The 380324-nt window shown below is 63.9% G+C and carries 285 protein-coding genes, 9 tRNA genes, 1 other RNA gene, 3 pseudogenes and 2 riboswitches; of the genes and pseudogenes, 169 read left to right on the top strand and 129 right to left on the bottom strand.

Features of this window, described 5'->3' with window-relative positions:
- Positions 1-26 precede the first annotated feature (26 nt).
- The 6 genes from QD356_RS13320 to QD356_RS13295 all read left to right on the top strand — a co-directional run bounded on the left by QD356_RS13320 (position 27) and on the right by QD356_RS13295 (position 15020).
- Complete coding sequence (locus tag QD356_RS13320) at positions 27-7325, top strand: VCBS domain-containing protein (protein WP_279878082.1); 7299 nt, start codon at positions 27-29, stop codon at positions 7323-7325.
- Positions 7326-7422: 97 nt separating this feature from the next.
- Positions 7423-9597, top strand: a complete 2175-nt coding sequence (locus QD356_RS13315) for a type I secretion system permease/ATPase (protein ID WP_225996285.1) — start codon at positions 7423-7425, stop codon at positions 9595-9597.
- The gene (locus QD356_RS13310; RefSeq protein WP_043334429.1) at positions 9590-10972 is read left to right on the top strand and encodes an HlyD family type I secretion periplasmic adaptor subunit; all 1383 of its coding nucleotides are present in this window, start codon (positions 9590-9592) and stop codon (positions 10970-10972) included. The genes QD356_RS13315 and QD356_RS13310 overlap by 8 nt, the downstream gene beginning before the upstream one ends.
- A gap of 33 nt (positions 10973-11005) precedes the next feature.
- Positions 11006-12313 carry a TolC family outer membrane protein gene (locus QD356_RS13305; RefSeq protein WP_279836844.1) on the top strand — a complete coding sequence of 436 codons (1308 nt, stop codon included), beginning with the start codon at positions 11006-11008 and terminating at the stop codon, positions 12311-12313.
- A gap of 66 nt (positions 12314-12379) precedes the next feature.
- Positions 12380-14329: an EAL domain-containing protein gene (locus tag QD356_RS13300; RefSeq protein ID WP_192837379.1), complete on the top strand. Its 1950-nt coding sequence runs from the start codon at positions 12380-12382 to the stop codon at positions 14327-14329.
- Positions 14330-14351: 22 nt separating this feature from the next.
- Positions 14352-15020, top strand: coding sequence for a transglutaminase-like cysteine peptidase (locus QD356_RS13295; protein ID WP_192837380.1), 669 nt, complete (start codon positions 14352-14354; stop codon positions 15018-15020).
- A gap of 175 nt (positions 15021-15195) precedes the next feature.
- Here QD356_RS13295 and QD356_RS13290 read toward each other — a convergent pair whose 3' ends face one another.
- The gene (locus tag QD356_RS13290) at positions 15196-15609 is read right to left on the bottom strand and encodes a hypothetical protein (RefSeq protein WP_166020033.1); all 414 of its coding nucleotides are present in this window, start codon (positions 15607-15609) and stop codon (positions 15196-15198) included.
- Between the two features lie 350 nt (positions 15610-15959).
- Between QD356_RS13290 and fabV the strand changes: the two genes are divergently transcribed.
- The 7 genes from fabV to astB all read left to right on the top strand — a co-directional run bounded on the left by fabV (position 15960) and on the right by astB (position 25049).
- The gene (gene fabV / locus QD356_RS13285) at positions 15960-17162 is read left to right on the top strand and encodes an enoyl-ACP reductase FabV (protein ID WP_043334421.1); all 1203 of its coding nucleotides are present in this window, start codon (positions 15960-15962) and stop codon (positions 17160-17162) included.
- A 294-nt stretch (positions 17163-17456) separates the two neighbouring features.
- On the top strand, positions 17457-18458 hold the full coding sequence (locus tag QD356_RS13280) for a GlxA family transcriptional regulator (protein WP_192837381.1): 1002 nt from the start codon (positions 17457-17459) through the stop codon (positions 18456-18458).
- A gap of 156 nt (positions 18459-18614) precedes the next feature.
- Positions 18615-19835 carry an aspartate aminotransferase family protein gene (locus QD356_RS13275; RefSeq protein ID WP_054555699.1) on the top strand — a complete coding sequence of 407 codons (1221 nt, stop codon included), beginning with the start codon at positions 18615-18617 and terminating at the stop codon, positions 19833-19835.
- Between the two features lie 23 nt (positions 19836-19858).
- Positions 19859-20920, top strand: a complete 1062-nt coding sequence (locus QD356_RS13270) for an arginine N-succinyltransferase (RefSeq protein ID WP_043334469.1) — start codon at positions 19859-19861, stop codon at positions 20918-20920.
- On the top strand, positions 20920-21951 hold the full coding sequence (gene astA, locus QD356_RS13265; protein WP_192837382.1) for an arginine N-succinyltransferase: 1032 nt from the start codon (positions 20920-20922) through the stop codon (positions 21949-21951). The genes QD356_RS13270 and astA overlap by 1 nt, the downstream gene beginning before the upstream one ends.
- Before the next feature lie 151 nt (positions 21952-22102).
- A complete protein-coding gene (gene astD, locus QD356_RS13260; protein WP_192837383.1) occupies positions 22103-23602 on the top strand; it encodes a succinylglutamate-semialdehyde dehydrogenase in 1500 nt (499 codons plus the stop codon).
- A 100-nt stretch (positions 23603-23702) separates the two neighbouring features.
- Positions 23703-25049 carry an N-succinylarginine dihydrolase gene (astB, locus tag QD356_RS13255; protein ID WP_192837384.1) on the top strand — a complete coding sequence of 449 codons (1347 nt, stop codon included), beginning with the start codon at positions 23703-23705 and terminating at the stop codon, positions 25047-25049.
- 132 nt (positions 25050-25181) lie between these two features.
- On the opposite strand, the gene QD356_RS13250 is transcribed toward astB, so the two are convergent.
- On the bottom strand, positions 25182-26372 hold the full coding sequence (locus QD356_RS13250) for an MFS transporter (protein WP_107336046.1): 1191 nt from the start codon (positions 26370-26372) through the stop codon (positions 25182-25184).
- A gap of 218 nt (positions 26373-26590) precedes the next feature.
- On the opposite strand from QD356_RS13250, the gene QD356_RS13245 reads away from it, so the two are divergent.
- The 5 genes and pseudogenes from QD356_RS13245 to QD356_RS13225 all read left to right on the top strand — a co-directional run bounded on the left by QD356_RS13245 (position 26591) and on the right by QD356_RS13225 (position 32514).
- Positions 26591-27295 carry a gamma-glutamyl-gamma-aminobutyrate hydrolase family protein gene (locus QD356_RS13245; protein WP_192837385.1) on the top strand — a complete coding sequence of 235 codons (705 nt, stop codon included), beginning with the start codon at positions 26591-26593 and terminating at the stop codon, positions 27293-27295.
- A 457-nt stretch (positions 27296-27752) separates the two neighbouring features.
- A pseudogene (locus QD356_RS13240) lies at positions 27753-28220 on the top strand ((2Fe-2S)-binding protein); the annotation flags it as partial.
- A gap of 133 nt (positions 28221-28353) precedes the next feature.
- Entirely contained in the window at positions 28354-30738 is a 2385-nt protein-coding gene (locus tag QD356_RS13235; protein WP_192837387.1) for a molybdopterin cofactor-binding domain-containing protein, read from the top strand.
- A 103-nt stretch (positions 30739-30841) separates the two neighbouring features.
- Positions 30842-31867 (top strand): XdhC family protein, encoded by a 1026-nt coding sequence (locus QD356_RS13230; RefSeq protein WP_192837388.1) that lies wholly within the window; start codon positions 30842-30844, stop codon positions 31865-31867.
- A 32-nt stretch (positions 31868-31899) separates the two neighbouring features.
- Positions 31900-32514 carry a nucleotidyltransferase family protein gene (locus tag QD356_RS13225; protein ID WP_192837389.1) on the top strand — a complete coding sequence of 205 codons (615 nt, stop codon included), beginning with the start codon at positions 31900-31902 and terminating at the stop codon, positions 32512-32514.
- 105 nt (positions 32515-32619) lie between these two features.
- On the opposite strand, the gene QD356_RS13220 is transcribed toward QD356_RS13225, so the two are convergent.
- The 13 genes from QD356_RS13220 to QD356_RS13160 all read right to left on the bottom strand — a co-directional run bounded on the left by QD356_RS13220 (position 32620) and on the right by QD356_RS13160 (position 48369).
- The gene (locus QD356_RS13220; RefSeq protein ID WP_054555691.1) at positions 32620-33030 is read right to left on the bottom strand and encodes a hypothetical protein; all 411 of its coding nucleotides are present in this window, start codon (positions 33028-33030) and stop codon (positions 32620-32622) included.
- A 214-nt stretch (positions 33031-33244) separates the two neighbouring features.
- A complete protein-coding gene (locus QD356_RS13215) occupies positions 33245-36439 on the bottom strand; it encodes a multidrug efflux RND transporter permease subunit (protein ID WP_192837390.1) in 3195 nt (1064 codons plus the stop codon).
- Positions 36436-37719 (bottom strand): efflux RND transporter periplasmic adaptor subunit, encoded by a 1284-nt coding sequence (locus QD356_RS13210; RefSeq protein ID WP_192837391.1) that lies wholly within the window; start codon positions 37717-37719, stop codon positions 36436-36438. The genes QD356_RS13215 and QD356_RS13210 overlap by 4 nt, the downstream gene beginning before the upstream one ends.
- A 286-nt stretch (positions 37720-38005) precedes the next feature.
- Positions 38006-38770 (bottom strand): transporter substrate-binding domain-containing protein, encoded by a 765-nt coding sequence (locus tag QD356_RS13205; RefSeq protein ID WP_153636493.1) that lies wholly within the window; start codon positions 38768-38770, stop codon positions 38006-38008.
- A 249-nt stretch (positions 38771-39019) separates the two neighbouring features.
- Entirely contained in the window at positions 39020-39772 is a 753-nt protein-coding gene (locus tag QD356_RS13200) for an ABC transporter permease (protein WP_043334458.1), read from the bottom strand.
- Positions 39773-39813: 41 nt separating this feature from the next.
- Positions 39814-40530 (bottom strand): ABC transporter permease, encoded by a 717-nt coding sequence (locus QD356_RS13195; RefSeq protein WP_043334396.1) that lies wholly within the window; start codon positions 40528-40530, stop codon positions 39814-39816.
- A gap of 41 nt (positions 40531-40571) precedes the next feature.
- Positions 40572-41396, bottom strand: a complete 825-nt coding sequence (locus tag QD356_RS13190; RefSeq protein WP_192837392.1) for a transporter substrate-binding domain-containing protein — start codon at positions 41394-41396, stop codon at positions 40572-40574.
- A gap of 175 nt (positions 41397-41571) precedes the next feature.
- On the bottom strand, positions 41572-42354 hold the full coding sequence (locus QD356_RS13185; RefSeq protein WP_043334393.1) for an ATP-binding cassette domain-containing protein: 783 nt from the start codon (positions 42352-42354) through the stop codon (positions 41572-41574).
- Between the two features lie 600 nt (positions 42355-42954).
- Entirely contained in the window at positions 42955-43977 is a 1023-nt protein-coding gene (locus tag QD356_RS13180) for a succinylglutamate desuccinylase (protein ID WP_192837393.1), read from the bottom strand.
- A complete protein-coding gene (locus QD356_RS13175; RefSeq protein ID WP_192837394.1) occupies positions 43974-44792 on the bottom strand; it encodes a DUF1338 domain-containing protein in 819 nt (272 codons plus the stop codon). The genes QD356_RS13180 and QD356_RS13175 overlap by 4 nt, the downstream gene beginning before the upstream one ends.
- 274 nt (positions 44793-45066) lie before the next feature.
- Positions 45067-45624 (bottom strand): lipocalin family protein, encoded by a 558-nt coding sequence (locus tag QD356_RS13170; protein ID WP_192837395.1) that lies wholly within the window; start codon positions 45622-45624, stop codon positions 45067-45069.
- Positions 45625-45802: 178 nt separating this feature from the next.
- Entirely contained in the window at positions 45803-47005 is a 1203-nt protein-coding gene (locus tag QD356_RS13165) for a GGDEF domain-containing protein (protein WP_192837396.1), read from the bottom strand.
- A gap of 131 nt (positions 47006-47136) precedes the next feature.
- Positions 47137-48369 (bottom strand): TauD/TfdA family dioxygenase, encoded by a 1233-nt coding sequence (locus QD356_RS13160; protein WP_192837397.1) that lies wholly within the window; start codon positions 48367-48369, stop codon positions 47137-47139.
- Positions 48370-48568: 199 nt separating this feature from the next.
- Between QD356_RS13160 and QD356_RS13155 the strand changes: the two genes are divergently transcribed.
- Positions 48569-49492 (top strand): LysR family transcriptional regulator, encoded by a 924-nt coding sequence (locus QD356_RS13155; RefSeq protein WP_054555681.1) that lies wholly within the window; start codon positions 48569-48571, stop codon positions 49490-49492.
- Between the two features lie 232 nt (positions 49493-49724).
- On the opposite strand, the gene QD356_RS13150 is transcribed toward QD356_RS13155, so the two are convergent.
- The gene (locus QD356_RS13150; RefSeq protein WP_225996286.1) at positions 49725-50570 is read right to left on the bottom strand and encodes a M90 family metallopeptidase; all 846 of its coding nucleotides are present in this window, start codon (positions 50568-50570) and stop codon (positions 49725-49727) included.
- A 4-nt stretch (positions 50571-50574) separates the two neighbouring features.
- Complete coding sequence (locus QD356_RS13145) at positions 50575-52134, bottom strand: carbon-nitrogen hydrolase family protein (protein ID WP_192837398.1); 1560 nt, start codon at positions 52132-52134, stop codon at positions 50575-50577.
- A gap of 372 nt (positions 52135-52506) precedes the next feature.
- Here QD356_RS13145 and QD356_RS13140 point away from each other — a divergent pair, with 372 nt between their 5' ends.
- On the top strand, positions 52507-53229 hold the full coding sequence (locus QD356_RS13140; protein WP_192837399.1) for a glutathione S-transferase N-terminal domain-containing protein: 723 nt from the start codon (positions 52507-52509) through the stop codon (positions 53227-53229).
- Between the two features lie 166 nt (positions 53230-53395).
- Positions 53396-54085 carry a glutathione S-transferase C-terminal domain-containing protein gene (locus tag QD356_RS13135; RefSeq protein ID WP_192837400.1) on the top strand — a complete coding sequence of 230 codons (690 nt, stop codon included), beginning with the start codon at positions 53396-53398 and terminating at the stop codon, positions 54083-54085.
- 106 nt (positions 54086-54191) lie between these two features.
- On the opposite strand, the gene QD356_RS13130 is transcribed toward QD356_RS13135, so the two are convergent.
- Entirely contained in the window at positions 54192-55106 is a 915-nt protein-coding gene (locus QD356_RS13130; RefSeq protein WP_054555676.1) for a LysR family transcriptional regulator, read from the bottom strand.
- 593 nt (positions 55107-55699) lie between these two features.
- Between QD356_RS13130 and modA the strand changes: the two genes are divergently transcribed.
- From modA to QD356_RS13110, 4 genes are all read left to right on the top strand, one after another.
- Positions 55700-56500: a molybdate ABC transporter substrate-binding protein gene (modA, locus tag QD356_RS13125; protein WP_192837401.1), complete on the top strand. Its 801-nt coding sequence runs from the start codon at positions 55700-55702 to the stop codon at positions 56498-56500.
- Positions 56501-56672: 172 nt separating this feature from the next.
- Positions 56673-57365, top strand: coding sequence for a molybdate ABC transporter permease subunit (modB, locus tag QD356_RS13120; RefSeq protein ID WP_054555674.1), 693 nt, complete (start codon positions 56673-56675; stop codon positions 57363-57365).
- Entirely contained in the window at positions 57358-58596 is a 1239-nt protein-coding gene (gene modC / locus QD356_RS13115) for a molybdenum ABC transporter ATP-binding protein (protein ID WP_192837402.1), read from the top strand. Before modB ends, modC begins: the two co-directional genes overlap by 8 nt.
- Positions 58597-58659: 63 nt before the next feature.
- Entirely contained in the window at positions 58660-59475 is an 816-nt protein-coding gene (locus tag QD356_RS13110) for an MOSC N-terminal beta barrel domain-containing protein (RefSeq protein WP_192837403.1), read from the top strand.
- Positions 59476-59611: 136 nt separating this feature from the next.
- Here QD356_RS13110 and QD356_RS13105 read toward each other — a convergent pair whose 3' ends face one another.
- Both QD356_RS13105 and QD356_RS13100 read right to left on the bottom strand, forming a co-directional pair.
- Positions 59612-60586, bottom strand: a complete 975-nt coding sequence (locus QD356_RS13105; RefSeq protein WP_225996287.1) for a histone deacetylase — start codon at positions 60584-60586, stop codon at positions 59612-59614.
- Positions 60570-62753 (bottom strand): alkaline phosphatase family protein, encoded by a 2184-nt coding sequence (locus tag QD356_RS13100; RefSeq protein ID WP_192837404.1) that lies wholly within the window; start codon positions 62751-62753, stop codon positions 60570-60572. The genes QD356_RS13105 and QD356_RS13100 overlap by 17 nt, the downstream gene beginning before the upstream one ends.
- A gap of 260 nt (positions 62754-63013) precedes the next feature.
- On the opposite strand from QD356_RS13100, the gene QD356_RS13095 reads away from it, so the two are divergent.
- Complete coding sequence (locus tag QD356_RS13095; RefSeq protein ID WP_225996288.1) at positions 63014-63694, top strand: oxidoreductase; 681 nt, start codon at positions 63014-63016, stop codon at positions 63692-63694.
- Positions 63695-63745: 51 nt separating this feature from the next.
- On the top strand, positions 63746-66502 hold the full coding sequence (locus QD356_RS13090) for a sensor histidine kinase (RefSeq protein WP_192837405.1): 2757 nt from the start codon (positions 63746-63748) through the stop codon (positions 66500-66502).
- An 81-nt stretch (positions 66503-66583) separates the two neighbouring features.
- On the opposite strand, the gene cra is transcribed toward QD356_RS13090, so the two are convergent.
- Positions 66584-67591: a catabolite repressor/activator gene (gene cra, locus QD356_RS13085; RefSeq protein ID WP_054555669.1), complete on the bottom strand. Its 1008-nt coding sequence runs from the start codon at positions 67589-67591 to the stop codon at positions 66584-66586.
- Positions 67592-67978: 387 nt separating this feature from the next.
- On the opposite strand from cra, the gene ptsP (QD356_RS13080) reads away from it, so the two are divergent.
- The 3 genes from ptsP (QD356_RS13080) to QD356_RS13070 are packed head-to-tail and all read left to right on the top strand — an operon-like array spanning position 67979 to position 73837.
- Entirely contained in the window at positions 67979-71017 is a 3039-nt protein-coding gene (gene ptsP, locus QD356_RS13080) for a phosphoenolpyruvate--protein phosphotransferase (RefSeq protein ID WP_192837406.1), read from the top strand.
- Positions 71010-72053 carry a 1-phosphofructokinase family hexose kinase gene (locus QD356_RS13075; RefSeq protein WP_192837407.1) on the top strand — a complete coding sequence of 348 codons (1044 nt, stop codon included), beginning with the start codon at positions 71010-71012 and terminating at the stop codon, positions 72051-72053. Before ptsP (QD356_RS13080) ends, QD356_RS13075 begins: the two co-directional genes overlap by 8 nt.
- Complete coding sequence (locus tag QD356_RS13070; protein WP_192837408.1) at positions 72050-73837, top strand: PTS fructose-like transporter subunit IIB; 1788 nt, start codon at positions 72050-72052, stop codon at positions 73835-73837. Before QD356_RS13075 ends, QD356_RS13070 begins: the two co-directional genes overlap by 4 nt.
- A gap of 153 nt (positions 73838-73990) precedes the next feature.
- On the opposite strand, the gene betT is transcribed toward QD356_RS13070, so the two are convergent.
- The 8 genes from betT to QD356_RS13030 all read right to left on the bottom strand — a co-directional run bounded on the left by betT (position 73991) and on the right by QD356_RS13030 (position 87511).
- The gene (gene betT, locus QD356_RS13065) at positions 73991-76030 is read right to left on the bottom strand and encodes a choline BCCT transporter BetT (RefSeq protein WP_192837409.1); all 2040 of its coding nucleotides are present in this window, start codon (positions 76028-76030) and stop codon (positions 73991-73993) included.
- Positions 76031-77005: 975 nt separating this feature from the next.
- Complete coding sequence (locus tag QD356_RS13060; RefSeq protein ID WP_192837410.1) at positions 77006-78178, bottom strand: Spy/CpxP family protein refolding chaperone; 1173 nt, start codon at positions 78176-78178, stop codon at positions 77006-77008.
- Positions 78179-78492: 314 nt separating this feature from the next.
- Positions 78493-78888 (bottom strand): hypothetical protein, encoded by a 396-nt coding sequence (locus QD356_RS13055; protein ID WP_192837411.1) that lies wholly within the window; start codon positions 78886-78888, stop codon positions 78493-78495.
- A 199-nt stretch (positions 78889-79087) separates the two neighbouring features.
- A complete protein-coding gene (locus QD356_RS13050) occupies positions 79088-79831 on the bottom strand; it encodes a response regulator (protein WP_175089247.1) in 744 nt (247 codons plus the stop codon).
- A gap of 33 nt (positions 79832-79864) precedes the next feature.
- Complete coding sequence (locus tag QD356_RS13045; RefSeq protein ID WP_192837412.1) at positions 79865-81283, bottom strand: ATP-binding protein; 1419 nt, start codon at positions 81281-81283, stop codon at positions 79865-79867.
- Complete coding sequence (locus QD356_RS13040) at positions 81280-84405, bottom strand: efflux RND transporter permease subunit (protein WP_225996289.1); 3126 nt, start codon at positions 84403-84405, stop codon at positions 81280-81282. The genes QD356_RS13045 and QD356_RS13040 overlap by 4 nt, the downstream gene beginning before the upstream one ends.
- Positions 84402-85784, bottom strand: coding sequence for an efflux RND transporter periplasmic adaptor subunit (locus QD356_RS13035; protein WP_279878050.1), 1383 nt, complete (start codon positions 85782-85784; stop codon positions 84402-84404). The genes QD356_RS13040 and QD356_RS13035 overlap by 4 nt, the downstream gene beginning before the upstream one ends.
- 368 nt (positions 85785-86152) lie before the next feature.
- A complete protein-coding gene (locus QD356_RS13030; RefSeq protein WP_192837414.1) occupies positions 86153-87511 on the bottom strand; it encodes a gluconate:H+ symporter in 1359 nt (452 codons plus the stop codon).
- Positions 87512-87843: 332 nt separating this feature from the next.
- On the opposite strand from QD356_RS13030, the gene QD356_RS13025 reads away from it, so the two are divergent.
- Complete coding sequence (locus tag QD356_RS13025; RefSeq protein WP_192837415.1) at positions 87844-88395, top strand: gluconokinase; 552 nt, start codon at positions 87844-87846, stop codon at positions 88393-88395.
- A 58-nt stretch (positions 88396-88453) separates the two neighbouring features.
- Here the strand turns inward: QD356_RS13025 and QD356_RS13020 are convergent, their stop codons facing one another.
- From QD356_RS13020 to QD356_RS13010, 3 genes are all read right to left on the bottom strand, one after another.
- The gene (locus QD356_RS13020) at positions 88454-89491 is read right to left on the bottom strand and encodes a LacI family DNA-binding transcriptional regulator (RefSeq protein ID WP_054555661.1); all 1038 of its coding nucleotides are present in this window, start codon (positions 89489-89491) and stop codon (positions 88454-88456) included.
- 76 nt (positions 89492-89567) lie between these two features.
- Positions 89568-90494 carry a lysine exporter LysO family protein gene (locus QD356_RS13015; protein ID WP_192837416.1) on the bottom strand — a complete coding sequence of 309 codons (927 nt, stop codon included), beginning with the start codon at positions 90492-90494 and terminating at the stop codon, positions 89568-89570.
- Positions 90495-90689: 195 nt separating this feature from the next.
- The gene (locus tag QD356_RS13010; protein WP_192837417.1) at positions 90690-91553 is read right to left on the bottom strand and encodes a hypothetical protein; all 864 of its coding nucleotides are present in this window, start codon (positions 91551-91553) and stop codon (positions 90690-90692) included.
- A gap of 258 nt (positions 91554-91811) precedes the next feature.
- Here QD356_RS13010 and QD356_RS13005 point away from each other — a divergent pair, with 258 nt between their 5' ends.
- Positions 91812-92372, top strand: coding sequence for a DJ-1/PfpI family protein (locus QD356_RS13005; RefSeq protein ID WP_043334317.1), 561 nt, complete (start codon positions 91812-91814; stop codon positions 92370-92372).
- Between the two features lie 103 nt (positions 92373-92475).
- On the opposite strand, the gene QD356_RS13000 is transcribed toward QD356_RS13005, so the two are convergent.
- Complete coding sequence (locus QD356_RS13000) at positions 92476-93699, bottom strand: pyridoxal-phosphate dependent enzyme (protein ID WP_192837418.1); 1224 nt, start codon at positions 93697-93699, stop codon at positions 92476-92478.
- 120 nt (positions 93700-93819) lie between these two features.
- Between QD356_RS13000 and QD356_RS12995 the strand changes: the two genes are divergently transcribed.
- A complete protein-coding gene (locus tag QD356_RS12995) occupies positions 93820-94287 on the top strand; it encodes an Lrp/AsnC family transcriptional regulator (RefSeq protein WP_205700861.1) in 468 nt (155 codons plus the stop codon).
- Between the two features lie 54 nt (positions 94288-94341).
- Here QD356_RS12995 and QD356_RS12990 read toward each other — a convergent pair whose 3' ends face one another.
- Positions 94342-95346: a glyoxylate/hydroxypyruvate reductase A gene (locus tag QD356_RS12990; RefSeq protein WP_192837419.1), complete on the bottom strand. Its 1005-nt coding sequence runs from the start codon at positions 95344-95346 to the stop codon at positions 94342-94344.
- A gap of 457 nt (positions 95347-95803) precedes the next feature.
- Between QD356_RS12990 and doeA the strand changes: the two genes are divergently transcribed.
- From doeA to QD356_RS12945, 9 genes are all read left to right on the top strand, one after another.
- Complete coding sequence (doeA, locus tag QD356_RS12985) at positions 95804-97114, top strand: ectoine hydrolase DoeA (protein ID WP_084589510.1); 1311 nt, start codon at positions 95804-95806, stop codon at positions 97112-97114.
- A 45-nt stretch (positions 97115-97159) separates the two neighbouring features.
- Positions 97160-98245, top strand: coding sequence for a N(2)-acetyl-L-2,4-diaminobutanoate deacetylase DoeB (gene doeB, locus QD356_RS12980; RefSeq protein WP_192837420.1), 1086 nt, complete (start codon positions 97160-97162; stop codon positions 98243-98245).
- Positions 98242-98745 (top strand): Lrp/AsnC family transcriptional regulator, encoded by a 504-nt coding sequence (locus QD356_RS12975; RefSeq protein ID WP_192837421.1) that lies wholly within the window; start codon positions 98242-98244, stop codon positions 98743-98745. The genes doeB and QD356_RS12975 overlap by 4 nt, the downstream gene beginning before the upstream one ends.
- 107 nt (positions 98746-98852) lie before the next feature.
- Complete coding sequence (locus QD356_RS12970; protein WP_192837422.1) at positions 98853-99866, top strand: LysR family transcriptional regulator; 1014 nt, start codon at positions 98853-98855, stop codon at positions 99864-99866.
- Positions 99867-99939: 73 nt separating this feature from the next.
- On the top strand, positions 99940-100893 hold the full coding sequence (murI, locus tag QD356_RS12965; protein ID WP_192837423.1) for a glutamate racemase: 954 nt from the start codon (positions 99940-99942) through the stop codon (positions 100891-100893).
- A gap of 196 nt (positions 100894-101089) precedes the next feature.
- Positions 101090-102220, top strand: a complete 1131-nt coding sequence (gene trmA / locus QD356_RS12960) for a tRNA (uridine(54)-C5)-methyltransferase TrmA (protein WP_054555653.1) — start codon at positions 101090-101092, stop codon at positions 102218-102220.
- Between the two features lie 357 nt (positions 102221-102577).
- On the top strand, positions 102578-107416 hold the full coding sequence (locus tag QD356_RS12955) for an NAD-glutamate dehydrogenase (RefSeq protein WP_192837424.1): 4839 nt from the start codon (positions 102578-102580) through the stop codon (positions 107414-107416).
- A 338-nt stretch (positions 107417-107754) separates the two neighbouring features.
- Entirely contained in the window at positions 107755-108897 is a 1143-nt protein-coding gene (locus QD356_RS12950) for a hypothetical protein (RefSeq protein WP_192837425.1), read from the top strand.
- A 207-nt stretch (positions 108898-109104) separates the two neighbouring features.
- Positions 109105-110148, top strand: coding sequence for a quinone-dependent dihydroorotate dehydrogenase (locus QD356_RS12945; protein WP_192837426.1), 1044 nt, complete (start codon positions 109105-109107; stop codon positions 110146-110148).
- An 833-nt stretch (positions 110149-110981) separates the two neighbouring features.
- Here the strand turns inward: QD356_RS12945 and rmf are convergent.
- Positions 110982-111191 carry a ribosome modulation factor gene (rmf, locus tag QD356_RS12940; protein WP_043334308.1) on the bottom strand — a complete coding sequence of 70 codons (210 nt, stop codon included), beginning with the start codon at positions 111189-111191 and terminating at the stop codon, positions 110982-110984.
- 487 nt (positions 111192-111678) lie between these two features.
- Here rmf and rlmKL point away from each other — a divergent pair, with 487 nt between their 5' ends.
- Together rlmKL and QD356_RS12930 are read left to right on the top strand one after the other, a co-directional pair.
- Positions 111679-113895, top strand: coding sequence for a bifunctional 23S rRNA (guanine(2069)-N(7))-methyltransferase RlmK/23S rRNA (guanine(2445)-N(2))-methyltransferase RlmL (gene rlmKL / locus QD356_RS12935; protein WP_192837427.1), 2217 nt, complete (start codon positions 111679-111681; stop codon positions 113893-113895).
- A gap of 3 nt (positions 113896-113898) precedes the next feature.
- Positions 113899-114249: a glutaredoxin family protein gene (locus tag QD356_RS12930; RefSeq protein WP_192837428.1), complete on the top strand. Its 351-nt coding sequence runs from the start codon at positions 113899-113901 to the stop codon at positions 114247-114249.
- A gap of 93 nt (positions 114250-114342) precedes the next feature.
- On the opposite strand, the gene QD356_RS12925 is transcribed toward QD356_RS12930, so the two are convergent.
- Complete coding sequence (locus tag QD356_RS12925; RefSeq protein WP_043334304.1) at positions 114343-114621, bottom strand: WGR domain-containing protein; 279 nt, start codon at positions 114619-114621, stop codon at positions 114343-114345.
- Positions 114622-114832: 211 nt separating this feature from the next.
- Between QD356_RS12925 and pdxB the strand changes: the two genes are divergently transcribed.
- Both pdxB and nhaC read left to right on the top strand, forming a co-directional pair.
- Complete coding sequence (gene pdxB / locus QD356_RS12920) at positions 114833-116011, top strand: 4-phosphoerythronate dehydrogenase PdxB (protein WP_192837429.1); 1179 nt, start codon at positions 114833-114835, stop codon at positions 116009-116011.
- Between the two features lie 303 nt (positions 116012-116314).
- Positions 116315-117871: a Na+/H+ antiporter NhaC gene (gene nhaC / locus QD356_RS12915; protein ID WP_192837430.1), complete on the top strand. Its 1557-nt coding sequence runs from the start codon at positions 116315-116317 to the stop codon at positions 117869-117871.
- A 98-nt stretch (positions 117872-117969) separates the two neighbouring features.
- Here the strand turns inward: nhaC and argE are convergent, their stop codons facing one another.
- The 5 genes from argE to QD356_RS12890 are packed head-to-tail and all read right to left on the bottom strand — an operon-like array spanning position 117970 to position 122228.
- Positions 117970-119124, bottom strand: coding sequence for an acetylornithine deacetylase (gene argE / locus QD356_RS12910; RefSeq protein ID WP_225996292.1), 1155 nt, complete (start codon positions 119122-119124; stop codon positions 117970-117972).
- Between the two features lie 8 nt (positions 119125-119132).
- Entirely contained in the window at positions 119133-119897 is a 765-nt protein-coding gene (locus QD356_RS12905; protein WP_192837432.1) for an ABC transporter permease subunit, read from the bottom strand.
- Positions 119890-120615 (bottom strand): ABC transporter permease subunit, encoded by a 726-nt coding sequence (locus QD356_RS12900; protein ID WP_192837433.1) that lies wholly within the window; start codon positions 120613-120615, stop codon positions 119890-119892. Before QD356_RS12900 ends, QD356_RS12905 begins: the two co-directional genes overlap by 8 nt.
- 44 nt (positions 120616-120659) lie before the next feature.
- Positions 120660-121433: a transporter substrate-binding domain-containing protein gene (locus QD356_RS12895; RefSeq protein WP_192837434.1), complete on the bottom strand. Its 774-nt coding sequence runs from the start codon at positions 121431-121433 to the stop codon at positions 120660-120662.
- Between the two features lie 18 nt (positions 121434-121451).
- Entirely contained in the window at positions 121452-122228 is a 777-nt protein-coding gene (locus tag QD356_RS12890) for an amino acid ABC transporter ATP-binding protein (protein ID WP_043334298.1), read from the bottom strand.
- Positions 122229-122416: 188 nt separating this feature from the next.
- Here QD356_RS12890 and QD356_RS12885 point away from each other — a divergent pair, with 188 nt between their 5' ends.
- Both QD356_RS12885 and QD356_RS12880 read left to right on the top strand, forming a co-directional pair.
- Positions 122417-123310 carry an arginine deiminase family protein gene (locus tag QD356_RS12885; RefSeq protein ID WP_225996293.1) on the top strand — a complete coding sequence of 298 codons (894 nt, stop codon included), beginning with the start codon at positions 122417-122419 and terminating at the stop codon, positions 123308-123310.
- A gap of 10 nt (positions 123311-123320) precedes the next feature.
- Positions 123321-123944, top strand: coding sequence for a TetR family transcriptional regulator C-terminal domain-containing protein (locus QD356_RS12880; protein ID WP_043334296.1), 624 nt, complete (start codon positions 123321-123323; stop codon positions 123942-123944).
- Positions 123945-124056: 112 nt separating this feature from the next.
- On the opposite strand, the gene htpX is transcribed toward QD356_RS12880, so the two are convergent.
- The 4 genes from htpX to msrB (QD356_RS12860) form a co-directional block, all read right to left on the bottom strand.
- Positions 124057-124956, bottom strand: a complete 900-nt coding sequence (htpX, locus tag QD356_RS12875; RefSeq protein WP_107336103.1) for a protease HtpX — start codon at positions 124954-124956, stop codon at positions 124057-124059.
- 182 nt (positions 124957-125138) lie between these two features.
- Positions 125139-126377, bottom strand: coding sequence for a pyridoxal phosphate-dependent aminotransferase (locus QD356_RS12870; RefSeq protein ID WP_043334294.1), 1239 nt, complete (start codon positions 126375-126377; stop codon positions 125139-125141).
- A gap of 239 nt (positions 126378-126616) precedes the next feature.
- Positions 126617-127594 carry a ribosome biogenesis GTPase YlqF gene (gene ylqF / locus QD356_RS12865; protein ID WP_192837435.1) on the bottom strand — a complete coding sequence of 326 codons (978 nt, stop codon included), beginning with the start codon at positions 127592-127594 and terminating at the stop codon, positions 126617-126619.
- Between the two features lie 234 nt (positions 127595-127828).
- Positions 127829-128251: a peptide-methionine (R)-S-oxide reductase MsrB gene (gene msrB / locus QD356_RS12860; RefSeq protein ID WP_043334292.1), complete on the bottom strand. Its 423-nt coding sequence runs from the start codon at positions 128249-128251 to the stop codon at positions 127829-127831.
- A 268-nt stretch (positions 128252-128519) separates the two neighbouring features.
- On the opposite strand from msrB (QD356_RS12860), the gene QD356_RS12855 reads away from it, so the two are divergent.
- From QD356_RS12855 to QD356_RS12790, 14 genes are all read left to right on the top strand, one after another.
- Positions 128520-128595 (top strand) — tRNA-Glu (locus QD356_RS12855).
- A 26-nt stretch (positions 128596-128621) separates the two neighbouring features.
- Positions 128622-128696: transfer RNA gene (locus QD356_RS12850), tRNA-Gly, on the top strand.
- 31 nt (positions 128697-128727) lie between these two features.
- Positions 128728-128803: transfer RNA gene (locus QD356_RS12845), tRNA-Glu, on the top strand.
- Positions 128804-128840: 37 nt separating this feature from the next.
- A tRNA-Gly gene (locus QD356_RS12840) sits at positions 128841-128915 on the top strand.
- Positions 128916-129057: 142 nt separating this feature from the next.
- A tRNA-Glu gene (locus QD356_RS12835) sits at positions 129058-129133 on the top strand.
- 70 nt (positions 129134-129203) lie between these two features.
- Positions 129204-129278: transfer RNA gene (locus tag QD356_RS12830), tRNA-Gly, on the top strand.
- Positions 129279-129309: 31 nt separating this feature from the next.
- Positions 129310-129385: transfer RNA gene (locus QD356_RS12825), tRNA-Glu, on the top strand.
- Positions 129386-129420: 35 nt separating this feature from the next.
- A tRNA-Gly gene (locus QD356_RS12820) sits at positions 129421-129495 on the top strand.
- Between the two features lie 435 nt (positions 129496-129930).
- Positions 129931-130899 (top strand): ABC transporter ATP-binding protein, encoded by a 969-nt coding sequence (locus tag QD356_RS12815; RefSeq protein WP_192837436.1) that lies wholly within the window; start codon positions 129931-129933, stop codon positions 130897-130899.
- Complete coding sequence (locus QD356_RS12810) at positions 130896-131669, top strand: ABC transporter permease (protein WP_043333883.1); 774 nt, start codon at positions 130896-130898, stop codon at positions 131667-131669. The genes QD356_RS12815 and QD356_RS12810 overlap by 4 nt, the downstream gene beginning before the upstream one ends.
- Before the next feature lie 133 nt (positions 131670-131802).
- Positions 131803-132681: an NADPH-dependent 7-cyano-7-deazaguanine reductase QueF gene (gene queF / locus QD356_RS12805; RefSeq protein ID WP_192837437.1), complete on the top strand. Its 879-nt coding sequence runs from the start codon at positions 131803-131805 to the stop codon at positions 132679-132681.
- 150 nt (positions 132682-132831) lie between these two features.
- Entirely contained in the window at positions 132832-133392 is a 561-nt protein-coding gene (locus QD356_RS12800; RefSeq protein ID WP_192837438.1) for an NAD(P)H nitroreductase, read from the top strand.
- A gap of 94 nt (positions 133393-133486) precedes the next feature.
- Positions 133487-134074, top strand: coding sequence for a YiiD C-terminal domain-containing protein (locus QD356_RS12795; RefSeq protein ID WP_279878017.1), 588 nt, complete (start codon positions 133487-133489; stop codon positions 134072-134074).
- A 215-nt stretch (positions 134075-134289) separates the two neighbouring features.
- Positions 134290-134377, top strand: a tRNA-Ser gene (locus tag QD356_RS12790).
- 119 nt (positions 134378-134496) lie between these two features.
- Here the strand turns inward: QD356_RS12790 and QD356_RS12785 are convergent.
- On the bottom strand, positions 134497-135825 hold the full coding sequence (locus QD356_RS12785) for an HlyD family type I secretion periplasmic adaptor subunit (protein ID WP_192837439.1): 1329 nt from the start codon (positions 135823-135825) through the stop codon (positions 134497-134499).
- Positions 135822-137603 carry a type I secretion system permease/ATPase gene (locus tag QD356_RS12780; RefSeq protein ID WP_192837440.1) on the bottom strand — a complete coding sequence of 594 codons (1782 nt, stop codon included), beginning with the start codon at positions 137601-137603 and terminating at the stop codon, positions 135822-135824. Before QD356_RS12780 ends, QD356_RS12785 begins: the two co-directional genes overlap by 4 nt.
- A 731-nt stretch (positions 137604-138334) precedes the next feature.
- Here QD356_RS12780 and QD356_RS12775 point away from each other — a divergent pair.
- The 4 genes from QD356_RS12775 (at position 138335) to QD356_RS12760 (ending at position 156567) form a co-directional block, all read left to right on the top strand.
- Entirely contained in the window at positions 138335-152632 is a 14298-nt protein-coding gene (locus QD356_RS12775) for a carbohydrate-binding protein (protein WP_225996294.1), read from the top strand.
- A 591-nt stretch (positions 152633-153223) separates the two neighbouring features.
- Positions 153224-153505 carry a peptidylprolyl isomerase gene (locus QD356_RS12770; protein ID WP_043333877.1) on the top strand — a complete coding sequence of 94 codons (282 nt, stop codon included), beginning with the start codon at positions 153224-153226 and terminating at the stop codon, positions 153503-153505.
- A 94-nt stretch (positions 153506-153599) separates the two neighbouring features.
- Entirely contained in the window at positions 153600-155189 is a 1590-nt protein-coding gene (locus QD356_RS12765; RefSeq protein ID WP_043333876.1) for an ABC-F family ATPase, read from the top strand.
- Positions 155190-155370: 181 nt separating this feature from the next.
- On the top strand, positions 155371-156567 hold the full coding sequence (locus tag QD356_RS12760) for an NAD(P)/FAD-dependent oxidoreductase (protein ID WP_153636450.1): 1197 nt from the start codon (positions 155371-155373) through the stop codon (positions 156565-156567).
- Positions 156568-156595: 28 nt separating this feature from the next.
- Here QD356_RS12760 and QD356_RS12755 read toward each other — a convergent pair whose 3' ends face one another.
- Complete coding sequence (locus QD356_RS12755; RefSeq protein ID WP_192837441.1) at positions 156596-157504, bottom strand: LysR family transcriptional regulator; 909 nt, start codon at positions 157502-157504, stop codon at positions 156596-156598.
- Between the two features lie 239 nt (positions 157505-157743).
- On the opposite strand from QD356_RS12755, the gene QD356_RS12750 reads away from it, so the two are divergent.
- The gene (locus QD356_RS12750; RefSeq protein ID WP_192837442.1) at positions 157744-158946 is read left to right on the top strand and encodes an MFS transporter; all 1203 of its coding nucleotides are present in this window, start codon (positions 157744-157746) and stop codon (positions 158944-158946) included.
- Between the two features lie 94 nt (positions 158947-159040).
- On the opposite strand, the gene QD356_RS12745 is transcribed toward QD356_RS12750, so the two are convergent.
- The 4 genes from QD356_RS12745 to QD356_RS12730 all read right to left on the bottom strand — a co-directional run bounded on the left by QD356_RS12745 (position 159041) and on the right by QD356_RS12730 (position 161829).
- A complete protein-coding gene (locus QD356_RS12745) occupies positions 159041-159391 on the bottom strand; it encodes a YqjK-like family protein (RefSeq protein ID WP_052384593.1) in 351 nt (116 codons plus the stop codon).
- Between the two features lie 34 nt (positions 159392-159425).
- Positions 159426-159848 (bottom strand): phage holin family protein, encoded by a 423-nt coding sequence (locus QD356_RS12740; protein WP_043333873.1) that lies wholly within the window; start codon positions 159846-159848, stop codon positions 159426-159428.
- Positions 159848-160186, bottom strand: coding sequence for a DUF883 family protein (locus QD356_RS12735; protein ID WP_082388358.1), 339 nt, complete (start codon positions 160184-160186; stop codon positions 159848-159850). The genes QD356_RS12740 and QD356_RS12735 overlap by 1 nt, the downstream gene beginning before the upstream one ends.
- Positions 160187-160614: 428 nt before the next feature.
- Complete coding sequence (locus QD356_RS12730) at positions 160615-161829, bottom strand: phospholipase A (RefSeq protein ID WP_225996295.1); 1215 nt, start codon at positions 161827-161829, stop codon at positions 160615-160617.
- 413 nt (positions 161830-162242) lie between these two features.
- On the opposite strand from QD356_RS12730, the gene mscK reads away from it, so the two are divergent.
- Positions 162243-165788 (top strand): mechanosensitive channel MscK, encoded by a 3546-nt coding sequence (mscK, locus tag QD356_RS12725; RefSeq protein ID WP_279878009.1) that lies wholly within the window; start codon positions 162243-162245, stop codon positions 165786-165788.
- Between the two features lie 136 nt (positions 165789-165924).
- Here the strand turns inward: mscK and QD356_RS12720 are convergent, their stop codons facing one another.
- Genes QD356_RS12720 through QD356_RS12710 form a run of 3 tightly spaced genes read right to left on the bottom strand, consistent with a single transcriptional unit; the run spans position 165925 to position 169822 of the window.
- Positions 165925-167289 (bottom strand): ABC transporter substrate-binding protein, encoded by a 1365-nt coding sequence (locus QD356_RS12720; RefSeq protein WP_192837443.1) that lies wholly within the window; start codon positions 167287-167289, stop codon positions 165925-165927.
- Positions 167283-169007 (bottom strand): sensor histidine kinase, encoded by a 1725-nt coding sequence (locus QD356_RS12715; RefSeq protein ID WP_225996296.1) that lies wholly within the window; start codon positions 169005-169007, stop codon positions 167283-167285. The genes QD356_RS12720 and QD356_RS12715 overlap by 7 nt, the downstream gene beginning before the upstream one ends.
- Complete coding sequence (locus tag QD356_RS12710) at positions 169004-169822, bottom strand: response regulator transcription factor (RefSeq protein WP_192837444.1); 819 nt, start codon at positions 169820-169822, stop codon at positions 169004-169006. Before QD356_RS12710 ends, QD356_RS12715 begins: the two co-directional genes overlap by 4 nt.
- A 179-nt stretch (positions 169823-170001) precedes the next feature.
- Here QD356_RS12710 and QD356_RS12705 point away from each other — a divergent pair, with 179 nt between their 5' ends.
- The 13 genes from QD356_RS12705 (at position 170002) to QD356_RS12645 (ending at position 186846) form a co-directional block, all read left to right on the top strand.
- The gene (locus QD356_RS12705; RefSeq protein ID WP_192837445.1) at positions 170002-171165 is read left to right on the top strand and encodes an AbrB family transcriptional regulator; all 1164 of its coding nucleotides are present in this window, start codon (positions 170002-170004) and stop codon (positions 171163-171165) included.
- A 129-nt stretch (positions 171166-171294) separates the two neighbouring features.
- Positions 171295-171391: signal recognition particle sRNA small type (gene ffs / locus QD356_RS12700), an RNA gene on the top strand.
- A gap of 426 nt (positions 171392-171817) precedes the next feature.
- Entirely contained in the window at positions 171818-174046 is a 2229-nt protein-coding gene (gene dnaX / locus QD356_RS12695; RefSeq protein ID WP_192837446.1) for a DNA polymerase III subunit gamma/tau, read from the top strand.
- 181 nt (positions 174047-174227) lie between these two features.
- Complete coding sequence (locus QD356_RS12690) at positions 174228-174560, top strand: YbaB/EbfC family nucleoid-associated protein (protein WP_043333871.1); 333 nt, start codon at positions 174228-174230, stop codon at positions 174558-174560.
- The gene (gene recR, locus QD356_RS12685) at positions 174560-175186 is read left to right on the top strand and encodes a recombination mediator RecR (RefSeq protein WP_192837447.1); all 627 of its coding nucleotides are present in this window, start codon (positions 174560-174562) and stop codon (positions 175184-175186) included. Before QD356_RS12690 ends, recR begins: the two co-directional genes overlap by 1 nt.
- A 217-nt stretch (positions 175187-175403) precedes the next feature.
- On the top strand, positions 175404-176585 hold the full coding sequence (rnd, locus tag QD356_RS12680) for a ribonuclease D (protein WP_131432637.1): 1182 nt from the start codon (positions 175404-175406) through the stop codon (positions 176583-176585).
- Between the two features lie 116 nt (positions 176586-176701).
- Positions 176702-177058 (top strand): YcgL domain-containing protein, encoded by a 357-nt coding sequence (locus QD356_RS12675; RefSeq protein WP_225347187.1) that lies wholly within the window; start codon positions 176702-176704, stop codon positions 177056-177058.
- Positions 177059-177127: 69 nt separating this feature from the next.
- Positions 177128-177607 carry a YcgN family cysteine cluster protein gene (locus QD356_RS12670; RefSeq protein WP_054555633.1) on the top strand — a complete coding sequence of 160 codons (480 nt, stop codon included), beginning with the start codon at positions 177128-177130 and terminating at the stop codon, positions 177605-177607.
- A gap of 402 nt (positions 177608-178009) precedes the next feature.
- Positions 178010-178660, top strand: a complete 651-nt coding sequence (locus QD356_RS12665) for a helix-turn-helix domain-containing protein (RefSeq protein ID WP_192837448.1) — start codon at positions 178010-178012, stop codon at positions 178658-178660.
- Between the two features lie 114 nt (positions 178661-178774).
- Positions 178775-179989: an efflux RND transporter periplasmic adaptor subunit gene (locus tag QD356_RS12660; protein WP_225996297.1), complete on the top strand. Its 1215-nt coding sequence runs from the start codon at positions 178775-178777 to the stop codon at positions 179987-179989.
- 3 nt (positions 179990-179992) lie between these two features.
- A complete protein-coding gene (locus QD356_RS12655) occupies positions 179993-183076 on the top strand; it encodes an efflux RND transporter permease subunit (protein WP_192837450.1) in 3084 nt (1027 codons plus the stop codon).
- Between the two features lie 227 nt (positions 183077-183303).
- Positions 183304-185931: a YbeU/YbeR family protein gene (locus QD356_RS12650; RefSeq protein ID WP_192837451.1), complete on the top strand. Its 2628-nt coding sequence runs from the start codon at positions 183304-183306 to the stop codon at positions 185929-185931.
- A gap of 315 nt (positions 185932-186246) precedes the next feature.
- A complete protein-coding gene (locus QD356_RS12645) occupies positions 186247-186846 on the top strand; it encodes an NlpC/P60 family protein (protein ID WP_192837452.1) in 600 nt (199 codons plus the stop codon).
- Between the two features lie 103 nt (positions 186847-186949).
- On the opposite strand, the gene QD356_RS12640 is transcribed toward QD356_RS12645, so the two are convergent.
- Positions 186950-187924, bottom strand: a complete 975-nt coding sequence (locus QD356_RS12640) for a LysR family transcriptional regulator (RefSeq protein ID WP_192837453.1) — start codon at positions 187922-187924, stop codon at positions 186950-186952.
- Between the two features lie 237 nt (positions 187925-188161).
- Between QD356_RS12640 and QD356_RS12635 the strand changes: the two genes are divergently transcribed.
- On the top strand, positions 188162-189481 hold the full coding sequence (locus QD356_RS12635; RefSeq protein ID WP_192837454.1) for an MFS transporter: 1320 nt from the start codon (positions 188162-188164) through the stop codon (positions 189479-189481).
- A gap of 140 nt (positions 189482-189621) precedes the next feature.
- Here QD356_RS12635 and msrA read toward each other — a convergent pair whose 3' ends face one another.
- Positions 189622-190299: a peptide-methionine (S)-S-oxide reductase MsrA gene (gene msrA, locus QD356_RS12630; RefSeq protein WP_192837455.1), complete on the bottom strand. Its 678-nt coding sequence runs from the start codon at positions 190297-190299 to the stop codon at positions 189622-189624.
- A 296-nt stretch (positions 190300-190595) separates the two neighbouring features.
- Here msrA and QD356_RS12625 point away from each other — a divergent pair, with 296 nt between their 5' ends.
- From QD356_RS12625 to QD356_RS12605, 5 genes are all read left to right on the top strand, one after another.
- Positions 190596-192818 carry an FAD-dependent oxidoreductase gene (locus tag QD356_RS12625; protein ID WP_192837456.1) on the top strand — a complete coding sequence of 741 codons (2223 nt, stop codon included), beginning with the start codon at positions 190596-190598 and terminating at the stop codon, positions 192816-192818.
- A gap of 67 nt (positions 192819-192885) precedes the next feature.
- A complete protein-coding gene (locus QD356_RS12620; RefSeq protein ID WP_225996298.1) occupies positions 192886-194169 on the top strand; it encodes an ABC transporter substrate-binding protein in 1284 nt (427 codons plus the stop codon).
- The gene (locus tag QD356_RS12615; protein WP_192837457.1) at positions 194145-195908 is read left to right on the top strand and encodes an ABC transporter permease; all 1764 of its coding nucleotides are present in this window, start codon (positions 194145-194147) and stop codon (positions 195906-195908) included. Before QD356_RS12620 ends, QD356_RS12615 begins: the two co-directional genes overlap by 25 nt.
- Before the next feature lie 59 nt (positions 195909-195967).
- Positions 195968-196609, top strand: coding sequence for a CDP-alcohol phosphatidyltransferase family protein (locus QD356_RS12610; RefSeq protein WP_192837458.1), 642 nt, complete (start codon positions 195968-195970; stop codon positions 196607-196609).
- A gap of 95 nt (positions 196610-196704) precedes the next feature.
- Positions 196705-197403: a DUF3047 domain-containing protein gene (locus QD356_RS12605; protein ID WP_225996299.1), complete on the top strand. Its 699-nt coding sequence runs from the start codon at positions 196705-196707 to the stop codon at positions 197401-197403.
- A 202-nt stretch (positions 197404-197605) separates the two neighbouring features.
- On the opposite strand, the gene QD356_RS12600 is transcribed toward QD356_RS12605, so the two are convergent.
- The gene (locus QD356_RS12600; RefSeq protein WP_043333860.1) at positions 197606-198088 is read right to left on the bottom strand and encodes a peptidylprolyl isomerase; all 483 of its coding nucleotides are present in this window, start codon (positions 198086-198088) and stop codon (positions 197606-197608) included.
- 494 nt (positions 198089-198582) lie between these two features.
- Here QD356_RS12600 and QD356_RS12595 point away from each other — a divergent pair, with 494 nt between their 5' ends.
- On the top strand, positions 198583-198867 hold the full coding sequence (locus QD356_RS12595) for a hypothetical protein (protein ID WP_043333859.1): 285 nt from the start codon (positions 198583-198585) through the stop codon (positions 198865-198867).
- A gap of 130 nt (positions 198868-198997) precedes the next feature.
- Here the strand turns inward: QD356_RS12595 and QD356_RS12590 are convergent, their stop codons facing one another.
- The 11 genes and pseudogenes from QD356_RS12590 to QD356_RS12540 all read right to left on the bottom strand — a co-directional run.
- Positions 198998-200026 carry a lipid A deacylase LpxR family protein gene (locus tag QD356_RS12590; protein WP_225996300.1) on the bottom strand — a complete coding sequence of 343 codons (1029 nt, stop codon included), beginning with the start codon at positions 200024-200026 and terminating at the stop codon, positions 198998-199000.
- Positions 200027-200545: 519 nt separating this feature from the next.
- Positions 200546-201049, bottom strand: a complete 504-nt coding sequence (locus tag QD356_RS12585; protein ID WP_052384587.1) for a glycine zipper 2TM domain-containing protein — start codon at positions 201047-201049, stop codon at positions 200546-200548.
- Between the two features lie 514 nt (positions 201050-201563).
- On the bottom strand, positions 201564-202874 hold the full coding sequence (gene aceA / locus QD356_RS12580) for an isocitrate lyase (RefSeq protein ID WP_054555621.1): 1311 nt from the start codon (positions 202872-202874) through the stop codon (positions 201564-201566).
- 197 nt (positions 202875-203071) lie between these two features.
- On the bottom strand, positions 203072-203842 hold the full coding sequence (locus QD356_RS12575; RefSeq protein ID WP_192837459.1) for a hypothetical protein: 771 nt from the start codon (positions 203840-203842) through the stop codon (positions 203072-203074).
- Between the two features lie 338 nt (positions 203843-204180).
- A complete protein-coding gene (locus QD356_RS12570) occupies positions 204181-204612 on the bottom strand; it encodes a GNAT family N-acetyltransferase (protein ID WP_192837460.1) in 432 nt (143 codons plus the stop codon).
- Positions 204609-205853 carry a cupin domain-containing protein gene (locus QD356_RS12565; RefSeq protein WP_192837461.1) on the bottom strand — a complete coding sequence of 415 codons (1245 nt, stop codon included), beginning with the start codon at positions 205851-205853 and terminating at the stop codon, positions 204609-204611. The genes QD356_RS12570 and QD356_RS12565 overlap by 4 nt, the downstream gene beginning before the upstream one ends.
- A gap of 249 nt (positions 205854-206102) precedes the next feature.
- Complete coding sequence (purB, locus tag QD356_RS12560; protein ID WP_192837462.1) at positions 206103-207470, bottom strand: adenylosuccinate lyase; 1368 nt, start codon at positions 207468-207470, stop codon at positions 206103-206105.
- Positions 207471-207620: 150 nt separating this feature from the next.
- Positions 207621-208256: a high frequency lysogenization protein HflD gene (gene hflD, locus QD356_RS12555; RefSeq protein WP_043333854.1), complete on the bottom strand. Its 636-nt coding sequence runs from the start codon at positions 208254-208256 to the stop codon at positions 207621-207623.
- Complete coding sequence (mnmA, locus tag QD356_RS12550; protein ID WP_054555617.1) at positions 208253-209434, bottom strand: tRNA 2-thiouridine(34) synthase MnmA; 1182 nt, start codon at positions 209432-209434, stop codon at positions 208253-208255. Before mnmA ends, hflD begins: the two co-directional genes overlap by 4 nt.
- A 201-nt stretch (positions 209435-209635) precedes the next feature.
- Positions 209636-210085 carry an NUDIX hydrolase gene (locus QD356_RS12545; protein ID WP_043333853.1) on the bottom strand — a complete coding sequence of 150 codons (450 nt, stop codon included), beginning with the start codon at positions 210083-210085 and terminating at the stop codon, positions 209636-209638.
- A gap of 257 nt (positions 210086-210342) precedes the next feature.
- A pseudogene (locus QD356_RS12540) lies at positions 210343-210882 on the bottom strand (pseudouridine synthase); the annotation flags it as partial.
- A 100-nt stretch (positions 210883-210982) separates the two neighbouring features.
- Here QD356_RS12540 and icd point away from each other — a divergent pair.
- The 3 genes from icd (at position 210983) to clpA (ending at position 215444) form a co-directional block, all read left to right on the top strand.
- Positions 210983-212245, top strand: a complete 1263-nt coding sequence (icd, locus tag QD356_RS12535; RefSeq protein WP_043333852.1) for an NADP-dependent isocitrate dehydrogenase — start codon at positions 210983-210985, stop codon at positions 212243-212245.
- Between the two features lie 499 nt (positions 212246-212744).
- Complete coding sequence (gene clpS, locus QD356_RS12530) at positions 212745-213146, top strand: ATP-dependent Clp protease adapter ClpS (protein ID WP_082388342.1); 402 nt, start codon at positions 212745-212747, stop codon at positions 213144-213146.
- A gap of 33 nt (positions 213147-213179) precedes the next feature.
- Positions 213180-215444: an ATP-dependent Clp protease ATP-binding subunit ClpA gene (clpA, locus tag QD356_RS12525; RefSeq protein WP_043333850.1), complete on the top strand. Its 2265-nt coding sequence runs from the start codon at positions 213180-213182 to the stop codon at positions 215442-215444.
- A 574-nt stretch (positions 215445-216018) separates the two neighbouring features.
- On the opposite strand, the gene infA is transcribed toward clpA, so the two are convergent.
- The 3 genes from infA to aat all read right to left on the bottom strand — a co-directional run bounded on the left by infA (position 216019) and on the right by aat (position 218173).
- Positions 216019-216237, bottom strand: coding sequence for a translation initiation factor IF-1 (gene infA, locus QD356_RS12520; RefSeq protein ID WP_024953359.1), 219 nt, complete (start codon positions 216235-216237; stop codon positions 216019-216021).
- 379 nt (positions 216238-216616) lie between these two features.
- Positions 216617-217420, bottom strand: coding sequence for an arginyltransferase (locus QD356_RS12515; protein ID WP_054555616.1), 804 nt, complete (start codon positions 217418-217420; stop codon positions 216617-216619).
- A gap of 36 nt (positions 217421-217456) precedes the next feature.
- Positions 217457-218173, bottom strand: a complete 717-nt coding sequence (aat, locus tag QD356_RS12510; RefSeq protein WP_043333849.1) for a leucyl/phenylalanyl-tRNA--protein transferase — start codon at positions 218171-218173, stop codon at positions 217457-217459.
- Between the two features lie 170 nt (positions 218174-218343).
- On the opposite strand from aat, the gene QD356_RS12505 reads away from it, so the two are divergent.
- Both QD356_RS12505 and lolA read left to right on the top strand, forming a co-directional pair.
- The gene (locus tag QD356_RS12505) at positions 218344-222414 is read left to right on the top strand and encodes a DNA translocase FtsK 4TM domain-containing protein (protein WP_192837464.1); all 4071 of its coding nucleotides are present in this window, start codon (positions 218344-218346) and stop codon (positions 222412-222414) included.
- Positions 222415-222614: 200 nt separating this feature from the next.
- Positions 222615-223283, top strand: a complete 669-nt coding sequence (gene lolA, locus QD356_RS12500; RefSeq protein ID WP_054555615.1) for an outer membrane lipoprotein chaperone LolA — start codon at positions 222615-222617, stop codon at positions 223281-223283.
- A gap of 131 nt (positions 223284-223414) precedes the next feature.
- Here the strand turns inward: lolA and QD356_RS12495 are convergent, their stop codons facing one another.
- A complete protein-coding gene (locus tag QD356_RS12495; protein ID WP_192837465.1) occupies positions 223415-224782 on the bottom strand; it encodes a replication-associated recombination protein A in 1368 nt (455 codons plus the stop codon).
- Between the two features lie 312 nt (positions 224783-225094).
- On the opposite strand from QD356_RS12495, the gene QD356_RS12490 reads away from it, so the two are divergent.
- The 12 genes from QD356_RS12490 to QD356_RS12435 all read left to right on the top strand — a co-directional run bounded on the left by QD356_RS12490 (position 225095) and on the right by QD356_RS12435 (position 238807).
- Complete coding sequence (locus QD356_RS12490) at positions 225095-225643, top strand: hemerythrin domain-containing protein (RefSeq protein WP_043331576.1); 549 nt, start codon at positions 225095-225097, stop codon at positions 225641-225643.
- Between the two features lie 252 nt (positions 225644-225895).
- Positions 225896-227449, top strand: coding sequence for an NAD-dependent succinate-semialdehyde dehydrogenase (locus tag QD356_RS12485; RefSeq protein ID WP_107336145.1), 1554 nt, complete (start codon positions 225896-225898; stop codon positions 227447-227449).
- A 99-nt stretch (positions 227450-227548) separates the two neighbouring features.
- On the top strand, positions 227549-229024 hold the full coding sequence (locus tag QD356_RS12480; protein ID WP_192837466.1) for an aminotransferase: 1476 nt from the start codon (positions 227549-227551) through the stop codon (positions 229022-229024).
- Positions 229025-229027: 3 nt separating this feature from the next.
- A complete protein-coding gene (locus tag QD356_RS12475; protein ID WP_192837467.1) occupies positions 229028-230137 on the top strand; it encodes a pyridoxal-phosphate dependent enzyme in 1110 nt (369 codons plus the stop codon).
- A gap of 58 nt (positions 230138-230195) precedes the next feature.
- Complete coding sequence (locus QD356_RS12470) at positions 230196-231209, top strand: cyclodeaminase (protein ID WP_225996301.1); 1014 nt, start codon at positions 230196-230198, stop codon at positions 231207-231209.
- Between the two features lie 134 nt (positions 231210-231343).
- Positions 231344-232204, top strand: a complete 861-nt coding sequence (locus tag QD356_RS12465; RefSeq protein ID WP_192837468.1) for an HAD-IB family hydrolase — start codon at positions 231344-231346, stop codon at positions 232202-232204.
- Positions 232205-232210: 6 nt separating this feature from the next.
- Positions 232211-233284 carry a DMT family transporter gene (locus QD356_RS12460; protein WP_192837469.1) on the top strand — a complete coding sequence of 358 codons (1074 nt, stop codon included), beginning with the start codon at positions 232211-232213 and terminating at the stop codon, positions 233282-233284.
- A 264-nt stretch (positions 233285-233548) separates the two neighbouring features.
- Positions 233549-235036: a SulP family inorganic anion transporter gene (locus tag QD356_RS12455; RefSeq protein ID WP_054555610.1), complete on the top strand. Its 1488-nt coding sequence runs from the start codon at positions 233549-233551 to the stop codon at positions 235034-235036.
- 179 nt (positions 235037-235215) lie between these two features.
- Positions 235216-236106 carry a universal stress protein gene (locus tag QD356_RS12450; RefSeq protein WP_192837470.1) on the top strand — a complete coding sequence of 297 codons (891 nt, stop codon included), beginning with the start codon at positions 235216-235218 and terminating at the stop codon, positions 236104-236106.
- 409 nt (positions 236107-236515) lie between these two features.
- Positions 236516-236872, top strand: a complete 357-nt coding sequence (locus tag QD356_RS12445) for a RidA family protein (RefSeq protein WP_043331456.1) — start codon at positions 236516-236518, stop codon at positions 236870-236872.
- Positions 236873-237268: 396 nt separating this feature from the next.
- Positions 237269-238330: a protein kinase gene (locus QD356_RS12440; RefSeq protein WP_192837471.1), complete on the top strand. Its 1062-nt coding sequence runs from the start codon at positions 237269-237271 to the stop codon at positions 238328-238330.
- Positions 238331-238339: 9 nt separating this feature from the next.
- On the top strand, positions 238340-238807 hold the full coding sequence (locus tag QD356_RS12435) for a hypothetical protein (protein ID WP_192837472.1): 468 nt from the start codon (positions 238340-238342) through the stop codon (positions 238805-238807).
- A gap of 23 nt (positions 238808-238830) precedes the next feature.
- On the opposite strand, the gene QD356_RS12430 is transcribed toward QD356_RS12435, so the two are convergent.
- The 20 genes from QD356_RS12430 to QD356_RS12335 all read right to left on the bottom strand — a co-directional run bounded on the left by QD356_RS12430 (position 238831) and on the right by QD356_RS12335 (position 258955).
- Complete coding sequence (locus tag QD356_RS12430) at positions 238831-239721, bottom strand: hypothetical protein (RefSeq protein WP_192837473.1); 891 nt, start codon at positions 239719-239721, stop codon at positions 238831-238833.
- A 9-nt stretch (positions 239722-239730) separates the two neighbouring features.
- Positions 239731-240270 (bottom strand): heavy metal-binding domain-containing protein, encoded by a 540-nt coding sequence (locus QD356_RS12425; RefSeq protein ID WP_225996302.1) that lies wholly within the window; start codon positions 240268-240270, stop codon positions 239731-239733.
- Between the two features lie 214 nt (positions 240271-240484).
- Positions 240485-241744, bottom strand: coding sequence for a beta-ketoacyl-ACP synthase (locus tag QD356_RS12420; RefSeq protein WP_225996303.1), 1260 nt, complete (start codon positions 241742-241744; stop codon positions 240485-240487).
- Complete coding sequence (fabG, locus tag QD356_RS12415; protein WP_192837474.1) at positions 241744-242517, bottom strand: 3-oxoacyl-ACP reductase FabG; 774 nt, start codon at positions 242515-242517, stop codon at positions 241744-241746. Before fabG ends, QD356_RS12420 begins: the two co-directional genes overlap by 1 nt.
- Positions 242517-243125 (bottom strand): hypothetical protein, encoded by a 609-nt coding sequence (locus QD356_RS12410; RefSeq protein WP_192837475.1) that lies wholly within the window; start codon positions 243123-243125, stop codon positions 242517-242519. The genes fabG and QD356_RS12410 overlap by 1 nt, the downstream gene beginning before the upstream one ends.
- Complete coding sequence (locus QD356_RS12405; protein ID WP_192837476.1) at positions 243119-244420, bottom strand: beta-ketoacyl-ACP synthase; 1302 nt, start codon at positions 244418-244420, stop codon at positions 243119-243121. The genes QD356_RS12410 and QD356_RS12405 overlap by 7 nt, the downstream gene beginning before the upstream one ends.
- Positions 244413-245174, bottom strand: a complete 762-nt coding sequence (locus tag QD356_RS12400) for a DUF3261 domain-containing protein (RefSeq protein ID WP_192837477.1) — start codon at positions 245172-245174, stop codon at positions 244413-244415. The genes QD356_RS12405 and QD356_RS12400 overlap by 8 nt, the downstream gene beginning before the upstream one ends.
- 9 nt (positions 245175-245183) lie before the next feature.
- Positions 245184-246575: a tryptophan 7-halogenase gene (locus tag QD356_RS12395; protein WP_192837478.1), complete on the bottom strand. Its 1392-nt coding sequence runs from the start codon at positions 246573-246575 to the stop codon at positions 245184-245186.
- Between the two features lie 96 nt (positions 246576-246671).
- Entirely contained in the window at positions 246672-249212 is a 2541-nt protein-coding gene (locus tag QD356_RS12390) for a hypothetical protein (RefSeq protein WP_192837479.1), read from the bottom strand.
- Positions 249209-249829, bottom strand: a complete 621-nt coding sequence (locus QD356_RS12385) for a LolA-related protein (RefSeq protein ID WP_192837480.1) — start codon at positions 249827-249829, stop codon at positions 249209-249211. The genes QD356_RS12390 and QD356_RS12385 overlap by 4 nt, the downstream gene beginning before the upstream one ends.
- Positions 249829-250344 carry an acyl-CoA thioesterase gene (locus QD356_RS12380; protein WP_264158068.1) on the bottom strand — a complete coding sequence of 172 codons (516 nt, stop codon included), beginning with the start codon at positions 250342-250344 and terminating at the stop codon, positions 249829-249831. The genes QD356_RS12385 and QD356_RS12380 overlap by 1 nt, the downstream gene beginning before the upstream one ends.
- 65 nt (positions 250345-250409) lie before the next feature.
- Complete coding sequence (locus QD356_RS12375) at positions 250410-252014, bottom strand: aromatic amino acid ammonia-lyase (RefSeq protein ID WP_192837481.1); 1605 nt, start codon at positions 252012-252014, stop codon at positions 250410-250412.
- A 63-nt stretch (positions 252015-252077) separates the two neighbouring features.
- Positions 252078-253076 carry a glycosyl transferase gene (locus tag QD356_RS12370; RefSeq protein WP_192837482.1) on the bottom strand — a complete coding sequence of 333 codons (999 nt, stop codon included), beginning with the start codon at positions 253074-253076 and terminating at the stop codon, positions 252078-252080.
- Complete coding sequence (locus tag QD356_RS12365) at positions 253073-253936, bottom strand: glycosyltransferase family 2 protein (protein WP_225996304.1); 864 nt, start codon at positions 253934-253936, stop codon at positions 253073-253075. Before QD356_RS12365 ends, QD356_RS12370 begins: the two co-directional genes overlap by 4 nt.
- Positions 253933-255981 carry an AMP-binding protein gene (locus tag QD356_RS12360; protein WP_192837483.1) on the bottom strand — a complete coding sequence of 683 codons (2049 nt, stop codon included), beginning with the start codon at positions 255979-255981 and terminating at the stop codon, positions 253933-253935. The genes QD356_RS12365 and QD356_RS12360 overlap by 4 nt, the downstream gene beginning before the upstream one ends.
- Before the next feature lie 157 nt (positions 255982-256138).
- Positions 256139-256756, bottom strand: coding sequence for a hypothetical protein (locus QD356_RS12355; protein ID WP_192837484.1), 618 nt, complete (start codon positions 256754-256756; stop codon positions 256139-256141).
- Positions 256753-257025, bottom strand: a complete 273-nt coding sequence (locus QD356_RS12350; protein ID WP_043331449.1) for an acyl carrier protein — start codon at positions 257023-257025, stop codon at positions 256753-256755. Before QD356_RS12350 ends, QD356_RS12355 begins: the two co-directional genes overlap by 4 nt.
- The gene (locus QD356_RS12345; RefSeq protein WP_043331448.1) at positions 257015-257284 is read right to left on the bottom strand and encodes a phosphopantetheine-binding protein; all 270 of its coding nucleotides are present in this window, start codon (positions 257282-257284) and stop codon (positions 257015-257017) included. Before QD356_RS12345 ends, QD356_RS12350 begins: the two co-directional genes overlap by 11 nt.
- A 145-nt stretch (positions 257285-257429) precedes the next feature.
- Positions 257430-258233: a lysophospholipid acyltransferase family protein gene (locus QD356_RS12340; RefSeq protein ID WP_192837485.1), complete on the bottom strand. Its 804-nt coding sequence runs from the start codon at positions 258231-258233 to the stop codon at positions 257430-257432.
- An 8-nt stretch (positions 258234-258241) separates the two neighbouring features.
- Complete coding sequence (locus tag QD356_RS12335; protein ID WP_192837486.1) at positions 258242-258955, bottom strand: beta-ketoacyl synthase chain length factor; 714 nt, start codon at positions 258953-258955, stop codon at positions 258242-258244.
- Positions 258956-259286: 331 nt separating this feature from the next.
- Between QD356_RS12335 and QD356_RS12330 the strand changes: the two genes are divergently transcribed.
- Positions 259287-260828: a TrkH family potassium uptake protein gene (locus QD356_RS12330; protein WP_192837487.1), complete on the top strand. Its 1542-nt coding sequence runs from the start codon at positions 259287-259289 to the stop codon at positions 260826-260828.
- Between the two features lie 97 nt (positions 260829-260925).
- Here the strand turns inward: QD356_RS12330 and QD356_RS12325 are convergent, their stop codons facing one another.
- Both QD356_RS12325 and QD356_RS12320 read right to left on the bottom strand, forming a co-directional pair.
- Positions 260926-262194 (bottom strand): 1-acyl-sn-glycerol-3-phosphate acyltransferase, encoded by a 1269-nt coding sequence (locus tag QD356_RS12325; protein WP_192837488.1) that lies wholly within the window; start codon positions 262192-262194, stop codon positions 260926-260928.
- A 62-nt stretch (positions 262195-262256) separates the two neighbouring features.
- Positions 262257-263177, bottom strand: a complete 921-nt coding sequence (locus tag QD356_RS12320; RefSeq protein WP_043331446.1) for a recombination-associated protein RdgC — start codon at positions 263175-263177, stop codon at positions 262257-262259.
- A 374-nt stretch (positions 263178-263551) separates the two neighbouring features.
- Here QD356_RS12320 and QD356_RS12315 point away from each other — a divergent pair, with 374 nt between their 5' ends.
- The 8 genes from QD356_RS12315 (at position 263552) to rpsA (ending at position 275647) form a co-directional block, all read left to right on the top strand.
- On the top strand, positions 263552-264652 hold the full coding sequence (locus QD356_RS12315) for a YHYH protein (protein ID WP_192837489.1): 1101 nt from the start codon (positions 263552-263554) through the stop codon (positions 264650-264652).
- 131 nt (positions 264653-264783) lie between these two features.
- Positions 264784-265314 (top strand): thioesterase family protein, encoded by a 531-nt coding sequence (locus QD356_RS12310; protein WP_192837490.1) that lies wholly within the window; start codon positions 264784-264786, stop codon positions 265312-265314.
- 247 nt (positions 265315-265561) lie between these two features.
- Positions 265562-268339: a DNA gyrase subunit A gene (gene gyrA / locus QD356_RS12305; protein ID WP_192837491.1), complete on the top strand. Its 2778-nt coding sequence runs from the start codon at positions 265562-265564 to the stop codon at positions 268337-268339.
- Between the two features lie 58 nt (positions 268340-268397).
- Complete coding sequence (serC, locus tag QD356_RS12300) at positions 268398-269492, top strand: 3-phosphoserine/phosphohydroxythreonine transaminase (RefSeq protein WP_054555590.1); 1095 nt, start codon at positions 268398-268400, stop codon at positions 269490-269492.
- A 13-nt stretch (positions 269493-269505) separates the two neighbouring features.
- Positions 269506-270645, top strand: coding sequence for a prephenate dehydratase (pheA, locus tag QD356_RS12295; RefSeq protein ID WP_192837492.1), 1140 nt, complete (start codon positions 269506-269508; stop codon positions 270643-270645).
- Between the two features lie 68 nt (positions 270646-270713).
- Positions 270714-272945, top strand: a complete 2232-nt coding sequence (locus QD356_RS12290) for a bifunctional prephenate dehydrogenase/3-phosphoshikimate 1-carboxyvinyltransferase (RefSeq protein ID WP_131433164.1) — start codon at positions 270714-270716, stop codon at positions 272943-272945.
- A complete protein-coding gene (cmk, locus tag QD356_RS12285; protein WP_192837493.1) occupies positions 272942-273661 on the top strand; it encodes a (d)CMP kinase in 720 nt (239 codons plus the stop codon). The genes QD356_RS12290 and cmk overlap by 4 nt, the downstream gene beginning before the upstream one ends.
- A gap of 306 nt (positions 273662-273967) precedes the next feature.
- Positions 273968-275647: a 30S ribosomal protein S1 gene (gene rpsA / locus QD356_RS12280; protein ID WP_043331442.1), complete on the top strand. Its 1680-nt coding sequence runs from the start codon at positions 273968-273970 to the stop codon at positions 275645-275647.
- A gap of 255 nt (positions 275648-275902) precedes the next feature.
- Here rpsA and QD356_RS12275 read toward each other — a convergent pair whose 3' ends face one another.
- The 5 genes from QD356_RS12275 to QD356_RS12255 all read right to left on the bottom strand — a co-directional run bounded on the left by QD356_RS12275 (position 275903) and on the right by QD356_RS12255 (position 280958).
- Complete coding sequence (locus QD356_RS12275; protein WP_043331440.1) at positions 275903-276106, bottom strand: hypothetical protein; 204 nt, start codon at positions 276104-276106, stop codon at positions 275903-275905.
- Positions 276107-276595: 489 nt separating this feature from the next.
- Positions 276596-277414, bottom strand: a complete 819-nt coding sequence (locus QD356_RS12270) for an RNA methyltransferase (RefSeq protein WP_192837494.1) — start codon at positions 277412-277414, stop codon at positions 276596-276598.
- A gap of 353 nt (positions 277415-277767) precedes the next feature.
- Positions 277768-279414, bottom strand: a complete 1647-nt coding sequence (groL, locus tag QD356_RS12265) for a chaperonin GroEL (protein ID WP_192837495.1) — start codon at positions 279412-279414, stop codon at positions 277768-277770.
- A 57-nt stretch (positions 279415-279471) separates the two neighbouring features.
- Complete coding sequence (locus QD356_RS12260) at positions 279472-279765, bottom strand: co-chaperone GroES (protein ID WP_043331438.1); 294 nt, start codon at positions 279763-279765, stop codon at positions 279472-279474.
- A 629-nt stretch (positions 279766-280394) separates the two neighbouring features.
- Positions 280395-280958, bottom strand: a complete 564-nt coding sequence (locus QD356_RS12255) for an FxsA family protein (protein WP_192837496.1) — start codon at positions 280956-280958, stop codon at positions 280395-280397.
- A gap of 603 nt (positions 280959-281561) precedes the next feature.
- Between QD356_RS12255 and QD356_RS12250 the strand changes: the two genes are divergently transcribed.
- The 6 genes from QD356_RS12250 to rsd all read left to right on the top strand — a co-directional run bounded on the left by QD356_RS12250 (position 281562) and on the right by rsd (position 288764).
- Positions 281562-282323, top strand: a complete 762-nt coding sequence (locus tag QD356_RS12250) for an SDR family oxidoreductase (protein ID WP_192837497.1) — start codon at positions 281562-281564, stop codon at positions 282321-282323.
- A gap of 142 nt (positions 282324-282465) precedes the next feature.
- Entirely contained in the window at positions 282466-282963 is a 498-nt protein-coding gene (msrB, locus tag QD356_RS12245; RefSeq protein ID WP_107336174.1) for a peptide-methionine (R)-S-oxide reductase MsrB, read from the top strand.
- Between the two features lie 160 nt (positions 282964-283123).
- Positions 283124-285547 carry a Tex family protein gene (locus QD356_RS12240; RefSeq protein WP_192837498.1) on the top strand — a complete coding sequence of 808 codons (2424 nt, stop codon included), beginning with the start codon at positions 283124-283126 and terminating at the stop codon, positions 285545-285547.
- A 164-nt stretch (positions 285548-285711) separates the two neighbouring features.
- On the top strand, positions 285712-287310 hold the full coding sequence (gene gshA / locus QD356_RS12235; RefSeq protein WP_082388318.1) for a glutamate--cysteine ligase: 1599 nt from the start codon (positions 285712-285714) through the stop codon (positions 287308-287310).
- Between the two features lie 272 nt (positions 287311-287582).
- On the top strand, positions 287583-288143 hold the full coding sequence (locus QD356_RS12230; protein WP_192837499.1) for a disulfide bond formation protein B: 561 nt from the start codon (positions 287583-287585) through the stop codon (positions 288141-288143).
- Between the two features lie 126 nt (positions 288144-288269).
- A complete protein-coding gene (gene rsd, locus QD356_RS12225; protein ID WP_192837500.1) occupies positions 288270-288764 on the top strand; it encodes a sigma D regulator in 495 nt (164 codons plus the stop codon).
- A gap of 108 nt (positions 288765-288872) precedes the next feature.
- On the opposite strand, the gene QD356_RS12220 is transcribed toward rsd, so the two are convergent.
- Together QD356_RS12220 and QD356_RS12215 are read right to left on the bottom strand one after the other, a co-directional pair.
- Positions 288873-290264 carry an FAD-dependent oxidoreductase gene (locus QD356_RS12220; RefSeq protein WP_043331433.1) on the bottom strand — a complete coding sequence of 464 codons (1392 nt, stop codon included), beginning with the start codon at positions 290262-290264 and terminating at the stop codon, positions 288873-288875.
- Positions 290265-290522: 258 nt separating this feature from the next.
- The gene (locus tag QD356_RS12215) at positions 290523-291179 is read right to left on the bottom strand and encodes an HAD family hydrolase (protein WP_054555583.1); all 657 of its coding nucleotides are present in this window, start codon (positions 291177-291179) and stop codon (positions 290523-290525) included.
- 260 nt (positions 291180-291439) lie between these two features.
- Between QD356_RS12215 and QD356_RS12210 the strand changes: the two are divergent.
- Positions 291440-291913: pseudogene (locus QD356_RS12210) on the top strand (RNA pyrophosphohydrolase); the annotation flags it as partial.
- Between the two features lie 311 nt (positions 291914-292224).
- A complete protein-coding gene (gene ptsP / locus QD356_RS12205) occupies positions 292225-294525 on the top strand; it encodes a phosphoenolpyruvate--protein phosphotransferase (RefSeq protein WP_052384254.1) in 2301 nt (766 codons plus the stop codon).
- On the opposite strand, the gene QD356_RS12200 is transcribed toward ptsP (QD356_RS12205), so the two are convergent.
- The gene (locus QD356_RS12200) at positions 294518-295480 is read right to left on the bottom strand and encodes an NRDE family protein (RefSeq protein ID WP_192837501.1); all 963 of its coding nucleotides are present in this window, start codon (positions 295478-295480) and stop codon (positions 294518-294520) included. The genes ptsP (QD356_RS12205) and QD356_RS12200 overlap by 8 nt on opposite strands.
- 162 nt (positions 295481-295642) lie before the next feature.
- Here QD356_RS12200 and QD356_RS12195 point away from each other — a divergent pair, with 162 nt between their 5' ends.
- From QD356_RS12195 to QD356_RS12150, 10 genes are all read left to right on the top strand, one after another.
- Positions 295643-298456, top strand: coding sequence for a response regulator (locus QD356_RS12195; RefSeq protein ID WP_192837502.1), 2814 nt, complete (start codon positions 295643-295645; stop codon positions 298454-298456).
- 73 nt (positions 298457-298529) lie between these two features.
- Positions 298530-299312: a sulfite exporter TauE/SafE family protein gene (locus tag QD356_RS12190; protein ID WP_107336182.1), complete on the top strand. Its 783-nt coding sequence runs from the start codon at positions 298530-298532 to the stop codon at positions 299310-299312.
- A gap of 127 nt (positions 299313-299439) precedes the next feature.
- The gene (gene lgt / locus QD356_RS12185; RefSeq protein WP_166018868.1) at positions 299440-300243 is read left to right on the top strand and encodes a prolipoprotein diacylglyceryl transferase; all 804 of its coding nucleotides are present in this window, start codon (positions 299440-299442) and stop codon (positions 300241-300243) included.
- Between the two features lie 213 nt (positions 300244-300456).
- On the top strand, positions 300457-301251 hold the full coding sequence (locus QD356_RS12180; RefSeq protein ID WP_043331428.1) for a thymidylate synthase: 795 nt from the start codon (positions 300457-300459) through the stop codon (positions 301249-301251).
- Positions 301248-301799: a dihydrofolate reductase gene (locus tag QD356_RS12175; protein WP_192837503.1), complete on the top strand. Its 552-nt coding sequence runs from the start codon at positions 301248-301250 to the stop codon at positions 301797-301799. Before QD356_RS12180 ends, QD356_RS12175 begins: the two co-directional genes overlap by 4 nt.
- Positions 301800-301902: 103 nt before the next feature.
- Positions 301903-302931 (top strand): ProQ/FINO family protein, encoded by a 1029-nt coding sequence (locus tag QD356_RS12170; RefSeq protein ID WP_225996354.1) that lies wholly within the window; start codon positions 301903-301905, stop codon positions 302929-302931.
- A 419-nt stretch (positions 302932-303350) separates the two neighbouring features.
- Positions 303351-304340 carry a TRAP transporter substrate-binding protein gene (locus QD356_RS12165; RefSeq protein WP_192837504.1) on the top strand — a complete coding sequence of 330 codons (990 nt, stop codon included), beginning with the start codon at positions 303351-303353 and terminating at the stop codon, positions 304338-304340.
- Between the two features lie 97 nt (positions 304341-304437).
- Complete coding sequence (locus QD356_RS12160; protein WP_192837505.1) at positions 304438-305022, top strand: TRAP transporter small permease; 585 nt, start codon at positions 304438-304440, stop codon at positions 305020-305022.
- Entirely contained in the window at positions 305019-306404 is a 1386-nt protein-coding gene (locus tag QD356_RS12155; protein WP_192837506.1) for a TRAP transporter large permease subunit, read from the top strand. Before QD356_RS12160 ends, QD356_RS12155 begins: the two co-directional genes overlap by 4 nt.
- A 579-nt stretch (positions 306405-306983) precedes the next feature.
- Entirely contained in the window at positions 306984-308078 is a 1095-nt protein-coding gene (locus QD356_RS12150) for a porin (protein ID WP_192837507.1), read from the top strand.
- 242 nt (positions 308079-308320) lie between these two features.
- On the opposite strand, the gene QD356_RS12145 is transcribed toward QD356_RS12150, so the two are convergent.
- The 5 genes from QD356_RS12145 to edd form a co-directional block, all read right to left on the bottom strand.
- Complete coding sequence (locus QD356_RS12145) at positions 308321-309304, bottom strand: carbohydrate kinase (RefSeq protein WP_054555573.1); 984 nt, start codon at positions 309302-309304, stop codon at positions 308321-308323.
- A complete protein-coding gene (pgi, locus tag QD356_RS12140; protein ID WP_054555572.1) occupies positions 309304-310986 on the bottom strand; it encodes a glucose-6-phosphate isomerase in 1683 nt (560 codons plus the stop codon). Before pgi ends, QD356_RS12145 begins: the two co-directional genes overlap by 1 nt.
- 204 nt (positions 310987-311190) lie before the next feature.
- A complete protein-coding gene (locus tag QD356_RS12135; protein ID WP_192837508.1) occupies positions 311191-312069 on the bottom strand; it encodes a D-hexose-6-phosphate mutarotase in 879 nt (292 codons plus the stop codon).
- A gap of 37 nt (positions 312070-312106) precedes the next feature.
- Positions 312107-313123, bottom strand: a complete 1017-nt coding sequence (gene glk / locus QD356_RS12130) for a glucokinase (RefSeq protein WP_192837509.1) — start codon at positions 313121-313123, stop codon at positions 312107-312109.
- A 55-nt stretch (positions 313124-313178) separates the two neighbouring features.
- Positions 313179-315029, bottom strand: a complete 1851-nt coding sequence (gene edd, locus QD356_RS12125) for a phosphogluconate dehydratase (protein WP_054555569.1) — start codon at positions 315027-315029, stop codon at positions 313179-313181.
- A 365-nt stretch (positions 315030-315394) separates the two neighbouring features.
- On the opposite strand from edd, the gene gap reads away from it, so the two are divergent.
- From gap to QD356_RS12105, 4 genes are all read left to right on the top strand, one after another.
- Positions 315395-316399, top strand: a complete 1005-nt coding sequence (gap, locus tag QD356_RS12120; RefSeq protein ID WP_192837510.1) for a type I glyceraldehyde-3-phosphate dehydrogenase — start codon at positions 315395-315397, stop codon at positions 316397-316399.
- A 695-nt stretch (positions 316400-317094) separates the two neighbouring features.
- A complete protein-coding gene (locus QD356_RS12115; RefSeq protein WP_192837511.1) occupies positions 317095-317487 on the top strand; it encodes a hypothetical protein in 393 nt (130 codons plus the stop codon).
- Positions 317488-317853: 366 nt separating this feature from the next.
- Entirely contained in the window at positions 317854-320208 is a 2355-nt protein-coding gene (locus QD356_RS12110) for a PAS domain-containing protein (RefSeq protein WP_279877947.1), read from the top strand.
- A gap of 95 nt (positions 320209-320303) precedes the next feature.
- Entirely contained in the window at positions 320304-321170 is an 867-nt protein-coding gene (locus QD356_RS12105; RefSeq protein ID WP_064503214.1) for a dienelactone hydrolase family protein, read from the top strand.
- A gap of 210 nt (positions 321171-321380) precedes the next feature.
- Here QD356_RS12105 and pncB read toward each other — a convergent pair whose 3' ends face one another.
- Together pncB and QD356_RS12095 are read right to left on the bottom strand one after the other, a co-directional pair.
- A complete protein-coding gene (gene pncB, locus QD356_RS12100; RefSeq protein WP_043331412.1) occupies positions 321381-322553 on the bottom strand; it encodes a nicotinate phosphoribosyltransferase in 1173 nt (390 codons plus the stop codon).
- 159 nt (positions 322554-322712) lie between these two features.
- Positions 322713-323102: a DUF4190 domain-containing protein gene (locus QD356_RS12095; RefSeq protein ID WP_225996305.1), complete on the bottom strand. Its 390-nt coding sequence runs from the start codon at positions 323100-323102 to the stop codon at positions 322713-322715.
- A 103-nt stretch (positions 323103-323205) separates the two neighbouring features.
- Between QD356_RS12095 and QD356_RS12090 the strand changes: the two genes are divergently transcribed.
- The 4 genes from QD356_RS12090 (at position 323206) to QD356_RS12075 (ending at position 327245) form a co-directional block, all read left to right on the top strand.
- On the top strand, positions 323206-324516 hold the full coding sequence (locus QD356_RS12090) for a GNAT family N-acetyltransferase (RefSeq protein ID WP_279877943.1): 1311 nt from the start codon (positions 323206-323208) through the stop codon (positions 324514-324516).
- A 119-nt stretch (positions 324517-324635) separates the two neighbouring features.
- Positions 324636-325931 (top strand): nuclease-related domain-containing protein, encoded by a 1296-nt coding sequence (locus QD356_RS12085; protein WP_192837513.1) that lies wholly within the window; start codon positions 324636-324638, stop codon positions 325929-325931.
- Positions 325932-326397: 466 nt separating this feature from the next.
- Positions 326398-326766: a phasin family protein gene (locus QD356_RS12080; RefSeq protein ID WP_043331409.1), complete on the top strand. Its 369-nt coding sequence runs from the start codon at positions 326398-326400 to the stop codon at positions 326764-326766.
- 200 nt (positions 326767-326966) lie between these two features.
- Positions 326967-327245 carry a peptidylprolyl isomerase gene (locus QD356_RS12075; RefSeq protein WP_043331408.1) on the top strand — a complete coding sequence of 93 codons (279 nt, stop codon included), beginning with the start codon at positions 326967-326969 and terminating at the stop codon, positions 327243-327245.
- A gap of 127 nt (positions 327246-327372) precedes the next feature.
- On the opposite strand, the gene thiC is transcribed toward QD356_RS12075, so the two are convergent.
- The 6 genes from thiC to QD356_RS12045 all read right to left on the bottom strand — a co-directional run bounded on the left by thiC (position 327373) and on the right by QD356_RS12045 (position 335288).
- Entirely contained in the window at positions 327373-329382 is a 2010-nt protein-coding gene (gene thiC / locus QD356_RS12070; RefSeq protein ID WP_192837514.1) for a phosphomethylpyrimidine synthase ThiC, read from the bottom strand.
- A 126-nt stretch (positions 329383-329508) separates the two neighbouring features.
- Positions 329509-329649, bottom strand: a riboswitch (TPP riboswitch).
- A 160-nt stretch (positions 329650-329809) separates the two neighbouring features.
- Complete coding sequence (gene tenA, locus QD356_RS12065) at positions 329810-330469, bottom strand: thiaminase II (protein WP_043331406.1); 660 nt, start codon at positions 330467-330469, stop codon at positions 329810-329812.
- Positions 330470-330615: 146 nt separating this feature from the next.
- A riboswitch (TPP riboswitch) is annotated at positions 330616-330742 on the bottom strand.
- Between the two features lie 134 nt (positions 330743-330876).
- Positions 330877-331578, bottom strand: a complete 702-nt coding sequence (locus QD356_RS12060) for a TIGR04282 family arsenosugar biosynthesis glycosyltransferase (protein WP_192837515.1) — start codon at positions 331576-331578, stop codon at positions 330877-330879.
- A gap of 16 nt (positions 331579-331594) precedes the next feature.
- Positions 331595-332305 carry a TIGR04283 family arsenosugar biosynthesis glycosyltransferase gene (locus QD356_RS12055; RefSeq protein WP_225996306.1) on the bottom strand — a complete coding sequence of 237 codons (711 nt, stop codon included), beginning with the start codon at positions 332303-332305 and terminating at the stop codon, positions 331595-331597.
- Between the two features lie 531 nt (positions 332306-332836).
- Complete coding sequence (locus QD356_RS12050) at positions 332837-334183, bottom strand: sugar dehydrogenase (RefSeq protein ID WP_192837517.1); 1347 nt, start codon at positions 334181-334183, stop codon at positions 332837-332839.
- 70 nt (positions 334184-334253) lie between these two features.
- Positions 334254-335288 carry a lysophospholipid acyltransferase family protein gene (locus QD356_RS12045; RefSeq protein WP_225996307.1) on the bottom strand — a complete coding sequence of 345 codons (1035 nt, stop codon included), beginning with the start codon at positions 335286-335288 and terminating at the stop codon, positions 334254-334256.
- Positions 335289-335619: 331 nt separating this feature from the next.
- Here QD356_RS12045 and QD356_RS12040 point away from each other — a divergent pair, with 331 nt between their 5' ends.
- Positions 335620-336354 (top strand): class I SAM-dependent methyltransferase, encoded by a 735-nt coding sequence (locus QD356_RS12040; protein WP_192837518.1) that lies wholly within the window; start codon positions 335620-335622, stop codon positions 336352-336354.
- 246 nt (positions 336355-336600) lie between these two features.
- On the top strand, positions 336601-338073 hold the full coding sequence (locus tag QD356_RS12035; protein WP_192837519.1) for an MFS transporter: 1473 nt from the start codon (positions 336601-336603) through the stop codon (positions 338071-338073).
- Between the two features lie 56 nt (positions 338074-338129).
- Here the strand turns inward: QD356_RS12035 and QD356_RS12030 are convergent, their stop codons facing one another.
- Positions 338130-338795 carry a 2OG-Fe(II) oxygenase gene (locus tag QD356_RS12030; protein ID WP_192837520.1) on the bottom strand — a complete coding sequence of 222 codons (666 nt, stop codon included), beginning with the start codon at positions 338793-338795 and terminating at the stop codon, positions 338130-338132.
- Between the two features lie 225 nt (positions 338796-339020).
- A complete protein-coding gene (locus QD356_RS12025; RefSeq protein ID WP_054555561.1) occupies positions 339021-339650 on the bottom strand; it encodes a CoA pyrophosphatase in 630 nt (209 codons plus the stop codon).
- Positions 339651-339792: 142 nt separating this feature from the next.
- Here QD356_RS12025 and QD356_RS12020 point away from each other — a divergent pair, with 142 nt between their 5' ends.
- Positions 339793-340377 carry an NUDIX hydrolase gene (locus QD356_RS12020; RefSeq protein ID WP_054555560.1) on the top strand — a complete coding sequence of 195 codons (585 nt, stop codon included), beginning with the start codon at positions 339793-339795 and terminating at the stop codon, positions 340375-340377.
- 52 nt (positions 340378-340429) lie between these two features.
- Here the strand turns inward: QD356_RS12020 and QD356_RS12015 are convergent, their stop codons facing one another.
- Positions 340430-340741, bottom strand: coding sequence for an NGG1p interacting factor NIF3 (locus QD356_RS12015; RefSeq protein ID WP_192837521.1), 312 nt, complete (start codon positions 340739-340741; stop codon positions 340430-340432).
- 153 nt (positions 340742-340894) lie between these two features.
- Here QD356_RS12015 and ftsB point away from each other — a divergent pair, with 153 nt between their 5' ends.
- From ftsB to QD356_RS11945, 14 genes are all read left to right on the top strand, one after another.
- Complete coding sequence (gene ftsB, locus QD356_RS12010) at positions 340895-341269, top strand: cell division protein FtsB (protein ID WP_054555736.1); 375 nt, start codon at positions 340895-340897, stop codon at positions 341267-341269.
- Positions 341266-342057, top strand: coding sequence for a 2-C-methyl-D-erythritol 4-phosphate cytidylyltransferase (locus QD356_RS12005; protein ID WP_225996308.1), 792 nt, complete (start codon positions 341266-341268; stop codon positions 342055-342057). Before ftsB ends, QD356_RS12005 begins: the two co-directional genes overlap by 4 nt.
- A 91-nt stretch (positions 342058-342148) precedes the next feature.
- Entirely contained in the window at positions 342149-342649 is a 501-nt protein-coding gene (ispF, locus tag QD356_RS12000) for a 2-C-methyl-D-erythritol 2,4-cyclodiphosphate synthase (RefSeq protein WP_276315245.1), read from the top strand.
- A 10-nt stretch (positions 342650-342659) separates the two neighbouring features.
- Positions 342660-343817, top strand: a complete 1158-nt coding sequence (locus tag QD356_RS11995; RefSeq protein ID WP_225996309.1) for a tRNA pseudouridine(13) synthase TruD — start codon at positions 342660-342662, stop codon at positions 343815-343817.
- A gap of 51 nt (positions 343818-343868) precedes the next feature.
- On the top strand, positions 343869-344615 hold the full coding sequence (gene surE, locus QD356_RS11990; RefSeq protein WP_043331401.1) for a 5'/3'-nucleotidase SurE: 747 nt from the start codon (positions 343869-343871) through the stop codon (positions 344613-344615).
- A gap of 184 nt (positions 344616-344799) precedes the next feature.
- Positions 344800-345456: a protein-L-isoaspartate(D-aspartate) O-methyltransferase gene (locus tag QD356_RS11985; RefSeq protein WP_054555732.1), complete on the top strand. Its 657-nt coding sequence runs from the start codon at positions 344800-344802 to the stop codon at positions 345454-345456.
- Positions 345453-346406: a DUF368 domain-containing protein gene (locus tag QD356_RS11980; protein ID WP_242007677.1), complete on the top strand. Its 954-nt coding sequence runs from the start codon at positions 345453-345455 to the stop codon at positions 346404-346406. The genes QD356_RS11985 and QD356_RS11980 overlap by 4 nt, the downstream gene beginning before the upstream one ends.
- Positions 346399-347652, top strand: coding sequence for a peptidoglycan DD-metalloendopeptidase family protein (locus QD356_RS11975; protein ID WP_225996310.1), 1254 nt, complete (start codon positions 346399-346401; stop codon positions 347650-347652). The genes QD356_RS11980 and QD356_RS11975 overlap by 8 nt, the downstream gene beginning before the upstream one ends.
- A gap of 61 nt (positions 347653-347713) precedes the next feature.
- Positions 347714-348691, top strand: a complete 978-nt coding sequence (gene rpoS, locus QD356_RS11970) for an RNA polymerase sigma factor RpoS (protein WP_043331399.1) — start codon at positions 347714-347716, stop codon at positions 348689-348691.
- A 383-nt stretch (positions 348692-349074) separates the two neighbouring features.
- The gene (locus tag QD356_RS11965) at positions 349075-350445 is read left to right on the top strand and encodes a TolC family outer membrane protein (RefSeq protein WP_107336201.1); all 1371 of its coding nucleotides are present in this window, start codon (positions 349075-349077) and stop codon (positions 350443-350445) included.
- Between the two features lie 395 nt (positions 350446-350840).
- Entirely contained in the window at positions 350841-351992 is a 1152-nt protein-coding gene (gene alr / locus QD356_RS11960) for an alanine racemase (protein WP_192837522.1), read from the top strand.
- A gap of 60 nt (positions 351993-352052) precedes the next feature.
- On the top strand, positions 352053-352970 hold the full coding sequence (lpxL, locus tag QD356_RS11955) for an LpxL/LpxP family Kdo(2)-lipid IV(A) lauroyl/palmitoleoyl acyltransferase (RefSeq protein WP_054555555.1): 918 nt from the start codon (positions 352053-352055) through the stop codon (positions 352968-352970).
- 8 nt (positions 352971-352978) lie between these two features.
- Positions 352979-353362, top strand: coding sequence for a hypothetical protein (locus QD356_RS11950; RefSeq protein WP_043331395.1), 384 nt, complete (start codon positions 352979-352981; stop codon positions 353360-353362).
- Between the two features lie 431 nt (positions 353363-353793).
- Positions 353794-353955 carry a DUF1328 domain-containing protein gene (locus tag QD356_RS11945; protein ID WP_043331394.1) on the top strand — a complete coding sequence of 54 codons (162 nt, stop codon included), beginning with the start codon at positions 353794-353796 and terminating at the stop codon, positions 353953-353955.
- Positions 353956-354128: 173 nt separating this feature from the next.
- Here the strand turns inward: QD356_RS11945 and QD356_RS11940 are convergent, their stop codons facing one another.
- The 5 genes from QD356_RS11940 to QD356_RS11920 form a co-directional block, all read right to left on the bottom strand.
- Positions 354129-355478 carry a DUF2254 domain-containing protein gene (locus QD356_RS11940; protein WP_279877927.1) on the bottom strand — a complete coding sequence of 450 codons (1350 nt, stop codon included), beginning with the start codon at positions 355476-355478 and terminating at the stop codon, positions 354129-354131.
- Positions 355479-355764: 286 nt separating this feature from the next.
- Entirely contained in the window at positions 355765-357426 is a 1662-nt protein-coding gene (gene ettA, locus QD356_RS11935; protein WP_043331392.1) for an energy-dependent translational throttle protein EttA, read from the bottom strand.
- A gap of 193 nt (positions 357427-357619) precedes the next feature.
- A complete protein-coding gene (locus QD356_RS11930; protein WP_192837524.1) occupies positions 357620-357865 on the bottom strand; it encodes a hypothetical protein in 246 nt (81 codons plus the stop codon).
- Positions 357866-358164: 299 nt separating this feature from the next.
- Entirely contained in the window at positions 358165-358605 is a 441-nt protein-coding gene (locus QD356_RS11925; RefSeq protein ID WP_192837525.1) for a PAS domain-containing protein, read from the bottom strand.
- A 260-nt stretch (positions 358606-358865) separates the two neighbouring features.
- Positions 358866-360173, bottom strand: a complete 1308-nt coding sequence (locus tag QD356_RS11920; protein WP_225996357.1) for an MFS transporter — start codon at positions 360171-360173, stop codon at positions 358866-358868.
- Between the two features lie 353 nt (positions 360174-360526).
- On the opposite strand from QD356_RS11920, the gene QD356_RS11915 reads away from it, so the two are divergent.
- On the top strand, positions 360527-360850 hold the full coding sequence (locus tag QD356_RS11915; RefSeq protein ID WP_054555551.1) for a SelT/SelW/SelH family protein: 324 nt from the start codon (positions 360527-360529) through the stop codon (positions 360848-360850).
- Between the two features lie 52 nt (positions 360851-360902).
- Here the strand turns inward: QD356_RS11915 and QD356_RS11910 are convergent, their stop codons facing one another.
- Positions 360903-361928 (bottom strand): zinc transporter ZntB, encoded by a 1026-nt coding sequence (locus QD356_RS11910; RefSeq protein ID WP_192837527.1) that lies wholly within the window; start codon positions 361926-361928, stop codon positions 360903-360905.
- Positions 361929-362072: 144 nt separating this feature from the next.
- Here QD356_RS11910 and QD356_RS11905 point away from each other — a divergent pair, with 144 nt between their 5' ends.
- Positions 362073-362993: a DMT family transporter gene (locus tag QD356_RS11905; protein WP_192837528.1), complete on the top strand. Its 921-nt coding sequence runs from the start codon at positions 362073-362075 to the stop codon at positions 362991-362993.
- A gap of 39 nt (positions 362994-363032) precedes the next feature.
- Here the strand turns inward: QD356_RS11905 and ppk2 are convergent, their stop codons facing one another.
- Positions 363033-363953, bottom strand: a complete 921-nt coding sequence (ppk2, locus tag QD356_RS11900) for a polyphosphate kinase 2 (protein WP_192837529.1) — start codon at positions 363951-363953, stop codon at positions 363033-363035.
- Positions 363954-364143: 190 nt separating this feature from the next.
- On the bottom strand, positions 364144-364884 hold the full coding sequence (locus QD356_RS11895; RefSeq protein WP_192837530.1) for an arylesterase: 741 nt from the start codon (positions 364882-364884) through the stop codon (positions 364144-364146).
- 92 nt (positions 364885-364976) lie between these two features.
- On the opposite strand from QD356_RS11895, the gene QD356_RS11890 reads away from it, so the two are divergent.
- The 10 genes from QD356_RS11890 to QD356_RS11845 all read left to right on the top strand — a co-directional run bounded on the left by QD356_RS11890 (position 364977) and on the right by QD356_RS11845 (position 377427).
- Entirely contained in the window at positions 364977-365780 is an 804-nt protein-coding gene (locus QD356_RS11890; protein ID WP_192837531.1) for an ABC transporter ATP-binding protein, read from the top strand.
- Positions 365773-368496 (top strand): FtsX-like permease family protein, encoded by a 2724-nt coding sequence (locus tag QD356_RS11885; protein WP_192837532.1) that lies wholly within the window; start codon positions 365773-365775, stop codon positions 368494-368496. The genes QD356_RS11890 and QD356_RS11885 overlap by 8 nt, the downstream gene beginning before the upstream one ends.
- A gap of 232 nt (positions 368497-368728) precedes the next feature.
- Positions 368729-369991: a serine hydroxymethyltransferase gene (gene glyA, locus QD356_RS11880; RefSeq protein ID WP_153636359.1), complete on the top strand. Its 1263-nt coding sequence runs from the start codon at positions 368729-368731 to the stop codon at positions 369989-369991.
- 277 nt (positions 369992-370268) lie between these two features.
- Entirely contained in the window at positions 370269-370481 is a 213-nt protein-coding gene (locus QD356_RS11875; protein WP_192837533.1) for a hypothetical protein, read from the top strand.
- Between the two features lie 290 nt (positions 370482-370771).
- Positions 370772-371656 carry an FCD domain-containing protein gene (locus QD356_RS11870; RefSeq protein ID WP_192837534.1) on the top strand — a complete coding sequence of 295 codons (885 nt, stop codon included), beginning with the start codon at positions 370772-370774 and terminating at the stop codon, positions 371654-371656.
- Positions 371657-371748: 92 nt separating this feature from the next.
- Complete coding sequence (locus tag QD356_RS11865; protein WP_192837535.1) at positions 371749-372849, top strand: TRAP transporter substrate-binding protein; 1101 nt, start codon at positions 371749-371751, stop codon at positions 372847-372849.
- Between the two features lie 166 nt (positions 372850-373015).
- Positions 373016-373672, top strand: a complete 657-nt coding sequence (locus tag QD356_RS11860; RefSeq protein WP_192837536.1) for a TRAP transporter small permease — start codon at positions 373016-373018, stop codon at positions 373670-373672.
- Positions 373672-374973 carry a TRAP transporter large permease subunit gene (locus QD356_RS11855; protein ID WP_043331381.1) on the top strand — a complete coding sequence of 434 codons (1302 nt, stop codon included), beginning with the start codon at positions 373672-373674 and terminating at the stop codon, positions 374971-374973. Before QD356_RS11860 ends, QD356_RS11855 begins: the two co-directional genes overlap by 1 nt.
- Before the next feature lie 304 nt (positions 374974-375277).
- Positions 375278-376174, top strand: a complete 897-nt coding sequence (locus QD356_RS11850) for an HAD-IIB family hydrolase (RefSeq protein ID WP_192837537.1) — start codon at positions 375278-375280, stop codon at positions 376172-376174.
- 41 nt (positions 376175-376215) lie between these two features.
- Positions 376216-377427 carry a glycosyl transferase gene (locus tag QD356_RS11845; protein ID WP_107336217.1) on the top strand — a complete coding sequence of 404 codons (1212 nt, stop codon included), beginning with the start codon at positions 376216-376218 and terminating at the stop codon, positions 377425-377427.
- Between the two features lie 88 nt (positions 377428-377515).
- Here the strand turns inward: QD356_RS11845 and QD356_RS11840 are convergent, their stop codons facing one another.
- Both QD356_RS11840 and QD356_RS11835 read right to left on the bottom strand, forming a co-directional pair.
- A complete protein-coding gene (locus tag QD356_RS11840) occupies positions 377516-379414 on the bottom strand; it encodes a sugar phosphorylase (protein WP_192837538.1) in 1899 nt (632 codons plus the stop codon).
- Between the two features lie 363 nt (positions 379415-379777).
- On the bottom strand, positions 379778-380026 hold the full coding sequence (locus QD356_RS11835) for a GlsB/YeaQ/YmgE family stress response membrane protein (RefSeq protein ID WP_043331379.1): 249 nt from the start codon (positions 380024-380026) through the stop codon (positions 379778-379780).
- Positions 380027-380324 lie beyond the last annotated feature (298 nt).

The raw sequence follows: 380324 nt of genomic DNA, 5'->3' as shown, positions 1-380324 counted from the left end.
CGCTGTCGGCCACGGGCACGCTGTCCGTGTCGGACGTGGACCTCACCGACAGCGTCACGCCGAGCGTCACCAGTGTCTCCAGTGACGGGGATACCGGCACGCTGGACAATGATGACCTGCTCGGCATGCTGGGCGTGGATGCCGCGGCCATCATCGAGGGCACCGACACCGACGGCAATCTCACCTGGACCTTCGACAGCAGCACGGCCGGGGAAGACTTCGACTATCTGGCGGCGGATGAGACGCTGACGCTGACCTATGCAGTGACGGTCACGGACACCGCTGGTGCGACTGACACCCAGAACGTTGTCATCACCATCACCGGCAACGACGACGCGCCGGTCATCTCCGCCGACGCTGGCGCCGTGGAAGAAGACACCACCCCGGAAGCCAGCGGCACGCTGACCGCGACGGATGCCGACAACGCCGACCTGGCCTTTGTCGCAGCCACCGATGGCAGCGACTACGGCACCTTCACGGTCGATGATGCGGGCAACTGGACCTACGAACTGGCCAACGAGGCTGAGGCGACCCAGGCGCTGGCCGAGGGCCAGACGGTCACCGAGCAATACACCGTCGCGCTGAGCGATGGCTCGACCACCACGGTCGACATCACCATCACCGGTGACAACGATGGCCCGCTGATCCGTGTGGACGCGGACGACAGTGCCGCGGCCAGTCTGGCAGAAGCGAATGCGCCGCTGTCGGCCACGGGCACGCTGTCCGTGTCGGACGTGGACCTCACCGACAGCGTCACGCCGAGCGTCACCGGCGTCGACGCTGAGGGGGATATTGGCACGCTGTCCGAGACCGATCTGCTCGGCATGCTGGGCGTGGATGCCGCGGCCATCATCGAGGGCACCGGCACTGACGGCAATCTCACCTGGAACTTCGACAGCAGCACGGTCGGGGAAGACTTTGACTACCTGGCGGCGGATGAGACGCTGACGCTGACCTATGCAGTGACGGTCACGGACACCGCTGGCGCGACTGACACCCAGAACGTTGTCATCACCATCACCGGCAGCGACGACGCGCCGGTCATCTCCACCGACGCTGGTGCCGTGCAGGAAGACGGCACCCTGGAAGCCAGCGGTGCGCTGACCGCTTCTGATGCCGACAATGCCGATCTGGCCTTCGTCGCCGCTACCGATGACAGCAGTGTTTACGGCAGCTTCAGCGTGGACGCCGATGGCAACTGGACCTACACCCTCGACAACGCCGCCGCCGAGACCCAGGCGCTGGCCGCGGGCGAGACCGTCACCGAGCAGTACACCGTGATGCTCAGCGATAACTCGACCACCACGGTCGACATCCTGATCACCGGCGTGGCCGACGCAGTGCCGGTCATCACGCTGGCTGACAAGGAAGTGACCGAGGCCACGGGTGAGACGGTCACAGACACCTTCGAGGTGGCAGCGGATGCCGGCATCGCCAGCGTCACCATCAATGGCACGGACATCACTTCGGCGTCAGTGGATAACCCCATCGTGATTCCGGGTGCGACTGATGACGAAGGCACGCTGACCATCACTGGCTATGATTCCGGCACCGTGTCCTACACCTATGTGGAGGATGGTACGGCTGCGGATCACTCGGCTGGCGACGATAGCGTGTTCGACAACTACGCCGTGGTCGTCACTGACCTGGCTGGGCAGAGCACCAGCGACAGCCTTGACGTCAAGATTCTGGATACTGCGCCGACGGCCAAGCCGGATGAGCGCGATATTGATGAAGATGCGACGGACGAGCTCACGGGCAACGTGATTGATGGTGCCAATGACAATGAGGACATCCTGGGTGCAGATGCGCCGTTCATGGTCTGCAAACTGAACGATACCGGGATTGCCGACGGCGGCAGTGCCACGGTCACGGGTGACTACGGCACGCTGACGCTCAACAGCGACGGCAGCTATACCTACGTTCTGGACACCACCAAGACGCAGTCTCTGGCAGAGAATGAACCGGCGAAAGATGTCTTCACCTATGTGCTGGAAGACAGCGATGGCGACTATTCCAGCACTACGCTGACCATCAATATCACGGGCTCGGCCGACGCAGTGCCGGTCATCACGCTGGCTGACAAGGAAGTGACCGAGGCCACGGGTGAGACGGTCACTGACACCTTCGAGGTGGCAGCGGATGCCGGCATCGCCAGCGTCACCATCAATGGCACGGACATCACTTCGGCGTCAGTGGATAACCCCATCGTGATTCCGGGTGCGACTGATGACGAAGGCACGCTGACCATCACTGGCTATGATTCCGGCACCGTGTCCTACACCTATGTGGAGGATGGTACGGCTGCGGATCACTCGGCTGGCGACGATAGCGTGTTCGACAACTACGCCGTGGTCGTCACTGACCTGGCTGGGCAGAGCACCAGCGACAGCCTTGACGTCAAGATTCTGGATACTGCGCCGACGGCCAAGCCGGATGAGCGCGATATTGATGAAGATGCGACGGACGAGCTCACGGGCAACGTGATTGATGGTGCCAATGACAATGAGGACATCCTGGGTGCAGATGCGCCGTTCATGGTCTGCAAACTGAACGATACCGGGATTGCCGACGGCGGCAGTGCCACGGTCACGGGTGACTACGGCACGCTGACGCTCAACAGCGACGGCAGCTATACCTACGTTCTGGACACCACCAAGACGCAGTCTCTGGCAGAGGGTGAACCGGCGGAAGACGTCTTCACCTATGTGCTGGAAGACAGCGATGGCGATTATTCCAGCACCACGCTGACCATCAATATCACGGGCTCGGCCGACGCAGCGCCGGTTATCACGCTGGCTGACAAGGAAGTGACCGAGGCCACAGGAGCCACGGTCACTGACACCTTCGAGGTGGCAGCGGATGCCGGCATCGCCAGCGTCACCATCAATGGCACAGACATCACTTCGGCGTCAGTGGATAACCCCATCGTGATTCCGGGTGCGACTGATGACGAAGGTACGCTGACCATCACTGGCTACGATGCCGGCACCGTGTCCTACACCTATGTGGAGGATGGCACGGCTGCGGATCACTCGGCTGGCGACGATAGCGTGTTCGACAACTACGCCGTGGTCGTCACTGACCTGGCCGGGCAGAGCACCAGCGACAGCCTTGACGTCAAGATTGTGGATACCGCGCCTGTCGCCAATGACGACACCTACACCATTCGCGAAGATGATACGTCTCCGGATGGTGAGCCGGTGATCAACACCAATGTCATTTCCAGTGTTGTCGGCGGCGGACAGGATGAGCTGGGCGCTGATGGCGTGACCATCACGCATCTGGATGGCATTTCACTGGCAGACAATGAGGGTAGCGTTACCGTCGATGGCAGCTACGGTAGCTTGACCATCAATACCGATGGCACCTTCAGTTATGACCTTGATGATGCGCGCGCTCAGGCATTGGGTGCCGGTGACCTCGTCAAGGAAGTATTCGAGTACACCATCCTGGATGCGGATGGCGACTCGGATACCGCCGACATCACCATCAATGTTCAGGGCTTGAATGACAAGCCGGTGGCCTATGACGATGGTCCGATCGTGGTCGAGGAAGATACTCCGGTCAGCGGCAACGTCCTGAACAACGACGTCGACGCCGATGGTGATGAGTTGAGCGTCGTCAGCTTCACTGTTGACGGGGTTACGTACGACCCGGGCAAGACAGCGGATCTTGGCGAAGTCGGCACACTTCTGATCAATGCTGACGGTACCTTCACCTTCACGCCCGGTGAGAATTACAACGGTCCGGTACCCGACACCACTTATGTGATCACGGATGGCACCGAGTTCGATGAAGCCATTCTCAGCTTCGAGGACGTCGCAGCGATTGATGACCCTGTCGTCATCAGTGCCGATGATGGCGCTGTTGCCGAAGATGGTGTGACGGAAGCGTCAGGGACGCTGACCGCGACCGATGTCGATAGTGACGCGCCGACGTTCACGCCGGCCACTGACGACAGCAGTCTCTACGGTACCTTCGTCGTCGATGCTGACGGCAACTGGACCTATACGCTGGATAACGACACTGCCGCTGTGCAGGAGCTGACATCTGCCGACACGATAAATGAGCAGTACATCGTGCAGCTCAGCGATGGCTCCAGCACGACAGTGGATATCGTCATCAAGGGGACTGATGATGCGCTGCCGGTCATCAGTTCACTGGGAGACCAGTCTGTCACCGAAGCGACCGGAAGCACGCTCACCAATACCTTTACCGTGTCAGCTGCAGCAGGTATCGCGGCAGTGACGATCGCTGGCGTGGATATCACGGATGCCAACACCACACCGGTAGTGATCTCCAATCCAGCTGGTGAAGGCACGCTGACCATTACGGGCTACGATTCCGGCACTGTGTCTTACACCTATGAGGAAGATGGCACAGCGGCTGATCACACAGATGGCGATGACAGCGTCGTCGATGGTTTCACCGTCGTAGTGACGGATCTGGCAGGCCAGAGTACCAGTGACAGTCTCGATGTCACGGTGCTGGATACGGCGCCGGTAGCCAACGCTGATACGCGCAGCATTGGCGAGAATCGCAATGCTGCCATCACCGGCAATGTCGTGGATGGCACATCGGCGACTGCCGATACTCTGGGTGCCGATGCGGTAACCGTGACTGCCGTCATCGCCGGAACGGAGACTGCCCCGGTGAGCGATGGCGCGGCGGCCGTGATCACGGGTGAGCACGGCGAGCTGACCCTGGCGGCGGATGGCTCCTACAGCTATCAGTCAGCACGCGACGACCTGCAGTACCTGGCGGCCGGTGAGTCGGTCACGGACGTCTATACCTACGTGATCACGGATGCTGACGGTGATACCGCCACTACCACGCTGACCATCACCATCAATGGTAGCAACGATGCGCCGGAGATCAGTGTCAGCAGTGGCGACAGTGCAGCCGCCATCCTGACGGAGACGGATTCACCGCTGAGTGCCAGCGGGACTCTGTCGGTGGATGACGTGGATCTCAGCAACAGCGTGACGCCGAGCGTCACCGGCGTCTCCAGTGATGGCGATACCGGCACGCTGGACAACGATGGCCTGCTTGCGCTGCTGGGCGTGGATACCGGGGCCATCATCGATGACGAGAGCACTGAAGGTACGCTCAACTGGTCCTTCGACAGCAGTGCTGCCGGGGAAAGCTTCGACTACCTGTCTGCAGGCGAGTCGCTGGTCCTGACCTACACCGTCACTGTCACGGATACGGCGGGAGCGACAGCTACCCAGGATGTCACCATTACCATTCAAGGGACGAATGATGCCCCGGTGGTGACTGCGACTGAAGGTCGCGTCAGCGAAGAAGGGCTCGAAGGCGGTATCGCCGACAGCGATGCGGCTGATGGCTTCACGGATACCACCGATGCCACCACTGTCACCGGTACGGTTTCCGTCACGGATGTCGACAGTGACAGCGTGTCGCTGGTATTGACGGCTCCTGCCACGGCCATCACCTCCGGTGGCAGTGCGGTGTCCTGGTCCGGCAGCGGCACCCAGTCAATGGTGGCAACCGATGCTGATGGCAATGAAGTCGCGACGGTGACCATCGATGACAGCGGCGCCTATACCTTCACTCTGAGTCAGGCGGTTGATCACTCGGGTGATGGTGAAGATGTCCTGTCTCTGGACTTCGGTGTGCTCGCAACGGATAGCGAAGGCGCCAGCTCCATCGGCACGCTGACCATCGGTATCGAGGATGATGCCCCAGAGCAGCAGGAAGCGCAGAGCTTCTCGTCGACCCTGGTGGATACCAATCTCACTATCATTCTTGATGTGTCAGGTTCCATGAATGCAACTGATGGAATCGATGGTGAAACTCGCCTGCAGAGTGCTATTGATTCCATCAAGTCTCTGATTGAGGCCTACGATGACTTTGGTGACGTACGTATCAATCTGGTGACATTCTCATCCATCGGTACGGCTCAGAATGCTTGGGTGACCGTAGGAGAGGCTGAGAGCATTCTGGATAACCTGCAGGCCGGTGGTTATACCAATTATGATTCCGCTCTTGCAGCAGCTATCGAGAATTATTCTGAAGATGGAGCATTGGAGGATGCGCAAAGCATTTCCTATTTCTTCTCTGATGGTGAGCCAAACTTTGGCGATGGCGATGATGAAGCGCTGAATGTGCTTGTGGGGAATACCATTTACAGAGCAGATGCCGGTATCTCGAACGATGAAGAGGATATCTGGACTGACTTCCTGGTCGATAATGGCATCAAGTCCTACGCTATCGGCTTGGGTAGCAACGTCACAGAGTCCAACCTTGATCCGATTGCCTATGACGGTTCAGCGGATGAAGACCTCGATAGCACTGTCGTTACCAGCTTTGAGGATCTCGACGATACCCTCGCCGCTACTGTCCAATCACCGGTCAGTGGTCAGCTTGTCTCGGGCAGCTCCGTGGATGGCAGTCTGTTGGGGGCGGATGGCGGTTATCTGCAATCGGTCACCGTGGATGGCACGACCTACAGTTATGACCCGGCCACCAACACCGTGTCTGCAGTGGGCACGGACAATAGCAGCTACGATGCGGGCAGCCTGGAGTTGACCATCTCTACGGACCTGGGTGGCAGCATGCTGTTCAATCTGGGGAGCGGTGACTTCGCCTACACGCCGCCTAGCAATGTTACTGAGCGCTCCACAGACAGCTTCGATTACGTGACGGTCGACAATGACGGGGATACCAACGCCTCAAGTGTCAGCATCGACGTCGACAAGCTGTCGGTCCTGATCGGGACCTCTGGCAACGAGTCCCTGACGGGCGATGGCGATGGCCCGTTCTATGCGGACTATCTGATTGGCCAAGGCGGCAATGACACCCTGAGCGGTGGCGAGGGCAGCGATCGTCTGGAAGGTGGCAGCGGCAACGATACGCTGCGGGGCGGCACCGGCAACGATATCCTCTCTGGTGGTGAGGGCGATGATCTTCTGGTCGGAGGTGCCGGCAATGACATCCTGACCGGCGGCGATGGTGCCGATACCTTCCAGTGGCTGAGCGGTCATGACATCAACAGCGAAGGCGGCATGGCGACGGATACCATCACCGACTTCAGTGTCGCGGATGGCGATGTCATCGATCTTTCCGATCTGCTTCAGTCCAACGAAGATGCCGATACGCTCTCGAGCTTCCTGCACTTCGAGTCAGATGGAGAAGGTGGCACCAATATCGAGATCAGTGTCGATGGATCCGACGGCAGCAATATCACGCAAGAGATCAATCTGCAGGATGTCGACCTGACATCAGGTGGCGACACGGATACGCAGATCATTCAATCTCTGCTCGACAGCAACAGTCTCAAGACGAACGTTGACGGCTGAATCGATGTGATAGGGGAGATGGCTTAGGCTGTCTCCCCTTGCTGTATTAGACTTTGCCGTAGAGACATCTGCGAAGTGCCCTACTAAGGAGGACAGGTTGAGCGATCAACCCACGCCATTAAGACCGGAGCCCGTTGGCGAGAGGGAGGGCGACCCCCTTCTCAATGCGCTGGTCTTCATGGCGCGTTACCACGGCAATCCCAGATCTGCAGCAGTGCTGGTCGATGGCCTTCCCATGGAGGAAGGCCGTCTTCCCCTGGCGCTTGTCAGTCGTGCCGCGGCACGTGCCAATCTGAGTGCCAAACTGGTCAACCAGCAGATCACGGCCATCAGCGACATGCTGATGCCGTGCATTCTCATACTCAAGGAAGAGCGTGCTGTCGTCTTGCTGGAGGTCGACAACGACGCAGGCAAGGCCAGGATTCATCAGCCTGAGGCCGAGGGTGATGAGCTGGTGGACATCGAGTCACTGGCTGAGCGTCATGATGGGCGTGTCGTCTATCTCAAGCAGGAGCACCGCTTTGATGAACGCGCACCGGAAACGCTCAAGCAGAGCGATGGCCATTGGTTCTGGTCAACGCTGAAGCTGTCGCGGCCGATCTATCGTGACGTGATTCTGGCGTCGATATTGATCAACCTGTTTGCCGTGGCATCGCCACTGTTCGTGATGAACGCCTATGACAAGGTCGTGCCCAATCTGGCCTTCAACACGCTGTGGGTCTTGGCGACGGGCATGGCGATCATCATGGTGTTCGACTTCGTGATGCGCCAGACACGCGCCTACTTCATGGACACGGCCGGCAAGAAGTCCGAGGTGTTGCTGACCTCGAAACTCTTCTCCAAGACCATGAACCTGCGGATGGAAGCGCGTCCCGGCTCTGTCGGTGGCTATGTGAAGCACCTGCAGGAGTTTGATTCGATTCGAGAGTTCTTCACCTCCGCGACCCTGACCACCCTGGTCGATCTGCCGTTTGCCCTGCTGTTCCTGCTGGTGATCTGGATCGTGGCGGGGCCATTGGTTCTGGTGCCCTTCGCCGCGCTCGTGATCCTGCTCATCTACAGTCTGGCGATCCAGAAGCCGCTGCGCAGCAGCATCGAGCAGGGGTCGCGCTTGGCGACGGAACGCAATGCGCGCCTCGTCGAAGCAGTCTCCGGCCTCGAGAGCCTCAAGCTGGCCAATGCTCAGGGCGAAACCCAGCGTCGATATGAACGCGCCGTCGGGCAGATCGCGCATTGGGGGGTGAAAAGCCGCAACCTGACGACCTCTGTCAGCTCTCTGAGCATGTCGCTGACACAGGCCACCACGGTGGCGCTGGTCGTGTTCGGGGTCTATCTGATCGCGGATGCACGCCTGTCTGTCGGTGGCTTGATCGCCGCGGTCATGCTGTCCGGGCGTGCGTTGCAGCCGCTGGGGCAGTTGGCGTTGCTGATCACGCGCATCGGCCAGACTCGCAGTGCCATGAGTGCGCTTGAGCAGATCATGGCATTGCCGGAAGAGTCGGAAGATCGTCGTTACGTTCACCGCGAGCACCTGCAGATGCGCATCGAATTCGATCGCGTCGGCTTTGCCTATGCGCCGAATACGCCGCCTGCCGTGTCGGATATCTCATTGACCATCAATCCAGGTGAGAGGATCGCGATCATCGGGCGTATCGGTGCTGGCAAGAGTACCTTGCAACGTCTTGTCTCTGGTCTGTATCGCGCCACGGCGGGCAGCGTTCGAATCGATGGACTGGATCTCAATCAGCTGCATCCCGCCGACGTACGTCGGCATATCGGTCATGCGGGCCAGGACAGTTCACTGTTCTTCGGCTCCATTCGCGACAACATCACCCTCGGCCAACCACACGCCAGTGACGTACAGGTCGAACTCGCGGCTGATGCCTCCGGTGTGACCGAATTCACTCGTCATCACCCTGAAGGACTGGACCGTCAGGTGGGTGAGGGTGGGCGCATGCTCTCCAGCGGTCAGCGTCAGACGGTCTTGCTGGCACGCGCGCTCTTGATGCGTCCTCCGCTCTTGCTGCTCGATGAGCCCGGTTCGCACATGGATAACCGCGCCGAGCTGCGCCTGCGCAGAATGCTCAAGTCCCTGCCACGCAGCCAGACGCTGGTGCTGGTCACCCACAAGAGCAGCATGCTCGACGTGGTAGACCGCGTCATCGTCATGGAAGGGGGGCGCATCGTCGCCGATGGGCCCAAGCAGCAGGTGCTGAGCGCCCTGAATGAAGGCCGTGTCGCCGGGCGCAAGCAGGAGGTGAATCGTGGCTAAGGCACCGATTGAGCAGCGTGACCTTCACCATCTCGACGATGTCAGTTCGGCCGTGTTGCTGGCGACTCCTTGGAAGTCGCGCATCCTGATCTGGATGGTGCTCGCATTCGTGGTCATCTTCGTGATCTGGGCCAGTCAGGCGAGCCTGGAGGTCGTCACGCGCGGCTCCGGCAAGGTCGTGCCCTCGACGCACTTGCAGGTCGTCCAGAACCTGGAAGGCGGTATCGTGCGCGAGATCTATATCAAGGAAGGTCAGGTCGTCTCGCCGGGGGAGCCACTGCTGCGCATCGACGACACCAGTGCAGGTTCCGATCTGCGCGAGCGTGTCTCGACCCTCGATGGCCTGCAGGCCACCATCATGCAGTACGACACCGAGCTTGATTCCATCGAGGTCAACGCCTCCGCGGATGCCTGGAAGGATCAGGTGAGCGTGAAGAATATCGAGTTGCCCTTCGACGAGGAATTCAAGGCGCGCAGTCCCGCTCTGGTGTCGCGTGCGATGACGGCGTATCGCACACATCTGAATCAGCTCAATAGCGGCCTCAATGGCGCGCGTGAACAGATTCTGCAGAAGGAGCAGGAGTTGCGTGAGTTGAGATCGCGCATCAACAGTCTCGAGCGCAGTTATCAACTGTCACGTCGCGAGCTCGGCATGACGGCCCCGCTGGTGCGTGAAGGCGTGGTCTCTCAGGTGGACCTTCTCAAGATCCAGCGTGAGGTCAACGACCTGCGGGGTGATCTTGAATCGGCGCGCCTGGCCGTGCCGGGCAAGCAATCGGAGCTGGATGAGGCCATCTCGAATCGGGTCGGCGTCGCGCAGGAATTCCGCTCACGTGCCGCGGAAGAGCTCGCCAAGACCCAGGCGGATCTGGGTCGCTTGCGTGAGGGGCGCACCAGTCTTCAGGACCGACTCGATCGTACTTTGGTGACCTCTCCGGTTCAGGGCGCCATCAAGACGCTGAATATCAATACCATAGGCGGCGTCATCGAGCCCGGGGAAGACCTGATGGAGATCGTTCCCATCGAGGATCAGCTGCTGGTTCAGGCGCGAGTCGCTCCCAAGGACATCGGCTTCCTGAGAATCGGACAGCCGGCCGTCGTCAAGTTATCTGCCTACGATTTCACCATCTACGGTGGGTTGGAAGGCAAGGTCGATCAGATCAGTGCGGATACTGTGCAGGATGAAGAAGGCAACAGTTTCTACGAGATCAAGGTGCTGACGGAGCAGAACCACCTTGGCAGTGACTCGGATCCGCTCACGATCATCCCGGGCATGCAGGCCAGTGTCGATGTGATCACTGGCAATCAGACCGTACTGCAATATTTGATGAAGCCGATTCTGCGCGCTAGGCAAGGTGCCTTGCGTGAACGTTGATCAAGGATTTGATGGATTCGAGGGTAACTCATAATGAAAAAGACACTCTTGGCGTTGAGCATCGCCGCAGGGATGGGGTTTGGCGTTCAGGCTTCGGCTGCGACTCTTGAAGAGGCCGTATCCCGAGCGGTAATGGAAAACCCACGCACGCGCGTTCAGGTTTCACGTCACATCCAGCGACTCGAAGAAGCGGAAACCCAGCGCGGGGCGTATCGCCCGACGGTGGATCTGACCGGTCGTCTGGGCTATGGCAAGTTCGACTCGGAAGATGACGGCGTCAATGACGATGACGACTGGCACGATTACACGCGCCTTGATCTGACCATCCGTCAGTTGCTCTGGGACGGCAACACGACAATCGAGCGCATTCGCCAGGCCGAGACAGAGGCGGACTACCAGCGCCTGCAGGTCGCGGCCGAGGCCAATGACATCGCGCTGGATACGGCCGGTGCCTATCTGCAGGTCATGCGTGATGAGCTGATTCTCAAGTATGCACAAGCCAATCTCGAGGCTCACCGTCGTATCTCGAATGATATCGGGCGGCGTGCGGAATCCGGCCTTGGTGCGCGCAGTGACGTGCGTCAGGTGGATGGTCGTCTGGCCAATGCCGAAGCCAGCGTGCTGTCATCGATCAACAATCTCGAGGATTCCCGCTCAGCCTATCTGCGTCTGGTGGGTGAGATGCCGTCGGACCTCAGCATGCCGGGCATCGACACCAGCCTGCTCAGCGAGGATGTCGAGAGCGCCTACGTGCAGGCCAATCAGCGCAACCCGCTGTTGGCGGCAGCGCGGGTCTCCATTGATGCTGCACGCCATGAAGTGAACGCCGAGAAGGGCGATAACTACCCCGAGTTCAGTCTCGAGGGCAATCGCACGCTGGACAATGATTATGACCAGGACAAGAGCAAGTCAGACGACTGGAGCGTCGAACTGGTCATGCGCTACAACCTGTATCGTGGCGGCCGTGATCAATCCGAGATCCGCGGTCGTCAGGCAGCGCTGGAAGCGGTCGAGCACGACAATGATCGCGTGATGCGCGATGTGCGTGACGAGATTCGTCTGGCATGGAATGCCCGCGAGAACCTCAAGCGTCAGATCGATTACCTGGAAAGTTATGTGCGTGCCGCGACCGATACCCGCGAGAGTTATCGCAAGCAATTCGATATCGGACGCCGCACATTGCTGGACCTTCTGGATAGCGAGAGTGAGCTGTTCACCTCTCAACAGAACCTGATTCGCGCCCGTTTTGATCTGGAAACCGCCAACTATCGCCTGCTGTCGGCGACCGGCGCTCTGCTGGATTCCATGAGTGTTGCCGTCCCCGTCCAACAACAGGGCTAAGCCACCCACGGCGCTCCCGAACCTTGGGTGCGCCGTTGCCATGCTGATGGTTGATGAGGAAATCAGATGAGTCTTTCGCGCCGCCTGTTTACCTTGATGTTGCTGGTATTGTTGGGGTTCTCCCTCGGTATCTTCTTCATCCAGGTCAACAACACCCGTGATGCACTGGCCGAACGACAACGCGTCGAACTCTCGAATCTCGCCCAGAGCTTGAGTCTCGCGCTGGTGCCACATGTAGAGCTTGGCGATGCCGCCAGTGCCGAAGCCCTGATGCGTGCCACGGTAGATGGTGGTCATGTGCGCGATGCCAGGCTGGAGAGCGTGGCCATCGCGACACCCATCGCCTTCAATGTCGTGCGCGAGAGTCTGGCACCGCAGTGGTTTCGTGACCTGATTCCCATGCCGGTGGAATCTGCGAGTCGCGAGCTGCCGGGTGGCTGGGCGTCGCTGGGCACGATCAGCCTGACCGGCGAATCTGCCCAGGGCTATGACCAGCTCTGGCAGCTGGCCAAGCGTCTGGCGCTGTGGCTGCTGCTGGGCGGTCTGATCACGCTGCTGATTGCCTCATTGGTCATGCGTCGTCTGCTGCGCCCGCTGGAGCGTATCTCGTCTCGCCTCAATGAGATGGAGACACAGCGCTTCGACGCGCCGCTGGAAGAGACCAGCGTGGCGGAGCTCAAGGGCATCACCTCGGCGGTCAATCGTCTTGGACAGCGCCTGCAGACCCAGTTCGAGGCTCAGGCCGCGCAGTTGGCGCGTCTGCAGCGCCAGGCGGAAGAAGACTCGGTATCGGGGCTTGGCAACCGCGGCTATTTGAATCGAGCGGTCGATGAGTGGCTGAGCGAGCCGATGGGTGGCAGCTTCGCGTTGCTGCGCGTGTCGCATATCGAGGTGGTGTATCGCGAGCAGGGCTACAAGGGGCGTGACGCCCTGGTGAAAGCCATCGCGCGCAAGCTGGAAGATCGCGAACTGGCGGGTGAGGCGATCATTGCCGCGCGTCTGGCCAATAGTGATTTCGGCCTGTTGCTGCCGGAAACCGACGAGGCTCGGCTTCAGGAGTTTCTCACGCTATTGGCGGAGGATATCGACAACCTGCTGGATGCCAATCCGCTGGTGGATACTCCGCCGGAGAACTGTGCCTTTGGCGCCGTTCGGCGTGAGCCGGGCATGCAGCGCACCCAGATGTTTGCCGTTGCAGATGCCACGCTTCGTCAGGCCATCGAGCAAGGGTCTGGCGTGGAACTGGCCCCTGCGGGTGGGCGTGCGCGTCCGCGAGGCGAGTGGCGCGAGATCATCGAAAAGGCCCTGGATTCCCCCAAGGGACTCGACTTCGTTGCCCAGCCGGTGTTGCTCAACGATGGTGGTGAGCTCCATCGCGAGCTGTTTGCCCGTCTGCGCGATGGTGATGAACTGCATCGTGCGGGTGACTTCCTGCCCGTGATTCGCCATTTCCGCATGGGGGCGCAGTTTGATCTGCGCGCTCTGGAGTGGCTGGCGTCCTATATCGACCGGATTGAAGTGCCCAGGCTGGCGCTCAACCTGACCGAAGAAACCTTCGACGATGAAGCCAGTTATATTGGTTTGCTCAACTGGTTGGCGGCGCATCCGCGCCTGTGCAAGCGTCTGGATATCGAAGTGTCCGAAAGCATCGCCCTCAGGCATCAGGAGCGTATCAAGATGCTGTTCCGACATGCTCGCCGACTGGGCGCGCGGGGCGGCATCGACCGCTTCGCCCGAGAGCTGAAGGAGCTCAGCTATCTGTCGGCACTGCGGCCTGATTACGTCAAGATCGACCAGGCGTTCTTCAAGCGCGAAGACGTCGACACCGAGCTGTTGCAGAGTCTGTGCATGACCGCGCATCAGGTCGAGTCGCAGGTCATCGTGACCCGCGTCGAGTCCGAGGCGGATCAGGAGCGGGCGATGTCGCTGGGCGCAGATGGCTATCAGGGCTTCGTGTCACCGGCAGTCGATGTCATGGCAAGGCTCGCCAGTCCAGCAGAAGATATGCCTCGCTAAGTGACATTCAGGGTGCCTCGACATGAATCATCGCCGCTGGTGGGAGGGTCTTGCGGTCGGGGTGCTGCTGGTGTTGTCGCTCGGTGCGGGTTTGGCACAGGCGGTGGATTCCCGCCAGTTCATCCAGATCTACGGGACAGGTGGCTGGCATCGTGTGCAGCAATGGCAGCAACTGTTGCAGCGCCTGGAGGACGCGCCGGTCAGGCGCCAGTTGAGCGAAGTGAACGATTTCTTCAATCGTCTCAACTTCACCGATGACCTCAGCGTCTGGGGAGCGACCGATTACTGGGCGACGCCGCAGGAGTTTCTGGGGGCAGGGGCCGGTGATTGCGACGACTTCGCCATGGCCAAGTACCTGACCCTGCGCGAGCTTGGCGTACCGGAAGACCGCCTGCGTCTGCACTACGTCAAGGCGCTCAGCCTCAACCAGTTCCACATGGTCGTGACCTATCAGGGCGCCAATACGCGCAATCCTGATGTACTGGACAACCTGAACAGTTCCATCCTGCCGGCCAGTGAGCGCACGGACCTGCTGCCTATCTACAGTTTCAATGGCAGTGCGCTGTGGATGAGCAAACGTCTGGAAGGGGGCAAGCGCATCAGTGATAGCCGAGGCCTTTCAAGTCTGTCTGATTGGCAGAAGCGCCGTGCACAAGGGGTGCTGAGAGTGCCGCGCCACAAACGGCCATGAGCTCGGCGGCGTAAGCCCCCTCGAGGAATGGCGGTTGAGCTCTGCTCTAAGCACTACTAAGCACTACAGCACGACAAGACACCCCGTGACCTTCCGGTCGCGGGGTGTCTTGCCATTCGGGCGTTGCAGGCCAGAGCCCTCGTCAGGCTTCCCCATGCAGGTTGCGGGCGGGGCGCTAACGGGGCGTATTGCCGCGCAGGTGCAGAATCTCGAGCAGATTGCCGTAGCGATGGCGACTCGGCATCGTGGCCAGCCCCGAAAACAGTAGCCAGAACATGCGCCGGCCACGTGTCAGACGATGCGTATGCTGCAGCAGGCGTGACAGCAGCTGGCTGTCATCGAAGCCCTTGAAGTTGGGCGTCATGCTGACCTGTTCTCGCACCAGTACCGGCGCCATCTCCAGCCGATAGAGCTTTTCCAGTTCCTGAAAGCTCAGCCCCTGGGCTTCGACAACTTCTGCCATGTGCTGATACTCGGCTTCACGTGGGTCGCGCTCCAGCCACAGTGGAGACAGCGCCAGCCAGATGTCCTGTCGGCGCTCGAGCAGGGCGGCCACATCGGGGGCGAGGTGAGCGTTCTGATCGTTCATGAAAACATCCTGGGCAGAGCCTGTCGGACAGTGCGGCTGGCAACCAGCGGCGAATGCAGGACGGCAGTGGAATGGCAGTACGTGAAAAGGCCTACATGATACGGCAGCCGCCGCGGCTGGCTCCAGTGATATGCAGGTAGATGGCGGATCATGACGGCAGGGCGGACAGCGTCGCCGACAGCCGCTAGAATAGCGCCCATGAGCTGGCACTGAGCCTGCTTTACGGGATTCGAACGCCCTATTTCACGATACGCTTCACCATCCAAGGACGGCCATTGCCTGCTGTCAGGGTGAAGCGAGTATCGCATCGGCGGGTACACGCCGGGCCAACAGCAAACGAGGTTCTTTACGTGATCATCAAACCCAAGGTTCGTGGCTTCATCTGCACCACCACACATCCCAAGGGCTGCGAGCAGAATGTCGCCGAGCAGATCGCCATCACCCGCAAGACAGTCGGTGACAAGCGTGACGGTGGTCCGAAGAAGGTGCTGGTGATCGGTTCTTCCAGTGGCTATGGCCTCGCGGCACGCATCACGGCAGCCTTCGGTTATGGCGCCGATACCCTGGGCGTGTTCTTCGAGAAGCCGGGCACCGAGAAGAAGGCCGGCACCGCAGGCTGGTACAACTCTGCCGCCTTCGACAAGTTCGCCAAGCAGGAAGGCCTCTACAGCCAGGCCATCAACGGCGATGCCTTCTCCCACGAGACACGCGCCAAGGCCATCGAGCTGATCAAGGCCAACATGGGCGAAGTCGACCTCGTCGTCTACTCGCTGGCCTCTCCGGTGCGCAAGCTGCCGGACAGCGGTGAAGTGAAGCGCTCCGTGCTCAAGCCGATCGGCGAGACCTACCGCGCGACTGCCATCGACACCAACAAGGACACCATCATCGAAGCGGAGGTCGAGCCGGCCACCGAGCAGGAAATCGAAGATACCGTCACCGTGATGGGTGGTCAGGATTGGGAGCTGTGGATGCAGGCGCTGGACGACGCCGGCGTGCTGGCTGAGGGCGCCCGCTCCGTCGCCTTCAGCTACATCGGCACCGAGATCACCTGGCCGATCTACTGGCACGGTGCGCTGGGTCGCGCCAAGGAAGATCTGGACCGCGCCGCCGGCAGCATCCACGAGAAGCTGTCCGCCAAGGGCGGTCGTGCCCACGTGGCCGTGCTCAAGTCCGTGGTTACCCAGGCCAGCGCCGCGATCCCGGTCATGCCGCTCTACATCTCCATGGTCTACAAGATCATGAAGGAGAAGGGCCTGCACGAAGGCACCATCGAGCAGCTCAACCGCTTCTACGCCGAGCGCTTCTACGGCGAAGGCGAGATCGCCACCGACGAGTCCGGCCGTCTGCGTCTCGACGACTGGGAGCTGAAGGACGACGTCCAGCAGGCCTGTCAGGAACTGTGGCCGCAGGTCACCAGCGACAACCTGTTCGACATCACCGACTACGCCAGCTACAAGCAGGAATTCTTGAAGCTGTTCGGCTTCACCCGTGACGACGTCGACTACGATGCCGATGTCGCCACCGATGTCGAGTTCGATGTCGTTCAGATGTAAGAGCGCCTCAGCATAAGCGCGCCTCGGCATAAGCGCAGAGGGAGTGGCAGCTCGCTGAGCGCTGCCCGTTGAGACCTGAGCGCTGACCGCTGAGCACTGCACGTTGAGCACTGACAGCTGAGCACTGACAGCTGAGCACTGACAGCTGAGCACTGACGACGCCATCCTTCGGGGTGGCGTCGTCGTGTGTGGCGGCCTCATCTCGAGCGTCATGCCAGTGAGGGCCAGGCACAAGTGCCAGAGGCATGGCACAATATGGTGCCACCCTCACGCGACGGACCCCGACTCACACTCATGCCCGTGGATTCACTGGTTTCCCCCCAGGCCCAGCAACGCCAGATAGGCTTCGTGCTGCTGCCCGGCTTCTCGTTGTTGTCCCAGGCCTGTGCGCTGGAGCCCCTGCAGGTGGCCAACCAGCTCGCGGGGCAGACACTCTATCGGGCCGTCACCTTCGCGCTTGACGGACGTGGCGTGGCGTCCGCGGCGGGCTTGAGTCTCTCGCCGGACAGTCTGGTCGCCAGTGATTCGCGCCATCTGGACGCCCTGTTCGTGTGCGGTGCTCAGCCGGCGGGCGAGGCAAGCCTGCAGGAGGTGGCCTCGAATCCCGCGCTGCTGGCCTGGCTCAAGCGTCTGGCCGAGCGTGGTGTGATGCTGGGCGGCATCTCCACCGGCACCCGTGAGCTGGCTCGCGCCGGGTTGCTCGATGGCTATCGTGCGACGATTCACTGGCAGCGCGCCGAATCCTTCCGCCGCGACTTCCCGCAGGTCAACGTCTCTCATCAGCTTTATGAGCTGGACCGCGATCGTGTCACCTGCGGCGGTGGTACCGCGGCGATGGACATGATGATGACGCTGGTCGCCCAGCAACATGGTCGCGCGCTGGCCGAGAAGGTCTCCGAGCACTTCGTCTGCGAGCGCATCCGGCTGGCGGACGAGCCGCAGCACGTGCCGCTCAAGAACCGTTTCGCCCATGCGCCCCAGCCGCTGGTGGAGGCCGTGACGCTGATGGAGGCCAATATCGAGGAGCCGCTCTCCACCCACGAGATCGGTGAGCACCTCGGCATCTCGCGGCGTCAGCTGGAGCGGCTGTTCAAGAAGCATCTGCAGGCGGTGCCCAGCCGCTACTATCTGGATCTCCGCCTGGCGCGCTCGCGTCAGCTGCTGCGCGAGAGCGATCAGCCGATCGGCGAGATCGCGCTGGCCACCGGCTTTTCCAGCGCCGCTCACTTCTCCACGGCGTTTCGCAACCATTTCGGGCGTAGCCCCCGCGACGAACGTCTCATGCTGCAGGCCTGACACCTTCCCTGGATGACAAAAGTCGCCTCCTGACATAAGTCGTCGTCCTTTCGCTGAAAGTCTTTGTCATCTCGCCTCCCTATACTCGAGTGTCATGCCCCGTGGCTTGCCGATCATCGGCCGGCCATGCCAAGACCCCGCGATGAGGAAGAGACGATGACCCAGCTGACCCGTGCCGATTTCGACCATGCCATGGTGCCCAACTACGCACCCCAGGCTGCCATTCCGGTACGCGGCGAGGGTAGCCGTCTGTGGGATCAGGAAGGTCGCGAGTACATCGATTTCGCCGGTGGCATCGCCGTCACCTCGCTGGGTCACTGCCACCCGGCGCTGGTCAAGGCGCTCAAGGACCAGGCCGACAAGGTCTGGCACCTGTCCAATGTCTACACCAACGAGCCGGCACTGGCGCTGGCCAAGGCGCTGACCGAGCGCACATTCGCCGACAAGGTCTACTTCTGCTCCTCCGGTGGTGAGGCCAACGAGGCCGCGCTCAAGCTGGCGCGTCGTTTCGCCCACGACACCCATGGCGAGAAGAAGGACAAGATCATCTCCTTCCGTCAGTCCTTCCATGGCCGCACCTTCTTCACCGTCAGCGTCGGTGGCCAGCCCAAGTATTCCCAGGGCTTCGGGCCGATTCCGGGCGGTATCCAGCACGCCGAATTCAACAATCTCGACTCCGTGCGCGAGCTGATGGGCGATGACACCTGCGCGATCATCGTCGAGCCGCTGCAGGGCGAGGGCGGCATCATCCCCGGCGAGCAGGCTTTCCTGGAAGGACTGCGTGAGCTGTGTGACGAGCACGATGCGCTGCTGATCTTCGATGAAGTCCAGAGCGGTGCCGGGCGTACCGGTCACCTGTACGCCTACCAGCACTTCGGTGTGGTGCCGGACATCCTGACCACCGCCAAGGGCATCGGCGGCGGCTTCCCGCTGGGCGCCATGCTGACCACCGATCGCATCGCACCGGCCATGGCCATCGGCACTCACGGTTCTACCTACGGCGGCAACCCGCTGGCGTGTGCCGTGGGTCTGGCGGCGCTCGAGACCATCGACACCCCGGAAACCCTCGACGGTGTCGCGCACCGCCACCAGCTGCTGCGCAACGGCCTGGAGGGCATCGCCAAGCGTCACGGTGTCTTCAAGGAAGTACGTGGCATGGGCCTGTTGATCGGTGCCCAGATGGCGCCGGACTACGCGGGGCGTGCCAAGGACATTCTCAACCTGGCGATGGAAGAAGGCCTGATGGTGCTGATCGCCGGTCCTGACGTGCTGCGTCTGGCGCCGTCGCTGGTGATCAGCGAAGAGGAGATCCAGAGCGGTCTCGACAAGCTCGACCGCGCCGTGGCGAACTTCGTCGCCGCCTCTGCATCTGCATGAGCAGCGCCATGAGCAGTGCCCCGATGCTGGTGGTGCGGCCTGCCGAAAGCCGCGATCTACTCGCCCTCGAGCGGCTCGCGGCCACGGCCACGCCTCGCCTGACCAATCTGCCGGCACATCGTGACCGCCTCGAGGAGCGCATTCTGCGCTCCCAGCGCAGTCTGCGAGCCGAGATCGACTTCCCGGGCGATGAGATCTACTGCTTCGTGCTGGAAGATCTCGACACCGGCGAAGTGGTCGGTACCGCCTCACTGCGCGCCGAGGCTGGCGCGCGGGAGGCCTACTACACCTATCGTCAGGAAACGCTGATCCACGCCTCGCAGCAGCTCAACGTGCGCCACGAAGTGCAGACGCTGTCGCTGTCGCATGAGGTGTCGGATGCCACGCTGCTGTGCGCGCTGTCGCTGGATGCCCGCTACCGCGAGACGGATGCGGACAGCCTGCTGCGCCGCGCACGCCTGATGTTCATCGCTCAGTACCCGGAGCGCTTCGCCACGGAACTGGCGGTGGCCTTCCCGGGCTATCTGGAAACGCGCGACGAGCGTCAGGTCAGTCCGTTCTGGGACAGCGTCGGCCAGCACTTCTTTGATCGTGATTTCAATGAAATCAATCAGATGGCAGGAGTGCGCTCCAAGAGCTTCATCGCCGAGGTCATGCCGCCGTTCCCGCTCTATCTGCCGCTGCTCACGCCCCAGGCGCGCGCCGCCATCGGGCGTGAGAATCCGCGCCATGAGTACGCCATGCAGGAGATGCTCGCCGAGGGCTTCTCGCGCTCGCGTCATGTCGACATCTTCGATGCCGGCCCCTTGCTGCTGGCGGAGTGCGAGCGACTGCACACCTTCAAGCAGTGCGGTTGGCATCCGGTGCGTATCCGCCCGCAGGAAAGCCTGCCGGATGCGGTGCCGGCGATGGTGGCCAACCAGCGTCTCGGCGATTTCCGCTGCGTGCTGGCGCGCTATGCCCTGACGCCGACCGGCCAGCTGATGCTGACGCCGCAGCAGGCCGAGGTGCTGGGTGTGGAAGAGGGGCGTGCGGTGCTTGCCGTGCCGATGCCATTGCCGACGATGGATGAGGGAGAGTTGTAATGCGCATTCGTCCTATCGCTCGACATGATATCGAAGGCCTCAAGGTACTGGCGCGGGAAACCGGTGTCGGCTTCACCTCGCTGCCGGACAATCATGAGTTTCTCAGCGCCAAGATAGAGCGCACCCTGGCTGCCTTCGAGGGCCGCGAACCCAGCGATGATCGCCTGTACTTCTTCGTGCTCGAGGATGATCGCGATGGCAGCATCGCGGGCTGCTGTGCCATCGAGGCCTGTGTGGGCACCGATGCGCCGTTCTATCACTACCGTCTCGGTTCGCTGGCGCACTCCTCGGTGCAGCTCGATCTGCATCGCACCCTGGATACGCTGACGCTGTGCTCCGATCACACCGGCGATGCCGAGGTCTGCTCGCTGTTCCTGCGTGAAGGCTGGCGCAAGGACCGCAACGGCGCGCTGCTCTCCAAGGTGCGCTGGCTGTTCATGGCCCAGTTCCGCGCGGCCTTCCCCGACAAGGTGCTGGCCGAGATGCGCGGTGTCTTCACGCCCGAAGGGCGCAGCCCGTTCTGGGAGTGTCTGGGCAGCCACTTCTTCCCGATGGACTTCAATGAGGCCGACCGCCTCACCGGCATGGGCCAGAAGAGCTTCATCGGCGAGCTGATGCCCAAGTTCCCGATCTATACGCCGTTTCTCTCCGAGCCCGCACGGGCCGCCATCGGGCAGGTGCATGAGCACACCCGACCGGCGGTGGCGATGCTCAAGAAGGAAGGGCTGCGCTGGGAAGGCTACGTCGACATCTTCGATGGCGGCCCGACGGTCGAGGCCTATATCGATGATGTGCGCGCCGTGCGTGACAGCCAGCTGGCGAGTGTCGAGGTGATCGCGTCTGATGCCCCGGCCTGCGAGCGTCCCGCCGTGATGGCTGCCACCACCGGCATGGCCGACTTCCGTGCCTGCTGGATCAGCCACGACGTCACCCGGGACGACTCCGGCGCCTGCCATGTGCGCCTGCACCGTGATGAGGCCGAACGCCTCGGCGTCACCGGCGGCGACACGCTGCGCGTGCTGGCCGGCTGAAGCGCCGCCCCGGGCATCCGCTTCTTCGCGCCATCTCGCAGGCGCACACCGCCTTGCGTCCTTTTGCCATCAGCGGGGCAGATCGCCAACTGCCCCGTGATCTCCTTGTTCAGCGTCGCTCGCGCGGCGCGCCCTTTCGATGAGGCATGCCATGACCACTACGAATTCGACTCCCGCCACACTCAACGTGCGTCAACAGCTCTTCATCGACGGCGCATGGCAAGCGGGTGAGGCCGCATCCTTCACCAAGACCGACCCCGTCTCCCACGCACGTCTGTGGCAAGGCGCCGCTGCCACTGCCGAGCAGGTCGAGCAGGCCGTCGCGGCAGCGCGTCAGGCATTCCCGGCCTGGGCGCGCCTGGGATTCGAGGCGCGTCTGGCGGTGGTGGAGCGCTTCCGCGATCAGCTGGAGCAGCATCGCGAAGCGCTGGCGATCAGCATCGCCAGCGAAACCGGCAAGCCGCTGTGGGAAGCGCGCACCGAGGTCGGCGCGATGATCGGCAAGATCGCGATCTCGGTGAAGGCCTATCATGAGCGCACCGGCGAGCGCGCCAAGGATGTCGCGGGCACCCAGGCAGTCCTGCGCCACCGTCCGCACGGCGTGATGGCGGTCTTCGGCCCCTACAACTTCCCGGGTCATCTGCCCAACGGCCACATGGTGCCGGCGCTGCTGGCGGGCAATGCCTGCGTATTCAAGCCCTCCGAGCTGACCCCGGCCACCGCCGATCTCACCCTGCAGTGCTGGGAGGCCGCGGGCCTGCCGGCCGGCGTGATCAATCTGGTGCAGGGCGCGGCGGAAGTCGGCCAGGCCCTGTCCCAGTCCGAGGGCATCGATGGGCTGCTGTTCACCGGCAGTGCCAAGGTCGGCAAGCTGCTGCACCGTCAGTTCGCCGGTCAGGTCGGCAAGCTGCTGGCGCTGGAACTGGGCGGCAACAACCCGCTGGTGGTGCGCGATGTGCAGGATGAAACCGCCGCGGTGCTGGCGATCATCCAGTCGGCCTTCGCCTCGGGCGGTCAGCGCTGTACCTGTGCGCGGCGCCTGATCGTGCCGCAGGGCGAGGTCGGCGATCGCCTGATCGAGACACTGGCCACGGCGCTGCGCGAGCTGCGGGTGGCGGGGCAGTTTGCGCAGGACGCCCCCTTCTATGGCGGCCTGGCCAGCGTCGCCGCGGCCGAGGGGCTGCTCAAGGCGCAGGACGATCTCGAAGCGCTGGGCGGCAACGTCATCGTGCGCATGCAGCAGGTGGAAGAGGGCACCAGTCTGCTCAGCCCGGCGCTGATCGATGTCACTGGCCTTGCGCTCGAGGACGAGGAATTCTTCGGTCCGTTGCTCAAGATCCATCGCTACGCCGATTGGGACGACGCCATCGCGCTGGCCAATGACACCCGCTACGGCCTCTCGGCCGGGCTGATCGGTGGCGATCGCGCTGACTGGGATGACTTCCTGCTGCGCATTCGCGCAGGCATCGTCAACTGGAACCGCCAGACCACCGGCGCCTCCGGCGATGCGCCCTTCGGCGGCATCGGTGACAGCGGCAACCATCGCCCCAGCGCCTATTACGCCGCCGACTATGTCAGCTATCCGGTCGCCTCGATGGAAGCCGAGGAGCTGGCGCTGCCCGCGAGCCTGCCGGCCGGTATCCGTCTGTAAGGCCGTCCGTTCGGGCACCGTTGCCGCTTACCCATTGTTGACCACGACGCCCGCCGTGCCTGTTTGCTGAGCTGGCGAGGCGTCGTGGCAGGAGACCTTCATGTCCGACACCCTGTATCAAGAGATCAATTTCGATGGCCTGGTCGGCCCGACCCACAACTACGCCGGTCTGGCGCATGGCAACGTGGCCTCGATGCGTCACGGCGGGCTGGCCTCCAACCCGCGCGAAGCCGCGCTGCAGGGCCTCGACAAGATGAAGTCGCTGGCGGATCTGGGTTATGCACAGGGGATTTTACTGCCGCAGCAGCGCCCGGACCTTGGCGCATTGCGTGATTTAGGCTTCACCGGCAGCAACGCCCAGGTGTTGAAGGCGGCCAGCGAGCAGGCACCGCAGCTTCTGCGCGCGGTGTGTTCCGCCTCCAGCATGTGGACGGCCAACGCCGCCACCGTCACGCCGTCGCGCGACAGTGGTGATGGCCGCGTGCACTTCACGCCAGCCAACCTGCAATCCAGCTTCCACCGCTACCTGGAGCCCGCGACCACCGGGCGTATCCTGGGCGCCATCTTCGCCGACGATGGCCACTTCGCGCATCACCCCGCGCTGCCCGCGACGCCGGCCTTCTCCGATGAGGGCGCCGCCAACCACACGCGGCTGTGCGATGGCCACGGCGGGCCGGGCGTGCACCTCTACGTCTATGGCCGTCAGGCCTTCGGCGGTGACGGCGTCGAACCGCGTCGCTATCCGGCGCGCCAGACGCTGGAAGCCAGTCAGGCCGTCGCGCGTCAGCATGGCCTGAGCGAAGAGCAGGTGGTGTTCGCCCAGCAGCACCCGGACGCCATCGATGCCGGCGTCTTCCACAACGACGTCATCGCGGTGGGCAATGGCCCGGTGCTGTTCTATCACGAGCTGGCCTTCCGCGATGAAGAGGCGGTGCTCGATGAGATTCGCGCCAAGCTGTCCACGCCGCTGATCCCGATCCGCGTGCCGTTGGAAGCCGTCAGCCTCGAGGATGCCGTGTCGTCCTATCTGTTCAACTCGCAGCTGCTCTCCAACGACGATGGCAGCATGACGCTGGTGGTGCCGGGCGAGTGTCAGGAGAACGAGGCGGTGTGGAACGCGCTGCAGAATGCGATTCTGGCCGGCCCGAACCCGATCGGCGAAGTGCTGGTCAAGGACGTGAAGCAGAGCATGCGCAATGGCGGTGGCCCGGCCTGTCTGCGTCTGCGCGTGGTGCTCAGCGACGCCGAGCGCGCCGCGCTGTCCGGACGCGTGATGATGAGCGACACGCTGCACGCCGAGCTGGGTGACTGGGTCAAGCGTCACTATCGTGACAGCCTGACACCGGCAGACCTCGCCGATCCGCAGCTGGCCGAGGAGACGCTGGCGGCACTGGATGAGCTGACGCGGCTGCTGAAGGTCGGCAATGTCTACGCCTTCCAGCGCTGATCGCCCTCGCTGAAGTCCTGGACGACACAGCCCCCATCGGGTTCGCCGGTGGGGGCTGTGTCGTTGTGGATATGTGGTCTGAGAGTTGAGATCTGAGAGTTGAGATCTGAGAGGCGAATGCCGTGGCGCGACTCAGGCCAGCTGTGGCTGAATCACGCGCGTGGGCTCGCGACGCACCGGCCAGTGCACGATGGCGGCCAGCAGGCCGAAGATGCCGCTGGAGATCCATAGCAGGTCGTAGCTGCCGGTCAGCTGATAGACCACACCACCGCCCCAGGCCCCCAGGAAGGCACCGACCTGATGAGCGGCCAGCACCATGCCGAACACGAAGGCCTGACGCTTCTGGCCGAAGTAGAGCGCGACGGCCTGGCTGGTCAGCGGCACCGTCGACAGCCACAGAATGCCCATGATCGCGCCGAAGGCGTAAAGCAGCATGCTGCTGGGCGGGATAACGACCATGGCCATCACCAGCGCGGCGCGGCACAGATAGATCAGCATCAACAGCTGCGGCGGGTGACGGCGGCCGCCCCAGGCACCGAACAGGATGGTGCCGGCGATATTGAGCGCGCCGATGATCGCCAGCGTGTTGCCGGCCACGTTCAGGGGCAGGCCGCAGGCGACCACGAAATTGGGCAGGTGGGTGGCGATGAAGGCGACGTGCACGCCGCAGACGAAGAAGCCGCCGGCGAGTGCCAGAAAGCGCCGGTCCTGCAGCAGCGGGCCCTGACTCGGGATATCCTCCGCCGGTGCCTCACTGCCGGCCGGCGGGCGACGCAGCAAGGGCAGGGCCATGGGAATCAGCAGCAGGCAGCTGGCGCCGAGGGCCAGCATGGCGATCTTCCAGTCGATCAGTACCAGCATCGGGGTCGCGACCGAGTAGATCAGCTGCCCGAAGGAGCCGCCGGCCGAGGCGATGCCCAGCCCGATGCCACGATGCTGAATGGGAACCACGCGCGTGACGGCAGCCAGCACCAGCGGGAAGGTGGTCGCACCGATGCCGATACCGGCCAGCACGCCGGCGCCCAGCATCCACACCGTCGGGGTCGGCCAGAGGGCGGTGACGCCCATGCCGACCGCGTAGCACAGGCTACCGACCAGGAAGACGCTGAGCGTGCCGAAGCGGTCCGACAGCTTGCTGGCGATGGGCGCGGCCAGTCCGAAGACCAGATTCTGGATGGCGAGCGCGAATGACAGACTCCCCATGCCCCAGGTGAGTTCGCTGGCCATCGGTGGCAGCATGAAGCCCATGGCCTGCCGCGCGCCGGTATTGATGGCGAGAATCAGCGCTGCCAACGCGATCGCTGCCTTCCAGTTCAGTTGCATGTCTGGCCCACCCCTGTCGTTATCATTGTGCTGCGGACTCCACTGCCTGTGGGCGGAAGATCACCTTGAGACCTTGGTCTCTATATTCCACTTTATTCTCATGGATGGGCGCATCCCGAATACGTCAACGACGGTAGCAGAAGCGACAGCGCAGTCGTTGCTTGTCACGTATGGTCGTGCCGCGGACGTCGTCGATCCCGCCACCTCAGGAGGTAGTGATGCATATCGGTCTGCTGCAATGCGATGACGTCAATCCGGCCCTCATCGAGCGGCATGGCAACTATCCCGCCATGTTCCAGGCCCTGCTCACGCGCAGTGACCCGGATATCCGGCTCAGCGTCTGGCGCTGCCTGGATGGCGAGTTTCCCGAGCAGCTGGATGCCTGCGATGGCTGGCTGATCACCGGGTCAAAACATGGCGTCAATGATGGGCTCGCCTGGATCACGACACTGTGCGAGTTCGTCCGGCGCGTGCATGCGGCAAAGCTGCCGCTGGTCGGTGTCTGCTTCGGCCATCAGGTGATCGCCAGGGCCTTGGGGGGCGAGGTGGAGAAACATGCACGCGGCTGGGGTGTGGGCCTGTCGTTCAATCGTGTCCGTGCGCAACGCCCCTGGATGCAACCGCCGCAAGCAGGGCTGGATCTCATCGTCAGCCATCAGGATCAGGTCAGTGTCCTGCCTGCCGATGCCCGGGTGCTGGCGGACAGCGCCTTCTGCGCCTTCTATCTGATCGAGGTGGGCAGCTGCCTCGGCGTGCAGGGGCATCCCGAGTTCAGTCCCGCCTACTCACGTGACCTGATGAGGCTGCGTCGCGAGCAGATCGGCGAACATCGCGTGCGCGAGGGCGAAGCCTCCTTGAGTGTCGCGCCAGACAGCGCCGTGATGACGCAATGGATGCTGGCCTTCATTCGCCACTGGCGTTGAGGTCTGACCAGCGCAGGGCGCTTTTTCACGAGGCGTTAGGAACGAGCAAAAGCCTCAGGAACGGGCAGGGACTGTCAGCTATCAGGCGCCGCCAGGCATCGGTGACGAATCGTGCCCGGCTTGCGTGGAATCCACTGCCGATCGCCCCCCGCGAAACGCTATACTGTCATGCATGTCACATGCGCTGTTTACCATGGCGGGTGCCATATCCCGGCCTGGTGACATGCCCCGGTCTCGCGACACTACACTGTTTCCCGTTTGGCACCATGGTGCTGAGTCGTGACCTGTAGAATTTCGCCATTCGGGGTATGCCAATCGCGCAGCCTGCCCGACATGCAACGTGCCGTTCGCCCCCTGACACCGGACACACGCAGCGTCAGTCTACTGACGCCATGTCGAGTCATGCCGTCGCACCGCTCTGTATCCCAGCCCTGTATCTCAATCCTGTCCCTGCTTCATGCTCCTGAGGAGAAGCCCCTTGGCCAACTTCACTCTGAACGGCAAGGCCGTCAGTCTCGAGGTCGATCCGCAAACCCCGCTGTTATGGGTGCTGCGTGAGCACCTGGGTCTGACCGGCACCAAGTTCGGTTGCGGCATCGCCCAGTGCGGCGCCTGTACCGTGCACCTGAACGGCACAGCGGCGCGTACCTGTGTCCTGCCGGTTCTGGCCGCCGAAGGTGGTGACATCGTCACCATCGAGGGGCTGGCCGAGAACGATGACCACCCGCTGCAGCAGGCCTGGGTCGAGGAGCAGGTGCCGCAGTGCGGTTACTGCCAGTCCGGCCAGATCATGCAGGCCGCCGACTTCCTCAAGAACACGCCCGACCCCACCGATGAGCAGGTCACCGCCGCCATGGCCGGCAACCTGTGTCGCTGCATGGCCTACGTGCGCATCCATCGCGCAGTGAAGCGTGCCGCCACCATCGCCAATGAGCGTGCCACCAGCCAGCTGAGCGGTCAGCAGACCGACGCCACGGCCGCGACTGCCGGCGTCGGCACCTTCGATCCGCGTGCCACGGCAGGCACCGTATCCCATTCTGCTGTCGAGGAGACGTCTCATGGCAAGGTTTGATGACAAGCTGGCCGCGCATCAGCGCGAGCTTGCTGCCGCGCACAAGACTTCCTCAAGCCGCGGCGGTATCACGCGGCGTGGCTTCCTGATCGGCAGTGTGGCGGGTTCCACCATGCTGGCCTTCGGCGTGTCCGGCGCGGCGCTGGCCGCCGGGTCAGACGGCAAGGGCTCGGCCAGCGAGACGCTGTCCGCCGGGGCCTTCGAGCCGACCATGTGGTACGCCATCGCCACTGATGGCACCGTCACCGTGCATATCACCAAGTCCGAGATGGGCCAGCACGTCGCCACCAGCCTCGCACGTCTGGTGGTCGAGGAGCTGGAAGCCGACTGGGACAGCGTCAAGGTCGATTACGTCGACAGCGCCCCCAAGTGGGGCTACATGATCACCGGCGGCAGCTGGTCGGTTCACCAGAGCTACCAGCCGCTGTCACAGGCTGGTGCGGCGGGACGTATCGCGCTGATCGAGGCGGGCGCTCAGCAGATGGGCGTGGCGGTCGAGAGCTGCAAGGCGCGCAAGGGTCGCGTCATCAGTGGCGATCAGTCGCTGAGCTACGGCGAGATCGTCGCGGTGGGGCTGGAGCGCAGCTTCTCCGAGGAGGAGCTTGCGGCCATCGAGCTCAAGCCGGCCTCCGAGCGTCGCGTGCTGGGCACCAGGGGCAACGCGCTGGACGTGCCGCCCAAGACCAACGGTCAGGCCGTCTACGGCATCGACTACACCCTGCCGGAAGATATCGAGGCGCGTGTCGGCAAGACATTGCATGCGCGTCCGGTAATGCCGCCGAGCCGCTTCGGCTGCAAGGTCACCGCCGTCGATGACAGCGAGGCCCGCAAGGTCATCGGCTATCGCCAGACCATCGAGCTCAAGGACCCGTCCGGCATCTGTCAGGGCTGGCTTGCGGTCATCGCCGACAACTTCTCGGCGGCCATGCGCGCTACCGATCTGCTCAAGGTCGAGTGGAGCAAGGGCGACAGCTATCAGGTCGACGAGACGGCGATCCAAGCCGAGGGCCAGCGTCTGGTCAGCTCGCCGAGCCGCGACAACGGCTCACTGCTGGTGGATCAGGGCGACCCTGCGCCGCTGCTCGAGAATGCCGCCACCACGGTGGAATCCACCTTCACCACCTCAAGCGTGCTGCACTTCACGCTGGAACCGGCCAATGCGCTGGCCTACGAAGAGGATGGCCACTGGCACATCCACTGCGGCAACCAGCAGCAGTCCCTGCTGACCTCGCTGGTCACCAAGGCGCTGGAGCTCGAGGAAGGCAAGGTCACCCATCACCAGCTGTATCTGGGCGGTGGTTTCGGCCGTCGTCTGCACGGTGACTACGCCGTGCCGGCCGCGCTGGCCTCCAAGGCCGTGGGGCGTCCGGTGAAGATGATCTTCACACGCCCGGATGACAGCCGCTTCGATTGCGTGCGCTCGCCCTCGGTGCAGCGCCTGCGTTCCGGTCTCGATGCCGAGGGACGTGTCGTGGCCTCCGAGCACGCCGCCGCCGCCGGCTGGCCGACGGCAGCCCTGATGCCGGCCTTCATGGCAGAAGCCATCGAAGGTGGCGGCAAGCTGGACTCCTTCTCCATCAGCGGCGCGGATCACTGGTACAACGTCGGCACCCAGCGTGTCTGGGCGCAGCAGAACAAGGTCGCCCACGAGGCCTTCGTGCCCGGCTACCTGCGCTCCGTCGCACCGGGCTGGACGCTGTGGGCGGTCGAACAGCATATCGATGAGCTGGCACTGGCGGCCGAGCAGGACCCGGCCGAATTCCGTCTCGCGCTGCTGGACGCCGAAGGCCGCAACGCCGGCAAGGCGCCGGTCAGCACCGGCGGCGCCGAGCGTCTGCGCAACGTGCTCAAGCGCGTGATGGAGAAGTCCGGCTGGAGCGAGCGCGACAGCCTGCCGGCAGACACCGGCATGGGCGTGGCACTGAGCTTCGGTCAGGAGCGCAGCATGCCGACCTGGGTGGCCTGCGTGGCACGGGTCAAGGTCGATCGCGCCACGGGCGAGGTCAAGCTCGAGAAGCTGACCAGCGTGGTCGATGCCGGTACGCTGGCGCATCCGGATGGTGCCATGGCACAGCTGGAAGGCTCGCTCCTGTGGGGCGTCTCGATGGCGATGCACGAAGGCACCGAGTACCGCGAGGGCGGCCCGGTGGCGCAGAATCTGGGCGCCTACCAGCCGCTGCGCATGCATCAGGTGCCGCAGATGGATCTCGAATTCGTCGACAGCACCGAGATGCCGGTCGGTCTTGGTGAGCCGGGCACCACGGTGGTCGCACCGGCGATCGCCAACGCCATTCAGCATGCGGTCGGCGTGCGCCTGCGTGACCTGCCGATGCGTCCGGCGGCGCTCAAGGCCGCGCTCAGCGAGGCCTGATCCTCACCGGTGAATGCCTCTGATACCCGCCACTCCGGCATGCCCGGGTGGCGGGTTTCGTGTCTTCAGACCGCGCGCAGGCTTCTGATATGAGAGATTATTGATGCAACACCTTGATCTTGAAGTGATCCATCAGGCGATCGACTGGCTGGCACCCGCAGATGGCGAGCCATCCGCGCGCCCGATCTGGCTGTGCACGGTGCTGGCCACCTTCGGCTCCTCACCGCGTGAGCCGGGTACCTGGCTGGTGGCGCGTGCCGATGGGCAGCATCGTGGTTCGCTGTCCGGCGGCTGTGTCGAGGAGGACTTTCTGGCGCGCCTGGCTGACGGGGAATTCACCGCGCCCGCCCAGGTGATCCGCTATGGCGAGGGCGGCCACCAGGGCGCGGGAATCGCCTTGCCGTGTGGCGGCATTCTCGACGTACTGGTCGAGCGCTTCACGGCCTGTGACGCAGACATCGCGCATCTCGAGGCGTTGCGCGCGGCGCTCGAGGGCCAGACGCCGCGTCTGCGGCAGGTGATGCTGGAGGGGGATGGCGCGCGTACGCTTCAGCACGACAGCGGGCTGGGGGAGCGGGTCGAGCCGCTCAAGGGCCACGCGGGTGAGGCGTACGGCTATCAGCTGCGGGTCGGGCCGGTGGCGCGTCTGCTGCTGGCGGGGCTCTCGCCGGTGGCGGAAGCCTGCGCCGCCTTCGCCGTCAGCCTCGGCTTCGAGGTGATCATCTGCGAGCCACGCGAGGAAGTGCTGGCCGACTGGGATTCCCGCAAGGCGCCGCTCGAGGGCGTCAGCCTGCGCCGCGAGCTGCCGTCACGCTTCATCGCCGCCGGCGGCTGTCATGCCGCCACCGCCGTGGTCGCGCTGACCCACGACCCGCGTATCGATGATCTGGCGATGATCGAGGCGGTACGCCAGCCCGCGTTCTATATCGGCGTGATGGGTTCGTTGCGTACCTCAACGGCACGCGCCGAGCGGCTGGCACGCAGCGGTGGGCTCAGCGCCGAGGAGATTGCGCGCATCGTGATGCCGATCGGGCTGAATCTGGGCAGCAAGACACCGGCCGAGATCGCGCTGGCGGTGATGGCCGATATCGTGCGCATCCGCCGTGGTCGCGCTCGCGAGAGCCTGTGAAGCCGCTCAGGGGGCAGCCAGGGAGATCGCCCATGAATGAGTCGATCATTCTGGTCATGGCCGCGGGGCAGAGTCGCCGCTTCGGCAGTGACAAGCGTCAGGCGCATCTGGCGGATGGCCAGACACTGCTGATGGCGACGCTGTCGCGGGTCATGTCCTGTGGTGTGGACTGGCGTCTGCTGCTGCGTGAGGACGATGATCCCGCCGCACTGCTGGGAGATGACTTCGCGCGTGAGCATGCCGGGCGGTTCTGGCGTGCGCCGCAGGCGGGCAATGGGCTCGGTGCCAGTCTCGGCGATGTCTTCCGTCAGCTGGAAGATGATGCTGGATTGGCGCATGTGCAGGTGGCAGCAGTGTGGCTGGCGGACATGGCGCAGATCACGGCGCAGACCTTTCATGCCCTTCGGGCCGAGTCTCAGGCCGATGGCGTGCATATCGTGCGACCGAGGCTTGAAGGCGAGGGCGGCCCCGGGCATCCGGTGCTGTTCGGGCGGGCGCTGTGGGCAGAGCTTGCGACGCTTGAAGGCGGTGAGGGCGCGCGCGAGGTGATCGCGCGACATCGCGAGGCGCTGCGTCAGGTGGTAGTCGGTGATGCCGGTATCCATCACGACATCGACACGCCAGCGATGCTGAAGCTCAGAGGCTGAAACTGAAACTGCAAGACGTCACGTGCGCTGGAAACAGGCCCCTCCAGACAGCAAAAGGCCCCGTCACTTAATGGTGACGGGGCCTTTTGCTGTCTGCCTATCGCGTTACAGCGTGCGCATATCCAGCAGCTTGATGCTCTGGATGCGCGGCTCGCCCCAGCTCAGGTCGAGCACCCACTCGGCGTCGAAATGCGTGTGCAACACGCTGCCATCGCGCATGGCGGCGCGGTGCTCACCGCCCATGCGCAGGGTGGCGCTGTCGAGGCTGTTGCGCTGGGCGCGCACCCAGCCGAGTGCATGGCCATTGACCAGCAGCTCGCTGCGACGCTGCTCCCAGTTGGCCAGGTACTCGCTGCCGGTCAGGGTTTCATCCAGCAGCTGGATGGAAGCCTCCTCGCCCAGCAATTCCGCCAGTTCGATAGCAGGCGCCATGCGGTTGAGCATGGAGAACCAGCGGTGCGCGAAGTTTTCGAGTTCGGCCTCGAGGGCCAGATCATTGAAGGTATCGGCGTACATGGCACCTGCTCCCGAGTGGGTAAATATTGATGGGCATTATGCCGAGAGTCGTGAGCAGTAAACATGCCACGAACGGAATGGCAGTGTTGCCAACGGGGAGTCAATGCTTCAGCGGTTGCTGAAGCCGCGACGCCCCGTGGCGTTTGGCTGTTCTCGATCTCTCGGGAGAGTGGTCGTATCAGTGGATGGCTCAGTGGCCGTATCAATGGTCGTATCAATGAATGCGGCGGCCTGACTCGCTATTGCTATCCGGCGTGACAGCGTCCTGATGCGCTTCACGTTTCTCGACCAGGCGGCGGATACCGACATAGAACAGCGGTGTCAGCAGCAGGCCGAACACGGTGACGCCGATCATGCCGGAGAACACCGCCACGCCCATCGCCTGACGCATCTCGCTGCCGGCACCGGTGGCCAGTACCAGCGGCACCACGCCCGCGGTGAAGGCCACCGACGTCATCAGGATGGGACGCAGGCGCAGGCGACAGGCCGTCAGCACGGCGTCCAGGCGACTCTGGCCAGCATGCTGCTGCTCACGGGCGAACTCGACCAGCAGGATCGCGTTCTTGCACGCCAGCGCCACCAGCACGATCAAGCCGATGCGCGTGAAAATGTTGTTGTCACCCCCCGTCAGCCAGACACCGGCCAGCGCCGACAGCAGTGTCATCGGCACGATCAGGATGATCGCCAGCGGCAGCGACCAGCTCTCGTACTGGGCGGCCAGCACCAGGAACACCAGCAATACCACCAGCGGGAAGATGTAGATCATGGTGTTGCCGGCCAGCACCTGCTGGTAGGTCACCTCCGTCCACTCGTAGCCGATGCCCTGTGGCAGGTTGCCGGCCAGCACTTCCTCGATGGCGGCCTTGGCCTGATCACTGGAGACGCCCGGCGCCGGCGAGCCGTTGATATCGGCACTGACGAAGGTGTTGTAGTGCATCACGCGGTCCGGGCCGGTGGTCGGTGTCACCTTGACGAAGCTGCCCAGCGGAATCATGCGGCCGTTGTCGCTGCGCACCTTGAGGTTGCGGATGTCATCCGGGTCGAGACGCGCCGACTGCTCGGCCTGGGCGCGCACCTGATAGGTACGCCCGAAGCGGTTGAAGTCATTGACGTACAGCGAGCCCATGTACACCTGCAGGGTCTCGAAGGCACGTTCCACCGGCACGCCCATGATCATCGCCTGCTCGCGATCCAGATCGATGTCGTACTGCGGCACCTGGATGCGGAAGCTGGAGTAGACACTGCTCAGACGCGGGTCAGCGTTGCCCTTGGCGGTGATGGTCTGCACGGCGGAGAACAGCTCATCGAAGCCCTTGTTGCCGCGGTCCTGCAGCTGCAACTTGAAGCCCCCCGTAGTGCCCAGGCCCAGAATCGGTGGCGGCGGGAAGACGGCGACGAAGGCCTCGTCGATCCCCGCGAATTTCTGGTTCAGCTGAGCGGCGATCGCCTGACCGGAAAGCTCGGGCGACTGTCGCTCATCGAAGTCCGCCAGGGTCGCGAACACGATGCCGGAGTTGGAGGCATTGACGAAGCCGTTCACGGAGAGCCCCGGGAAGGCCACGGTGTGCGCCACGCCCGGTGTGTCCAGCGCCAGTGCCTGCATCTCGTCGATGACCTCGGAGGTGCGGTCGAGGCTGGCGGCGTCCGGCAGCTGGGCCATCGCGACCAGGTACTGCTTGTCCTGCCCCGGGATGAAGCCGCCGGGCACGCTGTCGAACAGCTTGCCGGTGGCGCCGAGCAGCACGACATACAGCAGGCCGACGATGACACCGAAGCGCAGCAGCTTCTTGATCAGGCCGGTATAGCCGTTGGCCATCGCACTGAAGGCGCGGTTGAACGGCGCGAACAGCCAGCGCCCGAACAGGCCATCGATGACGCGGGTCAGCCAGTCAGGCTTGGCACCGTGGGGCTTGAGCAGCAGAGCCGACAGCGCCGGTGACAGCGTCAGCGAGTTGAAGGCCGAGATGAGCGTCGAGATGGTGATGGTCAGCGCGAACTGCTTGTAGAACTGACCGCTCAGGCCGCTGATGAAGGCCGTCGGCACGAATACCGCCGTCAGTACCAGCGCGATGGCGATGATCGGGCCGGTCACCTCACGCATGGCGATCTGGGTGGCCTCAATGGGCGAGTGGCCCAGCTCGATGTTGCGCTCGACATTCTCCACCACCACGATGGCGTCATCGACGACGATACCGATGGCGAGCACCAGCCCGAACAGTGACAGCGTATTGATCGACACGCCCATCAGCTGCATGACCGCAAACGTGCCGATCAGTGAGACCGGTACCGCGATCAACGGAATGATCGAGGCCCGCCAGGTCTGCAGGAACAGGATCACCACGATCACGACCAGCAGGATGGCCTCGAACAGGGTGTCGATGACCGCCTCGATGGAGCCACGCACGAAGACCGTCGGGTCGTAGACGATGTCGTAGCTGACGCCATCCGGGAAGGCCTCTGACATCTCGCTCATGCTCTCGCGCACGGAATCCGACAGCGCGATCGCATTCGAGCCGGGTCGCTGGAAGATCGGCATCGCCACGGCGTCCTTGCCATCCAGCTGCGCGCGCAGTGAATAGCTGTCGGCGCCCAGTTCGACACGCGCCACATCCTTCAGGCGTGTCAGGCGGCCATCTTCATCGACACGGATGACGATGTTCTCGAATTCCTCGGCGCTCTCCAGGCGGCCCCGCACATTGAGCAGGCGCTGGAACTGGTTGTCGTCAGGCGAGGGCTGGGCACCGACGGAGCCGGCGGCGACCTGCTGATTCTGGGCCCGCAGGGCACTGATGATGTCACCGGCAGACAGGCCCCGCGCCGCCACGGCGTCCGGGTCGAGCCACACGCGCATCGAGTACTCGCCGGCACCGAACAGCTGCACGTCGCCGACCCCCTCGAGGCGGGCGAGATTGTCCTTCAGGTTCAGGCGCGCGTAGTTGGACAGCCACAGCTGGTCATAGCGGCCATCCGGGGAGGTCAGGTGGACCACCATCGTCAGGTTGGGCGAGGCCTTCTCGGTGGTGATGCCGAGCTGCTGCACCTCCTGCGGCAGTCGCGGCGTGGCGCGGGCCACACGGTTCTGCACCTGCACCTGGGCCTTGTCCAGGTCAGTGCCCAGCGCGAAGGTCACCGTCAGGGTCAGGTTGCCGTCGGAGGTCGCCTGGGAGTCCATGTACAGCATGCTTTCGACGCCGGTGATTTCCTGCTCCAGCGGCGTGGCGACGGTGGCCCCGATGACTTCGGGGTTGGCACCCGGGTAGTTGGCGCGCACCACCACGGTGGGCGGCACGACTTCCGGATACTCGGAGATGGGCAGCTGGAACAGCGACAGCATCCCGGAGATGACGATCAGGATCGACAGCACCGCGGCGAAGACCGGGCGCTTGATGAAGAAGCTGGAGATGTTCACGAACGGCCTCCGGCTGCCTGACGGTCAGCCTCGGCCAGTGTCGCGGCGTCCTGGTCGTTGTCCTGATCCAGCGGCTGGGCGGTCTGCTGCAGGCGCGAGATACGCGCGGCGAGTGCCTTGAGGGCACCGTCATCGGGCATCTCGACCAGCTTGGGGGTGATCGGCATGCCCGGACCTGCCTTGGCAGGCCCCGCGGCCAGCACGCGGTCACCGGCGGCCAGGCCATCGGTGACGGCACGCAGCGGGCCGAAGCGCGGGCCGGTGGTGATGCCGCGGTAGGCGAGGGTGTTGTCCTCACCGACCACCAGCACGAACTGACGATCCAGATCGGTGCCGATGGCGCGTTCCGGAATCAGTACGGCATCACGGATCTCGGGTGAGGCGAGACGCAGGCGCGCGAAGGCACCCGGACGCAGAGCGGGATCATCGGCATTGAAGGTGGTGCCGATGCGCAAGGTGCCGGTATCGATGTCGACACTGTTGTCGATGAAGTCGAGCTCACCCTGGAAGGGGAAGTCTTCCTGTCCGGCCAGCTGCAGTTCCACCGGTAGATGATCCTCGGCGCTGACATGCGCGAAGTCCTGGTTCCAGGTCAGCTCGCTGATGTCGATATAGGCGTCCAGCTGGCGGGTCTCGACCAGCGTGGTCAGCACGCTCTGGCCAGCCTGCACGGTGTTGCCGCGCGTGATGCGCGCATTGGACAGGCGACCATCGATCGGGGCGCGGATGGTGGCGTAGTCCAGATCCAGGCGGGCACGCTCGAGCTGGGCGATGGCACCCTTGAGCTGTGCATTGAGGCCGGTGGCGGTAGTGCTGCGCGAATCGGCTTCCTCGCGCGAGATCAGGTTGCGCTTGACCAGACTGGCGGCGCGACCGGACTCGCTGCGGGCATTGGCCAGCTCAGCCTTGATGCGTGCGACTTCCGCTTCCAGACGTTGAACCTCGGCCTTGAAGGGGCGTTGATCAAGACGCACCAGCGGCGTGCCGGCGCTTACCTGACTGCCTTCGGTGAACAGCACTTCCTCGACTTCGCCGCTCACGCGTGGGCGCAGTTGCACGCGCTGGGGAGATTCCAGACGTGTGGTGTAGGTATGCCAGGCCGCGACCGGCTGCGACTGGGCGGCGACGACTTCCATCGTCGGGGGAGTCTGTTGCGCGTTGCCGTTTTCTTCACTGTTGCCCTCGCTGCAGGCACTGAGCGCCAGAAGGCCGCCAAGGGTCAGCAGCAGGGAAGAAGCGATACGAGGAAGGCGCGCCGGACGTAAGTTCAGTCTCGACATGGGAATTTTCCGTAGCAGGATAGTTGGCTCGGCATCCTAGAGAGCCGGCCTGCGACGGATAAGCCCCTTGGAGCACACCGCTTTGATTCTGAATATGCACCAATTGTGCAGATGGCGGGCTGGCTGTCTGCTGCGCTCGAGCAAGGGTTCAACGCAAAAGCCCCGCGGCGGATGCCAGCGGGGCTTGTTGTCGTGCATGTCACTTGCGTCTGCTGCCGCTCGACTCACGGTGCAGGCATCTCGGCACAGGCATCACGGCATGGCTGGCATGCCGCTTGAGGCGACCTTACTGCTTCTCGCCGAAGTACTTGGTGTGGATGGTGTCGTAGGTGCCATCGGCCTTCAACTCGGCCAGGGCGCCGTTGATCTGCTCGGCCAGGTCCTTGTCACGCTTGCGCATGGCGATACCGAATCCGTCGCCGAAGTACTTCTTGGGCTCGGTGACCACTTCACCGACGGCCTTGTAGTTGCCGTTGCCGCCGTCGATCAGGGTGGACTTGCCGACCGGGAAGTCGAGGAAGGCGATGTCGAGGCGACCCGCTTCCATGTCCAGCACCAGGTCATCGGCGGTGGTGTAGCGCTTGACCTCGGCATTCTTGCCGTAGAGATCGGTGACGTAGTTGTCCTGCAGGGTGCCGCGCTGCACGCCGATGGCCTTGTCAGCCAGGGCTTCCTGGGAGGTGGCGCTCAGCTCGCTGTCGGACGGGGCGAACCAGGCGGACGGCGGGGTGATGTAGGTGTCGGAGAACAGCACCTTCTCGCGGCGTTCCTCATTGATGGTCATCGAGGACATGATGGCGTCGTACTTGCGCGCCATCAGGCCGGGGATGATGCCGTCCCACGCCTGGATGACCCACTCGCAGTCGCGGTTGATCTTCGCGCAGATGGCATTGCCCAGTTCGATGTCGAAACCGGTCAGCTCACCGTCGGGCGTCTTGTATTCCATTGGCTCGTAGGGCACGTCGACGCCGATGCGCAGCGATTCGGCTGCCTGAGCGCCACCGGCCATCAATGCTGCACCCAGCAGGGAGATTCCCAGAAGCTTCTTCATGTCAGTCCCATCCATCATTGTTGTTGGTCATACTGGCTGATCAGTGGCATCAGACACTCCCTCCTGAACACCAGCCGTCTGAGCCGCGGACATAAGGGGGCGTGTCATGCCAGTGGCTCCACACTAGCCCAGACCGAGGCTGTGGTGAAGAGGGTCAATGGACAAATTCAAACGGTCGTTAAACGAGATGAATTCCTGCCGTTATATCCTGATATAAAAAAAGCGCCCTACAAAGGGCGCTTTTGACGTTCAGCTTAACGGTTTCAAGTGTGCCAGCAGGCGTTTCTCCAGTTGCCGGAATATGGCAATGATGGTGAAGGTCAGACACAGGTAGATGGCGGCGACGAACAGGAAGGCCTCGAAGGGCGCGTAGAAGCGTGCGTAGATGTCACGCGCGGCGCCGGTGAGGTCCAGAAGCGTCACCACGCTGCAGATGGCACTGGCATGCAGCATGAAGATGACTTCATTGCCGTAGGCCGGCAGCGCCCGGCGGAAGGCACTGGGCAGAATGATGCGACGCATCATCTTGCCACGTGACATGCCGTAGGCACGCGCTGCCTCCATCTCGCCCTTGGGGGTCGACTGGATGGCACCGTGGAAGATCTCGGTGGTGTAGGCCGCGGTATTGAGCACGAAGGCCAGCAGCGCCGGCACGAAGGGATCACGGAAGTAATCCCACAGCCAGGTCTCCTGGATGCTGGGCACATGCACACTGGTCACGCCCAGCGAGATGTCGAAGCCGTCGAAGAACACCACGCCGTAGTAGATCAGATAGAGCTGGATCAGCAGCGGCGTGCCCCGGAAGACATAGGTGTACAGGTAGACCGGCATCTTCACCCAGCGACGACGCGAGCCGCGCAGAATCGCCAGCGGCACGGCCAGTATCAGGCCGATGAGCAGCGCCAGGCACACCAGCTGCACGGTGGTGACCAGCCCTTCCCAGTAATGCCACAGGGTGGTCGCGGTGAAGATGTAGTTGTCGCTCAGCGCATCCTCGAGCATCTGACCCAGCTGGGTGATGATGCCTGAGGGGCCTGCATCATTCAGTTGTTCCATGCGCTGGCCTCCCCGAATCCGGCGTTATAGCGCTTCTTGAGGCGTGCCAGCCCCCATTCGGACACGGTGGCGATCAGCAGATAGCCCGCCGCGACCGGCAACAGGAAGGTGAAGGGCTCGTGGGTCGCCTTGGCGGCCTCACTGGCGACACGCACCATGTCGACCAGCCCGATCACCGACACCAGGGCGGTGGTCTTGAGCAATACCATCCAGTTGTTGCCCAGCCCCGGCAGGGCGTGACGCATCATCAGCGGGAAGCGAATGCGCTTGAAGACCTTCCAGTCGTTCATGCCATAGGCGCGCCCGGCTTCGATCTGCCCGGCATCCACCGCCATGAAGGCGCCACGGAAGGTCTCGCCCATGTAGGCACCGAAGATGAAGCCGATGGTGACGACGCCGGCAGTGAACTCATCGACATTGACGAAGACGTCGATGTCGTAGCTGTCATACAGCCAGTCGGTGACCATGTTGATGCCGATCTGGCCGCCGAAGAACAGCAGCAGCATCAGCACGATGTCGGGAACGCCGCGGATGATGGTGGTGTAGAGCGTCGCGAGCCAGCGCAGAGGCGTGGAGCGCGACATCTTGGCCGTCGCCGTCAATAGCCCCAGCGCGATGGCCAGCAGCTGGGCCAGCACGGCCAGCTGCACCGTGACCCAGGCACCTTCCAGCAGGCTGGGCCCGTAGCCTTGTAGGTCAATCATGGGAAATCTCCCGTGAAGCGCCGAATAACCCGTTCAGCGGCTTACTGGTGGTTGTCGGACGCAGTGGCGGCGCTGGCGAAGTACTTGTCGTTGAGACGCTTGAGCGTGCCATCGGCCTTGAGCGCTTCCAGGGCACCATCGATGGCCTTCTTGAGGTCGCGGTCGCGCTTCTTCATGGCGATGCCGAAGCCGTCGCCGAAGTACTTCTTCGGCTCGCTGATGGCGCTGCCGGTGTTGACGAAGTTGCCGTCGTTGGCGTTGACCAGGGTGTCCTGACCGACCGGCAGGTCCAGGAAGGCGACGTCGACGCGGCCGCTGTCCATGTCCAGCACCAGGTCATCGAGCTTGGTGTAGCGGCGCACTTCTGCCGTGCGGCCGTAGAGGTCGGTGACGTAGTGATCCTGCAGGTTGCCGCGCTGCACCCCGATCACCTTGCCCGCGAGCGCCTCGGCATCGAGGGTGTCCGCGCCCGCCAGCGGGCTGTCCGCCTTGACGAACCAGCCGGACGGCGGCGTGAAGTAGGGCTCGGAGAACAGCACCTGACGCTCACGCTCCGGATTGATGGTCAGCGCTGACATGATGACGTCGTACTTGCGCGCCATCAGGCCCGGGATGATGCCGTCGAAGTCCTGCTCGGTCCATTCGCAGTGAGTGGCGAGCTGGGCGCAGATGGCGTTGCCCAGTTCGATCTCGAAACCGGTCAGCTCACCGCTGGGCAGCTTGTAGCCGAAGGGCGCGTAGGGCACGTCGATGCCCAGACGCAGCGGGTCCGGCACCTCGGCCGCCTGGGCGGCGCTGGTGGTGATGGCGAAGGTGGAGAGACCGAGGGTGAGACCCAGCAGGGCACGTGTCGCGAACTGTTTCATTACTTGTCATTCCTGAAGTCTTGAACACCTCGAGGCTTGCCGTTGGCGTGGCGCTCGCGGTGCTGAATCATGTGCCGGTCACGGGATCACCGTGCCGGGATGTGCCACAGGCCGAGCGGTTGGCTCAGCGATGGGCCAAGGGCTTGTCATCAGTACTGGTGATCAGGGCGCTTGCTCAGTACTTGGGCGCCAAAAACTGCTTGAGGCGCTCCGACTGGGGATTGCCCAGCACGTCTTCCGGCTTGCCGGCTTCCTCGACCAGTCCCTGGTGCAGGTAGACCACCTGGCTCGAGACATCACGTGCGAAGCTCATCTCGTGGGTCACCACCACCATGGTGCGGCCTTCCTCGGCCAGGTCACGCATGACCTTGAGCACGTCACCGACCAGTTCCGGGTCGAGGGCCGAGGTCGGCTCGTCGAACAGCATCACCTCCGGCTCCATCGCCAGCGCGCGTGCGATGGCGCCGCGCTGCTGCTGGCCACCGGACATCTGCGCCGGATAGTAGTCGGCGCGCTCGAGCAGGCCGACGCGGTCCAGCAGACTGCGTGCGTGGGCGATGGCTTCCTTCTTCGGCTTGCCGAGCACGTGGATCGGCGCCTCAATGACATTTTCCAGCAGCGTCATGTGCGACCACAGGTTGAAGCCCTGAAAGACCATCGACAGGCGCGCGCGCATGCGCTCGACCTGACGCCAGTCCATCGGTTCGCGGCCACGGCGGCTTTCCTTGAAGCCGATCTGCTCGCCATGCACGAAGATGTCGCCACCGTCCGGCTGCTCCAGCAGGTTCATGCAGCGCAGAAAGGTGCTCTTGCCGGAACCTGACGCGCCGATCAGGGTGATGACATCGCCCTTGCGTGCTTGCAGTGACAAGCCCTTGAGCACCTGATTGGTGCCGAAGGACTTGGTGATGTTGCGGACCTCGAGAGGCAGCGCGTCGCTGCTCGGGCTCTCGGCCACGGAAGATCTCATGGTCATGCAGTTACTCCAATCCGGACGTTGCCAGCCCTGGGGGCAATGACACGCCACGAGTCCGCCGCGGGGCGGTCGGGCTCGGGATACAGGTTCGTTGCCGACATGGCACGGCTGCCTGGCACTGCCTTTCACTCTCGCTCGCTGACGTGCGCGACGCAGACGTGATGAGGCGGCAAGGCGTGGCACGGGAGGAGTGGCGGAGAATGCCGTCAGGGGCATAGCCAGTTCCTCACGATCAGTCCGATTGATCGTCGTTCTCGCTGCCAGTGACCGTCTACAACAGGCGAAAAATGCCTGTGCTTGCATGTCGTGGACGGGAAAGGGGGCCGATTCTACCAGCTCAACGCAGGGTTCACCGCTATCTGGCGTGGAGGAATGTTACGACTTTGGTGGAGCCTGCAAGGACGCACGCGGATGCCGTCCGGCCGTGGGGGAGGAGTCTTCATGATCAAGGTCGCCTGTTGTCGTTGTAGTAAGGCTTTCGTCAGTGCAATCGCGCCGGCATCGTGCTGCGCCCTGAGGGGGATGGGCGGGCAGAACGCCGGCGCTTGTGGCTCAGTGCCGGTTTGTTCAGTGTCTGGTGACTCAGTCTGTCGGTGTCGAGCTCTCGGCCAGCAGCAGGGCGGCGCGGGCGCCTATCTCCACCTTCGCGTTGGGAAAGACCACCCGCAGTGGGGTATCGCCGATGATGCAGGGGCCAGCAGCGGCGTCTTCGGCCACCACGCTGCCGGGGGCGAAGGCGGTGAAGTTGGCGACATCCTCGCTGAAGCACAGCGTGAAGTCGGCTGACTGACGCATCAGCTCCACTTCCACCGTGAAGTAGTCGATGGCCTCAGGGTCTGCTTCGGCGGGCGCCGTGCCGGTCGCCAGTGCCGCGAGCAGGGCTTTCATCGGTGCGAGTGCCGCCATGTCGTTGGCGCCGAACGGGCGTACCTGGCCCAGCTCCAGCGTGAAGGCGTCGGCATCATGGTAGTGGCGCGAATAGTGCGAGAAGGTCCAGCTGTGCTGATGCTGGTGCAGCACGGCCTGGATGCCGGCGGCGCTCAATATCGGCCACTGCGATGCGCTGATGGCGTCGCCATCACTGAAGGGCACCACTGCGAAGCGCGGATAGAGGCTGTCACGGATGGCGGTATGCATGTCGTAGTGCAGACGGCGCGTGCCCTCGGCCAGCGGGAAACGAGCATAGAAGGTGTCCACGGCCGCCATCAGCTGACGCGCGCGCGCCGGCTCGTCATCGGACGGACAGTCGTTGCCCGTGACGCTGGCCTCGGCGCGCTTGAACAGCCGATTGAGATTGGTGGTGATGAAGCGCTCGCCACTGCGGATGGCGGGCAGGTTGCCCAGAATCAGCAGCAGCGGCGCCCCGACGATCAGATGGCCGCTCTCCAGTCCCGCGATCAGCTCACCGAGCAGCTCGATGGGGGCGGTCTCGTTGCCGTGGATACCGGCGGAGATCACGCACGGGCGCGCCTTGGGCCCCGTGACGTCGGGGGTGATCTCCAGCACGCCGGGTGCGACGATCTCATAGCGACCACCGGGAATACGGCCCATGCCACGGGCGCTGGCGTGGCCTTCAAGTGTCAGGTCTAGCCAGTCGGCAATCACGAGGCAGTCGGCTCCTGGCGAACATTGGTGGATTCGAAGATCTTGTCGGCGCTGGCCGCCACGAAGCCCTGATACAGCTCGCCATTGGCATCGGGGTAGCGGCGCGCGAATTCGTAGTAGCAGGTGGAGATCTCATGCTCCTCGCCACCGGCGAAGGTGAAGGTCTGGCGGTCGGCGAGGGTGGAGGCCTGCTCCAGCAGCACCTCGGGCGAGCCCTTGATGCGCCCTCCGGCCGGGTTGATGCCAAGGCCCAGCGACTCGACGCGCGTCAGCACCTTGTCGAGAGTGTCGTGATGGCTGAGCGCGTTGACGCTGATGGTGAAGTGGTTGGCGCGCAGGCCGATGATCGACAGCCAGGCCGCATACTCGCTCTCTTCCATCAGGCGCTGATACTGCTCGAAGCTGGGTGCTTTCCACAGACGGCCCGACCACAGCACGGAGGGCTGGGTGGCGGCATCCGGCGAGATCTGACTGACCAGGCCATCGATGATCGCCTGGGCACGCTCGGACAACTCATGGCATTTCAGCTCGGAGAGGAAGACGCGCGGCATGTCGGGTGACGGCGGCAGATAGCCGAAGGCGCGCAGCTTCTTCTCGCGGAAATCATAGGGCGCGAAGCGGGTATAGCCCAGCGCCAGCAGGTGAGGTTCCAGCGCGCTCAGGGTGATCGGCCCGCGATCGAAGGTGCGGAAGGCGACGTGGTCGTTGACGATGGTCTCGCCGTCAGCGATGAAGGCATCCTGAATCTTTTGGGCCTGGGGCGTCATGGCGACGTAGTCATCCCACAGGGCGCTGAAGAACTGCTGGATATCCATGGCACGGGCTCCCTCTGAACTGAGTTGCCCAGTGCAGCGAGGCGTCACTGGCACTGGGCGACAGCATCAAACGATTGGCATCAGGGCAGCGCACTCGGCGAGGCGCTACCCCGGAAGATTGTCAGCTCACCATTGGCGAGCCACGCGCGCGTGACAAGATGCGAGGTCGGTTGGATGAAAGCGGCTGTCCGCACCATATAAACGTCACACGCCGGTTTAGACCTTGGTGTCAGGCCTTGGGTCTAGGGACCGGGTTCGGTGTCAGCTACCGGTGTCAGCGTTCGGTGTCATCAGGAGAGGGGCAGGCGTTGCCCTGTTCGACCTTGATCAGCGCGTCGGTCGCGAAGCCGAGCTCGGCGGCCTGCTCGACCAGCGCCTGGTAGGTGGCGTCATCCAGCTGTGGCTCACGCGCCAGTATCCACAGGTAGTCGCGATCGGCGCCGGCCACCAGCGACCACTGATAGTCATCATCCAGCGCCAGCACGTTGTAGCCGCCATAGAAGGGGCCGAAGAAGCTGACCTTGAGGGCCGCCGTCTTGCTGCCCTGAGTGAAGTAGGCGCGACCTTCGGCCTGGCTCCATTGCCCTTGCTCGGCGTTGTAGCCGCGATTGATGACGCGCACGCCGCCGTCCTCGCGGGGCGAATAATCGGCGCTGACGCAGCTCAGGCCCTCCTCGAAGCTGTTGGGCAGGCGGGCGATCTCGTGCCATTCACCGTAGTAACGTTCGAGCTCGAAGTTCTCGACGGGCTGGGTGCCGGACGGGACTCCGGCGCAGCCGCCGAGGAGACCGAGACCGATTAGAGAGAAGGCAAGATGCGGCAGGCGTGTCATTGGCAGGCTCCATGCGCCAGAACGCCCCATTGATGAGTCGTGGGGCGTCCTGGCGTGATGCGGGTCATGAGGAAAAGGACGCAACGGCATCCTTGTCTCATTGGGGCGTCTGCCGCTGTCTCAAGAGGGAGGGTGGCGCGGCGACATGCTCGAGGCGTCGAGCGTCGAGCGTCGATCGTCACAGTACCAGGCGGAGCGGATTGCCGGTGACGACGACGCCCCGCCCGCGTTGCTTGGCCTCGTACATGGCGCTGTCGGCGCGCGCGATGACCGTTTCCGGGGTGGCGCCCGAGAAGGGGAACAGGCTGATGCCGATACTGGCGCTGACGGCGATGATCAGCGGCTCGCCATCGACCTCCAGCGTGATGGGACGACTGATGGCGTCGATCAGACGTTCCGCCAGCTGCTCAGGACCCTTGCGGCCGTTGCCTTCACGGCTGATCAGTACCAGAAATTCATCGCCCCCCAGGCGGCCGACGATATCGTTGCCGCGCAGGGTGTTGCCCAGGCGTTCGCCGGTGATGCGCAGCACTTCATCGCCGATGGCATGACCGTGGCGGTCATTGACCGGCTTGAAGCCATCGAGGTCGATGAACAACGCGGCCTGCACCGTGCCGAGGGTCTGGATGTCGAGTATCTGGTCGAGGCGTGTCAGCAGGGCGCGCCGGTTGAGCAGCCCGGTGAGCGAGTCGCACATCGCGTGGTCGCGCAGATCGTCCCGCTCGCCGGTGATATGGCATTCATGCAGGAAGAGTTGCCGGCTCTGGCGCTCGCGCGAGTAGGCGCTCATGCCCGCCAGCAGATTGACGGCCATCATGAAGAAAGCCTCGTTGGCTTCCACCAGTACATCGGAGCCAAGATGCATCAGCGCGCAGCTGGCGGTGCAGCCCATCCATATCAGCAGTCCGCAGGCCATGGCATAGATGAACTGCAGCCCCAGCAGGGTGTAGGTCCAGAAGACCACGGTGATCAGGGTGACGAAGTAGACCGGGAAGTCACCATGCTCGTCCTCATGCTGTCCGGCGGCGTGGCTCTCCACCAGGTGCTCTCCGGCGTGACCGTCCCCCACATGGAACATCGCCAGCGTCCCCAGCGCTGCCACCAGCGAGGCCAGGCACAGGATGCCGTTGACGTGATGTCGGAAACGCGGGAGGCGTGACAGCAGGAACAGGCCCAGCACGCCGACCAGAACGCTGGTACGCAGCAGCAGATAGGTCTCGTAGTGATCCAGCAGACTGATCTCGATCAGCCCATAGGACGCGAACAGCAGACAGCTCAGCGGGATGGTGATCCGGCTGAGCTTGTGTGAGGTCTCGATCTGTCGACGCCGATAACGTCGTTCCAGGGTGTCATCCGCAAAGCAGAGTGTCATGGGATTCATGGGGCGATACCTGAGTTGCCAGACTCTCAGGATGCCACTGCCTTGCGTGGTATGCCCTGGAGGAACCGCCGCAACCTTTGCGTGCGGTTCAACGCTATTTCAAGTACTCCGCGGCATGAGGGCTTTCGTGCTCACGACTGAGTGAGGTTGGCACCGGCCAGCTGGCGCGCCGTGACGCGCAGCGCGGATTCCACCATGTCGTAATCCACATAGCAGCCCTGCAGGTGGCGGCGACCGGTCGTCGGGTCGAAGGACTTGCGGCCGTGCATCACGCGGCGGTTGTCGAAGGCCACCATCTGGCCGGCTTCCAGCTTGAGATGCAGGCGGAAGGCCGGCTCCCGCAGGATGCTCCAGTACTGGCGATAGGCGCTGTACCAGGCCTGCATCTGTTCCAGCGGCAGGCGCAGGCTGTCGCGGATCCAGTTGTTGAAGCGCACCTCGATGACCTTGTCGTTGGCATCCAGATGGATCACCGGCTCGCGCACCACCAGGTCGGTGGTCTCGTCGGCAAAGCGGAAGTCCACCGGGGTCTCGGCCAGCAGCCTGAAGGCCTGCGGGTCCCGCTCGCGCAGGGCTTCGGCGACCGCCATGCCGTCTCCGAAGATGGAGTCTCCGCCTTCGGCCTCATTGGCCAGGCAGTAAAGCATCTGGATGTCCGGCGGCTGACGCCAGTTGGGCAGGTCGGTGTGCAGCTCCAGCGCGATCGGCGTGTAGGCGGCATTGTTGGGTGCCTGCTTGGAGAAGACCTCGAAGCGGCCGCCGAAGTTGGTCGCGCGGATCGGGCCGATGGTCGCGGCCACCTGGTCGATCTCGCCACCTGCCGTCGGGCCGGCATCCAGAATCGCGAAGCCGTCGCGGCACAGCGCTTCCAGCCAGCCCAGGCGCGCCTGTCCACCGGCCATGTAATCGGCAAAGGCGGTGACGTGAGGCTGATGGCCCTGCTGCCAGGCCTGGCTTGCGGGGACCGGCGTGGCCGGCGGTGCATCACTCGGACGACGTTGCAGCAACCAGCCGGCATCGAAGCGGCTGGTGTGGCCGTCCTGCCAGACGACGATGAGATTGCCTTGCTCGACACGCATCTGATGCACCGTCAGGGCCGCATCGTCCATCAGCATGAAGGTGCGCTCGAAGGTCTGCGGATGACGGCAGAGATCGCAGGCGCAGTGGTCGCGCAGCCAGATCAGCGGCAGTTGGGTCTGCTCACCGCTGGCCCATGCCAGTGACGCCAGGATCTCGTCGTGGTCTGCCTTCACCAGCGGCGCGCCCTCGTGATGGGGCAGGTATTCCTTCATGTCCCACTGATGGCGTGCCTGTGACGCTTCAGTGTCTTGGGTGTCAGGGGCAGATGCGATGAGAGTCTCCATGGGCGCCGTCCTATGTCGTGTGTGCAGTAGCAGGTGAGCCAACGCGTGTCGCGTGGCTGGGTCGTATGGCTGAGCCGTGACCTGAGAATGAGACCATTGTCCACCTCGTCATCACGGCTGGCCAACGCGAAATATGACGGCCATGACTTAGCTGAGCTAATGTGTGCGATTGACCTTCATGCTCTGACGCGAGATAGCCATGCACGAACCTTCCCCCACGACGCCGAACGCCTTGCCGCGCCCCCTGCCGCCGCTGGCCTGGCTGCAGGCATTCGAAGCCGCTGCGCGCCTGATGAGCTTCACGCGTGCCGCCGAGGAGCTGAGCGTCACCCAGTCGGCCATTAGCCAGCGGATTCGCCAGCTGGAGGACCGCCTTGGCCAGCCATTGTTCGTGCGCCATGCCCGCAGCCTCAATCTGACGCCGGCCGGTCAGGCCTGGTTGCCAGCGCTGCAGGATGGCTTCCAGCGCCTGCAGGAAGGCACGCTGGAAGTCTTCGGCCCCTCGCGCGCCGCACCGGTCAGCCTGCGGGCGACCCCGATGAGCCAGCAGGCCTGGCTATTGCCGCGGTTGGCGAACTTCCACCGTGACCAGCCCGAGATCGCGCTGCGTCTGGTCAGTGCCTTCTGGCAGAGCGACTTCGATGGCGAGCAGGTGGATATCGAGCTGCGCTACGGTCAGGGCGACTGGCCACAGGTGGAGGCGATCCAGGTCGGGGCAGGGCAGGAGAGAATGGCCGTCGTGGCGAGTCCGGCGCTGAGCGCGCAGCTGACCACGGCGGCGGACCTGGCCGGCATGACGCTGCTGCATGCCGCAGGCTTCGCGGTGGGCTGGCGGCGCTGGCTGGTGGCGGCAGATCAACTGGGGCTGGAGAAGACGACCTCCACCATCAGCTGTGATACCCAGGTGATGACGCTGGAAATGGCGCGGCTCGGCATGGGGGTGGCGCTGGTGCATGAAGGCCATTTCCGGCAATGGCTGGCGTCCGGCAATGGCGGGCTGGAGCAGGTCTTCGCGCTGACGATTCCCGCCGAGCAGAACTTCTGGCTGGTGCGCTCCAATCAGCGCCCGATGCGCCCCACCGCACAGCGTGTCTGGGATTATCTGTTGGCGGAGCCACAGTGAGCGATGCAGAGGTGGCTTTTGCGACCCCTGCTGAGCGAGTCGGCGTGTCTGCTGGCGCGCTTTCGAATGATATACCGTTAGCTTGAGGTGGTACTCGGCGCGGTAAGCGGCCGCTATCTCTTCTCTCGCTGTTTCCTCGGCTTGCTCGCGCCTTGTCTGCCAAGCGTGCGGTCATATCTGCCAAGCATGTGGTCATATCTGCCAAGCATGTGGTCAGATCTGCCAGGCGTGGTCAGTCGGAAGGCGGCGGGCAGCGCGCCAATGGCGACTGCTGGAAGAAGCGTTCCAGCAGGGCATACAACGCCGGATAGGCCGCATTGAGCTCATCCGGTGCGCTGAAGAAATACTCGCAGCAGACGGCGAAGCATTCGGCGGGGTGGCTGGCGGCGTAGTCATCGATGGGCGTCGGCTCACCGCGTGACAGGCGCGCGCTCAGGTCATCCCACACGGCAGTGAAGGTGGCGTGCCACTCCGCCGCGCTGATATGGCGTGGCAGGGGCGGAAAGCCATCGGCATCGGTGGCGTTGGCCATGTCGAGCTTGTGGGCGAATTCATGGATCACCACGTTGAAACCGCTCCAGTCACCGCTGGCGGCCAGGTCCTGTTGGGTGACCACCACTGGCCCCTGATACCAGGTCTCGCCGGCGCGGGTGTCCTCGAAGACATGCACCACGCCGGCGTCATCCATCTCTTCCACCTCACGGCGGATGGCCTGCTGCGGCAGCATGATCTCGTGCACGCGAGCGCCGGCGTCCTGCCAGCGCTCGGCATGCGCCCAGCCGTTGAGCAGCAGCATCGCCTGAGCGGCCAGTGCCAGCGCCTCGACCTGTGCGAGCGGCTCGGCGCTGGTCAGCTTCCAGTCACTCAGCTGATGGCGGGCGCGCCGTTCAAGACGCGCCAGTGCCTCGGCGTCGAGCCCCTCGAGGATCGGCAGGCGCTCGCAAACTGCCTGCCACGCCTCATCCGGCGCTGTCTCGCCAGCAGGGGAAGCGGTCGAGACAGCGCCGGCGTCGGGGGCTGACATATCACGGCCGTGACGGGCGGAGCGCTGCCACAGCCGTTGCCACCAGTGCGTCATCGGCTCAGTCCTGACGGCTGCCGGACTTCCACGACCAGTCACGCAGACGCAGCTCGAAGAGGTCCTTGCGGCGGTCCTTCAGGTTGGTCACCGAGCCTTCGCTGCGCACCACCTTGAGACGCTCCAGATCGAGATCCGAGAACATGATCATCTCGGTGTTCGGCGTGGTCTCGGCCATCACCGCGTCATGCGGGAAGGAGAAGTCCGACGGCGAGAACACCGCTGACTGGGCGTACTGGATGTCGAGGCTCTCGATGGACGGCAGGTTGCCGACGCTGCCGCAGACCACCACGTAGCATTCGTTCTCGATGGCACGCGCCTGGGCGCAGTTGCGCACGCGCAGGTAGCTGTTCTTGGTGTCGGTCCAGAACGGCACCATCAGGATGTCCATGTCCTGATCGGCCAGCAGGCGCGACAGTTCCGGGAACTCCACGTCGTAGCAGATCAGCATGCCGATGCGTCCGGCGTCGGTCTCGAACACGGCCAGCTCGTCACCGCCCTTGATGATCCAGTCGCGGCGCTCCTGCGGCGTGATGTGCAGCTTGGCCTGACGGTCGATCTCGCCATCGCGGTGACACAGGTAGGTGACGTTGTAGAGCTCGTTGTCGTCACCGATCTCGACCATGGAACCGGCCACGATGTTGATGTTGTAGGCCACCGCCATGCGCGAGATTTCCTGCTTGAAGCGCTCGGTGAAGCCGGCGAGGTAGCGGATGCAGCGCACCGGGTCACTCTGGTCTTCCAGCAGGCCGATCAACGGCGTGTTGAACAGCTCCGGGAAGACGGCGAAGTCACTCTGGTAATCCGACAGGGCATCGACGTAGTACTCGACCTGTTGCAGCACGGATTCGACACTGTCGAACTTGCGCATCTGCCACTGCACGGCGCCGACGCGAATCATCGTCTTGCGGCTTTCCAGCACGCGCTCGGCGGGCTCGAACAGGATGTTGCTCCACTCCAGCAGCGTGGCGTAGCCCTGGGAATCCTCGTCTTCCGGCAGGTACTGGCGTAACAGGCGCTTGACCAGGAAGCCGTTGGCCAGCTGGAACGACAGGATGGGGTCATGGATCTCGCGACGCTCCACCTTGTCGATGTACTCGGAGGGCGAGAGCTCGGCGGCGTATTCGTGGTACTGGGGAATGCGCCCACCGGCCAGAATCGAGCGCAGATTCATCGAGCGGCACAGGTCCTTGCGCGCCTCGTACAGGCGGCGACCGAGGCGATAGCCGCGGTAGTCGACGTCGATCAGCACATCCAGACCGTAAAGCGCATCGCCATCCTCCTTGTTGAGGATGATCTCGCGTTGGCCGATCAGGTCGTCGTACTTGTGCGGGTTGGAGAAGGCGTCGTAATCCACCAGCGCCGTCAGGGCGACACCGACCAGCTTCTCGCCATCCTCGATCACGATCTGGCCATCGGGGAATTCGGCGATCAGGCGGTTGATGGTGTGCTCAGGCCAGGCGCCACCGATGTCGTCGTAGATGCCGTCCATCAGGCGCTTGAGCTGGGGGTAGTCTGATTCCTGCAGGTTGCGCAGGTTCAGGTGCAGGTCTTCGACGGACATCGAGACTCCTTGGAAAATGAAGAGAGGGGATCAGGGCAGGAAGTGGCTGGCGCGAAAGCGATGGGCCCCATTATTCGCGCTGTCGAGGCCGGGTGTCATCAATATCCTTTGGTCAATGTCCGGCCCTGGTCATGCAACCCTCATCAATGGGTCCAACCTCGCGTCACTGCAAGGGTGAGCGAGCCTTCGCGCCTTGAGTGGCGCTCAGTGCGATGTTGAACGAATGCTCATTTTGCTTGCATTTGCGCGGCACAACGTCCAAAACAATGCCAAGGGCAGGGCGCGCGCAGCGAAGCCATGCCGTTCATATCAAGCTTGAAAGACACCAGGCCTCAATGACACCTGGCCTTCATGACACTAAAGGAGACCCGCATGACCCCAGTCCTTCATGAATTGCGTGGCCGTGATGACCGCCTGCGTTTCTCGCCATTCTGCTGGCGTGCGCGTCTGGCACTCGCCCACAAGGGCCTTGCGGCCGAACTCGTGCCGATGCTATTCACCGACAAGAGCCCGATCGACTTCTGCGATTCCACCACGGTGCCGGTGCTCAAGGATGCGTACGGCGTGGCGATGGACAGCTATGACATCTTCAAGCATCTGGACGCGCATTACCCAGACAGCGGTGATGGCCTGCTGATCGGCGATGCACACGCCGAGGCACGCCTGAACTTCGTCAAGGTATATACCGAGCAGGTCATGGCGGTCGGCTTCTTCCGCCTGGTGGCACTGGATCTGCTGGCGGCCATCCACCCGGATGACCGCGAGTACTTCCGCACCAGCCGCGAAGCCCGCTTCGGCATGCCCTTCGAGGAATTCAACAACGTCGAGGCCGCTCGCGGCATCCTTGACAGCGCCTTCAAGCCGCTGCGTGGCCTGCTCGCCAATCAGCCCTTCATGGATGGCGATGCCCCGGCGGCGGCGGATTACCTGGTCTTCGGCTTCTTCATCTGGGCACACATCGTCTCCGATACCTCGCCCTTCGGTGAGACGGAAGACGCGGGCGACCCGCTGGTGCAGTGGCGCGAGCGCATGATGGACCTGCACGACGGCATGGCGCGCAAGGCGCCGCGTGCCAGCGAGATTCCGCAGTCATAACACCTTCAGTAACGTTCGCAGTAACCCCCGCAGTAAAGAACATGCTCGCAATGCCCCTGGTGAAAAGCTGCACGAGGGGCCTGGCGATGAGCATGATCTCCTCGATGGCTCGAACGCTCATGGGCGTTCGAGCCATCTTGCTATGTCCTTGCACAGGAGCCCACAGATGATTGATCTGTATTACTGGACCACGCCCAACGGCCACAAGATCACGATCTTTCTGGAGGAAGCCGGTCTCGAGTATCGCCTCATTCCGGTGAATATCAGCATGGGTGAGCAGTTCGCGCCGGAGTTTCTGGCCATCTCGCCCAACAATCGCATGCCGGCGATCGTCGATCATGCGCCAGCCGATGGCGGTGAGCCGATCTCGGTGTTCGAGTCTGGTGCGATTCTGGAGTATCTGGCCGACAAGTGCGGCAAGTTTCTGGCGCAGGAAACGCGTGCCCGCAATGACGTGCTGCAGTGGCTGCATTGGCAGATGGGCGGCCTGGGGCCGATGCTGGGTCAGGTGCATCATTTCAAGCACTACGCGCCAGAGCCGGTGGAGTACGCCATCGAGCGCTATCACAAGGAAGGTGAGCGTCTGTATGGCGTGCTGGAGCGCCAGCTTGCGGGGCGTGACTTCGTGGCGGGGGATGAGTTGAGCATCGCCGACATGGCCATCTGGCCGTGGCTGAAGGCCGAGAAGCAGGAAATCGATCTGACGCGCTTCCCGGCGGTCGCCGCCTATCGTGCCCGCATCGCCGCGCGTGATGGCGTCAAGCGGGCAATGGCGCGTATCGATGACATCAATCCGGCCGCCAATGTGGCGATGGATGAGGAGGCGCGCCGTCATCTGTTCGGCCAGCAATCCTGACGGGCAGTCAGTGCCGCTGTGAAGTCGTGAAGCTGTGAAATCGTGGAGCTGAGAAGTTTGAAGCAACCGCTGATCTGTCGGCCTGCAGAGTTGTCAGGCCGACAGATCAGCGGGTCCAGTCCGTCGGCACGCGGCGGCGGATATGGTCGAGCAGCGCGCCGAGCTTGCGCGGCGGGTGCCCGAAGGGATAGTGCAGGCTGACCGGAATCGACGGCCCCTTCCACTCGGGCAGGCAGGCCTCGAACTGTCCCGGGTGCGCCGTCGCCCGGGTACGCACATGGTAGTCCGGCAGCAGGCCGATACCGGCGCCGTGCGCGATATGGTCGGCATGCACCACCACGTTGTCGACCGTGAAGCGTGACGGCGGCAGGCTCAGGCGATACTCGCCTTCCTCGGGGTGATTGAGCACCAGATTGGGGTGATGGCGATCGATCAGGTTGACCCAGTCATGGGAGGTCAGCTCGCTGGGGTGCTGCGGATGGCCGTGCTGGCGCAGATAGCTGGGGTGAGCGTAGAGATGTTGCTGCTGCTGACCCAGAATCTCCTCGCGCAGCCCGGTGTCCTTGGCCGGGCCTTCCCACAGCCACAGCATCACCTGATCGTCATCGCGTGATGGCGGCAGATGGTTGGCGGTCAGGGTCAGGCGAATGCCCGGATACTCTTCGATGAAGTCGGTCAGCACATGATTGAACCAGCCACGCAGGAAGTGCGGGTGCGCGCTGACGGTGATATCACCGCTGATCTCCTCGCGCAGTTCATCCAGCGCGATCTGCGAGCGCTCGCCCAGCGACAGCATCTGCTGGCAGTACTGATAGAACAGCGTGCCGGCCTCGGTGGGAATCAGGCGGTTGGCCTGACGGTGCAGCAGTGGCTGGCCGAGCTGGTGTTCGAGATGGCTGATCCGGCGGCTGAGCGTGGACTTGGAGATACCGAGATGCTCGGCTCCTGCGCCCAGATTGCCGTAGCGCATGATGGCATCGAAGGCACTGAGGCCCTGAAATTCGTCAAGTACTGGAGGCATGACTTGGTGGCACCCGCCGCTGTTGTCTGCCGTTGAAGCGGCAAATAGCGTGAAAGAAAGCATGAAAGCAGGAATCGCGTCGTTGCTGGGGCGTGGGCCAGCGTCTCCCTGCCATTTTGGCCAGCATTGTAGCCGATCTGGTCGAGCGAATGGCATACATGTGAGTGATTCGCGTTTGCCTGTAGCCGGATGCGGTGAAACATCCGCCAGCCGGCGGCTACGCTGACCAGCCCGTGGCTGATGGCAGACGGGCGCTGACAGGCAGCCAGCGAGCCTCATGTCGCTGGCGTTCGACAATCAGGGTTGACGGTTTCCGCGCCCCGCGCGGCAATTGCGCCCACATGGGATGCACATGGCGAGCGAGCGCGGCATCATGGCGAGATCAATGCGCAGCAGGCCTCGTCGCTGCGTTTCACTGTTCAAGGACCCTGTAGATGTCATTCGCTACCCGCTTGCGCGCCCGGGCCGCCTTGCTTGCCTCTCCGCTACGGCTTGCGTCATCAGTGCCAACTCCTTCATCAGCGCTATCTTCTTCATCAGTACTATCTCCTTCATCAGCGCTGTTGAGGGCCGCCAGCCTGGCGGCCCCGTTGATGCTGGCACTGCTCGCCGCGCCGGTTCAGGCAGACGAGCGCCCCCAGATTCGTGTCATGGCCGCTGCCTCGCTGCACGATGCGCTGGATGCCATCGAGGCGCGCTACGAGCGTCTCGCCGACGTGGACATCATGCCGGTCTACGCCTCGTCCTCGACCCTGGCGCGTCAGCTGGCCAATGGTGCCCCGGCGCAGCTGTATCTGTCGGCCAATGAGCGCTGGATGGACTGGCTGGAGCAGCAGGCCGGCATTGTCGTCACCGGGCGTCACGACCTGCTGGGCAACCGTCTCGCGCTGGTCGCGCCCGGCCCCAGCCAGCTGGATGCCAGTGTCAGCAACGCCGAGGACGTCACCGATGTGGCCGAGCGTCTCGCCGCCACCGGCAGCAACACTCGCCTGGCCGTCGGCGACCCCGACCATGTGCCTGCGGGCATCTATGCGCGTCAGTCGCTGGAAGCGCTGGGGCAGTGGCAGACGCTGCGCTCGCGCCTGGCCAGCGCCGAGGACGTGCGCGCCGCGCTGGCGCTGGTCGAGCATGGCGAGGCCCCGCTGGGGATCGTCTATGCCACCGACGCCGCCATCAGCCATCGGGTGCACCAGATCGGCCTGCTGCCGGACAGCAGCCATGACCCCATCCACTATCCTGCCGCCTTGATCAGCCGTGGTGGTGATGCGCCGTCGACACAGGCCGAGGCCTTCTCGGCCTGGCTCTCCAGCAATGAGGCCGGCGCCATCTTCCATCGCTTCGGCTTCAGCACGCTCGCCCATCAGGCTCCTGCTGCGCAGCCAGAGGCCGACTAGCCGCTTGATCAGCATCGAGGCCTCGTGGCACACGCTGGCATGTCATCGACAAGATGAGGCCGCTACACTGGGAGCCTGCTGTCACATCGGCGTGATCAAGGCGGGCGGGGTTTTCTGCCGGCGCTTCGCGTCACGTCATGTGCGAGAACCTGTCTTCGTGTGAGGAAGATCCATGCTGAGTGCGCTGGAATGGGAAGCCCTGAGCCTGAGCCTCAAGGTGGCTTGCGTCGCGGTCGGCCTGAGCCTGATTCCCGGTTTTGCGGCGGCCTGGTGGCTGGCGCGACGTGAGTTTCGTGGCAAGGCGCTGGTCGATGGTCTGCTGCATCTGCCGCTGGTGTTGCCGCCCGTGGTGGTCGGTTACTTGTTGCTGGTCACCTTCGGGCGCAATGGTGCCATCGGCCAGTGGCTGGCCAGGATCGATATCGTGCTGCCCTTCACCTGGCAGGGCGCGGCGCTGGCGGCGGCGGTGATGGCCTTTCCGCTGATGGTGCGCGCGATGCGCCTGTCGCTGGAGGCCATCGACCCGGGGCTGGAGGCCGCGGCCCGCACCCTGGGGGCCAACCCGCTGCGCGTGCTGTTCACGGTGACCATGCCGCTGGCGCTGCCGGGCATTCTCACCGGTGGCATGCTGGCCTTCGCGCGCGCGCTGTCGGAGTTCGGTGCCACCATCACCTTCGCCGCCAATATCCCCGGCGAGACCCGCACGCTGCCGTTGGCGCTCTATACCCTGATCCAGACCCCGGGCCAGGAAGGCGCCGCGGCCAGGCTGTGCGCCATCGCCGTCGTCATCGCGATGCTGTCGCTGCTGGCCTCCGAGTGGCTGGCACGTCGCGCGCGACTGCGCATGGAGGGGCGTGATGCTTGATTTCCACCTCCATCGTCAGCAGGGCGCCTTCACGCTGGATGCCACGCTCAAGGTGCCGGCGCGCGGCGTCACGGCGCTCTTCGGGCGCTCCGGCAGCGGCAAGACCACCATACTGCGCCTGATCGCAGGTCTCGAACGTCCCGACCATGGCCACCTGCGCCTGGATGGCGAGTGCCTGACGGGCGGCGAGAACGATATCTTCGTGCCGGCGCATCGCCGCAGGCTCGGGGTCGTCTTCCAGGAGCCGCGCCTGTTTCCGCATTACAGCGTGCGCGGCAATCTCCACTACGGCATGCCGCGCGCCCTGACACCCGCCCAGCGCCAACAGAATCAGTCACGTCTGCATGAGATGGTGACGCTGCTGGGCATCGAGGACCTGCTGTCGCGCATGCCCGGCCAGCTGTCCGGTGGCGAGGCGCGGCGTGTCGCGATCGGCCGCGCCCTGCTGTCACGCCCGCGCATGCTGTTGCTGGATGAGCCGCTGACCGGCCTCGACGGCGCTCGCAAGCAGGAGCTGCTGCACTACATCGCGCGGCTGGCACGCGAGATCGAGATCCCGATCCTGTTCGTCAGTCATGACACCCGCGAGCTGTTCGCGGTCGCCGACCGCCTGGCGCTGGTGGACAACGGCCGCATCACCGCCAGCGGCGAGATCGGCGACATGCTGTCACGGCTGGACCTGGCGCCGCAGACCGGCCGCTTCGAAGCGGGCTCGCTGCTGACCGCCGAGGTGCTGTCGCACGATGATGACTGGCAGCTGACGCGTCTGGGGCTGGGCGCCGGGTTGAGCCTCAAGCTGGCGCGGCTGGCGATGCCGGTGGGGCGTCGTGTGCGACTGCGGCTGCGGGCGCGTGACATCAGCATCGCACTGGAAACGCCGACCCACACCAGCCTGCGCAATGCCTTGCCGGCCGTGATCCACGAGATCGAGAGCGAGCGCGGCCATGCCAGCGCCGAGCTGGTGCTGGGCATCGCCGGCCAGCGGGTGAGGGCGCGAGTCGATCGTCTGGTGTGTCAGGAGCTGGGCCTCAAGGTCGGGCTGGGCGTCAAGGCGCTGATTTCCAGCGTGGCGCTCTCGGGCCCCGACGTGATCAGCCTGGACGCCATGGATGACGACATCCCTGTGGTGAATGCGGCCCAGCCGAGTGCGGCCCAGCCGAATGCGACACAGACAAATACAGCACAGGCCAAGGCGCCAAATGACGCAGGCTCTGCTTCGTCCGCGAGCTGACACTGCTCGTACGCACCGTTCGCTGACTTTCTGAATTGATGGACTCTGGCAAGGAAACCTCTCATGCAGTTGACCCACCTGTGGCGCTATCCCCTCAAGTCCGGCGCCGCTGAGGCGCTTGAGACAGCGACGCTCGGCGAGGAAGGTCTCACGCAGGACCGCCGCTTCGTGGTGGTCGCGGCGCGTGGCAAGTTCGTCACCGCGCGCACGCATCCCCAGTTGCAGCGGCTGGCCTTGCGCGAAGACGCCAGCGGCCAGTGGCGACTGTGGCATCTGGATCGCCCCGAATGCGGCAGCGTCAGCTTTGCCACCGATGACCAGGCCGAGCGTCTCGACATCCAGGTGTGGGCCGATCGGTTCACTGCCTTGAGCGTCAGCTTTGAGGCTGATGCCTGGCTGAGTGAGCAGGTCGGCATGCCGGTCAGGCTCAGCTGGTTGGGCGAGCGCTCGGAGCGCTATCGCGAGATCATCGCGCAGCGCGTCAGCGCCGCCGACGGCTTCCCGCTGTTGCTGGCCAATCAGGCTTCGTTGGCGGCGCTCAACGCCCAGACCCCGAGTGCGGACCATGGCATGGATCAGTTCCGCCCCAATCTGGTGATCAACGGTGACGAGGCATGGGCCGAGGATGGCTGGCAGGAAGTGCGCATCGGTGAGGCACGCTTCACGCTGGTGTCTTCCTGCACCCGCTGTGCGATGGTCAATGTCGACCCGGCGACGGGCGACAAGCGTGGCGACGGCGAGCCGCTCAAGACGCTGGCACGGGTGCGCCGCTTCGCGGATGGCCAGGTGCACTTCGGCTACAACCTCGTCGCGCTCGATCCCTCGCGCAAGCCGACCTTGCGTGTCGGCGATGAGGTGGAAGTCACCGCCTTCAAGTGATGTCGTTGGAATCTTGCCTACAGGCCTGAACGAAAACGCCCGCCATCATCGATGGCGGGCGTTTTCGTTCAGGGGACGCTTGGCAAGACAGTAAGCAAGGCGCTTGGCAATACGGTAGGCACGACGGTATGCAAGCTCAGGCCGGTGGCCCGAACAGGGCCGGCTGGCCATGCGCCTCGCGCCAGACATCCAGCGCCGCACGGTGCAGCTGGCTGTGGCGCCATGCCAATGCCTCGATATCGCGGTCATAGCCGCCGCCGATCACGCAGGCCACGGCGGCGCCCGCCGCGCGACAGCGCTGGATGACATGCCGCTCGCGGTGGTAGAGGCCGCTGTCGCTCAACTCGAGATGGCCGAGCCTGTCCGCGGCATGCGGGTCGACACCGGCATCGAAGATCACCAGCTCCGGGCGTACCCGCGCCAGCACCTCCTCAAGCGTACGCGCCAGCACCGCCAGATAGTCCGCATCGCCCATGCCCCTGGGCAAGGGCACGTCCAGATCACTTTGCTGCTTGCGCGCCGGGAAGTTGCTCTCGGCATGCAGTGACAGCGTGAAGACCCGCGGCTCGTCGGCGAAGATCAACGCCGTACCATCGCCCTGATGCACATCGAGATCGACGATCAGCACGCGCTTCACGCCGTCGTCCAGTGCCTGATGCGCCGCCACGCCGATGTCGTTGAGCAGACAATAGCCGCTGGCGGCCTCCGGGTGGGCGTGATGGGTGCCGCCCGCGGTATTGCAGGCCAGTCCGCGCTTGAGCGCTTCGCGCACGGTGGTCATGGTGCCGCCCACGGCCAGCACGCTGCGCTCGCGCAGTGCCTCGCTCCACACGAAACCGCTGCGCCGCTGGGCCTGCGCGCTCAGGGTGCCAGTGAGAAATTCATGCACATAGCGGCGGGTATGCACGCTGAGCAGGTCGTCCTCCTCGGCGGGCTGGGGCGTCACCCAGTCGACGGCCGAGGCGCAGTCGGCCAGCTGGCGGTCGAGCAGGCGCTTGAGCACGCTGAACTTGTCCATCGGGAAGGGATGCTTCTCGGGCAGCGCGATCCGATAGCCGGGATGATGGATCAGCGCCAGCGGCGGGCAGTGGGCATCAGCGACGGGGCACAAAGTGCACCTCCTGTCCGTCGGTGGTCAGCTGGCGGATGGCGGTGGGACGGCCGTCGCTGTCCAGGTCGACCAGTCCGATGCCGCAGGCGTTCAGCAGGCGTTCGCCCTGACTGGCCGCGTCGTGACGGCGCGGCGTGACGCGCATGTTGCGCCGGCGAGTCAGCAGATTGAGCGGTGAGCGCGGGGCGTACAGCCAGCGATTGAGACGGTCGAGCACATCCAGCAGGCCGACCGGGAAACGATTGCGGATGCCGCTGCTGGTGATCTGCCAGATGCTCGGGCTCGAACGGCGATGCTTGAGGCGCACGTCGTAGGCGAAGGAGTAGTGCACATCGCCGGACAGGATCACGAAGTTCTGCGGCGTGCGCGAGTGGCGGAAGATGTTGAGCATCACGCTGGCCGCGCCGCGATGCGCCATCCAGTTCTCGGCATCGACCATCAACGGCTTGCCCGCCAGCGTGAACAGCTTCTGGATGCTCTCGATCAGCTTGACGCCGAACATCGGCGCCGGAGACACCAGCACCACGGCCGGATGGCCGACCAGGCGTTGCTGAAGCTCGCTCAGCGCCTCCCAGTCCATCAGCCCCGAGGGATGCGAGAGCTTGCGCTCGCTGCGCCAGCGGCGGGTGCGCGTATCGGCCACGATCAGCGGCGGCGTGGTGTCGAGCTGATAATCCCAGCTCTCGCAGCGATGAAGGTGGGCGATCAACGCCTCCTGACGCTCGATATCGAAATGGCCGTCGGCGGACTTTTCAGTGTGATCAGATTGCGCCTTGTCAGTGCCAGTCAGGGCATGAGTGAACAGCGACCGGGTCTCCTCCAGCAGCTCCGCCAGTGGCTCCGGCCCGTTGCCGGCGGCCTGACACAGCAGATAGCCGGTCAGCGCATTGCCGATGATGCGGCGCGAGAAGGGGTGGCCATAGGCGGCTTCCTCCCATGCGGCGCTGAGGTTCCAGTCATCGGTGACATCGTGATCATCGAAGATCATCAGGCTGGGCACATTGGCCAGCAGGCGACGTACCTGACCGAGTCCGCCACAGAAGCGCCGCAGATGGCGGGCCTCGGTGGCATGGCGCTCGCGGGTGGCGTCGTCATGGCCATCGAGCGCCGAGGGATCTTCCAGCGTGATGCCCAGCGCCTCCCACGGCACGTCAGACCACACCAGCAGGTACATGGCGATGACTTCCGACAGGCCGATCAGATGATTGTCGGCACCGGTGGAGGTGAAGATGGGCTTGCGCTTGGCACCGAAGAAGCTGGCGGCCACCCCTTCGTTGGCCGGCATGTCCGGCAGCAGCTGCGGGCGGTGGTAGAGGTGCGAGGGGTGCTGGCGTAGCTCGCGAGTGTCAGAGACCTCGGCCTCCATCAGCGTTTCCTCCGGCAGCCCCAGCCCCGCGATCAGCTGATCGATCGCGCCCAGCATCGGCCCCGCGACATCGTCGGCGTAGATCTGATCGCCGGTGAACAGCATCACCTCCGGCCACTCGGCGACGCTCTCACGTCGCTCGCTCAACCAGCGATCCAGCGCCACCAGTCCGTCGCCACCCGGGCCCTTGGGTGGCGGCGTCTCAAGACGATCGGTCGACGCAGCGCCTTCCGCACTCTGCTGCGCCTGCTGCTCGTCGTCACTCAAGCCGTGATGCGGCTTGCGGCAGCTGCCATGCGCGACACGCGTCAGGCGTGACGGCAGACGAAAGCGCGGCAGGCTTTCACCGGGGTAGCAGATCTGTGGCGCCCAGTCGGCGATGCCGTGCCATTCGGGCGTGTCTGTCGATGCTGCTGACGCTTCCGTTGACGTTGTCGCTGTCGCTGACGGCTCCGCCAGGCCCAGCTCGTAGGCGATGGCGCAGTCGGCAGGCAAAGGCGTGTCGGGATGCGCTTCGATCAACAGCAGCCAGGCGTGCTCCCCCAGCGGCATCGCCAGATGCTCCGTCAGCCGACAGCTCGGTGCTGTCGGCAGGCCATCCTCACCTCGCGTGGGAGGTGTCGCGTCCTGCTCCGGCAGCAGCCACACCCGCGCCTGCTGTGGGCGAGAGGTCACCAGCCACAGCATCACGCCCTCGGCGGTGACACGGCGCAATATCGGGCCTGCCAGCACGCGGGGCAGGGCAGCAGTCGGTGTGGGAGAGCCGTTGGCAGGCAGCGAAGCGGACGAAGTGGCAGACATGAAGCAGGCTCGATGGCAGGTGGAGACGGATAGAGGTCAGCTGACTATCATCAGCTGACGCTTATCAAGCGATAGCGGAACAGGCGACGAACGCCAGCCATGGGCGCAGGCGTGGGCCTGGGCGTGTGAGTGGCTCCGTGCGTTGAGTGTGACAACTCGTCGTGGCGCGAGGTTCGCAGGCTCGCAAAGCATGCGCGAGCTAGCGTAAAGTTGGGCCCTTGAATGCACATGGCGTTCGCACAATAGCATGGGAAACCGGCATGAATGATCCATCGGCGAAGCGCCTCGTGAGTCCGCTGTCCAGGCCAGTCAACCGCGGGCACGGCTCGCGCAGCTCCATCTGGCGCAAGGTCGCCCTGGCCGCAAGTGTGACAGCGAGCCTGGCCGCGACCTTGGCAACAAGCCTGTCGGCGAGCCTCTTCAGCCCTGCGGCCCTGGCCGCCGAGGCGCCGCTGGCGACAGGCGAGCGCCACGTGCTGGCGGCCAATGACTGCCTGCCTGCACCCAGCGGGCCGGTGGTGTTGACGGTCGAGGGCGCTGTCAGCTGTGGCAATGCCGGCTCCCTGCAGGCACCGCGGGCGCGTTTCGATCTGGCGATGCTCGAAGCCATGCCGTCGCGCGTGGTGGCCACCCACACCCCCTGGACCCAGGGACGTGTCAGCTTCTCCGGCCCGCTGCTGCGCGAGCTGGTAGCGCGGGTGTCTGAAGATGCCAGGGGGCTCAAGGTGCGGGCACTGAATGACTTCGTGGCCGAGATTCCCCTCAGCGACATCGAGGACTTCGATGTCCTGCTGGCCACGCGCCGCGACGGCGAACGCATGCCGGTGCGTGACCTCGGGCCCTTGTTCGTGCTGTATCCCTTCGATGCTCATCCGGAATTGCTCAATGAGCAGGTACGCTTTCGCAGTGTCTGGCAGGTCACCGGGCTGACGCTGGAGTGAGCGAGGGCTGGCGCCTGACCCCTCAGGCGCAAGATGACATGGAGTCATGCAGTGAATCAGTCGCCGGATGAAAGATCCCCGCTTTCAGGCACCGCTGCTGATCAGTCCCTTGCTGATCAGGGCATTGCCGCGTCGGGTGTGGGCGGAAGCGGCAATTCCCCCGCGCGCTGGCCGCTGTGGCTGGGCATGGCGATCAGCATCCTGTGTCTGCTGGCCTCCATCGGCATCGGCGGCACCATCCTGCACAACCAGGTCAGTCTGGAAGACCGCACCCGCGACGACGCCGTCTGGTCGATCTACAAGCTGGATCGCGAGGCGGTCAGCCTTTCCTCCTCGATAGCGCGCTATCGCGTCGCCGGGCCAGCCGATCGTGCCAGTATCTGGAATGAGGTGCTGCAGAATTACGAGCTGCTCTACAGCCGCACCTATATCTTCCGGCGGGGGGATTTCCAGCGCCACCTGATGACCCTGCCGGCCGTGCCGCTGCTGGCCGATGAGTTGATGAGCCAGATCGAGTATCTCGATCTGCGGCTGGAAAAGTGGCGGCATGGCCCGGTGTTCGAGGGCACGGGCCCGGTGCAGGGCGCCCAGGCTGACGACGCTTCCGCAGACATTGACGCTGCACAGCGCTCCCAGGTGCTGGGGCCCGAGGGTCGCGAGGCGGCGGAGTTCCAGAAGCTGAGCGATGCACTGGCCGATACCACCCAGACGCTGTTGTTGCGGGTACGTGCACGTCTGGCCGAGGAGCTGGCCCACGAGCGTCAGAGCCGCGACAGCCTGGTGCAGCTGATGTTGCTGCTGCTGGCGCTGATGCTGCTGGCCACCTTGATGGTCTGCCGTCAGGTCTGGCTGCAGGCCCGCGGGCGTGAACAGGCCCGCCTGCAGATGCTGGCGATGTCGTCGGCTCTCAAGCACGAGGCGGCGCGGGCCGAACAGGCCAGTCGCGCCAAGTCCGAGTTTCTGGCCACCATGAGCCACGAGATTCGCACCCCGCTCAATGGTGTGATCGGCATGAGTGAGCTGTTGCTGGCCGAACCGCTGCAGAGCAGTGCGCATCGCTATGCCAGCAGTCTGCGCGATAGCGGCGAAGTGCTGATGGGGCTGGTGGATGATGTCCTCGACTTCTCCAAGATCGAGGCCGGCAAGCTCAGCGTCGAACGACGTCCCTTCGAACTGCACACGGCCATCGATGGCGTGATCGACCTGCTGCTGCCGCAGATGGACAGCACGCGCATCGTCTTCGATGACCGCCGCTCCGCCCAGCTGCCCGAGCAGGTCATGGGCGATTCGGTGCGTCTGCGTCAGGTGCTGCTCAATCTGCTCTCCAATGCCTTCAAGTTCACCGAGCAGGGGCGTGTCTGTCTGCTGGTCGAGGCATTGCCGGCGGGGCGCGTGCGCTTCGAGGTCGATGACACCGGCATCGGGGTCAGTGAAGAACAGGCCGCCCAGCTGTTCGAGCCCTTTACCCAGGGCGATGCCTCCACTGCGCGCCGCTTCGGCGGTACCGGACTCGGGCTTTCGATCTCGCGGCGGCTGGTCGAGTTGATGGGCGGGCGACTGGGCCTCAAGCAACGCCCGGGCAAGGGTGCCTGCTTCTGGTTCGAGCTGCCGCTGCCACGCGCCGCGGCGCTCAAGCGACCGGCCTTCACCTCCGCGCCTCTGCCGCTCAGCCGTGGCGAGCATGTTCTGGTAGTCGACGACAATCACATCAATCGCGAAGTGGCCCATTCCATGCTCAGTGGCCTGGGCTACACGGTGACGACGGTCGACAGTGGCGAGGCGGCGCTGGCGTGGTATGCGCGCCAGCGCGATACGGTGCTGGTGCTGCTCGACCTGCGCATGCCGGGACTGGATGGCTTTGCGGTGGCGCGGCGTTGGCGCGCCATGGAGCACAGTGACAGGCGTGCGCCGAGTCTTATCGTCGCGATGACGGCCAATGTGGCGGCGGGGGAGCGTGCGCGCTGCCTCTCGGCGGGCATGAACGACTTCCTGTCCAAGCCGATCCGGCGTCAGCAGCTCGCCAGCATGCTGGCGCGCTGGCAGTCGGGCAGCCAGGACCTCGGCGAATGGCGCGTCAATGCCCTCGCCAGCACCCAGCCCTTCGACCCGATCAACTATTCCCCTACCACCGAGCGACCGCCCCACTTCGAGGCACCGCCGGAAACCGGTGAGGCACTCGCGCGTGCGGCGTCATTGGTGGCATCACTCGATTCCCCCGCTGCGCGGCGTCGCATGATCCATGAGGCCCAGGCGCGTGCCACTGAGGCTGAAGCTGAAGCTGAAGCTGAGACTGAAGCTGAAGCAGACAAGGTCAGTGAGCCGGCGGCGGCTGGCCCCATCGAGCGGCATGAGCCTGAGGGCGAAAGCGAAGGCGAGGGCGAAGGCGAGGGCGAACGGGAAGGGGCAGAAGGGGGACACACGAGCATGAACACTAGAGAGGCGTGGACATCTGGCGGCTCAGCGGCTGAGCTTGCACAGGCCGCGACGCCTGCGCTGCGGGATGAACTGGATGCCGACAGCATCGCGGCCCTCGAGGCGGCCTTCGAGGAGCAGCTCGAGCAGCAGTCCCAGCGCCTGTCGCGGGCGGTGGATCATATGGACCTGAAGCAGCTGCAGCATGAAGCCCATCTGCTCAAGGGCAGCGCCGCCACCCTGGATCACGACCTGCTGCGTGATGCCGCCCTGCAACTGGAGCTGCTGCTGGCATCCGACACGCCGCGCACCCGCATCGAGGCCGCGGTGGCGGCGCTGCTGGCCGAGATTCGTGATCACCGCATCGCCCATGATGCCGGCCAAGCCTGGCGCTAGTGATGGTGGGCGCCAGCAAAGCCGCCCTCGGCCAGACACATCACCTCAGGCATCACCTCAGGCATCACCTCAGACATCACCTCAGTGCTGGCGGCGGCGCAGTTCGCGTTCCACCAGCGTCACGCCGGGCGTGGTCTGGCCCTGAATGCCCTGCAGCGCCAGCGTCAGCGTCGCATCGGCGATCTGCTGGTGACGCTGGGGCAGTGAATGGATCGGCAGCGGCAGGAAGTCGAGCAGGCGGTCGTCGCCGAAGCTGGCCATCGCCTTGGGCGGATTGGCCGGCGGCCCCTCGGCGAACAGCACATCAAGCACGCCATCCATCAGGGTGTAGGAGGCGGTGACGATGGCGTCCGGCAGCGGTGAATGGCGGAGATGCTCGGTCAGCGCCGCCGCGCCTGCCTCGCGCTCGTAACGCGCGGCATGCAGGGTGGTGGCCTCAAGCTCGCTGCTGCCGGTGCGCTGCTGATAGTGCGCCAGCGCCGCCTGCATGCCGCTGGCGCGCGCCCGCGTGATATCGATCTCCGGCAAGGCATCCAGCCACAGCAGTCGCTGCGGCGCGTGTTCCAGCACGGCTTCGGTCAGCTGGCGGGCGGCATCTTCGTTGTTGCTGACCACGCTGGCGAAGTGGCGCGTATCCAGCGCGCGATCGACACCGATGACCGGGAAGCCATCCAGCGCCAGTTCGCGGTAGAAGGGGTCATCGGGGGACAGGCAGCTGGCGGTGATCAGCGCATCGACCCGCCGCGCCTTGAGCATGCGCGCCAGCTCGCGCTCGGTTTCCGGTTCATCGTCGGAGCAGACGATGAACAGCTGATAGTCGCGCTCACGCGCCCCGCGCTCCAGCAACTTGGCCAGGCGGGCATAACTGGCGTTCTCCAGGTCCGGCAGCATGAAGCCCAGCGTGCGGCTTTCGCCACGCCGCAGCGCGGCTGCCTGGGCATCGATCCGATAGTGATGACGTTGTACCACCGCCATGACGCGCTCGACCGTCTGGGGGCTGATACGTCGTGCCTGTGCCTGCCCATTGACCACATAACTGGCGGTGGTGCGTGAAACGCCTGCAAGACGCGCGATTTCTGCCAGGGTCATGCCACTGTCCTTGCTGGAAAGGGGGAACGGGATCTGCGTGCTCCATGTGCGAGGAATGATGCGCACTTGTGGGCTCGGGTGCAAATCCTCTCTGCGCCGGGCACGCCTCGCTCGACGCCTCTCGAGCCCGCGCCACAGGCGGCTCTACACCCAATGTCTAGTCACCAGAAGCACGTTTTCGGTTTGTGTTCGCTTGATCGGGCGCAAGAAAACGGCCAGCATGAGCCTTATTGAGGTGACACGATTCAGCACGCTCGTCATCACGCCATGACGCCGCTACCCTGTCGGAACTCGCCAAGTGACGTGTCGCGGCAGCTGAAAGACACGCTTGCAGCGCACCGCCAACATCCAGGCTCCTCACCAGAAGGGAGCCTCAAGGAGCCAGCCATGCTCAGTCTTGATCGCGAGGATATCCTTCTCGCCGCCCATGCCAGCGACTGGCGCGATGCCTTGCAACAGGCCGCCGATGCCCTGGTCGCCGGTGGGCGCGCCACGCCCGACTACCGTGAGGGCCTGCTGGCGCGCGAAGCCCAGTCTTCCACCTACCTGGGGCAGGGGATCGCGATTCCCCACGGCACGCCGGACAGCCGCGAGGCCGTGCTGGCCACCGGGGTGCGTGTCCTGCAGTTTCCGCAGGGCGTGGAGTGGCACGACGGCAATCGCGTCTTCCTGCTGGTGACCATCGCGGCACAGTCCGATGAGCATCTCGACATCCTGCGTGCGCTGACGCGCGTGCTGGATCGCGACGGCGTCAGTGAGCGCCTGGCCTCGGCGACCACCGCCGAGGAAGTGCTGAGCGAGCTGGGCCGCGAGGTGGTGCCGCCGCGGCTGGATGCCGAGACGCTGCTGTGCGGTTTCCCCGCGCGTGATCGTGACGAGCTGGTGCTGGCGGGGGCCGCGCGCCTGCGCCAGGCCGGCTGTGTCAGTGATGGTTTTATCTCTGCCATGCTCGCCGCCCAACCGGTGGCGCTGGGGCAGGGCGTGTGGCTGGCGCAGTCGCAGCAGGATGTCACCCGCTCGGCGCTGGCCATCGTCACGCCGGAGAAGGCACTGGAGACGCGCCACGGGCGCATCACTGCGCTGGCCTGTCTGGCAGTCGATGCCCAGCAGGGCCAGCATCAGCCGTTGCTTGAGCGCCTGCTGACGTTGCTGGAAGAGGGCGCAGGCGAAAGCCTGCCGGGCCTGTCGGCCAGCGCCCTGCTGGCGCGGCTGTCGGGAGAGTCCGCCACGGCGCAGCTGGCTCAGGTCGTGTTGCTCAACGCCCACGGCCTGCATGCGCGTCCGGCCAAGCAGCTGGTGCAGGCGGCGCGCGAAGCCGGCGAGCAGCATGGCGTCATTCCGGCGCTGCGACTGGAAGGCGATGACAGCGGTGTGGTCAGTGCCGCCAGTCTGACCAAAGTATTGGGGCTGGGGGCACGCCGCGGCCAGACGTTGATCTTCAGCGCCTCCGGCGATGACTCGGCGGCCAATCAGGCGGCGCTGAGCATGATGGTGAGCGCGGTGCAGGCCGGTCTCGGGGAAGCTGTGGAGCCGCTGGCCGATTGGCGCGCCGACGCCGCCACGCCGCTGGAGGCCAGCGCGCAGCAAGCCACCAGCGACACCCAGCAGGCCGCTCCCGCCGCCGACAGCGTGGTGCCCGCGGTGGCCGCCTCACCGGGCATGGCCATCGCGCCGTGCTGGGTGATGCGCCTGCCGCGTTTCGTCTACGAGACGCGCAGCGAGGCCGGCGCCGATCGTGAGGCCGAGCGCCTGGTAGCCAGTATCCAGACCGCGCGCGAGCAGTTGCTGGCGCTGGTCAATCGCGCCGAAGGCGCCGAGATGGCCGAGATTCTCTCGATGCACGAGGAGATGCTCGGCGATCCGGAGCTGTTTGCCGCGGCGCGCGAAAGCCTCGATGAAGGCCACAGCGCCGAAGCGGCCTGGTGGTCGGCCATCGACAGCGCCGCCAGCGCCCAGGAGAACCTCGCTGATCGCCTGCTGGCCGAACGCGCCGCCGATCTGCGCGATGTCGGCCGGCGGGTGCTCGGCGTGCTGACCGATACGCCGCTGCCCAGCGCCCCCGAGACACCGCATGTGCTGGTGACCGAGGACATCGGCCCGTCGGATGTGGCGCGCCTGGATACCACTCGCGTGCGGGGGCTGGTCACGGCGCTGGGCGGGGCGACCTCGCACAGCGCGATTCTGGCGCGCTCGCTGGGCATTCCGGCGGTGGTCGGGGCTGGCCCGAGCGTGCTGGCGATCGCCGATGGCAGCGAGCTGATCGTCGATGGTGAACGAGGCCGCGTCAGCGTGATGCCCTCGGCCAGTCGCCGTGCGCGCGCCGAAGAGGCGATCGCCGGGCATGAGCAGCGTCAGGCCGCCGCCTGGGAGTCGCGCATGGCGCCCGCCACGACCCTGGACGGGCACCACGTCGAGGTAGTCGCCAATCTGGGCAACACCGCCCATGCCGGTGACGCCGTCGAGCGCGGTGCCGAGGGTGTCGGCCTGCTGCGTACCGAATTCGTGTTCATGGCGCACCCGCAGGCGCCGGATCTTGCCACCCAGACCGCCCAGTACGGTGAGGCGCTGGATGCGCTCGAGGGACGGCCGCTGGTGGCGCGCACGCTGGATGTCGGCGGCGACAAGCCGCTGCCGTACTGGCCGCTGCCGCGTGAGGACAACCCTTTCCTTGGCCTGCGTGGCATTCGCCTAGCCCTGACGCGCCCGGAAGTGCTCGAGACCCAGGTGCGGGCGCTGCTGACGGCCGCCGGTGCGCGGCCGATTCGCCTGATGTTCCCGATGGTCAAGGACCTGGCCGAACTGCGTGGCGCGCGTGCCATCGTCGATCGTGTGCGTGCCGAGCTGGACGCCGCCTACGCGGCCGAACATGGCCAGCCGCCGGTGCGCGACGTGCAGGTCGGCGTGATGATCGAGATTCCCTCGGCGGCATTGACGGCGGCCAGCATCGCGCCGGAAGTCGACTTCTTCTCGGTGGGCACCAATGACCTGACCCAGTACACCCTGGCGATCGACCGCGGCCATGCGACGCTCTCGGCGCAGGCCGATGGTCTGCATCCGGCGGTGTTGCGCCTGATCGAGATGACCGTCAGTGCCGCCCACGCCCACGGTGCCTGGGTCGGCGTCTGCGGTGAGCTGGCCAGTGATGACCAGGCCGTCGGCGTGCTGGTCGGGCTGGGCGTGGATGAGCTGTCGGTGTCCAGCCGCCAGATTCCGCTGGTCAAGGCGCGGGTGCGCGAGCTGGACCTGGCCACGGCGCGTGAGCAGGCGCGGGTCGCGTTGGCCCAGCCGACCTCGGAAGACGTGCGCAGTGCTCTGGAAGCGCTGCTCGAGCAGGGCGAGCCTTCCGTTGCCGAGGTCACCTCAGGCGCTGCGGCCAGTGATGCGCCAGTAATGGACACAGCCCGCGGGAGTCAGTGTGATGAGTGACAACACGACGCGTCAGGCCGCCGACTGCCCGGTATTGTGTGTGACGCTCAACCCGGCGCTGGACATGACCATCGGCCTCGACAGCCTGGTGCCGGGCAAGGTCAACCGGGCGCGCAGCCATCATCTCGAGGCGGCGGGCAAGGGCATCAACGTCGCGCGGGTGCTGGCGACGCTGGGCCATTCGGTGACGCTGAGCGGCTTTCTGGGCGCCGACAACCAGGCCGATTTCGAGGCCGCCTTCGCCGAGTGGGGGCTGAGTGATGCCTTCGAACGCGTCGCGGGCGCGACCCGCATCAACGTCAAGCTCGGCGAGGCCAGTGGCCGTGTCACCGATATCAACGGCGCGGGCATGCAGGTCGATGAGTCCGCCTTCACGCGGCTGGAGACGCGCATCGATGAGTGGATCGATCGTCAGCAGGCCGAGGGCAGCCCAGAGCGCTGTGCCGTCGTCATCGCCGGCAGCCTGCCGCCTGGCGTCAGCAGCGAGCAGCTGGCGAGCCTGGTGCAGCGGGTGCGTGCCCGCCGGATTGCTTGCTGGCTGGACACCAGCGGCACGGCACTGGAAGCCGGTCTGGCGGTGCCGCCCAGCGGCGTGAAGCCCAATGAGCAGGAACTGGCGCTGTGGGCGGGCGAGCCGCTGGAGAGCGACGCCGCGCGTCAGCGTGCGTTGGCGAGTCTGGTCGAGCACGGCATCGAGCAGGCGCTGATCTCTGCCGGTCCGGAAGGCGTGCTGTGGGCAAGCCCCGGCGCCGAGACACTGCGGGCACGCCCGCCGCGCATGCGAGTGGTCAGCACCGTATGTGCCGGTGATACCCTGCTGGCCGCCATGCTGCATGGGGTGCTCTGCCATCCGACACCTACGGCGGCCATGCGTGAACAAATTCTGCGTCATGCCACGGCGCTTTCCGCCGAGGCCGTGACCCACCCGGGGCCTGGCAATCCCGCCGCCCCGGAGCTTGAAACCCTCCAACAACACACCAGCATCGAGACATTGGCCAGTGCCGAGGTCGCGACAGCCGGAGAGCCACGCCCATGAATGTCATCATCGTTACCGCCTGCCCGAGCGGCATGGCGACCAGCTTCCTGGCGGCGCGCCGTCTGGAGCAGGCCGCCCGTCGTCGCGACTGGGAACCCCTCATCGACATGCGCTCGCAGTTCGAGCGTGAACTCGTGTTGAGTGATGCCCAGCTCGCCGCCGCCGAGCTGGTGATCGTCGCGGCGTCGCCGATGACCAGCGCCGGCCTCGAGCGTTTCGTCGGCAAGCGCGTGCATGTCGCGCCCATCGAAGAGGCGCTGCCGGACCCCGCCGCCTTCCTGGCCAATGCCGAGGCCCGTGCCCGCGTGCTGGAAGCCAAGGACATCGCCGATGTGGCTGCGACTGTCAGCACGACGGCCAGCGGCGCAGCAAGCGCAGCTGGTGGAGACGTGGCGCACAAGCCGTCCATCGTTGCGGTCACCGCCTGCCCGACCGGGGTGGCGCATACCTTCATGGCCGCCGAGGCCCTGAGCGAGGCAGGGCGAGCGCTGGGTTACCCGACGCGGGTCGAGACCCAGGGCTCGGTGGGCGCGCAGGATGCGCTGACCGAGCAGGAGATCGCCGCGGCCGAGGTGGTGATTCTGGCCTGTGATATCGAGGTCGACCCGACGCGCTTCGCCGGCAAGCGGGTCTGGCGGACCTCCACCGGCACCGCGCTCAAGAAGCCGCGCGATACCATCGAGCAGGCGCTGGAAGGCGCCGAGGTGGAATCCGCCACCGCCGCGGGCGGTCAGGGCAGTCAGCAGAAGGGCGAGAAGCGCGGTCCCTACAAGCACCTGCTGACCGGCGTGTCCTTCATGCTGCCGATGGTGGTGGCGGGCGGCCTGATGATCGCGCTGTCCTTCGTGTTCGGCATCAAGGCCTTCGAGGAAGAAGGCACCCTGGCGGCGGCGCTGATGCAGATCGGCGGCGGGTCGGCCTTCAAGCTGATGATTCCGGTGCTGGCAGGCTACATCGCCTACTCCATCGCCGACCGCCCGGGCATCACGCCGGGCATGATCGGTGGCTGGCTGGCCGCCACCCTGGACGCCGGCTTCCTCGGCGGCATCATCGCCGGCTTCCTGGCGGGCTACAGCGCGCTGGGGCTGAGCCGCTTCGTCAAGCTGCCGCAGTCGATCGAATCGCTCAAGCCGATCCTGATCATCCCGCTGGTGGCGAGTATGGTCACCGGTCTGGTGATGATCTACGTGGTCGGCACGCCGGTGGCGGGTCTGATGGCGACGCTGACCGAATTCCTCGAATCGATGGGCTCGGCCAATGCCGTACTGCTGGGCATTCTGCTCGGCGCGATGATGTGCTTCGACCTCGGTGGCCCGGTCAACAAGGCTGCCTACGCCTTCGGTGTCGGCCTGCTGGCCAGCGAGACCTACGCGCCGATGGCGGCCATCATGGCCGCTGGCATGGTGCCGGCGCTGGGCATGGGGCTGGCCAGTTTCATCGCGCGTAGCAAGTTCGCCGAGCCGGAGCGTGAAGCCGGCAAGGCCAGCTTCATTCTCGGCCTGTGCTTCATCTCCGAGGGCGCGATTCCGTTCGCCGCCAAGGACCCGCTGCGCGTGATTCCGGCCTGCATGGTCGGCGGTGCCGTCACCGGCGCACTGTCGATGCTGATAGGTGCCAAGCTGCTGGCGCCGCACGGCGGGCTGTTCGTGCTGCTGATTCCCAATGCCATCAACGTGCCGCTGATGTACCTGGGCGCCATCGTCGCCGGCACCCTGGTGACGGGTATCGGCTATGCGCTGATCAAGAAGGGCGCACAGCAGGTCGAGACCGCAGCCGCGACCTGAGCCGCTGGCAGGCAGGTAAGGACGCAAGCCGCAAACGCACAAGGCAAGACGCAAAAAAGCCCCCGCCGGTCTCCCGGCGGGGGCTTTTGCATTGCAGGCTGAACGCCTGCGCTCAGCGACGTCTCAGTCCAGTTCTGATCAGTCCAGCTTTGATCAGTCCAGTTCTGACTTGCCGATCACGCCCGGCATCGCCGGCGCTTCATTGACCGTATCGTGGCGCACGAAGGCCAGATGCTGCTGGTAGGCGGTAACGACTTCGTCGAGCACCTGGGCACGCGACAGGCCGTTGAGCTCCTGACCGCTGCCACCTTCGGAGAGGTGCACTTCCAGACGCAGGTAGAAGTCATCATTGGCGTCGATGAAGCTTGGCGTCTGCTGGCGCACCGCACGCACCTGGTAGACGAAGTTGGAGGCGTCCTCGAACTCGACTTCCAGCGTCACGCGGGGCAGCGGCTCATCTTCCAGCGTCTCTTCGGTGACGCTCGAGACCTGACCGCGACGATTGAGTTCCTCGGCCAGCTGGTTGAGGGCCGGGCGGATGGAGCGCTTGAGGGTCGCCTCGGAACTGCCGCTCTGGGCGAAGTCGAGCACGTGGTCCAGACGCTCATGCCAGTCGACGCCTTCGTAGACGCAGCTGTTGTCCTGACGCACGTTCTCCTTGCGGTCCTCGATCATCAGCGCCTTGTACATGCCGATCATCATGAAGATCAGCACGATGGAGAAGGGCACGGCGGTGATCACCACGGCGCTCTGCAGCGCGCTCAGGCCCCCGACCATCAACAGTGCCAGCGTCAGCAGGCCGATGATGGCGGACCAGAAGATGCGCAGCCAGATCGGCGCATCGTGGTTCACGTCCTTGAGGATGGAGGTGAAGTTGGCCAGTACCAGGGCGCCGGAGTCGGCGGAGGTCACGAAGAACACGATACCCAGAATCGCCACCACGGCGGTGGTGATGGTGGAGTAGGGCAGCTGCTCCAGGAAGGTGTAGATGGTGTTCTGCGGTGCATTCAGGGCTTCGGTGGCCAGTGCCGCGACGTCCTGATTGGCGACCATGTCGATGGCGGAATTACCGAACACGCTCATCCACACCATCATGAAGCTCAGCGGAATCAGCAGCGCGCCGAACACGAACTGACGGATGGTACGACCGCGCGAGATACGCGCCAGGAACAGGCCGACGAACGGGGTCCAGGCGATCCACCAGCCCCAGAAGAACAGCGTCCAGCCGCTCATCCACTCATCGGTACCCGGCGTGTAGGCGTAGGTATCGAAGCTCTTGGCGGTGAACTGGGTGATGTAGTCACCGACGTTGAGCACCAGGGCGTTGAGCAGCTGCGAGGTGTCGCTGACGGCGAGCACGAAGATCAGCAGCGCCGTGGCCAGCAGCATGTTGAACTCGGACAGTAAGCGGATGCCTTTCTCGACACCGGTGATCACGGAAATGGTCGCCAGTACCATCACGCCGATGATCAGCGCGGCCTGGACGGCGAGGTTCTCGGGCACGCCGAGCATGAACTTGAGGCCGTAGTTGAGCTGGATGACGCCGATGCCCAGCGAGGTGGCGATACCGAACACGGTGGAGATGATCGCGAAGATGTCCACGGCGTTGCCGATCGGGCCATTGATGCGGTTGCCGAGCAGCGGGTAGAAGGCCGAGCGGATCGCCAGCGGCAGGCGGTGGCGGTAGCTGAAGTAGGCCAGCGACATGCCGGCGAGCACATAGATGCCCCAGCCGGAGAGGCCCCAGTGGAAGAAGGTTTCCACCATGGCGTTGCGGATTGCCGCCTGGGTCTGCGGATCACCGGTCACCGGCGCCACGTAGTGGGACAGCGGTTCGGCGATGCAGTAGAACAGGATGTCGATGCCGATGCCGGCCGCGAACAGCATCGCCGACCAGGACAGCAGCGAGAATTCCGGGCGTGAATCGTCCGGCCCGAGGCGAATGCGCCCGAAGCGCGAGCAGGCGATCAGCACCCCGAAGACCAGATAGGCGACGATGGCCAGCATGTAGAACCAGCCGAAGGTGTCGATGGTCCAGCCCAGGGCGCTGCCGATCCAGGCGTCGGCCTGTTCGGTGAACAGCATCGCGAAGGCCAGGAAGGCGAGGATACCGATGATCGATCCGTAGAAGACCGTCGGGTTGATACGACTCGAGGACGGCGTGGCGTTCTCGGCGGAAGCAGGTTTCTGCATGAGCAACTCCTTATCAGGGGAAGTTTCACTCGTGCGTGGTGCTTAGCTGCCCGTCAGCCGCAGAATTTGCGGGTGGCGTGCAGGAAAAGACGGACACGAACGGCACGGGCCGTGCTCAGCTCACGCGCGGGGCGGAACTTGCAGCAGCGGCAGTGTCGACTGCCGTGACGACGCGATTGCAGGGGCATCGCTGGGCAGCAAGCAAGAAATGCCGGTGGGCAATTCATGAGAGACGCCGGGCGCGCACCGTGGTGCGGCCCCTTTCCTGCAGGCCAGATTGGCCGCAGAAGAACGATGGCGGGTCGAGCGCTGGGAAACGCCTGGCCTTCATCGCGCTGCTCTCATCACTTCGAACGTCTACTCGGCGTCCCTGGACGTCACCCGCCTTCTCGCGAAGGGCGGGTCACTCCGGTGTCTGCTCGCGAGTCCGTGGCGGTCGCCATCGCTTGCTCCCTTGAAGTTGCCGGGATGGCAGGCGTCAGTCTCGTCGGCATCTGCCGGGTCCGCTTTCCTGTGACGGTTGCAGGCATCCCGTCTTGCTGCCGCCGGTCGAGATCGGCAGCGGAGGGGAGCTCAGCAGTCAGGAAAACGCGACTCACATCATCACGCCGTGTAATGCTCAAAGCCTTGCAGAATTATTTTAATTGATTGTTCAATAAAAATATAACCCCCCTTTGGGGAAAAAGGCAGTGCAACTGTCGCTTTCGCTTATCCTCGTGTCGCGATCAGATCGCCGCGAGGCCCGATGGCAGAGCCTCGCAGGCGCGGCGTCGTGCCTGGAAAAATCGCTGTCGGTAAAAGGACACAACGACGCCGCCCCGACCACAGAATCGTGGCCGGGGCGGCGAAAGTGACGTCAGCAGGGCAGCTGAATGGCTGTTTCCGGGGCGTGATCGTCCGGGGCGCGACCGCCCGGTTCTTACCTCGCCGGAGCGTCGATCAGCCGGCTTTCAGTTGCTCAGGTGATGGCCTGACTCAGGCATCTTCAGACTGGTCGGCGTCATGCATCGGGCCGCGCTTCATGTCGCCGCCCTTCATGCCGCCATGATGCTTGCCAGCGTGATGGCGCATGCCGTTGGCCATGAAGGCTTCCAGCGCATCGAGCTGCTCGGCGGACAGCACATCGGCGAGTTTCTCGCGGCCTTCCTCACGCAGTTCCAGGCGCTGCTCCTTCATTTCCTTGCGCATTTCCTGGCGGGCGGCGACACGCTCCTGCTTGGTGTCGGCGTCCTGCATGGCATCGCGCATGTCGTCGTGCATCTCTTTCATGCTGTCATGCATCTCGTCACGCATTTCCTTGCGGACTTCCTTGAGCGCCTGCATCTGGTCATCGCTCAGGTTCCAGCTGGCCAGCAGCGCCTTCATGCCTTCCTGCTGCTGACGGTCGGCCATCTTCGGACCGCGCTTGTCACGCTGGTGCATCAGGTCCAGCACCTTGATCTGGTCGTCATCCAGCACCTTGGCCAGACGATCGTGCTGGGTCTTGCGCAGTTCCTCGAAGGCCGCCTTGCGCGCTTCACGCGAGTCGAAGTCGGTCTTCTTGAGTGACTCCATGTCGTCACGCATGGACTTGAAGGAGTCCTTGAGCGCGCTGCGCTGGTCGTCATCCAGGTCCCAGCTGTCGAACAGGGCGCCCATCAGCTGCATGCGTTGCTTGCCGTTGTCGGCCATGTGCTTGCCGCCACGCTCGCCGGCCATGTGCTTGCCGCCGCGTTCTCCATCACGCTCGTCGGCATGCTTGCCTTCGCCGTGACGTTTGCCGTCATGCTTGCCCATGTGCTTGCCGTGCATCGGCTTGCCGGCAGCCCAGTAGGCTTCGAGCACCTTGACCTGATTCTCGTCGAGAATCTCTGCCAGGGCGGCCTTGTGTTCTTCACGCTGTGCCTGGATGGCGTCGCGGCGCGCTTCGCGGGAGTCGAACTTCTGCTCCTTGAGCTGCTTGCGGCTTGCCATCTGCTGTTGCTTGAGTGCGTCGAGCTGTTGCTGCTGTTCATCGCTGAGATGCCAGCTGGCGAGAATCTTGTCGAGGCCTTCCTTGCGGTCGGCGCCGTCATGGTGCTTGTCGTTGCTTGAGGCCACGGCGGTCATCGGCAGTGCCAGGGCGGTCAGCAGACCGGAAACGATGAGCTTGCGAGAAATGCGGTTCATGGCGTACTCCGAGTGTCTAGATAAAGGGCCGGAATCAAGCGATAAGAGCATTATCAGCAGTGAATGTGCCGGCATTGTGCAACGTTTCATGGGGTTGCGTGCAACGCGCCTGGGCGGAACATGCAACGGCTTGCTGTGTCTTTTCTGCGTCGTCTTTTCTGCGTCGTCTTTTCTGCGTCGTCTTTTCTATGTCGTCGTTCTGCAGCGTGATCTTGTGGCCTGAATCCTGTAGAGACTGAATCCTGTAGGGACTGAGTCCTTGATCAAGGTGGTGACGCCAGGTTTCAACCCGGGGCGCTCAGACGCGGTTGCCATCAGCCGCCGTGGTGGCGCTTCTTCGCCGCCTTGGCGTTCGCCTGGGCGTTCGCCGGATAGTGGCGGTCGAACTGCTGGTGGAAGCGCTGGGTCTGATGGCGATTCAGGACGCGATCGACATCGGCCAGGTAGGCCTTGCGCGCCTTGGCAAGCGCCTTGGCGTCGTGATGGCTTTTAGCGGCCTGACGTTGCTGGCGATAGTGGCGATATTGCTTGTCGAGGGTGGCACGCTGGCTGACGTTCAGGCTGATGCCATCCAGCAGCACGTTCAGCGAGACATCGGCGGCGCTGGCACTGGTCACGCTCAGCGGTGATGCCATCAGCATGACGCTCAGTACGCCGGCACCGATCAGGCGAGTGCGGGAGAGAGCACGACTGGCAGGACTGTGGGACATGACGAATACCTCACTTGTGGCGTAGACCCGCGCTTGAGCAGCAGTAAATGGCTCTCGCTTAGGCAGTGATGACAGTATCCGTCGCAGTTGGACAGCAAGTTCGCACCGTGGGTGCAACAAAAACGCAACCGCCGTCTGTGGTCACAGACGGCGGTTGTCATGTTTCTGAAAGGTTTCAGGGCCTGCGTGAGGCGAGATATCAGTCCAGCACGTCAGGCTCGAACTTGTAGCCGACCCCATAGATGGAGCGAATCACGTCGCGCTCCGGCCAGACATTGGCGATCTTGCGGCGCAGCTTCTTGACGTGGGAATCCACCGTGCGCTCGGAGACGATGCGGTGGTCGCGGTACATGTGGTCCATCAGCTGATCGCGGGAGAAGATGCGCCCCGGCGACTGCATCATCACCTTGAGCAGCTGGAACTCGACCGCGGTCAGGCCCAGGTCACTGCCATCGGCCAGTGCCTGCCAACCTTCCTCATTGAGCACCAACTGGCCCTTGTCGGAGGTCTGCGAGAGGGTCTGATCAAGCGCCTGGCTGCGACGCAGCACGGCCTTGATGCGCGCCACCACCTCACGCGGGCTGAAGGGTTTGCAGATGTAGTCATCGGCGCCCAGCTCCAGCCCCAGCAGGCGGTCCACTTCCTCGACCCGCGCGGTCAGCATCACGATGGGCAGCAGGTTGTCCTCGGCCCGCAGCTGGCGGCACAGGGTCAGGCCGTCGGTGCCCGGCAGCATGAGGTCCAGCAATACCAGGGCGGGTGTCTCGTCATTGACCGCCGCGATCACGGCGTTGCCGTCGTCGACATGCCGGGTGCGATACCCGCTGCCGTCCAGATAATCGCACAGCAGGCTTGCGATCTTGGGCTCGTCTTCCACCACCAGAATCAGCGGTTTCTGGGTCTCGGCCCGGGCGTCAGGGGTGTCGGCGTGAACGTCGCTCATGGTCAAGAGTCCTTGCAGATGAAAATGTCTGTTTCAAGTAGACAACAGCGGCAGGCGAATGTCCCATCGCAGGCCGCCCAGCGATGACTGGCCCGGTACCAGCTGGCCATCATGCGCACTGACCAGCGCGCTGGCGATCGACAGGCCCAGCCCTGAACCCCCGCTGGAGCGATTGCGCGAGTTCTCGACCCGATACAGGCGCTCGGTGAGGTGGGCAAGCTCGGCCTCTGGCACGCCGGGGCTCGAGTCTTCCCAGCGCACGACCGCCCAGCCGGGGTGGCCAGCGCCATCCCCGGGTGAGGCGGCCTCGCGTAGCAGGCTGACCTTCAACTTGCCGGGCGAGTCGGTGTAGGCGCGGGTGTTGCTGGCCAGGTTGCTCCACAGCTGATGCAGGCGCTGCATGTCGCCCTGCACGCGCAGCGGCAACTGGATGTCGGTCTCCAGCTGGATGCCGCTGTCTTCCAGCCAGCCGCGCAGGTCGTCCAGGCTATCGCTGAGCTGGGCATCCAGCTCCAGCGGCTCGCGCCAGGCCTCCAGGGTGCCGGCATCGCTCTGGGCCAGCAGGCGCAGATCCGACACCAGGCGGTTGAGGGCATCCACCTCCTGCTCCAGCGAGCCGAGGCTATCCTGGCTCATCGGGCGGATACCGTCCTGCATGGCCTCGATCTCGCCCTTGAGCACCGCCAGCGGCGTGCGCAGCTCATGGGAGATATCACTCACCCAGCGCTGGCGCGAATCGCGGTTGGTCTCCAGCGTCTGCGCCAGCGCATTGAAGTCGCCGGCCAGTCGCGACAGCTCATCCCGCCCGCGCACCGGCAGGCGGGTGGCATAGTCGCCACTCGACAGACGGCTGGCGCCACTGGCGAGGTCACGCACCCGATGGCCCAGCCACCAGGCGATACCGGCCGCCGCCAGCAGCGAGGCGAAGGTGGAGGACAGGATGATGGTCGCCAGATTGCGCGATTGACGCTCCAGATACTGGTCCTTGCCGCGACGCAGGAATTCACTCACCGGCAGGTAGCCCAGCTCGCCGATCTTCTCGCCGTCCAGCTTGAGGTCCTTGAACCGCATGCCGGGGATGGGGCGCGGCGGTCCATTGAGGCGCTGGCCGCGGGTATCGCGCAGCATGTAGTCCTGCGGGCGATTGAGGTTGGCGCCCGGCGGTATCTCGAACCTGTCCGGCGGCGCCTGGGAATGCACGATACGCCCCCAGTTGCGCCGGCTCTTCATCCAGTCCCAGTTGCCTTCCGCGGCGTAGGCGCTGACCAGATCGGAGGAGATCAGCTCGATGCGCTCCTGCTGGGTCTGCTCCAGATACTCCGCGAACCCTCTGTCCATGCTGTGGGAGATGAACATGTAGATGCTGCCGCCGATCACGACATTGGTCAGCAGCAGGATCACGAACAGCCGCACGGACAGCCGTGAGCGCCAGGCGGTGACGGCGGGCATCATGATGGCTGTTCCTCCTGACGCGGGGTGCGGGGCGGCAGCCCCAGCAGGCGGCGCAGATTGTGCTGCAGGTCTTCCAGCAACAGGTAGAGCGAGGGCACCAGGATCAGCAGGATCACCGTCGCGAACAGGATGCCGAAGCCGATGGAGACCGCCATCGGGATCATGAAGCGCGCCTGGCGCGAGGTCTCGAAGATCATCGGCGCCAGGCCGAAGAAGGTGGTCAGCGTCGTCAGAAGGATGGGACGCAGACGCCGCGTGGCCGCCATGATGATCGCCTCACGCGCAGTGGCACCGGCCAGACGCTGGCGGTTGGCGTAGTCGATCAGCACCAGGGCGTCGTTGATGACGATGCCCGACAGCGCCAGCATGCCCATCAGACTGATCACCGACAGGCCATAGCCCATCAGCTGATGGCCGATGACCGCGCCGATCAGGCCGAAGGGGATCGCCGTCATCACCAGCAGCGGCTGCAGGTAGCTTCTGAACGGCAACGCCAGCAGCAGATAGAGTGCCGCCAGAGTCAGCAGCAACGACACCTGCAGTGACCCCAGGTTGTCGGCGGTCTCTTCCTGACGCCCGCCATAGCCGATGCTCAGGCTCGGATACTGGCTCTTCAGCTGGGGATAGACATCGCTTTCCAGACTGGTGATCACCTGACTGACCGCGTCGGACGGGGTGACGTTGGCGGTGACCTCGATCACGCGGCGCCCGTCGATGCGCAGGATGCTGGACGCGGCGCGTCCCTGCTCGATATCGGCCACCAGCCCCAGAGGCACGCTGACGCCGTTGCCGGTCTGTACGCCGAAGTTCTCCAGCTGGGCGAGGCTCGCGCGCTGGTCTTCGGGCAGCAGCACCTTGACCTCGACCTCGTTGCGGCCCTGCTGCTGCTTGAGGGCGGTCGCGCCGGACAGCGGCCCACGCAGCTGGTTGGCCAGGGTGGCGCCATCCAGTCCCAGCGAGCGACCGTAGGCATTGAGCTGCAGATAGAGCTCGCGCTTGCCGTCATCCAGGCCGCTGTCGATGTCGGACAGCGAGCTGTAATCCTCAAGCGACGTCGCCAGCGACTCGGCGGCGGCCATCAGCGCACCGCTGTCAGACGAGGAGAGGCGGATGGTGAGGCCCGCGCCGCGCCCCGGCCCGCCGATATCGGATTCGAACAGCAGCGACTCGGTATTGGCGATGGTGCCGGCTTCCTCACGCCAGGCCGTGATCAGCTGCGAGGGCGACCAGTTGTCCTCCACCGTGGTGTCCAGATTGGCGATGATGCTCAGCGAGTTGCCTTCGATCTCGGCGCTTGTGGAGTAGATCGCGGGGGCGTCGTCGCGCTCGCGGACCCGCTCCAGCGCGTCCAGCAGCAGGGTGCGCACTTCGCGGTCCTGACTGATCGGGCTGCCCACCGGCAGGTTGGCGGTGACACCGGCACGATTGGACTCGACACGCGGCATCAGCGAGAAGCCGAGGCGGCCACTGGCCATCCAGGCCATCGCCAGCACCAGCAGTGCCAGGCCGCAGATGGCGGTCAGGCCACGATAGTTCAGGCACCCTTCGAGGAAGGGCTGGAAGCGGCGACGCGTGAAGCGCTCGAGACCGTGCTGGACGCCATGGCGCACGCGGTCCAGCGGTGCCAGCCAGCGGATCGGCTTCTCGCTGGTGTGGCCCAGGTGCGCGGGCAGGATGAAGATCGCCTCGATCCAGCTCAGCGCGAAGATGCTGATCACCACCAGCGGGATGATGCCGAATACCAGCCCGAGGAAGCCGGGCAGGAACAGCAGCGGAATGAAGGCGACGATGTTGGACAGGATCGAGAACGCCAGCGGCACCGCGATCTCGCGCGCGCCGAGAATGGCGGCTTCGCGCATGCTGGCGCCGCGCTCGCGGTGCGAGTGGATGTTCTCGCCGACGATGATGGCGTCATCGACCACGATGCCCAGCGCGATGATGAAGGCGAACATCGAGATCATGTTGATGGACACGCCGACCAGCGGCAGGAACAGCATCGCGCCGAGGAAGGCGGTGGGGATGCCCAGCGTGACCCAGAAGGCGAGACGCGCCTCGAGGAACAGCCCCAGCAGCACCAGCACAAGCACCAGCCCCATCCAGGCATTCTTGAGCAGCAGCTCCAGACGGTCCTGATAGACCAGCGAATCATCGTCCTCGACGCTCAGCGTCAGTCCGCGCGGTAGGCTGGCGGTCAATTGCGGCAGCATCGCCATGGTCGCGGCGGACAGCTCGTTGGGCGTCTGGGAGCCGACCTGGTAGATGTCGAGACCAATCGCCGGTTCGCCGTCGTAGAGCACTTCCTTGTCGCTGTCAGCGAAGCCGTCGGTGACGGTGGCGATATCGCCCAGACGCACGACATTGCCTTCCTGGCTGGAGATCACCGGCAGCTGCGCGAACTCGGCGGCGCCGTCGCGACGCGCCTCATAGCGCACCAGGTATTCGCCCTGCTGGGTATCGAGGCTGCCCCCGGCCAGGTTGAGCGCCTGATTGCCGATCAGGCCGGCGATATCCTGATGCGACAGGCCATAGCGACGCAGCGCGCCTTCTTCCAGCGCGACATGCACCTCGCGGTCACGGATGCCGGTCAGCTCCACCTTGGTGATGTCGTCGCTGTCCAGCAGGCTCAGGCGCAGACGCTCGGCGACATTGCGCAGGGTCTGGTCATCGGTCTGGCCATGCAGCTTGAGCTCCATCACGCTGCGCGAGCGGCCCGCCAGCGAGTAGACGGGCGGGTCGGATTCATCGGGCAGGGTGGTGATGCTGTCGATGGCCTGCTGGATGTCCTGATAGGCGCGCATGGTCTCGACGCCGTCCTGCAGCTCGATGGACAGCGAGCCGAGGCCTTCCTCGGCGGTGGCGGTGATCTCCTCGATGCCCTCCACGTCCTGTACCGCGGACTCCATCGCCTGCAACAGGCTCTCGGAGACCTCATCCGGTGTGGCGCCGGAATAGCTGACGCTGACGTTGATGATCTCGAGCTCGAAGGAGGGGAAGACCTCCTTCTTGATCTGACTGGACATCAGCAGGCCGCCGAGAATCAGACACAGCATCAGCAGGTTGGCGGCGACGCCGTGATCGTGCATCCAGCGGATGGGGCCCTTGAGGCGCGACTGTGCCGTCATGAGTCACTTCCGGTGGTCGTGGCGTTGCTGTTGGCAACCGTGGCGCTCTTGTCGGCAGCTGCGGTGCTCTTGTCGCCAGCCGTCGTCTTGTCGTCAGCCGCCTCGGCATCAGTTGTCTTGGCGGTCGGCGTCGGTGTATCGCCACGCGCGCGCAGGGCCATGCCGGCTTCGACGCTGCTCAGGGAGCTCGTGATGACGCGCTCGCCGTCCACCAGACCGTCGGCGACCAGCAGGGTGTCATTGCCCAGATGGCGCACGCCTACCGAGCGCTTCTCGAGATGCCCATCCTCCGTCAGCACCCAGACCTGCTGGCCGCTGCGCAGCGCACTGATCGGCAGTTCGATCAGCGAGGCGGTGCGCTGGGGTGTCAGGGTCGCCTCGACCACATCGCCGATGCGCAGTGCCGGGGTGCTGGCGCGCGCTTCCTCGGAGACATTGAGCGCCAGCGGGTCTTCCACCGCCACCATCACCTGGGTCAGCAGGCCGTTGTCTTCCAGCGACGGCAGCACGCTCCACACTTCGCCACGGCGATGCTGGCCATCCGGCCAGGCCTTGCTCGAGAGCAGAACCGGCGTGCCCTGGCCATCACGGGCGTGGGTCGAGAGCCATTCCATGTCGGCCTGCGGCAGATTGAGGCGCACCCAGAAGCGGTCGGTGGCCACCAGCGTCAACAGGTCGGTGAAGGCATTGAGGTCGCTGCCTTCGCCGACCAGCCGCTCGCTGATCAGACCGTCGTAGGGGGCGCGAATCTCGGTGCGGGCCAGATTGAGCTTGGCCTGATCGCGGCTGGCGCGGGCGCTTTCCACGGCGGCCTGGGCCGACTTGAGCTGAGGTTCGCGCAGGACCAGCGCTTTCTGGGCCGCCGGCAGATTGCGACCGAAGGTCTTGTATTCCGAGGCGGCGCGGATCTGCTCGCCCTTTTCAGAGGCGAGGCTGGCTTCTGCCGTGGCGAGATCCGCCTCGGCCTGACGCAGTGCCAGCTGATAATCCAGTCGATCGAGACTGGCCAGCAGCTGGTTCTCGCGAACCTCGCGGCCGGCCTCGATGCCTTCGGGGAAGGGGGCCAGCTGACCGCTGACGCGCGTGGAGACCGTGGTCTGACGATCGGCGATCACACGGCCGAAGCCCTCAAGCGTCGGGGCGTTGGCGGCATGGCTGACCGTGACCACCTCGACCGTGGGCGCAGGCACCTCGCTGGGGGCACGCTTCGGCGCCCCGGGGCGATGATTCATCCACCAGGCGGCCAGCGCGATCGCCAGCGCGAGAATGATCAGCGCCAGCAGGCGCATCCAGATCAGGCGCCGCGAGGAGGGTGCGGGGCGGCCGGCAGGGGCGGGCGACGCGGAAGACGACGCTGGCGTCTCAGGGCTATGGTCCATGCGGACTCCGAACGAAAAGTGACTGGCCTGATGCGCAGCCGTCTTCTGGCCAGTCGCTTTGGCGTCGGTCAGAGCGGGCGGTGGATCATGGCCATGAAAGGCAGACGAATGGGTGGATGATCGCATGATGCCATTCAGGCGCAATGCCAAAATGGGAAATAGCGTGCAACAGACGCAATCTGCCATTGCGTGATTGGCGCCCCACAAAAAAAGCTGCCACACGAAGTGGCAGCTTTTCACGAGTGCGCCTGGCCGGCGGCGCCTGCTGACGGGATGAACCCTCCAGTCAACCTGGCTGAACCGCGCGGGCAGGCCAGATTTCAGTAGTTGAAATAGTTGAAATAGTTGAACTGGATGAACGGGATAAACTAGATGAACAGGCCGATCAGCAGCGCCATGCAGACGCCGATCACGCCGATCAGGGTTTCCATCACCGTCCAGCTCTTCAGTGTTTCCTTCTCGGTGAGGCCGAAGTAGCGGCTGACCAGCCAGAAGCCGGAGTCATTGACGTGACTGAGCACGGTGGCGCCACTGGCGATGGCGATCACCACCAGCCCCAGTACCGGGCCGGACAGCGCCAGCGTATCGATCACCGGGGCCATCAGGCCGGCGGCGGTGATCATCGCCACGGTGGCCGAGCCCTGGATGACACGCACGGCGGTGGCGATCAGGAAGGCAAGCAGGATCGGCGGCAGGTTGCTGTCGGCCATCAGGTTGCCGAGCACGTCACCGACCCCGGAATCGATCAGCATCTGCTTGAAGACGCCGCCCGCGCCGGTGACCAGGATGATGATGCCGGCGGGTTCGAGTGCCTTGGTGGCGACTTCCATCACCTGTTCGCGCGTCATGCCACGGCGTGTGCCCAGCAGGGTGAAGGCCATCAGGGTGGCCAGACTCAGTGCCACGAACGGGTGGCCGAGGAAGCCCAGCCAGCCGACCAGCGGACTGTCGTCACCGAACAGGAAGCCCGAGACGGTGTTGAGCACGATCAGCGCCAGCGGCAGCAGCACGATGGACAGGATCAGACCGAAGCCCGGGGCGCGCTGATCGACTTCTTCATCGCTCATCACGCTGCCGGTATTTTCCATGTAATCCGGGATCCTGGCGTCGATGCGCGCCGCGATGAAGCGACCGAAGATCGGCCCCGCGACGATCATCGCCGGCAGGCCGCACAGTGCGCCGAACAGGATGACGTAGCCGAGATCGGCACCGATCAGCTTGGCGACCGCGATCGGCCCCGGGGTCGGCGGAATGAAGGAGTGCGTCACGGCAAGACCGGCGAGCAGCGGGATGCCGTAATAGAGCAGCGAACGGCCGCTGCGGCGTGCCAGCGCATAGACCAGCGGCACCAGGATGATGAAGGCGACATCCAGGAACACCGGAATCGCGACCAGAAAGCCGGTCAGCGCCAGCGCCCATTGCGAGCGTGAGGTGCCGAAGCGCCCCAGCAGGGTGTTGGCCATGCGATCGACACCGCCGGACACTTCCAGCATCTTGCCGAACATCGCGCCGAGACCGACCACGGTGGCAACGAAGCCCAGGGTGTTGCCCATGCCGTTGGTGACGGAGTCGATGATGGCGTCGGGCTGCATGCCGGTGGCCAGTCCGACCCCCAGACTCACCACCAGCAGGGCAACGAAGGCATGCAGGCGCAGGCGCATGACGAGGTAAAGCAGCAGCAGAATGCCGCCGAGGGCGGCAAGGACGAGGGTGCTATCTGGGGACATGATGGCGAACTCTTGCGGCTGGCAACGGCGTGATCATCGGCCATTGCCCAAAGGCGTATTGTGTGAGGCGTCGTGGGTCGTGCAGGATGAAAGTTACCGGTAACATTAACGCTTACGCAATGATCCGAAAGGTGCATGAGGGACAAAAGTCTGTCGCGTCTGGCAGCTGACTGTCCGCCAACGGGCAGTCGCTCAGTGCGCGACAGCCGTCCCGAGGCGCCGGACAAGGGATTGATCGGCAACATCGGGTACGCTGGTGGGCCATCGTTTTCATTCAGGGGGAGAGGGTTTTCATGCAGCAGCAGGCAGAAGGAGCATCAGCGGTCGCGTCGATGCCGACCAGGTCAGAGGCTCTGGCCGCGCACGGTGGCGTGCGTCTGGTGGTCATGGGGGTGTCGGGCTGTGGCAAGTCACACGTCGGGCAGCAGCTGGCGGCGTGCCTGGGCGCGCAGTTCATCGATGGCGACGACTATCACGGTGAGGCCAACGTGGCCAAGATGGCGCGCGGCGTCCCGCTGGATGACGACGATCGCCACGGCTGGCTGGCCCGTCTGGCCGAGCTGATCGAGGATGCGCGTCGCGACGGGCGCAGTCTGGTACTGGCCTGCTCGTCCTTGAAGCGACGTTATCGGGATCAACTGCGTGGCGGGGACCCCGCGCTGGGCTTCGTGTTCCTCGAAGGCACGCGCGAGCTGCTGCTGGAACGCCTCGAGGCGCGGACCGATCATTTCTTCAAGGGCGCTGACATGCTCGACAATCAGCTGGCGACGCTCGAGGTGCCCGGTGACGATGAAGGGCGCATCCACACCCTCGACATCAGCGCCACACCGCAGGCGCTGGTCGAGAGTGTCTGTCAGCAGGTCCTCGACGCGCCGGAGCGCTAGTCGCTCGCCGGACGTCTCACGGTGCCAGACTGCCGCCACGTATTACGTGGACAAAGTATCACGGTGCCAGACTGCCGCCTGTCTGCAGACTGAAGCCCAGGTCTTCCCACAGGCCGTGGGGCGTGGCGTCGAGATCACCGCTCAAGCGCGCCAGCAGCAGGGCGGCGGCGCGCTCGCCGATCTCGCGGCGTGGCGTGACCACGCTGGCCAGCGGCGGCCAGGTGCCGCGGGTCATCTCCAGGCCGTTGAAGCCGGCCAGCGCCAGCTGGTCGGGCACCGACAGGCCGCGGCGCTGACACTCGAACAGCCCGCCGGCCGCCAGGTCGTCATTGCAGCAGAACACGGCCTGGGTCTCGGGCCAGCGGGTCAGCATCTCGTCGAGCAGCTCGCCGCCCATGCGCACGCTGGAGGGGGCATCGGTGGTCAACAGCGCCTGCTGCGACAGGCCGGCGGCCTCCATCGCCGCGCGCCAGCCGCCCAGGCGCTGTTCGACGCGGCGGTCCATGCGCGCACCGAGAAAACCGATATGGCGATGCCCCAGCGCGATCATGGCCTCGGTCATCGCGCGGCCAGCGGCGTGCTGGTCCAGTCCTACCGCCATGTCGAGCGGCGTCTCGCGCTTCTCCATGCACTCCACCACCGCACAGCCCGAGCGCGCGATCATCTCGCGGGTACGAGGGCTATGGCGACTGCCGCACAGCACCAGCCCGTCGATGCCGAAGGAGAGCCAGGTCTCGATCAGGCGCTCCTCTTCCTGCATGGAATAGCCGGTATGGCCGATCAGCAGCTGATAGCCCGCGGCGGCCAGCGGGGCTTCCAGGCCGCGATGCAGCTCCGAGAACACGGCGTTGGAGAGCGACGGAATCAGCAGCGCGATCAGCCGCGAGTGGCCGCTGGCAAGGCTGCCGGCCTGACGATTGGGCATGTAGCCCAGCTCGCGGGCGCATTCGGTTACCCGCTCGCGCATCGCGGCGGACACCTTCTCGGGCTGATTGAGCGCGCGCGACACCGTGACCTTGGTGACGCCCAGTCGGGCGGCGATATCGGCCAGGGTGACGCGCTTGAGGCGGGAAGCTTTGTGAGGCTGAGAGGGCATGGACATTCAAGCGGCTGCGAAGGAGGACAAGAGTGTCCCTGTTAAGGCAGCCCGGGAGCAAGCCTTGCCCGGCGGATCAGACGTGACTCAGCGAGAGCAGGAACAGGATCATCGGCGGCGCCGCCAGCGACAGCAGGAAGCCCGAGACGACGGCGACCGGGACGCAGGCCACGCCTCCGGTCTGCTGGATCACCGGTAGCGTGAAGTCCATCGAGGTGGCCCCGCCGATGCCGATGGCCAGCGGCGTGTAGCGCTGGATGGTCAGGGGGATCAGCACGAAGGCCAGCAGCTCGCGCGCCAGATCATTGAAGAAGGCGGCGCCGCCGAGAATCGGGCCGAGCTGATCACCGACCAGGATCCCCGAGAGCGAGTACCAGCCGAAGCCGGCCGAGATTGCCATGCCCTGATTCCACTCCAGCGCCAGCAGGGGTGCCGCCAGCAGCCCACCGAGCAGCGAACTGGCCATCACCGTCAGCGCGATGATCAGGCCATGCCGATTGAGCAGGATCTGGCGCAGGCTCATGCCGGAGCTTCTGAGCTGGCAGCCGATCAACGCCAGCAGCACATAGAGTGCCCATTCGGCGAGGGTGTCGGTATCAAGATGGGTGCCGAAGGTCTTGAGCAGCACGCCGGCGCCGACGCCGAGCGCGACCACGGCGGCAAGGGTCAGCGAGCCGGACAACGCCTGCCAGCGGGTCATCGGCGCGCCATCCACCGCCTGGGCGGGATTGGCGCGCAGCGGGCTGCGGCGCGACAGCCACCACAGCGCCAGCAGATTCAGCGGCGTGATGATGGCGAACAGCGTCAACGCCTGACCGCTCATGGCGGCCATGCCGACACTCAACTGCTCCAGCGCCGCCAGCCCCATGCCCATCAGGAACAGGATGAGATAGATGGAGGCATTGACCAGCCGATTGACCACCGCCAGGCGGCCAGGATCGGTGAGACGTACCAGATAGCCGAGTATCAGCGGCAGCAGAATGAAGATGAGACCCGACAGCATGACCCTTCCTTGGCGTTGCCACCCGGACAGCAGGGGCGGCGCAAGTGATTGATTGACGGTGAATACCGCCGAAGGGCCTTACTATATCGGTTGGCGTGGAGTCTGGATAACCCCGCCATCATTATTGCGCGAGAGACTTGCTGATGGCGTATCAGCGGGGCTTATGATCAGCCGCGCTAGAGGCGGGAGCTGTCATCACTGGCGGGCGCTGCTCAGCTGGTTCAGGGTCAGATGGGCCGAGCGCGGCGGCACCTCGCCGTTGCGGTTGCCATCCTTGTCCATGACGTCCTCGTAGTCGAGGTAATCGAGGCCGACCATCAGGCCCGGCCAGCGCGGTGCCAGCCAGATACGGTAGTGTTTGTGCTCGCGATGCTTGCGCCACGCCTCGATGCGCAGGGTGCGGAAGGTGCGCTGTGCCGCCTGGCGCGTCTCCTGGCCCTGGATCTCGTACATCAGGGTGCGCTGGCGGCCCTTGTGGTCGAGATAATCCAGTGAGCAGGGCGTCGCGGCCAGACAGGCCTGCTCGCTCCATTGGCTGTCGACCTGCTGGCTCAGCAACACCAGCAGGCTCTGACGGTCAGGCAGGCGGGTATCGCCTGCCTCCAGCGCTTCCCGGTTGTAGTCCTTGCCGATGCCGGCCAGCCGATAGCCGGAGCGATAGCCCTCAGGCAGCATGCGGCCCTCCGCGAGCGTGAAGCGGCCCTGCTCATAGCCACTGGCGACCTTGATGGAGGCCTCCATGCTGGCGATGTACAGCTCGCCGCTCTGGCTGACGCGCTGGGTGATGGGCACGTCCGGCCAGCCATCCAGCACCAGGGTGTAGTGGGCGGTGAAGGGTACCGGCGCGATGCTGGCGACAGGCGCCAGGGGCGCGTCAGGGCTGACAGCGGCCTCATCGCTGGCCGCCTGGGCACTGCCTGCCAGCAGCAGGAGCGCCCCCAGGCCTGCGCGCCACAGGCGCTGCCATGCCGAGGGCCGATCGGCGCGTGTGGCGGTGCAAGCGCCGCGCCGCATGGGGGCTTGAGAGGAGTGAGACAAGGCGGAAGATGGTAGGGTCATGGTGACTCCCGAGACCGGCACTGGAGCCGTGGCCTGTGAATGGGGGTGTCGAGCGGTCAGGCAGCGACGGGGCAGGGCGACTGCACGTGATGATGTAATGATGTTGAGGCGATCCACAATCAAGCCAACGCCCGTCAGGCGGCCACGACGATATTTCAGCGCTTGCTCATGTGCAATGGATAGGTACTCTGTAACTGCCTTGTCCTTCCCGCCGCGCGCGGCGCGTACCTAGACGTTGGGTCCAATCAGGAGATCATCATGGCCAGCATTGTCATCATTGCCGGGGATTTTGTAGAAGATTATGAGCTGATGGTGCCGTTTCAGGCGCTGCAGGCGATGGGGCATCGCGTGGATGTCGTCTGCCCGGACAAGACGGAAGGCGATATCGTCAAGACCGCCATCCATGACTTCGAGGGTGATCAGACCTACACCGAGAAGCCGGGCCACAACTTCGCGCTCAACGCCAGCTTCGCCGAGATCGCCGTCGAGAGTTACGACGCGCTGCTGATTCCCGGCGGCCGCGCCCCCGAGTACCTGCGTCTGGATGAGCGCGTGCTGGCGATGGTGCGTCACTTCGTCGAGGCCGACAAGCCCATCGCCGCCGTCTGTCATGGTCCGCAGCTGCTGGCGGCCGCCATGTCGCTGGAAGGCCATCGCGTCAGCGCCTATCCGGCCTGTGCGCCGGAGGTGAAGCTGGCGGGCGGTGAGTTCGTGTCGCTGGAAGTGACCGACGCCGTGACCTCCGGCAAGCTGGTGACCGCCCCGGCCTGGCCTGCGCATCCGGAATGGCTCCGTCAGTTCCAGGCGCTGCTGGTGTGATGCACCCCCGCTAGCCACGCCATCACATCGGATCTGCCTTACGACACCCTGCCACTCGGCGGGGTGTCGTCGTTTCAGGCGGGGGCGTAAAACAGGCGTCGTTTCAGTCGCCAAACGCCTCGATCCAGGCCCGCTGTGGGGCGAGTCGCGATTGCTGTGCGGCTCGCCATGCGGGGTCGCCCAGCGTGGTGGCATAGCGCTCGGCGTGATCACAGGCCAGCAGCAACCAGCTGCCGGCTAGCGACTCACCGCGTGCGCGTCTTAGCGCCAGCCTCTCGAGCAGCCCCGCGAAGGCGGTGCCGGTGGAGGGGCCGACCTCAAGCCCGGCATGCTCGGCCAGCCACAGCGCGGCCGCCTGACTGCGCGCATCCGCGATGCGTCGGTAGTCATCGAAATGGGCGGGGTCGAATGCCTCCAGCACGCAGGGCCGCCCGATGCCTTCGATGGGATTGGCCGCCTGCGGGGCGGGCAGGGTGGTCGTACGGGTGCCGTGGGCATGATGGTGCTGCCAGCAGGCGTGATAGACGGAGTGCTCGGGGTCCACGCCGATCACGCGGGCGCGATGGCTCCCGTGATGCAGATGGCTCCCCTGATGCAGATGGCGCTTGTGGCGCAGATGACGCGCGAAGCTGGCGGCACTGCCGCCGGTGCCGGCGCCGAGAAATACCGCCTGCAGCTCGGGCAGCTCACGCGCGGCGATCTGTGCCAGGCACTCCCCGGGCAGGCTGGTGTCGCTTGCCCAGTCGCCGGTCCCGTCGCTGCGCCAGTCGCCGGCCGTGGCGGCATGGCGGAATTGATTGATGAAGTGACCGCCGCTGTCATCGGCAAGCGCCTGTGCATGCTGACAGAGCCGAGCGGAGTCCTCGATTTCCACCACGCGCCCACCCTCGCCACGAATCGCTTGCTGCTTGTAAAAGGCGGTGCCCCTGGGCACCACGGCAATGAATTCCAGCCCCAGCCTGCGTGCGAACCACGCTTCAGAGACCGCCGTGGAGCCCGAGGAGGCTTCGATCACCGGGCCGCCGGGCGTCAGCCAATCCTTTTGCAGCGCCTGTTCGAACAGCGACATCGCCAGGCGATGCTTGAGTGAGCCGCTGGCATGCGCCCGCTCGTCCTTGATCAGGATGCGCGCCTCGCCCAGCCCGCGCAGGCTGAGTTCCAGCAGCGGGGTTACCGGGGTGGCGGCCTTCAAGGCCGCAAGCTTCATGAGGCTGCGTTGGCGCCATGACTCGCGCTGAGTCGCGTGCGGGGCGTGCTGTGCTGCGGGCGTGCTGGCGTCGGCGGCCGCAATGAAAGGCGCAGTCGAGGGCGAGGCAGTGGTCGGCATGGCGGCATTTCCGGTCGCAGGAAGGAGCTTTCATGGTACGACCAGCCGCCAAGCAAAACTTGCCAGTTGTCATGGCGTGAGCCATGTTTCATGGCAAGAATTCATTGCGAGGTGAGGGTAATGGAGAAAATAGTGCTCGATGCCACGGACCGCGCCCTGCTGCGGCTGCTGCAGCGCGATGCCAGCCTGTCGTTGGCGGCGCTGGCGGAAGCCGTGCATCTGACCACGTCTCCCTGCTGGAAGCGCCTCAAGCGCCTGGAAGAGTGTGGCGTGATCACCGCACGGGTGGCATTGCTGAATGCCGAGCTGATCGGCATGGGGCTGACGGCCTTCGTGCAGCTCAAGACCCGCGATCACTCGCGGGCCTGGTTCGAGCGTTTCGTGGCCATCGTCGAGGAGATCGAGGAAGTCACCGAGTTCTATCGCATGGCCGGTGACTACGACTATCTCCTCAAGGTGCAGGTCGAGGACATGAACGCCTACGACCGCGTCTACAAGCGGCTGGTCAACACCATCGACGAGCTGAGTGACGTGTCGGCCCGCTTCGCGATGGAGCGCATCAAGACGACCACCGCGCTGCCGCTGTGATGGCTGTCAGGCGGTGACGTCTGATCGCCGGCTGAGCGCCGCGCGCCAGCGTGCTCAATAACCGTGCTCGCGGCTGATGCCGGTCAGCACTTCACCTCGCTGAATGCGACGAATGTTGTCGGCCAGCTGATCGGCGGCCTCGGCCACCGGGGTCGGCGCGGCGGCGTGCGGCGTGATGATCACGCGCGGCTGGTGCCACAGCGGGCTGTCCTCGGCCAATGGCTCGTGCTGGAAGACATCGAGCAGGGCGCCCCTGAGCTTGCCTTCCTCGAGCGCCGCGACCAGATCCTCCTCGACCACGCTGCTGCCACGCCCCGGATTGATCAGCACGGCGTCGTCGGGCAGGGCCTGGAAGACCTCGACGTTCAGCACGTCTCTCGTGGCCGGCGTATTGGGCAGCAGGTTGATCACCGCCTTGAGGCCGAGCGACTCGTCGCCCAGCACTTGCTTGAGCGAGCGGCCGCCTGCGCCGGTCTCATGGTGGCAGGTCACGCCCTGCAACGTGTGGGCGCTGCGGCTGAAGCCATGTACCGGATAGCCGTCTGCCGCCAGTGATTCAGCGATCTGGCTGCCGATGGCGCCGAGTCCGAGCACTGCCACCGGGTACTGGTGGGCGCGCACCACGCGGTGCGGGGCCCACTGGGTATCCGCCTGCTGTCTGGCGTAGCGGTCGAAGTCACGCCGAAAATGCAGCAGGCCGTAGCGCACGTAATCCAGCATGTGGCTGGCCATGCCGGCATCGCTCAGCTTGAGCACCGGCACATCGTCAGGCAGTGCCGGGTTGGCGAGCAGGCTGTCGACGCCCGCGCCCAGGTTGAGGATCGCCTTGACGTCGTGATCGCGGTGGCGCTCGAACAGCGCCGCGGGCGGCGCCCATACCACCAGCACATCGCCCAGCATCTCGCCGTCATCGGCAACGATTTCCAGCGGCGCTTGTTTTGATGACGGTTCCGACGACTCGCCTTGCCGCGACCCCTTGGCGCTGGCGGTATCGCACAAGCGCTGACGCAGAGCATCGCACCAACGTTCGGCGCGTTCATGATGTACCAGTATTCGCATGCTGTTCTCCTCTTCAGGGACGCTGGGTGGCGGGTCGGGATTTTTGAGCTGTCCCGGCCTGTTCGCAGGCTCTGTTCGTGGCTCGGTTCAAAGTGCCTGGAGTTGTCGCCTCACCATGCGCCATTGCCTTGCGCCATTGTCTTGCGGGCATGGCCTGCTCGCGGGCGGCAATGGCGCAGGCCTTGCAAGGGCTCAAGCGAAGGGCGACAGTGCCAGAGTCGTCCTTTGACCCGTTGTTGGCAGAGTGACAGACTCGAATCCAGAGGGGAATTCGGATGTACGCATGTACGCCGACCCTGCCGACCCGCGGTGCACATCGTTCGCTCGCGGCGCAGGCAGGCAGTGTCAGCCCGGAGTGGCTGGCAGGTCGGTCTCCCGCCGCCTGGCCCTGCGTATGGCCACTGGCTCCGCCCCAACGTGCTGCTTGCCTCAAGGCCTGATCGAAAAGGAGCGCTGCATGAGTCAATTCCCGCCCCATACTGGTGCGCCCCAGCCAGCCTTCGCTGGCCTGGCCACCTTGCCCAGCAGCGAGGCACCGGCCACCGAGAGTGACTGGACGCCACGCGCGCTGTCCGCTGGCCGTCAGGCCTTCACCATCGGCGAGTATCGCGCGCGCATCCAGCGGGTGCGTGAGGCCATGGCGCGCGCCGGTATCGATGTGATGGTGATTTCCGACCCCTCCAACATGGCGTGGCTGACCGGCTACGACGGCTGGTCCTTCTATGTGCACCAATGCGTGCTGCTGGGACTTTCCGGCGAGCCGGTCTGGTATGGGCGCCGTCAGGACGGCAATGGCGCACTGCGTACCTGCTGGATGGGTGAGGACAACATCCTGTGGTATCCGGATTACTACGTGCAGAATCCGGACATGCATCCGATGGAGTTTCTCGCCCAGTCCATCCTGCCCCAGCGTGGCTGGCATGATGGGGTCGTCGGGGTCGAACTCGACAACTATTACTATTCGGCGCGGGCGCACCTGTCGTTGGTCAAGGAGCTGCCCCACGCACGGCTGGTGGATGCCAACTCGCTGGTCAACTGGTGCCGGGCGATCAAGTCCGAGCAGGAAATCGCCTACATGCGAGTGGCCGGGCGCATCGTCGAGCGCATGCATTCGCGCATTCTGGAGATGATCGAGCCGGGCCTGCCCAAGAGTGCGCTGGTCGCGGAGATCTACCGGGTCGGCGTCGAGGGCGTGATCGGCCCCGAGGGTGAGATTCTCGGTGGCGACTATCCGGCCATCGTGCCGCTGCTGCCCACCGGCAGTGATGCCGCCGCGCCGCATCTGACCTGGGATGACACGCCATTTCGCCAGGGCGAGGGCACCTTCTTCGAGCTGGCCGGTTGCTACAAGCGCTATCACGCGCCGCTGTCGCGTACCGTGTTTCTCGGCCGTCCGCCGCGCGATTTCGTGCGTGGTGAGTCTGCCTTGCTGGAAGGCATCGAGAGTGGCCTGGCCATCGCCAAGCCGGGCAATCGCTGCTGTGACATCGCGCTGGCACTGGGCGCGGCGATGGACAAGTACGGCTTCGACCGTGGCGGCGCACGCTGCGGCTATCCCATCGGCATCAGCTATCCGCCGGACTGGGGCGAGCGCACCATGAGTCTGCGCCCCAGTGACGAGACCGTGCTGGAACCGGGCATGACCTTCCACTTCATGCCCGGCATGTGGATGGACGACTGGGGGCTCGAGATCACCGAGTCGATCCTGATCACGGAAAACGGTGCCGAGCCGCTGTGTGATGTGCCGCGCCAGCTGTTCGTCAAATAGCCTGCCGACAAGTGTCAGCAGCCCGTCATAACAAGGAGTGGTGTCATGCGAGAGTCCCCCGTCAGTCTGACCATCGATCTGTTCGCCGATGGCGTTCAGCACGGTTTCTTCAAGCTGCCGATCTCGACTGACGAGTCGGCGTGGGGCGCGGTGATGACCCCGATCAGCGTGATCGCCAATGGTGAGGGGCCGACGGTATTGCTGACCGGCGGCAATCATGGCGACGAGTACGAAGGCATCACCGCGCTCTACAAGCTGGCAGCGCGTCTGACTGCCGAGGACGTCAAGGGCCGCGTCATCATCGTGCCGACCATGAATGCGCTGGCGGCCAAGGCCGGGCGGCGTTGCTCGCCACTCGATGGCGGCAACCTCAACCGCAGCTTCCCCGGCGACCCCACCGGCGGCCCGACCGAGCAGATCGCCGACTACTTCACCCGGGTGCTGGTACCGCAGTGCGACTATGCGCTGGACCTGCATTCCGGCGGCCGCACCCTGGATATCCTGCCGTTTGCGGCCGCGCACCGTCTCGACTATCTCGAGGAGTCGCTGGGCGTCGAGCAGTGTCGCCTGCAGGAAGCCGAGAGTCTGGCCGGGGCGCTGGCCTTCGGGGCGCCCTCGGCGATGATGATGTTCGAGCTGGACGCCGAGGCACTCTACGACACCGCGGTGGAACGCCAGGGCAAGGTCTTCGTCACCACGGAGCTGGGCGGCGGCGGTTCCACCACACCGGAGCGTCAGGCGATCGCCGACCGTGGCGTCGACAACTTCCTCGCCTTCAGTGGTGTGCTGCGCGCGCGCAGTCGCGCGGATCTGGAGCAGGACATCGAGCGCCAGCGTGCCAGCCAGGCGAACGCGCCGCTGTTGATCGACATGCCGGATGCCAGCTGTTACGTGCAGAGTGAGCATGAAGGGCTGCTGGAGCTGTGCGTGGCACTCGGCGAGCAGGTCACGGCGGGCCAGTGCGTGGCGCGGGTCTATCCGCTGGGGTGTGCCGGTCAGGCGGCGGTGGAATATCGCGCCGCCCGTGATGGCGTGCTGGTGGCGCGGCGCTTCCCGGCTCAGGTGAGTCTGGGCGATACCCTGGCGGTGATCGCGGAAGTCGTGGACGACCTGGCGCGAGAGGCCTCATGAGCGCGAGCCCCTCCCGCTCGCAGCCAGCGCCGAAACTGGATGCCTTCGATCTCAAGATTCTGGCGATACTCGAGCGTGATGGCCGCATCACCAAGTCGCGGCTGGCCGAGGAGATCAACCTGTCGGTCAGCCCGTGCTGGGAGCGCGTCAAGCGCCTCGAGCAGGCAGGCATCATCGAGGGCTATGCCGCCATCATCAATCAGCAGCGCCTGAGTGATCAGCAGGGTGGCGCTGCTTCGGGGGCTGCCCCGCGCACGCCGGTGTGGGTCGAGATCCACCTCAAGCATCATGATGCCGGCAGTTTCCAGCGCTTCGAGCGTGCCATGCGAGAGGCGGATGAGGTCATCGAATGCGTCGCCGTCGGCGGCGGGGTGGACTATCTGCTGCGGCTGGAGACCGCCAGCATCGATGCCTATCAGCGTCTGGTCGATCACTGGCTGGTGTCAGAGCTGGGCATCGATCGCTATTTCACCTACATCGTCACCAAGCAGGTAAAATAGGCGCGCCGGGCGCGGACTTGTCGTCATCTTGCCGTCCCGCTTTTCAGTCTCACTTTCTTGATTCACTTTCCTGGCTCATTTTCCTTGATCGCAAAGGGGATCGCACGATGGATAGACTCACTGCCATGCAGGTGTTTCGCGCCGTGGTAGAGGAGGGCAGTTTCGCGGGCGGTGCTCGTCAGCTGGGGCTATCCAACGGCATGGTCAGCAAGCAGATCTCGCGCCTGGAAGCCGAGCTGGGCGTTCGCCTGCTGATGCGCACCACGCGCAGTCTGCAGCTGACTGCCGAGGGCGAGCATTACCTGGCGGGCGCCTGTCGTGTGCTCAATGACCTTCAGGCGCTGGAAGACAGTCTTGGCGAGCGTCAGGGCGAGGTTCGGGGGCGCTTGAAGATGTCGGCACCGATGGATTTCAGCATCCAGTGTCTGATGCCGGCCCTGGCGCATTTCCGCCAGACCTACCCCTATGTCGAGCTCGACCTGCGCCTGGAGGATCGCCATGTCGATCTCATGGCCGAGGATTATGATCTGGTGATTCGCGCCGGTGCGCTGTCTGATTCCAGCCTGATCGCGCGCCGGCTGGCGGGTACCCAGGTCGGGGTCTATGCCAGCCCCGGTTACCTGGCCGAGAATGGCACGCCCGAGGTGCCGGAAGATCTCGCCCATCACCGCTGCCTGAATTACACCCAGCAGCGCGAAGGGCCGGTGTGGAGCTTCATGCTCGACGGGCGGCCACGCAAGATCCGCCTGTCGCCGACCTTCAGCTGTGACAGCGGGCGCGGGCTGGTCGAGGCCGCCGCCCAGGGCATCGGCATCACCTGCAAACCGGATTTCCTGGTGGCCAATGACGTCGCCAATGGCCGCCTGGTGCCGCTGCTTGTCGACTACTGGTGCGCGCCGGTGGATATCCATCTGGTCTATGCCGAGCGCGACATGCAGCCGGCACGCCTGCGGGCATTGATCGAGGTGCTGTGTGAGCACTTCGCGCGGATTGGCCATACGATGATGCCCGACGTGCTCGCCACGTCATCGACAGCCGTCCGCGATACCGCGGCCGTGAATGATGCCGGGCAGAACGATCTGTCACCGCTCGAGGCTGTGAAGCCGGGTCTGCGGCCGTGATAGACTCCGCGCCCTTGTCCCGTCTGTTCGAGTCGCCCGTCTCCATGATGATTGTCGCCAGCGGTATCTGCCGATGAGTCCTGCCCGCCCAGGCGACACGCCTGCCTCTGATTCCCGTTCTTCCGCCCCGGTGCTGGTCTTCGATTCCGGTGTCGGCGGGCTGTCCGTCGCCGCCGAGATTCGCCGCCAGTGGCCGCAGCTGTCGCTCGCCTATGTCTGTGACAACGCCGCGCTACCCTATGGCACCAAGCCGGATGACTGGTTGATACCGCGCATCGTTCAGGTGTGCGTGGCGGCCGTCGAGGCAAGCGGGGCACGGGCCTTGGTGGTCGCCTGCAATACCGCCAGCACTCTGGCGCTGACGGCGCTGCGCGCAGCGCTGTCGATTCCGGTGATCGGCACCGTGCCCGCCATCAAGCCGGCGGCGGCGTTGGCACGTGCGCGCCAGAGCGCAGCACGTCGTGAGAAGTGCGAGCCGCCGGTCTTCGCGTTGCTGGCGACGTCCGCCACGGTGCGTCGCGCCTACACCGAGCAGCTGATCCGTGACTTCGCCGCCGACTGTCGCGTGATTCGTGTCGCCGCCGATCCGCTGGTCGCGGAGGCCGAGCGTCGTCTGCGCGGTGAGCCGGCGCGCCCCGAGGTGGTGGCGGCCAGTCTGGCTGATCTGGCGGCGGTCGAAGCACTGGAAGTGATGATTCTCGGCTGCACGCATTTTCCGCTGCTCGGTGCCGACATCTCGCAGGTGCTGGGCGAGTCTCGGGTGGCGCTGGTGGATTCCGGCGCGGCAATCGCCCGCCGCGTGGCGGAGGTGCTGGCGCTTGGTGCTGCGGCGCAAGCGGCTGATCAGCAACTCGCTCAGGCTGCTCAGCAAGTCGCTCAAGAGGCTGAACAGCAAGTCGCTCAAGCGGTTCAACCTGCACCGCGTGAGCACCTGGCGCTGGCGACGGATGCCCGGCAGCCGGGGCTGGCCACGGCGCTGGCCAGTCAGGGTTTTGCCGCGCCGCAGGCGCTGGCGTTCGACGACTGAGGGGCAGGGGCGTTGACTCTCACGGATGCCTGCTCCCGCCTTGACCCGCCATTTGGCGCTTGAGCTTCGCGCTGCCGATGGTAGGCTAGCGCGCCCAACCTTTGAATGGACGTGATCGGCATGGTTCACCATGACGTCCCCGCGTCCCTTTGCTCATCGTTTCAGTGCTGCGGTATGCCCGCAGGCAGGAGTCAGTGTGGCCATCGCCGTCGTCGATCCCAGTCAGTATGAACAGCAGCTCGCCGAGAAGGCCGAGCAGACCCGCGCACGTTTCGCTGCCTTCGATGCGCCGGAACTCGAGGTATTTCCCTCGCCGCCCAGCCATTACCGCATGCGTTGCGAGTTCCGCATCTGGCACGAGGATGATGACCTCTATTACGCGATGTTCGAGGTCGAGTTCGACGACGAGGGCAACAAGAAGAAGACGGTCGTGCGCATGGACGACTTCCCGGTCGCCAGCCAGCGCATCAATGAGTTGATGCCGCTGCTGCGTGAGCGCCTCAAGGCAAGCCCGGTGCTGCGCGAGCGTCTGTTCCAGTGCGAGTTCCTCACCACCCTGAGCGGCGAGGCACTGGTCACGCTGATCTACCATCGCAAGCTCGGCGAAGACTGGGAAGCCGAGGCACGCGCGCTGGAAGAAGAGCTCGACATCATGATCATCGGGCGTTCGCGCAAGCAGCATATCGTGCTGACGCGCGATCACGTCTTCGAGCGTCTCGAGGTCGATGGCCGCGAGTACGTCTATCAGCAGGTCGAGAACAGCTTCACCCAGCCCAATGCCGAGATCTGCCGCTCGATGCTCAGCTGGGCACGAGACGTGACTCATCCTGACAAGGCGCAGGCGGAAGGCCGTGAGCAGGGCGATCTGGTCGAGCTCTACTGCGGCAACGGCAACTTCACCATCGCGCTGGCCGAGAACTTCCGCCGCGTGCTGGCCACCGAGATCTCGCGCACTTCCGTGGCCTCGGCGCAGGTCAACCTGGCGGCCAACGCCATCGACAATGCCCAGGTGGCGCGCATGTCGGCCGAGGACTTCTCACTGGCGCTGGCGGGCGAGAAGGCAGGTCGTCGTGTCGCGGAGATGGACCTCGACAACCACGACTTCCGCACCGTGCTGGTCGATCCGCCGCGTGCCGGCCTCGATGCCGACAGCTGCGAGCAGACCGCGCGCTACGAGCGCATCGTCTATATCTCCTGCAACCCGCAGACGCTGATCGACAACCTTGAGGTACTGTGTCGCACGCATCGTATCGAACGCTTCGCGCTGTTCGATCAGTTCCCGTATACCGACCACCTCGAATGCGGTGTCTATCTGGTTCGCAGATAAGCGCATCTTCACACCGACAGCCGATGTCACGCCTGCATGAACGAGGTATCGCGCCAATCGTTTGAAAAACCAGAGCCCCGTCGTCATCTACCTGTCAGGTAGGGGACGACGGGGCTTTTTTGCGCACATGACAGTCACTCGAATTAGACTTTCGTTTCATGTGCGGACCGCCAAGTCAATACCCGATGCACAGATGTAATGCTGCATGACCAATATGGAACAGGCATGGGGCAGAGGCGCAGACTGCGCTAGTCTGTGATGCACTGCATGAGTCTGTGCTGCAACGCCTTTTTGGCCGGCGCAGACTCTCTATGACTATTTTCCCTGATACATCCATCAGGTCAGTCGAGGTGATTGATGCTACACGTGGCGACGGACGGCAAGCAGGAATTTCTTGCGCAGCTCGAAGAGCAGCTGGACAAGCGACTTCCCAAGGACAAGGTGGACGTGATCGCGGCGTTTGCGCGCGACTATCACGCAACGGCCTCCTTCGAGGACATGGCCGAGCGCAAGCTGGATGACCTCTACGGTTCCACCCTGGCCGTATGGCACTTCCTGCAGAGCCTCGAGGCTCCCAAGGTGCGTGCCTACAACCCGGACTTCGAGAAGCATGGCTGGCAGTCGACGCACACCATCATCGAAGTGCTGCACCCGGACATGCCGTTCCTGGTCGATTCCGTGCGTATCGAGCTCAACCGTCGTGGCATCACCGTTCACGCCATCCACAACGCCGTGCTGGCCGTTGCACGTGATGATGCCGGCCAGCTGGAGCGCGTGACGGCACCGCGTGCCGAGAACGCCCCGCAGCACCGCGAGTCGCTGATCTACATCGAGGTCGATCGTCACAACGACGCCGAGACGCTGGAAGACCTCGAGACCAGCCTGCGTGAAGTGCTGGCCGAAGTGCGCGTTGCCGTCGCTGACTTCGACGCCATGCGCAGCCAGGGCGCCCAGGCGCTGCAGGAACTGCGTGACAACCGTCCGCCGACCGTCTCCGAGGCTGACCATCAGGAAGCCTGCGACTTCATGCAGTGGATGGGCAACGACCACTTCACTTTCCTGGGCTATGACGAGTACACCGTCGACGAGCAGGAAGACGGCACGCGCGTGCTGAACAAGGTCGAAGGCTCCGAGCTTGGTGTGCTCAAGCTGGACCTCGAGCGCTATCACGAGCAGTCCCGTCACCAGCAGAGCGTCAACAGCGATCAGTACGTGCTGATTCCGGAACTGCTGTCCTTCGCCAAGAGTGCCTTCCACGCCCGCGTGCACCGTCCGGCCTACCCGGACTACATCACCGTCGAGCGCTTCGATGAAGAAGGCCGCGTGATCGGCGAGCGCCGCTTCCTGGGGCTCTACACCTCCACGGTGTACAACCAGAGCCCGCGCAACGTGCCGATTCTGCGTCGCAAGGTGCAGGACGTCATGGAAGCCGCCGGCGTCAACCCGAAGGGCCACAACGGCAAGCACCTGCTGCAGATTCTGGAAGTCTATCCGCGTGATGACCTCTTCCAGATCTCCACGGACGAGCTGACCCGTACCGCCACCAGCATCCTCAACATCCGTGAGCGTCGTCGCGTGCGTCTGATCGTGCGTGAAGACCGCTTCGGCAAGTTCTTCTCGGTACTGGTGTTCGTGCCGCGCGACGTCTATTCCACCGACCTGCGTGTGCGCATCCAGAATCTGCTGTGTGAAGAGCTGAACGCCACCTTCGGTGACTTCACGCCGTATCTGTCCGAGTCCGTGCTGACGCGTATCCAGTTCATCCTGCGCTTCAAGGGCGATGAGCCGGGCCAGTACGACATGCGCGCGCTGGAGAACAAGATCGCCCAGCTGGCCCGCAGCTGGCGTGACGAGCTGCATGCCGCCATGGTCGAAGGCTTCGGTGAAGAGCAGGCCAACGAGCTGATGACCCGCTACCGTGATGCCTTCCCGGGCAGCTATCGTGACGACTTCTCGCCGCGCACCGCCGTCTATGACGTGGGCCACCTGCGTGCGCTGGACGAAGGCCAGGCGGTCGGCCTGAGTACCTATCGTCTGGTCGAGGACGACAACTCCGGCGTCAACCTGAAGCTGTTCCACAAGCATCAGCCGATTCCGCTTTCCGACGTGCTGCCGGTGCTGGAAAACCTCGGTCTGCGTGTCATCGGTGAGCGTCCCTACGAGATCACCCGCACCGATTCCTCCTGCTGGGTGCACGATTTCGACCTCGAGCATCACGGCAAGGGCGCGGTCGAACTCTCCGAAGTGCGCGAGAGCTTCATCGAAGCCTTCAAGAAGATCTGGTCCGGCGAAGCCGAATCCGATGCCTTCAACCGCCTGATCATCGGCTCTGGCCTGGACTGGCGTGAAGTGGCGATGCTGCGTGCCTACGCGCGTTACCTCAAGCAGATCCGCTTCGGTCTCTCCCAGGCCTACATCGCCAATGCGCTGGGCAGCCATCCGGACATCACCCGCGAGCTGGTGCAGCTGTTCAACCTGCGCTTCGACCCGCAGGGTCAGGGTGGCGAGGATGACGTCAACGCCTGCCGTGAGCGCATCAATGGTCTGCTCGACCAGGTCTCCAGCCTGAACGACGACCGCCTGCTGCGTCGCTACGTCGACCTGATGATGGCCACGCTGCGTACCAACTTCTTCCAGCCGGCAGAAGATGGCCAGGCCAAGGACTACATCAGCTTCAAGCTCGACACGCGCAGCATTCCTGACGTGCCGAAGCCGCGCCCGATGTTCGAGATCTTCGTCTACTCGCCGCGCGTCGAAGGTGTTCACCTGCGTGGCGGCAAGGTCGCACGTGGTGGTCTGCGCTGGTCCGACCGTCATGAAGATTTCCGCACCGAGGTGCTGGGTCTGGTCAAGGCACAGCAGGTCAAGAACGCGGTCATCGTGCCGGTCGGCGCCAAGGGCGGTTTCGTCTGCAAGCGCATGCCGGAAACCACCGACCGCGACGTGATCCAGAAGGAAGGTATCGCCTGCTACCAGATCTTCATCCGCGCACTGCTCGACATCACCGACAACCTGTCCGGTGGTGACGTGGTGGCTCCGACGGCCGTCGTGCGTTACGACGAAGACGACCCCTACATGGTCGTCGCGGCCGACAAGGGCACCGCGACCTTCTCCGACATCGCCAACGCCATCTCCAACGAGTATGGCTTCTGGCTGGGCGATGCCTTCGCCTCCGGTGGCGCCAACGGTTACGACCACAAGGGCATGGGCATCACCGCCAAGGGCGCCTGGGTCAGCGTGCAGCGTCACTTCCGCGAGATGGGCATCAACATCCAGGAAGACGAGTTCAGCGTGGTCGGTATCGGTGACATGGCCGGTGACGTCTTCGGCAACGGCATGCTGCTGTCCGAGAAGATCCGCCTGGTCGGTGCCTTCAACCACCGCAACATCTTCGTCGATCCGAACCCGGACACCGCGAAGAGCTTCGCCGAGCGCGAGCGTCTGTTCCGTCTGCCGCGTTCCAGCTGGGACGACTACGACAAGAGCCTGATCAGCGAAGGCGGCGGTCTGTTCTCGCGTGATGCCAAGACCATCGCCATCAGCCCGCAGATGAAGGAAGTCTTCGACATCAGTGCCGACCATCTGGCGCCCAACGAGCTGATCAACGCGATGCTCAAGGCGCAGGTCGACCTGATCTGGAACGGCGGTATCGGAACCTACGTCAAGGCGTCCAGCGAGTCCCACGCCGATGTCGGTGACAAGGCCAACGATGGCCTGCGTATCGACGGCCGTGAGCTGCGCTGCAAGGTGGTGGGCGAAGGCGGCAATCTGGGTCTGACCCAGCGTGGCCGCATGGAAGCCGCGGCCCAGCAGGGCGTGCGCGTCAACACCGACTTCATCGACAATGCCGGTGGCGTGAACTGCTCGGATCACGAGGTCAACATCAAGATCCTGCTGGACGACATCGTCGCCCGCGGTGATCTGACCGACAAGCAGCGCAACCAGCAGCTGGCCGAGATGACCGACGAAGTCGGCGAGCTGGTGATCAAGGACAACTATCGCCAGACCCAGGCGTTGTCGCTCTCCGAGCAGCAGTCCAAGGAAGGCATGGGCGTCTTCCGTCGCTTCATCAATGAGCTGGAAGCGGCCGGTACCCTGGACCGTGAACTCGAGTTCCTGCCGTCCGATGAAGCGCTGATCGAGCGTTCCAACGCCGGTGAAGCCCTGACCCTGCCGGAACTGTCCGTGCTGGTCTCCTACGCCAAGAGCGACCTCAAGACCAGCTTGATCGCCTCTGACGTGCCGGACGACAGCTACGTGCAGCAGCACCTCGAGCGCGCCTTCCCGCGCGTGCTGATGGAGCGCTTCCCGGAAGAGATGTACCAGCACCGTCTGAAGCGTGAAATCGCCGCGACCCAGATCGCCAATGACCTGGTCGACCACATGGGCATCGCCTTCGTGCGTCGCCTGGAAGACACCACCGGTGCCGACAAGGCGGAAATTGCGCGTGCCTACATCGTGGCGCGTGACAGCTTCAATCTGGAAGCGCTGTGGACCCAGATCGAGGCCCTCGATCACCAGGTGCCGGCAGAACTGCAGTACCGCATGATGGGTGACCTGATGCGCCTGATGCGTCGTGCCACTCGCTGGTTCCTGCGTCAGCGCAGCTCCATGAGCGTCAAGGAATGCATCGGCCACTTCGCCCCGCGTCTGGCCCAGCTCTCCGAGAGCATCGGTGAGCGTCTCAAGGGCGAGGCTCGCGAGAACTGGGAAGCGCGTCGCGACAGCTATGTCGAGGCAGGCGTGCCGGAGGCCCTGGCCAGCACCATCGCCGCGACCTCAAGCCTCTATGCAGGGCTTGGCATCATCGAGGCGGCCAAGGCGACCGGCGAGAAGATCAATCGCGTGGCAGAAGCCTTCTACGGCATAGGCCATCGTCTGGAGCTGCCGTGGGTCGGTGACAAGATCAACGGCCTTGAGGTGCAGGACAGCTGGCAGGCGCAGGCACGTGAAAGCTTCCGTGACGATCTCGATCGTCAGCAGCTGGCACTGACCGTCAGCGTGCTCAAGCAGGACAACGCACCGCGCGAGATCGATGAGCGTGTCGACAGCTGGATGGCCAGCCATGAGAGTCTGGTCAGCCGCTGGTGCTCACTGCTCGGCGAGATGAAGGGCGGTGCTCAGCTGAGCTTCCCGCTGTTCGCGGTCGCCCTGCGCGAGCTGGTCGATCTGGCCGAGTCCAAGCGCGAAGCCTGATGCTTTCGGCCTCGGAGGCAGCAAGAGGCTGACGCAAGTGGCGAGTAGCTGATGACTCGCTGATAGAAGCCCTCACCATTGGTGAGGGCTTTTTCATGTCGGGAATGAATAAAAAAGTGATAGCTGAAGCCTGCGGTAAGGTAACTGTCGTCAGCTGTCTGGTATGCTGAATGGCGACCAGTGCAGAGACTGATACAGGCCCTGATGGTTGCATCCTTTTCTGCAGACCCTGTTTTCAGTCCTTGATTTTCAGACCCTCATTTCAAGTCTCGGAGTCGCTGCGGCGCTCGCTGGAGGCTTCTGTTTTCAAAGCATCAGTACAACAAGGCAGAGACACCATGTCACATCGTGCATTACCCCTCGCCTGCGCCCTCGCGCTCGGCCTGTCCACTCTGGCCTCCCAGGCCGTGCTGGCCGATGGCAGCCCCGCTCAGCAGCGTGCAGAAGAAGCGGCAGGCAAGCTGGACATCTCCAAGTTCCTCAAGCCGCGCAGTGATGCCCACAGCCAGAACTTCCTGTTCGGCGGCACCAGCGTGCACCAGTTCACCATCAAGGAAGCCGGACGCTACGAGATCGATGGCGTCGCCAGTTTCGATGTGACCGACCCCTACACCATGAAAGCCACGCTCGAGAGTGAGCAGGGCGAGGTCGTGGCCACCGCAGAAGGTGACAGGGCCTCCGATGGCTTGAACATGAATACCGAGCTTGAGCCGGGCGTCTACAAGCTGCGTGTGCGCGCCGACAAGCTGGGGGCTGGCAAGTCGGGCGGCAACACCTATGAAATCAACGTCGCAGGCCTGAGCGAGAGTGGCGAGAAGCTGTCTGCCGAGGAAAGCGGCATCGAGACCGGCAACGGCCTGGTCTTCCTCGACACCGATGGCGATGGCCGTCGTACCGCCTTCGTCGATGCCAACGATGAAGTCGCGACCATCAAGCCGGCCACCGTTGCCGCCGCCGAACAGGCCGCCCGCGAGAAGAAGGCTGCCGAGACGGGCAATGCGGCAGCTGAAGGCGCTTCCGCCACAGGCGCCGCCGCTACGACTTCGGCAGCCGCGACTGCAGCAGCCGAGACGTCTGCCGCTGCTGCCACGACCGCTGCTGCCACGGGCAGTGCAGCCGTGACGGAAACCGAGGCCGAAGCGGAGCCGGATCGTCGTTTCGACGAGATCGTCACCGATGTGCGCATTCTCGAGAAGGGCGAGGTCATGACCTTCGATGTTGCGGACCGTGGCACCGTGACCATCGACAGCGAGACCTTCCCGGGCAGCGAAGGTACCTACAAGCTGCAGATGCGCCTGCTGGACGAGAGTGGCAACACCGTCGCCAGCGACAAGGGCGAAGGCTTCCAGGGCGACTTCCACCTCAAGACCGTGCTGGAACCGGGGCGTTACACCGTCTGGGTCAGCGGTCAGAAGTTCGGCTCCTCCATGCAGGGCGTCAACAACTACACCGTGCGCGTGCAGCAGCTCGACGTAAAGTGATCTGCAGGGCATGACTCCGACATAGTCGGGTGTGACACAAGGGCGGCCCAGCGGGTCGCCCTTTTTTGTTGCCCTGAGCATGAGCAATGCTATCGAAAGCAGCGCGAGCGTTCCGGCGCGCAGTGTCTGTCCCCGCGGGCTTCGGGTATACTTCGCGCCCAGCTATGCTGTCGTCACGACCCTGCCGCCCGCTGTCTGGAGATCATCATGTACTCGTTTGCTCGCTCGCTTCTCTTCAAGCTCGACCCGGAAACAGCTCATGGTGTGACGCTGAGTGCGCTGGACATGGCACATCGCCTCGGCATGGCGCGCGGTCTGGGCGGTGAAGCGCCGCGTGATCCGGTCTCGCTGATGGGGCTCGAATTCCCCAATCGCGTTGGCCTGGCGGCAGGTCTCGACAAGAATGCCGATCACCTCGATGCGCTTGCCGCTCTGGGCTTCGGCTTCGTGGAGGTCGGCACGGTGACGCCGAAAGGTCAGGACGGCAATCCGAAGCCGCGTCTGTTCCGGTTGCCGGAGCATCAGGCGATCATCAACCGCATGGGCTTCAACAATGCCGGGGTCGAGCATCTGGTAGGCAAGGTCAAGGCCAGCCAGGCGCGTGCTGCCTTTGGTGTCGTGCTGGGGATCAACATCGGCAAGAACCTGACCACGGCGGTGGATGATGCATTGAGCGACTATCTGGTCTGCCTCGATGCCGTGCATGCGCATGCCGACTACATCACCGCCAATATCTCGTCGCCCAATACCCCGGGGCTGCGCAATCTGCAGTTCGGTGATCATCTCAGCCAGCTGCTGGCCGGGCTTCGCCAGCGTTGCGATCAGCTCGATGCCGAGCGCGGCAGGAAGGTACCGCTGGTGATCAAGATCGCGCCCGACATGGACAGCGAGGAAATCCTGTTCGTGGCGCGGGCGTTGGCGGACAACGGCATCGATGGCGTCATCGCCACCAACACCACCATCGAGCGTACGGCGGTCGCGGGTAGCCCGCATGCGCAGGAGGCGGGCGGACTTTCCGGCGCCCCGGTGCGTGAATCATCGACGCGGGTGATCCGTGGCCTGCGTGAAGCGCTGCCGAACATGCCGATCATCGGTGTGGGCGGTATCACCGATGGCGAGAGTGCACGCGAGAAGATTGCCGCGGGGGCGGATCTGGTGCAGCTGTATTCCGGGCTGATCTATCGTGGCCCGGCATTGGTCGGCGAGTGTGCGCGCGCACTCGAGAAGGCCGATACCCTGATCAAGGTGTGATCCGGGCTGGGCTCAGCCGCAGCGTGATGCTGGCATCCTTCGTTCACGGCGCTTCAAGAGAGGGGCGAGTGGGGAAGGGCAGACACAGAAAAGCCGCCTCCTGACATCAGAAGGCGGCCTCGGTACCGGCGTGAATGATGATATGACAACGGCAGGGAAGTGATGCGTGATCTGCCGTTGTCGTGTTGGCTGCCATGTCCAGCCAGCGTGCACGATGCGAAGCGCTTTTGCCGTCAGAAACGGCGGTTGGGGGTTGGCCCCTTGAGCTCATCGGGTGCGTGGATGGTTGAAGCAGGCCTGGAAAGAACCTGCTGATGCAGTCAAGGTGAACGTTTGCCCGTGTCGTGCTCCGCGCTGGACCGTCGTCCTCGCAGGCCGTCGCCTGCTGCGCCTCCTCTTCTGGAGCCATACCACGATTGAAACGACACGAGCGCCAACATCTCGGCCTTTCAGGAAGTGAAGCGAGTCGGCCCCATTGCCTACTGCGTCTCTTGCCTGTCAGTGCCGCGCGTCATCAAGATAGAAATAAGGCGTTACCTCCCTGGTGATTTGACGTGTCGCTGGGCGACTTCCGTGGGATTTTCCGGGTGATGTCGCTAAACCGACTCACCGTGAACACCTCGAGTCCTCTCTGTACGTGCCATCCGACCCTGTAACATGTCAGGAGCCGGTGGCGTGATGCCGGAGAATCCGCTTGGGCAGCGCATCAGGCTGCGTCGGCGGGGTGAAAGGCGCCAGGCGCCGTATTGCCAGTGTCATTCCGTGACGTGCCGCTTTCCTGAAATGGGATGACCTCCTGGTCGCGGATGATGAACCTTGGCGTCATGCAGTGCTCAGCTGAGCACCATGGGGTTCTTGTGGATGCCGGAGACGCCGGTCATTCCCGACCATTGGTCCCCGCGGCCTTCACGCCAGCCGCTCATCCAGAATTCACGTAGATTGACATCGATACTGGGACAATCATCACGGGAACGGCCGGTGACACCAGCCTTGTAGCCGTGAACATAGGCACGCTGAAAGCGATCACGTTTCTGTCTCTTCATGGATGACCTCTAAGTGAGAACCCATCGGCACTGTGTGTCAGTGATGGCGAGACGTACCCGGCGAGACCTTGTCTGGCCGCGGTTGTCCTGCCATTGGACATGCCGAGTGAGAGAGTTGGCCGATGCCCTGTCGGGCACTGCCGGCCTCGTGCATCATCACCTCGCGTCGTTGGCCATTCTTGTCGGAAAAGGTCACGAGTGTGAGATGATGGAAGGTCTTGCCTGTATATGCTCGAGCGTGATGGTGAAAAAGCGACTGCCTTGCCGTGCCGGAAGTCCGATCTCCTGAGCGGCACAGGTAGGCTGCCCGAATGAGGCTCGTGTCCCTTGATCCTCTATTTCGCATGGCGTGTCACCTTTCCGAATTGCAGCTACACCTATAGTTTTTAGAACACTGCCTCTGGCTTGTCGACAGCCGTATAGGAATATCGCTAGTGCCAGAAGCCAACTCACAGGAATAAGTCCGGCACCTGCCGGTGAGAGATTCATGACTGATACGACCTCTGCGACTACACCCCGCGCGCCCAGCAACTCGCTCTCTACCTGGTTTGCGACCTGCCCGCGTGGCATCGAAACGCTGCTGGCCGATGAGCTGACGGCTCTGGGTGCCGAGGTGACTGGCACGACCGTCGCTGGCGTACACTTCAACGGTAGCCAGGAAACCGCCTACCGCACCATCCTGTGGTCGCGACTGGCCAACCGCATCATTCGTCTGCTCACTCGCGTGGGTGGCGTCGACACCGGCGAGCAACTGCGCAAGGCGAGTGCGGGTGTCGATTGGGCGATGGAATTGCCGGATCGTGCGTCCATCGCCGTCGATTTCCACGGAACATGGAAAGACATTCGGCACACCTTCTTCGGTGCCCAGACCGTCAAGGACGGCATCGTCGAGGCGATGTTCGAGGAAGGCCGCAACAAGCCGACCGTCGATGGCAAGAATGCAGATCTGCGCATCTACGCGCACCTGCACAATGGCTACATCACCCTGGGCATCGACCTCGTGGGGCGCAGTCTGCACCAGCGTGGCTACCGTCCTGATCTCGCGCATGCGCCGCTGAAGGAAAACCTGGCGGCGGCCCTGCTGATGCGGGCCGACTGGCCGGCGCGTGCGGCGCGTGGCGAGAGCCTGGTCGACCCGATGTGCGGTTCCGGCACGTTGCTGATCGAAGCGGCCTTGATGGCGGCGGATATCGCGCCGCAGTCGCTGAATCAGGACTTCGCCTGCCGCCACTGGGGGCGCCATGACGAGCGCATCTGGAAGGGCCTGTGGGAAGAGATGGAGCAGCGGGCCATTGCCGGGCGCCGCAAGGTCACCGCACGTCTGTTCGGGCGCGATCACAGCCCGCAGGCGATTTCTGCCGCGCGCTCCAACGCCATGCGTGCCGGTATTCCGGCGCTGATCGAGCTGGAAGGCGCCTCCGTCGCCGAGCTGACCTGCCCCGAGGGCGCCACCACTGGCCTGGTGATGACCAACCCGCCCTACGGTGAGCGTCTGGGCGAGCTGCCGGCACTGGTGCCGCTCTACGCAAGCCTCGGTGAGCGCATGAAGCGTCACTTCGGCGGCTGGACGCTGGGCATGTTCACCGGCAATCCGGATCTCGGCCACCGCCTCGGCCTGCGTGCGCATCGCCAGTACGCCTTCCGCAACGGTCAGCTCGACTGCAAGCTGTTGATGATCGATGTGGCGGCGCGTGAGCGTGCGGTCGATGAAGACAGCGTGGCCGAAGATGCCCGCAGTCAGCCCGCGCTGAGCGAGGGCGGCCAGATGTTCGCCAATCGCCTCAAGAAGAACCAGAAGTCCCTGGCGCGCTGGCTCAAGCAGAGCGGAACTACCTGTTATCGCCTCTACGATGCCGATATGCCGGAGTACGCGCTGGCCATCGATATCTATGGCCGTCACGTGCACGTGCAGGAATACACGCCGCCCAAGTCCGTGGATGCCAGTCAGGCGCAGCGCCGCCTGATGGATGCACTGGCGGCGATCCCGCAGGTGCTGGGCTGCTCGCCCAACGATATCCATATCAAGCAACGCACGCGTCAGGCGGGCAAGGCGCAGTACACGCGCCAGGACAGCTCCGGTCAGCGTATCGAGGTGCAGGAAGGCGATGCCAGGCTGTGGGTGAATCTCAAGGACTACCTGGATACCGGCCTGTTCCTGGATCACCGTCCGGTGCGCAAGCTGTTGGGCAAGGAAGCGGACGGCAAGCGGGTGCTCAATCTGTTCTGCTATACCGCGACGGCCACTGTGCATGCGGTGCTGGGCGGCGCGAGTGAGAGCGTCAGCGTCGACATGTCCAATACTTATCTGGACTGGGGGCGCGAGAACTTCAAGCTCAACGGCATCAGCGAGAAACGCCATCAGCTGGTGCGTGCCGACTGCCTGAAGTGGCTGGAGCGCTCCCGCGAGGAGTTCGACCTGATCTTCCTCGACCCGCCGACCTTCTCCAACTCCAAGAAGATGGAAGGCACCCTGGATATCCAGCGTGATCACGCGCGCCTGATCGACCTGGCGATGGCCAGTCTGGCGCCGGGCGGCACGCTGATCTTCTCCAACAACCATCGTCGCTTCGTGATGGATGACAGCGTCAGCCAGCACCATGTGGTGGAAGACCTGTCGCGCAAGCTGCTGGACCCGGACTTCAAGCGTCGCCCGGATATCCACCACGTCTTCCGCATCCGTCGCGCCAGCGATGTGAAGGGCTGAGCGATGGCCAGCGTCCCGATGTGGCTCTACACCACGGCGGGCTGTCATCTGTGCGCTCGGCTCGAAGCCACGCTGCAGGCGCTGGGGGCGGGTGTCACGCTCACGCGGGTCGAGATCGCCTTCGACACGCAGCTGAGCGAGCGTTACGCGACGCGCATCCCTGTACTGGCGAGCGCCTCGGGTGCTGAGTATTCGCTGGCCGATGGCGAAGAGGTGTTGCCGGAGTGGTTGCGCGCGCAGGGTGTCGAGAAGAGCCTCGAGCAGGGCGTTGAAATGACGCCCCCAGCCGAGCACGACTCAGCCACTGAGCCGCAGAGCCCCGCCCTGCGCAACGGGCGTCGCTTTCTGCGCTGAGCGGCGCAGACGTGTCGCGTGACGCTGGTGCAAAAAGACCGCCGCTACCTCAGGGTAGCGGCGGTCTTTTCGTGTCCGGCACTGTGCTGCGTACTAGCTCTCCAGCAGCGACATCTGGCGCATGGCGTCTTCGGCTTCCGGGCTATCGGCCGTGGCCTCCAGCACCTTGGTGTAGCCGCGTGAGGCCTGGATGTGGGCGAGGTCGCTGACCCAGGTCATGGCCTGCTCGTGGCTTTCGGCGAGATCGTGCTTCAATCCGCCGAACTGGGTGCCAATCTGGCCCCATGAGCGGCTGACGATCCAGTCGCCGAACATGTCCTGATGCACATGGACCAGAACGTAATCGTGGTGGCTTTCCCAGCGGATGATCACGCGTGACTCCCGAGGCGAAACGATGGTGGCTGGACTCAATCATGAGCTTGTGACGCCCGTTGCGTGCGCCTAAGATGGCACGGCGGCGGGCAAGCAAGCATACCATTGTAATCTTCACGTGCCTTGCGGCAAGGTGTGAAGTCACTCAGGCGCTCATGCTGGCCCGTGAAACCGCAGCGACACTCATTGCCACAGCAAGGAAAGGCAACAGATGCACATCATCGTGGACGATAACGTCCCTCTGGCAGAGGAATTCTTCTCCGAACTGGGAGAGGTGACCTGCATGCCGACTCGCGAGATCACCAATGCCGTCCTCAAGGACGTCGACATGCTGATCTGTCGCTCTACCTTGCGCGTGGATCAGGCGCTGTTGGAAGGAACGCGGGTGCGCTTCGTCGGCTCGCCGATCATCGGCACCGACCATGCCGATCTCGAATGGCTCGCGGCCAACGATATCCACTTCACCAACGCGCCGGGCTGCAATGCCGACTCGGTGGTGGATTACGTGCTGTCGTCGCTGTGGCATCTGGCCGAGCAGGAAGGGCTGGATCTGCAGCTGGACCGCCGCTTCGGCGTGGTCGGGGCCGGTCAGGTCGGGTCACGGCTGGTCAAGCGTCTCGAGTCGCTGGGGGCCGAGGTGCTGGTCTGTGACCCGCCGCGCGCCGCGCTTGAGGGCCAGAGCGATGAGCGCCTCGAGAAGTCTCGCTTCGTGGACCTCGATGAGCTGGTCGCCGAGTGTGATGTCATCTGCGTGCACACCCCGATGGTCACCGGTGGCGAGCATCCGACCCATCATCTGATCAATGCCGAGCGCATCCGCGCCATGAAGCCCGGCAGCGTGCTGCTGAGTGCCGGCCGCGGTGGCTGTGTCGATACCGCGGCGCTCAAGCAGCGCCTCAAGGAGCAGGCTGATCTGCTGACCGTGCTGGATGTGTGGGAAAACGAGCCGGATATCGATGCCGAGCTGGCCGCACTGGTGGACATCGCCACGCCGCACATCGCCGGGCATAGCCTGGATGGCAAGATGCAGGGCACCGAGATCATCTATCAGCAGGCCTGCCGTCACTTCGGACTGCCGGCGCGCCGCAAGCTGGGTCAGCTCAAGCCGGACCCGTGGCTGCGCAAGCTGGTGCTGACGGGCTGGGCGCCGCCGGAAGAGGCGCTGGGGCTCTGCGTGCGCGCCTGCTATGACGTGCGCCGCGATGCGCTGGGCCTGCGTCGCTATCAGCGTCGGTTCGGCAATGCCGAGGGCTTCGTGCGTTATCGACGGGAATATCCGCTGCGTCGCGAGTTCTCCACGCTGCGCGTCGAGCTCAAGAAGAATGCCCGCGAACTGCGTGAGGTACTCGAGGGCTTCGGCTTCTCCCGCGTCAAGCTGGTCAGCAAATGATCACGGCGTGACTCGCAAGCCGCCCTGGAACGCCCCTGTCAGCCCTGCTGGCGGGGGCGTTCGCATTGTGGAGGTCGCTTGATGGACGACGACCTTGCCGCATGCCTGAATCCTTGACCGTTTCGGTCTTCGACCTTGGTCGATATAATGCGACCCAGATCGCCTGGCGACACGCGCCGGGGCTGGCCTTGACGGCATGCCCCGCCTGACGCTGCGGCGTTGCTCCCCATTCTCCGTGTCTTCTGCCATGCCCGTCACCACGCGGCGTGTCGGCGTCCTCATTTCTTGAAGATGGTGTCTTGAATGCAACAACACCCTGATAACTCTGCTGAGGACAGCGGCTATCGTCCGCCTTCTCTGCTGGATGCCCTGATTCCCATCGTGCTGGTCATCGCCATGCTGGTGCTGGCGGTGGTGCTGTTCGGTGCCGATGCCTCCTGGGGGCCCAATCAGGTCGCGCTGCTGTCCGGCGCGATGATCGCGGGTCTGATCGGTCTCAAGAACGGCTATCGCTGGAGCGATATCGAAGAGGGGATCAACAAGGGCATCCAGATCTCGCTGGGTGCGATCCTGATCCTGCTGGCGGTCGGCGCGATGATCGGCACCTGGATTCTCGGTGGCACCGTGCCGGCGATGATCTACTACGGTCTGGACGTGATCGCGCCACAGTATTTCTATGCCTCCGCCTGTCTGCTGTGCGCGCTGGTGGCGCTGTCGGTGGGCAGCTCGTGGACGGTCGCCGGTACCATCGGCATCGGCCTGATCGGTATCGCTGATGGCCTGGGGCTGTCCGAGGCGATCACCGCCGGCGCGGTGATTTCCGGGGCCTACTTCGGTGACAAGCTCTCGCCGCTGTCCGATACCACCAATCTGGCGCCGGCAGCGGCCGGCACCACGCTGTTCGCGCATATTCGTCACATGCTGTGGACAACCGTGCCCAGCATCCTGCTCGCGCTGGCAGGCTTTCTGTGGCTCGGCCATGACTCCGTCTCCAGCCTGCAGACGCCGGAACAGGTCGCCAATCTGCGTGCCCAGCTGGGCGAGCAGTTCAACATCGGCCTGCACCTGCTGATTCCGCTCCTGGTGCTGCTGGTGATGGCCGTGCGTCAGATGCCCGCCTTCCCGGCCATCTTCATCGGCGCGGCGTTGGGCGCCGTCTTCGCGGTCATCTTCCAGCCGCAGGCGGTGGTGGGGTTGGCAAGCGTCACTGACATGTCCACCGCCATGGCGCTGCTCAAGGGGGTGTGGATGTCGATGTTCGATGGCTATGTCTCCCACAGCGGTGATGAGGTGATCGACTCGCTGCTCTCCAAGGGCGGCATGAGCAGCATGCTCAACACCGTGTGGCTGATCCTGTCGGCGATGACCTTCGGCGGCGTGATCGAACGCCTCGGCCTGCTGGAGCGTCTGGTGCAGAGCCTTCTGGGCGCGACACGCAACGCCGGTTCGCTGGTCATCACCACGCTGGGCACCTGCCTGGCCTCCAACGTGGTGACCGGGGATCAGTACATCTCGGTCATCCTGCCGGGGCGCATGTATCGCGCCGAGTTCCGTCGCCGCCGCCTGGCGCCGGTCAACCTGTCACGCGCGCTGGAAGACTCCGGCACCATCACCTCGCCGCTGATCCCCTGGAACAGCTGCGGTGCCTACATGGCGGCTACCCTGGGCGTCGCGACCTTGAGCTACCTGCCCTTTGCACTGTTCAATCTGATCAATCTGGCGCTGGCGGTGGCCTACGCCATGGTCGGCTTCAAGCTGGAGCGCCTTGAGGAGGGCGAGGGGGATGAAGGCGTGGAGCCGACGCCGCTGGCCGAGTCACTGGTGCTGGATACGCCCCACGAGACCTCGGAGTCACGCTGACTCGATCCTGAGGGATAGACAAAAAAAGCCCGCCACGTGGATCACGTGGCGGGCTTTTTTGCGGCTCAAGGTCAGGGCGAAGCCGTTCATCTCAGCGCTCAATCCGCGCACTGGTGCTGCATGAGGCGCGCGAGGAAGTCACGGTATCGCTCAAGTTCCGCCATCTCGATGTATTCGTCTGCCTTGTGGGCCTGCGCGATGGAGCCCGGCCCACACACGACGGTGGAGAAGCCGCGATCCTGGAACCAGCCCGCTTCCGAGCAGAAGCCGACGCCACAGCGTTCACTCTGTCCCGTCAGGGCGAAGGCCAGCGCCTCTGCCTTGCCGTCGGGTTCCGGGGTGAGTGCCGGCACCGAGGCATAGTCCTCCAGTGTCTGGATGCGGCAGTCGGCTGAATGCTGCTGCATCTCGCGAGCCAGTTGTGCGGTGAAGTCATCGAAGCGTGCACGCACCGCGTCAGGCGGGTCACTGGGCAGATTGCGCAGCTCCCAATGCAGACGAGCGTCCTTGGCAATGATATTGGGGGCATTGCCGCCCTGCATGGCGCTGACGTGCAGGGTGGAATAGGGCGGCTCGAACAGCTCTCCCCGGGTGGCATTGGTGCGTAGCTCGTTTGCCGTGCGCTCGAATTCCGAGATGATGCGCGCGGCGTAGAAGGTGGCCGAGACGCCAAGGTCTGGCCGGCTCGAATGGGCCGGGACGCCCGTCACCTCCGTGCGCCAGGAGTGCACGCCCTTGTGCGCTGACACCACTCGGCCTTGCGTCGGCTCGCCGATGATGACGGCGGCGACCTCGGGCAGTGTCTCGCGCATGTGGTCGATCAGCGGCAGGCAGCCCATGCAGGTGCTTTCTTCGTCATAGGAGAAGGCGAGATGGATCGGCCGCTTGAGAGGCGATGCGAGAAACTGCGGCACCATCGCCAGACACAGCGCGATGAAGCCCTTCATGTCCACCGAGCCGCGACCGTACAGGCGCCCCTCCTTGAGCGTGGCCTGGTACGGGTCCTGCGACCAGGTCTGCCCCGTGACGGGCACGGTGTCGGTGTGACCGGAAAGCACCACGCCCCCGGCGACAGGCGGCCCTATCGTCGCCAGCAGTGAGGCCTTGTCGCCTTCGGCATTCGGCAGCACGGTCGCCTGGATGCCGTGCTCGGCCAGCAGGTCACGCACGAAGTGGATCAGCCCCAGATTGGAGCGGTCCGACGTGGTATCGAAGGCGATGAGGCGAGTGAGGATATCGAGGGTGCGTTGCATGTCAGGCCTCATGATGCGTGGCGTTTCTCGAGTGTGCGAAAGCCGAGGGTGATCAGTCCCGCGATGACGAGATAGATCAAGGCCATCAGCAGCAGCGGCTCGTAGACGATATAGGTTTCCTGGCGGATACGCCCGAAGACGGCATAGGTATCGATGGCGGAAATGGTCGCGACCAGTGGCGTCGCCTTGAGCTGGATGATCAGCTCGCCATTCAGCGTGGGCAATACCCGTTGTACGGCTCTGGGCAGCCAGATGCGCCGGAGAATGCTGAAGGGAGACATGCCCAGCGAGCGAGCCGCTTCAAGTTCGCCGCGCGGTACGCCGGCAAAGGCGCCGCGCATGATCTCGCCTTCATAACCCGCGAACGACAGGGTCAAGGCACAGAAGGCGTAGATCCACGGATCTGCCAGCACCGGCCACAACCAGCTGCCACGCAAGCCGGGGATATACGGAAACAGAGACCCCAGTCCGTAGTAGAGAATCCACAGCTGCAGCAGCAATGGGGTACCGCGAATCAGATTGCAGAACCCTCGCGCCAGCCACGCCAGCGGACGCGGCCCACGTGCCTGTGCCAGCCCCAGCGGGATGGCCAGCAGGAAGCCCGCCACACTGGTGGAGACCAGCAGCAAGAGCGTCAGCAGTATGCCTTTGCCGATCTCGCCGCGGTACTGGGCGACCCAGTCCCAGTGCATCTGGGTGCCGATCGCCACCAGGATGGCGACGACAATCACGATCAGGACGAGGCGATGGGGCGGAAGTCTGGGCTCAGCCATGGTGGGCCCCCTTGTCCATGCGACGCTCCAGTGTCTTGAACAGCAGGTTGGAGGCAAGCGATACGATCAGATAGAGCCCCCCCGCGGCGCCGAGGAACAGCAGGTAATGGCGGGTGGAGCCGGCCGCCTGACGCGAGGCCAGTGTCAGTTCCGTGAAGCCCACGACCGCCAGCAGTGCGGTGTCCTTGGTCGCGATCAGCCATAGATTGGAGAGGCCCGGCAGGGCGCCTGGCAGCAACAATGGCAGCGTGATGCGGCGCAGGATGGTGAAGGGCGCCATGCCATGCGCCAGTGCGGCCTCATGCATTCCCTTGGGGATGGCATTGATGGCACCGCGGATGACTTCGGTGGCATAGGCGCCCTGCACCAGAGCGATGACGGCCACTCCGGCGACGAAGGGGCTGATCTCGAGGGGGCCGAGGCCGACGGCGCTCGCCAGATGGTTCAGGGCATCGGGCGCCGCGAAATACACCAGCAGGATCAGTACCAGCTCGGGAACCGCGCGTATCACCGTCGTATAGCCGGTGAGCAGATCCCGGGTGACGGGGCCACCCGAGATCTTGCCCGCAGCGCCCGCCATGCCGATCACCAGGCCAATCAGATAGCCGCTCGCCGCTACCTGCAGCGATAGCACCAGACCATCCAGCAGAGCGCCTCCCCAGCCCGGCGGCGTCAGCGACAGCAGCTCGCCGATGCTCATGTTGCGATAGTCAGCCATGCAATTTCCTCATGCGGTATGGCGAAGTCGAGACGAGGGCGGCTTCAATCTCCGTAGATGTCGAAGTCGAAGTACTGCTTGCTGATCTCGTCATAACGCCCGCTGGCACGAATCTCGGCGATACCGGCATTCAGGCGCTCCAGCAGCTCTTTGTCTCCCTTGCGCACGCCGAATCCAACGCCGGACCCCAGGATGCTCTCGTCGTGCGCGACATTGCCCTTCATGTCACAGCACAGTTCGCCATCGTCGCTCGCGAGATAGTCATCCAGCACGAGGATGTCGGCCAGGGTGGCATCGATGCGTCCGGCGAACAGGTCCTGATTGGCCTCATCCTGGGTCTGGTATTCACGCACTCGAGTGTCGGGGAAGTGGCGCTTGGCATAGGTCTGATGAATGGAGGCCGACTGCACACCCAGTGTCTTGCCGGCCAGTCCTTCTGGCGTCGGTGTGATCTCGTCGCCCTTGGCACCCATGACGGCAGCGCTGGTCTGGTAGTACTTGTCCGAGAAGTCGATGACCTTGCGGCGCTGCTCGGTGATGGAGAGTGAAGCGGCGATCGCATCGATCTTGCGCGTGGTCAGCGCCGGAATCAGGCCATCCCAGGAGGAGGTGACAATCTCGCACTCAAGCTCTGCCGCGGCGCAGACGGCATTGGCGATATCGACTTCCCAGCCGGTCACGCTGCCATCGGACTCCAGGGTGGCGAACGGCGGGTAGGGCTCGCTGGCGAAGCCGACACGTACGACGTCGGCCTGGGCTACGGTGCTCAGGGTCAGGGCGATGGCGCCGAGAGATGCGATAGCGGACAGGGTTTTCATTGTTGGTCTTCTCCTGGTTCAGGTAATCGAGCCGATGAACTGCTTGAGGCGCTCGGAAGAGGGGGAGCGGAATATCTGGTCGGGGGTGCCCTGGGCCTCGATGTTGCCCTGGTCGAGGAAGATGACCTTGTTCGCGACATCAGCGGCGAACTTCATCTCATGGGTGACGATGACCATGGTGCGTCCTTCGGCAGCCAGATCGCGCATCACCTCGAGCACCTCGCCGACAAGTTCGGGGTCCAGTGCCGAGGTCGGTTCATCGAAGAGCAGCACCTCCGGCGACATGGCCAGGGCTCTGGCGATGGCGCCACGTTGCTGTTGGCCGCCGGAAAGCGTCCTCGGGTTGGCCTGGCGGTGGGAGTACAGCCCGACGCGCTCCAGCAGCTGGTGAGCATGCTCCCGAGCTTCTGCGCGGGACTGACCGAGCACCTGCATCGGCGCTTCCATGAGGTTCGCTTCGAGGCTCATGTGAGGCCAGAGATTGAAGTTCTGGAAGACCATCGCCAGGCGAGCTCGCAGCAGACGCAGCTGTCGGCGATTGACGGGCTCGAGTCGCTGGCCACGCCGCCGCAGCGCCACGTCCTCGCCCAGCAGACGCAAGGACCCGTCGCTGGGTGTCTCGAGCAGGTTGATGCAGCGCAGCAGGGTGGACTTGCCCGAGCCGCTGCTGCCGATCAATGAGATCACGTCACCACGCTGGGCAGTGAGGTCGATGCCCTTGAGGACTTCGCGTCCAGCAAAGGATTTCCAGAGTCCGCGAATGTCGATGACGGCATCGTCATTCGTATCGGTCATCGGGGTGACAGGAGAGTGAGGCACGCGCGAGTCCTCTGATTGATCTTGTTGTTATGCACTCGGCTACTGACTATGCAGTTGCATAAAGTCATGTGCCTGTATAAAACTATGCATATGTATAAAAATTATGCATCTGTATAACATTCGAGTCAATTGCGACTGACAGACCATCAAATGAGGTTTCCTCCATGTCGAATACCCCCGTCTCCTCCCGGTTCGGTTGCCACTCAATGGCCGCTCCAATGACGCGTGTCCTGATGCGTCGTCCTGGCGACAGCCTGCGCAATGCCGATCCGGCGGTCTGGCATTACAACCACTACTTCAATGCCGAGAAAGCCATCAGTCAGTACCAGGCCCTGGTCGAGATGGTGGAGGAGAGCGGTGCCGAGATCGTCTGGATGGAGGACACCAATGACGGGCTGTCAGATGCCATGTTCACCCGCGATGCCTCGGTGGTGACGCGTGCCGGCGCCGTGCTGTTCCAGATGGGCAAGCCGCTGCGCAAGGACGAACCGAATCGGCATGGTCAGGTCTATGAGCAGGCCGGTATTCCGGTCATCGGTCGCCTGGAAGGTGAGGCGGCCATCGAGGGGGGCGACACCCTGTGGCTGGATGAGAACACCCTTGTCGTCGGCATGGGCTTCCGCTCCAATCGGGAGGGCGTGCGTCAGCTCAACGCGCTGCTCAATCCGCATGGTATCGAGGTGCTGGGCTTCGACCTGCCCGTCTGGGAGGGCGAGGCGGCCTGCCTGCATCTGATGTCGGTTATCTCGCCGCTGGCGGATGACACCTATCTGGTACATCCCAAGTTGATCCCTGCTGCACTCTGGACCTTGATGAAAGCGCGCGGTATCCGCTTCGTGATTGCCCCGGAAGAGGAGTTCCACCAGTCGCTGGGCCTGAGTCTCAATGTCATGCCGTTGGCGCCGAACGATTGCGTGATGATCGATGGCTTCCCCGGCACGCGTGCCGTGATGGAAGCCGCCGGCGTGCGTGTGCGCACTTTTGAAGGTGACGCCCTGTGCATGGCGTGCGAAGGTGGCCCCACCTGCCTGACCAATCCGATTCTGCGCGAGGGGTAATTCACGTTCCATGGCCAGTCGTCGAGACAACAATGCCCGAGAGGATGACCTGATCGAAGCGACCCTGACCTGCATTGCCAGCGAGGGAATCTCGCGCACGACAGTGCGGCGTGTCGCCGAATATGCTGGTGTCTCGAATGGGTTGATCCGCTTCTATTTCGAAGGCAAGGACAACATGCTCTACGCGGCCTATCGCCGCTTTCTGGAGCGCCTGCTGTCCGATGCCTCCGACACGATAGAAGGGCGAGAGCTGGCACCTCATGCAAGGTTGAAGGCCTTTCTTGAGGCCAATCTGTCACCGCCGATCGTGACGCCGCAGACATTGTTGCTGTGGGCCAACTTTCTGCCGCTCACCTATGGCGACCCTCGCATGGCCGAGATTCGCCGTGAGGCCTATCGCGAAACGACCGAGCTGTTCCGTCATCTGGTGGAGGACGTTCTGGTGGCGGAAGGGCGTCAGGAAGATGAGACCCGGCTGCAGCATCTGACCATCGCGCTCAACGGGCTGGTCGATGGCCTGTGGATCGAGGGCGCCCTGCGGGGTGACTCGCTGAACGTGGGCGAGATGCAACAGATCGGCCTCGACGCTGCCGTGAATCTGCTGGGGCTGTCGGGGTGGGAAGCATTGGCGTGAGGGGCGGCATGTCGAGCGGCGCCCACTGACAGAAAAGCCCGCCATGTGGATCACGTGGCGGGCTTTTTTGCTGTCTGCAGAGGGAGTTCAGTCCGTGCAGGATTGGGGGAGCTTACTTGTAGGCAGCGGCCTTGAGCGCAGCGATACGGTCATCCAGCGGCGGGTGGCTGGCGAACAGTTGTTCCATCAGCTTGCGGCTCTTGCCGGTGGTGATGGCGAAGGCGGTCATGGTGTCGGGCATCTGGTCCGGCAGCTCATGTTCCTGCTTGAGGCGAGCCAGGGCGTTGATCATCGAGCCGCTGCCCGCCAGGCCTGCGCCTGCGGCATCGGCACGGTATTCGCGCCAGCGCGAGAACCAGGCGACGATCATCGAGGCCACCAGGCCCAGCACCATTTCCAGCACGAACACGACCGCCATGTAGCCGAAGAAGCCCAGGCCGCCGTTCTCGTCATCGCGCTTGAGGAAGGCGTCGATGGCGTGTGCGGCGATACGCGCGAAGAACATCACGAAGGTGTTCACCACGCCCTGGATCAGCGTCAGCGTCACCATGTCGCCGTTGGCGACGTGGCCGATCTCGTGCGCCAGCACGGCGCGCACTTCCTCGGGGCGCATGCGATTGAGCAGGCCGGCCGAGACGGCGACCAGCGCATCATTGCGGTTCCAGCCGGTAGCGAAGGCATTGGATTGCTGCGCCGGGAAGATGCCGACTTCCGGCATCTTGATGCCAGCGTCGCGCGCCAGTTCACCGACGGTGTCCAGCAGCCAGCGCTCGGTGTCGTTCTGCGGCTGTTCGATGATCACGGTGCCGGTCGAGGACTTGGCCATCGTCTTGGACAGGAACAGCGAGATCACGGAACCGGCCATGCCGATGATGAAGCAGAAGATCAGCAGCGCCGTGTAGTTGATGCCGTTGGCTTCCATGTAGCCATCGAAGCCCAGCAGGCGCAGCGTGACACTGGCCAGCAGCACCACCGCCAGGTTGGTGATCAGGAAAAGGGCTATCCGCATCATGGGGTCAGGTCTCCAATGCCAATATATCGGTAGGGCGCAATTATCTGCCCGCGATACTGACAGTGAGATGAATCACTGGCGGTGGAGCGGGCAGAATTTGCGTCGACAGTCTGCAAGGACAGCAAGGTATCACCACTGGAGGCGACCTGCGTAGCCCCTTGGTCGCGGGGGCTGGGCCGACGTCAGGCCTTGCGACGTCGCGCCAGGAAGCGGCCGAGGCGTTCGATGGCTTCTTCCAGCTGGTCGGCGTAGGGCAGGGTGACGATGCGCAGGTGGTCCGGATTCGGCCAGTTGAAGGCGGTGCCCTGCACCAGCAGCATCTTCTCTTCCAGCAACAGCTCCAGCACCATCTGCTGGTCGTCCTCGAAGGGATACATCTCGGGGTCGAGCCGCGGGAACATGTAGAGCGCGCCCTTGGGCTTCACGCAGCTGACGCCGGGAATCTCGTTGAGCTTCTTCCAGGCCGCGTCACGCTGGGCCAGCAGGCGTCCGCCCGGCAGTACCAGATCATTGATCGACTGATAGCCGCCGAGCGCCGTCTGAATGGCGTGCTGCGCCGGCACATTGGCGCACAGGCGCATGCTGGCCAGCATGTCGAGGCCGGAGATGAAGTCGGCCGCCGGGCGCTTGTCGCCGGAGAGAATCATCCAGCCGGAGCGGAAGCCCGCGCAGCGGTAGCTCTTGGACAGGCCGTTCATGGTCACGACCAGCAGGTCATCGGCCAGCGCGCCGGTGGAGACGTGCTCGGTACCGTCATAGAGGATCTTGTCGTAGATCTCGTCAGAGAACACCACCAGACCGAATTCGCGCGCGACCTGCAGGATGTCCTTCACCACCGCGGGCGGGTAGACCGCGCCGGTCGGGTTGTTCGGGTTGATCAGCACGATGCCCTTGGTGTGGCTGGTCACCTTGGCGCGGATGTCCTCGATGGAGGGGGCCCAGTCCTGCGCTTCGTCACACAGATAGTGTACGGCGCGACCACCGGCCAGGTTGGCGGCAGCAGTCCATAGCGGGTAATCCGGCGCCGGCACCAGCAGCTCGTCGCCATCATCAAGCAATGCCTGCATGGCCAGCACGATCAGCTCCGAGACGCCGTTGCCGACGTAGATGTCCTCGATCCCGACACCCTGGATATCCTTGCGCTGGCACTCCTGCATGATCGCCTTGCGCGCAGAGTAAAGCCCCTTGGAATCACAATAGCCCTGCGCTGTCGGCAGGTTGCGCATCACGTCCTGCAGAATCTCTTCCGGTGCCTCGAAGCCGAAGGGCGCCGGGTTGCCGATATTGAGCTTGAGAATGCGATGGCCCTCGTCCTCGAGACGCTTGGCGTGTTCGAGAACCGGCCCGCGAATGTCATAGCAGACGTTGTCCAGCTTGTGTGACTTGCGAATTTCGCGGGGCTTTCTTTGCTCGGTATCCATGATGCTTTCCGTAGATCTCCGTCACGTAAGGTGTAGGGGCGAGCGTCCAGCATATCGCGGCGCTGGCCTGCCGCGCCACGGCCAAGGGCCAATAGCGTGGTTAAATTTGTGGTTTGAGATGTTCAGGCAGAAAAAAAATCCCGCCAGAGGTTTTCTGGCGGGATTTTCAACTGGCATTCAAGCGCCTCCCGCGGGCGGGAGTCAGGCGAGAGTCGCGTTAGCGCCTTGTTCTGGTAGCGTTATTCGCTCTCTTGCTCACGCGTTTCGGCTCCATCTTCCGTCTCGCCACTGGCTTCCGGCACCGGCTCGGCAGGAATGTCGGCGGGTGTTTCCAGTGTCAGGCGCCCAAGCTTGCCGTCGCGCAGTTCATGCAGCAGTACCTCGGCACCGCGGTGCAGGTCGATGATGCCACCGGCACGCAGGCCACCGCGCTTGCTGGCGATCTCTTCCAGAATCGCGACCCCATTGAAGCCGGACAGCGCCATCAGATCGACCTTGCGCGGACCATCACTCTCGACTCGCTCGGCGTCAGGGTTGGCGCTGTAGGCCGGCAGTGACTTCAGCTTGTAGCGTGCGGTCAGCTCCGCGGGGTAGCGCTTGGCCAGCTCGGCCGCGACGATCACCGCCACATCGGTGTAATCGATGGCGGTGTCACGGATCGCGCCACTGCCGGCCAGACGATAGGCGCTGGCCTGGTCCTCGATCTTCGGCCACATCACCCCGGGGGTATCGATCAGGGCGATGCCACCGTCGATGCGAATCTTCTGCTGGCGCTTGGTGACGGCGGGCTCGTTGCCGGTCTTGGCGATCTTGCGACCCGCCAGGCCATTGATCAGCGTCGACTTGCCGACGTTGGGGATGCCCATCACCATCACGCGCGCATCACGATCGACGCGGATATGACCGGCCATCTCGCGGCACAGTCGCGGGATCTGCTTGAGATCACGCGCCTCAAGCGTGGTGATCGCCAGTGCACGGGTGTTGGGCAGGGCATCGAAATACTCGACCCACTCGCGCGTGCGTGCCGGGTCCGCCAGATCGGCGCGAGACAGCAGCTTGAGTACCGGCTTGTGGCGGGTCAGTTCGGACAGCACCGGATTGGTGCTGGAGTAGGGGAGGCGGGCATCGAGGACTTCGATGACCACGTCGATCTCGGGCAGCGCGTCCTTTATCTGACGGCGTGCCTTGTGCATATGTCCCGGATACCAGCCCAGCATGTCGCTTCTCTCCTGCCGTCAGGGGTATGACGGTTGTTCTGTCACCTCTGTCCTGCCTCCTTACTTCCCGCATGCCAGGAAAGGCGCTCATCCATCAGGGATGGCGCTACATGGCATGCGGGAGAGGAGGGGACGCGTATGGCGACGCATTCTATCAGAGGCGGCCTGGCCATGGAGGCGCGCTATCCGGTCATCACTGCCTCAGCGCTCTATCGACTCGCGATGCCCCGGGCGTCAGGCACGTATCGGCTTGAAGCGCAGCGCGACGGAGTTGATGCAGTAGCGCTGACCGGTGTCAGTCGGGCCATCTGGAAAGACGTGCCCCAGATGGGATTCGCAGCGACGACAGCGCACTTCCACGCGACGCATGCCATGGCTGGTATCGAAGTGCTCCTCGACGGCGGCATCGGCATAGGGGCGGTCGAAGCTCGGCCAGCCACAGCCGGAATCGAACTTGGTGTCGTTGTCGAACAGCTTGGCGTCACAGGCGATGCAGTGATAGGTACCCGGCGTCGGGCTGACTTCGTGATCGCCGGTGAAGGGGCGCTCGGTCCCGGCCTCGCGCGTCACCCGGTATTGCTCCGGCGTCAGTCGCTTGCGCCACTCCTCTTCACTGCGAATCAACTTGTCCTGAGTCTGCGGGTCTTGTTCGCTCATGATCTCTTCTCTCTATCTATGCGTTTCTCGAATGGCGCTCGTGTGAACCTGCAAGCAAGTTCTCCTGCGCGGCAATTCGAAAAGAGTGGCTGCCGGTCTTCACGCGAAACCCGGCACATACCCCAAGAATGCGGGCGTCAGGGCGTGACCACAAGCATGTGGTGGATGCACTTGGCCAACGCCGGAAAAATCCTGTTGAAGCAGGGGGTTGACGAAGGGGGAGGGTCTTTGTAATATACGCGCCACCTCGACGAGGCAAGAACGTTACGTCCCATTCGTCTAGTGGTCCAGGACACCGCCCTTTCACGGCGGTAACAGGGGTTCGAACCCCCTATGGGACGCCACTTTCTTGCAGCGTAGAGACCGGAGTGCGGGAATAGCTCAGTGGTAGAGCACAACCTTGCCAAGGTTGGGGTCGCGAGTTCGAATCTCGTTTCCCGCTCCATTTAGATCAGGCATGTCTTGTTCTAACGTGTGTCCCATTCGTCTAGTGGTCCAGGACACCGCCCTTTCACGGCGGTAACAGGGGTTCGAACCCCCTATGGGACGCCATCTTCGGTCTTGTGTGGTCGCATGATCTGCTTGTGTTGCGGGAATAGCTCAGTGGTAGAGCACAACCTTGCCAAGGTTGGGGTCGCGAGTTCGAATCTCGTTTCCCGCTCCATTAGGAACAAGTGGTGTGACAAGGTCGCGAGCTGAACGTCAGTCCGGTCGAATCTCATCTCTCGCTCCAGAGGAAAAGGCAATGCGATAAGGTCGCGAGCTGGTCCGCCAGTCCGATCGAATCTCGTTTCCCGCTCCAGTACGTCCCATTCGTCTAGTGGTCCAGGACACCGCCCTTTCACGGCGGTAACAGGGGTTCGAACCCCCTATGGGACGCCATGCAGAGCATGATGGTGTGGCAAGCCAGCAGTAAGACAGATGTCGTGAGCACAGGTTCATGACACCCGGTGCGGGAATAGCTCAGTGGTAGAGCACAACCTTGCCAAGGTTGGGGTCGCGAGTTCGAATCTCGTTTCCCGCTCCATTTAGATTAAGCATGGCTTTTTCTAACGTGTGTCCCATTCGTCTAGTGGTCCAGGACACCGCCCTTTCACGGCGGTAACAGGGGTTCGAACCCCCTATGGGACGCCATTCTGTTTTACGCCGCAGTTTTTGTGTTTCGACAGGCGGGAATAGCTCAGTGGTAGAGCACAACCTTGCCAAGGTTGGGGTCGCGAGTTCGAATCTCGTTTCCCGCTCCAGTCGAAAAGCGCAATGATAGGTCGCGATCTGGAACGCCAGTCCGATCGAATCTCGTTTCCCGCTCCAGTCGAATGTGACGTTGCAAGCTGAAGCATGACATAGCAGTACGCCATCGCCTGACAGACACGATCATCGTGTTACGTCACTGGCGTTTTTTTTGTGCCTGAAATTCCTCCCCGCCCTGTTCTGTGCCGCTCGCTGGTGCTTTCCCCGCGTGATTTTCTCCCTCTGCTTGTTTCCCGTGGCGCACTAATGCCTTTCTGCCGTGTGTCTGATGTGGCAGCGCCGAATGCGTTACCATGCGCATCCAATATCTTGCGTCTGATTTTCATGTTCGCGGACGGCGAAACGGTGCCATCACTGTTGCGCAATTGTTCTCAGATGCGTCTTTTCTGCTGTGCTGGCTGACAGCGTCAATCGATTACAGGTGTCCGATGTCACGACCTGCCTTGTCTATCCGTGGCCTGACCAAGGTCTACGGCAACGGTTTTGAGGCGCTCAAGGGGATTGATCTTGACGTCCCCGAGGGCGATTTCTTCGCGCTGCTGGGCCCCAATGGGGCCGGCAAGTCCACGACCCTCGGCGTGGTGAGTTCGCTGGTGCAGAAGACCGCAGGCAAGGTCGAGATCTACGGAATCGATATCGACAAGGACTTCTCAAAGGCCAAGTATCACCTCGGCGTCGTGCCGCAGGAGTTCAACTTCAATCAGTTCGAGAAGGTGCAGGACATCGTGATGACCCAGGCGGGTTATTACGGCATGCCGATGAAGGAAGCGCGCCCGCGTGCCGAGCGTCTGCTCAGGGACCTCGGGCTGTGGGACAAGCGCGACACCCCGTCACGCATGCTGTCCGGTGGCATGAAGCGCCGTCTGATGATTGCCCGTGCGCTGATTCACAAGCCGCGTCTGTTGATTCTCGATGAGCCGACGGCCGGTGTGGATATCGAATTGCGCCGCTCGATGTGGGAGTTCATGCGCCGCATCAATCGGGAGGAGGGCACCACCATCATCCTCACCACGCATTACCTGGAAGAGGCCGAGAGCCTGTGCCGCAATATCGCCATCATCAATCATGGCGAGATCGTGCATGACACCAGCATGCGTGAGCTGCTCAAGGAGCTGGATGCGGAAACCTTCCTGCTCGACATTCGTGAGCCGCTGACCAAGGCGCCGGTGATTGCCGGGTTCGAGGTTTCCTTGAGTGACCCTCAGCAGCTGGCGCTCGCCGTGCGCAAGGGCCAGTCGATCAATACCGCCTTCGCGGCGCTGGATCGTGCCGGCATCACCGTGGTGTCGATGCGCAATCGTGCCAATCGTCTCGAGGAGCTGTTCGTCGACCTGGTCGAGCGTTCCAACGCCGAAAGCGGTATCGCCTCCAATGTTGCCAAGGAGATCACGCAGTGAACCCCCGTCAGCTATGGGTGGCTCTGGTCACCATCGTCGTCAAGGAAGTCCGTCGTTTCACGCGCATCTGGCCGCAGACGCTGTTGCCGCCTTCCATCACCATGACGCTCTATTTCGTCATCTTCGGCAATCTCATCGGCTCGCGCATCGGCACCATGGATGGCATCAGCTACATGGATTACATCGTGCCGGGGCTGATCATGATGTCGGTGATCACCAACTCGTATTCCAACGTGGCCTCGTCATTCTTCTCCAACAAGTTCCAGCGCAGCATCGAGGAGCTGATGGTCTCGCCACTGCCATCGTGGATCATCCTGCTCGGCTACATCATCGGTGGCGCCGTGCGCGGGCTGGGGGTCGGCATCATCGTGACCGCCGTGGCCTTCCTGTTCACGGACCTCGATATCCATCACCCCTTCCTGACCATCATGGTCGTGGTGCTGACGGCGCTGCTGTTCTCCATCGGTGGCTTCATCAATGCGCTGTTCGCGCGCAAGTTCGATGACATCTCGATCATTCCGACCTTCGTGCTCACGCCGCTGACCTACCTGGGGGGCGTCTTCTATTCCATCCACATGCTGCCGGAATTCTGGCAGACGGTGTCGCTGGCCAACCCGATCCTCTACATGGTCAACACCTTCCGCTACGGCATTCTGGGCGTCTCGGACATCAGCGTCGGTCCGGCGATGGCGGCCATCGTGGCCTTCATCATCGGCCTGTTCGCCTTCGCGCTGTGGCTGCTGGAGCGTGGCAAGGGCATCCGCAGCTGAAGATGTCGCCCAGACGATGATGGTAAGATGCGCGCTATCGCGCCAGTGCATGCAACGCCGGCTTCTGCCGGCGTTCTGCTGTTTGCGCCCCTGATCTCGATGCTTTATTGGCCTATTTCACTGGAGTGCTGTCATGGCTCATCCCACTGCCGTCAACGTGCCCGACGAGGCGCGCCCCGAGACCCTCAAGGATGCCCCGCTCGGGCGAGAGTCCGCCTATCCCGAGCACTACGATGCCAGTCTGCTGTTCCCCATCGCGCGGGCGGCCAATCGTGGCCCCATCGGCATCGATGACGCGGCGCTGCCGTTCGTCGGTGAGGATGAGTGGCACGCCTTTGAAGTCTCCTGGCTGGATGAGGCCGGCAAGCCGTGGGTGCGCGTGGCACGTTTTCGCCTGCCGGCAGCCTCGCCGAACCTGATCGAATCCAAGTCCTGGAAGCTCTATCTCAACAGTCTCAATCAGAGCCGTTTCCCCGATCAGGCAGCGGTGCAGGCAACGCTGGAGCGTGACCTCGCCGCCGCGGCCGGTGCGCCGGTCGAGGTGCGTCTGTTGGAACTGGACGATAGCGAGCTGGACGTCGGGCGTCTGCCGGGAGAGTGCCTCGATGACTTGCCGATCAGCGTCGAGCACTACACGCCGTCGCCGGAGCTGCTCAGCGCCGATGACGCCGACATCGTCAGCGAAGACCTGCACAGCCACCTGCTCAAGTCCAACTGCCCGGTCACCGGCCAGCCCGACTGGGGCAGTGTGTGGATCCGTTATCGCGGCCCGCGTATCGATCGCGAGCGCCTGCTGGCCTATCTGATCAGCTATCGCCAGCACCAGGATTTCCATGAGCACTGCGTCGAGCACCTGTTCGTCGACCTGATGGCGCGCGTGAAGCCTGAGTCTCTGCTGGTGATGGCGCGCTACGTGCGGCGTGGCGGCCTGGATATCAGCCCGTGGCGCGCCACGGCGGATCTCGAGGCCGAGGCCCGCGCCAGTCTGCCGCTGCGTCTCTCCCGGCAGTAGTCGTCTCTGTCACCTCGCCAACCAGATAGCGCCTTGCCAGTCAGGTAGCGCCTTGCCAATCAGGTAGATAGCAGCGAGTGATGAGACGGCGTACCGGCGACATGCTAGTGTGAGAATCATTCTTATCTTAAGTCTGTGACAGGAGAGACGATGGACGCGCTGACGTTACTGCATGAACGCAATTCCATGGGCAAGTTGATGGCGCCGGCCCCGAGCACTGAGCAGATGGAGGCCATCTATCAGGCCGCCCTGCGCGCGCCGGACCACGCCGAGCTGACGCCCTGGCGCTTCATCGAATTCACGGGTGGCGGGCTTGAGCGCCTTGGCGAGCTGTTCGCCGAGGCGGAGCGCAACAAGTCGCCGGCCGGTGACGAGGCCGCCCAGGCCGCTGCCAGCAAGAAGCCGCTGCGTGCGCCGATGGTGATCGCGGTGATCGCCAGGGTCACGCCGGACCACCCCAAGGTGCCGCGTGTCGAACAGGTGGTCAGCGCCGGCTGTGCCGCCCACGCCATGCTGTATGCCGCTCAGGCCCAGGGGCTCGGTGGCATGTGGCGCACCGGCGGCTACGCCTTTGACCCCATCGTGCACGCAGGGCTGGGCATGGACGAGCAGGATGAGCTGGTCGGCTTCCTCTACCTCGGTACTCCGGGCGGGCGCCTCAAGCCATTGCCGAACCGCAACAGTGCCGACTTCGTCGAACGCTGGCAGTGAAACGCTGAATGAGCGAGGCCCTTGATGAGAAGCGCTGAGCGAGGGCCTGAATGAGAGAGGCGCTGAGCGAAGCCCTTGATGAGAGAGACGCTGAGTGAGTGAGACGCGAAATGAGCCGTCGCGCTTGAGTGGTGAGGCCTGGCCACCGTTGCCTCTGCCGCGTGATGCGCAGGGGCAGCCGGGCAGTCTCGCGGCGCCGGTCAGCGACGACCTGTCACGGTTTCGTGGCTGGCTGACGCAGGCGATCCCGCTGGCCGCCCATCTGGGGCTTGTCGAGATGCAGTGGTCAGAGCCCGAGCGTGCGACGGGTCAGCTGAGCTGGCATCTGCATCTGCCGCCCAATCTCAATGACAAGGGCACTGCCTTCGGCGGCGCCATGAGTCTCGAGGCGACCCTGTGTGGCTGGAGCTGGCTGACGCTCTGGCTGCGTGCCCGCGGTATCCAGCGCGATATCGTGGTGTCGCAGGCCAGTCAGCAGTTTCTGGCCCCGGTCAGTGGCGACTATCACATCATCTGCGCGCCGGATGACATGGCAGCGCTGCACGAGGTGGGCGAGCGCTTGGCGGCAGGGCGGCGAGCGCGACTGTCGCTGACCCAGCAGCTGTGGTGTCAGGTCGAAGGGCAGTCTGCTCCGCGACTGTGTTTCGAGGCCCGTGGCGATTACGTGGTGCTGGGGCCGTGACGATGAGTGCGGTCTCGGCCCAGTGCGCAGGTTGAGGGCACAGGGTGAAGCGTAGGGCGAGGGCGCAGGGTCAGTGAGCAGAGTGAGAGCGCTGACGCTATCTATCTGAAAGTTTTTGGAAAAAAGGCTTGCGCCAGTCGAAGGTTATCGATAATATACGCCGCGTTCTCAAGGGAAACGCGACGCAGTCGGGTGACCAATGAGAGCACTGATCTGGAGGGGTGTCCGAGTGGTCGAAGGAGCACGCCTGGAAAGTGTGTAAGTCGAAAGGCTTCGAGGGTTCGAATCCCTCCTCCTCCACCAGATTCAGAAAAGCCCGCATCTCACGATGCGGGCTTTTCGCGTTTCTGAGGGGTGGTCTGTCGCTCGCCTCTCATTCAGCGGCGTCTCAGCCGCCTGTCTTCCTTATATTTCGCTCTCATCTATTCCGCTCTCATCGCGCGCGCCAGCATGTCCGCCATGGGCTTGCCGATATAGCTGGCAAAGCTGCGCTCGCCAGTACGGATCATCACTTCCGCCGGCATGCCGGAAAGCAGACGCATGCTGTCCGTCATGTCGCCCTTGCCGGCTTCAGTGACACGAATTCGTGCCTTGTAGTAGCGCGCTCGGGTCGCTTCATCCTCGAAGCTGTTGGCGCTCAGGTGGGTCACCTCACCATCGATGATGTTGGACAGGCGCTGGTTGAACGCGCTGAAGCGGATTTCCGCCGGCTGGCCAAGGTAGAGGTGGTCGATGTCGTGGTCCGGGACCCTTGCCTCGACGATGAAGCCATCGCCGGCGGGCACGATATCGAGCAGGGGGTCGCCGCTGCGTATCACCGCCCCCAGCGTATGAACCTTGAGCCCGACCACGGTGCCGGCAACCGGGGCGATGACCTTGGTGCGCCTCAGATTGTCATTGAGCGCGACCAGCCGCTCTTCCGCGTCGGTGACTTCGGCCTGCACCTGACGCAGGGACTCGCCGATCTGCTGCTGGAATTCCTGCAGGCGAATCTGCTTCTGCAGCTCGTTCTCGCTGATCTGCGAGCGCAGGCGTGCGACCTCGGCAAACTGGCCCGCGTTGTCGCTCTGGTATTCGAGGCTCTCGCGCTCCATCTCCCGCAGACGCTGATTGTTGATCAATCCATTGCGGAACAGCTTGCGATGGTTGGCAACGTCATCATTGAGTGAGTTGATGCGTCGCCGCGTGATGGCCTGGGTATTCTCGAGGCCTGAAATCTGCTCGTTCATCTGCACGATCTGCTCATCCAGCGCCGCCATGGCACCGTTCAAGGATTGGCGACGGACCTCGAACAGACGCTGCTGGACTTCGAGGACTTCCTGCACCCGCGGATTGGTCGAACTGACCAGCGAATCCGGGAAGTCCAGGCTTTCGGCATTGCTGTACTCCGCCAGTAGACGAATCTCACTGGCCCTGGAGATCAGATATTCGGCTTCGACGATCTTCTGCTGTGAGCGTGCCTGGGTATCGTCGAAAACGATCAGCACATCGCCGGCCTCGACATGATCGCCATCCTCGACCTCGATCGATTCGACGATACCGCCCTCCAGGTGCTGAACCGTCTTGGTAAAGCTTTCCACCGATACGGAGCCCGGCGCGACGACGGAAATGGCCAGGTTCGCCATCACCGACCAGCTGCCGAATCCGCCCACCGCGACCAGCAGCACGGCCAGACCGAAGCGACGATAGCCGTGATCGCGCAGCGGAACGTCACTTTCGGCACTGGTGTTGCCGGATGTGGAGTGGGTCATGAGGCGCTCTCCTCGCCGCCCTCATGGCGGCCTCTGGCACTGGGTTTGAGCTTGGTGACGCGCTGGACGCCTGTCGATCGGGCCTGTTGGCCGTTGCCTGCCACGGCCCGTGCCACGGGAGGCTCACGCGTCGGCGCGGCCAGTGACACCACCTGACCATCATTGAGCACGAGGATGCGATCGACCTGCTGCAGCAGGCGCTGACGGTGAGTGATGATCAATGCCGTGGTGCCTTCGCGACGCAGACGCATCAGGCACTCGGCTAGCGCCTGTTCACCGCTGGCATCCAGATTGGCGTCAGGTTCATCGAGTACCACCAGCACCGGTTTGCCGTAGAGGGCTCGGGCCAGACCGATTCGCTGGCGCTGACCCGCGGAGAGGGCGGCGCCGCCATGCGACAGCCAGGTGTCATAGCCCTGGGGGAGTCGCAGGATCATCTCGTGCACCCCGGCACTCTGCGCGGCTTGCACCACGAGTTGCGCATCGACCTCCTGGAAGCGAGCGATGTTCTCGGCAATGGAGCCATCGAACAACTCTATGTCCTGGGGCAGATAGCCGAGGTGAGGCCCCAGCGCGGTCCTCTTCCACTGGGAGATGTCCGCGCCATCGAGTCGCACGCAACCCAGCTGCACCGGCCATAGTCCCAGCACCACTCGCGCGAGGGACGACTTGCCTGAAGCGCTGGGGCCCACCACGGCAATGTGCTCGCCCTTGGCGAGTGTCAGGTTGATGTCCTTGAGGGTCGGCAGGCGCTCGCCTGGCGGGGCGGCGTTGACCGCCTCGAGCTTCAGCCGGCCCTTGGGGATCGGCAGCGGCATGGAAGGCGCCTCGGCTGGCACCGCCTCAAGCAACTCCTCCAGACGCGCGCGTGCGGTTCTGGCGCCGCTGAAGCCTTTCCAGCCATTGATCATCTGATCGATTGGCGCCAGCGCACGTCCCATCAGGATCGAGCCGGCAATCATCATGCCCGGAGTCAGGTCACCGGCCAGCACCAGATAGGCGCCCAGCCCGAGAATCAACGACTGGAACATCAGGCGCAGTATCTTGGAGGTGTTGGTCAATAGGCCCGCGCGGTCGCTGGCTTTGGACTGCAACGCCAGATACTCACGATGGCGGGCTGCCCAGCGCCCCTGAATGCCGGGCAGCATGCCCATGGCATGCAGCACTTCGGCGTTGCGCAGATTGCTGTTGGCGAGGTCCTGGGACAGGACGTGCTGTCCGTTGGCATCGGCCAGCAGCTGCCTGGTCGTCTTCTCATTGATCAAGGCGATCACGGCCAGCACGAGACCCGCACCCAGGGCAAACAGGCCAAACCACGGGTGAAACAGCGCCAGCACGCCGATATATACCGGCACCCAGGGAGCATCGAAAAACGCGAACAGCCCATTGCCGGACAGGAATTGGCGCAGGGTAGTGAGGTCATTCAGCGGTTGCGCGGACGGCTTGCCCGGGGTGGTCAACGAGCGCTTGAACATGGCGCCATAGAGCCGAGGGCTGAGCAGCACATCCAGACGATTGCCGACTCGGACAAGGATTCTGGAACGCACCAGTTCCAGCGCGCCCATCACCATGAACAGGAATACGACCACCAGAGTCAGCATCAGCAGCGTTTCCTGGCTGCGTGTCGTGATGACGCGATCATAGACCTGCAGCATGTAGAGCGGAGGCACCAGCATCAGCAGGTTGATGAAAAGACTGAAGAGACCGACGTAGACGAAGCTTCGTCGGCAATGGTCCAGGACCTTTTGCAGGTCATTGCCTTCCTGTGGGGTGGCCATGATCTCGTTCCCTAGCGTCATTGTTGTTCTTTTTATCCAGGTCACCGTCGTTGACAGCTGCCCTGAGCCTGGATCTTTTCATGATGTGCTACTTGGCGATGGAATGAATCGCATTGCTCAGCAAGTCATATTGGCTATCTATTTATTAGATTTTTATGTTTTGTTTTTCAGATAGCCTATTGAAATATTGCGTCTGAAAGGTTGGCTAGCAAGTGAATATTTTGATGATCATCAAAAACATTTCAGGGTTTTATATTGTTGGTTTTTGCTGTTCATTTTGCTCACCTCCGAATCTATAAATCCACCTGATTCTCGTCTTTATAAAAGTATGGGGTTTCTGGTTTCCTGGTGGATTAACTCTTTTGGTGCTCGGTATTGTTTTTCTCCTAATTTGACGCATGGCAAGGGCTTAAAGGGGTGCTTTTTTATTGTTTTAAATGATTATGGCATTGTTTTTATTAGGCTTATTTTAACTTTCTGTTCCTTTGCATATTGCCATTGCAGGGAAGGTGTCAAAAACCTCTTGTCTTGCCATAGGCCACGTCTAGACTCGTTTTTGACGGGTTGAAGGGGATTTGGCCGGTCATCTTCGACAGTGTCGGGATAGCGTTGGAGTGGAGAAAACACTGGAACTTCAGTGTCGGTGTTGGGGGGGCGTGTCATGAGGTTTCAAGATGGCGTAGCGGTTTCGCCACGATAATAATATTCAGGGGGTAAGGAAAATGTATTCCATGTCATTCGTATCCAGCCGTCTTGACGCCGGCAAGGGGCGTCTCCGCAACGGCGACCGTCTGGAAGAAAGGGCTTTCCAGAGTCACGATATCAGTGTCACGCCGTTTCCCTCTGCGTGGGGAGATTCGATCAAGGCAGTGCGAATGACCCTGGAAGATGCCCAGGATCGATTGTCGGTATTTGAGCGCTTCGAGCGCCCCTTTATCTTTGATCATCTGCCTGCCCCCATGTCCGGCAAGCTCAAGATGATGATCGAAGCGTTGGATGACGCGGGCGAGGTACTGCCCGGGTCTGGCGAGCAGTTCGGCTTTGAGATCGAAGCTCCCGATGTCGTCGTCGAGGAGGTGAGTGAGCTGGGCGGCACGCCACAAGCTGACCCGCAAGATGCGCCTCCGGCTGACCCCCTGACCCTCCAGAGCGATGATGTCATCGGTGAGCCCATCGCTCAGGAAGACCCGCTTGCCCAGGCGCTGCTGGCCAGTGATGACGAACCTGCCGCAGGCGCCGAGCCTGCGCTTCTGGCCGAGCCCGCACCTCTGGCAACGGCGGCGCTCATCGCGCCGGAAAGCTTTGCTACCCTGCGCATCGAGGCGGAAGACCTCACGGACTCAGATGGTGATGGCAATCTTGCCTCCCTGAGTGGCGCCGGTATCGAGGTGGTGTCGGGAGCGCAGAGCCCCCTCAATACCGAGAATGCCTCAGGCAGTGCCTATGTGGACTTCGCCGCCGCGACCGGCGAGACGCTGACCTTCAGCTTCAGCGTTGCCGAGGCCGGCGAGTATGAACTCGCCCTGGGGTATGCGCTGAGCCGCGATGAGGATGGCTCCGAGCGTAATCGCCCGCTGCGTCTGGACGTCAACGGCGAGCTTCAGGATCGAATGTTCGACCTGCCGAGCACCAGCCTGACGAATGACACTTCGGATTTCAGCACCTTCGGTGAGCGTACCATTCGCGTTCAGCTGCAGGCAGGCGAGAACACGGTGTCGTTCACCTCCAACGGTGCCAGTGGCCCCAACGTCGACTATCTGGAAGTGCGTGCGCCGGACCCGGACGTCTACGTCATCCAGGGCGAGGATCTCGACATCGGCCCGACCTCTGATGTCGCCGATGCTGGCACCAATCGCGTGGTGACGGTCGACAACATCGCCAGCTTCACCGATGGCGAGGAAACCTTCCGGGTCGGGGCCGAAGGGGCCAGCTATCTCGATTGGGCGTCGAGCAATGCCGAAGCCTACGGAGAATTTACCCTCGAGGTGGCCACCGCCGGCACTTACAGCGTCACCGTGACCTATGCCAGCAGTTCTGTACGTCCCATTGATCTCTTTTTGGTCGATGACGACACGCAAAGTCAGGTCGGCACCTTCCAGTTCGCAGCGGTAGAGGCGCCGGGCTACTACCCCGATGATGTCGATGATGTGCCCGCGGACAACCAGCCAGGCAATGGCGGGTCTTCCGCGTGGGAAGGCTGGAGTACCGAGACGCTGGAAATCACGCTTGCCGCCGGCAGCAATACCCTGCGTCTGGGCGGCGCGACCAATGGCCCGAATATCGACAAGATCGAGGTGGCGCTACTGGAAGCCGACGAGGTAGATCCTGTCGATCCGGTGATTGCGCCAGTGGTGGTGCAAGCCGAGGACGCCGTGCTGGGCGTCGACAACGGGGCCGCCACCTTGGTGCGTGACGCCGCCAATCCCGAGGCCGGTGGCTTTGTCGGACTGCGCCCGGACTTTTCCGGCACCGGTTATGTGGATTTCGGCAGCGCGCCGGGTGATAGCCTGACCTTCACCGTCAATGTGGCCGAGGCGGGTGACTACGACCTCAACTTCCGCTATGCCAGCAATGGTGCGCGTCCGCTGGATCTGTCGATCAACGAAGGCGAGCCCACCGCGCTTGCCTTTGTCGCGACGGACCCCAACGCCACCAACGTCGACCCTGAAGGCTTCGATGTCTGGGAGTACCAGACCCTGACGACGCGCCTGGAAGCCGGCGACAACACCATCACGCTGGCGATTCCGCAAGGGCGCAACAATGGCCCCAATGTCGATCGCCTGGAGGTCACCACCGCGGGCACGGGGCCGGTAGGGGACGTCGTGGCGGATGACGATGCCTCTCCGCTGGCCTTTGCCGCGGTGGAGCCCCTGCTCAATGGCGCGACCGTCGGCGAAGCCGGCTTCAGCGTCACCGGGCTTGATGCCGACATCACCTTCGTCGGCGTGACCTTCGATGAGGGCGTCACGGTCCAGGAGGTGGTGCCGACGCCGGAAGGCAGCTTCACGCTGGACCTGTCGGGCTTCGCCGATGGAGACCTGTCGGCCACGCTGATCGCCATGGATGCCTGGGGCAACCGTGCCGAACAGAGCGTGGCACTGACGCTGGATACCACCGCCGATGAGGGGGGCGACCTGGCCCTTGCGGGCCCGGAAGAGGCCATCGAAGCGACCGACAGTGCCAGTGTGGTGTTCAGTGTCGTGGGGATCGATGCTGGCTCGACCCTCGAAATCAGCTTTGATGGCGGTGCGACCCGCCAGTCTGTCGTCAGCGATGGAGATACCCTGACGGTCGATCTCTCGGCGCAGGCCCCGGGCGATATCACCGTGACCTTGATCGTGACGGATGCTGCGGGCAACGAAGCGAGTGCCACGGATACGGTAACGCTGGCCGCCGCTGGTGCCGAGAGCCTCGCCGTCAGCTTCGATGACGCGACTCTCAGCGCCTACAGCGCCACCCAGGACAACCCGTCCGACGGCACGGGGGCGGTGGTGGAAGACGACGGCGGCACATTGACGCTGAACGATAACGTCTGGAAACGGGCGGCATTGCCCAGTGACTACACGATCACCGATGCCACCCTCCTGACGGTGGACGTGGCCATTTCCGGCTCGCCGGTGCCCGAGATCGTCGCCATCGGCTTCGATGCGGACTCCAACCCCTTCAATGGCGGCAACAGCGTCTACCAGCTGGGCGGTACCCAGACCCAGGGCGGCTTCGTCGATCTGCGAGGCCAGGGGGTCGACAACGGTGATGGCACCTTGCGCTTCATCATCGACCTGTCGGCGCATGCGGGCACCACCCTCGAGTCACTCGTCTTCGTCAATGACGATGATGCGGGCGCCAAGGGCAGCACGAGCTTCAGCGCCGTCAGCCTGTCGGAAGCCGACACCGGCGACACCAACAGCGCCCCGCGCGTGGTGGGCGGCGGCATCGCCGACCTGAGTCTCGACGAAGGCGCGAATCTCGAAGTCGACCTGCCCTTCGTCGATGACGATGGCGACGATCTCACCTACAGCTTCCTGGTCACCGATGGCGATGGTCAGCCCGTCAGCGCTCCGGGGCTGAGTGTCAGCGACAATGTGCTGTCCGGAAGCCTCGCCGGACTGGCGCCGGGCAGTTACACCGTGACGGTGACCGCCGATGATGGCACCACCAGCACCGACACCGACTTTGCCCTGACGCTCGAGAACGTCAACGACGCGCCGGTGGCAGAACCCGTCGCCCTCGAGCCGTACTTCGGAGAAGTGGGCGAGGACTTCCTCCAGATTCCGCTGTCGGATTTCGCAGCGCTGTTCTCCGATGCCGATGGCGATAGCCTGATATTGACGGCCGAGGACCTGCCGGCCGGGCTCGAGGTGGTCGATGGCATCATCCAGGGCACGCCCAGCCAGGGCGGTACCTTCGATGTCATCGTGCGGGCCACCGACCCGGGCGGTCTGTCAGCGACCCAGACGCTCAGCTTCATCATCGAAGGCACCCAGGTCGGCGATAGCATCACGATCGAGGCGGAAGACTTCACGGATCTCGACGCCAGCAATCTGATCGTCACCGGCAGCGCGTCCGCGTCCAATGAACAGCTGATTCGCCTGACCAGCAATGCGCCGGCCACGATTGGCACCGACCTTTCGGCGGGCGGCGTGGAGCCTGGCTGGTACGTCGCACGCCTCTATGTGTTCGATGAAACCGACGGTGAAGGCACCTTGAGCCTGACCATCGGTGACACCGTGCTTGAAGCGCGCAACACGACAACCGACAGCCTGAGTGCTGACGTGGTGTTGAATGACGACTTCGGCACCTTCGTCGGTAGTGGCGCGCGCGGCAACGCAGGCCAGAGCGGCAACCGCAAGGAAATCGTCTTCGAGACGCCCTTCGAGGTGACCGCCGGTGATCTGGCGAGTCTCGAACTGATGGGGGCCGATGGCGAATTGATGCGAATCGATTCGCTGGTCTTCGAGCGCATTGATGAGCCGGTCAACGGCGCGCCGACTCTCGAAGGGCTGGAAGAGAGCCTGAGTGTCGACGAGAACGGCACTGCCGTGGCCAGCCTGATACTGGATGACCCGGACGGTGACGACCTGACCGTGACGCTGTCAGGTGCCGATGCGGCGCTGTTCCGCTATGACGAGGTGAGCCAGAGCATCGCTTTCATCACTCCGCCGGACGCGGAGCTTGCCGCCGACAGCGACGAAGACGGCGTCTACGAGCTGACCGTGACGGTGTCCGATGGTGAGGACAGCGTGTCACAGGACGCTCTGATCACCGTGGCCGATCTCAACGAGAGCATCGCCATCACCCAGACCGAGTTTGCGGTGGACGAGAACCTGACCGAGATAGGCGCCATCCCCCTCGTTGATGAGGATGGCGTGGCCCTTGGCCTCAACGCCCCGGTATTCGCCATCACCGGCGGGGTCGACTCTCCGCTGTTCAGCATCGATCCGAGCACCGGCGTGCTGAGCTTCACCAGCGCTCGCGATTTCGAGCTGGCGGTCGATGACGACGAGGACGGCGTCTACGAAGTCGAAGTCAGCGTCACTGACGGCGATCTCTCCACCACCGAGCAGCTCTCGGTCACCGTCAATGACGTTGACGAGGCGCCTTTCTCGCCCCTGAGCCTGCAGGCCGAGGACGGGGTGGTCGAGAGCTTCGATACCGATGCCAACAACACCGACACCCAGGTCCGTGACCCGGACAACCCCGAGCCGAATCAGCCCACCGGCCTGCGTCCGGGCTTCACCGGCAGCGGCTATCTGGACTTCGGGGATACCCCGGGAGACAACGTCAGCTGGCAGATCGACGTGGCCCAGGCCGGTCAGTACGACATCAGTGTGCGTTACGCCACCAACAGCGATCGTCCGCTGGATCTGGTGATCAACGGCGGTGATCCGCTGGCGTTGGCCATGGCCAGTACCGACCCGGATGGTGCCGGTAGCGAGGAAGGCTTCGACCACTGGGAGTTCGAGACGCTCACCGTCACCCTGGCGGCGGGCAGCAATACCATCGCCTTGGCGATCCCTGCAGGTGCCAACACCGGCCCCAACATTGACCGCATCGAAGTGACCGCGGCGGGCAGCGGCCCGATCCCGGAGGATGTCAGTGCCGATGAGGATGGCGATCTCGCCATTGTCGCCGCTGACGAGACGCTCGATGCCAGCCAGCTGGCGGCGGCCGTCTTCAACGTCTCCGGCATCGATGACGACGTGACCAGCGTCGCCGTGTCCTTCGATGGCGGCGCGACCCGCAGTGAAGTGACGCCGGATGTCGATGGCAACATCACCCTGGACCTGAGCGGCCTGCTTGATGATCAGAGTGGCGATCTTGTCGTCTCGCTGTTCGTCACCGACGCCGCCGGCAACGAGGCCAGCGCCAGCGAAGTGGTCAGCTTCGATGACGACGACGTGGTGGTGGCGCCGATCACCCTGCAGGCGGAAGACGCCGATATCGTCGATGTGGGCGGTAGCGCGATAGGCGAAGAGACGCGGGTGGTCGATGCCGACAATCCCGATGACTTCGGCAACCATCGTCCCGATGCGGTGGGAGATGCCTATGTGGACTTCGGCTCCAATCCCGGCGACCAGATCACCTTCAACGTCAACGCGCTGGAGGCCGGCAGCTACACCGCCACCGTGCGCTATGCCAACGGTGGAAACGCCCCGCGGCCGCTGGATCTGACCGTCAACGGCACTGATCAGGGCCAGCTCGGCTTCGCCAACGCCACCGGGACGGACCCCTGGGATCAGTGGCAGACGCTGGAGGTCGAGGTGGCGCTTGCCGAGGGTGCCAATACCTTCACCCTGACCATGCCGGCCGGTGCCACCGGCGGGCCCAACATCGACCAGGTGGTATTTGACTTCAATGAGGCCGACGTCGGCACCCCGGCGTTCAACTTCGCCATCGAGGGTGAGGCGCTGACCATCGTCGATGTCGACGGCGATACCCAGGTGCGCGATGCCGACAATCCGGAAACCAACACCGCAGCCGGGGCCGACGGTCTGTGGGATGACTTTACCGGCACCGGCTATCTGGACATGGGGGCCGACGCCGGTGACGCCGCCGAGTTCCAGGTGAGCGTGGACGAGGCGGGCACCTACACCCTGGAGGTGCGCTACACCAATGCCGGCACCAACGGCGCCGATCGCCCCATGGACATTCTGGTCGACGGCCAGAGCCAGGGCAGTCTGGCCTTTGCCTCTACCGGCACCAACGCGGCCGGCTGGGAGAACTGGACCACCACTACCCTCGAGGTGGAGCTCGCAGCCGGCGACAACACCATTCGCCTTGCCAACCTGGGCAATGCCGGCCCCAACATCGACAGCCTGACGGTGAGTCGTGACGGGGTGGAACCGGATCGTCCGGTGGAGCCGGGCGAGCGCTTCTCGGTCAAGATCAACTTCCAGCCCGAAGGCACCGCGGTGCCGGATGGCTACATCGCCGACAACGGCAAGGCATTCGGCACCCAGTCGGTGACAGTGGACGGCCAGACCTACCAGTACGGCTGGGTCACCGAGGCGTCGATCTACGACGCCGAGCCCGGCACCGAGCCGCTGGACATCAGCGCGCTGACCAGCGTGGCGGTCAATGACCGCACCGATGACATCGCGGGTCTCGATCCGCGCCAGGGCACCTACGCCCACTTTGACCAGCCCAGCGCCAACTACGTGCGCGCCGGCTGGGAGATCGAACTGGAGAATGGCTACTACGAGGTCACCATCTCCATCGGCGACACCAGCGGGCCCTACGACAGCCACAATGTGCTCAATGCAGAGGGCGAGCTGTTCAATGACCCCTTCACCCCGTTCCGCCCCGAGGATTTCCCGGCGGACGGCAACCCGTCAGATGATACCGAGGGCTTCCGCTCGGACCTGGTCACCCGCATCGTTCAGGTCAGCGACGGGCGTCTGACGCTGGACTCCCTGGGATTCGACAGCGAGAACACCGAGATCCAGTACCTCGAGATCCAGGCGCTACCGGACCTGACGCCGGAAGATGACCGCATCGCGGCCGAGGACTACGCCTTCTTCACCGATGCCCGTGCCATCGCCGGGGTCGGCGAGAACGAGCTGGAGGTGGACCTTGATCCGGAGGATGGCGGCATCCCCACCGGAGTCGATCCGACATCCGACATCTTCGTCGGCATCTCGGTGGTGGATGGGCGCGGCGGAGCCCTGCTGGAAAGCCTGGGGGATGGCTCCATCCGGCTGTTCGAGACGCTCAGCGGCGAGGAAGTCACCTTCAATGCCAACACCACCGGCGGCTTCGACTCGCTGACCATCTCGCCGAGCCAGACGCTCAAGCCCTTCACCAGCTATACCCTGGTGATCGATGGCTTCCAGGACCGTGGCCCCAACGACGATACCGACGCGCCGACGCGCGAATTCCAGAAGTACACCAACACCTTCGTCACCGGCGAGGAGCCCGAAGTGGTCGCCCGCGACGTGGCCTTCAACGACGTGGTGGAGCTCGACGGTGCCTCTGACGACGCCTATGGCTTCACCTCGCTGGAGATGAGCTCCGACGGCGCCTTCATGTACGTCGCCACCATCAGCGGCGAGCTGCTGCGTTATGACGTCGATCCCGTCGACGGTTCGCTGTCCAATCGCCAGGAACTTGCCCTGCCCGATGACTACTTCGATCAGCCGGGGGAAGACCAGCAACGCGGCATCATCGGCCTGGTGGTGGACCCGACCGACCCCAACGTGCTGTGGATCACCGACAACTATCCGATTCCGCTATCAGGACGTGACAACGGCGTGCCGGACTTCAGCGGCCGGGTGACCAAGATCACCCTGGACGATGGCCCCGATTTCTCGGGAACCGCCGAGGCCTACATCACCGGTCTGCCGCGCTCCAATGGCGACCATGTGACCAATAGCCTGGAGTTCCGCGCGAATCCGGATTACGACGCCGAGACCAATCCCGATGTCCCGAGTCATCTGCTGTATCTGATCCAGGGCTCCAACTCTGCCATGGGTGAGCCCGACAGTGCCTGGGGCAATCGTCCCGAGCGCCTGTTGAACGCGGCGATACTGGAGATCGACCCGACCCGCGATGTGTCCAATGGGCCCTTCGACGTCTCCACCGAACCACTGCCCGACGATGGCCTGAACCAGCGCTTCGATGATCCCGACGGCCACCCCAAGGATGACCCCATCCCCATGGGCGACGGCGAGTTCCTGGTCTTCGATGAGCGCGGCGTCGCCACGGTGCAGGATGAGTCCGGCAACGTGCTCGAGTCCTACTACGACCCCTACGCCAGCGATGCGGTGCTGACGATCTTTGCCACCGGGGCGCGCAATGCCTACGACCTGGTATGGCATTCCAATGGCTTCCTGTACGTGCCGACCAATGGCTCGGCGGCTGGCGGTAACGTGCCGGATGATCCCTCCACGCCCGAGGACGAGCGCTACACCAGTGTCGAGAAGCAGGATGACTACCTGTTCCGTGTCGAAGAAGGGGGCTACTACGGACACCCCAATCCGCTGCGTGACGAGTACATTCTCAATGGTGGCAACCCCACCTCTGGCACTGATCCCAACCAGGTCGACAAGTACCCGACAGGTACCGACCCCGAGGGCACCTACGATATCGCCGGGGTCTACTCGCTGGGCGAGAATCGCTCGCCCAATGGCGCAGTGGAATACACCAGTGATGTCTTCGGTGGCAATCTGCAGGGCAACGTGCTGTTCACCGAGTATTCCGGTGGTGACGATGTCCGCTCCATCACCCTGGATGCCAATGGCAACGTGATCGGCGATGACGTGCTGCGTGATCCCGAGGGCAACGTCATCAGCTACGTCGACCCGCTGGACATCATCGAGAACCCGGCCACCGGCCAGCTCTACCTGCTGACCCTGAATCGCGGCAATGGCCAGAGCCAGATCATTCGTCTCGACCCGGCACCGGGTGGGGTAGTGGACCCGGTGGATCCCGTCGACCCTGTCGATCCGGTTGATCCCGGCGATGATCTGGTCTCGCTGCTGGCCATCCAGGCCGAGGACAGGACGCCTGAGGACGGCACTGCCGTGACGATCGCCACCGGGGCGGAGATCCAGATCCGCGACATCGACAATCCCGAGACCAACCAGCCCGACCTGCCCAACGGCCTGCGCCCCGGCGCCTTCGGGGTGGATGGCAATGACGTGGACGATGATGGCGTGCCCGGCGGTTATGCCGATTTCGGCAACACCAATGATGACTTCATCACCTTCAGCTTCACGCTGGACCCCGAGCAGGCCGGTGACTCGGTGCTGCGCCTGCGCTATGCCAATGGCGGCAGTGCCGATCGCCCGCTGGAAGTGTTCGTCAACAACGTGAGCGTCGGGGTGTATGACTTCAGCCCGCCCGAGGGCCTGAGCGGTGATGCAGCCTGGGCCGAGTGGCTGACCGAGGACGTCGCGGCCACGCTGGTCAGCGGCCAGAACACGGTGCGCCTGCAGGCCACCGCTGACACCGGCCCCAATATCGACCAGCTGGAGATCCTGCAGGAGGCGCCGGACACGACTCCGGGCTTCGATGAGTACGAGGCCGAGGGAGCCGCGCTCGATGGGGCGGTGGTGGTGCTGGCCAGTGAGGAGGATCGCAATGCCTCCGGCGATGGCTTCGTCGACTTCGATGGCAGCGGTGACCAGACCATTACCTGGACGATCGATGTTGCCGAGACCGGCAGTTACGACATCGCCTTCCGCTATGCGCTGGCGGCGACCAAGGCCGACCGGCCGCTAGGCCTGAGCATCAATGGCGTCGACCTGGGGCAGGTGAACTTCGAGGGCCAGAGCAACGGCGATGAAAGCGACTGGTTCTTCCAGAATGCCCTGGTCGCGCTGCAGCAGGGCAGCAACACCATCACCCTGACTGCGCCGGGAGCCGTGGGGCCGAACATCGATCTGCTGAGAGTGCCGGATGCGCCGTCTGACACCTTCGTCCCCGTCTATGCCGATGTCTCGGACGGGTCGCGCATCGAGCTGGAGAGTGGCGACAGCGCGCGCACCCTCAACGAGCTGACCGCCGACTTCTACTTCACCGTGGACAGCAGCGGGCTCTATCGTCTCGACCTGGCCGCGAATGCGGGCGCCGATGATGGCCAGGGTCTGGCCCTGACGCTCAACGGGCAGACGCTGGAAACGCTGGCCTATCCGGGAGAGGGCGATGCCGGGGAAGAGGGCACCTATGTCGAGCTCGAGGCCGGGGTGGAGTACAACCTGCGTGCGGTGTCCGCCGCCGATGGTGCCGATGATCTCGACTATCTGGATGTGACGCCGGTGGTCGGCAACGACAATGCCGACATCGCGGTGCAAAGCGGCGATGCCGCCTATTACTCCGATCGCCTGCATTTCAGCTATCTGGAGAACAACAGCGCCTCGAACGCCGACCGCGACTTCAAGGAAAGTGCCACGGTGACGATTTCCAACACCGGGACGGAGTTGCTGGAAATTCTCGAAGCGGATATCGAAGGACCCTTCGTGTTGCAGGACCCCGCTGCCTTCGACGGCCTGACGCTGGCCGCCGGGGAGTCGCTCGAGGTGACGGTGCTGTTTGACAGTGCGAGCTACGAAGCGCCCACCACCGACGCCGGTGATGGAGTCTTCGAAGGGCGGATCCGGCTGGTGACCAACGACCAGGATTCGCCGGTGGCCGAGATCCATATGGCGGGCTTCTGGCAGGCGCGCGACGAGGGTGGCTGGGAGCCCAACGTCAATGAGGTGTGGGAGGTCTTCGGCCTCGGTAACCGCATCGATGGCTTGCCGACCGAGGGTGGCGGTCAGAACTCGGAGCTCAACGACTTCGATCTGTATCGCCCGATCAATGATGACGAGGTGCTGTCGCGCTACTGGACGCTGGCGGAGGGCGTCAGCGAGGCCACGATCACCCAGCTGGCGGCCTATCACGGCGGTGGCGGGGCGACTCTGGGCATCCACAACCCCGGAGACAAGGGCGAGGATGTCATCTTCTCCAATCATGCGGGAGACAATAACCAGACGATCCTGCCGGTACTGAGCAATGGCGAATTCGCCAGCGCGACCTTCGGTCTCGATGACATCCCCGCCGAGTGGGCCGGGAGTGGCGTGTTCGGGATTGAAGTGGCCAATCTGTCCACTGACCCGTCACTCAACCCGTCAGGCGGCGGCACACCGCCGGCAGATGCCGATGGCATCGAGCGCGGCTACACCGTGCGCATGTTCCGGGCGCTGGATGCAGAGGGCAACGTGATCCCCGATACCTATGTGGGCATCATGGATTACACCGGCATCAACTATGACTACAACGACAACATGTTCCTCATCGAGGGGGTGACGCCTGTCTCTGGCGGTGACCTCACGGTGATCAACAATGATGTGCTGCCGTCCAATGATCGTCTGGTGATGTCGCGCATCGAGAATCCGGTCAACAACCAGGTGGTGCATGACGAGGCCACTCTCACCTTGCGCAATGACGGCTTCGAGGACCTGACCATCGATGATGTCGTCGTCAGTGACACGACACTGTTCGAGTTGACCCAGCCGTTCAGTGCGCTGACGCTGGCACCGGGAGAGACGGCGGATGTCACGGTGCGCTTCATCGCTGATGACCCCAACGATGGCAGCCTCTACGAGGCGAGCCTGATCATCTCCTCAAGCGATTCCGATGAGAGCGAGAAGGTCATCCAGCTTGCGGGCCTGGCCCAGAACCAGTCCGAGAGCGGTCAGGAGCCGACGGTGCAGGAGATCGTCAACGCCTTCGGCTACTCCACCAACGTGGTGCAGGACCAGATGAACCAGGGCGGCCTGGTGGAGGCCAACGGAGACGAGATCCTGTCCCCGTACTTCCAGCGTGCCGATGGGGATGAACCGATCAAGATCACCCAGATCGCCGCCTATCATGGCCAGGGCGACATCGCGCGGCTGTTCGTGCATGACGTCGACAGTCGGGAGCTCGAAGAGGTCATCGTGCATGACGAGCAGGACGGCCAGACGCTGTTCCCGCGGGCGCTCGATAGCGGCGACCAGCAGGCAGTAGTGAGTCTGGATCGCGATGATCCCTTCGGCTTCTACGCCGAGATATCCGACCGCCAGGGCTATATCTCCTGGTCCGACCCGGATGCCAACCTCTACGAGGACACCATCGATGCCATCGGCAATCCCGGCAACAATCTGAATTGGGATGAAAATGATGGCCACCTGATTCGCGTCTATGTGGCCAAGGATGCCGACGGCAACGTGATTCCGGACACCTACATCGTCATCCAGGACTACGCGGGGGTGAACTACGACTACAACGACAACATCTTCCTGGTCGAGAACGTCACTACCTACGACCCCACCGGCGCGGAAGATGCCGATGGCAACGGGCGTGTGGACCTGTACGACGACGATGACAACGACGGCGTGCCGAACTTCCTCGACACGCCTGATCCGGTCGGACAGAGCGCCTTCAATGACGATCAGACGGCCTGGGCGGTCGGGGCCGATGGCCTGAGCCTGGAGGCACGCCTGTTCGACAACGGAGGCCAGGGCGTGGCCTACAACGACACCACGCTGGCCCACCAGGGCGATGGCTTCCGCTCCGATGAGGCGGTGGATATCTCCAACGGCACTCTGGCCATCGGCTATGTCGCCGACGGCGAGTGGCTGGAGTACACCCTGAATGTGGAGACAGCCGGTAGCTATGCGCTGAACTTCTCCGCCTCGGCGGTCTCCGACGGCAAGTCGATCACCGCCGCCTTCGAGCAGGACGGCAGCTTCTATACCGACGCCCAGGCGGTGGCGGTGCCGGACACCAACGCCTTCACCAACTTCACCGATGTGGGGCCCTTGACCTTCGAGCTGGAGGAAGGCGAGCAGGTGCTCAGGCTGACCTTCAACGGCGGACAGCTGGATCTGGCGTCTCTCGACCTGTCGCTGGTGGCACCGGTGGATGACGGTCAGCAGGCGTTCACCGACGATGGCCAGCCCTGGCAGGTGGGCAGCGAGTTCAGCCTGGAGGCGGTGAATTACGATGAGGGTGGCCAGGATGTCGCCTACAACGATTCCAGCGAGGTGCAGCAAGGCAGCAACGTGCGTGGCGAAGGGGTGGACCTGGCCAACGGTGGCACTGCCATCGGCTGGATCCAGGATGGCGAATGGGTGGAATACACCCTCGATGTCGAGCAGGCCGGCACCTATGACATTGCCTTCCTGGCAGCGCGGGGTTCCACCGGTGGCGCGCAACGCACCGTGACCGCGACCTTTGCCAAGGAGGGCGACGCTCCCTATGCCAGCGTCACGCCGGTGGAGGTCGAACCGACCGGTGGCTGGACCAACTATGTGGAAACCGACACTGCCCAGGTGACCCTGGAGGCCGGCGAGCAGGTGCTGCGGCTGACCTTCAACGGCGGCGCCATGGACCTGCAGGGCTTCACGCTGTCCCGGGATGGCCAGCAGGCCTTCAATGCCGGCGGCGTGCCCTGGCAGGTGGATGCCGATGAGGGGCTCACCCTCCAGGCGGTCGACTTCGACGAAGGCGAGCAGGGCGAGGCTTACAATGAGCTCTCCAGTGCCCAGCTTGGCTCGGGGTATCGCGACACCCCGGTAGACACCGTCGGCGAAGGCGAGGCGATAGGCTGGGTGGAGGATGGTGAGTGGCTTGAGTACACCATCGATGTCGAAGAGGCGGGCTCGCACACGCTGTCGTTCGTCACCTCCGCGCCTGACAATGGGCGTAGCATTACCGCCTCGGTGGAGAAGGATGGCGAGTTCTACGATGAGGCCAGTGGCACGTTGCCCAATTCCGGCGCCTGGGGCGTCTACGTCGATGGCCCCTCGCTGACGCTGGACCTGGAGGAGGGGGTGCAGGTGCTACGCATCACCTTCAATGGCGGCTCGCAGGATCTGGCATCGTTCCAGATCACGCGTGACCCCGACATTGCCCCGGCCAGCGCGCCGAGCAATACCGCGCTGATGAGCCTGGTCGACGAGGGCGATATCGCCCCGGTCTCCAATGATGAGGAGGTGCCGATGAGTGATGATGTGACCCTTCAGGGCGTGCAGGATGACGCCCCGGGGAGTCTGCTCTGACCGTGTGACGCAGCACGACGGAGCAATCCGCGACACGGGCGCGGGACGGCAACGGTGGCAGAATGAGACACAAGGCGAGCACTGAGCGCAAGGCGCCTCGCCTGCTGTCACCGTCATCCGTCCCGGCACCCGATGCATGTCACTGCCAGCCTGAGCGTGAGTGAGTGTGAAAGTCAGCACGTCACTCGCGCCCAGGCTGGCAGCGGCGTTTATGGTTCAGTCATGCACGGCTGTCTGCTGTGGCATCGTCTCTCGCACTGCGCACCGCACACCGCACACCGCACACCGCACACCGCACACCGCGCTCTCGGCGCTCCCTGCCTTGCCTGTCTGCCTGTCTGCCTGTCTGCCTGTCTGCCGACCGGGCGATGGATACACACGCATACAGCGTCTGTCATCCTGAGCTGTTATCATGCCCGCCTTCAGACTCACCCCATCGCCTGTCGAACCTTCCCCGAATGCCTGATCTCGCGTCATGACGGCTGTCATGTCGTCAGGGGCGTGCTCGGGTGACGTCGGGCCCGCCTCCGGGATGCCCGGGGCACGAGATGGTGTGAGGCAAGACCGATTCCGCCTGCAAGAGGACATGAGATGGCTCGTATTGCCATGGCACGCCACATTCTGGTGAAGACCGAGGCCGAGGCGCAGCGTCTCAAGCAGTCACTGGAGCGCGGCCAGCCGTTCGAGAAACTGGCCAAGAAGCACTCCACCTGTCCCTCCGGCAAGCAGGGCGGTGACCTGGGCGAAGTGCGCCCCGGCCAGATGGTCGGCGGCATTGATCGCGCCATCTTCAAGGGGCCGCTCAATACCCTGCAGGGGCCGCTGAAGAGCAAGTTCGGCTATCACCTGCTGGAAGTCTTCTTCCGCGGCTGATGCCTGCCAGGCCTTTGCGGCTCCCCGTATTTCCCGGCGCCAGCGTGACGCTTCGTCACCGCCCACCTTTTTCATTTCAAACGGATATTCCCTCGTGATCTCTACCGCCAATCTCACCATGCAGTTCGGTGCCAAGCCGCTGTTTGAAGACGTCTCCGCCAAGTTCGGGCGTGGCAATCGCTACGGCCTGATCGGCGCCAACGGCTGCGGCAAGTCGACCATGATGAAGATTCTCGGTGGCGATCTGGAGCCGTCCGGTGGTCACGTCATGCTCGAGCCCAACATCCGTCTGGGCAAGCTGCGTCAGGACCAGTTTGCCTATGAGGAATACACGGTGCTCGACACCGTCATCATGGGCCACGAGCGTCTGGCCGTGGTCAAGGCCGAGCGTGACCGCATCTACTCGCTGCCGGAGATGAGCGAGGAAGACGGCATGAAGGTCGCCGACCTCGAGGTCGAATTCGCCGAGCTGGATGGCTACACCGCCGAAGCGCGTGCCGGTGAGCTGCTGATGGGCCTCGACATCCCCATCGAGCAGCACCTGGGGCCGATGAGCGAAGTCGCGCCGGGCTGGAAGCTGCGCGTGCTGCTGGCGCAGGCGCTGTTCTCCGATCCTGACGTCCTGCTGCTCGATGAGCCGACCAACCACCTGGACATCAACACCATCCGCTGGTTGGAAGGCGTGCTGACCGCGCGCTCCAGCACCATGATCATCATCTCGCACGACCGCCACTTCCTGAACAGTGTCTGCACCCACATGGCGGACCTGGATTACGGTGAGCTGCGTCTGTTCCCGGGCAACTACGACGAGTACATGACCGCCGCCACCCAGGCGCGCGAACAGCTGCAGGCCGACAACGCCAAGAAGAAGGCGCAGATCGCCGAGCTGCAGTCCTTCGTCAGCCGCTTCTCCGCCAACGCCTCCAAGGCCAAGCAGGCGACCTCGCGTGCCAAGCAGATCGACAAGATCCAGCTCAACGAGATCAAGCCGTCCTCACGCGTCAGCCCGTTCATCCGCTTCGAGCAGACCAAGAAGGTCCACAACAACGCGGTGATGATCGACAAGCTCTCCAAGGGCTTCGACGGCAACACCCTGTTCGAGAACTTCAGCTTCACGGTCGCCGCCGGTGAGCGTGTTGCCATCATCGGCCCGAACGGCATCGGCAAGACCACGCTGCTGCGCACCCTGGTCGGCGAGATGCACCCGGACGCCGGTGAAGTGAAGTGGACCGACGCCGCGGACGTCGGCTACTACGCGCAGGACCACGCCCATGACTTCGCCAACGACATGAGCCTCTATGACTGGATGGCGCAGTGGACCGGCGGTGGCGAGCAGGTCGTGCGTGGCACCCTGGGTCGCATGCTGTTCTCCAATGACGACATCCAGAAGTCGGTCAAGGTCATCTCCGGTGGCGAGCAGGGCCGCATGCTGTTCGGCAAGCTGATCCTCAAGCAGCCCAACGTGCTGGTGATGGATGAGCCGACCAACCACCTGGACATGGAATCCATCGAGGCACTCAACCTCGCGCTGGAAAACTACCCGGGCACCCTGATCTTCGTCAGCCACGACCGCGAATTCGTCGGCTCGCTGGCCACCCGCATCATCGAGTTGAAGGCCGATGGCGTGGTCGACTTCTCCGGCACCTACGACGATTACCTGCGCAGCCAGGGCGTCATCGTCTGAGACACGCCGTGACTGGCTAGTCTGCCCGGTCTGACAAGACACCCTCATCGTCTCTGACGGTGGGGGTGTCTTGTTTCCCATCTCCGGCCGCTGGCTGCGGCAGGCTTCTGGTAGAATGCCGGCCCGCGTGTGTCTGCACAGCCGATTTCCTTTCCTTTCTTCGCTTCACGGAGTGTCCCGCATGGCCACATATGACGTCATCATCATCGGCGCAGGCGCGGCAGGCCTGATGTGTGCCGCCACGGCAGGCTATCAGGGCAAGCGCGTGCTGGTGCTGGACCACGCCAACAAGGCCGGCAAGAAGATCCTGATGTCCGGCGGTGGGCGCTGCAACTTCACCAATCTGGATGCCGGCCCAGCCAACTTCTTCTCGCGCAATCCGCACTTCTGCATCTCGGCGCTCAAGCGCTACACGCCGCACCATTTCCTGGAACTGGTGGAGCGCCATGGGCTGGAGCACGTCGAGAAGAAGCCGGGACAGCTGTTCTGCGCCGATTCCGCCAAGGATCTGCTGGCGATTCTGATGACGGAGTGTGAATGGGCCGGAGCGGAGATTCGTCTGAGTACGCGCATCACCTCGCTGGAGCGCGCGGGCGAGGGCATGCGGGTCGAGACCAGCAATGGTACGCACACGGCAGGGCGCGTGGTGGTGGCCACCGGCGGCATGTCGATTCCGACGCTGGGCGCGACCGGCTTCGGCTACGACATCGCGCGCCAGTTCGGGCTCGAGGTCACCGATACCTACGCCGCGCTGGTGCCGTTCACGCTGACCTCGCAGTGGAAGGAGCGTCTGTCGCCGCTGTCGGGGCTTGCCTGTGACGTCAGCGTCACCGCCGGCAAGGGCCATTATCGCGAACCGATGCTGATCACCCATCGCGGGCTTTCCGGTCCGGCGATGCTGCAGGCCTCCAGCTGGTGGACACCCGGTCAGCCGCTGGACATCGATCTGCTGCCGGGCGTGGATGCCTACGCCGAGCTGCTCGCCCTGCGTGAGCAGCATCCCAAGCGCCAGATCGGCCCCTGGCTTGGCGAGCGCCTGCCCAAGCGCCTCGCCCAGTCGTTGGTCGAGTGGCAGGACGCCGATGCCGGTCGCATCAGCGAGCGCAGTCTCGCCGAGCTCTCCAACGCGCGTCTCGAGCAGCTGGCCAAGGCGCTCAATCACTGGCAGCTCAAGCCGGCGGGCACCGAAGGCTGGCGCACCGCCGAGGTCACCATGGGTGGCGTGGTCACCGACGCCATCTCACAGAAGGACTTCAGCGTGCGCGATCTGCCGCAGCTGGCCTTCATCGGCGAGGTGCTGGATGTCACCGGCGAACTTGGCGGCTACAACTTCCAGTGGGCGTGGTCCTCGGCGGTGGCCTGCGGGCTGAACTGCTGATCAGCACCTTCTCGCCACTGGCTGCGTCTCACGCCATCTGCTGACGGATGGCGGGCAGGCGCTGCTCGACCAGCGCGACGAAGGCCTCGATCACCGGGCGGACCGGTGTGGTCGGGTAGTGAAGCTCCAGCGGTACCGCGCCGAGTGCCGGGCGCAGGGGAATGAACTGGCAGCCATCACGTTGCAGGCGGCGAATGCAGCCGGGCGCGATGGCGACTCCCAGTCCCGCCGCCACCTCACTGAGCAGAGTCTGCATTAAGGCCGGTTGGCGCTGGATGCGTGGCGAGAAGCCGGCATCGCCGCAGGCACTGATGATCTGATCGAACAGCCCCGTCGCCTGCCCGCGCTGAAACAGCACGAAATCTTCCTGCGCAAGCTCGCTGAGGGCCAGTCGCTTGCGGTGCGCCAGACGATGCCCCTCGGGCACCACCGCCATCAGCCTATCCTCGTAGACCGCCAGGGCGGTCAGGCTGTCACGCTGCTCGCCGGGAAGCGGGCGCGACAGCCCAACGTCGATCTCGTCACGCGCGAAGGCATCCAGCTGCTGCTGGGCGCTCATCTCATGCAATGACAGGCTGACCTCGGGATGGTCGCTGGCGAAGTCGCGCATCAGTCCGGGTACGAAGCTTGCGCAGGCCGAGCTCATGTAGCCGATGCGCAGTGTGCCGGTCTGGCCGCTGGCAGCCATCGCCACGCGCTTGCGTGCCTGAGCCTCCAGCGCCAGCATGCGCTGCGCTTCTTCCAGCAATGCCTCCCCCGGTGCCGTCACCTTCACCTCCCGCGTATTGCGCCATAGCAGGCTGACGCCCAGCTCGGCTTCGAGATCGGCGATCTGGCGGCTGATGGCGGGTTGCACGGTATGCAGCTCGCGGGCGGCGGCCGAGAAGCTTCTGTGCGTCGCCACCGAGACGAAGGTTTTCAGTGTGCGGAGTTCCATGCCGGCCCTCGTGGCTGATTGATGTTCAGTCAGTATAAGTCATATCAAGTATTGTCATTTCTATTATAAGCCTGCACTCGCTAGTCTGAAGGCCTGCCAAACCTCCCTTCGTCAGTCTCTGTCGTCTCGCCTTGTCTCCTGTCTCTTGCCGCTGGCTTTGCCTCGCATGCACGCAAGCAAGCGAGCAGGCGGGGCGCGTAGCGGCTGACAGGAGGGTTCTGAATTCGAGTGGAGCCAATATGACGACATCAACAAGTGGAGTGGCCGCGCAGGATACGCGCGGGCCCTCACAACCGCTGTCTGCCGGCGGGCGTTTCACGCTGCTGGCCATCGCCTGTCTGACCATCATGGTGGGAACCGTGGTCGCGCCGGGGCTTCTGAGCATCGCCTCGGCGCTTGAGGTGGAGAGCCATGCCAGCTGGCTGATTACCCTGCCGTCGCTGGGCGCCGTGCTGTTCGCGCCCATCGCCGGGCGCATGATCGATCGTGTCGGTGCCTATCGCTCACTGATGGGCGGATTGTTCCTGTATGGCGTGCTGGGCGCGGGCGGCGCACTGCTGGAAGGCGCCGGCACCGTCGTCGTGTTCGCTGATCGCATCCTGCTCGGCGGCGTGACCGCCGTGGTGATGGCGGGCGGCACCACGCTGATCTCCGAGTGGTATCACGGTCATGCGCGTCTGGCGATGATCGCCCAGCAGGGCATGTCCATCGAGCTTGGCGGGGTGATCTTCCTGTTCATCTGCGGTGTGCTGGCGGGGATCGCCTGGCAGTGGCCCTTCGCCCTCTATCTGCTGGCCTGGGTACTGCTGGCCATGCTGTGGTTGATGGTGCCGAAGCAGTCGCCTGAAGCGCCTGCCGAGGAGAGCGGAAATGCCGGCGGTGAGGCCTTGTCCTCCTCGCTGACCAGCGTCTACCTGGCCGCGGCCATCTCGTTGACGCTGTTCTTCACCGCCATCGTCATGCTGCCGATGCGCTTGAATATGCTGGGGCTGGATGAAGCGGCCACCGGTATCTTCCTGGCGGGCATTTCGCTGGTCGCGGTGGTCGCGGCGATGCTGATGCCGAAGGTGTCGCGTGCCCTGGGTGAGATGCCGACGCTGGTGCTGGCCTTCCTGCTCTATGCCGGCAGCCTGTTCCTCTTCCAGCAGGCCGAGAACATGACGCTGATGAGCGTCGGTGCCGTGTTGTCCGGCATGGGCTTCGGCTTCTCGATCCCCTTGCTCAACCACATGACGGTGGAGCGCAGCCACACCTCGGTGCGCGGTCGCAATCTCTCCTACCTGACGATGGCGATCTTCCTGGGACAGTTCCTGACGTCCTTCCTGGAATTCCTGCCCGGTGACGGCAGCAACGTCTTCGGTGCCGCCGCCGTGCTGGGGCTGATCTTCGCGGTGCTCTATCTGGGCGTGTATCTGCTCAAGCGTGACAGCCGCAGCGCCTGATCGCGGCAGGGTTAACAGAACGACACGTCGCAATGACGAAAAAAGCCCCGCCACCTGACTCTCAGGTGGCGGGGCTTTCGCTGTGATGCCGTGATCATTTGTCGAACAATATTCTCAGACGGCGAATCATCACCCAGCTCATCAGCCCGCGCTTGAGCAGGCTCAGGCCCTTCTTTGGCCGGAACCCGCCCCGCGCCGCGATCAGGCCGCCCACCAGCACCAACGGGCCGCGGTATTGCTGGACCTTGGCCCAGCCGCGGTCGATGGGCGCGGTGGCCTCCTTGAGTTCGCGCATCGCATGGCTGACATCGAGGCGCTGCTGGCTGATGCGTGCTTCGAGTTCCGCACGCCGAGCGTCACGCGGATGTGCTGACCGGCGTCCGTTCCCCTGTACGGGGGGCAGCGCCGGCTCGCGTCGCGCGAGGGACTGTCTGGAAGAACTCATTTCGCCTCCTTGGCAGGCACTGGCAGGCGGGGCATCAAAGGTTTTCGCGTTGGCGCTGGCGTTCCAGTGCGTCGGCACGCACATCCTTGAGGCTGTCGCTGTCACGGCTCAGGTTGCTGAGCGTGGAACGCAGCAGGCTGCGCTGGGAAGCGATCACCTTGACGCGCCAGGCGATCAATCCCCCCAATGCCAGCAGGATACCGCCGCTCAGGGCGATGGCCAGCAGGCGGTGGGTATCCCAGAAGGCCACGACCACCAGCAGGATCGCCAGGCCGATGCCGAAGCAGATCAGCATCAGGGCGATACCCGACAGCAGCAGCATCACGAACAGCCGTTCGCGTTCTTCCTCGAGCTCCAGCACGGCGAGACGCAAGCGCGTCTCGCCACTCTCGACCAGGCTCGCAGTCAGACGTCGGATGGCGCCAAGTACGCGTTCAACCGGCCCTTGCTCCTGCATCAGCGACGGCCAAGCAGCATGCCGACGACGACACCGGCGGCCGCGCCGATACCGACACTGGTCCACGGGTTGTCGTGCACGTAGCGGTCAGCGCAGTCCACGGATTCGCGCGCGCCGGCGGCGAGGCGATCGCCCTGGGCGCTGAGGCGGGCGCGGGTGGCTTCCAGGCGAGTCTGGGCGCGGGCGCGGGCTTCCTTCATGCTCTCGCGGGAATCTTCAGCCGAGGCGTGCAGCAGTTCCTCGACGGTCTGGGACAGATGGCGCAGATCTTCCTTCAGCTGGTCGGTGTTGGCACCGGTCGCGGAAGTGGTGTGATCGCCGATCTTTTGCATAGCCATGGTGTAACTCCTTCCCGTATGTCGAATCAGATTTCGCGAATGGTGAGCGCGGTGTTGTCTGCGCTTGACTCTCGAACTCTCTCTTCCCTGGGGCGCCGCAGGCGGCAGGGCATGACCTGAATCCACTTGCGCGAGACTCTCTGCAAGCATCGTCAGCACGTCGTCATGACGCGTCTTGCGTGGTCATGCACAAGTCGTGGGGGTTGAACGCGACAAACACAAGGGCAAGACACGCACAGAGCACGATATCGCCATGTCACGTGCGGGAGGCATGATCTGGATCATGGGTATGCCACTAGGTCTACATGGGCGGTGCATACGGAGGGCAGATGGCAAGACGGGCAGCCTGGGCTGCCCGTTGCGGGAGGGTCATGCGAGTTCTGTCATCAGAACTCTTTGATCAGAACTTTTTGATCAGAGCTCTTTGATCAGGTCTCGGGCGAGCCGGCGAAGAAGGTATTGATCGAGAAGCCCAGGCCAAAGCGATTCACGCTGTGGTCGTAGTCGATCAGGCTTTCACCGTAGCCGTGGTAGTACTGCACGTAGCCACGTACCTTGCCGAACAGCGGGAAGGAGTAGTCGAGCTGGTTGCCGTAGTTGCCCTTGGAGGGGTTGCCACGCACCATCCAGGTGACTTCGTGCTGATCGGAGGTATAGCCGACCGTGATGTCGCCGTAGCCGATATAGTTGTAGAGGTCCGGGTTGTCATCCTCGTCGGACTCCTCCGGCACGCGCCAGTGCGGCGTGACCGCGATGGCCCAGTCGCCGTTCTGGAACATCATGTCGGCATAGACGCGGTTCCAGCTGCGCGACAGCGGGTCGGAACGGCCGTTGGACTGATGCGCGAAACCGATGCGGTTGCGGGTATTGGTCCAGCCGAACAGCTCATAACGATTGTCGAACTGCAGGAAGGCTTCCGGCTCGTAATTGGTCTCGCGGAACGGCGCCGACGCATCGGAGTTGTAGGCCTGCCACCAGCTGCGCTGGGTATAGGCGAAGAACAGGTCGCCATTGTCACCGAAGATGTCGTCCATCAGCTCGACCTTGAGGCTGAGCTGGTATTTCACCTCGGTCTTGTCCACCTCGCCTTCCTGGGTGACTTCGGCAAAGCCGTTGGCATCCGGGTTGGTGTTGTAGGCCCAGGGCAGCAGGTAATTGCGCTTGTAGGCGGTGATGGCCAGCGGATTCTTCTCGGCGTCGTTCTCCAGCACGACACGCTCCTTGGCGCGCTGCTGGGCCAGGCTTTCATCGAGGGGCGCATCGACGCTCTGGCCTTGTGCTTGCTCGGTCTCGGCCGCTTCCGCCGAGTAGCGCTCGTAATCCGCGTCTTCGCGATTGGAGAGGAAGACCTGCTCGGTACGCGGGTCACTCTCGACGCCGTCCGCCGTGCCCGGTGCAGACGCCGCCAGCTCGCGCCAGTCAGCCTGGCTCATGGCGCCCGCGCGAGCCTGGGCGGCAGTCATGCCCAGTGCTTCGGGGGCGAAGCGCTTGCCGTTGGCCAGTACCACGCGTCCTTCGGCATCCATGGTGTAGGGCACGTCGGCCGCTGCCGGTGCGGCGGCACCCAGCAGTACTGTGGCCAGCACTCCCGAGAGGCGTGCAGGGACGGACCGGAATCCGATGGAGGCAAGGCGGAGGGGCATGGAAATATCCTGTCGGTTACACCGCGGCGGGGGAGCAGCGCATTATGGAGCAATGTTCATGACATGTCTGCCATTCTACTGGTGGCGCAGTGTCCGGTTCCAGCACGAAGATTCCGACAGGTGCGTCGCCTCGATGCGACGATGCATGTCGCTTACGCTGGCCTGCAAGCACCGCTTTCTCGCCCCGTCACTCTTTGCTTCATTCTCTAGTTCATTCTTCACTTCATCCTTTGCTGGGCGGCCGCTGGCGGACGTTTGCCGACAAGGATTGCGTGGGATGCAGCGCCAGTCGACAATGCGGCCCTTGCCTGCGCTTGCGGCCGGTCACGATGTCATCCTGCATGGCTGGCGGCGGCCTGGCGGGGCAGCAGAGCCGATGAAGAAGCGCGGTGGTGACCATTGAGGAGACAGCTGTGACAGGTAACAAGTCCTTGAGACTGATGATGTTGGCAGGCGCCTTGCTGCTGATGGTGCTGCTGGCCTGGGTGCCGGCCACGGCCAGTGCGGACGCCCCGAAGCGTGCTGATGTCCAGACTCAGCTTGAAGACCTGCAGAGCGTCGAGAAGCCGGATGCCGACACCCGTCAGCGCATCGCGGACCTCAAGGATACCCTGACGGTGCTCGACGACCTCGCCGAGGCCACCAGCAGCCTGAATTCCCTCAAGAGTGAGGTCAAGGAGGCGCCGGCGGAGTTGGCGAAGGCGCAGGCCGAGCTGGCGCGCCTGCCTCAGGACTACACCCCGCCCAGCATCGCCTCGCTGGAAGGCGAGTCGGTCGAGGCGCTGGACAAGCGCATGACCTCGATTCTCGACTCGCTGCAGAACCTGCAGGACAAGCTGGCCGATACCAACCGGCGCCTGATCAATGCCCAGAGCCTGCCGGAGCGTTCACGCTCGACCCTGGCCGATGCACAGCAGCAGGTGCAGCGCCTGCAGACCCAGCTGGGTGGCAGCGGCGATGCCGACCTGTCCGGCACCGGGCGTGATCTGATCGAGGCCCGTCTGGCATTGGCCGAGACGCGTGGCGAGCTGAGCCATTCAGAGCTCAATTCAAGCTCCCTGCTGCGTGAGCTGGCCCAGGTGCGCAAGACCCTCTACAGCCGCCAGATCGCCAATCTGGAGCAGGACCTGGAGCAGGTCCAGACGCTGGTCAACGACAAGCGCCGCAACCAGTCCGAGCAGACCATCGCCGATGCCACCAGTGGCGAGAATGCCGCGCTGGCCGATAACCCCATCTTCCAGCAGGTGCTCAACCGCAACCGCGAGCTCAGCAGCCAGCTGCTGGCGATCACCGATCGCGTCAACGCCGTGATTCGCGACGGGCTGGAGGTGCGCACCCAGCTTGATCGCGTCACCCAGGTCGAGCGCACCATGAGCGAGCAGATCGAGGCCATCAAGGGCAGCGTCCTGCTGGCGCGTATCCTGCGCGAGCAGCAGAGTCGCCTGCCGCAGGTCGATGTGCGCAAGGACTTGAAGGAAGAGATCGCCGACCTGCGCCTCAAGCAGTTCGAACTCAACAAGGTGCGTGAGCAGCTTGCCGATATTCCGGGCTATCTCAATTCGTATGTGCTGGGCGAGGCCGCGGCGCTGGAGCGCCCCGGCGGCAATGCCGATGTCAGCCAGATCAGCGCCGAGCTGCGTCAGGCGTTGATCGGTCAGCTGGAGGCGCGCAAGGAGCTGGTCGACAAGCTCGACAAGGAATACGACAGCCTGCTGGCACGCGCCATCGACCTGCAGCTCAACCAGCAGCAGCTGCTGGAAGTGTCAGGGCGTCTGCGCCAGACCATCGAGGAGCAGCTGTTCTGGGTCGCCAACGGCAAGCCGCTGGATCTCGACTGGCTGTCGCGTACCCCGGAAATGCTCGCCGAGGAGCTCAGGCCCAACGTCTGGCGTGGCGTGGTGGCAGGGCTGTCCAAGGGCTTTCAGCTCAGTGACCTGTGGGTGGCGCTGCCGGGCTTGCTGCTGCTGATCTTCATCACCTGGAAGCGTTCGCGCATCCGTGCGCGCCTGGCGGACCTCCACGCCCAGATAGGGCGCCTGAAGCAGGACACCCAGCTGCATACGCCGCGCGCCATTCTGCTCAACGTCCTGCTGGCCATCCCCGGTGCGCTGGCGCTGGCCTTGATTGGCGGCGTGCTGTCGCTGGGCGAGGGCATCATGCTGTGGGCGCTGGGCCAGGCACTGTTGAAGCTGTCGCTGGCGTGGGGCATCTTCGCCATCTTCCGCCGCCTGCTGGTCAAGGACGGCGTCGCCGAGCGTCACTTCCAGTGGCCGGCCAACTACGTGGCAGAGTTGCGCCGTCATATCTGGTGGCTGGGCTTCGCGCTGCTGCCGGTGGTGCTGACCACCAACATCATCAGCGAGGCGGACCTCAATCTGCTCGAGCGCCCGTTGGGGCTGGCCATTCTGTTCGTGGGCCTGATGGCGATGAGCTTCTGTCTGTCGCGGCTGATTCTGGCGCATGTCCCCTTCTTCGGCCTCAAGCTGTTCCGACTGATTCTGGGCCTTGCGATGGCGCTGGTACCGGTGGCGCTGGGCGTGCTGATCTGCCTCGGCTACGAGTACACCGCGCTGCGCCTGTGTGGCCGCTTCATCACTACCATCTTCCTGTTCGGGGCCTGGATTCTGGTGGAAGCCACCGTGGTGCGCGGGCTGGCAGTCGCCGCGCGGCGTCTGGCCTATCGTCGCGCCGTGGCGCGTCGCCGCGCCCAGGTGCAGGAGGGCGCCGAAGGCGGTGTCGAGGTGGTGGAAGAGCCGCCATTGGACATGGAGCAGGTCAACTCCCAGTCGCTGCGTCTCTCGAAGCTGATTCTGGTCATCAGCTTCCTGTCGATCTTCTATGTGGTGTGGGCCGATCTGCTCAATGTGCTCAGCTATCTCGACAGCGTGGTGGTGTGGGAAATCGCCGCTTCCGTCGAGGGCGATTCGGCGACGCCCATCTCGCTGGCGGACCTGATCGCGGGCATGATCACCCTCGCCGTGGCGGTGATGATGGCGCGCAACTTGCCGGGCCTGCTGGAGGTCTCGATCCTGTCGCGGCTCGAGCTCAAGCAGGGCTCCAGCTACGCGATCACCTCGCTGCTGTCCTACGTGATCATGGCCACCGGCTTCGTGATGACATTGGGCAGCATGGGCGTCAGCTGGGACAAGCTTCAGTGGCTGGTGGCGGCGTTGAGTGTCGGGCTGGGCTTCGGTCTGCAGGAGATCTTCGCCAACTTCATCTCGGGCCTGATCATCCTGTTCGAGCGCCCGGTGCGCATCGGCGACACCATCACCATCGGCAACCTGCATGGCACGGTCAATCGCATCCGGATTCGCGCCACCACGGTAACGGACTTCGATCGCAAGGAGATCATCATCCCCAACAAGGTGTTCGTCACCGACCAGCTGATCAACTGGTCGCTGTCGGACAACGTCACGCGGGTGGTGCTCAATTTCGGTGTCGCCCATGGCAGTGATCTGGATCTGGCGCATCGTCTGCTGATGCAGGCCGCCCAGGAAAACAGGCGGGTGCTCAAGGACCCGGAGCCGCTGGTGTTCTGCCTGACCTACAACCAGGACAACTTCGGTTTCGAGCTGCGCATCTACGTCAATGACCTGACCGATCGCCTCTACGCCACCGATGAGATCAACCGCTGGGTGGACGCACGCTTCCGTGAGCATGGTCTCAAGGTCGCCTTCCAGCAGATGGATGTCTGGCTGCATCGCGACGATGGCACCGAGCGCCTCGTCGAGCAGCGCAGCGCCTCGGCGGAGCCGTTGCGCCCCGCCAGCGGCTCGCCGGAAAGCAGCGAGGCGGAAAGCACGGAGTATCAGAGCAGCGAGCACCGGGAAGGTGGTGCGCTGATCGCGCGTCGCAAGCCCGCCGAGGGTCTGGCAGGCCGTGAGGACGCCGGGCTGCGCGAGGCCGCACCGGACGCCGATGGCGGTGACGGCGGCGGAGATGCCGGCGGTCGCTGACGCTGAATCCTCTCGCTCATCTCATTGAATGCCGCATGGCATCACGCACAAGGCGCCCCGCGGGGCGCCTTGTGCGTGATGGGCTCTCCAGTGCGTTTACAGAACGGGAGGGGCTAGCCAGCCCTGACGCCACGCATCATTGGTTCAATTCGGGCTGCGTGGCTGACGGGGCCTGCCCCTGACCCTGACCCTGACCCTGACCCTGACCCTGGCTCGCCTCACCGGCAAAGGGAGCAGGGGCCTCGAATTCCAGCACCCAGCGGCTCAGGAAACTGGCCTGCTTGAGGCGATCGAGTGTCGCCAGCAGGCCAGGGCCGATCTCGATCGGGCGCAGCGCATCGCCCAGTTGCTCGCGCATATGCTGAGCGCTGCCCTCGCCACTCACCTCGGGATGCAGTGCGCCCAGCTGGCTGTCGCTGGCCACCGCCTGCTGACCTTCCAGACTCAGCCACCAGTCGAGAAAGGCCTCACCGGCCTCGGGGTGAGGTGCCTGCTGGGGGACGAAGGCTAGCCGGCGCTGAATCAGCACGTAGTCTTCCGGCACGATCACCACCAGTTCCGGATGGGCGCGGGCAAAGGTCACCGCGTAGGGGCCGACCAGGTTGTAGGCGATGTCCACCTCGCCGCTGGCCAGTGCCTCGAGCATGGCGCCGGTGGTGCTGACCAGTCTGGCATCGGCCCGACCCATGGCGCGCACCAGCGTCCAGTAGCGCGGCGATTGACGGGCATCGGACACGGCATAGGTAAAGCCGGAGCCGCTGCGGCGCGGGTCGTAGCTGATGATGCGGCCGCGCAGCTGCTCGCGGCGCGTCTCGAGCAGGTGCCAGAAGTCGCGATGGCTGCGCAGCACATCGCGGGGATTGCGCAGGCCGTCGAGGTCCGCCAGACGCTTGAGCGCATCACGTCGCGCCACCATCACGATCGGCTCGAAGCTCATCGCATACAGCTCATTGCGCCAGCGTGAGTTGGCCGGCCAGGCGGCCAGATTGGGGGCCTCGAGTGCCAGGGCGTGACCCTGATTGGCGAGTCGGTACTGCAGCCCCATGGCCGAGGAAATCATCAGATCGGCCTGCGGTGTCAGCGGCGCCTGCAGGTACTGTGCTTCAAGCCCGAGGGCGGAGCGGTTGACGTAGTGCAGCACTCGCTCAGGATGCTGGCGGCTGTAACGCAGCAGCAGCGGGCGAATCTCGGGCAGGTCCAGCGCAGCGTGAATGGTCAGGTCGGCCGCGAGGCTGGCGTCGCTGTCAGGCGCGGGCGGCGTGACTGGCTGACCGCCCTGCAACCACAGCGATTGATGCTCTTCGAGCAGCGGGTCAAACGCTGCCTGGGTCGCCGCCCGGGTCGCCGCCTGACTGACGGGGCTCAGAAGCACGGCCAGTGCCAGGCAGGCCGTCAGCCGTCCAGCGCGCTGTCTGCCCGGGCGGTGATGATCCGGGCGGTGATTGTCATGACCGTGATGGTCAGGGCGCTGCTGCTTGGTTGGCGGTCGTCTCGCTAGCATGCTGTGCCCCCTGTCTTTGCAGGCTTGCCGGCCTGCGCTGATTCATCATCCCCACCCACTCTCACCTCAGGCGCTGCACAGGGCGCCAGATGCAGACTGACGCATAGCCCGCAGGACGCGCCTGTCTCGTCTGTGCCGTTTGCGTCGGCTGCGCGAGTTGCATCGTCTGTGCGGGATGCAGAGTCAGCAGCCTGCGTCACGCTACGTGCTGTCGCGTCGCTGAGCGTCAGGCGCGCGTCGTGATGTCGCGCGATGCCATCGACGATCGCCAGCCCCAGTCCGGCGCCTTCGTGATGCTTGAGCTCATCGGGCTGCTGCGCCGGCGCCTGATCATGACTGTCGGGCTGGGTGTTGCGGTGGAAGGGGCGCAGTACCAGCAGGCGTCGCTCGGCGTCGATGCCCGGGCCGTCATCCTCGACACTCAGCCGCCAGCGGCCCGCCAGTGCGGCGCTGTCCGGTTGCGTGAACGTGGCATCGCTCGGTGCCGCCATCCGGCTCAGGGTGAGTGTGACGGTGCGCGCGCCGTGCTTGCAGGCATTGTCGATCAGGTTGGCCAGTGCCTCCTCGAGCTGCCACTCGACGCCCAGCGTCCAGGCGGCGCCATCGATGTCCGGGGCTATCTCGAGACCGAGGTCCACTCCGGCGCGATCACAGCGCAGGAACAGCCGGCTGACGGTGGCGCGTGCCAGCGCCGACAGCTCCAGCGGCACGCGCGGCGGCTGCACCTCCGGGTTGTTGAGGCGTGTCAGCGACAGCAGCTGATTGGCCAGATGGGCGGTATGGCTGGCGGTGGCCTGCATCTGCCCCAGCGCGGCATGCCAGGCGCTGGGGTCCTGCTGGCGCAGTGCCAGCTCGGCGTGCGCGGAGAGTCCCGCCAGCGGGGTGCGCAGCTGGTGCGAGGCATCACCGATGAAGCGCTCCTGGTTGGCGCGCACGCGGCGCATGCGCGCCAGCAGGTCATTGATGGTGTGCTTGAGCTCCTCGAGCTCGCGCGGCAGGGGCAGGTTGAGCGGCGCCAGACTGCGCGAGTCGCGTTCGCGAATGGCGCGGCGCAGGCGGGTCAGCGGCGACAGCGCCAGCCGGACGCCGATCAGCACCACCAGCAGTGCCAGCGTGGCCATGCCCGCCAGACGCACCAGCGAGCCACTGAACAGCTCACGCGTCAGGGTGTCTCGCCCCTCGCGGGTATGGGCGACGCGAATGCTGTAACGCTGGCCGTGGCGTGGGTCATCGCCCCAGCCGCCCAAGCGGGTATCGAGGCTGCCCAGCCGCAGTGCCTGTCCCTGCCAGGCGATATCGCGAAACGACAGCTCGCCGCTGCGTCCAAGCGATTCCTGCGGGGCCAGGCGACCATTGGCGGCGCGATTGGCATCCGGCAGGTGGGTATTGCCGGTGACCTGCTCGCCATCGGCGTCCACCAGGCTGTAGAAGACGCGCTCCTGGGCGTCGGTGGCCAGCATCTCGAGGGCGGCGGGCGGCAGGTCGAGCCACAACTGGCCATCCTGCCATTTGACCTGCTCCGCGATGGTGACCAGCGAGGCTTCGAGCAGCCGGTCGTAGGCGCGGTCCGCTGCCTCACGCGCCGACAGGAAGGCCTGCACTAGCAAAAGTGTGCCCAGCGCCAGCAGAGGCAGCAGCAGCCAGCTCAGCAGGCGCCGATAGAGGCTGATGCTGCGTTTTGCCTCTGTCTGTGGGCGTGGTGAGGGTGCGGAATTCAAGCGCTGCCGTCCGTGGTCTGTTCCAGTAGATAGCCAAGGCCCCGGATGGTGCGCAGATTGACGTCGCTGCCTTCCAGGCGCTTGCGCAGGCGATGCACATAGACCTCGATGGCATTGTCGCCCACGGCTTCCTCCTCGCCGAAGGCCTCACGGGTCAGACGCGCCTTGTCCACCGGCTCGCCGGCATGCTGGATCAGGCAACCCAGCAGGCGCTGTTCACGGGGCGGCAGCGCCAGCGGGGCATCGGCGAGCAGAAAGCGTGCATTGAGTGGCTCGAAGGCCAGGCTGCCGAGGGTCAGGCGTGGGGCGATGCCAGGCGAGGGCGTCGGCTGCTGGCTGGCCTGCTGACTGGCCTGAAGAGTGGCATGGCGGCGCAGCAGGGCGCGCACGCGGGCTTCCAGCTCATCGAGCACGAAGGGCTTGGCAAGATAGTCATCGGCGCCCAGGTCCAGCCCGCGCACGCGATCTTCGATGGCGCCGCGCGCGGTGAGAATCAGCACCGGTGTCTGGCGGTCGTGCTGGCGCAGCGCGGCGAGAATCTCGAGCCCGGAAGCGCCGGGCAGGTTGAGGTCGAGCACGATCAGCGCGAATCCGTGATCGTGGTGGGTCGCCAGGCGGGCAAGCGCCGCGGCGCCGTCGGCCAGGTGGGTGACCGCAAGGCCCTCGGCGGAAAAGACGCTGCACAGCGTGCTGGACAGCAGGGCGTCGTCCTCGACCAGTAGCAGGGCCGGGGGCGGTGCGGTGGCTGGGCCATGTGCTGAAGCGTCAGCCGCTGAGGCGTCAGCCGCTGAGGGGAGTGAGTCGGGAGAAGTCATCCGGGCTCCGCAAGGGCGCGTCAGGTACGCGACAAGAGTGGTGAGAGTCAGGCTCAGGGGCGGTCTGCGACCTGCAATGGCCGCTTGAAGGCGCAATATTGCCTCAAACAGGCAGCCAATGGCGCTTGCGCCAGCGTATCATTGGTGGCCTGTTTCGTGTCGCTGACAAGGAAGCCAGCATGCCATCCGTTCCGCTATTGCAGCGCCTCAAGGCGCGCGCCTCTCGTCTCTCGTCAGCCCATTGGCTCACGGCTGTCACGTCGCTCAGGGCTGTCACGTCGCTCAAGGCTGCCACCTCGCTCAAGGCTGACGCGCCGCTCAGACCGCTGCTGACCTCGCTGGCGCTGGGGGTGGTGGGCGGTTGGCTGTTCCAGCTCACCGGCATGCCGCTGGCGTGGATGCTGGGGCCGCTGGTCGCCAACCTGCTGGGCGCGATGGCCGGGCTGAAGCTTGGTGTGCCGGACCGCCTGCGCAACCTGTTTCTGGGCGTCCTGGGCCTGACGCTGGGTGCGCGCGTCTCGCCGGAGCTGGTCTCGCACCTTTCCAGCTGGTGGTTGTCGGCGTTGCTGTTGCTGGCGGGGGTGTGGGCCTCGACGCTGGCCTGCGCCGCCTGGTATCGCCGCTGTGGTTTTGACGCCACCAGCGCCTGGTTCTCCTCGGTGCCCGGCGCGCTGACGGCGATGGTGGTGATCGGCGAGCGCATCGGGGGTGATCCGCAGCGCATCGCGGTGGCGCAATCGTTGCGGGTGCTGCTGGTGATCATGATTCTGCCGCCGCTCTATTGGGTGCTGGAAGGTGCGGCGGGCACGCCCGGCATCGGTAGCGATGTGGCGGTAAGCGGCCTGTGGCTGATCGCGGTGCTGCCGATTCTGCTGCCCCTGGCCAGGCGACTGCGCATTCCCAATGCCTCGCTGCTGGCGCCGTTGTTGCTGGCACTGGTGCTGTCGCTTGGCGACGTGGTGCGTTTTTCGCCACCGGTGTGGGGCACCGATGTCATGCAGCTGGTGCTAGGTTGCGCCATCGGGGCACGCTTCAAGGGCCTTACGCCGCGGGTACTGGTCGGGGTGATGGGTCAGTCGGGCGTGGCGACCCTGATCTCGCTGTCGGTGCTGGGCTGCTTTGCCGAGCTGATCCATCAGCTGATGGGCGTGCCGCGTGACGTGGCCTTCCTCGCCCTGGCCCCCGGCGGTATCGGCGAGATGGCGCTATTGGCGGTGGCGCTCGATCTCGACCCGATCTTCGTCGCCTTTCACCATCTTCTGCGCCTGATCGTCCTGATGCTGTTGCTACCGGTGATGGCGCGTCATTTCCGTCACCGCCGAGCGCGTGAGGCGACGCAATAGCCCGTGGCGTGATCTCCCCTTGTGAGGGCGGCGATGCGCTGTTATAGTGTGCGCCTTGATCACGCCAAGTGCTTGAAGTTCAAGCGATTGGCTCGGTAGTTCACCGAATGATCATATTTGTGGTGGCCCTGTCGGTCCTCCCGCAATGCTAGGCTGCAAACCCCGCCAGGCCCGGAAGGGAGCAACGGTAGTGGCTGACGCGTGTGCCGGGATGTGGCTGATGGGGCCGCCTCCATTTCAGGGCCCTGAAAGTGGCTGCTCGTGAAATGTCCGCATCATCCCGCCTGCTGCGCAACGCTCTATCTCAAGCCCTCGCAAGCCCCCTGCAAGACTTCGCTTCACGCTGCCTGAAGCCTTTAGCCACACCCTCGCTGTCTGAACCTGTCGTCTCCTGCCTGACCCGAGCCCCGCTTGGCGTTTCGTCGTGCCCGCAATTCGGGGGCGCACCACGCCTGTCATCCGGCCTCGCGCCCTCAATCCTGCTGCGCAAGTGGCATCGTGCTTTGAAGCCACACGGCAAGTCGCTAGAATGAGCGCATTCTCAGCGAGGCCTCGTCATCGGTCTCCGTCTGTCGACCGTCGGGGGTGAAGCCCAGCCGGGTCGTGCAGGTTTCAGCTCATGTTTCAGATCGCCCAAGGAATGCCCCGCTCAATGAGCTATCAGGTATTGGCGCGCAAGTGGCGCCCGCGCAATTTTCACGAACTGATCGGTCAGGAGCATGTCAGCCGTGCGCTGGTCAATGCCCTCGATCAGGGGCGCCTGCACCATGCCTATCTGTTCACCGGGACCCGCGGTGTCGGCAAGACGACGCTGGCGCGCATTCTGGCCAAGTGCCTGAACTGTGAAGAGGGTGTCAGCTCCAGGCCGTGTGGCGTGTGTGGCACCTGTCGCGAGATCGATGAGGGCCGCTTCGTCGACCTGATCGAAGTCGACGCCGCCTCGCGGACCAAGGTCGAGGACACGCGTGAGCTGCTGGACAACGTCCAGTACGCGCCGACCCAGGGCCGCTACAAGGTGTACCTCATCGATGAGGTGCACATGCTGTCGACCCACAGTTTCAATGCGCTGCTCAAGACGCTGGAAGAGCCGCCGCCACATGTGAAGTTCCTGCTCGCGACCACTGATCCGCAGAAGCTGCCGGTCACCATCCTGTCGCGCTGCCTGCAGTTCACGCTCAAGAACATGCCGCCGGTGCGCGTGGTCGAGCACCTGTCTGACATTCTCGCCCGCGAGGAAGTCAGCTTCGAGGAAGACGCGCTGTGGCTGCTCGGCAAGGCCGCTGATGGCTCGATGCGTGACGCCATGAGTCTGACCGATCAGGCGATCGCCTTCGGCCATGGTCAGGTGCGGCGCGAAGATGTCGCCGCCATGCTCGGCACGCTGGATCACCGCCACGTGCTGGCGCTGCTGGAGTGTCTGGCCTCGCTGGACGCCGCGAGTCTGCTGGCGGAGGTGGCGACCCTGGCCGAGCAGGGGCCGGACTACGGCGGGGTGCTGGATGACATGGCCTCCGTCTTCCACCGTCTGGCGATCGCCCAGATGGTGCCGAGCGCACTGGACAACGGGCATGGCGACCGTGATGCGCTGCTGGCGCTGGCCAGCCGTTTCACCGGTGAAGACGTGCAGCTCTATTATCAGATCGCCCTGCAGGGGCGTGGCGACATGGCCAACGCCCCGGATGCGCGCACCGCGCTGGAAATGACGCTGCTGCGCATGCTGGCCTTCCGCCCGCAGGGCGTGCCGCGCCCGGCGCAGACGCCGCTGCCGATGACCGGCCAGGCGGAGGGTGCGAACGCGCCTGGCGCTCAAACTCCGGCGCCTGTCCAGCAAGCGCCTGTCCAGCAAGCGCCTGTTCAACAGGCTTCTGTTCAGCAGGCTCCTGTTCAAGAAGCTCCGGTTCAGCAAGCACCTGTCCAGCAGGCTCAGCCTCAGCAAGCGCCGGTGGCCCCGATGGCGCCCGCGCCCCAGCCTGCTGCACCAGTTGCCGCGCCAGCGACCGAAGCACAGCCGCCGATGGCCGACGAGCCGCCCCCGTGGGCGACGGAGGACGTTCCGCAGGACGCCCGGGATGCCGGCTTTCGCGACGTAGCGCAAGACGCGCCCCAGCCAGCGGCTGCGCCAGTGTCGGCGCCAGCGCCAGAACATGCAGCAGCCCCCGCACAGGCGCCCGCAGCGCCAAGCTCGGCGATGTCACGCCTGAGTGCCGCCTTCGGTTCCGCGCCGGCACAGCCAGAGGCTGCTGAGTCATCGGCTCCGCAGCCCGCTGAAATGGCAGCGCCGCAGCCTGCTGAATACTCAGCGCCAGCACAACCCGAGCCCGTTGCATCGCCGGCGCCAGAGCCGGTCGTGTCTGAGCCGGTCGCAAACGAGCCAGCCGTGGCAGCGCAACCGCTGGCGGAGCCTGCTCCCGCACCGGCGCCGGCACCCGCGGCTGCTCCCACGCCTGCGACTGCGCCGAGCGCTCCGAGTGCCGATGGTCGCTTGAATCACGCCGCGTGGCTGGAGCTGTTCCCCTCACTGGGGCTGGGCGGCATCACGCGCAATATCGGCGCGCATTGCCTGGTCGAGCACGATGACGGCACCCACCTCAAGTTGAGGCTGGACCCCGCTCAGTCGGCGATGATGGCCGAAGTCCATCAGGATCGCATTCGCAAGGCGCTGGCGGGCCAGGGCGTGGAGCGTGTGCTGGAGATCAGCGTCGCGCCGCTGCCGGAAGGTCTGGAAACGCCGCACAGTCGTCGCATTCGTCTGCTGGGTGAACGTCATGTGCGCGCGGTTGAAGCCTTGCGTGCTGACCCGCATATCCAGTCCATGGAGCAACAGCTGGGCGCGCGTCTGATCGAGGAAAGCGTCAACTCCTTCGAGCCGGACGATTTCTGACGCTCTGGGCAGTTTCGACCGAGCGTCGGCGGTGCCGGGCATCGCTGACGCTTTCCCGGATTCGCGGTGCGTGTGCCGACAAGGCACACACACCACAGGCCGGAGGTGCCACGACATGGCACGTCCGGCAGACAGAATTTATCGTTAGGTCATGTTCAACACGTTATTGATGAGGTGAGCCATGTTCGGTGGAAAAGGCGGTATGGGTAACATCATGAAGCAGGCGCAGGAAATGCAGGAGCGCATGCAGAAGGTCCAGGAAGAAGCCGCCAAGGCGGAAGTCCAGGGCGAATCCGGCGCGGGCATGGTCAAGGTCACCATGAACGGTCGTCATGACGTCGCGCGCGTCGAGATCGATCCGAGCCTGATGGAAGAAGACAAGGAGCTGCTGGAAGATCTGCTGGCGGCCGCCGTCAATGACGCGGTGCGCAAGGTCGAAGTCAATTCCAAGAAGCAGATGGAAGAGGCGACTGCTGGCATGAACCTTCCGGCCGGCTTCAAGATGCCGTTCTGATGGGATTTTCGCCGCTGGTAGATCAGTTGCTGGATGCCTTGCGCGTGCTGCCGGGCGTTGGCCCGCGAACGGCACAGCGCATGGCGCTGCATCTGCTGGAGCGTGATCGCATGGGCGCCGACCGTCTGGTCGGCGTGCTGAGCGAGGCGCTGGAGCGCGTCGGCTATTGCGCGCGCTGCCGCACGCTGACCGAGGAAGAGGTCTGTCAGCTGTGCCTGAGTCCGCGGCGTGATGAGCGCGTGCTGTGCGTGGTGGAATCGCCCGCCGACCAGCTCGCCATCGAGGGCGCGGGTGGCTATGTGGGGCGCTATTTCGTGCTGCACGGCCATCTGTCGCCGCTGGATGGTATCGGGCCCGAGGACATCGGGCTGGATGCGCTGGAAACCCGCGTCCGCGAGAGCCAGATCGAGGAGCTGGTGCTGGCCACCAACCCGACGGTCGAGGGCGAGGCCACCGCACATTACATCGCCGAGCAGCTTCGCGATGTGCAGCATGGTGGGCAGCCGCTCAAGCTGACGCGTCTGGCCTATGGCGTGCCGATGGGCGGGGAGCTTGAATACGTCGATGGCGGCACGCTCAGTCGTGCCTTCAGCGGCCGTCTGCCGTTCACCCTCGGCGAGATCTGATGCGATGCCGGTGCCGACGCTTTTCGGCACCGGCATCAGGGCAGCTTCGGCTTCAAGGCAGCTTCGGTATCAAAGCAACTACAGCAGCACGTCTGCGGGCGTGGTGGTCAGGAACCACCACGCCCGCGGTCGTTTACCGCCCGGTGTCTGGCGAGTGCCCGTCACCTTCAATTTCCGCTTGCCCGGGCAAGCCTGTCACCACGAGATTTCCTTGCTGATGAGTGATCAACCCGCCACCGCACTGCTGTCAGAACTCGATTTCGAGGCCGTCTGGGTCGAGACCCCCGAGGCGCTGGCCGCTGCCTGTGCAGAACTGGAAGGCGCCGATTGGCTGGCGTTGGACACCGAATTCATCCGCGAATCGACCTTCTTCCCGATTCCGGCACTGGTGCAGCTGATGGCCGCCCGTGACGGCGAGCTGCCCGGTGCGGACGGCAAGACGCCGCGCATCTTCCTGATCGACCCCACGGTGGTGCCGGCCAGCGAGGCGCTCAAGCGTCTGCTGGGGGCAGAGGGTCCGCTCAAGCTGCTGCACGCCTGTGGCGAGGACATGGAAGTCTTCCTGCGTTGGGCGGGCGTGGCGCCGACGCCGCTGATCGACACCCAGATCGCCGAAGGCCTGACCGGCGGCGAAGCCTCGATGGGCTATCAGCGTCTGGTCGAGCGCGTGGTGGGCGTCACCGTGCCCAAGGAAGAGACGCGTTCCAACTGGCTCAAGCGTCCCTTGAGTCAGGCGCAGTGCGATTACGCCGCGCTGGACGTGCTGTTCCTGCCGCAGGTGTGGTCCGAGCAGCGCGATGCGTTGCTTGAGCTGGACCGCATGGCGTGGCTTGAAGAGGATTGCCGGGACCCGGGCAGCAGCGGCGGTGCCACGCCGGACCCGGAGTACTGGAAGCGTCATCGCAGCCTGTGGAAACTCTCGCCGCGTGGCTTGGCCGCCTGGCAGGTGCTGTGCGACTGGCGCGAGGAGCAGATTCGTCTGCGCGACGTGCCGCGTTCGCGCCTGCTGGCCGATGCGCAGCTGTTCGGAATCTGCGAGCGACTGCCGACCAATCGCTTCGAGCTGGCCAAGGTCGATGGCATGCATCCGCCGCAGATCAAGCGCCACGGGGATACCGTTCTGACGCTGCTCAAGGACGTGGCGATGATCGATGACAGTCAGCTGCCGCGCGTGCCGCCGTCGCCGTTGGCGCCGGAGTGGAAGAACTGCATGAAGCGCCTCAAGCGTGAGGTCAATGCGGTGGCCGAGGCACAGCAGCTCAAGCCGGAGATTCTCGGCAAGCGCCGTGACATGGAAGCGCTGGTGATCGCCGATTACGAGGGCGAGCCGCTGCCCTTGCCGCAGGGCTGGCGTGGTGAACTGCTGGCCGCGCGCCTGGCCAAGGCGCTCGAGAGCTGACGCTCGCCGCTTTCGTGGGCCAGACTGCAAGGGGGCATGCGCGAGACTCGCGCAGCCGGGCCTGCCAGCAATACAGGTCAGAAACAGGCCAGAAACCGGTAGTGAGCTCTCGGGTCATGCCCGTGACGCGAGAGCCCGCTGATGCGCGCAAGCGCTGCAAGATGATGGGTAGCCCGATGACAGACGACAAGATGATCTGCGAGATCTACAAGAGCGCCAAGAAGGACGAGATGTATCTCTACGTCGAGAAGGCGCGTGGACTCAAGGATGTGCCGGAATCCCTGCTGGGCATCTTCGGCACGCCGACCCCTTTGATGACACTGCTGATTCGTGCCGACAAGCCGCTGGCGCGCGTTGCCAGCACCACGGTGCTCGAGAAGATTCGCGAGCAGGGTTTCTATCTGCAGATGCCGCCGGCCAAGGAAAATCTCCTCAAGGAGATTGGCGTGACGCCGCCGGAAACGCATTACTGACGCCCTGTCCGGCAGACAAGACCGTACTGATGAAACGACCCTGCTGCCCGGCAGGGCGAGGAGAGCAAGATGAGCGATGTTCCGCAGCCTGACGGCGGAAAGCGTGAGCGTTTCTGGGAGCGCCACGCACTCTCGGAGCTGAATACCGCCGAGTGGGAGGCGCTGTGCGATGGCTGTGGCCAATGCTGCCTGCTCAAGTTCGAGGATGAAGACAGTGGTGACATCGCGGTACTCGATGTCGCCTGTCGTCTGCTGGATGTGCGCAAGGTCAGCTGCCGCGATTATCCCAATCGCGCCACGCGCGTGCCGGGCTGCATTCCGCTGGATGTCGAGACGGTGGGCAAGCTGCGCTGGTTGCCGGAAACCTGCGGCTATCGTCGCCTGAATGAAGGCCGTGAGCTGCCCGAATGGCACCCGCTGTTGACCGGGGATGCCAAGAGCGTCAAGCGCGCCGGGGTCTCGGTGTCACGCTTTGCCGTCTCCGAGGTATCGGTGCGCCAGCAGGACCTGGAAGACCACATCATCGCGATCATCGATCCCGAGAGCTGAGGCGCGCCGCGGCGCGTGGCAGATTTCAGGTGGATGCCTTTAGAAAGCGCAGCTCAATGAGCTGCGCTTTTTCGTTTCTGGCATTTCGTTTCTGGCATTTCGTTTCTGGCATTTCGTGTCTGGCAGTTCGAGTCAGGCATTCAGTGGCCTTGTATTTGACGCCTCTGACCCTCAGTCACGGCTTGATCTGCTAGATAAGATAATTTGCATAAGCTGATTTGCATGAGCTGATTTGCATGGCCGAGGCGCGTGCACGCACTCGGCCGCGCAATGTCTGGTTGTAAATAAATGAACGTTCATTTATTTTGTGAGGATTCGCTCAAGACCAGATCAGACTAGAACTGACCAAAACAGACCAGAACAGAACAGAACAGAACAGAACAGAACAGAGGCAGACGGGCCATGCGCCATCGTGATGAACACAAGCAGCAGGCGTTGCTGGAAGCCACGCTGCATGAGGTGGCCGAGCATGGTTTTGCCGTGACCTCCGTGGCGCGCATCGCGCGTGCCGCCGGCATGTCGCCCGGTACGCTCTATCTCTACTACCGCGACAAGGATGACCTGCTGGAGGCGACCTTTCGCGAGGTCAGCTGGCGCATCATCGCGGTCGCCATCGAGGCCTTCCAGGCCGAGCCGGCAGAGGCGTTCGAGGCCGAGCCGGCAGGGGCATTCGAGGCCGAGCCGTCAACGCTGTCGCCGGCCGCCCAGCAGCTGAAGTCGGCACTGTGTCGGGTGTGGAATGCCCTGGTGGCGCTGGGGCGCCGTCAGCCTGCGTTGTTCCTCTTTCACGATCAGTTTCTGCACTCTTCCCATATGCAGGACGCCCTGAGGGTGGCCAATCAGGAGCGCGCCGCGCCCTTGCTGGACGCCCTCGCGCTGGGCCAGCAGTCCGGCATCCTCAAGCAGATCGATCTCGCCCTCATCGAGGTGTTCATGTTCCGGTCGATCTACAGCCTGCTGCAGGGCTCCAGTTGCCAGTTGCCGGCCATCAGTGATGCCAGCTTCGACCAGGCCTTCGAGATGGCCTGGGACGCGATCGCGCTTCGCCAGTGAGGGCAGCCAGCCCCGCAGCGCACGCCGGACAGATGACAGATTTTCGCTTGTGCCATTTTATTCCAACGACTCAAGGGCCCGCTGATGAAACTTCGACCTGGTGCCAAGCCACACTTGCGTACTCCTTTCGCCTGGCGGGGAGGCCGCGTCCTTCAGCTGTTCGCCGGACTCGTGCTGGCCCTCGGACTTGCGGCCTGCAGCGAGGAAGAGGCGCCGCTGGAGAAGCAGAAGGTGCATCCGGTCAAGTTGCTGTCGCTGTCGGATGAAGGCGGCGGTGTCATCCAGCGCTATCCCGGTGTGGTCGAGGCCTCGGAGCGCTCCAACCTGTCGTTCCGCATCGGCGGTGAGCTGCGCGAACTCGAGGTCCAGGCCGGTCAGGAGGTCGAGAAGGGCGAGCTGATCGCGCGCCTGGATGATCGCGATGCCAGAAGCGAGCTCAACAATGCCCGCTCCAGCTTCAATCTGGCGCAGGCGACCTACAAGCGCATGAAGTACTCGGTGGAGAAGGGCGCCATCAGTCGGGCACGCTTCGATGAGGCGCAGGCCGAATTCCAGTCAGCGCAGGCCCAGTATTCCCAGGCGCAGGACCAGCTCAGCTACACCTATCTCAAGGCGCCCTATGACGGGGTGATCGCGCGAGTGCCGGTGGACAACTATCAGGTGGTCGCCGCCCAGGAAACCATCGCCGTGCTGCAGCAGCCGGGGCAGATCGACGTGATCTTCAACATGCCGGAGCGTCAGGTGCGCGCCATCGATCGTGAGCGTGCCGAGGCCGGGCGCCTTGAGGATGCCGCCCTGGCCTGGGTGCGCTTCGGCAGTGGCGAGTCACGCTATCCGGCCCGTTACAAGGAGCACGACACCAGTGCCAGTGAGGGCTCGCTGAGCTATGAAGTCACCCTGACGCTGCCGGAGCCGCAGGACATCACCGTGCTGTCAGGCATGAGCGCCACCGTGGAGCTGGACATGCAGCAGCTGACGGCGGCGACCCAGGGCCAGTGGCGCGTGCCGATCGAGGCGGTGGTCACTCAGGAGGAAAGCCCGAACCAGGCCGTGGTGTGGCGCTATGTGCCCAAGGACGGTGACGCCCAGGCGAGCGCATCGATCAACAATGACGCCACCACGGACGCCGGCAAGAGCGAGGGCAAGCAGCAGGAAGCTGGCGCCCAGGGTACCGTCGAGGCCGTGCCGGTCACGGTACTGCAGGCCACCGGCGAAGGGCTGGTGATCACGGGAGAACTGAGTGCCGGTGACCGTCTGGTCACGGCGGGCGCCAGTCGCATGGAAGCCGGGGAGCCTGTGCGTCCCTGGGTCAAGGAAGCGGGGCTCTGATCCATGGTCGATTATTTCCTGAGACACAAGGTCATCAGCTGGATGGTCGTGCTGCTGCTGTCGGTGGGTGGCGTGACCTCCTTCTTCGGCCTCGGCCAGCTGGAATTCCCCGAGTTCACCATCCGCAACGCGGTGGTGATTACCCAGTATCCGGGCGCGACGCCCAAGCAGGTGGAAGAGGAAGTCACGCTGCCGCTGGAGAAGGCGATCCAGCAGATTCCCAATCTCAAGCGCGTCAGCTCGGTCAACAGCTCCGGTCTTTCCCAGATCACGCTGGAGCTCGAGAGCAGCGTGCGCGAAGGCGAGATGCAGCAGTACTGGGACCTGCTGCGCCGCAAGATCAATGACGCCCAGGCGAGCCTGCCGCCCGGCAGTGGCTCCTCGATCGTCAATGATGACTTCGGCGATGTGTTCGGGCTGCTCTACAACCTGAGCGGCAAGGGCTATTCGGCGCATGACCTCGAGGACCAGGCAGACTTCCTGCAGCGCGAGCTGACGCTGGTGGAGGGGGTCAAGAAGGTCTCCATCGTCGGCGCGCGCAGCGAGCAGGTCATCGTTGCGCTGGATCGTGATCGCATGCAGGCGCTGAACATCTCGCCGGATCAGCTCGCCAACCTGCTCAATGCCCAGAACGTGGTCGGCGATGCCGGGCGGATCCGTCAGAACGGCCTGTCGCTGGAACTGCAGCCAAGTGGCGAGTTCCAGAGCGTGCAGGACCTGGAGCGTCTGATGGTCGGTCGTCCCGGCAATGGTGGCCTGATTCGTCTCGGCGATATCGCCTCGGTCAGCCGCGAGTACACCGAATCGCCGTCGCGCCTCTATCACACCGATGGTGAGACGGCGCTGTCGCTGGGCATCTCGTTCGCCTCTGGCGTCAATGTGGTCGAGGTCGGTGCGCTGGTCGACAAGCGTCTTGGCGAGCTTGAGTCGCGCATGCCGCTGGGCATGGAGCTGACCACGGTCTATCACCAGCCCCAGGTGGTGGATGAGGCGGTGTCCGGCTTCTTGATCAATCTGGCCGAGGCCGTCGGCATCGTGATTCTGGTGCTGCTGGTGTTCATGGGCGTCAAGAGCGGCGTGCTGATGGGGCTGGTGCTGTTGATCACCATTCTCGGTACCTTCGTGATGATGTCGATTCATGGCATCGAGCTGCAGAAGATCTCGCTGGGGGCCTTGATCATTGCGCTGGGCATGCTGGTGGATAACGCCATCGTGGTCACCGAGGGCATGTTGATCGGCCTCAAACGCGGCAAGACCAAGCGTCAGGCCGCCTTCGAGGTCGTCAACCAGAACCGCATGCCGCTGCTGGGGGCCACGGTGATCGCGATCACTGCCTTCGCGCCCATCGGTCTGTCGCCGGATGCCACCGGCGAGTTCGTCGGGTCATTGTTCTGGGTGCTGTGCTACTCGTTGCTGTTGAGCTGGATCACCGCCCTGACGCTGACACCGTTCTTCTTCGACATGTTCTTCCGCGAAGCGCGGGAGACGGCAGGCAGCGACACGGACGAGAATCAGGAGGAAGACCCCTATCGTGGCGTCATCTTCCGTGGCTTCCGCAGCCTGCTGAGCTGGGCGATTCGCCTGCGCTGGCTGACCCTGGGGGGCGCGGTGGCGTTGCTGGTGGCGGCCGTGATGAGCTTCGGGCAGGTCAAGAATGCCTTCTTCCCGGATGCCTCGACCCCGCTGTTCTTCGTCGATGTCTGGATGCCGGAAGGCACCGATGTGCTGGCGACGGAAGCGCGTATCGCGGACCTTGAGCAGCAGGTGCTCAAGATGGACAAGGTCAATCATGTCACCAGCGTCACCGGCGGGGGCGCCCAGCGCTTCACGCTGACCTACTCGCCGGAAGACAGCTATGCAAGCTTCGGGCAGCTGATCGTCGAGACTCAGGACCGGGCCAGCCGCGAAGCGCGCATGGAGGAGGTGATACGTCTGGTGCGCGCCGAGTATCCTGAAGTCGAATACAAGGTGCAGGCGTTGCAGGTCGGCCCCTCGGCCAAGGCGAGTCTCGAGGCGCGCCTCTACGGCGAAGACCCCGCTGTGCTGCGTCAGCTGGCGAGCAAGGTGCGTAGCGTCTTCGAGGAGGAGCCGCTGGCCGACAGCATTCGTCTGTCATGGCGCAATCGCGTCAATCGCATCGAGCCCGAATTCCTGGATGATCAGGCGCGGCGTGTCGGCGTGACGCGTGACTCGCTGCATCAGGCGCTGCTGATCAACAGCGACGGCGAGAGCGTCGGTGTCTATCGCGAAGGCTCCGAGCTGATCCCGATCCTGCTGCGCGGTGAAGAGCGTCAGCGCTTCGACCTCGATACCCTGGCGAGCCTCAACGTCTGGAGCGATGAGCAGGAGACCTACGTACCGGCGGGCTCGGTGATGGGGCCGCTCGAGACCGAGCTGCGCGACCCGCTGATCAAGCGTCGCGATCGTCAGCGCATGCTGGCGGTGTACGCCGAACCGATGCCGCTGTCCGGCGAAACGGCCGCCAGCGTGCTGGGGCGTATCCGTCCCAAGATCGAGGCCATCGAGCTGCCCGAGGGCTATCACCTGGAGTGGGGCGGCGAGTACGAAACCTCATCCGAGGCTCAGGAGGCGCTGTTCTCCTCGCTGCCGATGGGGCTGCTGGGCATGTTCGTGATCACGGTGCTGCTGTTCTCCAACCTGCGTCAGGCGCTGGCCATCTGGTCCATCGTGCCGCTGACGCTGATCGGTATCGTCAGTGGTCTGATCGTGTTCGGCGCGCCGTTCACCTTCATGGCGCTGCTCGGCACCTTGAGTCTGATCGGCATGGTGCTCAAGAACGCCATCGTGCTGGTGGAGGAGATCAACGTGCAGCTCGATGAGCAGGAGGATCGCTTCCAGGCGGTGGTGCAGGCGGCCGTCAGTCGTGTGCGGCCGGTGTCGATGGCGGCCATCACCACCATGCTGGGCATGATACCGCTGTTCCCGGATGCCTTCTTCTCGAGCATGGCGGTGGTGATCGTGTTCGGGCTGGGCGTGGCGACCCTGCTGACGCTGGTGGTGCTGCCGGTGGCGTACTGTGCCTTCTTCCGCATCCCGACCGGCAACAAGTCCATGAAGACATCCTGATGTGATGATAATGCGGTAATCTTGGTCTGCGCAGTCGCGGCCACCCACACCATGACGCCCGATGACAGTGCCTTTGTCCTCGGGCGTCATGGTGTGGTTCGTGCTCGCTATCCTGCGTGAGGGGCATCGCCGCAAGCCCCTTTCCGTTACACTATGCGCCGCCGGTTGCGAGTTGCCCGGTCGCAAGTGTTGCGTCAGTCGAATCCTATCGAGTCGTGAGGTGTGCCTTGGTCGAACCCCTGAGTGCCTGGTGGGGGCAACAGCTGGTGTTGTGCGGTTGGGGTTTCAGTGCAGCGCCGGAAACGGTGTGGACACCGGCCCAGGCGTGCGCGCGTCTGAAGGCCCAGGAAGTCCCGGATGCGGGCGAGTTGGGATGGCGTCTGCTGGAGGCCTTCCCCAATGACACTCCGGACCCGCTGCACCAGCTGGAGGCGTTGGAATTGCTGGCGCTGGCACGTACCGCCGGCTGGCTGTCAGAGGCGCGCACGCGTGCCTGGTTGATACGCCTGCTCACGGCGATCGGCGGGCGTTTCACCTCGCTGGATGACTGGCTCAAGGCTTTGGCCCATTCGCGCAGCGATGCGGGCTGGACGCGAGGCGATGATGGCTTCTTCGAGGCCAGCCTCGCGTTGTCTCAGTTGGAGCACGAAGACGCCGGCGTCACCTGGCCGCGTCTACAGGAGGTGCTGGAGGCACAGCCTCCGGTGGCGGTTACTGAGCTCTGGCCTCAGGGCGAGCGCGACCGGGTCTGGATGGCGCGCGCCATCTTCTCGCCGTGGCTCGGCGGTCAGACATTGACCACCGATGACAGCGGCCCGCACGAAGACGGTGCCAGCGGTTTTGACGCCGCGGCGCACTGGCCGGACGTCACGCGCTGGCTGGCCGAGACCTGGGCGATCACCGGACGTGATGAGCTGATTCGACTGCTGCTGTGGCTGGCCTCGCAGGGTCATCGCTATGGCTGGGACATCGACAGCGCACGCCTGATGACGGCCAGCGACAGCGAGCGTGCCAAGTGGCTGGATGAGCTGGAAGCGGATGCGGCTCAGGAAGAGGCCGAACGCAAGTCGGAAGGGCGCAAGGGCGCCCCCGCGCATGCCTCCTCCAGCATCGACGTCGCCGATGGTGGGCTGGAAAAGCCCCCGTCACCGACGGCCTACGGCGAGCTGCTGCTGCAGTATCTCGATCGTGGTGAGCCGCTGGAATTCGCCGCCTGGGACTGGCTGCGTCTGGTCGATCTCGCCTTCGCCGGGCTATGTGCCGGCTGGCTGAGTCGTGAGGAGGGCGAGGACTTCGCCGCCCACGGCATCGACCTGCTGGTGCGCCGCTATGCTGACTGGCAGGGCGTGGCCCGCGCCTATCAGCGCGGTCGCAGTCTGTTCGAGGGTGTCGATCTGACTCGCGACACCGAGAGTGACTGGCGTCCGCTGATGGCGTCGCCGCTGACGCCGCTGCGTTGCGAGCTGCATGCGCTGCTGCCTGCCGCCCAGCGTGAGCGCTGCCGCACGGCGATTCGCGCCTGGCGCAATGACAGCCGCCATTGGGTGCTGGCCATCGCCAGTATCCGCGAGCCGGACCTGCTCTATCGTCAGGGGCTTGTCGCCGAGGTCGATGCGGCGCGCCGCGAAGAGGCACGCCAATATCTCAACGAGACGCTGGCGCTGGACACCCGCGATGGCGTGCAGGGCATGGCGCGCTTCTGGCTGCCGGCGCAGGCGCATCATCTCAACCAGCTGGCCGCCGATGCCGCGCGTGGTGCCTTGCCCGACGCCCAGACGCCCTTCGGGCGTGCCGATGCCGTCGAGCTGGAATGCCGTCAGCGGCTGGCCGTCTGTCATCGCTATCCCGCCAGTGTGGTGATGGCCGAGAAGTACGCCTTCTATCTGTTGATGGTGCAGGACAGCGGTGATTTCCCGGCCGATGAGCTGGCCCAGTGTGCCGAGCGTCTGCGCAGTGCCCTGTGCCGCTACTATCCGGACGCCATGCGTCTGCTGGAAGCCTGGGCGGTGTGGGAATCCGCGGTGCCGGAACTCGAGGACCATCCGCTGGTCAACGAGATCCGCTGGCATCTCGATGACCCCGGCAGCCTGTTCCATTGGCTCGACTGGCGCGCCAGCGACTGGCAGGAGCCGGGGCTGCGTCCGAGTCTGGATCGCTTCACGGCGCTGGCGCTGAGCGGTCCGCTCAATACGCCGTGCTGGGGCGAGCCGATGGTCGAGTACGGGCGGGGCGTCGAGGAACTCAGCGGCTGGCTCGAAGGCCATTACGGCCTCGCCAATGCCGAGGCGCTCAAGGGCTTCCTCGACTTCCTGCGCGATGCCGGTGATCGGGACGAATACCAGATCAATTACGGCCCCTACACCCTCAATCGCGCCCGCCTCGACAATGAGATCGACGTGCTGGAAAGCGCCGAGCGCGGCGATGATGAGCAGGTGCATCTGGACCGTCTGCGTCGCGTCAGGGACAACGAGGCGCGCTGCAACGAGCTGGACATGGCGGCGTGGGACATCGCCCAGATGGTGGACCTCGCGATTGCCGGGCGCCAGCTGGGCTGGCTGGACGATGCGACCTTCACCGCCTATCTGGACAGCGCCTATGCGATGGCGCGCGATCACTACGGCAGCTGGAAGGAATATGCCCGAGGGCTGTTCGCCGGCTATGCCTTCTTCATGGGCGACACCGACCAGCGTGACAGCTTCCTGCGCGGCTTCCGCGATGCGCTCATCCAGTGGTTGACGGCGGCGCCACCGCTGGCCGGTGCCTGGTCGAGTCTCGATTTCCCGGGCGCCCGCCCGGGGCATTGGCCGGCGTTGCATCTGGATGTGCTGAGCGGAGATGCTCGCACGTTGCACTGAGCGGGATTCAATTCAGGTTGGGTGAGCGGCAGGGGGGGGGCACTTTATCTGATGCTTTGGTCTAACTTGTGCGGCAATGGCATACGGTTTGCGGAAACATGAACTACTATCCTGCGAACGACTCGAGTTTGTCATCTGACTGTCGTCATCGTGTTGCAAGGTGTGCTGCTGCCTGATCCGGCCCACCTTGTCAGATAGTCGCCGTATTATCCCTGATCGATCAACGATCATCGTCATGCATCAATGGTTATCGCCGTCCGCAAGCGCTGCTCACCTTCACCCTTCCAGCGCCGGGCCCACGACGAGGAATGCTGGATGCGCCACGCGTTATTATGCTGTTTTCTGATCCTGCCACTGGGTGTGGCAGGCTGTGCCAGTCACTCAACACCGTCCAATGATGTGGCCTACTACGATGTGGACCTGCCGGAACTGCCGAAGCTCAAGCGCTATCGCCAGTCCGCGTCCCAGCCGGGCGCCGAGTCGCAGGACTTCGCCATGTCAGGGCCGAGCATCCGCGATGTCCTGCTGGAAGAGCATGACCGCTGGGCCGGGACGCCCTATCGTCTGGGGGGAACCAACACCCGCGGCATCGATTGCTCCGCCCTGATGCAGCATGTCTTCAGTGATGGCTTCGGCATCGATCTGCCGCGCACTACCACCGACCAGGTGAAGCGTGGCAAGCGCATCGACAAGTCGCAGCTCAAGCCGGGTGATCTGGTCTTCTTCCGTCCCTCGCGTCGCTACAACCACGTGGGTGTCTACGTCGGCAACGGCTACTTCCTGCATGCCTCCACCTCGCGTGGCGTGAAGCTGTCGCGGCTCGACAACGTCTATTGGTCCCAGCACTACTGGCAGTCGCGTCGCCCGATGCCCTACGAGGCCATGCAGATGAAGCTGGCCATGCGCAGCCAGTGAGCCAATCACGCGTCGCACTGAAACAGACAAGTGTCTTGTTCGACATCACCCGGCCCTGGCCGGGTGTTGTCGTTTCTGAGCCCCGGCAAATGTCAGCCACTGCTCAGGGAGGGGGCTCTAGTGCAATGCTGCGGGCTTGATCATCAGCGCTCAAGGCGTCCGGGGTGGGCCTCCCGGCCGCCGAGTGTTCAATGACGAAATCGACCAGCGCCTGCTCGGCACGTGACAGGCCGCGCTCGCGGCGCCAGGCGAGTGACAGCTCAAGCCAGGCGGGCTCATCGAAGGAGACGGCGGTCAGGTTGTTCTCTTCACGGTCGTCCTCGACCACACGCTTGAGGAAGGTGGTGATCCCGAAGCCGCGCGCGACGATCGCCTTGTTGAGGGCGATCAGGTTCGATTCGAAGGCGATGCTCGGCGCGAGACCATGCTGGCTGGCCAGGCGCTCGATGAAGTCGCGATGGAAGTAGCCGCGCTTGAAGACCACCAGCTCCTCGGCGAAGAACTCCTCGACGCTGATCTGCGTGCGGGCGGCCAGCGGATGATCGTTCGCCAGGCAGACCACCATTTCCTCGCTCAGGAAGTGGCGTCGGATCAGGCCATGGGTGTCGGTGCCGAGCTGATCCTCGACGATGACGCCCAGGTCCAGCTCGGCATTGTCGATCATCCGGCGCAGGCTCAGGGTACCGCCCTCGATCACGCTGAGCTTGATGTCGGGATAGCGTGCCTTGAATGCCATCAACAGCGGCGGGAAGTAGTAGGAGCCGAGCATCGAGGAGACGCCGATGCGCACCTCGCCCTTGACCAGCCCCTCGAGCTCCGCCATCGCCAGTGCCGCGCGCTGTGCCTGTTGCAGCAGGGGCCGGGCATGCTCGAGCAGCGTATCGCCGGCCGGTGTCAGGCGCAGACCGCGTGAGCCCCTGACCAGCAGTTGCGTGCCCAGTCGGCTTTCGAGCCCGGCGATCGACTGGCTGACCGCTGACTGGGCCAGGCTGAGTGCCTGAGCGGCAGTGGTGAAGCTCTGGTGCTCGACGACACTGACGAATATCTCCAGTGCACGCAGATCGAAGGGCAGTTTCATCGCGGGGTCCTGTTGATCGCGAGGTTCTTTTCATCGCGGAGTCCTGTTGATCGCGAGGTTCTTTTCAGCGCGGAGTCCTTTATCAGCGCAGCTTCCTCTCGGCGCAGTTTGCGACATCCCTGTGTCGCCACGGCCATCAGCTTTGCTGATGGTCAGCATCATGTCGAGCTATTTTACTGATGCGAGCGCGCGGCGCAGACTGGCGCCATCCCATGCTTGATTGAGTGCAGGTACCTGATGGCTTCATCGCTTTCCGCGTCTTCTTCCCCCGATTCCGCCGCCTCGGTTTCCGCCTCACAGTCCGAGCTACCCGAGCCGCTCAAGGCGCGCGGGCGTGACTGGCGGCGCATGACCCAGGCACTGTGTCTGGGCTCCTTCGTGGTCTTCATCAACCTCTATCTGGTGCAACCGCTGCTGCCGCTGCTGGCGACGGATCTGGGCCTGAGCTCGCTGCAGGCGAGTCTGTCCCTGTCGGTGAGCACCCTGACGCTGGCTATGGCACTGCTGGTGTTCGGCCCGCTGTCCGATGCGCTGGGGCGGCGGCGTATCCTGCTGTGGACCCTGGCCGGCGGGGTGGCCTGTTCAGGACTGGCACTGTTCGCCGAGGGCTTCTGGTCGCTGCTGGCGGTGCGCGCGCTGCAGGGCTTTCTGCTCGGCGGCCTGCCGGCGGTGGCAGTGGCGTACATGAGTGACGAGATGGAGCAACCCGCCTTGATGATGGCGGTGGGGCTCTACATCAGTGCCAATTCGCTGGGCGGCATCTCGGGGCGGGTCGCGGGAGGCGTGATCGCGGAGCACTGGGGTTGGCAGGCCAGCTTCGCCGCCATCGGCGGCGTCAGCCTGCTGGTGCTGGGGGCGTTATGGCAGCTGCTGCCGCGCCAGAGACGCTTCGTCGCCCAGCCGCTCAAGCTGAGCAGCATGCTGGCAGGTCTGGGTCGCCATCTGCGCAACCCTCGTCTGTGGCCGGTGTTCCTGCTCGGTGGGCTGAATTTCTTCATCTTCGTCAATCTATACAGCTACATGACCTTCCGGCTGAGTGAGGCGCCCTGGTCGCTCAGCAGTCAATGGCTGGGGCTGTTGTTCCTGACCTACCTGGCGGGCACCTTCGGCGCCTCCCAGTCTGGCCGGCTGGCACGGCGTCTGGTACCGGGAGGTGCGGCTGAGAACGGTGAGGCCGCGCTGGCGATCACTCAGCGACGCGGTCAGGCGCTGACCATGATGCTGGGCACCGGCATCGTGATGCTCGGCACGCTGCTGACGCTGAGTCACTCGCTGATCGGCATGCTGATCGGCCTGAGCCTGAATGCCTTTGGCTTCTTCCTCGCGCATGCCACAGCCTCGGCCTGGGTCGGGCGCAATGCCGAGGGCGCGCGGGCCAGTGCCAGTGCGCTGTATCTGACCGCCTACTATCTGGGCGCGAGTCTCGGCGGCTTCTGGCTGGAACCTTTCTGGCAGGCTGCCGGCTGGCCCGGGGTGGTGGCCGCCAGCGTACTGGTGCTGGCGGTGACCTTCTCGCTGGCGATCCTGTGCTGGCGCCGGGCTACCACGCAGTATTGAGCTTGAGAGCAGGGCTGATGGAAGTTCAGAGAGCAGGGCAGACCGCAGAATAGAGAGCAGAGCACGCAAATCAGAGCATGCAAACGACAACGGCTCGCCAGATGGCGAGCCGTTGTCGTTCAAAGGGCTGGAGAGCGGAATCAGTGCGCGGGCGCGTCGTCACCCCAGATCTCTTCCAGACGATCATCGCGGCCACAGCCGGCGCGGTAGAAGCGATAGCGCACCGGGTTCTTCTTGTAGAAGTCCTGATGGTAGTCCTCGGCCGCATACCAGGGCCCTGCGGCCTCGATCTCGGTGGCGATGCCTTCGGGGAACCTGTCCTTCAGCGCATCGCGGCTGGCTTCGGCGGCGTCTCGCTGGGCCTCATCGAGGGGATAGATGCCGCTGCGGTACTGGGTGCCGGCATCGCAGAACTGGCGGTCCACCGCGACCGGGTCGATGTTGTGCCAGAAGACCTCCAGCAGGGTGTCGTAGCTGACCTTCTCCGGCTCGTAGACCACCTTGACCGCTTCGGTGTGCCCGGTGCCGCCCGCGGAGACCTGCTTGTAGGTCGGGTTGTCCTGTTCGCCCGCGGTATAGCCGGAGGTGGTCGAGATCACACCCTCAAGCTTGTCGAAGGGGCCTTCCATGCACCAGAAGCAGCCACCGGCGAAGATGGCGACTTCCTGGCCCTGAGCGACACCCTCGGCGACGCCCTTGGGCGTTGTTTCCGGGTCGAATGCATGGGCGTGGCCGGGAAGCAGCAGGCCGCCGAGGAGGCTTGCCAGTGGCGTGAGACGTCTGAGCGCAGGGAAGGGGATTCGCGTGTATCGGGTCATGGTGTCTCCGGGAAAGGCGTCATTCCTTCGAGATGAGTACACGGAAATCTCCATGTCTCGGTGAGCCGTGAGGTGACTGGCGCTGTTGAGTCCTCACTGCCTGTATAGGTTTCTACGCGAATAAACGTGGGATGGATGCGAACATGCAGAATGAAACGTTACCGTTGTCGTGATCAAGCCACTGCCATTCACTCCGCTACACGAATCTGTGCATCCAGTCAGCGACATGCCTCGTAAGGACACGGTACATCCCAATGACATGCCCATGACGGCAGGAATCGAAAAGGAAATCGCCAGTGAATAAACGCAAGTTACTGCTTCTGGGCGCCATCGTCGCTGCCATCGTGGTCTTCTTTGCCAGCGGGGCACAGGATTACTTCACCCTGCAGAGCCTCAAGGCCAGCCAGTCCGAATTCCAGGCGTTGTTCGCGGAATCACCGTACAAGGTCGCGGGCACTTTCTTCGTGGTCTACGTGGCGATGGCGGCGCTTTCACTGCCTGGTGCAGCACTGCTGACGCTGCTGGGTGGCGCGCTGTTCGGCTTCGGCTGGGGGCTGCTGCTGATCTCCTTCGCCAGCACCATCGGTGCGACGCTGGCCTTCCTGATTTCCCGCACTCTGCTGCGCGAGAGCATCGAGAAGCGCTTCCGCCGTCAGCTGGAATCCCTCAACCGTGGCGTCGAGCGCGAAGGTGGCTTCTATCTGTTCACGCTGCGCCTGGTGCCGGTCTTCCCGTTCTTCATCGTCAATCTGGTGATGGGCCTGACCCGCATGCGCGTGGTCACCTTCTACGTGGCAAGCCAGCTGGGCATGCTGGCGGGCACTGCCATCTACGTGAACGCCGGTCGTGAGCTGGGCCAGCTGGAATCCCTGTCCGGCATCCTGTCGCCGGGACTGATTGCCTCCTTCATCGCGCTGGGCCTCTTCCCGCTGATCGCCAAGAAGATCGTCGGGATGCTGCGCAAGCGCAAGCAGCAGGCGGGCTTCACCAAGCCGAAGAGCTTCGACTACGACATGGTCGTCATCGGTGCCGGTTCCGCCGGCCTTGTCACCAGCTATATCGCCTCCGCCGTCAATGCGCGTGTCGCGCTGATCGAGCGGCACAAGATGGGCGGCGACTGCCTCAATACCGGCTGCGTGCCCTCCAAGGCGTTGATTCGTGCCGGACGTGCGGCCCATGAGATCCGTCAGTCCGCGCGCTTCGGAATCACCGCCAACGAGCCGGAAATCGATTTCGCCAAGGTGATGGGCCATGTGCATGACGTGGTCGAAAGCGTCGAGCCGCATGACAGCATCGAACGTTATGAAGGCCTCGGCGTGGAAGTGCATACCGGCAGTGCCATGCTCAAGACGCCCTGGGAGGTGGAAGTCGATGGCCGCGTGCTGACCACGCGCAACGTGGTGATCGCTACCGGTGCCCGCCCGCGTGTGCCGGCCATCCCGGGCATGGAATTGATCACGCCGCTGACCTCAGAGAACCTGTGGGACCTCAAGGAACAGCCCAAGCGTCTGGTGGTGCTGGGTTCCGGCCCCATCGGCATGGAGCTGGGTCAGAGCTTCGCGCGTCTCGGCAGCCAGGTCACCATTATCGAGGGCGCACCCCGTGTGATGCCGCGTGAAGACGAAGAAGTCAGCACCTTGATGCATGAGCAGCTGGCCGGTGAGGGCGTCGATCTGCGCGTCAATTCCACCGCCACGCGTATCGAGGTGCTCAAGGGCAAGGACAGCCAGCCGATGCGTCAGCTGGTGGTCAGCTCCCCCGGAGGCGAGGAAAGCTGGATCGAGTTCGACGAGCTGCTGGTGGCCATCGGCCGCGAAGCCAATGTCGAAGGCTTCGGCCTCGAGGCACTGGGGATCGCGGTTTCCGAACGTGGCACCATCGATGTCTCCGAGTCGCTGCAGACCCTGCAGCCGAACATCTGGGCATGCGGCGATGTGGCCGGCCCCTATCAGTTCACCCATGCGGCGGGTCACCAGGCGTGGCACGCGGCGGTCAACGCGCTGTTCGGTGGCCTGAAGACCTTCAAGGTCGACTACCGTATCATGCCGATGGTCACCTACACCGAGCCGGAAGTGGCACGTGTCGGCCTCAACGAGACCGAAGCCAAGGCCCAGGGTTACGAGTACGAAGTCACCCATTACGCGATGGGCGAGAGCGATCGCGCGCTGGCCGAGCGGGCCACCGAAGGCTTCGTCAAGGTACTGACCGAGAAGGGGCGTGATCGCATCCTCGGCGTGACGCTGGTCGGTGCCTCGGCAGGGGAGTGGCTGGCCGAATTCACCATGGCGATGAAACACGGCATCGGTCTCAACAAGATCCTGTCCACCATCCATCCCTATCCGACGCTGTCCGAGGCCAACAAGGCCGCGGCGGGCATGTGGAAGAATGCCCACAAGCCGGAAGGCGTGCTCAAGGTGCTCGACCGTTACTTCACCTGGCGCCGCAACGGCCGCTTCGAGCCGACCAAGACCCTCAAGGCAAACCCTGCCGAGCGGACTGTGGCTGTCGAAAAACAGTAATTGCTGAATCATGCCGCGGGCCTGCAGGTGCAGGGTCGCGGCATTCTTCCATCAGGAGAAGCCCTTCATGAAGACGAATCATCTGGCGGGTCGCCGTCGTGCCCTGGCGCTGATGGGCGGCTCGCTGGTCTTGCTGGCCGGTGTCACTGCCAGTCCCTGGGCCGCTTCTCTGGCGTATGCCGCCGACGCGCAGGCCGGGCGCCCGCCCCCTGAGCTCGCCTCGCTCGAGTGGCAGGTGATCGCCGAACGTGCGCGCGGTCAACGTATCGACTTTCATGCCTGGGGCGGCAGTGAGGCGACCAACGCCTATCTGCGCGACCAGGCCAAGACAGCGGCGGCGCGGCATGGTATCGAGGTGCGCCACGTCAAGATCGCCGATACCGCCGAGAGCGTCTCGACCCTGCTGGCCGAGAAGGCGGCCGGGCGCCGCGACGGCAGCATCGATGTGATCTGGATCAACGGCGAGAACTTCCGTGCGCTCAAGCAGGCCGAGCTGGTGTGGGGGCCCTTCGTCGAGCGTCTGCCCAACAGTGACTATATGCTCGAGGAGATCGGTGCGCGCGATTTCGGACTCGCCACCGATGGTCTGGAGGCGCCCTGGGGGCGTGCGCAGCTGATCTTCATGTATGACACCGCGCTGCTGGAATCGCCGCCGCGCTCGATGCAGGCGCTGCTGGAGGTGGCCAGAGAGCATCCCGGACGCGTGACCTATCCACAGCCGCCCAGCTTCCACGGCACCACCTTCCTCAAGCAGGCGTTGCTGGAGCTGATGCCCGTCGAGCAGCGCGAGGTGCTGGCATCTCCCGTGGCGAGTGATGCTCAGTTCGCTGAGGTGACCGCACCGCTGTGGGACTATCTCGATGCACTGCATCCTTTGATGTGGGCGCAGGGCGAGCGTCAGCCAGCCGGTGCCGAAGAGCAGATGAAGTTGCTCGCTCAGCGCAGCGTGTGGATCGCGCTGACCTTCGTGCCCCAGGAAGTGGCCAATGCCCGTCAGGAAGGGCGGCTGCCACCGACCATCGAGCCGTATATCCATGACGGTGGCACTCTCGGCAATGTGCACTATCTGGCGATTCCGGCCAGTGCACCGCACAAGGCCGCAGCCCTGGTGTGGATCAATCAGTTGATGTCCGCCGAGGCCCAGGCAGCCAAGGCCGACCCCTCACGCTGGGGCGATGACACGGTGCTGGATGTCGCCCGCCTGCCGCCGCAAGAACGCGCCGCCTTCGAAGCCTTGCCGCAGCTGCCCGGCAGCATGTCGCCCGAGGCCTTGGGCACACCGCTCAGTGAGCCACACCCGAGCTGGACCGATGCGTTGGAGGCCGAGTGGGCGCGACGCTATCGCAACTGACGCAATGGGTCGCTGATCGCTGGCGTGTCGCCCCCGCCACTGGTCACGCGCCGCTGACTCCCGCCCGCGTGCTGCGCTGGGGCGTCTTGCTGTTGCTGCTCGGCCCGACGGCGCTGGGGCTGGCCGGGCTGGTCGCGCCGGCCTTCGGGCTGTGGCCGACGCTGGGCTTCGAGGAGGTCTCGGCGGTCGCCTGGCAACGCTGGTGGGCCTTGCCCGGGCTGGCGGAGGGCTTTCGGCTGACGCTGGTCAGTGGCCTCGGCGGCACGTTGCTGGCGGTACTGCTGACCATGGGGTGGGTCTCGGCGGCGGCCGGGACTCGCTTCGGCGAGCGCATGGAGCGCCTGCTGGCCCCGATACTGGCGATGCCGCATCTGGCGCTGGCACTGGGACTGCTGTGGCTGGCCGCCCCGAGTGGCGTGCTGATGCGCCTGCTACTGGCGCCCTTCGAGGTGCTGGTACCGCCGCAGTATCCGCTGCCGGATGCCCATGGCATCTCGCTGGCGCTCGGTCTGGCGTTCAAGGAGGCGCCATTCTTGATGCTGATGGCGCAGACGGCGCTGTCACGCCTGCCGGTCACGGCGCAGCTTCAGGCAGGTCAGGCGCTCGGCTACAGCATCCCTCAGCTGCGTTGGCGCATTCTGATGCCACAGGTGATGCGCGCCATCGCCTTGCCCATCGGCGCGGTGCTGGCCTATTCGCTGGCGGTGGTGGATGTGGCGCAGGTGCTGGGGCCGACGCGTACGCCGACGCTGGCGGTGCGCCTGATCGAGCTGTGGCGCGACAGTGACCCGTCGGCGCGCCTGCCGGCGAGTGTCGGCGCCCTGATGCTGGCCCTGCTGGTGATCGGGATGATGGCGCTGGGCGCGGCGCTGGGACGCGCTCTGCTCACCTGGCATCGCGACTGGGTACTGAGCCATCACCCGGCGCGTGCAAGCCGCCTGGCGCTGGCGAGTGAAGCCCTGTTCGGGCGTGTTGCGCGCGGAGTGCTGGGCGTGGTCACGCTGATCTCATTGCTCGCCTTCATGGTGATCGGCGTGCAATCGGTGGCCAGAAGCTGGTTCTTCCCTGTGCTGTTGCCGTCTCGCTGGGGCTGGGAGAGTTGGCAACAGGCCCTCGCTGGCCTTGGGGATGCCTTCAGCAACAGCCTGTGGCTGGCACTGCTGGTGGCGACACTGGCCGTCATCCTCAGCGTGGCGGTGTTCGAGCGTGAGCGGGAAAGTGGCCGTCTGCGCGGCTTCGTGGTCTGCCTCTATCTGCCATTGCTGCTGCCGCAGGCCAGCTTCCTGTTCGGCTTTCAGGTCGGTTGGTTGAGCCTGGGGGCCAGTCCCGGTTGGGCGGGAGTGGTCATCGGCCATCTGCTGTTCGCCTTGCCTTACGCCTGGCTGACGCTGGCCGGTCCCTGGGCACGCTTCGATACCCGACTCGAGCAGGCGGCACGCCTGCTGGGGCGTTCACGGCTCGAGGTGCTGATCGGTATCCGCCTGCGCCTGATGCTCAGGCCGCTGGCCATCAGCTGGGCAGTGGCCTTCGCGGTCAGTATCGCGCAGTACGTGCCGACGGTGGTACTGGGCGGCGGGCGTGTCCCGACCCTGACCACCGAAACCCTGGCGCTGGCGACGGGAGCCGACCCACGCCTGACGGCAGTGGCCGCCTGCCTTCAGGCCTGTCTGCCGCTGGTGGTCTACCTGCTGGCGCGTGCGGTACCTGCCGGGCGCTCGGTCTCGCCGACGCGCGGCTGAGTGCCTGTCAGGTGCTGGAATGACGATGATCTCAACGACTTCATGGGAGTAGATGCAACATGCTGGACAAGTGGACCTCACGCTGGGTACAGCCGCCTCTGAAACGTCTTGCGAAAAGTGCGGCGGCGCGCGGTCTGCATCCGGATCAGCTGACCCTCGCGGGCTTCGCCATCGGCATGCTGGCGTTGCCGTTGCTGGCTTATGGGCATTTCGGGTTCGCGCTGGTCGCGATCCTGATCAATCGGGTGGTGGACGGGCTGGATGGCGCGCTGGCGCGGCATGCCGGCCTGAGCTCCGATGCCGGTGGCTTTCTGGATATCTGTCTCGATTTCCTGTTCTACGCCGCCGTGGTGGTGGGCTTCGCACTGGCCGACCCTGGTGCCAATGCGATGGCGGCGGTGGCACTGCTGTTCGCCTTCGTCGGCACGGGCTCGAGCTTTCTGGCCTTTGCCATCATGGCGGCCAAGCATCAGCTGGAACGGCCCAATTTCACGCGCAAGGCCTTCTATTATCTGGATGGCCTGACCGAGGGTACCGAGACCATCGCCTTCTTCGTGCTGGCCTGCCTGATGCCACAGCATTTCGCGTGGTTGGCGTGGATATTCGCCGCGGCATGCATCCTGACCACGCTGACGCGCGTATGGGGAGGGTATGTCACCTTGCGAGCCCAGGATGAGCATCACAGCACCGACCAGAGTTGATGCGCTGTGAACCTGGCCTTGCTGATGATACGGCTCGTTACCTTTCTCACTCGCCTTGCTCACTTGCCTTGCTCGGGCGCCTCGGAGTCCTGCCAATGAAGATTGCTTCCCGTCAGTTGCCATCATTCCTGCCCCTGTTCGCGGCAGTCGCCTCCAGCGGTCTGCTGACGGCGCTAATGCCCTCGGTGGCCCACGCGGCTGACAGGAGTTTCTCGCCTGCGCAGATTCTTGCCTGGGGCGAGAAGACCTTCGAAGGCCAGACGGCCTATCGCGTGGTGGAGCGCGACGGCAGGCCTGCGCTCGAGGCGCGCGCCCGGGGCCAGGCATCCGCGCGCTATCTGGAGCAGGATATCTCGCTCGAAGAGACGCCCTATCTGAAATGGTGCTGGCAGGTGGATGGCATCTACCCGAGCGTGAACGAGAAGAGCAAGGGCGGCGATGACTATCCGGCGCGTCTCTACGTGGTCAACAAGACCGGCATCCTGCCGTGGCAGGTCGAGGCCATCAATTACGTCTGGTCCAGCAATCAAGCTAGAGGCAGCCACTGGGGCAACGCCTTCACGGATCGCGCCGTGCTGCTGGCACTCGAATCCGGCGACGAGAAGGTGGGGCAATGGGTGGCGGAGGTGCGTGATCTGCGGGCTGATTACGCGTCACTGTTTGGCAGCACGCCGAGCGAGATTGCCGGACTGGCGCTGATGGCTGACGGTGACAATGCCGGCGGTGATGCCACGGCGCTGTTTCGTGGCCTGAGCCTTTCCAGCGATGCCACGCCGCCCAGCTGCGGTGCCTGATCCGGAATCATGAGTGATCAGGGCTGTGAAGAGAGGGCTGAGCCAGTCTGACAAGCGCGTCAATCCAGTCAGGCCGACACGAAGCCAGACACGAAAAAGCCCCGCGACTGATGACTCAGTCGCGGGGCTTTCGGTTCCGGCCTCCCACAGAGTGGGAGGCGCTCATCCGGGGCGATGCCTCGGATGAGGGAAGAGGCGGAGCTTAGTGCTCCACGCCGCCTTCGCCGTGAACGTGGCCGTGTTCCAGCTCTTCAGCAGAAGCTTCACGCACGTTGGTGATCTGCACGTCGAAGTTCAGGGTTTCGCCGGCCAGCGGGTGGTTGCCATCGACAGTGACAGTGTCGCCTTCGACCTTGGTGACGGTGACCATCAGTGGGCCGCCCTGGGTCTGCGCCTGGAATTGCATGCCAGCTTCGATGTCTTCGACACCCTGGAAGGCTTCACGCGGCACTTCCTGGACTAGGGCTTCCTGGACTTCGCCGTAACCTTCTTCCGGAGAGACGGCAACTTTCAGCTCGTCGCCGGAAGTCTTGCCGTCGAGTTCCTTCTCGAGGCCCGGGACGATGTTGCCAGCGCCGTGGATGTAGGCCAGCGGCTCGCGACCTTCGGAGCTATCCAGCACTTCCCCTTCGTTGTTGGTCAGGGTGTAGTGGAAGGATACGACGGCATTCTGGGCGATTTGCATGATGAGAGCCTTTCGATAGGTATATGAACGTCAATGGTAACGTGCCCCTGAGGTGACTGTCAGGGGGGGAAACTGGAAAAAAGCCGCGTATCACGTGGCTCCTGGCCCGCTGATGACATTGCCAGAGAGGCAATCCAGCGCACGTTACCTTGTCTTGAAAGTATAGGTGACGCTCGCAGGCGTGCATTTCAACCCTGAGGCAGGGTTTTTTCTCACCCCCGACGTCATCGGTGAAGAAAGGGGCAAAACGGTTGGATTATCAGGTGTCTGGCGGGGTTGCCCTGTCAGCGCACAGCGGCCTTGCTGCTGGCGGCCAGACAAGGTTGGGGCGATGGCTTGCGAGGGCCACAGGGTCTGGTTACTCTGCCTACTCGGATATTGCGGATTCTGACGCGCGGCCCGAGGTGGCCTCGCTCTGCACACTCTGTCCCGTCGCCTGACGGGAAATGACAACTCAGGCGCCATGCGACCCTATTTTTCAGGAGAGAATTTCGATGACCGTGACATTGATCTGGCTGGTGAGCTTCGCTGCGATCTTCATGCTGTGCTTGAACCGCTGGGAAGGCTCGCTGGGTGCCACCGTCAAGCGTGTCCTGCCGGAGGCTCTGAGCATCGATAGCGGTGACCGCTACGTCTGGGGCGTGGCCCTGGGTATTCTGGGTGCGACCTTCATCGTCAATCCCGTCTCCATGCTGATGGCATTGATCGTGCTGGCGCTGATCGTTCTGATCGGCGGCAAGCTGATCTGCTGGGGCATGAGCAAGGTCAAGATGCACTGATTCAACCAGCAGCAACCTTCCGGGAAGCATGACGTTTCCCGCAGACAGAAAGGCCGGGCTATCTGCCCGGCCTTTCTGTTTCTGCTCATCCATCACGTCTTGTCAGTGCTGCCTGCAGCTGAGTGCCGAGTCATAGCCAGGTCGAGAGCGTCAGCGAGCCGAATTGATCGCTCTCCTGCTGCGTCTCGAATTCGTGGGTGCGCCACACGTTGACGAACGCCAGCTGCCAGCGTTGCCAGCTGAGCGCGAAGCCCAGCTGCAGGTCGCCGACCAGTGGGCGACGGTCCACCGAGGCGCTGTCCTCGAAGCCATTGCCATCCAGCAGCATGTTGTAGGCCATCGCGCGGCCCTCGATATTGGCGAACAGGTACCAGGCGAAGTCACCGTCGGGATGGAAGTACTGACGGCCGCCCTGGGCCGGCGCCACTGTCGGTATCCCGTAGCTGCGGGTCAGCCCCTGGCCGATGCGTACCCCGCCACCGACGCCCGCATAGGTGTAGAGATTGCCCAGCGCCACGGAAGCCGAGGGGCCGTACTCCACCTCCAGCCCCGCGGCCCTGGCCGGCAGCCATAGCTGCGTCTGCCAGCCGGTGCTGATCACCGGCTCGTTGTGCAGCTGGTGATCCCAACCCTCCGGCTCATCACTGCCGGTCAGCTTGTGCACCGCCTTCTGAGCATCCTTGGCGCCCGAGGCCGGGCCGACGATGCCGAGATCCAGATTGAAGGTATCCACCCGTCGCCAGTCATCTCCCTCTTCACCGGCGAACAGCGAGACGCCACCGAACAGGTAGCCCGCGTAGGGGCGGTCATCCTGATCCGGTTGCTCTCGCTTGATGTCATTGGGGGTATAGATCTGCTGTCCGAAGCGGTAGGCCGTGGCGTCCAGTCGCGCCGCGCTGAAGCCGGGCACCCAGTCCGCGAATGAGCGTGACCAGTGCTGCTCTGGTGTCTTGAAGGTGTAGCTCAGCGCAAAGCCGTTGGTGTAATGGCCATCATCGCCGGAGGTGAGAATGTCGTTCTCGACCTTCAATGACAGCACGCCACCCTCGTCCTCGGCTGCCTCCACCATGGGGGCCAATGCCACCGCACCCAGCATGATCAATGCCATGCCCAGGCGCCGGGTCGAGAAGGCCGGTGCCATCTGCGGGGCATGGCTCAAGGCGGCGGTACCGCCGGGACTGTCATTGACTGGACTGGGGTAAGCGCGGGGAGCGTTTCTTGAAGATGACGTGACACAAGACAGCTTGCGGGTGCCTGGGCGAGAACCTGGCGGACGGGCAGTGACGGGACGCATCGCAACTCCTGGGACGGGTAGTTGTGTACAGAGTCAAGTTAGGCTGCAGGCGTATAACGTTGCACAAAAAATCCCGATTTCATAGCCTGTTAATCAATAGACAATCTGCCTATCCCCACTGCGGCGAGCCGTGCCTGTGTGAGATCGAGGGAGGGTATGCGAAGCGAAGCGAGGTGGGTGGGGCGAGTGGGAGATGCAGGAGCGCGAGAGGTGTGAGAAACGCGAGAGACACGAGAGACGCGAGAGAGGCGGGGATGCGTGAGCCAGGCGAGATGGGGGAGAGCGTGGCGGCGTTTCCCGCGCAGGGCTGCGACAGGCGCCGCTGAAGGGCGCAGAAACAAAGCGGCTGGCGCCCCGGCAAGGGTGCGCCAGCCGTCGAGAGACTCAGTAAGGCGCGACGCTCAGGTTGGCGCCGTAGCCGACCAGGCGGACACGTTGGCCAACCGAGAAGGCGGTATCGGCTTTCTGGACGACGATGAGGCTGTCGCCGGCATCGCGGCGGACTTCAATCTCGTAGGCGTCGATCTGGTCGACATTGTCAGCGATCGACTTGCCGGCCACGCTGCCGCCGATGGCACCCGCGGCGGTGGCGATCGCACGACCGGAGCCGCCACCGATCTGGCTGCCGAGCAGGCCGCCGACGACCGCGCCACCCAGGCCACCGAGCACGCCGCTGCCTTCATCCTGTGCCTGGATCTGCACCGGGCGCAGCGAGGTGATGGTGCCGTAGCTGACGGACTGTGCGCGCTTGGCCTGATCGCCGGTGTAGACGTTGCCGGAGTAGATGTCGCTGTTCGCGCAGCCGCCAAGCGTCAGCACGCCGAGTGCGATCACGGGCAGCCAGCGGCGTGCGCCAGTCGATCGCTTGTGAGTCAGTGAGAGTGTCATGGTGTGTCTCCTCGCATGATGCGGTGCAGCTTGAGGTTGTGATGGAGAATGCTGAGGCTGAGAGAGCAAGGCTCAGGTAGGCGATCACTTCCTTGGGCCGCCAGCAGGTTCTTGTCACGACGGGCGTGCGAGAACACTGTTTCTTAACATTATAGACCACGTCGACCATGACGGGTTCCCGACCTGAAACGCTGAGGTGACGCAACTTCCGCACTTCCCTGTCGCGTGAGTGCTACCACGTGAGTACCGGCCACGTGAGTTCCGGCGCATGAGTGCTGCCACCTAAGCACTTCCGCGTGAGCACTTCTTCTTGAGCCATGCCGCGTGAATGTCAGCGGCAGGGTATTTGTCGACGTTGGTTGGCATTCGCGGCGGACATCCACGGCGGGCATTCAAGGCGTAAAGCACGAAAAAGCCCGCGTGAGCGGGCTTCGGTCAGTCTGCGGGTGGTACCTCGCGCAATCCGGTCATTGCGAGGTGCCATGTCGAGGTGTCATACCGCGATGTCAGCGGTCTAGAACTGGTCTTCTTCCGTAGAGCCCGTCAGTGCGGTGACGGAGGAGTTGCCGCCCTGAATGACGTTGGTCATGTCATCGAAGTAACCGGTGCCGACTTCCTGCTGGTGCGCCACGAAGGTGTAGCCCTTCTCGGCTGCGGCGAATTCGGCTTCCTGCACCTTCTCGACGTAGTGCTTCATGCCTTCGCCCTGCGCATAGTCGTAGGCAAGATCGAACATGTTGAACCACATGTTGTGGATACCGGCCAGGGTGATGAACTGGTACTTGTAGCCCATGTCCGACAGTTCCTGCTGGAACTTGGCGATGGTGGCGTCGTCGAGGTTCTTCTTCCAGTTGAAGGAAGGCGAGCAGTTGTAGGCCAGCAGCTGGTCCGGGTATTCCTTCTTGATCGCTTCGGCGAAGCGGCGCGCCTCCTCGAGGTCCGGCTTGGCGGTTTCACACCAGATCAGGTCGGAGTAGGGCGCGTAGGCCAGGCCGCGGGCAATGGCTTGATCAAGACCGGCATTGACGCGATAGAAGCCTTCGTCGGAGCGCTCACCTGTCAGGAACGGCTTGTCGTAGTCGTCGACATCGGAGGTGATCAGGTCAGCGGCATTGGCATCGGTACGCGCGATGACCAGGGTCGGGACACCCGCCACGTCGGCAGCCAGGCGAGCGGCCACCAGCTTCTGCACCGCTTCCTGGGTCGGCACCAGTACCTTGCCGCCCATGTGGCCACACTTCTTGACCGAGGCCAGCTGGTCCTCGAAGTGCACACCGGAGGCACCCGCACGGATCATGGCGGTCATCAGCTCGTAGCCGTTGAGCACGCCACCGAAACCGGCCTCGGCATCCGCCACGATAGGCGCGAAGTAATCGACGAAGCCGGCATCGCCCGGATTGGCCCCTTTCTGCCACTGGATCTGGTCGGCGCGGCGGAAGGTGTTGTTGATGCGCTTGACCACGGTCGGCACGGAATCCACCGGATAGAGCGACTGATCCGGGTACATGGCTTCACTGGTGTTGTTGTCGGCGGCGACCTGCCAGCCGGACAGGTAGATGGCCTCGATACCGGCCTTCACCTGTTGCATGGCCTGGCCACCGGTCAGGGCGCCCAGACAGTTGACGTAGCCCTTCCTGGCATCACCATTGACCAGTTTCCAGAGCTTCTCGGCACCGCGGGTCGCCAGGGTATTGGCTTCCGGAACGGAACCGCGCAGGCGCACCACATCCTCGGCGGAATAGGGGCGAGTGACCCCTTTCCAGCGCGGATTCTCGGCCCAGTCCTTCTCGAGCGCGGCAATCTGATCGGCACGTGTGTGACTCATGGTGGCATCTCCTGATGGCTTCGTCGTCGGGGCTCAGCCCCTGGCGTGTTGTCCGTGTCTTGTGTCTGTTCGCTTGTCTATCGTCTGGCGGTCGACGCGAGATCGACACGTGAAATGGGAGTGTCGGTGCTCTGCGTCTTGAGTTGCTGCATGACAGTTTGTTGTTGTTATTGATCTTTCAGGCGTTACCAGTGGAGTCACGCCGTGCGACAGAAGGCGTCGTCGGTGGCGTTGTCGAGCTCCGCTGGCTCAGCAAGTCTGAAGCGAGCCTTTATCACGCCAAGGCAGGCAGTTTCCAGGCCGGGGGCTGCTGTCAGCGTGATGCTGTCCAACCAGGGCATCAGGAAGTACAGGCTGGCTTCCAGCGTGGGTAACGTGCAGTGGCTGAGGGTGAGGGCGATGCGCGGTGGCCTGCCGTCCGGCGCACGCAGCCGTGAGATCAGCTCTCCCCAGCACAGCGCTTCGCGCACGCTGCTGATCTGGGCAATGGCTAGCACCGAATGACGTTCGCCGCGATGCCGCGCGGCGGCCAGTGTCCAGAGGGCCCGGGGGAGCGGGCGGTTGCCCAGCTGCATCCCCGTCACGTCATCGGTGAGGCCGGCAAGCGCCAGCTGGTCAGGCGCGTCCTGCGTCTCGCCAGCTATTGCCGGCTGCACACTGCACTTCAGCTGCCCATTGCACTTCAGCTGCCAGCCGCTGCCCTGTGAGCGCAGTTGCCACTGCTCGCCAGGAAGTTGCCAGCGCTGGTCGCGACTCAGATGACAGATCGTCTGCGCCTGTGCCGCTACCGACTCCGCTGTCTGCGGTGGCAGGAGGTCCTTGAGGGGACGTGCCAGCTTGAGAATCCGCGTGCGGATCTCGGCGTTGTGCCATTGCTCGGCCAGAGCGGCATCCTCAGGCTGCCCGAGTACCTGGTCACCTCTACCGCCCATCAGGGTGGTCTGCGTTCGTGAGTCTGAGGTGAGCATGGGCGAATCTCCTGAAGGCGGTGCCGGATCGGGCAGCGTGTCATGTCGCAGTGCAGCGTAAATGACCTGATCTCTAGCATCGCTCCGAAATTGAGTGCTGTCTTTCATTCCTTGGTCGCATTAAAACGATCGTTTTATACCAGTTTCAACGTTGTGGAATTCTTGCTGGCAAACAGTCGTTTTAATATTTCTCAATGACGTCATGATGTCAGTATTCATGGGCCTTGGGGAATGATGACTTGGTCAAGGAGCGGGTTGTAGCCAGACTACAAGAACATTCAAGGCACAAAAAAACCGGCCCCAAATGGGGCCGGTTTTTGTAAGGCAGACGCTAAAATTCAGTTCAGAATCAAGCGCATGCTGCGGTGCGGTATGCCGGCATCGAGAAACTCGTCGCCGTAAGCCGTGAAGCCGAGGCGTTGATAGAATTCCAGCGCATGGGTCTGAGCATCCAGTAGCACTTCAGTATGGCCAGCCTGGCGCGCAGCATGGATGACCGCTTCCATCAGGCGTTGGCCAAGCCCCAGTCCGCGCGCTTCGGAGAGGATGGCGACGCGGCCGACATGGCCATCCGGCAACAGACGGGCCGTGCCGACGGTGCGGCCATCCAGATGCACGAGGAAGTGTTCGCAGACGTCGTCGCGCCCGTCCCACTCCTCATCCTGCGGCACCTGCTGTTCTTCGATGAACACGACGCGGCGGATCTCGCTGGCCTCGTTGCCCAACGTCTGCCAGTCGCCCCGTTCCAGGCTGATCATGGCGTCACTCATTCTTCATCGTCCTCTTCGTCCTGAAGGTCACATTCCAGTATCAGGCTGCCGCGGTTGATTAGCGCCGTCAGCAGGCTGACCACGGCACTGCGATCAAGGTCTGCCGTGGTGTAGTCGAGCAACACCGCCGTGAGGCGCTGATCGGAGGCCAGCGCTTCCGCCAGCGGCTGAGGGGCCAGGATGCCATCGCCATCGACGAACAGCGTGCTGGTGCCATTCTCGCCGTGACGGAAGGCGAAGCGTGAGCCCAGGGAGCGCACCAGTACGCCTTCATCTTCCAGATACTCGACCAGCTCATGCGTCTTGAGGGCCGGTTCGCGGGCGGCGAGCTGCTCCAGATACTTGGGCTGGGTCATGTAGCGACCGAACCACTGTGCCAGCTGGGTCGGGTTGTCCAGCGTGCTGAGCAGCAATTCACGCACGCGCTCGAGCGAGGCGTCGTCCAGCTCGCCGGCATTGGCGACCGGTGCCATGCCCTGGTCACGATAGCGCAGCGATTCCGGCAGGCTGGCACCCAGATAGTCGGCGTAGGAGGTGACGACTTCATCGGCGGAAGGCGCACGGAAGCCGACGGAGATGGTCATGCAGTCATCGGACTGGCTGACACCGTGGTGCGCCAGGCGCGGCGGCACGTAGAGCATGTCGCCGGGTTCCAGCACCCAGTCCTCGCCCGGGGTGACCTCGAAGTGCTTGAGGATGCGCAGGTCGATGCCATCGATGATCTCGGCGTCGTCACCGTGCATGCCGCCCAGCTGCCAATGACGCTGGCCCTGAGCCTGCAGCAGGAAGACATCGTAGTTGTCCAGGTGCGGGCCGACGCTGCCGCCGGTCGGCGCGTAGCTGATCATGATGTCATCGAGACGCCAGCGCGGCAGGAAGGTGAAGGGCTCGAACAACGCGGCGACGTCGGGGACGTAATGGTCCACCGCCTGCACCAGCAGGCTCCACTGGCTGTCGTCCTTGGCGTCGAGACGCGCGAAGGTCGCTTCATCGAAGGGGCCGTGGCTGACCTGCCAGGCCTTGTCCGGGCCGTTTTCCTCGACCAGACGGGCTTCGATGTCATCTTCACAGGCCAGACCGGCCAGTTCATCGGCTTCCAGCGGCGTCTCGAAGTCTGCGAAGGCCCCGCGGATCAGCAGCGGCTTCTGCTGCCAGTAATCGCGCAGGAATTCACGGATGCTCAGGCCGCCCAACAGTGCCAGTGGCGTGTCGGTGTCGCGGGGGGCGGGGGATGTGCTCATGCAGAACCTCTCGAACGCGAACGGCAGCCTGTCAGGTGGCGGCGGTCTCGCGATGACGTCGTTGAAGCCGTGTTGCCGGATGGCAGACGGCGATGCGTTCCATGCCGAGCCTTGAGAGCGTGGCATGTCGTGCCCACTGACGGAGAGCGTCAGTGGTCGTGAATCCAGTGTGTCGTTCAGCGTGCAGCGTAATGCATGACGCCGGAGCAGAGGCCCCGGCGTCTTGAGACTTGCAGTGACCTGCGCCGCTTAGAGCGCCTTGGCCTGTGCAATGGCGTTGCCGATGTAGCTGGCCGGGCTCAGTGCCTTCAGCTCGGTCTTGACGTCGTCCGGCAGTTCCAGCGTCTCAATGAAGGCGGCGAAACCGGCCTGGTCGATACGCTTGCCACGGGTCAGCTCCTTGAGCTTCTCGTAGGGCTTCTCGATGCCGTAACGACGCATGACGGTCTGGATCGGCTCGGCCAACACTTCCCAGCTGTTGTCCAGATCGGCGTTCAGACGCTCCGGGTTGGCTTCCAGCTTGCTGATGCCTTTCAGGGTCGCCTGATAGGCGATCAGACCCTGCGCCAGGCCGGTGCCCAGGTTGCGCAGCACGGTGGAGTCGGTGAGGTCACGCTGCCAGCGGGAGATGGGCAGCTTCTGTGCCAGATGGCCCAGCACGGCATTGGCGATGCCCAGATTGCCTTCGGAATTCTCGAAGTCGATCGGGTTGACCTTGTGCGGCATGGTGGAAGAGCCGATCTCGCCGGCCACGGTACGCTGCTTGAAGTAACCCAGCGAGATGTAGCCCCAGACGTCACGATCGAAGTCGATCAGGATGGTGTTGAAGCGGCAGATGGCATCGAACAGCTCGGCGATGTAGTCGTGCGGCTCGATCTGGGTGGTGTACGGGTTGAAGGTCAGCCCGAGGCTCTCGACGAAGGTTTCGGCGTTGGCCGCCCAGTCGATGGCCGGGTAGGTGGTCAGGTGGGCGTTGTAGTTGCCCACGGCACCGTTGATCTTGCCGAGCATCTCGATGCGTTCGATCTGCGCCAGCTGACGACGCAGGCGCGCGGCGACGTTGGCCATTTCCTTGCCGAGGGTGGTCGGGCTGGCAGTCTGGCCATGGGTGCGCGACAGCATCGGCTGTTCGGCGTGCTGGTGGGCCAGCGCGACGATCGCTTCGGTCACTTCACGCATCTGCGGCAGCAGCACGTTGTCCAGGCCACCACGCAGCATCAGGGCGTGAGACAGGTTGTTGATGTCTTCACTGGTGCAGGCGAAGTGGATGAACTCGGTGACGGCGTTGAGTTCGGCGTTGCTCTCGACCTTTTCCTTCAGGAAGTACTCGACCGCCTTCACGTCGTGGTTGGTGGTGCGTTCGATGTCCTTGATGCGCTGGGCATCCTCGACACTGAACTCACTGACGATGCTATCCAGCACGGCGTTGGCATCCGCGGAGAAGGCCGGCACTTCAGCGATCTCGGCGTGGGCGGCCAGGCGTTGCAACCAGCGCACCTCGACGATGACGCGGGCACGGATCAGGCCGAATTCACTGAAGTGCTCGCGCAGGGCCTCGGTCTTGGCGCCATAGCGGCCATCGACGGGAGACAGGGCGGTGAGGGCGGACAGCTGCATGATGAGAATCTTCCGATGGTGGCAGGACATATCGCGCTGCCGGTTCAAGTGTCTCGGAGCCCGGTTGATGGGCTCCAGCGTTGTTGAAGCGAATTCGGGTGTGAATCAGGTGGCGTCAGGTGACGCGCTGGCGCGAGCGCGGAGGCGGGCTCAGCCCAGCTGCTGCAATGACTTCTTGAGCGCGCTGCGCTGGAAGACCAGCTTCCAGCGACGGCCACCCTGCTGGTCCCACAGCAGCGCGAAGCGCACGCCTGCCAGCAGGGCGCAGCGGATGCGTTCCGGCATCATGCGCTGCTGCAGCAGGCCGGGGTCGCCCTGCACCACGATCCGGTAGCGGAAGGTGGAGAGAGTCTGCTGGTAAAGCTCGCCCAGGCTTGCGATCACGTTCTCGTGGGTCGGCCCGAAGTGCTCGGCCTGGCCCTGGATGCGCGTCAGGCCCGCGCCCAGCTTGTCCAGCATGTCCGGGTCCTTCTTGAGCTTGCTCATCAGCATCACCAGCGAGAAGCCGTAACGCATCACCACGGGCGAGACCTGGCGACGTTCCATCACCGCACTGACGGTGTCGATGCCGAGCCGCAGGCGGTTATGGTGCCCGCCGTAGATGGCTTCGAAGCTTTCCGGATTGGTATCCAGCGTGGCATTGACCAGGGTTTCCCAGGCGCGCTCATCGCACTGGCCGTGGCGGGCCAGCTCATCGACCAGCGCGGCTGCCTGGAAGACGCCCGCCAGCGAAAGTGCCTGGCGGGTAGTGGTATCAGTGACGGGACGGATCGGCACGCTGGTCATTGCGCGGCGGACTCCTCGGGGCCAGAGAGCGGGGCGGTGGAAGCGCTGGCGTCCGCCGCCGGAAGTTTCCAGGCGGCATCGATCACGCCGCCGCCCAGACAGATGTCGCCGAGATAGAAGACGGCGGACTGGCCGGGCGTGACGGCGCGTTGCGGTTCATCGAAACGCACCTCGACACGCTGGCCGTCATTGACGATCAAGGTCGCGGCCTGATCTTCCTGGCGATAGCGGTTCTTGCAGCGAATGCGCAGCTCGCCATTGGCGTCGGTCTGCGGCGGCTCGCCCGCGACCCAGTCGACGGATTCGGTGCTCAACGCCTGAGTGTAGAGCAGGTCGTGGTGCTTGCCCTGCACGGCGATCAGCACGTTGCGCTCCAGGTCCTTGGCACACACGAACCAGGGCGCGTCCGGATAGCGCTTGAGGCCACCGATTCCCAGCCCCTGGCGCTGGCCGAGGGTGTAGTACATCAGGCCCATGTGCTCGCCGATGACATCGCCATCGGGAGTCTCGATCTTGCCGGGCTGAGCGGGTAGGTACTGCTTGAGGAAGTCGGCGAAACGCCGCTCGCCGATGAAGCAGATACCGGTGGAATCCTTCTTGCGCGCGGTGATCAGCTCATGCTTCTCGGCGATGGCGCGAACTTCGTGCTTCTCGAGCTCGCCGACCGGGAACAGGGTGCGCGCGATGGCCGCCTGCGGCACGGCATGCAGGAAGTAGCTCTGGTCCTTGTTGGTGTCCAGGCCCTTGAGCAGGCGCGGTAGACCATCACGCACGCCGCCACGCACGTAGTGACCGGTGGCGATCAGCTCGGCGCCCAGCATCTCGGCATACTCGAGGAAGACCTTGAACTTGATCTCGCGGTTGCACAGGATGTCGGGATTCGGCGTGCGACCGGCCTTGTATTCGGCCAGGAAGTGCTCGAAGACGTTGTCCCAGTACTCTGCGGCGAAGTTGGCGGTGTGCAGCTTGATGCCGAGCTTGTCGCACACGGCCTGGGCATCGGCCAGGTCTTCGAGTGCGGTGCAGTATTCGCTACCGTCGTCTTCGTCCCAGTTCTTCATGAACAGGCCTTCAACGTGGTAGCCCTGCTCCATCAACAACAGGGCAGAGACGGAGGAGTCGACACCGCCGGACATGCCGACGATGACCTTGGTTCCGGTACCGGTTTCAGCGGTCATCAGTTCTCTCGTCACCCGCATGGCCGCGGGTTGTCACAAACAGGGGAGGCGGCAGACCCGTCATTCTGGCGCCGCTTGAATGGGCGGGATTATACCTGAATGCGGGGGTGGGATTCACCCCGCCTGCGCCGTCTGCCGCACTGGGCCAGATGCGCCGCTCGACAGCACGCCCGGCGGCGGACTTCCGGCGCGGGCAATCGCTCAATCGTGCAGCACATCCAGCGGGAAACGCTTGCCACGTTGGCTGTCGCGGATGCGACGGGTCACCAGCGGGCTGCGCAGGCGGCCCATGTCCTCGAGCTGCTCGATCTCCTCAAGCGACAACCAGTGCGTTCTGACGATGTCAGGGTCCAGCGGCGTGCACAGGTGCTCAAGGGCCGCGGCCTCGAAACTGTGGGAGTGGAAGTGGGTGCCGTCCTCGGCCACGTGCACATAGAGGCCGAGATAGCCAGTCAGCAGGATGCGCCAGGCGGTTTCCTCGCGGACTTCGCGTTGTACGCCGTCGATGATGCGCTCATGCGGTTCGAGATGGCCGGCCGGCTGGTTGAACACCGTGCAGGGCCCGCCCTTGTCTTCCTCGACGATCAGGTAGCGCCCGGCGCGTTCGACGACACAGGCGACGGTGACATTCGGGGTCCAGCGAGCAGCCATCAGGATTTCCTTCCTTTCTTGGGGGATGAGGGACGACGAGAGGGGGCGCCGGGTGTCTTGCCTGAACCCTTGCCTTCAGTCTGGCCAGAACTCCGACTGGAACCCCGACCTGAGCCCTTGCCGCTCTTGCCCGCGCTGTTGCCTCTATCGCCACTGCCCCGGGGGCCAGTGTTGCCGGTGCGGCGCTCGCCCGGCTTGCCCGTCGCGCCCTTGTGGCGTGGCGAGCGGGACTCGCGGCGAGGTGGCGCAGGCATCTCGACTTCCTCGCTGCGCCATTCTCCGGGGGCAAGGCCGTCGAGCTTCCACGGCCCGATGGCCGCGCGGATCAAGCGCAGGGTCGGCAAGCCGACGTGCGCGGTCATGCGGCGCACCTGGCGATTGCGACCTTCGCTGATGATGATTTCCAGCCAATGGGTCGGGATGCTCGCACGAAAGCGCACAGGAGGTTGCCTGTCAGGCAACTCGGGGGGCTCGATGCGCCGCACTTTGGCTGGGCGCGTCATGCCATCCTTGAGCTCGACACCGGCACGCAGCGCGGCGATGGCCTGCTCGTCAGGGGCACCTTCCACCTGTACCCAGTAGGTCTTGGGCTGCTTCTTTCTCGGGTGCGCGATCTGGTGGGAGAGCGCGCCATCACTGGTGAGCAGCAGCAGTCCCTCGGAGTCATAGTCGAGGCGCCCGGCGGCATAGACATCCGGCACGTCGATGAAGTCAGCGAGTGTCTGGCGGCCCTGATCGCGGTCAGTGAACTGGGTCAGGACGCGGTAAGGCTTGTGAAGCAGATATATGAGAGACATGGTTTAGACTTTTGTCGCGGCTGCCGTATAAGCCTACTGTGAGAAGCGGCACGGGTGCTATACTCGCGCCTCCACTGAATCCATGACAGGGGAGTTATCAATGGGGTTCCAGAAGATTGTCGTCCCGGAAGGCGGTGCCAAGATCACCGCAAATTCCGACAATACCCTCAACGTTCCGAATAATCCGATCATCCCGTTCATCGAAGGCGATGGTATCGGTGTGGACGTGACTCCGGCCATGAAGATTGCCATCGACGCTGCTGTCGACAAGGCCTATGGCGGCGAGCGCAAGATTCACTGGATGGAAGTCTACGCCGGTGAAAAAGCCACTCACGTTTATGATGCTGACACCTGGCTGCCGGAAGAGACTCTCGAGGCTGTCAAGGATTACATCGTTTCCATCAAGGGTCCGCTGACCACTCCGGTGGGCGGTGGTATTCGCTCCCTGAACGTCGCTCTGCGTCAGAAGCTGGATCTGTACACCTGCCTGCGCCCGGTGCGCTGGTTCACTGGTGTGCCGAGCCCGGTCAAGAAGCCGGCTGACGTCGACATGGTCATCTTCCGCGAAAACTCCGAAGACATCTACGCCGGTGTCGAATGGAAAGCGGGAACGCCGGAAGCCGACAAGGTCATCAAGTTCCTGCGTGAAGAGATGGGTGTCACCAACATCCGCTTCCCGGAGAACTGCGGTATCGGCGTCAAGCCGGTCTCCGAAGAAGGTACCAAGCGTCTGGTCCGTCAGGCTGTCCAGTACACCATCGACAACGACCGTGAGTCGCTGACCCTGGTGCACAAGGGCAACATCATGAAGTTCACCGAAGGTGCCTTCAAGGACTGGGGCTACGAAATCGTCAAGGACGAGTTCGGCGGCGAGCTGCTGGATGGCGGCCCGTGGATGACCTTCAAGAACCCGAACAACGGCAAGGACATCGTGGTCAAGGACGTCATCGCTGACGCCATGCTCCAGCAGATCCTGCTGCGTCCGGCGGAATATGACGTCATCGCCACCCTGAACCTGAACGGTGACTACCTGTCCGACGCTCTGGCGGCGGAAGTGGGTGGTATCGGTATCGCGCCGGGTGCCAACCTGTCCGACACCGTCGCCATGTTCGAAGCGACTCACGGTACTGCACCGAAGTACGCTGGCCAGGACAAGGTCAACCCGGGCTCCGTCATCCTCTCTGCCGAGATGATGCTGCGTCACATGGGTTGGGTCGAAGCGGCTGATCTCGTGCTGAAAGGCGTCGAGAAGGCCATCGCCAAGGGCGAAGTCACCTATGACTTCCATCGCCTGATGGACGATGCCAAGCTGCTGAAGTGCTCCGAGTTCGGTCAGGCTGTTGCTGACAACATGGATGCCTGAGACCCTGCGTTGATCTGATGCCCAGGCATCAGGTTGCGTGACAGGTTTCAGCAGAAGGCCCCCGGACATGTCCGGGGGCCTTCTTGCGTTTGAGATGGAAGCTTCTCGGTTGCGCGCTCAGTCTGCTGCCAACGATTGCCACTCCTGGGCATTCTGCGTGGAGCGTTCTGCGCGGGGGGTCTGTGCGATAGCATTCCGGGTTTCATCGAGCGGCGAGACGCTTGAATGGGTCGCCAGTTGGCGACGCCTGTCGAGAGGTGTCTGTCGCGTATGTGAGCGAAAATGCATGCAAATGTCCGCATTCATGTCAGAGCGTCGCGATGCAGGCATGAACGTGTACGCCTGGACGTACTCGACTAAAGCTTGCAACCAGATCGACAAGCCCCCATCTTTTCCTTATCACACCCACATTGAGACGACGTGGCAGCGCTTGACCTTCTCCGCGGCGCGTTGAGGCAATCTGCTTCGTCACGGCTTGTGTTCACCGGATCAGCCCCTTATGTTCAAGACAGAGACATCGCGCGGCAGTCCTCCCTTTCTGGAGACACTGTCGATCAGCAATCAGGCCCCGTCGGCTCAGGAACCCGGATACCAGGAAGACCACGAAGGTGATCTGGCATTCGAGACCGCTGAGCCTGAACTGGCTCCACCGCCCATGTACAAGGTCGTTCTGCACAATGATGACTTCACGCCGATGGACTTCGTCGTGGAGGTGCTGACCACCTTTTTCAACAAGGATCAGGAGCAGGCAGTACAGATCATGCTCGCTGTCCATCATCAGGGAAAAGGAACCTGTGGCATCTTCAGTCGCGACATCGCGGAAACGAAATGCCACCAAGTCAATCAATATGCTCGAGAGTGCCAGCATCCGCTGCTGTGCGACATCGACCGGGCGGAGTGATCCGTCCAAGACGCGGCCTAGAGGGGACTTGCCATGTTGAGCAAAGAACTTGAACTGACCCTGAACACGGCCTTCACCGTGGCACGTTCCAAACGCCACGAATTCATGACCGTGGAACACCTCCTGCTGGCACTGCTGGACAATGCCTCCGCTGCCGATGTCCTGCGCGCCTGTGGTGCCAATCTGGACAAGCTGCGAGTCGACCTTCAGGACTTCATCAATTCCACCACCCCGCTGATTCCGGAAGAGCAGGAAGACCGCGAGACGCAGCCGACGCTGGGCTTCCAGCGCGTCCTGCAGCGTGCCGTCTTCCACGTGCAATCCTCCGGCAAGAGTGAAGTGACCGGCGCCAATGTGCTGGTGGCCATCTTCTCCGAGCAGGAAAGTCAGGCCGTCTACTTCCTCAAGCAGCAGAATGTCGCGCGTGTGGATGCGGTCAATTACATCGCGCATGGCATCTCCAAGGTCGCGGGTCACACCCAGACGCCCCAGGCGTCGGTCGAGAATGAAGAGAGCGAAGAGGCGAGCAGCGAAGGCGGCAACAACCCGCTGACCAACTACGCCACCAACCTCAACGAGCAGGCGCGTCTGGGCAAGATCGACCCGCTGATCGGCCGCGATGGCGAGCTCGAGCGTGTGGTGCAGATTCTGGTGCGTCGCCGCAAGAACAACCCGCTGCTGGTCGGTGAGGCCGGCGTCGGCAAGACTGCCATCGCGGAAGGTCTCGCCAAGCGCATCGTCGAGGAGGACGTGCCGGACGTCATCAAGGAAGCCGTGGTCTACTCGCTGGATCTCGGTGCGTTGCTGGCCGGCACCAAGTACCGCGGTGACTTCGAGAAGCGTCTCAAGTCGCTGCTGGCGGAGCTGCGCAAGGAACCGAACTCGATTCTGTTCATCGACGAGATCCACACCGTCATCGGTGCGGGTGCTGCGTCCGGTGGCGTGATGGATGCCTCCAACCTGCTCAAGCCGCTGCTGTCTTCCGGCGAGCTGCGTTGCATCGGTTCCACCACCTTCCAGGAATTCCGTGGCATCTTCGAGAAGGACCGCGCCCTGGCGCGTCGCTTCCAGAAGGTCGATGTCATGGAGCCGTCGGTGGATGACACCATCCGCATCCTCAAGGGGCTGCGTGGTCGCTTCGAGGAGCACCATGCCATCAAGTACACCGATGCCTCGCTGGAAACGGCAGTGCGTCTGGCGGACCGCTACATCAACGACCGTCAGCTGCCGGACAAGGCCATCGACGTGATCGACGAGGCCGGTGCCCACCAGCGCCTGCTGCCGGAGAGCATCCGCGTCGACACCATCGATACCGAGCAGGTCGAGGCGATCGTCGCCTCCATCGCCCGCATTCCGCCGAAGACGGTCTCCAGTTCCGACAAGAAGCTGCTGTCCAATCTCGAGCGCGATCTCAAGATGCTGGTGTTCGGGCAGGACGACGCCATCACCGGGTTGTCCGCGGCGATCAAGCTGTCGCGTGCTGGCCTCAAGGCGCCGGACAAGCCGGTGGGCAGCTTCCTGTTCGCTGGCCCGACAGGCGTCGGCAAGACCGAGGTCGCTCGTCAGCTGGCGGCGCTGATGGGTATCGAGCTGGTGCGCTTCGACATGTCCGAGTACATGGAGCGTCACACCGTCTCGCGCCTCATCGGGGCACCGCCGGGCTACGTCGGTTATGACCAGGGCGGTCTGTTGACCGAAGCCATCACCAAGCAGCCGCACTGCGTGCTGTTGCTGGATGAGATCGAGAAGGCACACCCGGAAGTCTTCAACCTGCTGCTGCAGGTGATGGACCACGGCCGCCTGACCGACAACAACGGCCGCGAAGCGGACTTCCGCAACGTCATTCTGGTGATGACCTCCAATGCGGGTGCCGAGCAGGTGGCGCGTCGCTCCATCGGCTTCAAGCACCAGGATCACTCCACCGACGCCATGGAAGTCATCCGCAAGACGTTCTCGCCGGAATTCCGCAACCGTCTGGATGGCATCATCCAGTTCGGCGCGCTGGATCTCGCCGTGGTGCGCAATGTGGTCGACAAGTTCCTGGTCGAACTGCAGGCGCAGCTGGATGAGAAGCGCGTGCAGCTGGACGTCGCTGATGAGGCGCGCGACTTGCTGGCGACTCTCGGGTATGACCCGGCAATGGGTGCTCGCCCGATGGCACGCGTGATTCAGGAGAAGCTCAAGAAGCCGCTGGCAGAGATGATCCTGTTCGGCGACCTGTCCGAGTCGGGCGGTATCGTGCATGTCACGGTCGACAACGGCGAGCTGCACCTGGAAACGGAAGCGGAAATGGCGTGATCTGACGCTCAGCTTCCTGCCCGGAACGGGCGACATGAACGGTCAGTGCTCAAGCACTGGCCGTTTTTTTATGGCCGTCAGTCAGCAAGCTGTCCGCACGTAGCGAGCATGAAGTCGATTGCTCAAGCTGGACACGCGCGCACGCCAAGGGGCTCGCCATCCTCAAGGGAAGGGCGGGGAGTTGGATGAGTACTGGAGGAGGCGAATGCGTATCGGGGGAAGCGAATGCGTATTGAGGAGAAAATGCCCAGCGGGGATGAGCCGCCTGTCATCATTGAATGGGAGCGAAGACCAGATTGGCGTTCGGGCTCAAGACGCATTCATGGGACAAGGCGGCATCATCGGAATACTCAGGCATACGCCATCGAGGTGGCGGGTGTCTCGCCGCGAAGGGCAAGTCTTGCAACCTCGATGCGTTCCGGGTCCGGGCGGAGGGTTCAGGCGGAGGTGACGCTGGTGCCTGAGGTGCCGGGAACGACCGGTTCAGCCAGCCGGTGTCATGATGATCGCATGCAGGTCCAGGACGTGCAGAGTGATCGATGGCATGGCAACCGGCAGGGCAGTCTGACCGTGCTTAGCGCGAACGGTAGACGATACGGCCCTTGGACAGGTCGTACGGAGTCAGCTCAACCTTGACCTTGTCGCCAGTCAGGATGCGGATGTAGTTCTTGCGCATCTTGCCGGAGATGTGAGCGGTCACGATGTGGCCGTTTTCCAGTTCAACACGGAAAGTGGTGTTCGGAAGGGTGTCGACGATGACGCCTTCCATTTCAATATGATCTTCACGCGCCATATAGGCTGATCCTCACTTATTACAGGGAATACTGCTGGTAGTTCCGAGCCGCCTCAGCACAAAAAGTGCCCGATTCGGGACTTCGATACGCGATATTGTGCCGTAAGGGCGGCGGCAAGGCAAAGTCGAAGCGCGATTGTACGCTCCTTGAGCGCCTGTGGGCAGCTCAGGAGGAAGATAAAAATCGGCATCTTGCGCCGGGGCAACTCTCGGCAGGCGGTTGGTCGGCACTCGGCGCTGTCTGGTGAGCCCAGCCAGCTGAGCGTTGCGTCACCTTAGCGTTGTCAGAGCGCTTGCGTCGAGAGGGCGCCTGGAGAGCGTGTCGAAAGAGCCTATGGAATGAGCCTTTGGAATGAGCCCATGCAATGAGCTCAGCGCGTCACTCGCCGGATGTCACTGACGCGCCTTGCTTGACCAGGCTCAGTGGCAGATGGCTGTCGGTATGGTTGGCCGGGATGCGTCGCCGCCAGTGGCTGCCATCCAGATACTCGAGCGGCTGGAAATGCTGCTTGTAGTTCATCTTGCGGCAATCGCGGATCCAGTAGCCCAGATAGAGGTGGGTCAGGCCTTCGCGGCGTGCCTGCTCAATCTGCCACAGCACCGCGTAGGTCCCCAGCGAGCGCTGATTCAGTGACTCATCCGGATCGTAGAAGGTATAGATGGCGGACAGGCCATGACTCATGCGGTCCATGGCGGCGACGGCCACCAGACGGCCATCGAGGCGAAAGCTCACCAGACGGGCATAGTCATCGCGGGAGGTGAGGAAGGTGCGATACTGCTCATGACTGGGCGGGAACATGTCGCCATCCGCATGACGGCTGCGGATGTAATGGGCGTAGAGGCGATAATGCTCGGGGTCGAAGAGTGCCGGCCCCTCTTCGATGACCAGGTCGGCATTGCGCCGCACCAGACGCTTCTGGGTGCGGTTGGGCGTGAAGTCGGCGATCGGCACGCGCACGGAAATGCAGGCACGGCAATCACCGCAATGCGGACGATAGAGATGAGAGCCGCTGCGGCGAAAGCCGAGCAGGGCAAGGGCGTCATAGACACCGGAATTGGGCGCTTCCTGCGGATCGAGAAACAGCGTGGTCGCTTGGCGGCCTTCCAGATAGCTGCAGGCGTGCGGTACCGTCAGAAAGAAGCGCAGATCGCGTTGCGGTTGCTTGGGGGTATTGCTGCTCACCGTTGCATCATCTCCCTCTTGGAATTGCCATGGCCATCATTCCCGGGCGTGCTGCGTGGGCCAGGATGTCAGTGACCACTTGCCCTCATGCCCTTGGCCAGTGGCATACTGGTCAAGATAGCTGATGAAATCGCTGCGGGCGATGCTGCGGGCGCCAAGACTTGCCAGGTGCGGAGTATGCATCTGACAGTCGATCAACGGAAAATCCCGTGCCTTCAATTCCTGGCACAGGATCACCAGCGCCAGTTTCGAGGCATCGGGCACGCGCGAGAACATCGACTCGCCGAAGAAGATGCGTCCACAGGCGACGCCATACAGGCCGCCCACCAGAGAATCGCCCTGCCAGACTTCAACGCTGTGGGCATGTCCCATGGCATGCAGGGCGATGTAGGCCTGCTGCATTTCTGGCAATATCCACGTGCCTGCCTGGCCATCGCGAGGAATGCTGGCACAGGCATTGATCACACCGGTAAAGTCGCGGTCGATACTGTAGCTAAGGCCTGCATTGCGCAGGCGCTTGGCCAGACTGCGGCGTACACGGACTTCCTCTGGCTTGAGCACCATGCGTGGGTCCGGTGACCACCACAGGATGGGGTCACCCGGACTGAACCAGGGAAATATGCCGCGGGGGTAGGCCGCCAGCAGCCACTCGGGACTGAGTTCGCCCCCTGCACACAGCAGGCCGTCGGGCTCGCTCAGGGCGGTGGAAGCATGCGGAAAGCGGACAGGGGCAGGGGGAAGCCAGGGAAGCATGGGCAGCCTCTTGTCGGTTCGGGAACATGCACGGAGCAATGGGCTCCTGGCGCCTTGGCGTCATGAGCAGACGTGAATCGGCAATTATGACGTCACTGCCATCGAATGGTTATGATAACCGGCTGAAGGTACATGGAAAATCGCCCACAAGGTGCAAGGGGGATGGCGACTTGACTGCCAAGAGTGCCAGAAAGACAAGTCGGGAACAGGCCAAGCCTGAAACCCGTAGCCGCCGTGCGGCAGCAACACCCAGGAAGCGTGCCCGTCAGAAAGCGGACTCGCCGGGCTTCTTCGCGCGTTTGCGCGGTGCTTCGGCCACTGAGTCCAGCCCGGCACGCAAGACGCCGCGCGTCTCGGGCAAGCCCGCGAGGAAGGACGCCAGCGGCCAGCCTGCTGCCAAGGCCAGAAACAAGCCGCGCGTGCAGGAAGAGAGCCCTGCAGCTCAGCGCCGCGCCGAGCGTCAGGCCGAACGCGCCGAACGCCAGGCCATCCGCGCCGAGCAGCGTGCGGAGAAGGCAGCGCGACCACCGTCACGCCTGACCACCACCCTGCAGGGCGTCAGCCGTGAAGGTGTGGTCATTCTCATGCTCAGCCTCTGCGTCTTCATGCTGCTGGCGCTGTTCAGCTATGAGCCGACGGACCCCGGCTGGTCCTACAGCGGCCCTGAGCTGACGCCCAGCAACTGGATGGGCAGCATCGGCGCCTGGCTGTCAGACGTACTGTATTCGCTGTTCGGCGGCAGTGCCCTGTGGTGGCCAGCGATGCTGGGCTTCGGTGCCTGGCGTCTGATGCGTCAGCCCAGCACTGAGCTTGTGTGGGACCCGACGACCATCGCGGTGCGCGCTGGCGGCCTGTTCCTGCTGATCATGGCGACCTGCGTCATCGGTGATATCCAGTTCTACAGCCCCGACAGCCAGCTGACCAACGGCGCAGGCGGCATTCTCGGCAAGGGCATCGCCGGGGCACTGACGCCATTGATCGGCATGGGCGGCACGGTACTGGTCGCGATGGCCAGCTTCCTGTGCGGCTTCACGTTGTTTACCGGCATGTCGTGGCTGACGGTCATGGATGAGCTGGGCAATGGCTGCATGCGGGTGTCCGGCTGGTTCGCCGAGCGCTTCAACAGCCGCCGCGACGACCAGGACGCCTACGATGACGAGGCAGCCTACGCCGAAGAGTCGCTGACGCACGAGGACGGTGAAGAGGATGACTCGGATCGCGACCCGGCCCCCAGACTGAGCTGGTGGCAGCGTCTGCTGCCGGGCCGCCGTGCCCGAGAGGAGGAGTGGGACGAGGACAGCGACGAGATTCTGCTTGGTCGCCGTCAGGAGGCAGAAGGCATCGCCGCCGAGCCGCGCGGCCAGCGCCGTGTCGAGCCGTCTCTGGATGGCGGCACCGACGAGGCCATCAGCGCTCGCGATGACTTCGCGGATGACCGCAGCACCGATATCCCGTGGCAGACCGCTGAAACCACGCCCTCCGCCAAGGTGCCGGGCGCTGCCTACACCGAGCGCATGACGGTGCAGAGCGCCAATGTCAGCATCGAAGGGGTTGATCTGGCCGCGGCCCTGAAGACCGCCGTGGCGGCAGAGGCCGCCTCCGCGCCGCGTGTCGCGCATGCCGATGTCACGCGCTCCCGTCTGCCGCAAGCTGCTGCCATTGAGGCCGAGCGCCAGCGTCATGCTGACGCCTCAGTCACGACGCAGGCTCCCAAGGCGGCGACGCCAGGCCCTGCCGTCGAAGACACGGCATCAGCCTCCGACAGCACGGCTGCCCCTGCTGCCTGGGACGCCGCCTCAGCCTTTGCGCCGACCGCTCGTCACGACACGGCTCGTCATGAGACCGCCCGTCACGACACGGCACAAGACGCTCAGGCGCAGAGCGAGGCCGAAGCTCACAAGGCTCCGTCTCAGGCACAAGCTCAGGTTCAAGAGCTGGCTCGCGAGCAGGAAGCGCAGCGCTTGGCTGATCAGGAAGCGCAACGTCTGGCAGAGCAGGAGGCGCAGCGCGAAGCAGAACAGAAAGCGCAGCGTGCAGCCGAGCAGCAAGCGGCAGAGCGTCAAGCACAGCTCGAGCAGCAGGCGCAGCTTGAGAAAGAGGCACAGCGTGAGCGCGACGCGCAACTTGCGCGCGAGCGCAGCGATGCCGCGCCGGATAGCCGCAATCAGCCGCCGGAGCCAAGGGACGACGATGATGCGCCTCTGCCCGGCAGTGGTGGTCAATTCGTCACGGCCGCAGGGCTGGCAGCCGGTGCGGGTGTGATGGCGGCCGGTGTTGCGGCGGCCTCTTCCGAGACTCCCGCTCGCAAGGCGGTCGTCTCCTGGGATGATGCCTTCGAGCAGCCGACGGGCAACGCGCCGACACCGGCAGACGCGCCTGCGGCGCCGAGCAGCCCGTCTGCCACGCCGCAGCAGCATGCCCCTGAGCTGCGTCAGCCTGCAGCGCCTCATCAACCTGCCGAGCTGGTCGCGCCAGCGGAGCCCGATTCCGTGGCGCCTCAGGCCGAGCATGTGCCGCCTTTCGAGGCGCCGACAGCCACGCCGGAAGCGACACCCGCACCGGCTGAGCGTCCTTCCTGGGCCTATGACGGCGATGAGTCCGGCATGGTGCCGGGCGGTGGTCGTCTGGCGACGGCGGAAGATGCACAGGCGGCTGCCAGTGATCCCTCCGGTCCGACCCTGTGGACCGTGGAGCACATGCAGAGCCAGCGCCATGAAGGTGCCGATCACGAGGACGAGCCGGAAGGGGACCTGCCGCAGCTGAGCCTGCTGACGCCGCCGGATGCCCAGAAGCCCAACTACAGCGAAGAAGAGCTCGACCAGATGGCCGAGCTGCTGGTGGTGCGTCTGCGCGAGTATGGCGTCAAGGCCGAGGTGGCGGATGTCTGGCCGGGGCCGGTCATCACACGCTTCGAGATTCAGCCGGCGCCGGGCGTCAAGGCGTCCAAGATCTCCAACCTGTCGACGGACCTGGCGCGTTCACTGCTGGTCAAGAGCGTGCGTGTGGTCGAGGTGATTCCGGGCCGTCCGACGGTCGGCATCGAGATTCCCAACCCCAACCGCGCCATGATTCGCCTGCGTGAAGTGTTCGATTCCGATGCCTATCAGCTGGCGGAATCTCCGGTCACCCTGGCGCTGGGGCAGGACATCGGTGGCGCCCCTGTCGTGGCCAACCTCGGCAAGATGCCGCACCTGCTGGTCGCCGGTACCACCGGTTCGGGCAAGTCAGTCGGCATCAACTCGATGCTGATCTCGATGCTGCTCAAGGCCACGCCGGACGAAGTGCGCATGATCATGGTCGACCCCAAGATGCTGGAGCTGTCGGTCTATGACGGCATTCCGCATCTGCTGGCGCCGGTGGTGACCGACATGAAGGAGGCCGCCAACGCCCTGCGCTGGTGTGTCGCCGAGATGGAGCGTCGCTACAAGCTGATGGCCGCCATGGGCGTGCGCAACCTGGCCGGCTTCAATGCCAAGATCGATGAAGCCGAGGCGCATGGTGCCCAGATCGCTGACCCGCTGTGGGAGCCGCAGCCCTGGGAGATGCACCAGCATCCGCCGGTTCTCGCCAAGCTGCCCTACATCGTGGTGGTGATCGACGAGTTCGCCGACATGTTCATGATCGTCGGCAAGAAGGTCGAGGAGCTGATCGCACGTCTGGCCCAGAAGGCACGCGCCGCGGGGATTCACCTGATTCTGGCCACCCAGCGTCCGTCGGTGGACGTCGTGACCGGCCTGATCAAGGCCAATATCCCGACGCGCATGGCCTTCCAGGTCTCCTCCAAGATCGACTCGCGCACCATCCTTGATCAGGGCGGCGCCGAGGACCTGCTGGGTCACGGTGACATGCTCTACCTGCCGGCCGGTGCCGGCATGCCGACGCGCGTTCACGGTGCCTTCGTCGATGATGACGAGGTTCACCGTGTGGTCGATGACTGGAAGCGTCGCGGCTCGCCGGAGTACATCGAGGAGATCCTCACCGGTGGCGTGCAGGCCGATGCCTTGGCCGGTCTCGAGGCCGAAGGTGAGGACAGCGATGCCGAGCAGGATGCGCTCTACGATGAGGCCGTGGCCTATGTGGTCGAGTCGCGTCGTGCCTCCATCTCTGCCGTGCAGCGTCGCTTCAAGATCGGGTACAACCGCGCTGCGCGCCTGGTCGAGGCGATGGAGATGGCCGGTGTCGTCTCCGCGATGGGCACCAATGGCTCGCGGGAAGTGATCGCGCCCAACCACAGCGGCTAGCCGCCGCAGGCCTGGTCGCTGCACGCTGAAACACACGAAGGGGAGCTTTTTGCTCCCCTTCGTGTCAAAGACGTCAGATAACAGATCACTGTCAGCAGGATATTGGCAGCAATCATCCCGAATCGCTGAAATGATGATGGTCAGATGCAGGGCCTCGGTGCCGAGGCTTGCCACTGGTCTTCCTCACCGCAAGGAGTTTCATGAAGACATTGTCCCGTTCTTTCGCTTCTTCGTTGACCGCTCGTCTGGCCAAGGGGCTGGGCGCCGCGCTGATGCTGGGCATGGCCGCTCTGCCAGCGCACGCCGAGGAGTCGGCAGGCGATCGTCTGTCGCGCCTGCTGGAGCCGCTCAAGACCTATGCTGCCGACTTCGATCAGCAGATCCTCGATGCCTCGGGTCAGCGTCTGCAGGAAGCCAAGGGCAAGATGTGGCTGTCGCGCCCGGGCAAGTTCCGCTGGAGCGTCGATGCGCCGTACCGTCAGGAAGTGGTGTCGGATGGCAAGGAAGTCTATCTGCATGATCCGGACCTCGAGCAGGTCACCGTGCAGCCGCTGGATGAGCGTGTCACCCATACGCCGGCGCTGTTGCTGTCCGGTCGTGCCAGTGAGCTGACCGCCAACTATGCGGTCAAGCGTCAGCAGCAGGGCGCGCGTGAGACCTTCACGCTGACGCCCAAACAGGCCGATACGCTGTTTGAAAGCCTCAAGCTGACCTTCGACAGCGAGCAGCTCGACATGCTGCAGATGGCGGATTCCACCGGCCAGCGCACGGCGATCGACTTCAGCAACGTGCAGTACAACCCGTCGCTGCAGGATAGCCGTTTCGTGTTCCAGATCCCGCAAGGCGCCGACGTCATTCGCGAGCAGTGATCACGCCCAAGGTGCAGCGCAAATCCTGAATACGCTTGACCAGACAGGAACGCCCGGACCAGATGGTCCGGGCGTTCTTGTCTGTGCCAGTCGCGACTCGGCAGCCATGTGCGCGCAGGATTCGCCGCTGATCAGCTCTGTCCGGGCGTCTCACCACGGTCTGCGGCGGCGTCCTGCTCGCGGCGCCAGCGCTCTATCTCGGCGAAGCGCTTCTCGCCGCCATGCTGGGTCGGGCGGTAGAACTGCTGGGGCGGCAGCTCTTCTGGCCAGGCATCGTGGGAGCGGCCGGCCGGATAGCCATTGGGCTCGTTGTGGGCATAGCGATAGCCTTCGCCCATGCCCAGCTCCTTCATCAGCGTGGTCGGGGCATTGCGCAGGTAGACCGGCACTCCGAAGTGGGGCTGCTGGCGCACGAAGGCCTTGGCTTCCTTCCAGGCCACCTCGATGGCATTGCTCTTGGGCGCGATGGCCAGGTGGATCGCCGCATGGGCGATGGCGCGCTGGCCCTCGTAGTCACCGAGGCGCAGATAGGCGTCCCAGGCGGCGATGGTCAGCGGCAGGGCGCGTGGGTCGGCGTTGCCGACATCCTCGGAGGCAATCGCCGTCAGACGCCGCACGACATCCAGCGGGTCGCCGCCGCCATCCATGAAGCGCGCCATGTACAACAGTGCCGCGTCGGGCCGCGAGGAGCGTATCGACTTGTGGATCGCCGACAGCAGGTCGTAATAGTCATCGCCCTGCTTGTCGAAGCTGGAGGCCTGATGGCCTAGCACGGCCTCCAGCGAGCTTTCCTCGAGTATCTCGCGCGTTCCCCCCTGGGCATCTGGCTCACGACGCACGAAGTCACAGGCGGTCTCCAGCAGACCGAGGGCGCGGCGTGCATCGCCGGAGGCCGAGCGCGCGATGCGGGTCAGCGTCTCGCGGCTGGCTTCGATATGACGCTTGCCGAGGCCGTTGACCTCATCCTGCAGGGCGCGCGTCAGCACCTCGATCAGGTCTTCGGTTTCCAGGGCCTTGAGCACATAGACCCGAGCCCGCGACAGCAGGGCCGAGTTGACCTCGAAGGACGGGTTCTCGGTGGTCGCGCCGATCAGCGTCAGCAGGCCGGATTCCACGTGCGGCAACAGGGCGTCCTGCTGACTCTTGTTGAGGCGGTGGATCTCATCGAGAAACATCACCGTCTGACGCTCGCTGGCCTGATGGTGGCGTGCACGCTCGACGACTTCGCGGATGTCCTTCACCCCAGCCATCACCGCCGAGAGCTGCTCCAGATGCGCATCACAGCCATAGGCGAGAATCTCGGCCAGCGTCGTCTTGCCGACGCCCGGCGGCCCCCACAGAATCATCGAGCGCACCACGCCGGTTTCCACCATCTGGCGCAGCGGCATGTCAGGCCCGACCAACGCTGTCTGTCCGATGTAGTCATCCAGGGTGCGGGGACGCATGCGGAAGGCCAGTGGCGCATGGGAATTCGAGGCGGTATCGGCAAAAAGATCCATCGGCGAGTCTGGCTCCGGCAGGCGTGGGGCAGTATTGCGCTCATCATGGCCGATCCTGCAGGCCTGTACAAATCAGCAGGGGCGGCGCGGTCAGTCAGCGGCCTCAGGCCGCGCGTGGCATTGCACCAGACTGTCATGTTTTCCTGACAGCATGACACGCTCATTTAGGCAATCCCACCCAACGTCTAACTGGCGCTCGGGGGATGTGTCCTACACTTCTAGGTGACGACATTGCTACATTCGGTAGCAATGCCCGAGGCGGCAGCGCTGTCTGCCAGCATCGGCCACCTGTTCCGTAAGGAGGAGGAAGTCATGCCCAATGTGACTCAGCTGCGCCAGGACCACGCCAACATGGCCCGTCTGCTGCACGTGCTTTCGCACCGCCACAAGACGCTCGTCAGTGGTGAGCGTCCCGACTTTCGCATGATGCGTGAGGTGGTGGATTACATTCTCGATTACATGCAGGGCTTCATCATTCCGCTGGAGCGTCAATGCACCCAGATGCTGTGCGAACGCTCCGAAGACGCCGCGCCACTCTGTCAGCGCCTCATCCAGCAATATCGCACCCTGCACGAGCGTCTGGACAAGCTGTCCGACAACCTCGACAGCATCCTGATGGACCAGATCATCCCGATGGATCAGTTCAATGCCGACCTGCGCGAGTATGTGGAGGCACACCGTGACTACCTGCGTGCCGAGCGCCAGGAGCTGTTCCCGCTGATGCGCGACAACCTCAGTGATGAGGAATGGCAGCAGCTGACCGATGCCATCCCGCATGCGCGCACCGAGCTTGAGCGCCTTCAGGAAGCCTACCCGGAACTCTACGCCGAGCTGACCGAGAGTGATGTCGTGACCGCCTGAGCCATGTCGGTCCGATCAGTGACGCTCTGATCCATAACGGTCTAGTCAGGAACTCGCCACACAGAAAGAATCCGCACTTTGCCCGCCACAACAGAAAGAATGCCAAGTCGTTGGCGGGTATTCCGAAAGTCTCCACGTCTCATCTCCCCCACACTGAGGTCATCACATGACGCCCGCCGCGTTTCGGTGGGCGTTGTCTTTGGCGGTGTTCCGCCTTCTCAGATGACGGCCGTGCGGCCCGGGAGACAAGCGATGAGTGCTCAATCTCTTGCACGACAGTGGGCAACTTCCCAGGACGGAGCGACGTCCGAGCCCGCCCAGTTCGCCAGCCAAGGCATTGCCTTGGAAGACCCGCGCCTGTTTCGCCAGCTCGCCTACGTGAATGGCTGCTGGGTGCATGGTGAAGGCGGGCGTGAGGAGGCGGTCTTCGACCCCGCCACCGGCGAGCGTCTCGGTCAGGTGCCGTGGCTCGAGGAGGCGCAGATCGACGCCGCCATCGCCACTGCCGATGCGGCCCAGCGTGAATGGCGCAAGCTGCGCGTCGACCAGCGCGGCGAGCTGTTGGATGCCTGGTACGACCTCATCCGCGCCCACAAGGAAGACCTGGCCATGCTGATGACGCGTGAGCAGGGCAAGTCGCTGGACGATGGGCGTGGCGAGGTGGAATACGGTGCCAGCTTCGTTCACTGGTTCGCCGAGGAGGGCAATCGTGCCTTCGGCGAGACCATCCCCAGCCATATCCCGAATGCCGCCCTGGGCACCGTGCGTGAGCCTATCGGTGTCGCGGCGCTGATCACGCCGTGGAACTTCCCGCTGGCGATGATCACCCGCAAGGCCGCGGCCGCGCTGGCGGCGGGCTGCACGGTGCTGGTCAAGCCGGCCGGCGAGACGCCGTTCTCGGCCTTGGCGCTGGCGGAGCTGGCCGAGCGTGCCGGCATTCCCGCCGGTGTCTTCAGCGTCATCACCGGTGAGGCCTCCGAGGTCTCCAGGCAGCTGTGTGATGACCCGCGCGTCGCCGGGCTGTCATTCACCGGCTCCACCCGGGTCGGGCGTCTGCTGCTGAAGCAGTGCGCCGACAGCGTCAAGCGTGTCTCGCTGGAACTGGGCGGCAATGCGCCCTTCATCGTCGGGCCGGATATGGACCCCGAAGAGGCTGCGCGCGCCGCCGTCGATGCCAAGTTCCAGACCTCCGGTCAGGACTGCCTCGCGGCCGACCGTATCCTGGTCCACGACAGCCTCTACGAGGACTTCCTGAGCCACTTCGCGCGCATCATGAAGCAGCTCAAGGTCGGCAATGGCCAGGTGAAGGGAATCGATCTTGGCCCGCTGATCCACCGCGACGCCGTCGCCAAGGCGCAGACCATCGTCGATGACGCCGTCGAGCGTGGCGCGCGGCTGATCCACGGCGACCAGAGCATGGCGCCGGGCCCCAACTTCTTCATGCCGGTGCTGCTGGCCGACATCACGCCGGACATGCGCGTCTGGCGCGAGGAAACCTTCTCGCCGGTGGCCGGCATCACTGCCTGGCACGACGAGGAAGAGGTGATCGCGATGGCCAACGACACCGAATACGGCCTCGCCGCCTACGTCTATACCCACGATGTGCGCCGCATCTGGCAACTGATGCGTGGCCTGCGCTTCGGCATGGTCTCGGTCAATTCCGTCAAGATGACCGGCGCGCCGATTCCCTTCGGCGGCGTCAAGCAATCTGGCCTGGGTCGCGAAGGTGGCCGTCAGGGGCTCGAGGAATATCTCGATATCAAGTACTACTGTCTGGGTGGACTGGAAAGCGCCTCCGGAAGTTGAGACGGACATCCTTCACTGTTACATGTCGATCATGGCGACCGGTGGCCATTGAGCATCACCACCGGTCGATCGCCCCTAGTTGAGCATTCGGAGAGTCACATGAGCACCGATAACACCCTGAGTCAGGCCGCCAGCTTCGACGACGCGACCTCGACCGATGAGCTGATTCGCCGTGATCGCAAGGTCACCTTCCATGCCTCGACCCACCTGCGCGATTACGCCCAGGGCGATGCGCCGGGCCGCGTGATCACCGGCGGCGAAGGCATCCGCATCCGCGAGCGTGACGGGCGTGAGCTGATCGACGGCTTCGCCGGCCTCTACTGCGTCAACATCGGTTACGGGCGCACGGAAGTCGCCGATGCCATCCACGAGCAGGCCCTCAAGCTCAGCTACTACCACACCTATGTCGGCCACTCGAATGAGCCGCAGATCGCGCTGTCCGAGAAGATTCTCGAACTGGCCGGCCCCGACATGTCCAGGGTCTATTACGGCATGTCCGGCAGTGATGCCAACGAGACCCAGCTCAAGCTGGTGCGCTATTACCACAACGTGATCGGCAAGCCGGAGAAGAAGAAGGTCATCTCGCGCTGGCGCGGCTATCACGGCTCCGGCATCGCCTCAGGCTCGCTGACCGGGCTGGCGGCCTTCCATGATCACTTCGATCTGCCGATTCCGGGCATCCTGCACACCGAGGCGCCGGATTATTACCGCCGTCCCGCCGAGTGCGCCGAGATGAGCGAGCGTGAATTCTCCACCTGGTGCGCCGAGAAGCTCGAGGCGATGATCCAGGCCGAAGGGCCGGAGACCGTCGGCGCCTTCATCGGCGAGCCGGTGCTGGGCACCGGTGGCATCGTGCCGCCGCCGGAGGGCTACTGGGAGGCCATCCAGGCCGTGCTCAAGCGCCACGACATCCTGATGATCTGCGATGAAGTGGTGTGTGGCTTCGGGCGCATCGGCAGCCAGTTCGGCTTCCAGCACTTCGGCATCAAGCCGGACCTGGTCACCATCGCCAAGGGCCTGACCAGCGCCTATCAGCCGCTGTCCGGGGTCATCGTCGGTGACCGCGTGTGGAAGGTACTGGAGCAGGGCACCGGCGAATTCGGCCCCATCGGCCACGGCTGGACCTACTCCGGCCATGCGCTGGGCGCCGCCGCCGGTGTCGCCAACCTGGAGATCATCCGTCGCGAGGGCCTGGTCGATAACGCCCGCGATACCGGCGCCTATCTGCAGAACGCCATGCAGGAGGCTTTCGCCGATCACCCCATCGTCGGCAATGTGCGTGGCATCGGCCTGCTGGCGGCGCTGGAGTTCTCGCCGCAGCCGTCACAGCGCAAGGCGTTCGACTCAGCGCTCAAGGTCGGCCCGCGCATCTCCGCGGCAGCCCTCGAGGAAGGCCTGGTCGCTCGCGCCATGCCGCAGGGCGACATCCTCGGCTTCGCGCCGCCGCTGGTGGTCACGCCTGAGGAAATCGATGACATCGTTGCCCGCGCGCGTCGCGCCGTGGACAAGGTGCATCAGGAGCTTGTCGACAATGGCGATCTCACGTCCGGTGAACCCGCTTCTGGTGTCAAGTAAGCCATGGCATTGACCCTACCCCCGCTCAAGAGCACACGGGAAACGCCGCTGGCGCTGGCCGATATCTATGCCGCGCGCCAGCGGCTGTTTCATTCATCGACGGCCACGGGTGTCGAACGCACGGCGCTGGTGCCTTCACCGGCGCTGTCGCGACGCTTCGATGCCGAGATTCTGCTCAAGCTGGAGACCCGCCAGCCCACCGGCGCCTTCAAGCTGCGCGGGGCCAGCAATCTGCTGGCCGCCGTGGCGGAAGGCTGCTCAAGCGATGCCGCCAGTCGTTTGGCACGCGGCGTGACCACCGCCTCCACCGGCAACCATGGTCGCGCGCTGGCCTACGCCGCGATGCGCCGTGGCCTGAGGGCGGTCATCTGCCTCTCCGAGCAGGTGCCCGCCAACAAGGTGCGTGCCATCGAGGCGCTGGGTGAGCTGGGCGGTGCCTCTGGCGGCAGTGTCGAGGTACGCCGGGTCGGGCGCAGCCAGGACGAGGCCTTCCACGAGGTCAATCGGCTGGTCGAGGAGGAGGGCATGCTGGCGGTGCCACCCTTCGATGACCCGCTGATCGCGGCTGGTCAGGGCACCATCGGGCTTGAGTTGATGGAGGATTGCCCGCAGCTCGATCAGGTACTGATCGGACTGTCCGGCGGCGGCCTGCTCGGCGGTATCGGGGCGGCGCTCAAGGCGATTCGCCCCGAGACCCGCGTGCATGGCATCAGCCTCACCGAAGGCGCGGCCATGTGGCACAGCCTGCAGGCGGGCACACCGGTGGAGGTGGAAGAGGTCGCCAGCCTCGCGGATTCGCTGGGCGGCGGCATCGGGCTTGGCAATCACACCACGCTGCCGTTGGTGCGCCGCGTGATGGATGAACACCATCAGGCCAGCGAGCGCGCTATCGCCCGCGCCATGCTGATGCTGCTGGAAGAGGAGAAGCTGCTGGTCGAGGGTGCCGCCGTGGTCGGGCTTGCCGCACTCGAGGCCTCGCGGCTGGGCGAGACCGACCCGGTGCTGGCCGAGTCGATCCGCGGCCAGCGTGTCGCGCTGATCATCAGTGGCAATGGGGTCAGTCTGGAGACCTTCGATCAGGCCAGAGCACTGCTGGCGGACGCTCAGCAGTGATTTATTCGCCCATGGCTCACAGCGTGAGACAGATGACGGCACACCAGGAGGAGGGCGCATGACGGAACCGACTCAAGAAAGCATGCAGACGTATTCCCGTGAACAGATCGAGCAGGTCGTGGGGCTGGACGCCACGGCACTGGGCACCATTCGCGATGCCTTCATCGCGCTGGGACAAGGCAAGGTGGTGCAGCCGCCGATCCTGTCGATGGCCATCGAGGAGGCCAACGGCGAGGTGGATGTCAAGACCGCCCATATCCAGGGGCTCAAGCACTTCGCGATCAAGATCAGCCCCGGCTTCTTCAACAATCCCGCCCGCGGCCTGCCAAGCCTCAATGGCCTGATGGTGGTGTTCTCCGCCGAGACGGGGCTGGCCAAGGCGTTGCTGGATGATGGCGGCTATCTCACCGCCATTCGCACCGCGCTGGCCGGTGCCGTGGCGGCAGAGGCCCTGTCACGCCCCGACAGCAAGCGCGTCGCGCTGATCGGCGCCGGTGAGCAGGCGAGCCTGCAGCTGGAGGCGCTGCGGCTGGTGCGCGATATCGAGAGTGTCGATGTCTGGGCGCGTGACAAGGAGCGCGGCGAGCGCTTCGCACGCGACATCGAGCAGCGCCTGGGCCTCACCGTGCGCAGCCATGACAGCCTGCATGCGGTGTGTCAGAACGCCGATATCATCATCACCGCCACGCCGTCCCACACGCCGCTGCTGGAATACTCGATGCTGCCGGAAGGCGTGCATGTCACCGCGATGGGCTCCGACAGCCCCGAGAAGCGCGAGCTGGAAGCCGACGTGCTGACCGATTGCGACTACTTCGTGTGTGACAGCCGCGCCCAGTCGGAAATCAATGGCGAGCTGAAGGGGCTGGATGAAGACCAGGCCAAGGCATGCGAGGTGTACGAGCTGGGCAAGCTGCTGGCCGATGGGCGTCGTCTGCGTGAGGGTGACCAGAACAGCGGTGAACAGGCTGAAACCGCCACTGATACCCTCATCACGGTGGCAGACCTTACCGGCACCGGCGTGCAGGACACCGCGATTGCCAGCTTGGCGCTGGCTCGACTCGCCCAGCGCTAGCGCCGCACGCAGCGACAGCGGGTCATGAAGGCGCGACGGACTTGCCCAGCGCGGCGCCGCATGCGAGGGTCACGCAGTAACGGCAGGAAGCCGTTGACTCCCTCGTCCACTCGGAGCCTGTCGTGACTCGAACCATGCCCTCACCCTCTGCTGCGCCGCGCGCCCTCAATGCTGCCCCCGGGGTAGAGGTCCGCCGCTCGCCGCTGGCGGATCTTTGTGCCGACTGCGATGCCGTGACGCTGCTGCCACCGCTATCCCCGCCGGGTGAGGGGTATCTGCGCCATTTCTGCCAGCTGGATTCCCCGCTGGCGGTGTTCGATCTCGACGATACCCTGCTCGATGGCGACTGCACCGGCATGTGGATGCGCTGGATGGCCGCCTGTGGCTGGATCGAGGATGTCGAGGTCTTCATGGCCGTCGGCGAGCGCCACCAGAGCGAGTATCACGCCGGCACCCTGGATATCCACGAGCACACGGGGCATCTGCTCAGCCCGCTCATCGGGCGGCATCGCGATGAGGTGCGTCGCGAAGTCGATGATTTCGTGGAAGAAATGGTGATGCCGCGTCTGCTGGAAGGCGGTATCGCGCGGCTGGCCGAACACGGCGAGGCGGGCCATCGCACTCTGATCATCTCCGCCTCCATGCATCATCTGGTCGGCCCCATCGCCAGTCGCCTGACCGCCGATGGCGCGCTGGCCACCCATCCTGCCTTCGATGATCAGGGCCGCTTCACCGGCGAGACCACCGGCATCGTCACCTTCCGCGAAGGCAAGCTGGCGGCGCTGGATGCCTGGCTGGAAGACGCCAGCCAGCTCAAGCGTGCGCCGCAGGCACTGTGGGGCTACTCCGATTCCCACAACGACCTGCCGCTGCTGGAGCGGGTCGATCACCCCCACGCCACCCAGCCGGATGCGCCGCTGCGCCAGTTCGCCGAAGCGCGTGGCTGGCCGGTGGTCGACTGGCGTCAGTCGCACCTGTCCATCGAATCGGACTGAGCGTGCATGAAGCCGTCGACTGACTCCCACCTCGCCCGCGATCACAGCCCGGATGCCAGAGCCCTGCAGGCGCGTGGCGTCGCGCTGACGGCGCTGGGCGTGCTGCTGATCTCGCCGGATGCGCTGTTGCTGCGCCTCGCCGATGTCGCCGATGGCCCGCTGGTGTTCTGGCGGGGGGTGCTGACGGCCATCGGCTTTGCGCTGATTCTGCTGCTCACCCAGCGCGGCGGGCCTGGCCAGCGCTGCGCCAGTGCGCTGGCGCGTATGCGTGGCTGCGGGCGCACGGGGCTGTGGGTCGCGCTGCTGTTCACCGGCTCCACGCTGGGCTTCGTGCTCGCCAATCAATACACCCGCGCCGGCAATGTGCTGATCATCCTCGCCGCCAGTCCGCTGTTCGCGGCGCTGATGTCGCGGCTATGGCTGGGCGAGCGCCAGCCGCGCCATGTGTGGGGCGCGATTCTGGTCTCGCTGGCGGGCATCACGCTGTTGGTGATGGACGAGGCGGGCAGCGGCTCGCTGACCGGCAACCTGCTCGCGCTGGGCTGCAGCCTGTCACTGGCGGGCAACTTCACGCTGTGCCGCACGCGCCCGGGCCTCGACATGAGCCCGATGCTGACGCTGTCGGGGCTTATGACCGCGCTGTGTGGCCTGCTGGCCTGCATATGGTTGGCGGTCTCTGGGGTAGGAGAAGGTGCAGGAGAGGGTGCAGCAGAGGGTGCAGCAGAGGTCCTCGAGAGCGTGCTCACCAAGCTATGGCCCTCGCACAGCGCTGATTTCGCCCAGCGCGCCGGCTGGCTGGTGCTGCTGTGTCTGGTGCTCTCGCCGCTGGGCTTCACGCTGATCCAGCGTGGTCCGCTGTACCTGCCGTCCGCCGAGGTGGCGCTGCTGATGCTGCTGGAAAGCGTGTTCGGCATCCTGTGGGTGTGGTGGGTGCTGGACGAGTCACTGACCCTGCGCGGCTGGGTGGGCGGCGCCATGGTGCTGGGCGCGATGCTGATCAAGAGTCTGATCGACCGCCGCCTGCGTCACCTGCAGGCCACGCGCGCGTCTTCTGCGGATGCGTCTGCGGGCGGCAACTGATACAATCCTGCCCATCCCCGAGTTTATTCACTGTCAAATGACAGCCCTCTGGACGCCTCACGGCGACCGGAGCGAATAGCTCATGGCGCGAAGAAAGCCACAGGGTGACCGGAAACGACGGCGACTTCACGACGCGAGCCAGGCGCGAGCGGCACTGCCCCTGACGGCAGTGATGAAGATTGCAACAACCGGACGCCAGACTGACTCGACAGCGCCAGGATTCAGCACGCACACCACCTTCCCCAACCTGTTGCGGACGACTCGATGACAAGCAGCCTCAAACAGCAGTGGCTCTCCAACCTCCGGCCCGACATCCTGTCCGGCCTGGTGGTGGCGTTGGCCCTGATCCCCGAAGCCATCGCCTTCTCCATCATTGCCGGTGTCGACCCCAAGGTCGGCCTGTATGCCTCCTTCTCCATCGCCGTGGTGACCGCCATCGCCGGTGGCCGTCCGGGCATGATCTCCGCCGCCACCGGTGCCATGGCACTGCTGATGGTCGACCTGGTCAAGGACCACGGCCTGGAATACCTGCTGGCCGCCACCGTGCTGACCGGCGTGATCCAGATCATCTTCGGCTACTTCAAGCTCGGCTCGCTGATGCGCTTCGTGTCGCGCTCGGTGGTCACCGGCTTCGTGAATGCGCTGGCGATCCTGATCTTCATGGCCCAGCTGCCGGAGCTGACCAACGTCACCTGGCACGTCTACGCCATGACGGCGGCCGGTCTCGGCATCATCTACCTGCTGCCGCTGGTGCCGAAGGTCGGCAAGCTGCTGCCGTCGCCGCTGGTCTGCATCATCGTGCTCACCATCTTCGCCATGGTTGTCGGTCTGGATATCCGCACCGTCGGCGACATGGGCGAGCTGCCGGACAGCCTGCCGGTGTTCCTGATTCCGGACATCCCCTTCAATCTGGAAACCCTGTGGATCATCTTGCCGTACTCGCTGCCGCTGGCGGTCGTGGGGCTGCTGGAATCCCTGATGACGGCCACCCTGGTCGATGATCTGACCGATACGCCGTCCGACAAGAACCGTGAGTGCAAGGGCCAGGGCGCGGCCAACGTCGTCACCGGCTTCCTCGGCGGCATGGCGGGTTGCGCGATGATCGGCCAGACGATGATCAACGTGAAGTCCGGCGGTCGTACGCGTCTCTCCACCATGGTGGCGGGTGTCGTGCTGCTGATCCTGGTCGTGTTCCTCGGCCCGTGGGTCTCGCAGATTCCGATGGCCGCACTGGTCGCGGTGATGATCATGGTCTCCATCGGCACCTTCTCCTGGCAGTCGATCCGTGACCTCAAGACCCACCCGATGTCCACCAACATCGTCATGCTGGGCACCGTGGCCGTCGTGGTCGCGACCCACAACCTGGCGATCGGCGTGCTGGTCGGCGTGCTGCTCTCGGCGCTGTTCTTCGCCAACAAGATCGGTCAGGTGCTGCACATCGGCAGCGACATGAATGCCGATGGTCGTACCCGCGAATACCGCGTGGTCGGTCAAGTGTTCTTCGCCTCCAGCGAGCAGTTCCAGGCCGGTTTTGACCTCAAGGAGACCGTCGAGCGTGTCGTCATCGACGTCAGCCGTGCGCACTTCTGGGACATCACCGCCATCGGCGCGCTGGACACCGTGGTGGTCAAGTTCCGCCGCGAGGGTACCGAGGTCGAGGTACGTGGGCTCAACGAAGCCAGCGCCACGCTGGTGGATCGCTTCGCGGTGCATGACAAGCCGGATGCGGTCGAGAAGCTGATGGGTCATTGATCCCGTTGGCTTCCCCCGCCTGATCGAGGCCGGTGGCGCCAGCAGCGTGATTGATGCGTAAAGACGGCGGGCAGTCCTTCACGGGCTGCCCGCCGTTTGCGTTGGTGGGGTCGGAAAGTGGTAATCTCGAAACAGGCGCCTGAAGCGCCACCTTGATCGTCAGCATAAGGAAGCACGCCATGAGCCAATCCTCTGCCAGTGCCCTGACAGGCCATGACAAGGTTACCGCCTGCATTGACGGCTCCGCCTTTGCCGTCTCCGTGTGTGACGCCGCCGTGTGGGCCAGCCAACGCCTCTCGGCACCGCTGAGCTTCCTGCATGTGATCGACCGCCAGGAAGGAGCGGGCGAGGCCAGCAGTGATCTCTCCGGCAGCATCGGGCTCGGCGCGCGCGAGCACCTGCTGGAAGAGCTCGCCACCCTGGATGAGCAACGCGGGCGTATCGCCCAGGAGCAGGGCCGCCTGATGCTGGAGGCCGCCTACGAGCGCGCCGTGCAGGCGGGTATCGCGGAGCCGCGCCCACGCCAGCGCAATGGTGAGCTGGTCGAGACCCTCGCGGAGCTGGAAGACGAGATTCGCCTGCTGGTGATCGGCAAGCGCGGCGAAGGGGCGGAGCAGGCCAGCGAGCACCTCGGTAGCAATCTGGAGCGCGTGATTCGCAGCCTGCATCGTCCGGTGCTGGTGGTGCCGGGCGAGTTCAATCAGCCGACACGGGTGCTGATCGCCTTCGATTGCAGCACCACCATCAAGCGCGCCGTCGAGGTATTGGCGGCAAGCCCGCTGCTGCAAGGCGCGGAGCTGCATCTGGTGATGGTCGGCGCGGAGTCGGTGGAGCATCAGGCCCCGCTGGACGCCGCGCGCGACACCCTCACCGCGGCAGGTTTCAGCGTGCAGGCCAGCTTCAGAGCAGGAGAGGTGGAAGCCTGCCTGCGCGAATATGCCAAGGAACACGCCATCGACATGCTGGTGATGGGTGCCTACGGCCACTCGCGCATCCGTCAGCTGCTGGTCGGCAGCACCACCACCGAGATGATTCGCAACGCCACGGTGCCGCTGCTGATCCTGCGCTGAGCCATCCCTGAGTCGCTCAGGCGGCTCTCTGAGCATTGGCTGAGAGCGAGCCGTTCCATCATTGCCGTGACGCCGCGCTTCCGTAATCTCTCGGGCGCGGCGTCTTGCTGTCTGGCGGGTATCTTCGTATACCGGCAATCTTGAGTTCACGCCCGTTTTCCTACATCACCGGCAGCACGCGTGAAACAACAGGTGTCACCACAAGAGCCACTACAAGAGCCCCCATAACTGAAACCACAGGTTCCCATGATGCAGGGTAATATCCCCCGCAGGTCGCGTTGCGCCGCTCGCGCGAATCTGGAACGCTGAAGGACTGATCTCACCCTGCTTCGCCAGCGGTGTTTTCTGTATCAGCGCCGCTGGTGGCATTTTTCCACTACCCAAGAAGAACAGCACAAGGACACTCTCGATGAACATCCAACGCCATGACACCAAGCCGCGCATGAGCCGCGCCGTGATCCACAACAACACCATCTACCTGTGTGGCCAGGTCGCCGGTCCGGACCATCGCTTCGGGAATATCACGGACCAGGCCAACAGCATGCTCGCGCGTGTCGATGCGCTGCTGGAAGAAGTCGGCACCGACCGCGAGCACCTGCTCTCCGCCACCGTCTATCTCAAGACAATGGACGACTTCAAGACCTTCAACGACATCTGGGACACCTGGGTACCACAAGGCCACGCCCCCGCCCGCGCCTGCGTACAAGCCGCCATGGCCAGCCCGGAACTGCTGTGTGAAATTACCGTGGTCGCTGCGGTTAAGTAATTCAAAGTATGATTTTTCTAACCCCGCCAGAGAAAACTCTGGTGGGGTTTATATTAACTAATGGCTGGATAAAACGATAAATCAACTTTTTGTGTATGACGTTGCTTAAATTGATATTTTAGTCTACCTACCTCAAGTTTTAGTTCTGCTAGCAGCTGCTCTTTGCTATTGTCTATTTTGAAGTGTTTGAGATTATAGATGTCTTCGACATTAATGTTGCATGATTATGGATACTGGAGCCCCTTAGTCCTATTTGTGACGAAGCCCAAGTCGTTGGCCTAAAGCTATGATGTGAAATTTGCGTAATTACTGTAGTGAATTAATGGCTTGTCATTATTTAAGAAAAATCTTTTTAGTGCATTATTAGATGGTTTTCTATTCTAGGGATAAATTATCATGATAGAATTGCTTAAGAGTATTTCCGTTGCTTTGGTTGATGGTAGATACGAGCCTCTTAAAGAATTGACATATGGCATGGGCGCAAAAAGTTTTTTAGGTAGGGATTTGGAAAGCGGTAAAACAGTGTTTATGAAATATTTGCTTTTCCCTGCTAATGATTATGAGTTGGCTAAGTTTAAAAATGAAATAATGTTGACTAAGAGGTGGACGCAATATAAATTAGTCAATCATAATGTTGATTATATATCGTCAGAGAGTTTTTATGACGATAAGGTATTGTGTTTAGTGACAGAATGGTGTGACGCACCTTCATTAAATAAATGGTTGGAAAACAAAAAAAATATTTCTCTGGATGATAGGGTAGAATTGGTTCATAGAGTTTGTAGCGGAGTTAGTTCTATAACGCTCGGCGGTTTTTGTCATAGAGATTTACATCCCGGGAATATTATAATCGAAGATGTTGAATTGGATTGGCATGCAAATCCGCCTGAAGTAGGCGTTAAGATTATAGATTTAGGAGAAGCTATATCAGTTATCGATTTGAATTATGAGGATAGTGAGCAATTTGTTTTTGATGTAGCTAATGGTGCTAGGAAGAAAATAGAGGGATCATTTTATGGACTTCCTCCAGAAATTTTTACTCCCTGGGGTAATGTTATTAATAATTATCTAAAATATGATTCTTGGTCTATGTCGCTTCTTCTGTATAAAATTTTGACAGGTAAGGATTTAATTTCTCACCCTGACATAGGATCGTATATTGAAGCAATTAAGTCTGGTGTGTTACAACGTGCAATTGATGATGCATATGATGAAATAGAATCACTGGATGTTGTATATAGCACATTTTTGGCCAAGCTTTTTGTTTCAGTATGTAAAATAGATGCTAGCCAAAGAAAGGATATGAGTTACGTTAGTCGAGTATTGTGGGATATCCGGTTTAATGAGTTGCATCTGAAATTGAAAGGCCCTAAGGATATTGAAAAATATTTTAAAAGTCCTTATTGGTTTATGCCCCCTGAAGGGTGGAAATATGATACTGTTAATGATCCTTATTGAGGTTTTTTTATGAGGCTTTATAGAGGATTTTCATATGCGGAATCTTTATCTGATGGGGTTTTAATTAATTCTTATAGAGATACGCCTAGACAGCCGGTAGATACTCCTATTCTTATACATAAGATTGTAGATGAATGGTTTTTCAATAATTTTAGAGTTAAGGCTAGAAGCGAGTGTATTTTTTGTACGCCAGATGTGAGCGAAGCTGCTAACTACTCTGCCGGTTATTCGTCAGGTGTGCTAGCAGAGGTTTTTTTTGGTGGCGAAAGTAAGTTTTTGTATAGTTCTTCTGTAGTAGATTTAAATATGTACGTATACGATATTGGGCCAGATAAGGAAGATGTTTTTGATTGGCTAGACGCTCAAGACTATAAAATGGTCTATAGTCATGATGATATTCCTGATGATGTGGTCTCTGAAGTAATGGTGGATTGTAAAGAGTATGAGATTTCTATATTAAAGCGGTGGTCTTTATAAGCTTCATGGAGTTATATGCTGAATTAAACTGTTTCGGTAGTACAGGTTTTTATAATGGCCTCATACCGCACCCACTCTCGATAAAATCCGTCCAGTCGTTCTGTCTCGCTGAGGTGTGATGCTTCAGCGAGGCGTTCGCGTGCATCTGTAGGCAGCATGGCGATGCGGGCGTCGAGGTCGTGGGCGTGGCGGGGGTTGAGGTATTCGAGGTCCAGCCCGAGCGGGAGGGTGGCGATGCCGACGAGTACATGGCCGTGGCGGTGGGCGATGGAGACGTAGAAGCCTACCGGTAGCGCAGGGTGATGGGGCGCCTGGCCACGCGGCGACCAGTCGGAAAGTGGTAGCGCAATGCCTTGGGCCGCGGCGAGTTCACCGAGCAGGAGGCGGGCGAGGTGCGATTCGGCTTCACGTTGCTGGCGACGGCGGGCCTTGGTAGATGACACGGGGGTGTCCGCGTTATCCACATCCGGCTGGTGTGCGCGCAGCGAGCGATGGCGGGAAGCTTCAGCCGAGGAGTTGATAGAGGGAGCAGCCAAATCAGCACAGGATGCTGGCAGCACACACGCCTCGGCCAGCCACAGGCGGGCTGGCCGAGAGGATGATGCAGAGCAGAGATTCGGCAAGGCGCAGGCAGCGCCGCCAGTCGCAGATACCAAGGAGGCGGCGAGAGCGTGGGGATCATGCGAGATCAGCGGCTCGGCATTCAGCGAACCACTGCTCAGCGAATCAGTGTTCAGCGAACCAGAGCTCAGTGAACCAGTGTTCGGCGTACAGGAGCCATCCGCTGCAGCATGCCCCAGCACCACGCAGCGATAGGCGGGGTGAGCGGTCGGACGCGCCGCTGGCTCGACTGCGGAGTTATCCTCAATCGGCTCGCTTGTCTCGCTCACATCCTTGCCTTGCCTGGCCGTCATGATGGCGAATCAGTTCTTCGGATGCAGGATCACCAGATCCCCACGCAACGCGACGCCCGCGACGATATTGCCCGCATGGCACTCGTACTTCTCGCTGCTGGAGTAGGGCACCTTGTCATAGTCGCTGCGAATGTTGATGACCGCATTGGCCCCATATTCGCGCGCCTTTTCCTGCAGCTCACGCAGCGCCGACAGGAACACCCAGCGACAGGCTTCCGCATCGCCCTTGTTGGTCGCGTTGGTCTTCGGGTTCACCCGCGCCCAGCCACGCTTCTCGATCCGCTCGTAGGGCTGCTTGTCACCGAAGAAGAAGGCCACGTCCTTGCCCAGTCGCTGACTGGCCGCGGTGCTGGCCATCACCGGCATGATCGGCAAGAAGTGCTGCGTGTCCCGCGCCACCGCCGGAGCGGAGGCCACAAGCCCCGCAGAGCCGAGCAGCAGTGCAGACATCAGTGTCAGCACACGCGAGGCGCGACCCGAGTGAGCGCGCGTGGCAGGTGCCGCGGAATGTTTCGAGGATGCAAGCGACTGAGCAGAACGTGACGCCATCTGAGACCTCTCCTAACAGGGTGATTGACTGGCGCGACGCCAGTGAATATCGCCGTCAGCCAGCCAGGGGCGTGAGCCAATCACACCATAGACCATGCAGCGGGCGCGTATCTTGCGCCAGATCCGACCCGCTGCAAAGTCGTACGTTGGCGACACCCTGCAGAGGCGTCAGCGCGAAGCGTGGTGACTGGCGCCAGATCAGATTGCCAGTGACTCACTCACCCTGCCAGCGACGCAGAATCAGCGAGGTATTGATGCCACCGAAGGCGAAGTTGTTGCTCATCACGGTGTCCGTCTCGATCTCGCGGCCTGCGCCGGTGAGATAGTCGAGCTGCGCACAGCGTGGGTCGAGACTGGTGAGATTGGCGGTACCGTGGAACCAGCCATCGCGCATCATCTCGATGGCGATCCAGGCCTCCAGCGCGCCACAGGCACCCAGGGTATGGCCGGTGTAACTCTTGAAGGCGCTGATCGGCGTGGAATCGCCAAACACGGCATGGGTGGCGTGGCTCTCGGCGATATCACCGCGCTCGGTGGCGGTGCCATGGGCGCTGACATAGCCGATCTCTGAGGCCTCGACACCGGCATCCTCCAGCGCCATGCGCATCGCGGCTTCCATCATGTTGGCGTCCGGCTGGGTGACGTGACGGCCATCGGAGTTGGTGCCGAAGCCGAGAATCTCGGCGTGGATGGTCGCGCCGCGCGCCAGGGCGTGCTCCAGCTCTTCCAGAATCAGCGTGCCGGCGCCTTCGCCGATCACCAGGCCATCACGTTCGGCATCGAAGGGCCGCGGTGACAGGTCCGGGCGCTCATTGCAGGTGCTGGTGGCGAACAGGGTATCGAACACGGCGGCGTCGGCGGCGGACAGCTCCTCGCAGCCACCGGCGACCATCGCGGTCTGGCGGCCGAAGCGGATCGCCTCATAGGCGTAACCGATGCCCTGACTGCCCGAGGTGCAGGCGCTGGAGGTGGTGTGAATCCGCCCCTTGATACCGAGGAAGACGCCGATATTGACCGGCGCGGTGTGCGCCATCATGCGGATATAGGAGTTGGCGCTGAGCCCGTCGGTGGAGTGATTGATCAGCATGTTGCCGAAGTCGGCCACCGCATCCGGCTCCCCGGCCGAGGCACCGTAGGCGATGCCCATCTGGCCGCTCTCCTTGAGCGGGCTGTCACTCAGGCCAGCCGCTTCCAGCGCCAGTTCGCTGGAGCGGGTCGCCAGCTGCGCCACACGCCCCATGCTGCGCAGCGCGCGGCGATTGTAGTGACTGGGCAGTTCGAAGTCGTTGACCGGCGCGCCGAGGCGGGTGTTGAGGCCGTCGTACTTGTCCCAGTCCTCGATATAGCGGATACCGGTGCGCCCGGCGGCCAGGTTGGCGCGCAGGGTCGGCCAGTCATTGCCGATGGGCGAGAAGCCATGCATGCCGGTGACCACGACACGTCTGCCGCGCAGTGCCTGAGAGGAAGCCGTCATCAGAACATCCCCCCGTTCACCGCGATGGTCTGGCGGGTGATGTAGCCGGCGTCCTTCGAGCACAGGAAGGCCACGGTGGCGGCGACTTCCTCGGCTTCCCCCGCGCGACGCATGGGAATCATCTTCAGCGCCTCTTCCATCTCGACGCCTTCGGTCATCTCGGTGGCGATGACGCCCGGTGCGACGGCATTGACGGTGATGCGGCGCTTGGCCAGTTCCACCGCCAGCGCCTTGACCGCGCCGATCAGACCCGCCTTGGCGGCGGAATAGTTGACCTGGCCGCGATTGCCCATCATGCCCGACACCGAGGACATCACGATGATGCGCCCCGGCTTGCGGCGGCGTACCAGCGGCATGGAAAGCGGTTTGATGACGTTGTAGAAGCCATCGAGGTTGGTGCGGATCACGCTGTCCCAGTCTTCATCGGTGAGCGCCGGGAAGGCGTTGTCGGCATGGATACCGGCATTGCAGACCACCCCGTAGTAGCAGCCGTGGGCCTCGATATCGGCTTCCAGCGCGCTGCGTGCGGCGTCACGATCGGCGACATCGAAGCTCAGGATGCGCGATTCACCGCCCAGGACGCTGATCTCACGCGCGACCTCCTCGGCGGCGTCACGGCGCGAGCGACAATGCAGCACCAGGTTGTAGCCTTCGCGGGCCAGACGCAGCGCGATGGCGCGGCCGATGCCACGGCTGGAGCCGGTGACCAGAATCCACTCGCGTGCTTCAGGGGCAGCGGTGGCAGTTTCAGTAGCGGGGGGTGTGACAGACATCAGACATTACCTTGCGATGAGGCACCGGCAGCATCCTGCTGTCCGGGTGAGGATTCTTGTGCGGTGGCTTGCGTAGACGCCGCGGAGGGCAGCGCCTCGGGCGCCGGCTCGAAGACATTCACGCCGGCACGCGCGACTATGGCGCCGTGCTCGTCGCTGATGGTGGCCTCGAAGGCGCCCAGACCGTTGTCGGCGCGATAGTCGAGCTGAACATGAATCTGCCAGCGACAGTCGCAGGAAAAGGCGGCGACTTCGCTCTCATAACGGCGACTCCCGAGCAGAAAGCCGACCCGTGGCGGCTGGCCGCTGCGCGCGGCCTGCATGCCCGACCAGGCGGCGATGGCCTGCGCCATCCACTCAAGCCCGACCCAGGCGGGAATCACGGCCTGGCCGTCGGCGTCCTGCTCGGCGAACAGGTTGTCTGGCGCCGGGGTGATGTCAGCGCTCAGCGAATGCGCGTCACAGCACAGCACGCTATCCAGCAGGCACATGCCGGCATCATGGGGCACATAGGGGCCGATGGCGCAGGGCATGGCGGGATAGCGCGCCTCACGGGGCTGCACCTCAGCGCCAGCAGGGGAAACTGAGTCGGTGCTCGGGGTCAGCATGCAGAGGACTCCGGGTCGGTGGTGTGGCGCTCCAGCACCAGCGAGATATTGTTGCCGCCGAAGGCGAAGGCATTGCTCATCACCCGCAGCGGCGGGGTCTCGGGGCGGTCACGATAGACGATATTGAGCGCAGGCAGCGCCGGGTCCAGCGCCTCACGCGGCGTGGCATGCGGCGGCAGGCGGCCATGTTCCAGCGCCAGCCAGCAGAAGGCGGCTTCCAGTGCCCCGCAGGCCCCCAGCGTATGGCCGGTGAGGGCCTTGGTCGAGCTGACGGCGGGCAGACGGGGCTCGTCAGCATCGGCATCCGTGCCGAACAGGCGGCTGATGGCGAGGCTTTCCATCGCATCATTCAGCGGCGTGGCGGTGCCGTGCAGGTTGATGTAGTCGATCTCGCCGGGGGTGCGCCCGGCACTGGTGAGCGCGCCGCGCATGGCGGCCTCGGCGCCGCTGCCATCGGGGCAGGGCGCGGAAATATGGTGGGCATCGCTGGATTCGCCGACGCCGGTCAGCTGTACGCCACCGCGCTCCGGCGTGACCACGAACAGCACCGCGGCCTCGCCCAGATTGATGCCATCACGCTCGGCTCCCAGCGGCTGGCTCTGCTTGCGGCTGACGGCCTCCAGGCTCATGAAGCCCTTCACCGTCATGTGGCACAGGCTGTCGGCGCCACCGGCGATCACCGCATCGCACTGGCCGGAGGCCAGCAGGCGGCGTGCGCTGGCCAGGGCCTTGGCGCTGGAGGTGCAGGCGGTGGAGAGGGTGTAGATCGGCCCGCGCGCGCCGCTCAGCCAGGCGACACACTCGGCGGGCGCGCCCAGTTCCTGGCGACGATATTCAAAGCTTTGCGGCCAGCTGTCGGCGCTCGGCGTGCCCTGGGCGACGGCGGCGCGCTGGGCATCCATCGCGGCTTCCGTCTCGCCGATGCCGGAGGTGCTGGTGCCGAGCACCACGCCGATGCGCTCCGGCGCGATGCCCTGGCGCTTGAGGGCTTCAAGCTCCGGTGCCAGCTGCTCAAGCGCGGTGGCCAGCAGGCGGTTGTTGCGTGAGCGCAGCGGGGTCGGCCAGTCGCTGTCATCCACCAGCCGCGCGGTGACGCGCCCCAGCGACAGCGGCGTGCCGGGGCTGAAGTCATCACTGACACGCAGGCCACGGCTGGCGCTGAACAGCGCACTGCTGATCAGGCCGTGGTCTGCGCCCAGCGGGCAGACGATGCCGGGGCGTGACAGGCGACAGGCGTTGCCAGTGTCGCGGCCCTTGATGGTAGCGGTGGCCACGGTTGCAACAGATTCAGTCATGCGCGGGAGCTTCCGGTGAGTCGTCAGGGTCGTTCTGTGTGCTGGGCGCTGCCAGCGGTTCCAGCGTCAGTTGCATGTCGGCTGCCGGGTCGCGCAGGGTCACGCGGCCGCTGGCATCGCGGGTCAGCTCGGCGATGGTCACACCATCTTGCGTGATGATGCGCTGCGCGGGCTGGCGACGTTGTTGCCAGTCGCCGCGTTGTACCAGCTGCCAGCCTGTGTTCGCAAAGGCGGCATCGATCGCGGCCTGCGGCCAGTGCACCCAGGCGATACGCCGCGCCAGCCAGTCGGCGGTGAAGGGCAGCTTCTCGAGCACCTCGGGGCGTGCCTTCTCGAAACGGCTGCCGTCGGCATCATGCACCAGCGTCAGCAGGCGTTGGCCCTGCACGCTGAGCATGACCAGCCGCATGGCCTCGGGCGATTGGCGCAGTACGCCGATGAGAGGCGGCAGATTCTGCTCCTGCGCACCCTCGCCAGCCTCGGCATCGGCGTCCACAGCGACAGTACGTTTTGCGTTGTCATCACTCTCTATACGCGCCACACGCAGAATCAGACGTTGGGTGCGGGTCTGCTCGAGACTCGCCAGCGCCGGCATCGGGCTGGCAGCCTCCAGCGGCTTTGGGGCGAGCAGGCTGCAGCCGCTCAACAGCAGCGTGGCGGCCACGGCGAGGCTGGCCAGCCTGAGGCGGCTGCGCAGCCCGACTGAGAGCAGCCCTGTGGAATCAGCGTGAGAGGCGAAAGACATGTTTTTCATGACGCTACTTTACCTGTTCTCGCCGACGCTTGCTGCGCGGCCGAAGGCGCTGAGGTCAGCCACCGAGTCGCTCTCCTGCACCGCGTCTGGCGCGAGTGCCTGCTCGGGCGCGGTCAGTCTGGCAAGGGCCGTCAGGCGGCGGCGACTGGCGCTGACGAAGGGGTTGGCCGTGTCCCAGGCGTAACCGGCGAGCACCGCGCTGATCATCTGGCGAATCCGCGCATGCGGCTCGGGGTGATAGATGATGTCGGTCAGGCGGCTGTCGTACCAGGCGGTGACGAATTCGCGGAAGACCTCGATGCCACGGCGCAGCGGCTGCTCGTATTCGCTGGCCCAGTCGGGGCGCTGCTCATCGCGGGTCGCGGTAAGCTCACGCGCGACCAGCGGCGCGGCACGCTGCGCCGATTCCAGTGCGATGGTCACGCCGGAGGAGAACACCGGGTCCAGAAACTCTCCGGCATTGCCGAGCAGCGCATAGCCCGGGCCATGCAGGCGACTGACATCGGCGCTGTAACCGCCCAGCGACTGCACGGCGTTGGCGGGCGTGGCATCGCGCAGCAGCTCCGCCAGGCGTGGTTCTTCCATCACCCACTGCCACAGGCGTGTCTGCGCATCGTCCTCGGCGGCAGGCTCGATCAGCTCGCGCGGGCCGACCACGCCCAGCGAGGCGCGGCCATTGGCGAAGGGAATCAGCCAGTACCAGACATCGGGATGCGTCGGATGCGAGGCGATCAGGATATTGTCGCGGCGATAGCCCTCGGCGGGCGGCGCGAGGTCGGCGATGCCGTCGTGGACATGGCCGAACAGCGCCATGCGCGGCTCCAGGCGCGGGTCGCGCTCAAGCGATTCGAGCCGCGCCAGCACGCGGCCATAGCCGCTGGCATCCAGCACGAAGGCGGCCTCAAGCTCGCGGCCATCCGCCAGCGTGAGGCGCGGCCCCTGCGCATGGCCAGTGGCGTCGCTCTGCGCGGCGCGAGCGGGAGTGAAGCCCGTGACCGTGACGCCGAATTCGACCTCGGCACCCGCCGCCCGCGCGCCCTCGATCAAGCGCTGATCAAAGTCGGCGCGCTCCACCTGCCAGGTGGTGCCGGGGCCGTCGCTGAACTTGTCGCGGAAGTCGATCACGCGATGTTCGCCGCGGCGGGTGAAGGCCGCACCGGTCTTGCGCTGATAGCCACCGGCGGCGGCGGCCTCCATCAAGCCGCAGGCCTCCAGATGCTGCATGCAACGCGGCAGCAGGCTCTCGCCGATGGAGAAGCGCGGGAAGTGGCTGCGCTCCAGTACGCGCACCGCATGGCCCGCGCGTGCCAGCCACGCCGCCGCCGCCGCGCCGGCGGGTCCGGCGCCGATGATGATGACTTCCTTGCGTGGTGGGTTGTTGCTGCGATCTGCCGACTCCATGGCCTCGTCCCCTGTCGTTGTCGATATCGTTATCGTTATGTGTACTTGTTGCGCTGCGTTCCCTGCGGCTTGCTTGCCTCTCGCTTATGCCCCGCCTCAACTGCGCGCGAAGGGCACCAGGCACCAGGTGGCGCTCAGCCCCAGCAGGCAGGCCAGCCCCAGTGCCGCCAGTGCTGGTGTCTGACTGAAGCTCAACAACCCAAAGGCTAGCAGGCTGGAGGCGCACGACAGCGAAATCGCCAGCAGGCTGGCCTGCGATGCACGGCTGGCGCTGGTCTGTGCTGCATCTGACGCTGTAGATGATAAAGAGCGGCGCGCCGGATGCTCGGCACAGAAGATCCCTGCACTGCTTTTTTCTGCGCTGCGCGCGGGATGCTCGGCACAGAAGATGCCCGCGCTGCTTTTTTCTGCGCTGTGCGCCGGATGCTCGGCACAGAAGATGCCGGCATCCAGGCCAATCCCCAGTACCAGCAACAGGCCCAGCAGGTGGAAGAGGTTGAGGCCGACGCCAGCCAGCGTCAGGGCCGCCAGCGTCAGTACCAGTCCGCCCAGCGGCGGCAGCAGGGCTCGCCAGGTGCTGCGGCGATAGCGCAGCGCCAGCAGCAGGCTGATCAAGACCACCGCGCCGCCGACCAGCCAGGCCATCTCGCTGCGAATCCTGCCCAGCGTCGTCGAGAGCCTGGCGACCTGATCCACATACTCGAGGCTGTCGTCATCCGCGGCGAGGCGAGCAAGCGTTGCGCTGCCGTCAGCCGTGACATCGCCGAAGCGCACGATGCCGATGGCGGCGCTGCGCGAGTCGAGCCACAGTCGTTGGCCCATCTCACCGGCGGGCAGCGCGACCCAGTCCGCCGGGCGCAGCGGATGGGCGTCTGCGATGGCCTGCTCGGCACGTGTGACCAGCTCAGGCGGCAGGCCTGCGGTGCTCAGCACCTGGGGCAGCAGGGTGCGGGTGCGCTCACGCATGGCGCCGAGATTGGCCTGCTGCTGTTCAAGCGTCGGCAGTTGCTGAGCGAGGCTCGCCCAGTGGCCCAGCTGCTGGCGTGCATTCAGCTGCTGGAAGGTGCCTTCCAGCGCATGCAGGCGCGTGAGCAGGGCGGCGTCAGTCTCGGCCTGCACGATCAGGTAGCGCAGGCCGTCCGGTTCGGCGAGCAGGCGCTGGACCTCGCGTTGCTCGTTGATCAGAGACGCAGGCGAGGGATTGAGCTGCGTGAGGCGGTCATCGCTGCGCAGTCCGTAGAGGCTTGCCAGCGCGGCCAGCAGCAGCAGAGCCAGTGCCTGCCAGCTGCGCTTGCCGGGAATGGCGCGCGCCAGCCAGTGTGCGGCGCGGGCGGCGGGGGAGTCCTCGCGGGTGGCCTGCGCCGGCAGTGGCAGTTGCGGCAGCCACAGGCGCACGCTCAGCCAGGCACCGATCAAGCCGAGCGCCGCGAACATGCCCATCTGGCGCAGACCGGGCATCGGCGTCAGGGTGATGGCCAGATAGGCAGCGAGGCTGGAACACAGTCCCAGCGTCAGGCCTGGCCACAGCGCGGCGAGCCCGCCACGGCCATTCGTCGTCGCCAGGCGGCGCATGCACTCCAGATGCAGCACGTAATCGATGGAGATGCCGATCAGGCTGGCGCCGAAGGCCAGCGTCAGCACATGCAGGCTGCCGAAGGCCCACCAGGTCAGCGGCAGCGCGAACAGCACGCCCGTGGCCACCGGCACCAGCAGCAATGGCAGCCGCCGCGGGGTGCGGAACACCGCCCACAGCAACAGCAGCACGCCGATCAGCGAGCCGAGCCCGATGGTCGACATCTCCTGTTTGGCCTGCTGTGCGCCGTTGCTGGCGTGGAAGACCAGTCCGGAGCGCAGCAGCCGGATGTCGGGATAGTCGGCCTTCACGCCATTCACGGCTTGCTCCAGCGCCTGCTGGTCACTCATCGCGTAGGCGCTGCCCGAAAGGGTGGCGCTGATCAGGCGATAACCGTTGCCAGGCTGATTGCTGCCCTTTCCGTCGCTGTCCTGTTCGTCACTGTGCTGTTTATCACTGTCCTGTTCGTCACGGTCTGAGCCAGCGGAAGCCGGCGCGTGCAGCAACAGCTGGCCGCCGGACAGCGACAGGTTGGCGGGCGTCAGCCAGCTCTGCCAGGCGCCTGCGAGACCGAATGGGTCGCGGATCAGGTCGCGCTGGCCGCCGGGCTGGAACAGCTGCCTGAGGGCGCGCGCCTGCCAGTCATCGTCACTCAGGCCTGCAAGCGACGGGGCGATCAGCGCCGGCTGGACCTCTGCCGGCAGGCGCAGGCTTTCGAGGCTCTTGCCGTCATCCAGCCTCGCGATGGGCGCGAGCGCCTGACGCAGAGACTGGGCGGCAGCGTCACGCTGCTTGCGTGCGGCGGCGCTGGCATCGCGACTGCCGACCAGAATCACCAGCCGGTTGGCGGTGTCATCCAGCGACTCGGCGCGCGCCGCCAGCGGGCTGCGTTCCTGCTGTGGCAGCATGGCGGTGATGCGGGTGTCGATCGCCCCATGCCATGGGCTCTGCGGGACGATCTTCGCGGCCAGCAGCAGGGCGCACAGCAGCAGGGCGGCGGCCCACAGCCAGCGCCAGATGGCGCGATCCAGCCCCTTGCGCGGCTCTCGGCTGGGTGATGTCATCGTTCGCAGTGACCGCCGGCGGTGAGCGTCAGCTCAAGGCGGTCACCATCGCCGCTGTCGAGATTCACGTGTTCCAGCCAGCTGCCACCGTCGATCTCGAGACGCTCGATGGCCTCGGCCAGACGGGCATCGCTTGGTGTCAGGCTGGCCTGCCAGTCATCCGGCGTACCCGTCAACGTGAGGGAGAAGTGCTCCTCGAGCGCCTGCCAGTCGCCGTGGAAGAAGCTGATCAGCAGCTCCGCCATCGCCTGCTGGTCGGCCGGCAGCGGTTCGCCATTCGGGCCTTCGCTGGCATCGGGGCGCATCTCGAGACGGTCTTCAATCGGCGAAGTGGTTTCCCACACCAGGCCTTCAGGAGCGTTCGGGTCACCGATCAGACGGAAATGACCCCGGCTCTCGAGCTCTGCACCGACATCCTCGAGCCAGCGCGTCTGCTGGAAGTTACCGCAGACTGGCGCGGTGCGTGCCAGCTGTTGCGTCAGGGCACGAGCGTCGAATTTGGCGGCGCTGGTCTTGGGAGCACTGGTCTCTGAGGCACTGGTCTCGGATGCGCTGGCCCAGGGGGCACCGGCAGTCAGCAGCAGGGCAGTGGCGGCAATGGCAAGGCGCGACGTCATCACGGCGTTCCTCGTGTTTCTGAAGGGGAGGCAGGCGAATCACTGGTGTGTGTCAGCGCTTGTTCGGCCTGCCAGGCGGCCAGCCGCTCGCTGAGCGCGGCGGGCGAGGCCAGCAGCATCTCGCCATCCTCCAACCCGACCGCGACCTGCACGCTGTAGCCGCGGGTCAGGCGCTTGCCGCTCTCGACATCGCGAATCACGTAGTCGAGCTTGAGGCGATTCTCCCACTCGCGCAGCCGTGCGGTGACGGCGATACGCTGGCCGAAGCGCGCCGGGCCGGCATAGCGCAGGCGCAGGTCGATCACCGGCCAGGCGTAGCCGGAATCGCGCATCTGCGGGTAGTTGTAGTCGAGCATGTCGAGCAGCTTGCAGCGGGCGATCTCGAGATAGCGCACGTAATGGCCGTGCCAGGCGACTTCCATCATGTCGACGTCGTGGAAGGGCACTTCCATCTCTACCGTGGCGGTCGGCATCGGGGTGTCGGCTGGCTGATTCATGGCTTGTTTCTCGCTCAAGGCTTTTTCCTCGCTCAAGGCTGCCCCGCTCATAGCTTCTTTCTTGCTCAAGGCTTCTTTCTCGTTCATGCGTGGGCCTCGCCGGCACTCAGGGTCCAATGGCGCTCACGGATGCGCGCGCACAGCAGGCGCAGGTCGGCTTCCAGAGCGAGATCTTCCTCGAGGGGCGCGATGTCTTCACGCAGCTCACGGGTGAAGGCGGCCAGCCTGGGCGGCGTGGCGGCTTGGCCCGTGATGTCGGCGCGCTGCTCGCTGCCCTGCACGGCGGCGTGCAGGGTGGCGGCGGCGACCTGTTCCACCAGTGTCAGCACGCGCAGCGCATCACGCGCGGCGATGGTGCCCATGCTGACCTTGTCCTGATTGTGGCACTCGGTGGAACGCGAGAAGACGCTGGCGGGCATGGTCAGCTTGAGGGCTTCCGCCGTCCAGGCCGAGGCGCCGATCTGCACCGCCTTGTAGCCATGATTGAGCGGCGCGCGCTCGAGCGTGGCACCGCTGAGGTTGCTGGGCAGGCCACGGTTGTAGCGGCTGTCGACCAGCAGTGCCAGCTGGCGGTCGAGCAGGTCAGCCAGGTTGGCGACCGCCGTCTTGAGGCTGTCCATCACCATCGCCACATGGCCGCCGTAGAAGTGGCCGCCGTGGAGAATCTTGCCGGCCTCGACATCGATCAGCGGGTTGTCGTTGGCACTGTTGAGCTCGGTCTCCAGGAAGCTGCGCCACCAGCTGAGGCTGTCCTCGACCACGCCGATGACGTGGGGTGCGCAGCGCGTCGAGTAGCGGTCCTGCAGGCGCGGCGAGTTGATCGGTGTGGCGTCGACTTCCGGCGCCGCCGGGTGGGCCAGATCATCGCGCAGCCACTGGGCCACGCGGGCCTGACCGGGATGCGGCTTGGCAGCGAACAGGTCAGCATCGAAGTGGTAGGGGTTGCCTTCCAGCGCCTGCACGCTGAGCGCGGTGATGCGCGCGCTCAGGCGGCTGAGGTAGCAGGTGCGGCCGTAGGCCAGCGCGGCGAGGGCCGTCATCACGGCGGTGCCGTTCATCAGCGCCAGGCCTTCCTTGGGGCGCAGCACATAGGGTGTCAGGCCGTGTGCCGCGAAGACCTCCGCCGTCGGGCGCAGCGCGTGGGGCTGGCCTGCGCCGGAGCGCACCCAGACCTCACGCTCGCCACACAGCACGGCGGCCACATAGGACAGCGGGGTGAGATCGCCGCTGGCGCCCACCGAGCCTTCCTCGGGAATGCGCGGCAGGATGTCGTGATTGAGCAGCCATACGAGGCGCTCCAGCAGCGCCATGCTGACCCCGGAGACACCCCGGCACAGCGAGACGAGGCGCACCATCACCACCGCGCGACTGCTGACCACATCCAGGTCCGCGCCCATGCCACAGCCGTGGAAGGTGTAGAGGTGGCGCGGCAGGGCTTCGAGGTCCTCTGCCCCCTGCACGGCACGCGTCACGGAATCTCCGTAACCGGTGGTGACGCCGTAGACCACGCCTTCTTCTTCCAGCAGGCGTTCCAGCAGGGCCGGGCCGGCCTCGATACGGGCGCGGAAGGCGGCATCCGGGGTCAGGCGCACGTCGCGGCGGCCTTCGGCGACATCGATCAACTGCTCGAGGGTGATATCACTGCCGTCGAGAATCAGGGCGGAGGAAGAGCTGGCGGGCTGTGACATGACGAGGTACCTGAAAGACTGAATGTCTGAAAACGGGAAGTAGAGGGTTCGACGGGGCGGCCGTCAGGTCGCTCGCTCGGGCCCCGAGGTGCCCGAGCTGGAGGCCGGGGCGTCAGGCGCCTGATGCCAGAAGTCGAAGAAGTTGAACCACTGCAACGGATGGCGCTTCACGCGCGCTTCCAGATGACGGGCGTGGCGCTGCATGGCCTGCTGGATCCACGCCTCGCGACCGCTGCGCTTGACGGCGCGGCTGTCATCGAAGGGCGCGAAATCGACTCGGAAACGCGGATGGGCGCCGCCCTGTTCGCGAATGCAGCTCAGGGTATAGACGTGACAGCGCAACAGCGCGGCCAGCATGAAGGGCCCCTGCGGGAAGGGCGCGGGCTGATCGATGAAGTCACAGTGCTGGACGCGACCACGATTGACGGCGCTCTGCTCCTCGCTGCTCTCGGGCGGAATCGGCACGCGGTCGGCGGCGATGACCACGAAGCCGCCGCGATTGACGCGATCACCCAGCGCCATGGCGGTGGCAGGCGTGATCTCGCTGACCTCGATCATCTGCGGCGGCTTGCGCCCGGTGGCCTGCTCCAGCAGCTGATTGAACTTCTCGGCGTGGCGCGTGTGCACCAGCGCACACAGGTCGATGTCGTGGCGCTCGCCGATGGCATTGATCACATCCAGATTGCCGTGGTGGGCGACGAGAATGATGCCGCCCTCGCCACGCAGCGCGGCGTCACGCAGGTCTTCCGGGCCGGTGCCGGTCAGTGAGGACAGCGGAATCTCGCCGCTCCAGGCCGAGACCTTGTCCATGATCGCCTCACCGAACTGCATGAAGTGGGCGAAGCTTCTCGCCCACAGGCGCACGCCGCCAAGCTCTGGCTCGAGGCGCTTGAGGAAGTCGAAGGAGGCGCGCCGCGCCACCCCGCGCAGCAGGAAGTACCACACCAGCACCGGAAACAGCGCGATGCGAAACGGCCAGGCACCGAGGCGACGACGAATCGTCACCATCAGGCGCATGCCAGTGGTGGAGCCGGTTTCCGACAGGCGTGCCCAATGGGTCATTCGTGTTTCCTCTTCGCGTCGTCAGGCTGCGAGGGGCGACTGACATGAGTGGATGACGTCTTGCGATTGCGTCCCGACAGCGTGCGCCAGGCAAGTTTCGGTGAGCGCAGCAGCATGCCGAGGAACAGCCGCGTGTGCATGGCGCTGATCAACAGGTTGTCGTGACCGGGGCGGAAGTGGCTGACGCCCCCGGTGGGATAGCTGACATGCACCGGCAGGTTGGCGACCTCGCCATCGGCCCAGTACCAGCGCACCAGCACCTCGGTGTCGAAGGACATGCGGTCGCCACAGTCATGACGCGCCAGCAGCCGGTTGGTGGCAGCCAGCGGGTAGAGGCGCACGCCGCACATGGTGTCGCGGATGGCCAGCGACAGGGTGTTGATCCACACCCAGATGTGCGAGGCGTAGCGGCCATAGAAACGGATGCGCGGCACGCTGGCGTCGTATTGCGGATAGCCGATCTGCAGGCAGTCGGGGTTTTCCTGCATGCCGTTGAGGAAGGCGGGCAGATCGCCGACATCGTGCTGCCCATCGGCGTCCACCTGCAGGGCATGGGTGAAGCCGAGCTGCTCGGCGGCCTGCAGGCCGCTGCGCACGGCAGCGCCCTTGCCGCCGTTCTGCTCGCGACGCACCAGGTGATGACCTTCTGCCGCCAGCTGATCCAGCACCGCGGCGCAGGGGGCGCTGCAGCCATCATCCACCAGCACGATGGGCAGCCCGAGCGGCGCCAGACCCGCACACACGCCGGCGATGGTGGCGGGGTGGTCGTAGACCGGAATCACCACGCAGGCGCGCAGTGGCGACTCGCTGACGGGGGGAGAGGATGTGTGGCCGGTCATCGGCGCCTGGGGCTGGCTCATGACGCCTCCGGTGTGGGTGTCGTCTGGGGTGAACTAAGTGGCGAACTGAGAGGTGTGTCATCGGTTTCAGCACCGTAGCGCAAGCGGCCGCTGGCATGCAGGCCCGCGCGGGATTCCAGGCGGAAGTCGACGCGCAGGCCGTGGCTGTCGGCGACCAGTGTCGCGGCCAGCGTGAAGCGCATGCCCGGCAGCAACAGGTTGGAGAACTTGATGCGCTCCAGACGCTGAAAACGGCTTTCCTGCACGCCGACGCCCGCCAGGCGCAGGCGGCGACCGAGATCGCGAGCCCACTTGAGCATCACCACGCCGGGCACCAGTGGCTGGGCGGCGAAATGACCCTCGAGGTAGCACAGGCTGTCGGGCACCTCGGCTTCCAGCGTCAGCTGCTGCGGACCGCTGGAGGTTTCGCCCAGCCAGCGTGGCAGACGATGATCGTCGAGATCGGCAAACAGTCGCGCGACGGAGTCCGCCGTGAACTTGCCCTGGGCATTCAGCGGCAGGCGCGTGACGAAGCGCCAGTAGCGCGGCAGGGCGATGCGCTCGAAGCCTGGCATCAGCGCACGCCGCAGACGCGCGATCAGATCACGGCGGCTGGCGTGGTCCTGCGGTAGCGTGCTCTCTTCCATCACCACCACTGCGCCCAGGCGATGATCGCGTGTGGGCATCGGCAGGCAACGTACTTCCAGCACCTCCGCTTGCGCGCTGAGGCAGCGCTCCACCGCGCTCAACGAGACCCGCTTGCCGGCCAGCTTGACCAGGCGATCACTGCGCCCCAGCAGCTGAAAGCGTGGCGCATTATTCTGCTCGCCTTGCGACGGCGGCTCAGGCGTCAGTGGCGCGGCGTTGTCGGCCTGCTGCCACCACTGGTCGGGCTGTTCCAGAAACGGCGAGCGCACCGCGAAGTCGGGCGAGAAGCGGAGCTCAACCTCCGGTAGCGGTGTCCAGTGGGGCGTCTCGTGCTGGCGGCGATGCGCGATGCCGCCCGTCTCGGTGCTGCCGTAGATCTCGATCACCGGCGCCTGCAGGCAGTTCTCGGCGTGGCGGGCGGCCTCGGCCGGCAGCGGGGCACCTGAAGAGAAGACCCGCAACAGCTGAGCCTGTTCCTGATCCTGAGCTTGGCCCGCCACGCGGCTCTCGTCACTGGTCTGGGGCAGGCGCGCCAGCTGGGCCGGCGAGCTGACCAGCTGGCAGCGATGCCCGAGGCCGGACAGCTGCGCGATGGCGGCGGCCAGCTGCTCCGGGTAATGACAGGCTTCGCTGAGAAACGGCACCCCTTCGCTGAGCGGGCGCAGCAGCGACACCAGCAGACCGTAGATGTGCTGGTGGCTGACCTGGCTGAGGCTGACGGTGCTTGGCTCAGACGCTGAGTCAGTGCCTGAAGCGTCCGTCGCCAGCGGCCACAGCGTGCGATGCACGGCCAGTTCGGCCTCGAGCTGATCGAAGCGCTTGGCGATGCGCAGCGGCTCGCCGGTGGAGCCGGAGGTGCAGAGCTCCAGCGCGAGACGCGCGCCGTCCGGCGTGATCTCGAACGGTGTATTCGGTGCGGCAACAGAGCTGGCAGCGCCGGTAGAGGCGGTAGAGCCGGTAGAGCTGACAGTGCCGGGTTGCTCCGGCGGCCAGCCAGCGGCGCTGGTCTCGGGCAGCTTGCCATCACAGCTCTCGGCCAGGCGGGCCAGGGTTTCCGGGCGGTCATCGCCGGGCAGCACGGCGAGCATGCCGCGCTCCCACAGCGCCAGCAGCTGCACGCAGGCGCCAAGCGTCGTGGGCTGGAACAGCACCCAACGCGCACCTGGCCGGCGGCCGTCATGCGCTGCGGGCAGGTTGTCCAGCCACTGATGCCAGGCGTCGACGCGTGCCATCAGCTCGGCACGACTCAGCGGGCGCAGCGGTTGACCGGGACTGGCCAGCCAGCAGGCCGGCGCCTCGGGCGCGAGTCGGGCGAGATGACGCCAGCCCTGATGGATGAGGGAGGTGGCGCGCAGGGCGGCGTCTTGCTCAGTGGAGCGTGCGGTGGCGAGGCTGGCAGGCTGGCGGGCATCAGACATGTGAGGCAGGCAACTCTTCAGAAAGTCGAATTCATCTGGGGGCGTATCCACGCCGGGCGAATCCACGCGGGGCGAATCAATGCATGGACTCAGCTATCGATAGCCGAGCTCATCGATAGCCAAGCTCATCGATAACCAAGCTCATCGATAACCAGGCTCAGCCATCGGCGCGGCGCAGACGACGGCGTACCAGCCATTCGCCGCAGAACAGCAGCCCCATCAGCACGTAGCTCACCAGGCCGTTGTAGAGCGTCCAGGTCGCGAGGTCGGCATACAGCGCCGTGGCCGCGGCGACACTGGCATTGAAGACGAAGAAGCCGCACCACACTCGGGTGACCTTGCGGGTATAACGTACGCCGGCGGCGGGCAGATCAGGCTCCTGCAGACGCGCCAGACGCTCGATGACCGGCATGCCGCGCCACAGACTGGTGGCGAACACGCTGAGCATGGCCAGATTGACCAGCACCGGATAGGCGCGCAGCCCCAGTTCCGCCTCGCTGAGCAGGCTGATGGCGATCAGCAGCGCGGCCAGCGTCAGGCGCAGGATCAACGGCAGGGGCAGACGCTGGATCAGCAAGGCCCCCAGCGCGATCAGTGCCCACACCCAGGGCGAGACATGTCCGCTGGTCGCGTCGCCCGCCGGGTCTGCCGTCAGCCGCGAGAGCAGGGCATAGACCAGCAGCGGCCAGCACACGGCGGCCACCACGCCCAGCCCGCCGAGCAGCAGGCTCGTCAGTGACGGGCGCCGCCCTCGACCAGAGGACCATGACGTCATGCCTGGCGCTGCATCAGCTGCTCGACGGCAGTCACGACATCATCGAGGCTGCGTACGCTCTTGAAGTCATTGGCTTCGATGCGACGGCCGGTGAACTTCTTGAGTTCGACCACCAGGTCCACCGCATCGATGCTGTCGATGTCGAGGTCTTCATAGAGCAGCGCCTCGGGGTGGATGTCAGCGGCATCGATCTCGAACAGCTCGATCAGGGTGCTGCGCACATGGGCATAGATCTCTTCGCGGGACGCGGTCTGTTGCTCAGCGCTCACGACGGGCCTCCACGAGTTCACGCAGGGCATTGAGGCTGGCGAAATGCGCGCGAGTGTCCTCGGCTTCGGCGTCCAGCGTGATGCCGTACTGCTTCTGCAGCGCGAGACCGAGTTCCAGGGCGTCAATCGAATCCAGCCCCAGGCCGTCCACGAACAGCGGCTCATCGGCGACGATGTCGTCCGGCGTGATGTCCTCAAGCTCCAGGGTGTCGATGATCAGTTGCTTGAGTTCCAGTTCCAGCTTGGCGCTATCGCTCATGAGTATTCCTCGTGTCGGCGTGCCGATAATGGTCGGTATGAATGGCAGCAGGCTTTATTAACGGCGGGAAGGCCGAATATCTTAATCCGTTTTTCTCGCTATCTGACCAACAGCAAGCTCAGGGGCAGTGCGGCGCAGCGCGTTGTCATGACTCGCGAATCCGTTGCTGAAAGGCGGCCAGCTCAGCGGCAAAGTCGCTGGCCAGGCGGCGCGTCAACTGGCGGGCATCGCGTGACAGCGGCACCTCATCCTCTGCTGCCGGTGGCGGTGCGACATGCGCCGTCATGTCCGGCAGCACCTTGATATTGAGCATCACGCGTCGGGCCGGGATGTGATACCAGGGCTCGCCCTTGGTCAGGGTGCTGGGCTGACAGTCGATCAGCACGGGGGTGATCTCGCTTGGCGTGCGCAGCGCGATGTTGGCGGCGCCGCGGCGGAATTTCAGTGCCCGCCCGGGCACGCTGCGCGTGCCTTCCGGAAACAGGATCAAGGCATTGCCGCGCGCCAGGCTCGCGCCGGCGGCCTCGAGCACGCCCTGCGGCTCTTCATTGGTGATGTAGCCCGCGGCGCGGATGGGGCCACGGGTGAAGGGGTTGCGTGCCAGCCGCCCCTTGACCACGCAGTCGGCGTGGGGAATCAGCGCGAGCAGGAAGACCACGTCGATCAGCGTCGGGTGATTGGCCAGCACCAGCAGGCCCGGGCGTTGCAGACGCTCGCAGTCGTGCAGGCGATAGTCGAGCACGCCCAGGCCGCGCATCAGACCCACGAAGCCGCGCATGCAGTGATGGATGATGCTGCGCGCGAGCTTCTGTCGCTTGCCGGGGCGGCGTACCACCAGTGTCAGCAGGGGCCACATTCCCCCCACCAGCAAGCCGCCCAGCCCGAAGGTCAGGAAGCTGATGGCCGTGGCGATGCCACGCCACAGGCGTCCGAGGGGAGACGACAGCATGCGTGGCATCAGTCTGCTTGCGGCGTCGGTGTGGCGGCGTGAGCGCGGCTCAGCTGCCAGTGATGGCGACGACAGGCGAGCGCCTCAGCCCCGGCCTGCTCGAGCCAGGCGATGACCTCAAGCGGCGTCGGGGCGCTGTCCGTCAACGACTCGCCAGGCGTGGCGCTCAGTGTCCATGCGCTGTCATCCTCACTGCGGCGGCTCAGGCGCAGGGCAACGGCGCTGGCGCAGGCCGGGTAGTCACCGTGGTGCAGGAAGGCCTCCGGTGCGGCGATGTCGGAGAACAGCACGATGACGTCCTCGCGCTCGCTCAGATAGCCGAGCGCCTCGCTCATCAGCGCCTCGAATTCGTTGCCGCAGGCGGCGAGGGCTTCCAGCGGCTGATGGGACTTGCCGGTGATCGAGTACATGCCCAGCACGGCGTTGTGCACCGAGAGCGAGAAGCGTGCCGGTGACAGGGCTTCGTCGGACTGGGTGGCGGCATCCAGCAGGGCGAGAATCTTGCCGGTATCGCCATGACGCGAGGCATGGATGATGGGCAGGTCGGCGTCAGGGTCGAGCGCGAACAGCAGCTTGCAGCAGGCCTGGCCGACCGGGCTGAGTCGACGACGCTGCATGGCCGGGACTTGCTCGGCACGCGGGGAGGGGGTGATATCTACGCGGCTGTCGTGGGCGGTGCGGGTCGCACTCGCCTGCCAGGCTCGCCAATCAGTCAGACGCATGAGGTTCTTGTCCGTGAACGCATCGTTGCCATATTGGGGCCTCAGTGTACCGCACAGGGGTTGGGCAGCCCAACCGGACTCAGGCGTGTTGGCACTGAGCAGGCGGCGTGGCTACGCGTGTCGTTGGCAGGATAGCAGCTTGCAGGGCGGCACAAGGCGCCTGACGTGAGGCGTCGGGGCGCGATGCCCTGCGGCGGGTCACCGCTGTGGCGGCGCTGGACAGCGGCGGAAGAGGGTGTAGGGTATCGCCGCACTGAGACTGGCGCCCGGGGCGTCATGGGGTAAAACGCTGAGGACGCACAATGATGACGGTCATCAACAGGTCGGTGGCATGAAGGGTGGCTCGCGGGACCTGCTGCGTAGACGGGCTCGCGCAGGGCAGGCGACCCGAGCGCACTCGCAGGCACTGGTTCGCCTTCTGTCGCTCTCGGAGTGGTTGCCGGTCATCCGGGTACTCGGCCTGCTGCTGTGCGTGGTGGCCTTGATGATGCTGGCGCCCTTGCTGGTGTTGCTCGGTGAAGCGGATGCGGATGCCAGCGCCTTTCTGATCTCGCTGGGCATCACGCTCGGCTCGGCGGCCATCATGCTGACGGTCTCGCGCAAGGTGGAGCTGCAACTCAAGCCGCGTGCGATGTTCGTGCTGACGACGCTGAGCTGGGTGCTGGTGTCGGCCTACTCGAGTCTGCCCTTGATCTTCGGTGCCACCCACCTGGGCGTGACCGATGCCGTGTTCGAATCGGTGTCGGCGATCACCACCACCGGCTCGACCGTGCTGTCTGACATCGAAGGACTCTCGGATGGTCTCAAGCTGTGGCGCGGCCTGATGCAGTGGGTCGGCGGCATCGGCATCATCGTGATGGCGATCGCGATCCTGCCGTTTCTGAAGGTCGGCGGAATGCGCCTGTTCCAGACCGAATCCTCGGACTGGTCCGACAAGGTGCTGCCGCGTGCCGGTGGCGTGGCCAAGGCCATCGGGCTGGTCTACGTCGGGCTGACGTTGCTGGCCATCGTCTGTTACTGGCTCGGTGGCATGCACTGGCTGGATGCGCTGGTGCATGGCATGACGTCGCTGGCCACCGGCGGTTTCTCCAATTACGACAGCTCGATGGGCGTCTATTCCGACCGGCCCTATCTGCTGTGGATGGCGTCGGCTTTCATGTTGCTGGGGGCGCTGCCCTTCGTGCTGTTCATCCGCGCCTGGCAGGACCAGGCCGGCGTCCTGTGGCGTGATGCCCAGGTGCGCGGCTTCCTGCGTCTGCTGGGGTGGGTGATCGCCTTGCTGACGCTGTATCGCGTCGTCAATGGCGAGGCCATCTTCACGGCGCTGACCCAGGTGACCTTCAATGTCATCTCGGTGGTGACCACCACCGGCTACGCCAGCGACGACTACAGTGCCTGGGGGCCCTTTGCGGTGGTGGCCTTCTTCTATCTGACCTTCGTCGGCGGCTGCAGCGGCTCGACCAGCGGCGGCATGAAGATCTTCCGCCTGCAGATCGGCCTGATCATGCTCGGCAACCATCTGCGCTCGCTGATCCATGCCAATGGCGTCTTCTCGCAGCGCTACAACGGCCGCGCGCTGCCCGATGAGGTGGTGCGCGCCGTGATCGCCTTCTCGTTCTTCTTCTTCATCACCATCGGTGGCCTGGCGCTGGCGCTGTCGTTCATCGGGCTGGACCTGATCACCGCGGTGACCGGCGCCGCCACGGCCGTCACCAACGTCGGCCCGGGACTGGGCGAGATCATCGGCCCGGCGGGCAACTTCTCGAGCCTGCCGGACAGCGCCAAGTGGTTGCTGTGCATCGGCATGCTGATGGGGCGTCTCGAGATATTGACCGTGCTGGTGCTGTTCTCGCCCAGCTTCTGGCGCAAGTAGCGGCCCACGAAAAAGCCACCGTCGATTGGCGGTGGCTTTTTCGTGGCTTTGGTCGTGCCAAGTGCGGGGGCGATGTGTCTTGTCCCGCAGTGCTGGCTTACTGAGCTACCTTCTCGCCGTCCGTCGCCTCGGCGGCATCGAGCTTCTCGTCGAGATCGATGGAGAGCCCTTCGCGATTGAGGATCGGGTTGGCGTATTGCACCAGCCACCAGTCCTTGAGCTCTGCGGGCACCTCTGCGAGGCGGTTCTCGAAGGTGGCGCGCTCGGCACCGCTGATGGCCGAGACATCCAGCGCCGAGGCCAGGCGCGGCTCCTCACGCAGCTGCGGGCGGCTGGCGGCCAGCTTCTCGAGTGCCAGCTGATGGCTCGGATAGAGGGTGTAGTAGGCCAGCACCTGGCGGTCGACTTCCTTCACCACGTCTTCCGGGGTCTCGAAGTCGCCCTTGAGCGGCTCGCCGAACACCAGCTTGACGCGCCCCTTGTGGCCGCTGATGCCCGCCGCAATGGACTTGATGTCCTCGTACTGCACCTTCTCGTAACGGCCTTCATTGGCGACGGCCGCCAGCTCACGCGCCTTCTGCAGGTCACAGGGGTCGAACTCGTAGCTGATCGACACCGGCACGATGTTGAGCTCGCTGATCGCCTCGCTGAACGGACGCGTCTTGTCGGCGGTGCGCGCCGCCATGGTCAGCATCTTGATGATGGCGCTCTCGGTGCCGTCACGGCCATCCTTGGCGCGCCCTTCACGCTGGGCCAGCCAGATGGAGTGCTGGTCGTGGGTCAGCGAGTGGCGGATATAGCCCGACAGCGACTGGTAGGCGGCCAGCATCGCGCGCTTGCCCTTGGCGGAGCGCGGCACGATGAAGCTCTTGTTGAGGCGCATCAGGTCGGTGACGAAGGGCTTCTGCAGCAGGTTGTCACCGATGGCGATGCGCACCGTGTCACGCCCGTGACGATAGAGGGCGTAGTTGACGAAGGCCGGGTCCAGCGAGATGTCGCGATGGTTGGACAGGAACAGATACGGCGTGTCCGGCGACAGACGCTCCAGCCCCACCGTCTCGAAACTGGTGGTGGTGGTGTGGATCATGCGCGCCATGTAGACGGCGATGCGGCTCTGGAAACTGGCAACGTCCTTGACGCCAATCATCTCGCGCTTGATGGCCAGGCGCGCGATCTGGCGTGCCAGCCACGGGAAACGCTGGGTTAGGCCTGGCAGGCGGAAGCGAGTCAGGGTGTCGAGCAGCTCGCGGTCCTGCTCCAGGCGTACCAGCACCTCCGCTACCTCGTCGTCGTGGTAGGGGCGAATATCGGCGAACGGGTCCTGTTCGCTGGTCGTGGCAGGCTTGGGTGTTGCAGTGTCAGTCATCGACGCACGTCATCCGGGTTTGTCATTCTGAAAAAAGAGAAGGTCGGCAGCGGGCCCAAGGCTCAGCTGGCGGGCTGGGCTTCACCACCCAGCCAGGCGGTCATCTGCTCGATCACGCCGGACAGCACCTGAGCCATCAGCGCGAAGTCGGTCTCCAGACGCAGGATGGGGTCTTCGCCATCATCCTGGGCGTTGGCTTCATCGACCACGGCATCGGCGAACTTGAGGCTCTTGAGCGCCATGTCCTCACCGAGCACCAGCGCGACGCGGCCATCGACTTCCAGTGCCAGCTTGCTGACCACGCGACCCAGATTCAGCGCCGTCTGGATTTCCTCGCCGTCGAGGTCGAACTGGCGCGCACGCAGCACGCCATCCTCGCCACCCGGCGCCTTGAGTTCGACCTGATCACCGACGATCAGGTCTTCCGGGCGCGAGCTGACATCCTTCAGCCAGGTGGTCATCACCTGGGAAGGCGGCTGCGCGACGGCCAGCGGCGTGACCTTGAGCGTGCCCAGTGTCTGGCGTAGCAGGTCCAGCACTTCCTCGGCGCGCTTGGCATTCGAGGCGTTGACGGCGATCAGGCCGCGCCGGCTGTCCCACCACAGGTCGGTGCGCGAGGAGCGCGTGAAGGCGCGCGGCAGCAGCTCCTCGTAGATCTGCTCCTTGAGGGTCAGCTTCTCGCGGCGACGCAGCGGACGGCCTTCGGCGGTCTCGCGCTCGGCCACACGCTCCTCGAGTTCTTCCTTGACGACGGCGGAGGGCAGTACGCGCTCCTGGCGCAGGGCGCTGATCAGGAAATGACCCTGAATCTCGTGCACCAGCAGGTCGCTGTTGCGACCGCCCGGTGCCACCCAGCCGATACGCTTGGCTTCGACGCCGGTGACCGGGCGGAAGACATGCTCCGGCAGGGCGTCGGCGAGACGACCCTCTTCCAGCGGTGCGCTATCGTGCAGGCGATACAGTTGCAGGTTCTTGAACCACATGCGACCAGTCCTTGAGTCCGGTGAACGGGGGCTGCCCGTCTGAATGGCGCATATTATGGCGAAACTCATGCGGCGGGTCATCCGCCGTGGACGTGACCCTGCGTCACACTGCGGTTGCCGACCATCTCGCGCGAGCACAAAGACATACTGTGTGCACGCTGTGGCGCTAGTCTTGAGTCGACCAGGCGGTGCGCGGTCTGGCGGTTTGCGGTATCGCTCGACAGATATCGACCAGCAGGCAAAGACCAGTAGATATCGATCAGCAGGCATCGACCCGCAGGCATCGACCCGCAGGCATCGACCATCAGACTTGAGACGCGGAGGGCGGCAGAGTGATCGACGACGTTGTTGTGGAGACTGTTGTGGAGGCTTTTGTGAAGAGCAGAGCTTCAGGCGCGAGCGCGCTGAAACGGGCACGACCACTGCCGCTGGCGGCGCTGACCCTGCTGCTGTTCGGCTGCAGCGGGGAGCATGACGCCCACGACAAGACGGCCAGCGCGGCCGAGACCAGTGCAACGGTCACGAAAGAGGCAGCCGCTGACGGTGAATCCGGGCCGGCGGCGGTCGGGCTGGATCCTGAGATATTTGCCGACGGTGCGATCGTCGGTGAGGTCGAGACCGTCGACTGCACCCTGAGCGGCGGCACGCAGACGGCCTGCTATCAGTTCCGTGTGGCCGGTGCGCCCGCGGACCCGCAAACCTCGCCGGAGGGGCCTTTCTGCCCGCCCAATATCCACTCCGGTGAGGAGGAAGGCGGCACCTGGATGGATGGCGAGGGCACTCTCTATCAGGTGGACGGCGAGTTCATCAAGAATCTGGCCACTCTCTACAAGGATAAGGAGTGGCAGATGTACGACGTCAACACGGGCGAGATCACCGTGATCGATGGCGCGCGTGGCTGCGAGGTGGCGGGGAACCCGAACCCCATCGAAGGTTTCGACAACTTCTGTCTCGAGTGTCCGCTGGATGAGCTGGGCGGTGGCATCGAGAAGACTGTCGTGATTCCCAAGGTGCCGGTGCCGGCCGCCGAGCCGACCTCGCTTGCCGGCCGCTCCAACACCGGCGTGGCGCTCAATGGCGTGCTGTTCGGCCCGCCGGCGCCGCTGGAGCTGATCCTGAGCTCTCACACCCTGGGGGTGCTCGATGATTGTGGCGCGCATGCCAATCCACATGAGGGCTATCACTATCACACCGCCACTGGCTGCTCCGAGATCGGCATTCAGGAAGATGGCCATTCGCCGATGATCGGCTATGCGCTGGATGGCTATGCCATCTATGCCAGAGAGGACAAGGACGGCAACATCCCCGCTGACCTGGATGAGTGTGGCGGCGAGACGGACCCGGTGCGTGGCTATCACTATCACGCCTCCGCGCCGGGGGTTAACCAGATCTTCGGCTGCTTCATGGGCGAGAAGGGGCACTTCCTCGACGATGAGGGCGGCGAGAGGCCGCCGCAGGGTCCGCCCGGCGAGTAGCCGCCTTGCCGGGATGGCGAGCAGGGCAGGCGTCATCATTCAGCCAAGCGTTTGTTTTTCTGTCCGTCACCGGCATAAGATCAGCTGACGATGGCCACACGGCGCGATCGTTTCACGGACGGGAGGCAGGGATGCAACACGACAGCAATCCACCGCAGGCAGCGGACGGCAGTCACACAGACGTCGGCACTCACACAGACGCCGGCAATCACGCAGGCGTCGTCAGTCGCACGACCCTGACGGTGCGTGGCTACCATCTGGATGGCTATGGGCACGTCAACAATGCCCGCTATCTGGAGTTCTATGAGGAAGGGCGCTGGGAGTTCATGCTCGCGCATCTCGGTCTGGCCGCACTCAAGCGCGAAGGCATCGCGATGGTAGCGGTCAACCTCAACCTGGATTGGCACTATCCCGCCACCGTGCATGATGAGCTGGTCATCACCACGCGGCTGTCAGAGCTCGGGCGACGCAAGATGATCATGCGTCAGGAGATCCATCTGGGCGAGCGGCGCATGGGCGAGGTGCATCCGCGCTCCGGGGCGCTGGTCTCCAGGGCGGATTTCACCTTCGTGCTGATGAATACCGACACCGGTCGCGCCATGCCGCTGGACGGCGAGATCGGCGCGCTGCTGGGCGCGTTGGTCAGTGAGGAAACGGCCTGATCGCCCTCAGCGGCGAGGCATGAGCCAGCAAGCCGCGCACATTGACGGCCGTACTACCGTACTGAGGTGTCCTTGCGGCGTCGTGTGAGCTGCTAGGCGCGCTCGCAAGTGATATAATGCCGCCACTTCGGTGCCGCGGAGCTGGCACCCCGTGTCTGCTTCACGCCACTGCCGCGCTGCAGTACCGACGGAGCATGCGTCGTTGCTGCAGTGGCGCCAACAGTTGAGTTCAAGGATTTGACGAATCATGGGTGAGATCGCCAGAGAGATACTGCCAGTCAACATCGAGGACGAGCTCAAGCAGTCGTATCTCGATTACGCGATGAGCGTCATCATCGGGCGTGCCTTGCCGGATGTTCGCGATGGCCTCAAACCGGTTCACCGTCGCGTACTGTTCGCGATGCACGAGCTGAACAATGACTGGAACAAGGCCTACAAGAAATCTGCCCGTGTCGTCGGCGATGTGATCGGTAAATACCACCCGCACGGTGACAGTGCGGTCTACGACACCATCGTCCGCATGGCCCAGCACTTCTCCATGCGTTATGTGCTGGTGGATGGTCAGGGCAACTTCGGTTCCATCGATGGCGACAGCGCCGCGGCGATGCGTTACACCGAGGTGCGCATGGCGCGCCTGGCGCACGAGCTGCTGGCCGACCTCGAGAAGGACACCGTCGATTGGGTCGACAACTATGACGGCACCGAGCGCATTCCTGCCGTGCTGCCGACCAAGACCCCGAACCTGCTGGTCAATGGCTCCTCCGGTATCGCCGTGGGCATGGCCACCAACATCCCGCCCCACAACATGGGCGAGGTCATCGACGGCTGTCTGGCACTGATCGACAACGGCGATCTGACCATCGATGAGCTGATGGAATTCATTCCGGGGCCGGACTTCCCGACCGCCGGTATCATCAACGGCCGTGCCGGCATCCTCGATGCCTACCGCACCGGTCGTGGTCGTATCTACGTGCGTGCCGTGCATACCATCGAGCACAACGACAAGAACGGCCGTGATCACATCATCATCACCGAGCTTCCCTACCAGGTGAACAAGGCGCGTCTGATCGAGAAGATCGCCGAACTGGTCAAGGACAAGAAGATCGAGGGCATCGCCGAGCTGCGTGACGAGTCCGACAAGGACGGTCTGCGCGTGGTCATCGAGACCAAGCGTGGCGAGTCCGGTGAAGTGGTCGTCAACAACCTCTTCTCCCAGACCCAGCTCGAGACCGTGTTCGGCATCAACATGGTCGCGCTGCACGAAGGTCAGCCGAAGATCCTGAATCTCAAGCAGATTCTGGAATCCTTCGTGCGTCACCGTCGTGAAGTCGTCACCCGTCGTACCCTGTTCGAACTCAAGAAGGCGCGTGAACGTGGCCACATTCTTGAAGGTCTGGCGGTGGCGATCTCGAACATCGACGAGGTGATCGAGCTGATCAAGGGCTCGCCGAGCGCGGCGGAAGCCAAGGAAAAGCTGATCGATCGCGAATGGCAGCCGGGTCAGGTGGTCGAGATGCTCGAGCGCGCCGGTGCCACTTCCTGCCGTCCGGAAGATCTGCCGGAAGGTCTGGGGCTGTCTGAAGACGCCAAGCACTACCGTCTGTCGCCGGCCCAGGCTCAGGCCATCCTCGAGCTGCGTCTGCATCGCTTGACTGGCCTCGAGACCGAGAAGCTGCTGGCCGAGTACTCCTCCATCCTCGAGCGCATCGCCGAGCTGATGGAGATCCTGTCCTCTGCCGACCGCCTGATGGAAGTCATCCGCGAAGAGCTGCGCGAAGTGCGTGCCCAGTACGCCGATGAGCGCCGCACCGAGATCATGACCAGCCGTCGTGACCTGACCATCGAAGACCTCATCAACGAGGAAGACATGGTGGTGACGGTCTCGCGCAGCGGCTATGCCAAGACCCAGCCGCTGTCTGACTACCAGGCCCAGAAGCGTGGTGGCCGCGGCAAGTCCGCCACCTCGATGAAGGACGAGGATGTCATCGAGCACCTGCTGGTCGCCTCGACCCACGACACCGTGCTGTTGTTCTCCAACAAGGGCAAGGTGTACTGGCTCAAGGTCTACGAGATGCCGCAGGCGTCACGTGGCTCGCGCGGCAAGCCGCTGGTCAACCTGATTCCGCTGGACGACGGCGAGTGGGTCACCACCATCCTGCCGGTGCGCGATTATGCCGCCGACAGCTACATCTTCTTCGCCACTGCCAACGGCACGGTCAAGCGCACCGCGCTGAGCCAGTTCTCGCGTCCGCGCAGTGTCGGCCTGATCGCGCTGGACATCGAGGAAGGTGACCGCCTGATTGGCGCCGACATCACGTCCGGTTCCGACCACGTCATGCTGGTGTCCTCCAACGGCAAGGCGATCCGCTTCGAAGAGCAGAACGTGCGCGTGATGGGCCGTACCGCCCGTGGTGTGCGCGGCATGCGTCTGCTCGACGATGCACAGGTCATCAGCCTGATCATTCCGCGCACCACCGCGATCGATGACAACGAGATCGAGGTCGATGACGCCACGGATGCGACGGCGGAAGGCGTCGAGAGCGCTGATGTGGCAACCACCGAGGGCGCGACGGAAGACAGCGTCGCCAGCGGTGAGGTGCCGCAGTGCTACATCCTGACCGCGTCCGCCAATGGCTTCGGCAAGCGCACGCGTCTGGAAGAGTTCCCGCTGCGTGGCCGTGGTGGCCAGGGCGTGATCGCGATGCAGACCAGCGAGCGCAACGGTGATCTGGTCAGCGCGGTGCAGGTCAGCGACAACGACGAGCTGATGCTGATCACCGATCGCGGCACCCTGGTACGTACCCGCGTCGCCGAGGTGTCCACCACCTCGCGCAACACGCAGGGCGTGACCTTGATCCGCACCGCGGAAGAGGAGCGTCTGGTGACGACGGTGCGTGTCGACGAGCCGGAAGAGGTCGTCGTGGTGCAGGATGAGCTGGATGAAGAGGCGCTGAGCACCGACGAACAGGTGCAGGCGGGAGATGACGCCGAGTCGACGGATACCCCGCCGACAGACGCGGAATAAGACGCTGGATTGCGACCGCCTTCGGGGCGGTCGCTTCACTTTCGGGAAATAAGACGACATGACACGCAAGTTCAACTTCTGCGCCGGTCCTGCTGCACTGCCGACCGCTGTCCTGGAGCGCGCCCGCGCCGAGATGCTGGATTATCAGGGCCGCGGACTGTCCGTCATGGAGATGAGTCATCGCTCCGACGAATTCGTGGCCATCGCCGAGAAGGCCGAGGCGGACCTGCGCGAACTGCTCGAGATTCCGTCCAACTATCGCGTGTTGTTCATGCAGGGTGGCGCCTCGACCCAGTTTGCGGGTGTGCCGCTGAACCTGCTGGGCGCGGGCGGCAGTGCCAACTATCTGTATACCGGTATCTGGGGCAAGAAGGCGATCAAGGAAGCCGAGCATCTGGCGGTGGGCAGCCACGTGGCGGCCTCCAGCGAGAGCAATGGCCTGATCGCCGTGCCGCGCCAGAACGCGATCCAGCTCTCGGGCGATGTGGGCTATCTGCACTACACCGCCAACGAGACCATCGGCGGCCTCGAGTTCGACTACATCCCCGAGGTGGCAGCGGATGGCGTGCCGCTGGTGTGTGACATGTCGTCTTCCATCCTGTCTGGCCCGCTGGATGTCAGCCGTTTCGGCGTCATCTATGCCGGCGCCCAGAAGAACATCGGTCCGGCGGGTCTGACGCTGGTCATCGTGCGCGAAGACCTGCTCGATCGTGCCCGCAAGGACTGCCCGACCATGCTGAACTGGAAGACGGCCGCCGAGGCCAATTCCATGTTCAACACGCCGCCGACCTACGCCTGGTATCTCTCCGGGCTGGTGTTCGAGTGGCTCAAGGACGAGGTCGGTGGCCTCGCCGCCATGAACGCGATCAATGATCGCAAGGCGCAGGCACTCTACGCGGCCATCGATGGCAGCGACTTCTATTCCAACCCGATCGTCACCGAGAACCGCTCACGCATGAACGTGCCGTTCGTGCTGGCCGATGACCGTCTCGACAAGACCTTCCTCGCCGAGTCCGAAGCGGCGGGTCTCTTGAATCTGGCCGGTCACCGCAGCGTCGGTGGCATGCGTGCCAGCCTCTACAACGCCGTGCCGGAAGCTGCCGTCACTGCGCTGGTGGACTTCATGGGCGACTTCGCGCGCCGTCACGGCTAAGGGAGGAGGTGAGATGTCGGATTCCAAGGAAAGCCCTGTGCCGCAGGCGGCGGGCAAGGCGGTGACGCTGGACGACCTGCGTCAGCGCATCGACGCCATCGACAACGAGCTGCTGAACCTGATCAGCGAGCGTGCGGGCTGCGCGCAGCAGGTCGCCGAGGTCAAGCTGGCGGCCGGTGACGTGGGCGAGGATGACCAGGTGCAGTTCTACCGTCCGGAGCGCGAAGCCCAGGTGTTGCGTCGCATCATGGCCAACAACCCCGGCCCGCTGAAAGGCGAGGAGATGGCGCGTCTGTTCCGCGAGATCATGTCCGCCTGTCTGGCGCTGGAACAGCCGATCCGCCTGGCCTATCTCGGCCCGGAGGGTACCTTCACCCAGCAGGCCGCGCTCAAGCACTTCGGTGACAGCGCCGTGACCAAGCCGATGGCCGCCATCGACGAGGTGTTCCGCGAAGTCGAGGCTGGCGCGGTGCAGTACGGTGTGGTGCCGGTGGAGAATTCCACCGAGGGCGTCATCAACCACACGCTGGATTCGTTCATGGGCTCGCAGCTCAAGATCTCCGGCGAAGTGGTGCTGCGCATTCATCATCACCTGCTGGTGGGCCCGAATACGCGTCGCGAGAAGATCTCACGCATCTATTCCCACGCCCAGTCGCTGGCCCAGTGCCGCAAGTGGCTGGATGCCCACTTCCCGCACGCCGAGCGCATCGCGGTGTCCTCGAATGCCGAGGCCGCGCGTCAGGTGCGCACCGAGTGGCACAGTGCGGCGATTGCCGGTGACATGGCGGCCAAGCTCTATGAGTTGGAGAAGGTCGAGGAGAAGATCGAGGACAGCCCCGACAACTCCACGCGCTTCCTGATCATCGGTGACAGCTCGGTGCCGGCGTCCGGCGATGACAAGACCTCCATCGTGGTGGCGATGCGCAACCAGCCGGGGGCACTGCACGACCTGCTGGCGCCGTTCCACCGTCACCAGATCGACCTGACCCGCGTCGAGACGCGTCCGTCACGCTCCGGTGCCTGGAACTACGTCTTCTTCATCGACTTCCGTGGCCACCGCGATGACCCGCTCATCACGGCGACGCTGGAAGAGCTGCGCCAGTGCGCGGCGGACGTCAAGGTGCTCGGGTCCTACCCGGTCGGTGTGCTGTGAGCGAGGTTGACCACACGCGCCATGCTGAGCCGTCAGACCTGTTGTCCTCGCTGCCGTCAGCGGAGCGCCTGGCCGGTGAGCGGCGTATCCTGCTGGTCGGGCTGGGCTTGATCGGTGGCTCGCTGGCGGCTGCATTGCGCGCGGCGGGCCATCGCGGCGAGATTCTCGCCTGTGATCGTGACTCCAACGAGATCTGCCTCGGTCAGCGCATGGGGCTGATCGACGGTGGCAGCACGCAACTGGCGGCGCTGGTGCCGGGTGCCTCGCTGATCGTGCTGTGCGTGCCGGTGATGGCGATGCAGAGCGTGATGGCCGAACTGGCGCCGTTGCTGGATGATGACGCCGTCATCACCGATGTCGGCAGCACCAAGGGCGCGATCCGCGATGCGGCGCTCGGCGTCTTCGGTCGCATGCCGCCGAATCTGGTGCTCGGTCACCCGATCGCCGGGTCCGAGAAGAGCGGTGTCGCGGCGTCCAATCCCGAGCTCTATCGCGATCACAAGGTGATCCTGACGCCGGAGCCGGACAGCGATGCCGAGGCCGTGGCGCGCGTGGCGGCCATGTGGTCGGTATGTGGCGCTCAGCTTCTGAGCATGAGCGTGGCGCGCCACGACGAAGTGCTGGCGCGCACCAGCCACCTGCCGCACCTGCTGGCGTTCTCGCTGGTCGACAGCCTGGCGCGCCAGGATGAGCGGTTGGAGATCTTCCGCTACGCGGCGGGCGGTTTCCGTGATTTTACGCGCATCGCGGGCAGTGACCCGGTGATGTGGCGCGACGTCTATCTTGCCAACCGCGATGCGGTGCTGGAGGCGTTGGATGAATTCGAGGCCGGGGTAGCGCGGGTGCGCGCTGCCGTGACCGCGGGCGATGGTGAGGCGATGCTGGGGATATTCACCCGCGCAAGCCACGCCCGACACTACTTCAATACCCTCTTGAAACAGACGAGTTATCAGACCATGGAACAGCAGAACGTGCGGTACCGTGCACTGCCGGGTGGGCAGGTTCAGGGGCGCATTCGTGTGCCGGGCGACAAGTCCATGTCGCATCGCTCCATCATGCTGGGCGCCTTGGCGACCGGCGTGACCGAAGTCGAAGGCTTCCTGGAAGGGGAAGACAGCCTGGCCACGCTGCAGGCCTTCCGCGACATGGGTGTGGTCATCGAAGGCCCGCATCAGGGTCGTGTCACCATTCACGGTGTGGGTCTCAACGGCCTGAAGCAGCCGCCGGGCCCGCTGTATGTCGGCAACTCCGGCACCGCGATGCGCCTGTTCGCCGGTCTGCTGGCCGGTCAGGCCTTCGACACCGAGCTGACTGGTGATGCCTCGCTGACCAAGCGTCCGATGGACCGCGTCGCCAATCCGCTGCGCGAGATGGGCGCGGTGATCGATACCGCAGACAACGGCCGTCCGCCGCTGCGTATCCACGGTGGTCAGCCGCTCAAGGGCATCCGTTACGAGATGCCGATGGCGTCCGCTCAGGTCAAGTCGTGCCTGCTGCTGGCCGGTCTCTACGCCGAAGGCGAGACGCGTGCCATCGAGCCGGCGCCGACGCGTGACCACACCGAGCGCATGCTCAATGGCTTCGGTTACAAGGTCGAGCGTCAGGGCGCCGAGGCGTGGCTGAACGGTGGCGGCAGCCTCGAAGCCTGCCCGATCGACGTGCCGGCCGACATCTCCTCCGCGACCTTCTTCCTGGTCGCCGCGGCCATCACGCCGGGCTCCGATCTGGTGCTGGAGCACGTCGGCATCAACCCGACGCGCATCGGCGTCATCAACATCCTCAAGGCGATGGGTGCCGACCTGAGCGTCTCCAATGAGCGCGAAGTCGGCGGCGAGCCGGTGGCAGATCTGCACATCCGTTATGCGCCGCTCAAGGGCATCGACATTCCGGAAGACCAGGTGCCGCTGGCCATCGATGAATTCCCGGCACTGTTCATCGCCGCCGCCAACGCCGAGGGCATGACCCGTCTGCGTGGCGCCGAGGAACTGCGCGTCAAGGAGTCCGATCGCATCCAGGTGATGGCGGATGGTCTGGCGCAGATCGGCGTCGAGCACGAAGTGGTCGCGGACGGTATCGATATCCGTGGCGGCGCCTACGGTGGCGGTCTGGTCGACAGCCACGGCGATCACCGCATCGCGATGGCCTTCAGTGTCGCGGCGCTGCGCGCCCAGGGCGAGATCCTGATCGACGACTGCGCCAATGTCGCGACCTCCTTCCCGAACTTCGTGGCGCTGGCCGCTGAAGTCGGCATGCAGGTCGAGAACCTCGGTGCCGTGGCACCCGGCCAGGAGGCTTCATGAGCGGGGAAGCGACACCTCATCACAGCCAGATCTGCGACGCGCCGGTGTTGACCCTTGATGGCCCCGGCGGGGCAGGCAAGGGCACCATCAGTCGTCTGGTCGCGGCGAACCTGGGCTGGCATCTGCTGGATTCCGGTGCGCTGTATCGCCTGACGGCACTGGCCGCCGAGCGTCATGGCGTGGCGCTGGAAGACGAGGACGCCGTGGCGACCATCGCCGAGCACCTCGATGTGCAGTTTGACGCCGAAGGCGACGCCACCAGCGTGATTCTGGAAGGCGAGGACGTCACCCGTGACATCCGTCTCGAGTCGGTCGGCAACAATGCCTCCATCATCGCGGCCCAGCCGCGCGTACGGACTGCACTGCTGGCGCGCCAGCGTGCCTTTGCGCGTGCGCCGGGCCTGGTGGCCGATGGTCGCGACATGGGCACGGTGGTCTTCACCGGTGCGCCGCTCAAGATCTTCCTGACGGCAAGCGCCGAGGAACGTGCGCGTCGTCGTCATGCCCAGTTGCAGGAAGCGGGTGTCGATGCTAATATTTCGAGCCTTTTGACAGAAATACAGGCGCGCGATGCGCGTGACATGGGCCGGGCAGTCGCCCCGCTCAAGCCTGCAGACGACGGCGTGATCCTCGATACGACGGATCTCGACATCGACCAGGTGATCGAACGCATCCAGCAGCTGCTGGTCGAATACGGCCTGGTAGCGGCGCGCTGAGACTCGAGTCTCAGCCTGTAAGTCGTCAGAAAAACGGATTGATCGCCTGCTGTTGCAATACGGCCTCAGGGTCGGGCAGCAGCGGGTTTCGCTCGCTTCGCGAGTGATGATGCAGAACCCAGATGACACCGAGGTGTCATCAACCCCCCGGCAAGGTGTCATGGGGTGCATCGGCGGCAAGCGGAAAGCCGGTGTATCTCGAACCAGCGTCAACGCCCCCGGGGATATGTAGATATGGCCCGTGCTTGCTGGTGGTACGGAGACTGCGGTGCAAGCCGCCCCAAACGTTGATCATGTAGGAATACCATGAGCGAGAGCTTTGCTGATTTATTTGAACAGTCACTCCAGGACATCAACATGGAGCCGGGCGCAATCGTGTCCGCTACCATCGTGGATATCGATGGCGACTGGATCACTGTCAATGCCGGTCTGAAGTCTGAAGGTCAGATTCCGTCTGAACAGTTCCGTGACGAAAGTGGCCAGCTGTCCATCAGCATCGGCGACGAAGTCATGGTTGCACTGGAAGCCGTGGAAGATGGCTTCGGTGAGACCCGCCTGTCCCGCGAGAAGGCCAAGCGTGCCGAAGCGTGGAAAGAGCTGGAAGCCGCCTTCGAGAAAGACGAGATCGTCAAGGGCGTGATCAACGGCAAGGTCAAAGGTGGCTTTACCGTCGACATCAACACCATCCGTGCCTTCCTGCCGGGTTCTCTGGTCGATGTCCGCCCTGTGCGCGACACCGCCCACCTCGAGAACAAGGAACTGGACTTCAAGGTCATCAAGCTCGACGCCAAGCGCAACAACGTTGTCGTGTCTCGTCGTGCCGTCCTCGAAGCCGAGAACAGCGCTGAGCGTGAAGCCCTCCTGGCCACTCTGCAGGAAGGTCAGCAGATTCAGGGTATCGTCAAGAACCTGACCGACTACGGCGCCTTCGTCGACCTCGGCGGCGTTGACGGCCTGCTGCACATCACCGACATGGCATGGAAGCGCATCAAGCATCCGTCCGAGATCGTTGCTGTCGGCGACGAGATCAATGTCAAGGTGCTGAAGTTCGACCGCGAGCGCAACCGTGTGTCTCTGGGTCTCAAGCAGCTGGGCGAAGATCCGTGGGTCAACATCAAGGCTCGCTACCCGGAAGGCGCCAAGATCAACGCACGCGTCACCAACCTCACCGACTACGGCTGCTTCGCCGAGCTGGAAGAGGGCGTCGAAGGTCTGGTCCACGTGTCCGAAATGGATTGGACCAACAAGAACATCCACCCGTCCAAGGTCGTCAATGTCGGCGATGACGTGGAAGTGATGATTCTGGACATCGACGAAGAGCGTCGTCGTATCTCCCTGGGTATCAAGCAGTGCACCACCAACCCGTGGGAAGACTTCAGCGGCAAGCACAACAAGGGCGACCGTGTCTCCGGTACCATCAAGTCAATCACTGACTTCGGTATCTTCATCGGTCTGGAAGGCGGCATCGACGGCCTGGTTCACCTCTCCGACATTTCCTGGAACGAAGCTGGCGAAGAAGCCGTGCGTCGTTACAAGAAGGGCGAAGAAGCTGAAGCGGTCATCCTGTCCATCGATCCGGAACGTGAGCGCATCTCTCTGGGCGTCAAGCAGCTCGAGAGCGATCCGGTCTCTGAGTACCTGGCCGTCAACGACAAGGGCGCTATCGTGTCCGGTCGTGTTGTCGACATCGATGCCAAGGAAGTTCAGGTAGAGCTGGCGACTGACGTCATCGCTATCCTGAAGGCTTCTGAAATCAGCGCTGACCGTGTCGAAGACGCACGCAACGTCCTGAGCGTCGGCGATGCTGTCGAAGCCAAGATCGTCGGTGTGGATCGCAAGAGCCGCCTGATCAACCTGTCCGTCAAGTCCAAGGACCAGGTTGAAGCACCGCGTCGCGATGCTGCCAAGCCGCGTACCCAGGAAGTCGAGAGCAACGGCCCGACTACCATCGGTGATCTGATCAAGCAGCAGCTGGGTCAGGAGTGATCCCGAGACACTCCACCTCCTCGTGAGGTGGGGTGTCCGGATCCACGCTGAGGTGACATGCCTCTGGTAGTCACCTCGGCGTCTCCGAATCGGTATCCTGCATGAGGCGCATGTCATATGCGGGAACGAAAAAAACCGCCACCCTTCGGGGTGGCGGTTTTTTCATGCCTGGTCGTTACGGGTGGCTGCTGGTCATTGTTGGTCGTTGCTTGTCATTACCAGTCGCCACCTGCCAACCACCTCATCTGGCGTCGTTCAGTGCGCTTGCGAGGCTGCGGGCTGACTGACCTTGGCCAGCAGTTGCATCTGGCGTAGCGAGATCGTGCAGTACAGGCTGCGGTAGAGCGTCGGTTCCTGCGTCGGGTCGGTCTTGAGCAGGCGAGCTTCCAGCTGGTGGATGTCGCTGGCCAGCTGTTCCGCGTCCGGGGTCTGAGTCTGTCGTGCGGCTGTCTGAGTCATGTAAAGGCGCTCCGTGAGTCCATGGTCGTGGATGGGATCAGGGTCGGCTCTTCTTGTGGGTGTCTCGAGGTGCGTCGCCACGCTGGCCTGTCATGACCCTTCGTGTGTTGGCGTGGCGGCGTCTCTGCCTGCTCTTGCGGCAGTTCTCGACCTGCATGGCAGGTCTCAAGGTCGCAAAGGAGCCTTTGCCTGACACTGCAGCCTTCGCGCGTGACTTCCTTGCTGGGCTGCAGCTACTGCATGGGTCTGTGCCGTATCTCTATGCCGGTATTTCTATACCGGTATTTCTATACCCGTATTTCTATACCTAGGCTGTGTGACGGGTTCTGCGGTGCCTGACGTCTTGCCTATCAAGCATAGCGGAAGGTCTACAGTGCACCTTGATCCGTGTCAGAAGGATGACGTTGCGCTGACAGGCTGTTGCGAAGTGGCAAGTGCCAAGTAGCAGCAGTCCGAGCCTCAGTACATGAAGGGACGGCCGTGCACGACTCAGGGCGCCTCGTGATCGCTCTGCTCGCTGCCTGTGCCAGCGTTCGCCGCTGCCGTCTGACGCTCAAGATTGGACAGCATGCCACGCAGGATGGAGAGCTCGCGACGTGTCGGCTCGGCACGCGCGAACAGGGCGCGCAGCCGCTCTTCGGTCTGGGAGTGGGGTTGGTTGAGGAAGCCGGAGCCCTGCAGGGCGCGACCGAGATGCTCATGGAAGTAGCCGAGTTGTTCGCGGGTCGGCAGCTGATCATCCTCACGGCGCGCGACAGGCGCCTCCTGAGGCTTGTCGAGCGTCAGGCGCCATGCACTGCGGCACTCGTGCGCCAGCACCTGGACGGCCTGTGAGACGTTGAGGATGCCGTAGTCCGGATTGGTGGGGATCGATACCTGATGCGTGCAGCAGGCGATCTCCTCGTTGGTCAGTCCGAAGCGCTCGCGGCCGAATACCAGCGCCACCTTGCCATCGCGCGCGATATCCATGGCGTGCGCCGCCATCTCGCGTGGCTCATCGAAGTGGGGCAGCGGGACGCTGCGTAGACGAGCGCTGGCCCCGATGACCAGCTGGCAGTCATTGACGGCGTCTTCCAGGCGCTCGACCACGCGCGCATTTTCCAGCAGCTCCGCGGCGCCGCTGGCCATGCGTGTCGCTTCCTCGTCGGGGAAGCAGCGCGGATTGACCAGCACCAGGTCCTTGATGCCCATGGTCAGAATGGCGCGAGCGGTGGCGCCGATATTGCCAGGGTGGAAGGTCTGCACCAGCACGACACGAACATTGTCGAGGGCGCTAGTGGTCGGGGAAGCGGCGGGGGTATCAGTCATGAGAAGGTCCTGGGCAAGCGAGGCGCGCGGCCTGAGCGGTTGGCGTCGTCGGTCGTGACCGTATGCATTTCAGCCTCAATACATCGTCAGCCTCGATGCACTGTCATCACCAGGCGCAATGTCTCGGGTCGCGGCAAAAAGTGGCGCCTAGTGTAGCGTGGTGAGCGGGAGGCGTCAGGTGCCGAGAGCCGCGGCGCTTACCGTATGAGGGCCACGGCGTTCACTGTATGGGTCTCGCGCTGCTCACCGCATGGAACTCGCAGCGCTCGCCGAATGACAGGCATGAAAAAACCGCCCCTGCTTGCGCAGGAGCGGTTCGGGTCACGACGGGTGAGTCGTGGGGTGAGGCTGGCTTACATCATGCCGCCCATGCCACCCATGCCGCCCATACCACCCATGTCGCCGCCGGCAGCGGCCTTATCTTCCGGATCTTCAGCGATCATGCATTCGGTGGTGATCATCAGACCGCCGATGGAGGCCGCAGACTGCAGTGCAGAACGGGTCACCTTGGCCGGGTCCAGCACGCCCATCTCGAACATGTCGCCGTAGACGCCGGTAGAGGCGTTGTAACCGTAGTTGCCTTCGCCAGCCTTGACGTTGTTGAGCACGACAGAGGCTTCTTCACCGGCGTTGGTGACGATCTGACGCAGCGGCGCTTCCATGGCACGCAGTGCGATGGCGATACCGTGAGTCTGATCTTCGTTGTCGCCTTTCAGGTCGACCAGCTGACCCAGCACGCGAACCAGGGCAGTACCACCGCCAGGCACGACGCCTTCCTCGACGGCTGCACGAGTGGAGTGCAGGGCGTCTTCGACGCGAGCCTTCTTCTCTTTCATCTCGACTTCGGTGGCAGCACCGACGCGGATGACGGCAACGCCGCCGGCCAGCTTGGCGACACGTTCCTGCAGCTTCTCGCGGTCGTAATCAGATGAGGTTTCCTCGATCTGAGCGCGGATCTGGGCAACGCGTGCTTCGATATCGCCTTCGTTGCCGGCGCCATCGATGATGGTGGTGTTTTCCTTGGACATGGTCACGCGCTTGGCGGTGCCCAGGTGGTCCAGGTTGGCCTGTTCGAGGTTGAGGCCGACTTCTTCGGAAATCACGGTGCCACCGGTCAGGACAGCGATGTCCTGCAGCATGGCCTTGCGACGGTCACCGAAGCCCGGTGCCTTGACGGCAGCGACCTTGACGATACCGCGCATGGTGTTGACGACCAGAGTCGCCAGCGCTTCGCCTTCGATGTCTTCGGCGATGATCGCCAGCGGCTTGCCGGACTTGGCAACGCCTTCCAGCACCGGCAGCAGTTCGCGGATGTTGGAGATCTTCTTGTCGACCAGCAGGATATACGGGTCTTCGAGTTCGACCGCCATGGTGTCCTGGTTGGTGACGAAGTACGGAGACAGGTAACCGCGATCGAACTGCATGCCTTCGACCACTTCCAGCTCGTCTTCGAAGCCACGACCTTCATCGACGGTGATGACGCCTTCCTTGCCGACCTTCTCCATCGCTTCCGCGATGATCTCGCCGATGCGAGAGTCGCCATTGGCGGAGATGGTGCCGACCTGGGCGATGGCCTTGGTGTCGGTGCACGGCACGGACAGCTCACGCACGGCCTTGACGGCTTCGATGACGGCCTTGTCGATGCCGCGCTTCAGGTCCATCGGGTTCATGCCCGCGGTCACGCCTTTCAGGCCTTCGTTGACGATGGACTGAGCCAGCACGGTGGCGGTGGTGGTGCCGTCGCCAGCCACGTCAGAAGTCTTGGAAGCGACTTCCTTGACCATCTGGGCGCCCATGTTCTCGAAGCGGTCCTTCAGCTCGATTTCCTTGGCGACGGAAACGCCGTCCTTGGTGACGGTCGGAGCGCCGAAGGATTTTTCCAGTACCACGTTACGGCCTTTCGGACCGAGGGTAGTCTTGACCGCGTCGGCCAGGACATTGACACCACGCGCCATGCGCTTGCGTGCATCATCGGAGAAACGAACGTCTTTTGCAGCCATGTTTATCTCTACCTTTAATCAGTAAGTCGAAGCGTTGGAACCCGAAAAAGCTGAAACTCAGCCTTCCACCACGGCGAGGATGTCGCTCTCGCTCATGATCAGCACCTCTTCGCCGTCGATTTTCTGCTTCTCGACGCCGTAGCCATCCTTGAAGATCACGGTATCGCCGACTTTCACGTCCAGCGGGCGAACTTCACCGTTTTCGAGGATGCGACCGTTACCGGCAGCGAGAATCTCGCCACGGGTCGGCTTTTCCTGGGCGCTGCCGGGCAGAACGATGCCACCTGCAGTTTTCTGTTCTTCTTCCACGCGACGAACCACGACGCGATCGTGCAAGGGACGAATGTTCATTGCTCACGTTCTCCTGATGGTAAATCCCGCCAGCCCCCGTTCTTTGTCGGTGAGTCTGGCGTTCAATGGGGTTGCCTACCGAGTGTTGGGCCCCGCCGCTGGGGGCGTGGCCGTTATCCATTGCACCGGTTTTATGGTGGCGGGGGGACAGCTTTCAAGTAGGCGATCATAAAAAAATTTCAAATCGGCGCATCTTGTGCGTCGCATGAAAGCTACGCACCCTGGGTGCAGCCTGTCTTCCGCAAGGTTCCGCTAGATGAATCAACGGCTTGAGTGTATCCGAGCCATTCACCGTTGGCATATAGCTGGCAGCCTCCAGACGGTGTCCATTGGTACAAGACGCCAGAGGGTGGTCAGCGGCCAGGGTGAGTCTTGTTGCAAGGCGCAAGGGTTAGGTCGGGCAGCTCACAGAGCGCGAACTCTGCCAGTGACAGGCGGGCGGGTAGGGAAGGGGGGGGTACAGGCCAAGGCTGGACAGGGCAGCGTGATGGGGCCTGTGAGGCGAGATATCGCGAATGAAAAAGGCCCGGGACTGGTGTTCCAGTGCCGGGCCCATCGCTTTCAAACATGACTTTCAAACATGGTTCTCAAGCAGACGATTGCGCGTGGTGCTTGTGCGTGACAAGGCGCTAGAGGCGCGGCTCGTCACGGCTGATGTAATCGCCTTCCAGCGGCTCGCCGGTCTGCTGGCTGCTGCCTTGCTGCCCTGCATGGTTTTCACTTGCGTGCTGCTGATAGCCACCGCTGCGTGATGCGCTGTCAGCACGGGCGTCGGCTTCCCAGTCACCCGTGCGGGTGCTGCGCGAGGTTCCCGTAGCAGAGAAGCGGCCCTTGAAGAAGCGCGCGATCGTGCCATTGCCGCTCAGGCCGCGCGTCAACAGTCCCCGTGAGGCGGGGAGCAGGCACAGCAGGCCGAAGGCATCAGACAGAAAGCCCGGCGCCATCAACAGGGCGCCGCCGAAGATGAGTGCCGCGCCTTCCATCAGCTCGCCGGAAGGCATCTCGCCACGTTGCAGGCGTTCCTGGGCGCGCACCAGTGTCGCGCGACCTTCGCGGCGAATCAGATGCAGGCCGACGGCGCCGGTGATCAGCACCAGCGCCAGGGTCGGCAGCAGGCCGATCTGGCTGCCGAGGCTGAACAGCACCACGAAATCCAATAACCCGAACAGGGTAATCACTAACAGTATGGGCATCGTCTCTCCCGAAGCAGGTAAATGGCAGGTTGCGCCAATGCGTCAAGGGTAAACCAGCCGCCGGATGGGGAACAGTCGAATCGGGCTCATGGCCGGCTGATGAGCGGCTGATGAGCGGCTGATGGGCGGCTGATGGGCGGCTGATGATCGGCGGCGTGGATGGCTGGCACTGCAGGAGTAGCAGTGCCATGCTGAACGATGTTGCATGTTGCAGTGCACAATAGAAGGGCTGGGCAGGGAGAGTCGGACAGGCAGAGCCCAATCGTCCGCAGGGGGGGGGGGCTGGGCCGAGGCTCACTCATCAGCATTCCCTGCTTTCGCGCCCGCTGTTGACGGCGTGCGTTGACGCCGTCAGTGCGTTGCGTTGGCGGATCTCGCCTGCGTTGAGGCAGGACACGCCGTGATCTGTTGCACTGCATCATGAGAATTCACCGCGAGCTGGCAGCGGGCGTCATCCCGAGGCATTCTCTGTCACGATGACGCTCAACACTGAAGGACGCGGTGCGGGACACTCGACACATAGATCGTGACGCTCGTACGGCATGCGGGCCTCGCATCCGGCAGACGTTCCTCACTGCCGGCAGACAACCTGGGAGACGGGACATGAAGCTTGACGACAAGGTCATCGCGATTACGGGCGGCGCTCGTGGGCTGGGGTTGGCCATGGCGCGCCATCTGGGCGAGAAGGGAGCGGTGCTGGCGCTGCTGGACATCGAACAGGACGGCCTGGATGACGCCGTCGCGAGCCTGGAGGCTGCAGGCATCAAGGCGCAGGGTTTCGTGACCAATGTCGCGGAAGAGGATTCCGTCACGGCGGCCTTCTCGGCCATCAAGAGCGCATTGGGACCGGTGAGCGGTCTGGTCAACAATGCCGGCATCACCCGCGATGGGCTGCTGATCAAGGCACGTGATGGCGTGGTGGAGAAGACCATGTCGCTGTCCAGCTGGCAGCAGGTCATCGATGTCAATCTGACCGGTGTCTTCCTGTGCACGCGGGAAGCGGCCAGCCAGATGATCGAGGCCGGCCAGCCGGGCGTGATCGTCAATATCTCCAGCATCTCGCGCGCCGGCAACATGGGGCAGAGCAACTACACCGCCGCCAAGTCCGGTGTCGCGGCACTGAGCGTGACCTGGGCCAAGGAGCTGGCACGCTACAGGATTCGCGTCGGTGCCGTGGCGCCGGGCTTCATCGCCACCGAGATGACCGCCGGCATGAAGCCGGAGATGCTCGACAAGATCAAGAGTGGCATCCCGATGCGCGACCTGGGCCGCCCGGAAGATATCGCCAGCAGCGTGGCCTTCATCTTCGACAATGACTACTTCACCGGGCGAGTGATCGAATGTGATGGTGGTCTGCGCATCTGACCCGATGGCTGGCGTCAGCCGATGAGACCCAAGCCCCCGCGATGGCAGCATCGTGGGGGCTTTCTCTTGAGGCGATGCATCCAGCGCAGGCCGCTGCGCGTAGAAGTCAGTATTGCCGTTCATTGCTACAAGGAGACACGTCATGCAACGTCGCCAATTCATGGGGCTGGTGCTGGGGGCGGGAGCGATGCTGGCGCTGCCCAGGCTGTCTGCCGCGCGTCCGGAACTTGAGCTCGAGCGTGGCGCGGACATCACGCCGCTGACCCTCGAGGAAGACGAATGGCGTGCCCGCCTGAGCCCGGAGCAGTATCGCGTGCTGCGTGAGGAGGGCACCGAGCGTGCGGGCTCCAGCGAGCTCAACAAGGAGCATCGCGAGGGTGAGTATCGCTGTGCCGGTTGTGATCTGGCGCTGTTCTCTTCTGCCACCAAGTTCGAGTCCGGCACCGGCTGGCCCAGCTTCTTCGATCATATCGAAGGCCGCCTTCTGACCAAGACCGACTACGGGCTCATCTGGCCGCGTACCGAATATCACTGCGCGCGCTGCGGCGGGCATCAGGGGCATGTCTTCGAGGATGGCCCCGAACCCACCGGCCTGCGCTGGTGCAACAACGGTGTCGCGCTGCGCTTCGTGCCCGCGTGAGGCGCTTGGGAGGCATCCCGGTTGTCGCAGTGAGCGGCTAAAGCAATCTTGCCGCTTTGTGGTAACGTGACGACATCGTGATACAGACGGCCCGGTCGATTCCACGACCGGGCCGTCTGTATATTGCCGCATGAATTCTGCTGTAAGGGACTGACGTTTCATGGACGCTACTGCAACTGACGCTACCACTTCCCGTCCTGCACCGACGCTGTCGCCCGCTGCCACCACTCGCCGCATCCAACAGGCGCTGGCCGGTGAGCTTGGGGTGCGCGAAGAACAGATCACCGCCACCGTCGAGCTGCTGGATGGCGGCGCGACCGTGCCGTTCATCTCGCGCTACCGCAAGGAAGCCACCGGCGGGCTCGATGACACCCAGATGCGTCAGCTCGAAGAGCGCCTGCGCTATCTGCGTGAGCTGGAGGAGCGGCGTCAGGTCGTGCTCGAGTCGATCGCCGAGCAGAACAAGCTGAGCGCCACGCTTGAGCGGGATGTGCTGGCCGCCGACAGCAAGCAGCGCCTGGAAGATCTCTATCTGCCGTATCGCAAGAAGCGCCGTACCAAGGCCCAGATCGCGCGTGAAGCGGGGCTTGAGCCTCTGGCCGATGCGCTGCTCGCGGACCCGACGCTGGAGCCGGAGGCTCAGGCGGCTGGCTTCGTCGCCGCCGACAAGGACGTTGCCGATACCAAGGCGGCGCTGGATGGCGCCAAGCAGATTCTGATGGAGCGCTTCGCGGAGGACGCCGCGCTGGTCGGTCGCCTGCGTCAACGTCTGTGGGACGACGGCATCCTCAGCGCTCGCGTCATGAAGGGCAAGGAGCAGGAGGGCGCCAAGTTCTCCGATTACTTCGAGCATGACGAGCCGCTGCACAAGGCCCCCTCGCACCGTGCGCTGGCCATGCTACGTGGTCGCAATGAAGGCGTGCTGAGTCTCGCGCTCAAGCTGGAAGGCGAGGACGACCTGCCGCGTCACCCGATGGAAGGCGCCATCGCGGAGCATTTCTCCATCGAGGATCAGGGGCGCGCCGCGGACCGCTGGTTGAAGGAAGTGGTGCGCTGGACCTGGCGCGTCAAGCTCTATACCCATCTGGAAAGTGAATTGATCGGCCGCCTGCGCGAGCGCGCCGAGCAGGAGGCCATCCAGGTCTTCGCCGACAACCTGAAGGACCTGCTGCTGGCGGCGCCGGCGGGGCCCAAGGCCACGCTGGGGCTGGACCCGGGGCTGCGTACCGGCGTCAAGGTCGCGGTGGTGGATGCCACCGGCAAGTATGTCGATCAGGCCACCATCTATCCGCATGCGCCGCACAATCGCTGGGACGCCTCGGTGGCCGAGCTGGTCAAGCTGGTCGAGCGGCATGACGTCGAGCTGATCGCCATCGGCAACGGCACCGCCTCGCGCGAGACCGACAAGCTGGCCGCCGACGTGCTGACGCGTCTGTCCGGCCGTCGCCTGCAGAAGGTGATGGTCAACGAGGCCGGCGCGTCCATCTACTCAGCCTCGGAATATGCGGCCCGCGAATTCCCGGACCTGGACGTGACCATCCGCGGCGCGGTCTCCATCGCCCGCCGCCTGCAGGACCCGCTGGGTGAGCTGGTCAAGATCGAGCCCAAGTCCATCGGCGTCGGCCAGTACCAGCACGATGTCAGTCAGGTGCAGCTGGGGCGCAGTCTGGAAGCCGTCGTCGAGGATTGCGTCAACGGTGTCGGCGTCGACCTCAACATGGCCTCAAGTGCGCTTCTGTCACGCGTCGCCGGTCTCAACACCACACTTGCCGAGAATATCGTCGCGCACAGGGATGCCAATGGCCGTTTCGCCTCGCGCCAGGAATTGCTCAAGGTCAGCCGGCTGGGTCCGCGTACCTTCGAGCAGTGTGCCGGTTTCCTGCGCATCGCCTCCGGCAAGAATCCGCTGGATGCCAGTGCCGTCCACCCGGAGGCCTACCCGCTGGTCGAGCGCATCGCCAAGGCGCACGGGCGTGATCTGCCGAGTCTGCTGGGTGACAGCGCCTTCCTGCGCACCGTGAAGCCGACGGAATTCACCGATGAGCACTTCGGTCTGCCGACGGTGACCGACATCCTGCGCGAGCTGGACAAGCCGGGGCGTGACCCGCGCCCCGAATTCCGCTTCGCCGAGTTCAAGGAAGGTGTCGAGACCCTCAAGGATCTCGAGCCGGGCATGAAGCTTGAGGGCGTCGTCACCAACGTGACTCACTTCGGGGCCTTCGTGGACATCGGCGTGCATCAGGACGGCCTGGTACACATCTCTGCCCTGTCGCAAAAGTATGTTGCCGACCCGCGCGAGGTGGTCAAGGCGGGCGACATCGTCAGCGTCAAGGTGATGGAAGTCGACATCCCGCGCGCGCGCATCGCGCTGAGCATGCGCATGAGCGATACTCCCGCCGAGAAAGGCGCGGCAGGCGAGGCGCGACGCGGCGCAGAGGGTGGTCGCGGTGGGCGCTCGCAAGGTGGCGGTGGCCGTCAGGAGCGCGGTGGTCGCGGCAGCAATTCTGGCGCGAGCGGCGGCGCGGCACCGGCCAACAATGCGATGGCAGCAGCATTGCTCAATGCGCGCAAGTCGAAATCATAAGCCTTGAAAGCATTTTTTACGCGCCCATAATGTGGGCATACTGACCTGACGCGAACGGTACCTGCCGTTCGCGTCTTGCATGGCATCCGGTGCAGCACGCGGGCCATGGTCATCCAATTCGACCGGAGAGGCTGGGCTTCTCCCCATGCGAAAGGGTTCATACCTTGTCCGAGCAACTCGCGTCCGCCATTGCGCGACTCACGCCCCAGGCCCGTCAGGGTCTCTTCGGGCGCCTGCGCCGTGGTATCGAGAAGGAAGGCCTGCGGGTTACCGCTGGCGGTGACATCAGCCAGACGCCGCATCCGCGTTCTCTGGGGTCGAAGCTGACCCACCCGTACATCACCACGGACTATTCCGAGTCTCTGCTCGAGTACATCACCCCGGTGTTCACTCGTCCCAAGGAGTCGCTGGAGTTTCTGGCTGACCTGCATCGTTTCAGCTATCGCAACCTGGGCGATGAGCTGATCTGGCCGGCCAGCATGCCGCCGCGCCTGCACGGCAATGACAGCGTGCCGATCGCCGATTACGGCACCTCCAACAGCGGCACCATGAAGCATATCTACCGCAAGGGGCTGGATGTCCGTTACGGACGCATCATGCAGTCGATTGCCGGTATCCATTACAACTTCTCGCTGCCGGATGATTTCTGGAGTCTGCTGCAGGGGCTGGAAGGGGCAGAGGCGGAAGATGCGCGCGACTTCCGCTCGCGTCGCTATTTCGAGCTGATCCGCAACTTCCGTCGTCACAGCTGGATCCTGCTCTATCTGTTCGGCGCCTCGCCGGGCATCGATGAGAGCTTCCTTGATGGCGGCAATGATGATCGCCTCAAGCGTCAGGCGGACCGCAGCCTGGTCTCGGCCTACGCCACCAGCCTGCGCATGTCGGACCTGGGCTATCAGAACAAGGTGCAGGCGCAGCTCAAGATCTGTTTCAACTCGCTGGACAACTTCGTCGGCACGCTGCGTCACGCCATCGTCACGCCGTGGAAGGATTACGAGAAGCTGGGCGTCAAGCAGGCCGATGGCAGCTGGTCGCAGCTCTCCAGCAACATCCTGCAGATCGAGAACGAGTACTACTCCGACATCCGTCCCAAGCGCGTCACCCGTCAGAACGAGACGCCCAGCCAGGCACTGGAAGGGCGTGGTGTCGAGTACATCGAAGTGCGCTGTCTGGATCTCAACCCCTTCCTGCCGGTCGGGATCGACGAGACGCAGATCCGCTTCCTCGATACCTTCCTGATCTGGTGTCTGCTGACCGAGAGCCCGTGGATCGACGACGAGGAATGCGCCACGCTCGACAACAGCAAGCGTCGCGTGGTCGAGGCTGGGCGGGATCCGGAACTGACCCTGAGCGTCAATGGTGAAGAGCGTCGCCTGCGCGATCTGGCGGCCAACATCATGGATGAGCTGGGAGAGGTCGCGGGCCTGCTCGACAGTGGCGACAAGACAGGCAGTGCGCACCGTGATGCGCTGGCGGCGCTCGCGCCGCGCTTCGACGATGCCCAGACCACACCGTCGGGTCGTCTGTTGACCAGCATGCTCGACAATGGCAGCAACTTCGTCGACGAAGTGCTGGCACTGGCCAAGGGTCAGGCCGAGCAGTTCAAGTCAGAGCCGACGGAGCGTGCGCGCGGCTATCTGCTCGATCAGCTGGTCGAGACCTCGCTGCAGCAGCAGGGCGATATCGAGAAGGGGGATCATCAGGATTTCGACACCTTCATGGCCGAGTACTTCGCGTCCGCCCATGGTACGCAACCGGCGTGATCTCGTGACGCAACGCCAATTCATGTTCAGGTCATCGCGACACGGCATGATAGATATCAGTCGCTGATAGTGACGGATTCGGCTATCGCTTCATCATCGGCGCCTCAGGCTTGAGGCGCCGATGATGTATGTGGCCTGTGCAGCCAGACTGAGCGCGGCTGCGGGGCACGACGCGGTGCAAGCCTCAATGCAGTCGCAGGGCCTTGATGGTCTTGCGGCTGCGTCATTTCTCACCCATGACTCCACTGGAGTTCCACCGGCAAGGACGGCAAATGACACAAGCGGACAAACAATCGGGGCAGCAGCCGGTAGCGCGCAAGGGCGGGCTTGCCCGCCTGGCGAGCTGGAGCGGGCGTCAATGGTGTCTGTTGGGAGCGCTGGGGTGCGCCTTTTTGCTGGGCGTGGCCTTCGTGCTGCAGTTCGCCTTCGATCTGGCGCCGTGCTCGCTGTGCATCTTCCAGCGCGTGGCGGTGGCGGTGGCCGGCGTCTTCTTCCTGCTGGGAGCCTTGCATGGCCCCGGACGCATCGGCACGCGTATCTACGCGCTGGGCGCACTGGCCGGCAGCATTGGCGCGGTCGTGCTGGCGGGTCGCCATATCTGGCTGCAGTCACTGCCGCCGGATCAGGTGCCGGCCTGTGGCCCGGGCCTCAACTACATGCTGGAAGTGCTGCCGGTATGGGACGTGATCACCCAGGTGCTCAACGCCTCCGGTGAGTGCGCCCAGATCAGCGCGCAATGGCTGGGTCTCTCGATCCCGCAGTGGTCGTTGATCGGCTTCTGTGGGCTGGCGCTGGTGCCGCTGGCGATGATGTGGAGCAGCTTTCGCCGTTGAGGCAATATGCCCTGCCACCATGGTGGGGGGTTGGCAGCGTGCACGGCATGGAGGATAGTGGGTTGGCAGCGGGGCGAGCACCGGATGTCAGCCCCTATCGTTCGGGTCATGCCAGAGGAGGCGCCCATGCTGGAGGAATGCACCACTGCGGCGGAACGCTTTCGTGGCGTTCATCAGTTGGTTGATCGCTGGCTGGACCAGCGACGCGAGATGCTGGTCTGCTTCATGGATCTGCACGAGGCCTGCGTGAATGACCTCGAGCAGCTCGAGATGACACGCGTCAATCGCTTCATCGAGCTTTTGATGGACTACATCTCGGCGGGGCATTTCGAGGTCTATCCTCAGCTCAAGGAAGAAGGCCGTGTCTTCGAGGACACCGCGGCGCTGGCGGTCTGCGAGCAGCTGATGCAGCGCCTGGAGCCCTCCACCGAGCTGGTGCTGTCCTTCGATGAGGATTTCTCCAGTCCTACCCGCTGCCAGCACTATCGCGCACGACTGCCGGAATGGCTGGCCCGCCTGCAGCAGGGGTTGACCGAGCGTTTCGCGCTGGAGGATCAGCTGATCCAGCGTCTGCATGCGGTGCACGAGCCCATGGCCCAGTCGGGCCAGTCGGTGTCCTGAGGCCGCCTCCCGCCAGGCACCCATCGACAGGCGCCCATCAAAAAGCCCCGCCAGCATTCGCTGGCGGGGCTTTTTGATGCTCATCCCGATGCGTGTCTCGAAAGAGGCTTACATCAGTGAGGAGGCTTCCGGACGCTCGATCTCGGTCAGTTCGATCTCGCCGGTCAGCAGATCACGCTCGAAGGTTTCCTTGTCGATGTTGAAGCCAAGGAATTCCTGCGCGAGATACATGTCCTTCTCGGCGTTGCCCAAGCAGCTGGTGCCGCCCGGTGACGGCGTCATGTTGAAGACGATGCCGGTGCCCGGGTTGATCTTGGCTTCGCCCATCACGAGCTTCTGCTTGCTCTTGTCGATCAACTGCGGACGAACGCCGCCGAAGCCCTTGGCGAAGCTGACGTCCTTGACGTCCAGGCTCGGCACGATCTTCTTGATGTCGCCGTGGAACAGACGCTCACGCAGCACCGGCACCTCGAACATGAAGTTCTTGAAGATGTAGTTGCGGATGTCGCGCACCTTCATCAGGTCCCACAGGGCCTTGACGACGTTGCGATCCATGCGAAGCACCTTGAGGAACTCCCAGAAGGTCTTGCCGTTGTAGCGCTCCAGCAGCGGCAGCATCAGGGCGGTCGGACCGAAGCGGGTCTTGCCTTCCACCAGCACGTCCGGGTCGCCGTGGACGGCGGCGAACGGCAGATTCTCGTTCTGGATGGTGTAGACCTTGCCGTTGAGCACCTTCGGGGTGAAGTAGAAGGAGCCGGCCATCGGCAGGCAGGACTTGTCCAGGCCGTAACCCATCTTGTGGGCGAACAGCAGGGAGTGACCGCCGGCGCTGACCACGACATAGCGTGCGCTGAGCTCGCCCTTGTCGGTCTTGACCTTGTAGACGTCACCTTCCTTGCGGATGTCTTCCACGGCGGTCGAGAGGCGAACGTCGAAGTTCATGCCTTTCTCGGCCGCTGCCTTCTCGCCTTCGCTGACGAAGGCTTCCGACAGGGTGGTGTAGTTGACGGCGGTATATTCGTCGGTGGAACCCAGCGCGACGATTTCCTCGTCAGGACGACGACCTTCCACCACCTTCGGCTCCAGCTCGGCGATGTCATCACGCTCGAGCAGCTTCAGGTTGGGGAACAGCTGCTTGAAGGTGTCGAAACGCTTGCGCAGGAACTGGCATTCCTTGGCACCGACCGCCAGCACCATCTTCGGATACTTGTAGACGATGTGATCGCGCTCACTCTCGCTGAGCTTGGTGGCGAAGTTGACCACCATGCCCGCGGTGCGCTTGGTCACACGCGCCTTCTCGACCGTGTAGTTGGTCTCGATGTCGCCGCAGTGAATGGTCTGGGAGTTGTTGCGACCGTGCGAGTTGACGATCGCGACGTGGTCGTACTTTTCCACCAGGCCGACCGACTTGAGGTCGGTGTAGCGGGCGAGTTCATAGAGAAGGGCGGTGCCGGACACGCCGCCACCCACAATCAGGACATCGTATGTCGTTGAGGACATGGCTGCTCACGCTCAAGGTTGGTGAGGGACATCCCCCGGACCCGACCGGGATTCCGGAGGCCGTCCTGCCGTGACGGGGCAAAAGTTGCCGCACCAGGCTCGACGGTTCGATGGACACACATTATAGACACATCTTGTGCGAAATGATTCAGCAAATAAGGTCGACTTTATGGTGAATGCTTGTAGCCACATGAAAACCTTATAGCTGAGGCTGCTCGACCTTATGGATCGAGAAACTTCATGTAAATCAGTCTGTTATCAGTCGCGCAGCGAAATGATCCGCCAATCGCGCGCGTCAGCGGCGGCGCGCAGTTGCTCATCCGGGTCCACTGCGATGGCAGTATCGACACGCTCCAGCAGCGGCAGGTCATTGATGGAGTCGCTGTAGAAGGTGCTGCCATCCAGGGTGTGGTCACGCTCGGCCAGCCAGGCCTCGAGGCGGGTCACCTTGCCGGCCTGGAAGCTGGGGACACCGCTGACGCGACCGGTGTAGCGGCCGTTGACGATCTCGGGCTCGATGGCGATCAGCTCATCGACGCCCAGGCGGTCCGCGATGGGAGCGGTGATGAAGCGATTGGTGGCGGTGATGATCAGCAGGGTGTCGCCGCGTGCCCGGTGACGTGCCAGCAGTTCTTCCGCCCGCGGCAGGATGATGGGCTCGATCTTGGCGGCCATGAACTGCTGGTGCCAGGCCGCCAGCTGCTCCGGACTGTTCTCGGACAATGGCTTGAGTGAGAAGGCCAGGTATTCGTGAATGTCCAGCTCGCCACTCTGGTAGAGCTGGTAGTAGCGCTCGTTGGCTTCACGGTAGACGTTGGCGTCGACAGCGCCCTGTTCGACCAGAAATTCGCCCCAGGCGTGATCACTGTCCCCGGCGATCAGGGTATTGTCGAGATCAAAGATGGCCAGACTCACGGAAAACTCCTTGCTCTGCCCAGCCACACTCGGCTGGGCGACAGACACGGACAACAGAGCACGATAGGGTGCCGGCCCAGTGTTTGCGCGGGTGTACGGTGGCCGACGAGCAGTCTCGCACGGCCGTGTTGCACTGCAATAGCGTGAAGGCAGCGATTATTGCAGAGGTGCTCGGGCTTTCACACCGCCAAACCGCGTATTGAAGCGCTTTCAGCCTTTGTGGAAGAATGGTTTCAATTAACGAATCAAAGGTGACATCCGTGATCGACGCTGACGGCTTTCGCCCCAACGTTGGCATCATCATTGCCAACTGTGAGGGCCAGCTGCTCTGGGCGCGCCGGGTAGGACAGAATGCGTGGCAGTTTCCGCAAGGGGGCATCAAGCCAAACGAGACACCGCAACAGGCGCTGTTTCGTGAACTCGAAGAAGAGATCGGCCTGAAAGCTGAGGACGTCGAGATACTGGCCTGCACCCGTGGATGGCTGCGCTACCGGTTACCCAGACGCATGGTAAGAACGCACTCCCGACCGATCTGCATCGGTCAGAAGCAGAAGTGGTTCCTGTTGCAGATTCGCTGTCAGGACAACCGCGTAAGTGTGGATACCACGCCCAACCCTGAATTCGATGGCTGGCGTTGGGTGAGCTACTGGTATCCGCTGGGGCAGGTCGTGGCCTTCAAGCGCGAGGTCTATCGACGCGCCCTGCGTGAGTTGGCGCCGCGTCTGCAGCGTCTGGTGGACACCGAGCGACTCATGGCGCTCGCCGAGGGGCCATCGCTGCATGAGGCGCGGGGTGCCTGCGGGCCGTCTGGCGCCAGTGGCTCACCGGTCGGTACCGCCAATGCGGCGGCGGCCAAGGGGCTCGATGGCACAGGTGCCGCTGATTCCGGGGCCGATGGCGCCAGCTCCGAAGGGCAAGGGCGTCATTCGTCCGGCTGATGGCGTTGATGGGCGCGGGTGGCTGAGCGTGGGTCACGCCGCCTTGGCTGAGCAATCACCTTCTCGACGTCTTCGATGCGCGAGATACACCATGCTTGAGGTACTCCATGCTTGAGGTGCTACGTCGTATCGTTCAGGAGGTCAATGGCGCACGTTCTCTGGACGCGGCACTGGCGACCATGGTGTTGCGCATACGCAAGGCCATGAAGACGGACGTCTGCTCCGTCTATCTGCTGGCACCGGAAAGCGATCGCTTCGTGCTCAAGGACACCATCGGTCTGCGCTCGTCGTCGGTGGGGCAGGTCAGTCTGGCACGTGGCGAGGGCCTGGTCGGGATGGTGGCGCTCAGAGAAGAGCCGCTCAACCTCGAGGATGCGCCCGCACACCCCCAATTCCGTTATTTCGAGGAGACCGGAGAAGAGCGTTTCTCCAGCTTCCTCGGTGTCCCCATCATTCATCAGCGTCGTGTGCTCGGGGTGCTGGTCATCCAGCAGCACGAGAAGCGCCGCTTCGATGAAGGGGAGGAAGCCTTCCTTGTCACCCTCGGCGCGCAGCTGGCGGGAGTGCTGGCTCACGCGCTGGCCACCGGGGCGTTGGGCAAGCTGGCCGGTACCAGCGGCCAGGCGACCTTCTCCGGCGTGGCCGGCTCGCCCGGCATCGCCATCGGCAAGGCCTTCGTGCTGTCTCCGCCTGCCGACCTGGACGCCGTCCCCGACCTGATCCCCACCGATATCGAATTCGAGATCGCACGCCTCAAGGAGGCGATCAACGCCGTGCGCGAAGAGATTCGCGTCGCGGCGGAGCGTCTCGCCAGTCGAATCTCCACCCAGGAACATGCGCTGTTCGAGGTCTATCAGCAGATGCTGGGCGACGCGGCGCTGGGCCAGGAAGTCGAGAAGCGCATCCGCGAAGGACAGTGGGCGCCGGCGGCGCTGGCCGATATCGTGCGCCGCCATGTGCAGTATCTCGAGCGTGTCGATGACGACTATCTGCGCGAAAGAGCCGCCGACATACGGGATCTTGGGCGCCGCGTGTTGTCACACCTGCAGGAAGAGGGTGACAGCGGTCCGATCGAATACCCGGAAAACACCATCCTCATCGGTCACGAGATCAGTCCCGCCACGCTGGGGGAAGTCCCGCGGGAACGCCTCAAGGGGCTGGTCGCGGTCAGTGGCTCGAGTACCTCGCATGTCGCCATCCTGGCGCGTGCGATGGGGATTCCCACCGTGCTTGGCATGGTGGATCTTCCGTTGTCGCGACTGGGCGGTGCACCGGTCATTCTCGATGGTCACCGTGGTCGACTGGTAGTGCGTCCCGAGCTTGAGCTCGGCGCCTACTATTCACGGTTGATCGAGGAGGAGCAGGCGTTGAGTGCGCTGCTGGAACAGGAGCAGGATCTGCCAAGCGTGACCCCGGATGGTCATGTTCTGCCGCTGATGGTGAATACCGGCCTGGCGCTGGATTCCGTCGCGTCGCTCAAGTCGCGGGTCGGCGGGGTCGGGCTCTACCGCACCGAAGTGCCGTTCATGATGAGTGACCGCTTCCCCAGCGAGCAGGAGCAGGCGCGTCTGTATCGTGAGCAGCTGCTGGGCTTCGCGCCGCTGCCGGTCACCATGCGTACGCTGGATATCGGCGGTGACAAGGACCTGCCCTATTTCCCGATCAACGAGGCCAATCCTTTCCTGGGCTGGCGGGGCATCCGGGTGACGCTCGATCACCCCGAGGTGCTGATGGTGCAGCTGCGGGCCATGCTGCGTGCCGCGGAAGGGCTGGACAATCTGCGCATCATGCTGCCGATGATCTCGGGAATCGAGGAAGTCGATGCGGCGCTGGCGCTGGTCAATCGGGCGCTGGTCGAGCTGGCCGAAGAGGGCATCAACGTCTCGCGACCGAGTGTCGGCGTGATGATCGAGGTGCCGGCGGCGCTCTACCAGCTGGAAGCGCTCGCCACCCGGGTCGACTTCTTCTCGGTGGGCTCCAACGATCTCACCCAGTATCTGCTGGCGGTGGACCGCAACAACCCGCGCGTGGCAAGCCTCTACGATGCCTGTCATCCGGCGGTGTTGCGCGCCCTGGCGCGTCTGGCGGAAGAGTCGCGTGCGCTCAAGATGCCGGTGAGCGTCTGCGGTGAGCTGGCGGGCGACCCCGCCGGGGCCTTGCTGCTGCTGGGCATGGGCTTTGACAGCCTGTCGATGAATGCCCCGAGTCTGCCACGCGTGCGTGCGGCCATTCGGCGGGTGTCACTGAGTGCGGCGCAGGGGTTGGTGGACGAGGTGCTGTGTCAGCCCACCGCCGATGAGGTTCATGACCTGTTGCTCCACCGCCTGCAGGCCTGGGATCTGGCCCATCTGCTGCCGCCGCGCGACAACGCGCCTGTGGCACAGAAGGCTGGTGAGACGACTAGCTGAGCCGCCAGCTGCCGATATCTCCTTCCTCGTCGCTCCCCGTGGAGAGCAAGCGGGTCATGGCCCTGCGGCTGGCGATGGTATGACCCTCAGGGCTGAAACGGCGCTCCAGCAGGGTCAAGGTCTGCACCACTCCGGACGGATCAGTCGTATCCCTCGTCGGGTGGCGTTGCCAGCGCACCAGAGTCGAGGCCCGCGTGCCATATTCGGCGCTGACGATAAACGGGCTGGACAGCAGGGCTTCGCGTTCGGGCGAGAGTCCGGTGGCCGGCAGCTGAGTCGGCGCGGGCCGCCAGTCATCCTTGAGCAGGTCGAGCAGCGCGTCGTCGCTCAATGGCCGTGCGGTTGTCTGACCAGCACGGGCTGACGGGTCGAGGAGGGCTGCCAGGCGGCCACTCAGGCGTCGTTGATTGGGCCAGTCGGTCTCGGGATGGCCATTGCTCAGGCTATGGATGCCCGCGCCGAGGCGGCTCACCTCGGCCCCTTGTGGGCCATGATGCAGGCGCCACAACGCCTTGCCATCGCAGACCAGCAGGTTGCACCAGTCCACGGCCTCAAGCGTCAGCGCAGACAGCTTCTGTGCGTCCGCTCCCTCCAGTGCCGCGGGCACGCTCTCTCCCGCGACCAGTGCGCGCAACCAGTCTTCAAGGCGCCAGCGCGAGCATCGACCCAGCGCCTGACGCGCCGCGGCCGCGACCAGCTGGCCACGGCTGATGCTGGCCGTCGGGGCAGGGTGGTCCAGCTGGCGCACATTGGTCAGCGTGGCGAGGCTGCCGGCGGGGTGCATGACCAGCCAGCCGCCGCCGGCCACCAGGTCGCGTCCGCCGCACAGGACACCATCCGGCCACACGCAGAGCCCGGCGGTGGCGCGTGCGTGAAACTCATCCCGGTTGCCGATCAGTAACAGGCATTCGCCCTGCGGCGAGTCCGGTTGCCAGTCAAATGCCATCAGGCACATGTCGCCACTCCATCAGGGGGTCGGGAGAAAATAGCGCCTCTGTCACGCTGGCACTGCATGACGCCTGACGGCGGCTTGCGTATGCTGCTGCTTTGTCTCGACAGCTTGCGCTGGTCAGCGGTCGGGCTTGCCGACGCCTCACCTACAGGATGCTTTCAGATCATGTTCTCGCGCCGTGCTTCCTCTGTCGAGCCACCGCCCGCGGCGGCGATGGCTTCGAATGCCCAGAATTCCGCCAGTGGCCTGGAGAAGGTCTGGGCGCGCATGATTCGGCTGACGGCTGGCCCGCTGCTGCTGGCGGAGCTGGCGGTGGCGTTGAGCTTTCTGGTCGGGGCCGCCGTGGTCTGGGACAGCACGCAGCATGCCGCCGTCGATAGCGCGCTTGGGGAACTCAGGCAGGAGCATGCGCTGGCCACGGCGCTGGTCAGCGAGCGTCTGGAAACCCAACAGCGTCGCCTGCAGATTCTGGCGCGCTATGCACGGCGCCATCTCGACTTCGGCGCCAACGGGAGCAGCGCCTATGACGATGGCCTGGACCAGTTCTCGCTCACCGAGCAGGGCCAGCTGTTCAGGCCGGTATCGCGTGGGGGAGCCGCACTCTACGGCGAATTCGCAGGACCGTTGAGCGATGAGGATCGCGACGCCGGGCGGCGACTGATGCATATGCAGTGGCTGCTGTCGGACCTCTACTCGTCGGACCCCCTGATCTCACGCCTGTTCGTGAGTCTCGATAACAGCATGGTCATGCTCTATCCCTGGTTCAACGTGCTGGACGCCTTCGCGCCGGGCAGCGATTTCATGCCCTACACCGGGGTATTGCCGGACACCGTGCGTCAGCTTGCCGAGAACACCGACAATGGTGCGGCGCGCGTGGTCTGGCTACCGCCGCACCCGGGGCCTGCCGGTCTGCCGCAGATCACGGCGCTGGCGGAGGTCTCACTCAGCAATGGCCAGAAAGCGCGTGTCGGGCTGGATCTCGCGCTGCCGCAGATGGAGGCGCGCCTGCTGCTGCCGGGGCATGCCCCCTCGGATGCCTTCTGGCTGGTCGATGACCACCTGAACGTCTGGGCGGCCAGCAGCAATGTCGGCGACGGCCATTCCCAGAAGCTGCCCGCGGATATCGCCCGCGCGATGGATACCAGCCTGCGTGGCGCCACGCTGGATGACCCGCACGGGACTCAGGTGGTGGTGTGGGACAGCTTGCCGGTCACTGGTTGGCGCCTGGTGTCCAGCACGCGACTTGAGGTGCCCGGTCAGGTGCCGCTGCTGACCCTGTTGCTGGGCAGTGGTGGCGCGCTGCTGCTGGTGTTTGCCGTCGTCATGCTCATCTTGCAATGGCGCCTCAGGCGCATGGACCAGCGCCTGGGGCAGCCCTTGGAGTGGTTGGCGCGCCAGAGCGAGCGTATCGAGAACGGTGAGGTGATGGAGGAGTACCCGCCGGTGGGGCGGCAGGCCTATCCGGCGGATGACATCCTGCGTCGCCATCGTGGGGCCGTGGCCTTGCTGCGTCGTGGTCGCGGCCATGAGCTGGATGCCTTGCCGCTGCCGGCCTTCGTGATGCGCCATGGGCTGTTGGCGATGGCCAACCCGGCCTTCGAGAAGCTGTTCGGACTGGTATTGCATGAGGCGCTGGGCCGGTCGGTGGGCAGCTTGTTGATGCTGGAGCCCAACCCCAGCGTGCCCAGCAGTCGTGAACTCCGGGTACATGACGCCGAGGGGCGCATGCGGCGCATGCGCCTGGAGCTGTGTCGCTTCAACAATGACCCGGCGCAGGTGCTCGGCGTGATGATCGATGAGTCAGAGCACGATCAGGCCAGCCAGCAGTTGCTGGTCGCGCGTGACCGTGCCCGCGAAGAGGCGCGTCTGAAGAGTGATTATCTGGACATGCTGCACGCTGAGCTGACGCCGCCGCTGCAAGGCCTGGTGCGCAAGCTTGGTCAACTCAGGCGTGAGCGTCATATCGAGGATGCCGAGCTCAGCCTGCTGCAGGGCCGTCTCGACAGCGTGGCGCAACTGCTGGACGCCCTGACCGAGCGCGAGGAAGTGGTCCGGACGCCGCTGGAAGAGAATGACTTCTCGCCAACCGAGACGCTGGGGGCGCTGCTCGAGGACATGCAGCAGCGCCATCATGATGTCGGTTGCCCCTTCGAGTGGCAGCTGGGACCGATGCCGGAGGCATTGCGCGGTGATGTGCGCCGCCTCGCGCAGCTGTTCGAGCATCTGGCGGAAGGCTGCATGCGCCACGAAAGCGCCAGTCATCAATCTCTGCTGCTTGAGCTGCAGCAAGCCTGTGAGCTGCCGGCCTGTCGCGATGCGGCGTTCTCTGCAGAGGGCTCAGAGGACGAGGGCGCTGGCTGTTGCTGTCTGCGACTCGAGCTGCGTGGGCATGTCGGGCTCGATATCGGTCATCAATCGCCCTCGAGCCTTGTCATGGCGCGGCGCTTGATCGACGAGCTGGGCGGCAGCTATCGCCAGATCAACCTGGAGGATGAGCAGGCGCTGGAAATCCTGCTGCCGATGACATGGCCGGGCAAGCCGACCGAAACCCGCATTCTGGTGGTGGATGACGGCCCGGTGAATGCGATGCTGGCGCGCACGGTGCTCGGTCGTCAGGGGTTGTTGGTCGATACCGCCAGCAGCGGCGAAGAGGCACTGGCCGCACGTGGACAGCATTTCTACGCGCTGGTGTTCATGGATATCTTCATGCCCGGCATGGATGGCGTCAGTGTCAGCCAGCGCTGGCGCGAGCAGGAAGCCGCCGCCGGCAGTGAGCGGCGCAGTGTCATCATCGCGCTGACCGCCAATGCCAGTGAAGCCGATCGCGAGCGCTTCTTCGCCGCCGGGCTGGATGATTATCTGGGCAAGCCCTATCGGCCACAGGCGCTGATCGACAAGGTCAGCATGTGGCTGCCTGACGTGACGCTGACGCCACGCGCGTCCGGCAGCGGCGAAGGTCCAGTATCAACAGACGGCTGACGGTCATGGCGCTGAGAGGCCCGGGCCACTCTCGGCAGACAGTCACCACAATGCAGCATGAAAGGAGTCGGGTATGTGGTGGTGGTATCCCTTGTTGGGCGCAGTCGCCGGCATGATTGCGGGGTTGTTCGGGATAGGCGGAGGGCTTGTCATCGTGCCGGTGCTGGCCGCGGCCTTCGTGCTGCAAGGGGTCGCGCCGGAGGTGTTGATGCACCTGGCGATCGGCACCTCGCTGGCCACCATCGTGGTGACCTCGCTGTCGTCGGCACGGGCACATCATGAGCGCGGTGCGGTGCGCCTCGATTGGCTCAAGCGGCTGTTGCCGGGGCTGGTGGTCGGCACCGGGCTGGGCGTGGTGCTGGCGAGTGAACTGAGCGGCGAGACGCTCAAGCTGGCCTTCGGCGTCTTCGTGCTGCTGGTGGCGGCCAAGCTCGGGCTGGATCTCAAGGTGGGCCAGATGGCCCAGGCGCCCGGTCGGGTCGGTCAGTTCGTGGGTGGCAGTACCGTTGGCGTGATTTCCTCGCTGTTCGGCATCGGTGGCGGCACGGTGATGGTGCCGATGCTTTCCAGCTGGCAGGCGCGCATGACCGAAGCCGTGGGGACCGCGGCCGCGGCAGGCTTCCCCATCGCGCTGACCGCCGCACTGACCAACATCGTGGTCGGCTGGCATGCCCCCAATCTGCCGGAGCACGCCATCGGCTATGTCCATTGGGTGGCGTGGCTGGGCATCGTGCTGGCGTCCGTGCCGTTTGCGCGCCTCGGGGCGCGGCTGGCGCATGCCTTGCCGGCTCTGCTGCTCAAGCGCCTGTTCGCGCTGATTCTGGTCGTCGTCGGACTGCGGTTTCTGCTGGCGTGAGCGGGAATACGCTGCCTCAGGCAGGTCGTGTTCATGCTTTGACTGTTATGCTCTGCCCGCCTGAGAGGCGATGACTGCATCGCCCAGTACGTTGGTAGAGCCCGACTTCCTCATTCAAGGTTTTCACATGTTGCAATATCCTGAGATCGACCCCGTGGCGCTGGCGCTGGGGCCCTTCAAGATTCATTGGTACGGGTTGATGTACGTGATCGGTTTCGCGGCAGCCTGGGGGCTGGCGCGAGCACGTCGCGCACGTGTCGGCCTGAGTCAGGACGCGGTGGGCGACCTGATCTTCTTCGGCGCCCTGGGCGTGGTGCTGGGTGGCCGCCTGGGATATGCGCTCTTCTATGGCTTCGACAAGCTGCTGGCGGACCCGGTGTGGATCTTCAAGGTCTGGGATGGCGGCATGAGCTTCCATGGCGGCCTGCTGGGCGTGTTGATCGCGATGCTGATGTTCGCGCGTCGCCATCAGCTGACCTTCTTCCAGCTGACCGATTTCATCGCGCCGATGGTGCCGATCGGCCTCGGCGCAGGGCGGCTGGGCAACTTCATCAATCAGGAGCTGCCGGGTCGCATCACCGATGTCTCCTGGGGCATGGTCTACCCGCTCTACGGGCCGGAGCCGCGTCATCCCTCGCAGCTCTATCAGTTTGCACTGGAGGGCGTCGCGCTGTTCGCCATCCTGTGGTTCGTCTCGCGTGAACCGCGTCAGAAGGGCTTGATCTCCGGCCTGTTCCTGCTTTGCTACGGCTGTTTCCGGTTCGTCACCGAATTCTTCCGTCAGCCGGACTCCCAGCTTGGCTTCATCGCCTTTGACTGGCTGACCATGGGTCAGTTGCTGTCGCTGCCGATGGTGCTGTTCGGGCTGCTGTTGATGGCCTGGTCGCGCGGTCAGGAAGTGGCGCAGCCGCCGGTGCCTCGCGCCTCCTGAGGGGCAATGCAGGCGTGAATACAGGGGGCATTCGGTGTAAACTGGCCCCCTGCCAGATACGCAAGAACGCGGCCATCGGGCCGCGTTCTTGCGTATCTGGCAGCGTCAAATATCGTCAAGTGAACGATTCGAATTCATGAAGAGGCTGGTGCAGGGCGATCCACGGCACCGCTCGCCGCGCCAGCCTCTGACACGCCGTACGGACTTGCCACCATGCAACCCTATCTAGATCTGATGCGCCATGTGCTGGAAAACGGCACACAAAAGGGCGATCGCACCGGCACCGGCACTCTGAGTGTCTTCGGTCACCAGATGCGCTTTGATCTGGCCGAAGGCTTTCCGCTGGTCACGACCAAGAAGCTGCACCTGCGCTCGATCATCCACGAGCTGCTGTGGTTCCTGAAGGGCGATACCAACATCGCCTACCTGAAGGAAAACGGCGTGCGTATCTGGGACGAGTGGGCCGATGAGAATGGCGACCTCGGGCCGGTATACGGTTACCAGTGGCGCAGCTGGCCGAACCCGCAAGGCGGTTCCGTCGACCAGATCAGCCAGCTGATCGAGCAGATCAAGACCAACCCGGATTCGCGCCGTCTGATGGTCTCGGCCTGGAACCCGGCGCTGGTGGACGAGATGGCGCTGCCGCCTTGTCATGCACTGTTCCAGTTCTACGTCGCCGATGGTCGCCTGTCGTGCCAGCTCTATCAGCGCAGCGCGGACATCTTCCTCGGCGTGCCGTTCAACATCGCAAGCTATGCGCTGCTGACCCAGATGGTCGCGCAGGTGTGTGGCCTCAAGCCGGGCGAGTTCATCCACACCCTCGGCGATGCCCACCTTTACAGCAATCATCTCGAGCAGGCCCGTGAGCAGTTGACGCGTGAGCCGCTGGCGCTGCCGCAGCTGGTGTTGAATCCGGAAGTCACGGATCTGTTCGACTTCACCTTCGATGACATTGCCATCGAAGGCTATGAATCCCATCCGCATATCAAGGCGCAGGTGGCTGTATGAGCGATAATGAATTCTCTCCGCTGACGGCGGCGGCTGACACCGTCGTGCCCGTCGCGATGATTGCCGCCATGTCGGTCAACCGCGTGATCGGCGTCGACAACCAGTTGCCGTGGTATCTGCCGGAAGACCTGAAGTTCTTCAAGCATGTCACCCAGGGCAAGCCGGTGATCATGGGGCGCAAGACCTTCGCCTCCATCGGCAGGCCGCTGCCCAACCGCCTCAACATCGTGGTCACGCGTGACAGCGAGTTCAGCCACGATGGTGTGCGGGTCTGCAGTGACCTGGCCGCCGCGCTGAGCATGGCGGACCACCACGCGATGATCGAAGGCGTGGATGAGATCATGGTGATCGGGGGCGGTCAGATCTACGCCCAGGCGCTGCCGGTGGCGACGCGCCTCTATCTCACCGAGGTTGCGGTCGAGATCGAGGGCGATGCCCATTTCCCGGCGCTGGATGCAAACTGGCAGGAAGCGCAGCGCGTCCCGGGGGAGAGCGGTGAGGGCCTGCCGGCTTATGACTTCGTGCGCTTCGAACGCCGCGACGTCTGAGCCACTGGCTGGCCGGCGTGACCTTTACAGTCAGCAGGTACTGACACAGACTGGTGCCAAACGGAACTGCCCATAGCGTGCAAGGGAGGCTCAGGCCTTGACGATGGATCGCCTCGAAGCGCTGTATTCTGCGCTTGAACATGAAGCCGACACACAGCGACAGCAGCGTGACACAGAGCGCCAGGCCCGTGCGGCCCTGGAGTCGGAAAATGCCCGCCTGCGCGATGCGCTGGCCCAGCTGGAACAGCAGGCAGCGTCTGCAGCCACGGCAGATGCCGATGCGCATCAGCATGCCCTGGCAGAAGCCGAGCGTGCACTGGCCGCGGAGCGTCATGAGCGTGAGCAGCTCGCTGAGCAGCTCGCGGCGGCGCGCCAGACATTGCAGGAGCAGCAGGCGCAGTTAAGCGCGGTGAATGAGGCGTTGCTGGCGCGAGATGCGCAATTGCGTGAACTGGTTGAGCAGGCTGAGCAGGCTTCTGCGCCGCAATCCTCCACGAATGCGGAGGCGGGTCTGGCAGCGCAGCAGGAGGCGCAGGCGGAACGCCTGGCCTCAGAGCGCCTGAACGTGAGTCAGCCGGCAGCTGCCGTGCAGTCAGCGACGGCTGCTGATTCGTCCGAGGCTCAGGCGTCGCAAGCCCAGATGTCGCCAGCTCAAACGCCGCAAGCTCAGGTACCGCAGGAGCAGGAAGCGCATCAGCAGAACGAGGTCGAGCAGGGCGAGGCCCCGCAAGCACAGCAGGCTTCTCAGCCTGAGGCGGCACCTTCTCCCCATGCGCTGCTCAAGCAGTGGTACAAGCGCTATCCGGATACCTTCTTCAAGGGCCACACCCGGCCGCTGAAGATCGGCATCCATATCGAGCTGCTGGAAAACGAGCCCTGGGATGACAAGCTGGTGCGGCGCGCGCTGGCGGGTTATGTCCATCTGCCGCGGTATCTGAAGGCGGTACGGGCGGGCACGCAACGCGTGGACCTCTCGGGTCAGTCGGTGGGTGCTGTGACGGAAGATGAGGCACGCCATGCCCGTCAGCAGCTCGATGAGCTGACGCGCCAGCAGAAGGCGCGGGAAGAGCAGGCGACCGATCAGCGTATCAGCCACAAGCTCAGCGAGCTGATGACCAAGCACCGTCCCTGAACACAGTCCTTGAGAACCGTCCCTGAGCACCGTCCCTGAGAATGTGCTGGCAGGTGGTGTGACAGCTGAGGAAGACGCTCGGTCGACAATGATCGGTGCTAACAGACAAGGCCCCTGTGCGGATTCCCGCACAGGGGCCTTGTCGTTGATGGGCGGAAATCCGCACAACTCCTCACAGATCGCCAGCGGCCCGCGGAATTCGGCTCACTTGTGCGCGCGTTGTGTGCGAACTGTGCGTCTTCAACTCATTGAATTGTCTTGATTGTCTCGTCTATCTGGCGGCTGTGGCGCAATGCTCGCAGTGTCTCGGCTATCCCTGCTCGCGCCGCACCTCTGCGCGGCTTCGTGCCGGAGCCGCGCAGACGGGATATCGAATGCCCTACAAGACCAACAATATCCGCAATTCAAGAGGATTCGCCATGCGCCTTATCAAGCCAGCCCTGACCGCCCTGAGTGCCGCCATCCTGTTTGCCTCAGCGACGGCCATGGCCGACCCGATCACCATCAAGTTCTCCCATGTGGTGGCGGAAAACACCCCCAAGGGCCAGATGGGCAAGAAATTCCAGCAACTGGTGGAGGAGCGTCTGGGCGACAAGGTGGAAGTCGAGCTCTACCCCAGTTCGCAGCTGTACGGGGACGACAAGGTGCTGGAAGCCATGCTGCTGGGCGATGTGCAGCTGGCGGCACCGTCATTGTCCAAGTTCCAGAAATATACCGATCAGCTGCAGGTCTTCGATCTGCCCTTCCTGTTCAAGGACATGGGCGCTGTCGAGCGCTTCCAGAGCAGCGAGACGGGCCAGTCATTGCTGACATCGCTGGAATCCAAGGGGCTGGTGGGGCTCGGTTATCTGCATAACGGCATGAAGCAGCTTTCCGCGTCGTCGCCGCTCAAGACACCGGAGGATGCCGACGGCAAGAAATTCCGCATCATGACCTCCGATGTGCTCGAGGCCCAGTTTGACGCGGTGGATGCCGTCTCGCTGAAGAAGCCGTTCTCCGAGGTCTTCATCCTGTTGCAGACCAAGGCCATCGACGGTCAGGAGAACACCTATTCCAACATCTACTCCCAGAAGTTCTTCGAGGTGCAGCCGTACATCACCGAATCCAACCACGGCGTGCTGGATTACATGGTGGTGTCCTCGGCGCGCTTCTGGAATGGCCTGCCGGATGATGTGCGTGGCGAGGTCAAGTCGGCGCTCGATGAGGCCATCGTCTACGGCAACCAGCTCTCCGAAGCCAAGAACATGGAGGCCAAGCAGGCCATCCTTGATTCCGGTCAGAGCGAGATCATCACGCTCGACGATGCCCAGCGTCAGCAGTGGGTCGACGCCATGAAGCCGGTATGGGGCGAGTTTGCCGACGACATCGGTCAGGACATCGTCGACGCCGCGGAAGCTGCCAACCAGTAAGCCATCAGGCCATCCATCACTTGCCCCATCTTGAACGCCACGACATCGGCGATCTCGCGTGGGGCAAGTGTCCTTGAGCGACATGAGGATTTTTGCCATGGCACTACGATGGCTTCACAAGGCGGAAGAGACGCTGTTCTCGCTGCTGCTGGTAGCGATGGTGCTGCTGGTCTTCGTCGAGGTGGTGTTGCGCTTCGTCTTCAATACCGGCATCAGCTGGTCACAGGAGGCCACGCTGTATCTGGCGGGCTGGTTCGTGCTGATCGGCGTGTCCTGGGGCGTCAAGCAGGGCGCGCACATCGGCGTGGATGTCGTGGTCAAGATGCTGCCGATGCTCTGGCAGCGCGTGGCGACCTTGCTGGCGCTGGCGATCTGCATGGCGTACTGCGTGATGCTACTGGTCGGCAGTTATGAATATCTCTCGCTGATGAAGATGATCGGCATCGAGCTTGAGGACATCGCGATTCCCAAGTGGTACGCCCTCACCATTCTGCCCATTGCCATGTTGCTGCTGATGCTGCGCTTTGCGGTACTGGGCTGGAAGGTGATTCGTGGCGATGCCAGTGGCTTCGGCTTTCATGACGAAGGCGAGGACAGCATGCATCTGGTGCAGTCGGACGCGCCTGATGGCCAAGACCACGGCGATGCTGACCGTGACAGTGATCAGGGAACACCACGATGACCATAGCCACTCTGTTTGCGCTGCTGTTCGGCGGCATCTTTCTCGGCATGCCGATCGCCTTTGCGCTGGGCTTCTCGAGTGTCACCACGATCCTGCTGTTTTCCAGTGACTCACTGGGGTCGGTGGCGATCAAGCTGTTCGAAGCCCTGTCGCATCACTACACCCTGCTGGCGATCCCGTTCTTCATTCTCTCCAGCACCTTTCTCTCGACCGGTGGTGTGGCACGTCGCCTGATCATCTTCGCCACCGATGCCATCGGCCACGTGCGCGGTGGGCTGGCGATGGCCTCCGTATTGGCATGCATGCTGTTTGCCGCCGTGTCCGGCTCCTCTCCGGCCACGGTGGCGGCGATCGGCTCCATCGTGATCGCGGGCATGGTGCGCCAGGGCTATACCGAGTCCTTCGCGGCGGGCGTGATCACCAATGCCGGGACACTGGGCATCCTGATTCCGCCGTCCATCGTGATGCTGGTGTATTCCGCCGCCACGGAAGTCTCGGCGGCCAAGATGTTCATGGCAGGTCTGATTCCGGGCCTCCTGATGGGCGGTATTTTGATGGTCGCCATCTATATCGCGGCGCGGATCAAGAAGTTGCCGGCACAGCCTTTCCCCGGCGTACGGGTGCTTGCGCGCTCCGGCCTGATCGCCATGGGCGGTCTGATGTTGATATTCATCGTGCTGGGGTCGATCTATGGCGGCGTGGCCAGTCCCACCGAAGCCGCGGCCGTGGCCACGGTGTATGCCTGGTTCATCGCCGTGGTGGGCTATCGCGACATGGGTCCGTTGAAGAACGTGCCGTGGCGCAAGGGCAACGAAGCCTGGGGGAGTGCGGGGTTGCGCGCGCTGTGGCAGGTGCCTGCCGGGCTTCTGGGGTCCTTCACCGATCAGGAGGTCAAGAAGGTGGTACTGGATGGCGCGCGTGTCTCGATGATGCTGTTGTTCATCATCGCCAACGCGATGCTGTTCGCGCATGTACTGACCACAGAGCGCATTCCGCACACCATCGCCGAAACCATCATCGGCTGGGGACTGCCGGCGTGGGGCTTCTTGATCGTGATGAATCTGCTGCTGCTGGCGGCGGGCAACTTCATGGAGCCCTCGGCCATCCTGCTGATCATGGCGCCGATCCTGTTCCCCATCGCGACGCAGTTGGGGATCGATCCGATCCATCTCGGCATCATCATGGTGGTCAACATGGAGATCGGCATGCTGACACCCCCCGTGGGTCTGAATCTGTTCGTGACAGCGGGGATCACCGGCAAGCCGATGACCTGGGTCATTCGGGCAGCATTGCCGTGGCTGTCGCTGTTGCTGCTGTTCCTGGTGTTGATCACCTATGTGCCGGCTATCTCGCTGTTCCTGCCCAACTGGTTGAGCAGTTGAGGATCACCGCCTGCTGACAAGGTGCGATGGCAGGATTGAATGATGACAGAGCTTGATGACAGCGAGGGCGACTGGATTTGATGATTGAGCTTGATGACCGATCTTGATAGCAGACTCATGAATGAATCATTGGCACAGGGACGGTGCCTTTCATGAAGATAAAGCTGAGAGGAAACCACAACTTGGCATCAGACAAGCACAGTAGTTGACGGGTATTTGTTCTGCGACTTTTGTCGCAAACGAGGTTTTTCCATAATGAATCCGAGATTAACGCTCAGCGATGCGCTCGGTGATGCAGGAATCCGCGTCAAGACGCATGGTTGTCATGAATCCTTCATTCTTGAGCCCTAGAGTATGCTCACGCCAGACAACCGACCGATGGATAGGTTCAGGAGTGGTGATCGAAAACAGTGTTTTTTTCTGTTGCACATCCTGAAAGCCCGGTATATGGTTTCCCTGCGAGCATTGGATAATAACTAGGCCACAGAGTTTTAGAGGCGTCATCAAGCGCCCGGAACCTTGGTCACTGCCACCGGCAGACACGATCGAACAGTTAACGCTAGTTAAGGAACTATCGCGATGAAAAAGACACTTCTGGCTACTGCCATTGCCGGCGCTGCTGCCCTGGCTGCTACTTCTGCTTCCGCTGCTACTGTCTACAACCAGGACGGTACCAAGCTGGACATCTACGGTAACGTGCAGCTGGCATACGCTTACACCGATGCCCTGACCGACGAAGAAAACGGTGTTAGTGGTGATGCTGAAGGCGATCTGGGTGACAACGGTTCTACCTTCGGTGCCAAGGGCGAGCACAAGATCAACGACGATATCGTTGGTTACTTCAAGGCTGAGTGGGAATTCGACGCTGACGAATCCAAGGGCACTGGTAATGGCCTGAACGATGGCGACCAGTCCTACGTCGGTGCCAAGGGTTCCTTCGGTGACGCGCGTATCGGTTCCTGGGATCAGCTGATGGATGACTGGATCCAGGATCCGATCTCCAACAACGAATACTTCGACCTGACTGACTCCAGCTCCCAGATTTCTGGTGGTAGCTCCGTCAAGGAAGGCAACAAGCTGCAGTACATGTCTCCGGTGATGGGCGGCATGCAGTTCGCCGTCGGCTCCAACTTCGAAGGTGACGGTGAAGACGAGAACGTCACCGATTCCAACCAGGCGTCCTTCTTCGCTGGTGCCAAGTACACCGTCGGTGGTTTCTCCATCGCTGCAGTGTATGACGATCTGGGTCAGTTCGATGGTCTCGATACTACTGATGACGGCACCGTTAACAGCCAAGGTGATATCGGCGAGCAGTATGGTATCACCGGTCAGTACACTGTCGATGCCCTGCGTATCGCCGTCAAGGCCGAGCGCTTCGCTGCCGACGCTGACAACGCTGACGTCGACTACTACGGTATCGGCGCACGTTATGGCTACGGCATGGGCGACGTCTACGGCGGCTACCAGTATGTCGATGCTGAAGCCAATGCCTATCAGTACGCCGGTTCCGAGCGTTCAGGTGGTGACGGTGATGATCACTCCTACAACGAATTCAACCTGGGCGTGACTTACAACATCTCTTCCGCCATGTACACCTATGTCGAGTATGCTAACTATGACCGTGCTGGTAACGACGGTGATGGCGCTGCAGTCGGCATCTACTACGGCTTCTAAGACGTCTTCAATCGTCTAGCAAGCTAACGAAAGCCGGTCCCTCGGGGCCGGCTTTTTTACGTCTGTCTCTTTTGTGATGACTGACTTCCTGTTCGATGAAGGGAGGGTAGCCAATGCGCAAGCATGAGCGTCATGGTCACGAAAAAGCCCCTTTGATCTGATGATCAAAGGGGCTTTTATCATGCGCCTCTCAGGGAAATGATGGCGCTGGCGGATAACCGGTCAGCGCTATTATCCGGCCATCATTTCATGGCGTCGAGGTCTTCACGCTTGGGCAGCGCGGCATAGGCACCCGGGCGAGTCACGGCGAAGGCGCCGCAGGCCGCAGCACGCTCCAGTGCAGCGTTGAGGTGACTCTCGTCTTCGCACCAGTCGCTCAGGTTGTCGGCATTGATGCCGGCTTCGCTGAGGGCTGACAGGAAGCCCCCGATGAAGGCATCGCCACCGGCCGTGGTATCGACCGCCTTGACGGTGGGCGGCGTGATGCTGACGGTCTCGATGTCGCCGCTCTGCTTGCGCACCAGGGCACGGATCACGCCCGGGCCATCGGTGAGCACGATCAGGCGCACACCGGCCTTCAGGCGCGCTTCGAGCCAGTCGGTCTGCGGCTGACTGCCGGTCAGTGCCTCGACCTCTTCCTGGGACAGCTTGAGGATGTCGGCGTTGTCCAGCAGACGCGTGACCAGGGTCACATCGACCTGCTGGTTCGGCCACAGGTTGTGACGCAGATTGGCATCCACGCTGACCAGAGAGCCTGCAGCACGTGCGCGTGACGCCAGCACGAAGCTGGTGTCCGCGATGCCGGCGTCGGTCAGGCTGTTGCTGCACAGGTGGAAGATGGCGGGAGTCGCGAACAGCTCAGGCCCGGCGTGCTCCGGACGGAACAGCAGGTCAGCGGCCGGCGGACGATAGAAGTCGAAGCGGCGTTCACCCTCTTCATCGCGAGACACGAAGGCGAGTGCGGTGCGCGCATGGCTGGTGCGCTTGACGTGATCCATCTGCACGCCATGAGCGCTCAGTTCGTCGTGCAGGAAGTCACCGAAGCTGTCCTGACCCAGCATGCCGACGAAGTGACTCGGCAGGCCGAGACGGGCACAGGCCACCGCGACATTGGCCGGTGCGCCGCCCGCGTAGGGCGTGAAGGTTTCCTGCTCGACGGCCTGGCCGCCGAGCTTGTTGGAGAGCATGTCGACGAGCGCTTCGCCGAACGCGATTACCGGAGTCATCAGGAGGAGGTTTCCTTGCGAGTGGTCGTCGTGGAGCCTTTGGCTTTCTTGCCCGGCTTGTCGTTGCTGTCATCCGCCTGGGTGGCGCCGCCGGCAGGGAAGTGCTCGCGGACCAGTGCCAGCAGGCCCTGGGTGGACGGATCGAAGGCCTTCACGTCGGTATCGATACGCGCGCTGATTTCCCCGGCGATGCGCTTGCCGAGCTGCACGCCCCACTGGTCGAAGGAGTTGATGTTCCAGATCACGCCCTGCACGAAGACCTTGTGCTCGTAGAGGGCGATCAGGGCGCCGAGATTGCGCGGTGTCATCTCATCCAGCAGCAGGGTGCTCGACGGGCGGTTGCCCGGGCAATTGTAGTGCGGATCGAGGTTGCTGCCATCCTGGCTGCCTTCCATGAAGGCGTTGGCCTGCGCCAGCATGTTGGTGATCAGCGCGAAGTGGTGCTCTTCGGTACCCGGCTCCGGCTTCAGCGAGGCGATGAAGTCGATGGGCACGTAGCGCGTGCCCTGGTGCAGCAGCTGGAAGAAGGCATGCTGGCCGTTGGAGCCGGTCTCGCCCCAGACGATCGGGCCGGTCTTGTAGTCCACGGGACGGCCGAAGATGTCGACCGACTTGCCGTTGGATTCCATGTCCAGCTGCTGCAGGAAGGCGGGCAGCTGATGCAGGGCCTGGTCGTAAGGCACGATGGCCTGGGTCTCGGCGCCCATGAAGTTGATGTACCAGATGCCGATCAGCGCCATCAGGACCGGCATGTTCTCGGCCATCGGCGCATTGATGAAGTGCTGGTCCATCTCATGGGCGCCTTCCAGCAGCTCCATGAAGCCTTCATAGCCGATGGACAGGGCGATGGGCAGGCCGATGGAGGACCACATGGAGTAGCGACCGCCAACCCAGGCCCAGAATTCGAAGACGTTCTCTTCGCGAATGCCGAATTCCTTGGCCGCCTTGCGGTTGGTGGAAGCCGCGACGAAGTGGGCACCGACGTCGGCGTCCTGACCGGCGTGTTCCAGGAACCAGCGGCGCGCCGTCTTGGCGTTGAGCAGGGTTTCCTGGGTGGAGAAGGTCTTGGTGGAGACGATGAACAGCGTGGTGGCCGGATCCAGGCGCTTGAGCACCTTCTGGATGTGGTTGCCATCGACGTTGGAGACGAAGTGGAAATTGATTTCCGGGTGGCGATGCTTGAGCAGCGCACGGCAGGCCATGTTGGGGCCCAGATCAGAGCCGCCGATGCCGATGTTGACCACGTCGCGAATCCGCTGGCCGTCGAAGCCTTTCCACTCACCGCTGCGCACGGCTTCCGAGAAGGCGCGGATCTGCTCGCGCGTCTTGTGGATTTCCGGCATCACGTCCTTGCCATCGACGATGACCGGCGTGTTGGTCTGGCTGCGCAGTGCGGTGTGCAGCACCGGGCGATTCTCGGTGACGTTGATGATGTCGCCGGAGAACATCTGCGCGCGACGTTGAACGAGTGCAGAGTGCTCAGCGAGTTCGACCAGCGCCTCCATCACCTCATCGGAGATGTGGTGCTTGGAGTAGTCGAGAAACAGGCCGCCGACGCGCAAGCTCATCTTCTCGAAGCGCTTGGGATCCGCCGCGAAGTAATCGCGGATGCGGTCGTTGCGGGTCACCTCGCCCAGCCGGGTCAGCGCCTGCCAGGAAACACTACGGGTCAATTGCAGCATGGAAGTGTCCATCGTATGGGTTGTTGAAGTTCATCGGGGCGGGTCGCATTCTGTGGCGGCCCGACGCACGCTTGCAGGCGAGGCGAAAGTCACTGTCAGCCGGGAGTCGTGTCGATGACACGATTCAGGTGCTGAGTGCTCTCGGTTGGTCGACAAGGTGCGCAAGGTGCCGGCCACGCCGTGAGCCGCGTGGCCGGCTGTCATTCACTCGCCGCTCGCCTCATCACCGCTCAGCGGTGAGATGTGCTGGGCCAGCAGATGCTGAGCGCCCGGCGGCAGCCAGACCGGATCGAGGCGCGTGCAGGCGGTCTCGACACACAGGAAGCTGCGCGCATTCTCGACGCTGGTGTCGGCCGGCGGCGCGTCCCCGGGATGCCAGACCACCGTGGAGTCAGAACCCTGCTTGGCGATGCGCAGCTGACGCTTGCCGTCCTCGAGCACCTGAATCTGGCTGGTCTGGTAGATGCGGTCCAGCGGGCCGCGCACGCCCAGTTCGCCCTGCTGGTCGAAGCGCGAGAAGTCCTGGCGCTTGTCCAGGTAGCTGGCGCCGGCCAGACCGGTGACGCGACACTCGAAGGCATTCGGCACTGCGAAGTAGGTATGCAGCGCGCCGGTCATCTTGATCGGGGCCTCGCCACGGTTTTCCGTGATCAGCTCGACCTTGAGGAAGCGGCGGCTGGCAAAGATCACCACGCGCGGAGAGAGGGCGGCGTGCAGCGCTGAGACCGGTGAGGCATGGATCTCGACGCCTTCCTCTTCCTCGTCCACCGCATCGATGCGCCAGTCGGCCTTGCGAGCGGGGCCGTGCAGTTCGCTTTCGCCCTCGGGGAATTCATCCGCGAACCAGGGCCAGCACAGCGGAATGCCGCCGCGAATGCTGCCCGGCAGGGCGGCGGGCGTTTCCGTCACCCACAGCCAGGGAGAGTCGCCCGTCGGCTGATAGTGCAGCACCTGAGCCCCCTGGTGGCAGACCACCAGCTCGCCCCACTCCTGGTTGAGGATCAACAGCGAGCGGCCCTGCCATTCGACAGTGCGTTGGCCAGCGGTGTCGGCGATCAGTGCGCGCAGACTTTCGGGGATCATCTCGAGCTACCTCGATGGTTCAGGAGGTGGCGGTGCATCATGCCACCTCTTCATTGTGCAGAGCCTCGGCGGCGCCCAGCAGGCCGGTCCACGGCGCGGTCACCACCCAGGTGGGTATCGCGGCATTGTAACGGCTCAGACGATTCTTGTCGGTGAAGGCGTGGCGGAAATCGCTGCGCATCAGCAGATCCAGGTTGCGCGGCAGCACGCCACCGCACAGATAGACCCCGCCACGCGCCCCCAGCGTGAGTGCTGCATCGCCGGCGACCGCGCCAAGAATCTTCATGAAGCGCATCACGGCATCAAAGGCGAGAGCATTCTGCGGTTCATCGTGATGCAGGTGCTCATGCGCTGCCTGGCTGACGTCAGCGGCGCTTGCCAGCGGTGATTCCTGCTGACGCAGCTCGCCCAGGGCCTGATAGATCTCGAGCATGCCTTGGCCACACAGCAGGCGCTCCACCGAGACGCGACCATGGCGACGGCGGAAGATGCTGAGCAGGCCATCCTCGATCTCGTCGGTGGGGGCGAAGCTTGCATGCCCCCCCTCCGTCGCGAGCGGAATCCAGTTGTGCGTGCCGCGCACCAGACCCGCGACACCCAGGCCAGTGCCGGGGCCGATCACCAGGCGTGGCGAGGCCGCATCGCCACTACCTTCGGTGAGCTCCTCACCGATGGCCAGGCGTTCGCTGGCCTCGATGTGTGGCACGCCCAGCGCCATGGCGGTGAAATCATTGAGGCACTTGAAGCGCTCAAGCCTCAATGATTCGCGCACCTCGCGCTTGAGAAACGTCCAGTGATTGTTGGTCATGCTGACGCGTTCATCATGCACGGGGCAGGCGAAGGCCAGGCAGGCCTCGACGGGTTGCTCGGCCTCTGACAGGCCCAGCATCCGATAGTAGGCCTGGATGGCCTCCTCAAGCCCGGCATGCTCGGCGCAGGCGAGCGTCTGGATGTGCTGCAGGGTGTGGCTGCCCGGCTGGACAAGTGCCAGCCGGGCATTGGTGCCACCGATATCGCCTACCAGAGCAAGGCGATGGGAGGTGTCGCGGGTCATCGTCCGGCATCCTTCCTTTGCGTCAGTGCCTCAGGAGAGTGACAGGGTGCGCCCATCACATCAGGTCGTGGCCGCTGCCCGGCAGGTCGCCGTAGCCTGCAAAGCTGGAGGCGCCTTCCTCGGCACCGCCGACCAGTGAACGCATGCCGGAGAACAGCTCGCGGCCAAGGCCGTGATGATAGCTGTCGCGAGTGATGGTCTCGGCCTCGCGCTCGGCCCATTCGGCTTCATCGACCAGCGCCGTGAGGGTGCCGGCATTGGCATCCAGGCGGACCACGTCGCCTTCGCGCAGGCGTGCCAGCGGACCGCCGTCGAGTGCTTCCGGCGTCATGTGAATGGCGGCCGGGACCTTGCCCGAGGCGCCAGACATGCGGCCATCCGTCACCAGTGCGACCTTGAAGCCGCGGTCCTGCAGGATGCCGAGGTAGGGCGTCAGCTTGTGCAGTTCCGGCATGCCGTTGGCACGCGGACCCTGGTAGCGCACCACGGCGACCATGTCCTGCTCCAGCTCACCGGCTTCGAAGGCGGCCTTCATCTCATCTTGGTCGCTAAACAGCTTCACCGGTGCCTCGACGAGACGATGCTCTTCCTTGACGGCAGAGACCTTGATCACGCCGCGGCCGAGGTTGCCGTCCAGTACGGTCAGGCCGCCTGTCGGGGCGAACGGGTTGGCCACCGGGCGCAGCACATCCTCGTCGAGGCTGTCGGTGGGGCCGTCCTTCCAGACCAGCTTGCCGTTCTCGAGGAAGGGCTCGCGGACATAGCCGGCCAGGGTGCCACCGTCCTGGGTGGGGATGTCGTGGAGCAGACCCGCCTTGAGCAGTTCACGGATCAGGAAGCTCATGCCGCCGGCCGCCTGGAAGTGATTGATGTCGGCCTGGCCGTTCGGGTAGATGCGCGTCAGGCTCGGCACCACCGCGGAAAGCTCGGTGAAGTCATCCCAGGTGATGGTCACGCCCGCAGCGCCGGCCATCGCGACCAGGTGCAGGGTGTGGTTGGTGGAGCCGCCGGAAGCCAGCAGGCCGACCATGGCATTGACGATGGCGCGGGCATCGATCTGGCGATAGAAGGGACGGTAGTCGCCGCCGACTTCACTGTTGCGGATGGTCTGCTCGGCGGCGTGACGCGTCAGGGCTTCGCGCAGCGGGGTACCCGGATTGACGAAGGACGCGCCCGGCAGGTGCAGGCCCATCAGCTCGACCATCAGCTGGTTGGAGTTGGCGGTGCCATAGAAGGTGCAGGTGCCCGGGCTGTGGTAGGACGCGGACTCGGCTTCCAGCAGCGCATCACGGCCGACCTTGCCTTCGGCAAACAGCTGACGGACACGCGCCTTCTCGTTGTTGGGCAGGCCGGAGGGCATCGGGCCGGCCGGCACGAACAGCGTCGGCAGGTGGCCGAAGCGTGCGGCGGCGATGAACAGGCCCGGGACGATCTTGTCGCACACGCCGAGGAACAGGGCGCCATCGAACATGTTGTGCGACAAGCCGACAGCGGCGGCCATGGCGATCAGGTCGCGGGAGAACAGCGACAGCTCCATGCCCGGCTGACCCTGGGTCACGCCATCGCACATCGCGGGCACGCCGCCGGCGAACTGGGCGGTGGAGCCCATCGCCTGGACGGCTTCCTTGATGATGCGCGGATAGTCCTCGAACGGCTGGTGGGCGGACAACATGTCGTTATATGACGAAATAATGCCCAGGTTAGCCGAGTTCATCAGCTTGAGACGATTCTTGTCGGTCTCGCCACAGGCGGCAAAGCCGTGCGCCAGGTTGCCACAGGAGAGCTCGGAGCGGTGTACACCGCGGCGCTGCTGGCTTTCCATCAACTGCTCATAGGCGGCGCGGCGTTCGCGGGAGCGGTCGATGATGCGCTGGGTCACGTGCTCTACGGTCTGGTTGACTGACATGCTCTTACCTCATGTATCAGGCGGCGCAGGGCGCCGAGGCTGGCGAAAGAAAGCGTTTCCCGCTGTGTGGGCGTGCTGCTATCCGGCGACGCTATCCAGTGGTGATGGCGGTGTAAAGCCTCTTGCCTCACTCGTGTCGCGTCGTTCGGTTACCGGGGTAGCCTACAGTAGCGCGTCATGGCGCTCGAGAAACGGTTTTGTTCGGAATATTCGGTAAATTTAACAAAAAAACTGCTTGAAGACTGGACGACTTTCGGCCAAATTATGGGAAAAGCGTGTAGGATAATTTCACGGAACGCATTGCAGGCTTTCGTTCCTGGATCAGGTCTGGTCCTGCACCCGCCATACGCCACAGGAGTTGAGTCATGACATTACGCGTCGCCATCAATGGTTTTGGTCGCATCGGTCGCAACGTGCTGCGTGCGCTGTATGAAGGTCAGTACAACGATCGTATCCAGGTCGTCGCCATCAATGATCTGGGTGATCCGAAGCTCAACGCTCACCTGCTGAGCCGCGATACCGTCCACGGCCGTTTCGCCGAGACCGTCTCTCACGACGAAGAGAACCTGTTCGTCGGTAACGACAAGATCCGCATCCTGGCCGAGCGTGACCCGGCCCAGCTGCCGTGGTCCAGCCTGGACATCGACCTGGTGATGGAATGCACCGGTCTGTTCACCAAGCGTGCTGCCGCTGCCAAGCACATCGAAGCCGGCGCCAAGCGTGTGCTGATCTCCGCGCCGAGCGGCGATGCCGATGCGACTGTCGTGTTCGGCGTCAACGAAGATGTGCTGAAGGCCGAGCATCAGGTCGTCTCCAACGCGTCCTGCACCACCAACTGCCTGGCGCCGGTCGCCAAGGCGCTGAATGATGAAGTCGGCATCGAGAACGGCCTGATGACCACCATTCACGCCTACACCAACGATCAGAACCTCTCGGATGTCTACCACTCAGACCCGTACCGTGCCCGCAGCGCGACTCATTCCATGATCCCGACCAAGACCGGTGCCGCCGCGGCGGTGGGTCTGGTGCTGCCGGAACTGAACGGCAAGCTGGATGGTCTGGCGATCCGCGTGCCGGTCATCAACGTGTCGCTGGTCGATCTGACCTTCACCGCGTCACGTGATACCTCCATCGAAGAGATCAACGCCATCGTGGCCAAGGCCGCTGAAGGCTCCAGCGTGCTGGCCGTCAATGAGCTGCCGCTGGTGTCCATCGACTTCAATCACGATGCACACTCTTCTACCTTCGACAGCAATCACACTCGCGTCAGCGAAGATCGCCTGGTCAAGGTCATGGCGTGGTACGACAACGAGTGGGGCTTCTCCAACCGTATGCTCGACACTGCGCTGGCAATGCAAGCTGCCAAGTAAGCATTTGGTGAGTCCCGCGCGGCCTTTGATCCCTCATTGATCAACCGACAAGGCCGCGCGGGACAGCAAGAATTCGGGAGTCTGTCAGTCTGTCGGCAAGACAGGAGGGCAGGCTCCCAACAGGTGAGGACGAGTGGCCCGAGGATTCTCGCGTCGCGCTCAGGCTCCACGGACAAGGCAATGCCATTCGTCCCCTTTGAATCGGTGGTCGGTCAGGGTTGGCGCCAAGACCGGCTTCGATGCTGCTCGGAATGACATCGCGTCATCCATTTTTGAACCTCTCCCAATGGGAGAGGTTTTTTTTGCGCACCACGAAAGTGCGGGAGGTGCTTCAAGGCGCAAAGTGTCGTTGCCTTGCGTCAATGGCGTGACCTTATGGCAACTTTTCTGAGCACGATCGCGACAGAGTCGGGTCGGGTGGTGTGAAACGTGCACTGATACGTCGAGAAAGGTGGTCAACATGTCGTCATCGTAATTCACGGTCGAGTGAAATTAGCGAAACTGTGGCGGTGTGTTACACTTCGCACCTGTTGGCCTTGTGTCTATCGGTGAGCCAGGTCATGACAACGTCAAATCATGCAGGCGGCCATATGGCCTGCGAGTGATCCATTGTTGTGCGCAATTCAGGGAAGGTATTGCCACACTGCCGCACACTCTCCGGCAGTTATCTCGACTTCCACAGCAGGCTGTCTCAGATGCACGATGCCATCCGCGAAGCTCATGAATTGATCGGTGCTACCTTGCGCGACCCGCGTACCCAGCGCGAGGGCAAGGTCGTGGGTATGGACCTGGGGCGTGAGCAGCCGGCGATCTATGTGCTATGGCAGGAAAGTGCCGCAGCGGAGCGCATCGGCATGGAGCCGGATGATTTTCGCGCGTTGCTCGAGCACCTGCGGGCGCGCCTGCCGGTCAAGGCGCCTTCCGTCCAGCAGGACAAGGACAGCAGGCAGGCGCGGCGTCACAAGCGCAATGCCCCGCGCACTAGTGCCCAGCCGGCTGGCGAGAGCAACGACGGCCGCAGCGGCGCACCTGACGCCCCGTCCTCCGCGCTCATCGACGATGCCATGCCGCGTTCCGCTCAAGGCTAGATCTTTCCAGGCCAGCTCTGATCAAGGCCAGCTCTGTTCAAGGTGAGCTCTCAAAAAAGCCCGAAGCTTATGCTTCGGGCTTTTTGCATCCATGAGGTTTTCCCTTCGGCGCCGCTTGCGTGATATTCGCCCACAACATTGCGCCAGCGCTGCCGATAAGGGAGATAGTCAGACGCAAAGGCAAAGGTCGCAATCGTTCATATGCCGTCATCTGCCCGGATCTTCGCGCAACCAAGCGTTGGGGGTACTGCTGGCTGCCAGCGCCATGGATAGGGCATTCTTGAGCAAACCGCATGACAGAGAAGGGGTTTCACGTTGCCTGAATCATTCGCGGATAGTCGTTTGCTGCAGCATCATTATGCTGTCGTGGCAGATGTGTTGTTCACGCTCAGTGCTGATGGTCAGCGCCTGATTGCCATGAATGCAGCGGCGGAACGCCTGCTGGGATATACGGTGCGGGATTTTCTCAAGCAGCCAGAGCTCTGGCTTTCGCTGGTGATCACCGCCGACCGGCAGCGATTGAGTGACTTTCGCGCCTCGATGGGGCGGGTCGAGCGCACGACGTATCGCATGCGCGACCGCAGCGGGCAGCTGTTGTTGCTCGAGGAATGTCTGTGGAGTTCCGGCGTGGGGCATCCGCTGTGTGGTCGAGTGACGGATATCACGCAGCGTGACAAGGCCAATGAGCAGGAGCAGCAGCTGGCGCGTGCCTATCGTCTGATGATGGTGCGCAGCCGTGACCCGATGGCGATCCTGCTGCTCAAGGATGAGAGCCTGGTGATCAGTCATGCCAACCCGGCCTGGCATCTCTATCACGATGCGGCCTGTGCGCATTCCCATCTCTCGCTTGAGCACCTCTACCTCCCTCATGTTCTGCGTAGCCTGGAGAGAGCCGAACCCTGGCAATGCGATATCAGTCTGTCGCTGCCGCGGGGGGAATCCAGATTGTCCGTGCAGATGGTCAGTCTGGGGCGCTCGCTCGCCGACGAGGGGCGTCAGGTGGCCGTGATGGCGCGCGACATCACCCAGGTACATCAACGTCTCGAGCATGTGATCGATCAACAGCAGCGTCTGGCGCGGCGGGTGGATGAGACGCCCGGCGCGCACTACGCGACCGCTGGTGAATGGCCGCCAGAGGAATTGGAGTATCTGTCGGCAGGCAGCGAGGCCCTCACTGGACTCTCGCATGACCTGCTGATGGCAAGCCCGGGTCTCTGGCAGGCCCGGTTGGCGCCGGATGAGCTGGCCATCTGTCAGCAGCGCTTTGATGAGGCCGTGCGGGAGCGCCATAGCCGTCTGAGTCTGTGTTACGCCTTCGTGCATGTGGATGGGCGCAAGCGCTATCTCCAGGATGACATGCAGTTGAGTTACTCTCCTGCGGGAGAGGTCACCGCCGTGCTCGGCAAGCTCAGTGATGTCACCCAGCGCGAAGCGCATCGGCGCCAATTGGACAACCTTGTCCAGCAGATGCGCGGCGTCGTCTTCCAGTGTCGCCTGAGCCGGGAGGGCGAGCTGCGTTATACCTACCTCTCGCCGGTCGCCTCGCAAGTGCTGGGGCTCGACCCGCAGGCCGTCATCGACGACCCCATGCTGCTGCTGGCGCGCATCGCGGGTCGCGAGCGTGAGCAGCTGCTCATGTCACTGCAGACCAGTGCCCAGCATCAATCGCCCTGGGAGGCGGAGATACGCTATCAGCATCCGGATGGTCAGGAGCGCAGGCTGGCGTGTGTCGGGCTGCCGCAAGTGATCGACTCCCCCGAGGGCGGCGTAATCTGGAATGGCTATTGTGACGATGCCACCGCTCGATACCGTATCGAGGATGAACTGCGCCAGAGCGAGGAGCGCTATCGCTTCATCCTCAACTCCGTCAGCGATCTGGTCAGCATCGAGGACTCCCACGGCATCTGTCAGTACATCAGCCCCTCGGTGGAAAAGCTCTGCGGCTATCGCCCGCAGGAGATCATCGGCCAGGAGATCAAGCAGCTGATCCATCCCGATGACATGCTGCGCATCGCGCAGGAGGTCCACCGTGCCGCCTGTCTCGGCGAGGTATTTCGAATCGACTTCAGGATTCAGCACAAGGCCGGGCATACGCTGTGGTTCGAGTCGATCTCGACGCCCTCGATGGACCCCGCCACCGGGCGTTATCAGCGCGTGCTGTCGGTGTCGCGCAACATTCATGAGCGCAAGCTGGTCGAACAGCGTCGCGAGCATGAGGCGATGACGGACGCCATGACCGGTGCCATGACCCGGGCCAGCTTCCTCGACACGCTCGACACCCTGCTGAGCTCGTCATCGCGGGAGCAGATGGCGTTGATCCTGTTTGATATCGACCACTTCAAGCGCGTCAATGACACTCACGGCCATGCGGCGGGCGATCAGGTGCTGATCAGTCTTGGCGAGGCGTGTCGTGCCCAGCTGCGGCGCGATGACTGCTTTGCGCGTCTGGGCGGCGAGGAGTTTGCCGTCCTGCTCACCGATGCCGGTACCGCCACCGGTGTCGGCATGGCCGAGCGCCTGCGACAGCAGATCGCGGCGCTGGAGGTGCGCTTCAAGTCGCTGACACTGCGCTGCACCATCAGCATGGGAGTGGCGACACCGCTGCCGGGGGAGACCCGGGATGGCTACCTGCACCGTGCCGATATGGCGCTCTACAGTGCCAAGCGCAGCGGCCGCGATCGGGTGGTGCTGGCATCGCAGTCCTTGAGCGAGGACAATTGAGCCAATACCGGTGATCAATCGGGCACACCTGCAGCCGGTGTCTCGGGTTGTGGATCGCGTCATGCAAGTGGATCACGTCATACAAGGAGTAGGCGATGCGAATGTTACGTGGCTGGTGCGCTGGCACCCTGTTGTTTGCACAGTCGGTATTTTCCGCCGGACAGGCCATGGCCGCCGAGGATGCACCGCTGGTCAATCGTCTCGAGGGGCCGCAGGTGGTGACGGAGACGGTGACCTATCGGGCCAATGGTGAGGAGCACGTAGGCCTGATCGCACGCGATGCCAAGGCGCAGGGGCGTCGACCCGGTATCCTGCTGGTACATGAGTGGTGGGGCTTGAACAGCTACGCCCGCAAGCGCGCCGAACAATTGGCGGGACTGGGCTACGTGGTCATGGCCGTCGACATGTATGGCGGTGGGCGCACGGCCGAGCACCCCAAGGAAGCCGGTGCCTTCTCCTCTGCGGTGATGAGTGACTGGCCGAAGGCGGAATCCAGCTTCAATTCGGCGTTGGCGGTGCTGCGCTCACGCCCGGAAGTCGATGGCGAGCGCATGGCGGCGATCGGCTACTGCTTCGGCGGTGCCGTGGTGCTCAACATGGCGCTGACCGGAGCACCGCTCAAGGCGGTCGTCAGCTTCCATGGCAGCCCGTCGATTGCCGTGACGGAGCCCGAGCCGTTTGCCGGCCGGGTCGTGATCCAGAATGGCGCGGCCGATACGCTGGTGCCGCAGGAGGATCTCGACAAGCTGGTCGCGACCTTCCAGTCTCTCGAGACGCGCACCACCCTGATCCAGTATCCGGGCGCCAAGCACGCCTTCACCAATCCGGAGTCGGATGCCAAGGCGGCCAAGTACGATCTGCCGCTGGGCTATGACGCGGCCGCGGATTCGGCTTCCTGGCAGGTCATGCTCAACCTGTTCAATGAGGTCTTCAAGACACCGAAGAAGTCCGTCAAGACCTGAGCCGTCAAGGCCTGAGCTGCAAGACCTGAGACGTCGAGACCTAGTCCGTCGGTACCGGTGCTGAAGGTGATCGACACGAAAAAGCCCGCCCGGGAAGTTTCCGGGCGGGCTTTTTCATGGGGCTTTTTCTAGCAGCTATTTCATGAGCCTGTTTCAAGGTCTCTGGCAGGAGGCCATGGCAAGGCGTTCAGCGATCGCTGAGCGTGCGCTTCAATCCAGCTCCTTGAGCGACAGCACCTGGTGCGCCAGACGAATCATGTCGGGGTCGCCGGTGTGTTTGCTCGAGACATCCGACAGCTTGATCACCGGCACCCACTCCTGACCCTCGGGGCGGGCTTCGGTCATCTTGATCACCATGTTCATCGGCTGCGGGCCGACATCATTGGTGAAGTTGGTGCCGATGCCGAATGACATGCCGATACGCCCGGCGCAATAGCGCACGATGCGATCGACCTTGTCGGTGTCCAGGCCATCGGAGAACACGATGGTCTTGGTCTTGGGGTCGATGCCCAGCGACTCATAGTGACGGATGGTGGTCTCGGCGAAGTCGATGGGGTCACCACTGTCGTGGCGCACGCCGTCAAACAGCTTGGCGAACTTCTTGTCGAAGCTCTTGAAGAAGGCCTGGCTGGTGAAGGTGTCAGACAGGGCGATTCCCAGGTCACCGCGATAGACCTTGACCCAGTTCTCCAGCGCCAGGATGTTGGCCATCTTGAAGCCGAAGCGCGCGGCATGAAACATGAACCACTCATGGGCGTGCGTGCCGATCGGCTTGATGCCGTGGCGCTGCGCCATGTGCACGTTGCTGGTGCCGATGAAGCAGCCGCGGCCGTGGTCCTTGAGACCCGCGACCACCTTGTCGTGCACATCGTAGGAGTGCCGACGACGAGTGCCGAATTCCGCCACGCGGATGCCGAGACGCTTGTAGTGCTCGATCTTGGCCAGGGTGCTGTCGCGCAGGGCCTGATCGCTGTCGCGTTGATCTCCGCCCAGCTGATACCAGAGCTCGCTGATCATCGCCATCAGCGGGACTTCCCACAGGATGGTGCGATACCAGTAGCCTTCGATATGCACTTCCAGCTCATCACCGGTCTGGGTGATGGTGATTTCGGAGGGATCGAAGCGGAAGCCCGCCAGGAAGTCGCGGTAGGTCGGGTCCAGGAAGGGGCAGTGAAGCTCGAGGAAGGATTTCTCTTCCACGCTCAATGCCAGTTCGGCCATGTTGTCTACCGCGATGCGCAAGGCCTCGCCGAACCCCGGCGGGAACGAATGCTCGCCACGGTTGATGAAGGCGTAGCGAGCACGCGCATACGGAAACAGTTTCACCACGGCGTTCTGCATGGTGAACTTGTAGAAATCATTATCGAGAATCGAGTACAACATCGAGGCTCGCTCAGTATCAAGGCGGCTCGGGGGAACCGGAATCGCTGGCAGGGCAGGCGCTGCGAGAGGCAGGCATGCCCCGCTGGCACGGGGAAGCAATGTCGACGCATTATCCGTGCAGGCGCGCTGCACGTTCAAGCGGGAGTGCCCAGGCGTAGGTCAGGTGCTGAAGGCCATGATGCCGAACATGGTCAGCATCATGCCGCCGAACATCAGCAGGCCGGCCAGCGACAGGGCGATCAGCAGATAGCCGAGAATCAGACCGGCCAGGGCCCAGCTGTCACCGGCTTCGCCACTGCGGCGGATCTGGCTGCGCGCAATGTGGCCACACACGACGCCGCCGAGTGCCGCAGGCGCGAGCAGGCAGCCGAGCACGCTCAGGGCGAAGGCGGCCACTGCCATGAGATTCGTACTGGCATGGGTGTCCTGCGCGGGCGGGGTCGGCGCATAGGGGCCTTGAGAGGGCCCTTGCGAGGACTCTTGAGCGCGCCCCTGGGGCTGTGAGCCGCCCGTGGACGTGTCGTCCGGCGGCGTGGGAGTCTCTGTCATGTGGGTCTCGTTGTCCTGCATCATGACGACACACTAGCATGTCCTGGGATGTGCGGCATGTCTGCACCAGCGGTGGGCATGGCAAGACTATGAGGAGAGTACGGTGACAGGGCAATGGCAGGCAGAGGATGAGGCGGCGACGGGGTCGGCAACAGACCAGCAGCAGGCTGCGAGCGCCGCAGATGCCGCACAGAAGCAGGGCTGGCGCCTGGAGGTGCTGGATTCCCTCGACGCCCTCACCGCCAGTGAATGGAATGCGCTGGCAGGCGATGACTATCCCTTTCTGCAGCATGCCTATCTGAGCGCGCTGGAAAGCTGTGGTGCGGCCAGCGCCGGCAGTGGTTGGCATCCTGCCCATCTGGTAGTGCGAGACGCCGACGGCCGCTTGCTGGCGGGGCTGCTGCGCTATCTCAAGCTGCACTCGCGTGGCGAATATGTGTTCGACCAGCAGTGGGCGGAGGCCCTGGAGCAGGCCGGTGGGCGCTATTATCCCAAGCAGTTGACTGCCGTGCCGTTCACTCCCAGCGATGGCCCACGCCTTGTCACCTCGCCACAGTTGACGTCGCCCGCAGCCCGGCGTGCCTTGCTTGAGTGGTTGTGGCCGCATCTCAAGGCCGGCATCGCACCCGCGGCTGAGCCGGGTAGTGCGCTGCGTCGTTATGAGCACAGCGGGTTTCATCTGCTGTTTGCCTCGGCACAGGAGCGGCAAGACTGGCAGGCGGCGATTCCGGAGCTGATTTCGCGTCCCGGGATGCAATATCACTGGCAGTCACGCGGCGAGCCGGACTTTGCCACCTGGCTTGAGAGTCTGCGCTCCAAACGGCGCAAGGAGATCCGTCGCGAGCGGCGCAAGGTCGCCGAGCAAGGCTTCACGCTGGCCAGGCTCGAGGGAGCGCAGATTGGCCCTGACGATATCGAGGCCTTCTACCGCTGCTACTGCATGACCTATCTCGAGCGCGGCCAGCGCCCTTATCTGCCGCTCGATTTCTTCCAGCAGCTCAGACGCAGCATGCCCGAGCGGTTGCTGCTGGTGCAGGCGCGTGATGAGCAGGGCGCGCCGGTGGCGGCAGCCTTGTGTCTGATCGGCAGTGATTGCCTGTATGGTCGTTGGTGGGGCAGCGAAGTCCATGCCGACTGTCTGCACTTCGAGGTCTGCTATTACCAGGGGCTCGAATTCTGCCTGCAGCGAGGGCTCAAGCGCTTCGATCCCGGCACCCAGGGTGAGCACAAGATCAGTCGCGGTTTCGCGGCGTATGCCACCGGGTCGCTGCATTGGCTGATGCATCCCGGGCTTCAGGAGGCGGTGGCAGAGGCGGTCGAGGAGGAGGCACGCTGGCTCAGCAAGGCGCGTCAGCAGGTGACGGCAATGCTGCCTTACCGGGAGCCCGCGCCCCAGCCAGCGCAGGAGCGATGACCCTCAGTCTCCGTCACTGCTATCCGCTGGCGGATTCTCCCGCGGAGTCAGAGGCAAGAAAGATTGCGAATAGAGCACTACACTGAGTTATATATGAATGCTCTAATCCAGAGGCGCCCATGCTGATCAAGGACTGCGATTCACGGGAATATGACCTGCTGGTGCTCGAGGTGCTGGCGCAGGATGCTGCGCTTGCCGCGCCCGAGCGCCACAAGGTGCTGGAGGCCCTGCGTGCGATACGTGCCCGTCAGGCGCGTCGCCGTGCGCTGGCAAGCCAGCTGGATGCCTTGTTGGGGACGCGGGATGATTGGGTGGTGCTGCATGATGTGCGGCTGGCGCAGGCAGAGGGCGTGATCGAGATCGATCACCTGCTGATCAACAGCCTCATGCAGGTCTGGGTGCTGGACGCCTCCTGTTTTGATCTGACGCTCTCGATCACTCCCTTCGGTGAGCTGTTGGCCTATGGCGGACGAGTCGCGCAGGGCGGCGAGACCCCCTCAGGCGAAGATGGTGTCATGGCACATGCCGTGACGCCGTGTCCCTTGCAGATGATCCCTGAGCGTAGCCGCGCCATCGTGCAATGGCTGGAGGCCTCCTCGTTGTTGCCTGTGCGCCTGGGGATGACCCTGCAGCCGCAATTGCGCTATCGCATCGTGGTGGCCGATGCGGCTCAGGTCAGTCGACCGCCGGAAGACATCGTCGACAGTCGTGCGCTGCTGTCCTTCGCGCGCCTCAAGCGTCAGTGCCTGCAGGTGAGCGGCAAGACCGCTTACGTGACACGGCTGCGCAGTTTTACCCACCGCCTCGATCAGCGCCGCCTGCGCCAGCTGGGGCGCGCCATCGCGACCCAGCATGTGGCCCCTAATACGGATTGGGTGGCGGAGCTGGGCCTGGCCGCTGACACGCGTGCGACGGATGGCGACGCTGCCACTCAGGTATCCCCGCTGGCCTATCTATGGCAACCGCCGCTATCGCCTGAAGAGCTGGCGCGGGCCTCAGGCGATAGCGCTGCCATGGCGGCAGAGTCCGATGACATGGAAGGGGCGTCGGATGACACGACGCTGGCGGTCCAGCGTGGCGTGACATCTACGGCTGCCCTGAAACGGCAGTGCGGTTTTGGGGGCCGAGGGCTCCAGGCCGCGCATTGGCAGCCCGGGCACCAGGCTCTGGATCATGATGGCCGAGAAGGCCCCGCTAGCCCGCAGGCGGCAGGCGAGCAGCCGGGGGCTGCGGCCGACAATCAGCAGGGCGCGTCTTCCGCCCAGTCGCAGGATGAGGAAGGCTTGCCGCGCTGCCAGGGCTGTCGGCGGTGGCTTTCCACCCAGAGTGTCGACTTATGTCGCCAGGCAGATCAGGCACGCGCGCTGGGCGGGCGCCTGCTCTGCAAACGCTGTCGCGACGGCTCATGCCTGTGAGGCAGCAGCACGGAGCTCTCCTCAAGTTCAGCCTTTCAGCTTCGGGCTTCTGTTCCAGCCCTCTGCCCTAGCCCTCTATCCTCCCAGCCTATGGCCCAGCACTTTGGCCCAGTCTGGCGTTCCAGGGCGTAGTGTGTGGCATGACGGGGCCCCAAGGCGTCAATTTTCTTTTCGACTTCTGATTGTTTTTCTCCAGTGCAATCAAGCAACTGCATCAACCAGGGCGTACAGACCAGTCGTTGCGATGTTTTTGATGTTGCAGTGCAACAAAGACTGTCTTATGCTGCGTTGCAGCGAGGATGGAACCTGGTCGATAGCACTATCTGACCGCGACGGCTTGATAGTGACGGCTTGATAATGATGGCTCGGTCACTACGGTGCACCAGCCCGGTTCAGTCCTGATAACCGAACGGAGCAACGCTCCGGTTCATTTCAGCGTGATGCCAATACCCTGGAGGGTGCCTACATGTTCAATGCCAACTTCGAGAAGTCCGCTCAGCAGTTCGACGATATGTTCCTGTCTCCGCTGCGTGCGTTCAGCGCTCTGAGCATCGATTACAGCGAGAAGCTGATCGGCGCACAGATGGAACTGACCAAGTCCTATGCTGATGCTTCCCTGACCCAGGCGCGTTCCATGCTCGAGATCAAGGACAGCGAAGGTCTGAAGAACTTCGTCAAGGAGCAGCAGGAAACCGTCAAGACTCTGGGCGAGAAGCTGCAGAACGACACCCAGAAAGTGGTCGAGCTGAACCAGGAATACGCCAAGAAAGGTCAGGAACTGGCAGAAAGCAACGCCAAGTCCGCCTCCGAGGCCATGCAGAAAGTCGCCAAGTAAGCGACTGCTGCCGACGCTCTCAGGCGAGCGTCCCCAACGCCCATCCGGTCTTCCGGGTGGGCGTTCGCGTGTCTGGAGTATTGCTGAGCAGGTGGGGAGGCGCGCGATGCTAGCGGCGAGCGCTGCCTTGGGCCACAATGACCTGCCACGCCGACGGTGATTGCCGGCGGCATTTATTCGATCAGTGACAGGTGATAGACATGGCACAGGCCACAGCGCGTCATATTCTCGTTTCCAGCGAAGAACAGTGTGCAGCTCTCAAGACCGAAATCGAGAACGGCCGCGATTTCGCTGATGCCGCTCGCGAGCACTCCTCCTGCCCGTCCGGCCGCAGTGGCGGCGACCTGGGTGCCTTCGGCCCGGGCATGATGGTCAAGGAATTCGACGAAGTCGTGTTCAGCGCCCCGATCAACACCGTGCAGGGCCCGGTGAAGACCCAGTTCGGTTATCACCTGCTGGAAGTTACCAGCCGCACGTGAGCCTTCTGTCACGCTCATGAGATGTCATGAGCGTTTGGCAGGATGTGACGAAAACGCCCCGGCCATCACTGGTCGGGGCGTTTTTTGTGGCTTAGAAAGTCAGCTTTCCTGTGTATCAGGCGCTCGCCTAGACCTCCTGATAGAGCTGGCTGCCTTCACGCTTGAACTTGTCGGCCTGCTCCTGCATGCCGGCCATCACGCTGTCGGCATCGCCGGTCAGGCCATGCTCATTGGCGTAATCACGCACTTCCTGGGTGATCTTCATCGAGCAGAACTTCGGCCCACACATGGAGCAGAAGTGGGCGACCTTGGCCGAGTCCTTGGGCAGCGTCTCGTCGTGGAAGCTGCGCGCGGTGTCCGGGTCCAGGCCGAGATTGAACTGGTCTTCCCAGCGGAACTCGAAGCGCGCCTTGGAGAGCGCATTGTCACGGCGTTGCGCGCCCGGGTGACCCTTGGCCAGATCGGCGGCATGTGCGGCGATCTTGTAGGTGATGATGCCGGTCTTGACGTCGTCCTTGTTGGGCAGGCCCAGGTGCTCCTTGGGGGTCACGTAGCAGAGCATGGCGCAGCCGAACCAGCCGATCATCGCGGCACCGATGCCGGAGGTGATGTGGTCGTAGCCCGGGGCGATGTCGGTGGTCAGCGGGCCGAGGGTGTAGAAGGGCGCCTCGTCACACTCGCTGAGCTGCTTGTCCATGTTCTCCTTGATCAGGTGCATCGGCACGTGACCCGGGCCCTCGATCATGACCTGGACATCGTGCTGCCAGGCGATCTTGGTCAGCTCGCCGAGCGTCTCGAGCTCACCGAACTGGGCGGCGTCATTGGCATCGGCCACCGAGCCCGGGCGCAGGCCATCGCCCAGTGACAGGCTGATGTCGTAGGCCTTGCAGATCTCGCAGATGTCCTCGAAGTGGCGATAGAGGAAGCTTTCCTCGTGATGCGCCAGACACCACTTGGCCATGATCGAGCCGCCGCGCGAGACGATGCCGGTCACGCGACTGGCGGTCAGCGGCACATAGCGCAGCAGGACGCCGGCGTGGATGGTGAAGTAATCGACGCCTTGCTCGGCCTGCTCGATCAGCGTGTCGCGGAAGATCTCCCAATCGAGGTTCTCGGCCACGCCATCGACCTTCTCCAGCGCCTGATAGATCGGCACCGTGCCGATGGGCACGGGAGAGTTGCGCAGAATCCATTCACGGGTCTCGTGGATGTTGGCGCCGGTCGAGAGATCCATCACGGTGTCGGAACCCCAGCGGATCGCCCAGGTCATCTTGTCGACCTCTTCCTCGATGGAGGAGGTGACCGCCGAGTTGCCCAGGTTGCCGTTGACCTTCACCAGGAAGTTGCGGCCGATGATCATCGGTTCGCTTTCCGGGTGATTGATGTTGGCGGGGATGATGGCGCGACCACGTGCGACTTCCTCGCGCACGAAGTCCGCGGTGATCTCCTCAGGCAGGTTGGCACCGAAGCTGTGACCCGGGTGCTGGTGACCGAGGATGGCCTCGACCGCTTCACTGCCTTGATATTCGTCGCGCAGCGCGATGCGACGCTGATTTTCGCGAATCGCGATGTATTCCATCTCCGGGGTGATGATGCCCTGGCGCGCATAGTGCAGCTGGGTGACATTCTTGCCCGGCAGGGCACGACGCGGGCGGTGGTCCAGCTCGAAGCGCAGTGACGACAGGCGCAGGTCGGCCTGGCGCACGCGGCCATATTCACTGCTCAGCTGATTGAGCTGTTCGGTATCACCGCGTTCCTCGATCCACTTCTCGCGCAGCGGCGCCAGACCCTGGCGGATGTCGATCTCGACCGCCGGATCGGTGTAGGGGCCGGAGGTATCGTAGACGACGATCGGGGGGTTCTCTTCCAGACCGCTGGAGGTCTGGGTCGGCGAGCAGCCGATCTCGCGCATGGGCACGCGGATGTCCGGGCGGGAGCCTTCGATATAGATCTTGCGCGAGCCGCTCAGCGGCGCGATGGCGGCGGCGTCGACCTGTGCTTCGCTGGCGAGGTGGCGGCTGCCATCCTTGCGACCGGCACGCGCGCGTGCCTTGGGGGCAGCATCAGGCTGCGAGCCGAGCGGTGACTCGGCGGCGTTGATGGCTTGCGGGTCTTGTGTCGTCGGGGCAGTGCTCATGCAGGTCTCCTCAAAGGGCGACGTCACGGCTGACGTCATCATGGGAAGACCGTGCGCAGGGAGAGGATGGTCGTCGCCGACTCCTTGCCAACAGGTGGCCCGGGAGCGAGGCGGCCGCGCGCAGCGGCTGGCCATCAGCTTGATTCCTACGCCGGTCCTAACCGGTTCAGGTTCCACGGGACCCCTTGCTGGCAAGCTCGCGCGTCAGGGCGGCGAAGCATGCATGCAGGATCTCAGCCGGTTCCACCGGCACCCCGTCAAGCGTGTTCAGATTTCAATGCGAGAGGGTGTTGCCCGAAGCGTCAGGCTTGCCCCGGGGAGCATTCTCGCATCCAGGCTCTGTTGGCCTGTCAGCCATGCCATCCGTGGAGGATGGCGTCATCCCGAGCGGCTCATGGCGAGCGCCGGGACGTCAGTCTGTGATGCCTCAAGCGCGATCGAGGCCCATCTGCCAGAAGTCGATCTCGAGTCGCGTGGCGTCCCGGAAGACATCGACCAGTTCACCCAGTCGGCGCTCCGAGACCTCCGAGAGACGCGCATCCAGCCATTCACGCTCGGCTTCGACGGCTTCCTTGAAGTCATCGCTTGAGTACATCGCGATCCAGTCCGCGTATGGATTGTTCTCGATCTCGGTGGTGTCCTGATCGAGCAGCCACTCGGCGATCTCGCCGTAGCCGATCAGGCAGGGCGCGAGCGCCACGTGAAGATCGAGCAGGTCGCCGCGCTGGCCGCAATCGAGCACGTAACGGGTATAGGCCAGGGTGGCGCGCGATTCCGGCAGCTCGCTCAGGTCATCCTCGCTGATGCCCCACTCGCTGCAGTAGCCGATATGCAGATCGAGCTCGGTATTGAGGATGGTGTCGAGACTGGCCGTGGCCTGACGCAGCTCCGCGAGGGTGCGGCTCTTGTAGGCGGCCAGCGCCCAGGCGCGCGCGAAGTGGATCAGGAACAGGTAGTCCTGCTGCAGGTAATGGCGGAAGGACTCCTCCGGCAGACGACCTTCGCCCAGTTGGCGAACGAAGTCGTGCTCGAGATAGTCACGCCATTCCTCGGCGCAGGCACTGGTCAGGTCGTTGAAACTAGGCATGACGCATCCCTCGGTGAGCGTGCTGACGACCCGTGATGGGGCGACAGGTCTCTGGCGCAAGCGTGGCCAGTACCGGAACAGGAGCAGGGGAAAAGCGGGGGAGGTGCCGACAGTCACCGTGAGAAAGTGGTGACGATATCGAGTGGCATCGCTTCGCGCTTGATCCCTACGCCGGTACTAGCCGGATCAGGTTCGGCGGGATCGTCATTCACGCAAGGACATTGCCTGCGCATGACATCTCAGCCGGTCTTACCGGCACCCCGTCAAGCTGTGACATATGAGTCACGATGCAGCGAGTGTAACAGCCCTGCAGCGCAGAAGAAGGGCAGTGTGAGCAAAAATGCATACGACTTTGGGAGGCATGTCGAACGTGTGAAGAGCCTCAAGCGGGCTTATTTATGGAAGCCTCAAGCGGCAATGTTGGCCATGAGTGCCGGCAGGTGGCGCGCCAGTCGCGCAAGGTCACGTGGCTCATCGACATCCCAGCTGACCGGCAGGCAAGCGGCCGTTCTCCCGGCCTTGGCCAGCAGCTCTAAAGTGTCCCGGCAGACATGGGCATGACTCCAGCGGGGCAGCAGAAAGGCTTGCGGGCAGGGCGCCTTGAGGCCGATCAAGCCATAGCCGCCATCGTCGGTGGGCTGCAGCACCGCGTCGTGAGTGCGCAGTCTATGGGCTGCCTCGCGCAGACGCTGGCTGTCCAGCGCCGGCAGGTCGGAGCCCATCAGCAACACCGGCCCCTCGGGCAGATGTCGGGCCATGGCCCGGGACATTCGCTCACCGAGCTCCCCCTGTGGCTGCGCCTCGAAGGTGAGGTCGGCAGAGGCATCGACAACGCTTCGCAGCCGGGCTTCCAGCGCTACCCGCAGAGCCGCCTGTTCAGGTGCCTGACTCGACGGCTCGGCAGAGGGCGTCAGCATCACCACTACCTTGCCGAGGCGCGCGGCGCAGGCGTGGTCAACGATATGGCTCAGCATCCGCGCATAGAGTCGAGCTGCGCCCTCGGGGCCGAGTGCGGGGATCAGGCGTGTCTTGCAGTGGCCGGCGATGGGCAGGCGACCGAAGATGATGAGAGTCGGGCGCACCTCTGACGCGGCATCAACTGTGGGCAAGGTAGGCAATGCCGTATCACGCATGGGGCATGCCGCGCTGCTCACAGGCCTGCGCTGCGGCGCGATAGCCGTAGAGGCGTGCCAGACGTGCAGGGGAGACGCCACACCAGGCCGCCAGCCGCAGTCCCCACATCTTGACGATGGTGCGCCAGACGCCATGGGTCTCCCAGCGCCGACCGCTGGTCGTGACGCGCGCCGTCAGGTTCATTGGCGGGGTCAGATGCTTGAGCTGGGCACTCAGCCAGACATCTTCCATCAGTGGCATGTCGGCAAAGCCGCCGATGGCCTCGAAGGTCGAGCGCTGCACGAACTGGGACTGGTCGCCCGTGCTGATGCTGGTCAGCCGCGAGCGCAGATTCATCATGGCGGCGATCATCGGTAACCACGGCGACTCGCCCTTGATGCTGACATCGAAGCGGCCCCAGTCGCTGCGGCGATGCGTCGTGACGGCCTCTTTCAGCAATGCCAGCGCATTGTCGGGCAAGTCGGTATCGGCATGCAGAAACAGCAGCCATTCTCCGCGTGCACGTGCAGCTCCGGCATTCATCTGGCGTGCCCGGCCCGGCTCACTGTTCAGCACGACATCACACAGCGGTCGGGCCAGTGAGGGGGTGTCATCCGTAGAGCCGCCATCCACCACGATCACTTCACAGTCACCCCCCGCGCGCAGGCGACTCAGGGCAATCAGGGTTTGCACGATGCCGGCTGCCTCGTCATGCACCGGCATCACGATGCTCAGCCAGGGAGCGCGCGTCAGGTGCGTGCATGTGCTCGACAGGGAGTCCCGGTTGGCGGGCGTCCGTGATGCTGGGGGTGGCGGCTGGTTCATGGCGGCAGGCTCCGACGATGGCGTATTCGTTGGATCATACGCAGGAGTTCGTAGGCTGGATGCACGGGCGAGAGACGCTCTCTCAACGCGTCATCGTTCATTAAACGCTTGGCGTCGACCCAGTGTCGCTCCATGGCCACACAATGCCTAGCTGGCCATTGGGTGCATGCGGGGATACAGGACTACATTTCTGTAATTCGAAGGCGGGGCATGCAAGGCAGGTCTCTGAGTCTGCAGCAGGCAAGCGCTGCATTCATAGGCCCTCTGCCAGACAGCTCCTGGAAAGAGAGCCGGAAGAGAGGGTTTGGAGAAGAGGGCTTGGAGAAGAGGGCTTGGAGAGGAGGGCTTGGAGAGAGGGCTTGGAGAGAGCGCGTGAATAAGGGCCAGGGCCTCGGTTATCAAAAGCCCGTTCTGCTGGAGGTCAGGCCATCAATCGAAGGTGAGGCGATAGAGGCCAGCCGCGCCGCTATCTGAGGTGAAGTACAGGCTGCCATCAGGGCCGAACAGGACATCGAGCGGGCGAATCCAGCGCTGACCGCTACTGCTGTCCTGCAGACCGGTCAGCACTGGCACCAGGCGTGCTGCAGTGTCTGGCGTCGCCAGCTTGAGGCCCAGCAGGCGAGGCTCACGGCGGCTGGCCGGGTCACCCGCGGCGTTGCCGGAGGGCGCCGTGCCCCAGCTGCCGTGGACTGCCACCACGACATCCATGTCTGCAGCCAATGGATGCTCTGGCGGTACCACCGCGATTCCCATCGGTGCACTGCGAGCGGGGATCTCGGCCAGCGGCGGCGCAATCTCGTCACGCTCACGCGGTGAATCGCTCGTGATGCAATCATCCGCCTGCCAGCGGCCATCGACCCACTGATACCAGGGCATGCCATGGAAGCTGCCTTCGCGGGCAGCAACCACCAGCTCGCGAGGTTGCTCATAGCCCCAGTGGTCGGGGCCGTTGTTGGTGGCCAGCAGACGCGGCTCATCTTCCATGCCCAGCTGCCAGGCGAGGCCTACCGGGTTGCGCAGCCCGCTGGCCCAGGGCTGCCAGTGCGGGGCATCGCCGGATTCCTCAAGGCGCAGCACGCCACCGCGGCGTTCACTGAAGGAGTAGCCCTGCTCGCTGCCTGCAAGGTATTGATTCGAGCAATTGCCCTGGATGCCCAGCGCCAGATAGAGGCCACCATCTGGCCCGAGACTCAAGGTGCGCGAGTTGTGGCCACCGCCGCCGGGCAGGGCGATCAGCTCACGAAAGTCATCGCGGGTGAGAGCCTCGCCGGGTGAATAGTCGGCGACCAGCAAGGCGGCGGTGGTCGCGACATAGAGCTTGTCACTGCGCACCACCAGCGAGTGAGGGTAGCCCGACAGTTCAACCAGCGTCTTCACGGCAGAGAGGTTGCCGTCCGGCGTCAGCTGAGCGCGATAGACACGCTCGGCCCGCGAACCGATCAGCAGCTCGCCAGCATCAGTGAGGTGCAGCATGCGTGGGCTGTCGAGCGAGGCCAGCCGTTCGAGCGTGGCGCCCTCAGGCAGCTTGAGCGCTGGGGCATCACTGGGCACTTGCTGAGCGCTCACCAACAACAGTGAAGAAGTGCCTGTCTCTGCCTGGACCGGCAGAGACAATGCGAGACAGGCCGCCGCGGCACTTGCGACCAGACGTGCCGTCACTCTTGTTGCCACACTTGTCGCCAAGCCTGTCATCAGGCGTGCCGGCTCCGCCCGGGACAGTGAGGGACGACGGGGCGATGCGCTTGTGAGGTGAGCGGTGTGAGTCTCGATCGGCATCCTTGCCTCCTGTCATTGAGCCATGCGCATTCAGTCTGGGAGCTGATGGCCTGATGTGCCAGTGCTGCCCTCAGCCGCGCTTGCTGGCCTTGCGGCGATGCTTGAAATAGCGGCGCCAGCCCTTGAGCGAGAAGAAGGAATAGGTGCGCGCATAGAAGCGGGATTCCTGCCAGCCCGGTTGTTGCTCCATTTCCTGCGGGCTCTTGCGCCAGCGCTTGTATTCCCACTGATACTGAGCCGGCGCCAAGGCGATCGCCGCTTCCACCGAGGCATTCACCCCGCGTGCCGAGGCGACTTCCTCTTCGCAATAGACTCCCTCATCCGCAGCGAGGAAGTGGATGGCGAAGCCATGGCCGTCTTCCAGACGCTGGGCGACACCGGTGACGACGCGCGCATCGGTTCTCGCCACCAGCTTGGGCAGCAGGGTGGCGGTATAGGCGGGGCGGCCATAGAAGTCGGCGAAGACGCCGCTGCCACGGCCCGGCTCCTGATCCGGCAGTATGCCGATCGCTTCGGCGCGCTTGAGTGCCTTGAGCAAGGCGGCCACGCCGCGCGAGTTGGTGGGCACCAGGCTCGCGCCCATGCGTTCACGACCATTGCGGATGATCGGGTCGAGGCGCTCGAACTTGGGCGGCTCGTACATGGCGGTGAACGGGAAGTGGCTGGAGAGCCAGAAATTGAGCACTTCCCAGTTGCCGAAGTGCGGCGCCAGCACGATGACACCGCGCCCCTCGGCGCGCGCCTCGTCGAGCAGGTTGCGGCCGTGGACCTCGAGAATCGAATCGCGCACGGCGTCTTCATCGCCCAGCCACACCTTGCCCAGTTCCAGCATGGTGGCGGTGGAATGCGCGAGGCTGTCGCTTGCCAGACGCGCGCGCGCCTGCCTGTCGAGCTGCGGGAAGGCCTGGCCAAGATTCTGGCGCGTGACCCGGCGCTCGCGGGGATTGCACAGCTGCACCACACGCGCCAACGGGCGCGCCAGCCACCAGAGCTGGCGGGTGCTGAGCCCGGACAGTCGTTGCCACAGACAGGCCACGGAGTTGGCCTTGAGAGGAGTCAGGCGCTGTTCCATGGCCTGTTCGAACCGCTTGAGAGTCTTGTCCATCGTCACACGTGAAGTTCCGGTGGTCTGGCGTGAAAGATCGCGCCTGTCTGACGCGAAGGCAGGCGCCGTGACATCGTCAGGTGTCGCGGTGCCGCACTCGAATGATACTCATTGTGCCAGAGGGGGGCGGTGCCTGCAGGCTCCATCGTGGCAGGCGCCAGACACTGGCGCGGGGTATCATTCAGCACTCAGACAGTCGCCACCTTCGATACGTTCACCTGCTGCGGAATTGCCCGTGCCGCCGCGGTGTCGCGTGTGGCGCCGAGTTGTCACCGCCAGCCGTGTGGTGACGTCGACCCTCATCGCCAGTGTCCCTTGCCGCGGAGCCCTGATGTCAGCCCCTGATTCCCTCGTTCCCTATCCGCCTGCGGATACTGTCTGCCCGCTGTGTGAGACGTCCCAGAGCCAGCATGTACTGCACCTGGTACAGCGGCGCAGGTCGTGCCCCGATACCGGTCAGCGACCGCCCGCCGACGAGCGCGATTACCTGCGCTGCCCGGAATGTCATCTGCTGTATCTGGCGCCGTCCCAGCGTCTGGATGCCAGGGCAGAGCAGGATATCTACGACCAGCACGAGAATGACCCGGCAGACCCGCGCTATCGAAGCTTCCTGGCCAAGCTCTTCACGCCGATGTGCGAGCGGCTCGCGGCCGGTGCCAGCGGGCTCGATTTTGGCTGTGGGCCGGGGCCTGCCCTGGCGCAGATGTTCGAGGAGGCGGGCCATCCGATGGCGCTGCACGACCTCTATTATCATCCAAACCCGGCAGCGCTCACCCGCCAGCATGACTTCATCGTCAGTACCGAGGTGATCGAGCATCTCTACGCGCCGGGCGAGGTCTTCCGCCAGTGGTTGCGCTGCCTCAAGCCCGGCGGTCTGCTGGGGGTGATGACGCAGCCCGCCTCGGATGACCCGGAAGCGCTCAGGCGCTGGCACTACCTGCGTGATCCGACGCATGTGTGCCTGTTCAGCCCGGCGACCTTTGCCTGGCTTGCGCGCACGCACGGACTCGAGCTTGAGCAGGTCGCCAACGACAGCGTCATCTTCCGCGTGCCCCAACCCGCCTGACAAGAGCGCGGGGCAGGGCATGGATAGGGCGTGGGACAGGGCATGGATAGGGCGCTGGACAGGGCGCAGCGACACCCAAGACGATATTGTCGCCAAATGACGCAAAAAGGCTTGGATTTGGCGCGGACTGTCACTATATTGCCCGCGCCTTGACGTATTCTCGCAGGGCAAATTCCCCCTCCCGACGATATCCGCACCTTGCGGCATTGGCTGATCGCTGACTGGCGGCCGGCCGAGGATCTGGTCATGCCCCGTCATCTGCTGTTGATGTCCCTTGCGCCCCTGCTCGGCCTTGCCTTGCTGGGGATCGGTAACGCCATGCTGACCTCGCTGGTCCCGTTGCGGCTGTCTGCCGCCGGCGTCTCGAGCGAGGCGATCGGCCTGATCAGCTCGGCCTACTATCTGGGCCTCGGGCTCGGCGCGCTGGTCAACGACCGCCTGCTACTGCGCATCGGCCATATCCGCGCCTATGCCGGCTTCGCCTCGCTGGTGGCGGTCGCGGCGCTGGCCATGGGGCTGGGCGATCACCCGGTGGTGTGGTTCCTGCTGCGCATGATGATCGGCTGGTCGCTGGTCGGGGTGTATCTGGTCATCGAGAGCTGGCTGCTGAGCGCCGCCGACCCCGCCGTGCGCGGGCGTCTGCTGGCGCTTTACATGATCGTGCTCTATGGCGCGGGGGTGCTCGGTCAGCTGCTGCTGGGCGTGACCGCCATGCTGAGCCTCGAGGCGGCCTTCATGCTGGTGGCGATGCTGGCGGCGGCCTCGGTATTGCCGCTGGTGCTGCTGCCGCGCGTCTCGCCGCTGATCGAACAGTCCGAGCCCTTGAGTCCGTGGCGGCTGATTCGCATCACGCCGACGGGCGTGTTCGGCTGTCTGGCCTCGGGACTGGTGGTGGCGGTCATCTATAGCCTGCTGCCTCTGGCACTGGGCGATGGCGGCACCCTGAGCACCGCGGAGATCGGTCAGCGCATGGCGCTGGTGATTCTCGGCGGCATGCTGCTGCAGTACCCCATCGGCCGCTGGTCTGACAGCCACGATCGCCAGCAGGTGCTGATCATCCTGTCGATCGCCATCGTCGGCTTCGCCGCCTTGCTGATGGGGCCGGCGCGCGAGGGTATCGCCCAGCTGACGGTGCTGTTCCTGCTCGGCGGCGCCGCCTTCACGCTCTATCCGGTGGCGGTCAGCCACGCCGCCGACCGTGCGCCCGCCGGTGCCCTGGTGCGCATGAGTCAGGGCCTGCTGTTGATCAACGCGGTGGGGTCGACCCTGTCACCGCCGGCGGTATCGCTGCCGATGGCCGAGATGGGCGCGATGCCCGGCATGGCACTGAGTCTGGCGGTGATGGGTGGCGGCATGCTGCTCTTCTTCGTCTGGCGACGCGTGATGCGTCCGGCGCCGCAGCCGTTGGCGCCCTTCGAGACCCATGCCCCGCAGACACCGCTGGGCACCGAGCTTGCGGTCGGGCCTGAACTGGTCGAGGCCGCCGAGGACCACCTGCGTGACGCCGAGGCCGATGACCCGCTGGTCGAGGTCACGCGTGAGCTGGTCGCTGACATGCCGGAGCTGATCACGGATACCTCGCTGGACAGCCTCGAGGAGATCGAGGTCAAGGAGGAACAGGCGCTGCACGACGAGCAGGCCTTGGATGACGAGCAGTCATTGCAGGACGCGCAGCGCCAAGTGCCGCCACGCGATGACACGCCGCTGGCGCGCGACTGAGGGACGCTGGCGCGGCGCTGTCCAGACCTGTCTGGCCGGGCCTTCCCGCCCGGGAATCAGCGTGCGGGATCGACCAGGTTGCCCTGTGAGCTGTTGCGCCGGAACCAGCCGGTGACACTGGCGCGTGCCTGATGCGTCGGCAGCACCTCATGGGGGATCTGCTCGGAGAGGAAGCACACGAAGGTGCCGGCCTCGGGGGTGACGCGTGCCATTTCGCGGCTGTCATCCTCGGGGTCGTAGAGCACGATCTCGCCGCCGCCATCGCGCGGCCAGTCCTCATTGAGATAGAGCACGCTGGAGATCAGGCGATTGCCGCGGCCGCGAAAACTGTCGAGATGCTTCTTGTAGAAGCTGCCGACCGGATAGTGGGCGAAATGGGCCTCATATTCGAACAGCCCCAGATAGAGGGCACGGTTGAGCTCATCCTTGAGCACGTTCATCGCTTCCAGATAGGCGCGCTGGGCGCGTGAATTACGGTCCAGCCAGCGAATCGCGTCGCCGCGGATGTCCGGGCGCAGATCATGCTCGCGTCCGCGCCCGATACCCGCCGCCATCAATTGCTGCCGCGTCTCAAGCTCCGTCAGTTCGTCATTGAGCTGACGGATGACCTGACGCGGCAGGAAGTCGGGGCGCACGCTGTAGCCATGCTCGACCAGTTCATCGATCAGCAGGTTCAGCGCGACAGGGTCCAGCAGTGGGGCGGGTGCAGGTGCAGCGGGCATCAGGCGCTCCGAACGGGAAGTGGCGTGGCATCGTGGGCGAGGAGTTATAGTCCAGTGCCATTGTCGGTGCAATATCGTCGGGGCAATGGCAGCGGTGCAATGCCATCAGGGCGATGCCATCCGGGCGATGACATCAGGGGAATGGCGAGCCGCTCGGCGGGAACACACCTTGTCTGGTTCAGCTGCTCAGGAGCTCAGGAACTCAGGAGTTCAGGGCCTTGAGGTTCAGGGCCGAGGCGGCACCGGGCGCGGCGGCAGATGGCGCAGCGGGGCACCAGGCGGTGGCGCTGCCTTGAGGCTCACGGCATGGCCGAAGCCGATGGCCATCAGTTCGACCAGCATCATCGAGGACAGCCCCCACAGCACCTGGTCGGCCACGCGATAGCTGGGCACGTACCAGGTCTCGTCACCGACGGTGATCACGTCGGTATGCTCGCGCTCGTCCTTGAGCAACATGCTCAGCGGCATCTCGAAGATCTGCTCGATCTCGCCGGGGTCTGCGCGCAGCGGCAGGTCAGCGGGAATGCGCCCGACAAAGGGCGTGACGCGCATGCCGTGCAGGGAAATCACGTCGCTCAGCTGGCCGAAGACCTCCACGGCGCTGGGCGGCAGCGCGACCTCTTCCTCGGCTTCGCGCAGCGCGGTGGCCAACAGATTGCTATCATCGGGTTCGGCCTTGCCGCCGGGGAAGGCCACCTGGCCGGGGTGCTGGCTGAGATGGCTGGCACGCCGCGTCAAAAGCAGCGTCGGTTCGGGACGATCGATCAGCGCGATCAGGACGGCGGCGCGTGGTAGCTGGTGGTCAGTCGCAAGGGGTTGATGTGCTTGCAGGCGTTGGCGCAGGGCTTCTAGCATGTCGTTTCCTCGTAGGCATTCATCATGTGGCGCGAGGGTCCTGGCGGTCAAGGCGACTGCCATGCCGCTGGGCCCACCGCGCAGCGAGGAAGCGGAGACGGGATGTCACTGAAGGGCGCCTTGAGATTTCATGGGAGAGCGAATGAATTATTGCAGTCACTGTGGTGAAACGGTGCGTCTGGCAGTGCCGCAGGGCGATGATCGTCTGCGCTACCTGTGTGATAGCTGCGGCACCATCCATTATCAGAATCCGCGCATCATCGCGGGCACCCTGCCGGTGCGGGATGGCAAGGTGTTGCTCTGTCGGCGTGCCATCGAGCCGCGCCTGGGCTATTGGACCCTGCCGGCCGGCTTCATGGAGAACGCCGAGACCACCAGCGACGCCGCTGCCCGCGAGACGCGGGAAGAAGCCGGCGCCGAGGTCAAGCTGCAGGGGCTCTATACGTTGATCGACCTGCCGCACATCAATCAGGTCTACATGCTGTTTCGGGCCGAGCTGATCAGCGACTACTCGGCGGGCGTCGAGAGTCTCGAGGTGGCGCTGTTCGCCGAGGAGGAGGTCCCCTGGCAGTCGCTGGCCTTCCCGACCATGGAAGTGACGCTGCGCCGCTACTTCGAGGACCGCCGCCACGGCGAGGGTGACGAGCATTTCCCGCTGCATCTCGAGCAGATCGACCTGGAAACCCGCGAGCACTTCTTCAACACCACCTTCCTGCCCGCGAGCTAGATCGTCTGGCCATTGCTGACCTCGCGTGCCTCGTTCTTCGGGGTGCGCGGGGTCAGAACGTTTCCAGTCGCCAGCAATCGAAGGCGACTTCTTCATAGGGGTGGGCGTCGCGCAGCGCCGCCACGGCAGCGGCGATGAGCGAATCGTCACATACCAGCTCTATCTTCAGTTCGGCGACGCGCTCCAGCGTGCCGCAGGCCCCGATATGCGGATTGGCGCTGGCCAGTGGCCGAAACTGGCCGGTGCCGCGTGTCTCGAAGCAGCAGGCCTCGTAGTCGCCGATGCGCCCTGCACCGGTGGCGAAGACGGCTTCCTTGACGTGTTCGGCGTCATTCTCCGGGACGAAGAACGCAAGCTTGTACATCGGATGACTCCTGGCAGAAGGGTGAGAGGGCGCTGTCATCAGGTGGCCCTGATCGACAGGGGTGCGTCAAGCGTGGCAACGGATGCTGGCAGTGCCTGCGTCACGCTCCCGGATGATGGCATAATGCGCGCTGCAACGGCCAAGGACATCGCCATGCTCAAATGGATCAATATCTCACTGCTGCTGCTGCTGGCACTGCTCCAGTATCGGCTGTGGTGGGGCGAAAATGGCATCACCGAATTATTCGATATTCGCGCACGCGTGCAGCAGCTTTCCAAGGAAGATGCGGTGCTGGACAACCGCAATCAGCGACTCGGTGCGGAAGTGGTCGACCTCAAGAATGGTCTGGCGGCCATCGAGGAGCGTGCACGCAATGACCTCGGCATGGTGCGCAAGGACGAGCAGTTCCTGTGGGTGCCCAATGTCGCGGTACCGGAACGCAAGGCGCCATCACCCGATGAAGTGGCGGACGGTGCGCTGGAGGGCAAGGGCCTGGAAGGCGGGCTGCCCAAGGTGATCACGCCATGATGCCGACAGACGCCTCGCGCGAGCCCCGTCTGTGGTATCTGGTGCCGGCCGCCGGCGTGGGCAGTCGCATGCAGGCCGACCGCCCCAAGCAGTATCTGGAGCTGTCGCCCGGCGGCTGCGTGCTGGAGGCGACGCTGGCGACGCTCAAGCGCGCGCTGCCTGAGGCAGGGCTCTGTCTGGTGCTGGGCGCCGATGATGGCTATTTCTCGCCGTCGATGGTGCCGTGGCAGGACTGGCTGCGCGCCGATGGCGGCAGCGAGCGTGCCGACAGCGTGCTGGCGGGTCTGGATTGCCTGAGCCGCCACGCCCATGACGATGACCTCGTGCTGGTGCACGATGTCGCGCGTCCCTGCGTTCGCGAAGCCGATATCCATGCGCTGGTCGCGACCGCTCGTCGCAGTGCCGATGGCGCCATCCTGGCGGCCCCCGCCAGTGACACCATGAAGCGCGCCGCGCCGGCCGGCGACTCCCGCCCGCATGGCGATGGCGATGAAGAGCGTGCGCCGAGCATCGCGCACACCGAATCCCGCGTCGGCCTGTGGCATGCCTTCACGCCGCAGGCCTTCCCGCTGGGCCTGTTGCGACGGGCGCTGCGTGAAGCGCTTGGGGAGAACCCCGCGCTCATCACGGATGAGGCCTCGGCACTGGAGGCCTGTGGCCGTGCCCCCGTGCTGGTCGCCGCCGCCCGCGACAATCTCAAGATCACCCATCCGGAAGACCTCGCCATGGCGCGCCTGCTGCTGGCCGCGCGCGAGGCGCTTCCCGATAGCCCCCGGACGTCTGCCTGACATGACTGAGCAATCTGCAACACCCGCTGCTGCCACTTCCTCTGCGCAATCCGCGACCTCTTCCCCGCAGGCTGGCCATGTGCCGATGGCCCTGCGCATCGGCCACGGCTTTGATGTGCATCGCTTCGGCGATGGCGATCACCTGATGATCGGTGGCGTGAAGATCGCCTACGAGCATGGCTTCGTGGCGCACTCCGACGGTGACGTGCTGCTGCATGCACTGTGTGATGCGCTGCTCGGCGCCTGTGGCATGGGCGATATCGGCAAGCATTTCCCGGACACCGACAGCGAGTGGTCCGGCGCCGATAGCCGTGGCCTGCTGCGCCACGTGATCGGACTGGTCAATGCCGCCGGTTTCGGGGTCGGCAATGTCGATCTCACCGTGATGGCGCAGGCGCCGAAGATGGCGCCGCACATCCAGGCGATGAGGGAAGTGATCGCCGAAGACCTGCGCGTGCCGCTGGCGGTCGTCAACGTCAAGGCCACCACCACCGAGCGGCTCGGTTTCACCGGTCGCAAGGAAGGCATCGCCGCCGAGGCGGTGGTGCTGCTGGGCGCGCTGCCGACCGCGGTCGGAGCCGAGCATGTCTAAAGTGAATGACATGTCTGAGTCGCCCGAGGCGGATGCGCTGTTTGCCGAGGCGCTGACAGCGCTGGACGCCGCGGGCAGCGAGGCGTGGGTCAAGGAAGCCGAATTGATGCAGCGCTGGCCGCATGCGCATGGCGGCCCGCTGGGAGCAGGCGATTTCCGTCACACGCCGGAGGACTTCCGGGTCACCGAGCTGATGGACTTCGTGCCCGAAGGCCACGGCGAGCATCAGTGGCTGTGGGTCGAGAAACGCGGCCTGACCACCGATGACCTGTGCCGTGAACTGGCCAGCCTGTGTGAGGTCGCGCCGCGCGACATCGGCGTGGCCGGTCTCAAGGACAAGCAGGCGATCACCCAGCAGTGGATCTCCGTGTGGTTGCCCGGGCGTGAAGCGCCGCAGGATCTCAGCGATGCGCTGGCCGAGAAGGGCGTCCGCGTGCTGGCCAGCGTGCGTCATCCGCGCAAGCTCAAGCGTGGCGTGCATCGCGGCAACCGCTTCGCGCTGCGTGTCAGTGGTGAGGCCGTTGCGCATCCCGAATTCGAGGTGCGCTGGCAGACGCTGATACGTGATGGTGTGCCCAACTATTTCGGGCCGCAGCGTTTCGGCCATCAGGGACATAATCTCGGCCGGGCACGTGCCGTGCTGGTGCGTGGCTGGCGCAAACGCGATGACCGCAGCGGCATGCTGCTGTCGACCGCGCGCAGCTTCCTGTTCAACGAGGTGCTGGCCGCGCGCCTCAAGGCGAATTGCTGGGCGACGGCGTTGAGCGGTGAGGTGTTTGCGCTCAACGGGACGGGCTCGCGCTTCGTCACCGACGGCAGCGAGTCGGCCGAGACGCTGGCGCAGCGCCTGGCGAGTGGCGATATTCATCCCACTGGCCCGCTGTGGGGCACCGGGCGTGCGGAGGCTCATGCTCAGGTCGCCCAGCTCGAGCAGGTCCTGGCCACGCGTTGGCCGCAGTTGTGCGAGGGGCTCGAGAAGGCAGGCGTCAAGGCGGAGCGTCGTCCGCTGCGCCTGATGCCCGGCAAACCGCGCCTGGAGTGGGATATCACGCCAGAGCAGGCAAAAACCGAAGGCAGCGAGGCCAGTGTCTGGCTTCACTTCGATCTGCCGCGCGGCAGCTTCGCGACGGGCCTGTTGCGTGAGCTGATCGCCCACCCGCTGCTGTAGTGCCGCCAGGCGACATGACGACTATCCGATGATTCGCAAAGGAGTGAGATGATGCGCAGGATTCTGCTTTCCAATGATGATGGCGTGCACGCTCCGGGGCTCAAGGCGCTGCATGACGCGCTGGCCGGGCAGGCACGCATTCGTGTGGTCGCGCCGGACCGTGACCGCTCAGGGGCCAGCAACTCGCTGACGCTGAGTCGGCCGTTGCTGCTGTCCGCGATGGAGAACGGCTTCTACAGCGTCGACGGCACACCCGCGGATTGTGTCTACCTGGGCGTCAATGGGGTCTGGGACGAGAAGCCTGACATCGTGATTTCCGGCATCAACCATGGTGCCAATCTGGGCGATGACGTGCTGTATTCCGGCACCGTGGCGGCGGCGATGGAAGGGCGCTCGCTGGGCATGTCGGCGATCGCGATGTCACTGTGCGGCAAGACCCACTTCGAGACCGCTGGACGCGTTGCGGCGAGCCTCGTCGGCGCGGCCGAGACCTTGGCATTGCCGCCGCGCTCATTGCTCAACGTCAATGTGCCGGATGTGCCGTGGAGCGAGATTCGCGGTTTTCGCGTCACGCGTCAGGGCCACCGTGGCCCGGCGGGCGCCCCGATCGAGGTCAAGGACCCGCGTGGCCGTACCCGCTACTGGATCGCGCTGGCCGGCGATGGCATCGATGATGGCGATGACACCGACTTCGCCGCCATCGCGGCCGGCTATGTGTCCATCACGCCGTTGATGACGGATCTCACCTCCCATGGGGCGCGTCACGATGTGGCGCAGTGGCTCGAGGCGCTGACCTGAGCGATACAGCGCCAGCCAAGGCTCAAGATTTCGCTGTGAAGTCCTCGTTCGAAGGATATGAATCAAGACCATGAAGGACGTGTATCAGAACGCTTTCCCGCTTGCGCAGTCAGACAGCGCAGCGGGAATCGCCGGGCCCTTGCATCTCAGGCGACCGGACACGGCGCAGCTGAGCGGTATCGGCATGACGTCCCAGCGCACGCGAGACCGCATGGTGGCGCGCCTGGAGGACGCCGGCATTCGCGATGAGCGGGTGCTGGAGCTGATGGCCAGTGAGCCGCGTCATCTGTTTCTCGATGAGGCGCTGGCGCACCGTGCCTATGAAGATACCGCGCTGCCGCTGGGGCAGGGGCAGACCCTGTCCCAGCCTTACATGCATGCCCGCATGACCGAGCTTGCCCTGGCGCAAGCGCCGCGCCCGCGCGAGGAGTGTCGGGTGCTGGAGGTCGGCACCGGTTCGGGCTATCAGACATTGCTGCTGGCGCGTCTGTTCGCTCGGGTGTCTTCGCTCGAGCGCATCGCCGTGCTGCACGCCAGGGCCGCTCAACGCCTTGGCTGGTTCGGGCTCGACAATGTCGAGTTGCGCCATGCCGATGGTGGGCATGGCTGGCAGGACGATGACTCGGCATTTGATCTGATCGTGGTGACCGCCTGCGCGCCACATCTGCCGCAGGCGTTGTTGAAGCAGTTGGCCCCGCAGGGGGTGATGATCGTGCCATTGGCCGAGGACGACAGTGATCGTCAGTGGCTGACACGAGTGCGCCACGTCGGCGACACTCAGGATATTCAGCGGTTCGAGGCCGTGCGCTTCGTGCCGTTGCTCGAGGGAGTGATCAGGTGAAACGAGCTTTGAGCGTGTTCTTCAAGGGCGCTGGCATGGGGGCGGCGGATGCCGTGCCCGGGGTATCAGGCGGCACGATTGCCTTCGTGACCGGCATCTATGAAGAATTGATCGAGTCCATCAAGCGCTTCGGCCCCTCCGCCATCGGCGTATGGCGTGAGCAGGGCTTCAAGGCGCTGTGGCAGCATTTGAATCTGGCCTTTCTGCTGCCGCTGGTCGCTGGCATCTTCGCCAGCCTGATCAGCGTGGCGCATCTGGTGACCTGGTTGATGGAGGCGCAGCCGCTGCTGCTCAACGCCTTCTTCTTTGGCCTGGTGGTGTGCTCCGGGGTGGTGGTCGCGCGGCGTATCACCACCTTCCGAATGGGCTATCTGGTGTGGTTGGCGCTGGGGCTGGTGCTGGCCAGCAAGTTGCCCAGCCTGTTGCCTGCCGCCACCGATGCCTCCTGGGTGCTGGTGGTCGGCGGCGCCATCGCCATCAGTGCCATGCTGCTGCCGGGCGTTTCCGGCAGCTTCCTGTTGCTGACCATGGGCCTCTACGGCACGGTGATGACTGGCATCAAGAGCTTCGATCTGCAGCTGATCGTGCTGTTCGGCAGCGGCTGCGCCATCGGGCTATTCACCTTCTCGCGTTTGTTGTCATGGTTGTTTCGTCATCATCACACCGCGACACTGATGCTGCTGACGGGCTTCATTCTCGGCTCGCTGCCGGTATTGTGGCCGTGGCGCACCATCACCGATTATCGTCTGGGACCCAAGGGTGAACAGGTTCCGCTGGATTACCACTTCATGATGCCGGATACCTACACCAGTGTGACCGGTGAGCCTGCCCAGCTGTGGGCGGCACTCGCCCTGATGCTGGCCGGCGTATTGCTTGTCTGGTTTGCCGGAGAGCGCTCCGGCCCGGATGACGACTCCAGCAATTCCCGCAAGGAGCAGGAACATGCGTGACAGGATGGACAAGGGAATCAAACTGACGTTGGCAGGTCTGGCGCTGGGTGCGCTGACAGCCTGCAGCACGGCGACCACTCGCCCGCAGGTTCAGGACCTCAACGCCGGCAATGCGCGTATCACCTCCGACACCTATACCGTTCAGCGCGGTGACACCCTGTATGGCATCTCCTGGCAGAGTGGCCAGGATTTCCGGGATGTGGCGCGCATGAACGGCTTGAATCCGCCCTATACCCTGCAGCCGGGGCAGACGCTGCGACTGGATCCCAACACCCAGCTGCCGGCCAGTGCGGCGGGCTCTTCCGGTGCGAGCGTCGCCTCGAGTGGTGGCGTCGTTGCCACGCCGATGGGCGGGGGCAGCGACAGCTCGATCGCCGGCGGCAGCGAGCTGCCTGACTGGCTGGCGCCGGATGAATCCGCCATGGCTCAGCAGCAACAGCGCACCAGCCAGGCCCAGTCGCTGACGACCGGCTCGGGTGGCGTGTCATCGGCCGCCACCGGTGCCGCGGCGGCTGCCGGGCTGGGGCCTGTCTACCAGGAAGGCAGTGAAGAGGCGCTCGCCGAGACGGCGCGCAACTCAGCCAATGACAGCGCAGAGCAGGCCAGCAGCAGTGCTGCGCAGGCCAGTAGCTCTGCTACACAGACAGCCAGCCAGACGGCCAGCGAGGCAGCTGCCAGTGCGGCCGCCGCCCAGGCCGAGGCGCGCAAGGCTGCCAAGGAAAAGGCCGAGCAAGCCGCCGCTGCCGCCGCAGCAGAGCGTGAGAAAGCGGCCACTAGCGTGAAAAATGAGGCTGCCAAGGTTGAAAAGGGCACCAACGTCGCTGGCGAAACCGCCAAGGCTGCACCGGCCAAGAAGACCTATGTTCCGGTAAAAAACGTTGACTGGCAGTGGCCTACGCAAGGCGAGATCATCGGCAAGTTCGGCGAGTCCGAGAGTGTCACCGGCGGCATTGATATCGCTGGTCAAAAGGGGCAACCTGTCAAGGCAGCAGGGCCGGGAATCGTGGTCTACGCCGGAAGCGGGGTACGTGGTTACGGTAACCTCATCATTCTCAAGCACAACGACCGCTATCTGAGCGCCTACGCCCACAACGACACTCTGCGTGTATCAGAGAACGATGTGATCGACGCCGGACAGGTCATCGCCACTCTGGGAGCCACTGACGCTGAACGTGCGCAGCTGCACTTCGAGATTCGCGAGGATGGGCAGCCCAAGGACCCACTGAAATTCCTGCCTAAACGCTGATTCCCACCGCTGCCACAACAACAAGTTCCTGGCACCAGACCAGAGACAACGGGGTATCGACATGAGCATGCTGGAAAAGGATATCGATCAGGCTGAGGTTGAGTTGTCCCTTGAGGATGTCGAGGAGGACGACGATACGCTTGAGGCAGAAGCGGAAGAGGCGGCATTCGAACGCGCCTTGAATCGTGAAGAGCGCAAGCACTACCAAAGCCTGGATGCGACCCAGATCTACCTCAACGAGATTGGTTTTTCCCCGTTGCTCAAGCCCGAGGAGGAAGTCTACTTCGGGCGTCTGGCACAGGCGGGCGACCCCGCCGGTCGCCAGCGCATGATCGAATCCAACCTGCGTCTGGTGGTCAAGATCGCGCGGCGCTATCTGAACCGTGGCCTGTCGCTGCTCGACCTGATCGAGGAGGGCAATCTGGGGCTGATCCGCGCGGTGGAGAAGTTCGACCCCGAGCGCGGCTTCCGTTTCTCGACCTACGCCACCTGGTGGATTCGCCAGACCATCGAGCGGGCACTGATGAATCAGACGCGCACCATTCGTCTGCCGATTCACGTCGTCAAGGAACTCAACATCTACCTGCGTGCCGCGCGCCAGCTGACCCAGAAACTGGATCATGAGGCCACCGCGGAGGAGATAGCCGACTTCCTCGACAAGCCGGTCGATACCGTCAAGAAGATGCTGGGGCTCAATGAGCGCGTGTCATCCGTCGACTACCCGATGGGCGGCGAGAGCGACAAGCCGCTGATCGAGACCATCGCCGACGAGAATGACACCAGCCCGGAGTCCAGTCTGGTGGATGTCGACGTCAAGGCGCATGTCGATGAGTGGCTGGCGGAACTGACCGAGAAGCAGATGGAAGTGGTGGTGCGCCGCTTCGGGCTGCGCGGTCATGAAGCCGCGACGCTGGAGGAAGTGGGCGAGGAGATCGGTCTGACGCGTGAGCGGGTGCGTCAGATTCAGGTCGAGGCGCTCAAGAAGCTGCGGCGCATGCTCGAGAAGCAGGGGCTGACGCTCGAATCCATCTTTGAATGATGCGCGGGCACAGTCGTCATGGCTGTCGATACCCTGATGCAGGTTGCCAGTGAAAACGGCCCGCTCGTGATTCGAGTGGGCCGTTTTCATATTGTGTCATCATTATTCTGGCAGAGTGGGGGCATTCTGACGCACTGCGCTCGAGTGCAGGGTACCCCATGGCACTGTTGTCAATTTGGAAACGCTGTATCGTGCAATAAAGTTAGCCAACTAACTGGACGCCCAAAAGAGCGACGATTAGACTAAGGCCACTTTTTCCACGACCCGCTTGAGCAGGGCTGAGGCAGTAGTCCAGCCGATGTGTGAGCTACCTTTTACCTTGTCCTGGTGCTTTCGAGGCGCCATGCAGGTCACGACTGTCACTGATCAGGAACAACGCATACATGGCCAACATTCGCATACTGCCACTGGTGCTGGCGATGGGTTTTGCGACCCAGGCTCAGGCTGCCAATCTGCTCGACATCACGCGTGATGCATTGACCCACAACGCCAGCCTGTCCTCCTCTCGCTCGCTCTATCAGAGCGTCGAGGACAATGAGCGTATCGAGCTTGCTGACCTGCTGCCCCAGATCACTGCCACGGGGACCGTGTCGCGTACCGATGTCACCGGCAATTCCCAGAGCGGCACCGAAGGCGATTACACCGACAGCAATATCGTGGTCAACGTCAACCAGCAGCTGTTCGATGCTGCCGACTGGTATGAGCTCGCGACCAGCAAGGACACCACCCGTCAGCAGAAACTGCTGCTGGATTCCGATCAGCAGCAGCTGCTCTATGATGTGGCGTCTGCCTATTTCACCATCCTGAACAATCGTGATGTGCTCGATGCGCGCATCGCTCAGGAAAAGGCCTTCTCCCGCCAGCTGGACCAGGCCAATCAGCAGTTCGAGGTCGGTCTGATCGCGATCACGGATGTGCAGGAAGCCAAGGCATCATTCGATGACGCGCGTGCCCAGCGCATCGCGGCCGAAGCCGATCTCCAGGTCAGCTTCGAGGCCCTGCAGCAGCTGACGGGCCAGCAGTACGATTCCATCGATGGTCTGGAAGAAGATCTGGCGATCGAAGCGCCGGTGCCTGCCAGCCGCGGCAAGTGGGTCGAGATGGCATTGTCCAACAACCCGCTGATCGGTGCTGCCCAGAAGGGTGTCGATGTCGCCAGAGGCGATGTGAAGACCTCCCGCGCAGGCCACCTGCCGGAAGTCGGCGCCTTCGCGACCTACTCCTACGATGAAACCGACATCGATACTGCCGGGGGGTATCAGGAATACAACCAGATCGGTATCCAGGCCTCCCTGCCGATCTATACCGGTGGCCGCACCTCCGCCCAGGTACGTCAGAGCACCCATCTGCTCGAGCAGAGCCAGTACGACCTGCTCGACCAGCAGCGCTCCACCACCCAGAGCGTGCGTTCGCTCTACAGCCAGGTGCGCAGCGACGTCCTGACCGTCAAGGCGCGCAAGCAGGCGATCGTCTCCAGCCGCAGCGCACTGGAAGCGACTCGCTCCGGTTATGAAGTCGGCACCCGTAACATCGTCGACGTGCTGGACGCCGAGCAGGCCCTGTATCAGGCGCTGGCGGACTACGCCTCTTCGCGTTACACCTATGTGCTCGACCTGCTCAACCTGCGTCAGGCGGCAGGTATCATCGATATCAACAGCGTGCGTGACCTCAACGAGAGCCTCAAGGCAGATCGTCAGGTGTCCCTGGTGCTGAATGATGAGAGCTCCGACGAGCTGGAAAACGCGACGCCCTGATCGTCCTGCGCTGGCTGTCGCCACGTGCTGCATGCACCCCCACAGGCCCTGCCTGCGGGGGTGCATGCGTTTTGGGGCATGCGTTTTAGGGCATCAGTGGGTCAGGCCACTGATCGTCATGCATGTGTTCACCAGGCAAGTATTCACCAGGCAAGTGATGGTCAGACAGCAGGGCGCCGAAAAAGCAGCGCGCAAGGGCAGCGCGGCCTCGATGCAGGCGGTTTTGCGGTTGTTTCGGATGAAAATCCTGCATGTGTTTTAGCAGGCAGTGGTTTCTATCGGTAATTTGGGGAAAGTTTGGTGGTTTTCAGCGTGACCTGACGGCGATGATGGAAAATAATTGAGGGGCTTGCTCTGCTGTCTGTCATTTTCACCGATCACCCTGGAGTCCCTTCATGTCCCGCCCACTGCGCGCTGATATTGATCTCGATGCATTGCGTCACAACTATCAGCTGGCCTGCGAGCTGGCGCCGCATTCGCGCGCCCTGGCCGTGATCAAGGCGGACGCCTACGGGCATGGTGCGGTGGCGTGCGCGCAGGCACTGGCGGATCTCGCCCCCGCCTTTGCGGTGGCCACGATTGAAGAGGCGCTGGCGCTGCGGGCGGGCGGCATCTCTCATCCGGTCGTGCTGCTTGAGGGGGTGTTCGAGGCCGCGGAGTACGCCTTGGCGGCCGAGCATGACTTCTGGTGCGCCATCCACAGCGAATGGCAGTTGGCGGCCCTCGAACAGAGTGAGCTTGCGCAGCCCTTGTCCTGCTGGATCAAGTTCGACTCGGGGATGCATCGTCTCGGTTTCACGGCCGAGCAGGTGCTGGACGCCAAGGCGCGCCTCGAGGCGAGTGGCAAGGCGCGTGACCTGCACCTGATGACGCACTTCGCGAGTGCTGACAGCCTGACGCCGGACTACTTCCAGCAGCAGATGGCGGCGGTGACAGCCCTGGCGGCCCAGGCGGAGCTGCCGCTGTGTCTGGCCAACTCACCGGCGACGCTTGCCTGGCCAGAGACGCATGCGGCCTGGAACCGCCCGGGAATCATGCTCTACGGGGCAGACCCGCTGGAAGGCGCCAATGATGCCAGTCGGCGCCTGAAGCCGGTGATGACGCTGTCTTCGGCCATCATCGCCGTGCGTGAGATCGCCATCGGCGAGCCGGTAGGGTACTCGGGGCGCTTCGTGGCGACGCGTCCGACGCGTATCGGTGTCGTCGCCTGCGGTTATGGTGATGGCTATGATCGCCACGCCGTGGATGGTACGCCAGTGCTGGTGGATGGTCAGGAAACGGTGCTGGCCGGCAAGGTGTCGATGGACATGCTGACGGTGGATATCACGGACCTGCCCGAGGCGGGTGTCGGTTCACGTGTGGTGCTGTGGGGCGAGGGGCTTGAGGTCAATCGCGTCGCCGCCAGCTGCGACACCATCAGCTATACACTGCTGACGGGGCTGCTGCCGCGCGTGCCCAGACACTATCATGGCGGCGTTGGCAGTGTGGCGGACGACACGGGTGTCGCGCAGTTGGCCAGCGCTCAGCCGCTGGATACGCACGCCTGACCTGACGGCAAGGCTCGCGCGGTCTACAATGGCCGCCGTTGCCCGTCGAACGAGAGAGTCATGGCCAAGAAGAGCTATCCCGAGAGTTTTGCACACCCCCGCTACTGGCTGACCTGGCTGGGCATCGGTGCCATGAAGGCCTCGGCCTATCTGCCCTGGTGCGCCAAGTTGTGGCTGGGGCGTGGCCTTGGTGAGCTGGCATGGCGCTTCGGCAAGCGTCGTCGTCATATCACCGACACCAACCTCAAGCTGTGCTTTCCCGAGTGGAGCGAGGCGGAGCGCGCGCGTCAGGTACGCAAGACCTTCCACGCCAACGGCATCGGTATCTTCGAGACGGCCACCGGCTGGTGTCGTGATCCTGAGCACATGCGTGATCGCGTGACCTTCAAGGGGCAGGAGCACATGGAGCGCGCCATGGCCCAGGGCAAGGGGGCGCTCATCGTGGGCATCCACTTCTCGACCCTGGATCTGGGCGGCGCACTGCACTCGCTGTTCTTCCCGGCCGATGTCGTCTATCGCCCCCATGACAACCCGCTGTTCGAGCGCTTCATGACCCGTGCGCGCAATCGCATCTTCGGGATCGCCATCGATCGTCACGACCTGCGGGGCGTGGTGCGTCGCATCAAGAGCGGCCATGGCGTGTGGTATTCACCGGATCAGGACTTCGGCCGCGAGGTCAGCGTGTTCGCGCCGTTCTTCGGCATCGATGCCGCCTCCATCAAGCTGACGGCCAAGATCGCCCGCATGACGGGCGCGCCGGTGATGCCCTTGATGTTCCACCGCAATCCGGACAATCGTACCTATACGCTGGAGTATCTGCCGGCGCTGGACAACTTCCCGAGTGGCGATGATGTCGCCGATGCCACGCGCATCAACGCCTTCATCGAAGGGGCGATCCGCAAGCATCCCGAGCAGTATCTGTGGCTGCACCGTCGCTTCAAGACACGTCCCGAGAAAACCGATCCGTCCCTGTACTGAGGTGAACCATGAGCAACGACATCTCTTCTCACGTCACCCTGGCCGAGGTGGAAGCGCGGTTGGCCGCTGGCGATACCTTCGTGCTCAATCAGGTCGCGGAATGGTGCCCGGATTGCACCGAGCGTCAGCGTCCGGCGTTGCCCGCCTTCGAGGCGGCGCTTGCCCGTGGCGGTCTGCCACTGGTGACCCTGTGCGTGCAGCAGACCCGTGGGGTCTATCTCAGCGATGCTCATGCACAGCTGAGTGAGCGCATCGGCGGTGCGGGCTATCCGCGTACCTTGCTGGTTCGCCACGGCCAGCCGGCGAGCCTCGACAGTGGGTTGAACCGCGTCGAGGTGATGAGCGAGCCCGATCTCGTCGCCTACGCCGAGGCCTTGATCGCCGCGCTGTAGACCGTCACCCCTGGCATCGATCATCCGCCGCTGTCAGGGGGATGACGCGAGTGATGCACACAGCAAAGACCCCCGTTCGGCATCTCGCCGAACGGGGGTCTTTGCTGTGTAAAGCGGCACCCGACAAGCAACATCACCTGCCCGAGCTGCATGCGTGCGGTCAACCGAGTGCCGCCTGTCGTGTGCCTATGACAAGACGTGCGGATGACGGAGCAGGCTTTCAACCCATCAGAAGAGCTGAGGCAAATTCTTTTACTGAAGTGCGACATCATGTTGACAAAGCTTTAGTTTATTACCATCTTGGCAATAACGAGTCAGGTGGCTGACACGCCTCCTGATCGCCGCTTTCAGTCGCTTGGAGTGCGCCTGAGGCGTCATCCGTCAGGGGCTGACTCCGCCGCGACAATTCTCACATGACATAAGGAATTGACATGCTCAACTACGCCATCATCTTTCTGATCGTCGCTGTCATTGCCGCCGTACTGGGCTTCGGCGGTATCGCCGGCACCGCAGCGACCATCGCCAAGGTCCTGTTCGTGATCTTCCTGGTGCTGTTCCTGGTGTCCTTCTTCAAGAGCCGCCGCAAGCCGTGAGGCTCTGGCTTCCTGCCACGGATCAGATTGACGGCAACAGGCCGCAAGCCATCACGTGATCGGATAGACGGCTTTGAGACAGTACGGCTTAGAAATAGTAGAGCTCAGAGACAGCAACGCCCGCGACGGTGATCGACCGTCGCGGGCGTTGCTCGTTCAGGCGCTGGCCTTTTTTACCACTGAGGGCTGGGCAGGTTCAGACGATGGTGACCGGCCTGCAGGCCGTGTTCGATGAAGCGACGATCCACCTCGAATTCGGCCTGGGCGAGAATCGCCTCCACCACCTTGTCGGCATGCTGTTGCAGCAGCACCAGATGGCCGTATTGCGCGCCCATCAGCGACAGGGTCTTCAACAGCTCCAGCAGGGCCAGACAGATCGAGAGGTCATCACGGCCATAATGCAGAATCGGCGTGATGGCGCGGTAGAGGAGGCTTGCGAAGGACTCCATCTGCCAGCTGACGCGAACGGCCTTGTGATCATCCACGCAACAGTTGCACAGCGGCACCGACATGCGCTCGCTGAGCAGCTCCGTCAGCTGGTGCATGCACAGCCGTGCCGTGCCGGGGTCATTGATGCCGGGCGACAGCGCCTTGATGGCGACTTCCATCAGCTGGGTCAGGCCGTGCTCGTGCAGGTCCTCGACGGACTCCCCATCCAGATAGCCAAGCGCGGCACGCAGGTTCTTGATCAACTCGGCCTGCTGCTCTTCATCGAGTTCTTCCCCCGCCGTCGCGCCCTCTGGCAGGCCGTTGGGCCACTCGATGCGCATCAAGGGCATGCCGCTGACGATGAAGGCGCCCAGCGCGAAATCCAGATGCACCACCATGTCATGCTTGATGGCCAGCTGGCGCAGCGCCGAGAAGTCGACCTGCTGGATGTAGCCGCGCCGGCGTGCCCGTAGCAGCTGGCACTGGTCGTCGTCACGGCCGACCTCGCGCTCGCAGAAGCCATCGTCACGATTGCGCTGACGCAGGCGCTCCAGCGAGAGGCGGGTGCGGCCGGACAGGCGCCGCGCGACGGCGTTGATCTGCACCGACTGCGAGACCTGATGGATGAAGTAGACGAACATCCCCAGGCAATTGACCATCATCAGCACGCCCAGATAGACCGCCAGCGAGCGCCACAGGGTCGGGGAGTCTCCCGTATTGGGCACCATCAGGTTGACCAGCAGGAACAGCAGGCTGCCCAGGTAGTGGCCGAGTACCAGCTGGTGATGGCGCTCGGTCACCAGGCCCAGCAGCAGCTTGTGGGAGAACTGCGCGCCGGCCTGGGTGAGCACGCTCATCACCATGGTGAAACTGAAGACCATCAGCGAGATCAGGCCGCCGACCAGCGCCGCCAGTAGAGTGCGCGGGGTGTCATGTTGCTTGAAGGTCAGTGCTTCGAAAAAGTCGCTATTGGGCAGCGAGGAAGGGTCCGGCAGCCCGGAGGGCATCACCGAGATCAGTCCCAGCAGGGTATAGACCATGGCCAGCATGCTGGGGAGATAGGCGATGCTGGTGGTCCAGGTTCGCAGCCACATGAGGGGTTGCTGTAGCCAGCGATTCATAGACGATTCCCGAGCGGATGGATTGGCAAGTTCCTGTTATGACGGCTCGCGCCGAGCACTGCAAGTCAGCGTGACGTGCTGGCAGGAGGGGTCAGGGGGTGAGGAGGGGAGGAAAGAAGCAGAACAGGGCTGAACAAGGCGAACAGAGCGGGCAGGCTGGAACGAACAGCAGGGCCCGATGGCAAGACGCCCCCACCGGATGACCGGTGAGGGCGTCTAGCGGCTTGCGTCGATCAGCGTGGCTGACCCCGCCGGCTCATCAGGCGTCGATACGTTTGTACTTCATGCGCTTGGGAGCATCGTTGCCGACACGCGCGTGATAGTCCGCTTCGTACTCGGTATAGCTGCCTTCGAAGAACACCACGTTGGAGTCACCCTCGTAGGCGAGGATGTGGGTCGCGATGCGATCCAGGAACCAGCGGTCGTGCGAGATGACCATCGCGCAGCCCGGGAAGGCCAGCAGGGCCTCTTCCAGTGCACGCAGGGTCTCGATGTCCAGGTCGTTGGACGGCTCATCCAGCAGTAGCACGTTGGCAGCCTGCTTCAGGGTCTGGGCCAGCTGCAGACGGCCACGCTCACCACCGGACAGATCAGACAGACGCTTCTGCTGGTCAGTGCCCTTGAAGTTGAAGCGGCCGACATAGGCGCGCGACGAGACTTCATGGCCATTGATGTTGAGCATGTCCTGACCGCCGGAGACGGCTTCCCAGACGGTCTGATTGTCTTCCAGGCCATCACGCAGCTGCTCGACGTAGGCGACCTTGACGGTCTCGCCCAGCACGACTTCGCCGCTGTCCGGGGTGTCCTTGCCGGTCACCAGCTTGAACAGCGTGGACTTGCCCGCACCGTTGCCGCCGACGATACCGACGATGGCACCCTGGGGGATGGTGAAGGACAGATCATCGAACAGCAGCTTGTCGTCGAAACGCTTGGTGACGTTGTGCAGCTCGATGACCTTGTCGCCCAGGCGCGGTCCCGGCGGAATGTAGATCTCGTTGGTCTCGTTGCGCTTCTGGAAATCACCGGACTGCATTTCCTCGAAGCGGTTGAGACGCGCCTTGCTCTTGGCCTGACGGCCCTTGGGGTTCTGACGAACCCACTCGAGCTCCTGCTGGATGGCCTTGTTGCGCGAGGCTTCCTGCTTGGCTTCCTGCTGCAGGCGAGCGTCCTTCTGCTCGAGCCACGAGGAATAGTTGCCTTCGAAGGGGATGCCCTGGCCACGGTCCAGCTCGAGAATCCAGCCGGCGACGTTGTCGAGGAAGTAGCGGTCGTGGGTGATGGCGACCACGGTGCCGGAGTAGTCGTGCAGGAAGCGTTCCAGCCAGGCGACGGATTCGGCGTCCAGGTGGTTGGTCGGCTCGTCCAGCAGCAGCATGTCCGGGCTCGAGAGCAGCAGACGGCACAGTGCGACACGGCGGCGCTCACCACCGGACAGCACGCCGACATTGGCATCCCACGGCGGCAGGCGCAGTGCTTCGGCGGCCACTTCCAGCTTGCGCTCGAGGTTGTGGGCGTCGGAGGCCTGGATCAGGTCTTCCAGCTTGGCCTGACGCGCGGCGAGGGCGTCGAAATCGGCGTCCGGCTCGGCGTAGGCGGCATAGACTTCATCAAGTTCGGTCTGGGCGTTCTTGATGTGGGCCAGGGATTCTTCCACGCACTCGCGCACGTTCTTGGAATCATCCAGTTCCGGCTCCTGGGGAAGGTAGCCGACATTCAGACCCGGCATGGGACGTGCTTCGCCGTTGTAGTCCTGATCGACGCCGGCCATGATGCGCAGCAGCGAGGACTTGCCCGAGCCGTTGAGACCGAGCACACCGATCTTGGCACCCGGGAAGAAGGACAGCGAGATGTCCTTGAGAATCTCGCGCTTCGGGGGAACGACCTTGCCCACCCGGTTCATGGTATAGACGTATTGCGCCATGGAATCCCAATTTGGTTGGAGAATGGAATGACGCGCAGATGATAGTGCCCGGCGTCACGCTTGGCCAGCCGGGCACCCTGTGCCAGGCGAGCGCGGCGACTCACTGCATGACATTCCCTGTCCTGACGTCGACCCCTTCCATGGCCTGTCCGTTCCCTGGTATCCCTTCCCCTGCACGCCGCTGGCGGCGAGCTTACTCCTCTTCGCTCCAGTCGCTGGCGTCGATCAGATCATCGTCGTCGGCTTCATCGTCCCAGCCTTCGCGGATGGAGCGAGCCAGGGCGCGCTCCTCGAGCAGGGCTTCAAGGCGTTGGCGGGAGTCATTGCGTTGTGGCTTGGCAGGTGCGCTAGAGGGCGACAGCTCGAAGTCCACATCGGTGGGGCTGTCTTCGGCGAGTGCCGTGGCATCGATATCATCGAGGAATTGTTCACGGGCCATGGGCGGACCTCACGATCTTGGAACGACCTACCCGATATCCAGCGCCTGGACTGGCCTGTGATACCGGGCACCGCCAGCGGCGATGCGCCGAAGGCTCTCTGGCTATATACCGCCCGTTGACGAGGATGACAAGCCTTTCGCTCAGCTCGTCAGGGCTTTCGCCAACTGCCACTGGCGAGAGGCCCACAACGACAACGCCCACCGGTGGGGTGGGCGTTGATGGTGCCATGCGGCATCTGATCTTCAGTGACTGCTCTTCAGTGACCGTTCTTCACTCAGCGGCCTTGAGCGTCCGGCGCTCAATTGGACTCGCTGGGATGCTCCGCGCGCAGGCGTTCCAGCTCTTCCTTGGCGTTCATCAGGCCGGTGACATCCTTCTGGACGCCAACGAAATACTGCAGGTTGTCATGCTCATCGAAGACCGGTGTCATGGAAAGTTCATTCCAGAACAGGCTGCCATCCTTGCGATAGTTGCGCAGTATCTCGCGGCACGGGCGCTTGTCGCGCAGCGCGGCACGGATGTTGTCCAGCTGCGGCTGATCGCGGTCATCATTCTGCAGGAAGCGGCAATCGCGGTAGAGAATCTCGTCGGCGCTGTAACCGGTGAGGCGCTCGAAGCCCTGATTCACGTAGATCAGGATGTTCTCATCGCCTTCCTGTTCCGCCACCACGATGCCATCGTCCGAGGCATTCACGACTCTCTCGAGCAGCTCGGGGCTGATCATGTGGGGTCTTTTCATCTGACTCTGATCCTTGCGGCTTAAGAACCCGGCCATGAAGACCGAGCCCGAGAGTACGGGTATAGGGTGCCTGTCCGTGTGCCCGGACATTCCAGCACCATGATCGGTTTCACTATGGCGGGGAGACGCGGCTTATGCAATCGCAGCCGCTAATGTGACAGGGCCCGACATCGTTGTCAGGCCCTGTCAGCGTGAGAGTCGATCAGCTAGAAAGGGGGAAGGGGAGTAACAGGGGAGCCGTCACGCCCGCCCCGGCATGCTCAGTCGTCCTCCACCTCTGGCAGGCGCTGCGCGCAGAGCGCGGCACAGGCCGCGACGACCGCCAGAATCATCAGCAACCATTCACTGCCCAACCACTGGGCGAGCCCGCCGATCAACAACCCCAGCACCAGCATCAGCACGCCGGTCAGGGTGTTGGAGAGCGCGACGTAGAGGGCGCGATTGTCAGAGGTAGCGAGATCGACCACGTAGGTCTTGCGTCCCAGGCGGATACCGGCGTGGGCGATCACCAGCAGCCCGTAGACCAGTGCGTAGCTCCAGATGTTGTCGGCCAGCGCCAGTGGCCACCAGGCCATGCTGCCGGCCAGGGCGCAGCAGACGGCGGCGCCGGCCCCTGCGTTGCGCATCACGCGGCGACTGGAGGTGTCGGCCAGCCTGCCCCAGATGGGGCTGGCCAGCATGCCGGCCAGTCCTGATACCACCACCAGCACGCCCAGTCCGCCCAGGCTCTCACCGCTCTGCTGCTGGCCGAGCAAGGCGATATACGGCAGTGCCAGCGCGCTTGAGAGCAGCAGGGCGCGCGCCAGATTGAAGTTGCGGAAGGCGGCGTCATGCTTGAGCTGGATGACCCCGTCACGCACTGTCTCCCAGGCATTGGCGCCGCCGCTGGTGGCACCGCTGTCCTCGCGGATCATGGCGGCGCACAGGGCATTGAGTGTCCAGCCCAGCGCCGCGATGGCCATCAGTATCGCCAGCACCTGCTGACCGGGCTGCTCGCCCAGCAGCATCAAGGCGACACCAGCCAGCAGGGTCATCGCCCCCGCCACACTGCCACTCCAGCCCATCAGGCGCCCGCGGCGCTTCTTGGCGATGGTCTTGCCCAGCACGTCCTTGGTGGCGATGGAGGCCACCCCGCGCCCGAGCGACAGCAGGATCAACAGGATCAGTACCAGGCTGCCCGCGAGGGTGCCATCGAGTCCGTGACGCGTGGCGAAGTTGCCCTCGGCAAGCAGGCTGATCATCACCAGCCCCAGTGCCATCAAGGCCTGGATGGAGGCCCCGGCGACCCACACCCACTTGCGTTGCGGCAGTGGACGAATGAAGCCTGCCACCAGCAGCTGAGGCAGCAGGGCGCCCGCCTCGCGAATCGGCACCAGCAGCCCCACCATCCACACCGGCGCCCCGATCAACCCCAATAGCCACGGCAGTACCAGCCGCGCACTGGCCATCTCGTCGGCCAGCTTGGTACCCAGCGAGGCCAGCAGGTGACGCCAGAAATTGCCGGGTTGCTGGTGGCAGGCATCCTCGGAGATGTCCTTGCACATGCGCGAATCTTCATCGCCGGTCATGCGCTCGAAGAAGCGACTCTGACCGCTGCCCGACGGCCTCTCGTGGGCTTTGTCTGCAGACTCCCGCTCAGTCTCGCGGTCTTGAGCGTCTGACGGTGAGGAGGCCTCGGTAGAGGAAGACAGGGGTGACATGTGGCCAGGGCTCCGCTATCGGCGTCGTGTACGGGAAGTCGTGATGCAGATCACGCCCGTGCTGCCGGTTGAAGAAGGATCGATCGCAGTGCGACGTCACTGAAGGAATGACTGCGCCGAGTATAGTTTATGTACAGTTTGTGTGTAGGTTTTTGGTGTTGACCATTGCGCGACAGTGCAGTGAAGTGATCATTACATCATTGATTGGAGTAGGCACCACCATGGATCAGGCATCCACGCTGAAAGTCCGGATTCACTACTGCACCGGCTGCAACTGGCTGTTGCGAGCGGCCTGGTATGCACAGGAACTGCTGTCCACCTTCGGAGAAGACCTCGGTGAGGTGGCCTTGGCGCCGAGTCACGGCGGCCATTTCGAGGTGCTGTGCCAGGCCACTCCTGATTCGGAGTGGCTGGTACTGTGGGAGCGCAAGCGCGACGGCGGCTTCCCCGACAGTCGTGATCTCAAGCAGCGCGTGCGTGATGTCCTCGACCCTGAGCGCGATCTGGGCCATATCGACCGCGCCAGTCGTGAGCAGGGCTCGTAAGCAGCGCTTGTAAGTAGCGCTCATAAGCAGCTCCGCTACGCCATGGGCGCGCTCACCACCACTTCTTACGCTTGAGCAGCCACATCTGCATCGCGACCACGCCCAGCGTGATGCCGACGAAGGCAGCGAAGCCCCACTGGCTGTCGCTGCCCGGTATGCCGCCGACGTTGACCCCCAGCAGCCCGGTGAGAAAGCCCAGCGGCAGGAAGACGGCGGTGATGACCGACAACAGATACATGCGCTGGTTGAGCTGCTCGTTGTGCTCGCTCATGCGCTGTTCATGGATGATCAGCGCGCGTTCCTGCATGGCCTGGAAATCCTCCACGTAGCGCGACAGCTGGTTGGCGATCTCGCGCAGGTCCAGACGCGCCTGTTCATCGATCCACAACGGCCCCTGGGAGAGTTGTGCCAAGCAGTCGCGCTGTGGCCCCATGAAGCGTCGCAGGGTGATCAGGGGGCGCCGCAGGCGGGTAATGTCATCGGGGTCGATCTCGACATCATTGAGCTGGTCTTCCTCGATGATGGCGAGCTGCTCATCGAGGCGATGGCTGAGCTCCGCCACGCGATCGACCAGCGCATCGCTGATCATCGCCAACAGCCAGGAGATGCTTTCCGCGCCCTGGCCGGCTTCCAGTTGCTCACGCACCTGAGTGATCGACTGGAACGGCCGGCGGCGTAGGGTGATCAGGCGGGTCGGGCTCATCCACAGGCGCAGTGACAGCAGGTCCTCCGGCGCGGCGCCGGGATTGAGGTTGATGCCGCGCAGCGTGGTGACCATGCCGCCGCCGAAGCGCGCCACGCGCGGGCGGGTGTCCAGCTCGGTCAGGGCCTCGATGCTCGGCTCATCCAGCCGGGCAAGGTCGTCCAGGTAATCATTGACGTCGCCGCGGGTGTAATCGAGGTGCATCCAGATCAGCGCTTCTGGGTCCTGCCATTGCTCGCGCAGGCTGTCGTCATCGAGCAGGCTGGCGCCGCCCTTGCCATCCAGGCGATAGGCGCTGACCAGTGCCGTGGTCGGGGCATCTTCCGCAAAGGGCGCAGGTGTCGGCGCGGCTTGCGGATCAGTGGCATCAGTCATTCACGAAATTCCTTTTTGGTGGCGCGGCTTGCAGCAGCGGGCAGGGCACGCGATGCTCGAATGTCAGGCCGTGGGCATTGTCGCTGCCATCGCCATGATACTCATCGCCAGGAAGGCGATACCCGAAATGCGAGGAAGGATGCCATGAGTCAGGATAGGGAAGCCATGCTCTACGGTCTGGGCGCCGTGGCCCTGTGGTCGACGGTGGCGACCGCCTTCAAGCTGGCGCTTGAGCAGATGTCGCCGCTGGAGCTGGTATGGCTGGCGGCACTGGTGTCGTGGCTCTTGATCGGCGTGCTGATGTGGCGTCAGGGCAAGCTGCGCGAAGCGCTCACCACCGGCTGGCGGGGCGGCTGGCGTACGGCACTCTGGGCCGGGTTGATGAATCCGGTCGGCTACTATCTGGTGCTGTTCGGCGCCTACGCGCGGCTGCCGGGCCAGGAGGCGATGGCGCTCAATTACACCTGGGCGCTGGCGATGGCGTTTCTCGCCGTGCCGATTCTCGCGCAGCGCCTGACGCGCATCGATGTCGCGGCGGGGCTGATCGCCTACGCCGGTGTGTGGACCATCGCCACGCGTGGCGAGATATTCGATGTCGCCTTCGCCGACCCGCTGGGCGTCGGGCTGGCGCTGGGCTCGACCCTGCTGTGGGCGCTCTACTGGTTGCTCAATGCGCGTGATCCGCGCGCACCGCTGGTCGCCCAGTGGCAGAACTTCAGCATCGCCTTGCCGGTGCTGACGCTGCTGGTGGCCTTCGGGCCGGGCTTTGGCAACTTCATCGGCGCCAGCGCCAACCCCCAGGCGCTGACGGCGGGCATCTATGTCGGCCTGTGCGAGATGGGTATCGCCTTCGTGCTCTGGCAGCTGGCGGTGCACAAGGTGTCGCGCACCGCCAAGGTCTCCAACCTGATCTTCCTGTCGCCGCCCATCTCATTGACGCTGCTGCACTTCATCGTCGGCGAGCCGATTCTGACCTCGACGCTGGCGGGGCTGGTGCTGATTCTGGCCGGACTCGGCCTGCAGCAGCTGCAGAAGGCGCCGGCTGAGCTGTCACAATCGACCTGAGCGAGCCGTGCCGTCAGCGCACCGCCCGCCACTCGCTCGTCAGTCGTCGGGCAGGATGAGGCGATCGGCATCCACCACGATCAGCGGGTCCGGGGTGCCGATCATCTTCTTGTCCTTGCCGGGGTAGTCGAGCTGACTGAGCACATGGCGTAGCGCGCCGATACGGGCCCGGCGCTTGTCGTCGGAGCGGATCAGCGTCCAGGGCGCATGATCGCTGTGCGTGCGCGCGAACATCGCCTCGGCGGCATCGGTGTACTCATCCCATTTCTTCTGCGCCACGGCGTCCATCGGTGACAGCTTCCAGTGGGTCAACGGGTCGGCGGCGCGCTTGGCGAAGCGGATCGATTGCTCCTCGCGGGATACCGAGAAGTACAGCTTGACCAGGTGCAGACCATCCTCGACCCACAGGCGCTCCTGCTGGGGCACCTGCACCAGAAAGCGTTCGACTTCCTCCAGCGTGGCGAAGCCCATCACCGCCTCGACCCCCGCGCGGTTGTACCAGCTGCGATCGAACAGCACGATTTCGCCACTGGTGGGGAAGCGCGAGACGTAGCGCTGGAAATACCACTGACCCTTTTCCGTCTCGTTGGGCTTGTCGAGGGCGACGATGCGCGCGAAACGTGGATTGAGATACTCCATGAAGCGCTTGATGGTGCCGCCCTTGCCGGCGGCGTCACGCCCCTCGAACACGATGGCCAGGCGTCCGCCACTGTCGCGCAGCCAATGCTGCACCTTGAGCAGCTCGATCTGCAGCGCGCGCTTCTCAGCCTCATAGACCTTGCGCTTGAGGCGCTCGTCGTAGGGGTAGGCGTCACTGGAGACCGGCCCCAGCGTCATGCGCGGGGCATCGCCAGTGGCGTGCTTCTTGCTGGCCTTGCCCTTGGCGTCCTTGCGCTTGGCATCCCTGGCCTTCGAATGCGCCTTGCCGGCATCCGCCTTCCTGTTGTTGGATTTACTCATGGCAGTACTCCCTGTGAGGATGGGGCCTGGCCTCGACGACCGACGGCCCGGGCTGATGACGTCAGCGCTGCAAGGCCTCATGGCCCAGGCGGCCTGCCTGACAGGCACTGATCAGGCAGGCGCGGATTGTCATCTCGCGGCAAGGTAGGCGCATGCAAGCTGTCGTGATATGCGCCGCGCCTGATATGGATCAATCCGCTGATGCCGTGTGTTGCGCCAGTGGCGCGAGTGTCGGCCAGATGGTGTCGAGCAGTTGCGGTTGCGCCTTGGCGGTGGGGTGAATGCGGTCCTGCTGCATCAGCTTCTCGCTGGCCGGGGCCGTGGCGATGCCCTCGAGGATGAAGGGCACCAGCGGCACGGAATATTCGTCGGCCAGATCCCGATAGACCTGACGGAAGGCATCGGTGTAGGCCGGGCCGTAATTGGGCGGAATCTCGATGCCGAGCAGCACGGGCTGGGCATCAGCGTCCTCCACGGCCTCGATCATGCTGGCCAGATTGGCCTGCATGCGGGCGGGGGGCAGGCCACGCAGGCCGTCGTTGCCGCCCAGTTCGATCATCACCAGTGAAGGGTCGTGTCGCTCGAGGAGTGCCGGCAGACGGTTGAGGCCGCCTTCGGTCGTGTCGCCGCTGATGCTGGCATTGATGACCTCAGGCGCATCGCTGCCCAGGTTGTCCTCGAGGCGCTCGTCGAGCAGCGCGACCCAGCCCTGACTGCTGTCGATGCCGTAACCGGCCGAGATGGAGTCACCGACCACCAGCCAGGGGGCCGGCGCATCGGCCAGCGCCACCTGGGGCGTCAGCACGGCCACGAGGCTCAGTGCCGTACTGGCGAGGGCATTGCGCAGTCGCTTGAGTCCCGGCGTGCCGGGGGCTTTGCCATCGCTCGCCAGGCACTGGGTGTCACGGCGATTCACTAGCCATTTCTGCATTCATCATCTCCATCATCTGCACACTATTCATACCCGTTTCGGGGTCTGGAGTTCGTGCCCACCCCGTTCTCTACCATAAGCGAGCAGACACGATGTCACATAACGCCTCCATTAACGACGCGACGCATGCGTCGGATCAAACCTCGTCAGACACGCAGGCCAGCGCAACGCCTGCGCCGGTGCTGGAAGTGAGCGGGCTGGCGCAGCGGGTGACCAGTGGCGAAGGGCGCCTGACCATCCTCGAGGACCTGGAGCTTGCCGTGCAGGCCGGTGAGAGCGTCGCCATCATTGGGGCCAGCGGTTCCGGCAAGTCGACGCTGCTGGGCCTGCTGGCGGGGCTGGACAGCCCGAGCGAGGGCGATATTCGCCTGTTCGGAAGCTCGCTTGCGGGGCTTGATGAGGATGGCCGTGCGGCGCTGCGCGCGGGGCAGGTCGGCTTCGTGTTCCAGAACTTCCAGCTGTTGCCGACGCTGACGGCGCTGGAGAACGTGCTGATGCCGCTGGAGCTGGCCCCGCAGGGCGATATCGAGGCGCAGGCACGTGACTGGCTGACGCGGGTCGGGCTGGGAGAGCGACTCGATCACCTGCCGCGCCATCTGTCCGGCGGCGAGCAGCAGCGCGTGGCCATCGCACGCGCCTTTGTCGCGGGGCCGGGGCTGGTGTTCGCCGATGAGCCGACCGGCAATCTGGATACCGCCACCGGCGAGCGCATCGCGGAGCTGCTGTTCACCCTCAACCGTGAGCGGGGCACCACGCTGATTCTGGTCACCCATGATCTGACGTTGGCCAGGCGTTGTGATCGCTGCCTGAATCTCGAGGCCGGCAAACTGGTGGAGTGGAAGGATGAGGCGAGTGCGCCGGCCGTGGCGACGCCACAAGGAGGCGACGATGTCTGAGTCCCGGGTGTCTGACCGCGCGGCGACATCTTCCGCCAACGCGCAGCGCCCGCGTGGGGCGCGCCTGCCGCTGGCGCTGCGTGGCCTGCTGCGCGACCTGCGCGCCAGTGATGTGCGCGCGCTCTTTCTGGCACTGATGCTGGCGGTCGCCGCGACCACCATGATCGGCTTCTTCCTGGATCGTCTCGACCGTGGTCTCAATCGCCAGGCGAGCCAGCTGCTCGGCGGGGACCTGGTACTGGAGTCCAGCAACCCGCTGGACCCGCGCTTCGCCGAGGCCTTCCGCGCAGCGGGGCTTGAGATGTCGCCGCAGCTGGGCATGGTCTCGATGGCCTCGCACGGCGACAGCTTCGTGCTGTCGAGTCTCAAGGCGGTGTCGCCGGGCTATCCGCTCGCCGGCCGGGTGGAACTGGAGTCGGATGCCTCGGGCGAGGAGGCTCAGGCGCCAGGCACCAGTTCACGCGCGGAGATTCCGCCGCCGGGCGAGGCGTGGATCGTGCCGCGCCTCGCCATGGCGCTGTCGGCCGAGGTCGGCGATACCCTGACGGTCGGGCGCAAGCAGCTGACCATCAGTGGCCTGATCACGCGTGAGCCTGATCAGCAGGGTGGCTTTTCCGAGTTCAGTCCGCGCCTGATGTTCAACATGCAAGATCTCGACGCCACTGGTCTGATCCAGCCCGGCTCGCGGATGGAATATCGCCTGCTGGCGGCGGGCGACCCGGCGGCGGTGCAGCAGGCACGTGATGCCATCGCGCCGCTGCTGGCGAGTGCTGACAACGCCGAGGTGCGGCTCAAGGACGTGCGCGAAGACCGCCCGCGTCTGGGGCGCTCACTGGAGCGTGCCGACAAGTATCTGAGTCTGGCCGGGCTGGTGGCGGTGCTGCTGGCCGGGGTCGCGGTGGCGATGTCGACGCGCCGCTATGTGGAGCGTCATCTGGATAGCGCCGCGCTGTGGCGCTGCTTCGGTGCCTCTCAGCGTCAGTTGTCACGGCTGTTCGCGGCCCAGCTCGGCTGGTTGGCCCTGTTGGCAAGTACCGGAGGGGCGGTGCTGGGCCTGTTGGGGCAGATGGGGCTGGTGGCGCTGCTGGAGCGCTTCCTGCCGCTGGAGCTGCCCGCGCCGGGGCCGCTGCCGCTGGCGTTGGGGATTCTGACGGCGCTGGCGGTGCTGGTCGGCTTCGCCGGCCCGATGCTGCTGCGTCTGCGTCAGGTCAGCGCGCTCAAGGTGCTGCGGCGTGAGCTGGCCCCGCTGCCTGCCTCGGCGTGGGTGGTGGTGGCGATCGCCAGTCTGGTGTTCGGCGCCCTGATGTGGCTTTACTCGGGCGATCTCATGCTGGCGGCCGGCCTGCTGGTCGGTGGCATCATCGCGCTGGGCCTGTTGATGGTGGTGGGGCAGCTGCTGCTGTCGCTGATGCTCAAGGTAGTGGCCCGCATGCGCGGTCAGGGCGGCTGGAGCCGGCCGATTCGCCTCGCCGGCGGCATGCTGGCCAGGCGGCGCGGTGCCAGCCTCGGTCAACTGGTCGCCTTTGCCGTGACCTTCGCGGCGATGGCGTTGATCGCGCTGGTACGCGGTGACCTGATCACCCGCTGGCAGGCGCAGATTCCGACCGATGCGCCCAATCACTTCGCGATCAATATCCAGCCTGGAGAGCAGCAGGCCTTCGGCGAGCAGCTGACCGCGATGGTGGATGAGCAGGCCGGCGACAGCCAGAGCGAGCTCTACCCGATGGTGCGTGGACGTATCACGGCGCTCAAGGGCGAATCCCTGCTGGGACGCACCCAGCAGCGTCTGCAGGCAGCCCAGTCGGATCAGCCGGCGGCAGGCGGCATGCAGGAAGGGCGTAGTGACGAGGGGGATGGCGAGCAGCAGGGCGTCCCGCAGCGTGAGCTAAACCTGACCTGGCATCATGATCTGCCGGACCACAACCGCCTGTCGGCGGGCGAGTGGGCACCGATCAGTGACTTCGCCGATGCAGACAGCGAGACGCGCCGCCGCCTCGCCGCCGCGCAGGGCGTGCCGGTGTCGATGGAGGAGGAGCTTGCCGAGCGCATGGGGCTGGTCATCGGTGACAGCCTGTCGTTCACCATCGGCAGCGAGACCGTCAAGGCGCAGGTGGTCAATCTGCGCCATGTCGACTGGGACAGTTTCCTGCCCAACTTCTACGTCATCTTCCCGCCCGGTGCGCTCGAGAGCTTCGCCCACAGCTACATGACGGCGTTTCATCTCGAGGATGAGCGCAAGCTGGCGCCGCTGGTGCGCGACTACCCCAGCGTGTCGTTGATCAATATCGACGCCATTCTGACCCGTGTGCAGGAGCTGATTGCCCAGGTGTCGCGCGCGGTGGAGCTGATTCTGGGGCTGGTGCTGCTGGCGGGGGCCAGCGTGCTCTACGCGGCGCTGGTGGCCAGTCGTCCGGCACGTGAGCACGAAGGCGCGCTGTACAAGGTGTTCGGCGCCGGTCAGGGGCTGCTGGCACGCCTGCAGGCCGCTGAGTTCGTGCTGCTCGGTCTGCTCAGTGGGCTGCTGGCGGCGATGCTCGCCGAAGGCGCGGCGGTCGGACTCTATTCCGGCTGGCTGGGGCTGCCGGTGGTGCTGCATCCGTGGCTGTGGGTGCTGCTGCCGCTGGCGGGTGGTGTGCTGATCGGCGGGCTGGGCTTCTGGCTGTCACGAGAAGTGAGGCGCCAGCCGCCGATGGCGGGGCTGCGCGCCCTGCAGTGAGCGCCATCAGGCCTCGTCATCGCAGCGCTGGATGATGACGCCTGACGACCTCAACCTGCGGCCTCATGATCGTTGTCTCGGTCATGGGGCCGTCTTGCGTTAACAATGATGCTGATTCATGTGAATCGGACCGCTGGCTGAGGTATCATGCTGGTCCTGATCTTACCCCCAGATGGCGAGCCGGCCGCGCCGGAATTCGCTGTCGTCATCACCCTTCAGGCGAGGACACCCGATGTTCACCCGTGACATGCAGATTGCCGGTTTTGATGATGCGCTCCTGAGCGCCATGGACGACGAAGTCGTTCGCCAGGAAGCTCACATCGAGCTGATCGCCTCCGAGAACTACGCCAGCCCCCGCGTCATCCAGGCGCAAGGCTCCCAGCTGACCAACAAGTACGCGGAAGGCTACCCGGGCAAGCGTTACTACGGCGGTTGCGAGTTCGTCGACAAGGTCGAGCAGCTGGCCATCGATCGTGCCTGCGAACTGTTCGGTGCTACCTACGCCAACGTTCAGCCGCACGCCGGTTCCCAGGCCAACAGTGCCGTCTTCCAGGCGCTGGTCTCGCCGGGCGACACCATTCTGGGCATGAGCCTGGACGCGGGTGGTCACCTGACTCACGGTGCACGTCCGAACTTCTCCGGCAAGCACTACAACGCCGTGCAGTACGGTCTGGGCGAGAACGGCCTGATCGACTACGCCGAAGTCGCGCGTCTGGCGCGTGAGCACAAGCCGAAGATGATCATCGCCGGCTTCTCCGCCTACTCCCAGATCATCGACTGGGCCGAGTTCCGCAAGATCGCCGACGAAGTGGGTGCCTACCTGCTGGTCGATATGGCGCACGTGGCCGGTCTTGTCGCCGCTGGCGTCTACCCGAGCCCGCTGCCCCACGCCCACGTCGTCACCACCACCACGCACAAGACCCTGCGCGGTCCGCGTGGCGGCCTGATCCTGTCCGCCGAAGGCGATGCCGACATCGAGAAGAAGCTGAACTCCGCTGTCTTCCCGGGTGGCCAGGGCGGCCCGCTGATGCACGTCATCGCGGCCAAGGCGGTCTGCTTCAAGGAAGCGATGGACCCGGCCTTCACCACTTACCAGAAGCAAGTGGTCAAGAACGCCAAGGCGATGGCGTCCGTGTTCCTGGAGCGCGGCTTCGAAGTCGTCTCCGGCGGCACCGAAGACCACCTGTTCCTGCTGTCTCTGGTCAAGCAGGGCCTGACCGGCAAGGACGCTGACGCTGCGCTGGGCCGTGCCCACATCACCGTCAACAAGAACGCCGTACCGGGTGACCCGCAGTCGCCGTTCGTCACCTCCGGTCTGCGTATCGGTACCCCGGCCGTCACCACGCGTGGCTTCCAGGAGCAGGAGTGTCTGGAACTGGCCGGCTGGATCTGCGATATCCTCGATGCGATGGTCGCCGGCGATTCCGCCGCTGCCGAAGCCGAGGTGCAGGCCAAGGTCTCCGCCGTCTGTGCACGTCTGCCGGTCTACGCCTGAGGCGTGACGAGGTGCCAGCCCGGCTGGCCTTCACTGCAGGAGTGCTGACAGTGGCATAACGCTGTCATGCACCAGACAAGAAACGCCTGTCGCGCAAGCGGCAGGCGTTTTTTTGTGCCCGCACCACGGCCAGCCGAGGCCGAGTGGCGTGGTGCACAGCGGGGTGGGAGAGTGGTCAACCAGCGCTCAGAAAGATCAGCCTGTGCCTGGGAGCGGACGCGCTACGCTATTCTCGATGCCGGACACACTCTGCTCATCTTCGTGCAAGGAGGCTTTCATGGCCGTCATGCAGCACCATGCCTTTCTGATCCTGGTCGAGAACAGCGGCAATACCTCACTGAGCAGCCAGGGCAGCGGCGAGGTTCGCATTTCCGTCGCCACGCTGGGGACGCTGAGAGCCGCCGAGCGGTTGGTCAGTGAGCTGGTCGCCCAGGGCGTCAGCAGATCGAGCTGTCGGCCAGCTTCGGCGCGGCAGGCGAGGAAGCGCTGAGAACGGTGGTCGCGGACAGCGGTGCCGAGCGTACGGTGTCGATCGGCCGCGTGCGATTCACGGCCTGACGCCAGCACACGGGGAAATTGCCAGTACCTGAATAGCCCTTTCGCAACAGAGAGTTGCGTAAAGGTGTGACCAAAGTCGGGTCTCACCCTTGGTCTAGGGTGTCTTGTTGGCATGTCTGACATGGGCTATTCCTTGACGGACAAGAGCGCGCCGCGATGCATCCCGTGAAGGATGTGCGCGAGCTACAAATGACGCGCCACGCCATCAAGGAACGTTCGATCATGACCACGCCTCCCACGAGTGCCGCTGGCGGCAGCCCGCGTGCCAATGCCTCTTCTGGAAGGTCTGCCTCAGCCGGCGAGACCTCGACCACGCGTGTCGATGTCGCCGAATGGCTGGCGCAGGCCATCTTCGAGAATCGCTACCCGCCGGGCAGCCTGATTCCTCGTGAGCTGGACCTGTGCGATCAGCACGCCCAGAGCCGCGCCACCGTGCGCACCGCGATCCAGAGCCTGGTCAATGCCGGGATTCTCACCCGCACCACCGGCCAGGGCACCCGCGTCAATCCGCTCAGCGAGTGGCATCTGCTCGATCCGCGCGTGACCGGCTGGATGACGCGCTACGCGATGCCGCATCCGCAGCTGGCGCGGGACATCTACGCCTTCCGTATCTCCATCGAACCCTTCGTCGCCGCCCTGGCGGCCACCGAGGCCACCGCCCAGGACCTGTCCGCCATCGAGCAGGCCTACGACGGCATGGCCGCAGCGGTGCATGGCGGCAGCGCCATGGAGGAGTTCGACTGCGCCGATATCGCCTTCCACGACGCCATCTTCGCCGCGACCCACAACGTCATCTGGGCGCAGCTTGGCCATGTGCTCAAGCCGTCGATCAGCCTGCTGGTGGCGACTTCCAATCACAATGCCTCGGAGCTGGGTGACAGCCTCGGCCGCCATCGCGCGGTGATGGAGGCGATTCGTCTGCGCCAGCCCGATGCCGCCCACGCCGCGACCCTGCATGTGCTGGACCGCACCGGCCAGGACCTCGGGCTTGCCATGCCTGCGGCCTCTGAAGGCAGCCATCCCGCCGGGCGCGCCCAGGAACCGCTGGAGCTGCTGCGCCGCTTCGGCCAGCTGCCCAGCCTGTCTGCACCGCTATCAAGCGAGTGAACGGCACCTCGTGGCGTTTCGCCACGCCGAGAAGTGCCTGCACGTCTTCCACTGACCCTAGAACGTCATAACAACAAGCCAGGAGTTTCACCATGCCGCGTTCCACTATCTCGCCGCGCACCACTATCTCGCCGCTCACCACTACCTCGCCGCTCACCACTGTCGCTCCCGCCCGTGTCACGCTCAAGGCGCTGGCCCTGTCCACCGCCGTGGCCGCCACGCTGATCGCCACACCGAGCTGGGCCGCCGAGTACGAATGGACCTTCCAGACCTCCGAGACGGCCGGGGAGCCGCAGTTCGAGGTCAAGAAGGCCTGGGCCGACAGCATCAAGACCATGTCGGATGGCCGCATCGCCATCGAGATCCTGCCGGTCAATGCCGTGGTGCAGGCCAACCAGACGCTGGATGCCGTCAGCGCCGGCATCCTGCAGGGCCACCTGACCGATCCATCCTACTTCTCAGGCCAGAATCCGGCCTTCGGCATGCTGGGCAATCTGGTGGGGGCCTGGGGTGACCCGCTGGAATATCTCGAGTACATGCAGCACGGCGGCGGTGAGGAGCTCTACAACGAGCTGGTCGAGCCCTACGGCGTGCACCTGATCGGCGCGGGCGCCACCGGGCTTGAGTCCTTCGTCTCCAAGAAGCCGGTACGCACCGTCGATGACCTCAAGGGCCTCAAGGTGCGTGCGCCGGAAGGCATGGTCTACAACATCTTCCAGAAGGCCGGCGCGGCGCCCGTCAACCTGCCGGGCTCCGAGGTCTACACCGGTCTGGAGAAGGGCGTGATCGACGCGGCGGATTACACCGTCTTCGCCACCAATGATGACCAGGGCCTGCACAGCTTCGCCAAGTACCCGTCCTACCCGGGCTTCCACTCCTTGCCTATGGTGGCGGTGTCGATGAACAAGGGCATCTGGGACGGCCTGCCGGCGGATCTCAAGGCGATCATGGAGACCGCCACCGACGCGATGGCCTACGACATGGTCTTCACCCTCAAGGCGCGTGACATCAAGGCGGTGAGCGCGGCGCGTGCCAATCCGGATATCGAGGTGATCGACATGGCGCCGGAGGAGCGCGCCAAGTTCCGTCGCATCGCGCAGCAGGAGTGGAAGGTGTGGGCCGAGAAGAATGAGCTGACCGGCAAGGTCTACGAGTCCGTGGTCAGCTTCCTGACCGACCGCAACCTGATGTGAGCCCGCTGGCGCGCGGGATGGGCGCCAGCCGCCGTGTGGCAAGAGGCAGCTAGTCACGCTTTTGGCGACACGATCGCAGAACGATAACGACGCGGGAGATCAAGGTCGGCGTGCTCACTGGGCGCGCCGATTCTCCTTGAGGCAGCGAGTTAGCAAGGAATTCGATATGGCAGAACATGATGTGGCGTCGCCGGGGCTACCCGAGGCGTCGGATGACCACGACCCGAATCTGGGCACGCGAACGCCGCTGGACCGTCTGGTGGGCAAGGGCACGCGCGCCGCGGCGTGGCTGGTATTGCTGGCGATGGCGATCAGCGTGTTCGAGGTGGTGATGCGCTATGGTCTCGATTCGCCGACCTCCTGGGTGCACGAGACGGTGATCTTCCTGGTCGCGACCAGCTTCGCGCTGGGCGGCCCGGCGGCCCTGGCCAACAATCGCCATATTCGCGTGCGTGTGCTCTACGACCTGGTCGGCACGCGCTTTCGCTACGTGCTGGACTGTTTCAATGACGTGATGACGTTCGTCTTCTGTCTGGCGATGAGCTATGCGGGCTGGGTGATGTTCTGGCGTGCCTCGCACAGTCCGCTGGGCGAGTGGCAGCTGGAGCGATCCGGCACCTCATGGAATCCGCCGTTTCCGGCGCTGACCAAGGGCGTGATCCTGTTCGCGCTGGCGGTGATGACCCTGCAGGCGCTGTGGCATCTCTACCAGACCTTCTTCTCGCCCCGTCCGCCCGAGGGCGGCAGTGAGGGAAGTGGCGCATCCGACGCCACTCCCGATGCCGCTCCCGACGCCACAGCTGACCACAAGGAGCCGCGCTGATGGATATCGCAACGGCTACGATGCTGCTGGTCGGCGGCATCTTCGCGCTGCTGGTCACCGGCCTGCCGCTGGCCTTCGTCACCGGCCTGGTCGCGCTGGCCTACACCTTCGGCTGGTTCGGCCCGATGGCGCTGCCGCTGGTCACCAGTCGTGTCTATGGCTTCGTCACCGAGTATTCGCTGGTGGCGGTGCCGATGTTCGTGTTGATGGCCTCGCTGCTGGATCGCTCGGGGATCGCCAAGGACCTGTTCAATGCCATGCGCGTGATGGCAGGGCGACTGCCCGGCGGCGTGGCGATCCAGACCATCGTGGTGGCGTTCTTCCTCGCCGCGATGTCCGGCATCATCGGCGGCGAGATCGTGCTGCTGGGGATTCTGGCACTGCCGCAGATGCTCAGGCTCGGCTATGACAAGCACATCGCCATCGGCGTGGTGTGTGCCGGCGGCTCGCTGGGCACCATGATGCCGCCCTCCATCGTGCTGATCATCTATGGCCTGATCGCCAACCAGTCGATCGCGGACCTGTTCACCGCGGCGATCACCCCGGCCATCGTGCTGATGGCAAGCTACATCATCTACGTGCTGATCCGCTGCCTGCGCAACCCTTCACTGGGGCCGGTGATGCCCGAGGAGGAGCGCCGCGCCAGCTTCCAGAGCAAGCGTGAGCTGCTCAAGGCCATCGGTGTGCCGGCGGTCATCGCGGGGCTGGTGCTGGGCTCCATCTACGGTGGCGTGGCCTCGGTGACCGAAGCCGCGGCGATGGGCAGCTTCGGCGTGCTGGTGGCGGTGATGCTGCGCGGCGAGTTCTCCATCACCCTGATGCAGCGTGCGCTATCCCAGACCATGAACACCTGCGGCATGATCATCTGGATCGGTATCGGCGCGGCGGCGCTGGTCGGGGTCTACAACCTGATGGGCGGCAACCGCTTCGTGTCGAGCATGATTCTCGGCCTGGATATCCCGCCGCTGGCGATCATCATGGTGATGATGGCGATCCTGCTGCTGCTGGGGCTGTTCCTCGACTGGATCGGCATCGCGATGCTGACCCTGCCGATCTTCGTGCCGATCATCGTGCAGCTCGGCTACGACCCGGTATGGTTCGGCGTGCTGTTCGCGGTCAACATGCAGGTGTCCTTCCTGTCGCCACCCTTCGGGCCTGCCGCCTTCTATCTGAAAGGCGTGGCACCGGAAGGTATCAGTCTCAAGGATATCTTCGTCTCGCTGCTGCCGTTCATCGCCATCCAGCTGTGCGTGCTGGCGATGTTGCTGCTGTGGCCGCAACTGTCGCTGTGGCTGGTCTAGTCTCTACAGACGTTGCCCGCTTGCCGAAGACTCGACGCCCTCGCAGATGCGAGGGCGTCGTCGTTGGTGACGAAAGATTTGCGCCGTCGTGTGGCGGGGCATCATGCAAGGCAGGCTTTGTGCTCTCTTGTGGTGCAAATGAGCGGACGCACAAACACGGTCACGATGAGAGGGGGCAGGCTGTCATGGCAGATGCACCATCTTGGCACATTCCCTGCAATGCTCTTGCAATGCCTGTCCGGTGCCACGAGATCCTGTCGAGGTGACCCCCGACACGCTGCAGCACTTCACGAGGAGAGTTCACATGTCAGAGACTCAAGCACCGCTGTTGTTGCTGACCGATCTGGATGGCTCGCTGCTGGATCACCACGATTACTCGCCGGGGCCGGCGCGCAGCTGGCTGACCCGCCTGCGCGCGCGCGGTGCCTGGATCGTCCCCAACACCTCCAAGACGGCGGCCGAACTGGCGCCGCTGATGGACTCGCTGGGCTTGGCGGGCCAGCCGTGGATCGCCGAGAACGGCGGCGTGGTGGCGTTGCCGGCCGATTGGCTGAGCGCCTACCCGCTGGAAGAGGCCAGCACCCCGGATGCACACGGCCTGTGTCGTATCGCGGTGGCGATGCCCCGCGACAGGATTCTCGCGGTGCTGGAGGAGCTGAGCGGAGAATTCGCCTTCGAGGGCTTCGCCTCGATGTCGGTGGCGAGAATCAGCGAACTGACGGGGCTGGGGGAGGGCGACGCGGCCCTGGCGGGACAGCGTGATGCCAGTGAACCGCTGGTGTGGCGCGACGCGCCGGAGCGTCTCGAGGACTTTCGCACGCGCCTGGCCAGTCATGGCCTCAAGCTGACACGTGGTGGGCGCTTCCACCATGTGACCGGGGACAGCGACAAGGGCGTGGCAGCGCGCTATCTGATCGCCCGCTACCGGCTCTGCGAGCGGGTGCGCCCCTGGACGCTGGGCTTCGGTGATGGCGCCAATGACCTGCCACTGCTGGCCGCCGTCGACAACGCTGTGCTGATCCCTGGCGTCGGTGATACCTCACAGCGTGATCGGGAGCTTGCCGATTATCCGCAACTGGCGGATGAACGCCGCTGTTTTCGCGCCAATCTCCCCGGACCGCAGGGATGGGTCGAGGGATTGCGTCACTGGCTGGCCAATGGCCAGCCGGAAGAATGGACATCCAGAGGTCTGGGCGCCTGACGCCTGCCTGATGCGTGTCTTCGGCATGACAAGGAGCTGACATGAGCGATTTTTACCAGAATGGCATCATCACCAACTTCCATAACCTGACCGATCGTCCGGTGGAAGATCTCGAAGCGGACCTGATGCGCTTCTCCCGCAAGCGACCGATGAGCCTGATTCTGCCGTCGCTGTATTCCGAGCTGGAAGGCCCGGCGCTCAAGCATATCGTCGAGGAGCTGGCCCAGGTGCCCTACCTCAGCGAGATCGTGATCGGGCTGGACCGCGCCGACCGTGACCAGTTCGAGCATGCCAAGGAGTTCTTCTCACATCTGCCGCAGCATCACCGCATCCTGTGGAACGACGGCCCGCGTCTGCGGGCGCTGGATGAGGAGCTGACCGAGCATGGCCTGGCGCCGATGGAGGCCGGCAAGGGGCGCAATGTCTGGTACTGCTCCGGTTACGTGCAGGCCTCGGGCATCGCCGAGGCGGTGGCACTGCATGACTGCGATATCGTCACCTATGACCGCGGCCTGCTGGCGCGGCTGATCTACCCGGTGGCCCATCCGCAGTTCAACTACGAGTTCTGCAAGGGCTACTACTCGCGCATCGCCCAGGGCAAGCTGAACGGCCGCGTGGCGCGCCTGATGGTCACGCCGTTGATCCGTGCGCTCAAGAAGGTCTATGGCCCGCTGCCGTACCTGGATTATCTCGACAGCTATCGCTATCCGCTGTCCGGCGAGTTCTCGATGCGCACCGACGTGCTGGCGGATATCCGCATTCCCAGTGACTGGGGGCTGGAGATCGGCGTGCTGTCCGAGGTGCATCGCAACTATTCCACCAAGCGCCTGTGTCAGGTGGATATCGCCGATGCCTACGATCACAAGCACCAGCCGCTGTCCGAGGAAGATGCGCTGGGCGGCTTGAATCGCATGAGTCTGGACATCGCCAAGGCCATGTATCGCAAGCTGGCCACGCTGGGCGTCGAGATGCACGGCGAAACCTTCCGCACCATCAAGGCCACCTATTACCGTATCGCGCTGGACCTGATCGAGACCTACTACAACGATGCCGTCATGAATGGCCTGACGGTGGACCGCCACAGCGAGGAAGCGGCGGTGGAGCTTTTCGCCTCCAACATCATGGATGCCGGCAGCGCCTTCCTCGACAATCCGCGCGACAAGCCCTTCATCCCGAGCTGGAACCGGGTGCAGTCAGCCGTGCCGGACCTGCTCGAGCGCATGCACGAAGCGGTGGAGCTGGACAACCAGTAACGCTCGCGGCGGGAAACAGCAAGACCAACGACAACGGGGCTGCCACTGGCAGCCCCGTTGTCGTTGGCAGGAGGAGAAAAAGAGGGCGTCAGACGACCTCGATGGCCGGCGGGCGCACGGTTTGCTCCATCAGCCAGGCCGCCTGATAGGGACGGCGAGCCATGGTGGGGTCGTAGGCCTTGTCGTGGCACAGGTGGTCGGTCAGCGCGACGCCTTGCCAGCTTTCCGGCAGAGGCAGCACGCGCGGCTGATCCGTGACATTGAGGGCGAACAGCAGGCGACGCCCTTCATGGGTGACACGCTCGAAGACGAAGAAATCCGGGCCGACATCGAAGACATTCTGGTCGGCGTCCGGGTGGAAGCAGGGTTCGTTGCGGCGCAGTGCCATGCGGCGCTTGAGGGCGTGGAAGACCTCATGGGTCGCGGTGTTGGGGCTTGCCAGCAGCGCTTCCAGTTCATCACGCTGCCATTTGCGGCGGTTGATGGCGCGCAGATGGCCATCGCGCTCGACGCCTTCCTGGTGGTTGGGAGTCGCGGTCAGCGAGTGGATGTACAGCCCCGGGATGCCCTGCAGGCTCAGCATCAGGGTCTGGCTGGCGATGAAGCGCTCGATCTGCCACGGGTCCTGGCCGCGCCGCGTGCCCTTGAGCGCATCGAAGTAGCTGATGTTGAGCTCATAGGGGGTGTCGGCGCGCCCGGGGTTGGCGCGCATGCTGACGTAGCCACCGAAGTCATGCACCAGCCGCACCAGGGTGTCGCGCTCGTGGTCGGGCAGCAGTCCCTCAAGGGCACGAACGCCGATACCATCGTGGCTGGCGGTGAAGTTGAAGTAGCTGCAGCCGGAAGGCAGTGACGGCAGGCTGGCGGCCCACTGGGTCAGGGCGCTGGCATCGCCGGAGGTCAGGGTGTGCAGCGTCAGCGGCGGCAGCGTGAACTGATAGATCAGGTGCGCTTCATCGGCCTGGGCGCTGCCCTCGATGGCGGTGAGGTCGTGCTGTGACAGGCGATCGAGCCCGAAGTAGGACATGTTCTCGGCGTGGGGCACGTTGGTCTCGGTGATCAACAGGCTGCCCGGCGCCAGATGGTCGACGATGGCGCGCAGCAGGCGCACCACGGCGTGTGTCTCCGGCAGGTGGATGCAGGAGGTGCCCTGGCGTTTCCACAGGAAGGCCACTGCATCGAGGCGGATGATGCCCGCGCCCTGCTCGAGGTAATAAAGCAGGATGCCGATGAATTCGAGCAGCACATCGGGATTGGCGAAGTTCAGGTCGATCTGGTCATCCGAGAAGGTTGCCCAAAGATGGCGCAGGCCACGACGGGTATGCACCGGCGTGAGCAGTGCAGACGGGCGCGGGCGCACGACCTCGGAGACATCGGTGTCGGGGTCCATCTCGATGAAGTAGTCGCGGCCGGGCTGCACGCCGGCCAGATAATCGGCGAACCACAGTGACTCGCGCGAGCAGTGATTGATGACCAGGTCTGCCATCAGGTCGCGCTGCTCGCTCAGGCGCCGGATGTCCTGCCAGTCGCCGAGGACCGGATTGACCTCGCGATAGTGGATGACGCTGAAGCCGTCATCGCTGCTCCACGGAAAGAAGGGCAGCACGTGGACACCGGACAGGCTGTCGTCCAGTCGGCTGGCGAGGAAGTCGTGCAGGGTCGCCAGAGGCGCCTCGCCTTCCTGCTGCAGGCTGTCGCCGTAGGTGATCAGCCACTGGTCGCGCTCGCTCCAGAGCGGTTCGCCTTCCGGTACGCGGGGGTTGAGGCGCGTGCGATGGAAATCCAGCACCGTCTCCAGGCGTCTGAGGACTTCCTCATGACGCTGTGGGTAGATCTCGGCGAGCAGGCGTGTAGCGTGCGCCTGGAAATCAGCTTGCGAGAGACGTTTGGCGAGAGAGACTCTGGCGCGTGGCCTGGCGTTGCCCTCGCTCGGCGCAGGATCGGAGGCAGTGGATGTCGAGTGATCGGGAGATGACGTATCGGACATGGGCAATCCTCGTGGCAGAAAAAGCGGTCAGACTCTGCCTCGTGAGCCGCAATGGGCAGAGCGTGTCGCGGGTGATCTTCGGGAAGCCCGCCGGCGCAATCCTGGGGGGCCGGTGGCAAGACTGGAAATCACATATCAGATGAAGTCGGCTGGCCGTCGTTTGGTGAAATGCCTGAATAGCGCATCGCTCAGCGGCGCCCGTGGGTGACGGCCTGGCGCCTTTACTCATGAGTCATGCACGCCTTGGGCCAGATTCGTCAAGCCTGCAAGGCAGGACGGCCAGCCTGCATGTGCCGGCTGGCCGTCCTGTCCGGCGTCATGTGGCCTGCGGCCAGCTGACGCCACTGCGCTTCATGACATGCTTTACTTGCGCAGCACGCGATACAGAATCAGCAGAATGACGGCGCCGAGCACGGCGATGACAAAGCTGGCCAGATTGAATCCCGTCACTTCACCGAAGCCCATCAGGGTGCCGACCCAGCCACCGACCACGGCACCCAGAATGCCGATGATGCTGGTGACGATGATGCCACCCGGGTCCTTGCCGGGCACGATCACCTTGGCGATGATGCCGGCAATAAGACCGAATATGATCCATGCAATGATTCCCATGTCGCAGCTCCTTGCGTCATCGTGATCAATCTCGCGGCAGAGATCATCCGCCGCCAGTCGTGAAAGGATTTCACGGCTTGGGCAAGCGTCCTTGTGAGGCGCTGCACCCTGATGTCATCTTTCGGTTATCGGGCGGGGATTTCAAGCCTGCCGGGCAGGTTGATTGACGCTTTCGCCGCGGTGTCCGCCCCCCGGGGCGACAGTGCAGGAAACTCCTGTCGCCCTTTGGTCGCTCCCCAAGACTAGTTCAGTCATGTCGAGGCTGACATAGGCTCCCGTGGCGGGGCCTTAACGGTTA

Source organism: Cobetia sp. 2AS (assembly GCF_029846355.1).
Lineage (GTDB): Bacteria > Pseudomonadota > Gammaproteobacteria > Pseudomonadales > Halomonadaceae > Cobetia > Cobetia amphilecti.
Note: the sequence above shows the minus strand (reverse complement) of the source record. Positions and strands in the feature narration are given on the sequence as shown.

Coding starts and splice junctions, on each gene's coding strand:
- QD356_RS13305 (WP_279836844.1), top strand. CDS start 11,006: ATGAAAAAGACACTCTTGGCGTTGAGCATCGCCGCAGGGATGGGGTTT.
- QD356_RS13300 (WP_192837379.1), top strand. CDS start 12,380: ATGAGTCTTTCGCGCCGCCTGTTTACCTTGATGTTGCTGGTATTGTTG.
- QD356_RS13295 (WP_192837380.1), top strand. CDS start 14,352: ATGAATCATCGCCGCTGGTGGGAGGGTCTTGCGGTCGGGGTGCTGCTG.
- QD356_RS13290 (WP_166020033.1), bottom strand. CDS start 15,609: ATGAACGATCAGAACGCTCACCTCGCCCCCGATGTGGCCGCCCTGCTC.
- QD356_RS13280 (WP_192837381.1), top strand. CDS start 17,457: ATGCCCGTGGATTCACTGGTTTCCCCCCAGGCCCAGCAACGCCAGATA.
- QD356_RS13275 (WP_054555699.1), top strand. CDS start 18,615: ATGACCCAGCTGACCCGTGCCGATTTCGACCATGCCATGGTGCCCAAC.
- QD356_RS13270 (WP_043334469.1), top strand. CDS start 19,859: ATGCTGGTGGTGCGGCCTGCCGAAAGCCGCGATCTACTCGCCCTCGAG.
- astA (WP_192837382.1), top strand. CDS start 20,920: ATGCGCATTCGTCCTATCGCTCGACATGATATCGAAGGCCTCAAGGTA.
- astD (WP_192837383.1), top strand. CDS start 22,103: ATGACCACTACGAATTCGACTCCCGCCACACTCAACGTGCGTCAACAG.
- astB (WP_192837384.1), top strand. CDS start 23,703: ATGTCCGACACCCTGTATCAAGAGATCAATTTCGATGGCCTGGTCGGC.
- QD356_RS13250 (WP_107336046.1), bottom strand. CDS start 26,372: ATGCAACTGAACTGGAAGGCAGCGATCGCGTTGGCAGCGCTGATTCTC.
- QD356_RS13245 (WP_192837385.1), top strand. CDS start 26,591: ATGCATATCGGTCTGCTGCAATGCGATGACGTCAATCCGGCCCTCATC.
- QD356_RS13235 (WP_192837387.1), top strand. CDS start 28,354: ATGGCAAGGTTTGATGACAAGCTGGCCGCGCATCAGCGCGAGCTTGCT.
- QD356_RS13230 (WP_192837388.1), top strand. CDS start 30,842: ATGCAACACCTTGATCTTGAAGTGATCCATCAGGCGATCGACTGGCTG.
- QD356_RS13225 (WP_192837389.1), top strand. CDS start 31,900: ATGAATGAGTCGATCATTCTGGTCATGGCCGCGGGGCAGAGTCGCCGC.
- QD356_RS13220 (WP_054555691.1), bottom strand. CDS start 33,030: ATGTACGCCGATACCTTCAATGATCTGGCCCTCGAGGCCGAACTCGAA.
- QD356_RS13210 (WP_192837391.1), bottom strand. CDS start 37,719: ATGTCGAGACTGAACTTACGTCCGGCGCGCCTTCCTCGTATCGCTTCT.
- QD356_RS13205 (WP_153636493.1), bottom strand. CDS start 38,770: ATGAAGAAGCTTCTGGGAATCTCCCTGCTGGGTGCAGCATTGATGGCC.
- QD356_RS13200 (WP_043334458.1), bottom strand. CDS start 39,772: ATGCTCGAGGATGCGCTGAGCGACAACTACATCTTCACCGCGACCACC.
- QD356_RS13195 (WP_043334396.1), bottom strand. CDS start 40,530: ATGATTGACCTACAAGGCTACGGGCCCAGCCTGCTGGAAGGTGCCTGG.
- QD356_RS13190 (WP_192837392.1), bottom strand. CDS start 41,396: ATGAAACAGTTCGCGACACGTGCCCTGCTGGGTCTCACCCTCGGTCTC.
- QD356_RS13175 (WP_192837394.1), bottom strand. CDS start 44,792: ATGGATATCCAGCAGTTCTTCAGCGCCCTGTGGGATGACTACGTCGCC.
- QD356_RS13170 (WP_192837395.1), bottom strand. CDS start 45,624: ATGACACGCCTGCCGCATCTTGCCTTCTCTCTAATCGGTCTCGGTCTC.
- QD356_RS13165 (WP_192837396.1), bottom strand. CDS start 47,005: ATGAATCCCATGACACTCTGCTTTGCGGATGACACCCTGGAACGACGT.
- QD356_RS13160 (WP_192837397.1), bottom strand. CDS start 48,369: ATGGAGACTCTCATCGCATCTGCCCCTGACACCCAAGACACTGAAGCG.
- QD356_RS13155 (WP_054555681.1), top strand. CDS start 48,569: ATGCACGAACCTTCCCCCACGACGCCGAACGCCTTGCCGCGCCCCCTG.
- QD356_RS13150 (WP_225996286.1), bottom strand. CDS start 50,570: ATGACGCACTGGTGGCAACGGCTGTGGCAGCGCTCCGCCCGTCACGGC.
- QD356_RS13145 (WP_192837398.1), bottom strand. CDS start 52,134: ATGTCCGTCGAAGACCTGCACCTGAACCTGCGCAACCTGCAGGAATCA.
- QD356_RS13140 (WP_192837399.1), top strand. CDS start 52,507: ATGACCCCAGTCCTTCATGAATTGCGTGGCCGTGATGACCGCCTGCGT.
- QD356_RS13135 (WP_192837400.1), top strand. CDS start 53,396: ATGATTGATCTGTATTACTGGACCACGCCCAACGGCCACAAGATCACG.
- QD356_RS13130 (WP_054555676.1), bottom strand. CDS start 55,106: ATGCCTCCAGTACTTGACGAATTTCAGGGCCTCAGTGCCTTCGATGCC.
- modA (WP_192837401.1), top strand. CDS start 55,700: ATGCTGGCACTGCTCGCCGCGCCGGTTCAGGCAGACGAGCGCCCCCAG.
- modB (WP_054555674.1), top strand. CDS start 56,673: ATGCTGAGTGCGCTGGAATGGGAAGCCCTGAGCCTGAGCCTCAAGGTG.
- modC (WP_192837402.1), top strand. CDS start 57,358: ATGCTTGATTTCCACCTCCATCGTCAGCAGGGCGCCTTCACGCTGGAT.
- QD356_RS13110 (WP_192837403.1), top strand. CDS start 58,660: ATGCAGTTGACCCACCTGTGGCGCTATCCCCTCAAGTCCGGCGCCGCT.
- QD356_RS13100 (WP_192837404.1), bottom strand. CDS start 62,753: ATGTCTGCCACTTCGTCCGCTTCGCTGCCTGCCAACGGCTCTCCCACA.
- QD356_RS13095 (WP_225996288.1), top strand. CDS start 63,014: ATGAATGATCCATCGGCGAAGCGCCTCGTGAGTCCGCTGTCCAGGCCA.
- cra (WP_054555669.1), bottom strand. CDS start 67,591: ATGACCCTGGCAGAAATCGCGCGTCTTGCAGGCGTTTCACGCACCACC.
- ptsP (WP_192837406.1), top strand. CDS start 67,979: ATGCTCAGTCTTGATCGCGAGGATATCCTTCTCGCCGCCCATGCCAGC.
- QD356_RS13075 (WP_192837407.1), top strand. CDS start 71,010: ATGAGTGACAACACGACGCGTCAGGCCGCCGACTGCCCGGTATTGTGT.
- QD356_RS13070 (WP_192837408.1), top strand. CDS start 72,050: ATGAATGTCATCATCGTTACCGCCTGCCCGAGCGGCATGGCGACCAGC.
- betT (WP_192837409.1), bottom strand. CDS start 76,030: ATGCAGAAACCTGCTTCCGCCGAGAACGCCACGCCGTCCTCGAGTCGT.
- QD356_RS13060 (WP_192837410.1), bottom strand. CDS start 78,178: ATGAACCGCATTTCTCGCAAGCTCATCGTTTCCGGTCTGCTGACCGCC.
- QD356_RS13055 (WP_192837411.1), bottom strand. CDS start 78,888: ATGTCCCACAGTCCTGCCAGTCGTGCTCTCTCCCGCACTCGCCTGATC.
- QD356_RS13050 (WP_175089247.1), bottom strand. CDS start 79,831: ATGAGCGACGTTCACGCCGACACCCCTGACGCCCGGGCCGAGACCCAG.
- QD356_RS13045 (WP_192837412.1), bottom strand. CDS start 81,283: ATGATGCCCGCCGTCACCGCCTGGCGCTCACGGCTGTCCGTGCGGCTG.
- QD356_RS13040 (WP_225996289.1), bottom strand. CDS start 84,405: ATGACGGCACAGTCGCGCCTCAAGGGCCCCATCCGCTGGATGCACGAT.
- QD356_RS13035 (WP_279878050.1), bottom strand. CDS start 85,784: ATGGACCATAGCCCTGAGACGCCAGCGTCGTCTTCCGCGTCGCCCGCC.
- QD356_RS13030 (WP_192837414.1), bottom strand. CDS start 87,511: ATGTCCCCAGATAGCACCCTCGTCCTTGCCGCCCTCGGCGGCATTCTG.
- QD356_RS13025 (WP_192837415.1), top strand. CDS start 87,844: ATGCCGACCAGGTCAGAGGCTCTGGCCGCGCACGGTGGCGTGCGTCTG.
- QD356_RS13020 (WP_054555661.1), bottom strand. CDS start 89,491: ATGCCCTCTCAGCCTCACAAAGCTTCCCGCCTCAAGCGCGTCACCCTG.
- QD356_RS13015 (WP_192837416.1), bottom strand. CDS start 90,494: ATGCTGTCGGGTCTCATCTTCATTCTGCTGCCGCTGATACTCGGCTAT.
- QD356_RS13010 (WP_192837417.1), bottom strand. CDS start 91,553: ATGACCCTACCATCTTCCGCCTTGTCTCACTCCTCTCAAGCCCCCATG.
- QD356_RS13005 (WP_043334317.1), top strand. CDS start 91,812: ATGGCCAGCATTGTCATCATTGCCGGGGATTTTGTAGAAGATTATGAG.
- QD356_RS13000 (WP_192837418.1), bottom strand. CDS start 93,699: ATGCCGACCACTGCCTCGCCCTCGACTGCGCCTTTCATTGCGGCCGCC.
- QD356_RS12995 (WP_205700861.1), top strand. CDS start 93,820: ATGGAGAAAATAGTGCTCGATGCCACGGACCGCGCCCTGCTGCGGCTG.
- QD356_RS12990 (WP_192837419.1), bottom strand. CDS start 95,346: ATGCGAATACTGGTACATCATGAACGCGCCGAACGTTGGTGCGATGCT.
- doeA (WP_084589510.1), top strand. CDS start 95,804: ATGAGTCAATTCCCGCCCCATACTGGTGCGCCCCAGCCAGCCTTCGCT.
- doeB (WP_192837420.1), top strand. CDS start 97,160: ATGCGAGAGTCCCCCGTCAGTCTGACCATCGATCTGTTCGCCGATGGC.
- QD356_RS12975 (WP_192837421.1), top strand. CDS start 98,242: ATGAGCGCGAGCCCCTCCCGCTCGCAGCCAGCGCCGAAACTGGATGCC.
- QD356_RS12970 (WP_192837422.1), top strand. CDS start 98,853: ATGGATAGACTCACTGCCATGCAGGTGTTTCGCGCCGTGGTAGAGGAG.
- murI (WP_192837423.1), top strand. CDS start 99,940: ATGAGTCCTGCCCGCCCAGGCGACACGCCTGCCTCTGATTCCCGTTCT.
- QD356_RS12955 (WP_192837424.1), top strand. CDS start 102,578: ATGCTACACGTGGCGACGGACGGCAAGCAGGAATTTCTTGCGCAGCTC.
- QD356_RS12950 (WP_192837425.1), top strand. CDS start 107,755: ATGTCACATCGTGCATTACCCCTCGCCTGCGCCCTCGCGCTCGGCCTG.
- QD356_RS12945 (WP_192837426.1), top strand. CDS start 109,105: ATGTACTCGTTTGCTCGCTCGCTTCTCTTCAAGCTCGACCCGGAAACA.
- rmf (WP_043334308.1), bottom strand. CDS start 111,191: ATGAAGAGACAGAAACGTGATCGCTTTCAGCGTGCCTATGTTCACGGC.
- rlmKL (WP_192837427.1), top strand. CDS start 111,679: ATGACTGATACGACCTCTGCGACTACACCCCGCGCGCCCAGCAACTCG.
- QD356_RS12930 (WP_192837428.1), top strand. CDS start 113,899: ATGGCCAGCGTCCCGATGTGGCTCTACACCACGGCGGGCTGTCATCTG.
- pdxB (WP_192837429.1), top strand. CDS start 114,833: ATGCACATCATCGTGGACGATAACGTCCCTCTGGCAGAGGAATTCTTC.
- nhaC (WP_192837430.1), top strand. CDS start 116,315: ATGCAACAACACCCTGATAACTCTGCTGAGGACAGCGGCTATCGTCCG.
- argE (WP_225996292.1), bottom strand. CDS start 119,124: ATGCAACGCACCCTCGATATCCTCACTCGCCTCATCGCCTTCGATACC.
- QD356_RS12905 (WP_192837432.1), bottom strand. CDS start 119,897: ATGGCTGAGCCCAGACTTCCGCCCCATCGCCTCGTCCTGATCGTGATT.
- QD356_RS12900 (WP_192837433.1), bottom strand. CDS start 120,615: ATGGCTGACTATCGCAACATGAGCATCGGCGAGCTGCTGTCGCTGACG.
- QD356_RS12895 (WP_192837434.1), bottom strand. CDS start 121,433: ATGAAAACCCTGTCCGCTATCGCATCTCTCGGCGCCATCGCCCTGACC.
- QD356_RS12890 (WP_043334298.1), bottom strand. CDS start 122,228: ATGACCGATACGAATGACGATGCCGTCATCGACATTCGCGGACTCTGG.
- QD356_RS12885 (WP_225996293.1), top strand. CDS start 122,417: ATGTCGAATACCCCCGTCTCCTCCCGGTTCGGTTGCCACTCAATGGCC.
- QD356_RS12880 (WP_043334296.1), top strand. CDS start 123,321: ATGGCCAGTCGTCGAGACAACAATGCCCGAGAGGATGACCTGATCGAA.
- htpX (WP_107336103.1), bottom strand. CDS start 124,956: ATGATGCGGATAGCCCTTTTCCTGATCACCAACCTGGCGGTGGTGCTG.
- QD356_RS12870 (WP_043334294.1), bottom strand. CDS start 126,377: ATGGATACCGAGCAAAGAAAGCCCCGCGAAATTCGCAAGTCACACAAG.
- ylqF (WP_192837435.1), bottom strand. CDS start 127,594: ATGCTGGGCTGGTATCCGGGACATATGCACAAGGCACGCCGTCAGATA.
- msrB (WP_043334292.1), bottom strand. CDS start 128,251: ATGAGCGAACAAGACCCGCAGACTCAGGACAAGTTGATTCGCAGTGAA.
- QD356_RS12815 (WP_192837436.1), top strand. CDS start 129,931: ATGTCACGACCTGCCTTGTCTATCCGTGGCCTGACCAAGGTCTACGGC.
- queF (WP_192837437.1), top strand. CDS start 131,803: ATGGCTCATCCCACTGCCGTCAACGTGCCCGACGAGGCGCGCCCCGAG.
- QD356_RS12800 (WP_192837438.1), top strand. CDS start 132,832: ATGGACGCGCTGACGTTACTGCATGAACGCAATTCCATGGGCAAGTTG.
- QD356_RS12785 (WP_192837439.1), bottom strand. CDS start 135,825: ATGACCCACTCCACATCCGGCAACACCAGTGCCGAAAGTGACGTTCCG.
- QD356_RS12780 (WP_192837440.1), bottom strand. CDS start 137,603: ATGGCCACCCCACAGGAAGGCAATGACCTGCAAAAGGTCCTGGACCAT.
- QD356_RS12775 (WP_225996294.1), top strand. CDS start 138,335: ATGTCATTCGTATCCAGCCGTCTTGACGCCGGCAAGGGGCGTCTCCGC.
- QD356_RS12770 (WP_043333877.1), top strand. CDS start 153,224: ATGGCTCGTATTGCCATGGCACGCCACATTCTGGTGAAGACCGAGGCC.
- QD356_RS12760 (WP_153636450.1), top strand. CDS start 155,371: ATGGCCACATATGACGTCATCATCATCGGCGCAGGCGCGGCAGGCCTG.
- QD356_RS12755 (WP_192837441.1), bottom strand. CDS start 157,504: ATGGAACTCCGCACACTGAAAACCTTCGTCTCGGTGGCGACGCACAGA.
- QD356_RS12750 (WP_192837442.1), top strand. CDS start 157,744: ATGACGACATCAACAAGTGGAGTGGCCGCGCAGGATACGCGCGGGCCC.
- QD356_RS12745 (WP_052384593.1), bottom strand. CDS start 159,391: ATGAGTTCTTCCAGACAGTCCCTCGCGCGACGCGAGCCGGCGCTGCCC.
- QD356_RS12740 (WP_043333873.1), bottom strand. CDS start 159,848: ATGCAGGAGCAAGGGCCGGTTGAACGCGTACTTGGCGCCATCCGACGT.
- QD356_RS12735 (WP_082388358.1), bottom strand. CDS start 160,186: ATGGCTATGCAAAAGATCGGCGATCACACCACTTCCGCGACCGGTGCC.
- QD356_RS12730 (WP_225996295.1), bottom strand. CDS start 161,829: ATGCCCCTCCGCCTTGCCTCCATCGGATTCCGGTCCGTCCCTGCACGC.
- QD356_RS12720 (WP_192837443.1), bottom strand. CDS start 167,289: ATGCTAGCGAGACGACCGCCAACCAAGCAGCAGCGCCCTGACCATCAC.
- QD356_RS12710 (WP_192837444.1), bottom strand. CDS start 169,822: ATGACTTCTCCCGACTCACTCCCCTCAGCGGCTGACGCCTCAGCGGCT.
- QD356_RS12705 (WP_192837445.1), top strand. CDS start 170,002: ATGCCATCCGTTCCGCTATTGCAGCGCCTCAAGGCGCGCGCCTCTCGT.
- dnaX (WP_192837446.1), top strand. CDS start 171,818: ATGAGCTATCAGGTATTGGCGCGCAAGTGGCGCCCGCGCAATTTTCAC.
- QD356_RS12690 (WP_043333871.1), top strand. CDS start 174,228: ATGTTCGGTGGAAAAGGCGGTATGGGTAACATCATGAAGCAGGCGCAG.
- recR (WP_192837447.1), top strand. CDS start 174,560: ATGGGATTTTCGCCGCTGGTAGATCAGTTGCTGGATGCCTTGCGCGTG.
- rnd (WP_131432637.1), top strand. CDS start 175,404: ATGAGTGATCAACCCGCCACCGCACTGCTGTCAGAACTCGATTTCGAG.
- QD356_RS12675 (WP_225347187.1), top strand. CDS start 176,702: ATGCCCGTGACGCGAGAGCCCGCTGATGCGCGCAAGCGCTGCAAGATG.
- QD356_RS12670 (WP_054555633.1), top strand. CDS start 177,128: ATGAGCGATGTTCCGCAGCCTGACGGCGGAAAGCGTGAGCGTTTCTGG.
- QD356_RS12665 (WP_192837448.1), top strand. CDS start 178,010: ATGCGCCATCGTGATGAACACAAGCAGCAGGCGTTGCTGGAAGCCACG.
- QD356_RS12655 (WP_192837450.1), top strand. CDS start 179,993: ATGGTCGATTATTTCCTGAGACACAAGGTCATCAGCTGGATGGTCGTG.
- QD356_RS12645 (WP_192837452.1), top strand. CDS start 186,247: ATGCGCCACGCGTTATTATGCTGTTTTCTGATCCTGCCACTGGGTGTG.
- QD356_RS12640 (WP_192837453.1), bottom strand. CDS start 187,924: ATGAAACTGCCCTTCGATCTGCGTGCACTGGAGATATTCGTCAGTGTC.
- QD356_RS12635 (WP_192837454.1), top strand. CDS start 188,162: ATGGCTTCATCGCTTTCCGCGTCTTCTTCCCCCGATTCCGCCGCCTCG.
- msrA (WP_192837455.1), bottom strand. CDS start 190,299: ATGACCCGATACACGCGAATCCCCTTCCCTGCGCTCAGACGTCTCACG.
- QD356_RS12620 (WP_225996298.1), top strand. CDS start 192,886: ATGAAGACGAATCATCTGGCGGGTCGCCGTCGTGCCCTGGCGCTGATG.
- QD356_RS12610 (WP_192837458.1), top strand. CDS start 195,968: ATGCTGGACAAGTGGACCTCACGCTGGGTACAGCCGCCTCTGAAACGT.
- QD356_RS12605 (WP_225996299.1), top strand. CDS start 196,705: ATGAAGATTGCTTCCCGTCAGTTGCCATCATTCCTGCCCCTGTTCGCG.
- QD356_RS12600 (WP_043333860.1), bottom strand. CDS start 198,088: ATGCAAATCGCCCAGAATGCCGTCGTATCCTTCCACTACACCCTGACC.
- QD356_RS12595 (WP_043333859.1), top strand. CDS start 198,583: ATGACCGTGACATTGATCTGGCTGGTGAGCTTCGCTGCGATCTTCATG.
- QD356_RS12585 (WP_052384587.1), bottom strand. CDS start 201,049: ATGACACTCTCACTGACTCACAAGCGATCGACTGGCGCACGCCGCTGG.
- aceA (WP_054555621.1), bottom strand. CDS start 202,874: ATGAGTCACACACGTGCCGATCAGATTGCCGCGCTCGAGAAGGACTGG.
- QD356_RS12575 (WP_192837459.1), bottom strand. CDS start 203,842: ATGCTCACCTCAGACTCACGAACGCAGACCACCCTGATGGGCGGTAGA.
- QD356_RS12570 (WP_192837460.1), bottom strand. CDS start 204,612: ATGAGTGACGCCATGATCAGCCTGGAACGGGGCGACTGGCAGACGTTG.
- QD356_RS12565 (WP_192837461.1), bottom strand. CDS start 205,853: ATGAGCACATCCCCCGCCCCCCGCGACACCGACACGCCACTGGCACTG.
- purB (WP_192837462.1), bottom strand. CDS start 207,470: ATGCAGCTGTCCGCCCTCACCGCCCTGTCTCCCGTCGATGGCCGCTAT.
- hflD (WP_043333854.1), bottom strand. CDS start 208,256: ATGACCAGCGTGCCGATCCGTCCCGTCACTGATACCACTACCCGCCAG.
- mnmA (WP_054555617.1), bottom strand. CDS start 209,434: ATGACCGCTGAAACCGGTACCGGAACCAAGGTCATCGTCGGCATGTCC.
- QD356_RS12545 (WP_043333853.1), bottom strand. CDS start 210,085: ATGGCTGCTCGCTGGACCCCGAATGTCACCGTCGCCTGTGTCGTCGAA.
- icd (WP_043333852.1), top strand. CDS start 210,983: ATGGGGTTCCAGAAGATTGTCGTCCCGGAAGGCGGTGCCAAGATCACC.
- clpS (WP_082388342.1), top strand. CDS start 212,745: ATGTTCAAGACAGAGACATCGCGCGGCAGTCCTCCCTTTCTGGAGACA.
- clpA (WP_043333850.1), top strand. CDS start 213,180: ATGTTGAGCAAAGAACTTGAACTGACCCTGAACACGGCCTTCACCGTG.
- infA (WP_024953359.1), bottom strand. CDS start 216,237: ATGGCGCGTGAAGATCATATTGAAATGGAAGGCGTCATCGTCGACACC.
- aat (WP_043333849.1), bottom strand. CDS start 218,173: ATGCTTCCCTGGCTTCCCCCTGCCCCTGTCCGCTTTCCGCATGCTTCC.
- lolA (WP_054555615.1), top strand. CDS start 222,615: ATGAAGACATTGTCCCGTTCTTTCGCTTCTTCGTTGACCGCTCGTCTG.
- QD356_RS12495 (WP_192837465.1), bottom strand. CDS start 224,782: ATGGATCTTTTTGCCGATACCGCCTCGAATTCCCATGCGCCACTGGCC.
- QD356_RS12490 (WP_043331576.1), top strand. CDS start 225,095: ATGCCCAATGTGACTCAGCTGCGCCAGGACCACGCCAACATGGCCCGT.
- QD356_RS12485 (WP_107336145.1), top strand. CDS start 225,896: ATGAGTGCTCAATCTCTTGCACGACAGTGGGCAACTTCCCAGGACGGA.
- QD356_RS12480 (WP_192837466.1), top strand. CDS start 227,549: ATGAGCACCGATAACACCCTGAGTCAGGCCGCCAGCTTCGACGACGCG.
- QD356_RS12475 (WP_192837467.1), top strand. CDS start 229,028: ATGGCATTGACCCTACCCCCGCTCAAGAGCACACGGGAAACGCCGCTG.
- QD356_RS12470 (WP_225996301.1), top strand. CDS start 230,196: ATGACGGAACCGACTCAAGAAAGCATGCAGACGTATTCCCGTGAACAG.
- QD356_RS12465 (WP_192837468.1), top strand. CDS start 231,344: ATGCCCTCACCCTCTGCTGCGCCGCGCGCCCTCAATGCTGCCCCCGGG.
- QD356_RS12460 (WP_192837469.1), top strand. CDS start 232,211: ATGAAGCCGTCGACTGACTCCCACCTCGCCCGCGATCACAGCCCGGAT.
- QD356_RS12455 (WP_054555610.1), top strand. CDS start 233,549: ATGACAAGCAGCCTCAAACAGCAGTGGCTCTCCAACCTCCGGCCCGAC.
- QD356_RS12450 (WP_192837470.1), top strand. CDS start 235,216: ATGAGCCAATCCTCTGCCAGTGCCCTGACAGGCCATGACAAGGTTACC.
- QD356_RS12445 (WP_043331456.1), top strand. CDS start 236,516: ATGAACATCCAACGCCATGACACCAAGCCGCGCATGAGCCGCGCCGTG.
- QD356_RS12440 (WP_192837471.1), top strand. CDS start 237,269: ATGATAGAATTGCTTAAGAGTATTTCCGTTGCTTTGGTTGATGGTAGA.
- QD356_RS12435 (WP_192837472.1), top strand. CDS start 238,340: ATGAGGCTTTATAGAGGATTTTCATATGCGGAATCTTTATCTGATGGG.
- QD356_RS12430 (WP_192837473.1), bottom strand. CDS start 239,721: ATGACGGCCAGGCAAGGCAAGGATGTGAGCGAGACAAGCGAGCCGATT.
- QD356_RS12425 (WP_225996302.1), bottom strand. CDS start 240,270: ATGGCGTCACGTTCTGCTCAGTCGCTTGCATCCTCGAAACATTCCGCG.
- QD356_RS12420 (WP_225996303.1), bottom strand. CDS start 241,744: ATGACGGCTTCCTCTCAGGCACTGCGCGGCAGACGTGTCGTGGTCACC.
- fabG (WP_192837474.1), bottom strand. CDS start 242,517: ATGTCTGTCACACCCCCCGCTACTGAAACTGCCACCGCTGCCCCTGAA.
- QD356_RS12410 (WP_192837475.1), bottom strand. CDS start 243,125: ATGCTGACCCCGAGCACCGACTCAGTTTCCCCTGCTGGCGCTGAGGTG.
- QD356_RS12405 (WP_192837476.1), bottom strand. CDS start 244,420: ATGACTGAATCTGTTGCAACCGTGGCCACCGCTACCATCAAGGGCCGC.
- QD356_RS12400 (WP_192837477.1), bottom strand. CDS start 245,174: ATGAAAAACATGTCTTTCGCCTCTCACGCTGATTCCACAGGGCTGCTC.
- QD356_RS12395 (WP_192837478.1), bottom strand. CDS start 246,575: ATGGAGTCGGCAGATCGCAGCAACAACCCACCACGCAAGGAAGTCATC.
- QD356_RS12390 (WP_192837479.1), bottom strand. CDS start 249,212: ATGACATCACCCAGCCGAGAGCCGCGCAAGGGGCTGGATCGCGCCATC.
- QD356_RS12385 (WP_192837480.1), bottom strand. CDS start 249,829: ATGACGTCGCGCCTTGCCATTGCCGCCACTGCCCTGCTGCTGACTGCC.
- QD356_RS12375 (WP_192837481.1), bottom strand. CDS start 252,014: ATGTCACAGCCCGCCAGCTCTTCCTCCGCCCTGATTCTCGACGGCAGT.
- QD356_RS12370 (WP_192837482.1), bottom strand. CDS start 253,076: ATGACCCATTGGGCACGCCTGTCGGAAACCGGCTCCACCACTGGCATG.
- QD356_RS12365 (WP_225996304.1), bottom strand. CDS start 253,936: ATGAGCCAGCCCCAGGCGCCGATGACCGGCCACACATCCTCTCCCCCC.
- QD356_RS12360 (WP_192837483.1), bottom strand. CDS start 255,981: ATGTCTGATGCCCGCCAGCCTGCCAGCCTCGCCACCGCACGCTCCACT.
- QD356_RS12355 (WP_192837484.1), bottom strand. CDS start 256,756: ATGACGTCATGGTCCTCTGGTCGAGGGCGGCGCCCGTCACTGACGAGC.
- QD356_RS12345 (WP_043331448.1), bottom strand. CDS start 257,284: ATGAGCGATAGCGCCAAGCTGGAACTGGAACTCAAGCAACTGATCATC.
- QD356_RS12340 (WP_192837485.1), bottom strand. CDS start 258,233: ATGCTGTCGTCTCCCCTCGGACGCCTGTGGCGTGGCATCGCCACGGCC.
- QD356_RS12335 (WP_192837486.1), bottom strand. CDS start 258,955: ATGCGTCTGACTGATTGGCGAGCCTGGCAGGCGAGTGCGACCCGCACC.
- QD356_RS12330 (WP_192837487.1), top strand. CDS start 259,287: ATGAAGGGTGGCTCGCGGGACCTGCTGCGTAGACGGGCTCGCGCAGGG.
- QD356_RS12325 (WP_192837488.1), bottom strand. CDS start 262,194: ATGACTGACACTGCAACACCCAAGCCTGCCACGACCAGCGAACAGGAC.
- QD356_RS12320 (WP_043331446.1), bottom strand. CDS start 263,177: ATGTGGTTCAAGAACCTGCAACTGTATCGCCTGCACGATAGCGCACCG.
- QD356_RS12310 (WP_192837490.1), top strand. CDS start 264,784: ATGCAACACGACAGCAATCCACCGCAGGCAGCGGACGGCAGTCACACA.
- gyrA (WP_192837491.1), top strand. CDS start 265,562: ATGGGTGAGATCGCCAGAGAGATACTGCCAGTCAACATCGAGGACGAG.
- serC (WP_054555590.1), top strand. CDS start 268,398: ATGACACGCAAGTTCAACTTCTGCGCCGGTCCTGCTGCACTGCCGACC.
- pheA (WP_192837492.1), top strand. CDS start 269,506: ATGTCGGATTCCAAGGAAAGCCCTGTGCCGCAGGCGGCGGGCAAGGCG.
- cmk (WP_192837493.1), top strand. CDS start 272,942: ATGAGCGGGGAAGCGACACCTCATCACAGCCAGATCTGCGACGCGCCG.
- rpsA (WP_043331442.1), top strand. CDS start 273,968: ATGAGCGAGAGCTTTGCTGATTTATTTGAACAGTCACTCCAGGACATC.
- QD356_RS12275 (WP_043331440.1), bottom strand. CDS start 276,106: ATGACTCAGACAGCCGCACGACAGACTCAGACCCCGGACGCGGAACAG.
- QD356_RS12270 (WP_192837494.1), bottom strand. CDS start 277,414: ATGACTGATACCCCCGCCGCTTCCCCGACCACTAGCGCCCTCGACAAT.
- groL (WP_192837495.1), bottom strand. CDS start 279,414: ATGGCTGCAAAAGACGTTCGTTTCTCCGATGATGCACGCAAGCGCATG.
- QD356_RS12260 (WP_043331438.1), bottom strand. CDS start 279,765: ATGAACATTCGTCCCTTGCACGATCGCGTCGTGGTTCGTCGCGTGGAA.
- QD356_RS12255 (WP_192837496.1), bottom strand. CDS start 280,958: ATGCCCATACTGTTAGTGATTACCCTGTTCGGGTTATTGGATTTCGTG.
- QD356_RS12250 (WP_192837497.1), top strand. CDS start 281,562: ATGAAGCTTGACGACAAGGTCATCGCGATTACGGGCGGCGCTCGTGGG.
- msrB (WP_107336174.1), top strand. CDS start 282,466: ATGCAACGTCGCCAATTCATGGGGCTGGTGCTGGGGGCGGGAGCGATG.
- QD356_RS12240 (WP_192837498.1), top strand. CDS start 283,124: ATGGACGCTACTGCAACTGACGCTACCACTTCCCGTCCTGCACCGACG.
- QD356_RS12230 (WP_192837499.1), top strand. CDS start 287,583: ATGACACAAGCGGACAAACAATCGGGGCAGCAGCCGGTAGCGCGCAAG.
- rsd (WP_192837500.1), top strand. CDS start 288,270: ATGCTGGAGGAATGCACCACTGCGGCGGAACGCTTTCGTGGCGTTCAT.
- QD356_RS12220 (WP_043331433.1), bottom strand. CDS start 290,264: ATGTCCTCAACGACATACGATGTCCTGATTGTGGGTGGCGGCGTGTCC.
- ptsP (WP_052384254.1), top strand. CDS start 292,225: ATGCTTGAGGTGCTACGTCGTATCGTTCAGGAGGTCAATGGCGCACGT.
- QD356_RS12200 (WP_192837501.1), bottom strand. CDS start 295,480: ATGTGCCTGATGGCATTTGACTGGCAACCGGACTCGCCGCAGGGCGAA.
- QD356_RS12195 (WP_192837502.1), top strand. CDS start 295,643: ATGTTCTCGCGCCGTGCTTCCTCTGTCGAGCCACCGCCCGCGGCGGCG.
- QD356_RS12190 (WP_107336182.1), top strand. CDS start 298,530: ATGTGGTGGTGGTATCCCTTGTTGGGCGCAGTCGCCGGCATGATTGCG.
- lgt (WP_166018868.1), top strand. CDS start 299,440: ATGTTGCAATATCCTGAGATCGACCCCGTGGCGCTGGCGCTGGGGCCC.
- QD356_RS12180 (WP_043331428.1), top strand. CDS start 300,457: ATGCAACCCTATCTAGATCTGATGCGCCATGTGCTGGAAAACGGCACA.
- QD356_RS12175 (WP_192837503.1), top strand. CDS start 301,248: ATGAGCGATAATGAATTCTCTCCGCTGACGGCGGCGGCTGACACCGTC.
- QD356_RS12170 (WP_225996354.1), top strand. CDS start 301,903: ATGGATCGCCTCGAAGCGCTGTATTCTGCGCTTGAACATGAAGCCGAC.
- QD356_RS12165 (WP_192837504.1), top strand. CDS start 303,351: ATGCGCCTTATCAAGCCAGCCCTGACCGCCCTGAGTGCCGCCATCCTG.
- QD356_RS12160 (WP_192837505.1), top strand. CDS start 304,438: ATGGCACTACGATGGCTTCACAAGGCGGAAGAGACGCTGTTCTCGCTG.
- QD356_RS12155 (WP_192837506.1), top strand. CDS start 305,019: ATGACCATAGCCACTCTGTTTGCGCTGCTGTTCGGCGGCATCTTTCTC.
- QD356_RS12150 (WP_192837507.1), top strand. CDS start 306,984: ATGAAAAAGACACTTCTGGCTACTGCCATTGCCGGCGCTGCTGCCCTG.
- QD356_RS12145 (WP_054555573.1), bottom strand. CDS start 309,304: ATGACTCCGGTAATCGCGTTCGGCGAAGCGCTCGTCGACATGCTCTCC.
- pgi (WP_054555572.1), bottom strand. CDS start 310,986: ATGCTGCAATTGACCCGTAGTGTTTCCTGGCAGGCGCTGACCCGGCTG.
- QD356_RS12135 (WP_192837508.1), bottom strand. CDS start 312,069: ATGATCCCCGAAAGTCTGCGCGCACTGATCGCCGACACCGCTGGCCAA.
- glk (WP_192837509.1), bottom strand. CDS start 313,123: ATGACCCGCGACACCTCCCATCGCCTTGCTCTGGTAGGCGATATCGGT.
- edd (WP_054555569.1), bottom strand. CDS start 315,029: ATGTCAGTCAACCAGACCGTAGAGCACGTGACCCAGCGCATCATCGAC.
- gap (WP_192837510.1), top strand. CDS start 315,395: ATGACATTACGCGTCGCCATCAATGGTTTTGGTCGCATCGGTCGCAAC.
- QD356_RS12115 (WP_192837511.1), top strand. CDS start 317,095: ATGCACGATGCCATCCGCGAAGCTCATGAATTGATCGGTGCTACCTTG.
- QD356_RS12105 (WP_064503214.1), top strand. CDS start 320,304: ATGCGAATGTTACGTGGCTGGTGCGCTGGCACCCTGTTGTTTGCACAG.
- pncB (WP_043331412.1), bottom strand. CDS start 322,553: ATGTTGTACTCGATTCTCGATAATGATTTCTACAAGTTCACCATGCAG.
- QD356_RS12095 (WP_225996305.1), bottom strand. CDS start 323,102: ATGACAGAGACTCCCACGCCGCCGGACGACACGTCCACGGGCGGCTCA.
- QD356_RS12085 (WP_192837513.1), top strand. CDS start 324,636: ATGCTGATCAAGGACTGCGATTCACGGGAATATGACCTGCTGGTGCTC.
- QD356_RS12080 (WP_043331409.1), top strand. CDS start 326,398: ATGTTCAATGCCAACTTCGAGAAGTCCGCTCAGCAGTTCGACGATATG.
- QD356_RS12075 (WP_043331408.1), top strand. CDS start 326,967: ATGGCACAGGCCACAGCGCGTCATATTCTCGTTTCCAGCGAAGAACAG.
- thiC (WP_192837514.1), bottom strand. CDS start 329,382: ATGAGCACTGCCCCGACGACACAAGACCCGCAAGCCATCAACGCCGCC.
- tenA (WP_043331406.1), bottom strand. CDS start 330,469: ATGCCTAGTTTCAACGACCTGACCAGTGCCTGCGCCGAGGAATGGCGT.
- QD356_RS12055 (WP_225996306.1), bottom strand. CDS start 332,305: ATGCCGGTGCATGACGAGGCAGCCGGCATCGTGCAAACCCTGATTGCC.
- QD356_RS12050 (WP_192837517.1), bottom strand. CDS start 334,183: ATGCCGATCGAGACTCACACCGCTCACCTCACAAGCGCATCGCCCCGT.
- QD356_RS12045 (WP_225996307.1), bottom strand. CDS start 335,288: ATGGACAAGACTCTCAAGCGGTTCGAACAGGCCATGGAACAGCGCCTG.
- QD356_RS12040 (WP_192837518.1), top strand. CDS start 335,620: ATGTCAGCCCCTGATTCCCTCGTTCCCTATCCGCCTGCGGATACTGTC.
- QD356_RS12035 (WP_192837519.1), top strand. CDS start 336,601: ATGCCCCGTCATCTGCTGTTGATGTCCCTTGCGCCCCTGCTCGGCCTT.
- QD356_RS12030 (WP_192837520.1), bottom strand. CDS start 338,795: ATGCCCGCTGCACCTGCACCCGCCCCACTGCTGGACCCTGTCGCGCTG.
- QD356_RS12025 (WP_054555561.1), bottom strand. CDS start 339,650: ATGCTAGAAGCCCTGCGCCAACGCCTGCAAGCACATCAACCCCTTGCG.
- QD356_RS12020 (WP_054555560.1), top strand. CDS start 339,793: ATGAATTATTGCAGTCACTGTGGTGAAACGGTGCGTCTGGCAGTGCCG.
- QD356_RS12015 (WP_192837521.1), bottom strand. CDS start 340,741: ATGTACAAGCTTGCGTTCTTCGTCCCGGAGAATGACGCCGAACACGTC.
- ftsB (WP_054555736.1), top strand. CDS start 340,895: ATGCTCAAATGGATCAATATCTCACTGCTGCTGCTGCTGGCACTGCTC.
- QD356_RS12005 (WP_225996308.1), top strand. CDS start 341,266: ATGATGCCGACAGACGCCTCGCGCGAGCCCCGTCTGTGGTATCTGGTG.
- QD356_RS11995 (WP_225996309.1), top strand. CDS start 342,660: ATGTCTGAGTCGCCCGAGGCGGATGCGCTGTTTGCCGAGGCGCTGACA.
- surE (WP_043331401.1), top strand. CDS start 343,869: ATGCGCAGGATTCTGCTTTCCAATGATGATGGCGTGCACGCTCCGGGG.
- QD356_RS11985 (WP_054555732.1), top strand. CDS start 344,800: ATGACGTCCCAGCGCACGCGAGACCGCATGGTGGCGCGCCTGGAGGAC.
- QD356_RS11975 (WP_225996310.1), top strand. CDS start 346,399: ATGCGTGACAGGATGGACAAGGGAATCAAACTGACGTTGGCAGGTCTG.
- rpoS (WP_043331399.1), top strand. CDS start 347,714: ATGAGCATGCTGGAAAAGGATATCGATCAGGCTGAGGTTGAGTTGTCC.
- QD356_RS11965 (WP_107336201.1), top strand. CDS start 349,075: ATGGCCAACATTCGCATACTGCCACTGGTGCTGGCGATGGGTTTTGCG.
- alr (WP_192837522.1), top strand. CDS start 350,841: ATGTCCCGCCCACTGCGCGCTGATATTGATCTCGATGCATTGCGTCAC.
- lpxL (WP_054555555.1), top strand. CDS start 352,053: ATGGCCAAGAAGAGCTATCCCGAGAGTTTTGCACACCCCCGCTACTGG.
- QD356_RS11950 (WP_043331395.1), top strand. CDS start 352,979: ATGAGCAACGACATCTCTTCTCACGTCACCCTGGCCGAGGTGGAAGCG.
- QD356_RS11945 (WP_043331394.1), top strand. CDS start 353,794: ATGCTCAACTACGCCATCATCTTTCTGATCGTCGCTGTCATTGCCGCC.
- QD356_RS11940 (WP_279877927.1), bottom strand. CDS start 355,478: ATGTGGCTGCGAACCTGGACCACCAGCATCGCCTATCTCCCCAGCATG.
- ettA (WP_043331392.1), bottom strand. CDS start 357,426: ATGGCGCAATACGTCTATACCATGAACCGGGTGGGCAAGGTCGTTCCC.
- QD356_RS11930 (WP_192837524.1), bottom strand. CDS start 357,865: ATGGCCCGTGAACAATTCCTCGATGATATCGATGCCACGGCACTCGCC.
- QD356_RS11925 (WP_192837525.1), bottom strand. CDS start 358,605: ATGAAAAGACCCCACATGATCAGCCCCGAGCTGCTCGAGAGAGTCGTG.
- QD356_RS11920 (WP_225996357.1), bottom strand. CDS start 360,173: ATGACCGGCGATGAAGATTCGCGCATGTGCAAGGACATCTCCGAGGAT.
- QD356_RS11915 (WP_054555551.1), top strand. CDS start 360,527: ATGGATCAGGCATCCACGCTGAAAGTCCGGATTCACTACTGCACCGGC.
- QD356_RS11910 (WP_192837527.1), bottom strand. CDS start 361,928: ATGACTGATGCCACTGATCCGCAAGCCGCGCCGACACCTGCGCCCTTT.
- QD356_RS11905 (WP_192837528.1), top strand. CDS start 362,073: ATGAGTCAGGATAGGGAAGCCATGCTCTACGGTCTGGGCGCCGTGGCC.
- ppk2 (WP_192837529.1), bottom strand. CDS start 363,953: ATGAGTAAATCCAACAACAGGAAGGCGGATGCCGGCAAGGCGCATTCG.
- QD356_RS11895 (WP_192837530.1), bottom strand. CDS start 364,884: ATGCAGAAATGGCTAGTGAATCGCCGTGACACCCAGTGCCTGGCGAGC.
- QD356_RS11890 (WP_192837531.1), top strand. CDS start 364,977: ATGTCACATAACGCCTCCATTAACGACGCGACGCATGCGTCGGATCAA.
- QD356_RS11885 (WP_192837532.1), top strand. CDS start 365,773: ATGTCTGAGTCCCGGGTGTCTGACCGCGCGGCGACATCTTCCGCCAAC.
- glyA (WP_153636359.1), top strand. CDS start 368,729: ATGTTCACCCGTGACATGCAGATTGCCGGTTTTGATGATGCGCTCCTG.
- QD356_RS11875 (WP_192837533.1), top strand. CDS start 370,269: ATGGCCGTCATGCAGCACCATGCCTTTCTGATCCTGGTCGAGAACAGC.
- QD356_RS11870 (WP_192837534.1), top strand. CDS start 370,772: ATGACCACGCCTCCCACGAGTGCCGCTGGCGGCAGCCCGCGTGCCAAT.
- QD356_RS11865 (WP_192837535.1), top strand. CDS start 371,749: ATGCCGCGTTCCACTATCTCGCCGCGCACCACTATCTCGCCGCTCACC.
- QD356_RS11860 (WP_192837536.1), top strand. CDS start 373,016: ATGGCAGAACATGATGTGGCGTCGCCGGGGCTACCCGAGGCGTCGGAT.
- QD356_RS11855 (WP_043331381.1), top strand. CDS start 373,672: ATGGATATCGCAACGGCTACGATGCTGCTGGTCGGCGGCATCTTCGCG.
- QD356_RS11850 (WP_192837537.1), top strand. CDS start 375,278: ATGTCAGAGACTCAAGCACCGCTGTTGTTGCTGACCGATCTGGATGGC.
- QD356_RS11845 (WP_107336217.1), top strand. CDS start 376,216: ATGAGCGATTTTTACCAGAATGGCATCATCACCAACTTCCATAACCTG.
- QD356_RS11840 (WP_192837538.1), bottom strand. CDS start 379,414: ATGTCCGATACGTCATCTCCCGATCACTCGACATCCACTGCCTCCGAT.
- QD356_RS11835 (WP_043331379.1), bottom strand. CDS start 380,026: ATGGGAATCATTGCATGGATCATATTCGGTCTTATTGCCGGCATCATC.